Source organism: Alishewanella sp. HL-SH06, from assembly GCF_052656265.1.
This window is the reverse complement of record NZ_CP199752.1, coordinates 2,328,186-2,789,558: the sequence shown is the minus strand read 5'-3', so window position 1 is coordinate 2,789,558 and position 461,373 is coordinate 2,328,186. Positions and strand designations below refer to the sequence as shown.

Genomic DNA, 461,373 nt, shown 5'->3' with positions numbered 1-461,373 from the left:
GTTCCTGTTAGTGAAGGGGTTGTTACCTCTGATGCGCGCTTAAGAGCGGCAATGCCTACCATCGAGTTAGCGTTAAGCAAGGGCGCCAAAGTGATGGTGATGTCGCATTTAGGTCGACCTGAAGAAGGCGTCTTTGACAGCGCATCATCAATGCAACCTGTGGCTGATTATTTAGCAAAAGCTCTTACTGTTCCTGTGCGGTTAGTAGCCGATTATCTCGAGGGGATCGAGGTTAACGCTGGTGAAGTGGTGGTTTTTGAAAACGTGCGCTTTAACAAAGGCGAAGGCAAAAACAATGACGAGTTGGCAAAAAAGTTAGCGGCATTATGTGATGTGTTTGTGATGGACGCTTTCGGTACTGCGCACCGCGCACAAGCGTCTACTCACGGTGTGGCTAAGTACGCACCTGTTGCCTGTGCGGGCCCTTTGCTCACCGCTGAATTAGATGCCTTAGCCGCAGCATTGAAGAATCCGAAACGGCCATTAGTAGCTATTGTTGGTGGTTCTAAAGTTTCAACTAAACTCACGGTGCTTGAATCTTTATCCAATATTGTGGACCAACTGATTGTCGGTGGTGGTATTGCCAATACCTTTATTGCAGCAAATGGCCATAATGTCGGTAAATCGTTATGTGAAAATGATTTAATCCCAGAAGCGCAGCGCTTGATGGCGCAAGCAAAAGCGCGCGGTGGCAACATTCCTGTACCCACAGATGTCGTGGTGGGTAGCGCCTTTAGTGCTGACACAGTAGCGGTTTTAAAACCGGTTGCTACAGTTAACCAAGATGACATGATCTTTGATATCGGACCAGACAGCATTGCAGAACTTACCGCTATACTAAAACAAGCTGGCACGATAGTCTGGAATGGTCCTGTTGGGGTATTCGAATTTGCGCAGTTTGGCGCAGGTACTGAAGCTTTAGCTCGCGCTATTGCAGAAAGCTCAGCGTTTTCTATTGCAGGTGGAGGTGATACCTTAGCTGCAATTGATAAATATGGTGTAGCGGCAGATATTTCTTATATTTCAACCGGTGGTGGTGCCTTTTTAGAGTTTTTAGAAGGTAAAACTTTACCCGCGGTCGCCATTTTAGAAGAACGTGCAAAAAAATAACAAAATAACAAAACTAAAATCTTACTACTGTACCTAACACAAAAAGAGAGGAACTCATGGCACTGATATCATTACGGCAAATGCTGGATCACGCCGCCGAATTTGGTTACGGCATCCCAGCATTTAACGTGAATAATCTGGAGCAAATGCGCGCTATTATGCTGGCAGCTGAGAAAACCGATAGTCCGGTTATCGTGCAAGCATCAGCAGGCGCGCGGAAATACGCTGGCGCACCTTTCTTGCGTCACTTAATTTTAGCTGCGGTGGAAGAGTTTCCACATGTGCCGGTTGTGATGCATCAAGACCACGGTACCTCTTTAGGTATTTGTCAACGCTCAATTCAGTTAGGCTTTTCATCTGTCATGATGGATGGTTCGCTAGCGGAGGACGGTAAAACGCCGACTGACTATGCTTACAATGTGAATATAACGCGCAAAGTTGTTGAAATAGCGCATGCTTGTGGTGTATCAGTAGAGGGCGAGTTAGGTTGTTTGGGCTCGCTTGAAACTGGCGACGCGGGTGAAGAGGATGGCATTGGTGCCGTGGGTAAACTAACGCACGATCAAATGCTTACTGATCCGGAAGAAGCCGCACAGTTTGTTCGCGAAACACATGTTGATGCCTTAGCCATTGCTTGTGGTACTTCTCATGGGGCCTATAAGTTTAGTCGGCCACCAACAGACGACATTCTGGCGATTGACCGGATTAAAGCGATCCACCAACGTATTCCAAATACCCACCTTGTTATGCATGGCTCTTCTTCAGTGCCGCAAGACTGGTTGGAGATTATTAATGAATATGGCGGTGCTATTCCTGAAACCTATGGCGTTCCGGTTGAACAGATCCAACAGGGAATCAAATTTGGTGTGCGCAAAATTAACATCGATACTGATTTGCGCTTAGCCTCTACAGGTGCTATTCGTCGTTATATGGCAAAGCATCCTGCAGAATTCGATCCTCGAAAGTATTTACAAGAGTCCGTGAAGGCGATGTCTGATATCTGTATTGCACGTTATGAGGCATTCGGCTGTGCTGGCCAAGGTAGTAAAATTAAGCCATTATCTTTAGATGCTATGGTAGATTTGTATACGGCGGGCAAATTAGTGCCGCATATAAAATAAGCAGAGTTATTAATAAGAGTTAAAAAAAATTAATAATGAGTTTATCGGTACTCAGAAAATGGTGTTAAACCATACAAAACCCGCATAAATACAGGTGTTTCAGGGGCGTCTGTCAGTTGACATCTTACTTTTTACCTGTAATGATGCGGTTGGTTTACCCTCTAAAACGAGGGTCTGCTGTCGTTTTAAACGGCGACCCTTACAACATCAGGTTACGTTAATCAGCAATCATTGGTTGGGAACTATGTTTAATAAAAAAACTCATATGAGTCTTGTGGCCTCTGCGTTGGCAGGCAGCTTCGCGCTGGCTGGTTCAGCTGCAGCAACAGACTTAAAAGATCTTCATCAAGCAAATAATCAAATTCAACGTGCTGCTGTTCAGTCACAAGAGAAAATCAACACAATTTATGAGCAAGCTCAGGAATTGTTAGGTGAGTACCGTGTAGTTGTTGACCAAACAGACAATTTAAAAGTATACAACGATTTCTTAGCTACCTTAGTTGCTGACCAACAACGTCAAATCAACTCTGTGCAACGCCAGATTGATGGCCTTGAGAGAACTAACCAAGGTACAGTACCGCTCATGTTCCGCATGATCGATTCTTTAGAGCAATTCATCAAAGCCGATATTCCACTGCGTACTGAACGTCGTTTAGAGCGTATTGAGCGGTTACGTGAATTGATGGCTCGCTCAGACGTACAACGTTCAGAGCAATTCCGTCAAATCCTAGAAGCCTATGAAATTGAAATGGGTTACGGTAGCGAGTTAGCCGCTTTCCAAGGCACGTTAACCACTGGCGGTAGCGAAATTACTGTTGATTACGTTCACTTAGGCCGTTTATCTTTAATGGCAATCGCTTTAGATGGCAGCGCTGGTTGGGTGTTCAATAAGAGCACTGGCGAGTGGGTTTCATTAGACGCTTCCTATTTACCTTCAGTAGGTAACTTTATCAAGATGGCTCGTCGTGAAGCCACGCTTGAAATGGATCGTGTACCACTTTTCGCAGCGGAGTAAGAATAGATGAAAATGGCAATTAAAAGTTTAGTTGTTGCTGCGGCAGTTACACTTTCTGCGTCAGTAGCATTCAACGCGGTAGCGAATACCGAAAAGTTAGACCAATTACTGCAACAAATTCAACAGCAACGCACCGTTGAAGGTCGCGTTAACCAAGAGCGTGAGCGTGCATTCTTAGCTGAGCGTGCCGATAAGCAAGCATTATTAAATGCGGCGAAAAAAGCCTTAGCTGATCAAGAAGCTCGTGGTAAACGTTTACAGCAAGAATATGCTCAAAACGACATCCTTATCGCCCAAAAGCAACAAGAGTTACAAAGTGCTTTAGGTACAATGGGTGAGGTATTCGGTGTGGTTCGTCAAACAGCCAACAAAACACTCGGTACCATTAGCAGCTCAATCATCAGCGCTCAGTATCCTGGCCGTGATGTACCATTACGTGAAATCGCTGCAGCAACTGAACTTCCAACGTTAGATCAAATGGAAGACCTGTGGGTTGCTATGTTAACTGAAATGACTGAATCAGCTAAAATTTCAAAATTTGACGCTGAAGTGGTTGAATTAGCCGGTGGTACTTCTACACAACGTGTAACTCGTTTGGGTGCTTTCCACTTAACCACAGCGACTGATTATTTGATCCGTAACGTTGATACTGACCAAATACAGCCACTGGGTCGTGCTCCACAGTCTAAAATCCAAAGCTCAGTTGCTACGTTTAACAGCGCAGGTGCTGGTGAATTAGCGGGTATGTATGTGGATCCAACAAAAGGTAACTCACTGTTACGTTTAAATCAGCAACGCGCAACATTGATGGAATACTACCATCAGGGTGGCACGGTTGGTTATTTGATCACCGTATTATTAGCTATCGGTTTACTGATTGCTTTAGAGCGTATCCTAGTATTAGCTGCTGTTGGCGGAAAAATGCGTGCACAGCTGAAAAATCTGGGTACACCATCAGAGAAAAACCCACTGGGTCGTATTCTGAAAGTTTATCATGACAACAAATCTGCTGATGTTGAAAACTTAGAGCTTAAGTTAGACGAAGCTATCCTGCGTGAAACCCCAGCGGTTGACCGTGGTATCGGCTTAATTAAACTGTTTGCTGCAGTAGCACCGTTAATGGGTCTATTAGGTACAGTAATCGGTATGATTTTAACGTTCCAACAAATCACGTTATACGGTACAGGTGACCCGAAACTGATGGCAGGTTCAATCTCTTTAGCATTGGTAACAACTGCGCTAGGTCTGATTTGTGCTTTACCATTACTGTTTGTTCACAGCATCGTTCAGTCACGTGCTAAATCAATTCTACAAGTTCTAGATGAGCAAAGCGCGGGTATTGTTGCTGCTCACGCGGAGAAGGAGAAAGCCTAATGAATCTCCAGCTAGTAGGGCTGTGGGAATCAGTACAGGATTTTATCCATACGGGAGGCAACGTCCTGTACGTTGTCGCCATAGTGCTCTTCATTATGTGGGTGTTGATGATAGAGCGTTACTGGTATGTCACTTCAATCTTTCCTAAGATGAAACGGGAAATTATTGCTAAGTGGGATGCTCGGGAAGATACAACTTCCTGGTATGCGCATAAAGTCCGTGATTGCTGGATTTCTGAAGCGACGGATCAACTCGATCAAAGAATGTTACTGATTAAGACACTGGTTGCAATGTGCCCATTAGTGGGTCTGCTTGGAACGGTAACGGGTATGATTGCGGTGTTCGATATTATGGCCACCCAAGGTACCGGTAACCCTCGCACAATGGCGGCGGGTATCTCCATGGCAACTATCCCGACAATGGCGGGTATGGTTGCGGCTTTGTCAGGTGTATTTTTCAGTTCGCGGCTGGAAGTGAAAGTCAAACGAGAGAAAGCTGATCTCGTAGACAGCTTACCGCATCATTAAGAGAGAATTTTTATGGCACGTAAACGTATACGCGAAGACGAAGAAGCCGCAATCGACATTACGCCGATGATGGATATCGTTTTCATTATGTTGATCTTCTTTATCGTTACGACTTCTTTCGTGAAAGAAGCGGGTATCGATGTCAACAAACCTGAAGCGGCCCAGGCCACTAAAAAGCCTAGTGCGACAATCTTTATTGCTATCCGTGCTAACGGTGAAGTTTGGATGGACAAGCGTCCGGTTGATGTAGAGAGGGTTTCTGCAAACATCGAGCGGTTAAGAGCTGAGTCACCTACTGATACCATTATCATTCAGGCAGACAAAGAATCGAAACACGGTGTAGTAATGGAAGTTATGGACCAGATTAAAGCAGCTGATCCGTCGCTTGTTATTACTGTTGCTGGGGAGAATAACTAATTATGGTACGTTTCCTAACATCGTTAATTATCGGTGCCGTGGTAACGTTCCTGTTGTTTCTGATTATGGCGCTGCTCATTGAGGGCAGCGGCGAGCGGCGTCCTCCTGAGCAGGAGCGTATTATTATAGAAATTAATACGACACCGCCGGATTCAGATACACAGACGCGGACTCCACCACCACCGCCACCACCGCCACCACCGGCTCAGCCGCCTAAACAGCAGCAGCCGGAGCCAGAAATGAGCAATACTGCCGGTGCCGTGTCGTTCAATATGCCAGGTCTTGATCTGGGTGCAAACACGGGGTTAGGTGATCCAGGCTCTTTATTACGTGACGGTGATGCAACGCCTATCGTACGTATTGAACCACGGTATCCTGTGCAAGCAGCGCGTGACGGCTTACAAGGCTGGGTACGTTTAAGCTTTACTATCATGGAAGACGGCAGTGTGGATGAGGTTGAAGTGATTGAAGCCGAACCACGTCGTGTATTCGACCGTGAAGCTATCCGTGCTCTGCGTCGTTGGAAATATAGCCCGAAAGTTGTTGATGGCAAGCCAATGCGCCAGCCTGGTCAACAAGTACAGCTAGATTTCAGCTTAGACATGCAACAGGGAGATTAAAGAAATGAGAAAATTATCTTTATTAACCTCAGCTCTGATCGTTGCCGCCAGTTTTAGTTTTTCTGTGCCAGCAATGGCACAGGTTAACATTACTGATGCTGACAGAGCGCGCATTGAAGAACGCAAAAACCGTAAAACGCAGTTACCTGGTGAACGGGTAGGTCGCGGTGTAACTAAAGCGTTTGAGCTATACAGCGAAGAGAAAATTGACGAAGCCTTGCAAGTATTGCAAGAAATTCGTGGTGGTAATGATTTTGATAATGCGTTTTTAGCACGTTTTATCGGTTCTTTATATGCCACTAAAGATACCAAGCAAGCGATCAAGTATCTTGAGCAAGCCGTTAAGTCTGACTTATTAAGTTTTGCGGATCATTCTGCATCGTTAAAGTTGGTTGCAGATTTGCAGTCAATGGAGAACATGCATAAAGATGCCATTAGAAACTATGAAGCTTGGATGAAGTTTACCGGTGAGCAAGACCCAGATGTTTATCTGCGTATTGCGAATGCTTACTACCAACTAGGTGATTACAAAAACGTTCTTACTCCGATTGATAATGCTATTCGTTATGCCAAAGAGCCTAACAAACAGTATTACATGCTGAAAATGGGCGCCTTGTATGAGTCTAAAAACTACCCTAAGACGGTAGAAACGGTAGAAACCATGGTGCAATTGTTTCCTGAAGAACGCCAATATTGGGTTTACTTAGGTAACTTTTATACTTTAGTTGAAGATTACCAAAAGTCGTTAAGTGCTCTGCAAATCGCTTACAACAATGGTTATTTGCAATCAGAGTCTGAGCTGAAAACGCTGGGACAAATGTATGCAAATAACAACATTCCGCATAAAGCGGCAGCGATTTACGAAAAATACATGAAAAGCGGTAAGATCAAAAAAGATCGTACCATGTTAAATGCTATTGCATCTAACTTCCAAGCTGCTCGTGAATTTGCTAAAGCTGCTGAGTACTATGGTGAATTAGCTAAAATGACCAATGAAGCTGATGCGTATCGTCGCCAAGGTATGGCTTACTTAGCCATCCAAAAGTACAACGATGCCATTAAAGCATTTGATGCCTCTTTAGCCATTGATTCACGTGATGCCGGTAAGATCCATATGAGCCTGATGGAAGCTTACTTCTATCAAGGTAAATATCGCGAAGCGAATGCTGCATTGCAAGCGGCCAAGCGGGATCCTGCAACTGAGCGTCAAACACGTAGTTGGCAGAGTTATATCAATGAAAAAGCGCGTGTAAAAAACATCAGCTTATAATTGATACGCTTACTAAAAAACCCGCTATATAGCGGGTTTTTTTATCAGATTGTTTAAGTAATTTTGTATTACAGGTAATGATGAACTATTTGGCACATATGGCTTTAGCGCAGCCTACAGCGTCATCGTTAGTGGGGAATTTGTTGGGTGACTTCTCTAAAGGCGTATGCCTTGTTTCACTTGCCCCCTCAATTAAAGCCGGCCTTGCTAATCATCGTGCAGTAGATGCTTTTACTGATGCAGATAGTGCTATTTGTTTGGCTAAACGGCAATTTTCATCGACAAGACGGCGCTTTGCTGGGGTGGCTTTAGATGTATTATTTGACCACTTTTTAACAGTGCATTGGTCCCGCTTTTATGCAGAACCTTTTAGTCGCGCTAAGTTAGCGCTTTACCAGCAACTAGCCCATGCGGAGCCTATAATGCCAGCGCAGATGTTGTGGACTATGCAAAAAGTACGGCAGCAAGATTGGTTTGAAAGTTACCAGCAATTACCTCGAGTCGGCATGGCGTTAGATAGGATTGCTCAGCGAATTCGTTTTGCTAATCAATTCGATGGCATTATTACTGAAATTACCCCGCGCTATACTGAGCTTGAACAGGTATTTTTAGACTTTTATCCTAGGTTACAACAGCATGTGCGACAACAGGCTTTAGAGCCGATTATCATGCCCACACAGCGTTAGCTAGTGCCCTGCAAGCCTATCAAGCCTGTAAATGGTTATTTCTTTGAAGCGGTATGGCTTTAGCCCTCGGTATTTTTTTGTTGTTCAAACAGTTTGCTGGCTTCCGCGGCTCTTCTTTCTTCTAAATGTTTTAAGTGTTGTGCTTTATGTTCGCGAGCTTGTTGATAAGCATCGCTAAAAGCGGCCGCCAATATGCCCGTAGGCATGGCGACTAAACCAATACCAATTAACGCGGTTATTCCGGCACAGAACTTACCCAGTGGCGACAGGGGGGTGACATCGCCATAACCCACAGTGGTGAGTGTGGCAATAGACCACCACATGGTACGCGGTATACTGCCAAAATCTTCTGGGTTACTTTTCCCTTCCACCAAATATAACAATATCGACGTGAGTAACAGTAATAAAAGGGCTATTAGAAAGCTAATGCCCAATTCGGTTTGTCGTTTACGAATGGATTGCAGCAGTAAAGTGAGGGAGTAATTAAAGCGTGTCAGCCGGGATAAACGCAGAATACGGAAAACGCGCATCAAACGAATCACCAACAGCGGTAAATCTTCGGACAATGGCATAAAAGTTAACAGTACTAAGATATCCAGCAAAGTCCAGCCAGAGATAATAAAGCGCCAACGGCTAATGCCCTGTTCACCATGCCCATAGGGTGCAATATAGATACGTAAGGCTAACTCAGTAGCAAATATGATTAATAATATCTGATTAATTAAAACAAAGTATTCAGGATAAGCCTCTGTTAATAAAGGCTCTGTTTCTAATATGGCGAAGATGGTGGAAAGTACAATAACAATACATATGAAAAAATTGAATGGCGATAGCCCTTCTTGACGCCATGACGAAGGATCTATTTGTTTTGCCAGCCAATTTCTTTTGTTCATAGCGGTTAAAGCACTTGTTTTACTCATAAACTAGCCTAGCAGTACTGGGCTTTCGACTCAAGCGTCGTCCTTGTTTTGCAGTGTAATAGCATGGCTTAATTTAAATATCAGTGGGCGCAAGATAACTTCTGCCAAAATGGCCGCATACAACCAGCTTATCAATAACACGCTTATCCCGGCCGGTAATACGTTTTGCTTTAATGTACTTTCGTAGTAAAACACGCTAATTAATCCCAGTAAGCTGCATAAAAAAGCAGCACAGGGAAAGTTGCGGCGGGTTTCTGATAACGCCAAGCCTATTCAAATACAGCGACACGTAGCTGTCGGGCTTAATTATATTCTTTGCCGTAGATTATTGTCGTAATAACGTTCTATGATCTGGGCCTCGTAGCTGCTTTCAGGTAGGCTGTTTATGGCAATTTAAACTGTTATACAATTTAGACAGTGAGGTTAGATAGCAGCGCTAACAGAGGACATTATGACAGAAGTATATTACCCGATTGGCCGTTTAGGCCAGCCTTGGCAAGCGGCTGAGAAACAACAATGGTTGGCGTTACAAAAAGTGCAACGCAGTTATCAGCAGGATGTGTTAGCGTTATTATCCACGCTCGATGCGCATTTCGAGAGAGAACAATATGGTGAGGTCGATTATCAAGCGCAAGGTTTTGCTTGTTACCCGCTGTATATTTTAAAGAGTCGTGATTGGCGAAACGATAAACCCTTAGCGTTAATTACCGGTGGCGTACATGGTTATGAAACCAGTGGTGTGCATGGCGCTTTGCGATTTGCGGCGCAGCATGCTGTAGCGTATTTAGCTGATTTTAATCTGCTAATTGCACCTTGTATTAGCCCTTGGGCCTATGAAACGATTAATCGCTGGAACCCTTTGGCGGTGGATCCAAATCGCTCATTTAGCGGTGATAGTGCAAGTGATGAAGCACGTTATTTACGTGAGTATTTACAGCGACTGGCTATCACCCCTTTGTTACACATTGATTTACATGAAACGACCGACAGTGATAATACGGAGTTTCGCCCAGCAAAAGCTGCACGCGATGGCACCGTCAATACCAATTGGAACATTCCGGATGGTTTTTACCTCGTTGGCGATGCAGAACGACCCGAGCCGGCTTTTCAGCAAGCAATTATTAATGAAGTCGCCAAGGTAACGCATATCGCACCGCCGGACGAAAACGGTGAGTTAATTGGTGATCCTATGGTACAACCGGGGGTGATTAATTATCCAAAAAAAGCCTTGGGTTTATGCGGTCGTGTTACAGAGGCCCCATATGTGACCACCACTGAAGTGTATCCAGACAGCCCCAGTGCCACGCCTGAACAATGCGTTATGGCACAAGTTACCGCGATTTGTGCTGCTTTAAACTTTGTTAGGCAAGCGAGCTAGTATGGATGTCAGGATCCGTCTGCTGCAAGCGGATGATCTTGCTAAGGTGGTTGCCTTGCAAGATCACTGCTATAGCGACGATTTATATGAACCGCCGGCGTTACTTGGTGCGCGTTTAAAGGTGGCGGCAGAAAGTTGCTGGATGGCCGAAAATACGGCAGGTGAGTTACTTGGCTATTTATTCAGTTATCCTGCGCTGACGCAGCATGTGACTGTTTTAGCCAGTCAATTTGAGCGTGCAGCGGCAGCGGATCTATTGTATCTGCATGATCTGGCCGTTAGTGAGGCTGCACGGGGTAAAGGTATTGCCGCCATACTGTTAAAACAAGCTGAGCAGCATGCGGCTGCTTTATCGCTGCCATGTTTAGCCTTAGTTGCTGTTCAAAAATCGCAGCGTTTTTGGCATAAACAGGGCTTTATTGCGAAAAGGCTCATAGCCGAAAAAGCACAGTGCGCTTTGCATAGTTATGGCTTAGATGCAGTGTATATGCAGAAGCCTTTAACCAGTGGCTAATTTTTTAGTGATGCGTATATCAAGCTGCTCTTTGCAGCTGTTGTAACTGCTAAAAACTGGCCTGTTGGCTTTTAGTCTCTGGGGCTTTAGCCTTATTGCCTGCTTGTAACATCTACAGTAGCGCCGCAACGAGTCACTAAAATGCAGAGTAATCTGCTATAGTCGGCTTATTTGAATAAATTCAGAGACAAACATGCAGTATTCAACATTAGGTAGCAGCGATCTTAGTGTATCTCGAGTTTGCTTAGGCACGATGACTTGGGGCCAGCAAAATACCCAGGCAGATGCCAATGCGCAGTTAGCATTGGCGTTAGAGGCTGGTGTCAACTTTATTGATACAGCTGAGCTTTACGCTATTCCGCCACGTCCTGAAACTTATGGCGCCACAGAGCGAATTTTGGGTAATTGGTTAAGCCGCCATCCTGCGCAACGCGATAAGTTGATTATTGCCAGCAAAATTGCCGGTAATGGTATTAGTCACATTCGTAACGGTAGCCCGATCAGCCCGCAAAGTATCATCGCAGCCGTTGAAGGCTCACTTAGCCGTTTAAATACCGACTATATCGATTTATATCAATTACATTGGCCGAATCGCACATCTCCACATTTTGGTAAGCATGCGGTTAACCGCATCAATTTTGCTACGGTCAATGTGCAGCAGCAACAAGATGAGATCTTAGCGATTTTGCAGACACTGGCCGATTTAGTGCAGGCCGGTAAAATCCGTTATTGTGGTTTGTCAAATGAAACCCCATGGGGGATCAGCCAATATTTGCAGTTAAGTAAGCAGCATAACTTGCCTCGAATGGTCTCAGTGCAAAACGAATTTGGTCCGCTGCACACCAAAGACTGGCCTTATTTGTTAGAGCAATGTCAGCATGAGCAATTGGCATACCTGCCTTGGTCGCCTTTGGCGGGTGGGGCATTGTCGGGTAAATATCTCGGCGGGGCGCGACCTGCCGGCAGTCGCTGGTCTATCGCTCAGCGTAATGGCTTATTTCGAGATACCGCACAATCTAATGCCGCGATCGCTGACTTTGTTGCACTGGCGGCGAATTTTCGCATCAGTCCAACGCAGCTAGCATTAAGCTGGACCAATCAAGTTGTCGGCGTTACCTCCACGATAATCGGCGCCACTAACACTCAACAATTACAGGAAAATATTGCGGCTTTTGCCATACCGCTAAAACCTGCAGTACTTGATGCCATGAACGATTGGTTACAACGGCATCCACAGACCTTTTAAATTTCCCTTCTGCTTTCACCATCAGCACTGAGCCTATGCTCGGAGCTGATGGTGGATCATTTCTTTATCTCAGTATGCGTAAAGTCGGTAACGACGGGTCCGTTTCAAAATGTGTTATGTGGCAGTTTGATGAACTTTGCGTTTTAGGCTTGCAGTTTCAATAAACACATATAATATAATTCGCATATTCGTTTTTTCATATGTGAATAATTGTGACATTACCCACTCTACTGTTTATTTGCACCGAGAACTCCGCGCGTTCTATTTTAGCGGAAGGCTTAGCTCGGCATAAATATGCGGATCGTTTTACATTATACAGTGGGGGTAGTGCGCCTGCTGTTGCCGATCCTCGCGCTTTAAGTACTTTAGCCGCTCAGGGTATCAGTACCGAGGGTTTGTACGCCAAACCCCTCAGTAAATATCGGCATATCAATTTTGATTATGCGATTGTGCTATGCAATAAAACAACGGCAGAGTGCGCCAACGAAATCACCGCTAAGCATTTATTGGCTTGGGATTTTAGCGATCCAAAGCAAAGTTCTGATTCTCATGCTTTTGAAACTACACTTCATCAATTAGCCGAGCGCTTAAGTATGTTTGTGCTGCTATACGATCGACAGCATCAGCACAAACCCTTAACCCCACTGAGTTTTTTTAAATTACTGGCCGATGAAACCCGGCTCAATGCGTTGTTATTAATTATGGCCGAGCAAGAATTATGTGTTTGCGAGCTCACGACCGCCTTACAAGATACCCAGCCCAAAATTTCACGCCACTTGGCCATGCTGAGAAAAGCCGCGGTGCTGCTCGACCGTCGTCAGGGGCAGTGGGTGTATTACCGTTTAAATCCAACCTTAGCGCCGTGGGCGCAAGCTTGCCTTAAGCAGACGGCGGTCGCGCAGCAACCCTTTCTCGCGCCGTTACAAGCGAATCTTGCGGCTATGGGCGATCGTCCAACGCGTGACAGTCAATGTTGTAGTGAATAACGATGCACTTTACAAAGTCAACACAGAGTTTTAAGCGCTTGGCATTGTGGCTGGCAAAAGTTTAAAAACGGCCGCAATAGTCGAAACTGAATAATGTTAATGAAAAACAGGACAGCATAATGACAATTAAAGTAGGAATTAATGGTTTTGGCCGCATCGGCCGCTTAGCACTGCGCGCAGCCTTTGACTGGCCTGAGTTTGAATTTGTGCAAATTAACGATCCGGCGGCCGATGCGGCCACCTTTGCGCACTTAGTTAACTTTGATTCGGTACATGGCCGTTGGCAACATGAGGCCACGGCCAATGAAGATGCCATGATAATCAAAGGGCAGCACATCAAGGTAACCGGCAATAAAGCCATTGCGGATACCGATTGGTCAGGCTGCGATGTCGTCATTGACGCCTCGGGGAAAATGAAAAGCCAAGCACTGCTGCAAGCCTATTTAGACCAGGGCGTAAAACGGGTGGTGGTCAGTGCCCCAGTCAAAGAAGCCGGCGTGTTAAATGTAGTGATGGGCGTAAATCAACATTTGTTTGATCCAGCGCTGCATCGCATTGTCACGGCGGCCAGTTGCACCACCAACTGTTTAGCCCCTGTGGTTAAGGTGATCCATGAACAATTGGGTATTAAGCACGGTGCCATTACCACCATCCATGATCTGACCAATACCCAATCGATTTTAGATACACCGCATAAAGATCTGCGCCGAGCACGCGCCTGTGGCAGCAGTTTAATTCCCACTACAACAGGTTCAGCAACGGCCATTACCGAGATCTTCCCTGAATTAAAAGGGCGCTTAAATGGTCATGCCGTGCGGGTGCCACTGGCGAATGCGTCACTAACCGATTGTGTCTTTGAAGTAGAGCGTGCCACCACAGCAGAAGAAGTGAATGCGCTACTTAAAGCGGCAGCAGAGGGTGAGTTGGCCGGTATTTTAGGTTATGAAACACGGCCTTTAGTGTCTGTAGATTACAAAACCGATCCGCGTTCGAGCATTATTGATGCGCTTTCCACCATGGTGGTAAACGGTACCCAAGTAAAAATTTATGCATGGTATGACAACGAATGGGGCTATGCCAATCGCACCGTTGAGTTAGCCAAATTAGTTGGCTTGGCCAAATAAGCCATTTTGCAGCAGAGAGCAGCATGAACGCAGATGTACGGCAATATTTAATTGTAACCGGTAATTACTGGGCTTTTACCTTAACTGATGGGGCGCTGCGCATGCTAATTGTGCTGCACTTTTATCATTTAGGGTATACCCCGCTGGCCATCGCTTCGCTGTTTTTGTTTTATGAGTTTTTCGGCATTGTAACGAACTTGACCGGTGGATGGTTGGGCGCCCGCATCGGTTTGAACAAAACCATGAATATCGGGCTGTTCTTACAGATCATTGCACTGAGTATGCTGTTGCTACCAGCAGAGCAGTTAACGGTGCTCTGGGTAATGGCCGCGCAGGCGGTGTCGGGGATCGCGAAAGATTTAAATAAAATGAGCGCGAAAAGTGCCATTAAGTTGTTGTTACCCGAGGATGCACAAGGAGCATTATATAAATGGGTAGCAATATTAACCGGTTCGAAGAACGCGCTAAAAGGCGTCGGCTTTTTCTTGGGGGGCGTGCTGTTAGCTTCCTTTGGTTTTCAGGGCGCGATGGCCCTGATGGCAGCTATGTTGCTCGTGGTCTGGTTAGGCAGTTTAGTGCTGTTAAAACAGGACTTGGGCAAGAAAAACTTTAAACCGAAATTTACGGAGCTGCTGTCGAAAAGCGCCAGTTTAAATTGGTTGTCGGCCGCACGGTTTTGCTTATTTGCCTCGCGTGATGTTTGGTTTGTTATCGCGTTACCGATTTACCTCTCGACCAGCGCAGGTTGGCCACAAAGCGCTGTGGGCGCTTTTCTGGCGTGTTGGGTGATTGGTTATGGCGCCATGCAGGCCTTTACGCCAGCACTCACACGCAGCAGTAAAAAAGCGCCACCGGCTGCGGGCACTGCGCTTAATTGGGCGCTGGTGCTTGGCGTGATGCCTTGGTTAATTGGTTTGGCTATGCTGTTTAGCGGTGAGCCATTATGGTCGTTGTTGATCGGCTTAATGTTATATGGCGTGGTGTTTGCAATTAACTCCAGCTTGCATAGCTATTTGATTGTGGCCAGTGCTAATCGTGATGGGGTGTCACTCGATGTGGGCTTTTACTATATGGCCAATGCCGCTGGGCGCTTAGTGGGAACTTTGCTGTCGGGCTGGGCGTTTCAGACTTATGGTTTACTGGCGTGTTTGTGGCTATCTGGTTTGTTGCTGCTAGGCGCGGTGCTATGCACTTGGGCGTTAAAGCGGCATCAGCAAACGCTGGCAGATGTTCAAACCTAACGAGGCGTTCTAATAGATAGGTTAAATCAAACCGCCAGGCTGCTTGCAGCCGATATTGCACACAAAGACGCTGTAAATACGTCCTTGTAAGCTCCTGTCCGGCATCCATGCCGGACACGCTTTGTTTAGCAATATCGGCTCGCTGCCTGGCTGCATAAGTTTTATTTATTAGCTCGCGGCAAGCTAAATAGCAGAGATTTGCTGCATTCTAGAGGTGCAATTGTTGATGATGCACGAAAATCGAACGAGGTGGTAAATGCATAGTACACTTTGACCGAGGGCGTGTTTTTCATGGATGAAAAACAGGAGCCCCCATGGATGGGTTCACGGCGTCCCTCGGCAAAGTTGTGCGGCGCGTTTAGCCACCGGATGTGCTAATCTCAAACCTACGTAACTTTAAGTAACAGCAGATTCAAGATCGGCGCAAAGCCCTTGGGGAGTTTTTTCACCAAGTAGAAGAGGCGTTCTAATAGATAGGTTAAATCGAACCGCCAGGCTGCTTGTAACCCATATTGGACATATATCCACAGAGTGCCCCGACAAAGTTGTACGGCGCGTTTAACCGCCGGATGCTCAGATCAAGACGATCACAAAGAGCCATCAGCATTAAACGAGAAAATAGCGATTAACCCTATGACCGAGAAACCACACAGCAGCTTCTGGAGTTTATTCCGGATATTTTTAGTGCTTGGCCTGACCTCCTTCGGTGGCCCGTTAGCACATCTGGGGTATTTTCGCACCGAGTTTGTAGAGAAGCGCAAATGGCTCAGCGAGCGTGATTATGCTGAATTGGTTGCGCTATGCCAATTTCTGCCCGGCCCAGCCAGTAGTCAGGTCGGCCTTGCTATAGGCTTATTGCGAGGCCATTACCGTGGCGCCTTAGCCGCTTGGTTAGGCTTTACCTTACCCTCCGCCATACTACTCATTGCCTTTAGTATAAGCTTACCCCTTTTACAAAGCGCGCTCACGCAAGGTGTGTTGCATGGTTTAAAGCTGGTAGCCGTTGCCGTCGTTGCCCATGCCGTCTGGGGCATGGCAAAAACCCTGTGTAATACCAAAACAAAAATCAGCATTATGACCATCAGTACATTGCTGCTATTAGTATTCCCGCTTGTTTGGTTACAACCTCTGGTAATTGTACTTGGCGCCTTCTTAGGCTATCTGTGCTTAGCACCAGAGCCGAGCAGCAGCAACGCCTTACCCTTAAAGATATCAAGTACTGCCGCCAAAGGCTTTGGGCTACTGTTTCTGCTGTTGTTAATCGGCTTGCCGTTATGGGTACAGTTGTATCCCAGCGCTGCGTTAGCGCTGTTTGAATCCTTCTACCGGGCCGGTGCCTTAGTGTTTGGTGGCGGCCATGCAGTATTGCCGTTATTACAAGCTGAAGTGGTGCCAAATGGCCTAGTGGATGCTGACACCTTTTTAGCCGGCTATGCCGCTGCACAGGCGGTGCCAGGCCCACTCTTTACCTTCGCGGCTTTTCTTGGGGCTGCAAATACCGGCCCAGTTTCGGGTGTCAGTGGCGGGGTATTAGCCCTGTTAGCCATCTTTTTACCGTCATTTTTAGTGCTGGCAGCGGTATTACCCTATTGGCAGCAATTGCGCAGCTCTGCCACCATCAGCCGAGTGATGGCCGGGGTAGGGGCTAGCGTTACTGGTATTTTATTGGCGGCCTTGTATCAGCCGATTTGGCAAAACAGTATCTTTAATGTTGTTGATCTGGCTATTGCACTTGGTGGGTTTGTGGCGTTGCAGTTTTGGCGCCGGCCAGCTTGGCAACTGGTGCTGGCTGGCGGCGCTTTGGGGGCGCTATTAACGCTAATTGGCTGAGGCTTAGTTAGCGAGTTTTAAGATCTCATCAACACTGCCTTGGGCTAGAGGATGATAGCCAGGGCGAGCCTGCTGATACACTTTGCGTGCCAGTGCCAACCCCTCTGGCGTGCTGGCCAGTTGTTTATACAGCGGCAAAATCAGCTTACGCCGACCAATTTTCAGCAAATAGCCCTCAAGTGCCGGTAACACCGCGGTGTAATTAGTTTTTAACGCCAACAAAAACCAAGCATGGGCAATTTCACTATTACTCGATTGCGTCAGCGCAAAGGCACTGTCTAACTGTTGCAATTGCCCAAGGTTGATATCAAGTGGCAAGTTATTAATAAAATACAGCCATTCGTGCACCGTCCACTCGCTGGTGGGGATCTCGGTAAGGGCAGTTAAGCCAGAGCGCCAAGCATTGCTGTATTGCTGCACGCGTAAAAACGCATCCGACTGCGGCTTAGGCGAGCTGGCAGGCAAACCGCTGCCGTGGATCCACTCTTGCACCTCTGCAGTGCTGACTTTACCCGGGTGTACTTGCAGTAAATTCGCGGTTAAATAACGCTCAAACTCTGCGGTGGTAATACTTTCAAAGGCATGGTCGGCAAAGTATTGGCGCACAAAAGGATCGAATACCGCACGGCCAAAGCGCTGTTCTAAAAACATCAAAAATAGTTGGCCTTTGGTGTAGGGTACGCCAGTAAAGGCATCGTCTGGATCACGGCCTTTTAAATCCAGATAAAGCTGTGTGTCATCAGCGGCTAGGCTGGGCAGCTCTTTCATTAAATCTTGCACCGATAAGGCCTGCTCCATTAGCGCACGATCAGTGCCAAACACCTGCTCCATAATGCGGTTTTCCACATAAGAGGTGAAGCCCTCATTTAGCCACAGATCTTGCCAAGTGGCATTGGTCACTAAGTTACCGGACCAAGAATGCGCTAACTCATGCGCAATTAAATTCACTAAACTGCCATCGCCAGCCACCACTGTGGGGGTAATAAACGACAGCACTGGGTTTTCCATACCACCAAACGGGAAGCTGGGCGGTAAAATCAATAAATCATACCGACCCCAACGGTACTCGCCGTAGAGCTGTTCTGTGGCGGCAATCATTTGTTGGGTACTGGCAAATTCTTTAGCCGCGGCCTCTAAAATATAAGTTTCGGCATAAATGCCGGTTTGCTCGCTCATCGCTTTAAAGTGCAAATCACCGACAGCCAGCGCTAGCAAATACGGCGGGATGGGGTGTGGCATGTTAAAGCGATAATCACCGCTGCGCTCGGCGCTTGGTGAGTTGGGCGCGCTCATCACCGCCAGCAGTTCAGGATCGGTTTGAATACGTGCCGTGTAAGTTAAGCGCAGTGCGGGGCTATCTTGAATTGGGATCCAGCTTCTGGCATGAATAGCTTGATTTTGACTAAACATAAACGGCTGCGTTTTACCGGCGGTTTGCGCTTTACTCAGCCACTGTAATCCTGATGCGGCCGGAGTAGATTGGTATTGAACACGAATTCTCTTCGGTTGAAACCCCGGTGTAATGGTCAATTTACTGCCCAGTACCGCATCACGCGCGGCCAACTGAAAAGGCACTTGTCGCCACTGGCCATCAGCACGACGGGCATACACCTTTTTAATGTCTAAATCGCGGGTATCGAGCAGAATCTGATTACGCTCTTTTTGTTGCCAATCCAGTGTCAGCTCCGCAAAACCGATTAAGGCCTGCTTTTGAAAAATCGACCTGTAAATCTAAGTACAAATGGCTAACGCGAACATCTTCTAGGTTGGCATAGGTATAACTATCCTTGGCCTGAGCGGTTTGTATAAAAAGGCTGGTGAATAACATTAAGCACACGAATAACAGCGGGCGCACAAACATAGCGGTTCCTGCAAGAACATCAAAACGAAGAACAACAGTGTACGGCCAAAGCTGGCGCCAATACAAGACGGCTATCTGTCTGCTCAGCTAACTAAACTGCGTAAGGACGCATGGTAAATTTTTTGCGCTAAAGCTAGGTGATGCTTAGTCAGTTTCGGTTTGCTGCTCCAGCAGCAAGCTATCTCGCTCTTGCTCGGTCAGGATGCCGGTTAGCAGCGTTTTGCGACGCAGCCGGCGCATGCTGTCACTGTCTTCGAGCAAGGCCCGTTTGAAGATCTCTGGTTCATGCATCATCGTTAAAATACTGTGCCAACGAATATAACCCCAATGCTTAATTAAACCGGTTTGATAGCGCAGTTCTAACTTTTCAAGTAGGGGGATGGCCAGCTGAGGATTGGCCAACAGTTTATCAGCAATACGCGCATGTAATTGCAGTAACTGCCAGTCGGATTGTTGCTGCGCTTTGGTGCGCACACGATGACGAGGAGGACGCATTGGCTATTTTATCTCACACTGGCCGTCTGTGCAGTTTAAGCGTTTGCGCGCCCAATACTGATAAGCCCAATTGGCGATGGGGCGAATTAACGGAAAAGCCAAAATAGCGGGTAATAGCCTTAAACCGGCGAGTCGCCAATAAAAAAGTGTGGCAGTTAAACCTACCTGAAATTGCTGGCCATCCCAAACATGAATTTGCTGCATCATTTGCATTTTACTGGCGCCGTTAAAGCCTGTGAAATCGGGCTGGCTAATATCCACCAGTTGCATTTTTCCCTTTAGCTTAGGGCCTAACCAATTGATTTCATGCCGACACAACTTACAGCTACCATCAAAAAATAAGGCGGCTTGGTTCTGGCTGACTGACATTGCGTTATCCATAAAAATAAAAATACCCAAGATGACAACTGACCACTACTGCAGTCAACTGATAACGTAACTGACGATAACTGCGCTGATAATGTTGGCTTATACCAGAAAAATGTTCATAAAAGCTTAGTGTTAAAAATAAGCCCGCTTGGATCAGCACACTGTAAGCAGGAAGCAGAGCTAAGGCTAAAAAACTAACCACGGGGAAACTAACCGCGGCTAAGGCTTGCTGTGTAGCCGCCTTAGGCTGATGTAATACCGGCCATAAAACGCCTGCCATAAAACCTAAAATTAAACAGCTATAAAACTGAAATAACAACATGGCTTGTGCGGGGGCTATAAGCGGCCAGACTAAGCTAACAACAGGCAGTAACAAAAAGGGAATTAAACCAGCATAGCCAAGCAGGCGGATCATACGTTTCTCCTCATACAGGCTTCAATCTACGCTATACGCGTAACAGGCGATCAAAAGTCGAGGGCTCAATAGTACTTTTACTTTTTTTGTGTTGGCTATTGGTTAAGCTAGAGCGAGTCAGTGGTCATTTAGTGTTGTCTATTTGCCTGGTTTTTGCGCCACAATTAGCGCCCCCGAGACGGCTCTACCTTTTTCTAAGCGTGGCACAATGTTTTCTATTGTACATAGAGTAAAACCTGCCAACTGCAACGCCGTATTGATATAGGCTTTAGTGTGACTGTAACGACCATTACGCTGCAGGTAATAATCATTGCTGTTAACGGTAGTACTATGTTGTTCAACGCTAAAAATAAAATAACCGTGAGGCTTAAGCACACGCAGTGTGGCAGAAAAGGCGCTGTGCAACTCCCCAAAGTAGACAAAAGTATCGGCACAAATGACACAATCAAATGGTTTAACCGTTTTTGACATGAACTCAACTAACTCCGCTTCATGCAGTTCCTTATAAAGGTTAAGTTTTGCAGCTTGAGCTAACATTTTGGCAGATAAATCTACGCCAATAAGAGCCCGACAAACGGGTTTAATGAATTCAGCACAAAGCCCAGTGCCGCAACCAAGATCAAGAATATCGTGCTGTGAGCTGGCCGGAGAAAGACTGCTGAGTACTTTTTCACCAATAAGTTGCGGCACTTGGTATTCCAGTTGCGCCAAGGACAGATTAAAACTGGCAGAATAGTGATCAAAGGTTTGTTTGATGTAATTATCGGCGGCTCTAAGCGGTGGAGTATTTTGTGCATAGGCGGCGAGAAGGTGCTGAGCAATGGCATCCTCTGGCCTATGTTCGATAAGGTTTTGTAAGGTTTCGATAGCTGCTGCTGTTTGACCTAACTCGGCTAAAACGTAGGCCAGTTGCTTCGTTGCTTGATGGTGCAACGGCTCTAACATTAACACTTGCATAAACGAAGATTTAGCCAGTTCAAACTGTTGCAGGTCAATCTGAATATTCCCAAGATTATAATGAGCAATCACATGCTGTGGTTCAAGCGCTAAGGCGCGATGAATCAGATGAAGTGCTTCTTGTGTTTGCTTGGTTTGCTTGAAAATGATCGCCAGATTAATCAGCGTATTGGTGTGGTGGGGGGCAATGCTCAGTAGCCGAGTGTAAAGCGCTTGGGCTGCTAGCAGATCGCCCGTTTCTTTGTAAATATTAGCCAAATTATTCATCGCATCAGCATAATGTGGTGCGATTACCAGCGCCCGCTTTATGTTGGATAGCGCTTCATTCACTTGCCCTGTTTGATAATACGCTAAGCCTAAATAGTGCAGTGCGTCAGGTTGCGTGGGTGCTAAGCGTAAAACCTTTTTATAGGCTGCAGTAGCTTGTGTCAGGTTGCCTTGTTTATGCAGCGCTCTCGCTAATTCTAAATTATGCGTGATCTTATTGTTTTTAGTTTGCGACATGATCAGGCTCGTTACTGACATTATTGACACCTTATCCTAAGGCGTTATCAATTTACAGTTAAGTTCTTTTAATGTTTCAAATATAGCCAAAATCAGGAGGGGAATAATTTAAAAAGTGAGTACAAACTATAATATTTAATATGCTATATGAGGTTACTCTTTAGTGTTTATTTTGTGAAGATAAATAAATCCCAGCCTGATTATCTCTCTTTCATACTTCATGTAAAAAAATGTCATTAAATTTATATCTTATTTTCTGACGTGGTTATTTTCCTCTGAATTTTCTAAAAAATATAAACTAGCATAAAAATATTGTCAGCTTTCTTTACAGTGTTGTGTTGCCATTTTCGCTTACTTTTTTAAGCTGCTAATTTAGTGAGCTTTAATTTTAGTGGCATTAAATATGCGTGTAAAAATAGTGTTTAGGAAATAAAAAAATTATTTTTATGGTGATATTGAATTTGAGGAGTATGTCTAGTGCTATTTCAAATCTTTTTTTAATATCACTTAAAATAATATTGGCAATTTCTTTCTTGGATGAAATTAACATTTCATTCGCATTAATAGTTGAGGTGTATAGAACGTTCACTTCATCTCCTGCTTAGGATAATTTATGAAAACAATAAATCCACTCTCAAAAAGTTTACTCACCATTGTTACTGCCACTAGCTTATTACTGACGCCTATCGTTAGTTACGCTGCCGTTGATATATTTTTAGAAATGGATGGTATTGTTGGTGAAACGCAAGACGCGAAAAACAGTGGTGCCATGGATATTCTGGCTTGGTCAGAAGGGTTATCCAATTCGGGATCAACGCATTTGAGCGCCGGTGGCGGGGCGGGTAAAGCCAGTTTTACAGATCTTACTTTTACTAAATATTTGGACAGTGCCAGTCCGGCATTAAGATTGTTAGTGGCAAATGGCGGTCGTGTCGAAAAGGCAACCTTAATAGCAAGAAGAGCGGGTGGCAGTGCGACGCAATATTTTAAGATAGAAATGAAAAATGTCATAGTTACGTCGTTTTCTGCCGGAGGCAGTGGTGGCGAAGATAGGCTGACTGAAAATGTGTCATTGAATTTCGCTGAAGTCACCTGGACCTATTATCCTATTGATAGATTTGGCAATCCGTTAGCGCCAATTTCGACAGGTTGGAATATCGCGGCAAATGTACAGCTATAACCAATCAGTAACCCCAATTATGAGGAGTTAATCACATGAGGTTATTGATAAATAGCTTTTATAGCCTGTCATGGTTATTGGCCGGGCTGTTAGTGACTTTTTCCGGTTTTGCTGTGGCTGAAGTTCTTAATGATCAAATCATTATTGATGATAAAAACTTTACTTTAGTGAGTTCGCGCCGAGTGACCCGTACCGTCAGTGAATATCGATTACGCGCCTTGGCGCAAAATGTCTCGGCTGTTGATTTAACGAACGTGAAAGCCAGTTTAGTCTCAGCCCCAAGCAGCATATCAATTATTCAAGGAAACGTGGAGTTTGGTGCTATTACGGCCAATAGCAGTGTATCAAGTAGTAATGACTTCACTATTCAAATCAATGTACGCCAAGCTTATACCTTAGCGGATCTTGTTTGGAGAATTGAAGGCGATTTGCCACCACCACCAACCCCGCCGTCCCGCAGTCCAACAGCAGTGGGTATCTTTATGAAGATTGATGGGCCTGCCATTAAAGGTGAGGTAGAAAGTTCAAGCCATAAAGAGTGGATCCAAGTATTAGCCTGGAGTGAGGGAGCAAGTAATTCAAGTACCACCCATGTTGGCGGAGGGGCTGGGGCAGGCACGTTTAATCTTGGTAATGTTAACGTTACCAAATACTTAGATGCAGCAAGTAATCCGCTGAGATTAGCGATTGCCAAAGGCGAGCTTTTTGATGAGGTGCAAATCGATGTTATTAAGCAATGTGGCACAAGTTTGTATACGCAATATGCCATTACGTTAAGTAACGTTTTGGTGGTCGGGCTAAGCAGTAGTAGCAGTGGTGGAGAAGATCGTTTAACCGAAAATGTTGCTTTTAATACGGCGACGATTCAAACGATGTATACCCCAGTAGGTGATAAATGTCTTTTTCAGCAACCCATATATTCCATTCAGTCTTATAACTGATTTAAGCGGAATAGATGAATTACGGGAATTTAAAAATGCAGATAAAAAAAATAATCACGACGTTAACCTGTTTCGTGATGCTGAGCTTTCAGCCCGCATTTGCGGCGTTGATTAGCGGCACGGCGACCAATATAACCGGGACAACCTGGGAATCGCGTTATACTATTACCAACAACTTATTGTTGGATATAAATTGGTTTACGCTTTACTTTGATGCTACTCAATATGCCAATTTAGTTTATATACCTACTGCGGAATTTGGACCAGATTGGGAAATATTTACCTATGATTTTGATTTTGGAGACGATGGTTATATTGACGTTTATTCAAACTTTACAGCAATTACTGTTGGTCAAAGCGTCTCAAATTTTGTGGTTCAATATTCTTACTTTGGAATAGGCCTGCCGAGTTTGCAGCAATTTGAAGTGTATGATGAGCAATTGATAGATCCTTTATCTGCTCCTATTGCTGCTGGTGATATTGCCATCGCGGCAGTTCCTGAGCCGGGCTCCTTGTACTTGTTCGGGTTGGGGCTTTTGGCTTTTGCCGCTTATCGTATAAGGCAAGTGCGATTAAACTAACCGTTAAAGTGTATTTACAGTACTCACCATACCCCCAATTAATTGGGGGTATTTTTTCATGCAAACTAAGTGACTTAAACCGAACATAATTAAGTCAATTTAACGCCCCACGATGCCTTTACCAATGGGCGCGATACTTAAACCGGCTAATTTTAAGTGCTGGATGCCAAAAGGGATACCAATAATACTAAGGAAGCAAACCAAGGCATGCATTAAGTGGCCAATGGCCAGCCAAATACCAAAGAAGATAAACCAGATAATATTGCCCAGAGTGCCAAAAGCCGAGGTGCCAAAATCCTCTACGCGGTTAATATAGCGACGATTAATCGCATCGCGGCCAAAGGGCCAGAACGCCAATTTCCCCATGACAAAGCAGGCACGACCAAACGGAATGCCAATAATGCTAATAAAGCAAATTAAACCAATAATCCACCAGGCTAAGCCCATCACTAGCCCGCCGAGTAAAAACCATAAAATATTAAAAATTAACCGTAATACACTCATCTTGCGCTCCACAACCTCATTAAGTTCAATACCCTTGCCGTTCACGTGTCTGTGCACTTTGGCCGCTGACAAAACAAAGCGATAAATGTGCCAACTTTAAGTTATTGTTTATATTTGTTTTATTTTTAGCTTGTAATTTCCTAAGCGTATTTTTGTGTGTATTTAACCAGTTTATAGTAAAAATACCTAGGCACCTGTGGCACAACCCTAACCCGACAGTGTTGCCCAGATAGCGCTTAGCTGAGTCTGTGATAAAACTTTTACTGTACCAACTGGTCGGTTTGTGATTTTGCCGTTATACTATACCGACTAGACGGTTTTGATTTGAGGGTGCAGCAAACGTGAATAAAGCGCAAATTACCGTACAACAGATTTTACAAGCGGCATTAGCCGTTGCTGCAGAAAAAGGGCCGGGTAAGGTCACCTTGGATGCGGTGGCACAAGCCAGTGGCTTAAGTAAAGGTGGCTTGCTATACCACTTTCCGTCAAAAGAAGCTTTGCTCAGTGCCATGGTGCAATTTTTAGTGGATGATGCTGAGCACAGCCGCCAACAGTTTGTTGCAACAGAGTCTTCAAAATTAGCGGCTTTCTTAAAAGCGCGAGAGTGTTTCACTCAGCAATTAAGCAGTAATACCGCGATGGCTATCTTAGCGGCTGCAGCAGAGCAACCGGCACTGCTAAAGCCGTTGCAGCAACATAACCGTAAGGTATTTAACGACATTCTAGCTGAGCATCATCACAGTCCCGAAGTGATGTCATTATTGCTGGTCAGTGAAGCCTTAACCTTTCATCAGTTGCTGAACATTTCACCCTTGACCCCAGAACAACACAGTCAATTGGAAAATTATATGACGATTCGTGCACAGGAGCTAAGTTAATGAACCGCCCATCTTTTACTCTGATCAGCAGCGTACTTAGCCTGCTGATATTTCTCAGTGCTTGTTCCGACTCGGTAAGCCAAGAGTCAGCTACCACACTAACCACGGTGAAATTATATACCGTTAGCGGAGATGAACATGCCAACAGTCGCAGTTTTATTGGGCGAATTGATGCGGTCAGTACTGTCGATTTAGCCTTTCAAGTGGGCGGGCGTGTAACTGCTTTACCGGTGCAGCAAGGCGAAATTATTCCTGCAGGTGAGCTATTAGCGGCACTGGATAACACCGATTATCAACTGGCCGTGCAACAAGCCGAAGTGCAACTTGCTCAAGCGCAGCGAGATTTAGAGCGGGCTAAGCCACTGCGTAAACAAGGGATCTTAACCCCGTCGGCTTTTGACCAGTTACAAACTAATTTTGATATTGCGCAAGTTGCGTTGCAAAACGCCGAGCGTAATAGCCAGTACACGCAGTTAAACGCTCCTTTTGATGCGTTAGTTACACGCCGCTTAATCGAGCGTTATTCCACCGTTACGGCCGGTACACCCATTTTACGCGTGCAGAATGTCTCTGAATTACGCGTGCACATTAACGTGCCAGAGCAAATGATGCGCCAAGTGCAAGATAAAGCCGATTATGCGGTGTATGTGAAATTATCGGATGATAATGCCAGCCTTCACCCGCTTACTTACCGTGAGCATGCGACAGAAGTGGATGTGGTCACACAAACCTATCAAGTGTCTTTTGCTATGCCGCGACTCGCCGGTGAAAATTTATTGCCAGGCATGACGGTGACGGTGGTCACCGAGAACAATGCTGCTCAGAATAATATGTTGATCCCCGTCTCGGCATTAGATACTTCAACGCCAGAGCAATTCTATGTTTGGATTTATCAAGCCGAAACTCAGCAAGTCAGCAGACAACCGATCCAAGTCAGTCGGATCCACCAGCAGCAAGTTGAAGTGCTTTCCGGTTTAAAAGCCGGCGATCAGGTGGTCTCTGCGGGTATTTATCATTTACAAGACGGCCAAGTCGTGCGTCCGTTTGAAAAATATTAGGAGTCAACCGCATGAAAATGGCGAGTTATGCGATTGATAAACAGGTCAACACTTGGATGTTGATTATGCTTTGTTTTTTGGGGGGGCTTTGGGCGCTAAATACCATCGGTCGTTTAGAAGATCCGGCCTTTACCCTGAAAGAAGCCATGGTGATCACCTATTATCCTGGGGCGACGGCAACCGAGGTGGAAGAGGAAGTCACTGAGGTACTCGAATCGGCAGTGCAGCAATTACCGCAATTAAAGCGCGTGACGTCTAAATCCTTCCCAGGCAAATCTGAGATCCGTGTAGTGATCCAAGATACTTACAATGGCCCAGCCATGCCGCAAATTTGGGATGAGTTACGGCGAAAAATCAGCGATAGCAGTCGGTCATTGCCTGCCGGGGTAATGACGCCATCGGTCAATGACGATTTCGGTGATGTGTTTGGTATTTTTTATGCAGTCACTGCTGAAGGGTATAGCGATCGCGAGATCCGTGAGTTGGCCACGTTTTTACGGCGCGAAATGCTGATGGTGCCGGGTGTGGCAAAAGTACAAACCGCGGGCGAGCCACAAGAGAAAATTTATGTAGAGATTGCCCAAGAGCGGTTGCTGGGCATGGGCTTACCTTTAGATTTAGTGATTGGTACCTTACAAGCTGAAAATACCGTCGCGGCGGCCGGCTCTTTAGCCGTTGGCGATAAGCGTATCCGCTTAGTCAGTAAGCCTGGCTTAGATTCGATCAGTGCGATTGAGAACTTACGTTTAGGTAATTTGGGCTCCACTGAGCAACTGAGTATTTACGATGTTGCTAAAGTGAGTCGAGAAGAGGCGGAAACGCCGACACACTTGATCCGTCATAACGGCAAAGCGGCTTTTACGCTTGCCATTGCCGGCTTAAGTGATGCCAATATTGTCGATGTAGGTAATGCCGTTGATTTGCACCTAGCCTCTTTAACGCCGCGTATTCCACTGGGCATCGAGTTACAGCCGATCTACCAGCAACATATTGTGGTGGATAAAGCGATTAATGATTTTATTGTGAATTTATTAATTTCTGTGGTGATTGTGGTCGCCGTGCTGTGTTTAACCATGGGCTGGCGCGTGGGTATTGTTGTCGGCGGCACCTTATTGCTTACTGTGCTGGGCACCTTGTTCTTTATGCGTATATGGCAAATCGAAATGGAACGTATTTCGTTAGGTGCGCTGATTATCGCCATGGGGATGTTGGTTGATAATGCCATTGTGGTGGCCGAAACCATGCTGATAAATATGCAGCGAGGCATGGCATCACGCCAAGCTGCAGCGGAGGCGGCCAGTCGCACCCAAGTGCCGTTATTAGGTGCCACGGTTATTGGCATTATGGCCTTTGCCGGTATTGGCTTGTCGCCTGATAGCACGGGTGAGTTTTTGTTTTCGTTATTCGCAGTGATTGGTATTTCCTTATTATTAAGCTGGGTGTTGGCGATTACTGTTACCCCTTTGTTAGGTCATTATTTGTTTAAAGTGGCCGCAGACAGCGAGCAACGTGATCCTTATGCCGGTTTTGTTTATCAGCGTTATGCCAAAGTGCTCCGTTTAGCTTTGCAGCAGCGCGCTGCCACCATCGGTTTGCTGATGGTGCTTACTGTGATCAGCGTTATTGGTTTTGGCCAAGTTAAGCAGGTATTTTTCCCTGCCTCTAATACCCCGTTGTTTTACTTAAATTATTATTTACCGCAAGGCACCGATATTCGTGCCACCGAGCGCGATATTGCCGAAATAGAAAAGATTATTTTGGCCGAAGCGTCAGTGGAGTCGGTCAGTAGTTTTGTTGGCGCAGGTGCCAGCCGTTTTATGTTGACTTACGCACCCCAATTGCCGAATAGCGCTTATGGTCAATTGATCATTCGTACCAAGGAGCGAGATGCGATCCCGCCCTTGATGCAGTATTTGCGGAAAACTTTACCAGCTCAGTTCCCCAGCGCTGAAATTTATACTGAGCGCCTGATGTTCGGTCCCGGTACCGGGGCAAAGTTACAGGCTCGCATTTCTGGTAGTGATGAGGCCATTTTGCGGCAACTTGGTCAACAAGTGGCGGATATTATGCGTAATACCGACGGCGTGACCGATATCAGGCAAAACTGGCGGCAGCGTGAGTTGGTGATAGCGCCAGATTTTAATGAAGAGCGGGCCCGCATTGCCGGTGTTAATCGTACCGATTTAGCGCAAACTCTGGCTTTTGCCAGTGAGGGCTTAGTGAGCGGTGTGTATCGCGAGCAAGAAAAACAAATTCCTATTGTGGTGCGGCCACCGGCAGCAGAGCGATTTGATTTAGACAGACTAAATGACCGCATGATTTGGAGTAGCATCGATAACAGTTATATCCCGCTAACGCAGGTGATTAATGGTTTTGTTACCGAGCACGAAGAAGCGGTGATCCAAAGGCGTAATCGGGTACGCACTTTAACCGTTGAAGCAGAGCCCACCACGGCCATAACCGCCGATCAAGCCTTAAAGCGTTTGCGGGCGCCGGTTGAGCAATTAGTATTGCCACATGGCTATACGTTGGAGTGGGGAGGCGAGTATGAAAGCTCAGCGGAAGCACAAGCTTCATTAGGGAAACAATTGCCTTTAAGTTTTCTGGTGATGTTAGCTATTAGCATTTTGTTGTTTGGCTCCCTAAAACAACCCTTAGTTATTTGGTTAATTGTGCCGATGTCGATATGCGGTGTTAGTGCCGGGCTTCTGCTGACGGGCTTTCCTTTTGGTTTTACAGCGCTGTTGGGCTTTTTGAGTTTATCCGGCATGCTGATGAAAAACGCCATAGTGTTAGTTGACGAAATGGATTTGCAATTAAGCCAAGCAACGGATAAAGCTCAAGCCATTATTGATGCGAGCATCAGCCGGATCCGGCCGGTGATCTTAGCGGCATTAACCACTATCTTAGGTATGTTGCCGCTGATTTGGGATGCGTTTTTTAACAGTATGGCGATAACCATTATGGCCGGTTTGGCGTTTGCCACCGTGCTAACTTTGGTGGCAGTGCCGGTATTGTATTCGCTGGTGTTTAAAATCAAATTAGCCCGCTAATTGAATCTGTTGGTTGCTAACAGTGCGGCTTTTGCTGTGCTGTTAGTGGCTACAATTAACACAAAATGCGGTGGCGGGTAACGCTTCTAAGCGTGCTGGATTAATTTTTGCACCACAACGGGTACATTGGGCATAAACACCTTGCTCCATCCTTAGCAACGCCTGATTAATTTCAGCCAACTCTGCCTCGGCATGGTGTTTTAGGCTGGTTAGCACATCATCGTTTTCTCGCTCTTGTGCTTGCTCTGCAAAATCATGGCTGTGTTCTTTCGAGAGGTCTTGCTGCAGTGATATCTGCTGTCGCTCCAATTCCATTTTGCGTTGAATTAGGCGACGTTTGTATTCTTGAAATGGCATGATCTGCTCCTTGTCTCTGCGCTATCTTAAATTTAGCAGCACTTCGTTAAAAAAGCTTGATCTAGCACAAATAAACAGCAATGGCTTAGGTAGTAAGACGTGTCTGCTTGGCCTGTTGTTGCCACATTTGGGCATATTCCCCGGCTAAATCTAGCAACTGTTGATGGCTGCCTTGCTCAATCAATTCGCCCTGCCGTAAAACTAATATGCAATCAGCATCGGTAATGGTTGATAAACGATGAGCGATAACCACGCTGGTATGTTGTTTGGCGACTTCACGCATAGCCGCAACAATGCTTTGCTCCGCTAAGGAATCTAATGCCGAGGTGGCCTCGTCAAAAACTAAAATGGGCGAGCCTTTTAATAGCGCTCGGGCAATCGCAATGCGCTGTTTTTCACCGCCAGAGACCTTTAAGCCGCGTTCACCCACCAGAGTGCCATCACCTTGTGGCAAACTATCAATAAACTGGCGTAACTGGGCTAATTCAATAACCTGGGCAATCTCGCTGGCACTGGCCCCCGGTTTGGCATAGGCAATATTGTCTCGAATACTACTGTTAAATAACACCGTATCTTGCGGCACAATGGCAATCGCTTGGCGCAGAGAGTCGAGGGTTAGCCCCTTAATATCTTGCTGATCAATTAAAATGCGGCCGCCGCTCACATCGTAAAAGCGATACAGTAAGCGGGCAATGGTACTTTTACCCGCACCAGACGCGCCGACTATCGCCACTTTTTGGCCTGCGGCAACGGTAAAACTGAGATTATTGAGAATGGGGCGATCGGCCTGATAGGCAAAACTCACCTGCTCAAACTGAATACTGGCACCTTGGGTGACTAAGGATTTAGCATCCGCTTTATCGACAATGCTGCTTTTGCGTTGTAATAACCCCAGCATATTTTCTAAATCGGTTAACGCGCGTCGAATTTCACGATACACAAAACCTAAAAAATTTAACGGTAAAAACAGTTGGATCATGTAAGCATTCAGCATTACTAATTCACCGATACTCATTTCACCACTCACTACCTCGGCTGCGGCTAGCCACATTAATGCGGTAATAGCCGCGGCAATTAATAGTGCTTGGCCAGAGTTAAGTAAGAGCAGGCTTAAACGGTTTTTGAGTCGCGCTTGTTCCCAAGTGGCTAAAAAGCCATCGTAAACCTGTGCTTCATGCTGCTCATTATTAAAATATTTCACCGTTTCATAGTTAAGTAAGCTATCAACGGCACGGCTATTGGTGGTGTTATCCGCTTGATTCGCTTCACGAATAAACTTGTTGCGCCATTCCGTAATATACACGGTAAAAAAGATATACAGACTGACCGCTACAACGGTGATCAGCGCATACATTGGCGAGAACAGTAAGCTGAAAATCACGGCTACCGCCACGATTTCAAGTAAGGTTGGTACAATATTAAACATCAAAAAGCGCATTAAAAAGCTCAGGCCATTGCTGCCTCGCTCTATATCGCGACTGATGCCACCGGTTTGTCGGTCAAGGTGAAACGCTAATTCTAAACTATGCAGGTGTTTAAAAACTTTTAAACCTAATTGGCGCATGGCATGTTCGGTGACACGCCCAAACAGTGCATCCCGCACTTCACCAAAAAACACCATGCCAAAGCGCAGCGCACCATACAATAGTAATAACCAAACAGGAACAAGCAGTAATTGTTGGCGGTTGGCATCTACCGCATCGATAATTTCTTTTAAGGCCCAAGGCAATAGTAAGGTGGCGCTTTTGGCGGCAATAAGTGCCAGTAAGGCTAACAATACCCGCCCTTTAAAGGCCATTAAATAAGGCCAGAGGGTTTTAATACTCTGACCTAGCGGCATGGCGTAATCACGCTTTAACGGTTCAGTTTGTTTTGCGGCGCTTCGCATGCCTCGCATAGTACTCTCAGTAATTCAATTTACGCATAGGTACAAAGGTACGCGGTATCCTGTTGTACTTGCAATTGAAACTTCACGTTAGCTGCTACTTCAAACGCCTGACCTGATGTAAATGTCAGCCAATCATCACTGCCAGGCAGTTTTACGGTAAGAGCGCCGCTGATCACGGTCATCACTTCATGTTGGCTGGTACCAAATTCATATTCACCGGGTGCCATTACGCCGACCGTTGCAGGTAGCTTTTCGCCTTGAAAACCAATTGAGGCGACTTTGCCATCAAAATAATTGTTGACTTTAAACATCGTTAACTCCTTATATATCGGGCTGTTTAGTAAAACGGAAAAAAGCCCGTTTGTATAGCTTTTTTAGCTATTTAGATGTCTTGAAGTCTTTTTCTACTCAGTAAAGCATTCTTAAAAAGTTAATCAGATTGCCACATTCGTGGCTTAGTCTGCACAATCCTAATAACAGATCAGGGAATACCACGTGAAGAAAACACTTATTGCGGCAACACTCGCGCTTATTTTAGCGCCTGTTGCTCAAGCAGAGCTTTTTATTTCAGAGTATGTAGAAGGTTCAAGTTTAAATAAAGCACTAGAATTACATAACCCGGGCACTGCACCGATTAATTTAAGTGATTATCGGATCCGGATTTATTTCAATGGCGCGTTAACATCCAACGTTAATCAACAACTTAGTGGCAGCTTAGCCGCCGGTGAAACCTTTGTTTATGCTAGTTCTGCCTCTGCCGCAGCCATTTTAGCGGTGGCGAATATTACAACCGGAGCAAGTCTTTGGAATGGTGATGATGCTATTGTAATTGAAAAAAATGGTGTGGTTGTTGATAGTATAGGTACAGTGGGAGAGGATCCTGGTACTGCTTGGAACACCAATGGCGTGTCAACATTAGATAAAACGCTTCGTCGTAAGAGCGTGGTAAGAGATACCAATATCAGCGATGCTTTTGATCCCTCTGTTGAATGGATTCAATTTGATCGGGACGATTTTTCTGATCTGGGTATGTTTAATGGCACAGGCGCGCCAATTGATCCTGAAGAACCTGTCGATCCCGAGCCATTACCACCTTTAGTGTGTGGCGCAACCTTTACGCCCATTTCCGTGATTCAAGGCGTGGGTAATGCGAGCCCCTTAGTCGGCCAAACGGTAGTGGTAGAGGCGGTTGTCACACATACTTTACCCGGCTTACGTGGCTATATGATCCAAGCCAGTGATCTTGAACAAGATGCCGATCCGTTAACTTCCGAAGGCGTTTTTGTCTTTACCGATAATGCAAATCTGAATGTTACCGCAGGTCAACGTGTGCGCTTACAAGCACAAGTTGGCGAAGCCTTTAATAATACTCAGCTGCAGAATGTGGCTAACATGGTCGCTTGTGGCACGGCGCAACTGCCAAACGCCGTGACCGTGAGTTTGCCGGTCGCTTCATTAGATTATTTAGAGCGCTACGAAGGCATGTTGGTGCAGTTCGCGCAAGAGTTGACGGTAAACAGCAACTTTACCTTAGGCCGTTTTGGCGAGTTAGTGTTATCAAACGGTCGTCGTTACACACCGACTCAAGTCGTTACGCCAGGTGCCGCCGCACAAGCCTTAGCGGCTGAGCATGCCTTAAATCGCATTATGTTAGATGATGCCTCAACAGTGCAAAACGCTGCCACGGTCATTTATCCAGCACCGGGTTTAACGGCGATGAATACCGTGCGTGCCGGCGATACCGTCGTGGGCTTAACGGGTACCCTTTATTACAGCTTTAATGAATATCGTGTTAACCCCATTAATAGCGTGAATTTTGTCGCGACAAATCCGCGCACTGCGCAGCCTGAGCTCAGTGGCGATGGTAACGTGAAAATTGCTAGCTTTAACGTGTTGAATTATTTCAACGGTGACGGCTTAGGCGGTGGCTTCCCAACTGCGCGTGGCGCCGATAATCTGGTTGAGTTTGAGCGGCAGCGTGCTAAGATTTTAGCCGCATTAGCAGCGTTAGATGCTACTGTGATTGGCGTGATGGAGATCGAGAATGATGGTTTTGCAGAAACCTCAGCCATTGCTGATTTAGTGCGTGGTTTACAGCAAGTCAGTGGGCAAGACGATTGGCGCTTTGTCTCAGTTAACACGCCGGTGATTGGTACCGATCAAATTACTGTGGGCATGTTATATCGTGCTGATTTGGCAACGCCAGTCGGTGCAGCTCAAATATTAGACGAAACCAACTCTGCCACAGATACCAATGGCGTAGCGTTATTTAATACCCGCAGTAATCGCCCGATGTTGGCGCAGCGCTTTAAGCTCAACAGTAACAATGCTGAGTTTGCAGTGATGGTGAATCACCTTAAATCGAAAGGTTCAGCTTGTAGCGGTGATCCCGATCTCAATGATGGTCAGGGTAACTGTAATATCACACGGACGCGTGCGGCCGAAGCGGTAGGACAATTTGCCGCGCAGTACTTCAATGACACTCCGGCTTTGGTGATTGGTGATTTAAACTCTTATGCGAAAGAAGACCCGTTAACGGCCCTGGCTCGTGCCGGTTACGCTAACGTGTTTGATGTGTTAGAAAAAACACCGACCTACGGTTATGTGTTTGATGATTTGGCTGGCCAACTCGATCATGCCTTACTGAATGAGCCGGCACGCCGTTATTTGGTGGATGCGGCAGAATGGCATATCAATGCGGATGAACCAATCGTGCTTGATTACAACATTGAAAGTAAATCAACGCAGCAACGCAGCGATTTTTATGAACCAGACGCTTATCGCTCATCTGATCATGATCCGGTTATTGTGGCACTGGATCTGATTGCGCCTCTGGATATTGATTTAAACCTGATCAAAGTGAATCAAGGTAATGCTAAATCAGGTTCGAAACTGGTGCAGTTAAGTTGGAGCAGTGTGCAAACAGGCTTAACACTCTATCGCGATGGCGAAGTGGTGGCAGTGTTGAACAAGCCTGGTAAGTACAACAATCAATTTAAAACCAGTGCGCCAGCCGTTACATACACCTTATGTTATGACGCGACCGCACAGTGCTCTGCGCCATTGACCGTGCATTTCTAACATTGCTAAAGCGTTGCGAGCAACGCTTTAGCAGATAAAAAAAGGGCCCGTCGTCAGACGAGCCCTTTCTATTTAGAGTGTCTCGCGCTTAAGCGGCTTCTGTTTTGGTTTGTTTCTTACTTTCAGCTTTTAACGCCTCAGCACCATTGGGTTGCTGGGTTAAGGTTTTGTCTGCCGCTAAGTAATCAGGTTCAAAATCATCCACGTTAATCACAAACAAGCGGCTTTCTTCGGCTTTACGCAATTTGTCGGCCTCTTGCTTATTAATTACGCCTAACTCTAAACCAATATCAGCTACGTCATGCAGTTTAAAGAAGGGTAAGCGTTTACCTGAGGCTTTGCTGACTTTATCAAACAGCGGCTCTGCAGCTAACACATCTAATAAGGCTTGTTCTACGCGACCTAATTGATTTCCCGGTTCAACCGTTAAATATAAGTGCTTACCTAAGCGGTTGCGCGCTTCACAAGGGGTCATCATGATACGTGATACTTGATGATCCAGCATATCTGATGGTTTACGTAGCGTGCGACCAAATGGGAAGACAATGCGTTTTAGCACGATACCAATGACGCGGTTAGGGAAGTTATCGAATAACTCCGTTAACGCCAATTGCGCTTTAGCCATGTTATCTTCACAAGCCCATTTTACCAAAGGTAAGTCTTGAACTTGGCGACCTTCATCTTGATAACGCTTCAGTACTGATGAGGTGATATACAGCATACTTAAAATGTCACCCAAACGCGCTGAAATACGCTCACGACGTTTTAAGTCTCCACCTAAGGTTCCCATTGCAACATCTGACATTAACGCAAGGGCGGCACTAAAGCGGTTCATTTGCTTGTAATAACGCGCAGTGTCATCGTTGTAAGGTGAATGACTAAAAGCACCACCGGTTAACGATAACCAGAAGGTCCGGAAGAAGTTACTAATAGCAAAACCAATATGACCGAATAACGCTTTATCAAAGGCAGTCACGGCTGCGCCTTCATCCGTCAATTGGGCAGCTTGTAACTCGGCTAACACATAAGGATGACAGCGGATCGCGCCTTGACCATAGATGATCATGTTACGGGTCAGGATATTAGCACCTTCAACCGTGATCGCTACTGGCGCACCTTGATAACCGCGAGCTAAATAGTTATTTGGCCCCATGCAAATGCCTTTACCGCCGTGCACGTCCATTGCATCATTAATCGCCGTACGCATACGCTCAGTCATATGGTATTTGGTGATGGCAGAAACCACAGACGGTTTTTCACCTAAATCAATCGCACCTACCGACATAGAGGTTGATGCATCGGCCATGTAGGCATAACCACCAATGCGTGCCATGGCTTCTTCAACGCCTTCCATTTTACCGACAGGTAATTTGAATTGACGACGAATACGCGCATAGGCGCCAGTAGACAGCGCAGCAGCTTTAATCCCACCGGTGCTGTTAGACGGTAATGTGATGGCGCGACCGACAGATAAACATTCAACCAGCATACGCCAACCTTGGCCGGCCATTTCTGGACCACCAATGATATAAGAAATCGGTACAAAGACTTCTTCACCTTGCGTGGGGCCATTTTGGAACGGCACATTCAAGGGGAAGTGGCGACGACCGATTTTCACACCTGGGGTGTCGGCAGGGATCAACGCACAGGTAATACCGCGATCTTCTTCTTCACTTAGTAGATGATCTGGATCGTACAGTTTAAAGGCTAAACCTAACACCGTAGCGATAGGCGCTAAAGTAATATAACGTTTGTTCCAGGTTAATTTTAAACCCAGAACTTCTTCACCTTGCCACTGACCTTTACAAACGATACCCACATCAGGGATAGCACCGGCATCTGAACCCGCTTCTGGGCTAGTTAAAGCAAAACACGGCACATCGATACCTTTGGCTAAGCGCGGTAAATAATAATTTTTTTGCTCATCAGTACCATAGTGTTGCAACAGTTCGCCTGGGCCTAACGAGTTAGGAACACCAACGATGCTTGATAACACCATGCTTTTGCTGGTTAATTTTTGCAATACGCAAGACTGTGCATAAGCAGAAAACTCTAAACCACCGTATTCTTTTTTGATAATCATCGCAAAGAAACCGTGATCTTTTAAGTATTGATAGACTTCTGGCGCGAGATCAGCTCGTTCATGTGTTGTGTGCCAGTCGTCTGTCATGGCTAGTAATTCTTCAACTGGGCCGTCTAAAAAGGCTTGTTCTTCAGCACTTAACCGAGGTTGTGGGAAGTTGTGCATTTTATGCCAGTCAGGGTTACCGCGAAATAAATCGCCTTCCCACCAGGTGGTACCGGCATCGATGGCTTCTTTTTCTGTCGTTGACATTTCCGGCATAATTTTGCGATATAACGCCAGTAATGGTTTTGTCAAATGTTGCTGACGTACCGAAGCGATATTTAACGGTAAGGCAACGATTAGAAAGACTAACCAAGACCAAAAGCCGACGATGTCGCTAAAAGTACCAATTAATAATACACCCGCTAAAGCTGCGGTAAATAATGTGAGGCTGGCGCGATGATAGGCAAGAATGCCTGTCGCCACCAGCAAAGCTACACAAACCAGAAAAATACTCATTGTTAACTCCTGCGATAAGAGGTCTGACCACTAAAGCCTAAGCTTAGAACGCTTTGATTTAAGTTGCAAGTACTTCTGTGCAATGCTTATCTATACAAAGTGTCAACTAATGTTGCAGACTCTGTACAATAGCCTTTAGCATAGCTCAGCATTGGCCTTTGTGTGTCAACACAAACGCTGTTTGTACTTTTATATGCCAACGACATCATTGTGGATTAATGGGAATACACCAGTGTGTGAATTATTGGGAATGTCAGCCAATGTGCCGACCGACATTTGTTTTAGTTTTAAAGGCTTAAAAGAGCGCGGTGGGCGCACAGGCCCACATAAAGATGGCTGGGGTGTAGCCTTTTACGAGCAAAAAGGCGTTTGTACTTTTAAAGATGCGCTGCCCAGTTATCAATCCGAAATTGCCCGTTTAATTTCTGATTACCCAATTAAAAGCACCGCTGTGGTAGCGCATGTGCGGCAAGCCAATCGGGGGCAAGTGGCATTAGCCAATACGCATCCGTTTACTCGTGAACTATGGGGGCGTTATTGGACTTATGCCCACAATGGGCAGTTATCCCAATATCAACATTTAGCGGTGGATCGGTTTTTACCCGTGGGAACGACCGATAGCGAGCGTGCCTTTTGTTATTTACTCAGTGCTTTAGCGGCACGTTATCCAGAGAAAAGCCCAGGCCCAAAAGCCGCATTTCGCTATATTCGTCGCTTATTACCACAGTTACAGCAGCTAGGGGTATTTAATATGCTGCTCAGTGATGGTGAGTATTTATTGGCGTTTTGCAGCACTAAACTGCATTGGATCACGCGCCGGGCCCCTTTTGGTGTAGCACGCTTATCCGATGTTGATGTGGATATTGATTTTAGCCAAGAAACCACGCCGAACGATGTCGTGACCATTATTGCCACTGCACCGCTAACTAATAATGAGCAGTGGCAAAAAATGCAAAGTGGTGAGGCGCAGTTATTCCGTCGTGGCGAGCCCATCGACTGTTGAGTTGGGGGTGAGCCACTGTACTTTTTGCAGTTGCACATCAAATTGTTCAACGTTATCTTCGCCACGCCAAAGTCTGACGAGCATGTAATCAAGCTCAGGTGCAACCCAAGCTAAAACTTGCTTGTCTGAATTTTCTTCAACCCGGGCAATGCGTAACGCGCGAACGGTGCCAAAAGGTAAGGCCAACGCTTCTTCGGTGACTACCTGATAGTGATACACTTTATTATTACCATCGCGGTTTAACACTTGGTAAGTGAAATCGGTTTTACCGGCGCGTAAATCCAGCACCAATTGTTGATGGTAACTTAGCGGATCTAACCAATCTTCTTGCCAATCGATGGCCTTGAGCGTGGGTTTTTTACCGGTGAAAAGTTGTTGTTTCTGCCAGTCTAAACGTAATTCATAGTGTCGATTAGATCCGGTACCCGTGCGGATCATTTTATAATGTGACGGTTTTAAACGGCCCTGCTCAAGCGTAAAAGTGGACGTTTCGCTACGCTTATCACTAAATACTAACCAAGTGATATCACTGCTATAGCCCATTTCATAATGGCTGTCTTTTTTATGCAAATAGCGTTTAGCTGTGCCATGGCTTTTGCCGCCACGGTACACTAAATAATCAGCATTAAAGGAAGTGAAAATAGGTGCTGCAGCAGTGTCTTTCGACGACTCAGCAACGCTAGGGGCTGGCAACGATGTCGCCAATACAGCAGAACTACAGAATAATAGTGTGCTTAAAAAAAGTGACGTGTTAACACGCCACTTCAGAATCATCCTCATCTTCGGCATAACCTTGTACTGAAAGTAAGTTACCGTCTAACCATGCCTCATTGCCGCGCTGTTGTAAACGATTTTGACAAAACCAACGCACAACCAGTGGATAAATCAGATGTTCTTGCTCATGTACCCGTTCAGCCACTGTCGAAGCATCATCACCTGGAAAGATAGGCACTTTCGCTTGCAAGATCACCGGGCCGCCATCAAGTTGCTCTGTCACAAAATGGACACTGCAACCATGTTCAGTATCGCCGGCATCAATTGCACGCTGATGCGTATCTAAACCTTGATACTTCGGCAACAAAGATGGATGAATGTTCAATAATTTTCCAGAAAAGTGCTGCACAAAAGCAGGCGTGAGGATCCGCATAAAGCCGGCAAGCACCACTAAAGATGGCGCAAAACCCTCAATGGCTTGTTGTAAAGCCCTATCGTAACTGGCGCGATCGCTATAGTCTTTGTGGCTGACGACACGGGTAGTAATACCCGCTGCCGTTGCACGTTGCAAACCATAAGCGGACGCTTTGTTGGCAATAACCGCTGTAATTTTACCGGGGATCGTGCCTTTCGCACAGCCATCGATAATGGCTTGCAAATTACTGCCATTACCAGAGATCAGTACTACAATAGCGTTCATGCGGCCTCGTTATTCGTTAATAATAACCAGCTGCTCATCTGCCGCAGCCGCTTGAATCTCGCCAAGGTGCCAAGCTGTTTCACCCGCTTGTTGTAGTGTCGCTAACGCGGTAGGTAATTCGGCTGCAGGCACAACCACTAACATACCCACACCACAGTTAAAGGTGCGATACATTTCATGGCGGCTGATATTGCCTTGTTGCTGTAACCAGTTAAAAATGGCGGGCCATTGCCAGCTTTTACCGTCAATAACAGCTTTGGTATTAGCCGGTAAGACGCGAGGAATATTTTCCCAGAAACCGCCACCGGTAATGTGACATAACGCATGCACAGGGCTGGTTTTAAACAAGCTTAGCAGGTTTTTCACATAAATTCGGGTAGGTTCTAGTAGGTGATCGGCTAACGACTTACCTTCTAATAAGGTGTCTGCTGACTGACCTGACACTTCTAATACTTTGCGAATTAATGAAAAGCCATTAGAGTGAGGACCAGACGAGGCCAATGCAATAAGTTGATCGCCCGGTTGTACTTTGCTGCCATCGATAATGTCGGCTTTTTCAACTACGCCTACACAGAAACCTGCGATATCGTAATCATCACCGTGGTACATGCCGGGCATTTCAGCCGTTTCACCACCGACCAAAGAACAACCTGATTGCACACAGCCTTCAGCGATGCCAGTAACAACGCGGGCGGCGGTGTCAACATCCAACTTGCCTGTGGCGTAGTAATCTAAAAAGAATAATGGCTCAGCGCCTTGCACCACTAAATCGTTGACGCACATGGCAACTAAGTCGATACCTACGCCATCATGGCGTTTTAAGTCCATGGCTAAGCGTAGTTTTGTGCCCACGCCATCGGTACCAGAGACTAACACCGGCTCTTTATAACCGGCAGGGATTTGGCACAGCGCACCGAAACCGCCTAAACCACCCATGACTTCTGGGCGAGTGGTGCGTTTTACGGCACCTTTGATGCGGTCAACTAACGCATTGCCTGCGTCAATGTCTACTCCGGCGTCTTTGTAACTTAAAGATGTGTTGTGCTCGCTCACGGCTTTCCTCGAATGGCTATGTGGGTTGGCTAAAGTGCTAACCATTTTACCCGTTTAACCGCGCAGACAAAAGCCTTACTGCATAGCATTCTCTTTCGCTTGGCGAACATAGTCTTGTAAACTGATGGTGTCGTCATTGGCGATCTTATGGTAACAGACTGAAGCAAAAGGAAATTCTTTGTCGCCAAAGGTCACTGCAATATAAGGTGCAGATTGATCTTGTTGATTGTTGTTCCACTCACCCCCGACCAGTTTAATGAACACTTCACCGACATAAGCGCCAATAATATTACAAAGTGTAAATAACATTTCGCCAGAATGTTGCCGATGCTGCTGATCTTTGTGTAACGCCGACAACAAGGTGTCGACGACCGCTAAACTTTCGGCAGATCCATCTAGCGTTAATTGATGTTGTTCGGCGGCATAAGCGATCGCATCTTGTGCGGCGGCATGCATTAACTGGTTTATTTCGGCAGATTGCATAGGGGTTCCTTATTATTTTTGATGGACGGCCAGTAACAGCTGACGCAGCTGACGACTGCCGGGGCCAAGAGATTCTTCTTGTGGTGCCAATAAACTCATCGGGGCAAAACGTTCGGTACTTTGTTGCAGCGGTAGCCGAAACAAGGTTTTATCGGCTAACAGCGGTGCCACCACAAAATCGGGTAACCAACAAAAGCCTAAGCCGAGTAATAATATATCGACTGCTTCATAAAAGTTATTTACCGTCCAACGTTGCTCAGCTTTTAACCAGCCAATATGTTCTTGCGGTTTAACGGCGGTGTCACGAATAACAATTTGCAGTTGTTGGCTCAGTTCATTTTGGTCTAGGCTTGGTAGCTGCGCTAACGGGTGCGTCGCGCCCACCACGGGAATAAAACGGGTGATCGACAACGGCTCACTTAAATAGCCTTTTGGCACCATGCCAGTAATGACTAAATCGGCTTTTTTTTGAGTAATAATTTCGCTAGTTCCCGTCAGCACCGTATCAATAATTTGTACTCGGCTGCCACGACTCATTGGATAAAATTGCTGTAATGCTTGGTATAAATAGTGTTTGGGGTAGGCTAACTCAGTGGCGATACGAATTTCTGGCTCCCAGCCTTTATCTAAGTTATCGGCCAGCAGTTCAAGATCTTCAATTTGTTGCGTTAAAATACGCGAACGACGAAGCATAACTTCGCCGGCGGCAGTCAGTTGCGCTTTACGCCCAATCACTTCGAGCAATTCTACACCCAGCTGGGTTTGTAACTTTGCGACGGCATGATTAAGCGATGATTGACTTTTGTTGAGCAACTCGGCCGCTTGGGCATAGCCACCAGCATCAACCACCGCTTGTAAAATGCGCCATTGCTCTAACGTGGACTTTGGGCGATAGGGCATAACGAGCCGTTTCCTTACTTTGCTTAAACCCTGGCTACCACCACCGCACGTAATGGTGCTGGATAACCCTCAATGGTCTTACTATGGTCATTTGGGTCAAGAAAATCAATCAGACTTTCATTTTCCATCCAAGGGGTGGCACGTTGTTCATCCAAGCTGGTGTGATTTAAATCGACCAGTTTAATATCTTGAAAACCCAGCCGTTCTAACCAGTGACACAAGGCGGCTGTGCTGGGGATAAACCAAACATTACGCATTTTGGCATAGCGTTCACCGGGTACCAATACGGTTTGTGCATCACCTTCAATAACCAGTGTCTCTAGCACCAATTCACCACCGGGGCGCAGCTGTTGTTTTAGTTGCTGTAAAAAGTCTAACGGCGAGCGGCGATGATATAACACCCCCATTGAGAACACCGTATCAAATTGCTTTAACGCCGGCATATCATCTATACCAATCGGCAGTAAATTAACCTGCGGATCGGGATTAAAATGTTTAATGGCTTGAAATTGCGTATAAAACAGCTGTGAGGGATCAATACCCACAACAAAGCGCGCCCCAGCGCCGCGCATCCGCCATAAATGATAGCCACTGCCACAGCCGACATCTAATACCAAACGCTCGGTTAAATCACTGATGTGCGGCAGCACCCGTTGCCATTTCCAATCTGAACGCCACTCGGTATCAATATCAATACCATGGATCTGAAAGGGGCCTTTGCGCCAAGGTTTTAATTGCTGCAGTAAAAAGCGAATGCGTTCTGTTTCACCCGCGCTAATATCACTTGCTTGACCAAAGGCAACAGCGTCAGCCAGCGCTATTTGCGAGACGCGAGTCGCTGGCAGATTCGCAAGTATTTTTTGCCATTGTTTAAATTCACCATGTAGCGCGGTTTTCGACCACAACGCTAATTGCGCCGGTAAGGTTTCTAGCCAAGGGTGCAGACGGCTGGTGGCAAGCTGCGCATAAAAAGCGGAAAAGTCCAACATGCGAATCAATCCTTTAAAGCAAACATCGAGCAAAAATTAAAACATTGAAACCAGACACTGTGCGAATGAAAGCCGGCTTGCTGCAGGCGCGCACTGTGGGTGGCGAGCGTGTCGGGGCGCATAACTTTTTCCAGCGCGGTGCGTTTTTGGCTAATTTCTAATTCGCTGTAACCATTGGCGCGTTTAAAATCATGGTACAAATCAATCAGCAATTCATCATTAACAGGGGTATCGGCTTTAAATTTTTCTGAGATGATCAAAAGGCCACCCGGTTTTAACCCCTGATAAATTTTGTTGAGTAGAGCTTGGCGATCTTCTGGCGCCAAAAATTGCATGGTAAAGTTCACCACCACCACCGCAGCATTTTCAATAGTAAGCTGTCGAATATCACCTAATATGGCGTCCACCGGCACATCCGAGCGAAAGGCTTGCAAATGACGCTGACAACGCTCAATCATGGCACTGCTATTATCCACTGCGATCACTTTACAATTGTCGGCGGTAATATGGCGGCGCATGGACAAACTGGCCGCCCCTAACGAGCAGCCTAAATCATAATAATGGCTATTTGCCTGCTGATAGCGCGCAGTCAATTTACCGATGGTTTGAATAATCGTTTGGTAGCCAGGAATAGAGCGCTGGATCATGTCAGGAAAAACGTCGGCTACCGCATCATCAAAACGGAAATCCTGAATATGTGCCAAAGGTTCGGCATAAACGTGGTCTTTTTGCATTAACACACTCAGTGGTTGTCACGAAAATGGCGGCTAGTTTACCTGAAATTTGCCGAGCGCTGAAAACTTATCGTGTTAAGCTAGCGACTAAGCAGAGTTTTCGGCTCTGGGCAGTGACTTTAAAGCGCTTTTCGCTATAATTGCCGTCATTCAAATCAGTTGCTTTCAGTTGTTCAGCATGGAGAAAGGATAAATTAATGCGTAGTCATTATTGCGGTAAGTTATCGGTAAACGAAGTCGATCAGCAGGTCACACTTAGTGGCTGGGTAAACCGTCGTCGGGATCTGGGTGGGTTAATTTTTATCGATATGCGAGATCGCGAAGGCTTGGTGCAAGTCGTTTGTGATCCTGATCTGAAAGCGTTATTCGACGTCGCTTACACCTTGCGCAATGAATATTGTATTCAAGTCACCGGGCAAGTTCGGGCACGTCCCGCTTCACAAATTAACAAAGACATGGCGACGGGTGCGGTTGAAGTGTATGCCAGTGCGCTCACCATTTTAAATAAGTCAGCGCCGCTGCCTCTAGACTTTAATCATGAGAACAGCGAAGAACAACGCTTAAAATACCGCTATCTTGATTTACGCCGGCCATTAATGAGCGAACGTTTAAAGTTTCGCGCTAAAGTCACCAGCTTTGTACGTAACTTTATGGACGGCAATGGCTTTTTAGATGTTGAAACCCCCATTTTAACCAAAGCCACCCCAGAAGGTGCGCGAGATTATTTAGTGCCAAGCCGCACGCACAAAGGCGAGTTTTTCGCTTTGCCACAGTCTCCCCAGTTATTTAAACAACTGCTGATGATGTCGGGTTTAGATCGCTATTATCAGATCGTAAAATGTTTTCGTGATGAAGATTTACGTGCCGATCGCCAGCCTGAATTTACTCAGATCGATATTGAAACCTCTTTTATGAGTGCGCCAGAAGTGATGGCGGTAACGGAGCAAATGGTTCAGCAGATGTTTGAACAATTGCTCGGTGTGGATTTAGGCACCTTCCCACAAATGCCATACTGGGAAGCAATGCGTTTATACGGCTCAGATAAACCTGATCTGCGTAACCCCATGCAGTTTGTCGACGTTGCTGATTTACTGAAAGACGTTGAGTTTAAAGTTTTTTCAGGCCCAGCAAACGATGCAAAAGGCCGCGTAGTGGCATTAAAAGTGCCAGGCGCAGCAGAAAAAGTATCGCGCAAAGATATTGATAACTATACCCAATTTGTCAGCATTTACGGTGCAAAAGGCCTTGCTTGGATGAAAGTAAATGACGTTGCCGCGGGAGCCGAAGGTGTGCAATCGCCGGTGGCGAAGTTTTTAAGCCCGAGCATCATTACTGACATTTTAGCGCGTACAGCAGCCGCTAACGGTGATTTAATTTTCTTTGGTGCTGACAGCTATAAAGTGGTCTGTGAAGCCATGGGCGCACTGCGCTTAAAACTGGGGGAAGATTTACAAATTACTCAACCCGGTTGGAAGCCATTGTGGGTAGTCGACTTCCCAATGTTTGAAGAAAACGATGATGGCAGTTACTCAGCAGTACATCACCCGTTTACCTCACCATTAGATACGCAAAGCTTTTTAGCTACGCCTAACCAAGAATTAAAGCTGGGTGAATTGTTATCCAATGCCTATGACATGGTGCTAAACGGTACCGAATTAGGCGGTGGCTCAGTCCGTATTCATACCGCAGAAGTTCAAGCAAAAGTGTTCACGTTACTGGGTATTAGCGATGAAGAGGCAGCAGAAAAATTTGGCTTCTTACTCGAAGCGTTAAAGTATGGCGCACCGCCACATGCCGGTTTAGCTTTTGGTTTAGATCGCTTAGTCATGTTAATGACCGGTGCAACCTCTATTCGTGATGTGATGGCGTTCCCTAAAACTGCCACTGCTGCGTGTCCATTAACGGATGCACCTGGTGCGGCCAACCCACAACAACTGGCTGAGTTGGGTATCCAAGTCACGCCAAAAGCGTAGTTACTGCATTACACAACGAGGCCCAAGTGCCTCGTTGTGCCTTTATATCCTGTTTATGATTAGCTAAGAGGAGTAAGACATGGCTGGACATAGCAAATGGGCTAACATGAAGCATCGTAAAGCCCGTCAGGATGCCAAAAAAAATAAGATCTGGACCAAGATGATCCGCGAACTTACGGTAGCGGCGAAGATCAGTGCTGATGTGCAAGCAAACCCACGCTTACGTTTAGCTGTCGATCGCGCTTTAGCCGAAAATATGACGCGCGATACCATCGACCGAGCCATTAAACGTGGTGCCGGTATGCATGATGCCGATAACTACGAAGAACTCGTTTATGAAGGTTATGGCCCAGGTGGTGTGGCGGTGATTGTCGAAACACTCACCGATAACAATAAACGTACCGTTGCTGATGTGCGCCATGCCTTTTCGAAAAATATGGGTAACTTAGGCACCTCAGGTTCGGTCTCTTATTTATTTCATCGCAAAGGCGTGTTGTGCTTTGCCGTCGGCGCTGATGAAGAGCAAATCTTAGATGTGGCACTGGATGCCGGTGCCGATGATGTACAAACCCAAGAAGATGGCAGCATCGAGGTGCTCACTAGCCCTGAGTATTTCAGTGCAGTACAGGATGCGCTTAACGGTGCAGGCTTTGTGGCTGACTCTGCTGAGCTAACCTTAGTGCCTGATACGCATGCCGAATTGGATGCTGAGACGGCAGAGAAATTTATCAAATTACTGGATGCGTTAGAAGATTCTGACGATGTACAAAACGTTTATCATAATGCGCAGATCAGTGACGACATTATGGCTAGCTTGGAGTAGCCTTGAATATTATTCTGGGCATCGACCCTGGTAGTCGTTTAACGGGTTACGGTGTGGTTCGCCAGCAAGGTGGGCAGTTTCATTATGTGGCCAGTGGTTGTATTCGTTTAGGCACTGATGACTTTCCTGAGCGTTTACTGCGGATCTTTAACGGCATCAGTGAAATTATTGCGCAAACGCAACCGACTATTTTTGCCATTGAACAAGTGTTTATGGCACGCAACCCCGATTCCGCACTCAAATTAGGTCAGGCGAGGGGCGCGGCTATTGTGGCGGCTAAAAATGCCGGTTTAGTGGTGCATGAATATTCGGCGCGGCAAGTGAAACAAGCCGTAGTGGGCAGTGGCGCGGCGGATAAAGCGCAAGTACAACATATGATCCGGCATTTATTAAAGTTATCTGCGAGTCCTCAAGCCGATGCGGCAGATGCACTGGCCGTGGCATTGTGCCATGGTCATACGCAGCAAAGTTTAATTGCCATGGCGGGGCAAGCCAGTAAAACAGTTCGCGGCCGTTTACGTTAACGCCGCCCAAAGATAAGAAAACAGATGATTGGACGTTTAAGCGGTATTATTTTAGAAAAGCAGCCACCCGATTTATTATTGGACGTGGCCGGTGTAGGTTACGAAGTGCAATTACCCCTCACCAGTTTTTATGCTTTGCCCGAAGTGGGTAAGCCCGCGGTGATTTACACCCACTTTGTGGTGCGCGAAGACGCACAGTTACTTTATGGCTTTAGTAATCAAACTGAGCGTAGTTTGTTTCGACAATTAATTAAAGCAAATGGCGTTGGGCCAAAGTTGGCGTTAACTATCCTTTCTGGCATGACCGCGCAGCATTTTGTACGTTGTGTGCAATTTGATGATCTCAGTACCTTGGTAAAATTGCCGGGTGTCGGTAAAAAAACGGCCGAGCGTTTAGTGATTGAAATGCGTGATCGCCTAAAAGATTGGGGCGTCAGTTCAAATACGCCCATCACCGATAAAATGATTATGCAGGAGGATGAAGCTTTATTTGCGCCTCCGGCTTCGGCAGAGCAAGATGCGATTAGTGCCTTATTCGGTTTAGGCTATTCGCAAGCGCAAGCGGCAAAAGCGGTGCAACAACAACTGAAACCTGGCATGAGCAGCGAGCAGCTGATTAAAGCAGCGTTAAAGAGTATGATTTAACCCCGTAAGCCAGGCTAAGCAGAGTGTCATGCTGGCCTGTATCGCGGTTAATCGTGGCGTTTTCTAAGCACACAAAGCAGTTATAAAAGGCATAGCATGATAGAAGCAGATCGTCTGATCCAGCCTAGCGCATTTAAAGAAGAAGAAGCCATCGACAGGGCTATTCGGCCAAAATCGCTGGCCGATTATACCGGCCAAGCGCATGTGCGTGAGCAAATGGCGATCTTTATCGAAGCCGCCCGCGGGCGCGGTGAGCCGCTCGATCATTTATTGATTTTTGGCCCGCCAGGTTTAGGTAAAACCACCTTAGCCATGATTGTGGCCAATGAAATGGGGGTGAACATTAAAACCACCTCTGGGCCTGTACTAGAAAAGGCCGGTGATTTGGCGGCATTACTGACCAATCTTGAAGAAAATGATGTGCTTTTTATCGATGAAATTCATCGTTTAAGCCCTGTGGTAGAAGAAATTCTGTATCCGGCCATGGAGGATTATCAGTTAGATCTGATGATTGGTGAAGGCCCTGCGGCGCGCTCAATTAAACTCGACTTACCGCCTTTTACCCTAGTAGGGGCCACCACCCGAGCTGGTGCTCTGACATCACCTTTGCGCGATCGCTTTGGTATCGTGCAACGATTGGAATTTTATAAAGTAGAAGAGCTGACGCAAATTATTCAACGCTCGGCCAACTTCCTTAATATGCAGTTAGATGAAGCCGGTGCCACTGAAATTGCACGACGTGCTCGTGGTACACCGCGTATCGCTAACCGTTTGTTACGTCGTGTGCGAGATTATGCTCAGGTTAGAGCTAATGGCATAGTCAGTGTTGAAGTAGCGTCTGCCGCGCTGAAAATGGTTGATGTAGATGCACAAGGTTTTGATTACATGGATCGTAAATTACTCGATGCCATTATTGATAAGTTTATGGGGGGGCCAGTAGGATTAGATAACTTAGCTGCTGCCATCGGTGAAGAAAAAGAAACCATTGAAGATGTGATTGAACCCTTTTTAATTCAGCAAGGTTATATTCAACGCACGCCACGGGGGCGAATAGCCACGCCTCGTGCTTATCAGCATTTAGGTTTTGACCTGCCACAGACACCAACATAAGGGTGTTGTTACTCGGGTTTTAAGCAAAAAAAAGCCCGCTCAATGAGCGGGCAAGCAACAATTTCAGGAACTGCTTCAATAAATCCAGGGAACATGTTTGGAGCAAACAACAAAACCTCTCTCACAAAGTCTCATTGTTAAGTGACCTGTACTAAACAATCAAAAGGCGCTACCAAAATTTTGATTGTCTTTGCGCTAGCTCAGAACACCTGCGTATGATAGAGAATTGGAGTTTTTACTTCAAACGAGAAAAACTGGCGTTTTGACATTAAAAAAACTAATGGTTCGTCAAGGGTTAAGATGATGAGGATAAAAAGAGACTTACGAGTTTATCGTAAGCTATTACTGAAATTCATCTGCCATTCATCTAAATCAAGCATGATAGCAACAGATTACTTTTTATCGCTTAAAACGATAATTTGTACCTAAAAAATCGGCTTTTATTCTGAACTTAGCCGATAGACCTGTGTCAACGTAATGTTTTAATAAAAAACAAGTAGTCAGTGTAAAAAAATATAGTTACGAAATTGGTCGACAGCCAATTGAGTTTGTACGCTGGCTTAATTATCATACAGGCGCGAAATAAAGCGGAACCAGATGCAGCGAAACAACTTCTCTTGGTCAGTGCGGGTGTATTATGAAGATACCGATGCTGGCGGCATTGTTTACTATGCAAACTACCTGAAATACTTCGAAAGAGCGCGCACCGAATGGTTGCGTGCCCTAGGAGTTGAGCAAGATATCTGGTTAGCGAATAAAGTCGCTTTTGTGGTAACTGAAGTACAGATGAAGAATACTCGCCCTGCAAAGTTCAATGAGCTGTTGACGGTGTCCAGTGAAATCAGTACCTTAAAGCGTGCTAGTTTATGTTTTAAACAAGAAATTCACAATGCAGCCCAACAAATTGTGTGTGCTGCAGAGATTAAGATAGCGTGTGTTGACCCAGAGCAGTTAAAAGCTCGTTCAATACCCGCAGAAATAACAGAGGTATTATCGCGTGTCAGGTGAAATTTCCATTCTGCATTTATTGCTCGATGCCAGCATAGTTGTTCAGGCAGTAATGTTAATCCTGGTGGGGATGTCAGTAACCTCGTGGGCGATGATTTTTAAACGCAAGAAGATCTTAACCGAAGCGTTAAGTGATGCGAAAAAGTTTGAAGACCGTTTTTGGTCGGGCATTGATTTATCAAAGTTATATGCTGAAGTCAGTGCACGCCAACAAGCCAACGGTATGGAAGCCTTGTTCAAGTCAGGCTTTAAAGAGTTCGCGCGTATGCACAAAACCAGTCGCCAATCAGCGGCAGTGATGGACGGTACGCATCGTGCCATGCGCGTAGGTTTGTCGCGCGAAGTAGAACGCTTAGAATCGGATTTGCCGTTTTTAGCCACTGTCGGTTCGATCAGCCCGTATATCGGTTTGTTCGGTACTGTCTGGGGTATTATGAATTCTTTTATCGCTTTAGGTGCGGTGCAACAAGCCACCCTAGCGATGGTGGCGCCTGGTATCGCTGAAGCCTTAATTGCCACTGCAATTGGTTTATTTGCTGCCATCCCGGCCGTTATTGCTTACAACAAGTTCTCAACGCAGGTTGAGCAGATTGAAAGCAGCTACATCAATTTTGTTGAAGAGTTTGCGAACATTCTGCATCGCCAGGTCAGTAGCGGAGATCAAGGCTAATGATATACCCGCGTAAAAAGCGCCGCCCAGTTGCTGAGATTAACGTAGTACCTTATATCGACGTTATGCTGGTGCTGTTGGTGATTTTTATGATTACCACACCGATTATCACGCAAGGTGTGAAGGTTGAACTGCCAAAATCAGCGGCACAACCGATTGAACAAATGAAAGACGGTAAAACGCCCTTGGTGGCCACCGTTGATGAAGATGGTTTGTATTATTTTGAAAAAGACGGTAACCAGCAAGGCCCTTTTACCGCGTCACAGTTACAGGTTGAGGTTGCAAGTTGGTTAAGTATCGAGCCTGGCACTCAGGTGATAGTAAAAGGTGATGGTCGTGTGGATTACAATTCAGTAATACGCCTGATCAATGTGTTAAAAAACGCTGGGGCTCCCGCTGTCGGGTTGATGACTGACAATGAAGTCTGAGTTGCAAGCAAAGTGGTGGCAAAAACCACTGGCAAAATCAGTAGGCTTGCACCTTGCGTTAGTGCTGGGTTTATTCATCAGTACCTTAAGTTTTTGGCCAAAGCCAACTGAAATTATGTTATCAAGTGAAGCAGGGCTCAGTGCCGATGCGCCACCTCCGCCACCACCGGCGCCTGTTGAAGCGGTGGCGATTGACAAACAAGCGTTAGAACAGCGTGTTGCTGAGATTAAAAAACAGCAAGATGACACACGTAAAGCTGAAGAGAAACGTATTAGAGATTTAGAACGCCGTGCGAAAGAAGCTGAAAATTCACGTACAGCAGAAGAAGCCCGCTTAAAACGGGTAGCAGAAGAAAAACGCAAAGCGGATGCCGCAGCCCAGGCTTCAAGACAAGCTGCCGCAGAAGCAAAGAAAGTACAAGAGGCCGAAGCGGCTAAAGCGCGCGCAGCTGAGCAACAGCGGTTAGCGAAAGAGCAAGAACGCAAAAAAGCCGAAGAAGCGGCCAAAGCAGCAGAAGCGAAACGCAAAGCGGAACAAGCCGCGTTAGCCAAAGCGCAAGCTGAACGTGAACAAAAAGCACGTGAAGAGCGAGAGCAAGCTGAACGCGAACGGATGATCCAAGAGCAGTTAGCCGCAGAAGCGGAAGCGCGGCGCAGAGCCAGATCACAACAAGCTGTGACTGAGGTTCAACGCTATACCGCGATGATCAGCGATGCGATTGATAGAAACTTGATTAAAGATGAATCGACCATGCGTGGCCGTACTTGTCGGGTAAATATTCGCTTAGCAACCAATGGTTTTGTGACAAGTGTCAATGTGATTAGCGGTGAGCGGGTGGTATGTGATGCAGCAGTGCGAGCGGTAAATCGGGCAGGGACCTTGCCGATGTCAGCTGATCCTGATGTATATAACCAACTCAAAGACATAACATTAACGGTGGCACCAGAATTTAGATGATGAATTTATTACGTAAATTAGGTTGCAGTGTCTTACTGCTGGTCGGTATGCAAGCGCATGCTTCTTTAGAAATTGTGATTACCGGTGGTGTTGATTCTGCCCGTCCGGTGGCGGTGTTACCGTTCACGTTTAAAGGCACTACCTTGCCTAAAGAAAATATCGCGGATGTCGTGTCTGCCGATTTAATGCGTAGCGGTAAGTTTAATCCTATTTCGTTTTTAAAAATGCCACAGCGTCCTGCAACCTCAGCTGACATTAATTTTTCAGCTTGGGCAAAAGAAGGTGTAGAAGCCATTTTAATGGGTTCTATTACTGAGATTGGCATCGACCGTTACAGTGTTAGTTTTGAATTAATTGATGTATTAAAAGGTAGCACTGGTTTAAGCAGCCAGATGTTGAATAGCGGTATCTTAGGCGGTTCACCACAGTATTTGTTAGACAGTCGTGAAACCACGATTAACGGCAGTCAATTCCGTCAGTACGCCCATCGTATTAGCGATATTGTCTACGAAAAGTTAACCGGTGAACGCGGTGCTTTCTTAACCAAGATTGCTTATGTTTTAGTGCGTCCTAATGCAGAGTTTCAATATCAATTAGTCGTTGCTGATTACGACGGCTATAATGAGCAAGTATTATTACGCTCGAAAGAACCATTGATGTCGCCTAACTGGTCACCAGACGGTACCAAATTAGCTTATGTCACTTTTGAAAAGCGTCAGGCACAAATTTATATTCAAGATATTTACAGCGGCCGTCGTACCATTTTGACCTCGTTCCCGGGTATTAACAGTGCCCCAACCTGGTCACCTGATGGCAGAAAGATTGCGATGGTATTGTCAAAAGATGGCAATGCAGAAATTTATGTGATGGATGTGGCCACCAAAGCGTTAACCCGCGTGACCAGTCATCGCGCCATTGATACAGAACCGAGCTGGTCACCCGATGGTAGCGAGATTGTGTTCAGTTCTGAGCGCGGTGGTAATCCACAACTTTATAGCGTAAATTTGAATACAGGCGATACCCGTCGCTTAACGTTCGAAGGCGAAATGAATCTGGCGGGGACTTACTCACCAGATGGTCAGTCGATAGTTATGGTTAACCGTACCAACGGCCGCTATCATCTGGCAAGAATGGACAGACAGACCCGTTATTTGCAAGTGTTGACCGCTACTAACCTAGATGAGTCACCGAGTATTGCTCCTAACGGTTCGATGATAATTTACAGCACTATGCATGGTCGTTCGCAAGTGTTGGCACTGGTTTCTATGGATGGGCGTTTTAAAGCACGACTACCGGCGGCTGATGGACAGGTGAAATCGCCGGCTTGGTCACCTTTTTTATAAAAAAACTTGGTAAAACTTGGTAAATCTAATCTAATCTAAGGACAAATGATGAACTTAAATAAAGTGTTAAAAGGTCTGTTAATCGCAGTTCCAGTATTAACTTTAGCTGCTTGTAGCTCAAAGTCTTCAACAGGTGCTGGCGACGCTGACACGTCTGCTAACACAGTTCAAACTGTACAAGTTGAACGTGTAGATCCAGCGGTTGCTGCTGCTGAACAAATGCGTTTAAAAATGGAAGCATTACGTCGTGAAAACACCGTATACTTCGATTTCGACAAAGCAACTATCCGTCCAGAATTTGCAGAAGTTCTGCAAGCTCACGGTGAGTTCCTGCGCGCTAACCCAAGCGTACGTGTGACTGTTGAAGGTCATACTGACGAACGTGGCACGCCAGAGTACAACATCGCGTTAGGCGAGCGTCGTGCAATGTCTGTGGTTCAGTATTTACAGAACCTGGGCGTAAGCGCTGGCCAGATCTCTACAGTAAGCTACGGCGAAGAAAAGCCAGCAGTACGTGAGACAGGCGAATCAGCTTATGCTAAAAACCGTCGCGGTGTATTAGTTTACTAATTAAAAAGGTACGAGTGAGGATGATAGTGAAGAAACCTCTGCTTATAGCAATGTCCTTAGTCAGTGTTGGCGTCTGGGCAAATCCGGCGCCGGTTACTGAGATAAGTAAAAGCGGCAGAACAACTTCAACATCAGCCACTGCAGCTGCAGTGGGTACAGTAGAGCAGCGATTGGCAACGTTGGAGCGGGTGGTTGAAGCCCGCGCCGAAGGCCAAGTGCGTATGCAGCAACAATTGCAGATTCTACTGGATGAAGTAAGCGATCTCCGTGGGGTCACTGAAACTCATTCATACCGGCTGGACGAGATTATCCAGCGACAGCGTGATATTTACCAGGAAATAGAACGGCGGGTGAGTGCTGTACAAGGTGGGGCATCTAACGCTGCACCGAGTTCAGCCACACCGGCTACGAGTGGCTCGGCTGTCATGGTTTCGGGTAACGTCTCGGAAAACGACGCCTATGACAGAGCAGTCAACATGGTGTTGAAAGACCGACGCTATGATGCTGCTATTCCTGAATTTGAGAACTTTTTGCGTACTTATCCAAATTCAGTATATGCACCCAACGCACACTATTGGTTAGGGCAGTTGTTGTTTAACAATGGCGAGCTAGCTAAAGCGAAAACGGAGTTTGAACGCGTAGTGAAAAACTTCGCCGAATCAAGCAAAGTGGCAGATGCATTATTGAAGCTTGGACAGATAGCAGAACGCAACAACGATAAAGCCACCGCTTTAGGGCATTATCGAACTCTGGTATCTGCACATGGTAGCTCTACGGCTGCCAAACTGGCAAAGGAACGCCTCGAGGCGCTTAAATGATCAACCCGGCCTGGTGCCGGGTTTTTTCTTTCTGTTGTTTAGCGATTAAACAATTCGTCTGCAGCCCTACACCAATCCGCTGGGATTTTAAGCAGTCAGCCGGCTAAAGCCGAAAAAAATACAGTTTTTGGTTGCACTAATTACGTAAATCAGTAAGATATGCGTCCGCGGTTAGGGTCGTTAGCTCAGTTGGTAGAGCAGTTGACTTTTAATCAATTGGTCGCTGGTTCGAATCCAGCACGACCCACCAAATCGCACAAACAAGTACACCGAAGTGGGTCGTTAGCTCAGTTGGTAGAGCAGTTGACTTTTAATCAATTGGTCGCTGGTTCGAATCCAGCACGACCCACCACTTCGCGTTTACCCTGTTTGGGTCGTTAGCTCAGTTGGTAGAGCAGTTGACTTTTAATCAATTGGTCGCTGGTTCGAATCCAGCACGACCCACCAAATTGCACAATACAGTATACCGAAGCGGGTCGTTAGCTCAGTTGGTAGAGCAGTTGACTTTTAATCAATTGGTCGCTGGTTCGAATCCAGCACGACCCACCACTTCGCAAATATGTAGCCTACTCAGACTCGCAACGTAAACCACCTAATCGCTTCGCATATCTGTACTGTCCTTTTTATGCTATGCCTTATATAATACGCGGCCTTGACCAGCTACTGAGTATCTTCTATGGATCAGCCGTTGTATTTTTCAGAGCAAGATTTTGCTTTTCCGAAAAAGCCTGTGCCATTAAGTCACGACGATAAAGCCGCTTACAAAGCGCGGATCAAAACCTTATTGCAGCAAAAAGATGCGGTGTTAGTGGCGCATTACTACACCGATCCAGAAATTCAAGCGCTGGCCGAAGAAACCGGTGGTTGTGTATCTGACTCGTTAGAAATGGCGCGTTTTGGTAATCAGCACTCTGCAAAAACCTTGTTGGTGGCTGGCGTTAAGTTTATGGGCGAAACTGCCAAAATTCTTACGCCAGAAAAAACGGTCATTATGCCAACCTTGGAAGCGACCTGCTCGTTAGACTTAGGCTGCCCAGCGGCGGAGTTCTCCGCCTTTTGTGACGCACACCCAGACCGTGTGGTCGTGGTGTATGCCAATACCTCTGCAGCCGTTAAAGCGCGAGCTGATTGGGTTGTTACCTCGTCGATAGCGCTTGATGTGGTTGATTACCTGGATAGCCAAGGTAAAAAGATCCTGTGGGGCCCAGATAAGCACCTAGGTGCTTATGTGCAAAAGCAAACCGGTGCTGATATGTTACTGTGGAACGGTGCCTGTATTGTGCATGACGAATTTAAAGCTAAAGCGTTAATTGAGCTGAAAAAGCAATATCCAACAGCCGCTATACTGGTACACCCTGAATCGCCTGATAGCGTGGTGCAGTTAGCCGATGCTGTCGGTTCGACCAGCCAGCTGATTAAAGCCAGCCAAATCTTACCGAATGACATCTTTATTGTGGCGACTGACCGCGGTATTTTTTACAAGATGCAACAGTTAATGCCAAACAAGACGTTTATGGAAGCCCCAACCGGCGGTAACGGCGCAACGTGCCGCAGTTGCGCGCATTGCCCTTGGATGGCAATGAACGGTTTAAAAGCGATTGAGGAAGCGCTACTAGAGCCTACTGGCCATGAAATTCTTGTTGATGCGCAACTGCGTGAGCGAGCATTACTGCCGCTAGACCGTATGTTGAATTTTGCTAAAGAACAAAAAACCGTAGTAAAAGGTAACGCTTAGTTTTTGTAACACAGGGATTGGCCAAAATAGCGGCAATAAGCTTGTGCTATACCAATTAGTTATTGCTAAGCGCGGCCTTTTTCCCTAGTATAGCCGCGCTTGCAACGCAAGTTCCGGAGAGATGGCTGAGTGGCTGAAGGCGCACGCCTGGAAAGTGTGTTTAGGTTAATCCCTAACGAGGGTTCGAATCCCTCTCTCTCCGCCAGATAAATGAATAAGGCCCACGCCAAAAGCGTGGGCCTTATTCATTTATGCGGCAGAGATTGAGGATTTGGTTCGAACCCTTAGGTTCGACAAAACGGCAGGATAGCCGTTTTGCATGGCTCTGCCACCCGAAGGGCGAGTGCCATGGATGGCGAGAGTGAATCCCTCTCTCGACCACAAAGCGTGGCCCTTATTCATTTATGCGGCAAAGATCGATGACTTGGTTTGAACCCTACGGTTCGACCAACTTGTCTGGAACAAGTTGGAACGCGCTTTAGCGCGGCCCCGAAGGGGTGAAGGGCAGGATGCCCGGATTCATCCCTATCAAGCGGCTAAGCCAAAAATTTTTGCCTTTTGTTTTAATGCGCTTGAGATTGAAGACTTGGTTACCAACTTGTTATTTATGCATGTATAAAGCTGATTTATTTGCAGCTCGCCTTGATCATAACAAGCGCTACTCAGAAGCGTGTTCAAAAAACGCAATACAGTGCCGATAAAAAGCCTGCACTAAACGTGGCATTGGTGCGTATGCCGAATAAATAAAACCGTATTCATGATTAATCAGTGGTGCTAATGGAATGAGTTTAAATTGATCATTAACGTACTGCTGAGCCAATACTTTATTGATAATCGCAATGCCTAAGCCGCGTTTAACATAAGCACATGCCGTAGCGACACTATGCGTTTCTAATCGGATAGTTGGCTGAAAGTGAACTTCTTTAAATATATGCTCAATTTTATGGCGAGATGGTCGACCTTGCCCCAGCATTATTAACGGATGCTGAGCTAAATCATTCAAATGTAGTGTCTTATGCTGGCTTAAAACATGGTTTATCGGCACCGCGCATACCATAGGGCTTTGCAAAATAGGTTGGCTAATCAAGCCAGGATGGTTCTCAGGTAATTGAATAAAGCCACAATCGATAGAGCGCTGAGCCACTAAGTCACGAGCAAGTTGCGGGCTGTGTGAGTCAATACTGATGGATATTTTGGGATATTTTTCGATGAAACTGGCGACAGCATCGGCTAGCGGGCCTGAATTAAAGCTGGCTGGCGCGACCATGGTTAACGATCCTGTTTCGGTACGATGAATGTTTTTCGCTAAAGCTAAAAAGCGGTTGGCATTACTTAGTAATAAATCAATCTCTGGGGCGAGATTTTTTGCTTCAGCAGTTGGGATTAATCGGCTGTGCTCGCGATAAAATAACTGAAAGCCCACAAGCGCTTCTAAACTTGCTAAAAGCCGACTAACGCCAGGTTGCGTTAAACCTAATTGCTTTGCTGCTGCCGTGACAGAACCCGTATGCATAATGGCTTGAAAGCTTAATAAGCTACGTAAATTTAAATTATCCATATCTTCCTATAGCATTTTGTTATGGGCTGATAATAAAAAATCATAATATTGCATAGGTTTGCTGCCTTTGCTAGTTTTCTTGATGACACAACACATCATTAATACCAAGCAGCGGGAAACGCCATGAATAAACATCCTCTTTACCCATTATCTATGCTTACTTTGGCCATCAGTAGTGCCTTAGTTTTTGCAGCTAATCCAAGTTATGCGCGACAGGCAGAGCAAACAGCAGAGCATGCTGACAAGTCTGTTGAAGTAATTGCTGTTACCGGTTCACGCATATTGCGTCGAGGAGAAACTGAAGGGAGCCCTATTCAAACAATTGAACGGGCCGACATGGACATTAAAGGGGCTATGTCGATCGGTGAAATCTTACAAGGACTACCTTCGGTTGGTGCCAGTTTAAATGATAATGGCTCTGCGGGTACCAGCCATGGTACTTCTAGTATGAACTTGCGCAATTTAGGTGAAAACCGCTCTTTAGTTTTGGTAAACGGTAACCGCTGGGTTAATGGTGCGGGTAGTCGTGGTTTTCGTGATTTTGTTGATTTGAACACCATTCCATTTGCCATCATTGATCGCGTTGAGGTATTGCAAGATGGTGCTACGGCTATTTATGGTGCCGATGCCATTGCCGGTGTAGTTAATATTCACACTTTAAAAGACTATGATGGGGCCAGTGTTAAAGCGTACTATGGACAAAGCAGCGAAAGTGACCGACAAACCGCTAATTTAGATCTGAAATTGGGTAAAGATGTCGGAGAGCATAATTTTCTTTTTGCTGCCAGTTACTCCAACCAAAAACCTATTTACACCCAAGATCGCGAGCTCACGGCATTGCCTTTGAACGGTTTATCTTTAGGTACAGCTGAAGGTTTATTTCGAGAAAGCAGCTTAGCAGGACGGGTTGACTTTACCATACCCGCTCAAGGTATAACGCGAGAGCCCGGTACTGATGGAAATAACCTTGCCAACTGGCGTGCGGCGACAACAAATGATCGTTTTAATCGCTATTATGATAACTACGTCGTTGCACCGAATGAGCGGCTAAGTTTGTATGGCCAGGCACAGTTTCAATTAGCTGATACCGCTATTTTTACTGAGACCCGTCTACGCGTTGAATTGTTACATAATCGTCGTGAATCAGATCAACAGTTTTCTGCTGTCATTCCAATCGTAAATGGTAGTCGGTGGTTTATTATTGCAAACGATCCTCGTGTAAATCCGTTTGGTGTAGAGTTCTCTGGTAACGATTTTGTGATGACCAACTTTTTTGTTGATAATGGTTTACGCAAAAACGTGCAGGAAGTTGAAACAACGCGTTTCGGTCTCGGTTTAGAGGGTTTTTTACGCGGTGATTGGCGCTGGGATGCCTTTGCATCCTTCGCTAAAAACGAAGGTACTTTTTCATCAATAAATCAAATACATTTGGATAAGCTGGCATTAGGCTTACGTGCCTGTAATGCGGCCGGTATTCAAGCGGATGTCAGCGATTTGCTTGCCGATTGTGTGCCGGTAAATATGTTTAATTCGTTAACGCCAGCAATGGTGGACTATATTAATTTCACTGGGCAAGATGCTAATGAAGCAAAACAGCAGCATCTACGATTTAACCTGACTAATACGATTGCTGAATTACCGGCTGGTGATGTGTTGCTGGCTACCGGCATGGAGTATCGTAAAGAGCAGGGCACCGATACCCCAGACAGCATTATTAACTCGCCAGTTCGAGTGACTCGCTATCAAACTACATCTTCAGCCCCACGCACCGGTACCATTGGTGAGTACGATCTGTATGAAGCTTATCTTGAACTCAATATTCCGTTGTTAGCGGATGTACCTTTGGCAGAGCTTTTAGAGTTGAACTTGGCTTCACGTTTTTCAGAATACAGTACCTTTGGTAATACAACGAACAGTAAAGTGGGGATGCTTTATCGGCCAATACAGGATGTTATGTTACGCGCTACATGGGCCGAAGGCTTTCGAGCGCCATCATTACTAGAGCTTTATGAAGGTGAACGCGCTTCATTCTCTCCGGTGAATGATCCTTGCTCAGCCAATATCAACTTACCAGGTTGTGCTGGCATTCCCGCGGCTTATGTGCAAACTGATGCAAATATTCCAATTACGCTTGGTGGCAATATTTTACTTACCCCAGAAACCTCTGAAAATATATCTACGGGGGTTGTTTATACCCCCTCTTGGTTAACGGGCTTTAGCATTACCACTGATTGGTACAACATTAAAATTGACAACACGATTAGTGCTTTTGGTACGCAAAACCTACTTGATTTATGTGCTTTTACGGGTCGTAACTGCAACGTGATCAGCCGCGGTGCGACGGGTGAAATCACCAATGTGGTTGATGGCCCGGTGAACCTGAATGAAACCGAGGTGTCGGGGATTGATACCGTAATCCGTTACCGTTTGAATAATAGCTTAGGGCGTTGGGACTTTAGCACGAGTGTCTCCAAGCTTAATAAATTTGCTGAGGTTGCAACCTTAGCCGATGGATCTACTTTGACAACAGACAAAAAAGGCCTCGCTGGGGTGCGAGAAGCTTATCCAGAATGGCGTGGTAATGTGACCACCCAATGGCGTAACGACCATTTCTCACTGGCTTATGATGTACGTTATATCGGTGATACTACCGAAGTCTTTGCTAACCAGCCTAGCCATATTGGATCAATGTTTTATCACAATCTCACTGGTGGTTATAAATTAGACAATGGCCTTGCTTTGCGTTTAGGTATTAACAACTTATTTGATAAGCAACCGCCTACTTCGCGAGTAAATACCAATATTAACTTTGATCAACAAACATACCATGCTGTAGGCCGTTTCTATTACTTGCAAATAACGTATGACTTCTAATGGTTAAAGACGGGGCACGTTTCACGTGCCCTTGAGCTTAATGTATAAACGAGAAACCCTATGATAAAAAGCTTTCAGTTGTTGTTGCCTGAAGCCGCCGCTATTCCACTTGTTTTTGACTCGCCACACAGTGGTATGGCGTTGCCAGCAGGTTTTCAATGTCAAGCATCGGAGGCGCAAATGCGTTCGGGCTGGGATGCCTATGTTGATGAATTATGGCAGCCGGCAACACAGGTTGGTGCGACGGTTTTAACCGCCTTAGTGTCCAGAATGGTTATTGATTTAAATCGAGCGGTTGATGACATTGATCCGGAAATGATAGCCGGTAAATGGCCCGCTAGTATTAACCCCACGGCTTACAGCCAGCGAGGTATGGGCTTATTGCGTCGTTATGCATTGCCCGGTTTACCCATGTATCAGCAGCCATTAGCCGTGGCAGATGTGCAGCAGCGGATTGCTGATTTTTACCTGCCATACCATCAATGTTTAGCCGAGCTCCTGGCTAATTATCATGCAACATTCGGTGCTGTTTGGCATATTGATTGTCATTCCATGAAGTCACGTGGTAATGCTATGAATATTGATAACAATCAAGCTCGGCCATCAATAGTGATTGGGGATAAAGATGGTCGCTCTGCCGATGCTGACTTTACACAAATACTGGTCAATTTTTTTGAAAAAGCGGGTTATAGCGTTGCCGTAAATCATCCTTATAAAGGCGGCTACCTCACCGAATGTTTTGCTGATCCTCAACATAACCGCCATAGCGTGCAAATAGAAATTAATCGGGCTTTGTATATGGATGAAAAAACCTTTAGTAAACATGCAGGCTTTTACCAATTACAAAGTGATTTAGCTGAACTTGCGGCAGTCATCCGCGATTTTATTTCTGCCAAGTTGTCATCATTAGTCCAAGGTAATTCTTTATGACAGTGCAAAATCACATCGCCCCCAAGCCTGTTTTCAACAAAACGGCACGTAGTGGTAGTAACCCTATTGTTGTTTTACTGTTTATTTTGTTTTTGGCATCTTGCCTGACTTATTTACTCGATTCGGGAAGTTATCAGCGTGCCGACGGGTTAGTGGTCGCGGGTAGCTATCAGGTGATTGAGAAAGATCGTTCCTTGCGTCATGTTTTTGGCTCGGTGGCGGATGCGACAGCAGGAGAAGCGCAGCCTGTTGGCGTTGTTGATGTGTTGCTGGCTATTCCCGCAGGGTTGCAGCGTGGCGGCGGGTTGATTTTTATGGTGCTGATCATCGGTGGAATGTTTGGTATTTTGAATCAGTCGGGCGCTGTCGATGCCGGCTTAGAGCGTCTACTTTCTGCAGTAAAAGGCAATATTTATGGTTTGGTGATTTTTTTAATGACGATGTTTGCCTTGGGCAGTACTTTTCTTGGGTTAGCATCAGAATATTTATTGATTATTCCGTTGATGGTAGAGCTGGCTAGAAGGTTAGGGATGTCTAACCTGATTGGGCTGGCTATTTTAACGGTTGCGGTCAAGGTTGGTTATTTGTCTTCAATAACCAATCCATTACCACTAACGATTGCGCAGCCGTTATTGGGGCTACCGATTTTTAGTGGTGCAGGAATGCGCACCTTGTTTTTCTTTATTTTTTTTGTTTTTTCGGTATCATTTTCATGCTGTTAATGATCCGGCGGGCGGGTTTTAATACCCAAGTTGCCATTGAGTTTGATAGTAAAAAACTGAGTAAGCGGCATTTGCTGCTATTACTGATCATGTTAAGCGGCATAGCTGGGCTAGTGTATGCCTCTAATACTTGGCAGTGGAAAAACCAACAACTTACCGCTTATTACATAGGGTTAAGTATTATCTTGGCCAGCTGCAGCGGTTTAGGTGCCAGTGGCGCGGCAGATGCTTTTGTTGCCGGTATGAAAAAGATTTTGTTGGCAAGTATTTTAATTGGTGTTGCCTTTGCCATCGCGATCACGTTGGAGAACGGGAAAGTGCTGGATGCGGTAGTGCATGGGTTAGTTGGTATTATCGGCGAAGACAATCCTTATGTTGCCGTAGTAGGGATGTTTATTTCACAGTTACTGTTAGATGTGATGATCCCCTCAACTTCAGGGCAAGCGGCCGTCAGCATGCCAATCTTGGGACCACTCGGTCAATTATCGGGTGTCGGCGCGCAAACTACTGTGCTGGCCTTTTTGTTTGGCAATGGTATTACCAATATGATTACGCCAACATCAGGCACCTTATTAGCTTATTTAGCCACCGCACAAGTCAGTTGGACGCAATGGGCTAAGTTTATCTTTCCTCTAGTCTTAGTGTTTATTATCCTTGCCTGCTTCATGCTTTTTTTTGCTGTTTCAGTTGGGTATTGAGCATTCAAAACGTGAGTTAAACATATTAAGTTAATTGATAAAAGCCCACGTTTACTACGTGGGCCTTTTGTATTAATGCCTCAAAATAACAAACAGGGGGGCACCCAGAGGTTCGATTCAGACACCGGGGAGCATGACCTGCTTTGGCGTAATGTCGAGCCGCACCAGTGCCGAGCGTGCGCCAAGCTGTAACCGGCTATACTACACCAGAGAGTGATAAGCCGAGATCAACTTCTCATCAAGCCTGTTATTCAGACCAATACCAACTCGTCACATTAAAGCGATAGTGTTGTTTGCTATTCGAGCTTACCGCATTGACCCAATGCTCAGCGCCGGGGGAGGCGGGATCAAACAACACGCAGCGATTAAACTGTGGTGAGATAGCAATAGGTTGCTGATGTGTTCCCATAAATACTAATTCGCCACCGTCTTCGTCACGCCAGTCTTGGTTTAAGTACAGCAACATACACAGTTCTCTACCCGGTGAGTCATCCGCGTGTTGTTTAACAAAATCGTTAGCGCTTAGTCGAAAGTAATTGGTGTTTATCGCAGGGTTAGCCACATTAATATCAGTTAAAGCCACTTTGAACAGCCGTGATAGTAAAGCTAAAAATTCACTACTACGTAAAAATAGCAGAAATTGCTGTGCGATATCGCTGGGGTCATTTTGCTCGGGGCGTTGCCACAGATCGCGTTGCACAAAACGCTGTTGCGCGTTGGTTTTTTGCCATGTAGACGAGTCGACATACAAGGCGGAGTAGGTATGTTGTTGCATTTGCCAGTTCGATGCATGTTGCAGGGCAGCTAACACGTTATGCAATTTTGCCGTATCAAATAAATCATCCAGCACCAGATGTTTTGGGCTTAAGTGTATTAGTTGTTTACGAAAAGCACGCACCGCGGTATCGGTTATTAGCGCGTTGTTTAACCACATCGCCAGTACCTATAAATTTGGGGTTGTTGTAATCGGCGTGATAATAAAGGGCAGAACACTTAATTTCTATTCATTTTCTGTTTAAGTGTGTGAGTGATGCTCGTTTGCAGCCCGCTAACCTGAATGCCTAATGCGATGGCTAAAGCACTATGCTTTCAAAACCCTGTAATGTTCCGCTTGTTGCCGATAAGCTCTCGCGCTATACAGCCTAAAACAAAATCCCTATACTGCCGCCTAGGTTGTCTAATCCATCATTAATACGTCGTATGAGCGCATTACGTTATTTACAAGGCTACTCTGCACAGGTACAGCAGCAAGTTAGCGAACTGCTTCTTAAGCAGCAATTAGGTAACGTATTATCTCGGCGTTATCCCGAGCCGGTGCATGCGGTGCAAACTGATAAGGCGTTATATCACTATACGCTTGAGTTAAAACGCCAGCATTTAAAAAGTAGCGAGCCACTCAGTAAAGTGGTGTTTGATCCCAAGCTGCATGTCATCAACAATGCGCTGGGCACGCACACACAAATTAGCCGCGTGCAGGGCGGTAAGCTAAAAAGTAAAAATGAAATTCGCGTGGCCAGTTTGTTAAAGCAGTTACCGCTGCCGCTGTTAGAAATGGTGGTAGTGCATGAGTTGGCGCATCTGCGTGAAAAAGATCACAACAAAGCCTTTTATCAACTGTGTCAATATATGTTGGCCGATTACCATCAGTTAGAGCTTGATCTGCGACTGTTTTTAACGTGGCGGGAGTATCAAGCGAGCCCTCAAAGCTAGTTCGAGCCTGCAGGTTCTTGCCAAAACAACCTAGCATTGGTTGGGCTATGTTTTTCATCGAACCCTAAGCGATCATCAGGGTGAGATTCAAGGCAGCAATGGCTCATAGCGTTGAGGATGACGTTATAAATGTCATTAAAATCGACATAAGCAGCGGAGGTATTTTCTTTAGGCTGCGTATATAGTAAGACGAGTTAAAGTAGAGAAGATGCCCGTGCTTGAAAACGTACTTAATCGCCAACGTGAAAAGCAAACTAGCCATAAGCTGATCGAACGTTTACTGGCAGAACATGATTTTGCGCTAAGGCGTTTTATTCGCGTGCGCATGAACAGTAGCGTGGATTGTGATGATGTCATGCAAGAAGTTTATATGCGGCTCAGCCAAATTGAAGATTTACCCGCAAAATTAGCCGGTAGGCTTGATACGGCAAGAAATTATTTAATTCAAATTGCCAGTAATTTATTAATTGATCGAGCCAGGCGCGCTCAAGTTCGCTGTGCAGACCAACATCAAGGCGAATATGCACTAAACGATTTAATCGCCATTGATGAACCCGATCGGCAGTTACATAACAAACGCTTACTGCATCAAGTTGAATGTGCTCTGCAACAGATCCGCCAAGAACAACGTCAGGCTTTTTTAATGCATCGTATTGACGGGTTAAGTTATCGAGAAATTAGCGACAATTTGGGCGTTTCCGTTTCTACTGTCGAAAAACATATTTCCGCTGCGCTATTGGTGATCCGTAATAGTGTCGACACAGCGGCCTTAGGAAGTAATCAGCATGGCTAAATTCAACGTACGTGAGCAAGCAATTGCCTATGTTACTCGATTGTACTCGGGTGAATTAACTGCGCGTGAAGAGAGCCAAATACGCCGCTGGCGCGAAGAGCAACCAGAACATGAGTTGGAGTGGCAAACCGCGCTGCAAGCTTATGATTTTACTGCGATGCTTTATCATCCACACTATAAAAAAACAACCAAAGCTGCTCGTCATGACTGGCTAACGTGGCTGGCAACTGCCGCCAGTGTCAGTGCAGTGAGTTTATTGGTGCTACTGCAAAGTATCTCGCCAACGGTGATACCTCAGTCAGGCCATGTGCCTGTGGCAGTCATTGCCACAGAGCAAATGCAGACTGCCTTGCAAAAGACCTCAGACGACAACGAGTTTCGGATTACCGAGCGTCAACAACCACTCACCAGCGGTGTATGGCACTTTGAAACGGCAGTGGGTGAAGTCAGCAATATTTTGCTAGCTGATGGCAGCACCTTATCACTGAATACACAGTCAGCACTAACGGTAGCCTTTAGTGCTGGTCAGCGTTTAGTAACGTTAAGCCGAGGTGAGGTGTTTTTTGATGTAGCTAAAGATGCCAATCGACCTTTTATTATTGATACCGGCGAGCGACAAATTAAGGTCATTGGTACCAAGTTTAATGTTAGAAAATTACCTCATGAAACCTTGTTAAAGATTGCGGTATTAGAAGGTAAGGTGGCGGTGAAGAACCTGGTGAAACCCTTGCAAGCAACGGAGGTTGAAGCCGTGCAGGCTTTGCTCGCTGGCGATATAGCTGCCTTTAGTGAGCAAAATGAGGTCATTCAACAGAATCAACCACAGCAAGTGAGTCAGGCACAAACGTGGCGTCAAGGCATTATGCGCTTTGATAACGAGAGCCTTGATCATGTTGTACAAGAATTTAATCGTTATCGCACCCGCAAAATTACAATTATCGATGAACAAGTGAAAAACTATCGGATCAGTGGGGTGTTTCACCTAGCGGATGGTGAAGCCATCTTGTCAGCTTTGGAAGCGACCTTGCCGATCCGAGTTGCCGTGGTTGCGGAACAAATTAATATTAGCAATCGTTAAAAACAGTGCGGAGGTATTTTTTACCGGCTGCGTATATACCTATGACAAAAATAAAAAACTAGGGATACAATTATGCTGAAATACCGTCTTAGCTATTTAGCGTGCTGCACATTAATTGCGCTGGGTGCCAATATTGCCGCAGTGCCCTTAGCTACCGCCCAAACTGCGGGTGTGGCAAGCCAAGAAAAAACCATAACGTTTAATATTCCTGCCCAGCGAACCAGTTCGGCTTTACTGGAGCTCGCTGAAACCGCAGGGGTGCAAATTATGTTTGCATCGGAAAGTACACAAGATTTGAATTCGCCTGCAGTGTCGGGTGAACTCAGTGTAAATCAAGCTTTAACAGCCCTGTTACAAGGCACAGGTTTACAGGCTACGGCCACTGGGCCAGCCATTTATGTAATCAGTGCAAGTACTGATAATGGCAATCGGCTACAAAATAACTTCCAACAACAACTACAAAATGCTGAGGGTGAGTCTTCCAGCAAGTCTGTGGAACGTATTCAGGTGGTTGGCTCCAATATTCGTGGCGCAAAAGCGGCGGGTAACCTACCAGTCACTATTTTAAATGCAGAAGACATTCTTAATACCGGTGCGGTGACGGGTGATGAATTACTGCGATCAATTCCGCAGATCGGTGATATTAGCTTCAATAATGAACGCACCGTCGGTGGTGTCAATGATGCACGCGGCGATGTTGCGTCGATTAACTTACGTGGTATTGGCACTGGCAATACTCTGACGCTGTTAAATGGTCGGCGCCTGGTATTACACCCTGGCACACAAACCGAGAATTTCGTACCTGTTACTACGGTTAACTCGAATACTTTGCCTGTGGCTGGCTTGCGACGGGTTGAAGTGTTACGCGACGGTGCCGCAGCGATTTACGGCACAGATGCGGTTGCAGGTGTTATAAACTATGTACTGAAAGACGATGTTGAAAACAGTACCATTAATTTTAGTTATGGTAAGTCTGAGGGCACCAGCCTAGACCAAATTACCGTTAATGGTTCTACTGGTATGCGCTTTAATGATGATAAAAGCTACTTAGCGCTCTCTGCGGCTTATTATAGTCGCGGTGCAATGGGGGCAGATGAACGTGTTTATTCAGCAAATCAGGACCGTCGTAATGCTCCTGGTATTCCTGAAGAGTTTATCGGCCGCACGGCATTGGATAATCGCTTGATAGCATCACCTTGGGGCACTTTTTTTAGCTCATCGCTGGGTACCTTTCATATTCAACCTAATACCATGTCAGGTTGTGATGTGCAGTTAGCGAATAATGTGTGTGCTGATCGCGGTACGCAATCGCGTGATCTTTATTATGATCCGGCTATTGAAGACCAAAGCATGACGTCTTCGGTTGATCGCCTTAATTTATTTGGTTATTTCACACATGAACTGAATGATACTACCGAGTTTTACGCTGAAGCTTTATATTATCGAGCAGAGTCAGAGCGTCGTCGTGAGCAAAATGCCAACCTGACGGCACAGCGTATCATGATTGGTGCCGATGCGGCGTTTAACCCTTTTAATGAGACGGTTGAATTGCGTAACTACCGTCCAGTCGATGCAGGTCCAAGACGTATTGAAGTGACAGATACCAGCTATCGCGTATTAACGGGTTTACGCGGTGCGGTAGGTTTATGGGATTGGGACAGCGCCGTGTTGTATTCTCGGGCGAATACCCTTGATATGGATTACAACCGGATCAGTACTTCAGCTTTTAGTGCTGCCTTGAATCAAACTGATCCCAGTTTAGCCTACAATCCTTTTTTAGGCGGCGATCCGGCTAATCCGAATACCGGTTTTAGTGTTGGCAACAGTGCCAGTGTTATTGCTGGCATAGTGCGTGATGTTTATCGTGAAAGCACCAGCGAATTAGCCTTGTGGGACTTTAAAGTCTCTAATCCAGCATTATTTTCATGGTATGCCGGTGATATTGGTATTGCTGCAGGTGTTGAATACCGTTATGAAAGCTACGCTGATGATCGCGATCCTACTTTGGATGGCAGCCAACCCTTTGTGGATGCGTTTACTGGGCTGGTGGGCTCCGATTCTGATGCCCTCGGCAGTAGTTCTACGCCCGATGCCAGTGGTAGTCGTAATGTAGTTTCTCTTTATTCTGAATTGTTGGTACCCCTTGCTGACAGCTTAAGTATGCAGTTGGCATTGCGGCATGAGCGTTTTAATGATGTCGGTAATGTAACCAAACCGAAAATAGCTTTAGCTTGGGCACCACAAGAGTGGTTACAGCTGCGAGCTGCTTATTCTGGTGGTTTTCGTGCACCTAATTTACCGCAAGTATTTGAAGATGGCGTGGTGCGTTCAAACACAAGACGCGATCCGGTAACCAATGCGAGTTATGGTGTTGAGGAAGTGCGTGGCGGAAATGTCACTCTGCAACCAGAAGACGATAAAACCTATAGTTACGGCTTTGCGCTGGCACCCGTGGACGATTTATTGATCACGGTTGATTGGTGGGATATCGAGCAAGAGGGCGTAGTAGGCATTTTAAACAGTCAAACGCATTTATTATATGATTCATTATTACGCTCAGAAGGTTCTTCTAACACAGCCGTTGTGCGTGATCCTATAGATAATCGTGTGGTTTTTGTGCAAAACACCTACAGCAATTTAGATGTGCGTGAGATCAGTGGTCTTGATGTGAGTGTCAGTTATAAACTGAGCACTGATTTTGGCCGTTTTGATTTCAAAGTGAATGCGGCGAAGTTGAACTCGTTTAAACAAATGCCAGATCCCATCAGCACAATCGTGCTTGCCGCACAAGCTGCCGGAAATCCTGCCGTACCGGCTGATATTATTGTGCCGGGTACCGGTGATTTAGTGCAAATGGACGGAAATCCGGAATTACGGATGTTTGCTGCGATTGATTGGCGTTTAGCGCAGTGGAGCGCCGGCGTTCGTGTTAACTACATTAGTGATTTTTATGACACTTCCGCCACCAGTGCAGCAGGCGATCCACTTCCTATTCCCAGTTGGACCACCACAGATGCTTATGGTGAGTATCGGTTTAAAGACGGGTATTTGGATGGCAGCCGTTTGCGCCTGGGTGTGCGTAATTTAACTGACCGTGATCCACCAATTGCAGATGAAAGTTTCGGTTATTTTTCAGATATTCATAGTAACCGTGGACGTTACATCTATGCAAACTGGTCATGGAGTTTTTAATGCCACTAAGATCAATTTTTGTTGTTGCGCTGCTGTTTAGCAGCGCGAGCTGGGCAAAAATTGAAGATACAACAGCTGCTGTGGCCAAGGCCACAGCAAGCTGTGTCTTCAGTTCGGTTAGTTTCACCAGCGATTTCCCCATGGGGCGATTGGATGGTTGTCAGCAAACCGGTGTGGACAGTTTTACACTGCACCTAAAACCGGAAAATCTGCCTATTAACCCCAGTCCTTGGTATGCCTTTAAAGTGATTGGTGTTGAGGCACAGCCCAAACCGATAACCATAACCTTAATGACACATAACGGTCCTGCACGCTATAGCCCTAAGGTTAGTCTTGATCAGCAGGTTTGGGCTCCGGTTGCCTTTAGTAAAACCGATCAAAGCATTCAATTTAAGTTGTCTGCATCGAAAACACCAATCTATGTTGCGGCCGGTGAGATCATTAACAACGTCACTTACACTCGTTGGCTGTCTGATCTAGAACAAGGCCACATAGGCACCTTGGGTCTAACGGTTGAAAACCGTGCCATACCCATGCTGGAACATCGTACGCCCAACAGCCAAGATTGGCTGATTTTGATCGGCCGGCAACACCCGCCAGAGATCACTGGCGCACTTGCCCTGCTGCATTTTAATAATTTATTGTGGAGTGACGATCCGACCGTTAGCACTTTTCGCTCGCGCTACAATATCTTGTTAGTACCCAACATGAATCCTGATGGCGTGCATCGTGGTAATTGGCGGCATAACCGAAATGGGCTTGATTTGAATCGCGATTGGAAAAATCGTAGTCAACCGGAAACTCAAGCATTACACACCAAACTAAAAGCCATTGAAGCCGAAGGCGGTGTTATTCGGTTTGCCCTAGATTTCCATTCAACTAATCGCAATGTTTATTACACCATGGATCATGATTATGTTACGGCAAAGGGCAAACCTTTAGCGCAGCCGCAGTTAGTCAATAACTGGCTCTCATCATTAGCTGAGCGTGTGCCTTATAAAATTGAAAACAGACCCAGTCATAACCAAGGTTCTGGGGTGTTTAAACAATATATGGCAGATGAGTTTGGCGTGCATTCAGTCACCTATGAAGTTGGTGATGATACTGACAGAGCAGAGATTAAAGTTATGGCTGAAGCGGCGTTACGTACTTTGATTGAGCATCTTTAAACAGGGCTGGTTAAAGGTATTGTTTGGTTATTGATAACAGTGATCTTATCCGCCAAACTGATCAAAAAAAGTACTAAGTGAGTTTATGCTTAGTACTTATTTCAGATGCATTAATGTTTAAACCCACACGGCTAATGTCGCTGTCCCTTCAGCCATTATTCAGTTTGCAGAGCGTATCTTCAGCGCGTTGCTACTGGTACTGTGCGATAATATCTTATACTGCCCTTGCTGTGGCTAATTGTGCTGAGCAAAAGGCACTGCTAGAATTCGCAGCGATTTAAGCATCAGTCCTGGCTACCAACCCCTTTACTTACACTTTCGAGGTGATAATGCGTAAGCTTGCGGCAATATTGTGTGCAATGGTTGCGTTTTCTGCGGCGGCGCAAACCGCTGGTATCGTATTTAGCAGTGATTTTGAACAAAGCAGCTTAAAAACCTGGCGGCAACTGGGTGAGTGTCAATTAACCAACGAACAACCTCGAACGGGTGAGGGCGCGATGCGCTGTCAGGCCGGCAGTAACTCGTTGTTTAGCCGAGAATCGATTGGTGAGCAAGGCGTGCTTGAGCTTTGGGTGTTGCCCGAGTCGGAGTTTACTTCTTACCGTATTCAAGTGTTGGTCTCAGAAAAAAGCACCTTAGACAGTGCGTGGCAGCCAGTTGCCGTGATTGAACAGCAAGCGGGAGAGTTAGGCTACAAAGCGCACCGCATTTCGGTGGATGACCCTGGGCGTAAATTTTTAAGGCTGGATATTGAATCACAACAAGGCTTTGTACAATTAGATGACTTGCAAACCAGCCGCATCTTATTAGCGACCGCGCTGCATAAAAACGAGCAGCGCATTATTAGCGGTATTTTGGATCAGCTGCGCAAAGACAAAAATATTGAAGTGCAAGCCGAGTCATTTCGTTCGCTGGGCACGAATTATGCGGCACAGTTAGAAGTACAGCGGCAGTATCTCGAATATGCTAATGCCTTGCATTCGGGGATCTCTTTAGTGCTCGCCAGCTCAGAGCGCAATAAAATGTCCAATCCGATGTCTTATGCCAGTTTTCGTAATATCGTCAACGATGCAAAACGCGTCAGTTCTAAGATCCAGCAGGCGCGTTTAAATTCCATGATTAAACCCTTTGGTGATCTGGTGACGGCTACGTTAAATGTGGTCAGTGCCGGCACTTATTCGGCTTTTGCAGAGCCGTTTAAATCGTTTTTAGCAGTCAGTTTCGACCGATCCAGTTACCAAAATGCTGGGTTAAGCCGAGCGGATCGTAAATTTGCTGAGGAAAACGGTTTAAAGATTTATCAGGATGCCGAGCGCTTTTTATCCGAGCTAGAGCGTGAATTACAGCTGGTTACCGCGTTAGATAATGATTTAGCAAGCATTCAGCGTAATATTGATAACTTCAGGCGCGATCTCGACCGGCATTTACGCGATACGTTATTGCATGCCAGTGTGGTGGCATCCAAAGAGAATATCAGTAAGGTGCTTAGTAAAGATGAAGCGATCCGACAAAAGCTAGTTGCAGCGGTGGCCGGCAACATCAGTTTAAAAGCGGGCAGTTATTTAAGCGATGGTAGCAATACTGAATTGATCCGTTTTGTCTTAAAAACCTCCGAGTTACTCGATGGTATGCAGCGTTATAAAGACAATTTTAACCAGATCACTTCAGCGATGTTGACCTACTATGAACGTTTTGAACGCTCAGTAGCGGCTGAACAAAACCCCTTTACTGAAAAAACCGACAAAGAAGTGTGGGAAACGCACGCTCGTAAAGCGCGTGATTACTTAAAACAATCGAAAGACTCGTTTAGTCGCGCCTATTTGTAAGCACGAGTAGCAAGTTGCAGATAAAAAAGGCCCTTGGTTGCAAGGGCCTGACATCATGACTAGGTTAACCGTTAGCTGGCTTGTTTAGCCGCATAAGCTTCTACTTCTGCCCAAACGCGCATCAGGTTACCTGATAAAATTTTCACGATATCTTCTTCGCTGTAACCGCGTTTAAATAAACCTGCAATCAAGTTTGGGTAGCTGGCCACGTCTTTTAAACCGATGGGCAGCGAATCGCCGACGCCATCGTAATCCGAACCGATACCCACATGGTTAATACCCACTAACTTTACCACATGGTCGATATGGTCCAGCACGGTGTCTAATGTTGCAAACGGATAAGGATGGGTTTTGCTGTAAGCTTCACGAAATGCTTGATTATCTTCCACGCCCGCCTGTTGCGCAGCCGCTTTACGTAAGGCGTTATATTGATTGGCTTGGCGTGTAACGAAGGATGAACCAAAGTTAATTTGGATCACGCCACCATTTTTGGCCAGCGCTTTTAACATATCGTCATCCATATTGCGCTCAAAGTCAGGTGTATAGCTGCGCAGTGACGAATGCGAGGCAATTACCGGTACTTTACTGATAGCCACGGCCTGATAAAAGGCATCATCTGATACGTGCGAAATATCAATCATCATACCGATATTGTTCATCGCCACTATCAGCTCTTTGCCAAATGGGCTTAAGCCTTGCCAGCGGCGACGGATGTCATAACTCGAGTCCGAAATATGATTACTTTCAGAGTGGGCGAGCGTGATGTAACGCACACCACGCTGGTAGAAATGCTGTAAATTTTCTAATTTACCTTCGATCGGCGTGCCATTTTCCATGCCCATGGCTAAAGAAATTTTGCCGCTGCCAAATTGTGCTAATACCTGCTGTGTGCTACTGGCCATGACAAATTTATCCGGGGCGCGTGCAACCAGGGCTTCCATACTATCAATCAGCTGATTGGCCAGTTGGTAACCTCCACCAGTGCGCTCGTAGGATGCGGGAATGTAAATAGACATAAAGGGAGCATTTAACCCCCCTTGTTTTGCCCGAGGGTAGTCAAATTCGCCGTTAGCCGTGGCAACTGACACATCTTCCCATTTTTTATGGAGTCGATAAGGAACATCGATATGGGTATCAACAATAATATATTGCTGCGCTACGCGATCGGCGGGGGTTAGCTCAGTTAAGGGTTTATTAGTGGTTTGCAAGGTTTGGGCACAGCTACTTAACAGCAAGGTGCTACAGAGTATGGCCATAGCACTTAATTGAAATTTCATTCGTTGTCTCTTATTGTTGGATACACCAAATTTCATCTCACCAGTTTTTTTGGCTGTCGACAAGCACTATCCGACCAATATGCCAATATCAGCGCTGATTGTAGTGTGTTATTGCGTTCAGTCTGCACGGGTTGGTCAGTGCTTTATGCGCGAATAAATTGCGCGAGTGAATTGTATTTAGCATGTCGCAGTTTGCTCACATCAACACGCCATGAATCATCCCTGAGGCTCGATTCCGGCCATCCATGGCTTTCAACGGTTGATTTAGAGCAAACAGGTCATGCTTAACTGACTGGCATTAAACCTACAAGCTTCTTTTTTCAAGCTCGCCCCGCAACCAGCGCGTGACACTGCTGTCAAGGCAGCTTTCCAAGGTTTGCGCTTAACGTTTCAAACGAACCCTCTGCTGCTGCACTGGGTGGCGGTGCAATCATGATTAGCCTGACAGAATAAGGTATACTGCAAAGTATTATCAGATTTGAGAGAATGTCATGATTAAAACAGCCCTATTAGCAATGTTGCTTGCGGTAAGCAGTCAGTCTTTACTGGCAAAAGAGCCGGTTAATTTAGAACGAACCATGAAAACCATGGGTTTTGCCCACAAACAAGCTTCTGAAGCGAGCACAACAGCAGAAGCCTTACCTTTTGTTGAAAAGTTACAGAAGCTGGTGCAGCAGGCTAAACAAGCGCCACTGCCCTCTGACAAAGCCGAAGTATACAACGAAGGCTTAGACAAGGTATTGGCCGAGTTGGCGCTGGCTAAAGCCGCGGTTACCGCAGATGACTTGCCTAAGTTAAAACAGCATTTACAGCAAATTGAACAATTAAAAAAGCAGTACCATAAAGAGCGCAAATTCAGTTTCTGGCAATTAATTTTTGGAAAATATTAAAGGCATCAAGATGCTGAAAGTGCTTTAGATTGATCTGATGTTTTAGTTGCAAAGGGTTAGTTTCAACGCGTTTGCTAGCCTCTGCTGAGCCACGGTTTGACAAAGTTCGCCTATACTTAACTTGACGCTGCCAGCACTTCTTGAGCGGCGTCATGATAAGCGAGGACGATGCGATGAGTTCAATCTTTGCCGAAAGCCAATGGAGCAGTGTGCGAGCACAGGTCAAATGTGAGTGGGATAAGATCAGTTATGCTGAGCTTGAACTGACCCGCAACAACCCTGAGTATCTCACAGCGTTAGTGCAAGAGCGCTACAATCTGGAAGAAGACGATGCCCGTCAACGGGTGCAAGCGTTCTTTGATAGTCTCTAACCACTTTTATTCACCCCAGTAGCAGCCTTTGCTACTGGGTTTTATTTTTTATCTAGCTTTTTTCAGACCACCTCATAAATGTATTTTTAAACTAATAATCAGACGGATACGGCATCTGTGCTTAATCACTTTAAGGCAATTAATTGATTTTATTGATTTGATTCAGGGCAGAGTCAGTTTATTTACACTAGGCTTAGAATATCGGGTAACCGATAAAGCCATAAATTGATGAGGAAAAAGCCATGAAAGCCAACCAACATAAAGCGCATGCTGCCGAGCGAGAGCATCAACAAGTAGATAGACAGCAGCAAGGGAAAGCCATTACGTCACTAAGTTTAGTGTGGCAAAAGCAACAGCAATTAAGGCCGCAGCCGTTAGCAGAGTTGGATATCGAGTGCTGTGCTGAACTGGGGTATAATTAATGTGCGAGCTGGGCTGAGCAGTGACATTTTGGTGTACTGCTCAGCCTATTTATTAGGCTAAACCGACGTAGACGTTTTGTACGTCATCATCATTATCAATAGCATCTAAAAAGGCTTCAACCTCAGCACGGGCCTCGTCATCTAAGCTCAGCGGGTTATTAGCACGATAGACTAATTTGGCTGAATGCACTTCATAACCAAAGTCGGGTAGGGCTTTTGCCACTAAATCAAGATCGGTCAGTTCAGTTAGGAAGATCACTTCACCGTCTTCACCTTCTTCAAAATCTTGTGCACCGGCTTCAATCGCGGCCAGCTCCATATCGGCATCGGCACTACTGGCTACGGCTTCAATTTGTCCTAAGTGTTTAAAGTCCCAGGATACCGAGCCCGCGCCTCCTAATTGCCCTTTACGGAATAAAATACGCATACTCATGGCACTGCGGTTTTTGTTGTCCGTTAAACATTCAACAATAACCGGAACCTGATGTGGCGCAAAGCCTTCATATACCACTGTTTCATAATTCACTGGGCCATCGAGTAAACCGGCGCCTTTTTTAATGGCACGCTCTAGGGTTTCTTTTGGCATAGATGCTTTTTTCGCAATTTCAATGGCTGAACGCAATTTGGCATTCATTGCCGGATCGGCCCCGTTACGAGCTGCAACCATAATCTCTTTGGCAAGTTTGGTAAAAATACGGCCTCTGGCATTAGCCGCATCTGCTTTATGCTTGTTCTTCCACTGGGCACCCATAATGAAGTCCTGTTAAGCTATCAATTAAAATTGGTGGGGTAGTCTAGCGAATAGCAGGCTTTTTTAGCAACTGCTGCATGATCTTTTTCGCAAATAAGCCGTTTAAGAAGGCATTAACAAGAGGAGCTGCCATGAACTTGGCTCATATTAAAGCAGTGGTTTTTGATTTAGACGGTACCTTGATAGATTCACGCTTAGATTTTGCAGCAATTTGCGATGATCTGGGTTGGCCGCATGGCACACCCTTACTTGAGCATATTGCCACGCTCGGCTCAGGTGCAGAAGCTGACCGAGCTCATCAGATTATTCGTCGTCATGAAAATGCCGGTGCAGCAGCGGCACAATGGATGCCAGGGGCCGAAGCCTGTCTGCTGGCGCTAATAGAGAAAAAGCTGCCACTGGCCATTTTAACGCGCAATATGCGCGAAGCCACCGAGCATGTGCTAACCCGGTTACAAATCCCGATTGAGTTAGTGCTCACACGAGAAGATTGTGCGGCCAAACCGGACCCGCAAGGCCTTCATATCATTGCCGAGCGTTTACAGGTTCCATGCCAGCAGATGCTGTATGTTGGCGATTACGTGTTTGATTTACAAGTTGCCGCCAATGCTGGGGCCGCATCCTGTTTGTACCTTAACGACAGTAATCAACATTTTTTGCCGCAAGCGGATTACAGCATCGCTCACTTTAATGAGTTACAACAGGCATTTTGGCCGTAAATGGCCTGAGTAAGATAATTTAACCGTAATAACTTGTCATTTTTACGTGATAGCCTCTATAGTATCAACATAAAAATAAAAATAAAAATAAAAATAACAGTTAACAGGTGCAGTTTGCTTGCTAGGTTAAAACAAAACTTCTATCTTGCTATGATCACATTAGTGGGTTTAATGATATTGCTATTCGTTACGCCCTACGGAGTGTATCGTATCTTAACAGGCAATATGCTGGTGGGTATTGCTGATTTATCTATTGTTTTAGCCAGTTCAATCGCGGTTTTGTATGCATGGCGCACCAATGACACGGTGCGACCAGGTCAGTTTTTGGCGCTGATATTTTGTATTGGTTTAACTGTTATCTGTACCAGTTTAGGCGTTAATGGCTTATTTTGGGTCTACCCACTTATGGTGTTTATCTTCTTTTTAGTTTCAGCAAAAGAAGCCATTTTACTTTCCTTGTTATTGCTTTTGTTATTGGTTGGTATTGATTTTCTCAAACCGGGGCAAGTCTTTGTTAATCATTATCAAATGATGTCTTTTTTAGTCACCGCTTTTATCAGCAGTTTTTTCGCTTTTATGTTTGCCTATCGCACCCGGGCACAGAATAAAGAATTAAAGCATATCGCCAGTATCGACAGTTTAACGGGTGCAGGCAATCGTCATACCTTAAATGCCCAGTTAGATTTGGCTGTGCAGTTAAAGCAAAAGCTGAATTGTCATTACGGTTTAATTTTGTTTGATTTAGATTTCTTTAAATTAATCAATGACAACTATGGTCATAAAGTTGGTGATCAAACCTTGGTGCGCTTAGTGCCTTTAATTTCGTCATTAATTCGTCAGAGTGATCGCGTGTTTCGGTTTGGCGGTGAAGAATTTATTGTGTTGCTGCGTGATATTAAACCGACAGATTTGTTGCATCTGGCCGAGAAGATCCGCAAAGGAGTGGAGCAGCAGTTAACTTTACCAGATGGCAAAGCGGTCACCTTATCCGCGGGATTGGCCATGTTAGCGCCAGATGAAGATTGGGAGCAGTGGTTACATCGGGCGGATATGGCGTTGTATCAAGCGAAGAACAATGGCCGCAATCAGGTGATTGCGGCTTAGTCTGCCCGCGAGTGGTATGTCATTAAATCACTCGCACTACTCGCGCTGCTTATTTTTCTAATCACGTCGCTGAGTCAGTTGCAATCTCAATCGTTTATTCCGGGCAGCTGCCATTATCTTTTAATAATGGCATGAGCAAGGGCGACATACCGTTTAATACTTGCAGCGGTAGCGCCGAAGTAAAAGAGTAGTCGTCAGCCGCATTGCCTGGAATATAAACACTGATCACGCCAAAGTAATTATCACTGAGATAAAATGCAAAGGTTGCCGTGCGGTTTAGTGCACGTGACTGAACGGTCTCGCCACGGCTGTTCACTGTACTGATACGATTGTCACCTGTGCCGGTTTTACCACCAATAATCGCCAAGTCGGGCAAGTTACTTAAGCTAAAATGCGGTAATAAGCGCCGCCCTGTACCAAGCTGGACGACGCCCGCCAAGTTTTCGCGCAATACCTGAGCAACTTCGGGTGCCATAACGCGTGTTATTTGCACTTCTGTGCGACTTAGAGCCACATCGTAAGGCGTATTTGCGGCAAAGTGCACCCCGGCAATTCTGAACATCGGTAGTCGTTTACCGCCATTTTGAATAATGCCCATCAGCTCTGCTAAAGCGGCCGGTCGATCGCCAGAGCTCCCCAATGCAGTAGCCAGTGACGGTACCAAGTACTCAAACGGATAGCCCATACGCTGCCAGCGCTGATGAATATCCCAGAATGCCTCGATTTCGAGCATAGTGCGAATGCGATTATCCCGGGCACTACGCGACTGCGTGCGGAATAACCACTGATAGGCTTGCTGCCGCACATCAGCGCTAAGCGTCGTGGCTTCGGCTAGGGTGGCTGCCGGTTGCTGCTGTAAGTACGCCAACAACCATAACTCTAACGGGTGGCTGCGAGCTAAATAGGCTTGATCCGGTAAGCTAAACTCGCTGGGCGAGTATTTTTTATAAAGCTGTCGCCATTGTTGCGTTGTCAGTGGGTTATCAGTAAAACGCTGCTGCATGGCGCTGATAAATTCACTTTCGCTTTGGCTGGGGTTAATAAAGCGATAGCCGGCACTTAAGCGGTCGGGTGTTTGCCGCAAACCATTTAAAAACACGTCTAACCGCTCGTTGGCGCTCAGCTTGTGGTATTTACGCCAGAAACGTTGTAGGTATTTTACGCCCTCGTGATCGGCAAAACGGCGTAAATATTGATCCCGGCGCGGATCGTTATCGTTTTTCAATAGCTGATAACTGCTGCTTTCACCATGATGAATACTGTATTGCACCAACTCTTGCATTAAGCGTACAAAAGGCAGGTTAATCGATTCATACAAGGCTTTGCGCAGTGTCGGCGTCATGCGATCTTCTTCACGGCGAAAATTACCAAAGGTATGTAAGCCCCCACCGGTAAAAAAGCTGCTACGGGGATCGGCAGAAAACTCACGGTCCATTGCGGCATTGAGCATGGTCAGTAAAGATACACCAGGATTGGCAATGAGGTAGTTTATGGCCCACTGTGATAACTCATCTTGAGGCGCAATATCTAAAAAGGCCAGTTGCTGGGGCGACTCTTCAGCATATAACTGGTGGATCTCGGCTACCATTTCCAGATAAGTGGCTAAGGTGCGTAACTTCGCGGTTGAGCCCAGCTCTAACTTGCTGCCCTCATTTAAATCAAAGGGTTGTTCTGCATGGTTATCGGTTTGCACTCGCAGCTTATTGCCCAGCGGCGTGCTTTCATACAGTGTAAAACTGTATTTAACGTTGCCAATCTGGTTTTCTTGTAATAAACGTTGACCAATAATACCGGCATTATTGGCCGCGGGCAGTTGTGATAATTGCTGCAAATAGCGATTTATTTTTGCCTGCAGTGGCAAGTTTAACGTGGTTTGCACCGTTAAATCGAGCCGGTCGGTTTGATATAAACTACGGTCTAATAAACCGGCGACACGGTTTCGCACTAACAAGGCCGTTTTATCTAACTTACGTGTGGTTTGCCGAGCTTGCTGATTAAAATTCAAGGTTTGCTCGTTTGCTGCGGCATACCAAGCCGGCGATAGAATATTAAATTGGCGTAATAAGCGCAGGTGGCTGTCTACCAGCTCTTCCAGCTCGGCGCGGCCTTGCAATAAATAAAAGCTGGGGCGACGCTGAGCAATAAACAAGGCTAAAACCTGACGCAGCGCTTGGCCATGAGCGGCGGTGGGCTCTGCATCTTGTAGTAACCGATTGACTTGCATGGCATCAACACCAAACCAAGCATTTAAACCATCTGCAATACCATGTATTTCACCTGCTTGGGGTGTGGCGGCCAAAGGCACGGTATTTATGTAGTCTAAGGCGATTTGCATCCGTCGCGCCATGGTTTCTAAGCCGGGTTGATAAGCGCGGATACTGGCCGATGCCATTTGGCGGAGCTTATCGGCAAAACCCGAGGTAAAACCTTGTGGCGAGTGCCGATATTTTTCGATTTGTGTCGCGAGGGTACTGCCACCGGCTGCGGCGGCTTCTTGTCCGGCTAATTTTTGTACTTGTGCTAAGCCGGCAACGGCCAAACGAGACCAGTCAATGGCCGGATTAGTCAGCGGTGCGGCTTGAAATAAATCCCGGTTTTCAATGAACAATAAGATCCGCAACATCAGCGGTGCAACATCACTAAACTGAGCATATTGCAGTTCAGGTGTTTGATAACTGAATAACGGTTGTTGCTGGCAATCGAAAATTTGCAAACCCCATTGGGTTTTTTCGGCATAGGGTGGGTACAAGCCCCAATCGGTGTAGCGCTGTAAACTGGGTGAAAAACGACTTTGGCTGGTAATATTAAAGCCACTATTATTCAGTTTGATTAACCAATCGGCTAAATGGCTATAGCCAGCCCGTTGGTCAAAAGGCCCACCCGTTGGATAAATGGGTTGTTGCTCGGCAGGTGCCGGGCCTGTGCCTTGTTCAAAGGTTAATTGTGTAGCCAGGTAATGCAAAACCCGCGCTTGCAAGAAGCTCGTGCGTGCTTCTTGGTAAACAAGACCAGCTAATAGCAGTAAGACTAACAACCAAAGTAACCACTTCAACGGTTTCCAATTACGTACCCGAGGGGCGACGACTTTACGTTGGTTTTCGCGTACATTTTCAAAATGCCGTCTTTTTAGCACTGGTGGCCCTTCTAACGGGGCGTCACCAATGCGGGGCTCAACTCTTTTTTCGTCTGACATAGTGGTGACTTTATTTCACTTCCTCGTGGTTAAGTTGCTGCGCCCGAGCCAGTCTGTCAGGATCAGCGGTAATTTGCCAGCCTTGTAAATTATCTAAAATAAGCTGTGATAGCGCCTCAATATGCGCAGGGCTGTCATTCAGTGCGGTAATGTATTCGTAACGCTCACCGCCGGCCTGCTCAAAATACTCTTTGTTTTCTTCCGCGATTTCTTCAATCGTTTCTAAACAATCGGCAGCAAACCCTGGGCAGAACACTTGCACGCTGTGCACACCTAAACCCGGTAACGCTTTTAGCGTTTCATCGGTATAAGGTTTTAACCATTCTTCGCGGCCAAAGCGCGATTGAAAAGTGGTCATGTACTGATCTTTTCTTAAGCCAAGTTGTTCGGCGATCAAGCGTGAGGTCTTGTAGCATTCACAATGATAGGGATCGCCATTAAGCAAATAACGCTTTGGAATACCGTGATAAGAAAACAGCAATTGATCGGTTTGGCCATGCTGCTGCCAATGTGCTTGAATTTGTGCAACACAGGCTGCGATATAAGCTGGATAATCATGGTAATGGCTGATAAATCGCAGATCTGGCAACCAGCGACGCTGCGTAAAGTTAGCGGCTAACGCATCAAAGGTTGAAGCGGTAGTGGCGGCAGCATATTGAGGATAAAGCGGTAGTACCAATAACTTACGCACGCCCTGTGCCATCAAGCGCTCAATGGCACTGTCCATACTGGGATTGCCATAGCGCATGGCATAATCAACCACAACATTATGCTGGCCAGCCGCCGCTAAGGCAGCTTGAACGGCCTTGGTTTGACTGACGGTATGAAACAGCAAGGGAGACCCCTGCTCGGTAAATACAGTGGCGTAAGCTTTCGCTGAGCGGCGAGGCCGAATATTTAAAATAATGCCATTTAAAATACACCACCATAATAAGCGGGGTACTTCTACCACACGAGGGTCCGATAAAAACTGTTTGAGGTAACGACGCAGAGCTTTAGGCGTGGGTTCATCTGGTGTGCCTAAGTTGGTTAATAACACGCCGATTTTATCGGCGTCGCCATGACTATAATTTTTGCTGTTGATATAACCCATAATCGGTAATTACTCTCACTGAAAATCAAAAAAGACGTTACGGCAGCGGGGAAATGACAGATCGCCAACATAAGCTTGATCTTAGCAGTTTGTGTCACGTAAACCTATTACCGGATGCAGATAATCTTGTTCTGCCGTATGCTGAGTACCTGACTTAGCGCAAAAAAAGGGAATAATGGATGAAAATAATCAGTTACTTTGTACTGGCCGTGTTGTTAGCGGCTATGCTGGGAACCGCATTACAAAGCGCGGCCAATTTATGGGCGATCACTCAGCTGGCAGGTTCGGTGTCGTTAGCCGATCAATGGCGTACTTTTCTTTTCGATTTACGGCATTTTATGCCGCTATTAGCACTGATCTTTTTGCCCATTTTGATATTGAGTGTGCTATCAACCAAGCTGATTTGTCGGTTCTTGCCATTGCAACCGCTGGCCGCCATGTTTGGGGTAACAGCATTAGCAACTTGGTTAGCCCTTAACCTGATTAATTATTTAGCCCCTATGCCCACGCTGATTGCCCTGAATCGCAGCAATAGTGGCACCTTGTTATTACTGTGTTGCACCGCTTTTGCAGCGGTATTTTTTCAATGGATGACAGCGAAACGGAGTACGCGATGAACACGTCTATCGTCAAAAAACTGAGAGCCTTACAAAAGCTTACCCTGAGTTTAACGTGCGGCGCCTTGCTCAGTTTGCCCTTAGTGGCCGAAACCGCTTGGCGCCTTGATACCGTGGCCAGTGATCTCGATTTTGCCTGGTCATTGGCCTTTATGCCCGACGGGCGTTTTTTAGTCACCGAGCGCACTGGCCAGCTGGTTATTCTGAATGCCGATGGCAGTGAATCCAAGCGCCAAGCCGCGGCCTTGCCCGATATGTTTGTGGCTGCGCAAGGGGGGTTACTCGACGTGCTGCTGGCGGCTGACTTTGACAGTAGCGGTCGGTTATTTTTAAGTTACTCTTGCGGAAATTTAAATGCCAACAGTACCTGCTTAGCCAGTGCCCAATTAGTGAATGATGAATTAACCGCTATTCGACCGATTTTTCGGGCGCAGCCTGAGCGACGCGGCGCCGCCCATTACGGTGGGCGTATGGTGCAATTACCCGATGAAACCTTAGTGTTAACTTTAGGCGACGGTTTTGACTATCGGGAGCAGGCACAAAATAAAGCCCATCATTTGGGTAAAACGGTGCGTCTAACGGTGGATGGGGCGGTGCCTGCCGACAACCCTTTTGTTAATCAGGCGGGGATTGCTGGGGAGGTTTTCACGCTGGGTCATCGTAATGTGCAAGGCATTGTCTATGATCCACAAACCGGGCAACTCTTTAGCCATGAGCATGGGCCTAAAGGGGGTGATGAATTAAACCTGTTACTTGCGGGGCAAAACTACGGCTGGCCAGTGGCCACCTATGGTGTGGATTATACCGGCGCGCGTGTCTCGCCTTATCAGCGTTTTGTGGGCATGCAAGATCCGTTGTATGTTTGGACGCCATCCATTGCCCCGGCGGGTATGACCTTATACCAAGGAGCGTTATTTCCAGAGTGGCAAGGGAATATCTTTGTCAGTGCCTTAGCCGTTAAAGCGTTACATCGCTTGCAATTAACGGCGGGCAAAGTCACGGCAGAACAAGTGCTGTTAGCGGATTTAGCCACTCGCCTACGGGATGTGCGCACGGGGCCAGATGGGGCGATTTACCTGTTAACCGATGGCGCTAAAGGGCAGTTACTGCGTTTATTACCGAATTAGCGCGAAGTGTTGGGTTGTTTAAGCGTAAGCGTCCGGCGATCACAGGTTAGCGCTCTGATTTAAGACACTAAGTGTCCACTTAATTTTAGTGGACACTTAGTGTCTTAAATCGCGTCACCTGACTGTTTGGATAGATCGATATTCCAAGGTAACAACTCATCGACACGATTGATGGGGTGATTGCCGATACGCTTAAGTACCGCTGTGAGATAGTCATTTGGATTGATGCCATTGAGTTTAGCGGTGCCGAGTATTGAGTACAGCACGGCAGCTCGCTCTCCTCCAGCAACTGAACCCGCAAACAGGTAATTTTTCCTACCCAAGGCAATCGGCCGCAATGAGCGCTCTGCACTGTTGTTATCTATCTCAGCATAACCGTTATCCACATAGGCAACCAACGCCTCCCACTGTTTCAGAGCATAATGAATAGCCTTGGATAACGGCGAGCCTTTCGATAAGGTACGCAGGGTTGTTTGCAACCACGTATGGAAGCGCTCAAGGATTGGCTTGGCGTGTGTGGCTCGGTTGTGTTGTCGTTCATCCGGTGGTTGGCCGCGCACCTGCTTTTCAATCACATAGAGGGATTGGATAATCGCAATGGCTTCGTCGGCTAAAGGCGAAGGGCCGCTTTGAGTGATGTCATAGAACTTACGCCGCACGTGTGCCCAGCAACCATGTTGGGTGATTTGCCGTTGGTATAATTCGTTGTAACCGGCATAAGCATCGGCCTGCAGTGAGCCTTTGTAATCTTTTAAATGCGCCGCAGGATGAAGACTTCTTCGGTCTTCACTGTATTGCAGCCACACTGCAGGCGGTGTGCTATCTCCCCAGGGGCGACCATCGCGGACATAGGTCCAGTAACGACCTGTTTGCGTACGACCTTTACCCGGTGATAGCGTCGGTGCGGTGGTATCATCCGCATGTACGTGGTAACTGGCTTTAACATGGCGGCCGATGGCACTTGCCAGTGGCGTGAGTAATGCACTTGTTTGTCCTACCCAGTCAGCCAAGGTAGAGCGCTCGATGTCGATGCCTTCACGTTCCATCCGCTCAGCTTGGCGGTACAGCGGTTGATGGTCGAGGTATTTATCAACCATCACCTGTGTGAGCAATGCCGCACTGGCCAGTCCTTTTTTAATCACACGCTCAGGCGCAGCACCTTGCACCAATGTGTCGCAGTGCTGGCAGCTGAATTTAGGGCGTACAATACGGATAACCCGATAAGAGGCCGGCACCACATCCAGCATTTCAGAAACATCATCACCGATATGGGTTAATGCACCCTGACATGCCGGGCACTGGCAAGCCGTTTCAACACGCAGCTCTTCTCGCGGCAATTGTGCAGGCAGAGAAGCGCGCCGACGGGGCGTGGCTTTGTTCTCTTTTGCTGGTGCGGCTAGCTTTGGTAAGGCTGCAGTTTGCATCTCAAGCTCTTCAAGCTGTAATTCCAACTGATGAATTTGCTTATCGATATGCTCGGACGAACGTCCGAAGCGGGCACGTTTTAATACGGATAACTGGTGGCGTAACGAGGCAATAACGGTATCCTGCTGGGCAAGCGTTGACTGCAGTTGAAGGATAATTTCCTGCAACTGTTTTGGGTCATTGGGTAAGGAAGATGCCATCGTTTTCATGCGCTGCATAATAACATAAAAATCCAGCTAACTCATTGATTAAATGCAATTATGCGGCGTTTATTGGTCTATTTTTTCTGGCAGGTGGCCGCCAGTCTAAGCCTTCCAGTAACAGCGCCAATTCGGCTTGTGTTAAATGCACAGCCCCCGATTTTGCACTTGGCCAAACAAATTTACCCTGCTCCAGTCGCTTGTAAAATAAACATAACCCCTGACCATCCCACCAGAGCAATTTAACCCGGTCGCTACGACGTCCGCGAAACACAAATACGTGACCGCTAAACGGGTCTTTTTGCAGCACATGCTGCGCCATTGCAGCCAGGCCATCAAAGCCTTTGCGCATATCGGTGTAACCGGCACACAGCCAAATGCGCACGTCATGCGATAACATCATCATGACAACGCCACCACGAGTTGGCGTAACATGTCTGGCGTGGCGTCGTGTAACACCAGTTGGTGGCCGCCACGAAACGACACCGTTATTGCAGGTTTATGTAACACTGGCATCGAGTCAACAGCACGAACACTGATAGGAAGGAATGGCATGGGAGCCGCTGACGTATCCACTTCACCTTTAGCGCGCCTGACCCACAATGCATTACCGAGGTTAACGTCTCGGATCCAGCGAAACACTTGGTTGGTATTGACATCATATTTGCGCGCTAATTGAGATACTGAAAGGGTTTGTTCTTTCGATTCCTGGACGATCTGCCATTTTAATTCGGGGGAAAAGAACCGACGTATATCGGGTTGTTTTAAAGCTGGCATACATAACTCTCATTGTTGGCAACACAGAAAGATATGATGCGTGATCAGTCAGCAAATAAAAGATGTGATGGCCGGACGCTTACGTTTAAGCACTCACTAATCTGTTTGCTGAATGCATTAAACTTAGGCTCATAAAAAACGCAGCGTCAAAACGCTGCGTTTTTTGTTTTCAGCTAAAGGCGGCTGCCGCTGAACGGAGAGCATTGCTCCGTAAACTAAGAGCGAGAAGCGTAAAGCTTTTAGCGCAAGGCTTAATGCTGATGCCCACCTGCGCCGTGGGCATGGCCATGCGCAAGCTCTTCTTCAGTTGCTTCACGTACCGACAAAATCTCGATATGAAAAGTTACCGTTTTACCGGCTAAGGGGTGATTAGTGTCTACGTCAGCTTTAAACATACCCATTTTAACGATGGTGACTTGACGCTCACCATGATCGGTATTAACCCATGCCACCATACCCGGTTTCCATTTTTTGGCACCTTGTAAGTGTTTTACTTGCACGCTTTGAATGGCATCGGCTTTGCGCTCACCATAAGCATCCACCGGAGCCAGTGTTACTTCTAGCGTGTCGCCAGCGTGTTTATCTTGTAAGGCTTCTTCAAGCTTTGGCAGCATTTGATTGTGGCCATGTAAATACAACATGGCATCACCTTGGCGTGAGCTTTCAAGCTCAGTACCGTTTTCGGTGATTGTGTAATGAAATTGTACAACGCTGTTAGAACTGATTTGCATGATGAGTCATCTTCTGAAGGTTATCGTGGCGCTATTATAACGCGCTCGCAGGCGGTGTCAGAGAAATTTGTGCAGGTTTTAAAAAACGGTGTAAGCCGTAACAGCAAGACGATCCGCAGCCTTAGCCAACGGATCGTCTGTAACGCTTAGCTGGCGGCTTTCATCTCGCTGACAAATTGCTGCAACTTACTGAGCATTAAAGCCGGATCGGCTTGGTTTTGCTCAATAATGTTAACAATAGCCGAGCCGCTGATCGCACCGGCTGCGCCATTATCAATGGCTGCCCGAACTTGCTCTGGTGACGAAATACCAAAGCCAAGTAATGGTGGCGCCGGATTATAAGCACGAATACGTTCAATCAAAGCTGCGGTTGGCATCGCCGCTTTGGTTTCAGCACCGGTTACCCCAGCCCGACTTAACAAATAGGTGTAGCCACGGCCATAAGAGGCAATCGCACGTAAGTCATCATCATCAACATTTGGCGGCACAATATAAATCGGTGCAATATTGTGTGGCATGGCCGCTTGACGGAACATTTTACTTTCGCTCAGTGGCACATCCGCAATCAGCACGGAGTCAACGCCTGCGGCAGCAGCCGTCGCATAAAACGTGTCGAGGCCTTTTGCCATAACCAAGTTAGAATACAGCAGTAAACCAATGGGAATGTTTTCATCATAAGCACGAATACGCTTAATAATATCGAAACACATGGCGGGGGTGACCCCCGCAGCCAGTGCGCGGATATTGGCATTTTGAATGGTAGGGCCATCGGCAATCGGATCTGAGAACGGAATACCTAACTCTAAGGCATCAGCACCGCCATCAATTAAAGCTTTAATAATTTGAAACGACAGCTCAGGCTGTGGATCGCCCACTGTAACGAACGGCACAAAAGCGCCACGTTTTTCGTCACTCAGCCGCTGAAACATCTGTTGATAACGTTGCATTACTCTGCTCCTTGCTGTTGTGCGGCTAATACACTGTGCACATGCGATAAGTCTTTATCGCCGCGACCCGATAAATTAATTAATAGCACCATAGGCTCGGTTGCTGCTTCGGCCATTTTAATGGCGTGCGCTACGGCATGCGAGCTTTCTAATGCCGGAATAATCCCCTCTTTCATGGCGAGTAACTGAAAAGCCGCTAAGGCTTCGTCATCGTTAATGGCCACGTATTCAGCACGACCAATTTGTTGTAAATGGGTGTGTTGTGGCCCAACAGCGGGATAATCCAAACCGGCTGAAATAGAATAAGATTCTTCAATTTGGCCATCGGTTGTTTGCATAATCGCGGTGTAAGCACCGTGCAAAATACCGTAACTACCGGTACTTAATGCCGCACCATGTTGATGGGTATTAATCCCTTTACCACCGGGTTCTACACCGATTAAACGCACGCCAGACTCTTCAATAAAGTCGGCAAAAATACCGATAGCGTTTGAGCCGCCACCGACACAAGCGATCACTGCATCGGGTAATTGACCTTCCGCTTTAAGGATCTGTGCTTTAGCTTCTTCACCGATCATCCGTTGGAAATCACGCACAATAGTAGGGAAGGGGTGAGGGCCCGCTGCGGTGCCTAGCATATAGTGAGTGGTTTCGTATGTGGCAGACCAGTCGCGCATCGCTTCGTTCACGGCATCTTTCAAGGTGCCTGAACCGGCGGTAACCGGGATCACGGTAGCTCCCATTAGCTGCATCCGAAATACGTTCGGTTGCTGGCGCTCAATATCTTTAGCGCCCATATAAATGCGGCATTTTAAACCCAGTAGCGCACAGGCTAAAGCGGTTGCCACACCATGCTGGCCTGCGCCGGTTTCAGCGATCACTTCTTTTTTACCCATGCGTTTCGTCAGTAACGCTTGGCCTAAAACCTGGTTGGTTTTATGGGCGCCACCGTGCAGTAAGTCTTCACGCTTCAGATAAATTTTCACCAGCGGGTTGGGTGATAAATTGCGGGTTAGCGTTAATGGTGTAGGCCGACCGGCATATTCCGTCAGCAATTGTTGAAACTCGGCATGAAACGCCGGATCTTGTTGAGCGTCAACAAAGGCCGCTTCTAATTGCTTTAAGGCGGGCACCAACAATTGCGGCACAAACATACCGCCATATTGGCCGAAGTAAGGATTAAGTTTTAGCTCACTCATGTGGGACACTCTTCTTAGTCAAAAAATCAAATTCACGGATCCGCTGAAAGGCACTGGCGATTTTCGTCGTGTCTTTCAAACCGGCAGCCGTTTCGAGGCCGGAATTCATATCTAAACCGGCAACCGGCAGTGCTAAGGCGGCACTGAGATTATCGGGGTTCAAGCCACCGGCTAGCATAATCGGATGTTGGCTTTGCAGTTGTTGCAGTAAACGCCAATCGAAACTGACACCCGAGCCACCGTGCTGTTGTGGATGAAAGCTATCTAATAAGATGCGATCAGCTAAGGCGGTAAATGCCGGTAATTCGGCTTGTACTCGATAGGCTTTCCATATTTCACAGCCGGTTGGCAATAAGGGTTTTAATGCCTGTAAATAAGCATCGTCTTCATCGCCATGTAACTGTACGGCGGCTAAGGCTAATTGGCTTGCTAAACGAGCCACTTGCTCTATTTCGGCGTTTACAAATACGCCGACAAAGCGTAGCGGGGCTGCTTTGACTAGCTCGGCCGCTTGCTCAGCACTTACCGCGCGAGGTGAGGCTGCTGCGAATATCAGGCCACCATAATAGCCGCCGGCTTGATAGACTGCTTGCACATCTTCAGCACGGGTTAAACCACACACTTTATGCTCGCCAATAATCAAGCGATGACAGGCGCCGGCTAAATCGGCTTGCGCCATGAGCGAACTGCCCACTAAAAAGGCATCGGCTACGGGTAATAATTGCCGCACTTGCTGATTTTGATAAATGCCTGATTCGGATACCACGGTGCGATCCGCTGGGATCAGCTGCCGTAAGCGGACGCTGGTTTGCAGATCAGTGCTTAAATCGCGCAAATTACGATTGTTAATGCCAATTAACTCCGCCCCTAGATTGACGGCACGTAAGGTTTCTTGCTCATTACTCACTTCAGTTAAGATTGTCATACGCAGTTGTTTGGCCACCGTTGCCAACTCGCGATACTGCGTATCATCTAAAATCGATAACATCAGCAGGACTGCGTCGGCACCGGCTTCACGCCCTGCGTAAATCTGATAACTCGAAATAATAAAATCTTTGTGCAGCAAGGGTTTGTCGGTAAGCGTACGCATTTGCTTTAAATACTGATAGCTACCCTGAAAGAAACTGCTGTCGGTCAGCACGGAAATGCCATCAGCATAGCAGTTATAAACGCTGCTAATTTCTTTTAAATCAAAATGTTCACGGATCAAGCCTTTGGAAGGCGAAGCCTTTTTACACTCTAAAATAAAACGGGCACCCGGTTGTTGTAACACTGCTAAAAAATGTCGCTCAGTGGCGCTCACCTGATCGATGAACTGCTCAAGCGGGCGCTGTGTCATCATTTCAGCGACTTCGAGTCGTTTTTTATCGACAATTTTTGCCAAAACCCCTTCAATTACCACCTGGGGTGTCGTTGTTTCAACCACGACTTAACTCCTTCATGCTGTGCAACGTTTGCAGCGCTTTGGCGCTATGCAGATGCTCTAATACTGCGCGGGTATTCACTTTTAAATCAGTACCTAAGCCTGCAATTTTTAGCATCGCCGCCACATTAACTGCCACCGCTGTTAAATGTGCTTCTGGCGCGGTGCCCGCTAAAATGGCTAAGGTTGCTGTCGCGTTATCGGCTGGCTCACCGCCTTCTAGGCTGCTTAATGCTTGCGGCTCTACCCCAAAATCGGCAGGGGTTAGGGTAAATTCGCTAAGCTCGCCATCTTTTAATTGGCAAACATAGGTATTGCCATGTAAAGCAATTTCATCACAACCACTGCCGTGCACAACCCAAGCGGCTTTCGTGCCCAATTGTTGTAATGCCTGCGCCATCAGTTTACACAGGCCAGCATCATACACCCCTAACAGTTGAAAATCAGGTCTGGCTGGGTTAATTAGCGGCCCTAGTAAGTTAAACAGGGTACGGCTTTTCAAGGCGGTGCGCACCGGCATCGCGTGCTTGATACCACTGTGATAAAGCGGTGCAAACAAAAAGCTACAATTGCTGCCTTTTAAGGTGGCCGCGGCTTGCTCTGGGCTAACTTGAATATTAATGCCAAGGTATTCCAATAAATCAGCTGAGCCTGAGCGGGATGACACACTACGATTACCGTGTTTGGTTACTGGCAAACCCATACTGGCCGCAACGATGGCTGCAGTGCTAGAAATATTAATGGTGTTGCTGCCATCACCGCCCGTACCACAACAATCAATGGTGCCACTGACCGTTGTTGGAAAGGGGGTAGCGGCGGCTAATAAGGCTTGTGCTGCCCCGGTAATTTCATCGGCAGTTTCGCCGCGCACTTTTAAGGCGACCAGCAAGGCCGTTAGCAGTACGGGTTCAACCTGGCCTTGCACAACAGCCGTAAAAAATTGTTCGGCTTGCGCACGGCTTAGGCTTTTGCCATTTAAGGTTTGCTGCACCAGAGGCAGAATGTGCTGCGTCTGAGCATGTTGAGGCTGCGACATCAGTCTTTACTCCTTAGTAAATAGGCAATACTTTGTTGCAACAACGGCTTACCCAGCGTGGTAAGAATAGACTCTGGGTGAAACTGAAAGCCCAGCATCCGTTGGCTTTCGTTTATCACCGCCATCGGGATATGCCGCTCAGTGGCTAATACGTCCAGACTATTCGGCAGTTCGGTGGCCATTAATGAATGATAGCGCGCCACAGGAAAAGGCCGTGGCAAGCCATGAAACACCGGGTGTTCGTGCAGCGTTATTGCTGACGTCTTGCCATGTACGGTCTCACCGGCGCGTCCGACCAGTCCGCCGTAATGTTCTACGATAGCTTGATGGCCCAAACAAATCCCCAGCACCGGATAGACACCCGCAGCAAGGCGTAATAAGGCGGGCATGGAGCCCGCATCACTCGGTGCGCCGGGGCCTGGCGAAAGCACTAATAATACCGGGCCTGTTTCTTGCTGCATTTTGTTGAAAATAAATTCAGCCGGTACGGTGTTGCGATACAGTTTTAACTGGCAGCCCAACTGTGCAAATTCATCGACAAGGTTATAAGTAAAAGAGTCGATATTATCTAATAAATAAATCGTTGGCATGCGGCTTCCTAAGGTCGTCATGGCTGGCGTACTCATGCTTAGTACCCCGCCTGTTGAATAGCTTTAATCACGGCTTGTGCTTTATTGCGGGTTTCTTCCGCTTCTTGCACGGCAACAGAATCAAATACCACGCCGGCTCCGGCTTGAATATGTGCCATGCCCTGAGCAACATAAGCTGAGCGTATGACAATACAGCTATCAAAATCACCATTACCGGCTAAATACCCCACGGCACCGCCATAAGAGCCGCGCTTTTTGCCTTCAACTTGGCGAATTAATTCAGCGGCTTTCACTTTGGGTGCGCCCACTAAGGTGCCCATATTCATGCAGGCTTGATACGCGTGCAGGGCATCTAATTCTGGCTTTAAAGTGCCGACCACACGTGAGACCAAGTGCATAACATAAGAGTACCGATCCACTTTTAATAGCTCTTTAACATAGCGACTGCCGGGTACCGCGATACGCGCCACATCATTACGGGCTAAGTCGACCAGCATTAAATGTTCGGCTTTTTCTTTTTCATCTTGGCGCAGTTCTAACTCAATACGGCTGTCTAAATCACGATCAATGCTGCCATTGGCGGCAAAACCGCGGCGCCGCGTCCCCGCAATAGGGTAGATCTCAACTTGCCGGTTGTCGGCAGCAAATTTTAAAGCCGACTCTGGCGAGGCACCAAATAAGCAAAACGCCGGATCTTGTAAAAAGAACATATAAGGGCTGGGGTTAAGCTGCTTTAATTTGGCATAGGCCGCTAACGGGTTGGGGCACGGCAGTGAAAAACAACGCGAAGGCACAATTTGAAAGACATCACCGGCAACAATATGCTCTTTTAAGTTTTCTACTTGGCTGGCAAAATCATCATCGCTAATATCAACCGATACGCTGCTATCTGTGGCCGGTTTACCTGGTGCTAACGGAGGGGTTTGCGCCAGTTGCTGTTTTAGTTGCTCTAGGCGTTTACCAATGGCAAAACAGTTGGCAGGGGCATCGGCGCCACAAAATACGTTGCCGACCAAGCGGCTTTGCTGGCGCTGATGATCAATCGCTAGGGCGGTTTCTGCCAGATAAAACACATAATCAGGGCATTGATTAGACTTGACCGGCACTTCGGGCAATTGCTCAATGTTTGCTACCATGTCATAACCAATCACGCCGCCTAAAAAGATGGCAAAAGGCTCATCACTTTGGCCGCGTAAGCTTTGCTGTACTAAACGCAGCGCACTAAAAGGGTTAGCTTCAGTTAAACGACTGATTTCATCTAACAGCGGATCGGGGCGTTTAAATTCTGCTATAAGTTGTTCACCGCTTAATGTCACCTGCGCTAAATCGGCAAGCTGCTCGGCTAAATAGGGTAATAAGCCTAAACCATTATTGCTTAATGCATCGATGGTGACCTGTTGCCCGTTACATTCTAAACGCAGCGCCGCATCAATTAACATTAAGCTGTTAACGCTATTTTTGCTGTCAATTTCAGCCGACTCTAGCAGTAATGAGCAACGGTCGGCCGAGCACAGTGACGCATAAGCGGCTAAAGCATCAGCCTGATAAGGCACAGGCAGTGCGATACTGGCGACTTCGCCTGGGGTATCGGTGATATGACTAAAAATCATCGGTATTATCCTTTACACAAACCAGCTATAAATTCAGGGTAAAAAAAAGCCCGTTTCTTTTTGAAACGGGCTTAGGTTATTAAAGCGAATACAACGCCTACACATGCCCGTTGGGAATGTGCCACCACCAGATGTTCAGGTTAGCGAAAGTCGTGAATTGCATTGGTTTTAACCACCTCTAAAAAATCAGGCTACATCAAACCGCGAAAAGCGCGGCGCGTCAAGAGCAAATTGTTATTTAAGGCGATTAAACCGTAAAGAAGGCTGAACGGCTGTGTTGCAGGTCACTTATCCGCTGTTCAGCGAGCAAAAAAATATTAATTAGCTTGGGTTTATCATCAGTCTAGAGCCTCTAATGAAAAAACGCTGAGCGCTTATTTGTTGGCTTGGGCTTTTAATTCCGTTAGTTGTTGCCATAACGCTTCGCTTTCTTCGGTGAGGTCGGCAAATAATCGCATGTCACCATTACGCTGAGCATGCATAGCTTGCTCGAGTTTGGCATCGTAACGTTTGCGTAATTTCTTTTCGGGATCGGGCTTTAACCATTTAAACATAATGCACTCATCAGTTGTTTGCTGTGCGCCTTTGTACGCAAGCAAGCTTGGCTTGGTTCTTTGTTTGTTGGGCTTTCTAAGCGATTATGCGACAATAGCGGTTGTTAAAAAGGAAACTGCATGAAAATTGACTTACACAGTCACACAACTCACTCCGATGGCTTGCTCAGCGTTAGCGAACTGCTAAGCCGTGCGCTAAGCGTGAAGCTAGATGTGCTGGCCATTACTGATCACGATACCATTAGTGGCTTAACAGAAGCGCAGCAATGGCTAAAAGCCGAGCAAGCGCCGCTTAAGCTTATTGCCGGTGTTGAAATCTCTACTGCTTGGCAAGAATTTGAAATTCATGTGGTGGGCTTAAATATCAACGCCGATTGCCCGCAATTTCAAGCCCGCTTGGCTTTACAGCAGCAGCGCCGGTTTGAGCGCGCAGAAGAAATCGCTCGGCGTTTAGCAAAAGCCAACATTGCTGATGCGCTGCCTGCCGTGTTGGCTTTAACCAACGGCGGGGCCATCACGCGCACGCACTTTGCACGCTTTTTAGTGAATAGCGGCCACGCTAGCTCGATGAACACCGTATTTAAAAAATACTTGGCGCGCGGTAAAACCGGTTATGTGCCAAATAATTGGGTGGCGATGGCTGAAGCGATCCAGTGGATCCACGATGCGGGCGGCCAAGCCGTGTTGGCGCATCCGTTAAAATACAAATTAAACGGCAAATATTTAAAACGTCTGGTGCAAGATTTTGCGCTAGCCGGTGGTGATGCTTTAGAGATTATCTCGCCACAACAAACCTTAGTGCAGCGGCGTGAGCTGTGGGCATTGGGTCAACTTCACAATTTAACTGCTTCTGTCGGTTCAGATTTTCATCAGCCTACGGCTTGGAATGAGCTAGGAAAGCATCTATATTTACCGGATGATGTTACGCCAATTTGGGCGGATTGGGCACTTCAGCCCACAGCAACCGACACCGCTAATTTGCAAGGGCACGCACTATGAGTCAGTTTTTTCACATTCACCCCGATAATCCACAGCAACGTTTAATTAAACAAGCGGTGCAATTGATTCAAAAAGGCGGCATTGTTGTGTATCCCACCGACAGTGGTTACGCTCTGGGTTGTCATATGGGCGATAAAGCCGCGATGGATCGTATTTTACAAATTCGTCAAGTCAGTGGTGATCACAACTTTACCATGATGTGCCGTGATTTATCTGAGTTGTCGGTTTATGCCAAGGTTGAAAACAGCGCCTTTCGCTTGATCAAAAATAACACACCGGGGGCCTATACCTTTATCTTACGCGGTACTAAAGAAGTGCCACGTCGTTTGTTAAATGAAAAGAAAAAGACCATCGGTTTGCGTATTCCAGAGCATAAAATTGCTTTGGCGTTACTGGAAGAGCTTGGAGAACCGATGCTGTCAACCAGCTTGATTTTACCGGGTAATGAATTTGCCGAAGCTGATCCTGATGATATGCGCCAACAATTAGAGCGCCAAGTCGATTTGATTTTACATGGTGGCGTGATTGGCGAAGATCCGACTACCGTAATTGATTTATCTGAAGAAATCCCGGTTATCATCCGTGAAGGCCGTGGTGATGTGCGACCCTTTCAGTAATTGACTGAAAACATGAGCGAGCCCTTTAACAGCCTCACCATTCAGCAGGTTTTGCCGTTGGCTTATGTGCGCGGCGAAGCGGTGTTAGAGCGGCCAGAAGACCTCTATATTCCGCCTGATGCGCTAGAAGTGTTACTCGATGCGTTTGAGGGGCCTTTAGATTTTTTACTGTACCTGATCAGACGGCACAAATTTGATTTAGTGGCGTTGCCTGTGAATGAAATTACCCTGCAATATATGGAATATATCAACCTGATGCAGGAGTTAAACTTCGAATTGGCTGCCGATTACTTAGTCATGGCCGCCATGCTGGCAGAGATTAAATCGCGCTTATTGCTGCCGCGCAGTTCGGCCGCGGAGGAAGACGAACAAGATCCGCGTGCCGAATTAGTGCGTCGTTTGCAGGAATACGAGATTTTTAAACAAGCAGCCAGTGATTTAGATGCCTTACCTCGTGCCGAGCGTGATTTTTTCACGGCGAAAGCCAGTTTAGCCGATAACTTTAGCCCACTCCTGATTTTACCTGAAGTCGACTTTACCGAGTTACTGGCGGCGTTAAAAGACGTGGTAAAACGGTCGCAAGCACTGCAGCATCATCATATCAAACGCGAACATTTATCAACGCGCGAGCGGATGAGCCGTATTTTAGCGTTATTACAGCAGCGGCAGGGTTTTGTGGCCTTTAGCGATTGCTTTGAACTGCAAGAAGGCCGCGAAGGCGTTGTGGTGAGCTTTTTAGCGATTTTAGAGCTAACCAAAGAAAAGTTAATCGAACTGACGCAGGTCGCTCCGCTTGCACAAATTCATGTCAAACTGGCGATTAATGAGGCATAATGGCGCGCAAACTAAATGACGTTCAATTACTGCAGTTACTCGAAGCCGCTATTTTTGCGGCAGATAAGCCGTTAAGTCGGGCAGAACTGCAAGCGACAGTCTTGGTCGATTTTGCCGTAAGTAGCCGAAAACTCTCACAAAGCCTAACGCAGTTACAACAAGATTACAGTGCGCGTGGCATTCAGTTAGTCGAAACAGCCAGTGGTTTTCGTTTTCATACTCGCCCAGAATTAAGTGATGCGCTAGCCCAATTATGGCCTGAGCGTTCACCGCGATATTCGCGTGCGGTATTGGAAACCTTGGCCTTGATTGCTTATCGTCAACCGATCACCCGGGGTGAAATTGAAGAGATCCGGGGTGTGTCGGTGAGTACACAAATTATTCGCACCTTAACCGAGCGCGGCTGGGTTAAAGTGGTTGGGCAAAAGGAAGTGCCAGGTCGACCGGCGTTGTATGCCACAACGGCTACGTTTTTAGATTATTTTGGTTTAACACATTTAAATGAATTGCCGCCATTAGCTGAGTTTCAAGCTTTGCTAACGGATGAAACGGCAGAATCCTTATCCACCGTCGAGATGACAGGAGAGCTCCACTAATGAGTGAAAAGTTACAGAAAGTTTTAGCCCGTGCTGGTGTAGGTTCACGCCGCGAAATGGAAGATTGGATCAGCCGTGGTCGTGTTTCGGTAGATGGCAAACCGGCCACCTTAGGTGATCGCGTAGAGCCCACCCAAGCTATTCGTGTTGATGGTCACCCCGTGCAGATCGCCAGTGAAGAGCAACAGATCTGCCGCGTATTGGCTTATCATAAACCAGAAGGTGAGATTTGTTCGCGTACCGATCCGGAAGGTCGGCCTACAGTGTTTTCACGTTTGCCAAATATCAAAGGCGCACGTTGGATTGCTATTGGTCGCTTAGATATTAATACCTCGGGTTTGTTGTTGTTCACAACCGACGGTGAGTTAGCTAACCGCTTAATGCATCCAAAATTTGAAGTTGAACGTGAATATGCCGTACGGGTATTTGGCGAGATCAATGATGCGATGATCCAACGTTTACGTACCGGCGTTGAGTTAGAAGATGGTAAAGCCAACTTCAAAAAAATCAAAGCGTTACCGGGTGAGGGCATTAACCGCTGGTTCCATGTAGTGTTAACCGAAGGCCGTAATCGTGAAGTACGCCGGATGTGGGAATCACAAGGTGCTGTGGTCAGCCGTTTGATCCGCGTGCGTTACGGCGATTTACTGCTACCTAAACATTTACCTGCTGGTGGTTATGCCGAATATCCACTGGATGAAGTAAATTACTTACGCAAACTGGTTCATATGCCTGCTGAAACGCAAACCTTGGTGAAAGCTGAAGACCGCACCGAGCGTCGTCGTCGTATGGCCAGTATGAAACGCGCAGTACGCAAGTTCCAAGCGGCAGAAAAGAAGCCATCAGCGGATAAAAAAGTCGCCACGGATAAGCGACCAGCATCGGATCGTAAATCGAGCAGAAAGCCGTCTTAATCAGCTAAAACACTCACTTAATGGCTGTTAAAGGCCATTAGTTGAGTGCTTATTCAGTTTATGTGGGCTGCTTGAAAGACAGTTGAACAACCCGCCGCTATTCTGCTGTTGAGATTGACGACGAAGAGCCTGCGGTTTTTAGCTTAACTCAGCAGATAAACGCCGTGTCATAAGCAGTCATTTATAGCATTGCACTTTATGTGCAAATACTGGATTAACGCACCTTACTTTTTCTGATCAGTTTATACAGCAGCTCAGGAGCAAAACGCCCCAACACGCTGGCAAATTTCTCTTTAAAACCGCCAACCACCAAGTAACTTTTACCGCGGCACAGCCCCTTTACGGTAATTTTGGCAAATTCTTCCGCCGACATGCCTTGTGCTTGCGCATCATCCATCTTACCTAAGGCTTCGCCATTGCCTGTTAGCGCATTCATCGATACCGCGGTTTTCACAAAGCCTGGAAACACCACCGCAACACGGATCCCTTGTTCATAAAGCTCTGCGCGGGCACTGTTCGCCCATAAATGCAGTGCTGCTTTCGCCGCCGAATAGCTGCCACGAAACTGCGTACCGACTAAACCCGCCACGCTAGAGATAAACACCAGTTGGCCATGACCTTGCTTTAACATGACGGCTAAAACACGCCGGCTCAGTACCACTTGCGCAAAGTAATCGATTTCCATAATTTTGCGATCGGTTGCTGCACTGGTATCCATCACCAAGGCTCGTTGGCTGATCCCTGCATTATTGATCAACCAATCTACCTGACCATAATGTGCGACAATAGTGTCGAGTGCTTGTTGCTGCTGTGCTTCATCGCAAACATCCAATGGCACACACAGGTGTCGCTCGGGTGCAAGCAAACTTTGCTGCACCCTTTGTAATTCAGCTTCACGTCGCGCGCTAAGCACCACCTTGGCACCGGCTTTTGCTAGCTCGTGCGCCAAGGACTCACCAATACCGCCAGAAGCCCCCGTGATCCACACAACTTTATCTTGCAGTAATACGCTCATCTATTTCGCCATTGTCGCTTGCATGCGCCTGATGTTAGGGCAAATCGCTACTGACTGTCAAAAGAACAATCACCAAAACCCCCAGCCCCCCGCAACAAGTCCAACCACACTCCGGTACTGGTCTGACCGCACTCTGAGACAGGTCCAACCACACTCTGGTACTGGTCATACCGCACTCTGAGACAGGTCCAACCATACTCCGGTACTGGTCTGACCGCACTCTGAGACAGGTCCAACCATACTCTGGTACTGGTCATACCGCACTCTGAGACAGGTCCAACCATACTCCGGTACTGGTCTGACCGCACTTCGAGACAGCTCCAACCATACTCAGAGACCGGTATGACCTGCGAATAAGTTATTTTGTCGAAGGACTAACGCGAAACTTGCGGCTGAAGTGCTTGGTTAATAATGAAATGGCTAAAGTGCCCACTATTGGAGCGATAAGCCAAGTTGCCAGCTGCCATTCACGGCTGAGTAGCTCCGAGAGTAGCTTGCGACCACCGGCAGCGAAAAAAGCGGTATACAAAGCAATACCGGAACCGATCATTGAGCTGAAATGCTCGATAATCCATTGCCGGTTTGCAAGCTCAGCGCGAAAGACATAGCGAACGATCCCAGTACTCGTAAAAACTCCGACCATAGCAAAAATCATAAATAGCCAAGTGCCAGTATTAAAACCATATCCGAGCATAAAAAGGCTGCCAAGCATTAAACTGACTACCGGTAATAGGTAGTGCCATGTGCGTAAAGGTTGCCGCTCGGCTTGAACTTTTAATACCACATAAGCATGACGAACCGTTACCCACGTTAAAACACTTAGCAACAGTAAAAAAGCTGAAAAATGCCGCCTTTCACTGACAAATTTTGCCAGTTTTTCTGCCGGTAATATTGCCCCTTTAAGGTATACCTGCGCCGGGTCGAATAACACCATGAGGCTCATGACAATGCCAGAACCGGCAATAAACACCATCATAAAGTAGTAATAACGCCCAGATAACTTGTGCAGTTTAGTGCCTTTGCCACAGATCACAGGGACCCAAAACAGTACTAAACAAAGTGCGCCTAAGAAAATATGACTGTACAGCAAAATAGTATGAATAAATGACATTGTGATGCTCCCTGTATTAATGTTTACGCAGTGTAGAGCGGATAAGCAATCAATACAGGTGCCAGAAGTCAGCACTTTAAAATATGACTTCTGGCCTATTGCAGTTAAAGCTAGAACAGACATAATAAGTTGATGAAATTACCTTTTCCTCTTGCAACCTTAGCCGGTGTTCTGACCTGGCTGTTGGTTTCTGGCATTACACTGCTTATTTTGCAGCGTTTACCCGGCCCACAACCTTGGCTATCCGTAGTGCTGTTATTATTGCTTTATGGCGGCTGTTTTATTTTTCTAACGCAAGAGTCGAGCTCGTCATTAGCCTTGAAGCAGCGTTATGGACATTATTTATTGGCCGTGCAGTTAGCCAGTGCGTTCGGTTTATTGTGGGTGCTACCGACTGGGCATTTTGACTACTTGGCAATTTTAACCATTATTTGGGTGTCTTTACTGCCTCATATTATGTCGCAGTATAAAGCCATCTTATTAGCTGCTGTGGTGGTGGTGGTATGGTTTAGTCTGCAAGCGGTGTTTGAACAACGCAGTTTGTGGATCTCGGCCAGTTTGTTTGGCAGCTTTCATTTGTTTGCGATTGTGATGCAAAGCGCGATATTTGCTGAGCAGCAGGCTAAGCTTAAGATTGCCAGCCAGCATCAACAGTTACAGGCTGCCCAGCACTTATTGCTGGCGGCCTCAAGACAAGGCGAGCGTCACCGTATTGCCCGTGACTTACATGATTTGTTAGGTCATCACTTAACGGCACTGACGATACAACTAGAAGTGGCGCGTCATCACAGTGATGGTGAAGCACGTTTACAGGTTGAGAAAAGCTTACAACTGGCAAAGCTATTGTTATCAGATGTGCGTGAAGCCGTAAGCTCAATGCGTGATTATGCAGACTTAAGCCTAGCGCACCTATTAGAGCCGATCTTGGCCGATTTACCCGCTCACTTAAACATTGAGTTAACGATCCCAGCAGATCTGACTCTACCCAATATCTCTCAAGCACAACATGTCATGATGCTGGTGCAAGAGGCCGTCAGTAATACCCTTAAACACACCAAGGCAACAACGCTTAGCCTTAGCGCAGAAATTATTCATGATAGTGACAAAGCAGAATTACTGCTGTGTATTACCGATAACGGCATGCTTGCTGATAATTGGCGGTTAGGCAATGGTTTAACGGGCATGCAAGAGCGCGTGGCGGAATGTCATGGGCAAGTTATCCTGCAAAAAGTTAATGGAGCCTTACAGTTGCAAATTCGTTTACCGCAAGAGGTGATTAATGCTTAACGTGTTGCTGGTTGATGATCAACAGCTGATCCGTGATGGGATCCGCAGCTTGTTAGCCATTTCGGGTAAAGTAAACGTAGTGGGGGAAGCCAGTGATGGTCGGCCAGTGGTGTCGCTGTGTCAAACGTTAAAACCAGAGGTTATCTTACTCGATTTATCTATGCCGTTGATGGATGGCATCGCAACCTTGCAGGCCTTGCAACAAGCCGACATTTCCATCCCTGTATTGGTATTAACCACCTTTGATGAGCATGATTTGGTGTTACAAAGTATTCAAGCCGGCGCACGAGGGTTTTTACTAAAAGATGTGTCATTAGACACTTTAATTAGTGCAATTGAAAACTTAGCGGCCGGTGGCAGTTTTTTTCAGCCTAACATCACTGAGCGGCTACTTAGCCAAGTACGTAAACCTACGCCCACTGCTTTTACTAAACCCCTACCTTTAGAGCCATTAAGTGAAAAAGAGCTCCAAATTTTACAGTTAATGGCAGCCGGTTACAGCAATAAAGAGATCGCCACTGCACTTTGTAAATCGGAGGGAACGGTAAAGAATCAGTGCTCCACCATCCTAAGTAAACTCGGTGTTCGCGATCGCACCAGAGCGGTATTAATGGCCTTAGAACTTGGCTTGATTAGCCCATAAACATACCTAAATGCTACTCTAAGTGGCCCAATCTGTCTCAGAGTGTGGTCTAACCTGTCTCAGAGTGCGGTCAGACCAGTACCGGAGTGTGGTCTAACCAGTCTCTAAGTGCGGTCAGACCAGTACCGGAGTGTGGTCTAACCTGTCTCAGAGTGTGGTTAGACCAGAGACAGGTTAGCGTTATTTATCAGGGGGGAGTGTTTAAGCTTTGTAACCGTTGGGGTTGTTGCTTTGCCAATGCCAGGTGTCGCGCACCATATCTTGCAATGTTTTCTCAGTTTGCCAGTTCAGTAAGCGTTTCGCTTTGCTCGGTTCAGCGTAGCAAACGGCAATATCACCAGGTCTACGTGCTGCAATTTGATAGGGTACCGGCACCTTATTCACATCGCTAAAGGCTTTAACCATATCTAACACGCTGTAACCCACGCCTGTGCCTAAGTTGATGGCTTCAATACCTTTAAAGCTTTGTAAGAACTCAAGCGCTTTTAGGTGGCCCTGCGCTAAATCGACCACATGGATGTAATCGCGCACACCGGTGCCATCGGCGGTTGGGTAGTCATCGCCAAACACACTGAGCTGCTGGCGTTTACCCACCGCCACTTGTGAAATAAATGGCATCAGATTATTCGGGATACCGTTAGGATCTTCGCCAATTTGCCCACTGCTATCCGCGCCAACAGGGTTGAAATAGCGCAATACGGCAATTGACCAGTCGTCATCCGCGCGTTGTAAGTCTTCTAAAATATACTCGATCATCAATTTGCTTTGACCATACGGATTGGTCGCTGAGCGCGCTGAGGTTTCTTTGATCGGCACTTCTTTAGCATCGCCATACACGGTCGCCGATGAGCTAAAGACCAGTTTTTTCACGTTAAAATGTTGCATGACCCGGCATAAGGTCACTGTACCGGCAACATTGTTATCGTAATAGTGCAGCGGCAGCTCAGTGGATTCACCTACTGCTTTTAAACCGGCAAAATGCACCACCGCAGAAATAGTATATTGGCTAAAAACGGCGGTTAACGCGGCTTGATCGCGAATGTCACCATTAATACTGATCAGGCTTTTACCTGAAAGCTGTTCAACGCGTTTTAACGCTTCATCTGAGCTATTACTAAAATTATCAAAGCTAATCACCTGATAACCCGCACGCAGTAAACACAATGCCGTATGGCTGCCGATATAACCAGCACCACCCGTTAACAGAATATATGACGACATGCTGTCATTCCTTTGAGAGAAGTTGAACGAAAATTAAGGTAATACTTTCTTATACGGTTTCACTGTAGCCTGTTGATACACACCCGCAGCCCAATAAGGATCTGCCTTGGCCCAAGCTTCGGCGTCAGTTAAAGAGGGAAATTCAGCAATCACTAAAGAACCAGTAAAACCAGCCGCCCCCGGGTTGTCTGAATCGATAGCCGGCAGCGGGCCTGCCATTACTAAACGTCCTTCAGATTTTAACTGTTCTAAGCGTGCTAAATGGTCTGGTCGGGCTGCTAACCGTTTTTCTAGACTATTTACCGCATCTTCTGCATAAATCATATATAACATGATAAAACTCGGCTGTTAATAAACTGCTTGCACCTTAGCAGATTTGCTTTTTAAAACCAATTAGCAGTACGCGCTTTGCTGCTCGGACTAGGATTTGCTTCAACAGACTGTTAGCATGCAACTGACTGTAAAAAACAACAACTATAACTACAACATTTATCCAGGAGTCACGCATCAATGAAACGTGAACAATTTAGCTCCAGCCTAGGTTTTATTCTGGCTGCAGCAGGCTCAGCTGTCGGTATTGGTAACCTCGTCGCTTTCCCGGTGATGGCCAGTAAAAACGGTGGCGCCGCCTTCCTCGTTATGTACGCTTTTTTCGTGTTCTTTATTTGTTTACCGGTGATGCTGGCCGAAATGAGTTTAGGCCGTCATACACGGCAAAACCCGCTTGGCGCTTACACCGAAATTGGCCAAAACCGCGCTTGGCGCACTGTTGGTTGGTTATCGGTGATCACACCTTTTATGATTGGCGTGTTTTATTTGGTGATTACCGTCTGGATCGCAGGCTACTTGGGTAAAGCCGTTTTTGGGCAGCTAGACCAATTAGCCGATCCTGCAGGGTTTGGTAATTTTATTACCAGCAACGAGTTATTTGGTTATCTCGCCTTTGTTGTAGTATTAACCTTCTTAATTTTGCAAGGCGGGGTGAAAAAGGGCATTGAAAAAGCCACCACCGTGCTGATGCCAACACTGTTTGTTATGCTCATTGCGTTGGTGATTTACGTACTTACTTTAGAAAACGCTATGCTGGGTGTGAAATTCTTTCTGATCCCTGATTTTACCAAGTTAACCGGCGAAGTTCTCAATGGCGCACTGGCGCAAGCCTTTTTCTCGCTGTCTTTAGCCATGGGTATTTTGATTACGTACGGCTCATACATTCAAAAACATGACAATATCGTCTCAGCCGGTAAAACGGTGGCGGGTTTATCGTTAATGGTGGCCTGTTGTTCGGGTTTATTAATATTGCCGGCGGTGTTTTCGTTTAACCCTGAAATTGAAATTTCGGAACTGTCGACCTCCAGTATCGGCATGATCTTTATGTTTTTACCGAAAATCTTTTTAGCGCTACAGGCCGATATTGGTTATTTTGGCGCTTCTTTTGTTGCCGCGTTTTTCTTTTTATTAGTGTTTTTCGCTGCAATGACTTCACTGGTTTCGATTATTGAAGTGCCAGTGGCCAGTGTTATGGATGGCAAAGGGATCAGTCGTCGCAAAGCCTTGTATCTTTTAGGCAGTGTGATGGTGGCGTTAGCTATCGTTTCCGCTTTGTCGTTTGGTCGTGTTGATTGGCTGAGCAATATGCTAAGTTACGGCGGTGCCAATAAGTCATTCTTTGATCTGATTTACGATATGTTTTATGAAACCATCCTGCCATTAAACGGCTTATTGCTGTGTCTTTTTGTGATTTACCGCTGGAAAAAACAGAATTTAGATGCTGAAATTAGTGATGGCAATCAACGCTTTGCAGGCTCATTTTTACAAAAATATGTGAATTTCTCACTGGGTACTTTTATTCCATTAATTTTAGCGATTATTTTTATCAACACTGTCTCTACCATTTATTTTGGTAAAAACTTGTTGTTTTAAGTAAGCGACAACCTTGGTGGCCAGTGTGATAACGCGCTGGCCACACTGCAACTTTGTTACTTTTTTAAACTTGCGGCTTAAACCTGTGTCGAAATTAAACTGGTGCGTTTACTGCCCAGCGTATCAGGGATTTTCCCTAACTGACATTCCGCTTTACTCACGGTTAATCCTTGCGCACTGCAGCGCTCCGTTAAGATTGGTAAAAACTTTTGCGCTTGCTGTAATGCTTGCGGTTGATCGGTATAAAACTGTAATTGCACATCGTCGTCTTGCAACTTGGCCACGGCTAATAATTGGCCCTTATCGGCTAAGTCAAATTTCATGGTTAACTGCCAAAAGCGCTGTTTTTGTTCGCTGTCTTTTTGCTCGCGTTCTTTTTGTTCTAACAAAATTTGGCTAATTCGGCTTTCTTGTTGTTGCTGCAAGGCTAACGGGATCAGCCATTGCTGCAGATTTGCTGGCACTTCAGCGTTTTGTAGTTGTGCCAATTGCAAAGCACTACTGTGGCTACCGAGTGCTCGTAGTAAGTTAGATGCTTGCGCCGGTTCAAGCTGCCCGATATTTTGGGCTAAACGCTGCGCGTTTGGCTCTCGCAATGATCCCGAGGGTTGCTTTAACAAGTGCCCTAATAATAATTGAATGGCCACAGCCAAGGTGCCGGCCGAGGTGGTCATGTTAGGTTGGCTTTGTAAAGGTTGAAAGTTTAACGCTGCTTGCAGTTGTTCTTGTACTTGAGGCGGTGTTAATACCTTAGAGCCATCCGGCTGAGCTTGGCGTAGTAGGTTCAACACTTGCTGAACTTCGGCAGGTAAGTCTGGCAGGCTGCTTAAGGTGGCTGGCGCACTTTGTAATAAAGGTAATAATTGCCGCCAGTGTGTATTGCTGACATCGGTTGGCTGTAACTTTGTTACGGTGGGGGCTGCAGGGGCAGGCTGCGCACCCAACGGCAGAGGTTTGGCAAACTGCTGACTGGCGAGCTGAATTTTGTGTTCACTGACAAGCGGCTGCACGCTTAATTGCCAAGAGGTAGCAGCGTTGTTAGCCGTATTAGCCCCTGCCGTTGCTTGGAGCTGTTGCTGCGCTAAATTAGCATTAACGGTTTTATTGTTATTAGCGGGTGGCAATAATATCAGCGATAAATGTTTGGCAATACTGTTACTTGTGGCTGAACGGGCGTTTAACGGCTGCGCAAGCGGCTCGCCCGCTAACTGGGTGATGGTTTCACCGCGCAACACGCTTTGTTGCAAGGCGGCTAATTGTTTGGGATTTTGCAGTAATTGTGCTTGTTTCGCTGTTAGCTGAATGTTCTCTGGTAAGCCGCTTAATACCTTGATATGAATTTCTATTGTGCCGGGTTTGGTTTCTTTAAAACTTAACTGTAAGGGCAAATCGCTTGGAATGGCAGAGAGTTGTTTGGCTGCCAGCGTCAGTGGCAATTGCAGCAAGCCTTGCGCTGTTTGCACAATAAATTGCGCGCTTTGGCCGGTTAACTGTAATTTAGCCAAATAGGGTTGCCCGGCTTGCAGTTTCGGCGTGCTTTCGCTGTTTTGGCCAAACTGGCTGAGGATCTTATCAACAATCGCGGTTTTCATCGGTTCCTCTTGTAACGGGGTGTTGGGCATTACGCCGGCGGAGCTCCTCGCGCTGGGCTGGCTTAATTGCGTTTGAGCTGTTGCCGTTGCTGCCGAGTGTGTTGCCGAATTTTTTTGTGATGCATCATCAGGTTTGTTATGGGTTTGCGTGCTGCCCAAGGTTAATTGGCTACCATCAGACAAGCTAAGTTGCAGTGGCCGGTTCAGTGCACTGCCTGGCAGTTGAAATTGGCCTAAGTCTTTTAACGGTTGTATGAGTAACACCCAACTCGCTCGCTCAGTGGCATGGTTGGGGGTGGCTTGAGTAACCAAAGGTTGTAGCAACAGCTTTAACTGCTGGCGCTCAGGTGGGGTAAGGTTGAGTACTTGGTTATTCAGTTGCAACAGCGGACTTGTCGTTTGTAATTGTTGAAACACCGAAATCTGCACGGCAGCTTGTTGTAAAGCGAGCTGTAGCTGGGGGCTTAGCGTTTGAAATACCGCTGCGTTTTGCAGGTTAGCCATCGCCGCTCTCTGGCTTGGCATATTGGCTGTTAGTGTGTTAGCCGCTTGGTTGTTGTTATTTGTCGAAAGGTTATAGCTACTGCTGTTTTGCAAAGCGCTTTGCGCCGATGAAGCGGCACTGACAATGGGTAACTTGACCAATTGTAATGTGGCTAATTGCGCGGCGAGGGGCGGGGTAACCGCTTGGCCAGCCAAATGATTAAGCGGTTTGCCACTGGCTAATTGTGCACTCACTTGGTTTAGCTGCTCAGGTTGCAGTAACAAAGTGGTTTGTGCGGCCGTTAATTGTTGTGCTTGCGGGTTACCTTGCCACTGCATCACGCGTACGTTCAAGTTGTCGGGCGTTGTCGCATTAAAACTCAGTTGCAGCGGCACATTCAGTGGTAACGGGGGTAGCGCAGATAAAGCAAGCCGTTGTAAGCCTTGCTGGCTTTGCAGTAATAATTGCTGTGTCGCATTGGGGGTGTTATTGGTATGGCTTGTGACCACCATTGCCGGATACGGCACGGCGCTGCCAAGTTTAATCACACCACTGTTCACTGTCGTTTGTGGGTTTAAGCTGGTGTTTGTGGTTAGCTGGCCAAAATTAAAGGGTAACATCACGCTCTCAAGGTTCTGTTGGTTAAAGCCGCTTTTTTAACAGTGATTATTGAACTGTAAGCGGCACTTGCCGACAAGTTGTGCAAATAGCTGATTTGAATCAAGCTTACGAAGCGGTTCTGATTCGTATTCTGGCGGCATTATGCTACTATGCGCCCAATTTTGTTGGTCGTCGATAGTTAGAGGACTGTGAATATAGCACAACCCACCTTTGCTGTTACTGCCCCCATTTTGCTCGATGCTGCTGATTTAAGCTGCGTAAAGCAAGATCGCGTGCTGTTTGAGCAGCTGTCGTTACACTTAAAACCGGGCGAACTTTTGCAGATCAAAGGCAAAAATGGCGCCGGTAAAAGCTCATTGCTGCGAATTCTAGCTGGCTTGGCGCAACCCGATGAAGGCCAATTGCAGTATTTAGCTCAACCCTTACCTGCCGCGTTAAGCGATTACGCCGCCAACTTATGTTTTATCGGCCATCAAAGCGGTATTCATGAGCAATTAACGGCGATTGAAAATTTACAATTTTGGCAAGCGGCTAGCGATCTGCATATTCAAGACGAATTTATGTTACTGGCAGAATTAGGTTTAGCCGGTTTAGAAGATATTCCTTGTCGCATGTTGTCGGCCGGCCAACAGCGGCGGGTATCCTTAGCCCGGCTTTGGGCTACCTCTGCGCAAATTTGGATCCTCGACGAACCTTTTACGGCATTAGATCAATCCGCGATTGTCAGTTTACAGCAACACTTTATCGCGCATTTAAAGCGCGGCGGCGCGATAATTTTAACGACCCACCAACCGCTCAGCATTGAATATCATGCCTTGCGCGCGTTAGAGATCCATTATCGATGGTAAAATTTAGCATTTTTTTACAGCGCGAATTACGTTTACTGGCTCGGCAAAAAGCGGATTGGCTTAATCCTGTGTTGTTTTTTATTATCGTGCTAACCCTGTTTCCATTAGGGGTTGGCCCAGAGCCGAATATGCTGCGTATAATGGCACCAGGTATAGTTTGGATTGCCGCGCTATTAAGCGTGTTATTAGCGGCCGAGCGACTGTTTAAAGACGACTATCGCAATGGGGTGATAGAGCAATTAGTGGCGGCGCAGCAGGCATTAATGCCGTTTGTGCTGGCGAAAATTACCGCGAATTGGTTAAGTACCGGTTTGCCGTTATTGCTGTTATCACCGCTAGTGGCTTTGCTGCTGAATATGCAAGGGGCCGCCCTAGAAGCGATGGCGCTAACGTTATTACTGGGTACTCCAGTGCTGAGCTTACTCAGCGTGTTAGGGGCGGGTATCACGGTCTCTGCGGATAAAGGTGGGATCTTACTGGCATTGGTTATTCTGCCTTTATATATTCCGCTATTAATTTTTGCGAGTGCCGCCATTGAAGCGGCCAGCATTGGTTTAGGTTTTACTGGGCAGATTGCCATTTTATTGGCAATGTTTTTGTTCTCGCTGGCGTTGGTGCCTATGGCCGTGTGCAGCGCTTTAAAGATAAATGTGAGCTGATATGTTTAAGTGGTTAGATCCGTTAGCAAAACCAGAAACGCTATATCATTTTTGTGGCAAGTTAACGCCGTGGTTAATGAGTAGTGCTTTGTTTACTTTGTTGTTGGGTAATATTTGGGGCTTAGGCTTTACCCCCACTGATTATCAGCAAGGAGACAGTTACCGCATTATTCATATTCATGTGCCGTCGGCCATTATGTCGATGGGCGCTTATATGGCGATGGCCATCGCAGCCTTTACTGCCTTGGTGTGGCAAATTAAAACGGCGCAGTGGGCAGTATTAGCCATCGCGCCGATTGGTGCGGTTTATACGGCCATTGCCTTGCTAACCGGTATGGCCTGGGGTAAACCCATGTGGGGTGCGTGGTGGGTGTGGGATGCACGCTTAACGTCTGAGCTCATCCTCTTATTTTTATATTTTGGCGTGATGGCGTTACATGGGGCTTTTTCTGAGCGGCAAACCGGCGCTAAAGTGGCCAGTTTATTGGCGGTTGTTGGTGTGATTAACTTACCCATCATCCATTTCTCGGTAGAGTGGTGGAACACCCTGCATCAAGGTGCGACCATCACTAAGTTTGCTAAACCGTCCATCGATCCCAGCATGCTCTGGCCTTTGTTAATCAGTTTATTGGCGTTTAGTTTGTTATTAGCGGCGTTAACCTGCGTGCGTTTACGTACAGCGATCCTCGAAAATGAGCAGCATCGGCCTTGGGTTAAACAGTTAGTTAGCAAAGCATAAGCGAGGAGATAGCATGTTATTGAGCAGTTTATTGAACACGTTTTGGCAACTGAGTAGCGAATTGCCGGTGCAACTTTTTGGTGTTTTTCCGTTCTACTTTGCTAGCTTCAGTGATTTTTTAGCGATGGCCAGTAACGGCATTAGTTACAGTTTTTTTGTTTGGTTATCTTTCGGCTTAACGTATTTGTTGTTGATGGGCTTGCTGTGGTGGAGTTATTTCCAGCAACGTCAATTTAAGCAGCACCTCGCCGCAAAAATGGCCAGAGAGCAACGAATCAAGCAGTATCAGGAGCAGCAAAGCTAATGCAACCAAGACGAAAGAAACGCCTGTTATCCATGTTGTTGGTAATCAGTTTGATTGCTGGTGCCGTGGGGGCGATGCTATTTGCCTTACAGCAAAACATTAACTTGTTCTATACCCCAGGTCAGCTTATTCAGGGCCTTGGTGAAGGGAAAATTAAACCCGATGTTGGCCAACGGCTGCGTTTAGGTGGCATGGTGGTGCCCGGCACAGTGCAACGTGACGCTGAAAGTTTAAAAGTGCGTTTTGATTTAACCGACGATTCAGGTGAAATCGCCACGGTTGAGTTTGAAGGCATTTTGCCGGACTTATTTCGTGAAGGCCAAGGTATCGTTGCGCAAGGTGAGTTGCGCAGTGCCACTGTGTTAGCCGCTACCGAAGTGCTAGCCAAACACGATGAAGAATATATGCCTCCAGAGGTGGCCGAAGCGCTAAAAGGCATTCGCCATGTGCCTCCCAGCCAACAGCCCGCGGCTAGCAACGCGAATTACGGAGGCTAATCGATGATTGCAGAATACGGTCAGCTGGCGCTGACCTTTGCCTTTGCGCTGTCATTATTATTGGCTTTAGTGCCTTTAGCGGGCAGCTTTACCGCCAATGAACGTGCCTTATTATTAGCCAAACCCTTATCAGTGGGTATGTTTGTATTTACTTTACTAGCGTTTATGGCGCTAGCCTGGTCTTTTTATCACGATGATTTTACCGTAATTAATGTGGCCACCAACTCCAGTTCTATTTTACCGTGGTACTACAAACTCACCGCAGTATGGGGCTCACACGAAGGCTCGATGTTGTTATGGGTTATGATGTTAGCCGGCTGGACTGCCTTAGTGGCGCAATATTCCAAAGCATTGCCCTTACTAATGCAAGGGCGAATTTTAGGCATTATGGGGCTGATTAACATCGGTTTTATTGCTTTTTCTTTATTTATGTCAAATCCGTTTGAACGCAGCTTACCGTTTTACCCCGTGCAAGGCAGTGACTTAAACCCATTACTGCAAGACTTCGGCATGATTATCCATCCGCCGTTGTTGTATCTGGGTTATGTCGGTTTTGCGGTGTCGTTTGCCTTTGCGATAGCCGCTTTAATTGGCGGTAAATTTGACAGTACTTGGGCGCGCTGGGCCAGACCTTGGACTTTAGCGGCCTGGATGTTCCTGACCTTGGGCATTATGCTGGGTAGTTGGTGGGCCTATAACGAGCTAGGTTGGGGCGGCTGGTGGTTTTGGGATCCGGTAGAAAATGCGTCGTTAATGCCTTGGTTGGTGGGTACGGCTTTAATCCATAGCTTAGCGGTCACCGAGAAGCGCGGCACCTTTAAATCCTGGACGGTATTATTGGCGCTCGGTGCCTTTTCTCTGAGTTTATTAGGTGCCTTTTTAGTGCGCTCTGGTGTGTTGGTATCGGTTCACTCGTTTGCATCGGATCCTGATCGCGGTATTTTCTTATTGATTTTCCTGCTAATCGTTATCGGTGGCTCATTGTTACTTTACGCCAGCCGCATGAACTCGGTGCGCAGTCAGGCGCGTTATCAGCTTTTTTCGCGCGAAGTGATGCTGTGGAGCAACAACGTGTTCTTACTAACCGCTACCTTAGTAGTATTGTTAGGTACCTTATTTCCATTGGTACACAAAGAGTTAGGCTTAGGCTCTATTTCGATAGGTGAGCCGTTCTTTAATCAGATGTTTTATTACCTGACCATCCCTTTTGCCCTGTTACTAGGTTTAGGGCCTTGGGTACGCTGGAAGCAACAAAAAGCCGCGCCATTGCTCAAGCCCATGTCGTTACTGGCCATCGCTACGCTGATTGTCGCTTTGGGTACCTTAAGTTTACTGCAAAGTGTCGTCGCAAACTTGGCGTTGTTAGGCTTATTGTTAGGTGCTTGGGTAGGCTTATCGGCGCTTAGCGAAATTTATCAGCGATTAGATCAGTTCGGTTCAGTAAAAGCCGGTTTAAGTAAATTGCAGGCGTCGCATTATGGTATGACGATGGCGCATATCGGTTTTGCCGTGCTGGTAATTGGTGTGGCCATGACCAAAACCTACAGTGTCGAACGTGATGTGCGCATGGCCATCGGTGATAAGGTGGTGTTAGCCGATTATGAATTTGAGCTACAAGACGTTTATAAACTAAACGGCCCTAATTACGGTGGGGAAGCGGCAGAAATCGACGTAAGAAGAATAGACGGCAGCTATGTTACCCATCTGCATGCTGAAAAGCGCGAATACAATATTCAACGGATGATGATGACCGAAGCCGCGGTGCATGCGCGCTTAAGCCGTGATCTGTATGTGTCATTAGGTGAAGCCTTACCGGGCGATGCGTGGGCTATCCGTGTGTATGTAAAACCTTTTGTCAGATGGATTTGGCTCGGCGGCTTGTTAATGTCGTTAGGTGCGTTAATCGCTTTGCTTGATAAGCGCTATCGTCGACAAGTGCCAGTGCGGGAGACGGCGGATGCGTAAGGCGTTATTTTATATTCCTTTAGCGTTATTTTTAGGCTTGTCGCTGTTTTTACTCAGTGGATTGTTTTCTGATCCGCGTGAGCGTGACTCGGCTATTATCGACCGGCCGCTGCCGAGTTTCTCGTTACCTGATTTACAGGATCCGAATAAAACTTGGACACCGGACGCACTAAAAGGCGAAACTTTTTTGCTGAATGTGTGGGGAGTTTGGTGCCCTACTTGTAATGCTGAGCTCAGTTACATGACGCAGCTGCGTAATGAGCAGGGCATTCGGATTATCGGTCTTTACTACGTGTTACCTGAAGATCCGATGTTTGGCCAAGTCTTCGATTTGCCAACCTTACAGCAAGAGGTTGCCACTAAGCTGCAACAAAATGGCGATCCCTACCAATTTAACATTCTTGATCAACAGCGGCGTTTATCGCTGGATTTAGGGGTCAGTGGCGCGCCTGAGCACTTTATCGTGGATGCCAACGGCATTGTAAGGGCGCATCATATTGGTGATATTAATCCGCAAGTTTGGCGCAGCAAACTCGCGCCGATTTACCAGCAATGGGCGGCCAAACCATGAAGCCATTTTTTACCTTTCTTTGCAGCATCCTTCTGACCGTAGGCTTAAGCAGTGCTGCCAGTGCAGCAGAGAGCCAAGAGTTATTGTCTTTTGAAAGTGAGCAGCAACGGCAACTTTATTTAAAGCTGACGGCTGAACTGCGTTGTCCGCAATGCCAAAATCAAAATATCGCCGACTCGAATGCCGTGGTGGCCGTAGATATGCGTGATAAAACCTACGAGTTGGTGCAACAAGGCTTAAGCCGGCAGCAGGTGTTAGATTTTATGATCGATCGTTACGGTGACTTTGTGCACTATCAGCCGCCGGTCAATCGCTACACCATTTGGTTGTGGCTAGCCCCGGTGCTGGTGTTGTTATCATTGTTGCTGTTTCAACTTAAACGCCAAGCTGGTCAGACCGCACTCCGGTACAGGTCAGAGCAGTTGTCAGATGACGCTGCTACCGACTCTGCCGAAAAAGCAAAGTTAAACCAGCAGCTTGAGCAAATTATCGACAGTTATCGGAGTAAAAAATCATGATGTGGCAACTTGCCGCCGGTGCACTCGCCATGTTGGTGTTAAGTACCCTTTTTATTATCTGGCCGCGCAAAGCCGATGCAAAGAATAATCAAACTCCGGCGCAACTATTTGAAGAGCGCCTGCAATTATTGGCGTTAGCACGCGATGCCGGTGAATTGGCTGAGCAAGATTTTGATACCGCCGCCAATGAGTTAAAGCAGCAGTTTTTAGAACAAGAACAGCAAGCCATTCGTTATAAGCAACCCAAACAGCAGCGAGTATTACACCTCAGTTTAGTGCTGGTTACGGCGTTAATTGTGGCGGTGGTTTACAGCCAAAATGGCCATTATCGGCAATTATCCGATTGGGAGCATGCCCAGCAAAACTTAGCCAGCTATGGTCAACGCGCATTACTAGGCGAGGGCGAGCCTTTAAACGAGCAAGATATGCAGCTGTTTTCTTTAGCACTACGCACCAAACTGGCCAACGAAGGTGATGATGCGGTAGCTTGGATGTTATTAGGTCGGGTTTGGATGACCTTGGGGATGCTAGAAGAAGCGATTGAGTCTTTTGAGCGCGCTTTAAAGCTAATGCCAGAGCGCACCCCGTTGTTAATTAGCTACAGCCAAGCCTTGATTATGTTGGGCGGTGATATGAACTTAGCCAAAGCCGGCCAAAGTGTTGCGCGGGTCTTAATGCAAGAGCCTGAAAATATTGATGCGATTTCATTAATGGCGTTGATTGCTTATGAGCGTGGCGATAATGCCGAAGCGATAGCCGCTTGGCAATTATTGGCATCGCGCTTAGCACCAGATGATCCACGTTTAGAGGTAGTGAATGCACGTTTAGCCGAATTAAATGCCCCTGCAACGGTCGGCACTGCCGAGCAAAACGCAGCCTTTGTTCGTGAAGTAAAGGTTCAGGTCAGTGTTGGCGCAGAGTTAGCCGCTGCTCATCCTGGTGCTTCATTGTTCGTGTTTGCTCGTGCGGCAGAAGGCCCGGCTATTCCATTAGCTGCGAAGCGCTTGCCACTAGTTGCTGGTGTAACCGAAATCAGCTTATCTGCAGCCGATGCAATGCAAGCGGGCTGGAATATCGAGCAAACTAATCTTATTCAAGTTGTTGCCCGTATGGCTGTTTCAGGAACAGTTGAGCGCTCTACGCAAGATGTAGAAGTGGTGTCAGCGGTGCTAAGTTTTGAGCAACCGGTAGTATCCGTACAATTAACTTTGGAACAGTAATATGTCTTTATTCTTTTTTCGAGCCCTAATGATAGGCGGTGTGCTCAGCTTAACGGCCTGTGCTAGCGCACCAAGCGAGCAGCAAGCTGCAACAGCGAATAACACTCAGCCCGCCTATGTTGATGTACGAGATCCCCTAGAGCGTATTAACCGCCCGCTTTGGGATTTTAATTACGATGTGTTAGACGCCTATTTACTTAGACCGCTAACCGTAGGCTACATCACGGTAGTGCCAAAACCGGCACGTAAAGGGTTAAGTAATGTAGTCAATAACTTAGGTGAGCCAGCTAGCTTCGTCAACAGCGTATTGCAAGCCAAACCGAAGAAAGCAGCCGTAAGCGTTGGCCGTTTTGTGTTAAACAGCACCACCGGTTTTTTTGGCTTATTTGATGTAGCAACCAATATTGGTTTGACCAATGCTGAAGAAGATTTCAGCCAAACCATGGCGGTATGGGGGATTGGCGATGGCCCGTTTTTAATGATCCCTGCACGTGGGCCTACCACGGTAAGAGATACTGCTGGCTCATTGGTTGATAATTTGTATTTCCCTTTAAGCTTATTAAATACGCCGTTAACCATTTCACGTGCCGTAATTGGTGCATTAGACGGTCGCGAGCAGTTAATGCAAGTCGAAAATATGTTAAACGACTCGCTGGATCCATACTCGTTTGTTAAAGAAAGTTATTATCAGCGTCAGATCTTTAAAATTTACGATGGTAATCCACCACAGCCTGAAGAAACGCTAGACGATGATATGTTAGATTTTCTTGAAGAAATCGAATAATACGCCAAAGCACTGAGGTCATACCACACTCCGGTACTGGTCACACCTCTGACCGCACTCCGGTACTGGTTTGTCCAGTTATGGGTGCAAAAGGCCTAATGACGGCGTGCGAAATGAAAAGGAAAGCGACATGATTAAAGTATTAAGTGTGTTTGGCACACGCCCTGAAGCCATCAAAATGGCACCATTGGTCAATCAATTAAAACAAGATGCGGCCTTTGATAGCCGCGTTTGTGTTACCGGACAGCACCGTGAAATGCTGGATCAGGTACTACAGCTATTCAGTATCGAACCTGAATACGACTTAGCCATCATGAAAGCCGGGCAGGATCTCTATGACGTTACTACCAGTATTTTGCTTAACATCAAACCGGTACTGCGCGAGTTTCAACCCGATATCGTGTTAGTACACGGTGATACCAGCACTACTTTTGCTGCGGCCTTAGCCTGCTATTATGAAAAAATTGCGGTAGGTCATGTCGAAGCCGGCCTTCGTACCGGCAATATTTATAGCCCTTGGCCTGAAGAAGCCAATCGTAAGTTAACGGGCGCTTTAACCCGCTTGCACTTTGCGCCGACGCAAACCTCTGCGGATAACTTATTAGCGGAAAACCTTGCTGCCGCTAACATCGTTATTACGGGGAATACGGTGATTGACGCGCTACTGCAAGTTGTCGACAAAATTGATAAAAGCCCAGAATTAAGCGCCAGTTTTGCTGAGCAGTTTCCTTTTGTAAAAGACGATCGCCGAATGATATTGGTAACAGGCCATCGCCGTGAAAGTTTTGGCGGTGGTTTTGAGCAAATTTGTGCTGCGCTAGCGGATATTGCTAAGCAATACCCGGATTGCGATATTGTCTACCCAGTACATTTAAACCCCAATGTGCGCGAGCCGGTTTATCGTTTACTGAGTGATGTATCGAACGTGCATTTAATTGCGCCACAAGATTATCTGCCATTTGTGTATCTGATGAGCAGAAGTTACTTAGTACTGACTGATTCCGGTGGTATTCAAGAAGAAGCGCCGTCACTTGGCAAACCGGTTTTAGTGATGCGTGACACGACCGAGCGGCCAGAGGCGGTTGATGCGGGTACGGTGAAATTAGTGGGCACAGACAGAGCCAAAATTGTTGCTGAAGTCACTCGCTTACTCAGTGACAAACCTTACTACGACAGCATGAGCTTCGCCCATAACCCTTATGGTGATGGCAAAGCCTGTGCACGGATTATCGCCACCCTAAAAACCTTCCGCTAGATATTCCTCAGACCACACTCAGACACCACTCTGACCTCCGACCACACTCCGGTACTGGTTGGAGGTCTTACCGGTGTCTGAGTGCGGTCGGACCTGTTGTTGGAAATAAGATATTCCAAAACAAGATAATTCGGTTTTGATTTGTTCTGGTAAGCTATAAACACTTACTTAGACGCAGGCGGAGTTATCATGGCAGCAAGTAGCCAAAGCCATTTAAAAGCCCTCGAAAACGAATCGATTCAAATTTTCCGTGAAGTGGTAGCCGAGTTTGATAATCCGGTGATGCTTTACTCGGTTGGTAAAGACTCGTCGGTGTTATTGCATCTGGCACGTAAAGCGTTTTACCCCGGCAAAATCCCTTTTCCACTGTTACATGTGGATACCACGTGGAAATTCAAAGAGATGATTGCGTTTCGTGATCAAATTGCTGTCGATCTGGGCTTAAATTTATTGGTACATCAAAACCCAGACGGCTTGGCCATGAATATCAGCCCTTTTGAGCATGGCAGCAGCAAGCATACCGATATCATGAAAACCCAAGGTTTAAAGCAAGCCTTAGATAAATACAAATTTGATGCTGCCTTTGGTGGTGCAAGACGTGATGAAGAAAAGTCCCGAGCGAAAGAACGAGTGTATTCGTTTCGCGACAAGCATCATCGCTGGGACCCTAAAAATCAGCGGCCAGAGCTGTGGAATATTTTTAATGGCCGAGTCGATAAAGGCGAAAGCATTCGCGTCTTCCCATTATCAAACTGGACCGAGCTAGATATTTGGCAATACATCTATCTTGAGAATATCCAAATCCCAGATTTGTATTTCTCTAAACCGCGCCCTGTGGTGGAACGCGATGGCACCCTGATTATGGTTGATGATGAGCGCATGCCATTACAACCCGGCGAAACACCTAGCATGAAAAGTGTACGCTTTCGTACCCTAGGTTGTTATCCGTTAACGGGTGCCGTTGAGTCCTCAGCGGCAACCTTACCTGAAATCATTCAAGAAATGTTGTTAACCAAAACCTCAGAGCGGCAAGGTCGGGTGATTGATCACGACAGCACCGGTTCGATGGAAAAGAAAAAAATGGAAGGGTACTTCTAATGAGCCATACCTCAGAATTAATAGAGCAGGATATTCTGGCCTACTTAAAGCAGCACGAAAACAAGCAATTACTGCGCTTTATTACGTGTGGCAGTGTGGATGATGGTAAAAGTACCCTGATTGGCCGCTTGTTGCATGACAGCAAAATGATTTTTGAAGATCAGCTTGCGGCTATCACTGAAGACAGCAAAAAAGTGGGTACTCAAGGTGAGCGTGTCGATTTAGCCTTACTGGTCGATGGATTACAATCTGAACGGGAGCAGGGCATTACCATTGATGTAGCTTACCGTTATTTCTCAACCGAGAAACGGAAATTTATCATTGCCGATACGCCAGGCCACGAGCAATACACGCGTAATATGGCCACTGGTGCGTCGACCTGTGATTTAGCGATAATCCTGGTGGATGCGCGTAAAGGTGTGCAAACCCAAACGCGGCGACACAGCTACATATGTTCTTTGCTGGGTATCAAGCACGTGATTGTCGCGATTAATAAAATGGACTTAGTCGATTACTCTCAAGCCCGTTACAAGGCCATTCAAGAAGAGTATCTGGCTTTGGCAGGGGCTTTGGACATTCCTGATATCCGCTTCGTGCCTATTTCGGCCTTAGAGGGCGATAATGTGGTGCATCCTAGTGAAAAACTGAGCTGGTTTCGTGGCTCAACCTTGATGCAGTATCTTGAAAACATTGAATTAACGCTTGCTGAAAATGACGATTTCCGATTCCCTGTGCAGTTAGTCAGCCGCCCTCATGCTGATTTCCGTGGTTTCCAAGGCACGATTGCTTCAGGCAGTGTCGCTGTAGGCGATACCGTGCGGGTATTGCCGGCGGGTACCGTGTCTACCATCAAAAGCATCGTGACCTTTGATGGTGACTTGCAAAGTGCCAACGCAGGGCAAGCCGTAACGCTTACTTTGAATGATGAAATTGATGTCAGCCGTGGCAGTATGTTGGTAAAAAAAGACGCGCTGCCGCATGTCTCATCGCGGATGCGAGCCAAGTTAATTTGGTTGCATGACACGCCACTAAAAACCGACAGGCAGTATTACTTTAAATTCAGCTGTAAAACCACGACAGGTGAGATCAGTAAACTGCATCATCGCATCGATGTGAATACCTTGGCAGAGAAATCAGCTGAAGTGTTAGCGATGAATGAAATTGGCTTGGTTGATGTTAATTTAACTGAAACTATGGCGTTTGATGTCTCTCGTAAAAACAAGCTTACCGGCGCTTTTATTATTATTGACCGTTTCACAAATTTAACGGTAGGAGCGGGTATGATTGATGCGCCCCTAGTTGCTACTGTTGCTGAAGAGGAAGAAATTAAAGGCCTCAGCGATTTTGAATATGAATTGATCATGCTTGTGCGCAAACATTTTCCCCATTTAATGTCTCGGCAGTAATAAATGAGCCTTGAAGCGCTTGTGCTGATAGGGTTGCTGGTGTTGTTGCTGATGGCGTTATTACGCTTTCAGCAGCATGCCGCCGCAGTATTTGGTGCCATGTTACTTGGCTTGTTAGCCTTGGGTTTTATTGAGACGGCCGATGTATTAAAAAATGCGGCCAACTCGGGTTTAGCCACGTTAGTGTTGCTGGTTTTAATTTCTTACTCGTTAGAGAAAACCAGTATCTTACGACGTATATCGCGCTTTCTATTTACCCGCTCTGTGTCGGGTTCGGTGTTTCGCACCGTCAGTTTTGCCGCTTTAGCCTCATCAGTATTAAACAATACCGCCGTTGTGGCAGCGATGCTTAACACCGTGCGTAGCAATAAAACGGTGTCGCCAGCAAAGTTGTTGATCCCGCTTTCTTATGCCGCGATCTTCGGCGGAACTTTAACCTTAATAGGTACTTCGACCAACTTAATCGTGCATTCAATGCTAACTGAAAAAGGCCATCCAGGTTTTGGCTTTTTTGACTTTACCTTAATAGGTTTAGGCGTCACGCTAGCCTGCGGTGGGGTCGTTATTTTTATGAGCCGATTTTTACCGAATGACATCATTTCAGCTGAAAGCCATAGCGCTTATTTGTTAGAAGCTGAATTGATGCCCGACTCGCCATTGGTAGGGCTTACGGTGGAAGAGGCCGGTTTGCGCCATCTTGATGCGTTATTTTTAACTGAAATCGTTAGAGGTAAGCAATTAATACGGCCTGTAGCGCGTTATGACGTATTGTGTGCCGGCGATAAATTACTCTTTAGTGGCAACGTACATAAAGTCAACGTGCTTAAGCAATTTGTGGGTTTACGGTTATTTGCTGATGATAACGGTTTAACGACACAAGTATTAACCGAGGTGATGATCAAGGAAGAGTCGGTATTAATCGGTAAAACATTAAAAAGTACCGGGTTTCGTGCCCGGTTTGATGCTGCGGTTGTGGCTGTGCGCCGTGAGGGCGAACAAGTCAGCGGTAAGTTGGGCGACATAGCATTAAAAGCCGGTGATGTAATGTTATTGGCAACTGGGCCAGATTTTAGCAGCAGGCATAACCTGAGTAAAAACTTCTATATTTTGTCGGATATTGATACCGAAGATATGCTCAGTGGCCACCGTGAAAAACTGACGTGGTGGGGCTTTGCGCTGATGATTGGCGTGAGCGTGTTTACTCCTATCAGTTTGTTACAGGCCGCGATGTTTTTTCTGGCGCTGCTATTGTTTGCTAAATGTTTAACCGTTAATGAAATTAAACGGCGTTTTCCAGTCGAAATTTGGTTGGTCGTAACCAGCGCCCTGTGTATTGCCACCGCGATGAATACCACCGGCTTATCGAACGTGATAAGTCAATTTGCAAGCACAGGTTTAAGTGGCCAAGCGCCGTTTTTTACCTTAATGGGCATTTTCTTATTAACTTATTTGTTAACAGAAATGATTACCAACAATGCCGCCGCGGCATTAATGTTTCCTATCGCCTATAGCTTGGCACAGGGTATGGGTGTTGATCCAATACCCATGGTGATGGGGGTGGCATTTGCCGCGTCAGCCAGCTTTATCACGCCTTATGGTTATCAAACCAACTTGATGGTATTTAATGCAAGCAATTACCGCCTCAAGCATTTTTTCCTGATGGGAGCGCCCGTTGCTTTTACTTATATCGTGGTTAGTTTACTACTGATCCCCCGCGTTTTTCCCTTTTAACCCAACCTTCCAGCACCAACACTGATCAGACAATACTCCGGTACTGGTCTGACCGCACTCTGAGACAGGTCCTACCACACTCCGGTACTGGTAAGACCGCACTCTGAGGCAGGTCCTACCACACTCTGGCACTGGTACGAGGTCTGATCGGTGAAATTTTTATTTGCAGCTTTTAATTTTATTTACTATTTTAAAATTTGTTTAACAAAAGGTTGATAGAAATGTCTAGGAGGCTGCGTATGTTTATCGATAACATGCCCTATCATATCGTGCATAGAGGGCATAATCGGACCAATTGCTTCAAGTTTGAGGCTGTAAAAGGAATGTTCTTTTCTATGTTATGCAATAAGTTAGATGAATGTGGCATCAAATTACATGCTTTTGTGTTGATGTCGAATCACTATCATCTACTTGTTACACCGCAAAGTGGTAAAGAAGTACCGCACTTTATGCAATGCTTGGGTCGGCATTTTGCGGGTTACTACAATGCACTAAACGAAAAAACTGGCACGGTATGGGATGGTAAATACTTTGCGAGTTTGGTCGAAAACGATTACTACGTTTTGGCATGTTATCGCTATATCGAACTTAACCCGGTTAGGGCAGGCATTGTTAGAACGCCGGATCAGTATCATTGGTCAAGCTATCATAGCAATGCCGGCGGTTTAAACTCGCAAATCATTGTGCCACATCCTAGCTATGAGGCATTAGGCGATAACAAATTTACCCGGCTACGTGCTTATCGTGAACTGTTTAACGCCGACATCGACAAAGCAGAGTTGCAGGCTATCCGTCAGTCGCTTAGTAAAAACTTGCCGTGTCAGTCTTTAATTGCAAATAGCAAACAAGTTCAGCCTGAGGCTATGTCAATCTCGGTTTGAATTTAAGCAGGCTTGATTAGCTATGTTGCTTATTTCTGATGATGATTTAACATAGGGTAATATAATTATTGATCAAGGATCGAGTATGTTATTACCCATCATCATGGCTGGTGGCACAGGCAGTCGTTTATGGCCACTATCCAGAGAGTTAATGCCAAAGCAATTTTTGACATTGAGCGGTGACAAAACCATGTTGCAAGCCACTGTTGAACGCTTACAGGGGTTACAAATTGAAGCGCCATTGGTTATTTGTAATGAAGAGCATCGCTTTATTGCCGCTGAGCAATTAAGACAAATTAATCAGTTAAAAAGCAATATATTACTAGAGCCTGCAGGTCGAAATACCGCACCTGCAGTGGCGCTTGCTGCACTGTATGCTGTTAAGCAAAACCTTGATCCAACCTTGTTAATCTTAGCTGCCGATCACATTATTTCTGACACTGGGGCTTTTCATGATGCCATTGGTATAGCTAGCGAGCTGGCGAGTCAGAATAAATTGGTGACCTTTGGCATAGTGCCAAACTCAGCCGAAACCGGTTATGGCTATATTCGCCGTGGTAAGGCGTCTACCATTTCTAGCGCTACGTTTGATGTGGCCCAGTTTGTCGAAAAACCGTCGCGCGACATTGCCGAGCAATATCTACAAAGCGGCGAATACTACTGGAATAGCGGAATGTTTATGTTCAAAGCCAGTGTGTATTTAGCCGAGCTTAAAAAGTACCGCCCTGACATTCTTGCGGCTTGCGAACAAGCTATTGCACACATTGATACTGACTTAGACTTTATCCGTTTAGCGGCTGAACCTTTTATGAATTGCCCGGCAGACTCTATTGATTATGCGGTAATGGAGAAAACAGCCGATGCGGTAGTTGTGCCGTTAGATGCGGGATGGAGCGATGTTGGCTCCTGGTCATCTTTATGGGATATCAGTAAGAAAGATAATCAGCAAAATGTTCTGCATGGTGAGGTTTTTCAGCATAACTGTGAAGGCAATTATGTGTTTTCCGAGACGGGTATCATTGCCACGGTAGGATTAAAGGATACCGTTATTATTCAAACGAAAGATGCCATTTTGGTGGCAGCAAAAGATCAGGTGCAAGATGTGAAAAACATCGTGCAGCAATTGAAAAATGAAGGGCGTACAGAGCATCATATTCACCGTGAAGTGTATCGGCCATGGGGTAAGTACGACAGTATTGATACAGGCGGGCGCTATCAGGTTAAACGCATCACGGTAAAACCCGGTGAAAAATTGTCAATTCAAATGCACCATCACCGCGCTGAGCACTGGATTGTTGTGCAAGGTACTGCCAATGTCACAGTGAATGAAAACAAACAATTACTGACAGAGAATCAGTCAGTTTACATACCGATTGGTGCTGTACACTCACTGGAAAACCCTGGGAAAATTCCACTTGAGTTGATTGAAGTGCAGTCAGGCCCTTATCTAGGTGAAGATGATATTGTTCGTTTCTCTGATCGTTATGGTCGTTCTTAGTGGGGGCGACAATGTCAACAGCCATAAGCGACATTCTTGGCAGCAGTAATATCCAGTTTGGCACCAGCGGCGCGCGTGGTTTAGTTACTGATTTCACGCCAGAAGTGTGTGCAGCCTTTACCCAAAGTTTTTTGCAAGGTATGCAGCAGCGTTTCAGTTTTAAGCATGTAGCCTTAGCCATAGATAACCGGCCTAGCAGTGTTGAAATGGTTACGCATTGCATCGGTATGGTTGAGGCGTTGGGCTTAGACGCGCAGTTTTATGGTGTTTTACCCACACCCGCTTTAGCACTGCAAGCATTGAAAGATAATGTGCCCGCTATTATGATTACCGGCAGTCATATCCCTTTTGATCGCAACGGTATAAAGTTTTATCGTCCAGACGGAGAAATTAGTAAAGCAGATGAAGCGCTTATTTTAGGTTCGACAAACACGCTACTTAGCTTTACGTCGACTGAAAAAACGCCACTTACCCTTGCCGCAGAAAACTATGTTAAGCGCTACCTTAATCTTTGTCAGCCTAATCTTTTACAAGGTAAACATATTGGTGTTTATGAACATTCAAGCGCGGGTAAAGCGCTATACCATCAGCTTTTTACCCAGCTTGGCGCCAAAGTAACTCGATTGGAAGCGACAGACTACTTTGTACCGATTGATACCGAAGCGGTAAGTGAAGAAGACAAGTTAAAAGCTCAGAATTGGTCAAAAGCATACCAGTTTGACGCTATTTTTTCGACTGACGGCGATGGTGATAGACCGCTCATTGCGGATGAAAACGGTAATTGGCTTAGAGGCGATACGGTAGGGCTATTAACAGCCATGGCGTTGCGCGTTGAGGCGTTAGCGGTACCGGTTAATTGTAACAGTGCCATAGACCTGTGCGGCGCATTTAAAAAAGTGGCTAGAACTCAGATTGGCTCGCCCTATGTAATAGCTAAGCTACAGCAATTAGTTGCCAACTATCAAAGCGTAGCAGGCTTTGAAGCTAATGGTGGTTTTCTATTGTCTACCGATTTAACAATAAACAAGGATACTTTAGCCGCCTTACCCACCCGCGATGCTTTGTTACCTTTTATTGCTATTATGCAGATGGCAACTGATAGCACCATATCAAGCTTAACAGCAGCTTTGCCACAACGTTTTACCGCCAGCCAACGCCTACAAAGTGTGCCAAGAGTTGTTGCTGAAACACTATTAGCAAAAGCAACCGTGGCACCAGATGATTTACTCGCTGAGCTTGGCCAGCCACATAAAGTTGTCAGTCAGTGTGATCTCACTGATGGCGTTCGCTTAACCCTGGCAGATGGCGATATTATCCATTTTCGCCCTTCAGGAAATGCGCCAGAGCTCAGAGTTTATGCCGAAGCAGCATCGCAACAGACGGCTGATGCATTGGCTTTAATTTTTCAACAGCAACTCAGCAACTGGTTAGACCGCACTCCGGTACAGGTATGACCACATTCTAAGACGATTTTCAAAGGCGCAAATAAAAAAACTCCGCCCAAATTTACTTGGTAGCGGAGTGTTTTTATTAAGTAGTACTACTAGCCAAAAATCCCGCGTGTATCAATCACCACTTTTGCTGCCACTTCGTTAACATGTAGCGCTTTGAATTGACGGTGATCTACTAGCACTACTAACACATTGGCGCGCTCTAATGCTTTAGCGAGGGTAGTGAGTTTATCGTTGTATTGGCTCATACGTTTTGGCAATTCTTTGATATTTGGTTCAACTAACAGAATTTCACCGACGTTGTCATTGATAAGATGCTCGGCAATATCTAAAGCTGGGCTTTCGCGCAAGTCATCAATATCGGCTTTAAACGCCAAACCTAAACAAGCGATAACAGGGCGTTTGAATTGATCAGCCGCTTCTTTCACTTTATTAATAACATAATGTGGTTTGCCGTCATTAATTTCACGTGCAGTGCGAATAAGGTTGGCTAAATCTGGAGCTGAATCAACAATAAACCAAGGGTCAACGGCAATACAGTGGCCGCCAACACCCGGGCCAGGGCTTAAAATATTCACCCGTGGATGACGATTCGACAGTTTAATTAATTCCCAAACGTTAATTTTTAACTTATCGCAGATCAGTGATAATTCATTGGCAAAGGCAATGTTCACGTCACGAAAGGCGTTTTCAGTCAGTTTGGCCATTTCAGCGGTACGGGCATTAGTGCGTAAACATTCACCACGTACAAACAGCTGATACAGCGACATGGCCTTTTCAGCGCAGCGCTCGGTAATACCACCAATAATGCGGTCGTTACTTACCAGTTCTTGCAATACGCGGCCGGGTAAAACGCGCTCAGGGCAATGCGCAATAAACACATCGGCAACGTCTGAATGATCTAACGGCACTTTTAAGTCAGGGCGTAACTCTTTTAACCATTCGGCAATTTGCTCTGTGGTACCAACCGGCGAGGTCGACTCTAGAACAATCAAGTTACCTTTCTCAATGACCGGCGCAATATTCTCTAACGCGGTACGAATGTAACTGAGATCGGGTGCCTTGTTTTCTTTAAACGGGGTGGGCACCGCAATCATAAACACTTCTGCCTTCTCAGGTACCAGCGAAGCGCGCAATTTACCGGTTGTAACTGCAGCCTGCACCAACATATCCAAGTCAGGTTCCACAATGTGGATCTTACCTTGATTAATGGTATTAACCGCATGCTCCGACACATCAATCCCGACTACTTCAACACCACGCGAAGCAATAACAGCCGCCGTAGGTAAACCGATGTAACCCAAGCCAATAACAGACACTTTAGAAAACTGAGATAGCATTAATGATTCCTTGCAAGGCTTATATAATGAGTATGAATAGGCTCATCTTAAGGTGCTGAATATGAATATACAATTTATCTGCAAAATAATTATTTAAATATCAGCATGAATTTTCCTTTTGGGCAATTACGGATCTCTGAGTGTGGCCCGACCTGTCTCAGAGTGCGGTCAGACCAGTGTCTGAGTGTGGTCTAACCTGTCTCGGAGTGCGGTCAGACCAGTGTCTGAGTGTGGTTTAACCTGTCTCGGAGTGCGGTCAGACCAGTGTCTGAGTGTGGCCCGACCTGTACCGGAGTGCGGTATGACCAGTTGCTAGGGGAGGTAAGCTGAAATGGTTTTTACAATTCCCTCAGCAAAGTTGGTGCTGGGTTGCCAACCAAGTTGCTGGGTGATTTTTGTAGCATCTAAAGCATAGCGACGATCATGCCCGGGGCGGTCTGCCACAAATGTGATCAGCTCGTTGTAATGGTTAATACCAATTTTGCTAGCCGGTATAAGCTTATCGAGCTCATGACAAATAATGCTTACCACCTCTAAGTTAGTCAGTTGGTTATTCGCGCTAATGTTATAGCTTTCACCAACAGTACCCTTTTGCAATACCATTAATAACGCCTTGGCGTGATCTTCTACAAACAACCAATCGCGAATTTGCTGGCCATCCCCGTAAATGGGCAGCGTTTGGCCTTCAAGGGCGCGGTTTATCACTAACGGTATCAGCTTTTCTTGATGCTGAAATGGGCCATAATTATTGGTGCAATGGCTAATTAACACCGGCAAACCATAAGTACGTTGCCAAGCTTGAACTAAATGATCACTGGCAGCTTTACTGGCCGAATAAGGGCTACTGGGATGATAGGCACTTTGCTCGGTTGCGGGGTGCGCGGTTAGGGGAATGTCGCCATAAACTTCATCCGTTGACACATGCAGTAACCTAAACACCTGCTGCTGTAGAACTGGCAACTGTGCCCAATATTTTCGGCAGGCTTCAAGTAAGCTAAAGGTGCCAACAATATTGCTTTGTATAAAAGGCGCGGCAATATTGATAGAACGATCAACATGGCTTTCTGCCGCTAAATGAATCACATACTGCGGTTGATACTCAGCAAATAGCAAATGAAGCTGAGCCTCATCAATAATATCCAGCTGCTTAAACACGTAACGCGGGTGCTGCTCTGCCGTTTTCAACGCCAAAGGGTTTACGGCATAAGACAGCTTATCAATATTCACGATGGTAAAGTCAGTTGTTGCTAACAGCAAACGCACCACAGCAGAGCCAATAAAACCTGAACCACCGGTAACAAACACACACTTATTCATTCTTTTCTCTTACAAAGCCCTTAAAAGGCGACGATAAAGCAACCGCGCTTTATGTATAATACATCCATTAGCGCCTAACTTAGCTTACTGATGCAGATCACTAAAACACACTTACCAGACTGCCTGCTGATCCAACCGCCGGTGTATCATGATAACAGAGGTCATTTTCGTGAACTTTACGTCGCGGCTAAATACCAAGCTGCGGGTTTACCCCAAGCCTTTGTGCAAGATAACTTATCAAGCTCTCAACAAGGTGTGGTGCGCGGCATGCATTTTCAGCGCTTTAAGCCGCAAGGTAAACTGATATCTGTTTTGCACGGTGAAATTTACGATGTGATGTTAGATTTACGCCCCGCGTCAGCAAGCTTTGGCCAATGGCAAGGTATTTACTTAGATGCACAGCAAGCACAACAGCTGTGGATCCCGCCTGGTTTCGCGCATGGCTTCCAGGCTTTAAGCGCTTCTGCTTTAGTATCTTATAAAACTACTGCGTATTACGACCCAGCCGATGAAGGCGCCTTTAACGCACTGGATCCAAAGCTTGCTATTACATGGCCGCAGCCAGTTACTACTATGTCAGACAAAGATCGCGCAGCACCGGTCTTTGAGGTTGTTAAACAGCAACTGATAGCCACAATATTATGGTAACTAGGCCAAACATTTTACTCACCGGCGCTAACGGCCAATTAGGCAAAGCGATTGCTGCGCATTTACAGGCTGCCAATATTGCTTTTTTGGCTACAAGCCGTAACGAGTTAGACCTGACTAACCAAGCCGCGTTACATACTTTTTTATGCCGGCAAAAACCCAGTATTATTATTAACTGCGCGGCCTATACTGCAGTAGATCAAGCCGAAACAGACAGCGCAACTTGCTTTGCGGTAAACGCGCTTGCCGTTAAAACTTTGGCGGAATACTGCCTTCACGCAAATTGTTTACTCATACACTTTTCAACAGATTACGTATTTGACGGTACCAGCAGCAAGCCATACGAAGAGCAAGACAAGCCAAATCCGCTAAATCAATATGGTAAAAGCAAGCTAGCGGGGGAGTTAGCCATTCAGCACGTAGCCTGTCAGCATTACATTATCAGAACCAGCTGGTTATACAGTGATGTAGGCAAAAACTTTTACACCACCATGCGTAAACTTGCACAGCAGCCACAGGCAGTAAAAGTTGTGGAAGATCAAATAGGTGCGCCAACAACGGTAAAAGCGTTAGCCGCGGTGATAACCTGCGTTTTAGAAAAACACACAACTCAACAAGCATTACCCTATGGTACTTACCATTATTGTGGTGATGAGTTTAAAAGTTGGTATCAGTTTGCTAAAGACATTTTTACCGAACAGCAAAGTAACACCCCGTTGGATCCGATATCGGCAGCCGACTATGCCTTTAGTAAGCCGGGTATTGCAATAAGGCCGAGCAATAGTTGTTTGAATAGCGCAAAACTCAAAAAGTGGCTAAAAAATAATACTGAATTCTAGCCACTGGGTATGAAATGATTAATTAGGTGCAGTAACTTGAATACTTACTGTGCTGTACTTCGCCCATTTACCGGTAGCGCGAGCTGCGGCGGTTAGTTTGCTGCGTTCAATTTGATTCAGTAAATACTGCTGATAGCTGTCATTTTCATCATAGCGAATAACCGAAACGGCCACCGTAGCGCGAATATTTTCATCAAATTTGTCATCAATACCGTAGTCGGCCGGCGCCACCTCATCAGGATATTGACCTTGTAACGGCCCTATAAAACTTTGGAAATAGCGGGTGCCGTCAGTTAACGTGGTTTGAACGTACAAATAAAACGTGTTGAATCCCGGTATTGCCCCTAAGTTGTAATTAAAATTGTCTGAGGGTAAATCACGCACTAAAAAATTCTCTAATGCACTCATGGCATCACTGGTAGGTATGTTCAATACAACAGCGTCATTTATCGGGGGTAAAAAGTTTATCCGTTGCGATGCAGAACGTAATACCGTGCCTTCATCTGTCACATCAAATTGAGTATCAGAAGCCCGCACCATAATGTAATTAACACCATCTAATTCATTAAAAACATAAGCCTCATTGCTATTCATGCGGCTTCTTAAATTAACCGTGCCTGTTTCAGTAAAGTGCCCCTCTAGCAGTGATGCACTGCTGCTATTTACACTAACGGGTATGGTCGACACATTTTGATCCAGTGTTAAGCTCACTTCGCTGTTCCCATTGTATTGTCGAATGCTACCCGCGATAGCATTGGCAGAGCCATGGTTGGCAAACGCCGTTAACAGCGGCCAACTGCCGTTAGCGACACGGCATAATCCTACTTGCTCAAAAAGCACTTCATTAAAAGCGGGGGAGGATTTGCGAAGTTCAGGGCTACTAAAACCAGTTAACTGAACGTCGCTGGCGCTAAGCGCTCCGTTAGGCGAATTGACTCGCACATTAGTATTGCGACATTCGCAGCCTTGTTGCGTTTTACCAGGAACGACAATGGTACCCATATCAACCACAGGGTGCTGCGCGTAGGAGTTAACAACAAACTCGGCACCCGCGCCGGTGCTAAACGTGATAACACTTAAGTTCACCGTATTGGCACCGGTAATGGCAGCAGAAATTTGACCTGTCGAATTCGCTTTATGCCGGCTAACGATTCGCCAGTTTTGATCATGCACCAGTATTTCAGCGTTAGGTGAACTTGTTGTCGTACCGCATTGCGTTTCTTGAATAACATTGGCTTGCAGCGTTAAGGTGGTGTTATTGTTGCCAGAGCCATTTCCCGGGGGAGCATCATTACCAGACCCGCCGCCGCAGCCGGTCAGTAAAAGGCTGATTATGACGCTTGTAATTGCGTTTTTATTTAACATTGCCATGTCCTTATTTGCTTTTTATTGATGTTCTAAACCTATCTGCCATATTAGCCTGAAGAATTGAGTTTGAATATACATAAAATGATTAAGATAACTATTACTGGTAAGACCGCACTCCGGTACAGGTACGACCACACTCTGAGTCAGATCCTACCAGTCTCTGAGTGTGGTCTAACCAGTCTCAGAGTGCGGTTGGGCCAGTTGACGGGGTCGAGCGGTGTAATGTGGTTGCTTGCACTAGGTGGCTTTGGTAGCATTGCGCCGTTAAACCAATTTACAGGACGTTAAAAGAATCAATGCGGCTTACAACAACTGTTTCTATGGCGCTCATCGCCGCGCTTTTCGCTCATCAACTGCACGCAACGCCGTGGGTGAAAACTGATGATCCTTATCTGCAACAAAGCCTGCAGCAATTAGCAAACGCGGGTTTAATCACGACACCTGTTAATACTTGGCCAGTGATGTGGCAACCCATATTGCAAGACTTGGCGAATATCGACGTTAATCAGCTAAGTGCGGCACAGCAACAAGCCTTTTACCGCATCCAATCGGCTGCGAGTTTTTCGCAGCAAGCACAAATTAAAACCTTGGCCGTGCAGGGCAGTACCGATCCTTTAGGCGAACAGGCTTTGGGTACTCAGCATCAGCAACAAGGGCTGATAAGTTTGGGGGCTGAGCTAAAAGGCGGTAACTGGGCGGCAGGGGTGTTTCAACAAGTAAGAACAGACAGTTACGACGCCAACGAATATTCAGAAAACAAACAGCATTGGGATAACAGTTACGCGGCCTATACGGCAGGCAATTGGGTGCTAATAGCGGCACTGCAACCGCAATGGTGGGGCCCGGCTATCCACAGCAGCTTTAACTTCAACAATCAGCAGCGGCCCACTCGTAGCGTGCAATTAAGCCGTTTAAACCCCAATACCCCGTTGCTAAACAACCTGGCCTGGCTTGGCCCAGTAAGTTTTAATATTCAAGTGGGTAGTTTTGCCGGCACCTCGCCGCTGCGCCATGCCAACTATGCCGCTAGTCGGTTGGGTATAAAGCCATTTTCAAAACTAGAACTGGGTTTTAGCGCCCGTAATGTTGAACCCAATTTTACGGAATTACCGCTTCAACAGCCCTACAGCACGCTATTACCCCAAGATAACCTACGCACCTTTGGTGCTGATATGCGTTATCATGTGTCTGAAGTGGCTGCACTTTATGCCGAAGTGTCGTATCAACAAGCTGACAAAAGCGCCACCGGCTGGCTAGTTGGCAGCCATTATCACTTAGGTAACGACAGTGTACTGATCCGCTTTTTCGCAGAATACCAACAGCTGCCCGAGCACTATAACCAATGGCTATTTATTGAACATGGCGCCGAAGTCGCACCCATTGATAACGAGTGGGTGATGGGTTTACAGCTTACTACTCCGTCGGGTAAAGCCGGTTATCTAAAGCTTAGCCAAAGCAACTATCAGCTAAACGACAACAACCTTGCACAACTAAAGCGCGCTGTGGCCTTACATCTGGGTTACCAGCAGCCATTGTGGAATAGTTTATTGAAGCTCGATTATCAACTGCAAAAAACCGATAACCTGAGCGACAATATCGATTTTAACCATGCTATTGGTGCCCGTTGGGAATGGCGTTGGTAATGATCGAAAATTCAGCACTTAGCCTTACATGGTGGTTAAAGTGTTTGACGCAACGTGTACGCATCCGTACCATTGCGCTCGCAAAACAATGGACGCAGTAAGTTATGGATAACTGGTACTTGCTTTACAGCAAACCCAAACAAGAAGGCCGGGCGCAAGAACACCTGGCAAACCAAGGCTTTGAAAGCTTTGTACCTCATATCCATATCACCAAAATTCGGGCTGGCAAACATATCACTAAAACTGAGCCCTTATTTCCGCGTTACATTTTTTTAAAAGCAGCCTGTGATGTTAATTTATCTAGCATTCGCAGTACCCGTGGTGTAGCCGGCTTTGTTAAATTTGGCCAAACCCTCGCATCGGTGCCAGAACAGCTTATCCATGGCCTGCTGAATCAACAAATTGCCTTACAACAACAAGCACCAGCCCCAGTTTTTCAGCCAGGGCAACCGTTAGAAGTGCTATCAGGCCCGTTTGCTAGCCTAAATGCGGTATTTCAACAAGCCGATGGTGACAGTCGCAGTATTATTTTATTAAATTTTTTAGGCCAGCAAGTTAAATTGGCAATGAATAACAGTAACTTAGTTGGCAAAGCAAACATTAATAACAACTAATTTTATAAAAGTTACACCAATACATGCAGTAAAGCGGGGCGGTTTTAAGCTATAATCCCGCGCTTGATAAAATAGATTTGCAGTTCTGGGGCGCATAACTCAGTGGCGGTAGCGTGCCTGAACAGCAGCAAAACATCATTTTGATAACTAACAATACGGAAGCATTTTCATGGGGTTGTCTAAGAGTTTTTTCCGCACCTTGGCGTTAAGTGCTGCTGCAGTATTTTTTACTGCAAGCGCAACGGCACAAATCACTGCGGCACAGATTGAACAGTTTAAACAACTTCCTCGCGCCCAACAGGAAGCCTTAGCCGCGCAATACGGCGTCGACTTATCACAGCTTAGCGGGCAGGGTAATTCGGCCAGCGTTACGCCGTCGCCCAGCTTGCAACAGCTTACGCCAATGCGGCAAGTCAATGGCCAGCAAGACAGCAACGCTATGCAAAATGCTACCGACATGCCAAAGATGGCAAGCGATGAAATGCTTGAAGACGACAAAACCGGCACGCCCTATTCCGAACAACAAAAACCGCGTAACTTACGCCAATCTTTAAAGCAGTTTGGTTACGATTTGTTCGCCGGCTCGCCCAGTACTTTCGCACCCACTTCTGATGCACCCGTGCCTGTCGATTACGTAGTTGGCCCAGGCGACAGCATTCGTGTGCAGTTGTACGGCAAAGAAAACGTGCAACAAGAGCTTACCGTGGATCGTAACGGCCAAATTTTCTTCCCCAACATTGGCCCCTTAATGGTGAGCGGTTTAACCTTTACCGAATTAAAGCAAAACCTTAGCTCAGTAGTAGAACAACAAATGATTGGTAACCAAATTAACGTTACCATGGGTTCATTACGCTCTATTCGGGTGTTTGTATTAGGCGAGGCCTTTCAACCCGGTGCTTACACCATTAGCTCGTTATCAACCGCTACCCATGCCGTATTAGCCGCCGGTGGGGTGAAAAAAATTGGCTCATTGCGCAATATCGAAATTAAACGCAGTGGCAAAGTGGTGGCCAAACTCGATTTATATGACTTACTGCTGCGCGGCGACACCTCGGGTGATGTTACCCTACAACCGGGTGATGTGGTGTTTATTCCTACTGTTCAGCGCACCGTGGGTATTGGTGGTGAAGTACTGCGCCCCGCTATCTATGAAGTGAAAAACGAAAAAACCGCCGATGACATCGTGCGCTTAGCCGGTGGCTTTTTACCAACGGCGTTCCCCGCCGCTTCGCGCTTAGAGCGCATTGACAACAATGGCGCAAAAATTTTAAAAGATATCGATTTAACCCAAGCCAGCGGCAAAAATGCCGCACTGTGGCAAGGAGATATTATTGAAGTGTATTCGGTACTAGACCAAATTGATAACATCGTTAAATTAACCGGCCATGTGCATCGCCCTGGCGGCTTTGGCTGGCGCGAAGGTATGCGCATCAGTGATGTATTACCCGATATCCGTGAGCTGTTGCCCAATCCCGATCTTAACTACGGTATTATTCGCCGCGAAAGCTTTCCCACGCGTGAAATAGAAGTGCTGGCCTTTAACCCTGGTATGGCAATTACCCAACCCAATTCTGCTGCCAATTTAGCATTACAAGCCCGTGATACGTTGTACTTGTTTGGTAGTAACGACGATCGCGAGCAAGTGTTAACCAGCTTAATTGCAGAACTACGTGACCAAGCCCGCTTTTTACAGCCACCCAAGGTGGTGTCATTGCGCGGTTTCACGCGCTTTAGCGGCGATTTCCCATTAACAGCGGGTATGACACTGGGTAACCTGTTACAAGCCGGTTTTGACCTAGACCAATTTGCTGACAAAAACTATGCACTATTAGCACGTTTTAACAGTGAAACGGTTAAAACCAGCGTGCAAGTGGTGTCGTTAGCAAACCCAAACAGTCTGGCCATTCCGTTACAAGCGTTAGACAAGCTGTATGTGTTTTCAATGACAGAGCCGCGTGAACCCGTTATCGAAAACCTAGTGGCTCGCTTATTACAGCAAGCCGATAAAAGCACTCCACAATTGGTAGTAAATATTGAGGGCGATGTGCGCTTTCCGGGGCGATACCCTTTAACCCGTGATATGTCGGCAGCAGACTTAATAGAAGTGGCGGGTGGCTTTCGCGAGTCTAGCTATGCAGTAAGTGCCGAATTAACCCGTCGTAGTACCGACGGCAGTTCAAACTTTACTACCAACCACCAAATTTTAGAATTAACAAATGCCGCGAGCACCGCACTTAACCCATTAGATACGCTGCAAATTAAGCGCATTCCCGAATGGCGCGACAGCAACACAGTAAAATTGGTGGGTGAAGTGCGTTTTCCAGGTACTTACACGGTAAAACGTGGCGAGCGTTTAGCTGATGTGATTAACCGAGCTGGCGGCTTTACTAGCATTGCCCAACCCGAAGCTACCGTATTTAGCCGCGCCAGTATTCGCGCAAACGAGCAACGGCAATTAGAGGCCTTGCGTTTAGGGTTGCAACAGCAATTGGCGGCCGAGGCAGTTACCTCAGCGGGTGGCACTACATCTGTTGCTGATGCAGAAGCACTTTCTACCAAACTGAATGAAACCCAAGCCGTAGGGCGCTTAGTAATAGATATGAACGCAGCCTTAGCCGGTAACAATGGTCAAAACATTGAGCTAGAAGATGGCGACGAAATATTTATCCCGCAACTGCGCAACGCTATTAGCATTATTGGCGAAGTACATAGCCCCTCAAGCCATGTATTTACTGCCGGTTTAAGCGTACAAGATTACTTAACCCGCGCTGGTGGCTTTAAGCAACGCGCCGACAAAGACGCGGTATATGTTATAAAAGCCGACGGCAGTGTAATGAATAAACACAATAGCTGGTTTGCCATTAACCGTAACCGCCTAGAGCCAGGCGACACCATCGTAGTACCGCTAAATACCGAGTACAAAGATGGCCTAACCATTTGGGCAACGGCAACACAAATTATTTATAACAGTGCAGTGGCTATCGCGGCGATTGCAACGCTGTAGTGTTTAGTAGTGACCAGTGACCAGTGACCAGTTGCCCTTGGCGACAGTGACAGGCCCAAAAGGCCAAGTCACGGCTGCCGCAGGCAGCAAGTGACCGCTGGCATAGCCAGCTAGTCACCGGCCTAGAAGGCCGAGTCACTGTTCGGAAAGCGAACTAGTCACTAATTAACAACCGTTACCGCTGCTGCAGGCAGCAAGTGACCGCTGGCATAGCCAGCTAGTCACCGGCCTAAAGGGCCCAGTAACTGTTCGCGCAGCGAACTAGTCACTGCTTTAAAATCGTTACCGCTGCCGCAGGCAGCAAGTGACCGCTGGCTTTGCCAGCTCGTTACCGCTCGCGCAGCGAGCTTGTTACCCTAAAGGAATACCATGACTGAAAATGCTCAACCCACTCAAGCTGCCGACGACGAAATCGACCTCCGCGAGCTTTTTAGCGCTATTTGGCAAGGTAAATGGATAATTGCTGCTACAACTTTTGTGTTTGCAGTATTGGCAGTAATTTACGCATTAAGTTTACCCAATATTTATAAAAGCGAAGCGTTACTTTCACCGGTAAGCCAAGAGGGGGGTTAAGTATCCCCGGTCAATTAGGTGGCTTAGCTGCCCTAGCGGGTGTTAACTTGGGTGGCGGTGCCAGTGATAAAACTAACTTAGCCATAGAGGTTTTAAAAAGCCGTGACTTTATTGGCCGCTTTATTGAAAAATACGATTTGTATGTACCGGTGATGGCGGCTGAAGGTTGGAGCCTTGGCAGTAACTCTTTAAAAATTGATGGCGATGTTTATAACAACGAGACTCAAGAATGGGTGCGCGAAGCAAAAGCGCCTTTTTCACCTAAACCGAGTATTCAAGAAACCTACACTGAATTTATGAAGCTGTTAAGCGTGTCGCAAGATAAAACCAGCGGTATGGTGAAACTCAGCGTGCAGCATTATTCGCCTTATCTTGCTAAAGAATGGGCTGATAAATTAGTGCTTGAAATTAACGAAGATATGCGTAATCGCGAGCTTATCGAAGCGCAGCAAAGTATTAGTTACTTAAACGATCAAATAGCACAAACCAATTTGGCCGATGCTAGAGCCATGTTGTTTTCGTTAGTAGAAGAACAAACCAAAACCTTAATGTTAGCGAATGTTCGTAGTGAATATGTATTTAAAACAGTTGATCGTGCTGTAGTTGCAGAGAAAAAAGCTAAACCAGCGAGAGCATTAATTTGTATTTTAGCTGTTATGCTGGGCGGTATGCTAAGTGTGCTTTTTGTTTTAATTCGCTATTTTTCTAAGAAGTGATAATGAAAGTTCTAACTGTATTTGGTACCCGTCCCGAAGCCATAAAAATGGCTCCTTTGGTTCATGCTTTGGCAGCTGATAGCCGTTTTGACGCTAAAGTTTGTGTTACGGCTCAGCATCGTGAGATGTTAGATCAGGTTTTGGCTTTATTTGAAATAACGCCGGACTATGATTTAAATATTATGAAAGCCGGTCAAACGCTAACTGATGTTACCACGGCAATTCTTAAAGGGTTACAGCCAGTATTAGTTGAATTTAAGCCAGATGTAGTACTTGTGCATGGTGATACAGCAACTACTTTAGCTGCATCGTTAGCAGCCTACTATCAACAGATAAAAGTAGGGCATGTAGAAGCAGGTTTACGTACGGGTAATATCTATAGCCCCTGGCCAGAAGAAGGTAATCGTAAGTTAACTGGTGTATTAGCTAGCTATCATTTCGCACCTACCACTACCTCGCAACAGAATTTGTTGACTGAAAATATTAATTCTAGCAGTGTAAGTGTTACAGGTAATACCGTGATAGATGCTTTACTGCTGGTTAAGCAAAAAATTGAGCAAGATGCAAATCTTGCTGAATCACTTTCTAGTCGTTATCCATTTTTAGATAACAGCAAAAAAATGGTATTGGTTACCGGCCATCGTCGCGAGAGTTTCGGTGGCGGATTTGAGCGTATCTGTGAAGCGTTGCGGCAAATTGCTGTTAACTACCCCAATTGCCAAATTGTTTACCCTGTGCACTTAAACCCCAATGTACAAGAACCAGTCAACCGTTTACTGGCAGGCTTAACTAATGTGTTTTTAATTAAGCCACAAGACTATTTACCCTTCGTTTATTTAATGATGCGTTCGCATATTATTTTAACTGACTCTGGCGGTATTCAAGAAGAGGCGCCTTCGCTGGGTAAACCAGTATTAGTCATGCGCGACACCACTGAGCGGCCAGAAGCCGTTGAGGCAGGTACAGTAAAACTTGTCGGCACTGATGTCGCTAAAATCACTACCGAAGTAAGTAATTTACTGAACACTCCTGAAGCGTATTACGCCATGAGCCGGGCGCATAACCCTTATGGTGATGGCAACGCCTGCCAACGCATTCTCGATACACTTATTCAAGGTTATTAATATATGAAATTCTCTTCTTTATCCGTTATTGGGCTAGGTTACATCGGCTTGCCTACAGCAGCAGTTTTTGCCTCTCGAAAAATCAAAGTGGTTGGTGTAGATGTTAACCAGAAAGCGGTTGATATTATTAACCAAGGCAAAATTCACATTGTTGAGCCTGACCTTGATATTGCAGTACATGCTGCTGTTACCGAGGGCTATTTAAAAGCTACGACTATTCCTGAACCGGCTGATGCCTTTATTGTTGCCGTACCGACACCTTTTAAAGGTGATAACCATGAACCAGACTTAAGCTATATAGAGGCTGCTAGCAAAGCCATAGCACCAGTACTACAAATAGGTAACCTGGTAATACTCGAGTCGACATCACCGGTTGGTGCAACCGAGCAAATGGCTGCCTGGTTAGCCGAAGCAAGACCAGACTTAACTTTTCCGCAAACACATGGTGAAAATTCAGATATCCGAATAGCACATTGCCCAGAGCGCGTGCTACCTGGTCACGTTATGCGCGAGCTGATTGAAAATGATCGGGTTATAGGTGGTATGACGCCGAAATGCTCTGAGTATTCAGTTGTTCTCTATAAAGCCTTTGTGCAGGGTGAATGTGTAATTACCAATGCTCGTACCGCAGAAATGGCAAAACTGACTGAGAACAGCTTTAGGGATGTGAACATTGCTTTTGCCAACGAATTATCAATGATTTGCGACAAACTAGACATCAATGTGTGGGAGCTTATTAAGCTCGCGAACCGGCACCCGCGAGTCAATATTCTGCAACCTGGTCCAGGTGTGGGCGGCCACTGTATCGCGGTTGACCCATGGTTTATCGTCAGTAAAACACCGGTCCAAGCAAGACTAATTCGCACCGCGCGTGAAGTAAATGATAGCAAACCGGAATGGGTTATTGATAAAGTAATAATTGCTATTGCTGATTTTTTGCAAGCTAACCCGACTAAAACTGCGAAAGATGTGATAGTTGCTTGCTATGGTTTAGCGTTTAAACCCGATATTGATGATCTGCGTGAAAGTCCCGCTTGTGCGATAGCTCAGCAAATTATCAATTTTCACCGAGGAACAGTGCTGTTAGTCGAGCCTAACATCGACTTTTTACCAGCTAAATTAAGCAATAATGAGTTAGTTGCAGCAGACTTAGCATATTCTAAAGCAGATATACACGTACTTTTGGTTGACCATAAAGAGTTTAAACAGCAAATCCCGACTAGCGGCCTAGCGGTAGACACAAAAGGGATATGGTTATGAAGTTGTTGGTAACAGGAGGTGCAGGTTTTATCGGCTCTGCGGTTGTGCGCCATATTATTAATAACACATCAAATAGTGTTGTTAATGTTGATAAGCTGACTTATGCAGGTAACCTGAATTCGGTAGTGGCTGTTGCCAACAACGAGCGCTATGTATTTGAAAAGGCTGATATTTGTGATGCTTCTGCCATGGCCGCTTTATTTGAAAAGCATCAGCCTGATGCTGTAATGCATTTAGCGGCAGAAAGCCATGTTGACAGATCTATTGATGGCCCAGCAGCTTTTATAGAAACCAATATAGTAGGTACTTACACTTTATTGGAAGCGGCTCGACAGTATTGGAAAGCCTTACCTGAAGCTCGTAAAGCCGCTTTTCGCTTTCATCATATCTCTACCGATGAAGTGTATGGTGATTTGCATGGCACTGATGACTTATTTACAGAAACCACCCCTTACGCACCTAGCAGCCCTTATTCAGCCAGTAAAGCCAGTAGCGATCATTTAGTGCGGGCTTGGCACCGTACCTATGGTTTGCCGGTAATAGTAACCAACTGCTCCAACAACTATGGCCCTTATCATTTTCCGGAAAAACTGATCCCGCTGATTATTTTAAATGCCTTAGCTGGTAAGCCATTACCGGTATATGGTAAAGGTAATCAGGTACGCGATTGGCTATATGTAGAAGACCATGCCCGCGCGCTTTATAAGGTAGTGACTGAAGGTGTTGTTGGTGAAACCTACAATATCGGTGGCCATAACGAAAAGCAAAATATCGACGTTGTAAAAACCATCTGCGTTATTCTGGAAGAACTGGCGCCTATTCAACATTCAACACTCGACATTCAAAACTACGAAAGTCTAATTACCTTCGTACAAGATCGCCCTGGTCATGACCTACGCTATGCCATTGATGCTAGCAAGATTGAACGTGAATTGGGCTGGAAACCAGAAGAAACCTTTGAATCAGGTTTGCGCAAAACTGTGCAATGGTATTTGGACAATAAAGCCTGGTGGGAGGCGGTATTGGATGGTAGCTATAACTTAGAACGCCTCGGGCAAGGAGTTTAACAAATGAAAGGTATAGTGTTAGCAGGTGGCTCCGGTACCCGTCTTTATCCGATTACTAGAGGTGTATCTAAACAATTACTGCCTGTTTATGACAAACCAATGATTTATTATCCATTATCGGTACTGATGTTAGCCGGAATCCGCGATATTTTAATTATTACTACACCGGAAGACCAAGCTGCTTTTCAGCGCTTATTGGGTGATGGAAGCGATTTTGGAATTAATTTAAGCTATGCTATACAGCCAAGCCCAGACGGACTTGCACAAGCTTTTATAATCGGCGAGAAGTTTATCGGCAACGAAAGTGTTTGTCTGGTGTTAGGTGATAATATATTTTACGGTCATGGTCTGCGACCGAAATTGCTAAGTGCAGCTTCAAAAGACTCTGGCGCCACTGTATTTGGTTATCAAGTAAAAGATCCACACCGCTTTGGCGTTGTTGAGTTTGATCAAAGCTATAAAGCGATTTCGATAGAAGAAAAGCCAGCCAAACCGAAATCAAATTACGCTGTTACAGGACTTTATTTTTATGATAGCGATGTTATCGACATTGCAAAAAATATTCAGCCATCAGCACGCGGCGAGCTAGAAATTACCTGCGTTAATAACGAATATTTAAAGCAAGACCGGTTAAATGTTGAGTTATTACGGAGAGGTTTTGCTTGGTTAGACACTGGTACTCACGATAGTTTAATAGAAGCAAGTTTGTTTGTTCAAACTGTAGAACACCGACAAGGCTTTAAGATTGCATGTTTAGAAGAGATTGCTTGGAACAACGGTTGGTTGACCAATGAACACTTACTGAGTCTTGCAGATCAAATGTCAAAGAATGACTACGGTCGCTATCTATTCAGTTTAGGCAAAAGTGAATAATGCCGAAAAAAGTACTACATCTATCAAGTTGTGAGAAGTTTTTACCCGGTTTCGTTGAGCTTATTAACGCCCATTTTGATATTATTAATCATCAATTCCATCTAACTGTTGGCCCTACGCAGGAGCGACTCCAAGAGTTCCCGAATGTAAAAATTGGAAAAAAAGGGATCGTAAGTAAATTTATTCATTATGCTGCAGTTCTGTTTAAGATGCATAAATCCCAGAAGATAATCATTCATGGACTTTTTGATAATAATGTGCTTTTGATATTATTTTGTATGCCGTGGTTATGCAAAAAATCATATTGGGTAATATGGGGGGGCGATCTTTATCTTTATCAAGATTCTGATAATTCTGTAAAGTGGAGAATACGTGAATTTTTACGTCGACGGGTTATTAAAAATGTTGGTAACTTAATTACTTATATACCAGGTGATTTTCAGTTGGCCAAGCAATGGTATGCTACTCGAGGTACCTATCATGAATGCTTTATGTATACAACCAACCTCTATAAAGAATATCAAGAGCAAGTAAAGCAACACAAGAGCACTAATATTTTGGTGGGCAACTCTGCTGACCCAAGTAATAACCATATAGAAGTTTTTGAAAAACTTGATAATTTTAAAAGTAAAGATATAAAAATATATGTACCTCTGACTTATGGTAATCCAGACTACGCGAAGATGATTATTGAACAGGGTAAGCAACGCTTTGGTGATAAGTTTGAAGCTTTAACCGACCACATGCCGTTTAATCAGTACCTTGAGTTTCTGGCAAAAATTGACATCGCAATTTTCAATCACAAACGTCAACAAGCAATGGGTAATACCATAACGCTCTTAGGTTTAGGAAAAAAAGTTTTTATGCGCAGTGATGTTACGCAGTGGTGTTTTTTTAAAACTCATGGTATTGCAGTTTGGGATATTGAAGAATTCAATTTAAACGTTTGTGAAAGAAATCAATTTGAAGGTAATAAGAGTATAATTAAAGCTTACTTTTCAGAAGGTAGCTTGTTAAACCAGCTAGCAGGAATCTTCAGTGACTAAAAAAACAGAAATTTTGATTTATGGTATGAGTGATTTCGCAAAGTTAATGAGAACCTATCTAGATAGAGTTGAACTCCAAAAAGTTGTTGCTTACGTTGCTGATCAAAATTTTATAAAGCAAAGCAATAGTTTTGATACACTTCCCTTGGTTCCTTTTGAGGAAGTTGAGGTCCTGTATCCACCAAAATCATATTCTATGTTAGTTGCTGTTGGTTATTCCAACATGCGGGCACGGCAGTTTATGTTCGATAAAGCCAAAAAAAAGAATTACAATTTGATTAATTATGTATCGCCAGCAGCAATAGTCGATGAGAGTGTGAAAATCGGTGAAAATAATATCATATTTCAAGGAACTGTTATTGAACCCAATGTTGTAATTAAGGATAACAACATAATTTGGTCTTCAGTAAATGTTTCGCATGATGTCGAGATTGGTAGTCATTCATTTTTGGCAAGTCAATCGCTGATCGGGGGATGCACAAAAATCGGCAATGGTTGTTTTTTAGGTTTTAATTCAACCTGTTCTCAGAACCTGTCAATAGGGGAAGAGTCATTGATTGGTGCTAATGCACTTGTATTAAAAGATACAATGTCTTTTTCAAAGAATATAGGTTCACCCTCAAAGGTTGTAGGTTTTCACCAAAAAGAAGGAATTTGTGTAAGATGAAAAAAATAGCAATATTGCAATCGAACTATATTCCATGGAAGGGTTACTTTGATCTTATCAATATGGTAGATGAATTTGTTTTATTTGATACTGCACAATACACGAAAAATGATTGGCGTAATCGTAATAAAATTAAAACCTCACAAGGGGTAAGTTGGTTAACAATACCTACAAGTCATGTGTCTTTATCACAGTCGATTTCAGATACTTTAGTTTCTGATTTACGTTGGTCTAAAAAACACTGGCAAACAATTTCTCAGAATTATTCTAAAGCACCTTTTTTTAAAGAGTATAAAGATCTATTTGAGGATTTTTATATGAATAATCAAGAGAAAAGATTAAGTCTGATAAATGCTCGATTAATCGAAATAGTAAACTTTATTTTGGGCATTGAAACTAAGATCTCTTGGTCGAGTGATTATCAACTTTTGGAAGGTCAGACAGAAAAACTACTTAGTATTTGCAAGCAAGCAGGTGCAGATGTTTATTTAAGTGGACCTGCTGCTAAAGAATATTTTGACATTACATTGGCTCAAAAAGAAGGCATTCAAGTTGAGTGGATGAATTATTCTGGATATCAAGAATATCATCAGCTTTATCCACCTTTTGAACATGGCGTAAGTATTATAGATTTAATATTTAATGAAGGTTCAAATGCTAAAAAATTTATGAAGAGTTTTTATATATGAAAATAGTATTCAATAAACCACCTTTAACAGGCAACGAGCAGCAATACGTTTTACAGGCTATGCACAGCAGTAAGATCTCAGGAGATGGTTTTTTTGGAAAAAAATGCCAAGCTTGGTTTGAGAAAAATCTAGCTTGTCCTAAAACCTTGCTTACACCTTCTTGCACTGCAGCCTTAGAAATGGCAGCGATTTTGATTGATATTCAGCCTGGCGATGAAGTTATTATGCCCAGTTATACCTTTGTTAGCACGGCTAATGCTTTTGTTTTGCGAGGTGCGAGAATTGTATTTGTCGATATTCGACCAGATACTATGAATATCGACGAAGCTAAAATAGAAGCTGCCATTACCGCAAGAACTAAGGCTATTGTGCCTGTACATTACGCTGGTGTTGGTTGCGAAATGGATGCGATTATGCAGATAGCTAACCGTCATGGTTTGTTTGTTGTGGAAGATGCAGCACAAGGGATGATGAGCACATACGAAGGTAAACCATTGGGTACAATTGGGCATTTAGGGGCATTTAGTTTTCACGAAACGAAAAACTACACAAGTGGCGGTGAAGGCGGTTTGTTAATAATTAATGACGAGCGGTTTTTACAACGATCAGAAATAATTCGGGAAAAAGGTACCAATCGTAGCCTCTTTTTCCGAGGCGAAGTGGACAAATACACTTGGGTAGATATAGGTAGCAGCTATCTACCCAGCGAACTGCAATCTGCGTTCTTATGGGGGCAGTTGGAGAAATCGGATGACATCAACCAGAACCGTTTGGCAACTTGGGATGCATACCATCAAGCGTTTAAAAATTTACCACTAGGTTTGTTTGATTTGCCCTTTGTCCCGGAGCATTGTCAACATAATGCTCATATGTATTACCTTAAATTGAAAGATCTTGAGCAGCGAACCCAATTTATTGAGCATCTAAAAGCTTACGATATTGGCTGCGTATTCCACTACATTCCGCTTCATTCCGCGCCTGCTGGTCTAAATTTCGCTGAGTTTAACGGTGTTGATCAACACACTACAATCGAGAGTGAACGTCTGGTTAGACTACCAATCTACTTTGGCATGGGTGTAGATGAGCAGACGCAAGTAATAAAAGCTGTTTTGGAGTTTTTTGCTTGAACGCAAAAAGAATTCTGCTTTTCGCAATTGGCCCTATTAGCGCTTCAGTATTAGGGCTGATTACCTTGCCAATTGTCGCATGGATATTTTCACCGGAGGATGTTGGGCGCTTGACAATGCTCAATGTAGCAGTGAGTTTTGCATTATTGCTATTTAGTTTGGGATTAGATCAAGCTTACGTGCGTGAGTTTCATGAGGTAAATACCAAGCCTAATTTACTTAAGGCTGTATTTATGCCAGGGTTTATGATTTTATTAATGACCTTGGTATGCATTGCATTCAGTCCTTTGTCTCTACCCATAATACTTTTTGAAATTGATTCGTTTTTTATAACTTTTATACTTTATGCGTCGATTTTACTGTCGTTCTGTTCGCGTTTTTTGAGCCTAATATTGAGAATGCAAGAGCGCGGTTTAGCTTATTCTATGAGTCAGCTTTTGCCAAAACTGTTGTTCTTATTGGTTTTATTGGTTTATTTTTGGCTTGGTGCAGAAGCGGTTTTTGATAATCTTATCTTTGCTAATTTTTTATCTCTATTGGCTGTTTTTATAATATATGCATGGAACACACGAAAAGATTGGTTGCCTGCCTTAACTGCTAGCATAGACAAAACTAGACAGTCACAGATGATACGTTACTCCTTTCCTCTAATTGGAAGCGGGTTAGCTTTTTGGGGGTTGACCGCTATGGATAAGCTTTTTTTGCGGCGCTTATCCAGCTTCGAGGAATTAGGTATCTACTCTATCTCAGTAAGTTTTGCGGGTGCTGCGTTGTTGTTTCAAGCAATTTTTTCAACTGTTTGGGCCCCAGTGGTTTATAAATGGGCCGCTGAAGGGGTTCATCCACAAAGGATCAAGAACGTAATGGATTATGTTACGCTAGCAATAGTGGTGATTTGGTCATTAGCTGGAATGTTTTCTTGGGTGGTACCATACCTACTTCCTCCGGAATATATCAATGTTCAATACATCCTTTTAGCAACGATGGCTTATCCATTGATCTATACAGTCTCTGAGTCTACAGGTATAGGCATTGGTATAAAAAGAAAAACAATGTTTTCACTGCTAGCTGCCGTTGTTGCGTTAATACTTAACGCAATTGGTAATTGGTTTTTAGTTCCTATATATGGTGCAGCTGGTGCTGCAATGGCTTCAGCAGTGGCGTTTTTCTCTTACTTTATAATTCGAACAGAAGCGAGTTCAAAAATATGGATAAGTTTTGAACGTTTTCGGCTGTATGGGTTTATTACTTGGCTAGTTACACTATGTCTAATAATAAACCTAGTAAAGATTAATGTATTTCTATTATTTGGGATTTACTTTGCAACTTGCTTGTTGTCATTGTTCGTTTTTTGGAACCAAACGAAAGCATCTGTAGCGTTTTTGATTAATCGATAGTGTATTATTTCAAGGTTGGAGTTAATTTGGCGTGCATTTGCCTGGTTTGATTCATCTGAGCCTTTTGTGCTTTGGTTTAGTCCGAGAAAGAAATTTCGAAGGTGTTTTGACTGAATAGCTAATGCGTTAGATATTTTTAGATATTTGGGTGGCTATTTAGGAAAGCCAAGTTAATTAACTTAATTGCTTGTGTTGAATTCATCAACTCAAGCAAGATTTTCTTTTCTCCTTATTAGCTAGTATTAATTTTTTATTTCGCGTTACCAACCGCACTTTTTTTAATAGCATTAGATTTTTTTAATGCGGTTATTCGGCTTTTAAAGCCGAGTAACATAAGCCTCTAATCTTAGAAACTCGGGTGAGTCGATAACAAGTACCTATTGGAAATCAAGGGTGCTTGCCCAGGGCAAGATCACGAACGTTTGTCGCACACTTTAGCATAATTGATTGACCTCGATCTTCAGCTGTGATCAGATACTGGCTTTTGCGCGGAGCCAGTTTATGAACATCGATGTTTTTGCAGAACACTTTTCAGAATAAGAAGACCCAAGGCAAGCTGCTAAGGTCGTTTAACCCTTGTTTGATGTCGTATTTTAACGCTGTGTGCCGTTATAGCAGGCTGCGAGTGTTGGGAGGATATTGTAGATTTCGGTGAAAATCGCTTTGATTGGCTGCAAAAACATGGCTTTTTTAAACTGAATTTGCCGGTACACGATACCTTAGCGCGGGTGATGTCATTGCTGGACAGTGAAGCCTTGCAACGCTGTTTTGCCAGCTGGATGAAGGCCTTTATAGAGCTTACCGATGGTCAGGTGGTGGCGATTGACGGTAAAACAACTCGCTGGTCTTGCAACCGGGAAGACAGTTGCTCTTCTATTCATATGGTCAGTGCCGTTGCCAGTGCAAATGGCGTTGTAATGGGCCAGGTTAAAACAGACGAGAAAAGCAACGAAATTACGGCAATACCTCAGTTACTCAACTTGCTGGAGCTTAAGGGATGCCATAAAGAAATAGCCCAGAATATAGTAGATAAGGGCGCTGATTACCTGCTTACGGTTAAAGGCAACCAAGGTCAACTGTACGATGCAGTAAAACAAGTCTATGCGGGTAAAGCTCACAAAGACAGCGCAGACACTGGAAAAGAACCGTGGGCGCTTGGAATATCGTGAGTACCAGGTATGCCAAGCCAGTGAATTACCGGCAAAACTCAAAGCCGTCTGGCCGGAGCTGTCGACTTTAGGTATGGCTACCACCTATAGGGTGGAAAAGAACAAACGAGCGGTATGAGAGCAGCGTTACTTTATTAGTTCTGTAGGGCTTAGTGCAGAGCGGCTATCCTTTGCGGTTCGTGAGCATTGGGGTATCGAAAACCAGTTGCACTGGGTGCTGGATGTAAGTTTAGGTGAGGATGTGTGCCAGATATACCGTGGCAATGCCGCAGCCAATCTTGCCACGATGCGGCACTTCGGCTTGAATATGTTACGCGCTGAGACGCGGAAAATGAGTATCAGAAGAAAGCAGTGACAGGCTTTAATGAATGCAGCTTATATTGATGCAGTGTTGGAGGCCGGCATGAGTGTAGTGATTAAATGACCTCTCGTAATCTCACCCTGGTGCTAGCCTTTTCATGTTGTTCAACTGGCGGAAATGCTAATCGGCGAGGTGCTTGTTGTGCAATATGCTTGCTTTATAAAGGCCTGTTAGTCTTTAGTTTTTTGAATACAATAATTATTATTTAAATGAATAGCTCAGCGGCTTATTAAATAAGAAGCGCTACCTCTTACTGTGAAGAAAATTGATGTTAGAATATTCTTTTGTTTTATTGTTGAGTTTAGGCCTTTGGTTTACTAGTTATCGATACCCTGAGTTGAAAAGCATTTTTATTTTTATTTTAGTTCTATGTTTTTTTATTCTTGCAGCGCTTCGTGGTGAGGTTGGTGCTGATACCTTTGCTTATGACGAGATATACCAGAGGTATCTTCAGTCAAGTTACGGTGTCTTCGAACTTCGCTTTGAGCCAGCTTTCGTATTAATAATGAAAATATCTTCATATATATCAGACAGTTCACAGTTTGTTATATTTTTCTATGCTCTTTTTCAAGCAGTTTTGCTCTTTTTTATAGCAAAAAAAATTAAGTTTCCTTTTTTATTTTTATTTATATATTTTCTGACATTTTATCTGCAGTTTCATCTCAACACTATTCGAGTAGGCCTGGCTGTTTTGCTGTTTATCTATTCGTTGCAGTTGAATTCAGCGAGGAGTAGTTTGTTTTTTTTGTTGTTGGCCGTAATTAATCACTTTTCAATTTTACTCTTGATCCCAATTTGGATGGTTTATAAGGATATGCTTAACTGGAAGTTAATTATAGCTTTAATCTTGATTTTTTCACTTTTTTTGTGGGCTATTTTTGATTACTTTTTAATTAAGGTTGCACTCTATTTTCAGACCGAGGACAGTAAGATATCTTTAAGTGGCATAGCTTTGCTTCTATTTATTTCTCCTTTTTTGGTTTACATAACGCTTTCCATGCTTAGAATGAAATTTTCAGTGAAGATGTTGGTTTATAACAGTTTTCTAGTGTCTTCTGTTGTTGGGATACTTTACGTGGATATATTTTACCGTCTTCATACGTTGCTGGGGCTATTTATGTTATTTTTAATCGCAAATGACAAGTTGGGATTTAAAAAATTATATAGTAAGGTCGCATTTAGCTCTGTATTTGTTCTTTCTATCACAGTTCCTGCGATTTATTCGGTTTTGACAGAGCAGAGTAACGTAGCGAAAGCTAATGGTATCAGCTCAGTTGAGTTTAGATATACTTTTATACCTTATGATTTTTTCTTTAATGAGTGATTCCGATTTTATATTAGTAGGTAATTGAAATGATGCAAAAAGGCGCCCATGTGTCTCTTATATTTTCAAAGGGGAGAATGTCTGGTGTTAGAAATAAAATTGAACAATTCTCACCATATTTTAAAAAAAATAATGTTGATGTCTATATATTGAATCGTGATTTCGATGGTTTAATCAACGGCGTTAACTACATAAACTATGATTCGTTACCCATAGCGCGCTTTGCCAAAATAGCACGTTTCTACTTAATAAAAAGACTTATTGATTTTAGTAAGTACGACTTTGTGTTGTTGCGATATCCACTTTTCGACTTTTCTGCGCTGTTTTTCAAGAAAGAACTTGGCAAGGTTTATTTTGAGCATCATTCAATTGAACTGAACGAAATCAAGAAGGCCGGTTTTCCCTTTTTATTTAAACACCTTCAGTACTTTTCAGAGTTGATTTTTGCACCTTTGTTTTTGCGGAAATGCATGGGGCACCTATCTGTTACAAGTCAGATATCTAGCCATCAGGAATCAAGATTTGGTGGGGTAGGTAAGTACATGGTTTTTTCAAATGGTGTTTCGTTGTCAGATACTAATTTGTCTTCTTCTGTGGAAATATTACCGGATTTAAACGATAAAACTGACTCATTGCAAGTAGTTTTTGTTGCCTCTGAGTTTAAAGCTTGGCACGGGCTCGACAGGTTAATTTCTTCATTGAAAAAATACCATGGTGAAAAGTCAATTGAGGTGAATCTTGTTGGTTTTATCTCTGATGAGTTGCTTACTGACATCAATAGTCTTAACAACCAAAAAGTTAACTTCATCTTGCATGGCAGTAAAAGCAAAGAGGATACAATTGCTATTATAAATGGAGCGCATCTTGGAGTAGATAGCTTGGCATTAGATCGCATTGGCTTTGAAGTTTCCTCAACCCTTAAGTCTAAAGAGTATGCGTTGCTTGCTAAACCTTTTATTTCTACTACACCCGATCAAGATTTTCGTAGTTATGAAGGCACCGTATGGAAGAAAATAGACTGCCAGAATGAAAGTTTTGATTTTGATGGTATTGTTTCATGGTATGAGAAAATTCATAATGAGGTAGTATACTTTCCTAAAGAAACGCTATCTTGGGATTACAAGGTAAGAGAGTTAATAAAACAGGTTACTTCTTGACTTAAGTTATTATTGTTTTTTCTTTTGCTATTGGTGTATTACATCATCAGTATTGAATTACGCAAAATTATAGTTATTTTTTAAATTTCAGCTGTTATTTTGTTTTTTATGAGTTTTTCGGTATATTTTTTAAATCTTACTTCTCTTTTTTTCTATAAAATGCTTTTAAATTTTTCTTTAATTGGGTTTTCTTATGAATGTTCTTATATTATCCTCTGTGGTTAGGCAGTTTTACTTGTTTGAAGCTAACAATATCAAGGCGTTGAAGGAGTTGGGTTGCAACGTTTTTGGTATTGCAAATTGCGATGGAGATGAAGATTCAAGAATTAAAAAAGTAGATGTTAATGTTCACCATATTGATATAAAAAGAAGCCCCTTCGATATCAGGAATATATTGGCGCTTCGGGATGTTTTGCAGTTCACTAAAGAAAATAAAATTGATATTATTCACTGCCATTCACCGATTGGTGGTGTTATCGGAAGATTAGTTAAATTATTTAATCCAGACATTAAGGTTATTTATACTGCTCATGGATTCCACTTTTTCCAAGGTTCTGGTTTGTTAAATTGGCTGATATATTTTCCAGTGGAGTGGGTTCTTTCTTTTCTTACTGATTGTCTTATTACTATTAATCAAGAAGACTTTATGCTCGCTAAGCGTAGGTTACACTCTAAAAAGACCGTGTGCGTACATGGCATCGGTGTCGACGAAAGTAAGTTTAATATGACTCATACTCTGACTAGAGAGCGGCTAGGATTGGAGAAGGATGATTTTGTAGTACTGTGTGTTGGTGAGTTTATACCTAGAAAAAATCATTCTTCTTTGATTAAAGCGATAGCTATTTTGAAGCCAAAAGATAACTTAAAAGTGCTTCTTTGTGGTAGAGGTGTTTTAGAGGATTCTTTAAGGAAAATGGTCAAAGATCTTGAGCTTGATAATGTTGTAAATTTCATGGGTTATAGGGATGACATAAATCAGATAGTTGCATTGTCTGATGTTTTTGTTTTTCCTTCCTATCAAGAAGGTCTCCCAGTCTCTGTTATGGAAGCTATGTTAAGCGGTTTACCTGTTATTGCAAGTGACATCCGTGGTGTTAAAGACTTGATAGATGATAGTAAAGGTGGTTTTCTTGTTCGGCCGGATGATGAAGTATTGTTAGCAGCTAAAATATATGATTTAATTTCTGATCCACTTATGTCCGAAAGAATGTCACTGTACAATCAGAATAAAGTAAAAAACTTTACTTCTGATTCAGTGCTTGTAGAAATTCTGGCAGTTTACTCTGACTTTATGTCAAACAGGCGTTAATATTACGATGATTTTTTTAGTTGTTTTATTTTTACTTGGAAATTTAAATTAATGTTTATTCGATCAGCAACAGAGAGTGATATCGATTCTGTAGTAATATTGCATATCAAGGCGTTCGAAGGTTTTTTTCTAACATCGCTTGGTAAAAGTTTCCTTCGTAAGTTATACCAAGCCTTTTTGTTTGAGGAGTCAGGTGTTTTTAGAGTTATTACAGACGATGACGGTAATATTATAGGTTTTGCTGCTGGCACAACATCACCTGATTTGTTTTTTTCTTCTCTAAGGAAAAAGAAATGGCTTTCGTTTTTAATTTCTTCAATACCAGGTGTCTTAAATCAGCCCATTAAAGTTTTACGTAAACTTTATCATGCTATGTTTTATAAAGGTGATAAGCCAGCTGAGCTATTATCTTCAGCTTTGTTGAGTAGTATTGCGGTCTTGCCAGAGATGACTGGTAAATCACTAGGTAAAGAGCTTCTACTGGATTTTGAAAAACAAGTAAAATCAATGAATGTTGCCAGCTTGTATTTAACAACCGATAAGTTTGGTAATGACAGTGTTGTGGCTTTCTATACTAAAACTGGCTATCAAATAGAGAGTGACTTTACACAGCCAAATGGTAGGAAAATGTTACGTTTAATTAAATTTTTTTAAAATGAGGCTATATGTCAGCAAATAATTTTTTGCCATTTGCATTGCCAGATATTGGCGAAGATGAAATTAATGAAGTGGCAAGTGCCCTGCGTTCTGGTTGGGTTACTACAGGGCCAAAAACAAAGCAATTTGAAGCAGACTTTACTGCGTTTCTCGGTGATAGTTCGTTAGAGTCGATAGCCGTTAACTCGGCCACATCAGGTTTGCACCTTGCACTAGAAGCGGTAGGTGTAGGTCCAGGTGATGAGGTAATCGTTCCTACTTATACTTTTACAGCTACTGCTGAAATTGTGCGTTATCTCGGTGCTACACCCATTATGGTGGACGTAGATGCCGAAACCTTCAACATGACTGCTGCCAGCTTTAAAGCAGCCATTACTAACAAAACCAAAGCTGTTGTTCCTGTTCATTTTGCAGGTTTAGCCTGTGATATGGATCCGATTGTTGCTGTAGCCAAAGAGCGCAATATTCGTGTTATCGAAGATGCTGCACACGCTTTACCAACAAAATACAAAGGTAAGTTAATTGGCACCTTGGACACTGATATTACGGTTTTCAGCTTTTATGCCAATAAAACCATGACAACGGGTGAAGGCGGCATGGTAGTAACCCGGCACCCAGAACTGGCGAAACGCTGTAAAGTTATGCGTTTACATGGTATTAGCCGTGATGCTTTTGATCGCTATGTTTCAACAAAGCCAGCTTGGTTTTATGAGGTTATTGCCCCTGGCTTTAAATACAATATGCCGGATATTGCTGCTGCAATTGGCATTCATCAGCTTAAGCGGTTGCCTGCATTTCAGGAAAAGCGCGAGCAGATGTCTCGTGCTTATTTTGACGCCTTTAAAGATTTACCTCTGGAAATGCCTGCCGCAGCGACTGGCGCTGATGAACATGCCTGGCATTTATTCCCGGTCAAAATAAAGCCGGAAGCGGGGATCGAACGCGCGCGCTTTATTGAGAAAATGGCAGAGCTGGGGATAGGTTGTTCGGTGCATTTTATTCCATTGCACTTACATCCATACTGGCGTGATACCTATAACCTGACGCCAGAGATGTTTCCTGTTGCACAACGCATTTTTGAACAGGAAGTGTCGTTACCCTTGTACACCAAGATGACCAGCGATGATCAGTTGCGGGTTATTGCTGCGGTAAAACAGGTGCTTATGGATGCTTAAGCGTTTTTTTGATGTGGTTTGCGCAGCGTTAGGTTTGGTTGTGTTGTTTCCCGTGTTATTGGTTATTGCGATTTGGATAAAACTTGACTCATCAGGCCCTGTTTTTTTTAGGCAGGTAAGGGTAGGGCGATTCGGTGTTCCATTTCGTATTCATAAGTTTAGGACCATGCGGGTTAACGCCGAGCAATCTGGGCTGCTAACCATAGGGAGGGACAACCGTATAACGCGCTCCGGTCATTTACTTCGAAAAACCAAGCTAGATGAGTTACCTCAACTAATTGACGTTTTGATGGGTAAAATGAGTTTAGTTGGGCCGCGGCCAGAGGTGCAAGAATTTATCGATTGTTACCCAGAAAATGTTAGAGCTAAGGTGTTGTCGGTGAGACCCGGCATCACAGATCGTGCATCAATTGAGATGGTTGATGAAAATGACATCTTGTCAAAATATCCAGAGCCTAGACAAGCTTACATCGACCATATTTTACCATTAAAGCAGCGTTATTATGTCGAGTATGTCGATAGTCATAGTGTTGTTACTGACATCCGGATTATTTGGGATACTTTACTTAAAATAGTAAAGCGCAATTAAAACCTGACAATTTGCTTTAGTACTAACTTATGAGTTTTATTAAAATATGAGTCACACAGCTTTACTTATTATTGGGGTCGGGGGTTTTGGTCGCAGTGTTGCAGAGGCTGCAATGTTATCAGGTAAATGGGGTTGTGTTGATTTTGTTGATGACAGTTATCCCCATCAGCAATTGCCTGCGGGTTATAACGTGATAGGCCATAGCGCTGACTTACCAAAATTTTTATCAAAATACACCGGTGTTGTTGTTGCTATAGGTAACAATCAAGTCCGCAGCGAAAAGCTGGCTAGTCTAGCAAAGCTAGGTGCTCCTATTGTGAATATTTATCATCCTCGTGCTTTTGTGAGCGAGCAGGCAGAAGTTGGCCTTGGAACCATGGTGATGGCCGGTGCCATTATTGGTGCTCACGCCCAGATTGGCCTTGGCTGTATACTTAACCCTAATGCCGTTGCAGACCATGATAGCATTATGGAAGATTACAGCCACTTAGGCGTCGGTGCTGTTATGGCTGGTACTTCGGTACTAAAAACAGGTGCTTGGCTGCGTGCCGGTGTCGCCTTAACCTATGGGGATGTGGTGCCGGAGAGGTTGATTGTTGAACCTGTTAGGTTCACAGAGCTTAAAAGTCACGTCTGAACAACTTTTTACTGAGGTAGTTTTAGGTGAATTATTTTAGGCATCTGGTTTTAACTATTTTTTTGCCCTTTGGCTTTTTTTGTTAAAATCCAAATATCAAGAGTCAGTCTTAAACATAGCAAAGCGGTTATTACTAGCAAAAATGTAGGTTGGAAAAATGTGTTTTTTTGGATCTTTAAAGTCAATTTAAGATATTTTGATAAATTCCTGCATTGATAATTAGTTTTTACCCAGCCATAAATATTCAGATGAGTGAGGCAACTTATGCAAAATAACCAAAATGACATGCAGGAACCTAATAATGCCGCAGCATCCGATGATGCTCAAGCGCAGTTAGACCAAGGTCGTCGTGATTTACTGAAAAAATTGGGTAAAGCGGCAGCTTTTGCGCCAGTGAGTATTGCTTTAGTGTCAATGGAAGCAAAAGCCTGTAGTTTTTCTTGTTAAGTGTTTCAAACCAACACCATGCAAGCTAATCAGCACACGGATATAGCACAGGTTTTTTCTTCTCAGCGGTTTGTAGCTTGGTTAGTAGATGATCATTTACTTATTTATGACAAGGCATATAATCAGTGTGAAATGGTTAATGCCCTTGGCAGTATGTTATTTTTGTTGTTGGCAGATCAACCCCTTAGCTTTGCCAAGTTAAGCGACAATGTAAACCAACTCGCCCCACATTTGCCCAAGCTTAATAGCCATTTAACATTTTGCCTTGAACAATGGCTGCAGCGGGGTTGGCTGCAGCTTACTGCTGATGGCCGCTACCTGCTTAGCGATGACATCACAGTGACACAGTCTTTGCCGCGCGGCGTTGTGCAGCAATTGCCCACCGCTAAGCAGCGGGTATCTAATGCTCAGTTGGTAAAGCGCATTTGGGTAAATTTGAATGGGCAGGATGTCATCACCGTTGCTTTTTATCAGGTGTTGCACCAGCACCAGCATGAACAGTTTCAGCAACCGTTTTGCCCTGAAGCTATTCCACGCTTATTAGCGGTACTGCAAGGTGTGTCGGTAGCGGCGCCGGCTAAGCCAGTAGCAGAGAAGTTTGCCTTATCTTTTGTGGTAAATGAAGATTATGTGGCTATTTTTACCGACAATGTAGGCTACCAAATTACTGATGAAAGCTATGCCTTGTCAATGCTGGCTACCTTGTTGTTGCGTTTAAGCTACGCTGATGCTGGTATGCTGTTATCGGCACATGCAGCCGCTGTGGGTAAAGCCGGTACTCAAATACTGCTGCCAGCTAATTCGGGTAGTGGCAAAAGCACCTTAACGGCCGAGTTGCTTGCCCAAGGCTGGGAGTATTATGGTGATGACGTGGTGGCTTTAGCGGCAATAGGGGAGCAAACCATGCAAACGCTGCCCTTTAGAACCGCCGTGGGCTTAAAACCCGGCTCTTGGCCATTATTGACTGGGCATTATCCAATAATACCCAGCTTAGCGGTAACAGAATATGCCGGCAAACAAGCGAAGTTTTTGCCACTAAGTCAATCAGCCACTAGTTCCTGGAAAACGGGTCGCATTGCTGCCGTGGTTTTTCCGCGTTTTTCGTTAGTATCAACACCAAGTTTGCGACCTTTAGCACTGCGTGAAACCATTGCCATGTTTTTAGTGTCTGGTGTATCTTTTATGCAGCATAGTAGTGATAAAACAGCCAACTTAACGCAGTGGTTGGCTTGGTTACAACATGCGCCTTGTTATGAAATGGTGTTTAATAACAGTGCCAGTGTTCAGCAAATGCTAGAAACCTTATTATGAGTGAACATATGGTTCCACCAGCCGGTTTTTCTGTGCTTTGCCAGCTGCTAAACCCCTTTATCCCCTCAGGGCATATTGTGTTAAACAACGTTGATTGGCCGATTTTGTTAAAAATGGCTGACACAACGCATGTCTTACCAGAGTTATACCAAGGCTTGCTAAGGCATCAGTTATTTGCTTCAGTACCCGTAGACATCGCCAACACGCTAACTGAGTTGTACGAATTTTTGCTACTTCGCAGCAAGCTGGTAAAAGCACAGTGCGATGACATTACCACAGCCTTTAATGCAGCAGGCATAGTGCCGGTTTGGTTAAAGGGGGCCGCTTTACTTTACCAAGCAGATTGGCCTAGATGTGCCAGAATAATGAATGATATTGATGTATGGGTACCTGATCCTGCGCAGCATTCATTGGCAATTGAGGTACTTAACAAGTTAGGTTACGTTAATAAACAGCAGCATGAATTATGGGAAGAGTCGCACCATTTTTCGCCGTTTTTCCATCCTAAAAAAGTGGCCACGGTAGAATTACATAAACATGTTATTCGCCCAGCACTGAGCGCGCTGCTGCCTAATTCGCTGTGCGCACAAGGCATTGAATATCAACAACAGCATAATATGCATTATGGTGTGTTAAGCTTGCCGCACAGAATTACGCAAAGTTTTATTCAATGCTCACTTATGGCATCGCCTTCGCTTGATACCGGCTTTATCCGGCTAATGAAAGTTGTGGATTTTCTACGGCTGATGTACAAAGCGGGGGTTTCGGCATTACCCCCTGATCTGCTCCAGACGCTGGCAGCACACCCCGAGTGGCAAAGATGCGCGGCACAATTTACCCAGGTGTTAGCACAGCATTTTGCCATTGCTAACCCTTTACCGCCTTGCAACAGTTATCAACGTAAACTTTATGCGTTATTAAGTGGCGAGCACAGCAGCAAAACGGTAGTAAGAAAAATCGCACTATTTAAAAAGCCTGCAGTACCTTTAAGTTACCTCTTAACTTCCCCCAATTATGTTTGGCAAGCTATTAAAGCGAGGCTTACGTTACTGATTAGAGGTAAGTTTTAATGTGTCTTGCTTTGCAATCGGTAACTAGCTGACTACGTCAGCGGTGACTAGTTCGCTTTGGAACGGTAAAAAGCTGCCTGTGGCAACTCGTCACTAGCAGCAAAGCTGCGAGTCAATGCTGTTGAAAAAGGACTTACTCATGCACTATGATTTAAAAGTGTGGAAATTAGCCATGGATTTGGTGGTAGATGTTTATGCAATCACTCGGCAATTTCCTGATATAGAAAAGTTTGGTTTAGCTTCTCAAATGCAACGTGCGGCGGTTTCGATACCTAGTAATATTGCCGAAGGTGCAGGTCGTGAAAGTAATGCTGATTTTGTACGCTTTTTAACAATCGCACGTGGTTCTCTAAGTGAATTGGAAACACAGCTGCTAATTGCACAGCGGTTAGGATATATCACTGATGTTAGCGAGCCGCTAAATAAAGTCAAAGAGTTGTTCAAGCTGAGCAAGGGACTAATATGAAAACTGAAATCGTAACAAGTTTCAAGCGCAATCAGTCACTTGTAACTTGTAACTTGTAACTTGTAACTAGTAACTAGCAGCAAAGCTGCGTGTCACTATAAAGGACATTGGATGTCGACTATTTACCCCAAACCACAGTTTATCCACCACGGCGCTGTTGATGGTGTTACCGGTTCTTGCCATGAGTATCAGCTAGCTGCTGAGTTCAGCTTACTTATTGATTGCGGTTTGTTTCAAGGTGATGAGCAGGGTAGTGGCAGCAAAGCTAATCTTGCTATTAATTTTCCCATTTCTCATATCCGCGCGCTTATCGTTACCCATGTGCATATTGATCATGTTGGGCGTATTCCTTATCTGCTTGCTGCGGGGTTTACTGGGCCTATTTATTGCTCTGTGGCCTCGGCGCATTTGCTGCCCTTAGTGTTAGAAGATGCGCTTAAGGTGGGGGTAACTCGTGATGAAAAGCTCATTGCTGGCTTTTTAAGGGCGATTGGCCGGCAATTGGTGCCATGCGAATTTAAACAATGGTTTAACTTACCCGATTACCAAGGTAAACCTGCAGGGCAGTTTCGGTTACAAAAAGCGGGGCATATTTTAGGCTCGGCCTATGTCGAAATTAAGCATTATCCTGCGGCCAACTGTAATGATCAAGCTAATACCAAGGTAAGCCGTAAACTGCCAAGCCCCTTTATTACGGTGTTTTTCGGGCGATTTAGGGGCGCCTTATTCGCCCTTGCTGGTAGCGCCCAAGCCACCTTATGCCGCCGATGTGGTAGTAATAGAAAGTACCTATGGCGATAAGCTGCATGATGACCGGCGCTTGCGTGTTAAGCGCTTAGAGCAAGTGCTATTGCATTCGTTGCAAGATAATGGCACGGTATTGTTTCCTGCCTTTAGCATTGGCCGAACGCAAGAGCTGGTGTACGAGTTAGAAGGTATTATCCATCGCCTGCAAGGCCAAAAAATTCACCAGCATTTAGCTTGGCAAGACTTAACTGTGATTATCGACTCCCCCTTAGCCGCTAAATTTACTACCGCTTACAAACAACTGCTGCCTTGCTGGAATGCCGAAGCGCGAAAAAAAGTGCATGCGGGGCGTCACCCACTTAGTTTTGCCCAGTTACATACTATTGATAGCCATGCCGAACACCTTGCTGCAGTTAACTTGCTGGCGAGTACTCGCAAGCCTGCTATTGTTATTGCCGCTAGCGGCATGTGTGAAGGCGGTAGAGTAGTCAATTATTTAAAGGCGTTATTACCTGATGCCGCGCATCAAGTGGTGTTTGTGGGTTATCAAGCACGCGGTACGCTTGGCGCTGCTATTCAGCAATATGGACCACGCGGTGGTTATGTTATGATCGACGGCCTACGGGTTGATATTCAGGCTGAAGTGCTCACATTAAGCGGCTATTCAGCCCATGCTGATAAAAAAGGGTTATTGAATTTTATTAGTGGTATGCACCGCAGGCCGCAGCAGGTTAGAATTGTGCATGGCGATGTGCCAGCGAAATTAGCGCTCCAGTCTGATCTGGTTGCTTATGCAGAACAGGTTGTTATTGCGGAATAAAATAGTTGAGTTTTTAGTTTTTAGTTTTTAGTTTTTAATATTGAGTATGTTTGTGGGATGGTTTTAACTAAAAACGTAGCTTTCAATACTCAAAGCTCATAAAAAGGATACTTATGTCAGGTTTGAAAATTGCAGTTGCCGGAACCGGTTATGTTGGCTTATCAAATGCCATGTTATTGGCTCAACAAAATACCGTGGTGGCAGTGGATATTGTTGCAAGCAAGGTAGCGCAGTTAAACAACAAGATATCGCCAATTGAAGACAAAGAGATTAGCGAGTTTTTAACGAACAAAACACTGAATTTTACTGCAACCCTAGACGCCGCAGCGGCTTACCAAGATGCCGACTTTGTGATAATTGCTACACCTACTGACTATGATCCACAAACTAATTACTTTAACACTAGCAGTGTAGAAGCTGTTATAACGGCGGTGCTTGCTGTAAACCCTAACGCCGTAATGGTAATAAAATCAACGGTACCGGTTGGTTATACCCGTGATGCAAGAGCCAAGTTTGCTACTGAAAACCTGATATTTTCGCCTGAATTTTTACGCGAAGGGCGTGCGCTTTATGACAATTTATATCCTTCGCGCATTATAGTGGGTGAACAAAGTGATAGGGCTTCGCAGTTTGCTGCATTATTGCAAGCTGGTGCTATTAAAAAAGATGTGCCGGTATTATTTACCGATAGCACCGAAGCAGAAGCCATTAAGCTGTTTTCAAATACCTACCTGGCACTGCGAGTGGCTTATTTTAATGAATTGGATAGCTACGCCGAAAGCCATGGGTTAAGTTCGCGGCAGATTATTGAAGGTGTGGGCCTAGACCCGCGAATTGGGAATCATTACAACAACCCTAGTTTTGGCTATGGCGGTTACTGCTTACCAAAAGATACGAAACAGTTGTTGGCTAACTATAAAGATGTACCTAATAATATTATCCAAGCTATTGTTGAGGCCAACCGCACGCGCAAAGATTACATCGCTGATGCGATTGTTAGCCGTAAACCCAAAGTGGTTGGTGTTTACCGGCTTGTTATGAAATCGGGCTCAGACAATTTCCGAGCATCTGCCATTCAGGGTATTATGAAGCGTATTAAAGCCAAAGGCATTGAAGTGGTGGTGTTTGAACCCGAGCTGAAACAAGCTGAATTTTTTAACAGTCGGGTCATTACAAATCTTGACGAGTTTAAAAAAATTGCTGATGTTATTGTCGCAAATCGACACAGTGATGTTTTGGCGGATGTCGCTTACAAAGTTTACACCCGTGATTTATTTGGTAGTGACTAGCTTGTTTCATAAGCGGTAACCAGTTTGCTCAATGCACCGTCATTAGGCCTTTTGGGCCGGTCATTGTAACGCTATCCGCTCGTCATCAGCAGCATAGCTACGTGTAAGTTTTAAATATAGTTGGAGTTTAGATGCATTATTTAGTTACCGGCGCAGCAGGTTTTATTGGCTTTTATGTTTGTCAGCGTTTGCTGGCTGAAGGCCACAGTGTTGTCGGTTTAGATAATCTTAATGATTATTATAAAGTACAACTTAAAAAAGACCGCCTAGCACAGTTAACTGATAAAGCCGCATTTCGTTTTGTTGAGCTTGATTTAGCCAATCGCGAAGGTATCGCTGCGTTATTTGCACAAGAGCAGTTTCAGCGGGTGATTCATTTAGGGGCGCAAGCTGGGGTACGTTATTCGCTAGAGAACCCACTGGCTTATGCCGACAGCAATGTTATTGGCACCCTTACTATCTTAGAAGGGTGTCGGCATAACAAGGTAGAGCACCTAGTGTATGCATCTTCAAGCTCGGTGTACGGTATGAACGCCAAAATGCCGTTCAGTACAACCGATCGGGTTGATCATCCGGTATCACTGTATGCCGCCACCAAAAAAGCCAATGAGTTAATGGCACATACTTATAGTCATCTTTATGGGATCCCTACCACGGGCTTACGCTTTTTTACCGTGTATGGCCCTTGGGGCCGCCCCGATATGGCGCCGTTTTTATTTACCAAAGCCATTTTAGCGGGTGAGCCCATTAAAGTATTTAATCATGGCCAGATGATGCGTGACTTTACCTACATAGACGACATAGTAGAAGGCATTGTGCGTATTCAGGCCAAACCACCTGTTGCACAGCCAGAATGGAATGGCAATAATGCTTCAGAAAGCTTTGCGCCTTATAAAATTTTTAATATTGGTAATAACCAACCGGTAAAATTAATGAGCTTTATCGAAGCCATTGAGCGAGCTGCGGGTAAAATGGCAATAAAAGAATACTACCCAATGCAAGACGGTGATGTACCGGCTACTTTTGCTGATATCGATGACCTACAAGCCGCTGTCGGCTTTAAACCGGCCACGCTCATTGATGAGGGTATGCAGCGTTTTGTGGATTGGTATCGAGAGTATTATAGTGTTTAGTGTTGAGTTTTTAGTTTTTACTTTTATCATCAGTTAAAAGATTAGCATTAACATTAGCAATTTTTAGAATGGAAAAAATATGCAAAAAAGTATTGTTCGTAAAGCTGTAATACCTGTTGCCGGCCTTGGTACACGGATGTTGCCTGCAACTAAAGCTATTCCCAAAGAAATGCTGCCTGTGGTAGATAAGCCCCTTATTCAGTATGTGGTGCAAGAGTGTATTGCCGCCGGTATTAAAGAAATTATCTTAGTTACGCATTCATCAAAAAACAGCATTGAAAACCATTTTGATATTAGTTTTGAACTCGAATCAATGCTTGAAAAGCGCGTAAAGCGCCAGTTATTAGATGAAGTACAAAAGATTTGCCCAAAAGACGTGACCATTATGCACGTGCGCCAAGGTCAAGCCAAAGGCCTAGGCCATGCGGTACTCTGTGCTCGGCCTTTAGTAGGTGATGCACCTTTTGCTGTGGTATTACCTGATGTGTTAATTGATGGCTACGACAGCGATTTAAAGCGCGATAACTTAGCGCATATGGCCACTTTATTTAGTGATACCGGTGTTAGCCAGGTAATGGTTGAGCCGGTGCCAATGGAAAATGTGACCAGTTATGGTGTAGCCGATGTGCAAGGTCAGCCGTTAGCGGCGGGCGAGTCCATTGCGATGACGGCGATTGTTGAAAAGCCGCCGGTAGATGAAGCGCCGTCTAATTTATCCGTGGTGGGCCGGTATGTGTTTTCGTCTGATATTTGGGAAGCCTTAGAATATACCCCACTAGGCGCAAGTGATGAGATCCAACTTACTGATGCCATTGCCATCTTGATGAAAGCTCAGGCGGTAAATGCTTATCACATTAAAGGCCGCAGCCATGATTGCGGCAACAAGCTGGGCTATATGCAGGCATTTGTTGAATATGGCTTGCGGGATAAAAACCTTGGGCCAGATTTTCAGCAGTGGTTAATGGGCTTGCTCAACGCTAACCGCTAAAAAGGCCTCATTACGCTATACTATTTTGTAAAGTTGTTTAAAAAGTTTGCCGGTGAGGTTGCCGGTAACTAGGAGTTCATCATGCTTGCATGGTTACTGGCGTTACCGCGCTCAGTGAAACGTATTATTTCGGTAGGTATAGATACCTTTTTTCTAATATTGTCGTTAGCTTTAGCATACTTACTCACGCAAGGGCAAGTAACACAGCAGCTGCAACCTATTGTTTTGGCATTTGTTATTGCTTTGCCGCTTACCTTGTTTATTTTTACAAAACTGGGTTTATATCGTGCGGTTATTCGTTATGTTGGCCAGCATGCTTTAGGCGCGGTACTCTTTGGTATTGTGCTAAGTGCTATTGCACTGGCCAGTTTGTTCGCTGTTATGGGGGTACATGACCGTACCAATTTAGTTATTGTTTATGCCTTGGTGGCGTTAGTTACTTCGGGGGGCATTCGTTTAGGCGCGCGCATGTTGTTTCAGCCGAACAATAATGGCCATAAAACCCGAGTGTTAATTTATGGTGCGGGTTCTTCGGGGCGCCAATTGGCGCAAGCCCTATTAAACGGCGAACAGTATCACCCGGTGATGTTTGTAGACGATGATACTACCTTGCAGCGTTCAACCATTTTAGGTATTCCGGTTAGTAGCCCAGACGGAATTGCCAGTTTAATTAAACAAAAAAATATTGGCCGGGTGCTACTTGCCATGCCGTCGGCCAGTCGCTCGCGTCGCCGTGATGTATTGGATCAGTTAGAAGAGTTACCGATCCCGGTGTTGTCGATTCCGGGCATGAGCGATGTGGTGAATGGCAGCATGCGTATTGATGAGTTGCAAGACGTAAAAATTGAAGATTTACTCGGCCGTGATCCGGTTGCACCAAAACTAAAACTGCTTAACGCCAACATTAAAGGTAAGGTGGTCATGGTAACCGGTGCTGGCGGGTCTATTGGCTCTGAGTTGTGCCGGCAAATTGTTCGCTGTGAGCCTATCACCTTGTTACTGTTTGAGCTGTCCGAATATGGTTTGTATGCGATAGAGCAAGAGTTAAAGAATTTTATTTTGCAAGAAGGTTTGGATGTTACATTAATACCTGTAATGGGTACGGTGCAGCGGCAAAACCGCCTTGAAACCGTAATGCGCACGTTTAAGGTGAATACCGTTTATCATGCTGCGGCTTACAAGCATGTACCGCTAGTTGAATATAATGTGGTTGAAGGTGTACGTAATAATGTATTTGGTACTTGGTTTACCGCTGATGCGGCTATTAAAGCCGGCGTAGAAACCTTTGTGTTAGTCTCAACTGACAAAGCGGTGCGGCCAACCAATGTGATGGGGGCGTCTAAACGCTTAGCCGAATTAGTGTTGCAAGCCTTGGCGCAGTATCAAACTAAAACACGTTTTTGTATGGTGCGCTTTGGTAATGTGTTGGGCTCATCTGGATCCGTTGTTCCTTTATTTAGGGAGCAAATTCGTAAAGGCGGGCCAGTGACTATTACGCATAAAGATATTATTCGTTATTTTATGACCATTCCGGAAGCGGCGCAGTTGGTGATACAAGCCGGTGCGATGGGCAAAGGCGGTGATGTTTTTGTGCTTGATATGGGCGAACCAGTTAAAATTTCTGATCTGGCAAAAAGAATGATCCACTTAATGGGTTTAGAAGTGCAAGACGAGCAGCACCCCGATGGCGATATTGAGTTGCGCTACACGGGCCTTAGACCAGGTGAAAAATTATACGAAGAACTGCTGGTGGGTAACAATGTGCGTAAAACTGAGCACAGCAGAATCATGGCTGCCGATGAAGTGTGTTTAACCTGGCCTGAAATGCAACATTTACTGCAACGGTTAGACAAAGCCTGTGATGAGTTTGCGGTGGAAGACATTATTGCGCTAATTCGTTCAGCACCAACAGAATTTAACTACAGTAATGCGACCAGCGATTTAGTGGCGAACGCGGCATGCGATGTGAGCACGGCGGCGCAAATTGCCTCTATTGCTAATGCAACCGCGCCGTTAACATTAGCGGCAGTTAAGGATGAAAACAAAACACAGCAAATTGCCTAATGGTAATAGTGGTAATAGTGTCATCTAACTATGCGTAAATGAAATGAGTTAATTGAAACACAATGTCACGTTGTCAAACCCCATGTTATCGGGTATTCTTGTCAACAATATATTTTTACTTAGAGGGATATTTATGAAAAAGTTAAGTTTAGCTGCGGCGGCTTTATTGTTGTCAATGGGTGTTAGTGCACAAGCTACCAATACCACTTCAACTACAGGGTCTTCTGTTACTACTTTTGGTTCATTGTCTGTAGCAACGTTAACTGCAGCAGGTGTTGCTGCAGCAGTAGCTGCGGCAATTGTGTCTAACGCTTCAGCTGACGGCTTGGTAGTGGATGGTGGTGATGGTGGTGATGGCGGCCCAACTGATCCAGTATTTACGCTGGTTTGTAACGAAGGCGACGGTGTTCCAGTAGATGGTGTTTGTACTAACAACAGCACCACAGTAACAGTTACTGGTACAGGTACCTCTACCAGCACGATTACTGTTCCAGTAGTTACAACTTATCCAGCTATCGCAACAATTTTGCCATAATTGGTATTGTTGAAAAAAGCCGCCTGTTGGCGGCTTTTTTTTGAGTGTAGCTCACCTGAGGCTTTACCTTTATGAACTCGCTAGCGCGTATTTTACTGCTTGTTATTTTGAGCTTTTTATCAGGCTGTTCCAATACTTATCAACACTATGCCAATATGGCTAAACAAGTGTTCAAAACCCCAACAGATATCACCTTAACCTATAGCACTATTGTGCAGGCGAAGAACGATTTTTTATATGTGCGGTTGGGTGAAAATTCGCGTATTGCCATGGGTTTAATGGCGGTTGATGGCGAGCAGATGAAATGGCTGTCGGCAGATCAATCTGTGTTAGTAACCGATCACGGCCGCATCATAAAAACCTTGGGTTTAAGTAATGATTTACTGTATGTCAGTAACCTGTTATCTGACCCCTTAAAGTGGAACAGCCTTAATAACAGTGCTTGGATCCGAGCTGTAGATTGGCACGCCGGTGAGTACGGTTATCAAATTCGCTCTAAGTTTTCTGTGCAGCAAGACCAGCTGACTTTTTTTACCCATTCGGTGAATACCATTAAAGTGATTGAAACGCTTGAGTATGATAATCCTGCTTCGTTTTGGCGTTTTGATCAACAATGGCAAAATGTTTTTTGGCTTGAGGCGAAAACGGGTCAGGTTTTAAAAAGCAAGCAGCAATTACAACCCGGTGCTCAGCCTTTTGAGCTGGTTTTTATTAGTGAAGTGGTGCGGCATTTGAATCGCGAAGGGCTATTTATCGCCGAGGATGCAATATGAAACTTATCACAGCACTATTTATGGGTTTATGTTGTGCCGCCAGTGGGCTGGTGGCAGCCAAGCCCGTAGTTGAAGTAAAAATGGGTTCGACGGAATTTAAATTTGAGCAGCAACCGCGATTAACTGAGGTGCTCGCACCTGTGGCACTGCAGCAAGCCTGGTATTGGCCGGCAAGCCAGTTGTACCGTTTAAATGCTTCACAGCTTGAACAACAAAGAAGCGAAGCCTTAGCGTTAATCTCTGCGTTAATGCTCGATGCGGATGATGAGGTGCAACTTTTATTAAAACGGCTGGCTGGCGAGCTTTCTTCTTGGCAACTGGCAGAAAAAATTCCGCTTGTTATCGATTATGATTTAGCCCGAGCTAAACAGGCTTTTAATCCGCTTTTCGAAAGTGGTCATTATCGTTTGCAGTTAAAGGTTAGGCCAGTAGAAGTACCTGTGTGGGGTGCAGTGGCAAAAAATGTTAATTTACCACTGCGTTCAGCAACAAGCGTGCATGACTATTTTGACGCCATACCAGAACATCCAACAGCCGATACCAGCCGCTTTTATCTTATTCAACCTAATGGCAACGTCATTGAAATTTTGCGTGGTGCTTGGCAACAAGACCGAGTTGAGGTTATGCCCGGTTCAACTTTATATATTCCTTTTTCGCATGGTTATTTTTCTAAAGACTTTGCCGAGTTGAATAAAAAACTTCTAGCACTTGCCGTGAACAGGATGGATTAATGCAGAACATCTCTTCCGTATTTAAATTATCGGCGCTTGCCATCTTATGTATGCCCGGTGCAGCCTTAGCAGATGATACTTGGCAGCAAGCACCGGCGCGGGTATCTCAAGCTATTCATGGTGGTGTAGGTTTACTGCAAACGCCCACATCTCGCATGGCAGCGGATGGCGATCTTTCGCTTAATTACACCGATAACGAAGAATACCGTTTGTGGTCGGTCAGTATTCAGTTGTTCCCATGGATGGAAGCCACCGCACGTTATACCGATGTTCGTAACCGCTTATACAGTGATTCTGCTTCCTTTAGTGGTGATCAGACATACAAAGACAAAGGCATAGATGTTAAATTTCGTTTATTGCAAGAAAGCCGTTATTTACCCGAAGTGTCACTGGGTTTTAAAGACTTTGGTGGTACAGGCCTGTTTGAAAGTGAGTTTTTAGCGCTAAGTAAGCACTATGGTAACCTAGATTTTCATTTGGGGATGGGTTGGGGCTATTTAGGTACTGCCGGTAATATAACCAACCCTTTTTGTGAAGTGCGCGACAGTTTTTGTAATCGCCCGGGCGGCTTTAGTGGGTCAGGCGGTAAGATTGATTATCAACGTTTTTTTAAGGGCTCTGCATCGGTGTTTGGTGGCATAACCTATCAAACACCGTGGCAACCGCTAGTTTTAAAATTAGAATATGAAGGCAACGACTATACCGAAGATTTTGCGGGTGTGTTAGCGCAAGATAGCCGCTGGAATATAGGTGCGGCTTATCAATGGGATGATTTTACGTTTGATGTTAATTATCAGCGCGGTAACACCTTAGGTTTTGGCGTGCATTACCGGCTGAATATGCATGAAGCCAGCCAAATTAAGATCACCCCCGCTAAGCTGCCGGTAACGGGTGTTAAAATTGATTCGTCTGCCAATATAAACTTTAACCAGTTAACGCATAACTTATATTACAACGCCGCATTTTTACCCAAAAGTATTCGCATGACCAAGGATGAGTTCATTCTGCACGGCCAGTCTCTCAATTATCGTGATGATGTGGAGCTTACCGATCGGGTCGCGCGCGTGATTATTGCGCAATTGCCTGAAAATATTAAAACTATTCGACTTGTTGAATATGCTAGCCATATGCCGCAAGTTGAAAAGCTGATTAATGTGCAAGATTTTATTGATGTGGCACAGAACAATTTGTTCCAGCCTGATCTACGTTCAACCTATGTTAGACAACAACCCGATGCTGCTGCCCTGGAGTTAGTTAATTTAACCGATGATCGTGGTTTTTATACCGGCTCTGAAATTTTTTGGGTGCAATCTTTTGGTAACCCAGAAAAATTCTATATGTATCAAGGCGGTTTATTTTTAGGGGGCGGATATCGTTTTAACAACCAATTTAGTATGAATGCCACGGCTAAACTTACCGTGTTAGAGAATTTTGATTCCTTTAATTTTAAAGTGGATGCTCAGGAGTCGGCATTACCTAGAGTGCGTACTTATGTTCGTGAGTATGTTACTCGCAGCAAATTATCGGTTGAAAACATTTATGGGCATTGGCAGCAAGAAATTGCGCCGTCAGTTTTTGCGCAAGCCTACGCGGGTTACCTTGAAACGATGTTTGCAGGGGCCGGGGCAGAGTTTCTGTATCGACCTGTTGATAGTACGCTAGCCTTTGGCGTCGATTTAAACTATGTAAAACAGCGTTCATACGAAAATGATTTTGGGTTTCTGGATTACAAAACCGTAACGGGGCATGTGAATGTTTACTGGCAACCTGAGTTTCTTAAAGACACCTTGTTAACCTTCAATATCGGTCAGTTTTTAGCTAAAGATAAAGGGGTTAATGTTGATTTTGCTAAGCGTTTTGATAGCGGTATCGTTGTGGGCGCTTATGCTGCGATAACGGATGTCAGTTCAGAAGAGTATGGCGAAGGCAGTTTCACTAAAGGCTTTTATATATCATTACCGTTTGATTTGTTCTCGATTAGCCCTGCTAAAGGCCGAGGCCGTATTCCATGGGTACCCATTGGTCGCGACGGTGGTCAACCGCTTAATCGCCCCATTAAGCTTATCGACAGGACCGAAAGCCGTTCACCATTCTACGACTAACTGGTCGTACCGCACTCCGGTACAGGCCATACCAGTTAAATCCACTGGTATGGCCACACTCCGGTACTGGTTGTACCACACTCAGACACTGGTACAACCACACTCCGGTACAAGTCAAACCTCTGACCACACTCCGGTACCGGTCTGACCAGTCGATTTAGCCAGTTATGACGTAATGTTATGTATTAAATATTTGTTGTGGTTTTTTAAGGCGGTAGTAGATGATTTATTTTAACAGTCAGAGTATCCCCGAGCTTGCTGGCTTGAATTTTTCACAGCGCATGGAAGTAATTCGTACCGCAGCTGATAGGCTAGCAGCACCTACAAAAATAACTTTGAATATTATTAAGTTAATTATTCTTTCTACGTTATTTATTTTAATTGCTCGCGCTGAAGGTTTAGCCATCCCAGGTTATATTCTGTTATTGGTAGTGGTTTATCCGTTGATCACACGGCCTATCACTTTTTATTTATGCCGCTCACAGTTTGCCGCAATTCGCCGGCAGCAGTTTCCAGAAAAACAAGCTTAGTCGCCATTTCACCTAACCGACTCTGAGTGTGGCCAGACCAGTACCGGAGTGGGGTCTGGCCAGTGTCTGAGTGTGGCCAAACCAGTACCGGAGTGTGGTTTGACCAGTGTCTGAGTGGGGTTAGGTGATGCCGCGTTGTTTCATGATGTCGGCAATCTCTGGCAAGCTAGCTGGGTCGTCGATAGTAGAGGGAACTTGGTAGCTTTGTCCTTCACCGATTTGCCGTAACAGTTTGCGTAATATTTTACCCGAACGTGTTTTGGGTAGCCGAGGCACGATTAATGCTTTTTTAAAGCTGGCAACTGCGCCGATTTCTTGTCTTACTAACGCGACTAACTCTGCTTGTAGGGTCGTTTCATCAACGGTGATGCCGTTTTTCAGTAGCACGAAACCCACAGGCTGCTGACCTTTTAATTCATCAGGTAAACCGATAACACAGCATTCTGCTACGGCAGGGTGCGAGGCTAAAATCTCTTCCATTTCGCCGGTTGATAAACGATGCCCGGCAACGTTGATGACATCATCCGTACGGCCCATCACAAACAGATAGCCGTCTTCATCCAGGTAGCCACCATCGCCGCTGCTGTAATAGCCGGGGAAGTGACTTAAGTAACCGGCTTTAAAACGCTCTGGATTGCCCCAAATGGTGGTTAAGCACCCTGGAGGCAGTGGCAGCTTAATTGCAATATTGCCTTGTGTGTTGGCGGGTACAGCTTGTCCTGCATCATCTAATATTTGCACATGGTAGCCAGGTACAGGTTTGGTTGACGAGCCGGGCTTGGCCGGCAGTAATTCAACACCGGCTAAATTGGCGCAAATGGCCCAGCCTGTTTCAGTTTGCCACCAGTGATCAATTACGGGTTTGCCTAATACTTCACAAGCCCATTGATAGGTGGGGGGATCAAGCCTTTCACCGGCCATAAAAACATGTTTTAACTGGCTTAAGTTATGCGGTTTTAACAGTTCAGCATGGGGATCTTCTTTTCGAATAGCACGAAAGGCGGTGGGCGCAGCAAAAATGGCTTTTACGTTATATTCCGCACACACTCGCCAGAATGCACCTGCATCGGGCGTGAATACCGGTTTACCTTCATACAAAATAGTGGTGGCGCCTGCGAGCAAGGGGCCATATACAATATAGGAGTGTCCTACTACCCAGCCCACATCTGAGGCGGCCCAAAACACATCGCCGGCTTGAATATCATAGATAGCTTTCATGCTGTATGTTAAGGCAACCGCATGCCCGCCATTATCACGCACCACGCCTTTAGGCTTGCCGGTCGTGCCAGAGGTATAAAGGATGTACAGCGGATCAGTACTTTGCACCGGGACGGCGTCTACGGCTGTGGCATTAAGCATGGCTTGTTGCCAATCCACATCACGCTCTGCAATTAGGGTTGCAGGATCTTGCGGGCGCTGAAAAATAATACAGTGTTCGGGTTTATATTCAGCTTTTTCAATTGCGCTGTCGAGTAGCGGTTTGTAGCTTATAACACGGTTAATCTCGATGCCACAAGAGGCACTGATCACCACTTTGGGTTTGGCATCATCAATACGGATCGCTAATTCATGCGGTGCAAAACCACCAAATACCACTGAGTGAATGGCGCCCAGTCTTGCCGAGGCTAACATGGCGATCACCGCTTGTGGGATCATTGGCATATAGATAACTACACGATCACCTTTGGTTACGCCATGTGCTTGTAATACTCCGGCGAATTTTGCTACTTCTTCGAGGAGTTGTTTATAAGTGTATTGTTGTTTGGTTTGAGTTACTGGAGAGTCATAAATTAGCGCAGTTTGTTCACCACGGCCTTCAAGCACTTGCTGATCCAGTGCTAAATAACAGGTGTTAAGCTCACCATCGGCAAACCAGTGATAAACATTGTCATGCTGGCTGATAATTGTTGTAGGTGCTTTGTACCAAGCGATTTTGCTTGCTTTGTGAGCCCAAAATGCCGCGGGATCAGCAACAGACGCTTGATATTCTTGTAGGTAAGACATGTTAGTATCCTTAAGGATGTTTAGTTATCTTACCAATGTACAGAATTTATAATGAAATAAAACTAGACTTATGGCTAAGGCGCAATAGTTGAGCTACCACGTTTTGAGTGCTTGGCTAGCGAAATTTTGAATTTACAGATACACTTTTTAAGTATGTTTAAATTAGGAAGAGAATTTTGTCTGTTAACCAAGACTATGATGTTGCTTTTTTTAGATTAGTTGCGGCGATTTCCGCTGAATTTGTGTTGAGTTCAGCAAACGAAGTGGATGACGTTATTAATAAAGCCATAGCGCGTATTGGCATGTTTTATGGTGCTGATCGTTGTTATGTATTTATGTTTAGTGCCGACTTAGTTACTGCAAGCAATACGCATGAATGGTGTGCCTCGGATGTTTCGCCTCAAAAATCGTGTTTACAAAATTTAGCTTCAGCAGAATTTGGTGGCTGGTTTAGCAGCTGGCAAGAGGGCGAAATCTCGCGTATCGCAGATATTTCCGTTTTAGAGCACACGTCAAATGAATATCAATTGTTAGCCAGTCAAGGTATCAAATCGCTTTTGATGATCCCGTTACGCAGCAATACACGTTTAATCGGCATGTTTGGTATTGATATGGTGAAACAGTTACAGGGTTGGCCTGAGGCAGAAGTGGCCGGGTTAAGTCTGATTGCGGGTAATATTTGCGGTGTATTATTACGAAAAGAGGCTGAGGAAAAAGCAGAAAGCTTAGCCTTTTACGATCCGGTAACTGGTTTGGCCAATCGGCAGTTAATGTTAGATCGGATCGAACAAGCGCAACGACAAAGTCATCGTAATCAGTTTTATGTGGCATTACTGTTTATTGATGTCGACGATTTTAAAACACTAAATGATAGCTTAGGTTTTACTAAAGGAGATGAAGTTCTTAAACTTATCGGCCAAGCATTGCAGTCGGTGTTGCCGCAGGGAGACACCATTGGGCGCTTTAGTGCAGATGAATTCTTAGTATTAAGCGAATTGTTTACTGCCGAGCGTTGTAAAGCGGTGCAGGCAATTACGGAATTAGCGGCAAGTTTACAGCACACGGTCATTTCTAATCAAAATTTAATGTCGATCAGAGAGAAAAACACCATCAGTATTGGTTGCACTTTGTTTTTGGGCGGGCAGCATGATACGGATGTACTCATTACACAGGCCGATCTGGCCACCTACCAAGTAAAGCAAGCAGGCGGCAATGGCCTGAGTTTTTTTGATATCACGTTACAGGAACAAGCTAACCAACGTTTGAATTTAGCCAAGGAATTACGGCAAGCATTAAATCAAGCACAGTTTGAATTGTTTTATCAGCCACAGTTGGTTCACCCGGGGGTCGTGCTGGGGGCTGAAGTATTGTTACGCTGGCGTCATCCAGAACGCGGCTTACTTGGCCCAGATGCGTTTATTCGTTTTGCTGAAGAGACAGGCTTGATTGTGGAAATCGGTGAGTACGTGCTTTTTCATGCCTGTAAACAATTGGCTGTTTGGCAGCAAACGCCTAGTACAGCCCGTTTAGAACTGTCGGTAAATATTAGCGCTAAGCAATTAAAACAAGCTAACTTTTCAGATAAGGTGCTCGACATTATAAAACACACTGCTATTGATGCGTCGGCGCTGAAGCTGGAGCTTACAGAAAGTGTGTTGGTTGAAGATTTTGATAATGTTGTCGGTATTATGCAGATTTTGCAGGCCAAAGGGATCCGCTTTTCCTTGGATGATTTTGGTACAGGGTATTCTTCGTTAGTCTATTTAAAGCGTTTGCCCTTATATCAATTGAAAGTTGACCGTAGTTTTGTTGCCGATTTACTTACAGATGAGAATGATCAGGCTATTGCAAAGATGATCATTTTATTAGGCCAAACCTTAGGATTAGAAGTGATGGCTGAGGGGGTTGAGACGGTGGAGCAGTTAAAAACCTTGTTCAAGCTAGGATGTTACCATTATCAAGGTTACTATTTTTCTAAACCATTACCATTGAACTTATTTGAGCATTATTTGGCAAAAACGAGCAGGTTATTGATTTAACTTTCGAAAAATCAACAAAAGCATTTAACTCAATTGGTCAATTAGGCTCATTAAATTAGGCTCATAGTACTAACTAACCCTTTTTAGCCATGAATAGTATGAAGTTTAATCATACCTTCTTGTATCGCACCATTAAGATCTGCTTGTAAATGCGGTTCTGCATCGGCAAACGGCACTAGCAATTCGTCAATCAGGTTAATTTGGTTACGACCATTTAACTTACTGATGTAAAGCGCCATATCGGCAACTTGTAATACTCTTTCCCAATTAAATTGGTGCTCAGGCACTTGCGAAAACGGTAAGCGAATAAAGCCACCGCTAATCGTGACGGGGATCTCATTACCTTCGTATACCACGGGCAGGGCGCTAACGACTTGCAGCACTTGCTGGCAGAGATCATCAATAGCTTCTTGCTCTAAACGCTGAATGACAATTAAAAACTCTTCACCGCCCCAGCGGATCAACAGCTCGTTATCATCAGTTAAGGCCAATAAGCGTCGACTTAAATCAATCAGCACGGCATCACCTGCCGCATGACCGTAGTTATCATTTATTTGTTTGAAAAAGTCGATATCTAACAATAAGAGTGCGCAAGCATCCGGCTGGCTGCTTTTATGGCGTTTCGCCATTTTATCTTGCATAGCACGACGATTAAATAAGCCGGTTAAGGGGTCGCGTAAAGACTGATATTCCAGTTGTTTGTTAACTTCTTTCAGACGGAGATTTGAGCGTTGTACTTTGCGGTACAAATTAACCAGTAAGATAGCCGCTAAACCCATAATAAAAATAAACAAAAAGGTAATGGTTTGCTGCAGTTGTTTATTTTTAAGCAGCTCTTCTTGCAGTTCGTTTTGTTGTTGTAAGATAGTGATTTGTTGTGTTTGAGATTTGAGTTCATAGCGAGATAACAAATCACGTGTAATTTTTTCACTGGACGCTGCGGCAATTTCTTCACGGAGTTGCATTTGCCACTCAAGGGTTTCGGCTAGTTTTGGATAATCTTTAAGCGATTTATAGGCTTTAGCAAACCACCCAAGTAAGTCTTCTAGTTCAGTTTTACTATCGCGTTGCTGGTAAAAAGTAAAAGCGTTTTGCATTTTGGTAAGGCCTAATTCGGCTTCACCTAAAACTACTTCTAAATAACCAATGTTAAAATTAATAAGGTTAACGTTTTCTGTATCTTTTAATGCGAGCGCTTCAGTTAATGCTTCTTCTAGAATATTTTTTGCTGCTTGATAGTTCTGTTGTTCGATGTACACCGAACCAAGGTTGTTCATGAAGGTAAGCACGAGACTCTGCTGTTTTTGGGCTCGGGCGCGGGCTAAACCTTTGAGATTCACTTCCACAGCTGCGGCATAATCTTTTTGACCCGCCATGACAAAACCGAGCGATAAAAATAGGTCAGGTAGAAGTTGGTCTTGTTTATAGCGTAACAAATCTTGATAAACTTCTTCTAACAAGCTTCGTGCACGTTGCCAATCTTTTAAATCGGTATGCACAATTGCGATCTGTTGTCTTAAAGAGGTGCTACGAACTAAAGTTCTACTGTCGTTTGTTGTATTTAAGGCATCAAGTGCTTGCTCATAATGTTTTAACGCCTTTTCGTATTGTGTGTCTTGTCTAAATAGTCTACCTAGCAGAGCGTTTATCCAATATTTAACTCGGGGGTTTTCAACGTCTGTGAGTATACCGGCCAGTATTTCAGCATTAATATAGGCCTGATTACTTTGATTGCGAAAAGACAGCACTTCGAGTTCTGCAGCCATAATTTCTGCAATAGCGTTAACCGACGTGGTGTTATGTTTAATTTCTGCCAGAGTCGCTAAAATATCATCTACAGCAGAAGGGTTTGCTTGATATAAATGAGCAAATAGCTGGTAAGTTAGTGCTCTAACGGTGCTCTCGGGTGTATTGTCTTCAGCCAGATTCTTAGGAAGGCGGTCGATGATACTTTGTAGTTTTAGATTTGCTTGCTCGGGGTCAACTAGGGTTAACGTTAAATAATCGTCTAATGCTTGCTCAACTGAAGCATCGCGCATAGCTTGAAACTGAACGTGTTTCGTGTCATCGCTAAAATGCTCTTGCGCCACTGCCCAATTAGGTAGCAGCGATAGGGTCAGTGTACAAACCAGTGCTAAAAAACATTTAGTTAATGACATTATTTTTATAAAACCGATTTAACTTAATTTCTATTCTATAGTTTTAACTAAGAATGCATAATAAGTCCACTTTAAAAAAATATACTTATAAATCAGGTATAATTTAATTAGTACAGCATAATGCTTAATATAGGCGATATCACGCGAATGGATTTATTATGAGTGCTTTAGAATACCTTATTATCATGTCTACTTTAGTCGCCACCAGCGCCTTTTTTTCTGTTTCTGAAATTTCTTTAGCGGCGTCACGCAAAATGCGTTTGCGTTTATTAGCGACTGAGGGCGATGTTCGCGCAGAGAAAATTTTAGCGCTGCAAGATCACCCTGGTAATTTTTTTACGGTAGTGCAAATTGGTCTTAATGCCGTGGCGATACTCGGCGGTATTTTAGGTGAGTCGGCTTTTACACCTTATTTTGCCAATATGCTTGGTTTGTTTAGCCACGAAACTTGGGTTCAACCTGCGGCCTTTGGTTTGTCCGTGTTCTTTGTCACGTCATTATTTATCTTGTTCGCAGACTTAATGCCAAAGCGTTTAGCCATGATTGCCCCCGAGCAAATTGCGCTGCGCATTGTCGCCCCCATGTTATTACTGATTATGCTGCTTAAACCCTTAGTGTGGTTGTTTAACGGTTTAGCCAATTGGTGTTTTAGTATGCTTAAAATACCGACATTGCGTAAAGATGATATTACCCCCGATGACATTATGGCGATGATGGATGCCGGTGCGCAGGCCGGTGTTTTACAAGAGCATGAGCATCAGTTATTAGAAAATGTGTTTGATATGGAATCGCGCACGGTAACCTCGGCCATGACCGCGCGCGAAAGCTTAATCTTTTTCACCAAAGACGAAGCGCAAGAGAGCATTAAAGCCAAAATTGCAGAGCACCCTCATGCAAAGTTTTTAGTGTGTGCAGGCGTGTTAGATCAAGTGATTGGTTATGTGGATACCCGTGATATTTTAATGCAGGTATTACACGATCAGCCTATTTCTTTGCAAAAAGACGGTATTGTGCGCACGCCATTAATTATCCCGGATACCTTGTCTTTATATGAGGTGTTAGAACACTTTAAATCGGCGGGTATCGATTTTGCCATCATCTTAAATGAGTACGCGATGGTGGTGGGTATTATCACCTTAAAAGACGTGATGAGTATTGTGATGGGCGAGTTGGTTAATTCAGAAGAAGAGCAGATTGTCGCGCGTGACAGTAATTCATGGTTAGTTGAAGGCTTAACGCCACTGGCGGATGTGATGCGGGTGCTGGATATACCGCGTTTTCCGAATGCCGAAAACTACGAAACCATTGCGGGTTTTATGATGTATACCCTAAAGAAAATTCCGAAACGCACCGATTTTGTGCTGCATGCTGGCTATAAATTTGAAGTGGTTGATATCGACAGCTACAAAATTGACCAATTATTGGTCACTCGTATCGAGCCTGTTGCGGAATAAGCGTTTAATGTTGGTTATGGGGTTTTTGTCACTGGCTCATTTTCAGCCGTTTCGGCTTGTTGCTCATAGCTTGCCATCAGTTTTTCACGAAAGTTTTGTAGGCCTTTCATCACCATATCGTAGGTGCTAGCGACACCTGTTTCGACATCACCTTCAAACACTTTTAACCCGGTTAAGATGGCTTTTGCATCGCTAAAACCTTGCTCAATGCCTTTGCCGATGGTTCCCATAAAATCATCTAATTGCTTTAAGCTATCTTCTGATGGTTTCTGTTTTTTATAGATATTAAACAAGCTGGTGGCAAAACTGACAATGCGTTCGGCCGTGGCCTCGGGCGAGGTATCAATACCTGAGTCATAGATTTTTTTTGTGGCGTTTTTACCTAAGGTAGGCTCTAAGGCGTCGTTAATACCGTCGAGTGCTGTTTTGTAAAGCAGGCTGAGGGTGTTGTTGTTGCTTTGTAGTGCCACTTTTTCACTGGCCGCTAAAATGGCTGCATTTTGTTGTTGTTTGCTCAGTTTCTCTGGGATCACAGCAGCGTTATTAGCATTGCTACGTAGCGTACTTACCATGCTGTCGGTTTTAATGCTACTCATGAGTGATCCTTAGATCCATTTTCAATTAACGTTGTAGCGGCCGCTACAGCAATAACTTTAGCCGTAAATCCATAAAAAAACACCCCGGCCAGCAGACCGAGGTGTTTTAGGGTAACAATGTGCTTAAGGTTAATTGATGCCGTGCATGCGCTTTTTCAGTAGCGGACTGATAATCAACATAAAGATACCTGCAGCAATACCGAAGTAACATAAGAAGCTAAATAATTCTGTGTAGGCAGCTAAAGCGGCACCGACATCAGCGACTTCACCACTGGGCGTTTCAATAGCGGCCAGTTTAGCCAATTGTGTTGCAAGTAACTCTGAGTAAGCAGTGGCTAAGAACCATGCCCCCATCATCACACCGACCACTTTATGGACGGCCAATTTGGTGACCGCAGATAAACCAACAGGTGATAGACATAATTCACCCATGGTATGCAGCATATAAGCTAGCACCAACCAACCGGCACTCACTAAGCCTGCTTCATTCGGGAATTGTGCACCAATGACTAACGCGCCAAAGCCTAAACCGGCTTGCATGATACCCAGTGCAAATTTTACCGGCGTGCTCGGTTCAAGTTTACGCTTGCTAAGTGCCACCCACAGCCAAGCAAAAATAGGGGCTAAGGTTATAATAAATAATGGGTTTAATGCACCGTATTGACCTGCAGTGGTTTCAAAACCAAAAACCGTGCGGTCCATAACCCGATCAGCAAACAAGGTCATGGATGACGCCGATTGTTCAAACAAGGCCCAGAACACCACCGTAGAGAAGGTTAGAACGATCAGCACAAACATGCGATCACGTTCTTCTTTATTGCATTGCGTTACCATAAACCAGATTACGCCCGCTAACACGATGAACGACAAACCGAGTAACACAGAGTGTACGATGGGGTTGTATTGAACCAGTTGCCAAACAACAAACAGAGCCGGGATGGTTGCTAGGTAAATCAGCCATTCACGATCGACAAAAGCAAATACCTTTTGTTTTAAGCGCACGGGATCATTGGGCTCGGCATAACCATACAGGTATTTTTGGCCGGCTAAGAACACAATTAAGCCTAGTACCATACCGATACCGGCTAAACCAAAACCCCAACCCCAACCGAATTTTTCACCGATATAGGTAACCAATAAGGTGGCAATAAATGAGCCGGTATTGATACCCATGTAAAAGATGGTGAAGCCAGAATCGCGACGGGCATCATCTTTACCGTACAACTGGCCAACGATAGTAGAAATATTTGGTTTTAAAAAACCCACGCCCATGATGATTAGGGCTAACGAAAAGTAGAACACTTGGATCGCGCCGGTATCTTGCACGACCACACCGTTTTCGACATAGGCTTGAAAGCCTTCGTAGGCAAGGCCTAAATGACCTAAACACAACAAAATGGCACCAAAGGTAACGGCTTTGCGCATTCCTAAATACCGGTCAGCAAGCATGCCGCCGATCACGGGCATGGCATACACTAAACCGGCATAGCTACCCAATACATCTAAGCCGCCGGCGTCACTGAACAGGTGATACTTTGTTAAATATAACAACAGCAAATATTTCATGCCGTAAAACGAAAAGCGTTCCCACATTTCAGTTAAAAAGCATACATAAAGCCCGACCGGATGGCCGAAAAATTGTGGCTGAGTTTGATGGTTGCCCAGCGCAGTGGATTGAGAATTCATGGAGTCCCCGGGTAATGAATTATTATTATTGTCTGCTTTTATGCAGTTCGCACTCGATTATGCCGCTATCACAACGTTTTGTCATCCTCGGTACAAGCATTTACTTCATCGCTCCTATAATCTCCGCCGCAAGCTGGTACAACCACACTCCGGTACTGGTCGGGCCTCACTCAGAGACAGGTCATACCACACTCCGGTACAGGTCGGGCCTCACTCAGAGACAGGTCTTACCACACTCCGGTACAGGTCGGGCCTCACTCAGAGACAGGTCTTACCACACTCCGGTACAGGTCGGGCCTCACTCAGAGACAGGTCATACCACACTCCGGTACAGGTCGGGCCTCACTCAGAGACAGGTCTTACCACACTCCGGTACTGGTCATACCTTACTCAGAGACGTTTTGTTGGGGGAGGGAGTTTTATTGTGATTAGTTGGTCAGTTGGTTTGTTCGCGGTTGGCGATCCGTTACAATAACCGCAAGTAGTTAACTGAGCATGGTCAGTGATCGAATATAAATCTGCCGCCTATTACCGCAGTGTTGCAGCACTTTGTTTAGCTGCCGTGGCGGTATTCGCTAATTTGCATTTAATGCAGCCGTTGTTGCCGGAAATAAGCCGTCAATTTGCGTTAACGCCGCTACAAGCCAGTATTAGCTATACCGTAGCGACGCTCTGTTTGGGCCTGTCGCTGCTAGTGTATGCCGCTTTGTCGGATGCTTGGGGGCGTAAAACCCTTTTGTTAATAACCTTAGTTGGTATGAGCGTGAGTACCTTGCTACTCACGCAAGTGCAAAGTTTCAGTAGTCTAGTGTTACTTCGGGCAATACAAGGCTGTTGTTTGGGGGGCTTGCCGGCGATTGCCATTGCCTGGATGGGCGAAGAATACAGTAAGCCGGCGTTAGTGAGCGCGGTGGGCTATTACATCAGTGCCAATTCGTTAGGTGGGATCTCAGGGCGCTTGCTCGCCGGTGGTTTAGCGGATTGGGGGCACTGGCAATGGGTGTTTTGGCCAATGACGCTGTTAGGGGCGCTCAGTTGTTATGCGGTTTGGCGTTATTTACCGGCTGCTCAGTATTTTGTGCGTCAACCGTTTCGTTTAAAACAGGCTTTACGAGATAATCTGTATCACTTACGCCAGCGGTTATTATTGTTAACCTACCTGATTGGCGGCTTAAATTTTTTAGTCTTTTTAAACCAATATACCTACGCCAGCTTTGTGCTGGCGGCCACGCCGTTTAATTTAAGTAGCGGCCTTATTGGACTGTTATTTGTAACGTATTTAACTGGCACTATAGGCTCGGCTTATTCCGCTAAAATTGCCCATAGGCTTAGTTTGCCCGGCGCGATGGCGCTGGGGGTGTTGATTATGATGTTAGGCTCAATCATGACCCTCTTTGCAGGGCTTTGGGGGATGGTTGCGGGCTTTTTTATCAGTGCCTTTGGTTTCTTTTTGTGCCATTCACTTGCCAGCAGTTTTGTCAATCAACAGGCTATCCGCGCTAAAGCCAGTGCCAGTGCGTTATATTTGGTGTTTTACTACATCGGCGCCAGTAGTGGTGGCGTTTACCTGCAACCATTTTGGCAATGGGCCGCTTGGCCTGGGGTGATTATGGGCTCTTTGCTGATGTATAGTTTAACGTTAGCGTTAAGTTGTTGGCTCTGGCGTTTGCAACGCACGAAGTTGTGCTAATTCGGTTGCAGTTAAAGGCCGATAGCGGCCCTCTTCGAGATCACCAAGTGGTAAATCGCCAATAGCGATCCGACACAAATCAACCACTTTAAAGCCGAGCGCTCGGCACATATAACGAATTTGCCGATGCTGTCCTTCACTGAGGCAAATTTCTAAGCTGTGTGCAGTTAATACCTTAACTAAACAGGGATTTGCTTGATATTGATGCGGCCCCACTTGCCATGTTATGCCATCGGCAAAAGCTTTGATCAGGGCGTCTGCATCGGTAATCGCTTGCTGCACACGCACTCGATAGCGCTTATGGTGCTGATAACGTGGATGCAGTAAGCGCTGGGCAAGTTCGCCATCATTGGTCAGCAGTAATAAACCGCGTGAGTCTTTATCCAGCCTACCCACGGCAAAGGCTCGAACCGGTAATTGTGACAGCACGTGCGCGATACTGGCGGGATCAGTAGCTCGATTATTACAATCGATACCCACCGGCTTATGATAAAGCCAATATTGCCATGCTGGGGCAGGTGCTAAGCTTTCGCCGTTAATCTGGATCTCATCATCAACAGCAACTCGTTGTTGCAATCGAGCCGGCTCACCGTTAACCAACACTTGGCCTGCACTGATCAAACGGTTTGCCGCTTGGCGTGAGCAAAAACCGCGCGAAGCAATCGCTTTAGTGAGAGGAATTCGTGGGTTCATGGTCGAAGGGCAAAGCAGTTAACTAAGGACATCAGCAGGCTTGAGCATCTAGGGTGTTAATAGTCGACATGATAACTCAATGTAATACCTTGTTGGCAGCACTTGATTAAATCTTCGTGCATTAAGCCAGTGCTGTTGAGGCACTGGCTAAAGCATTTATTTGTTGTCGGCACTTAACCGTGTAGGATAACGCTGATAAATCAGCGCCACCGCTGCGCTAATACTATCTTGCGAATGTACTTTCGAGTCTGCTGCTAATTTACCTTCGGTCATACCTTGCCAAATTAAACGATTCTCGCTGGCATCAATCACATCAATCAGAATTGATCCTACTTTGTAACGATGTGTTTCAACACCGCCAAAAATAGGAAAGCCGAAACTCAAAGCGCTATTGCGACCGAAAAAGCCATAACCGGCGTTAATGCTAAAAGGCGAACTGCGAACATCTTCCCGATTCTCTGTATTGATCTGGTAATTTACTAATAATTGCGGGCTTTGCTCATTGTAGCGATAGCCTAAATCGGTCATTTCGCGAATGATGGCGGCTTTAAAATGTTGCGCTTGTAGCGGATCGTAGCTAGGGGCTGTCGCAGCAGTCTCTGCCGTATCAGCTGTTTTAGTTTCGGCTGTTGCCTCAACCGTTTCGGTGGGCTTAAAAAAAGCAAAGGTTTGATATTGTTCAAAGTTAACTGAACGGTCATAGTCAATATTAGCTTGTTTCGGGCTGGCGCAACCGGCCAATACAAGCGTGGTGGTCAGCAGCAATAAGCTGGTTTTTAGCACGTTAACAACAGACATCAGACACCTCATCCTGAAACAAACAGTTTATGGCAGCGAGTTTAGCGCAGTTTATGCAAGCCTCACAGTGTAATAATTTAGCAAGCCAAGCTGAACGCAGCCTGTACTTCGTTTTACGCCGCTATCAGGCTGAAAGTTTAGCAAGGCTAGTTAAATTGACTAATAAATCGTTATTTACGCTATTTAATTACCATGTTAAAAAACATGAATTGTAACAATTATCTGCTAACTTACTGATTATATTTTTATTTTATTTTTGGCATAGTGGCTGCAATCAATATCTATAATACGTTTATAGTGCAAGGAATGGAAAAATGCAGGCGAAATTAGCGTTAATGGCGGTGGTGTTACTCGGTAGCGTAGTTTTAACAGGATGCAATAAGGCGCAAAGTAGCCCGAACAGTACCGCCGCCGCAGAGGTGGCGATCCCAGTAGAAACGTCACGTTCGCGTTTAGGGGCCATCAGTAGCAGTTATCGTACAACAACCACATTAACAGCGCGGGCTGAAGCCGACATGATGGCGAAAAGCACCGGTATCGTGCAGCAAGTGCTCGTAGAAGAAGGCGATCAAGTTAAAGCGGGGCAATTGTTAGCGGTTTTAGAAAATGAGCGGCAACAACACTTGTTAGCCAAAGAGCGGGCCGAGTTAGGCCGCTTAGAATCTGAATTAAGCCGCATGCATGAAATGCATCAGCGCAAATTGGTCAGTACCGACGTGTATGAAAAACTAAAATGGCAAGTCTCGGCCATGCAAGCCGGCGTTGCACTGGCTGAGTTAAATTTGCGAGAAACCGAAATTCGCGCACCGTTTAACGCAGTGGTGGCACGGCGTTTTGTTAAAACCGGCCAATTGATTAACCAATTGGCGCCAAATTCACTGTTTTATTTGGTCAGTGAAAGCGAATTAGAAGCGGTGGTGCATTTACCTGAGCAACAAATGCTGCAAGCGAAAAGTGGCCAAGCCGCCATACTAAGCTTTGCTGGCGTACCCAGTGTTACTGCCAGTATTAGTCGCGTCGCGCCTGTGGTCGATGCCAGTTCCGGTACGGTGCGTACCACGCTGATTATTGATAACCAAGCACGGCAGCTCAAAGCCGGCATGTTTAGTCAGGTAGAGATCCAATTTGATACCCGAGAACAGGCACTGTTAATCCCTAAGCGCGCGCTCATTACCTTAGATAATTTAGCCGGTGTGATGGTGTTAGATGCCGACAATCGGGTGCAACGTCGCCAAGTGTCTTTGGGCTATACCGCAGATCATATGGTCGAAGTGCTAGACGGTTTAAACGTAGGCGATCAAGTAGTGGTAGCGGGGCATGCCGCACTTAAAGAGCAAAGCTTGGTTAAAGTGGTTTCTGAGCGCGAATTCTAACAAGGACGTTAATCATGAGTTTGGTCAATACTGCTGTAAACCGGCCGGTTACCGTCTGGATGTTTACCCTCGCCATTGTATTATTTGGTTTAGTGTCGGTCGGTCGCTTAGCGGTTAATTTACTACCCGATCTGTCCTATCCTAGCTTAACGGTACGTACTACCTATATAGGCGCGGCCCCAGCTGAAGTAGAGCAACTGGTCAGTAAACCGGTTGAGGAAGCGCTGGGCATTGTTAAAGGGGCTCGTAAAGTCACGTCGGTATCTCGAGCTGGGCGCTCTGACGTGGTACTGGAGTTTGATTGGGGCACGGACATGGATCTGGCGCTGTTAGAAGTGCGAGAGAAGCTGGATGTGTTGTTCTTACCCTTAGATGTTGATAAACCGTTATTACTGCGTTTTAACCCCAACCTAGACCCGGTGGTGCGGCTGTCGTTGTCGAAAGCCAACATGAGCGCAGCAGAGCTGGTCAGTATTCGTACCTTTGCCGAAGAAGATTTGCGCCGAAAACTGGAATCGTTTAGCGGTATTGCCGCGGTGCGCCCTGACGGGGGGTTAACCCAAGAAATTCAGATTTTGGTGGATCCACAAAAGTTAAGTCAGCTGCAACTTGATATCAGCGTTATTACTCAGCGTTTGAAAGCTGAAAATATCAACTTAGCCGGCGGACGTTTAGAAACCGCGTCTTATGATTATCTGGTTAGAACCATTAACCAATTTGCTGAGCTGCAAGAAATTGAAAATCTGTATTTAACTACGGTTGGCAACAGCCAAGTTCGCCTAAAAGATGTGGCCGAGGTGCGAGATGCCTTTGCTGATCGGCAAAGTATCAGTTACATCAATGGCAGTCAGGCCATTGAGCTGGCTATTTATAAAGAAGGCGATGCCAACACGGTGCGCGTGGCTGAAGGGTTATTAGCGCGTTTGCCTGAGCTACGTAAAATGCTGCCGCCAGGCTATCAGCTAGAGGTGCTATCTGATCAATCTCAATTTATTAAACAAGCCATCTCCGATGTAAAATCTGCCGGTATGGTCGGCGGTTTGCTGGCGATGTTAGTGCTGTATTTGTTTTTACGAAATGCTTGGGCCACCTTGATAATTTCGGTTTCCATTCCGGTTTCGGTGATTGCGACCTTTAATTTGATGTACGGTCAGGGTATTACGCTGAACATGATGAGCTTAGGCGGTATTGCCTTGGCGGTTGGTTTACTGGTCGATAATGCCATTGTGGTTTTAGAAAATATTGCTCGGCACAAAGAGCTGGGCTTGTCAGGTAAAGCCGCCGCAGAAAAAGGTGCCGGTGAAGTGGCGATGGCGATTACTGCCTCTACTTTAACCACGGTAGCCGTGTTTTTTCCCTTGGTCTTTGTTGAAGGTATCGCCGGGCAACTGTTTCGTGATCAAGCCTTAACTGTGACCTTTGCTTTGTTAGTGTCGCTGGTGGTGGCTTTGACGTTAATTCCAACCATGGCAGCGCGCAGTCGCAAAACGGCATTAACTGAGGGCGAGCAAGAACTTAAAGCTTTGTCGTCATTAAAACCCACGCGTTGGTATCACTGGCCACTATTGCCGCTGCGCTTGATCGGTCGCGGCTTATACCTTGTACTGTTATCGCTGGTTAGCGTGCTGAGCCTGCTATTTAGTCTTATTGCAAAAGGCTTGTATTGGCTGTGTCGCCCTGCCGTGTTGTTGGTGCAATGGGTATTAAGTGTAACAGAGCAAAGCTATCTGAAAGTGCTTCGTGCTGCGCTGCGGGCGAAAACGCTGACTTTACTCGTTACTTTTATTGCTGCAGGGGCCTGCTTTAGCTTATTACCGCGCTTAGGCGCGGATGTACTGCCACAACTTAGCCAAGGTGAATTTTATGTTGATGTGCAATTACCGGTGGGCTCGGCAATTGAGCAAACGGATGCACTGTTAAAGCAGCTAGCTAAGCAATTAGAGCAATATCCGGTGGTGGCGCGCAGCTATGGTTTAGCCGGTACTGGCGCGCAAATGACAGTTGATCCCGCCATTGGTGGCAGCCATTGGGGCCGTTTACATGTGGTGTTAACCGACGAGAGTAGTGCTGCAGACGAGCATTTATTGCAAGAAGAGCTGCGTCGCAGTTTAGCCTTACAGCCAGGGGTAAACGCGCACTTTGACCGGCCGCAGTTGTTTAGTTTTAGCACGCCGTTAGAAATTGAAATTAGTGGTTATGATTTAAGCCAGCTAGCCGAATCGGCAGAGCGCTTGCAGGGCTTATTAAGTGCCGATCAGCGTTTCACGGATGTTAAATCGAGCTTACGGCCAGGCCAGCCTGAGATTACGCTGTATTTTGATCATGCCCGTTTGGCGCAATTAGGCATGACAGCACAGCAGGTGGCCAAGCGTGTCGCAACCTATATCGGCGGTGAAGTGGCTGGGCAGTTTTCGGTAAATGATCGGAAAATTGATATTCGCGTGCGCTTAGCCGAGCAATATCGGCAATATGAATTACAACTGGCGCAACTGATCATCAACCCAGGTGCTGCCGAGCCCTTGCCGTTAAGTGCCGTTGCGCAAGTGCGCCGTGAAGTGGGCCCAAGCGAAATTACCCGAGTTGGCCAGCAGCGGGTTGCCATTGTTACGGCCAATTTAGCCTATGGTGATTTAGAGCAAGCTACAGACCGTGCTAATACACTGTTACAGCAACTGGTGTTGCCGCCAGGTCAAGTAGTGCAGGTGATGGGCCAAAGCGAAGAAATGGCCCGCGCATACAGCTCTTTGCTGTTTGCGTTGTTATTGGCCGTGTTCTTGGTGTACCTAGTAATGGCCTCGCAGTTTGAGAATTTACTGCAACCCTTACTGATTTTATTTACGGTGCCGCTAGCAGGAGCAGGGGCGGTGTTAGGTTTGTGGCTAACAGATACACGGTTATCAGTGATTGTATTTATTGGTTTAATTATGTTGGCCGGTATCGTAGTAAATAACGCCATTGTACTAATTGACCGCATCAATCAATTGCGAGCGGAAGGCCAAGCGATGACCGAGGCCATTATACTGGCTGGGCAAAGTCGTTTACGCCCCGTGTTGATGACCACTTTAACCACGGTGCTCGGTTTATTACCACTGGCGCTTGGTACTGGCGAAGGCAGTGAAATTCGGGCGCCGATGGCGATCACGGTCATTTTCGGCTTAAGTTTAGCCACCTTATTAACCTTGGTGTTTATACCAGTGCTGTATAGTTTTCAGCAAAACCGCCAAAGCGCTGTTGTTACGGAGGCGCAAGTATGAACACTGAGCAACCTACAACAGAAAAACCCTTAGGGTTAACCCGGTTAGCCTTGCGTCGGCCGGTGACTATTTGCATGTTTTTTATTTCGCTTCTGTTACTCGGTGGTTTAGCCAGCAGGTTATTGCCGCTAGAGATGCTGCCGGGCATTGATGTGCCGCAATTATATGTCACCGTGCCGTATCCTAATGCTAGCCCTGCTGAAGTAGAGCGTTTAATTACCCGCCCTTTGGAAGAAGCATTAGCTACAGTCAGTGGGATTAAGCGTTTGCGCAGTTTTGCCAATGAAAACAGCGGTGATGTATCGCTTGAGTTTCGTTGGAGCGAAAACATTAGCAGCAAGGGCTTAGAGGTACGCGAACGTCTTGATAGTATTCGGCATTTGCTGCCAAGCGATGTCGAGCGCGTGTTGCTGTTTCAATTTAACACTAGCGATTTGCCGATTTTTCAATTACGCATTTCTTCTGAGCGCGATCTGGCGATGGCCTACGATTTGCTGGAGCAGCAAATTAAACGGCCATTAGAGCGCGTGCCGGGCGTATCAAAAGTGGAATTATACGGTGTTGAAAAACGCCAAGTCATTATTCGCCTTGATCCCGACAAATTGCGCGCTCTGAATGTTGATGCCAGTAGTTTACTGGCGCAATTACGCGGCAGTAACTTTTCGTTAAGTGCCGGCGAGTTACGTAATCCAGAGCAAAGTGTGTTAGTGAAACCACTGGGTGAGTATCAAGATTTAAGTGAGATCGCTGCTTTGCCGATACGCCCCGGTTTGCAACTGCGTGATCTGGCCAGCGTTGAACTTGAGTTGCCTAAACGCCAAGAAGGCCGCCATTTAAATCAAACCTACGCGGTTGGTATGAACGTGTACAAAGAATCGGGTGCTAACCTAGTGGATGTTGCCGCTGCCGCCATGCAAGTTGTGGCAAAGGCTGAAGCGAACCCGGCGTTTAATGGCATCAATTTATTTGTGATGGATGATTTGGCCGACAGCGTGACAACGTCGTTGCGCGATTTATTAATGGCCGGTGCCATCGGCGCTTTGCTGTCGTTTATTGTGTTGTTTTTATTTTTACGGCATTTAACCACCACCTTAATTGTGGTGTTATCGGTGCCTGCGGCCATCGTGATTGCGCTGGGCGCCATGTATTTTATGGGCTACAGCTTAAATATTCTTAGCATGATGGGCTTAATGTTAGCCATAGGTATGCTGGTTGATAATGCGGTAGTGGTCACCGAAAGCATCTTTCGGGAACGTGCAGCAGGCGGCGATATTCGCGCGGCGACCGAGCGGGGAGTAAAGCGCGTTGGCTTGGCGGTATTAGCGGGTACAGCCACCACGGCGATAGTGTTTTTACCGAATATTATTGGTGAAAAGATGCAGCTGACCATCTTTTTAGAGCATGTCGCCATTGCCATCTGTTTATGCTTGGGCATTTCTTTATTGTTAGCCTTAACCCTGATCCCGTTGTTAACCACCAAATTAAGTGTGCAGCCACAACCGCAACAAACCGCTTCAGCCTTAGAGCAGTTTTATCATCGTGCGCTGACACTGGTGATGAATTGGCCAAAAACCGCCAGTGTTGCCGCCTTGTTGGTGCTAGCCAGTGCGGGCTTACCCTTTTCACAAATGGGTACTAGTAGTGATGAAGACCAGGATAATAGCCGCTTGTACCTAAATTACAATGTGCAAGGCAATTACAGCCTAGAAGAAGTGCGGGCAGAAGTGTCAACGATGGAAGCGTTTTTATACAGTCGTCAGGCAGAGTTTGGTATCGCTTCTGTATACAGTTATTATCGTGCTGGGCATGCCATGTCGATTATTCTACTGAAACCTGAGCTTGAAGTGCCCTTAGCACAACTAAAAGAGCACATTCGCGCCGACTGGCCAGCGTTGGTGCGTTCGCAACCTTCATTTAGTTTTGGTAATAATAACAATGCGTTGCAGCTACACTTATTAGGCAATTCGACTGAGCGTTTATTAAGTTTGGCGGGTGAGATCCAACCGCTGTTACAAAGCTTGCCCAGCCTAGCCGAAGTGAGCTCTGATTTGGCGAAAGGTCAACAAGAAATTCAAATCATACTTAAACGTGCTGAGCTGGATCGCCTTAAATTGGCGGCCGATCAGGTAGCGAATGCCGTTGCGTTAGCGTTACGTGGGGTCAATTTACGTACCTTTCGTAGCAGTGAGCAGGGGGAGCTGTTGATCCGCTTGATTTACGATGAACGCATCAGCCAATCACCGGCCGAGCTTGCTGCCTTGCCCGTGGCGGTGGTTAACGGTGTCAGTATTTCATTGTCGCAGGTGGCGGAATTAAAGGTGATGCCACGGTTACAGTCGATCCAACGCTTCGAACGGCAGACCGGCATAGCGTTGCAATTAGCATTACAGCCGGAGGTTAAAAACGAAGAGGCGAGAGCGCAAATCGATCAGTTAATGCAACAGGTGCAACTACCCGATGGTTATCGTTGGTCTTATCAAGGCGGCTTTGTGCAGCAAAACGAAGAGCAGCAAGTGATGATGGTGAATATGTTGCTGGCGCTGGCGATGATTTACATTGTAATGGCGGCGTTATTTGAATCGTTATTACTGCCCAATGCGGTGATCAGCAGCCTATTGTTTTCTTTTGTTGGGGTGTTTTGGACATTCTGGCTCACCGGCACCAGCATGGGGGTAATGGGCATGATTGGCATGCTGGTATTAATGGGTATTGTGGTGAATAACGGCATCGTATTGGTTGATCGTATTAATCAAGATCGGCAATTACAGCCTGATATGCCACTAAAAACCTTGATTGTAGAAGCCTGTACTTTACGGCTACGGCCGATTTTAATGACGGTATCCACTACGGTGTTAGGTTTAGTGCCCCTGGCGTTAGGCGGCACTTCGATTGGCGGTGACGGCCCCAGCTATGCACCGATGGCCTTAGCGATCATCGGTGGCTTGTTATTCTCTACCTTAACCAGTTTGCTGCTGGTACCGTTAAATTATTATGGCTTGATAAAGTTACGCGCCGCTTGTGCGCAGTTGTTACTGCGCAGTCAGCGTTGGCAACATCGCTTATTAAAACGTGCCTAACTTTTAAGCTTTAACTTTGGCTGAGTGGGTGGCGAGCACGTTGCCGACTCAGCCAAAGGCCAAATAGGATAATTAAAAAGCTTGAACCCAAGCTACCGCCACCACGGTAATGGCTGCTTTTGACAATTTGGATATCCTCTGGCCGTGCTTTTAAACGCTCGGTAAAACGCTGTAATTCTGTTTCTAAATTGCTGATCATATCTTCACTGGCGGCAGCAAAGCCGGCGCTACTATCCAGCCGTAGTTCTTCACTTAAGTTAATGGGGGTGGAGCGCCCTTGTATTTGGCTGACGCCCGGAGCTCGAAATAACAACTTACGACTGTCGATGGCATAAACCGCCGTGTCCATTAACGTGCTGGTATCGTTTTTTTGCCCCGATACTAAATAAGCACCGACCAAGGTCCAATAACTCAGCGCCGCTTTGGATTCGTCACTAAACTGCGCTTGATCAAACGATACTAAAGCAATGACATCGACACCAAACATGGTTTTTAGTTGATCAAGATTGGTAAAACTGCCTTGCGGCCGCAAATAGGCGCTGGGGATCACTTGAATATCGCCAATAAAGTCACGTTCTCTAAATTGTGCAGCAATGTTATCCAGAATTTGCATCTTGGCCGGCTCGGTCAGCAGGTTGGCACCAGTGTTTTGCCACGCCCAAGGATTGTCGCCACGTTGATGACTGCGATCAGCCGGTACAAAGGCTATGCCTAAGCGAATGGGTAATTGTAAAACCGGTATCGCTGGGTTAATCATCACTTCACTTTCTGTGGGGTAGAGGTAATCGACCACGCTACTGCGACTGCCCATTTGCTGGCTGGCGCAACCGGTTAAGCTGCAAAGTAGGGCAAGACTAATGCTGATGTGACGAATTGATAGAGCCATAATAGCGTCCTTTAGGTTGAGCAGGTTTGCTTACGCATTAAACTAGCAGGCAAGTGAACATATCGCTACTTAAAAAATAAAAGCAGCAACATTTATCGCTTTTGGTAGCGTAATGCGCTACTTTTAAGGCAGGGTATAACAATAGCTGATCTTCCGATGCAACAAAGTAACGCATTAATTAAAGTGATAAAACAGGCCTTAAAACAGCATGGTTTTACTTACCAACAGGTTGCGGCTCATCTTGAGCTGACTGAAGCCAGTGTAAAACGGATGTTTTCCCAGCAACAGTTTACGCTGGCGCGCATTGAAAGCATTTGTCAGCTGATGGCGCTCGATTTTACAGATTTGCTGCGTTTATTAGAGCAAGCCCAGTGGCAGGTGACGCAACTGAGTGAACAGCAAGAGCAGCAGTTAACTGAAGATCTGACCTTGTTAGTGGTGGCGGTATCGGCGTTAAATCATTGGACGATGCAAGACATGCTGCAGTGGTATCAACTGACGCCAACTGAATGTTTGCAAAAGTTGATTAAATTAGACCGTTTAAAGTTGATTGAACTGTTACCGCAAAACCGCATTAAATTAAAAGTTGCCCCCAATTTTAGCTGGCGTAACGATGGTCCCATTCAACGCTTCTTTCAACAGCAATTGGCAACTGATTTCATTCATCATCGTTTTAACGGCGATCAAGAATGCTTACTGGTATTAAATGGCATGTTGTCGGTATCGAATAACGCTGTGTTTCAACGAAAACTGAAACGTCTTGCTAATGAATTTAATGAATTAGTTCAACAAGACAGTCAGTTGCCGCTCAGTCAGCGCCATGGCAGTAGCGTGGTTCTAGCGCTACGCGATTGGCGTTTTGGCGCTTTGCAGCGGTTATTACGCCAAGATAATCCAAGCTAAACGCGCTTTCAGCCGGCGTTCAGCCTAAAGCGCGTAAAACACAGATCAGACGACACTCAGAGACAGCTCCGACCACACTCAGACACCGGTACGAGCTCTGAGCTCTGGCCGCACTCAGAGACAGGTTGGACCACACTCTGACACTGGTTAGACCACACTCAGAGACAGGTCGGTGGTGTTGTGGAGCAATTTACTTAGATAGTGAAGAGGTTTTTATGCGAATGAAAGTAATAGCGCTGATGTTGCCGTTGTTTGGCTTTAGTAGTGTGTTGTCGGCCGCTACCGTGATTACTGAGCAAAACATTAGTCGTTTAGAGGCGGTTTTACCGCAATTGGCGAAAATTGAGCAGGACAGCCCCGCGGAGTTAAAGCGGTTAAGATTACAGCCACATTGCAACTGGCCACAGCATGTTAGTGAGTTACAAGCGAAAGAAAGCGGTAAAGAGTATGTGGCGCAGATGCAACAAATTTTGGCCGCGCACCAGCTTACTCCGGCAGTCTTTTTAGAGTTAACCGCGAAAGGGGCTTGGCCGGTTCTGCAATCGATGCAGCCGATGTTGAATCTGTCACAGCAGTCGTTGCCGTTTTTACAGCAAGCGCAGCGCGATCAAGTTGAAAAAACCTTGGCGCAAACCAGTCATATGCAAAAAGTGATTCAGCCGTGTTTAACCAGCGAAGACTTGGCGGCCTTGCAGCAACACCAGCAGCGCTTCATTAATTTAGCGGTCAGTATGCCAGGCTTGGCGATATAGTTTTGACTGTCGCTTATTATTTAGCGCAGCTTAGCGATGTCGTTCGTTGCTGAAGAGTATCGCGCCAAGGTCGCGAGCTAATGCAGCTTCTTGCCAATATGATTGGCTAAAGTGAGTTAATGCACGGTTGGATTGAGTAGCCTGTTACCTGAGCTGTTATAGTCCAACGGTTCAATATGTACTGTTAATTGCACACCTAAGCTGAGTAATTGCTGCTCGGCAGCATCAGCTAATTGATGCGCACGCTCGACACTCCAGTCACCGGGTACCAGTAAATCCGCTTGCGCAAACGCTTGGGTGGCGGCAGCGCGGGTGCGTAAATGCGTAAACTGCGCCTGGTGATTACCCAGCTCGACAAAAATTTGTTCAATTGTGGCAATTTGCTCTGCAGTCAAGGCTCTGTCCATTAAGCCATTTATCGCCTTGAATAAAATACTGCCGCCTTCACGCAGGATATGCAAGGCCACCAATATTGCCACCAAGGCATCCAACCAAATAAACCCCGTTAATGCCGCTAACACGACCCCGATAACCACGCCAGCAGTGGTCCAAACATCGGTTAACAAATGTTTGCCATCACCCTCTAAGGCCGGCGATTGATGTTGTTGACCACCTTTAACCAGTAGTAAGCCCACAGCTAAGTTAAGCAGGCTGGCCAGCACGGTTAGTGCGATGCCGATATTTAAAGCCAGTAAAGGTTGAGGATTGAGCAAACGCTCAACGGCGGTAAACATAATCGCCAACGCCGCCAGAAAAATCATGCCGCCTTCAAAAGCGGCTGAGAAGTATTCTGCTTTGCTGTGGCCAAAAGGATGGTGCTCATCAGCAGGGCGTTTGGCTAGTGTTACCATCATTAGCGCAAAACTTGCGCCCGCGACATTCACCAGCGACTCGATAGCGTCAGATAAAAAACCCACCGAATCGGTTAAATACCAAGCCAGGGTTTTTAACGCCATGGTTAAAAAACCGGCAAGTAGCGACAGTAACAGCAATTGACGTGGGCGTAGGTTAGACATCGGCGCAAATCTTCGAGACAAAACGTCAGTGTAGTCCTGCGAAGCGGTAAAGTCATGCGGCTTATTCGCCTTTCAATCGTACACCCTGTATAATATGCGGCCTTGTAACACTCAGGTGCTGTAATTATGTCCGCGACTACTGTAAATCTTCGTAAATCTGCTCCGGTAGCCCGGATGGCGCCTGAGCGCGATCTGTTTTCTTACCCAAAATACTGGGCCGAATGTTACGGCACCGCGCCTTTTTTACCGATGTCTCGCGCCGAAATGGACAAATTAGGTTGGGATAGCTGCGACATTATCTTAGTGGTTGGCGATGCTTATGTTGATCACCCCAGCTTTGGGATGGCAGTGGTTGGGCGAATGCTAGAAGCACAGGGTTATCGCGTGGGGATTATTGCCCAGCCCGATTGGCACAGCAAAACCGACTTTATGCGCTTAGGCAAACCTAATCTGTTTTACGGTGTGTCTGCCGGTAATATGGACTCGATGATCAACCGTTATACCGCCGATAAAAAGTTGCGGCATGACGATGCTTACACCGCCGGCGATATTGGGGGTAAAAGACCGGATCGCGCGGTAATTGTTTATACCCAGCGCTGTAAAGAAGCATACAGTGATGTGCCGGTTATTATCGGTGGTATTGAAGCCAGTTTACGCCGTATTGCGCATTATGATTATTGGTCTGAGAAAGTTCGCCGTTCAGTTATTTTTGATGCCAAAGCAGACATATTAATTTATGGTAATGCCGAGCGGCCGTTAATTGAAGTAGCCTACCGCCTTGCCAGTGGTATTCCGGTGGCCGATATTCAGGATGTACGCGGTACTGCGGTGATCCGCAAAGAGCCTCTGCCGGGCTGGCGCGGCGTAGATTCCACCGCCATTGATAAAATTGGCAAAATCGACCCTATTCCCAATCCTTACGGTGCTGATGATGTCGGCTGTAGCAGTTATTCTGAATTTGCCAAAGCCGGTATTGATTTAACTAAACCGGCAGAAGTGGAAGCCAAACCTATTATCGTGCAGGCACCACGGCAAAAACCGTGGGAGCTGACTTACGTTAAGCTACCCGCGTTTGAGCAGGTGAGTGTGAATAAGCCGTTGTATGCCCATGCCTCACGTATTTTGCATCAAGAAACCAATCCAGGCTGTGCGCGCGCCATTATGCAGCGTCATGGTGATCGGCATATTTGGGTAAATCCTGCGGCTTTTCCGCTGAGTACCGAAGAGATGGATCTGGTGTTTGGTTTGCCCTATCAGCGTATTCCGCATCCGGTGTATGGTAAAGCCAAGATCCCTGCCTATGAAATGATTAAAACCTCAGTGAATATTATGCGAGGCTGTTTTGGTGGCTGTTCGTTTTGTTCCATTACTGAGCACGAAGGCCGGATTATTCAAAGTCGCTCGAAAGAGTCGATAATGCAAGAGATCAAAGACATTCGCGACAAAGTGCCGGGGTTTACTGGCGTTATCTCCGATTTAGGTGGGCCCACGGCCAATATGTATCGCTTAAATTGTAAAAACCCGAAAGCAGAGCAAACTTGTCGTCGACCTTCTTGTGTCTATCCGACCATTTGTGAGCACATGGATACCGATCAAAGCCCGACGGTAGAGTTGTACCGTGAAGCGCGTAATATCGAAGGCATCAAAAAGGTGCTGATTGCCTCGGGTGTCCGTTATGACTTGGCGGTAGAAGATCCTAACTATGTGAAAGAATTAGTGCAGCATCATGTCGGCGGTTATTTAAAAATTGCCCCTGAGCATACCGAAGAGGGCCCATTAAGTAAGATGATGAAGCCGGGTATGGGCGCATACGATAAATTTAAAGAAATGTTTGATCGCTTTAGTAAAGAAGCGGGCAAAGAGCAGTACCTGATCCCGTATTTTATTGCCTCGCATCCTGGCACCACCGATATGGATATGGTGAATTTAGCCTTATGGTTAAAAGAGCGTGATTTCAGACTAGATCAAGTACAAAACTTTTATCCAAGCCCGATGGCCAATGCCACTACGATTTATCACACCGAGATGAATTCGCTGAAAAACATTAATAAAGCGAATAAAGAAGCGGTGCCGGTACCCAAAGGTGAAAGGCAGCGCCGATTACATAAAGCCATTTTGCGTTATCACGATCCAAAAGGCTGGCCAAGTATTCGTGAAGCGCTGACGAAGATGGGTTTACAGCATTTAATCGGCCGGGGCAAAGATTGTTTAGTACCACCGGAAGGCAAAGATGAGCAACAGCGCAGACCTCTTCGGGGGGGTAAGCCGGCGTTAACGCGGCACACGGGGTTAAATCCAGCGGCAAAAGCCACGCGTGCCGATAATACGGGCAAGCCTAAAGCCAAACAAAACGGCCAAAGGCCTGCTACGCCAGCTAGCACTCATGGCCCAACAGCGGCAAAACCAAAAGCAAAGCGTCCACAAAACGGCAAAGCGCAACGCGGTTAGTCTTGAACAAGCAAGTGCCTGGCACACACTAGGCGCTTGGTTATGATAAGAAAACCGCAGCAGGGCTCGCTGAAAAATCCGCGGCTTTAGCTTCATTAACTTAGCGCATGAGCATATGAAAAGACTGTTCTTTGCACTGCAATTTTCCCCAGCGCAGCAACAAGCTATCTTAAGGTATCAGCAGCAGCTGATAGCGCAGTATCCTGATGCGCGTATTGTGACTGCGGATAACTTTCATTTAACGCTGTTTTTTCTTGGTCAAGTAGACGGTGAGCAAGAGCAATTTTTATTGTCTGCGGCGAAGACGATTGCGCCAATTGATATAACGCTCACTTTCGATAAATTGGGCTATTTCGCCAAACCTAAAATTGCTTATTTAGCGCCCAGTGTCATTCCTGAACCTTTATTGCAGTTACAACAGCAGATCACGCAGTTGTGTCAACAACAAGGCTTTGAGGCGCAGCACCCCGAATTTAAGCCGCATATCACCCTACTTCGAAAAGTGGATCACGAGGGGCCCTTGCCGGCTTGTTTGCCGTTAGAGCTTAGGATAGGCCGATTTGCCTTGTTTCATTCAACACAAATTGCCGGACAACTGCGTTATGTGCCACTGAATGAATAGCGTGATGTCAGATTAAAGCTTGTTCAGTTTAAGTTGTCCGACCACACTCAGACACCGGTCATACCAGTCTCAGAGTGTGGTCCAACCTGTCTCGGAGTGCGGTCAGAGGTCAGAGCTCTTACCGGTGTCTGAGTGTGGTCGGAGGAGATAGCTCAGTGCATTCGGGCGCTAAGGTGATTAGCGATAAGTGATGTCTTTGTACATGGGCGCAAGTAGGGCCAGTAACTGATTTTGCGCACTGATGCTAATCTGCTGCTGTTGCATCACATCAATCAAGTTTTCGACTAACGCATCGTAATGCGCCAAGGTAATGTTAAAGCCGGTATGGCTTTCTTGCATGGTGCCACCGGTATATTCACAGGGGCCGCCGCTGATATTACACAGCTGCTCGGCTAATAATCGGCGAAAACGTGCAATATCGGTATCGGCAAAGTGATGCACGATACGTTGATCTTGTTCAATTTTTTGCAATAAACCATCGGTAATGGCGGCAATACCCGGCTCACCACCGAGTTGTTGATACAAGCTAGGTTGGGAGTGTTGGCTACAAGCCGTCAACAGTAACGCGAAAACTAAAGGGGTGATGGTGCGCATTACCAGGCTCCTTCTACTGAAATATAATAACCTTGTTGCTGATCAAAACCGGCAATACTGCCAAGGTCGACATAGCCACCGACCACCGACACATGCTTATTGATAAACCACGCGGCAAACAGATCGCGCCAATGTTGCTCGGTAGCAAAGTCTAATTGATCAGGCTTTTGTTTAAATTCAATGCCCAGCGCCACATTATAATTCAGCAAAACAGCCGCTGAACCTTCAAAGACAAACTGGTAATCGTTATCGCTAGCACTGCCAAAGCCGAGTAGACCGGTTTGGTTGGCTTTAGTGGCACGCACTGTGCCGTTTAGCAACAAATTGCGCCCGGCAACGTGGTCAAACAACACTTTACTGGCAGAAAAATAAACATCGACACCACTATCATCACGAGCGCCAACCGCTTGCGGTAAGCCAAAATCACGGTGTTTTTTATACTGTAAGCCAACGCTAATTTGCGGCCAAGCCGTATACAGCAGTTCTCCGGCGATATGGTATTTAACACCAAAGACATCTTGGCGTAATTCACCGCCAATGCTATCTAGTTTGAAGGTTTGCCGGGCAACCGACCATTCCCATTTATTGTCATAACTGACGCTGGCACCAAACACATTTAGCGTGAAATCATCAACACCGACGCGGCTCGTAAAAGCGGTGGCGCTCCACTCATCACTGCTGCCATAACCGTTAATCACTGCCCACGGCACTATACCGCCGCCCGCACTGCCTTCAATGCTACTTGCACCGCCTGTCGCCACGATTTTGCTGCCGGCAACACTGCTCGCGCTGGCAAGTAGGCAACAAAGGGCTAATGTAAAACGCGTGATCATAGTGTATCTCCAGACTCCACCCAAAGTGGCAACTGCTTAAGCTATTACCTCAGGCGTTTTTTTAGCATAAATAAACTTAACTACCAAAGCCGCGCTTTGGTGCACTGGGCTTTTCATTGTCTTCGATGGCCAAGGAAAAGGTCAGATGGCCCGTTTCATCTGGCGTAACCACTTGCTCAGCTAAAGCCTCAACTTGCCATGGATGCCAGATTTTTAAGCGAAGTTCACCCGCAGGTACCTCTGGGAACTGTACTTTACCTTCCTTATCGGTAACGAGTAACAGCGGGCTTTCACCAATGTAGATATAGGCCAGCATATAATCATGAATATTGCAGCCAAGAACGACGATACCGGGCTCGTCAAATTGAACAGGCGCTTCAGGCTTACCGGAATACAGTTGGATCTCAAAGGTTTTAGCACTGGAAAAAGAGTAAACATGATGTCGGGTTTTGTCGCGATTGGGAAATTCGATCAGATTACCTTGTTGAATCGCGGTAACAAATGGCACAAATACAAGATCTTCCTGTGCGACATGCGCTATTTTCGCTACTGTGGTCGTTTTAAAATCAGGGCTGATAATTTCAATCACCGCATCGGCCAGCGGTTGGTTAGTCTGATCTAACACGGTAATGCTGACACCTTGCCCTTGAGTAGCAAAGCTAGCAAAGACTAGCGTCACAATGCCTAGTAGTGCGGAATGAAATTTCATGTTGGACACTTTTTTAGTGGGATCTGATTTTCACTTTAAACTACGGCTGGTTTAAATTCAATTTTCTCCCTAAATCATTAGGTTATCACCGCCTTTTTTAAAAGAGTTCATCGGTTATTAATATAACAGGGCTATACTTTAGCAATATTGAGGAATTTTCCGCGATTAACGCGAGCAAGGAAGGGGTATGTCAGGGGCTTCGTCTTTATTTACTCGGCTGTTTGGGCAGCTCAGCTGGGCTGCACCGGCTTGGTTAGCCAAGCTACAACAACAAGCGAAAGCGAAGCCGAAGCGTTTTGGTGCAGCTTTGCTTATTGTATTGTTGGCGCTAATGAGCCTAGTGTTGTTCACTCGCTATTATTGGCAACTGCCCAAAGCACCGCAGGTGTTAGCGCAAGTGATCGCGCCAAGCCAAGGTGAGATAGTACAACAGGTAGAACAACCCACGCCGTTATTATTGCGCTTTTACCAGGAAGACCCCGCCAGCGAAAACGCGCAACTTGCCGATGTTAACCCCGCCCGGATCAGTTTACCGATAGCTACTGCAAACTTAAGCGCAGCAAAGCTGGCTTTAATAGGTGAAAGCCTGGCGGTAGGGGATACGCTCACACCCGCCATTCAGGGGCAGTGGCAATGGCTGGATGATAACCAATTACAGTTTTTACCCGAGCAAGCATGGCCAGCGGGTCAGCGTTATCAGATCACACTGCCTAAAACCTGGTTTGCCGACAAGCTAGCTCTTGCTACCCGCAAATGGTCATTCGACAGTCCGGCCCTTAATGTTGCCATAGAACAACTGCAGTTTTATCAAGATCCCGAGCAGGTTTCGGTGCGACGCATTTTAGCTACGCTGGCTTTTACTCATGCGGTTGAGCAACAAAGTTTGCAAAAAGCGTTGAGTTTAAACTTGCCGCAAAGCGCAGAAAAAGTGGGTAGTAAAGCGCAGTCTGTTGCTTATACCTTGCAAAGTGCTGAGCAAGGACGGGTTTGGTATCTGCAAAGCGAACCGATTAGTTTGCCTAAGCAAGCACAATTTTTAACTTTCGAGCTCGCCGCTGGCGTTAAAGCGCAGCATGGTCAAGGCCGCACGCAAGAGGCGCAACAGCAGCAAGTGTTGATCCCCGATCAAGCTACGGTGTTGCAGATCAGTGATGCGCAATTGCAATTAGTGCGTAATGCCCAAGCGGAGCCTGAGCAAGTATTGCAATTAAGCCTGACTGATCGGGTGCGTTTTACTGATCTGACGGCACATTTACAGTTATATCTGTTACCGCCACATCCAGCGAAACGCACTTGGACGGCCGCAGAGTTAACGCCGGCCACCTTAGCGCAAGCTAGGTTATTGCATTATCAGCTAGAGCCGGGGGCTTTTGCCCATCAACAAGATTTTGCCATTAAATTGGATTTACCGGCGCAGCGGCAATTGGCGGTGATAGTTAAGGCGGGATTACCCGGTTTAGATAATTATCAATTAAGCCATACCTATCAACGCGTACTGACGCTACCGGATTATCCGAAAGAAGCACGGATCAGTGGTGAGGGTGCCGTATTAATGTTATCTGGTGAGCAAAAGTTGCAACTGGTCAGCCGCGGCTTACCACAGCTAAAAGTGCGATTGGCTAAGGTATTACCGCAACATCTTAATCATCTTATTAGCCAAAGTGGCGGCGATATCAGCAACCCCTTTTTTTACAATCGCAGTTTCGGTGCGGAAAACCTTGCGGCTATCACCGAGCAGATCTTTGAAATCAATAATCAGACACCACAAAAAAATCAGTTTTTAAGTTTAGATCTGAAACCTCATCTGCAGCGTGAAGGCATGGGGGTGTATTTTGTAGAGCTTTATCAACACGATCCTAAGTATCCAGATTGGTTAGGCGAGGCATTAGATAAGCGGCTGGTGCTGGTTACCGATTTAGGCTTGATGGTAAAACACCAACAAGACAGTAGCCAAAAAGTCTTTGTGATGTCTTTAGCCAGCGGCGAGCCAGTGAGTGGTGCCAAGGTGCAATTGCTTGGGCGTAATGGCTTGGCGGTATACAGCGGCATCACCGATAAGCAAGGCCATGTGGAACTGGGTGTGACTAATGGCTTAAAAGAGGCGGAGCAGGCCACCGTGTATTTGGTCCAGCACACTGAAAATGGTCGCACCGACAGTACGTTTATTCCGTTCAATCGTTACAGTCGACAACTCGATTATTCGCGCTTTGCGATTGATGGCGAATATCAGTCGGGTAATGCGGCCCAGCTTAAAGCCTTTATGTTCAGCGATCGTGGCATTTACCGGCCGGGTGAAACGGTGCAATTAGCCAGTATTATTCGCCGCAGTGATTTAGCACCGGTAACAGCCAAAAACCTCAGCTTACAATTGCAAGTTAACGGGCCTCGAGGCAATGCGCTGCATCAGCAAAAATTCACTTTATCAGCGCGTGGTTTGCAAAGCTTTCAGTTAGACACTGCTAAGTTTAGCGATACCGGTGAATATGATGCTTTAATTATGTTAGTGGATGCACAAGGCCGGCATCAACAAACACTCGGTGATGTCAGTTTTCAACTAGAAGAGTTTTTACCTGACACCCTAAAAATAAGTAGTGAGTTTAATCAACAGGCAAAAGGTTGGTTATTGCCTGAGCAATTAAGTTTAGCCCTGCAACTCGATAACTTGTTTGGCAGTGCCGCGCAGCAGCGGCGTGTGGCTGCCCGTTATGTCTTGATGCCCAGCGCATTTCAATTTGATGCTTATCCAGATTATCAGTTTGGGATCCCAAATGAGCAGAGCTTAGTTGCGCAGCGCGAGAAATTAACCGAGCAGCAAACCGATAGCGCTGGTCAGGTGACCTTTAGCTTACCGCTGCAGCGTTTTCAACAGGGCCATTGGCAATTGCAAGTGTACGTTGAAGGGTTTGACAGCGCCGGTGGGCGGGCAGTGCAGCACAGTAATGGCGCGCTTATCGCGACTAGCCCAGTATTAATTGGCATGAAAGCCGATGGAGCGCTGAATTTTTTAAAGCAACAGCAAGCTCGGCAATTACATTTTTTAGCCATTAATCAACAGTTGACTACGGTAGCACAAGACAACTTAACGCTAAAGTTAGTGCAAAAAACACCGTTATCCAGTTTGGTGAAACAACCTGATGGTACCTTGCAATACCAAACGGTGTTGCAGCAAAAAGTCATAGCAGAGCAAGACTTCAGTATTGCCGAGCAAGGGCAAACTTATCAGTTGAATACCGAACAACCTGGCGATTATCAGCTGCAGCTGTTTAATAAGGCTGGTGAAGTGGTCAGTCAAACCGATTACACTGTGGTCGGTAATGCTAATTTGACCGCGCAGCTCGAGCAAAATGCCGAGTTACAACTGAAACTCAGCAAAAGCGATTATCAGCCGGGCGAGTGGTTAGAGTTTAGTGTAACGGCACCTTATACCGGTAGTGGTTTAATCACCATTGAAACAAACAAGGTCGTCGCCTTTCGCTGGTTTCAAGCAGACAGCAGCCACAGTATGCAGCGCATTCAAATACCGGCAGACTTGCAAGGTAATGCTTATTTAAATGTTAGTTTTGTGCGCGCAGCCGGTGCGCCTGAGTTGCTGTTAAGCCCGCTAAGTTATGCGGTGCAGCCCTTTAATATTGCTCGCGCTGCCAGAACCTTGCAGCTTAACTTAACGGCACCGGCGTTGATCCAGCCCGGGCGAGAATTTAGCTTTAGCTTAAGCAGCGATCAGCCCGCCGATGTGCTGCTGTACGGTGTCGATGCCGGTATCTTGCAGGTAGCCGCTTACGACTTACCCGATCCACTGGCGTTTTTCTTACAAAAACGAGCCTTACAAGTGCGCAGTATGCAGATGCTTGATCTTATTTTACCGGAATTTAGCGCCTTACAACGTTTAACGGCAGGCCCTGGTGGTGATACTGAAAGGATAATGGTTTCGGGGGCTCGATTGAAAAGTGACACCAATCCGTTCGCGCGTCGGGTGGAACAACCTGGCGTCTTTTGGTTAGGTGTGGTGAAAACCGATGCGAATGGCAGTGTGCATCAGGCGCGATTACCCGATACCTTTAATGGTACGGTGCAATTAATGGCCGTGGGGGTCTCTGAGCAGGCGTTAGGGGCGACTCGCCAAGACGTGTTGGTTCGGGGGCCCTTTGTTCTGCAGCCCGATGTATTAACGGCTGTGGCACCGGCAGATGAATTTGAGATCAGTTTATCGATCAGTAATATGCTCGACGGCTCAGGTAAAGCGTTACCGTTAGAGGTTAAGACAACAGTGAGTCAAGGCTTAACCTTGCTCAGTGAGCCAACGCAAAGTATTACTGTGGATGAAGGCGCTACACAGGTTCTGCGGCTGACATTAAAGGCAAACGAGCATCCTGGCGAAGCCTCAATTCGGTTTAGTGTGGCTACGGTTGATGGCCTGCAGAGCAGTCAACGAGAGTTGAGTTTAAGTATTCGCCCAGCACAGCCTTATTTGCGGCAGTTGCAGTTTGGTTACAGTAAAAGTGGGCAGCAACAACTGAATGCTACGGCCTTGTTGCCGGTATTGGCTGAGCGGCAGCTAACGGCGGGTAGCAGCCCGTTACTATTGGTCGACCGTTTAAGTCATTACTTGGATACTTATCCGCATGGTTGTACCGAGCAGATGGTTAGCCAAGTTTTTCCTTGATCCCCTTGGTTAAACAAGCGCATTTCCAAGCGCAGTGGCCACAATTAAATGAAAAGTTTGCCAAGTTGCTGCAAGCCTTAGCCGAACGACAACAAGCCGATGGTGGCTTTGCTTTTTGGCCAGGCCATACCCAAAGCGCAGATTTCCCCTCGTTGTATGTGATCCAGTTTTTACTGGAAGCCGAGCAGCAAGGTTTTGCCGTGCCACATTATATGTTGGAGCGGGCGCTGAATTATTTACGCAGCGTGAGCCAAGGCGCTGGCGCTAATCTTTATCAAGCGAGATTGCGCGCCCTGGCAATTTACTTGTTAAGCGTAAAAGGCGAGCAAGTCAGTAATGCGTTAACACACTTGCATGAGCGCTTAACACGGCAGCATGAACAACGTTGGCAATCGGATATTTTGGCAGTGTACATGGCGGCCAGTTATCAGATTTTGCAGCAACCTAGTTTAGCGCAAAGTTTGCTGAAGCCTTATCAAGCAGGCAAAACCTCGTTACTTGAGCGCGACTATAAACCGGTTAATCGCTTAGCGCAGCCTTTTGCTAACCCTGAGTTTCAATCGCAGTTTAACTTAGATAGTCAGTATCTGTTGTTATTAGCGCGGCATTTCCCAGAGCAGGCAGCACAGCTTAGTAGCGAGCAACTGTTAACACAGCTCGAGCCGTTATTTGCGGGCGATTATCATACGCAAGCGGCGGCTTACAGCATTTTGGCGTTAGCAGCTTATGCCGATATCAAGCCAAACACCGTATCGGTATTACCCACCTTATCAGCTGACGGCGAAAAGTTAGCGCTGTTAGATAACTGGCCTTATGCGCGCGCCAGTTCGGATAAAGCCGTACAGCAATTTAGCTTAAATGCAGCTTACCCATTGTTTTATGCCTTATCAGAGCAAGGCTATGCGGCGCAATTACCGAGCAAACCCCGTGCAGACGGTGTTGAGCTGGTGCGTGATTACCTGAACAGTGAGGGCGAGAAAATCACCCGTGCGCGCCAAGGGCAGCTGTTAACCGTGCGTTTGCGGCTGCGTAGTTTAACGGGGGACACGATCAGTAATATGGTGATTACCGATTTATTACCGGCCGGCTTTGAGGTGGTGCGCAGCTCAGTACCCAGGCAAAGTGGCCTGTGGCAGGCCGATTATATGGACATTCGTGAAGATCGCGTGCTGTGGTACGGCGCTATTGCAACGCAAATGACCGAGCTGACTTATCAGGTGCGTGTCAGCACCGCCGGTCGTTTTACGGTGCCGGTGGCCTCGGCTGAAGCCATGTACGACAATCGTGTGCGCGCTTACACGCCAGCCGGTCAGCTTGAGGTGAGTGCCTATCAAGCTCAGCCAACTCAACCTTAGCCGTTTGCAGCTTATGACCGCTAATACGCTGGGGCACTGTCAGTGGTGAGGCTTAGGTTAAAACAGCTGTGGCGTCAGAAAATAGCACGCGGGTTGGTCTTAGTCGCGCTATTGGCGTTGTTTTGGTATGGCTTACCCTTGTTTACGGCCAAACCGCAGCTGTATGCCCAGTATGCACAAAGCCAAGCGGTTTTTGCTGCAGGCGGCCAATTGTTAGCACTGCGTCCGGCATCGGATGAACGTTACCGGTTACGACTGGCGCTCAGCGATATGGCCCCAGCCTTACAGCAAGCCACCTTGTTGTATGAAGATCGACGCTTTTACCAGCATTTGGGCTTGGATCTGCTAGCGTTAGCACGAGCGTTTTCGCAAGGGGTACTGAGGGGGGGCGGCGGCAGGGCGCTTCCACCATTACTATGCAATTAGCCCGTTTGCATTACGGAATTGACAGTCAAACTGTGCTGGGCAAATTACAGCAAATTGGCTTGGCTTTGTATTTAGAACGGCATTTCAGCAAAGATGCCATTTTAGAAGCCTATTTAAATTACGCCCCGTACGGCGGCAACATCGAAAGCGTTGCTGCCGCTAGCCTGATTTACTTTGGTAAGCCTGCCGCAGAGCTCAGCACGGCTGAAGCCTTAGCGCTGGCGGTGATCCCACAAAACCCGCTACAGCGTAATCCTGAGCGGCAAAACGGCGCGGCACAACTTGAAGCAGCGCGAGCCCGGTTACTGCAAATATGGCAACAGTATTATCCGCTCACAGCAAGTGAGCAGCAGTTATTGCAGATCCCACTTCGTTTTAAACGCCGCTCCGACTTGCCTTTCACCGCCCCCCATTTTGTACAAGCACTGGCTGTGCAACAACCCAGTGGCGCGTTGCACAGTAGTTTAGATTGGCATTTACAGCAGCAAGTGCAGCAACGGGTCGACAGCTATTTGCGCCAGCAACAGCGTTTAGGGCTGCGTAATGCCAGCGTGCTCGTGGTGCACCGCCCAACCATGCAGATCAAAGCCTATATCGGCTCTGCCGATTTCTATAATCGCGAGATAGCGGGGCAAGTCGATGGTACCGCGGCACTACGTTCACCTGGCTCAGCCTTAAAACCTTTTATTTATGCTTTAGCGTTACAGCAAGGGCATATACACCCGAAAAGCCTATTAAAAGATCTACCGCAGCGTTTTGGTCTGTTCAGCCCAGAGAATTTTGATCGCCGTTTTCAAGGCCCATTAACCGCCACGGCAGCTTTGGTGCAAAGTCGAAATGTGCCGGCGGTCACTTTACAAGCAAAGTTAGCACAACCTGATTTTTACCAATGGCTCGGGGCTAATGGGGTTCGCTTACCGCAAGACGCCAACTATTATGGTTTAGCCTTAGCTTTGGGCGGAATGGAGTTGTCGATGCAGCAAATGGTGCGTTTATATGCCATGCTCGGCAATCAAGGGCAGTATCGTGATTTGCAGTGGCTTACCAGTGATGCGACTAACAAGGTTGAAGTGACACAACACGCGAGCATAGAGACTAAACCGTGGGGGGGAACAGCCAATCATCCCCAAGATGTTGTTGAGATAACCGCCCATGAACTTAAGAGGTTAGCAGTAGCGGAGAATAACGCCGGCTTATTGCCCGAAGCCGCGTTTTTAACCTTACAGATGCTCAGTAGTCAACCCGCCTTACAAAATACGCGTTTAGCTGCGCTGACCGATAGCCCGCCCGTCGCTTGGAAAACGGGCACCTCTTATGCGTATCGCGATGCTTGGACTCTGGGGCTCTATGGTGATTACGTGGTGGCCGTTTGGCTTGGCAACTTTGATGGCAGCAGCAACCCGAATTTAGTGGGGCGCACGGTAGCGGCACCTTTGTTCTTTTCGTTATTACCGCTGCTCGGTGAGCAACAACACGCGAATCAGCAACTGTTTACGGTGTCGGAAAAGCTTAACTTACGCCAAGTTGCGCTGTGTCGGCAAAGTTTTCAATTACCCAATCGCTTTTGCCCTGCCACTGAGCTGGGTTGGGTGATCCCCGGCGTATCACCGGTTGCTTTGTCAGAGTTACATCGGCCAGTGCCGGTTTTTCGCGCTTCAGGCTTGCGTGCTTGTTACCATCAACCGCCTTTAACTGAGTTACAGGTATTTGAGTTTTGGCCCTCTGATATTGCGGCCTTGTATCAGCAAGCAGGTGTGCGTTTACAGCAACCGCCCGCTTTCGCCAGCCCATGTTCACAGTTAACCCAAAGCCAAGCACAACCACCGCAGATTGTGTCGCCCCAAGCGGGTTTAACCTATTATGCCCAAGCCGGCCGTCCATTAGCCTTACAGGTGCGCTTAGATGGCGCCGCCACACAAAGTTATTGGTTTGCTGGGAAGCGTTTTTTAGGGGCGGTTAGCGCGAATGAAACCTTATTTTGGTCAGCCAGTGCCGGAGAATATCAGTTACGGGTACAGGATGATTTAGGCGGCAGCAGTGAAATTACGTTAAACGTGCAATAATTTTGGGCAAAATGGCATGAAGCGCCTTTGAAAAAGCAGTAAACTGACCGCCTTTACCAAATTGCATGCTGCGTTTGCAGCAATGTGTACTTTCGCCAAGGGGTTACCGCAGCACTGGGCAGGTTAATGCTTTGGCTTTGTGGGTTTTCCGCTAATAAAAGGTTAGTTTCATGCGATTTTTAACTGTTGTTATGCTGCTGTTGTTAGTGTCTTGCGCTAAACCCGAACAAACCGAGTCAGTGGCAAAAGACGCCGCACAGACCAGCTTGTTAATTATTTCAATTGATGGTTTGCGTCACGATTATTTGCAACTGCATCAAGCTCCGACTCTCTCTAAGCTAGCAACAGCCGGCGTGCAGGTGAAACAGTTACAACCGGTCTTCCCAAGCAAAACCTTTCCTAATCATTATTCTTTGGTAACCGGTTTACACCCAGAAAAGCACGGTATTGTGGATAACTCTATCTATGATCCGGCAACGGGCCGTATGTTTGCCTTGAGTAAGTCAGAGGAAGTCGGGGATGGTTTCTGGTGGCAGGGTGAGCCTATTTGGATCACGGCTGAGCGCCAAGGTAAGATGGCGGCCACTTATTTTTATCCAGGTACTGAAGCTGAAATCAATGGCCTGCGCCCCAGCTACTGGTTCCCTTATGAGCATAATACGCCAAATCGTCAGCGTACCCAGCAAGTGCTTGATTGGTTAGCGTTACCTTATGCTGAGCGCCCTAAGGTGATTACGTTATATTTCAGCGATGTGGATTCAGCCGGACATGATTTTGGCCCCTTATCCGCACAAACGGCACAAGCCTTAGCCGATGTGGATGCTGAGATCGCCTATTTGATGCAAACCTTAACCGCTCGCGGTCAAGCTGATGAGTTGAATCTGATTATCAGCTCAGATCATGGCATGGCCGAAGTGGATCAGCGCAAGCATATTGTGGCGGATGAGTTATTCTCAGCCGATTTAGCGTTAAATGTGCGGCTTTCACGTGAATTGATCAGTATTTTCCCGAAAGAGGGCGCAGAAGACACGCTGTATCAGCAAATTGCTGAGCGTTATAACCCTGAGCAAATGCGCTTATATCGTAAAGCTGATTTCCCAGCGCGCTTTCATTATCAGCAGCATAGCCGTATCGCACCGATTTTTTTACTGGCTGAACAGCCATGGATTTTTGTGCGTCAAAGTGCTTTAGCTCGCTTAAAGGCCGATCCCACTTATTTAGATCCGCGTGGTAGCCATGGTTATGATAATAGCGAAGCAGATATGCAAACGACCTTGATTGCTATAGGCCCGGCCTTTAAAAAAGCCACCGCCGTTGAGAAGCTCAGTATGGTTGATATCTATAATGTGATGGCAGCGGTATTGCAAATTGAACCTGCCCCGAATGATGGTGATCCTGCAGCTATAGCTTTGATGCTGGCTGAGGAATAATATTGTGCAATGTGCCCATTTTATGGCAGGTCGATGCCAGTCCTGCCAATGGTTAGCGCAGCCTTATGCCACACAACTGGCTAACAAACAGCAACAGTTAGTGGATGTATTGGCTGCTTTTGCGCCGTTTCAGTTATTAGCGCCCATCGCCAGTAGCGAGCAGGGTTTTCGTTATAAAGCCAAAATGGTGGTGCTTGGCACGACAGATGCCCCAATGCTGGGGATTGTTAATCAGCAAAACGAAGCGGTCGATTTGGCTGATTGCCCGTTATATCCAGAGCACTTTGCTGACGTATTTGCCGCTATTAAAAATTTTATCGTTTTAGCTAAACTACAGCCATACCAGGTGCAGCAGCGCCGTGGTGAGCTGAAATTTATTTTACTGAGTCAAAGCCAGCATAGCGGCCGTTTTATGCTGCGTTTTGTGCTACGTTCAAAAAATCATTTAGCGGTCATTCAAAAGTATCTACCGCGCTTATTAGCGCAAGTACCCGCTATAGCCGTGGTTAGTATTAATTTGCAGCCACAACCTGCCGCGCTGTTAGAAGGGGCAGAAGAGATTGTGCTTACAGCAGAGCGCTTGCTGCGCGAGCAATTAAACCAGGTGCCGTTGTATTTATCACCCCAAAGCTTTTTTCAAACCAACCCCAGCTTAGCGGCAGCACTATATGATACCGCCGCAACTTGGGCGGTTGAGTTACAGCAACAAGGTGAGCCATTTGAACAGATCTGGGATTTGTTTTGTGGTGTCGGTGGTTTTGGACTGCACTTGGCAAGCCAATTAACGGCAATAACAGGGCAACAACCCACACTAACCGGCATTGAAATTGCCGCCGCTGCGATAGCCAGTGCCGAGCAAGCGGCCAACGAGTTGGGGCTCACTCAGGTGCGTTTTCAAGCGTTAGACTCTGCGGCCTTTGCCCATGCCGCCGCACAGGCGCCTGATTTATTAGTGGTTAACCCACCTAGGCGGGGCTTAGGCGACGCTTTATGTGCTGATATCACACGGTTACAACCGCGTTTTATGCTGTATTCCAGTTGCAACGTACACAGTTTAGCCGCTGATATAGCGCAGCTAAAAAGCTATCGCTTAGTCAAAGCCCAGCTGTTCGATCTGTTTGCTCATAGCAGCCATGCCGAGGTGCTGACCTTATTAGTTCGGCGCTGAACATTGCCAAACACACTTAGCGAGTAAAGCCAATTCGAAAACCACCCCAGTGTTTACCGGCCACATAAATGGGAACCGACAGATCGTGCATGATCTCTCCGGTATCGCGCTTGTATGTTTGTAACAACATCGCTTCGGTATTACTGCCACAACGGCTGCCCGTACGATCATTAAAAATGCGTTTGGTACGATTTTGCAGTAAGTCTTTTTGATAATTACCGGTTAATGCTTGGCTAAATTTACGATTATGCGTAGGGAAATAGCCTTTACGGTCGACCGCCCCTGCATAGGTGACGTTAGACTGTCGAGCCAAAATGGCTTCTTGAATGGCTGGGAAGGCTTCATCGGTAAATTTATCATAGGCGGTATGATATTTTTGCGGGTTGGTGTTAGCAATAGGCTGATATTGCTCGGCAAATAATTGTTGCTGGCTAAATTTACCCTGACTGATCGCTTGTTGCAGTAACTCGCCAATGGCGCTTGCCGCTTGTTGTGCTTCTTGTAAGATCGGTTGATAAAAAGCATCGAGTTGTTGCTGACTGAGTGCGCGATAAATGGTTTCGGTTTCTACGGAGACATCAATAGCTTGACTGGCAATACTGCCGCCTTTTTGCTCGATAGCCTGCAGGGCTTGGCTGATATTACTGATAGCGCTACTGATCTGCACACTGTTTTGTTCAAGATCGGCGCTGAGGTGTTCAATTTGGTTTAAGGTGGTAGAGGATTGACTGACCTCCTGACTGATATGCTGCACGCCGCTGGCAACATCTTGTAACTCTAACTGCACCTGATGGCTGGCTTCTTCTAATTGGGTCATCAAATTTGCTGTATGCGCGCTTTGTGAGCGAATATCGGCCAGCATACTGCCAATATCTTTGGTGGCATTCGCCGTTTTGCCGGCTAAGGCTCTCACTTCATCGGCGACCACGGCAAAACCGCGTCCTTGTTCACCCGCTCTTGCCGCTTCAATGGCCGCATTCAGTGCCAGCAAATTGGTTTGTGCCGCGACATTATCAATAACTTGAGTAATGTGTTGAATTTTATCTGCATTACCACGCAGGGCAGACAACTCGTTCGCCGCATGGCTAACGGCTTGGGCGAGCTGTTGTATTTTATCCACACCGGATTGTAATTTCTGATCCGCTTGTAAACTGGCACTGGCGGTTTGAGTGAGCGCAAGGTTGATGGTTTGCAAATTGTGATTAAGTTTACTGCTGGTATCGGCTACCGCGCTGGTCGCGTTGGCAATTTGCTGGCTATCTTGACCACTTTGTTGAATATCTTTAATTAAGCCATCAATATAAAATGACACTTCAGCGGCACCAATGGCCATTTTTGAGGTGGCAGTTGAAATGTCATTTAAAACCGGCTGATGCGTTGTCTTTGTTTCAAGCGGCGAGTCGGGTTGTACAGATTTCGAGAGTGCATATAAATAGAAAGCGGTAAGTAAAAAAGATAAGCCTACTGCTACCTTGGCATAGTCTAGCCAGAGCAACAGCAGTTGACTGAGTGCTAACAGCACTAAAAACAGCAGGTGTTGTGTCAACTTTAGCGGCATGATGACTCCCAATTTTTTATATGATTAAGCAGATTCGGTAAAAGCGTTAGCAAAGTCAATGCCTGCTCAGTATGCTGCGACTAAAGTATAGTCAAGCAATTGTTTTGTACTAATAATGAGGGCAATATTGCGCTGATTTTTTTGTCGCTATAAGCAACGGCACGGTTAAGACGCTTGGTCGCATCTTCATAGAGTAAAAGGTAGACGTTTTGGCTTATTTTTCGTTATTTTTAACCGGCTTTATTGCTGCTACGATCTTTCCGGCCTCTTCAGAGTTGCTGTTACTGGCTTTACTGCAACAGGGGCATGTCGCGTTGTTGTTGTGGCTAAGCGCTACCTTGGGCAACACTTTAGGCTCTTGCGTGAATTGGTGGCTTGGTCAAAAACTACGTTTATACCAGCATAAACGCTGGTTTCCAGTATCGACAAGCCAATTAGCGCGTGCCGAGCGACTGTTTTTGCGTTATGGCCGCTGGAGTTTGTTGTTATCTTGGCTGCCGGTAGTAGGCGATCCCCTAACGATGATCGCAGGCGTGTTAAAGATGCCTTTTTCGATATTTTTGCTGTTAGTGACTATCGGTAAGGCTTTGCGTTATGCCGTGTTGATATTGCTAGCACTGTCCTTTTTTTAAGCTAAGCGCTGCGCTAACGCTTTTTCTGATGGCATTATGCCGGCAGATCCGTCATCATTAACCTTATTATTGACAGTATGGGATAGACACATGGAATACCAATTATCGGCAGAAGAGTTAGCACGCATTACGGCGCTTGATGCAGAGCAACGTTACGACTACTTTATTCAAGCCGTTGCAGATTTACAGCAGATCTGGATCCTAACAGATGATGAAGGTTTTGTTTTAGTCAGTGCCGAAGATGAACGTTGTATCCCAGTATGGCCACACCTTGAGTTAGCTGAGCAGTGGATTGAAGGCGAATGGTCAAACTGCCAAGCGCAAGCCGTGGATTTAGAAACCTGGTTAAGCAAGTGGACTGAAGGCTTAAATGGCGATGAGTTAAGTATTGCCGTATTGCCAGACGCGGATGGTCCAGGTGTGGTGGTTTCCCCAGATGAAATGGCTGAAACGCTGGTTGATGAAACAAGCGACGACGCCTAACATCGTTGGCGATGATCATCGTTAAGTGCAGTGTTGCGGCTTAACGGTGCTAATCTCGATGATAGAGAAGTCGCAATGGCTGCTTATTGCACCCATTGCGACTAGTTAGCCAACTCGTTACCGTTAAAACTGCCACTGGCATAAGCTAACAAGTTTTCACTGGTAATATGGCTAATTTGCTGTAACGCCTCTTTGGTAAAAAATGCCTGATGCCCAGTAATTAATACATTGGAAAAGGTCAATAAGCGCTTAAACACTTCATCATCAATCATCTGCTCTGATAAGTTCTCAAAGAAAATATCCGCTTCTTGCTCGTACACATCTAAGCCTAAATAACCAATTTTACGATTTTTCAAACCATCGATAACGGCTTTAGTATCAATTAATGCACCGCGGCTGGTATTAATCAGCATCACGCCTTCTTTCATCAAGTTAAGGCTATTGGCATTAATGATATATTGGGTTTGTGGTGACAGTGGGCAGTGCAAACTAATAATGTCACTTTGCTGATAAAGCGCGGTTAAGCTGGTGTAATGCTCGGCCAATTCCGGATCAGGTTTAATATCATAGCAAAGCAGTTTGCAACCAAACCCTTTTAAGATCCGAGCGGTTGCCAGCCCGATGCGGCCAGTACCAATGATGCCCACCGTTTTACCGTGCATATTAAAACCTAATAAACCGTCTAAGGCGAAATTGTCATCGCGCACGCGGTTGTAAGCTTTATGTAATTTGCGATTAAGCGTCAGCATCATAGCGACGGTATGTTCTGCTACTGCCTCAGGCGAGTAAGCGGGGACCCTTGCGATGCGGATACCTAAGGCTTTGGCGGTGTCTAAATCGACGTTATTAAAGCCGGCGCAGCGCAGTGCAACCATTTCGATGCCCATCACTGACATCTGCTCTAACACTGGCGCTGATAGATCATCATTAACAAAGGCACAGATAGCATGGCAGCCCTGCGCCAGTTTAAGGTGTTCTAGGTTAAGTCGGCTTTCAATATAGTGAAATTGAAGACTGGGATCAGCCCATTGGCTGAACCCTTCTTTATCGTATTTTTTGGCACTGAATACAGCGATTTTCATCGGCAATCTCCCATCAGATTGCGGATAGTGTAGGGCATCTTGTTCGGTCATAATTAGCGCCAGATCAAATTTACAGTAATTCTTCGATGGCCGGCGCTATGCTGGCGGGTTTAGTGCGCGGTGCATAACGTTTTACTACCATCCCCTCTTTATTTACCAAAAACTTGGTAAAGTTCCATTTTATCGCTCTGCTTTTCAGTAAACCGCGGGCATGCTCTTTAAGATAATCAAACAGGGGCGCGGTATCAGGCCCATTAACATTCAGTTTAGCCATTAATGGGAAACTTAGCCCGAAATTGATTTCACAAAACTGTTGGATCTCAGAATTGCCAGCAGGTTCTTGCCCACCAAACTGATTACAGGGGAAGGCTAAAATCACCAAACCTTGCGTGTGATACTGCTGATAGAGGGCTTCTAGCTCTTTATATTGCGGCGTAAAACCGCATTTGCTGGCGGTATTGACGATTAACAGCACCTTATCGCGATATTGACTGAGTTCGATGGGCTGTCCTTGGTTATCTTGCACAGTAAAATCATAGATAGAGGGCATTGCAGATCCTTTTATTTGCTGTTCATTGGTTGGAGAACTTAGTAAGCTATGACCACAGTATGTCATATTTTTGAGTCAGTTATATGTCAAATCAAGCAGTGAAAGTGGCCTTTATCGGCTTAGGTGTAATGGGTTTCCCAATGGCGGGTTATTTGCAACAAAAAGGCTATGCAGTCAGCGTATATAACCGCACCGCGAGCAAGGCGGCAAAGTGGGTTGAACACTACCAAGGTGAAGCTGCTGCAACGCCAGCCGCTGCAGCCAGTGGCGCGAGCTTAGTGTTTGTTTGTGTAGGTAACGACGATGATGTGCGCTCGGTGGTGTATGGCGAGCACGGTGTGTTAGCAAGCATGCAGGCTGGCGCGGTATTAATTGACCATACCACAGCGTCGGCTGATTTAGCACGTGAACTTGCCATGGCTTGTGCTAAACAGCAGTTAGGCTTTTTAGATGCGCCGGTATCAGGTGGCCAAGCGGGTGCAGAAAAAGGCATTTTAACTGTGATGGTTGGGGGCGAACCCGCAGCCTATGCCAAAGCTGAAACCGCCATGCAAAGTTATGCGCGCTGCGTAAAATTATTGGGCCCCGCGGGCAATGGCCAGTTAGCTAAAATGGTCAATCAAATTTGTATTGCTGGGGTGGTACAAGGCTTGGCCGAAGCACTGAATTTTGCCCAAAATGCCGGTTTAGACGGCGCGGCGGTGGTCGAGGTGATCTCTCAAGGCGCGGCTTCGTCTTGGCAAATGCAAAACCGCTCGCTTACCATGTTGGCCGGAGAATATGATTTTGGTTTTGCCGTGGATTGGATGCGTAAAGACTTGTCGATTGCGCTGAATGAAGCGCGCAAAAATGGCAGTCATTTACCCCTAACCGCATTGGTTGATCAGTTTTATAGTGAAGTGCAACAGCTTGGTGGTGGTCGCTGGGATACTTCGAGTTTGCTGGCGCGGTTAAAGCGTTAAGCGTGGATCGGGCATAAATTTCAATTCAACAAGGCTGCTGAGGCAGCCTTTAAATTGGCTATGCTGCGGGTTTAATAAAATATTGGTTTCACGCGGTGCCAACACGCTGGGCACCGCTAAAGCTAAACTGGCCTTTCGCTGCAGCCAATCATCGCCTAAACGGGCTGTATCAGCCGGAGCCGGTTGGGCGCGCCAATTTGCGGGCAGGTTCTCTTGGCTCAGTTGCAACACGGCGCTACTGTCTACACTAAGTTGAAATAAACGATATTGGCGCAGTGCCGCTCGATTATTTAAATGCACCAAGATCTCTAAAACGGCTAACGCTTCAGAGCCTGCCGTATAGATACAACGCTGACCTTTGTTATTCCAACGCCCACCATATAAATAGGCCCCTTCGCCATCAAAAGCCTGTGCTGCCCATTGTTGATGCACTAATCGATAAAGCTGAACAGTGTCTTTTGCGGACATCTTAGGCAAAAACGCCATGTGATAAGCGGCCGATTAAATCTAAGACGGCTTGGCTTTCAGCAGAGGTACTGAGCATATCAAGCGGGGTTTTATCACCTAGGCCATACACCGGCTCGGTTAACCAGCGTTTAGTGGCTGCGCTATCCTGTGCAAAAAGGGCATTTGCGGCCACCAGTACGGTAGCGAAACGGTATAAACGATCACTTTCATCTTGAGTAAAATGGCCACTTTTCGCGCGACGAGCCAGTGTTGCGGGCGCTAATTGACACACTTGAGCCAGTTGTTTTTTATCGAGCTGTGCCGATAAAGCGAGTTTTTCAAATACGTTGTAATGAAAGCCGTTATGTAACGCTTGATACAATTTAGGCCCGCGCTCGGCAATGCCTAGCTGTTGCCAGAGGTTTGGGCTAGCGTAGTGGCTTGGAATAAACTCATGAACTTGCGCGGTCATAATACACCTGATTTATCAGTTGGTATGTGCTGACTCTATCATATGATATTTGCTTGGTCAAAAAAAAGGCGCGATATCAACAATGCCTGTCAGTTAAATAAAAGGTGTTATGGAAAACACCAAACTGATCAGCCTTAGCTGTACTCGCGGCCTAATATCTGTTTATGGCTAACTTAATTAAATACCATTTCTGGAATAGTGCCATTAACGATCAGTTTGCCTGCCGTTTTTTGTTGGATCTCTTCCACGCTAATGCCAGGCGCACGCTCAAGTAAATGAAAGGCGCCATCCCGCACTTCTAGTACGGCCAGATCGGTAACGATTTTCTTCACACAACCGACACCGGTTAATGGCAAGGTGCAATCTGTCAGCAACTTGCTGTTACCGTATTTATCGGCGTGCGTCATGGTGACCACGATGTTGAGTGCACCGGCCACTAAGTCCATGGCGCCGCCCATACCTTTAACCAGCTTGCCGGGTATCATCCAGCTGGCAATATTGCCGTTTTGATCCACTTCAAAAGCGCCTAGTACGGTTAAATCGACATGACCGCCGCGGATCATGGCAAAGCTTTCAGCCGAGCTGAAAATCGCCGCGCCTTTGATAGCGGTAACGGTTTCTTTACCGGCATTAATCATATCGGCATCCAGCTCAGCTTCGGTTGGGTAGGGCCCCATACCGAGTAAACCGTTTTCGGATTGCAGCATCACTTCAATACCGGCGGGTACATAGTTTGCGACTAACGTTGGGATACCGATCCCGAGATTGACGTAGTAACCGTCTTTAAGCTCCTGCGCGACACGCATGGCAACTTGTTCACGTGATAAAGCCATTGCTGTCTCCTTAATCTTTACGAACCATACGACGTTCAATGCGTTTTTCAAAGTTGCCTTTGATCACGCGCTGCACGTAGATACCTGGGGTATGAATTTGTGATGGCTCTAATTCGCCAGGCTCGACAATTTCTTCCACTTCGGCCACGGTGATTTTGCCGGCTGTAGCGGCCATCGGGTTAAAATTCATTGAGGTATGGCGGAACACTAAGTTGCCATAACGGTCGGCTTTCCATGCACGTACAATGGCAAAGTCGCCGGTAATGGCTTCTTCTAATACGTAATGACGGCCGTTGATTTCACGCGTTTCTTTGCCTTCGGCCACCGGTGTACCGTAACCGGTAGCAGTGAAAAAGGCGGGAATACCGGCACCGCCAGCACGCATTTTTTCGGCCAAAGTGCCTTGTGGTGTTAATTCCACCTCAAGTTCGCCGCTGAGTAATTGTTTTTCAAACAGGGCGTTTTCACCCACATAAGAGGCGACCATTTTTTTGATTTGACGATCTTCGAGTAATACGCCTAAACCAAAACCGTCAACACCGCAGTTGTTAGATACCACGGTTAAGTCGGTGGTCCCCATTTTTTTGATTTGGGCGATAAGCCCTTCTGGGATACCGCATAAGCCAAAGCCGCCGGCAATAACGGTCATGCCGTCTTGCAAGCCTGCCATGGCGTCTTCGTAGCTATGTACGACTTTATTAAACCCTGCCATTTTGTGTCCTCTGTCGTGTTTTAATAACAAACTTACTTGGAGTGTTTGATTATCTGCTGCAGCCATAAAGACGCGGTGAGTATGGCTTTTGTTCTGAGGGTCCTTGAAGGCATGGATGCCTGAATGGAGCCCCCAGGGACGGGTTTACGGCGTACCTCAGAATAAATAGCCGGAGCACCGCGTCGTGTACATATCACCTTGTCATCATGTCAATGACACGGATTGAATTGCACGAATTTGTCGGGACACGCTGTAAATACTTCCCTGTACGCTCCTGTTTTTCATCCATGAAAAACACGGTCCCGACGAAATTGTGCTACTCAATCCTTGTTGTTTTGTTTTAGCTAGCAAGTTGTCTAAGCAAGTCATTGCATGTCATCAATTTTTTTATTAAAGACTACGATAATATGCTTTGTTTATGGTATTAGTTTGAAGGTTACATGCACCTTGTGCCAATCCTACTTTAGCACTAAGTGCTTAGTTAAATCCTTGCCTTCTTGAATTGTGCTGCGCTTTGTCTGACTGGCACTGTCGCTGCGCCCAATTTTGTTGGGACACGCTGTGAATACATACTTGTACGCTCCTGTTTTTCATCCCTGAAAAACACGGCCCCACCAAAAATTGTGCTGCGCTTTGTCTAACTAGCACTGTCGCTGCGCCCAATTTTTTTGGGACACGCTGTCAATACATCCTTGTACGCTCCTGTTTTTCATCCCTGAAAAACACGGTCCCATCAAAAATTGTGCTGCGCTTTGTGTTAGTAGTGACCTTGCTGAGCCCAGATTTTATGAGCCCAGTGTGACAGCCAACACTATGCTAACTTGCGCATTTAGCGCTAAGAGCTAAGCCTACTTTTGAGCTCGTGGTTTTACCCAATTGCTCGGTAATAAAGCTACCTGCAGCGGCTAAAGCGTCTAAATCCACACCGTGCTCAATGCCCAAGCCATTTAATAAATACACCACATCTTCAGTGGCCACATTGCCTGAGGCACCTGCAGCGTAAGGGCAGCCGCCTAAACCGGCTACTGCGCTGTCAATCACGCTAATGCCACGACTGAGCGCCACATAAATATTGGTTAAGGCTTGGCCATAGGTGTCATGAAAATGCACTGCGAGTTGTTCAACCGGCGCCACTTTGAGCACGGCGTCCAGCATGGCATTCACCTTAAGCGGGGTGCCAACCCCGATGGTGTCACCTAGCGAAATTTCATAGCAGCCCATTTCTAGCAGCGCTTTGGCAACTCGAGCGACCTCGCTTGGCGCAACGTCACCCTGATAAGGGCAACCGACGACGCAAGAGATGTACCCTCGTACTTTAATGCCATCTGCTTTTGCTGCATCCAGTACCGGCGCAAAACGCGCCAAGCTTTCACTGATCGAGCAATTAATGTTTTTTTGACTAAAGGCTTCTGATGCGGCGCCAAAGATGGCTACTTCAGTGGCACCGGCCGCTTTAGCGGCTTCGTAACCTTTTAAATTGGGTGTTAGGGCAGCATAGGTGACATTGGCGCCGCGCGAAATACCAGCGAACACGGCTGCCGAGTCGGCCATTTGCGGTACCCATTTGGGGGAGACAAAGGCGCCACTTTCAATATAGCGATGGCCTGCAGCGCTGAGCATATTGATTAGCTGCACTTTCGCGTCCGTGCTAACATTTTGCTCGTTTTGCAAACCATCGCGAGGGCCCACTTCCACTAGGCGCACGGCTTTAGGAAAACTCATTGCTCCTCCGCTGTAAAATCGACCAGTTCAGCACCGTCTTGTACCAGCTCACCGGCACGGTAAAACAGCTGATTTACTACGCCATCTTTCGGTGCTTTGATACTGTATTCCATTTTCATGGCTTCCATGATCACTAAGGTCTCACCGGCTTTAACTTTGGCGCCAGCTTCAACCATCACCGCCACAATAGTGCCGTTCATCGGCGCGGTTAAGCTGCCGGCATGCTCGCTACCATCAATTTCGGTAGCGACTTCGGTTTGATAGATAAAGTCGTAGCGCTGATGCTTAATAAAGATGCTGATGGTGTCGCCATATTGGCTTACCCGCACCTTGGTACGATGATCACCTAACACGGCGCTAAGTTCATCACCGAGAAGCTCGGCGGTACAGCATAATTGTTGGCCCTGCACATCAATAACATAATGCTGCTCATGTTGCTGAATAGTCAGTGTTTGTTTCTGTTCGCCATAATGTAAAGCAATGTGAACGGTCGGCATTTCATTTAAACGCCAGCCATGGCTAAATTGCCATGGGCTAAAAGTAGTATGACTGCAGCTGGGGGCTTTTTGCTGTTGTAAAACAAACAATGCAGCCAGTACTAAGGCTTGATTGGTTTCATTATTCGCTGGGGCAAATAAGCTTTCTTGATGCTGAGTGATAAAGTTAGTATCTAGTTGTGCGGCTTTAAACGCAGGGTGTTCGGTCAGGCTGTTTAAAAAGCTCAGGTTGGTCGTCACACCGGCGATACGGTAATCATCCAAGGCGCGCAGCATGCGGGCAATGGCGCGGTCACGGCTTTCATCCCAAACAATCAGCTTGGCAATCATCGGATCGTAAAAGGGCGACACTTCATCATTTTCAACCACGCCGGTATCGACCCGCACATGGCGATTCGCTTCGGGTTGACGTAAGTAAGTCAGTTTGCCGGTAGCCGGTAAAAAGTCATTATCAGGATCTTCGGCATAAACGCGCACTTCAATGGCATGGCCGTCTAATTGAATATCCTGTTGTGCCAATGGCAGAGGCTCGCCCGCGGCCACTAATAATTGCCATCTTACTAAGTCTTGGCCGGTGATCATTTCTGTCACAGGGTGCTCAACTTGCAAGCGGGTGTTCATTTCCATAAAGTAGAAAGAACCGTCTTCGTCAAATAAGAACTCCACCGTACCGGCGCCACGATAATCAATGGCTTTAGCGGCTTTTACAGCAGCTTCGCCCATGGCTTTACGCTGCTCAGCGCTAAAATTGGGGGCTGGGGCTTCTTCAATCACTTTTTGATGCCGACGCTGGATAGAGCAATCACGCTCAGCCAAATACACCGCATTGCCGTGATTATCGGCAAATACTTGAATTTCGATATGGCGAGGTTTGGTTAAGTAGCGTTCGATTAGCATTTTATCATTGCCAAAGCCGGCTTTGGCTTCACGTCGGGCACTGGCTAAAGCAGCGGCAAATTCGTCTTTGTTCCAAACAACCCGCATGCCTTTACCGCCGCCACCGTAGGCAGCTTTCAGTAATTGCGGATAACCAATACGGGTTGACTCTTCAGCTAACAAGGTATCGCTTTGATCATCGCCATGGTAACCCGGCACTAACGGCACACCGGCCTCTTGCATAATTTTTTTGGCTGCGCTTTTTGAGCCCATCGCGGTGATGGCCGCCACCGGTGGGCCAATGAAAATCACACCGGCTTGCGCACAGGCGTTAGCAAAATCTTCATTTTCAGATAAGAAACCGTAACCTGGGTGAATCGCCTCGGCGCCACTTTGTTTAGCGATAGCAATGATTTTGTCACTGCGTAAATAGGAGTCTTTACTTGGCGCAGGGCCGAGTAAGTAGGCTTCGTCGGCCATTCTGACATGCCGGGCATTGGCATCGGCTTCAGAATAAACCGCCACGCAGCGAATACCGAGTTTGTGTGCGGTATCAATCACGCGACAAGCAATTTCGCCACGGTTAGCAATTAAGATCTTACGAAACATTATGTTATTTCCCTGCCTTATCATCGGTGGTTACTGCGTTTTGCCAAGCTGGGGTACGTTTGTCTAAAAATGCGCTTAAGCCTTCTTGGCCCTCGGCAGATACGCGGATATCGGCAATCGCTTGCTGGGTATGAGCAATAACATTGTTGCTAATTTTTCGGTTGTAGATGTTTTGTAACAAGGTTTTAGCCGCACGCATCGCCGCTGGGCTATTTTGCAGCAGTTGCGTAATAAAACCTTCACAGCAGGCCTGCATGTCATCGCTACTTACCACAACATGTAATAAACCCAATTGCAGTGCGGTAGCGGCGTTAAAGCGCTCTGCAGTGATAAAGTAGCGACGGCTGGCGCGCTCGCCCAATGCTCGCATCACATAAGGGCTAATAACGGCAGGCATTAAACCGATGCGCACTTCACTTAAACAGAAAGTAGCGCTGTCACTGGCAATAGCAATATCACAGCAAGCCACTAAGCCAACCGCGCCGCCAAAGGCTGCACCGTTAACCAAAGCAATAGTGGGTTTTGGAAATTTATCGAGCAAGTGCATTAAGGTGGCTAATTCGGCGGCATCACCCAGATTTTCATCGTAATCTTTTTGCGCCATAGCGCGCATCCAATTCAAATCGGCACCGGCAGAGAAGTTTTTGCCATTGGCGGCAAGTACCATAATCCGTACGGCATCGTTATTGGCGAGCTCGTTGATCACATTAATTAATTCGGCGATCATCGCGTCATCAAAAGCGTTATGCACAGCAGGGCGGTTCAGCGTTAAAGTTGCTACGCCACGGGTATCGATATTAACTTCTGTGTATACCTGGGTCATTTTTATCTCCGAAAGTTAAGACTTTCTGCTTATAAAGTAATGGGGTTGCCGGTATGGCTGGATAAGCCAGCAAGCGTTTGCTTACTACATAAAACACCTTTTGTGATTAACCTACTTCAGCGCAGCCAGCTCGCTATTAAGCAAACTGGCTGCGGTAACACCTTACATTCTGAATACACCAAAACGGCTTTCTTCAATTGGGGCGTTTAAGGCGGCCGCTAAAGCTAAACCGACGGTCATTCGCGTTTGTGCCGGATCGATAATGCCATCATCCCATAAGCGACCACTGGCATAGTAAGGGTGGCCTTGTTTTTCATATTGTTCAACAATGGGTTGTTTCAAGGCTTTTTCAGCGTCAACACTTAAAGTTTCCCCTTTGCGTGCTAAGCCATCTTTAGTCACTTGGGCCATAACACCGGCGGCTTGCTCACCGCCCATTACCGAGATACGCGCATTCGGCCACATCCACATCATGGTAGGATCGTAAGCCCTGCCGCACATGCCGTAGTTACCGGCGCCATAACTGCCGCCAATTAACACGGTAAATTTCGGCACTTTGGCGCAGCTAACCGCCATCACCATTTTGGCACCGTGTTTGGCAATACCTTCGGCTTCGTATTTTTTACCCACCATAAAACCGGTGATATTTTGTAAAAACAACAGCGGGATTTTGCGCTGGGCACAAAGCTCAATAAAATGCGCGCCTTTTTGCGCCGATTCGGAGAATAAAATCCCGTTATTGGCGACAATGCCCACGGGATAGCCGAAGATCCGCGCAAAACCACAAACGAGCGTAGCACCGTAATATTGTTTAAATTCATCAAAATCTGAGCCGTCGACAATACGAGCAATCACTTCTTTCACGTCGAACGGTTTGCGTAAGTCGGTACCGACAATGCCGTACAGCTCTTTAGCATCATATAAAGGCTCTTGCGCTGCTTTTACATCCATTTGCTGAGGTGCGGGGCGGTTCAGTCTGGATACCGCATTACGAGCAAGTTGCAGGGCGTGTTCGTCATTTAAAGCATAATGATCTGCCACGCCGGAGATTTTACAGTGCACATCGGCACCGCCGAGCTCTTCGGCGGAGACTTCTTCACCGGTGGCGGCTTTTACCAATGGTGGACCGGCTAAAAAGATGGTGCCTTGATCTTTAACGATAATGCTTTCATCGGCCATGGCAGGCACATAAGCGCCACCTGCAGTACAAAGCCCCATGACTACCGCGATTTGCGGAATACCTTTGGCTGACATGTTCGCTTGATTAAAGAAAATACGCCCAAAGTGCAGTTTATCGGGGAAAACTTCGTCTTGGCGTGGCAGGTTAGCGCCGCCAGAGTCGACTAAATAAATACAGGGTAGGTGACAGCGCTCAGCAATTTCTTGCGCACGTAAATGTTTTTTTACCGTTAGCGGGTAGTAAGTACCGCCCTTTACGGTGGCATCGTTGGCGACAATCATACACTCCACACCACTGACGCGACCTACACCGGCAACCACTCCGGCACAGGGTACGTAGTCTTCATAGCATTCCCAACCGGCAAATTGGCCTACTTCTAAAAAGGGTGAGCCCGGGTCGAGCAGTTTTTGGATGCGCTCGCGCACAAACAGCTTGCCACGTGCGGTATGCCGCGCGATCAACGCTTCACCACCACCGAGTTTAATTTTTTGTACTGTGCTATTCAGATCATCGACCACGGCTTGCATCGCCGCAGCGTTTTTTTGGAAATCCTCTGCGCGAGGATTTACTTTTGACGTAATTCTGGTCACTTAAGTCACCTTATACTAGAGCGGGTTAAACAAAGCGGAACCGGAACAACTTAGCAGACTCACTTTTAATCGCTCGTTTCGTTAAATCTGTCGCGCGCTTCGCTTAGTTAATTTCACTTGCCTAGATTGCTAGTTAACAGTGGTAGCTAAAGCTGCCACTGTTAATTCGGCTTAAAAGCTTAGTTAGATTCGGTAAAGAGTTCACGGCCAATTAGCATGCGGCGAATTTCTGAGGTACCGGCACCAATTTCATACAACTTGGCATCTCGTAACAAACGTCCGGTAGGGTATTCATTGATATAACCATTACCGCCAAGTAATTGAATGGCGTCTAAAGCCATTTGGGTGGCTAATTCCGCCGCATATAAAATCACACCGGCAGCATCTTTACGGGTAGTTTCGCCTCTATCACAGGCTTTCGTTACCATGTAGACATAAGAGCGAGCCGCGTTCATGCGGGTATACATGTCGGCTAACTTACCTTGTACTAATTGGAATTCACCAATAGATTGGCCGAATTGCTTACGATCGTGGATATAAGGCACTACCACATCCATACAGGCTTGCATAATACCCAGCGGGCCGGCGGCTAATACCACGCGCTCGTAATCCAAACCGCTCATCAGTACTTGTACGCCACGACCAACTTCGCCTAATACGTTTTCGGCAGGCACTTCACAATCTTCAAAGACTAATTCACAGGTGTTCGAACCACGCATGCCCAGCTTGTCAAGTTTTTGCGCTTGGCTAAAACCTTTAAAACCGCGTTCCACGATAAAAGCGGTGATGCCCTTTGAACCGGCATTGACGTCGGTTTTGGCATAAATTACATAGGTATGGGCATCTGGACCATTGGTGATCCACATTTTGTTACCGTTTAAAATGTACTTATCACCTTGCTTGTCGGCGCGCAGTTTCATGCTGACTACGTCAGAGCCGGCATTCGGTTCGCTCATGGCCAAGGCACCGATATGCTCACCCGAGCACAGTTTTGGTAAGTATTTCATTTTCTGAGCTTCAGTGCCGTTGCGTGAAATTTGATTCACACACAGATTTGAATGAGCACCATAAGACAGGGCCACTGAGGCAGAGGCGCGGCTAATTTCTTCCATGGCAATAACGTGCTCAATATAGCCTAAACCTGAGCCACCGTATTTTTCATCCACGGTAATGCCTAATAAACCCAAATCACCAAATTTACGCCATAAGTCATGTGGAAATTCGTTCTGCTCGTCGATTGCTGCGGCACGCGGTGCGATTTCTTCACGCGCAAAAGCATTTACTTGATCACGGATCATATCGACGGTTTCGCCTAAATCGAAATTAAGGCCTTTGTAACTGCTAATCATGTTAAATCCCCATCTGTATTAGGCTTATCACCCAAAACCTTATTGGTTCAGGCGCTTTTTGGTTGTTTGGCTTCAGAAAGCGTTTCTCGGCAGCGCTTTTCGACGGTAACCAGCTCCATCAACACCACTTTAATGTCATCCATCTGTTGGTGTAGTTCGACTTTTTTTGCTCAATTAAGGTCAACATGGTGCTAAGTTGTTTTACGCTGCTTTTATCGGCATCGTACAATTCAAACAACTGACCGGTTTCCGCTAAGCTAAAGCCTAGGCGTTTGCCGCGCAAAATAAGCTTTAAGCGAACGCGATCACGTTTGCTGTAAATTCGTGTTTGGCCGGCGCGCTGTGGCGTTATCAAACCCTGATCTTCGTAAAAACGAATGCTACGGGTCGTAATGTCAAACTCCCGTGCTAGCTCGCTGATACTGTAGGTTTTCTCGTCTTTTTCTTTCATGGCATGCCTTCTCACTAAGTGCTGGCAACTATAAGTGAAGTTTACGTAAAGGTAAAGCAATCAGCCATAAGCTATCACTGTTTGAGTGGGTTAATAGTGCTCTTTGTAAAGTTTTTATGCCAACAAAACGCCACTCGCTGTACAGATTTTTGCACTTTAAATCTGTGGTAATACCATAGTGCTAACAAGTTGACGTTGGCGTAAACGTAAATTTGGTGTAGGCTCTGTGTCATTATTTTAGTCAACGCCAAGATTTGGAGAGCTGAATGAATCCGCAAAACCCTGTTGTTATTGTTGCTGCTAGACGTACCGCCATGGGCGGCTTTATGGGCGGTCTATCAGAGGTTGACGCTACACTGTTAGGTGCGGCGGCCATTAAAGCTGCAATGGCTGATGCAGGAATTGCTGCTGAGAGAATTAGCGAAGTGATTATGGGCAATGTGCTGCCCGCGGGTTTAGGCCAGGCACCGGCGCGTCAAGCCACTTTAAAAGCCGGTTTACCTCTAAGTGCCGGTGCAACCACCATTAACAAGGTGTGTGGCTCGGGTTTAAAAGCCGTGATGTTAGCCAGTGATTTATTACACGCTGGCAGTGCCGATGTTGTGGTCGCCGGTGGCATGGAGTCGATGTCAAATGCGCCCTACCTGTTACCCAAAGCGCGTAGCGGTTACCGTATGGGCCACGGCGAAATGAAAGACCATATGATGCTTGATGGTTTAGAAAATGCCTATGACGGTAAAGCCATGGGCTGTTTCGCGCAAAACACGGCTAATGACAGAGCAATTAATCGCGAGCAGATGGACGCCTTTGCGGTGCAATCTCTAACCAGAGCTCAAAGTGCCATTAGCAGTGGCGCCTTTGTTGCTGAAATTACGCCGGTCACTTTTCAAACGCGTAAAGGCGAAATAACCTTTAACGTCGATGAGCAACCGGGTAATGCCAAATTAGATAAAATCCCCACTTTACGTCCGGCGTTTGCCAAAGACGGCACTATTACCGCTGCGAACTCTAGTTCAATTTCTGATGGTGCTGCTGCCTTGGTATTAATGCGTTTAGACGATGCCAAAGCCTTAGGGGCTAAACCTTTAGCACGCGTCGTAGCACACAGCACGCACTCGATTGAACCAGAAAATTTCACGGTTGCGCCCGTTGGTGCGATGCAAAAATTATTGAAAAAAACCGGTTGGCAAAAAGATGAGGTTGACCTGTGGGAAATCAATGAAGCCTTTGCCATGGTAACGATGCTCGCTGTTAATGAGCTGGGTTTAGATAATAACAAAGTTAACGTCAACGGTGGTGCCTGTGCCTTAGGTCATCCGATTGGCGCTTCAGGTGCCCGTATTTTGGTGACCTTGATCCACGCCTTGCGTAACCGCGGTTTAAGTAAAGGTATTGCTTCACTGTGTATCGGTGGCGGTGAAGCCGTCGCGCTTGCAGTGGAAGTGATGTAACAAAGGCAATACTACGTGGGCCGAGTGTTTTATACCGGCCAATGCAACAATAAACCATTCATATTTACCGACGGCAAATAATAACGACATAGATAAGATGCCGTCGGTATAGCCCAACAATCGGGAGATGCTTCATGACACAACAGGTTAAACACTTTATCGATGGCGAATTCGTCACCTCAACGAGCGATAAACTGATTGCAGTGACTAATCCTGCAACGCAACAGGTGATTGCTCAAGTGCCTTGTGCCACTAGCGAAGAAATGGCGCGCGCTATTGCTTCCGCTAAGGCGGCTTTTCAAACATGGAAAGAAGTACCGGTTTCTGAACGTGCTCGTTTAATGATGCGCTTTGCGCATTTATTAAAAGAACATCAGGGCGAAATTGCTGAGATCATTTGTGAAGAGTTAGGCAAAACCGTTGAAGATGCCAAAGGCGATGTTTGGCGCGGTATTGAAGTGGTAGAGCAAGCGGCGAATATCCCTTCTTTAATGATGGGTGAAACCGTTGAAAACGTGGCACGTAGCATTGATACCTACAGCTATATTCAGCCGCTAGGTGTCTGCGCGGGCATCACGCCATTTAACTTTCCTGCGATGATCCCACTGTGGATGTTCCCGATGGCGATTGCGTGTGGTAATACCTTTATTTTAAAACCGTCTGAACAAGATCCGATGACGGTGAACAAAATTGCCGAGCTGTTTGTTAAAGCCGGTGCGCCAAAAGGCGTGTTGCAGGTAGTACACGGTGCGAAAGAGCAAGTGGATGCAATTTTGCATCACCCTGATATTAAAGCGATTTCGTTTGTCGGCTCGGTTAACGTGGGTCAATACATCTATAAAACGGGTACTGACAACCTGAAGCGTGTACAAGCTTTTGCCGGTGCGAAAAACCATATGGTGATTATGCCTGATGCCAATAAGCAACAGGTGGTGAATGCCTTGGTGGGCGCTTCTGTGGGGGCGGCAGGACAACGTTGTATGGCGATTTCAGTGGCCGTATTTGTCGGTGCCGCGGCAGAGTGGATCCCCGAGGTGGCCGCGGCCATTGGTAAAGTGCGTCCGGGGCATTACAGCGATGCCAATGCGGCTTACGGCCCACAAATTAGCCCACAAGCGCGTGCTCGCGTGCTATCACTGATTGAGCAAGGTAAAAAAGAAGGCGCGACCTGCGTGTTAGATGGCTCTGACTGCGTGGTCGATGGCTACCCTAACGGTAACTGGGTTGGCCCTACCGTGTTCAGTAATGTCACCACCGAGATGGAAATCTACAAGCAAGAAATCTTTGGGCCGGTGTTATCTACCATGACGGTAGATTCGTTAGAAGAGGCGTTAAAAGTCGTTAACGACAGTCCTTTTGGTAACGGCACGTCAATCTTCACCGCCAGTGGGGCCGCTGCTCGGAAGTATCAGCACAACGTAGAAGTGGGTCAGGTGGGTATTAATATTCCTATCCCAGTACCGCTACCTTTTTTCTCCTTTACCGGATGGAAAGGCTCGTTCTACGGCGATCAACATGCTTATGGTAAACAAGCTGTGCGCTTCTACACTGAGACTAAAACCATTACGGCGCGTTGGTTCGATGACGATATTCCGGTAGCCGGCCCGAATATGTCGATTAATTTACGTTAAGAGTTGACAGGGGCGAACGTGGCGACGGTGACAGCGAAGACAAAACCATTAAAAATTTGCAGCTGCGCCGTCGTCCGTTTTGCTTAGAACAGTACAGGAAATCTCTATGAATTTTAATTTAACCGAAGATCAACAAGCCTTTGTTGATGTGGCTAAACAGTTTGCTGAGCAAGAATTAGCCCCACATGCAGCACAGTGGGATCGAGATCATTTCTTTCCAAAAGCCGTGATCCAAAAAGCGGGTGAACTGGGATTTTGTTCGCTGTATACCGCAGAAGAAGATGGCGGTATGGGGTTATCACGCTTAGATTCGTCGATTATTTTTGAACAACTTGCCATGGGCTGTACTGCGACCACGGCCATGTTGACTATTCACAACATGGCGACCTGGATGATTGCAACTTGGGGCACGGCAACCGCGAAAAGTGAGTGGGTTGAGTCGCTCGTGACCGGGCAAAAGCTAGCGTCTTATTGCCTAACTGAACCGGGCTCAGGCTCTGATGCTGCAGGTTTGCGTACCAGCGCGAAGAAAGACGGTGATCATTATGTGCTCAATGGCTCAAAAATGTTTATCTCGGGCGCGGGTGAAACCGAAGTATTAGTGGTGATGGCGCGTACCGGAGAAGCTGGGCCTAAAGGGATTTCAGCCTTTATTGTACCTGCCGATGCCAAAGGCGTGATTTACGGTAAAGCCGAAGAGAAAATGGGCTGGAATGCACAGCCAACTCGCTTAATTACTTTTGAAGATGTGCGTATTCCTGCGCACAATTTATTAGGCAATGAAGGCGAAGGTTTTTCTTTTGCTATGAAAGGCTTAGATGGCGGCCGCATTAATATTGCGACCTGCTCTATTGGTACAGCGCAACAAGCGATGAATACCGCGCGTAATTATATGTTGGAGCGTCAGCAATTTGGTAAGCCTTTAGCGGCGTTTCAAGCGCTGCAGTTTAAACTGGCCGATATGGCCACTGAACTGGTAGCGGCTCGGCAACTGGTGCGCTTAGCAGCCTTTAAATTAGATCAGCAAGACAGTGAAGCCACCGCTTATTGTGCGATGGCCAAACGTTTTGCCACCGATGTCGGTTTCCAAGTGTGTGATCAAGCACTGCAACTGCATGGCGGTTACGGTTACATCAAAGAGTATCCTCTTGAGCGGCATTTCCGTGATGTCCGCGTACATCAGATATTAGAAGGTACGAACGAAATTATGCGGCTGATTATCGGCCGGCGTTTATTAGATGAAGCGGCAGGCGATATCTTATAACGATAAAAAATCACGGTAACGCTGAGCTTATGCCATCTTATGTCACACACAGGGCTTACACTCAGCGTTACTGTACACTTTTAAGGAATGTTTATGCTGGTAAATACTGACAGTAGTGTAGTGCTTTATCAGGAGTTGCAAGCAGCCAATGGAAAGCTGATTGGCGTGGCGACACTCAACTCAGAAAAATCACTTAATGCCTTAAGCTTGCCGATGGTTGAATCCTTACTGCCACAATTGCAAGCATGGCAAGCTGATCCAACCATCGCTATGGTGATGTTGCAAGGCGCGGGTGATAAAGCTTTTTGTGCGGGTGGCGATATTCGCGATTTGTATCAAGCTATGCAGGATGCCCCGGGCCAATTTCAACCTTATGTTGCTGATTTCTTCTGCAAAGAATACACCCTCGATTATTTGATCCATACCTTTGGCAAGCCCGTGTTAGTGTGGGGTAATGGCATCGTCATGGGCGGTGGTTTAGGCCTGATGGCGGGCGCTTCGCATCGTATCGTGACCGCGAGCAGTCGTATTGCCATGCCGGAAATGGCCATCGGTTTATATCCTGATGTTGGCGCTAGCTGGTTTTTAAATCGAATGCCGGCAGGCTGTGGTTTATTTTTAGGTTTAACCGGTGCATCCATTAATGCCGCAGATGCGCGATTTATTGGTTTAGCGGATGTATTTATTTGCCATGAGCAAAAAGCCGAGTTAGTGCAAAAGCTTTGCAGTATTAACTGGGGTGATACGGTGTCGTTAAACCACCAGAAGCTGTCTGATGCACTGCGGGTGCAAGAACAAGGTTGTCGCACACAAATGCCACTTAGCCAGATCCGTGTGCATCAAGAGCCTATCGCGGCTTTAGCCCAAGCAGCGACCTTAGCCGAGGTGGTCAATAGTATTATGGCGATGCCAGGTGAAGATAAATGGCTGACTAAAGCCAAAGCGTCGCTGAGCTATGGCAGCCCGATCACCGCTCATATTGTGTTTCGTTTATTACAGCTGGGTCAAACAAAAATACTGGCCGACAGTTTCCGTTTGGAACTGGGCTTAAGTGTGCAATGTGGCAAGTTAGGCGAATTTCAAGAAGGTGTGAGAGCTTTATTAATTGATAAAGACTTACAACCTAAGTGGTTATATCCCGACGTGGCAGCCGTGCCGGTGGAAGTGGTGGCAGAACTGTTTCGTTCGCCATGGTCAGAAGCCGCACATCCCCTCGCACAATTGGGTAAACAACAACAAGGATATTAGAACATGGCAAAAGTGGCATTTATTGGTTTAGGTAATATGGGTGGCCCGATGGCACTCAATTTGCTGAAAGCAGGTCATCAGGTTACGGCTTTTGATTTATCAGCTGCAGCACTGGCACAAGTGCAAGCAGAAGGTGCTGCGGTTGCGGCATCGGCCGCTGAGGCGGTGTTAGGTGCAGAGTTTGTCATTTCTATGCTGCCTGCGGGTAAGCATGTTGTAGGTTTATATTTAGGCGAGCAGGGCATCGCGGACAATATTAGTCAATCGGCTTTAGTGATTGATTGCTCGACAATTGATGCTAAAAGTGCGCGTAAAGTCGGTGCCGGGTTGCGTGAGCAAGGGATTGCCTTTATTGATGCGCCCGTATCGGGTGGCGTAGGTGGAGCTAAAGCCGGTACCTTAACCTTTATCATCGGTGGTACTGCAGCCGATTATGAGCGAGCGAAAACGGTGTTAGCGAACATGGGTAAAAACCTGTTTCATGCCGGTGATGTTGGCGCCGGACAGGTTGCGAAGATCTGTAACAATATGCTGTTAAGCATTTTGATGGCGGGTACTTCTGAAGCCTTGCAGATGGGCATTGCCAATGGTTTAGATCCCAAAGTGCTTTCTGAAATCATGCTGAAAAGTTCAGGTCGTAACTGGACGCTAGAGTTATACAATCCCTGCCCAGGTGTGATTGATACGGTTCCTTCAAGCAATCATTATCAAGGTGGCTTTATGGTCGACTTGATGGCGAAAGACTTAGGCTTGGCGATGGAAGCGGCAGAGCAAAGCGCAAGTAAAACGCCATTAGGCAGTTTGGTGCGTGATTTGTATGTCAGTCATCAACAAGCTGGTTACGGTAAATTAGATTTTTCGAGTATTTTTACGTCATTTAAAAAGTCAGATGCTAATTAGTTGATTAGTTGATTAGTTGAATAGTTTGATTTTTTTGTTTGAGGGGGCTTGTGCGATAGCGCCTAGTACGTCCTGAACAAGTTTTAAATTTGGCTAAAACTAGCGGTCGACCGTTTTATAAAGAGCAGTATTAGTTGATGCTGTTACTGCGTACGTTTTTTCTGCAACACGCCATGAACCATCCCTGGGGCTCCTTTTCGGCCATCCATGGCCTACAACGGTTGCAGAAAAAAGTACATCCGTAACGGCTGACTTGGCTTGTGTAGCGGCCTTGCTTTATCTACGGCTAAAAGAGTGAAGCTACTTTTTTAGCGGACCGTCTTTTTCATGGATGAAAAAGAGGAGTCTACAGGGAGGTATTTACGGCGTGTCCGATAAAAAAGTACGCAACGACCATCATCTTATTGAACAAAATATTACAATCAAAGGTAATAAAATGAATCTTAAAGACAAAACCATCGTGATCACGGGCGGCGCTCAAGGCCTGGGTTTAGAGATGGCGCGTATGTGTGCTAGTGAAGGCGCCAAGCTGGCGTTAATTGATATGAATGCCGAGCAATTGGCTGCCGCTAAAGCCGAACTCTCGGCACAAACCACGGTGCACGTATACCAAGCTAACGTAGCCGCTGAAGACGAAGTTGAGGCGACTTTCAGCCAAATCGACAGTGATTTTAACGGTATCGATGGTTTGATTAACAACGCCGGGATCCTGCGTGATGGATTGTTATTGAAATTCAAAGATGGCGAAATCACCAGCAAGATGCCGTTGGCACAATTTCAATCGGTTATTGATGTTAACCTGACAGGCGTATTTTTATGTGGCCGTGAAGCCGCAGCAGCGATGGTGAAGCGTGGCAACAAAGGCGTTATTATCAATATGTCGAGTGTCGCGCGTGGCGGTAACATGGGCCAAACCAACTATGCAGCATCCAAAGCCGGTGTTGTAGCAATGACCGTGACCTGGGCACGGGAGTTAGGGCGTTACGGTATTCGTGTCGGCGCCATTGCCCCGGGCGTTATTCGTACCGCGATGACCGATGCCATGAAGCCAGAAGCACGTGATCGTTTAGAGAAAATGAAACCGGTTGGCCGGCTAGGTGAGGCCAGTGAAGTGGCCCATACCGCTAAGTACATTTTTGAGAATGATTTTTTTACCGGTCGTGTGGTAGAAATAGATGGTGGCATCAGTATGTAAAGCGGGTTAGGCGCTTGTGCTCATGTTTGCTCTTGGTGAAGCCTTGAGCTTCGCCCTAAAGGTCGTGTTGCAGGCTTTAGCGGGGCTTGCGCAAAACGCTCAAGACACGATGGCCGCTTTGGCGCCTTAACCTGTGATAACCCTTATCTTTAGAGGATCTGACCGATGAAAAGCTTATTTTTTTGTTTGTTATTAGCGCTGCCTAGCGCAGTATGGGCGGATGAACAACGCGTCCTTACGAACATGTTGGACACCTTTTTAGATGGGGCGAGCCGAAATGATCCCATGATACATAATGCCTTTTGGGCAGAAGAGCTGATTTACACCAGTTCTGCGGGTACCCGTTTTGGTAAAGCGCAGTTAATGCAAGGCGTAAACAGCCGTGGCGAGATCCCTGCTGCTGAAGTGATCATGCGTTATGGTCGTGAAGATTTGCAAATTATGCAGTATGGCGATACTGCTGTGCTGGCTTTTGTTTTGGTAGGAAAATCAGCAACAGAAACACTGCGCTTTTTAAATAGTGGTACTTTGGTCAAGCGCAACGGACAGTGGCAAGTGGTCAACTGGCAGGCCACTAAATTGAGTGAGCCGAGCATTAATTAAGTGTTAGTAAACGCCTGCTGGACGAGGTGAAGATCCGATCTTAAGGTTAAGTCGTACATTCTTTCGACAAACTCTAGTTAGGTAATCCCCTTAACGTTCACAGCTTGGAGTTACTGCTATGCCACATCATCGCCTTACCCATTTGAACCATCAAGACGTACGCATTGATGAGTTAACCGTACACTCTTATGAAATGGGCCTTTATTTGGTTGAAGCTGACTTTGACGGCCGTAAAGGCTTCATTGTTGATGAGCAAAATCAACCACAACATTTTCATAGTGTCGAACAGGTTAAAAAGTCGCTCAGCGATTGCACGGTTAGACAGGCTTGGTTAGTTCACAAATCTGCTTATGATGAAATGTGCGGTGGCCCAGAAAAAGTAGATAACACCTTGAAGCTCGCGTTGTTCGTTTAAACGTGAGCACTGTTTTTGTGGAAACGGGCGGGTCAGTTTTCTGACCCGCCCGTTTGTTGTTAGCCTGCGTGAGCTCATTCGGCTAAACAGACACTCAGAGGCAAGCTTACCAGCCAATCGCCCGATACAAACGTTGCCACATCAGCTTGTTCTGCTGCTTTAAACTCGTGGCTTTTAAGGCCACTTCTTTGGTGAGTGCTTCTTTTTGTTCAATTAATTCGGCGACGCTGCGCAGCAGGTTGTCTTCAGTCAACTCTTCCACACAAAACTTGCCCATACCAAAATCACTCATCATGGCGTGATATTTATGGCTCCAACTGGTCGCGATACAAGGCACACCTTGGCTTAGTGCATTGACTGCGCCATGAAAGCGCGAGCTGATGGCTAACTCGGCTTTTCCGATAAAGGCTTTAACGGCAAGAGGGTCCTCAATTTGTACTAAGCCACAGGGTGATAAGGCGGCAATTTCAGCACATAACTCGGCGTCTTCTTTACCTTCGTGGTTAACCAGCACGGGCTGAATGCCAAGCACCGTTAAGTAATCCGCTGCTGCAGCAAAAGCCATCACATATTGCTGGCGCATTGCTTCAGCATTGGCATGATTGTATTTTGACACGACCTTAGAGTTAGGGATCAAGGCCGCAAAAGGTATATCTAACTCAGGTAGTTCTTGATTGCCGATAGGGCTTAAGCCTACGGTGAAATCAGGGGTAAGCACGACGTGCTCGGGTAACACCTCAACACAGCTTTGTAAGTGCTTTAAGGACACGGGGTCACGCACAAAAATCAGCCGGGCATGATGGATAATATCGCGCATAGCCGCTTTACTTTCTTTGGAAGTAAAGGGGCCAAAGGCTTGTGGCATAAAGATAAATGGCTTGCCTGCTTGGCCAAAGCGCACCACTTCTTTTGCGGTATTTTGTAAAAAGGTTAGCGGCCATTGATCACCATAGGCAAAGCCGCTGGCTTCTAATACCAAATCGACATCGCGCTCGGTGACCATGCCATAGCGTTTAAATAAATTACGCAGTCCGCCAGGCAGCTTGCCAAGCAGACCAGTTAAATCAATACCTTTGCGTCGAAACGCCAATTTTTGCCAAGCACCGTGGCGTGCTCGCTCGGGGTAGGGCAAATTCGGCCCGGGTGATAACACCAATTCAAAGGCTTTGTCTTTCGCTTTTAAGCCTTGCAGGCAGGCGAGCAGCATCAAATAGGCGCCTTTGTTGCGAAATTGCACGCCTTTAATTTCGATAAAATAAGGTTTAGTCATTCATTGTTCCATTATCAGTCAAGGATGCGCGTTTTACTCGTAGCAATTGCCAGAATTGCGTGCGGGTACTTTTTGCAAAAAATAAGAAGAAAAAAGAGGCGTAAGCATAAGAAATCAAGGTAGCCCAAGCTGCACCAACGATGCCGTATTGTGGGATCCACCAAAGATTTAAGCCGACATTAATCAGCGCACCCATACCATGGCTAAACAGCGATAGCGGTTCTTGCTCGGTGATTACTAAGTGTTGGCCAATCAGGTAGCGTACGAAAATAAAACAGCCGGCCCAGATATGGATGCGTAGCACAGTAACGGCATCGTTAAAGGCTTCGCCAAACAGTAATAAAATTAACCATTCGGCACAAAGCGTCATCACCAGGGCGATAGCTAAGGCTGCAGAAAAAAACATTAGCGCGAAGCGGCGCAGTTTTAATAAATAGCCGTTCCAGCCTTTTTCAAAGGCTTTTAGCATATCAGGGTAATAGCGCACCGCTAAGGTGGCAGGGAAGATATACCATAATTCAGAAAGTCGACTGGCGGCGGCATAGATACCGGCTTGCTCTGCGCCGGCGATACTGCCCAGCATCACAATATCGATTTTCAGATAAATGACCGAAACAATGCCAGATAACCATAACCAGGCGGAGCGCTTGAGCAGCACTTTGGCTTGAGCGAAGCTAAAATGGCGCGGATGGTAACGCTGCCAACGCTGGGTTTCTTCTTTAAAAGGTTGGTGTTTACGTAGATATAGCAGATATTGGGTTAAGCCGACCAATAAAAACTCGATAGCCGTCATTAACAATAAGCTGGCGATGCCAAAGCCTTGCAGTAACAACAGCAGCTTAACGGCGAAACTGAGCAGCGAGATAACCGATTTAGCATAGGCTGGACTGCGAAAGGTGCCTTGGTAATTTAGGTAAAACTCAAACAATAAAAAGCCAAAAAAGGCCTGCAGCATAAATAACAGTGGGATGGCATAGTTAAGATGACCACTAAACAGTTCTGGGTTCAGCAAATAAAACAAGCCGAGTAAAACACCACCGCCTATCAGGCCAAGTGTTAAACGAATACTCACTGCGGTATACAACATCGTCATGGCTTCTTGACCGCTTGATAGCTTGGTCATTTGCCTAACCACAAGGTTATTTAAGCCCATGCTGGTTAGGGGTACTAAAAACGCACTCCACGCCATAACGATAGAATAAATACCTAACTCGGCCGCACCGAGCATCCGTGCCACAAAGACGGTTAAGATGGCGCCAGCGGCTAATTTAACTAATTTGTCGCCGAGCATGGCGGTAGCCCGTGCCATCAATAACTTTTTAATGATCTTCATTTACGGGCTCCGGCGGCACGGCGGCGCAAGGTCGAAACAATACGCCAGACATTTTGCAGTAGCAAAATATAGCCGGCAAAGGCAGCGGCAAACAGCAGTAACATTACGGGTTCGGGCACCATCAAATACTCACCAATTACGCCAATACAAGCAAAGATACACGATAACGCGACGATTAAAGTGAGGGCTTCTCGCGAATTTAAACCTAAGCGTAATGAAATATGATGCAAATGCTCGCGATCGGCTTGAAATGGCGATTGGCCTTTGCGAATGCGTCGCAACATAATCGCCGCCATATCCATTAGCGGAATAGCAATTAGCCATAACGCGGTAACTGGGCGAAAACTGGCTGTCTCACTTTGGGTGCCAATCAGTAATAACCAAATAACAGATAAACCAATCAGCATACTGCCGGCATCACCCATAAAGATTTTTTTACCGGGTACCAATTGCAGGTTAAAGGCTAAATAGGGCAGTAGCGCACAAATTAAGGTTAACGGTAGCAAGGCATATTCTTGTTGGCCCCAGAGCAACATAAAGCCGGCAATGACCACAAAGCTAACCAAACTGAGCATACCGGCAAGGCCGTCAATACCGTCGGTCATATTAAAGGCGTTGATCGCGGCAATAACCGCTATCAAGGTGATAGGGATGCCCAGTGGGCCTAAGGTCACTTCGCCTAAGCCGAAAATATTGCCCAAGCTATTCAGGTGTAAATCAAGCGCGAACACCATGCCAAGGCCAATGGCTAATTGCACGGCAAGGCGCAGTTTGACACTGAGATCGAGGTAATCGTCAAAGGCACCTAAGATGACCAAGGCACCGGCTAATAACAAATAATAGATAGGTTCCAGTTCAGAAGGGGCGAATAAGCCCAAGGCCACGGCTAAACCACAAAACACCGATAAACCACCAATTAGCGGAACGGCACCTTGATGCTGTTTACGACCCCGAGGAATATCCACTAAGCCTACGCGTTGTGACAGCGGGTACAATAAAATAATGGCTAACAGGCAACAGCCTAAAGCTGAACTCATTAACAGTAACTGGGATTTCATAACCGACTAATTTTTCTCAATTTTGTTAAACCGCAGAATTATTCAGCCAGGCGTCAGCTGAAACTTGTTGTAATAATAATGCTTAGTGACAGAATAAACGACTGGCTTTACGTAATAGTTAAAAATATTGTTTATTCTCGCTTGTATAACCCTGACCCCGCCCCGTTTTTTTAGCACTAAACGGTTGGCTTTAAGGAGCATTCATCGTCGTGTTAGTTGCCACTAAAAAACTGCTTGTTATCACCAATATGGGCCCGAAAGCGTCTGCGCCTTTTCAAGGCCAGTTTGTGCGAGCACAAGTAGATGAACTTGAGGCACAAGGCCATCCTTCTGCTTATCATTATATGCGCTGGCATAGTGACTCTTGGCTGAACAGGTTATTGAAATATCCGGTTTTCTTTTTGGATTTTCTGTGGCGATATATGTTGAGCCGTCAGCGTTATGACCTTATTCATGTGCACTTTTTTTATCCGACGATTTGGCTAGCATTGTTATATCGAGGCTTGCGTAATCGGCAGGTTAAGATTGTGGTGACCTGTCATGGCAGTGATATTTATCATTATCAACCGCCCGGTAAGCTTTACCGTTGGTGTGCAAAACAGGTGCAGGCTTGGGTTTTTACCAGCCAAGCATTAAGTGAACAGTTTTATTTTCAAGCCAAGCCACAACGGATCTTGTCAGCGGGTATCCAGAGTCGCTATGCTGCCGCGCGTTTTCAAACGCGTACCGAAAAAGACATTGATCTGCTGTATGTCGGCGCCTTAGATCGCAATAAAGGCATGGACAGGCTATTGGCTATGTTGCCCGCGTTGAGAGAACTGCACATCGTGATTGCCGGCACCGGGCCATGGCAACGTCAGCTAGAACAGGCGGTTGCAGATTACCCCAATGTGCGTTTATTAGGTGCTCAAGATGCTGAGGCTTTAGTCAAACTTTATCAACGTGCCCGCTGTTTTATCAGCTTATCGCGTAATGAATCTTTTGGTTTAGTGATGGCAGAGGCAATGGCTTGTTATACGCCAGTGGTGGCTACCGATACGGATGGCGCTAAAGCGCAAATAACATCGGGGGTAACCGGTTATCGCGTTTCACAGCAACAAGCAGAAGCGCAACTCTGTCAGCAATTGGTTTTAGCCATAAAGGCGCTGTTAATGTTAGACGAGCCAGAATATCGTGCAATGCAGCAAGCGGGTCGCCAACAAGCAGAGCAGGTGTTGTTACCCGAAGTGATACATCAGTTAACCCAACTTTATCAGGAACTTTAGCATGAGTGTTACAGAACAGGATTTGACGGAGGCCATTGCTGAAGTCAAGGTTGGCCCGGTTAAGGTGTCAGCCTTTAAAGATATGACGCATCTGCTGCAGTTTATTTTACCTGAGCAGGGCGAGAGCTATGCCGGTTCTGCCATTGCCATTAACCCCGAAAAAGTGTTAACTGCGATGGAAAATTCGGCCATTATGTCGGTTATCGAGCAAGCGGATATTCGTTATGCGGATGGTATCGGCGTGGTGAAAGTGATGCGTCGTCGGTTAGGTCGTCATGTTGAACGGATCCCTGGCTGTGAGCTTTGGCAACAACTGATGTCACGTGCGGCAAAACAACAAGTACCGGTGTTCTTAGTTGGGGCCAAGCCCGAGGTATTAGCGCAAACACAAGCCAAGTTACTGGCTGAGGGGGTAAACGTGGTCGGTGCTATTGATGGCTATTTTAAAGATGAAGCCGCGCTTATCGCTGCCATTAAACACGCCGATGCGAAAATTGTCAGCGTTGCCATGGGATCGCCCAAGCAAGAGTTATTGATCCAGCGTATTCAAGCTGCCCATCCTCACTGTTTTTATATGGGAGTCGGTGGCACTTATGATGTGTATACCGGTAATGTGAAACGTGCACCGGCCTTGTGGTGTAAATTAAATTTAGAGTGGGCGTATCGGTTATTAGCGCAGCCCAGTCGCATTGGCCGTCAACTTCGTTTATTCCGATACCTTTGGTGGTATGGACTGGGTAAAATTTAAGGGAAGCACCATGTCGCAATGGCCATTAATCAGTGTATATATGCCGACTTACAATCGTGCGCAGATGGCGTGTCGCGCTATCGATTCGGTGTTAGCCCAAACTTATCCTAACATCGAGCTTATTGTGGTCGATGACGCCTCCAAAGATGACACCTTTGCGGTGTTATCCGAACGTTATGCATCCGATGTACGTGTTCGAATTTTACGGCAAACCGAGGGGCAGGGGGCTTGTGCCGCGCGCAATAGAGCCATTGAAGTGGCTAACGGTGAGTTTGTCACGGGCTTGGATGACGATGACGAGTTTTTACCACAGCGTCTAAGCCAACTTTATGCCGCTTATGATGATCGTTATAGCTGTGTGTGTTCGGCCTATTTGTGGGATTACGGTAGCTTTACTAAAACCCTATTTGCGCAAAGACAAACCGTGAATTTGTCCAATTTACTGGATTTACACACTTTATCGAACCAAGCCTTAGTTAAACGTGAACGCATGCTGCAATTAGGCGGTTTCGATGTTAGCTTGGCGGCGTTTCAAGATTACGATATGTGGGTGCGAGTGGTCGCGGCCTATGGCCCTGCACTGCGTTTGGCGGAAGCCAGTTATCGCGTGCATGTAGGGCATGAGCAAGGCCGTATTACCAATTCACCGAAACGCCTAGATGCTCATCAGCAGTTTGTAGCGAAGCATCGCTCTTTAATGAGTGAGCGTAACTTACAAAATCAGATGTTTTATCGGCTGACGATGCAGCATCATGTGCTGCGGTTCACAGAATTTTTAAGCCTGTGCCGATATGGCTTGGTTAAAGTGAAGTGGCGTTACTATTTAAAACATAAATTAGCCGGTTTAAGTCAATTGCGGATGCGATTGCTGAGCAAAGGCTTAAGTGGATTATTTAAAAAATAATGTCAAGCATCCGACATTACCTCAGTATCGCCACGCCGCTTGATAAGCTTCTGGTGTTGCTCGCCTCGTTGCTGGTATTTATCGATTGGGGTAATGGCCTGTTGTGGCATACCTTTGGGAGCAGTTTTGGTTTCTCGGCCAGTATTAAACTGCTGCTATTGTTGCTGTTAATTTACCGTGGTTGGCAGTTAAATCGCCAAGCCTTGTACTGGCCCTTGTCGTTAATGCTGCTGATGTTACCCGGGCCTTTATATGTTTTATGGCTAACAGGCCATCACTATGGCTTGGCCGATCTGCAATTAATCAGTAAATCAGCAGCGCTATTAGTGGCACTGGCTTATTTTTCTGAATTGGCTCGCCAGCAACCCCAGGCTTTTTTACGCTGGCTAGACGGTGTGTTTGCTGCCAGCTTTCTGCTGTTGTTTGTTAATAGCCTGCTGGGGTTAGCCGGGTACGGTGGCACGGCCTATCAGCCGATGGATGAAGTGGCGCAGCCCTTTCTTGGCGTAAAAGGTTTCTTTATTTCAACCAATGAGTTGTCAGGTTTGTTACTGGTGCTCAGCTGTTGGTTGTTAGTTCGCAGTTGGCAAGCGCTGCGCTGGTTCTATCCCTTGCTCAGTTTAGCGGCACTGTCGATAGCCGCGTTATTGCTAACGAAAACCGGTTTGTTTGGTGTGCTGCTGTTAGTGCTACTGATCCCCATTTTATTAACGCCACGCGCTTATTTTTACGCGAAACGGCAATGGCTGTTGGGGCTAAGCGCCATCATTTTAGGTTTATTGATGCTACTGCTATGGAATTTAAGCAGTGTCCTGCAATGGGTAGGAATTTACGACAAGCTGCAATTTGCTTATCAACAGCGGGGTATTATGGGCATTATTTTGTCCTCCCGCGATTATTATTTACAGCGTAATTTCACCCTGGTCGCTGAGCGTTACCCTGAGTGGTTACAATTATTTGGTGTCGGCCAAGGTGGCTTGCGTCTGCATTTGAAAAAATACTTTATCGAATTAGATTTATTCGATCTGCTGTTGTTTTACGGTTTAGCCGGAGGCTTATTATTCGCCTTATCTTTTTGGCGCGTGTTTGGTTTAAGTGCCGGCGCCTTGAAAAAAACTTCAGCAGCGGGGCCGGTGTTACTGTTAAATAGCCTGTTATTATTGGTCGCGTTACTCGCCGGACATGTCCTGACCTCCGGCATGTTATGGCTGCCTTGGGCGTTGATTAATGCCGCCTTACTGGCACAGCAAGCATTGCCGCGAGCCTTGGCATTAACGCTTTTACAGACCGAAACGGGAGCCGCTGATGAAAGATCTGCTTGAGCCGCTAATTTATCCGCATAATATGCTGCTATATGGGTTGTTATTCGCTTGTATCGCCTATCGAAAAAAAGGCTTGTGGTGCTTGTTGCTATTTTATTATTTAATTGGCAATACCTTTGTGGCTAATCAGGTACGGCAATGGTATCAACAGCAAGCTGTTGTTTCAGCATCCAGTGTATTAGGGCGAACGCCTGATTTATTTGTGATGTTAGGCTGTGGTGGCTCAGCCGAGCAGATACCGGCCTGTGCAGCAGCGCGTATTCAACAATTAAACAGTGAAATTGCCCTATTACCCCAAGCGGCGCCGCTGGCCGTGGTTATCACAACCCGTTATTGCGAGCCTTATTTAGCTGCGTTACAACAGACGGTAAGGCATGGCGCTATCGATTGTTTTGATGCGGGTGAAAATACTTATCAAGAGTTTCAAGCCCTTGCTAAGCGTTTAAACCCACAACACGCTATTCGCTTTATAACCAGTGATTTTCATAGCTGGCGGGTGCGACAGTTAATTAAAGAATATCAATTATCAGCCAGTGTAGGAGTGGTGCGCTCGCAAACGTTTCGCCCGGTCAATTGCACTTTAAACTGCCTGCTGACGGTCAACTTAAGTAATTTAGATTTGTACAGTAAGCTAATGGCCGAGTTTGCCAGTTATGCGGTGTATCGCGTTGCCGGCAAAGAAGTGACTGGCGTGGTGTCCGACTAAATAACATCAGACTAAGCAGACTCTCGGCACTGGCACCAAACAGGTGAGTTACTGGCGTGGTGTCCGACTCAATAACACCAGACCAAGCAGACAACCGACACTGGCACCAAACAGGTGGGCATCGATGGCAACATCAGCGTTAATTTGTGCCGCCAGGGCTAAATCAGGCGCAGAGAATTGTTCGCTCAGGATTTTTACCAGTACACCCGCCAAAATGAGATAGCCGGTACGAAAGCCTTGTTTAATATCAATGACTGCGCCATAGCATAAAATGCCATGCAAAACGCCTGATAAGCCTACGTAATACAGCATGTCGGGCGCCAGCCACCATAATCCCGCACTCGTGCCCAAGCCTAAGATCAGTAATTGCCAGCCAAAGGCTAAGCGCCCTGGTAAATGCCCATGGATCAGCATAATTAACAGCAAACCCACCATATTCATCAGCAAATGATAGGCATTACTGTGTAATAAATGGCCGGTCAGAACACGCCATACTTCACCTTGGCCAATGGCTGGTCGGCTGTATTGCAGCAGCTCATGCCATGCTAAGGGACTAAAATGTAACAAGAATATTAAAAAACCTAGCAAAAAATAGGGCGCATAAGATTTAATTGTTTGAGATAGCATAGTGCTGGTTGATCTTATTATAGGAACTGAGTAGGGTGTTTATGACTGTATTATAAGGAAAGTCTTGATAATGAAAAGCACTCTTATCCCACTCGTTTCGTTATTCCTAATAAGTTTTGCCCCCAGCTTATTAGCCCAAGCTACGCAGGAAACGCGTGAACCTGAAGCTACTACTGGTATTGTGCAACAACAACTTACCCGCTTTCCTACGGCAATGGTCTCTGCGGCGCATCCCTTAGCATCTGATGCGGGCGAGCGCGTGTTGCGAGCTGGCGGCAGTGCCATTGATGCGGCTATTGCCACACAGTTAGTGCTGGGTTTAGTTGAACCACAAAGCTCAGGGATCGGCGGCGGCGCTTTTATCTTACATTGGCAAGCGGATAACCAAGCCTTAACCACTTTTGACGGTCGTGAAACGGCACCTGCTGCGGCGGGCCCTTATTTATTTGCCGATCATGGCAAGGTGATGAGTTGGCGCGAAGCTTATGTTGGCGGTAAATCGGTGGGGGTGCCGGGTGTACTTAAAGCCTTAGCCGATGCCCATCAACGCTACGGCCAACTGCCTTGGGAATCGCTATTTACCGATGCCATTACCCTAGCCGAGCAGGGCTTTGCCGTGAGTAGCCGCACCTCGAAGCAATTAGCGATGGGCTGGAACAGTGGTTTGAAGCAGCTGTCGCCGGCTAAAGAGTTTTTTTATCCGAATGGCAGCTCATTACTTGAAGGCGCAACGCTGAAAAACCCAGCGTATGCGGCGCTGTTACGTAACATTGCCAAAGACGGGGTCAGTGCTTTTTATCAAGGTAAAAATGCCGAGGCGATGGTCAAAACGGTGCAACAAGCCGCGATTAACCCAGGTAGTTTGGCGTTATCTGATTTAGCCAATTATCAAGCCATTGAACGTGATGCGCTCTGTGTGGCGTATCGGGTATATCAAGTATGTGGCATGGCCCCCCTAGCTCTGGCGGCCTTGCGGTGTTGCAAATGCTCGGTATTTTAGAGCATTTCCCACTGGCCGAGATGCAGCCCAATAGTGCCCAAGCTGTGCATGTCATCAGCCAAGCCTCTCGCCTCGCGTTTGCTGACCGCGATCTGTATGTAACGGATCCGGCTTTTGGTCATGTGCCGCTGGCCGGTTTGCTCGATCCGGCCTATTTAAAGCAACGCGCCGGCCTGATTAGTGCTCAAGATCAAATGGCCACAGCGGGTATCCCGCTGGGTGCTGAAGCACAAGCCACCTCAAAGGCAGTGGAGTTTCCGAATACCAGTCATTTTTCGGTAGTGGATGCAAAAGGTAATGCGGTGAGTATGACCACCAGCATCGAAAATGTGTTTGGCTCAGGTTTAATGGTTAATGGCTATTTGCTGAATAACCAGTTAACGGATTTTAGCTTAGCGCCTCGCGATGGTGAGCTTTGGGTAGCAAACCGTGTTGAAGGTGGCAAAAGGCCTCGCAGCTCGATGGCACCGATGATGGTATTTGATGCCGATAATAATTTACGTTTAGTGATTGGTTCGCCCGGTGGCAGCCGTATTATCAATTATGTGGCGTTAAGTATTATCGCCCTATTAGATTGGGATTTAGATGTGCAGCAAGCCATCAACTTGCCTCGTTTTACCCATCGCAATGATTATTTGGCGTTAGAGCAGGGCACGCCGTTGGCTGAGTTAAAAGAGAGCTTAACCGCAATGGGTTATGATGTGCGGATCCAAGATCTCAACAGTGGTTTACACGCCATTGAAGTACAAGCAAAACAGCTCGAAGGTGCTGCAGATCCCCGCCGCGAAGGCAAGGTCAGTGGTTTTTAAGCGTTAGGTTGGAGTAATAATGACTATCTTGATTGAGCAAGCGGCCAGCGGTGTGTTAACACTGACGATGCGGCGCCCTGAAAAAAAGAATGCGTTAAATCTGGCGATGTATCGGCAGCTTACGGCGGCATTACAACAAGCACGGCAGCAGTCACAGTCTAAAGTTGTGGTAATTCAAGGGGATGCAGATTGCTTTACCAGTGGTAATGATTTGCAAGATTTTTTATCTGCGGGTGCTTTAGATATGCAGCATCCGGTGGTGCAGTTTCTATACGAAGCCGCCAGTTTTCCCAAGCCCTTGATAGCCGCTGTGGCAGGGCTTGCCATTGGCATCGGTACTACACTATTGCTGCACTGTGATCTGGTTTACGCTGCGCCAGCCAGCCGTTTGCAGATGCCGTTCACATTGCTGGGGTTATGCCCTGAAGCCGCATCCAGTTTATTATTACCGCAGATCGCCGGTTACCAGCGCGCCGCGCAATATTTGTTATTGGGGGAGGCTTTTAGCAGTGAGCAAGCTGCACAATTTGGCTTAGTAAATGACATTGTGCCGGCCGAGCAGCTATTGGCTTTTGTTGCGGCCAAAGCAGCAAAGCTGGCGGCATTACCTAGCGAAGCGGTGTTACGCAGTAAGGCGCTGTTAAAGGCCCCTCAACAGACGTTAGTGCAGCAAGTGATTGGCCAGGAGTTGCTGGATTTTCAGCAGTTATTGTCATCTGACGCTTGCCAACAACAGCTTGCTGCTTTTTTTAAACGACGCTAAGGCTAAGTGAAGCACGGACTTAGCCTTAAGGCCGCCATTTACTAACGAATGGCGGTACTAAACTTGTCGGCTTGTACCGTTTTGACTAGCCAGGAACCTCGATGTCTTACCATTTCAACTGTCCGAGTGTCTTGCACGCGTTTGTTATCAAATTCGCCATCAAAAACCAGCTGAATAGTTGCATCGTTATCGTACTGCTGGCGCAAATTACGACCGCTATTGTTGACGTTAATGACTACGGTATCAAAGCTCATATTCAATAGGGTACGGCTGACTTGTTTTACCGAGCCGTAAGACTCTAAGATTTTGGCGTATTCATTGGTCGACAAGCTTTTCGCCCGATTTAAATCTTTTTCATTATAAATAGCATGAAAAAATTCACCGGCGATAAATTCAGGCGTGCCAATTTGCGCATTAACTTGCGGGTTGTCTTCAGTGCAGCTGACTAATAGCAATAGTAGCGGTAACAGTAGGAGTTTTAAATAAGCCATAACATCATATTTTCCTTAAGCGATAGCAGAATTGTGGGTGTTTTCAGGCTATCTGTAAAGAAAAAGGCGGCGAAAAGGCTATTTATCTGGCCATCCATGGCCGACAACGTGGCTTAAACACACCCGTCATGCTTTACTGACGGGCATCACAGCTAAGGCCGCATTTATCCATTAGGCTTCTAATTCTTGCTCGGTGAAAATATTGGCGAACAAGGGGCTTGATAAGTAACGCTCTGCCGCGCTGGCTAGGATCACCACGATATTTTTACCGGCAAACTCGGGTAACTCGGCTAAACGTGCTGCGGCAACTACCGCGGCACCTGATGAGATACCGGCTAAAATGCCTTCTTCTTTCATCAAGCGATGTGTCATGGCAATGGCATCATCACTGCTGACTTGCTCAACCCGATCAATTAAATCGACATCTAACACACCAGGAATAAAACCGGCACCGATACCTTGAATTTTATGTGGGCCAGGTTTGATTTCTTCACCGGCTTTAACTTGGCTAATGACCGGCGATTCCGAGGGCTCAACCGCCACGGTGACTAGCGGATGCTGCTTCTCTTGTTTTAAAAAGCGACTGACACCCGTGATAGTCCCGCCAGTACCAACACCGGCAATAAACACATCCACTGCACCGTCTAAATCATTCCAAATCTCTGGGCCGGTCGTTTCAAAGTGAATTTGTGGGTTAGCCGGGTTATCGAACTGACCCAAAATGAGGTATTTATCTGGGTTAGATGCTTGAATTTCTCTGGCTTTTTCAATTGCGCCTTTCATGCCTTTTGGCCCTTCAGTTAACACCAAGTTGGCGCCTAAGGCTTTTAACAATTTACGACGCTCTAAACTCATGGTGGCCGGCATGGTGAGGGTGAGCTTGTAACCGCGGCTCGCCGCCACAAATGCCAGGGCGATACCCGTGTTACCTGAGGTTGGCTCGACTAATTCGGTGTCTTTTGTCAGGATGCCACGTTTCTCTGCATCCCAAATTAAAGCAGCGCCTAAGCGACATTTCACACTAAAGCTTGGGTTACGCGCTTCAATTTTGGCATAGACATTGGCGCCTTTAACGACACGGTTTAATTTGACCAAAGGGGTGCGGCCGATCGACAATGTGTTATCTGCGTATACATTAGCCATAAAAACTCCAAAAAAAAGATAAGGAATAACCAGTACAATAACCCATAGCATACGCGGCCTAGCTAAAAGTTAAAGTAGCAATTTGCTATAACATATATCAGTTTTTTCACTAAGCACGGAGCCTGTATGGCCTTTCAAAGTACCGAAAACTACATCGTGTCTGCCGAGCTGGCACTGGCGGTTAATGCCGCTGTTATCCTAGAAAAACCCTTATTAATTAAAGGCGAACCGGGCACTGGTAAAACACGTCTGGCCGAAGAGCTTGCCGAGAGTTTGGACACTGAGCTGATTCAGTGGCATATTAAGTCCACCACCAAAGCGCAACAGGGCTTATATGAATATGATGCCGTATCACGCTTGCGTGATAGCCAACTAGGCAGTGAAAAGGTGCAACATATTGCCAATTATATTAAACCGGGCAAACTGTGGCAGGCCTTTACTGCGGCAAAACGACCTGTGTTGTTGATTGATGAAATTGATAAAGCCGACATCGAGTTTCCGAATGATTTGTTGCATGAATTGGATCGGATGGCGTTTTATGTGCATGAAACCGGTGAGCATATCAGTGCTGAGCAGCGACCGATTGTGATTATTACTTCCAATAATGAAAAAATGCTGCCAGATGCGTTTTTAAGGCGCTGCTTTTTTCATTACATACGCTTTCCTGATGCCGAGGTGTTACGCGAGATTGTGGCGGTGCATTTTCCGACTATTCGTCAGCAATTACTCAGTACCGCACTTGAGGTGTTCTTCGAGTTACGTGAGCTACCGGGTTTAAAGAAAAAGCCTTCTACCTCCGAACTACTTGACTGGTTAAAATTATTGTTAGCCGAGCAAATTCCGGCCGAAGTGTTGCAACAAAAACAGCAGCAGTGCGGCTTAATGCCGATGTTCGGCGCGCTGTTAAAAAACGAGCAAGATGTGCAGTTGGTTGAAAAACTCGCGTTTATTGCTAAGCGGGGGCGTTAGAATGTTGCCGTTTAGTGTTTTATCGACTGCCATCGTGTGTTGTTATGCTTATTGAGTTTTTTTTCACCCTGCGCAAATACGGCTTAAAAGTTAGTATTACTGAGCTGTTGGATTTACTCAATGCGCTAGAGCAGCAGGTGATCTTTGCCGATAGCGAAGCCTTTTATCAGCTAGCGCGTTTAATCATGGTAAAAGACGAGAGTCAGTATGACAAGTTTGACCGTGCCTTTGCTGAGTATTTTGAAGGGGTTGCGGCGGTCGATCTAGCCAGCAGTATTCCTGATGAATGGCTCATTCCAGATATCATTCGTCAGTTATCAGCCCAAGATAAAGCTGCGTTAAAAGGGCTGGGCAGTTTAGAGGACTTAATGGCGCAGTTGCGTGAGCGTTTGGCCGAACAGCAAAAACGCCATGCTGGCGGCAATAAATGGATCGGCACCGGCGGTACCTCGCCGTTTGGCGCTTATGGCTTTAACCCGGAAGGCGTGCGTATTGGCCAACAAGGCAGTGGTGCGCGCCGCGCGGTAAAAGTGTGGGATAAACGCGAGTTTAAAGATTTAGACAGTCACAGCGAGCTCAACAATCGCAGTATTAAGTTGGCGCTACGTCAGTTACGGCGCTTTGCCCGCAGTGGTGCGGCGACGGAATTGGATTTAAACGGTACCATTCAAGCCACCTCAGAGCAGGGAGGTTATCTGGATCTACGCTTTGTACCCGAGCGACATAATGCCATCAAGGTACTCATGTTTTTTGATGTGGGTGGCTCGATGGATGATCATATCACGCTTTGTCAGCAACTCTTTTCGGCCGTGAAAACCGAGTTTAAGCATCTGGAGTTTTTTTACTTTCATAACTGCGTATATGAAGGTGTCTGGCGTGATAATAGCCGACGGTTTACCGAACAAACCTCAGTGCTCGATGTGATCCACACTTACGGTAGCGATTACAAGCTGATTTTTGTTGGTGATGCCACCATGGGCCCTTATGAAATTGACTACCCTGGTGGCAGTGTTGAACACTGGAATGCCGAGCCTGGGCGAGTGTGGTTAAACCGTTTGCTGCAACAATACCCCAAAGCGGCGTGGTTAAATCCGCAGCCGCTGGCATGGTGGGGGCATTATCATTCCATCAGTCTGGTTCAAAGCATTATGCAGCAGCGTATGTTTCCGTTAACCCTTACCGGTTTATCTGATGCCATTAAAAGCCTTAGCTAAGCGCAACATTAATCGCTATTGGCGATGCTTAATAGGAGTAAACTGATGAGTGCGGAACTCAGTGTTATTTTACTGACTTCAGTATTGTTGTTACTGGCGTACTTTTGGTTATATCCCAGAGTGGCTGGCGCAGATCTAAAAAAAGTTGCGTTGTTTGATGGCTTAACCACCGTCATCGCGCTTGGCATCGTGGGTACTAAGTATTGTCAAACAGAGCACGTGTTTGAGTTTGCCGGTCTGCATCTAAACTGGTTTTGGTTTACGCTGGTCTGTTATCTGATCCTCGAAATTCCGTTGTCGATTTGGTATCTAAAACGCTTTCGAGCAAAGTAAGACGCTTTACGCAGCGTTTAACGTTTTGCAAACTTAAAACTTCGGGTTAGATGCCAAGAACCTTGCTGCTGATTCTGCTTGAAGCTAAATCATAGTGCACTGATAAACTTCATATTTTCGCCTTTGGCGAGATACTTTCTTTTGTGTCGCCAAAAGAAAGTATCCAAAGAAAATGCGACCCTACATTGCTGCGAAAGCCCGGCTCAACCTGACACGAGCAAGGCGACGAGGTAACTCGTTCGGCACTACCGTGCCTCGCTCAAACACCCCTCGTCTTAAAACCTTGGCCGTGCCAAGTTGACCGGCTTGCAATGTAATGGGATTAACAGCTAAAAATGGCCATGGATTTTTAAATACTTTAGATTTGATGCAATGCGAGTTAATAGCGAAGTCAACGTTGGCTGGAGACGTCTTTTTCAGGGATGAAAAAGAGGAGCGTACAGGGATTGTATTTACAGCGTGCTCCAGCCGACGCTTTACGCAGCGTTTAACGTTTTGCCAGCTTCTAGCTTCGGGAGCATGTTCCAACATCCTCGATGCCGACTCTGCTTGAGTTTAAACACTAATTTACTGATAATCTTTACGTTTTCGCCGTTGGCGAGATACTTTCTTTTGTGTCGCCAAAAGAAAGTATCCAAAGAAAATGCGACCCCACTTCCGCTCGAAAGCCCGGCTGCTCATGCGTTGTCCAAGGCGAAAACGTAACTCGTGCGGCGCTACCGTCGCCGCACTCAAACACCCGTTTTCTTAAAACCTTGGCCAACGATGATCAGTCGGCTCGCTACAAAGGGGATTAAGAGCAAAAACGGATTTTCTTAGCGGAACAATTTACACCTAATTGTTATTTCTAAAACCTGGGTCAACGGTGTTTAGGCGGATCGTTTTAAGGGATAAAGCTTCACTTATCAGTGAAGCTTTATGACGGTTGCTTTATTGCCGGAAGCTTGGCATCAGGGCTGGGATACCTGGTAGCATACCCACAATCGCCATCACCGTAGTTAACACGATAAACATTACCAGTGGTATGATCCAACGGCTCATATGGGTTAACTTAGCGCTACGTTCTTTACAGCCAATTAAGCCTAAATTGTCCAACAGAATGGTTAATGACCAACCAAAAGCGGGGTTAACCAAGGTTGAAGCAAAGACCACAATGGCTGCGGATTGCGTGGTTTTACCTTCACGGGTCATTTCCATACCCGCCTCTAACAGGGGGATAAACACCCCCACAATTAAGGCGACACAGAGTACCGGTTGCCAAATAGCCAGATCCATCGGGTAACCCCAGATCCCTGCAATAATACAAAATAGCGCGGTTAGGATAGCACCTGCGGGGATAGGGCGTTTAGCAATAGCGGCTGGTACAATATAGGTTCCCCAAGACGACGTAAAGTTAGCCCCGCCGAGCAATGAGCCAAAGGTTTGTCTGACTGAAGCGCTTAACATGGTGTCATCAATGTTCATTATTACTTTTTCAGTCCGTTGCGGGTAACTGATTTTTTGAAATACTTGATGACCTAAAAAGTCAGGTGACCACATGGCAACGGCAAGGATGGCAAAAGGCAGAACTACTACGAAGCTTTCTAATGTGGGTAAACCTAGCATCCAGCCAGTGTTGTCACCCCACCAGTACATCGGGTTCATATTAGGTAAACCCGGTGCCGTATGAAACTCAAAGGGCGCGCCAAGAGCAAAGGCCATAGTCCCCCCTAAAAAGCAGCTTAAAGGTACTGCTAACCAGCGTTTTTTAAAATGCTCTAAGAACGCATAGAGTAATATGGTCGACAAGATGACCACAAAGGCGATATGCGTTTTTTCGATCCCTTCTGCCCAAACGAACAATTTTTTCACTTGCGAGGTGGTACCAATAAAGCCGAGGTACAACAGTAAGCCGCCACAAACGCCTTTACTGGTCAGTCGTGCCAATAAGCTACCTCCTTTACTAAGCGCTAAAATTAAACCAAAAGCTCCAATTAACAGACCAAAGGCCATTGGGTGACCGCCTGTGGCGACAACAATCGGGATCAATGGGATCAGCGGGCCATGGGTGCCGGCTAAGTTAGCGGTGGGTAAAATAAAACCGGAAAAATAACAGAATAAAAACGGATGCGATTAACAGTTCGTAGCGAACGTTTTCAAGAATAAACGCATCGCCTAAACCTAAGGCATTGGCAAAGGTCGCAGCAATGGCGGCTACCATCACGACTTTACCGATCGTGGCCGCCATTGCTGGAATGGTATCTTCATACTCGAATCGATAGTCCCGAAACGGTAAATTGGCTCGCCAACGTTTGGGCTGCATAATTTGCAGTTCATGCTTGAGGTAGGCTTCTCGGCTACTGAACTTTGAACTGGGTTTGTGTAAATTTTGGTAGCTATCGGTAAAGGCGTGGTCCGCTGTTACCTGTGCAGCTACAGACAAGCTGTTATCTTCAGGCTTGGTGTTCATGCTATCCCCGGCAACATAGTTGCTACTAAAAAATTAAAATCACAGTTTTTTATAAGCAATTAGATGTTGAGGTAGCAGAATAAAACAGCCGCTAGAAAATTGTTATTAGTCAAAGGTCGAGGTTGACAGAAATTAATGCGGTTTTAGTGTTAAGTTTAGTCTGGTTTTGCTGCTGCGTTGCGGCTGACACGAGGGCATCTTGTGGTGTGTGATGTGTTAGGTGTTATTTCAGCAAGAAAGCTGGCAGCTAAAGCATGACAACAACTCAAGGCCGTGATGTGGATGGGCGAATTTTTGCTGACCCGAACAAGGTGAAAAAAACGGACATGCGCTGTCCGTTATGAAAGAGGTGATAAAGCAATACTGATTTTGTGGCTAATCGTCTTGCTCTGCCGCCGCATTGCGCGCTTTACGTTCTTGCATTTCATTATAAGCGGCGTTAATTTCATCGAGCACTGCATCGATATCGGCTAACTGTTCATCTTCGGCAAATTCACCGGTCAGTTCAGTGTCAGGATTCAGGTTACCGGCTTCAAACAAGGCCCAGATTTCTTTAGCATATTTTGTGTTTAATAGCTCAGGTGCAAATTGCCCATAATATTGGGTAATATTATTCACGTCTCGGCTTAACATCCACTGAGCGTTGTTATTGGCTGCCGCATCCACTGCTTGAGGTAAGTCAATAATGACCGGGCCAGTAGGATCTTGCAGTACATTAAATTCAGAGAGATCGCCATGCACTAAACCTGCGGCTAACATGCGCAAAATATGTTGCATCATGGTTTTGTGATCGCGTTTGGCTTGCTCGGGTTCTAACGTGATATCATTTAAACGCGGCGCGACATCGCCATCTTCGTCTAAAATTAATTCCATCAGCAAGATACCATCATAACAACCGTAAGGCTCAGGTACGCGTACTCCAGCATCGGCTAACTTATATAAGGCATCTACTTCAGCATGTTGCCAGCTTTCTTCTTGTTGCTCACGGCCAAAGCTTGAGCCTTTCTCCATGGCGCGAGCGCGGCGCGAGCTGCGCACTTTGCGGCCCTCTTGATACTGTACTGCTTTTTTAAAACTGCGTTGGCTAGCATCCTTATACACTTTGGCACATCGAATGGCGTTACCGCAACGAACGACATAGACAGAGGCTTCTTTACCGCTCATCAATGGCCGTAATACTTCATCGATAATACCTTCATCAATTAAAGGTTGGATGCGTTTTGGTGTTTTCATAACACCCCTATAGTAAATTGGCAAAGTGCCAAACGTTAAGCCGATCCATGGCAACAGGCTGCGGTTGCAGCAGCATATTGCCAACGGGAGGTTACAAATCTAAATAATGTGGCCAACCTAGCAGTGGGCTGGTTAAACCGTGTTTATGTTCAAAGGCATCGAGTTTTTCTGGCGATGCGTCTAACCGTTGCTGTTTTTGATATTCACGGCAAAACAACAAGGTACGCTGTAAGGCAGGATGAAAATGCTGGCCCAGATCCTGGCGGATCGCACTGGCGTTTTCAGCGGGCAATTCAGCTAATACCGCTTCGGTTTGTAACATAAGGTAAGCATCATTAAACCAATGCTCGGCAAAGTCAATTTCGCGTAGCCGACGTTTTAAATCCTGCTTTACTTGACCACCACCCGTTAAAGCACGATAGAGCACAATCTCAGCCAACACTTCTTCCAAGCTAAAATGCTCGAATTCATCAAATTGTTGCCGTTGATAAAACTGTTGTCGTAATAGCTGCATAGCCTGAAAACGATGATGCTCGGTCAAGGCTTGTTGATAGGCTTGCCAACCTAGCCACTCTTCTGAATCGGGCGGACAAGATACTTGTGACAGCAATTGTTCATCAACTTCGCCATATAAGGAACTCTTGCCTGAGGTTTTACGATGCACAGTGCTGAGCATATGCCAGCCTTTTTGAAACGGTTTAACTAAACCTTCAGGCGCTAATAAGAGCTGGAGAGCCCGTACTTGATCTTTATCGCTTAACGCCATCAGGCCCAGACTGACAATGCCGATGACATCGTAAGCGGCTTGTTCTAACAGGTGCATCTTGTATTTGTTATAGAACTTGTCAGCAAACTTTAGGCTCATCAACACGGCTTTGCTTTTAATTTGCGCTAATTCAGTGGCATTTAATTGTTCTGCCGCTTGCGCGTATCGAATCACCTGCGTTAAAAAGGGGCCTTGCTGGCTATCTCGCACCACTAACTGCATGAAAATTATCCCTAATCCAAAAAGCTAAACATATCGTCGACTTCGCTAAATTCGTCTTCAGCTTGGTTTTTCTCTTTAGCTTGCATCACCAACTCGGTAGCAAATTTATTGATAATACCTTCCCAGCCAGATTTTTCATTGCGGATCAGCGCTTTAATGGCTGTTTCTACCTTAGGGGTTAATTGGCGGATCAGTGCCAATAAGCTCTTCGGATCATCATAGCCAATGTTGTGGGCATCTTCGGCAAGCTGGCGTTCAGTGAAACTTTCGGCCTCTTCTAAATGTTCTTCATCTTCATACAGCTTATCTTCCCAGTAGTTTTCATACTCTAGAATTTCACCGCGATAAATTTCAATAAAAGGGATCGATAAATAGAACAAGCCGGCGGGATCTTCAGCAATACACTCTAAGATCTCAGCTTGTTTATCTTCGTTATCTTGGGTGCGGATCAGGTAAGTTAAAAAATCAAAGGTATGCTGTTTCAGATCTTCCGCATTGTTTTTGATTTTTTCTTCCCAATACAAGGGTTGCTGACACACAATATCGCGGATTTTTTCTGGCGTCATCAGCTCAGAAATAATCGATGGGAACGATAAGTCATGCTGGCTGTTCATTTGTGTTAGCGTAACAATATCAATTTGCTCAATCACATCAACCAGTTGTTGATCGCTCATGGTGTTGGCAATAATCTCAAAACGCTTACTGGCTTGTTTTGGTTCGACTAGCGCTAATTCTTTTATTTCTGCTGCAGCAATAGCAATTAAATCGGTACTCACTCTCAGCCCTCCCGGTTAAAGCGGATTTCATCATATTGATCGTCGTAGCCTTCTTCATCGCTATCGTCGTCATCGTGTTCGTCATCACCACCAAAACCATAGGGTGCGTCTTCTTGTTCATCATCGCTGTCCTCAGCCGCGTGGTTTTTGGGCATGGTCACATTTTGCGTTAGTAAATACAGTGCGGCACAGGCTTCAATTAACATCGTTTCAGAATAATCACGAATGGCTTTTACCAAGGGCAAATCGGCATTATTAAAGGCAACAGACACTTTAAACTCTTCCCAACTGGGCTTTTTAGCGGCGCTTAACCATTGCTGCCATTTTGCTGCCGCGGCAGGGGGGAACTTAACTCGGCCATAAAGCGCCATCGGTAAATACTCTGGTACCGACTCAAGCATTTCAGGATCAGCTAGTAATACGGCTTTCATTTTGCTGGTAAATTGCTCAAGCGCTTTCGGATTTTCCGGGTCGCTATACGAATCTATATTTTCACCGGCGTCGGTTTGTAAGGCGCGGATCCGTGCCAAGTTTAATTTGCTGCTCATGATGGCCTCAGGCGTAATATTCGTCCCACAGCTCACGCATTGCGGCTGCAGGATCGGTAACAATAACGTTATTAAAATCTTTTAAGAAGGCGCTACGTAACTTCGGATCGCCCAGCACTTCATAGGCTGTTTTGACCCGTTGTAATTGATTGGCGGCTTGCTGCAATTCTTCTTCTGATAAACCGTGTAGTTTATCGGGGTGAAACTTATTTGCTAAGCGGCGATACGCTTTTTTAATCTCGTCATCACTGGCATTAGACTTTACGCCCAGTACCCGAAAGTGATTAATCATGTTGTTATCCTGTACAGACGGCGACTAGGGGTTAAACAGTAAATTATAGCCGCAAATCATAGCAGATCTGATGCAGGGTTGGCAGCGCATTATGCAATTCCACTTTATTAAGTTCGGCCACTTGAGTAATGCGCTATTTAGCCGCATCATATGCAGGCCTATGTTACGTTTTCACTGCGTTTTTAAGCGGCGTAGCAGGCTTTTTTCTCCATCGAGGTGTTATGCGCTGGTTTAGCGGTTTAATCATTTTGTTGTATCTAACGGTACTTTGCACACCGCATTCGTCTGCGGTGTATGACGTTAGAGTATTGCCGCAGATGGATAGCCAGTTGCAAGCGGTGCCGGTGGCACTGCCGCAGTTTTTAGCTAACGAAGCGGATGAAGAACCCGAACAGCCTGATGTTGCCCTGCTTAGTCGCAACCTTGGGCTAGGGCATCTTAGTACCCCTGTTGCGATGACGCAGCGCTTAGCGGTGTTGGTCAACCGCTTATTTTCATCTGCGCAAGCACGCGCCCCCCCTTTGTTCCTCAGCATTTAAATGATGGCGCGACCCATTGTGGTTCGTCGCACTGTTTAAGATAGCTTAATCAAAGCCAAGAAGCGCTTTGGTGTGAGAGGAAAATATGGTTTTTATTGATATTGCGCTTATGCCTGGCAAAGCGTTATTGCCTGTGCTTTTTATATTATTTACCCCGCTGTTACTTCAAGTGTGTCGGCATGTTGATGCGCCTGTTAGCAAGGAGCAGCTATGCTAAACAAGAATTCAACTTGGCAGGTATGCATGGTGATCAGTTTGCTGCTGTTGGCTCTGGTTTACGCACTGCCTAATCTGTATCCAGCCGATCCTGCACTGAGTATCAGTGCAACCCGTGGCGCGCAAATCAGTGAACACACTCAGGCGCAGTTAAGCCAAACGCTGCAACAAGCGAACATCCCCGTTAAAGCCCTGCAATTACAAGACGGTCAATTACTGTTACGTTTTGCCGATACCGAAACGCAGTTACAAGCGCAAGCCTTGTTCAACAAAACACTTGATCATAATTATGTTACGGCCTTGAGTTTAGCGCCTGCCACGCCCTCGTGGTTAGCCCGGATTGGTGCGACGCCAATGAAGTTGGGTTTAGACTTACGCGGTGGCGTGCATTTTTTGTTAGCGGTGGATATGCAAGCGGCACAGCAAAAACACATGAATGATTTGCAGCAGCGGCTGCGTGTGGAAATGCGGCAAGCCGATATCCGTTATCGCAGCGTGCAAGCCGATCCAACTCATGCCCAACTGCAGATTGCGCTGCGAAGCGCTACTGATTTAGCCTCGTTAGAATCACTGCTGTCAAAACGAGATCGACAGTGGTTGCTTAGTCGTGCCGATGATGGTGTTACCTTGCTGTTGCAACTGTCTGAGCTGCAATTAAAAGCGCTGCGTGAAGAGGCGCTGGAACAAAATATAACGATTTTGCGTAATCGGGTAAACGAAATTGGTGTTGCCGAGCCGATTGTGCAGCGCCAAGGTGCCGATCGGATTATTGTGCAATTACCCGGTGTGCAAGATACCGCGCAAGCCAAAGAGATTTTAGGGGCGACGGCTTCTTTAGAGTTTCGCCTGGTGAACACCCAAGCTGATATAGCCGCTGCGCTCGCCGGTCGCGTACCCGCCGATGCTGAGCTATTCCAAACCCGTGACGGGCAGCCCATTTTACTTGAAAAACGCATTATGCTGACCGGGGATCGGATCACCGATGCCAGCTCTGGCTATGATGAATATGGTATGCCGCAAGTCAGTATCATGTTAGATGCTCAGGGCGGTGAGTTGCTCTCTGCGGGAACGAAAAACGCCACCGGGCGGCGCATGGCGTCAGTGTTTGTTGAATACAAAGCCAGTGCCGAGCGTGCTGAAGATGGCAGTGCCGTGCTGATTAAACAGCAAGAGGTGATAAACGATGCGACCATTCGTATGCGCCTTGGCCATAGTTTTCAAATTACCGGTTTAAGCTCGTCTGCTGAAGCTCAACAGCTGGCGTCGTTATTACGTGCGGGCGCCTTAATCGCACCGATCCAAATCTTAGAAGAACGCAGCATCGGTCCTAGTTTAGGCCAAGAAAATATTAAGCTTGGTATGCAAGCCATCTCTTTTGGCATGCTGGCCGTGTTGCTGTTTATGCTGGTGTATTACAAAGGCTTTGGTTTGGTCGCGAATGTTGCTTTGCTCGCCAATGTGGTGTTGCTGGTGGGGCTATTGTCGATGATTCCTGGCGCCACCCTAAGTTTGCCCGGCATGGCTGGCATAGTGTTAACCGTTGGCATGGCAGTGGATGCCAATGTGTTGATCTTTGAGCGGATCAGAGAAGAGCTCAGCGCAGGGCGCTCTGTTCAACAGGCTATTCATGAAGGCTACGATCGCGCCTTTGCCACCATTGCCGATTCCAATATTACCACCTTGTTAGTGGCATTAATTCTGTTTGGTATTGGCACCGGCCCGGTGAAAGGTTTTGCTATTACGCTGGCACTGGGGATCTTAACCTCGATTTTTACCGCGGTGCTGTGTACTCGCCTGCTTGTTAACATGATTTGGGGTGGCCGCCGTGTGCAGTCACTGTCTATTTAAGGGGTATTTGATGCAAGTATTTAACTTTACGCAACCGGCTAATTTTATGCGCTATAAATGGCTGGCCGTGAGTGTGTCAGTGCTGTTGGTGCTTAGCTCGTTGATGCTATTAGCCACGCGTGGTTTAAATTGGGGTTTAGATTTTACTGGCGGTACAGTGATTGAAGTGGCATTTCAGCAAGCCGCTAATTTGGTGCAAGTGCGCGAGGTTTTAGCCGGTGCCGGTTATGCGGATGCTGTTGTGCAATTGTTTGGCAGTAGTCAGGATGTGTTAATCCGTATTCCGTTGCAGCAAGGGCTTGCACAAACACAGCTGGGCAGCACGGTATTAGGCGCGTTAACACAGCAGATTGATCCTCTGATCAGTTTGCAGCGCATTGAGTTTGTGGGGCCAAGTGTTGGCGCGGGTTTAAAGCAAGATGGGGGCTTAGCGTTGCTAGTCTCCTTATTAGGTATTTTACTCTATGTTACCCTTCGCTTTGAATGGCGCTTGTCACTTGGAGCCGTTTTGGCTTTAGGGCACGATGTGATTTTAACGCTGGGTTTATTTTCTTTATTGCAGTTAGAGTTCGATTTGACCGTTTTAGCGGCAGTGTTGGCGCTGATTGGATATTCAATCAACGATACGATTGTGGTATTTGACCGCATTCGCGAGAGCTTTCGCAAACTGCGTGATAGTAGCGCGGAAGAAACCATTAACCATGCTATTACCACCACCTTAAACCGTACGGTTATTACCTCGTTAACTACGCTATTGGTGTTACTGGTACTGTTTTATATGGGGGGTGCGCTGATCCATGGTTTTGCAACGGCGTTGTTGTTCGGCATTCTGGTCGGCACCTATTCGTCAGTTTATGTGGCCAGTGCCATCGCCTTAGTGTTGGGTTTAACGCGGGAAGATTTGCTGGTACCCATGATTGAGAAAGAAGGCGCCTCGAATGATTTGCCGCTGTGAACTACCCAGCGACTAAAGATCACTGGGCTTCTACGGTTTAGCTTTACACTAAGCCGCTTCTTTTTTCTCAGCTCCATCACCCAACTTCGATAAGACGAAGACTTTCGTTTTAATAGCCGATTTCTGCTGAGATGTGGGGGTTACCCTTGCGACTATTCCAGCCGCAATCAAATCTATTTCACCTGTCCTGGCTATGCTTATTGCCGCCGAAAGGTCTCGGCTCTGATAGGTTGCGCAAGTTGAGCAGGTGAAGTTTCTTTTATTTAATGTCAGTGCATGATGCTGACCGCAGTCAGTACAAATACCGGTGGACTTAACGAACCGGCCAATTTCATGGTAAAGCTTACCTTCAAGCTCAGCTTTATATTTTACCAGCTGAGTGATAAGCCCCATTACGTTGTCAGCGACCATACTGCCATTAAATTTTTGCATCCCTTTTACATTCAAATTCTCAAACACTAAAATATCACTCTCATTGGCTATCTGATGTGATGTTTTATGTGCAAAGTCGAGCCTTTGCCTTGAGATTTTTCCGTGTAATTTATTGATGCGTTCTTTTGTTATGCGCCAGCGATTTGAACCCTTTTTACGTCTTGCAAGCTGGCGTTGTAGATGGGTCAATTTCTGTTTGGATTGTTTTAAGAATTTTGGATTAGGCGCTTCAAAACCGTTCGAACCCACAACGCTTAGTTTCGAATTAATATCAAAGCCGGTTATTGACTGAAGCACCTGTCTGGCAGTTTTGCATTTTACTTCCTGAACGATGCTGCACTCCCACTTCCCGTGGCGATATTGAAACGTTACCGTTTTAATTCCACTGGCCAGTTTTCGGTGAAGTACGATAGGCACTTTGCCTATTTTGGGAATACTTATCGTGCCTTTTTCAACGCGAATACAGTTAGAATTATTTACCGCCCGAAAACTATCATCGTGAAGTTTTTTCTTTTTATATGAGGCTTTATGCTTCGGAAATCGCTGGAGCCGTTCTTTGGAAACGGCATTCTTTAATGCCGTTTCCAAATCACGAGCCACTTGCTGTGCGGCGGCGGAATCAAACGACTTAACCCAGGCAAACTCTTCGAAAACCTTTATTTCTTTGAGCAAAGTGGCCATATCGTTATAAGAGAGAAACGTTTTGTCGTACTGATAACGCCGTTCGTTTTCAGACAACAACAGGTTCCATATCCCACGTGCATACGAGCCAAACTCTATCAGCTTAGCTACCTGCTCTGGCGTTGGATTGAGCCTATAATTGTATCTGAGCACCTTTCCCATATACTGTATAGACTACTGTATAAGGGGGCATTGTCAAGATGGAATATGAAACTAAATCTCACTGCAAATACCTAATAGCATTGCATTTAATACTGGTCGTGAAATACAGAAAGCAATTACTGGCCGGACAGCTAGGTCAATTCGTTAAAACCTCAATTGTCGAATTATCGACAAAATCAGACTTTGAAGTTAAAGAGATTGAAATCGACAAAGACCATGTTCATTTTCTGATGACAATTTCTCCAAAATTCAGCGTCTCCCAGCATGTGCGAAACATTAAGCAAATGACTAACAACAAGATATGGAGATACGCACCAAACCTAAAAGACAGTTTTGAAATCAGAGAACGTTTTGGTCAGACGGATATTTTGCTTGCTCTGTCGGTAACGCCAGCGCAGAAACAATCAGAAAATACATTCAGGAACAAGGATAGCGATTCATCCCAGCGAATAAAGATCACTGGGTTTTCTCGCTAAACGTTCGATAAAAGTGCTTAGGGGTAGGTCGTTAATCATTTGACGTTCAGCTAAGCTGAAGGTAGCAGAAAAGAGCACCGATCATCGGATATGAGCGGTGCTCTTTAAAGCAACAAAGGGGTATCAGCAGGCTATTTAGGGGGAGAGCCGCCCGCAATGAAAAGGACCTGAGTCCTTTTCAACCGAGTCTCGGTGCCACAACGATAAAAGTGTGCTGTTTAGCGGTTGGGCTTTTTCAGGCAACGTTTATAGCTAAAAAACGCGATGGCTTAATAACCTTGTGCGTGAACATCTCGAACCGCCCGGCCCGAAGGATCGGTCATTTCAGCCATTTTGGCATCCCAAGCTAAGGCTTCTGGTGTGGAACAAGCGACAGACTTACCGCCTGGCACACATGAGATGGCACCTGCATGTGGGAAATGCTCTTCAAAGATCACCCGGTAGTAATAGGCTTCTTTGCTATCTGGCGTGTTGACCGGAAAGCGGAAGCTGGCGGTGGCCATCTGCTGATCAGACACTTCTTTCGCGGCATGCGCTTTTAAGCTGTCAATCCAGTTGTAACCGACACCGTCCGAGAATTGCTCTTTTTGCCGCCATAAAATTTCATTAGGCAGTAAACCCTCAAATGCATGGCGTAAAATGTGTTTTTCCATTTTGCCACCACCGCACATCTTCGCTTGAGGGTTTAAGCGCATAGCCACATCCATAAATTCTTTATCTAGGAACGGCACACGCGCTTCAATACCCCAAGCTGACATGGCTTTGTTAGCACGATTACAATCAAACAAATGTAAACGGTCTAATTTACGCAGTGTTTCTTCATGGAACTCTTTGGCATTCGGCGCTTTATGGAAATACAAATAACCACCAAACAGTTCATCCGAGCCTTCGCCAGATAACACCATTTTAATGCCCATGGCTTTAATTTTACGAGCCATCAAATACATCGGTGTGGAAGCACGGATCGTGGTTACATCATAGGTTTCTAAGTGATAAACCACATCACGCAGTGAGTCTAATGCCTCTTGCACGCTAAAGTGCACCGTGTGATGCACAGTACCAATGGCATCTGCTACTTTTTGGGCGGCAATCAGATCAGGCGACCCGGGTAAACCGACGGCAAAAGAGTGCAAACGGGGCCACCAAGCTTCTGATTGATCATCATCTTCGACACGGCGCTTGGCAAATTGCTGAGCAATAGCTGAAATTAAGGACGAGTCTAAACCGCCGGATAACAATACCCCATAAGGTACGTCTGACATCAGGTGAGTTTTTACGCTGTGCTCAAGTGCTTCGCGTAGCTCAGTTTCATTGGCAGGGTTGTCTTTAACCGCATCGAAACTTTGCCAATCGCGTTGATAGTACTGACGCAGTTCACCAATTTTGCTATCAAAATAATGGCCTGGCGGGAATTCTTTTATTTGCTTACAAACCGGTACCAGCGCTTTTAACTCTGAGGCGACAAATAGCTGACCATGTTCGTCATAGCCGTAATACAACGGAATAATGCCCATATGATCACGCGCAATTAAATAGCGTTGCTGTTCGGCATCATACAAAATAAAGGCAAACATGCCGTGCAGCTGATCAATAAATTCAGCTCCATGCTCTAAATACAACGGTAAGATCACTTCACAATCCGATTTTGTTTTAAACGGATAGGGCGTACTCAAGGTTTTTTCGAGTGTTTTATGATTGTAGATCTCACCATTCACTGCCAGAATGTGATTTCGCTCGGTATTAATGAGAGGTTGGGCACCATTTTCAGTATCTACAATCGCTAGGCGCTCATGCACCAGAATAGCATTATCATCGTTCCAAATGCCTGACCAGTCAGGACCACGATGACGTAATAACTTAGATAACTGCAGCGCTTGCTGGCGCAATGCTTTAACATCTGTCTTGATGTCAAGCACCCCAAATATCGAACACATGATAACCTCTGATAATCAAATTAATAACACAATAAGTTTTGGCAGTATGTACGTATATACGTACCCATTGAATGTGCCATGCTAGCGTTAAATTGCAAGTGCTTTTTGGTTTATTTCCTTTAATAGTCCAAAAAATAACCACTCTCGTCAAATGTGAAAGCTTATGAATAAAAAATCAGCAAAAAACCGCTTTAACGCCCCCGCCAACTGGTCGGCGCAGTATTTAAGCGCTAACCCGATCTTCAGCGAGTTGTGTCAGTTGTTTCCACTGACCGAACTTAGCAACTGGCCAACCTTAGTCCAACTTAATCATTGGTTGGGCCAAAGCGATTATCGCTTGGTGGACGATGCGCTGTTGCAAGCTGACGGACGTTACTACGAAGCTTTTATTTTTGCGACGTCGCACATTCCGACCCGTGCTGAAAATTGGCATGATCTGTTTGGCGGTTTAATTTGGGGGTTGTTTCCTAAAACCAAACGTCAGATCAACCAGCTTCACATCAGCGAAATGGCCTTACATGGACAACAGCAGCGTAGTAAAATTCGCAACAAATTAACCTTGCTGGATGAATGTGGTGTGCTGATTGCGCTGGAGCCGAGCGCTCAGGCTCATCGTCAGTGGTTACAACAGCATGCTTGGCGGCGCAGTTTTTGGCAGCAGCGCCATGATTGGCAACACGCTATTGTGCCAGTGATCTTCGGCCATGCTATTTATGAAATGGCCACTCAACCCTTTATCGGCTTAACCGCGAAAACCTGGTTTATTGATGTGCCTACCGGTTTTAGTCAATGGGCTTTAACAGATCGTTACACTTTTCTCGATGAAAAACTCTCTCAACAAATTGCTAACACTGAGCAACTGCTTAATAATGACCAGCTTACACCTTTGCCGTTATTAGGTTTACCCGGTTGGTATGCAGATAATAATGCAGAGGATTTTTATGCCAATACGGAGTATTTTCGTCCACGCAAGACTCAACAATAGGACTGTTAGATGATAGAAATAAAACAACTTGCCAAGGGCTTTACGTTAAGTAAAGGCAATAAGTTATCTGATACAGAGAAACAGGATGTTCGCTACAGTAATAAAGTCTTTCATTCGGTACGTGATGTCAGTTTTACCTGTGGTCAAGGTGAAGTGTTAGGCTTGCTTGGTCCGAATGGCGCGGGTAAAACTACGACGTTACGGATGCTGTCAACGGCCTTAAAACCTGATGCGGGTGCGGTGTTGATTAACGGTGTGGATGTCTTAAAAGAACCCGTAAAAGCCCGTAAGTTAATTGGTTTTTTATCAGCGGATACTGGCTTATATGGCAAATTAACCGCCTATGAAAATATTGCTTATTTTGCCAAATTACATGGTATGTCTGATGCGGCCATTAAAAAACGCATTGATGAACTGTTTACCTTGCTGAACATGCACGATTTTGCCAATCGGCGAGCCGATAATATGTCTACCGGTATGAAACAAAAAACGGCGATAGCGCGGGCGGTAGTTCATTCTCCCAAAGTGGTGATTTTCGATGAGCCGACCACAGGTTTAGACATCATGACCGTGCAAACGGTATTAGATTTTATTCAGTCGTTAAAAACGATAGGGATCCCAGTGATTTTCTCTACTCACCACTTAGATGAAGTGGCGAGTTTGTGTGATCGTGTGGTGGTCATTGATAAAGGGATCAGCAGCTTTTCGGGTGCATTGGCACAATTTAGTGCCTTAAGTGCCACGGGCGATTTACGTCAAGCCTTTTTATCTGTCTTACAGCAACAACCTGCAGCACAAGGAGCCGTCTAATGTGGCAAGTTTATCTTAAAGAACTTACGGAATTAATGCGGGATAAAAAAACATTAATTTTCGTGATCCTACTGCCAATTTTTATTTTCCCGGTGATCTTCGGCATTATGGGCTTGGTGTTATCTTCAACCACCAATAAAGCTATGCAAGAGCAACATCGCTACGTCATTATTAACGAGCAGCAAGCTCCTGAGTTTACCCAAGCGTTGTTTTATCATAAAAACTTTAAGCAGGTGACAACCTCATTGACCGAGCCTGAAGCGTTGATCGCGGCTATTCGTGCCGGTGATTTTGACGTTGCCGTGGTGATCCCTGCTGATTTTCAAGCAAAACAACAAGCGGTTGAACAAAGCCAATGGCAGCTAATTTATAACCAAGCCAGCCAGTTAGATTTTATGTCTCGTTACTTTAATGAAATGCTTGAAAATTATACTGGTACATTACAGCGTCAATCATTAAGTGCCTTGGGCGTTGATCCCGAAAAACTGACGGCAATTTTAAAACCCGTGTCGGTTGAAAAACTGGATACGGCAGCGAAACGTGAAAACCTGGGTGAAAAATTTGGGGCTTTAGTTGCTTATATTTTGATCCCGTTGTGCTTGCTCGGCGCGTCTTATCCGGCAATTGACATGGGTGCGGGGGAGAAAGAGCGGGGTACGCTGGAAACTTTGTTAATTTGTCCGATTAGCCGAACTGCCATTGTGTTGGGCAAATTTGCTACCGTGCTAACTACCGGCTTAGCGGGGGCGCTGATCACGGTGGCCAGCTTCGGTATATGGGGCGCGGTGATAGGCTCTTTTGCCGGTTTTTCAGTGGTTAAAGAGGCGATGGGAGCGATTTCTGTACCAGAGCTGTTGTTAATTTTTATGATGATCGTACCGACGTCGGCCATCTTTGCCTCTTTATTATTGGCGATCTCGATTTATGCCAAAACCTTTAAAGAAGCGCAAAACTATATGAGTCCGCTCAGTATTTTGATGTTTGTGCCTCTTGCTGCAGCCATGATGCCGGGTGTTGAATTAAATGCGAAAACCGCTTTTATTCCGGTAATGAATGTCGCGTTAGCCATTAAAGAGTTGATTAAAGGTACGGCTGAAACCAGTATGATTGCGCTGATTTTTGGTGCGACAGTGCTATTAGCTGCGGTATTAATTGCCTTTTGTGTGCACTGGTTCCAACAAGAAAAAGTACTGTTTCGTTAAATGACAACTAAAAGCTATTGATAACGATTCGCAATAGTATTAATATGGCGTGGTGTCCAGAACGGAGATCACGCCATGTTCATTTGTGTTTGCAAAGCGGTATCTGACAAAGCCATTAAGCAGGCTATCGCTGAAGGTGCCGATTCAATGCGCGCACTCAAAAATCAGCTGGGGGTAGGCTCTCAGTGTGGTAAATGTCTGTGTCAGGCAGCACAGTTGCTGCATAATGAACTGGTGAAGCAACAACCGAGTGCCGATATTATCGACACGTTAGCGAAACCGGCTGCTTAAGTTCGTACCCAATTAATTCCGCTTATCGCCACATTTCTATTTTCATTCAGTCGCAAAGCCCAGCATAATAGCTCAATGTTGCTCATACAGAAGCCTGTAAAGGCGTTGCAGTATAGTAAACGTGGTTTTGTGAAGGTAAGTCGAACGCTTTGGAGCAGTTAATGGATAAGATTAAGCAGGTTGCCATCGTCGGTGGTGTACATGGTAATGAGTTTTCAGGGATCTACTTGGTCAAACAATATCAAGCTGAGCCTGAGCGCTGCCGCCGTACCAGTTTTACTACTGAAACGGTCTGGGCTAATCCTGCGGCTTATGCTGCCAATAAGCGCTATTTGCACAGCGATTTAAATCGACAATTTAAAAACGTGGATCTGGCAAACCCTGAGCTTACCGACTACGAGCAAAGCCGAGCTAAAGTGTTAAACGCCCAGCTGGGTCCCAAAGGCGCTGCTCGCACCGATCTGCTGATCGATTTGCACAACACCACCAGTAATATGGGCGCATGTTTGATTTTGACGCAAGCCGGGCCTTTTTATAATAAAATGGCGGCTTACGTTAAAATGAACATGCCAGACGCGATAATTTCGCGTGATGAAGATCATTTCGCGGCAGAAGAGCACGCTTTAATGTGTACCTTAGGCCGTTATGGCGTGTTGGTCGAAGTAGGGCCACAGCCACAATCGGTTTTACGCCAAGATGTGTTAGACTTAATGCAAACAATGGTGCAGCACATTCTTGATTTTGTTGAGCTTTACAATCAGGATAACTTACCAGCCTTACCGAAAAAAACCGAGGCGTTTCGTTACTTACATTCGATTAAGTTACCGATGAATGCAGCGGGTGAGCGCATAGGTATGGTGCATAAAAATGTGCAAGATCGTGATTATCAACCGATTAACCCAGGCGATCCAATCTTCACCTTGTTTGATGGTACTGAAGTACTTTATGAAGGTGAACATGTAGTCTATCCTACCTTTATTAATGAAGCGGCTTATTATGATAATAATTTGGCGATGTCATTAAATGAAAAAGTCATTATAGAATTGGAATAAAAAAAAGGCGTGCGCTAAACGAGTTCGCCTTTAAACATAGGATGTGTATGAGCTTATCTGTTAGTCATAGCACTTTACGGCGTGTTCGAGCACTTGGCTTGTGGTTAGTGTTGGGGGTGGCCTGTGCGCCTGCCTCAGCGCTCGGTTGTCAAAGCAAACAATGTCAAAGTTCAGTGGTGTTTTTAACTGAAACAAGCTATCCCGGTGTGCAACTTGATAGCCATGGTGACGTCATCGGGCCCACTATCGATCTGATGAATATCTTAGCTGAACGTGTTGGCAAAGAAAGGGTGTTTTATTTAATGCCTTGGGCGCGAGCCATGCAACGCGCTCAGCATACACCGCGCAGTATTTTGTTCGAAACCGTGCGTAATACCGAGCGCGAGCCATTATTTAAATGGGTTGGCCCTATTATGTATTTCGACATGCAGCTATATGGCCCACCAAAACTAAAGGGCATGAATGCAGAGCAGATCAGTAAAAACTATGTTGCCTGCGGTTATCGTGGCGCCTCTTATTTACCGATATTAGCAACATTAGGCTTTTCTGAAGATACCAATTTGGTCTTAATGAAAACGCAGACAGATTGTTTAGATATGCTCAGATTAGGCCGCGCTGATGTCACGCCCATGAATGGTTTTCGACGTGGCGACATGTATGAAGAGCCACAGCTGCGTTTAGTGCCGCTTATTGCACTCAATGAAGTGGCGTTGTATATGGCGTTTTCGTTGGATTTTTCTGACAGTGAAATTGCGTTGTGGCAGCAACAATTAGAACAATTGTATCGCGATGGCACCTTACGTCGATTTTATCAATCAAATTACCCAGCGCGCGTGATTGAAAAGCTTGAGCAATTAGCCGGTAAGTTGCCAAATACGGCATCCTAATGCTTGCTCGACACTTAGCGTTCAGCCGCTAAGCGTCGAGTTTTCAGGTTAAACCTTATAACGTATCGTAACTGGCTTTTTTCTGAATTAACTCAATAGCGTAATTGTCAGGATCGCGCACAAATGCGATTTCTGTTGTGCCACCTTTTACGGGGCCTGGCTCGCGGCTAATCACACCGCCTTTAGCGCGGATCTTGTCGCAGGCGGCATAAACATCTTCTACTTCTAAGGCAATATGACCAAAAGCGCCACCTAGCTCATAGCTATCAACACCCCAATTGTAGGTCAGCTCTAAAACGGCATCACTTTTCTCATCGCCATAACCAACAAAAGCCAGCGTATAGCGATATTCACTGTTTTCGGATTGGCGTAATAATCTCATGCCCAGCACCTCGGTATAAAAGGCGATTGACCGTTCTAAATTTCCAACGCGTAGCATGGTATGTAAAATTCGCATAGTGACCCTCTTTGCTGTGTTTGCTTGCAATTTGCTCAATGCTGCATTCTTTGCCTAAACATCGAAACGGTCATCGCAAGGATGCAAGACAAATTTATGTTGATGTTAACATAGTCTGAAATATGAAAAAATTGGTCTGTTAAGTTCAGGGGTACAACATGCCAATGGTTATCGGCATTAATATTCAGTTGATAGCGAAACACGGGTTTTTAGATGCTTATTCTGTTTTTTGTTTGAAGTCACAAAGGTCTTCAATAATACAAGAACCACAGCGAGGTTTTCTGGCGATGCAGGTGTAGCGACCATGCAAGATCAACCAGTGATGCAGATCAAACATAAATTCAGATTTTTGCGGGGTGTTTTTTATAATGCTCTGTTCAGTGGCCTCAACGGTGTTGCCTTTGGCGTAGCCGGTGCGATTAGCGACCCGCTGAATATGCGTATCAACCGCGATAAAGTACTGGCCTTCATTATCTTTTAGTAAACCAAAACCAGTATTAAGCACCACATTGGCTGTTTTGCGACCCACCCCAGGCAGTGCTTCTAAGGCCGCGCGGTTTTGTGGCACTTCACCACCATGCTGTTCAACCAAAATACGACAGGTTTTAATGACATTTTCAGCCTTGGTATTAAACAAGCCGATGGTTTTAATATAGTGCTTTACGCCCTCAACATTCAGATCAAGCATGGCTTGTGCGGTGCGTGCGACCGGAAATAACTGCCGTGTGGCTTTATTGACGCCAACATCGGTCGCCTGTGCCGACAGCAATACCGCAATAAGGAGCTCAAAGGGTGAACTGTATTCAAGTTCGGTCTTCGGATGCGGATTGGCCTCGCGCAGCCGAGTGAGCATGGCAATACGTTTTTGTTTATTCATACTATCGCTCTGGTTATTGTGGGCTGCCGGTCACGCGGGCCCGAGCAATATCCCCTTTATTGACAACTTTTTTACTGGCGTAATGCTGATCGATACTATTTTTTAATGCGATAAGTAAGCCCATACCAATAAAAGCGCCTGGCGGTAGAATAGCCAGTAAAAAATGGCTATCGCTTTGAAATAACTGTAAATGCAAGCCGCTAGCCCAACTGCCTAACAATAAATCAGCCCCGGCAAATAAACTGCCTTGGCCTAAGATTTCGCGTATGGCGCCTAACACCAGTAACACCAATAAAAAGCCTAAACCCATCATCAGTGCATCTAGCGCTGAGGGCAGTACTGCATTTTTTGAAGCAAAGGCTTCTGCCCGGCCAATAATGGCGCAGTTGGTGACAATCAGCGGAATAAAAATGCCTAAGGATTGATACAAACCAAAGGTAAACGCATTCATCAGCAATTGCACGGCAGTAACAAAGGTGGCGATAATCATCACAAAAATCGGGATACGAATTTCATTAGGCACGTGACTACGGATCGACGACACCACGATATTCGAGCCGAGTAACACTAACAAGGTTGCCAAGCCTAAACCTAGCGCATTGATTACGGTGTTGGTCACCGCGAGCAACGGGCAAAGCCCCAATAATTGCACTAAGCCAGGGTTGTTTTTCCATAATCCTTGTAGCGTCAGTTCTTTAAATAGGCTCATGGGGTTAACTCACAATTTGTGGCGGCATGGGCCAGTTCAGGGTGCTGCTGCACATAGTTAGCGGCCCGATACACGGCGTTAATCACGGCGCGCGGCGTAATGGTTGCACCCGTAAATTGATCAAAATCGCCGCCATCTTTTTTAACAGCCCAGTGCTTAGCCTCAGCGGGTGTGGCGGCTTTGCCACTGAAACTGTAGATCCAGTTACTGCGTCTGGTTTCAATTTTATCACCTAAGCCCGGTGTTTCCTGATGGTTTAAAACGCGCGTACCTAGCACGGTACCGATTGGGCTAATGGCAACAATAAGCTCAATATTACCGCTGTAACCATCTGGAGCGGTGACATCAAGTACATAGGCACGAAGTTGGTCATCTTCTTGCCAACGATACACGCGCTGCGCCTTACCGCCAAGCTCGTCTGGTGCATTAACCAGCGTACAATTGGCCAACAGTGCCCGCGTTTGCTGTACTTCAGGTAACACTTCACTGAGGATCGCCAGTTGGCTTAAGCGACGCTGCTCGGCAATTTTGGGCTGCGTTAATAAATGTAAACTGCCTAAAATGACCACACAAATAATCGCAACCAACGCTAGGGCTAAGGCATTTTTACTGACCATACGGATCATTTGGTTGCTCCTTTGGCTTTGTGGCCATAGGTACGCGGACGAGTATAATAGTCGATCAGCGGCACACACATATTCGCCAGTAACACCGCAAAAGCAATCGCGTCAGGATAACCGCCAAAGCTGCGGATTAAATAAATTAATAGACCAATTAACGCCCCGTACCACAAACGCCCCCGATCGGTGGTAGAGGCCGACACAGGATCGGTGGCGATGAAAAAGGCGGCTAACATGGTACCACCGCTAAATAAATGAAACAGTGGGCTAGCAAAAGCATCCGGTGATGCTAACCAACTCAACATAGTAAACACAAACAAGCTGGCCAGAACTGCCACCGGAATGCGCCAAGTAATGACTTTTTGCTGGAGTAAAAATAAGCCTCCGGCAAGGTAAGCTAAATTGACCCATAACCAGCCTGAGCCGGCAAAGCTTAGATAAACTGGCTTCTGCCAGCTTTCGGTTAAGGTTAAGCCTTGAGCCAGATCAGTACGTAGGGTATCCAGTGGTGTGGCTAAGGTGATGCCATCCACGCTAAGTTGCATCTGGCTTAAACTAAAGCCACCGCAGCTAAATTGGGTAAAGATGGTACAAATGGCATCTAATGGGCTGATGGTTACCGATTGTAAGGGCAAAGGCGGTAGCCACTGTGTCATCTGTACCGGGAAGGATATTAATAACATGACATAGGCTGCCATGGCCGGATTAAACAGATTATGCCCTAAACCGCCATACAGTTGTTTGACCATGATGATGGCAAAAGCGGTGCCAATAACAATTAACCACCAAGGCGCAAAAGGTGGAATAGCCACAGCGAGCAACACGGCTGTCACTAAAGCACTGTGATCCATTAAGCGCGGTCTGATGGCTTTATGGCGCAAGCTTAATATCATTGCCTCTGCCAACCAGGCGGTAGCAATCGCCAGCACCAATTGCACGAGCACACCATAGCCAAAAAACACGGCTTGTACGGCGATCCCTGGAATACAGGCAATCGCTACCAACTGCATTAAGCTGGCCGTACTTCGTCGATTGTGATGATGCGGCGAACTGGCAATTTTAAAACTCATGCAGAGTCACCTTTTGTTTTCGCTAATTCAGCCTGGGCATTCTCGTCGTGCTCAGAGGCAAACCTCGTATCGGCTGCGGCTTGTTGTTTACGGGCTTTAGCGCGTGCTAAAGCGGCGGCAACCGCGGCTTTACGCGGATCATCTTGGCTTGGCGTGTTTTCTGATGCAGCCTCGCTGCAAGCGGCTGTCTCATCGTTGTTTTCTAAAGCGCTGTTTTGTTCAGCTTCAGCGCCCAGCTGCTGTTTACGTGCTTTGGCACGTGCTAAAGCGGCGGCAACGGCGGCTTTACGCGGATCATCTTGGCTTGGCGTGTTTTCTGATGCAGCCTCGCTGCTAGCGGCTGTCTCATCGTTGTTTTCTAAAGCGCTGTTTTGTTCAGCTTCAGCGCCCTGCTGCTGTTTACGTGCTTTGGCACGTGCTAAAGCGGCGGCAACCGCGGCTTTACGCGGATCGTCTTGGCTTGGCGGCTTATCTGAAGCAGCCTCGCTGCTAGCGGCTACCTCCCCATTATTTTCTAAAGCATGGTTTTGTTCAGCTTCAGCGCCATGCTGTTGTTTACGTGCTTTAGCGCGTGCTAAAGCGGCGGCAACGGCGGCTTTACGCGGATCGTCTTGGCTTGATGCCTTATCCGCATGGTTTTGTGTGGCTTGGCTTTCAGTTACCGCTGGTGCGCTTGCGCTGCTCTGTGCAGTCTCAGTGGTATGTTGTTGTTGCCGTGCTTTGGCTCGCGCAATAGCCGCTGCGACTGCGGCTTGGCGTGGATCGGTTGCTGTAGCGTCGAGATTTTGGCTTGCTGACTGACTTTGCGCACCAGACTCGGCATCGGTATGTGCTGCCGCAGCTTGTTGCGCTTGATACGCACGCGCTTGTTGTTTTTTCACTTCGCGTTCAGCCACGATATCCGCATGCGAACGCTGTGCTGTTTCGGTAGCGTTTTGCTGTTTGGCTTTAATGCGCTCAAGTGCTGCGGCAACTGTATTGCTGCCGGCATTTTGTTGTTGAGACTGTTGCCGTGCCGCAGCCAGCTGTTGATTTTTAGCCAGGCGTGCTTGTTTTTCTGCCTCCAGCCTGGCATTGCGTGCTTCAAAACGCGCTTTTGCTTGTTCGGCTTTTAGTGCTTCACGCTGCTGCTCACGGATATCGGCTTTGGCAATACGGTAATACTGCACTAATGGGATTTCACTTGGGCAAACGTAAGCGCAGGCACCGCATTCAATACAATCGGCCAGATTATACTCTTTGAGTTTGTCATGATCTTTGGCTTTGCTATACCACAGCAATTGTTGTGGTAATAACGTAGCGGGGCAAGCATCAGCACAAGCGCTACAACGAATGCAATCTAATTCTGGCCCTGCGTTGGGTAATTCAGTATGGCTGGGCGCTAAAATGCAGTTAGTGGTTTTTACAACGGGCACGGCTAGGTCGGGCAGGGTAAAACCCATCATCGGCCCGCCCATAATCACTTTTTGTTCCAGTTCGGCCTGATAACCACAAAAATCTAATAAGGCCGCAACAGGTGTGCCGATTAACGCCTGCACATTTTGTGGCCGCTGCAAGGTTTCCCCGGTGACGGTAACAATACGCGAAATTAACGGATGATCGTCTAACACCGCTTGCGCGATAGCAAAGGCGGTGCCGATATTCTGCATCACAATACCGATGTCGGCAGGGCGACGGCCCGCTGGCACTTCTTTGTTAGTCAGTAATTGGATCAGTTGCTTTTCACCGCCTGAGGGGTACTTAACCGGCACTTCTCGAACATAGTAATGTTCGCGTTGGCTACATGCCGCGCGCATACCGGCTGCCGCAATCGGCTTATCGGCTTCAATACCAATTAATACGGCTTTTGGGTTGAGCAGCTTGCACAGAATATCAATGCCTTTGACGATGGTCGTTGGCGCTTCTTGCATCAGTGCATCATCAGCGGTGATATAGGGTTCGCATTCAACGGCGTTGATAATTAAATAATCGACCGGTTGGTGCAAGCCCGCTTTAATATGGGTGGGGAAGCCCGCACCGCCCATACCGGCAATACCGCTGTCTTGAATGCGCTCTAAAAGGGTATGGGTATCCGCTGTGGCAAAGTTTAGTGGCTCCCGCTCACGCCACTCATCTAAGCCATCGGGCTCAATGACGATGACGCTTTCAGGTAAGGCCGATGGATGTGGGCTGGTGTGATCGGTAATAGCGATAATCATCCCCGATGTCGGCGCATGCACGGGCACCGTCATGGAGTTATCGGCAGCGGTGAGTGCTTGGCCTTTGAGCACGCGCTCACCTACGCCCACCAGCAATTGGCCCGCAACACCAATATGCTGGCGTAGTGGAATGTAAAGCCGCTCTGGAAGCGACATGCTAATGATCGGCTTTTCGCTGGTTACCGCTTTACGCGTAGGGGGATGAACACCACCATGAAAGTCCCATAGCGCGCCGGCTTGAATTTGTTGAAATAAACTTGGCACCGTTGGGTTACTCCACCACTTTTACCGGGATTGCCTGTAAATCCCATTTCCAGCGCTCAGCGGTCACCGGAACAGGGATCATATCAATACAATCAACCGGGCAAGGTTCAACACACAGATCACAGCCCGTACATTCATCAACCAGTACGGTATGCATTAATTTGGACGCGCCAACTATGGCATCGACGGGGCAGGCTTGAATACATTTGGTACAGCCAATGCACTCATCTTCGCGAATAAAAGCCACACGTTTTACCGCAGGCTCTTGCGCGGCATTTAACGGTTTCGCTTCAACGCCCATCAGCTCGGACAGTTTTTTTATAGTGGCATCGCCACCCGGAGGGCATTTGTTAATGTCATCGCCATTGGCAATTGCTTCTGCATAGGGGCGACAGCCAGGATAGCCACATTGGCCACACTGAGTTTGCGGTAAAATGTCATCAATTTGCTCGACCAAGGGGTCGCTTTCCACTTTAAAGCGAATAGCCGAATAGCCGAGTAAAGCACCGAACAATAACGCCAGTACACCCAGTGCGATGAGTGCGGTAATAATAGTCATACCGATTTCACCAAGCCACTAAAGCCCATAAAGGCCAGGGACATTAAACCTGCGGTGATCATCGCAATGGCCGCACCCTTAAAAGGTACCGGCACATCGGCTGCAGCTAAACGCTCACGCATAGCGGCAAATAAGATCAACACTAACGAAAACCCAGCGGCAGCGCCAAAGCCATATAATGCGGAATTAATAAAATTATGCCGTGCATTAACATTTAATAAGGCCACGCCTAATACCGCACAATTAGTGGTGATCAGCGGTAAAAAGATGCCCAATAACCGATATAAATTAGGACTCGTTTTGTGCACGACCATTTCGGTAAATTGCACGACCACGGCAATCACCAAAATAAAGCTCAGGGTTCGTAAATACAATAGATCTAACGGCGCGAGTACATAGCTGTCAACAAGATAGCTACTGATAGAAGCCAGTGTCAGTACAAAGGTGGTCGCTAAAGACATACCAATGGCGGTTTCTAACTTGCCTGACACGCCCATAAAGGGACAAAGCCCAAGAAATTTAACCAGGACAAAGTTATTGACCAATACTGTACTTACAAGGAGTAATAAAAATTCAGTCATAGGGTTACGTTATAGGGTTCTCAGTGCGTATTATGCCGTTAGCCTGTATGGCATACAACCTGATAAAAGTAAGGGCTTTTGCTATGCAGAAGCCCTTAACTGTAAAACTTTGCTGGCAGCCGCCACACGGCATGGGGTATTACATGGGGCTAGGTTTGCCGATGTAATAGCCTTGGTTGCCGTCAATAAACAACGATTCCAGCATGTGTTTTTCTTCCTGCGTTTCAACGCTTTCAGCAAACACACCCACACCAATGCGGTGTGCTAAATCGATCATTAAACGCATAAAATACTGATTGTTTTTATCTTCATTGATATGGCGGGTGTAGCTGCCATCCATTTTCACATAATCGGGTTTTAAATCGCGGAAGAATTTAAATGAGGTAATACCCACACCAAATTTCTCAACGGTAATACGTGAACCGGCACGATGTAGCATGTCGATAAAACGTTTACTGGTTTTGAGATTTTGTTGTAAACCAAATTCGCTGACTTCAAACACCAATTTAGCGGCAATATTGGCATCTTTTAGCAAGCGCCGTTCTAACCAGATCACAAATTGATCATCATGCACACTGCGTGGCGAAAGATTTATACCAAAATACTGGTCATGCATGCTTTTGGTTTTGATCGTCGTCAAAGAGGTTTCAACAATTAAACGATCAATGGCAATAATTTTGTCCAGTTTCTCTGCCATGGCTAAGAAAGAAGCCGTAGGCAGCGTTTGCTCTTCATGCGTTTTAAAGCGCACCAGAATTTCGGAATAGGCTTTAGCTGCGCGCGAAGACGGCATGATATGTTGAACTAATAACGCTAACCGATTATTTGCTATCACATCGTCAATCACATTACGCCAATTTTGATTGCCGTAACTGTTACCCGCACTGTCTAAGCCACTGCTTTCTTTTTGTAAGTGCCAGGCATTCGGCTGTTTAGTTTGCGCTAAACTGATAGAGGTATCGGCACTGGCCAATAACTCACCTAAGGCTTTGCCATTTTCATAGCTGACTAAACCGGTGTAGGCTACCGAGTCAAGTTCAGAAAGTTTTTGAAACTCATTAAAGCGGCTTTGTAATTGCAGGGCAAAGTTTTCTGCTTCTTTAGGTGTCACTTTTGGCATTAAAATACCAAAGTCAGAACCATTTAAACGGAATAATTTGCTATCGCGATAGGTTGCGATTACCCGTTTAAGAATATCTGACACTTCTTTAATATATTGATCACCCTCATGGAAGCCACGGGTTTGGTTAATACTTTGCAATTCGGTACAGCGAGTAATACCAAAAATACCATAGTTAGCTTGGCTGGAATTAGTAAAATGCTCTTCATAGTTTTGCACAAAACGATTACGGTTCGGCAGGCCTGTCACTGCATCTTTATATGCTTCTTCTGCAATAAGTTGGGCATCAGCTTTCATTTTTTCAGCTTGTTGCTGGGTATATTGCGTTAACTTGCGTAATGAAATACTGATTTCAGAAAACTCAGCAGGGAGTTCACTGTTTTCTGTTTTTGTTTGTTGATTGTCTGATAAGAACGCCTCGATGGTCTCGTTAACCACTCTAGAGATACGACGATACTTGCGTTGCAAACTGTTTTTGATAATGAGCACTGGCAACATAAACAGAATGAAAGGGCTACCAACCAGCACGAATAAAAAATATTGCATGCCTTTTAAGGTGGCGCGGTGATCTAACTCATAACGCACCAGCACGTCTTGTTGTTCATCTTTGATGGTCACGGTATCGTCTACTTTACCGGCTAGCGCAAAAAGCTGACTAATAAAGCTGGCTTGATAAGCATTATTGCTTTGTTCATATAAAATGGTGCCATCTAAACGTCTGACTTGCAGGCTTTTTAATTTAAAGCTGCGGTCTAGTTGACGGCTTAATGATTTACCATCTGCGGTAACATGGGTTGCGATGGTTTGTTCTATGGCAAGTTTGGCTGTATTTTCTTGTAAAATGAGTTGGTTCTTGCCGTAATAGAGGAAACCAACCAGCAAGACAATTACTAGCAGAGTCGCAGAGACTAACTGTGCTGTAAGTAACGTTCGAAAGTTTTTCATCATTCCTAGACCACCAATCAATATTGCATCCATTATAAAAGCGCAAATGTGGCTTTTATCACGCAACTCACTGTGCCTATTAAAGCAAAAAAATCTTTAAAAATAAATAAATAACACGAAAATGTCAGATTATAAAACACAGGGGGTAAAAGGAGTATAACAGAAAAATTGTGGCTCCCCAGACTGGACTCGAACCAGTGACCTACGGATTAACAGTCCGCCGCTCTAACCAACTGAGCTACTAGGGAACAAAAAGGTATGCAGAGATTTGGCTCCCCAGACTGGACTCGAACCAGTGACCTACGGATTAACAGTCCGCCGCTCTAACCAACTGAGCTACTAGGGAAGGGTGATACATTCGTTAAATATTGCTGTTGGCTCCCCAGACTGGACTCGAACCAGTGACCTACGGATTAACAGTCCGCCGCTCTAACCAACTGAGCTACTAGGGAACAGCATTCAACGGGGCGCAATACTAATGCCACCTTAGGAGACTGTCAACACTTTGCAGAGCTGATTTTTACAGAAGTGGTTTACTTGCGTATAGTTTCGCCAAAATGCACATTTTCAATACGAATCGAGGAACGATGACGGGTCATTCAGATGGCAATGACCGCAACACCTTAGCCAATAAGCCTTGTACAGAGTTATCCACGGAAGCTGTGGATAACTCTGTGAATGACTGGTTGCTTAATCGAGCAAAGCCTTGTCATTGCTTAATTTCATCGTGGTCAATAGCTTTGCGATAAAAATTTTTTGTGTTAAATTTCAGTCGCTTATGATTTTTTGAGCGGATTGTGCTTTTTAAGTGCAGTTTTTGTTTACTGCCTGTCCGATCCGCTTGCCATTGTGCACTGTTTTTGTGAGTTTCAGGTCATTCATGCCACTAAACCGGTAATTTGGCTTATTCGACGACGAGCATGGTGCTGACTCGCGCTTTTCTCTACAATAGAGACTGACTTTTCTGACATCGTAAGAAGCAGTTATCTTTGATGAGCACGAATCCACTGTTAACAGCCAGCATGGCTCCCTTATTAAAACGTCTGACTTGGCCAGTGATGGGCGGGATGTTGACGCTAATGAGTTTTAACCTGGTCGATACCTTTTTTATTAGCTTACTAGGAACTCAGCAACTGGCGGCAATCAGTTTTACCTTTCCGGTTACCTTTACCTTAATCAGTTTAGCGATTGGTTTAAGCATTGGTACTTCAGCCATTATTGCCAAAGCTCTGGGGGCAGGGCAAACCGACACGGCGCGGGCCGACAGTTTAGCGGCTTTATGGCTGTCGGCGATTTTAGTCAGTATTCTCGCCTTGCTGGGCTATCTTTTGTTAGAGCCGCTGTTTTTTTTGTTGGGGGCGACGCCAGAGATCTTTTCTTATATTGAACGCTACATGCTGATTTGGCTGGCGGGGTCGATTTTATTAGTAACACCCATGGTCGGTAATGCCATTTTACGTGCAGCTGGTGATACAAAGATCCCCAGTCTAGTGATGGCCGGCAGCGGTGTGATTAATGCGATTTTGGATCCGATCCTGATTTTTGGTATTGGCCCTATTCCTGCTATGGGGATCAGTGGGGCTGCCATTGCGACGGTCATCTCTTGGTTAGCCGGCTTTGTGTTTATTTTATATTGGCTCAGTGTTAAGCGCGGTTTATTAACGGCTTGGATATTACCTTGGGGTTTGTTTCGTCAGATCTGTCGTAAAATTTTGCACATTGGTCTACCGGCTGCCGGCGCCAACATGCTCACGCCGGTGGCGATGGCGATTCTCACGGCGATTATGGCTTCTTATGGTCCAGAAGCCGTCGCGGCCTTTGGCGTGGGAGCACGGATTGAGAGTATTGCTTCGTTAGTGGTGTTAGCGTTATCGATGACCCTGCCACCGGTGATTAGTCAAAACTTTGGGGCATCGCGTTTTGATCGTGTCAAAGAGGCTTATCAGTTATGTTGTCGTTTTGTGATGTTTTGGCAAGCCGGTATTTATCTTATCTTAGCGCTACTGGCTTATCCGATTGCCGCTATGTTCACGGATAATGCAGACGTTGCCAGTTATTTACGTTGGTTTATCTGGCTGATGCCTTTGGCTTATGGCTTACAAGGCATCATCATTTTAACCAATTCTTCTTTTAATGCGTTGCATTTACCGGCGAAAGCCGTGGTACTTAGCGTGATCCGTTTGTTTGTTTGCTATGTACCCCTTGCTTGGCTTGGCGGCGTTGTGTTTGGCGTGGTCGGCATTTTTATTGGATGCATTCTTGCTAATTTGCTTACGGCTGCCGTGGCTTATTATTGGTTTAACCGAGTGCAGCAACGCTATTTGTTATAGGAAACACCATGTCACGTGCTTTTGAACTGGTATCAGATTATCAACCGGCTGGCGACCAACCTGGCGCGATCGAAAAGCTGGTCAGCGGCTTAGAGAGTGGCCTAGCGCATCAAACGTTATTAGGTGTCACCGGCTCAGGTAAAACCTTTACGATGGCCAGTGTGATTGCTCAAGTGGGCCGACCAACGCTAATTATGGCACACAATAAAACACTCGCCGCGCAGCTTTACGGCGAGATGAAAGCGTTTTTCCCGCATAATGCCGTTGAATATTTCGTGTCTTATTATGATTATTATCAGCCTGAAGCCTATGTACCCTCGACGGATACCTTTATTGAAAAAGATGCGTCGATAAATGAGCATATTGAGCAAATGCGCCTGTCTGCGACCAAAGCGCTGATGGAGCGTCGTGATGTGGTGATTATCGCATCGGTGTCTGCCATTTATGGTTTGGGCGATCCGCAGTCTTATATGCAAATGCTGTTGCATTTAAAGCAAGGCGATATTATTGACCAGCGCTTTATCTTAAGGCGCTTGGCCGAACTGCAATACAGCCGAAATGATCTGGCCTTTGAGCGTGCCACTTATCGGGTACGCGGTGATGTGATTGATGTGTTTCCGGCAGAGTCGGAAGAGATTGCTGTTCGTATCGAATTATTTGATGAAGAAATTGAACGTATCAGTTTATTCGACCCGCTCACCGGAGCGGTGGAAAAAATTGTGACGCGCTATACCATCTATCCTAAAACGCACTATGTCACACCCAGAGAGACGATTCTAAAAGCCGTAGAGCAAATCAAGGTTGACCTTGCTGAGCGTCGTCAGCAGTTACTCAGTGCCAATAAACTGGTTGAAGAGCAGCGTTTAGCGCAGCGCACGCAGTTTGATATCGAAATGATGATTGAATTAGGCTATTGCTCGGGTATTGAAAACTATTCGCGCTATTTATCGGGCCGTGGTGATGGTGCACCACCACCGACCTTACTGGAATATTTTCCAGACGATGGTTTAATGTTTATTGATGAGTCGCACGTCACCATTTCGCAAATTGGCGCGATGTATAAGGGCGACCGGTCACGGAAAGAAAACTTGGTTAACTATGGTTTTCGCTTACCTTCTGCTTTAGATAACCGGCCGCTGAAGTTCGAAGAGTTTGAAATGATCGCACCGCAGCGCATCTATGTTTCGGCCACACCGGCGGCTTATGAGTTAGAACACTCTAATGGCGAAGTGATTGAGCAGGTGGTGCGGCCAACGGGCTTGGTTGATCCGATTATTGAAATTCGCCCCGTCGCGACGCAAGTTGATGATTTAATGTCGGAAGCGATGCAGCGCGCTGCGCGACAAGAGCGGGTGCTGGTGACAACCCTGACCAAAAAGATGGCGGAAGATCTTACCGAGTACTTAAGTGAACATGGTATTCGTGTGCGTTATTTACACTCTGATATCGATACCGTCGAGCGCATGGAAATTATTCGTGATTTACGCTTAGGGATCTTCGATGTTTTGGTGGGTATCAATTTGCTGCGAGAAGGTCTGGATATTCCTGAGGTGTCATTAGTGGCCATTCTTGATGCAGATAAAGAAGGTTTTTTACGCTCAGAGCGTTCGTTAATTCAAACCATAGGTCGTGCGGCGCGAAACTTAGCAGGACGGGCGATTTTATATGCTGATCGCATTACCAATTCTATGCGCAAAGCGATTGATGAAACGGATCGTCGGCGCGATAAACAACTTGCCTTTAACGCTGAGCATGGTATTTCGCCCAAGGCGATTCTGAAGAAAGTAGCCGATGTGATGGATCTGGGGCAATCGCCACAAACCAAAAATATTGTATTGCGCCAAGTAGCTGAAACGAAAGCTTTCTTTAAAGGCAAAACGCCTTATCAAATGCAGGCTGAAATTAAACAGCTGGAACAAAAGATGCTGCAACATGCCCGGGATCTCGAGTTTGAACAAGCGGCAGCGCTGCGTGATCAGGTGCATAAAATCAAGCAGCGCTTACTGGAATTACCGGAAAGCTAAACCCTTATGTTTGTCGCACTCGTTAACGGCGCTTACACGTTTAAGCGCCAATCATCCCAGGCTTGCTGCGCCAGCCGTTCTTGAAAAGCGGGCGCCGCAATGTTAATCAGCGCCTTGGCACGTTCAGTTAAACTTTTACCGCGAAGTTGAGCAATACCGTACTCGGTAACAATATAGTTAACATGAGCGCGGGTGGTAACCACTCCCGCACCGGGTGCCAATAAACTGCTGATGCGTGATACTGTGCCGCCCGCCGCGGTAGCGGGCAAGGCAATAATCGCGCGTCCCCCTTCGGATAAACTCGCGCCACGCACAAAATCCATTTGTCCGCCCACGCCAGAGTAAATTTTGGTGCCCAGCGAATCGGCACACACTTGGCCGCTTAAATCGACTTGTAAAGCGCTATTAATCGCGACCACTTGCGGGTTTTGCCGAATAACCGCGGTATCGTTGGTGTACTCGACATCTAAAAAGACCACTTCGGGGTTGTCATCCAAATAGTTGTACAAGGCTTGAGAGCCCATCGCAAAAGTGGTAACAATTTTACCGCGATGTTTGCGTTTACGCTGATTATTGATGACGCCCGTTTGGATAAGCGGTAGCACCCCATCGGAAAACATTTCGGTATGAATACCTAAATGCTGATGTTGGCCTAAACAGGCTAGGGTGGCATCGGGTATGGCGCCAATACCCAGTTGTAAACAATCGCCATCGCGGATTAAGCTGGCGACATGTTGGCCAATTTGCTGGGTAATGGCATCCAGCGGCACGGGCAAATGTTGCGGTAGCGGGGCGCTGTACTCAACATAACGGTCAAATCGACTCAGATGCACAAAAGAGTCACCATGAGTTCTGGGCATTAACGGATTGATCCAGGCAATCACGCGTTTAGCCATTTGTAGGGCGGCACGCGTTGCTTCTACCGAGATCCCTAAACTGCAATAGCCATGTTTATCTGGCGGAGAAACTTGGATTAATACCGCATCAAGCGGTTGTTCGCCGCTTCGAAATAATTTGGGGATTTCGGATAAAAATATTGGGACATAATCGGCTAAGCCACATTGCACGGCCTGGCGCGTACTGCTCCCCACAAAAAAAGCCCGCTGACGTAAATGACCGCTCAGTTCCGGTGCGCACAATACTTCGCTATGCTCAGTATGTAATTGTAATAAGGTAAGATTGCGCCGGGATAACGCCACTGTGGCTAAAGCGTGCAATAAATAATAGGGTGTTGCCGCCATCGACTGACACCAAATAGTGTCGTTATCTTGCAAAATACTAAGGGCCTGTTCGGCGGTGGTGACGCGCATCGAGAACTCCGTTTTGCTGAAAACTGCTCACTGCGCTGGCGCGTGCTTGTTTAGATCACTGAGTTGCGTGAGCATGCGCCAGTGCAGAGCAAAGAGGCCATTAACTTAGCACGGGATCACATCCACTGCGACTTGTAATTGATGGGCGCCACTGCCTTGCACTACGCCTTTTAATGGCACCACATCGGCATAATCACGACCAAAAGCCAAAGTCAGATGTTGCTGGCACGGCAATAAGTTATTGGTCGGATCAAAATCAATCCAGCCGAGCTCTGGATCAAACACCGCAAACCACGCATGTGAAGCATCCGCGCCTTGCAATCGTGCTTGTCCTGGTGGCGGTTGTGTTTCGAGATAACCACTGACATAGCGACAAGGGATACCATTTGCCCGCAGGCAGCTGATGGCGAGCTGGGCAAAATCTTGGCAAACGCCGCGCCGATGTTGTAGCACCTCGGTAAGGGGGGTGACGACGGTAGTAAAGCCCGGTGTGTAGATAAAATGCTCAAAGATATACTGGTTTAAACATTCTACTAATTGCAACAGGGTTTGCTTAGGGGCGCGTAACGGCGGTAACAGCGCAGCGGTTTCAGTTAAAAACGGAGCGAGCTTACTGGCTTGGCAAAACAGTTTAGCTTGCATGGCCGCGGCTGTTAGGTTGTTATTTAAATAATGCTGTAGCTGTGGAATGTCCACACCGCTGCCGCTGTCGAGTAAGGCACTGTTGTGGCGCGGTAACACTTCAACTAAGGCTTCACTGCATACCTTTAGCTGTTGATGGGGGGGCTGTAAATGAATTAAATGTCGGGTATTACCAAAGTAATCCTGATATTGGCTGATGTGTCCCAGATCGGGCGTTAAACGGACACTGGCCTGGCTGACGTGTTGATAGGGTAATTGCCGCGGCATTAAACACGCGAGGTTGTAACTGTTCGCTACAGCATGTTCGTATTGATATTCGGTAAGGTGCTTGAGCTGGTAGTTCATGACATGGACCAAGGACTGCTTCGATGCGCATGGGTAAAGTAACACAGCGATAATTCGTTCGACAGTTGCCGTAACAAATACTGTAACTGGCCAAGCTGGGCGTGCAAGGTTAAACAAGACGGATAATTAGCATCTAATTGTTGGGTACTGACTTGTTCTAATAGTTGGCTCAGCTCCGTGGTCAGCGCGGGTAAATGCTGCCGATCCGCACTGGTTAATTCTGGTAAGGCTCGCGTTTGTCGATGTAATCGACTGATTTGATAGCCGACGGAGCGAGGTGTGGTGGTATCGAGTAACAGTAAGTCTAAAATCGCCATCGGGTTGAGCTCTGAGCGGTAGCGCCGTCGATAGGTCATCAAGGTATCGGCCATGCGTAATAAGGCTTCCATCACGCCGGCAGAGGGTAAATCTTGGCTGTAAATACGCTGCAACAATAAACTGGTTTGTAACGCGCGCTCGAGGTGCTGGCCAATATCCATAAAACGCAATGCTTGGGTGCGACTCATCGTTTCGTTATTCAGGCCATAAATCGCGGTTTGTAGTAATACCATCTCATCTAATAAATAAATAATGGTCATGGGCTGCTGTAAGTCTGGCGTTTGTTGCCATTCATAGACGGTAGCTTGTAACTTATCGAGTAACAGCCAGGTATCTTCACTAAAGTACTCACGCACAGATTGCGCATTGTAAATCAAATTTTTCAGTAAGCCGATGACACTAAGTGGATTACTCGGAGAGAACAATTGCGCCAGTGCAACACTAATGGGCTCATTTACTTGGCGCGGTGGGCTGCCATTGGCCAACAAACAAAAATCGATAAAACAATAGAGCTGTTGTTCAGTTTGAGTAGCTTGAGTAGGGGGCAATAACGGCAGCGCAACCCGCAGTGCCCGAATTAATAAGTTTAAACGCTCGTTATAACGACCTAACCAAAATAAATGTTCAGCGACGCGACTGGGTAGCAAGCCCGCTTCACGTGATAACGGCATTGAATTGTAGCTCGGTTGCAGTAGGGATTCTGTGGGTTGATCTATACCCAGTACCCAGACATCCTTACTTAACTCTGAGCCATCTTGGGCAATAACCGGTAATTGAATTTGACTCAGCTCACCTAAACGCGCAAAACCGCCAGGCAGCAGCAGCGGGGCTTGATTCGATTGGTACAAACTAAAGGTTCTAAGCACTGCTGGCAATTGCCAAGTTGGGTTTTGCTGATCATAGCAAGGCTGCATGTGTAACGACAATTTTTGCCGCGCAATAAAATCGGCAGGGCGCTGCAATAAGGCACAGGTGTTATCTGCCGCATATTGCTGCTGTGCGGATAGGTCATGCAGTAAAAATTGCTCTGGGTTTTTTAGCACCTGTTGCAAGGGTTGCGTTTCTTTGCACCAATAGGCTTGCACGGTATTGAGCAGCAGCGGCTTTTGCCAGAAGTAATCGGCCGCAGCCGTTAAAAACGGTAACAAGATACCGCTATCCAATAACGCGGTGCCGGGAGGGTTGGCACAAAACAGTTGCTGTTGCCGAATACTGTGTAACAGCCCGGCTACGCCAGCACCTTCACTGTCAAGTTCCAGCGGATCGGTTAAACGATCATCTAAAAAGCGCATCAAGGCACTGACCGGTTGCAAACCACTGAGTGTTTTTAACCAGATGCGTTGTTCGCTAAACATCAGATCGGCACCATGCACCAAAGCTAAATCTAGATAGTTGGCTAAAAAGGCTTGCTCAAAGTAGGCTTCATCGCGCGCGCCATGAGTTAAGATAGCCGCAATGCCATTGCCTTGTTGCTGTAAAAAAAAACGTAGCTGCCGAAAAAAACCAGACAGATGAGCTTTAGCGCGCAGCTGTTGCAGCTCAGGAATACTCTGCTTTAATGCTAAACGATGTTCTAGCGCAAAACCTAAGCCAGCAGGCGCCTTACAGCTGTCGGCAAAGGCGCAAACCTGACCATGATGATCAAAGCCTAAATCGGTTGCCAGTAGCGGTAGCCATTGTTCAGGTTGCTGCACTAAGCCAGCACTTTCAAACAGAAACTGCGGGTTGGAAAACAAGAGTTCTGCGGGAATAATTCCGCTTTGTACTAACTGCTGCGGCCCATACAGATCTTGCAGGATCAAGGCGAGTAATTGATGGCGCTGCGCGATACCAGCCTGCACCTGTTGCCAATCTGCCGTACTGATTAACCACGGATACAAATCAAGTTTGCGCCCCGGTTTTTGCCAACGATCAAAGTTTGCGCCATTTTCGCGTAGCTGATGTTGAATATCATCATACCAACGGCTACGCAGAGCTAAAGGAAACTTAGCAAACCACGCCAAAAGCTGTTCGGTTGAGCTTGGCGGTGCATTCACTGCTGGCACGGCTACTCCTGCAAGCGCGATGGCGCTAGGCGATTAATGGTTGCTGCTCAGCTGTGGCGATATTGAGCAGAACCTGATGCAAGTCAATAATGCCGGTTTGGATCTGGTCAATCAGTTCATGCAACTGCACAGTACTTAACTCGGTTACTGCTTGCTCGGTAATCAAATGCTGTAATTGATGTACCTGCTGCAAGATGGCCGGGCTATTTGGTAAGGCTTTGCCTGAGGCCGCGATGCGGTGCAGACAATAACTTACTGAGCGTGGAAAATCGGCATAGCATAACAGATAATCAATGGCATCGGCAGCCGCCCCAGCCAGATTATTGGCGATATAATATTGATAGGATTCCGCTCCGCCCAAGGCATTGAGAATGGAGATCCAACGAAAACGTGGCCGTTTTAACTGCGTGGGTTGTAAGGTTTGCAGCACCATCACGTCCATGATCCGCGTCACCATATCCGCACGCTCTAAATGACGACCAATAGTAAAAAGATCAAAAGCATCACCCCGTAACATTACGCTATCTAAAGTACCAATGACCATTTGGCAACGACGACTGATTTCGGTCATCAATTGATAGCGCTGCTGGCGACTGACTGTTTCCACACATTGTTGCTGGACGAAACTGTCGAGTTTGTTTAGCTCTTCCCACATATCACGCGGCAATAATTGTCGAATCGTTCGGGCGTTATAACGTAACTGACTGCAGGCATTACGGATAGAAACGGGGCTGTCGATATTGCTGATCAGGTGTTGCATCACCGCTTGTTCAATTTGCGCTATTTGTTGCCGATTTTGATGCTCCAAGCCATAACTGGCCAGTACCTTCGCACTGTCTTGTCCCATCACCTCGAGTAACACCGGCCAGCCAAACTCAGTATCTTTATGGCTGTCGATCAGTAAGTGGCTGGTGGCATTGACTAAACGAGCAGTATCGTCGAGCCGTTCTAAATAACGGCCCAACCAAAATATATTTTCTACGGATCTTGCTAACATTGCTTAGCCCTCATCATTGATGATCCAGGTGTCTTTACTACCGCCACCTTGTGAAGAATTAACGACCAAAGAGCCTTTGGTCAGTGCGACACGGCTTAAACCGCCAGTGGAGCAATACAACTCGGCACCCTGTAAAATAAAGGGGCGAAGATCTAAATGGCGTGGTTCTAACATCCCCTCACAAAGCGTTGGTGCCGTTGACAGGTTGAGTGTGGGCTGGGCAATAAAATTACGTGGGTTGGCTTTAATGGCCATGGCCATCTCATCGCGCTCGCTTTGGCTGGCACGAGGGCCAATTAAAATACCGTAACCGCCAGACTCGTTTGCGGGTTTCACCACCAGCTTATCTAAATTGGCTAACACAAAGCTACGTTGTAAGGGATCTTGGCACAAGTAGGTTTCGACATTTTGTAGCAGCGGCTCTTCACCTAGATAATACTGAATAATCTTCGGTACGAACGAATAAATCACTTTATCATCGGCCACCCCTGACCCCGGTGCATTGGCAATGGCCACCAAGCCTTTGCGCCAAACGGCAATCAATCCTGGGATCCCCAACACGGAATCTGGCCTAAAGGCTTGCGGATCGATAAAAATGTCATCGATTCGTCGATAAATCACATCAACTTGGCGTTTGCCACGCAGCGTTTTTAGCCAGACGCGGTCATCTTCAACGAATAAATCATGGTTTTCAGCCAACTCTACGCCCATTTGTTGTGCTAAAAAGCTGTGTTCAAAGTAAGCTGAGTTATAAATACCGGGCGTAAGTACCACGATGCAGGGCGGGACATGTTCTCCTCGTGGCGATAATGATGCCAGCATTTGCCATAATTGCGCGGGATAATCATCTACCGGCACAATAGTAGAGTCGGCGAACAATTCGGGAAACACGCGTTTCATCACGGTGCGGTTTTCCAGCATGTAAGATACCCCTGATGGTACTCGTAGGTTATCTTCTAACACTAAAAATTGGCCATGCTCATCACGCACCAAATCGGTGCCACAAATGTTTGCCCAGACACCATGGATCGGTGATACGCCCTGACATGGTGCAAGAAAGTTTTTAGAGTCGAGTATTAATTCTGCCGGCACAATGCCTTGTTTGAGGATTTTCTGCTCGTTGTATAAATCATCAATAAACAGATTAAGTGCAGCTAAGCGTTGTTTTAAACCGGCGCTAGTGCGTTGCCATTCCGAGCTTGGGATGGTACGTGGGATCACATCTAATGGCCAAGCGCGGTCGATATTCGACCCGTCTGCATACAAGGTAAAGCAGACCCCCATATCGCTAATTGTTTGATTTAGTTGTAGTTGTCTTTTGCACAGTTCTAAATCACCATGTTTAGCAATAAAGCGGGCAATCGCAGAGGCGGGCGGTCTGGCACTACCATCGGTAGCGACTAATTCATCAAAACAATTTTTTAAAAGGGGGTAGCGGCCCCCGGTAAAATTTTCCAGACTCATGCACAGCTCCTTGCACTTCTGAGCCGATAGCAACGGGCTATCGCTTTAGTTTGTACAAGAAGCATAGCAAAGCTTATGCCAGCGCGAGAGCAAGTATAAAAAAAGCCCCGCGGTTTTCACCAGCGGGGCTTGTTATGCGCTTACAGCTTAGTTTTTAGCAGCAGCGGCTTTCTTTTCTTTTTCTTTAGCGATGACGGCTTCCGCTACGTTTGATGGACACGGTGAGTAGTGCGAGAACTCCATAGAGAACTGACCACGACCTGATGTCATCGTACGTAATGTACTGATGTAACCAAACATTTCTGACAATGGTACGTCAGCTTTGATACGTACGCCAGTTACACCCGCTTCCTGACCAGAGATCATGCCACGACGACGGTTTAAGTCACCGATAACATCACCTACGTGATCTTCTGGTGTAAATACGTCAACTTTCATGATTGGCTCAAGCAGTTGCGCACCAGCTTTTGGCATAGTTTGACGGAAAGCGCCTTTAGCAGCGATTTCGAACGCGATTGCTGATGAGTCAACAGCGTGGAAACCACCGTCGAATACTTCAACTTCAACGTCTAATACCGGGAAGCCAGCCAGAGTACCGGTAGCCATCATAGACTCGAAGCCTTTTTCGATAGCAGGCATAAACTCTTTTGGTACGCTACCACCTACAACAGTAGAAGTGAACTTGAAGCCAGAGTTTTGCTCGCCCGGACGAATGCGGTAATCGATTTTACCGTACTGACCTGAACCACCAGACTGTTTCTTGTGCGTGTAGCTGTCTTCAACTTCACGGGTAATCGTTTCGCGGTAAGCAACCTGTGGCTGACCTACTACTAATTCAACACCGTAAGTACGCTTTAAGATGTCTACTTTGATGTCCAGGTGTAATTCACCCATACCTTTAAGGATGGTTTCACCTGAGTCCGGATCAGTTTCAACGCGGAAAGTAGGATCTTCAGCAACCATCTTACCGATAGCGATACCCATCTTCTCAACAGAACCTTTATCTTTTGGTGTTACAGAGATAGAGATTACTGGCTCTGGGAATACCATTGGTTCAAGGGTACATGGGGCTTTAGGGTCACACAGCGTGTGGCCAGTTTGGGTATTGTTTTTCAGACCTACCAGGGCGATGATGTCACCAGCCTGTGCAGTGGTCAGGTCGGTACGGTCGTTGGCATGCATTTCAACCATACGGCCGATACGCTCGGTTTTACCGGTGAACGAGTTCAACACTGTATCGCCTTTATTCAGTACGCCTGAGTAAATACGGATAAAGGTCAAGGCGCCGAAACGGTCATCCATGATTTTGAACGCTAACGCGCGGAATGGCTCGTCAGCAGATACGATAGCGTGCTGGCCAGTTTCGTTACCTTCTTCGTCAGTCAGTGGCTGAGGAATAACTTCAGTTGGTGACGGTAAGTAATCAACAACGGCGTCTAACAGTAATTGCATGCCTTTGTTTTTGAAAGCAGAACCACAGTAAGTTGGGAAGAAGGCTAAATCACGAGTACCTTTACGGATACAACGCTTAATGTCTTCTAATGAAGGCTGTTCGCCTTCCATGTAGGCCATTAACAGGTCATCGTCTTGCTCAACAGCAGTTTCGATTAACTGTTCACGATACATCGCAACGTCATCAGCCATGTCAGCTGGAATATCAGTAATGGTGTAGTTTTCTGGTAAACCCGTTTCATCCCAGATGTACGCTTTTTCAGTTAACAGGTCAACTACACCTTTAAAGGTGTCTTCGCGACCGATAGGTAACACCATGATTAATGGCTTAGCACCTAACACTTTCTTAACTTGTTCAGTTACGCGGATGAAATCAGCGCCGATACGGTCAAGCTTGTTAACGAAGATCAGACGTGATACTTCAGCGTCGTTAGCATAACGCCAGTTGGTTTCTGATTGCGGCTCAACACCACCAGAACCACAGAATACGCCAACACCGCCGTCTAATACTTTTAATGAACGATATACTTCAACAGTGAAGTCAACGTGTCCCGGGGTATCGATAACGTTGAAACGGTAGCCTTTCCAGAAACAGCTAACCGCTGCTGACTGGATAGTAATACCGCGCTCGGCTTCTTGTTCCATGAAGTCGGTAGTTGATTCACCTTCGTGAACTTCGCCTAACTTATGGATTTTACCGGTCAGTTTCAGGATACGTTCGGTAGTAGTGGTTTTGCCGGCATCAACGTGGGCGAAGATACCAATGTTTCTGTATAAGGATAAATCTGCTGACATAGTCATCTCTATAAGCTAGGGGTTTGAAAATAGTGCGACAATATACAGGATTTTTAAATGTTTTGCAGAAAAAATTATTGTCACCGGCTAATTTCTTTACTGATACTGTCAACAGACAGTTACAGACTTTTTCAGTAACAGCAAAGACATGACGGTAATTGACTTTTATAATGCGCTAAATTTCAGGTCAAATTTTTCAATAACGGTGTGCGCTAGCAGCAATAAGTCGTATCGCCTCGTCAGCCAGTGGGTTACCATCACTAAGCTATTTATCACGATGCTCCAGTGAGCAGAGAAAGCGCCATGTCAAACAGTGCCAGTTCAACCGACAGTCTGATGGATCACTTTGTTGCCAAACCCTGTGCGGCGAGTGTTGATATTTTATATCAAGATGCAGACATGTTAGTGATCAACAAACCCAGTGGTTTATTAAGTTTATCGGGTAAAAACCCACTTAATTGGGATTCGGTGCATTACCGTTTAGTAAATGGTCAGCAGGGCATCAGCCCTGCATTTGCGCAAGCTAAATTGCCGCACCGCTTAGATTACGGCACCTCAGGTATTATGTTGGTGGGGCTAACAGAGCGGGCTACCCAGCATTTAAACCGACAGTTTCAAATAAGAGCCGTGCAAAAACGCTATATGGCGATGCTCGATGGTTGGCTAACGGCGGACGAAGGCATGATTAGTGCGGCGATAGTCAAAGATAAACACGGTTTTGGGCGAGTCAGAATGTGTGCGGATACCGGTAAGGCCGCTCTGAGTCAATTTCGAGTGCTTAAACGGTTAAATGATCCACCGCGAAGCCTAGTGGCGTTTACGCCACACACCGGGCGAACCCACCAGTTACGCATTCATAGTCAGAGTATTGGTCATCCTATTTTAGGTTGTGATTTATATCACAACACACAAAGTGAGCAGATGGCTGAGCGTTTATTACTGCATGCCAGTGATATCGACTTTGAGCATCCCACCCGCTTGCAGCCCATGCATTGGCATTGTCCAAGTCCATTTTAAGCGTGAATAAAGCCTGCTAGGGTGAGCAAAAAAATTTAGTTGTTGGTTAAGTTGAATTTCGTTAAACATGCTTAATACTAAAACGACAAAATAACTTTGCCGATGAGAAAAAGCATGACGATAAACAAAAGGGGGTGGTTGTGGACTTTGCTGTGGTTGGTTGCCTGCTCTGGGGCAATTAATGCACAAAGTGTGGTCGAGCCGTCTGCACAGCCGCTAGCAATAAATGAAACCTACAGTGACGATTCGCCAGAGGTGGATGAAAACACCCTATTAATAGATTGCCCTCATTTTACTGATTTATTTACGTTGTTGCCTAACGCCTTAATTGATGAAGCGATTAGCGAGCACTATTGGGATTGTGATGCGGTGTTACCTACAGCATCCTCAACTTTTATGAGTGCTGATCAACAGAGCGTTTGGACATTTTCGGTAATGGCTTTAGATCTGGATGTGATGCCCGCTTTGCCACGCTGGGATCGGGCTGAGGCGGATGCCACTCAAAAAGCTTTTTTTAAAAAAGCGCTGCAAGCCAACATTGATTTGCAATTACAGCTTTATCGCAACTGCCTAAATTATTTAGAGCAGACGGGCTTACCGGTATGGCATGCTACTTATCAAGCTAACACCCCGCGTTATAGTATTTGTATTGGTAGTGATGCGCAAAAAGCTGAAGATGGGCTGTGGTTTGCTCGCGCGGTAACGCCCCGTTATTTGTACACATTACAAATTGAAGGGGCAAAAGCGGCGCAATTTGCCACAGCAGAGGCTGCGGCTGAGTATATGGCAGAGCTATTTAAATCGTTTCGCTAATCGTGGTGCGTCATGCGAAAAAAACAGGCAGCCGGAGCTGCCTGTTAGTATTTTGTACATCTGCAATAATTATTCTGCAATCGACGCCCATAAGTCATATTCATCGGCTTCGTCTACTACTGCATCAATCAGATCGCCAGGTTTGACGTTAGTTAAACCGTTTAAATACACCGCACCATCAATTTCTGGCGCATCAGCAAAACTGCGGCCAATGGCACCTTCTGCGTCAACTTCATCAATCAGTACTTTAATGGTTTTGCCCACTTTCGCTTGTAACCGCGCCGCACTGATCGCTTGTTGTTTTAACATAAAGCGATCGTAACGCTCGTCCATTACCGCTTGTGGCACAGGGTCAGCAAGCTCATTGGCTTTTGCACCTTCGACCGGGCTGTATTTAAAACAGCCTACGCGATCAAGCTGCGCTTCATCTAACCAGTCAAGTAACATTTGGAAATCTTCTTCGGTTTCACCTGGGAAGCCGACAATAAAGGTTGAACGGATGGTCAGCTCTGGGCAGATAGTGCGCCATTTTTTAATGCGCTCTAATACACGTTCGGCTTGGCCTGGGCGCTTCATTAGTTTTAAGATGCGCGGGCTGGCATGTTGAAACGGGATATCTAAATAAGGTAACACCTTACCTTCAGCCATTAACGGGATAATATCGTCAACATGCGGGTAAGGATAAACGTAGTGCAACCGCACCCAAATACCCATTTCACCAAGTGCTTCACACAGTGACTGCATCGAGGTTTTCACCGGTTGGCCATTCCAAAAGCCGGTGCGGTGTTTCACATCTACGCCATAAGCGCTGGTGTCTTGTGAAATGATCAGTAGCTCTTTTACGCCCGCATTTTTTAAGCGCTGCGCTTCATCTAACACTTCACCCACCGGCCGGCTGACTAAATCACCGCGCATCGATGGAATAATGCAGAAGGTACAGCGGTGATTACAACCTTCCGAAATTTTTAAATAGGCATAGTGTTTAGGGGTAAGTTTAACTCCGTGATCCGGTACCAGCATGGTGAAGGGATCGTATTTTGGCTTGGGTACAAACTCGTGAACTTGCTTTAACACGTTTTCATAACTGTGCGGTCCAGTAATGCCCAGCACGTTCGGGTGCACTTGACGAATTTCATCTTCGCGCGCGCCTAAACAGCCGGTGACAATCACATTGCCGTTTTCGGCTAAGGCTTCGCCGATGGTTTCCAGTGACTCTTGTACGGCCGAATCAATAAAGCCGCAGGTGTTTACTATAACTAACTGGGCATCATCATAGCTGGGTACGATGTTATAACCTTCAGCTTTTAATTGCGTTAAGATCCGCTCAGAATCGACCAAGTTTTTTGGACAGCCTAAGCTCACAAAGCCGATGGTATTGTTGCCCTTGTGCGCGCTGCCGGCTTGGTCAGTCAGGCTTTTGCGAGGCGTATCGAGGGTCGTGGTTTGGCTTGGATCAAAGGTTTGAACAGTCATAGTGTCTCTTAGATTGGGCGTTGCCTGAAAAAAGTCGGCGGATTATACCTGATACGTAGCAAAGTTACAGGGGTTGCTGACTAAAAAATGAACACTGGTGTCAGTTATTGCAGCGGAAAATAAGGCGAAGCAGGCTTTATTGATGCGTAAAGGCGTTGCGGATGAAATAAGATCATACGGGCATCGCCCGCATGATCGAAGAGGGGGGGTTAAACTTTGTAAGGCATTGCGCCTAAATAGTCTTTTTTACCGACATCCACACCGTTATGGCGCAAGATGGCATAAGCAGTGGTGATATGAAAATATAAATTAGGCAGTACATGTTGCATTAAAAATTCTTCACCGGTCAGGTATTTTCCTTCCCAACGGGGCTGACTGACGTGCTGCGTGGCGGCGCTGGCAAAGTCGGTTTCTTTAAAGCTGGCTAAGTACGCGACAGTGTCATTGATGCGCTGCGTAAGTTGCTCAAGTGTACTTTCGTCATCGGCATGCTTAGGTGCATGTTCGACTTGGTTGGTCAAGCGCGCGGCACCGAGCTTCGCGGTATCACAGGCAATTTGTACTTGGCGGATCAACGGAAATTGGTCAGGGGCTAAACGCGCATTTAACAGCACGCTCATATCAATTTTTTTGCTAAGTGCATAAGCGCTGCTTTTGTCTAAGATGTGCTGTAGGTTTTGTAACATTTTAGTGGCTTGGGTAATGCTCAATTGAAAATACATGGGGTTGGCCTCGGGCTGGGTTAATAATCAGTGTGATAGAACAGCTTAAATGGTCAGTTGGTATTGGCCGCGGTTTTGTTCATAGCTGTTACGTTAGATGTTGCTGCACTATGCGGTGTTTTTGTGCGTTTAACAATGTTACGGCGTGATTTCTTTATTTGCCATCGAGGGTTGTGGTTTGGTAAATAAACAGAAGTTTAAAGTGAATATCTGGCGCCTTTAGCCATTTTCAACGATTGACAGCACAAAATAGCCGTAATCAGTGCTTGAGGTGCTTATTCCAAAATTTAACAAGCAATTCTTGAGATCTGGTTAATACTTAGCACTGTACTTTGCACTGTTGGATTTTTTAGCACACAGGAGTTTTTATGATTAACGCATACGCTGCAATGAAAGCCCATGGCAAACTTGAACCTTGGCAATATGATCCAGGCGCATTAGCGCGCGATCAAGTCGAGATTGATGTGGATTATTGCGGCATCTGTCACTCTGACATTTCAATGTTAAATAATGAATGGGGTATGTCGAGTTACCCGCTGGTGGCTGGGCATGAAGTGGTGGGCCGCATTGCTGCGGTTGGCGCCGATGTGACCCACTTAAAAATAGGGCAAGTGGTCGGCTTAGGCTGGCATTCTGATTACTGTAAGGTCTGTAGCACCTGTGGTAGTGGCGATCACAACCTTTGCGCCAGTGCGCAAGGTACTATCGTAGCCCATCATGGTGGCTTTGCCGATAAAGTACGGGCCAATGCCAGTGCGGTGATCCCATTGCCAGAGGGCATGGATGCAAAAACCGCAGGCCCGTTGTTTTGCGGTGGTATTACGGTGTTTAACCCGATGGTGCAGTTTGACGTTAAGCCAACCGATAAAGTGGCGGTTATTGGTATTGGTGGCTTAGGGCATTTGGGCTTGCAGTTTTTACGGGCTTGGGGCTGTGAAGTCACGGCTTTTACTTCGAGCGACAGTAAAGCCGCTGAAGCGAAAGAATTAGGTGCGCATCATTGCATTAATTCTCGCAGCGCCGCAGACATTGAGCAAGCGGCTGGCAAGTTTGATTTTATTATTTCTACCGTCAATGTGAAGCTTGATTGGAACTTGTATTTAGGTACTTTAAAACCGAAGGGCCGTTTGCATTTTGTCGGCGCAACGCTAGAGCCGTTAGATTTGAATGTGTTTAGTTTGATTATGGCGCAGCGTTCGGTATCAGGCTCACCGGTGGGAAGCCCTGCAACCATTGCCAAGATGCTCGATTTTGCCGTGCAACATGACATTAAACCGGTGGTTGAAACCTTTAAATTTAGTCAGATCAACGAAGCCTTAGCGCACCTCGAAAGTGGTAAAGCGCGTTATCGTATCGTGTTAGAACGTTAAACCACTTTAACTTGCTGTTAAGCGGCTTACAACGAGCTTAACAGCAAGACTAACGCTGCGCCATGCTGGGCAGAAAATTGCGAACGCTGGCCATACAAATTAACAATGGCTGTCACATCTTCATGTTCTGCTTGATCAAAACTACGACGCAGCCCCATATGCCATTCAGGAAATTGCCGTTCGCTGACGGTATTTTGAAAAATCAATCGCACGTGGTGATGCCGCTTATCCCGTTGGATCCGCGCATAAGTGAGCTCAACATCCCGTTTTGGCCCTTCAAGCAGTTGTAAAAAATGCTGCTCCGTGGCGAGCAGCAAACCGGTGATGTGGTGTAACCGATTATTACGCTCTGCTTGCTGATGAATTCCAGCAATACAGTCAGCGGTTATGTCCGTTTGGGCAGTACTGACATAGGCAAGTTGTAATAACGGTTGCTCTGGCATGCTGATCTCAATTATCGGTATTTACGTTGCGCTTTGCGTTTACGCTCGGCTTCTCGCTCGGCTTTGTCTTTGGCTTTCGCCGCTTCATCGGCCTTGGCATCAATTTGCTCTTGGCTAACCATCTCTGGGGTTTCTAGCGTAATGGGGCCTAAGTTACCGGCGCGCAGTTCAGTGATCAGGATAGTGCCGGCTTTTTCTAGATCGACAACGCCACCTTTGCGCATACAGCCACGACGAATGCCAATCGCATCTAATAGCGCCAGATCATTTTCCGGTTGCTCGGTTAAATCAAAGCGCTGCATCACTGCAGTAGGGTAGGCTTGTAACAAATAATCAGCCGCAAACAGCGCAATATCGGCATACTCAAACACCGTATCTTTGATGGCGCCGGTAACGGCTAAGCGATAGCCACAGGTAGGCGGGCTCAGTTTCGGCCATAAAAAGCCCGGCGTGTCGGTTAAAATCACATTGTTATCCAGCTTAATACGCTGCTGTGTTTTGGTCACGCCAGCTTCGTTGCCGGTTTTGGCGATAGTCCGCCCAGCGAGGGTATTAATTAACGTGGACTTACCCACGTTAGGTATCCCCATAATCATAGCACGAGCGCCTCGGATCTCCAGGTTACGCTCTGGCAGCATGTCATTACACAGCTGTAATAGGGCGCGAATATGTTCAGGATTTTGCTGACTGATCGGGATGGCTTTCACGCCGCTTTGACTGTCAAAGTGCTGAACCCAACGCTGGGTAAGCGCAGGATCGGCCAGATCGGCTTTGTTTAACACTTTAATACAGGGCGTATTACCGCGCAGTTGCGGCACCAGCGGGTTTTCACTGGAGAACGGAATACGGGCATCGAGCATTTCGATAATGATATCGACTTGCGGCATTACTTCGGCGATTTCTTTGCGGGCTTTGTGCATATGGCCCGGAAACCAGTTAATAGACATGACAGTTCCTTTGGCGTTAAAAACGCGCCAGTAATTCGCGACGATAATCGGCTAGGTTGATGCTTAAGCCTGCCGCGTTCAGTTTATCTTGCAGTTTGTTGGCGGCCAAATTGAGCTCGGACATCATCAAGGTATTATCATCCAATTGCCACACCAGTTTTGATGCTTCGTAGCTGTACGCCAATATTAATAGCGCAATGACATCATTTTGCTCGGCGGCCGCGTCTATGGCACGTTGCTTACGTTGGATTAAATTTAATTCGTGTTTCAGATCCCAAATGTAGGCCACATCATGAAAATAGGGATGCGTTTTTAAACGTTTCAAACTGAAGCCGACCACTAAACAGCCGATCACCACACCACTAAAATTTAGCCAAAAATTTGAACCTGATCCGGTGGCGAACAGTGCGATCAGTAAGGTCGAGCTGCCTAAACTGATCAGTAACAATGCGATAATGCTTGAAACAGTGATGCGGTTTAGCCGTTGGCGATAGCGATGTTTTTCAATAACACGTAATTGCATGATGACTCGTTCATTTGTTAGCGGGGTTGAACCAACGACACGCCGCAGCCCGACAAAGGGCAAACTACGGCGCAATCTAGGTTATGGCTGTGCGACTTCAGGCGGTTGATAACGGCGAATTTGCAGTATTATGCCTAATTTAGGATGATCCAGATAATGAATTTCGCCACTGATCACCCGTCGGCTTTGTTTCACATTGATACTTTGTAGGGCGCCATTATGCATTCTGCGCAGATTAAAGTCTGTATTGACAAACAGATAATGATCTAAATGCAGTTTAAATAAACCATCCAGTTGCCATACTTCCGTCGGTAAATTGGCCTGGCTTTGTACGTTGCTGCTATTGTCGATTGCCGCCGTGCTGGGTTGATCCAACGACACACCCGCGGCCAGTTGTTGGCGGCGGCTATTAATTTGCTCAAGCACGCTGGTCACGTCGCTGGCATTGGCCGCAGCTTGGGTGTCATTCACCGGGGTATCATCTTGCTCAGAGGTGATGGGCTGTCCCCAATAATCAAAACGCTGGCTGAAGTTTTCACCGGCAAACCAACGGCTGGGGATCGCTCGGCGCTCGGTGACAGGTGCTTGACGCCATACCGTATGCAACAGCACTTGTTGCTGGCGTTGTCGGCGCAGTTTAGCGACCACATCAGTTAAAGCAAAGGCTTCAGGCTCGGCTAAAAAGGGCACGCCTTGAAACTCACCGCGACCGGCTAAGGTATGGGGCAGCCGTGAGGGCCAAGGCACCTTATGGCTGAGCCATTTTTCAGGAAACAACGCCAGACGCTGCCAAGCCAACGGCTGGGTTTCCTGTTGGCAAAACAGTTTTTGCGGTGCCTGCCAATTGGTAGGGAACACGCCGCTTGGCGCCGTATGCAGCGGTGCAGGGCTGCAATCTTCTAAAGCACTGACTAAAGGCTGAATGCTCGGATTATACAAGGGTGAGACCAAATCAATAATGCGGCCCAAGCGAATTGGCGTAACCTGCTCGGGAAAATGTTCGCGTAATTGGCTATCGCCTGTGCGTTCAAAAACAATCAGTTCTACTTCAAACCAGCGCTCATTGGCTTGCAGCAGCATGGTGTTCAGTAACAGACATCCGGTCAGCAATAGCCGAACTTTCATGCGTTTCCTACCTTATGTTTGGTAAAGTCAGCCAACATCGAGCTGATGAGGCTGAGTCGATCTTTATGATCCTCTGCGGCAATACTAAAACGCAGTTTTTGCCCGCCTTCCAGTTTAAAGACGCGCGATTGGGTTTGGATCAACGTAATAATGTAACTTGGATTGACCAAGGTTTTCTCGGCGAATTCTACCACACCACCTTTGCTATTGGCTTCTATCCGTTTAATACCCAGTGCCTGTGCTTGCAATTTTAACTCAGCAACGGCCACTAAGTTTTTCGCCGCATCGGGTAATAATCCGAAACGGTCGATTAACTCGACCTGAACTTCATCGATCTCTTCTGGATTTTTGGCACTGGCCAGTTTTTTATAAAATGATAGCCGTAAATTGACATCAGGAATATAGCTCTCTGGAAACAGCGCAGGCAGTTTTAAATCCATTTCAGTTTGTTGGCTGAGCATGGCTTCAAGGCTGGGTACTCGCCCAGCTTTTAAGGCTTGCACGGCTTCTTCGAGCATTTCCATATACAAACTAAAACCGACCGATTCAATTTGACCACTTTGCTCATCGCCTAATAACTCACCTGCGCCACGAATTTCTAAATCGTGCGTCGCTAAAGCAAAACCGGCACCCAAATCTTCTAAACTGGCGATGGCTTCTAAGCGTTTTTCGGCATCTTTAGATAAACGCTTGGGCGGCGGGGTCATTAAATAAGCATAGGCCTGGTGATGGGAGCGGCCAACCCGACCCCGCAATTGATGTAACTGCGCCAAGCCAAAATTATCCGCACGGTTAATAATGATGGTATTGGCTGTGGGCACATCGATGCCGGTTTCGATAATAGTGGAGCACAGTAACAGGTTAAAACGCTGATGATAAAAATCAGCCATAATTTGTTCGAGCTCGCGTTCACGTAGCTGCCCATGGGCAATGGCGATATTCGCTTCAGGGATCAGCTCTTGTAAATCGGCTGCCATTTTTTCGATAGAGGCAACATCATTGTGTAAAAAGTAGACCTGACCACCCCGTAAGATCTCGCGCATCACCGCTTCGCGTAGCAAGCCGTTTTCGTATTCGCGCACAAAGGTTTTCACGGCTAAACGCCGCGCGGGTGGGGTGGCGATAATCGACAGATCACGCATGCCCGACATAGACATATTCAGCGTACGCGGAATGGGCGTGGCGGTTAAGGTTAAAATATCAATGTTGGCGCGCAGCGCTTTAATTTTCTCTTTTTGGCGTACACCAAAACGGTGTTCTTCATCGACAATCAGCAGGCCTAAATCGTGCAGTTTAATATCATCTTGCAGCAGCTTGTGCGTACCAATAACAATATCAACTTTACCGTTACTGACATCTTCTAAAATGGCTTTTTGGGCTTTGGGGCTAACAAAACGAGACAGTACCTCAACTCGCACCGGCCAGTTAGCAAAACGATCTTTAAAGTTTTCAAAATGTTGTTGTGCAAGTAAGGTAGTTGGTACCAACAAAGCCACTTGCTTACCGCCGTTAACCGCAACAAAGGCGGCGCGCATAGCCACTTCGGTTTTACCAAAGCCGACATCACCACACACTAGGCGATCCATCGGTTGCGGTTGCTGCATATCCTGCAATACGGCGTTAATGGCGTCGAGCTGATCGGCTGTTTCTTCAAACGGGAAGCTGTCGGCAAAGGCCGCATAGTCATTTTCATCCAGTTTAAAGGCATGGCCCTGATGAGCGGCACGCTGCGCATAGACATCGAGTAATTCTGCTGCAACATCACGTACCTTCTCAGCAGCTTTACGGCGGGCTTTTTCCCAAGTATCATTACCGAGTTTGTGCAAGGGGGCATGTTCGGCATCGCTGCCTGAGTAACGACTTAACAGATGCAGTGATGACACCGGTACATACAGTTTGCTACTGCCGGCATATTCAATGGTCACAAACTCAGCACTAATGCCATTAGCATCCAGCACCTGCAAGCCTTGATAACGGCCAATACCATGTTGTAAATGCACAATAGGTTGACCCAGGCTTAATTCGGCCAGATTACGAATGATGGTATCGGAAGAAATTTGCTGGCTTTTCTTACGACGCCTGCGCTGGCTAATTTTTTGGCCAAATAGCTCGTTTTCGCTGATCAGGGCTAGCGGCGGTGTGGTGTTAACGAAAGTACCTTGATCCAGGGTTCCGACCAACACGGCAATATCTTGCTGTTGCGTTAAAAACTGCGCCAAGCTACTGGTTTGCGGCAGATGCACGGCGGCCTTGTGCAGCAGCTGCAATAAACTTTCACGACGACCTTCACTTTCCACTAAAAATAGCGCGCGGCCTTGCTGCTTTTTTAGCGCCGTTAAAAAGTTTAACAGGGCTTCTAACGGATTTTTCAGCTGATGATTAATATTAAGATCAGGCAGGTTAGCAATCGGCGCATTGATGTGACCATTTTTAAGCGGTAACTCTGCACGGCTTAAACGTAACCTAGGGTAAGCTTTTAGCGCGGCAAACAGCTCATCGGTGGCTAAATACAATTCGGTGGGTTGTAAAATGGGCCGCAGTAAATCAATGGCGCGATCTTGATAGCGACGTTTTAACTCTAGCCAAAACTGATTGGCGCTGTGCTCGATATCACCACAGGTTAAAATATGCGAGTTAGCCGGTAAGTAACTGAATAAACTTGAGGTATCTTCAGCAAACAGCGGTAAATAATATTCAATACCGGCCGGTAAAATACCTTGGGTGACTTGCTGATATAAGGATTCTTTTTCATTGCGAGCGGCAAAGCGTTCGCGATAACGCAAACGAAAGCGTTCAATCGCCGCCTTGTCGGTTGGAAACTCATGTGCCGGCAAAAGCGAAATCTGTTTTACTTTATCTAAACTGCGCTGCGTGTCAGGATCAAAGGTGCGAATGGCATCCACTTCATTATCAAAAAAGTCGATGCGATAAGGCTGCGTTGCGCCCATCGGATACAAGTCTAGTAATGAGCCACGAACAGAGAACTCGCCATGCTCCATAACTTGATCGACATGTCGATAGCCCACCGCGGCCAATTGCTGCTTAAAGGCACTTAAATCGGTTTGTTGTTGCTCGGCCAGAATAAAACTGTGTTGCTCTAAATGGGCACGACCAGCAATTTTCAATAACAAGGTACTCACCGGCACTATCACTAAGGCATGACTGAGCCGAGGCAATTGATACAGCGTGGTTAAACGCTGAGAAATAATGTCCTGATGCGGCGAAAACATATCATAGGGCAGGGTTTCCCAATCGGGCAGCGTGAGAATGGGGCACTTGGCGGGGTCAAGAAAGACCGTTAACTCTTGCTCTAAACGCATCGCTGCAGGGGTGTCTTGTACCACTAAGACACAGACACCTTGTTGCTGTGTGACATAGCTGCTGATGGCTAGAGGTAAGGCAGCGCCAGTCAGTTGGCCCCATGCTTGCTGATCAGTAGCGCCGCGTAATTGCGGTATCGAAGGAAAAACACTCATTGAATTATAAACTCGTATCCTGATTAATCGCGTTGGCTGTTACAGTGATTTGGCGCTGCTAGTTCAGCGCTGCTCCGCTTTTAATTTTAATTGTCGGGCTTGCTGCTGCAAACTGGCGCGCACTAGCAATTCGCGATCTTCATCACGGATCAGTTTAAACACCACTTTGATCAGATAGCCATCTGTGGTTTGTTCAGCGCTTAATACTTGACCAAAACAAAAAACCGCCCCAGCATTGTCAGCAAGAAATAACTTCACTTCAACTGCTTGCAGTGCTGGCATGGCGCGATCAGTCTTAAAGGTGAGGCCAGCACCACCGTAGCTTTGCGTATGATGGCGATACGCCGCAACATCTTGTTGTTGTAAAACGTAATGCAGCAGCAAATCGAGCTTTTTTGCTTGCTGTTGCAAGTAGTTCGCTAACTCTTCGGCTAATTCACCGACGCGTTGTAACGAGCGCAGTGCATTCATATTCAGTTGGCCCACATTCCCGGCTAACAAAAAAGGCTCGGGGATGGCCGCCGTAAAGTCTGCTTCGCTTGGCAGAGGCGTACTCAGTGGTACCACATTAATGGCAATGCGATGCTCAACTTTGAAATACTGTTGAAAATCTTCGGCTAGGCTATCCAGTTCAGAGCTCATCTGGGTTCTCCCGGGTTGGTGCTTGTCATTGCACCGAATTATCACTATTATCGGCACCACTTTTGCGCTAATTTATCATCTAACCTAGGTAAAGTCCTGAAAATTCACATGCACCTTCCAGTCAGCCTGTTTATTGGCTTACGTTATAGCCAAAGTCGCAAGGGTAATGCCTTTATTTCGTTTATCACCCTGTTTTCTGTTGCCGGTATTTTACTTGGGGTGATGGCGTTAACCATTGTCAGCTCGGTTATGAACGGCTTTGAGGCGGAATTAAAGCGTCGTATCTTAGGCGTGGTGCCCCATCTTATTGTGGAAGCGCCACAGGGGGATACCCGCTGGCAACAACACTTACAACAACAAGCCAAGGTGTTGGATATTACCCCATTTCTGCAAACTGAAGCCTTAGTGCAAGCGCCTCGGCAATTAACGGCCGTGATGCTGCAAGGCTTAACACCTGAGCAGTTACCGCAGTTTTTAAGACAATCTTTAGCACTGGGCGATTGGCAAACATTAAGCGAGCAGCGTTATAGCATTATGCTCGGCCGCGGTTTAGCCGAACAGCTGGATGTGCATTTAGGGCAACAAATTCGGGTACTATTAGCGCAAGGTGGCAGCCATACGCCCTTAGGCTGGATGCCACGCCAGCGCTTATTTACCGTCGCTGGAATTATTGATACCGGCTCTGAAGTGGATAGTGTTATCGCGATCACGGCGCAAGAAGATTTAATGCGGTTATTGCCGGTTGCCGAGCGCACGCCGAGTTGGCGGGTCAGTTTATTAGAGCCTTTTCAAGCGCCGTTGTTAGCTGAGCAATTATCAGCTGATACGCAAATAGGCTCAGTGCAAGATTGGCGGCAGAGCCATGGAAAATTATTTGCGGCAGTGGCCATGGAAAAAGCCATGATGTGGCTGATGTTATTACTGATTGTCGCTGTGGCGGCCTTTAACATTGTGTCAGCCTTAGTGATGATGGTTACCGAGAAACAAGCAGAAGTGGCGATTTTAAAAACCCAAGGCATGACCGACCGCGCGCTATTTTTTGTGTTTGCCATACAAGGTTTATTTAACGGGTTGCTCGGTGCTGTGCTTGGTGTGATAGCTGGCGTGTTAGTCAGTTGGCAGCTTAATGCGTTATTAGATCTGTTCAATTTCCAAGTTGCAGGTGGTATTCAATTACCTGTGTTAATGGATGCCAGCCAAATTGCCACCATCTTCATTAGTGCTATTGGCTTAACCTTGCTCGCCGTGTTGTATCCAGCTTGGCGTGCGGTAAAAATTAATCCGGCGGAAGTATTACGCGATGAATAATGTTCTTGAAGCCTATCAAATTTGTAAAACTTACCGTGATGGCCAGCAGGTCACCGAGGTGTTGCATCAGGTTAATTTAACCATTGCCAAAGCTCAAATGGTGGCCATTGTGGGCAGTTCAGGCTCTGGCAAAAGTACCTTATTGCATATTTTAGGCACTTTAGATACGCCAGACAGTGGCAATGTGCAGATCGCTGGACAACAGATTGCTAAGCTCAGCGCCAATCAAAAAGCCAGCTTGCGTAATGAAAAACTGGGTTTTATTTATCAGTTCCACCATTTGTTAATGGATTTTACGGCGGTTGAAAACGTGGCCATGCCCTTACTGATCCGTGGGCAAGCCCCTGTCGAAGCGAATGCCGCCGCCACCGCTTTGCTAAGCCGAGTGGGCTTGGCGCATCGTTTAACCCATAAGCCGTCTGAATTAAGCGGCGGCGAGCGGCAACGCGTTGCTATTGCTCGGGCATTGGTGACTAAACCCGCTCTAATTTTAGCCGATGAGCCCACCGGTAATTTAGATCAGCAAACCGCAGAGTCTATTTATCAATTGTTACGTGAGCTCAATCGTGAATTTGCCACCAGCTTTGTGGTGGTGACCCACGATCGTGCCTTAGCGGCTCGCTTAGACAAACATTATTTGATGACAGATGGTCGTTTGGAGCCTGCGCCATGAATGCTCTCGTTTGGCAACTGGCGCGACGTTATCGCAATACTCGCCATACCAGTGGCTTTATTCGCTTTATTTCGGCTTCATCGACCTGGGGTATTGGCTTAGGCGTAGCGATTTTAATTTTAGCGCTGTCGGTGATGAATGGTTTTGAGCAGGCACTAAAACAGCGTTTGTTGGCGGTGATCCCGCATGTTGAATTAGAGTCAGTGGAAAATAACTTACAGCAATGGCAAAGCAAGCTACCGCGCTTAAGTGCTGTAAAAGGCGTAATAGCGGGCGCACCTTATATTAAAGCCAACGGCATGCTGCGTGCTGGGAGCCAAATTAAAGCGGTACAGCTGCGTGGTATTGATTTGCAACTTGAACAGCAACTCAGTGACTTCGCCACTTACTTACAAAGCGGCAGCCTAGAGAACTTGGCGGCAGAGCAAGTTGTGCTAGGCAGCGGTATTGCCGCGGCACTGGGTTTGCAGGTCGGTGATAATGTGCAATTAATGCTTCCTCGTTTTACCGATGATGGTCGTTTAGCCAGTTATTCTAATCGAGTGCTGAGTGTCAGTGCCATTATTGGGGTGGGCGGGCAACTCGATTATAGCCAAGCGTGGCTGGGTTTGGATGCATTAGCCGATTTTTTAGCTATGCCAGAAGACACCGTACACGGTTTAGCCTTTCGTTTAGACGATATCTTTGAGGCACCGGCCATGGCACGGCAACTCGGGCAGTTGTCGGATGATTATGTCTATCTGCTCGATTGGTTTCGTAGCCAAGGCCATGTTTATCAAGATATACAAATGGTGCGCGCCATTTTATATTTGGTGTTGTCGCTGGTGATCGCCGTGGCCTGCTTTAATATTGTCGCGACCTTGGTGATGGCTGTGCGGGAAAAAGAATCGGATATTGCCATTTTGCTAACCATGGGCATGCGACCGGCGGCATTAATTAAAACCTTTATGTTACTAGGCTGGCTAAATGGTTTGGTTGGCACCTTAGGCGGGGCTGTTGTTGGCGTGTTACTGGCACATTACATTGAGCCGATCTTTGCTTTTGTAACCTCGACACTTGGCAAATCGTTATTAGATCCGAGCATCTACTTTATCGATTACGTGCCGTCGTTATTGCTGTGGCAGGATGTGGTCGTTACGGTGCTGTTGGCATTGGGCTTAAGTTTATTATCGACGCTGTATCCGGCATTTCGTGCTAGTCGGGTGCAACCGGCAAACGTGTTGGGACAACGATAACAACCCCTGTTGTGTTTTATTCGCACTTTTTAGTGACTCTCTGCCTAAAGCAATACTAATTAAACCCTTAGTTTTGTTTTAGGCGATTTTTATGCCGTAACAAGCGCGCGAGCTTTTCTTTCTTTACCGATAAACGCCATAACCAGTCAATGGCAAAATAGCCAACAATGCTGGCGGTAATGCCCATTAATAAACAGCCGGTTAGTAAAGGTTTACCGATGGTTTGCATGCTATGCCACAACCAACCAAACGAAGCTTCAAAAGCAAAGGGCTCGGCAGGTGCTTTAAGTACCACACTGCCAATTAGATAACAGAGATACAGCATCACCGGCATGGTGAGCGGGTTTGAAATCCACACTAACGCCACACTTAACGGTAAATTAACGCGTAAGGGTACGGCCATCAGCGCCGAGAATAGCATTTGAAAAGGAAAGGGCATCCAGGCCCAAAAAAGACCGACAGCAAAAGCGCCGCGCGCAGAGCGGCGGTTTAAGTGCCATAAATTACCATCGTGCAGCATCGAACCGAACAGATTTAATAACTTCATCTGCTTGATTTTTTCTGGAGATGGTAAATATTTCTTAATAGTCTTCTTTGGCATTACAACCTATTTACGAAAAGTAAACATGCAACACTTTTGCACAGGTGTATTAGCTGGCTGCCTATTGTCGTTATTTTTACCGCTTCCGCCAGCTTTTTTTCAATATATTTTTCTAGCGGCTTTTCTAGTCAGCTGCCGCTTTCGGCTGTTTTTTTTAGCCGGTTGCTGCGCGTTTATAGTCAGTTGGCATTGGCAGTTGTCTGCATACTGGCAGGCACAAAATGCGTTGTTAAACTCAGCAAGCAGCTATCACGATGTGCGGATTGTCAGTTGGAGCGATCACGGCATTGGTGATTTAACAGTGAAACTGCAACTACAGCAAAGTTCATACAATCAGTATCTGCTCTCTGTGCGCTGGCGACAAGCTCCAAGCCTTGAAAATAATCAACTTTGGCGTTTACCATTAAAATTGCGACCGGTAGCACAGAGTTGGACTCCACTGTCACGGCCTCGTTCGCTGCAAGCCTTATTGCAAGGTGTGATTGGCGAGGGATATGTGTTGCCAGAGCAGCCGGTCATCTTATTACAGGCCCCTGCGTTAGCCAGAGAAACCATCATTACCCAGCTAAAAACGTCGACTGCATCCCTTAGCAGTGCACCACTGCTGTTAGCGTTAACTGTAGCGGAGCGACAATTTGATGCGCAATTGTGGCAAGGGATCCGGCACAGTGGCTTGGGACATATTTTAACTATCTCGGGTTTACACCTTGGCTTGGTCTTTGGTTGGAGCCTGTTGTTATTTACCGGCTTGTTGCGCCTTAGCCCCTGGCGATTTAAAGTGGAGCTGGCTTTATTACTCAGTTTGTTACCGGTTTTAGGCTATGGCTGGTTGGCTGGTTTTACCATCCCAACATTACGCGCGGCCGTGGCCTTGGCTATTTTTGTGCTGAGCCGATTATTACTGCGCCCCTTAGCCAAGTCTCAAGCGTGGTTGCTGTTATTGGCATTATTGCTCCTGGCCAATCCGTTGTGGTTACTCAGTTATAGTTTTTGGTTGTCGATGTTAGCCGTAGGCTGCATTGTGTTACTGCTGTGGTGCTTAGCCCCTGCAGCGCCACAGCGCTGGGCAAAATTACGTTACTGGTTGCGGTTTCAATTAGCATTAACCTTGTTAATGTCATTTATTAGCATGGCTTTTTTCTCGGGTGTTAGTGTCTTATCCATTCTCTCTAATCTGTTGTTTGTCCCTTGGTGTACGTTGCTCGCGATCCCGTTTTTATTGATCACGGTCTGTTGGAGCTTGGCGGGCTTGCCTTATGTTCAATGGCTCTGGCAGTTAACCGATGGGTTGTTTATTCCCTTAATGATTTGGTTAGAATGGAGTGCCTCTCAAGCAGTGTGGTGGAGTTTACCTCAGCTCTCCCCCCTGACAGCGTTTTTACTGTCTGGGGCCTTAGCAATGCTGCTAGCCTGCCGTGTAAAGGGCTCTCTGTGGCTGTTATGGCTTACTGTGGTGGTATTAATGATCTGTTTACCGGTGAATGTTCACCCGCAATTACAGCTAATCGATAGCGGGCAGCGCACGGTATTATTATTACAGAAACCTCATAACGCCATCTTATATTTAGATGCCCCTGCGACACAGTTGGAAGGGCTGGTACGCCAGCAGGTATTACCTTTGTTACAACAGCAACGGTTGCGGCAATTGGGGCCGGTCATTATACCGGCACTTGAGCGAGAAATGGCGCCAGCCTTGGCGTTAATTCAACACGCTTATCCAATGGCAAAATTTTACAGTGCGGTAGCGGCATTACCAGAAGTACAGACCTGTACTGAATTAGTTGCAGCTTATCCTGACATTGGCTTTCGGCATTGGTTATTAGCAAAAGCCGATCCCTGTGTGCTCAGTGTTGATATGGCAGGCTGGCAATTGTTGTTGCCAGGTAAGTTGCAACAAGCTCAAGAGCGGGCATTATTGCAGCAGTATGCTGATTTAACCGCGGATATTTATTTACTGGCAGATTATGGGCGCGCCAACGCTAATTCATTAGCTTTTTTACAAGCTTTAGCGCCACGGCAATTGCTATTAGCGGCCAACGCACAAGGGCCTTATACTTATCCACAAGCTGGCGTGCAACAACGGATTAACTTATTGAAATTACCGCTGTATCATACTGGGTTACAAGGCAGCTTGCAGATTGAATTTACGGCTGAAAAACTGCGCATTCGCCAAGAAAATAGAGAAAAACACTACCCTTGGGCAGAAAAGCCGACAGCAATAGCTGAAACCTCTGCCTCAACACGCTAGAATAGCCAGATGATAACGATAAAAGGTTTAGAATTTTGCAGACAGAGCAAACAACGTCATCGGCGGTTTATCGTCGGTTACTCAGCTATTTAAAACCCTACCGCTTAGGTTTTGTCGCCGCCATTATCGGCATGGTGGGGTATTCAGCGGTAGATGCAGGTTTTATTGCCTCGGTACAGCCGTTTATTGACCGCGGCATTCAAGAAAAAGATACTGAATTTTTACGCCTAGCACCTTTAGTGGTCATTTTGATGTTTATCTTGCGTGGCATTTTTCACTTTACCGCAACCTATTGTATTAGTTGGGTGGGTAATCAAATTGTCAAAGACATGCGACAGCAATTATTCAGCCATATGATGCGTTTACCGGTAAGCTTTCATGATAAACATTCTACCGGTGAGCTGATCTCTAAAATCACCTATGACTCAGAGCAAATCAAACAATCTTTAACCAAAGCCCTTATTGTTTTGGTGCGTGATGGTGCCTTGGTACTGGGTTTAATTGGTGTGATGTTTTGGTATAGCTGGCAGCTCTCGTTAATCTTCTTTTTAATTGCACCGGTGATCGCTGTTATTGTTAGCTTTGTCTCGAAACGCTTTCGCAAGTTAAGCCATAAAATTCAACATGCGATGGGCGGCGTAACGACCGCTTCTGAACAAATGCTCAATGGGCATAAAGTCATATTAGCCTTTGGTGGCCAAGCGGTTGAAGATGCGCGTTTTGAAGAAGTGAATAATCAAACTCGCTTACAAGGCGTGAAAATGGATGCCACCTCGGCCATTAGTTCTGGTGTGATCCAACTGATCGCCTCTTTTGCCCTGGCTTTTGTGGTGTTTATGGCTAGTCAACCGGAAATGCTTGATACTCTAACCGCCGGTATTTTCTCTGCCATCGTCACGTCGATGGTCATATTATTAAAGCCACTAAAACAATTAACCACGGTAAATAGCGAGTTTCAACGCGGTTTAGCCGCCGCCGCCAGTATTTTTCGAGTTATGGACGAAGCCGCGGAGCGGGAAACGGGAACCATTGAATTACAGCAGGCCAAAGGCGACATCGAGTTTAAACATGTTACCTTTAACTATCCTGGCCATCAGCAGCAGGTTCTCGACGATGTGTCGTTTCACGTGCCTGCAGGTAAAACGGTGGCGTTAGTAGGGCGTTCAGGCAGTGGTAAAACCACCATCTCCAGTTTATTACCGCGTTTTTATGAGGTAGAGCAGGGCGAGATTTTAGTGGATGGTCAAAACATTCAATTGTATAGCCGCAGTTCTCTGCGTCATCAAATCGCCGTAGTTTCTCAGCATGTGATGCTGTTTAACGATTCAATTGCCAATAACATTTGTTACGGTATGGCAGAGCCGGTCAGTCGCGAGCAATTATTGGCAGTTGCCGAGCAAGCACATGTGTTGGAATTTGCTAAGAAGATGCCAGAGGGCCTCGATACACAAATTGGTGAAAACGGCGTCAGTCTATCTGGTGGCCAGCGCCAACGTATTGCTATTGCTCGCGCGTTATTACGCCAAGCGCCAGTACTGATTTTAGATGAAGCCACCTCGGCTTTGGATACAGAATCTGAACGCAAGATCCAAGCTGCTCTTGACGTGCTGTTAAAAGGGCGCACCAGTATTGTGATTGCCCACCGCTTATCAACCATTGAAAATGCCGACAGCATTATTGTGATGGATCAAGGTCGTATTTTAGAGCAGGGCACACACGCCGAATTATTAGCGCGTGATGGTGTTTATGCTTCGTTACATAAATTGCAGTTCGGCTCTGAAAAATGACCGCACTGGAGCGTGGCTGGTATCAAGGTCGATGGTGGTGTTATTTACTGGCGCCATTTAGCCTGTTGTTTTGGTTATTGTCGACCTTGCGCCGCGCGTTATTTCGCCGAGGCATTAAACGCCATTATCGTTTAACGGTGCCGGTTATTGTTGTCGGCAATATTACCGTTGGCGGTACGGGTAAAACGCCGTTTACGTTATGGTTATGCCAGTTATTGCGCGAGCAGGGCTTTACCCCGGGCATTATTAGTCGGGGCTATGGCGTAAAATTAACGGCGCCACGTTTAGTTACCGCTAACTGCATGGCAAATCAGGTGGGGGATGAGCCACTCTTATTGGCTCAGCGCAGTGGTTGTCCGGTGGTCGTGTATCCGGATCGTGTTAGCGCCGGCCAACATTTGCTGTCACGTTGCCCCGACGTCGACATTATTATCTCTGATGATGGCCTACAGCATTATCGATTAGCGCGCGATCTAGAAATTGTACTGATTGACGGTCAGCGTGGTCTGGGGAATGGTTGGTTACTGCCAGCAGGCCCCTTGCGCGAGTTGCCTTCTCGTTTAGCCTCAGTAGATTTTACGGTGGCAAACAGTGGGCCATTAGACGGTGTTGATGGCCACATGACACTAACCGTTGTTGCTGCGCGGCCCCTTTTGGCTGAGCAACCGGCGTTAGCGGTGTCGACACCGGTTCAGTTAGTGGCGGCAATTGGCAATCCAGCACGTTTTGCTCGTTCGGCGCAAGAGGCCGGTTTTAACATTGCAGGGCAGCATTTCTTTGCCGATCACCATCCTTTTAGCCCTGACGATTTTACCGATTTGTCCCCCCCGCTGTTAATGACGGAAAAAGATGCGGTAAAATGTCGGTCTTTTGCCAAAAGCGGTTGGTACTATTTAGCCGTTCAGGCGCGGTTAGATCCCCAATTTACTGAGCAACTAAGCACAAAACTTAACTTATTACGGAGTCAATATGGCCATGAATCTGGCATTGATTGATATTTTGGCCTGCCCGGTATGTAAGGGTAAATTAAAATATGACAAAACAGGCGAGCGCTTGATCTGCACCTTTGATCAACTGGCTTATCGTTTAAGCAATAATATCCCGGTGTTACTGGCGAATGAAGCAACACCATTAAGCTCAGAAGAGTGTGAAAAATGGCGTTCATAGTCGTTATTCCTGCTCGCTACGCCAGCTCTCGCTTACCGGGTAAGCCGTTAGCGGATATTGCAGGTCAAAGCATGATTGAGCGTGTGTATCGACAAGCGATACAAAGCGGTGCCGAGCGCGTGCTGGTTGCGACCGATGACCAGCGGGTTGCCGCTGCAGTGCACGAGTTTGGCGGTGAAGTATGCATGACGGCGGCCAGTCATAATTCTGGTACGGAACGCTTGGCCGAAGTGGTCACTCAATTAGGTTTAGCTGCAGATGATATCGTGGTGAATGTACAGGGCGATGAGCCTTTTATCCCACCGCAAATTATTCGTCAGGTAGCAGAGAATTTAGCGCTGCAACAAAAAGCTCGGATGGCCACTTTAGCCGTGCCGCTGCATGATCCTGCTGAGCTGAAAAATCCGAATGTGGTGAAAGTGGTAACCGATCATGCTGGTTACGCCTTATATTTTAGTCGTTCAGCCATTCCGTTTGACCGGGACGAACGTTACCGTGATGCCCTTGCAACACACTATCGGCGGCATATCGGCTTATATGCGTATCGTGCGGGTTTTATTGCCGATTACGTGGCGTGGCCAACATCAACCCTGGAACAAATTGAAGCGTTAGAGCAGTTACGAGTGCTGTGGCAGGGGGAAGCCATTCATGTGGCGACAGCCATAGAAACGCCGGCGGTTGGCGTTGATACCGCAGAAGATCTGGCGCGAGCCATTGCTTTTGCCACGCAACAACATGTTTAAATCGCTGACTATCGTGGATAGTACCGCAGATTTTGTGGTTATTAATAAACCCGCAGGCTTAAGCTTTCATTCGGAAGAGGGGCCAGGGGTCGTGGCCATTGCCGAGCAACAGTTAGGCGAAAAGCTGTTTGCGGTGCATCGATTAGATAAAGTCACCTCGGGTTTATTGCTGTTGGCGCGTAATACTGTTGCAGCAGCAGAACTTACCCAATTATTTAGTCGTCGGCAAATTCAGAAATGTTACTTGGCGTTAAGTGCAGCACGGCCTAACAAAAAACAAGGTTGGGTGAAAGGTGCCATGCAGCCTGGGCGGCGCGGCGGTTGGAAGTTAACCTCAGCACAACAGGCTTTAGCAGTCACGTATTTTGTTAGCCAGGGCTTTGAAAACTTACCGTTTCGCGCTTATTTACTGCGGCCTTATACCGGTAAAACACATCAATTACGCGTGGCGTTAAAAAGTCAGGGGGCGCCTATCCTAGGCGATAGCTTATATGGTGCTGCAGAGGCCGACCGCGTTTATCTGCATGCCTATGCCTTGGCGTTTCATTTTGCTGGCACAGAGTATCAATATCAATTATTACCCGACAGCGGTGAGCAGTTTCTGGCGTTAGTGCATCACGGATTACCCGGATCGTGGCTAACACCATGGCAATATGCTTGGCCCGCGGCACCTAGCTTGCCGTTTGAGCGTTAACAGGAAGAAGTATGTCAGATTTTAATACGCGTTTTGCTGGCATTGCGCGTTTATATGGTCAGCAGGCCTTAGCAAAATTTCAGCGATCACATGTGGTGGTGATCGGTATTGGTGGCGTTGGAAGCTGGGCTTGTGAAGCTTTAGCGCGCTCAGGGATCGGTGAGTTAACGCTAATCGATTTAGATGATGTGTGTGTGAGTAATATCAATCGGCAAGCACATGCGCTGACCGACACGGTCGGTCAAGACAAAGTGGCGGTGATGGCTGAGCGGATTTTACAAATTAATCCAGAGTGTAAAGTGAATCAAGTCGCGGATTTTATTGCCCCGGAAAACTTAGCGAGCCTATTACCAGCTAACGCAGACTATGTGTTAGATGCGATTGATGCTGTTAAAGCTAAGGTCGCGTTAATTGCATGGTGCAAACGCAATAAAATGCCACTGATCACAACCGGTGGGGCCGGAGGGCAATTGGATCCAACGCAAATTCAATTGGCTGATTTAACCTTAGCCTTTAATGACCCCTTGTTGGCGAAAGTACGCAATATGCTCAGGCGCGATCATCAGTTTACCCGTAATCCTAAACGGCGTTTTGGTGTGGATTGTGTGTTTTCTACTGAACAATTACGTTATCCACAAGCCGACGGCAGTATTTGCCAACAAAAACCCGATAACACAGGCAGTATGCGCTTAGATTGTAGTGGCGGCTTTGGCGCCGCTATGGTGGTTACGGCAACCTTTGGTTTAGCCGCCGTGTCGCGAATTTTAGTCAAGTTGCAGCAAAAAGCCGCCATTTAATGGGCGGCAACCACGTCTTTTATTCGATTGACCATCGCATTTAAGCCATTGCCTCGAGATTGGCTTAAATAGGGTTTCAAATTCAAACTATCAAAGCTGCGTTGTAAATCCAGTGTAGAGATTTCTTGCCGCGTTAGGCCATTAACAAAGCATAACATGATAGCCAGTAACCCTTTGACGATGCGGGCATCGCTGTCTAACACAAAAAAGTGTTGTTCGGTGCGGCTATCATAGTAGTGCAGTAGCCAAGCCCGACTTTCGCAGCCTTTAACTAGCCACTCATTTTGGCGCATTTTTTCTGGGATCGGCGGTAATTTTTTACCTAACTGCATCAATAAACGATACTTACTTTGCCAATCTTGAGGTTGTTGTAACTGTGGCAAATCCTGTTGCCGGATAGCCGTAAGGGCTGTCGCAGTATCCGTAATAAGTTGTGCCATGGTCATACCGTAAGGATCTCCACTGCCTGAGCCAATGCTGCTAAACATTGCTCAACTTCGGTTAACTGATTATAAGGTGCAAATGCGAAACGCAGCGCGCCTGGCGCGGCTAATTGTTCAAATAAGGGCATAGCACAATGACTGCCCGCGCGCACAGCAATGTGTTGTTCGTTCAGCAATGCCGCGACATCGGCAGGGTGTTCACCTTGAATGTTCAAGGTAACAATACCGGCATTCTCGTGGCGAGACGATAACAATTGAATGCCAGGGATATGCTGTAAGCCATTATGAAAAGCCTTTAATAACAAGCTTTTATAACTGTTTATTTGTTGAGCGTCAAACCCACTAATAAATTTAATGGCCTGAGCAAGGCCCTGCGCGCCCGCAATGTGCGGGGTACCCGCTTCTAAACGGGCGGGTAAGCTGTTAAAGCGACTGCCACTAAAGCTAACATGCTCAATCATTTCACCGCCGCCATGTAACGGTGTCAGTCGTTCTAAGAATGCTCGCTTGCCATACAACACTCCGATCCCGGTTGGCCCATATAACTTATGCGCTGAGAAACAGTAAAAGTCGGCAGGCAATTTTTGTACATCGGGTCGTTGCCAAGCGATGCCTTGAGCACCATCGACGATGGTAATGGCCCCGGCCGCTTTTGCGTCGCTTAACATCTGTGCTAAAGGCAAAACATTGCCAAGTGCATTAGATACTTGGGTAAGACTGACAATTTTTGGCTTGCGTTCTAACAGTGTTTGATAGGCGGCTTGATCAAGTTGTCTGTCAACGGTTAATGGGATCACATCGATGATAACCCCATGCTGTTGACAATGCAGTTGCCAAGGTACGATATTCGCGTGATGTTCTAAGGCCGAGATTAAAATACGATCACCGGCTTGCAATATGGTATGCATTAAGCCAAAGGCTAATTGGTTAAACGCCGCTGTGGTACCACTGGTAAAGACAATTTCGGCAGGCTCGGCGGCATTAATAAATTGCTGTACCGTGCGTCTTGCCTCTTCAAATTGGCTTGTTGCCTGTTGGCTTAACTGATGCGTTCCGCGATGCACATTGCTATTGTCATGCTGATAAAACTTTACCAGGCTATCAATGACGACCTGAGGTTTGTGTGTAGTTGCTGCGTTATCAAGATAGATCCAAGTGGGTTGTTCACGAAAAAAAGGGAACTGTTGACGAAAAGCAGCGGCATCAAACACAGACATGTCGGGAAGCTCAAGACAAAAACAAGGCGACTATTATGCCAAAAGCCATCCCTTTTAGCGAGAAGCACCTTTTAATGAGCCTAATAAAAGCGTCATTACTCAGGCGTGTTGGCGATTTTGGTTGGTTTTTGCTGCATGAGGCTAAGGTAAAAGTATTAAAGTAGCCGAGATTACTTTGCAATGATGAGCCAATTGACTGCGCTAAAAACGAAAAAAGCGGCCAATGGCCGCTTTTAAGCTGCTGCTTGTCAGAGCAAATTACTTTTTGTAATCGCGTGCGGCATGGCCAGTGTATAGCTGACGTGGACGACCGATTTTGTGGCCTTTGTCTGCTAACATCTCGTCCCAGTGTGAGATCCAACCCACTGTACGTGACATCGCAAAGATCACCGTAAACATACTGGTAGGAATACCAATAGCTTTTAAGATGATGCCTGAGTAGAAGTCAACGTTAGGATACAGTTTCTTCTCGATGAAGTACGGATCAGATAACGCAATGCGCTCTAATTCCATGGCGACATCTAATAGTGGATCTTTAATGTTCAGTTCGGTTAATACTTCATGACAGGTATCACGCATAACTTTGGCACGTGGGTCAAAGTTTTTATAAACGCGGTGACCAAAACCCATTAAACGGAAAGAATCATTTTTGTCTTTGGCTTTAGCTACAAATTCTGGGATACGGTCAACAGAACCAATTTGTTGTAACATTTTTAAACAGGCTTCGTTGGCACCACCATGTGCAGGCCCCCATAAAGAGGCAATACCTGCCGCAATACATGCGTAAGGGTTAGCACCAGATGAACCGGCTAAACGCACGGTAGAAGTAGAAGCATTTTGCTCGTGATCGGCGTGTAACATGAAAATCCGATCCATTGCTTTGGCTAATACTGGGCTGACTTTATAGTCTTCAGCGGGTACAGAGAACATCATGTGTAAGAAGTTTTCTGAGTAGCTCAGTTCATTACGTGGGTAAACGAATGGCTGACCGGCAGTATATTTATACGCCATCGCGGCAATTGTTGGTAATTTAGCAATCAAACGATGAGCGCTACGGGTACGTTGTTGCGGATCGTTGATGTCTAAATCAGAGTGATAGAACGATGACATCGCGCCAACCACACCACACAGCATAGCCATTGGGTGTGCATCAACACGGAAACCTTGGAAAAATGCGGCGATTTTTTCGTGAACCATCGTGTGACGAGTAATGGTTTTAACGAAGTTATCATACTGCTCTTTTGTGGGTAATTCGCCTTCTAATAACAGGTAGCAAGTTTCTAAATAGTCTGATTTTTCAGCGAGTTGCTCTATTGGGTAACCGCGGTGTAACAAAATGCCGTTGTCGCCATCGATGTATGTGATTTTCGATTCACAGGAGCCGGTAGACATAAAGCCCGGGTCAAACGTGAAATAGCCCTGTTGACCTAGTGTACGAACGTCAATCACGTCAGTGCCTGCCGTACCAGAGTAGATCGGTAACTCAAAGGTTTTACCATCAATCTGTACGACGGCTTTTTTATCTGCCATTGGATTTCTCCTACTGTTTTTTTATGGGATATTAGGGTTAAGGGTATTCTACTCGCAAACCGCACCTGAAAGTCAATTCTAAAGGCTAATCAATTAATAAGTATTCGACTCTAGTCGTATTGCCGTACCGCTAAAAAGCTGTAAAGTTTTGTGTAACGGATTTTTCCGTTAAAAACCAAACAAAAATTGTAATAGCGTGTCATGAAATATATACTATTTGCGGCGTAAAAACAGTTCACCTTACCAGAACCTTTTTGCTGAACCAGCTTTATAGAAAAAGAGTATATCTGCTTCGGGATGTGGCTGTTTTTTGCAGCGACAATAATGACAACTACGCTCTACACGGGCATCGATAGGCAAGACACTGTGAAAAAGCAAAGACCAATAAATCTTGATTTAACAACTATCTCTCTACCTGCGACTGCCAAAGCTTCTATTCTGCATCGGGTTACCGGTGTTGCAATGTTTTTCGCACTGCTTTTTGTTATTTGGGCATGGGCGGTTTCATTGCAAAGTGCAGAAAGCTTTGACTACGTGAAGTCCTTGCTAAACTCACATTTTGCGAAGTTTATCGCATGGGGCACTATCACGGTACTTATTTACCACCTGCTAGGCGGTATCCGCCACATGATCATGGACCAAGGCTACTGGGAAGAACTCGACTCAGGTAACGCCAGCGCCAACATCACTATGGTGTTATGGATTATTTTAGCTGTTTTAGCGGGGGTATGGTTATGGTTCTAAATCAGGCAAGCCTGAAACGCGATGGTGTTCAGGATTACGTATCATTAAGAGCAACTGCTGTTGTCCTAGCGACATACGCACTTTTCATTTTAGGTTTTTTTCTTTTCACTCCAGAAGTGACTTTCGAGATATGGCATGGCCTGTTCAGTAACGTGTTAATGAAGGTGTATACCTTGTTAGCGTTGATCTCGATTGCCATTCATACCCGTATTGGCTTATGGCAGGTATTAACTGACTACGTAAAGTGTGCCAAGTTACGTGCCGCTTTACAGTTTGTCCTGTACGTAATTGCCTTTAGCTACGTGGCAGTGGGTTTATTTGTGTTGTGGGGTGCTTAAGTGAATATTCCAGTAAGAGAATTTGACGCTATCGTCATTGGAGCCGGTGGTGCCGGTATGCGCGCAGCGCTACAAATCACCCAATCAGGTTTAACCTGTGCATTGTTATCAAAAGTTTTTCCTACGCGTTCACACACAGTGTCGGCGCAAGGCGGTATTACGGTAGCGCTGGGCAATAGCCATGAAGATAACTGGGAATGGCACATGTTCGACACCGTTAAAGGGTCGGATTATATCGGTGACCAAGACGCGATTGAATACATGTGTAAAACGGGTCCAGAAGCGATCACTGAATTAGAGAACATGGGGTTACCGTTCTCTCGTACTGAATCTGGCCGCGTTTATCAGCGCCCATTTGGTGGTCAATCGAAGAACTTCGGTGGCGAGCAAGCTGCCCGTACTGCCGCTGCTGCTGACCGTACTGGTCACGCTTTGTTACATTTGCTTTATCAACAAAACGTTAAAAACCGTACTCAAGTTTTCTCTGAATGGTATGCCCTAGATTTGGTGAAAAACCAAGATGGTGCCATTGTCGGTTGTACTGCTATTGATATTGAATCTGGCGAAATCGTTTATTTCAAAGCCAAAGCCACGGTACTGGCTACTGGTGGTGCTGGTCGTATTTACGCTTCAACCACTAACGCACACATTAACACCGGTGACGGTGTCGGTATGGCTTTACGTGCGGGTGTGCCTTTACAAGATATGGAAATGTGGCAGTTCCACCCAACAGGCATCGCAGGTGCCGGTACCTTGGTAACCGAAGGTTGTCGTGGTGAAGGTGGTTACTTATTAAACAAAGATGGCGAACGTTTCATGGAACGTTATGCGCCAAACGCGAAAGACTTAGCTGGTCGTGACGTTGTTGCTCGTGCCATGATGACAGAAATCCGCGAAGGTCGTGGCTGTGAGGGCCCATGGGGTGTTCACATTAAACTAAAACTGGATCACTTAGGTGCTGAAGTTTTAGAAAGCCGCTTACCTGGTATTTGTGAATTATCACGTACTTTTGCGCACGTTGACCCGGTTAAAGAGCCTATCCCGGTTATTCCTACTTGTCATTATATGATGGGTGGTATTCCGACTAACGTCCACGGTCAGGTCATTACACCGAAAGCCGATGGTACAGAATCTGTTGTTGCGGGTTTATTTGCTTGTGGTGAGATTGCTTGTGTATCCGTGCACGGTGCAAACCGCTTAGGTGGTAACTCATTGTTAGACTTAGTGGTATTTGGTCGTGCAACAGGTTTACACCTTGGTGAAGCTTTAGCCGCAACCGCGCAAGCTCGTGATGCCTCTCAATCTGACATTGATGCGGCCTTAGCTCGCACACGTCGTTGGGAAGAGAGCAAGCCTGGCCAGGGTGAAGATCCGGTACAAATTAAGAAAGACCTGCAAAAATGTATGCAGCTTAACTTCTCGGTATTCCGTGAAGGTGAAGCAATGGCCGAAGGTTTACAGCAGTTAAAAGAAATTCGTGAACGTCTGCAGTTTGCTCGTTTAGATGATAAGAGCTCTGACTTCAACACTCAGCGTATCGAGTGTTTAGAGTTAGACAACTTAATGGAAACCGCATTTTCTACTGCTGTTGCGGCAAACTTCCGTACTGAAAGCCGTGGTGCTCATGCACGTTTCGACTTCCCAGATCGTGATGACGAGAACTGGTTGTGTCACAGTGTTTATACTCCAGACACTGAGTCAATGTTTAAGCGTAAAGTGAATCTGGAACCGAAGTTCCGTGAAGCTTTCCCACCGAAAGCACGTAAGTACTAAGAGGGCTACAGCGATGCAGAAATTAGTTTTTTCGATCTATCGTTACAACCCTGATGTCGACCAAGCGCCGCGCATGCAGGATTATACTTTAGACAACCCGGATGGCCGGGATATGATGGTGCTTGATGCACTGGTCAAATTGAAAGAGCAAGATCCAACGTTATCTTTCCGCCGCAGCTGCCGTGAGGGTGTTTGTGGTTCAGATGGCGTAAACATGAATGGCAAAAACGGTTTGGCTTGTATTACTCCACTATCCGCAGTGGGTTTGAAAGGCGGTAAAATCGTGGTGCGTCCATTACCTGGTTTACCAGTCATTCGCGATCTGGTTATCGATATGAGCCAGTTCTATACGCAATACGAGAAAGTGAAGCCGTATTTGATCAACGATGGCTTGCCGCCAGCCGGTGAATTTTTGCAAACGCCGGAAGAACGCGCTAAGTTAGATGGCTTGTACGAGTGTATTCTTTGTGCATGTTGTTCAACATCGTGTCCTTCGTTCTGGTGGAATCCTGATAAATTTATCGGTCCAGCGGGTTTATTACATGCTTATCGTTTCTTGGCAGACAGCCGTGATACTGCAACCGAACAACGGTTAAATGACTTAGATGACGCTTTCAGCGTATTCCGTTGTCATGGTATTATGAACTGCGTAAGCGTTTGTCCGAAAGGGTTAAACCCGACTAAGGCAATCGGCCAGATTAAGTCGATGTTGTTAAACCGGGCGCTGTAATGCGCCCTTTTTTAGTGATTTAATTGAAAACTGTCCATCCACTTAGCGGGGTGGCAGTTTTTTTGCTACTTTTTCCAGGTGCTCAAAAATAAGGGAAACTAAATGCACGAAGGTGTAATGAAGGCGTGGTTAGAGTCTTCACATCTTGGCGGTGGTAACATGGCCTATGTGGATGAACTCTATGAATCCTACCTAGCAGAGCCCACCAGTGTTGGTGACGAATGGCGTGAGTTTTTTGCCCAGTTACCAAAGATCGATGGGGTCGAGCTTGAAACCCGACATAGCGATGTTCGTGAACATTTCGCTGAGTTGGCCCGCAACAAACATCGTGAAGTTGTGGTGGTAAACTCTGGTTCTGGTGCTGACAACCGTCAGGTTAAAGTACTGCAATTAATCAACTCTTATCGCTTCCGTGGCCATCAACACGCCAACTTGGATCCGTTAAACCTGTGGAAACAACCTCGGGTACGTGACCTTGAATTGTCGTTTCACGATCTGTCTGAAGCTGATTACGAAACTGAGTTCAACATTGGATCATTTGCTTCTGGTCAAGAAACAATGAAATTGGGCGATTTGCACAAAGCACTGGAGCGCACTTACTGCGGTTCTATTGGTGCTGAGTATATGCATATCGTCTCAACCGATGAGAAACGTTGGATCCAACAGCGCTTAGAAAGTGTGCAATCTCAGCCTCGTTTTGATAAAGACACTAAGCTAGGTATCCTGAAAGGATTAATTGCTGCTGATGGTCTGGAAAAGTATTTAAGCTCAAAATTCCCAGGTGCTAAGCGCTTTGGTCTTGAAGGCGGCGATGCGATGATCCCATTACTGAAAGCCATGATCCACCGTGCCGGTGAGCAAGGCGCCAAAGATTCAGTGATTGGCATGGCGCACCGTGGTCGTCTGAATACCTTGATCAACGTACTGGGTAAGAATCCCTCGAAGTTATTTGATGAATTTGCCGGTAAATACGAAGTTGTGGGTGCTGGCGATGTGAAATACCATATGGGTTTCTCATCTGACTTTGCCACCAAAGGCGGTAATGTGCATTTAGCACTGGCCTTTAACCCATCACATTTAGAAATTGTTAACCCTGTTGTTTTAGGCTCTGTGCGTGCCCGTTTAGATCGCCGCGGTTGTACCGACGGCTCGCTAGCACTGCCTATTACCATTCATGGTGACTCAGCTTTCGCCGGTCAGGGTGTAGTTGCTGAAACCTTCAACATCTCGCAAACGCGTGCATTCAAAGTAGGTGGCACCATCCGCTTGGTCATTAACAACCAAGTGGGTTTTACTACGTCAAACCCTGAAGATACGCGCTCAACCCCTTACTGTACCGACATTGCTAAAATGGTACAGGCGCCCATTTTTCACGTGAACGGTGATGATCCTGAAGCGGTAGTGATGATTGCGCAATTAGCGGTTGATTATCGTAATACCTTTAAGCGTGATGTGGTCATCGATTTATTCTGTTATCGCCGTAATGGCCATAATGAAGCCGATGAGCCAAATGCAACGCAACCTCTGATGTATCAGAAGATCAAAAAGCACCCAACGCCGCGGGAAATTTACGCTGAGAAGTTGGTGCAAGAAGGGGTTATTACTGCTGACGAAGTGAAAGCATTAATTGACGGTTACCGGGATGCTTTAGACAAAGGCGATTGTGTTGTTGAAGAATGGCAACCGATGGCACCTTCTTCAGTAGATTGGACCCCCTTTATTGGTAAAGACTGGGATACCCATTATGACGCCAGTCTAAAGCTTGAAGAACTCAAAGCGTTAGGTGAAAAAGCCATACAGGTGCCCGCAACGCATGTGTTACAACGTCAGGTTGGTCGTGTCTATGAAGACCGTGCATTGATGTTAAAAGGTGAGAAGAAAATTGACTGGGGTTTTGCTGAAATCTTAGCTTACGCCTCGGTGGTTGGTGAAGGAAGCCGTATCCGTATTGTTGGTCAAGACTCTGGTCGCGGTACCTTTTTCCATCGCCATGCTGTACTGCATAATCAAACGGATGGTTCAACCTATACGCCGTTAGAGAAAATCAGTGAACAGCAGGGTAAGTTTGAAGTTTTCGACTCGGCCTTATCTGAAGAAGCCGTTTTAGCGTTTGAATACGGTTATGCGACAGCAGAGCCACGGGCTATGGTTATTTGGGAAGGTCAATTTGGTGACTTCGCCAACGGCGCCCAAGTGGTTATTGACCAATTCTTAAGCTCTGGCGAGCAAAAGTGGGGTCGTTTATGCGGTTTAACTTTATTGTTACCGCACGGCTATGAGGGGCAAGGCCCTGAGCACTCGTCTGCTCGTCTGGAACGTTTCTTACAGCTGTGTGCTGATCACAACATGCAAGTGTGTGTGCCAACGACACCAGCGCAAGTTTTCAACATGTTACGCCGTCAAATGGTGCGGCCAATGCGTCGTCCATTGATCGTGATGTCTCCAAAATCATTGTTACGTCACCCATTAGCGACTTCTTCGTTAGAAGAGCTTGCATCGGGTACCTTCCATAACGTGATTGGTGAAATTGACGAACTTGATGCAAAAGCGGTGAAACGTGTCGTGTTCTGTAGCGGTAAAGTGTATTACGAATTGCTTGAAGAGCGTCGTAAGCGCGAGCAAACCGATGTGGCTATCGTGCGTGTTGAACAACTTTATCCTTTCCCACATGAGGAAATGGCCGAAGTATTAAGCCAGTACCAACATGTAACTGATTTTGTTTGGTGTCAAGAAGAGCCACAAAACCAAGGTGCTTGGTACTGTAGTCAGCATCACTTCCGTGCTGCAATTCCAAAAACGGGTTACCTGAATTATGCCGGTCGTGAAGCGTCGTCTTCACCTGCAGTAGGTTACTTGTCAGTGCATAACAAGCAGCAACAAGCTCTCGTTAATGACGCGCTAACCATTAAATAATGATTTTCCAGCCTGTATGCTGCAGGCTGTGATAACTGATATAGACCAACCGTTAAAGGTGAAAAAGTGGAAATTAAAGTACCCGTACTTCCGGAATCTGTTGCAGATGCAACCATCGCCACCTGGCACGTAAAAACTGGTGAAGCCGTTAGCCGTGATCAGGTATTAGTAGATATTGAAACTGACAAAGTTGTGTTGGAAGTTGTTGCACAAGCAGATGGTGTGATGGGCGAAATCATCCATGACACTGGTGCAACGGTAACGGCAGAAGAAGTCATTGGTAAAATGGATGCTGGTGGTGCACCGGCTGCTAAGAAAGAAGAAGCGCCGGCAGAAAAAGCCGCAGCAGCTCCTGCTGCCGATGACAGCAATGACGATGCGTTAAGCCCCTCTGTTCGTCGCATGATTTCTGAGAAAGGCTTAGATGCCAGCAAAATCAAGGGCACAGGCAAAAACGGTCGCGTAACAAAAGAAGATGTTGAAAAGTTTGTTGCTGCTCCAGCCAAAGCTGCCGCGCCTGCTACAGCTGCTGCGCCAGTGGTTGCTGCCGGTGATCGCAGTCAGAAACGTGTTCCTATGACTCGCCTGCGCAAAACGATTGCAAATCGTTTATTAGAAGCGAAAAATTCAACGGCCATGTTGACCACGTTTAACGAAGTTAACATGAAACCTATCATGGATTTACGCAAGCAATATCAAGATGTGTTTGAGAAGCGTCATGGTATCCGTTTAGGCTTTATGTCTTTCTATGTCAAAGCGGTTACTGAAGCGTTGAAACGTTTCCCTGAAGTGAACGCGGCGATCGACGGTGATGATATTGTTTATCATAACTACTTCGATGTTAGCATCGCAGTATCTACGCCTCGTGGCTTAGTCACGCCTATCTTACGTGATTGCGATAAAATGAATCTGGCTGAAATTGAAAAAGCCATCAAAGAATTAGCCCTGAAAGGTCGCGATGGCAAGTTAGCCATGGACGATCTGTTGGGTGGTAACTTCACTATCACTAACGGTGGTGTTTTTGGTTCATTGATGTCTACGCCGATCATCAACCCACCACAATCTGCTATTCTTGGCATGCACAAGATCCAAGACCGTGTAATGGTTGTTGACGGTAAGATGGAAATTCTGCCTATGATGTATTTGGCACTGTCTTATGATCACCGGATCATTGATGGTAAAGAGTCAGTAGGTTTCTTAGTGACCATCAAAGAATTGTTAGAAGATCCAACGCGTATTCTGTTGGACATCTAACGTTTCATTGAATGTATCAAAAATGCTGTTGTTTGGTACAACAGCATTTTTTATCAAACCGGTTGGTACTATAATAAGCACCGAACCAAAATCAGGTTACTCTTTGTTGAGTAACGTCCCAATTCAAAAGAACGGAAAATAGCCATGAATTTGCACGAGTATCAGGGTAAGCAACTGTTTGCCCAATATGGTTTGCCTGTATCTAAAGGCGTTGCCGCAGCTACAGTAGAAGAAGCGGTAGCAGCTGCAGATGTAATCGGCGGCGATATGTTCGTTGTCAAAGCTCAAGTACACGCTGGTGGTCGCGGTAAAGCGGGTGGTGTGAAGCTAGTTAAGAGCAAAGAAGAAATCAAAGCATTTGCTGAAAAATGGCTTGGTAAGAACCTGGTAACCTATCAAACAGATGAAAAAGGTCAGCCGGTAAGCCGTATTTTAGTTGAGCCATGCACCGATATCGCTCAAGAATTGTATTTAGGTGCAGTTGTTGACCGTTCTTCACGTCGTATCGTGTTTATGGCGTCTACTGAAGGTGGTGTGGAAATTGAAAAAGTTGCCCACGAAACCCCAGAAAAAATCTTAAAAGCTGCGGTTGATCCTTTGGTGGGTGCTCAGCCATACCAAGGCCGTGAGTTAGCATTCAAATTAGGTTTAGAAGGCAAGCAAGTTAGCCAATTCGTGAAGATCTTCTTAGGTTTAGCAAAACTTTTCCAAGAAAAAGATCTGGCCTTATTAGAAGTTAACCCATTGGTTATTACACCTGCCGGCGACTTACACTGTTTAGATGCTAAGCTAGTTATTGATGGCAATGCCTTATATCGTCACCCTGACTTAAAAGCTATGCAAGATCCTTCACAAGAAGATCCACGTGAAGCGCACGCTGCCTCATGGGAGCTTAACTATGTTGCCTTAGGTGGTGACATCGGTTGTATGGTTAACGGCGCTGGCTTAGCCATGGGTACAATGGACATCGTGAAATTACATGGTGGCCAACCTGCTAACTTCTTAGACGTTGGTGGTGGTGCAACCAAAGAACGTGTTGTTGAAGCATTCAAAATTATCCTGTCTGATACTGCGGTTAAAGCCGTTTTCATCAATATCTTCGGCGGTATCGTACGTTGCGATATGATTGCTGAAGGTGTTATCGGTGCAGTAAAAGAAGTGGGCGTTAAAGTTCCTGTTGTGGTTCGTCTGCAAGGTAACAATGCAGAATTGGGCGCAAAAGTGCTGTCTGAAAGCGGCCTGAACATTATCGCTGATACCGACCTAACAAGCGCGGCTAAACAAGTTGTTGCTGCAGCGGCTAAGGCATAAGGGGTAAGTAATGAGCGTTTTAATTAATAAAGATACCAAAGTTATTTGTCAGGGTTTTACTGGTGCACAAGGCACATTCCACTCTGAACAAGCCATTGCTTACGGCACAAAAATGGTTGGCGGTGTAACTCCGGGTAAAGGCGGTCAAACGCATTTAGGTTTACCGGTGTTTAACACTGTAGCAGAAGCCGTTGCGGTAACCGGCGCAACAGCGTCAGTCATCTATGTACCTGCGGCATTTTGTAAAGATTCTATCTTAGAAGCGGCAAATGGCGGCATTAAGCTGATCGTTTGTATCACAGAAGGCATTCCAACTTTAGATATGTTAGATGCCAAAGTGAAATGTGACGAGTTAGGCGTCGTGCTGATTGGCCCTAACTGCCCAGGCGTTATCACGCCAGGCGAATGTAAAATCGGCATCATGCCAGGTCACATTCATAAGCCAGGTAAAGTAGGTATCGTTTCACGTTCAGGTACTCTGACGTATGAAGCGGTTAAACAAACCACAGATTACGGTTTTGGCCAGTCTACTTGTGTTGGTATCGGTGGTGATCCAATTCCAGGTTCTAACTTCATTGATATTCTGAAGTTATTCCAAGAAGATCCACAAACTGAAGCTATCGTCATGATCGGTGAAATTGGTGGTTCTGCAGAAGAAGAAGCGGCTGCTTATATCAAACAGCATGTGACTAAACCTGTTGTATCTTACATTGCTGGTGTAACTGCACCTGCAGGTAAGCGCATGGGTCATGCTGGTGCGATCATCTCTGGTGGTAAAGGTACTGCGGATGAAAAATTCGCTGCTTTAGAAGACGCCGGTGTTAAAACCGTGAAGAGCTTAGCGGATATCGGTCAAGCCCTGAAAGAATTAACGGGCTGGTAATCTAGCTTGTTAGCCGAAAAACCCGCTTTTAGCGGGTTTTTTTATGTCTAATACCTTTGAATTACAGTTGGGGGTTGATTTTTAAAGTCAGTTATCTAACATGGAGAGAGCGGTTAAGTGTCCATTCAGCTTTACTGTTATTTTACTAATAATAATCAGGGAAATTCCTATGAGAATAATGCCATCAGATTCCAAAATTAAGCCGCTTTCCATAGCGATAAGCTGTGTCTTGGCCGGTTCACTTTTTCAAGTTCACGCCCAAGAAGCAGAAGCTGACGCGCCCAAAGCGGATGAAAAAGCCGAACGTATTCAAATTATCGGTTCACGTATTCGTACCGACGGTTTAGATCAAGCTGCGCCTATTGAAGTAATTAATGCCAGTGTTGCTGCCAGTCAGGGTATTAGCAACTTAGGTGAGTTATTACGTAATTCCACGGTTGCTGCAGGTTCAAACCAAATTACTGCTGCGGCCTCTACGGCGTTTGTTACTGAAGGTGGTGTCGGTTCAGAAAGCATTTCATTACGTGGTTTAGGTGCAAACCGTACGCTAGTTTTATTAAATGGTCGTCGTGCTGGCCCAGCGGGTACGCGTGGCCAAGTAGCTTCTTTTGATCCGAACATTCTGCCTTTATCGGCAATTGATCGCATTGAAATCTTAAAAGATGGCGCTTCTTCGTTATATGGTTCTGACGCCGTGGCCGGTGTAATCAACATTATTACGAAGAAGGGTGATGAAGGTACTATTAACTTTAATACCTCGCAGCCGTTAGAAGAAGGCGGTGAAAGTTATCAATTAAACGGTACTTACGGTAAGACCTTTGGCCGCGGCTCATTCCGTGTTGTCGGTGATTACAAAGTGCAGCAAGAGTTGGCTCAAGGTCAACGCAGCTTCTTTAACTGTGCCGAGCGTTATTTGTTTGATCCAACAACCAATGAGCGAGTTGACCCTGTTGATCCGCGTACTGGCAGCTACCATTGTAATGATTTATTGTGGGGTCATATTTGGCTTTACGATTATCAAGGTGCTGGCGGCAACGTCCCTGCGGGTGCAAAAGCGCAATATGATTATGATGGTAACTTAGGTCAGTATATTCCTGGGTTTGCAACTGATCCCAACAATCCGGACTTTATGGTGACACCACCCGGTTGGTTCCCAGTGGCTTATGATCGTTTGTCAGATTCCGTCACTAACGCTGACCACCCGTTTCAAGATTTAGAAACCTTGGTTCCGAAAAACGAATTAATGACCGTGTATGCACAAGGTGATTATGAATTAAATGACACCACCAGTTTATACGGTGAAGTGTTATTAAATCGCCGTCAAACCACCACCAACGGCTATCGTCAGTTCTGGAGCTACAAATATAACGAAGATTTCTTTGCTGGTGATCCATTAAGTGCCGGTTGGACGGGTGCGCAGTGGTTAAGCCCAACCCCAATTACTGATCACTCAGGTGATAAAATCACCGTGGATTACCGCCGTTTTGTTGCCGGTATTAATGGTGATATTGGTAACTGGTATTATGATGTGGCTTATCAAAATAGCTACAGCAGCGGTGATTATAAGTCTAAGCTTATTTACGAAGATGCTATCTCACCCTATAACTTTGCCTCAGGCTCTTGTGTTGGTGAAACAACACCGATCCGTGGCGTGCCTTGTGTCGATGTACCTTGGTTAGATCCACAGTTCTTAGCCGGTAATATTTCACCAGAAATCCGTGATTTCTTGTTTGGTGAGCAAACGGGTAATACTGTTTATAAACAACAATCAGTTGAAGGTTTTATTTCAGGTGATTTATTTGAATTACCCGCCGGCTTTATCGGTACTGCGGTCGGTTTCCAGTTCCAAAAAGACTCGATCAATGACGTCCCTGGCGAAGAAACCTTACGTGAAAATACTTGGGGCCAAACGGCTGCGGGTATTACTGCCGGTTCACATATCAGCCGTGCAGTATTTACTGAACTCCAAGTGCCATTAGTACGTGGTCTACCGGGTATTCAAGCGTTAGATTTAACCATCTCAGGCCGTTACACCGATGTGTCTTCTTATGGTGGTGATAATACCTATAAAGCGGGTATAAACTGGACCATCGTCGATGGCGTGCGGGTGCGTGCTTCACGGGGTACCTCGTTCCGTTCACCAGCGCTATTTGAATTATATTTAAATAACCAAACAAGCTTTGTTGGCCAGCGTAATATCGATCCATGTATTAACTGGGGCCAGGGTGTTGACAATGGTACTATCGATCCTCGCGTTGCTACCAACTGTGCTACTGATGGTATTCCACGTGACTTCGCAGGTGGTGCTATTTCAGCAACGGTGACCACAGGCGGTGGTGCTGGTCAGTTAGAAGCCGAAACCTCTATCTCTGAAACGTTAGGTTTTGTCTGGACACCTGATTTCGAAAATCATGATATCAGCGCGTCAATTGATTACTTCAACATTGAAATCTTTGGCGAAGTGACTAACTTGACTGCGGGGCAGATCTTAGGTAACTGTTATATTTCTGATAACTTTAGCACTGAACCACTTTGTACTCAGTTTGATCGTGATCCTGTTGATTTGCGCATTACCAATGTGCGTGGTGGTTATTTAAACATTGCTAACCAGGTTAACCGCGGTGTCGATATTACCTTAAATTATGCTACTGATACTAAGTTTGGTCGTTTATCTGCCACTTATCAGCATACGCGTCAGATTGAAGCGGCAAGTCAATTGTTTGCTGATAGTGATCCAATCGACCGTACAGGGCAATTTGGTAGTCCAGAAGACGTAGGTAACCTGTTTGTTGGCTTGGAATACCAAGATTGGAGTGTAAACTGGATCGCACGTTATACTGGTGCGGTATCAAACGAGCAGTTTGTTAGCAGTAGCCCCACTTACCGTGGCGAAGCGGTTAAGTTAGTTGCGGCAGCAGATGCGGTGGTTTATCACACTTTCTCTGTGACCAAAGACTTTGCTGATGCAGGTTTAGATGTAACCTTGGGTGTGGCTAATGCTTTTGATAAAGAGCCGCCAAAAGTCAGTGCCGGTAGTTCTGTCACTCGCTTAGGCACCTCAGCGTTCTACAGTCAATATGACTGGTTAGGTCGTCGGGTGTTCTTAAATATGTCTTATAATTTCTAATTATAAGTGTGAGTAAAAATGCCGACTTAGGTCGGCATTTTCCTTTTTTAGTCTTGTTGTTGGAAACCAGCCTCATGCCTCGCGTGTTTGCCAAGCCTGATACTTTGAACGATCTTAATCCACAATTTAACCAGCCAGCTTTGACACAACCGGTGTTTTTAAACTCAGTGCCTAAGTGCGGTACACATTTGTTGCGTAATATTTTCCGGATGTTTGTTCCTGTTGCACAACAATATCATGACGCTTTTGTGCAAATTCCTAACTTGCGCCAGTGTCTGCCGGCGTTTAATCCGGCCAAGCCGATGTTAAGTTGGGGGCACTTACTGTTTTCGGATGAATCGGCCTTAGCCACGCAAAAAGCGGTGCAATATATTATTGTGCGTGACCCTTATGACTGGGTATTAGCGCGTGCACGCTTCTTTTTATCGGACACCTTTCAAGGGCAGATGGACCATTTAAAAGGCGGTCGCATTAAAATTAATGAAATGCTCAATATGATGATCTTTGGCATTTATCAAAAGGCGCCCACCTTACAAGAAATTTATAGCCATAACGCCGTCGCCTGGCTAGGCACCGGCATTAAATTAGTGCGTTATGAAGATGTGATTACCCATTTAAAAAAACTCGATACGCCCGCCGCTGAGCAGTATTTTACTGAGTTATTGCAGCCAGTATTAGTTAACGGTTGCTTACCCGAAGATTGGCGCCGCCGTATTGAACTGGGTTCAGATCGCCAGCAGAGCGGCACCTATAGAGAGAATCTGGCTGGGATCAGTGCCGAGATCCCAGACGAATTACCCGATATGCAAAAACGTTTAGTCGAATATGCTGCGCCAGGTTTGCGGCATATTTTAGGTTATTACTAACAGGAGAGTCGGTGATGCAGCGACCGCAAGTATTAATTGTTGGCGGCGGTTCAGCCGGTTGGATGACGGCAGCTTACCTTAATGGCGCATTAAATAAAGCAGGCCGTGAACCTCGCGTGAATATCCATTTATTGGAGTCTCCTGATATTCCACGCATTTCAGTGGGTGAAGCAACGATCCCTTCTATGCGTCATCTGTTAGCGGTAATTGGCGTTGATGAAATGGAATTTATGCGCGCGACCGATGCGACCTTTAAGCAGTCAATTAAGTACGCCAACTGGGTACACAACGATAATACGTTCTATCACCATCCTTTTAGCAGTATGCGTACGCAACCCTTAGACCATTTAGCCGAAGAATGGCTGCGCAGTGATCGCAGTATTCCCTTTATGGAAACCTGCTCAGCACAGCCGATTATTTGTGAGATGGGGTTAGCACCCAAAATGCTTGGGCAATGGGATATGGGCCCACCGCTTAATTATGCTTATCATATGAATGCGCAAAAGTTTGCCGATTATTTGCGTGATTTTTCCGTGGCCCGGGGGGTTAAACATACCCTGGCCAATCTGCAAGACGTGCAAATGAAGGCTGAGCAGCGCATTGGCGCTATCGTCACCGATCAAGGGGCAACGCTGGCGGCCGATTTGTTTGTCGATTGCACCGGTTTTAGTGCCAAATTAATTGAAAAACAACTCGGTGTCGGTTTTGAAGATTGTTCCCAGTGGTTGCTCTGCGATCGCGCCATTACCATGCATATTCCTTACGATCGGTTCTATCCGGGTATGGTGCGGCCTTATACTACGGCCACCGCATTATCCAATGGTTGGATCTGGGATATCCCCATGCAAAACCAACGGTCAGTCGGTTATGTTCATAGCAGTGCTTTTATTAGTATTGAAGAGGCTGAGCGTGAAATGCGTGCTTATCAAGGGGTGGGGTGTGAAGATTTGCCGCATCGGGTGGTTAATTTTAAAGTCGGCCGGCGTAAACAAAACTGGCAAGGTAACTGTGTGGCCATTGGCTTATCGGGAGGCTTTATTGAACCGCTGGAATCAACCGGTTTATATCTCAGCGATTTAGGCGCCGTCACCTTAGCGGAGCATTTTCCGTTTGCCGCTGAAGATATGCCGCTGCTGGCCAGTCGTTATAATCGTATTTTATCTAATCGCTTTTATGAAATTCTCGATTTTATCAATATGCACTATTGCATGACACAGCGCACCGACACCGCTTTTTGGCGAGAAGTACAAAAACCGGAGCGAATTACCGAGCGTTTAAAAGCCAAGTTAGCATTTTGGAAAGTTAAACCGCCTAGTGCCCATGATTTTCAGGATCAGTGGTTCCCGGGGATGGATGCACAGGGCAGTCATGATGGTTTCAGTGATATGCGCGCGGCGGTTGATACCGGCGGGCTGTGGAATCACGAAAGTTATCAATGCATTTTATATGGTATGGATTACCTGCGAGCGCATTGTGCAGAACGTTACGGGCCGAATTTACCGGCAACGCAAATTCACCGAGCGATATTACAGCGCTTACAAATGGCACGACACAAATTGCCGCCGCATGCGCATTGGTTACAGCAAGCCGTTGGCATGCCAACCTATGCGACTGCGTCTAAACCTGCGGGTTGGGTCTAATCTGACATTAGCGTATCACGGAGCAAACAGATGTTGCTATGGGCAGATTTACAGCGTTTAAACCGCCTAGAGCGGCGCTGGTTGCAGTGGTTTTTATGTATTATTTTGAGCAGTACAATTTGGTTTAGTTGGCAAAGTACGGATTGGCAGAGCTATGGGTCAATAACCCTAAATTGGTTTATCAGCCCTATAAGTGCCATCAGTGGTGTCTTGTGCGTGGTGATGGTCGCCAAAGGCTTAATGTCTAACTGGATTTGGGGGCTGATCAGTGCCAGTAGCTACGGTTTACTCGCGTGGACCTCGGGCTATTATGGTGATTGGCTAATTAATTGGTTTTACTTTTTACCTGCGCAATTTTTTATTTATTTTAGCTGGCGTCAACATCTTTGCGCTGAAAGTCAGATCATCAAGATGCGGCGGTTAGGGCGGCATTGGTTTTGGGTGTTAGCTTTAGTTGTGTTGGGGATTGCGGCACTCACCGCGGTATTAACCGAGCTCGACGGCTTTATTAGTGAAGCCTTACAGCGTAATTCACAGGTGTATGCTAGCTTGCGCGAATTAACCGGGCTGACGTTTAGCGGCCCACTGCTGGATAGCGCGACGGTGGTATTACAAATTGCCGCGCAATTATTGATGATCCGTATGTATGCGGCGCAGTGGCCATTTTGGATCCTGACCAATGTTTTAACGTTGTTTGCTTGGAGTTTGGTATTGCTGACGGATCCAAGTGCAACAGCCTATGCGGTACCCACTTTATTAATGTGGAGCGCATTTTTAATGAATTCGATTTACGGCATGATTAGCTGGCACAAAGGAGCATCAGAGCATTGAGTAAAGTAGGCGTTTTTCCAGGGAAGTTTTTACCGCCTCATCGCGGCCACTTAACCGCGATACTGCGCGCTCATGCACTATGTGACAAACTGTATGTGGTGATCAGTGAGCGAAGCCATGAAGATGGTGAGTTATGTCGGGTTGCCGGTATTCCTTATATTGACGGTGTACTTCGTCAGCGTTGGTTATCGCAAGAGCTGCAAGGTTTGGGGATCCGGGTATTGCTGCAAAACGAAGATGCGATCCCTGCGTTTCCGCAAGGTTGGGGAGAATATGCCGGGTTGCTACAACACACCGTGCCAGAGCCATTTGCAGTGATATTTGGTGGCGAAGAAGATTATCGTGCCGGTCATCAGCAGCATTTTCCTAACATCGATTATCGGGTATTAGATCCGCAGCGCACCCAATGGCCGATCAGTGGCACTGAAATTCGCAACCGACCTTATTTGCACTGGGATTATATTGCCGGTGCTGCTCGGCCGTTTTTTGCACGTAAAGTGCTGATCACCGGGCCTGAATCTTGCGGTAAAACCACCTTAACTCGTAAGCTCGCCAAAGTATATTGTACTTCTTGGTCAGAAGAGCTGGGGCGTGATTATCAAGAAGACGTGGTGGGCGGCAATGGCGATTTATTTAATTTAGAAGATTTCAATCGTATTACCCATTTGCAATACGAGCAAGATTGGCATGCCTTACGTAGTGCCAACAAGGTCTGTTTTTTCGATACTGATGCGGTGGTTACCGCTTTTTTCAGTCAGGTGTTTTTAGGCAATGTCGCCAGTCGTATCGAGAGTTTTATTGATCCTTTAAAATATGACTTAATCATCGCACTGGAGCCAACCGTGCCCTGGGTAGCGGATGGCATGCGCGAATTGGGTTCGCCGCAAATACGCCAACAAAGCTTTCAGCAGTTACTCGACTTATATCAGCAGTATGGTTTTCCCGCAGATCGCATCTTACGTGTTAGCTCGGCTGATTATTACGAACGGTTAGAGAGTTGCATCAGTGCGGTTGATGCATTATTGCAAAAATAGCCTTGCTGATTAAAATCTTTGCAAACAGTGCTGACCAGCAGTAGTCAGCGCCGGTTCGGCTGTTATAATGCCACATCATTTTTCGGTTCACGTAGAATAAAAGGACACCAAGTATTATGTCGGACGTCATTTCGCGCCCAACGAATTTTATACGGCAAATTATTGATGCCGATCTGGCCAATGGTAAGCACAGTGGCGTTCAAACCCGTTTCCCGCCTGAGCCTAATGGTTACCTGCATATTGGTCATGCTAAGTCGATTTGTTTGAATTTTGGTATTGCGCAAGATTATCAGGGGCAGTGTAATCTGCGTTTTGATGATACTAACCCTGAAAAAGAAAACGTCGAGTTTGTTGAGTCGATCAAACGTGACGTTAGCTGGTTAGGTTTTGAGTGGTCTGGCGATGTGCGTTACTCATCAGATTACTTCGAACAGCTGTATGGCTATGCGGTGGAGTTAATCAACAAAGGTTTAGCCTATGTCTGTTTCTTAAATGGCGAGCAAATGCGCGAATACCGTGGCAATTTAACCCAGCCGGGTAAACCTAGCCCATATCGTGATACCAGCCCAGCAGAAAACTTAGCCTTATTTGAAAAAATGCGAGCTGGTGGTTTTAAAGAAGGTGAGTGCTCATTACGTGCAAAAATCGACATGAGCTCCTCTTTTATCTGTTTGCGCGATCCGGTTATCTACCGGGTAAAATTTGCGCATCACCATCAAACGGGTGACAAGTGGTGCATTTACCCAATGTATGACTTTACCCATTGTATTTCTGATGCGTTAGAGGGTATTACGCACTCGTTATGTACGCTGGAGTTTCAAGACAACCGTCGTTTATATGATTGGATCTTAGATAACATCAGTATTGCATATCATCCACAGCAAATTGAGTTTTCGCGTTTAAACCTTGAATATGCGGTGATGAGTAAGCGTAAATTACAAACCTTAGTGGCAGAGCAAGTGGTACAAGGCTGGGATGACCCACGTATGCCGACGATCGCCGGTTTACGTCGTCGAGGCTTTACCGCTGCCGCCATTCGTGAGTTTGCTAAGCGTATCGGTGTGACGAAGCAGGATAACGTTATTGAAATGAGCGCGTTAGAAGCCTGTATTCGTGAAGATTTAGACACGTCAGCACCGCGGGCGATGGCCGTTCTTGATCCGATCAAGGTCACTATCACGAATTATCCAGCAGATAAAATTGAGTGGTTATCTGCGCCTAATCATCCCAAAAATGAAATGGGTGAGCGCCAAGTGCCATTTGGCCGTGAACTTTATATTGATCGTGCTGATTTTCGTGAAGAAGCCAATAAGAAATATAAACGTTTAGTTTCGGGTGGCGATGTTCGTTTACGTAATGCCTATGTGATTCACGCAGACGAAGTGATCAAAGACGATGCCGGTAATATTATTGCGTTAAACTGCAGTTACTTACCTGAGACACTGGGTGAAAACCCGGCTGATGGTCGTAAAGTGCGTGGTGTGATCCACTGGGTAGAGCAAACGCAAGCGTTAGCCGCAGAGTTCCGAGTTTACGATCGTTTATTCAGTGTGGCTAACCCTGCAGCCGAAGAAGATTTTATCAGTACTGTTAATCCACAATCCTTAGTGATTAAGCATGGTTTTGTCGAGCCATCACTAGCGACAGCCGTGGCCGAACAAGCTTATCAGTTTGAGCGTGAAGGCTATTATTGTGCAGATAACCAAGATTCTAGCGCAGCTAAACTGGTATTTAATCGTACAGTAGGCTTACGTGATAGCTGGGGTAAAGAAGAAGAGTAAGCCCTAAGGCAGCAGAAAACGGCTGCCTTAGCGTTAAACCCGATAACGGCCGCTTAGCGGCTGTTATTTTTTAAACAGCATTCCTAAGCCAACAATCGCCGCGATGGCGCCGCCAACAAGAAACCAAATGGCATTATCGGTTGGATTGCCAGTCACTACTTCAGTGACTTGAGAGGCAGTAGAGTGATATTCGGTATAGCCAAAATATAATAAAATGGCGCCGGCAACTAACAAAGCTAATCCAATAATTTTATTCATTTACTTCTCCTGTATGATGAAAGTGCCTAAGCTGTTAACAAACAACTTGGAAGTAAATGTAGCATATAACTATCGATATGACATTGTTGGCTAAGGTAGACGACATTTCGCAGCAGGAGTACAGCATGGAAATCTTTTGGGCCGTATTATTTTTCGCCTTTTCAACCACGATTACGCCCGGGCCGAATAACGTGATGATGATGTCGTCAGGTGTTAACTATGGCATTAAAGCCAGCTTACCGCATTGGCTGGGCATTTGCCTGGGGTTCCCGTTCATGGTGTTGTTGGTCGGTTTAGGCTTTGCGGTAGTGTTTGAACGCTTTCCTCATCTGCATCAACTGATTAAAGTGCTGGGTACGGTTTACCTGATATACCTGGCCTGGAAAATTGCCAGCGCCCATCCGCAAAGTATTGCCACGGGTAAAAGCAAACCCATGAGCTTTTGGCAAGCGGTGCTGTTTCAGTGGATTAACGGCAAGGCTTGGGTGATGGCTTCTGGCGCGATGGCGGCTTTTACCAGTGTGGGCGGGGTTTACTGGTTAGAAGTAAGCAGCATTACATTGGCCTTTTTACTGATGGCCTTTCCTTGTGTGGGCGTGTGGTTGTTGTTTGGTGTGGTGTTAAAAAAGCTATTAAATAACACCTTCGCACAGCGGCTATTTAATGCCGCTATGGGCGTTATTTTATTATTGTCTGTGCTGCCGGTGCTTCTGGAGTTATGGCAGTTCTATTTTAGTACGGTTTAACGATGAATGGTGCTGCAGAAAAAATTGCGCTAGAGCATGAAGCCGCTCGCATTTTTATGCGGCTGTATGAGCAACGTTTTGCCGTTAAAATGCGGCATATTTGGCATAACGAGCCGGCGCGCCCCGATGTGTCTTGTTATTATGACGATCAAAAACTCGATTTAGAAATTGCCCACTTATATGGCAGTGAAGCAGAAGCCATGCATATTTTAGGGCGAGCACTGAGCCAACAAACCCATCAAGAATTAATGGCGTTGCTGCGCGTACCGGCAGCACAGCGTTTGTTAGCAGCACTGAATCGGATTATTGCTAATAAAGCAGAAAAGCATTACGACAGCGAGCGAGTTTGGCTGGTGATCCGTAATGCGAATCCGCTGTGGCGTCGCGCAGATATGTTGGCGCATTGCCACAAGTTACAGCTACCGCAGCAGCATCCCTTTCAACAGATTTGGGTAGTCGGGGATTTATTAGGGCAATCGGGTATTTTGCCGTTGTACCCCCGCGCGCTACTAAGTGCTGAGGTGGCAAAGTGCTAAGCCTGTATCGGCGCTTAGCAAGCTGGTTGTCTCCTTGGCAAACCTGGTATCTAGTGTTGGCATGCGGTATCGCTTTGCTGATAACTGGCAGCTTAATTTTTGCTCCTAATGCTTTGAATCCGCATGCCTTGTTAGGGCTGTCGGTCGCGTTGTTGTCTTGTCTTTGTTGCTGGTTAATCAGTGCCTTGTTCAGCAAGGCGCCGTTACAACCCGCCGGTTTTTTTCGGCGGTTATTTTATCGCAGCGGCCAATATTTACTGGCGTTCTTACTGAGCCTGATCTTATTTAGCTGGCTGTTATTATTGCTGCGTATGCTCAGTTTACTGCTGCGGCATTATGTCTTTTAATGGAGAAGTTGGGTCATGAGGTTAGCGCAGCAGCAACGTTGGGATATTTTTTGTGCCGTGGTCGATAACTTTGGTGATATTGGCATTTGTTGGCGTTTAAGTCGGCAGTTGGTCGCCGAGCATGGGCTGGCTGTGCGCTTGTGGGTCGATGATTTAGTCAGTTTTCAGCGGCTTTGCCCTGCAATCGATCCCAATCTGACAGAGCAACAGCAGGCGGGTGTGCTGATTTGTCATTGGCAAGCGCAAACGCCTTGGCAGAGTATAACTCCTGGCACCGTAGTGGTTGAGGCGTTAGCCTGTACTATTCCTTTTGCCTATCAGCAGCAAATGGCGCAGCAGGCAGTGAAACCGCTGTGGCTGAACTTAGAATACTTATCTGCTGAGAGCTGGATTGAAGCGTGCCATACTATGGCCTCACCACAGCCACAGTTACCCTTAATTAAGTATTTCTTTTTCCCTGGTTTTAGCGCAAAAACCGGCGGCTTACTGTGTGAGAAGGGTAGGATTGCACAATTAAGTGCCTTTCAACAAGATGCGTTGGCCCAGCAACACTTTTGGCAACAATTAGGCATTAGCTTAACAGATGAAAACACCTTAAAAGTGTCGTTGTTTGCTTACACCCAGCAAGCACTGGGCAGTTTATTGGCCTTATGGCAACAGTATGACCGCCCGGTGTTATGTGTTATTCCGTTAGGGGCTTTGGCCGACCAAGCCAAACAATTACTGCCAGGTTTAAGCCTTGAGGAGCCCTGGCAAGCGGGAACGTTGACAGTGCATTTATTGGCGTTTTTACCGCAGCCGCAATACGATTATTTACTCAGTGCCTGCGATATTAATTTTGTACGCGGTGAAGACTCTGTGATCCGAGCGCAGTGGGCGGCTAAGCCTTTTATTTGGCAAATCTATCGGCAAGCAGAGCAAGCGCATATTGATAAGTTATCCGCTTTTTTAGCGCGTTATACAGCGGCGTTTCCCGCTGAGCTGGCAAGTGTTGTACAAAAATTGCATTTACAGTGGAATACCGAGCAAGATGTGCAACACAGTTGGCAAGATTTCGCCTTGGTTAGCTCACAAATTGCGCAGCTAAATCAATTATGGCGCAACAAATTAGAAAGCTTTGGAGATCTTGCTAGCAACCTCGTGCGTTTTGCTGAAAAAAAATTATAATGTAGCGCAATTTTTCCTAACAAGAAGATATTCTCAAATGATGAAGACAGCACAAGAAGTCCGTGCCGGCCAAGTAATTATGGTTGGAAGTGAGGCAATGGTAGTGTTAAAGGCCGAGTTTAACAAATCAGGCCGTAACTCTGCAGTAGTAAAAATGAAAATGAAAAACCTGCTTAATGGTCAGGGCATGGAAACAGTTTACCGTGCTGATGACAAATTTGAGCAAGTCATGTTGGAAACTAAAGAAGTGACGTATTCTTACTTCGCCGATCCAATGTATGTATTTATGGACGCTGAATACAATCAGTTTGAAATCGAAGCTGAATCAATGGGCGAAGCACTGAAGTACTTAATCGACGGTATGGAATGTTCAGTGGTATTCTACAACGAGCGTCCTATCTCTGTTGATTTACCCACAGTGGTAGTGCGTACCGTGACTTACACTGAGCCAGCAGCGCGTGGTGATACTTCTGGTAAAGTGATGAAACCAGCGAAACTGGAAACCGGTTTTGAGCTGATGGTTCCGGCATTCGTAGAAGAAGGCGATCGTATCGAAATCGATACGCGCACTGACGAATACCGCAGCCGTGCTAAGTAAGAGCATGTGAGCAAAAAAAGGCGCGTAAGCGCCTTTTTTGCTGAGGCTTGTTAACGTTTAACGATTGGACACCTAATGACTAATAACGATATTCTGCGTCGTCTGCGCTTTATTATGGATTACAACAACAGCACTATGGCGGCAACCTTTGCGCTAGGGGGCTTAGTGTGTAGTCGTGAACAGATTATTGGCTGGCTGGCAAAAGAAGAAGATTCGGTATTTTTAGCATTAGAAGACCAAGCGTTGGCGCAGTTTTTAAATGGCTTAATCAGCCGTCAACGTGGCCAAAAAGAGGGCGAGCAACCGATCGCGGAAGCGCGCTTAAATAACAATATTATTTTACGTAAATTGAAAATCGCTTTTACGCTGCGTGATGATGATCTGTTAGCCCTGTTGTCATTAGCTGATTTTCGCATGGGCAAAGCGGAACTCAGCGCATTTTTCCGCAAACCTGATCATCCCCATTATCGGCAATGCCAAGCGCAAGTGTTGCGTAATGTGCTAAAAGGCTTACAGCTTAAGCTGCGTCCTTAACGGCTATGCAGTTGTAAATCACCTAGCGTGATAGCCGAGTGGCTTTTCTTTAATTGGCTTAAAAACAGTAGGGCACAGCCGTAGGCATCTTCTAAGGCATGATGCTGTGCACTCACCGGTAGGTGATGTCGCGCCAAGCATTGCGGTAAGCGCAGGGCATCAGTCGCTAGCCGCGATCCCAGCTTTTGCAGGCGATGATATTCGATATTCAGCGTGTCCAGAAACAGCATGCGGGGCGCCTTGCCAAAGTGCCGCTGAAAAGCGATCTGTAAAAAAGCCCGATCTAACCTGCAATGATGTGCGACAAAAATATAGCCGGGATACTGCTTAAGCAAAAACGTTAATACGTCGGCTAACTCTTGGGCATCTTTTAAGTCGCTGTCATGTAAGCCATGATAAATGGCACTTTGTCCGACACTGACCGGTGCTTCAATTAAGTAATGCCGTGCTTCACTCAGCCGAATATGTTGCTCAACAATAGGCAACCAGCCGATACTCACAATATGATCTTGTTTGGCATTTAAGCCGGTGAGTTCTAAATCTAATACTAAGTAACGACACTCGCGTGCTGGTGTGTCAGCACTGGGTAAGGCCACCTGATTAAACGTCAGTATTTCGGCATACAACTCGGGATTTTTCTGTAACCATCCAAACATTTACATTTCTCGACAGTAACGATGTTTCATGGACGATTGTGCGCCGTTGATTACCGCAAAACTGTCTTTCAATTGATGCCGTTGTAGACCCGACAGCACGGCAGGATCCAATAAATTACTGGCTTCATGGCCTTGGCTAATATCGTGTAAATGCTTATCCCAACGCAATTGCGCTAAAATATCAAAAGCATCCGATAAATTTTGGGTATCTTTTGCTTCCATAATACCGTCTGCCGCCAAGCGCTCTAAACGCTGACGTGTATTTACCTCATGGATCCCATTTGCCAGAGCATACACCCGCACGATATCGGTAATTAAGCTGATGCCACGTTTTTTCAGATCCAAGCCTTTTTTTTGTTTTCCGTCGTGTTCTAGGATAAAGTTTTTTAAAAAACTCAATGGTGCTGTACGTTGTAATGCGGTTTGTGCCAGTTGTAATAAAAATAATGATTGATTAGTCCGGGCTAAGATATCGTGTTGCAGCGCGTTAAATAGCCCCTTTGAGCCTTCAACCACGCGCATATCAAAGAAGATACTGGATTTAAGAATAGCGTCAGGGGTCGGCGAGGAGATCCAGCGCGCAAACTTTCCTGACCAACCTTTTAAACTCATTCTAAGCTCAGGGTTCGATGCCATAATATTGCCCGGGCACAAAGTAATACCGCAACGAGCCAAACCTTGACAGACAAAATCGGCTAATTTGGCAAAATACTCGCCAATCTCGCCGCTGGGCTCTTTTTCCAGTAATAAGGCGTTATCTTGATCAGCATTAATACTTTGATCCATCCGAGCTTGTGAGCCAAAACACAACCAGCTAAATACGCAGGGCGCGGGGCCAAACTCAATCTGGGCTAATTTGATTAAACGCTGCGTCAGCGCATCGGTGATGGTGGTAATAATATGACCCGCTTCATAGGCAGGCACTTGCTGCTTACCTAAAATCAGCGCTAAGTTATTAATTTGCATACTGCAATGCTCTAAGCCATCGATCGAGGTTTGACGATGGATCTCACCAATCAAATACACGGGGTGATCTTGCTGAGAGCGGATCACATCTGTGGTTGTGATCATGCCATAGCTAATACCTTGGTCCATCACCGGTAAATGGTGCACATTAAAGCGGCTCATCAGTTGGACTGCTTCAAACAAATAAGCATGCTTATCAATAGTTTGTGGTTTTGGCGTCATCACTTCTTTCACCGGTGTTGCTGCTGGTAAGTTGTCCGCCAGAACACGACTGCGTAAATCGCGGTCGGTTAAAATTCCAATTAAGCGTTCGTCTTGTTCAATTAATAAAGAGGAGACACGTTTTTCAGTCATTAATTGGGCAGCGGCTTGCACGGTTTGTTCACCATGTATGGCAATTTTGCGCGCTTGGGCAATGTCAGATACTTTTAAGGTAAAACGCGAGCCTTGTTGCTCTTTGTATTGATGTAGCCTTCGGCCAAATAAGCGCTGAAAAAAGATATCAATATTTTTATATTGATAGCGCATTTGATGAAAAGCCGTGGCCGGTAACCAAAATAATAAACCATCTTCTTCACAGATCAGTTGATCGTTATCAGCTAGGCCGGTTAACAGCAGTTGATAACCATAAAAATCACCTTCTTCCAGTTTGGTCAGCAATTGTTGTTGATCGCTGTACAGTGCATAAATGCCGGTGCGAACGATCAGTAAATTTTCTGTGCTGCTATCCACCGTTTCGCCCGTTTGGCAATAATACACATTAAGTGCTGCCGCCAAATCCGCTAGTTGCCCCTCAGCTAACTGATCAAAGGGAGTGGTGTGTGCTAAAAATTTACTGACTTCGGCAACTTCCATGATGCGCTCCTGTTTTAGTTCGTTTAGGCCGGCTTTACTTTGCGCATAGCAAGGTAATGATGGGATCGGTTGCCGACAATGGACGCCATTGCGAAGATAAGGCTTCACCTGCAGTGGGGATCTGTAAGTTTTCGGTAAAGTCAGCCTGAGCCATTTGTTGGCAATGTACAACTTGCGGTACGCGTTTAGCACTCATGCGCCGTTCAAAGAAATATAAGTCGACTAACACCAGCGCGGAATTGCGCTGATTGACTGCGGCATTAGCCACATCGGCGGCGATAAAACGTAAAGTTTGAGGAAAGAAATAACTCCAAGGACGCCATGGCGCGGTTTGTTCAATGGTTTTTACCACCGCAACGCCCTCAGGTAATAAGCTTGTTTGATGACTGTACCAGTTGTATTCACTGTGAATTTGAAAGCTAAGCATACCCACCGCAGCGAACACAGGGATGAGCCAACGGGGTAGGCGCTGACGACTGATAAAGCGTAAGCCTAGGGCAACGCCTGCTGCGCCTAAACCTGCAAAAATCGTTGCAATTAATTCCCACAACATAACGGACTTCCTAAAAAATTCGGGCTTTCCAGAGAAAGCCCGAGGGTGAGGCAGAACAAGCTGCTCTTACGCTAGCCATGTTCTGCCACGATATTAATGATCGATGGCTTGGCCTGCACCACGTGGCGAACGCACACTTTCTACCAGTTCTTGGATGCGCTGTGGAGGGGCTTCTGTCATCGATGATACAACAAAGGCAACGGTGAAGTTAATCATCGCACCTACTGCACCAAACGACAGCGGTGAAATACCGTAACCTGTACCACCAAATAACCAGTTATCAGGTGTGTTAGCGAAAGACGCAGTACCTGGGATGAAAAACCAGCCTAGGTATAAGAAGATATACACACAGGTAGAGATTAAACCTGCCAGCATACCTGCAATGGCGCCTTTATTATTCACTCGCTTAGAGAAGATACCCATCATCAATGCAGGGAAAATAGAAGCTGCAGCGATACCAAAGGCTAAAGCCACCGTTTGTGCGGCAAAGCCTGGCGGGTTCATCCCTAAGTAGGTGGCGATAACAATGGCGACCCCCATGGAGATCCGTGCGGCTAATAACTCTCCTTTTTCACTAATATTCGGATTGATAGAGCCTTTGATTAAGTCATGACTGATCGCAGACGAAATCGCTAACAATAAACCGGCTGCAGTTGATAATGCTGCTGCTAAACCACCGGCCGCAATTAAACCGATAACCCAGCCTGGTAAATTAGCAATTTCAGGGTTGGCCAGAACTAAAATGTCATTGTTTACTGTCAACTCGTTACCATTCCAACCACGTTCAGCCGCTTTTTCAGCAAAAGCAGAAGAATCGTTATAGAACTGGATACGACCATCACCGTTTTTATCGTCAAACTTGATTAAACCGGTTGTTTCCCATGTTTTCATCCAATCTGGACGTTGCGTGTAATCAACCGCTTCAGCTGTTGGTCCTGCAGGGTAAATTGTGGTTAATAAATTTAAACGTGCCATTGACGCAACAGCGGGGGCCGTTAAATACAATAACGCGATAAACACTAATGCCCAACCTGCTGACCAACGCGCATCGGCTACTTTAGGCACAGTGAAGAAACGGATAATAACATGAGGTAAACCTGCAGTACCGATCATCAGTGACAGCGTGAACAGCACCATGTTCAGTTTATTATCAACATCTGCGGTGTAATCTTGGAAACCTAACTCACGAACAATCATATCTAACTTAGCCAGTAACGGCATTCCTGATTCGATATGGGTACCAAATAAGCCTAATGGCGGTAAGAAGTTGCCGGTAAGTTGTAATGAAATAAACACTGCCGGAATAGTGTAAGCAATGATCAGCACGACATACTGTGCAACTTGCGTGTAAGTAATACCTTTCATACCACCCATTACCGCGTATAAAAATACGATAACAGCCGCAATGATCAGACCCATGTCGCTGCTCACTTCAAGGAAACGAGAGAACGCCACACCGGCACCGGTCATTTGACCGATAACGTAGGTTACTGAGGCGATAATCAAACAAGCTACCGCAACTAAGCGAGCTCCTGTGCTGTAAAAGCGATCACCGATAAAGTCAGGTACGGTAAATTTACCAAATTTACGTAGGTAGGGGGCTAACAGCATGGCTAATAAAACGTAACCACCGGTCCAACCCATTAGGAAAGTGGAATTAGCATAACCACCAGCCGCAATTAAGCCAGCCATAGAAATGAACGATGCCGCTGACATCCAGTCGGCGGCGGTTGCCATACCGTTCATGACTGGGTTGACACCACCACCGGCCACGTAGAACTCTTTAGTTGAACCCGCTCGGGCCCAAATAGCGATTGCGATATAGAGGGCAAACGAGCCGCCAACAAATATCAAGTTTATTGCAAATTGACTCATCCTGCTTACTCCTCGTCCACACCGAATTCTTTATCCAGTTGGTTCATTCTCCAGGCATAGAAGAAGATCAACGCGATAAACGTAAGAATAGAACCCTGTTGTGCGAACCAGAAGCCCAGATCAGTACCGCCGACGCTAATACCCGCCAGAAACGGCCGAAGTAAAATACCAAAGCCATAGGATACGGTTGCCCATATCACTAAGCTGATGATTATGAGGCGCAGGTTAGCGCTCCAATATGCAGCGGCATTCGTGTTATTATTTGCCATAAGTTGTGTCTCCTTTAGTTTTTATTTTCGAGCAATTCTAATGTAGCAGTAGTTAGCTGCTCTGCTAGCCCGACTTTAGTCGAAGACTTGTACTGAAGCATTGACAAGGTGCCGCACTAAAACCAAAGTTAGCTGACAACCCTAAATGGAGAATCCCGTGACTGCGTGGACTGTAGCCCTATTAGCCTTAATGTATGTCGGTGGTTTGTTTTTAATTGCCAATTGGGGTGAACGCCATGCCGACGATCGTCTAATACGAAAGTATGGCGGTTTAATTTATAGCTTGGCGTTAGCGGTCTATTGTACCTCTTGGACCTATTATGGTGCAGTGGGTACGGCAGTGACCCGCGGCTGGGATTACATTGCTATTTATTTAGGGCCTATTCTGCTGTTTATCTTCGCGCAACCGTTTTTATTTAAGCTGTTGTATGTGTCGAAAAAACAAAACGTGACCTCGATTGCTGACTTTATCTCTGCCCGCTATGGTAAGCGCAGCAATATCGCCACTTTAGCGGCCATTGTTTGCTTGATTGTGGTGATCCCTTATATTTCGTTGCAATTAAAGGCGGTGGCAGGCTCTTATCAGGTATTACTTGGCGGCAGCTTTGATGACAGTAAATTAGCTTGGTATCAAGACAGTGCCTTATTAAGCGCCATCGCTATGGCGTTTTTCGCCATTTTATTTGGTACACGCAAACTTCACCTGACCGAGCAAAACCGTGGGGTGATGGTAGCCATCGCCTTCGAATCCGTGGTGAAGCTATTTGCACTTTTAATGTTGTCCATAGCCGTGTATGTATTCTTAATTGATACTGATCAGTCTGTGCTTCGTACTTTTGCCTTGCATTCGGTGTCGCAGCAAGAACAACTGACCACACCCGGTTGGGTTGAATTTATTACGAAAACACTGTTGGCGATGGTCGCGGTGTTTTTGCTACCCCGACAATTTCATGTCGCCTTTGTCGAAAATGTCTCGCATCACTATTTACGCCATGCCAGACGCTGGTTTTCCGGTTATTTAGTTTTAGTCACCTTAGTGGTAATCCCGATTGCCGTGGCCGGTATGCAACTGTTTCCCGATATGCTGGAGCTGGCCGATAGCTTTGTGTTGTTAATCCCTTCACGGATGGAATGGAACGTTTTAAGCGTATTAGTGTTTATCGGTGGCTTCTCTGCCGCCACGTCGATGATTATTATTGCGACCTTAGCTTTAGCCACGATGATCAGTAATGATGTGGTGATGCCTGGCTTATTAAAGTCGAGTAAGCAAAAAGGTTTATCACACGATTATAGCCTATTAATTTTGGTGGTACGGCGTACCATGATTGTGGTGGTAATGGCGCTGTCTTATCTGTATTACAGTGTCTTTGCCCGCAACTACGAATTGGCCGAAACCGGTTTGTTAGCCTTTGCGCTGACCATTCAATTAGTCCCTGCGGTCGTTGGCGGGCTTTATTGGCGTCGTGGTAATGCTTATGGCGTGTATGCGGGTTTAAGCATTGGTATGGTGTTGTGGTTTTACACCTTAATGTTACCGCAACTGGTGAATGCCGGGGTATTAAGCAGCGCCATTATGCAGCAGGGGGTCTTTGGGCTGAATTGGCTTCTGCCTACGGCCATGTTGGGTATTAAGCTGGATTCGTTAAGCCATGGTGTCTTGGTGTCGCTGGGCTTTAATGTGCTTGCTTATACGTTGGTGTCGTTAAGTACCAAGGTAAACTTGCTAGATCGCTTACAGGCGGTGGCCTTTGTTAAACCGAATTTACCGATTAAACATCAAGATACGCCAGCGCGGCGTATTCGCATTCATAACAGTGATTTAAAAATCTTACTGGAACGATTTGTTGGTAATCAACGTGCCGCAGAGTGTTTAGCCGAATTTGGTCGTAAACAGCAAATGACTCTGCAACTGGATGACTTGCCTAGCGTTGGGTTAGTCGAACACGTTGAACGTGAACTCGCTGGGGTCATCGGCGCGTCGTCTGCCTCTACTATGGTTAATGCGGTACTTGAAGGGCGGCAACTGGCGTTTGAAGATGTCGTCACCTTGTTTGATGACACTACACAGGCCATTCAATTTTCGCGCAAAATATTATTCTCAACGCTAGAACACTTAAGCCAAGGGGTCAGTGTGGTTGATCGTGATCTGAATTTGGTCGCGTGGAATAAATCCTACTTAGAGATGTTTAATTATCCAGATGGTATGGTGCGTGTGGGGCGGCCGGTGGCAGATATTGTGCGGCTTAATGCGGAGCGCGGGCTCTGTGGCGTCGGTGATCCGGATGAGCACGTTGAAAAACGTATTATGCATATGCGAAATGGTACGCCTCATGTTTTTCAGCGGGTGCGACCTGATGGTAAAGTGATCGAAATGCGCGGTAACCCCATCCCTGGCGGCGGTTTTGTCACCAGCTTTACCGACATCTCGGACCATGTTAAAGCCGTGCAGGGCTTAGCCGAGGCGAAGCAGCACTTAGAAGATCGGGTGCATGAGCGTACGCAAACTATTTCTGACATGAACCAGGAGTTACTGGCTGAGGTAGGGCGTCGTCGTGAAACAGAACAGCAATTACTGCAAGCAAAAGCCGAAGCTGAAGCGGCGAATGCGTCGAAAACCCGGTTTCTTGCTTTAGCCAGCCACGATATTTTACAGCCGTTAAATGCCGCGCGCTTGTTTACTGCCGCTTTAGCAGGCATTCACGACAAGCAGCAACAAAGTGCAATTTTAACGCAGCTTGATAATTCGCTGAAAGCTTCAGAAGAGCTGATTTCAACCTTATTAGAAATCGCCAAACTTGATGATGGTAAGTTACAACCGAATGTACAACCGGTACCGTTAAAAGAATTATTAATGCAATTAGCCGACGAATATGGCTTGGTGGCCAGTCAAAAAGGCTTATCCTTAACAGTAAAAACCAGCTCGTTACAAGTGCAAACCGATGCCACTTATTTGCGGCGGATCTTACAAAACATGTTATCTAATGCCATTAAGTACACCAATAAAGGACGCATTTTACTAGGTTGTCGCAAACGTGGTGATCATTTGTTATTGCAAGTGTGGGATTCTGGCCCGGGTATTGGTGAGGCGGATCTGCAGCGTATTTTTGAAGACTTTTATCGCATTGATGCCACGGCTAAAGGCCAACAAGGGCTGGGTTTGGGCCTGGGGGTGGTCAATCGGATGGCGAAATTACTTGGCCATGAATTGTTAGTGAAGTCTTGGCCGGGTAAGGGCACGGTGTTTAGTATTCGCTTGCCGTTAGTGCTTGGTAAGCGTCGCCAAGAACTGCCTCTGCCAAGCCCTCTGCAGCAAAGGCCCTTACCAGGGTTGTCGGTGGTGTGTGTCGATGATGATGCGGCTAACTTGGCGGCGTTAAAAGTCTTATTACAGCAATGGCAGATCACTGATGTGCAGTGTTTTTATGATGAACAAGAGTTACTCAGTTATGCGCCGAACCATCCCGCACCGGATGTGATTATTATTGATTATCAACTTGGCCAACATTTGAATGGCTTAGATCTGTATCGGCAGATCCGTCAGTATTGGGGAGAGGTAAATGGCATTTTGGTGTCGGCTTCACCCCAAGCTGATTTAGCGGTCTTAGCTAAAGCGGAGTCGTTGATGTTTTTAGCTAAACCGATTAAGCCGGGGGCGTTACGGGCAACCCTGAATCATTTTAAAATGCTGAAAAGGGCCGCTAATTAGGCCCTCGCTGGCGATTTAAAGGCAAACAAGCACTTATTGTTGTTGTGCCATAGCGCGATCAACCGGCGGCTCTAATGTCAGGCGTTGCGCTTGGATCACCACTTGGGTGCGGTTAGTGCAGCCCAGTTTACGAAAGATTGCCGTAATATGCGCTTTAACCGTGGCTTCTGAGATATGCAGATCATAAGCAATTTGTTTATTTAACCAACCCTCAGTTAAATAATACAAAACTTTGTATTGCTGCTGGGTTAATTGCGCCACCCGTGAGGCTAAATCCAAATCTTGCTCGGTATCACCTTGTTCTAAAATTTGTTTTTGCAAATTCTTCGGAACCCATAACTCACCATCTAGCACCGCATTTAAGGCGGTACTGATATCAACAGGATTAGCGGATTTTGGGACATAGGCCGAGGCGCCAAACGACATGACGCGGCGGATCACATCCAAATCTTCACTCGCTGAAATCACCACGATTGGTAAACTGGGATAGTTTTTCCGCAGTTGAATTAACCCCAAGAAACCGCAGTTTCCCGGCATATGGAGATCGAGTAATAACAAATCAGCATCGGGATGTTGTTCTAGGGCGGCACAGGTGCTTTCAAAACTGTCTGTTTCAACAGTGGCTTTGGTTGCAAAAGTACTGCTGATAGCATTAATAAGCGCGTTTCTAAATAGCGGATGGTCGTCTGCTACGATTAACTTTGCCATCTTCCCTCCAGTGGTTTTAGCTTGTTTTTGTTATAAGAAAGGCCGCATGGTAGCGGCCTTTTCTGCTGCGACTGGAGACACACCAGCTCTACGTAAGAGGACGGGTGTCTTACTTACGATTTAAGCGGTTATTTACCAATAATTCAACCACTGATGGATCAGCCAGTGTAGAAATATCTCCTAACTGATCATGTTCATTGGCTGCAATTTTTCGCAGGATACGGCGCATAATCTTACCAGAGCGCGTTTTCGGCAATCCGGCAGGAGCCCACTGTATCAGATCTGGCGTAGCGATAGGTGAAATTTCTTCACGCACCCAGGCTCTAATCGCTTTGGTTAGCTCTTCACTGGGTTCTACACCCACCCGAGGTGAAACATACACATAGATACCTTGGCCTTTAATATCGTGTGGATAACCGACTACGGCAGCCTCAGCAATCGCTTCATGCGCAACAAGACAGCTTTCAATCTCAGCGGTGCCTAAACGATGGCCAGAAATATTTAATACGTCATCGACACGACCCGTTAACCAATAATAGCCGTCTTCATCTCGACGTGCACCATCTCCGGTAAAATACACCCCTGCATAGGTGCTGAAGTAGGTTTGCTCAAAGCGTTCGTGATCGCCAAATAAGGTACGCATTTGTCCAGGCCAGCTATCCGTGATAACTAAGTTACCTTCGCCCGCACCTGTGACGATATTGCCTTCGTTATTCACTAACGCCGGTTTAACACCAAAGAATGGCCGCGTTGCCGAGCCAGGTTTTAAGGCTGTGGCACCCGGTAATGGCGTAATTAAAATGCCGCCTGTTTCTGTTTGCCACCAAGTATCAACGATAGGGCAATTACCCTTACCAATTTTTTCGTGATACCAATTCCATGCTTCTGGGTTAATGGGTTCACCGACGCTACCTAAGATCCGTAACGAAGATAAATCGGCACCGGCAACAGGCGCATCGCCATGCGACATCAAGGCGCGGATGGCTGTTGGCGCGGTATACAAAATATTGACTTGGTATTTATCTACAATTTGCGCAATACGTTTTACGCTAGGGTAGGTAGGAACACCTTCAAACATCACGCTGCTGGCGCCATTGGCCAGCGGCCCGTAAATAATATAACTGTGGCCTGTAACCCAACCAACGTCTGCGGCACACCAGTAAATATCACCTTCTTGGTAATCGAAAACATATTGATGCGTCATGGCGGCATACAGCAGATAACCGCCAGTGGTGTGAAGCACACCTTTGGGCTTACCGGTTGAACCGGAGGTATAAAGAATAAACAGTGGATCTTCCGCATTCATCGGTTCAGGTGCACATTCTTTAGGTTGTGCAGCAAGCAGATCATGATACCAAACGTCCCGACCATGGTGAAAATCAATGCTTTTGCCAACATGTTTAATCACAATGACATTTTTAACTGGGTTGGTGTCGCCAAGATGCGCTAAGGCTAAATCCGTGTTGTCTTTTAGGTTAGTAGCACGGCTACCCCGTAAGGCTTGATCGGTGGTGATCACCAATTTTGAATCACAATCGACGATACGGCTGCCCAATGCATCAGGCGAGAAACCGGCAAACACCACCGAGTGCACCGCACCAATTCGAGCACAGGCCAATAGCGCAACAGCGGCTTGAGGGATCATCGGTAAGTAAATGGTGACCCGATCACCTTTATTCACACCCAAGGCTTTCATGCCGTTGGCCAGTTGGCAAACCTCATCATACAGTTGTTGATAAGTGACTTTTGACTCAACGCCAGGCTCATCACCTTCCCAATAAAAAGCCACTTGATTGGCTCGTGTGGCAAGATGGCGATCTAAACAGTTAACACTGGCATTTAGCACACCATCGGCAAACCAATTGATTTTCACTTTGCCCAGTTCATAACTGGTGTCTTTCACCTGAGTGAACGGTTTAATCCAATCCAGTTTCTTGGCTTGTTCGCCCCAGAACTGATCAGGTTGCTCAATTGATTGTTGGTACAGTGCTTGATATTGCTCATCAGTTACATGGCAATGCTGCTTGATTTTTTCAGGCACCGGATAAAGAGTTGGTTGCGTCATATCATCCCCTACGGATTATCGTAATTATTATTAATCATTACTAACGGAGACAGCTGTTTAAAGAAATTAGACCATAGTCTAGACGATGTTAAATCAGAGTGCGAATTGCGACTAAAGGCTAATTGCGAAGATGCAGACTGTCGCTCAGAGTTTGGTTACAATAAAAACGACATCAGTACTACTATAAAAAAACATGGAGAACTCCAGATGAGACAAAGTAAGACACGGAATACCTTAGCTGCGGCTATCGCATTAGCCTTAACTGCAGGCGCTGCACATGCGAACAACGGCTTTAAAGTGGGTGACACCGAAGTGAGTTACGGTGGTTACGTCAAACTTGATATGATGGTTAGTGATGCTGACGGTGACATTGCGTCAATCGGGCGCGATTTTTATGTCCCTTCTGTCACACCGATCAATGGCGACAGCACAACACGTTTTGATATGCACGCTCGTCAAACGCGTTTCTTCTTTAGCACCTCGACCGATTTAGGTAACGGTGAAAAGATGACAGGGCGTATTGAATTTGATTTTCAAACCAGTAATAACGGTAACGATGAGCGTACCACCAACGGTTACAGCCCCGTTATGCGTCATGCTTTTGTTAATTACAAAAATTGGACAGTTGGCCAAACCTGGTCAAACTTTATGGACTTACAGTCTTTACCGGATACCTTAGACTTCGTCGGTAATGCCGATGCGGCTATCTTTATTCGTCAAGCTCAGGTTCGTTACACTTCAGGTAATTTCTCTATTGCGGTTGAAAACCCAGAAAGTACGGTCACGCCATTTGGTGGCGGCGCTCGTATCACCACAGATGACAATGCCACTCCTGACTTTACCGTGGGTTACAACTTTAAAACTGAAAATGCTTCTTTCCGGGTGGCCGGTTTGCTTCGACAAATTGCTATCGAAAACGGCGTATTAGATGACAGCGTGGCGTCTTACGGTGTGTCTTTCAGTGGTAAATTTAACCTTGCTAATAAAGATGATATTCGTTTTACCATTAACACCGGTGAAGGTTTAGGCCGTTATGTCGGTTTAAACGCTTCTAATGGCGCGGTATTAACCGGCACGACAAGTGATGCTGAACTTGAAACCATTAAATCAACGTCTTTCTCCGTGGCGTATCGTCATCTGTGGAATGACAAGTGGCGTTCAACCTTCTTATATTCAGCGTTAAATGTTGATAATGACACCAGCTTGACCGGTACTTCAGCGAATAAATCCATGCAGAGTTACAGTGTCAATGCGTTATACCAGTTCAATACCAAATTTATGATGGGTGTTGAATACAAGTATGCTAATCGTGAAATCGAAAGTGGTTTAGATGGTGATATGCACCGTGTGCAGTTCAGCGCTAAATACGACTTCTAAGTTAAATACTTAACTTTCTAAAAACGCCTCTTTATGAGGCGTTTTTTATGGGTGCGCCGGGCACGGCGCGTTGCGCTTGAGCGCAACTGGGTTGACTGTGGTGGTCAAACTGGTGACTTGGAGGTGCAAGTCCTCTACACACCCGGCAAGGGGAAGTGTTAGCTGAACGGCAAGGGTGCCTATCGTGAGTTAGGATCTGAAGGAAGCCGAAGGCAAAATGCTGGCCTGACGAACAGGAAGCGATTAAGGCGTTGTAGCTGGGTAAGGTGGCCCATATCACTAAAGCCCAATACTTGCACAGAAGGTTACAACGTAGAGTCGACAGGTATAAGCAGGAAGGTCGCGCGAATTACCCCGGGAGCTCTGAAAGCCTGCCATAGTGCTACTGACATCGAGAGGTGTTGGGATGGGTCTTCAGAAGTCAGCCGAGGCCGTAGTAGTGCTGAAAACCGACAGCATGAAGGGCTGAACATAGTTAACCGTGATTAGGACACTGGTACTCGATGTTGATTAATGATGCACAAGCGCAGCAAGTTGCGGCCATGAACAGAGGAAGCGAACAGAATTCGCCGAGGCTGATTGATGGTGTTGAAATCAGCACGGCGGCCAGTGGGCGAACGAAAGCGGAAAGGTCGTTGACGATAGAGGCAGTGATAAGCCGTGAGAACCTGATGCTGGCGTATCAGCGGGTGGTGGAAAACAAAGGTGCGGCTGGTGTGGATAACCTCAGTGTGCAGGAGTTAAAACCATGGCTGAAACAGCATTGGCCGAGCGTCAAAAGTACACTGATAGCAGGCAGCTATCTACCACGGGCAATTCGTAAAGTGGATATCCCAAAGCCCAACGGCGATGTGAGAACATTGGGGATCCCGACCGCGGTAGACCGACTGATCCAGCAAGCGATAGCGCAAGTTTTAACGCCTTACGTGGAGCCAACATTCTCAAATTCCAGCTATGGTTTCCGGCCGAACCGCAATGCATGGCAAGCGGTGCGCCAAGCACAGCAATACATTCAAAGCGGCCAACGCTGGGTGGTAGACATGGATTTGGAGAAATTCTTTGACCGGGTTGACCACGACATTCTGATGTCGAGACTGGCCAGAGTAATCAAAGATGAACGGCTACTCAAACTCATCCGCCGTTATCTGGAAGCAGAAATGATGGATGATAAAGGTGTGATTAAACGCGACAAAGGCATGCCGCAAGGTGGCCCGTTGTCGCCGCTGCTATCGAACATCTTGCTGGATGAACTGGATAAAGAGCTGGAGAGACGAGGCCACAGCTTCTGCCGCTATGCCGATGACTGCAACATTTATGTGCGCAGTGAAAAGGCAGGCGAACATTTGCTGAAGGGCATCAGTGAGTTCTTAAGGAAAACACTGAAACTACAGGTAAATACGCAGAAAAGTGCAGTGGCAAGGCCATGCGCACGTAAGTTTCTGGGCTATAGCTTTACACGGCACAAAGTGGCTAGACTGAAAATCGCGCCGAGTAGTTTGGATAGGTTGAAAGATAAAATCAGAAACCTGACGACGGGCAACGGTTCGAAATCAGTTAGTAAAGCGATTAGTGAGCTAACACCCGTGCTGCGTGGTTGGATAAGTTACTTCCGACTAACCGAAGTTAAAGGCGTGCTCGAAGAGTTGGATGGCTGGATAAGGCGCAAACTGCGTTGCCTGTACTGGCGACAATGGAAGCGGCCCTTTACCCGAGCCAAACAGCTGATGAAAGCAGGACTAGACGAAGTCAGAGCCTGGGCGTCAGCTTGTAACCAGCGAGGTGCTTGGTGGAACTCTGGTGCCAGCCATATGAATCAGGCTTTGAAGAAAAGCCAATTTGAAAGGCTGGGATTAATATCACTGCTGGAATGTCATCGACAGTTCCAGTGTTAACATGAACCGCCGTATGCGGAACCGCATGTACGGTGGTGTGAGAGGACGGCGGGAGTGATCCCGCCTCCTACTCGATCCGCAGCACTTGCTGCCAATGTTTTGCTTTAATAAAAACGGGTTATAGGCGCTTAACTACCAACATGACGCCCGATCCGTTTTAGCCCGCCCAGCAAGCGCAAAACATTCTGAGTAGACTGATTATTCAAGCCATTTTGCCTCGCTTAATAAGCCGTTGCGACATAATACTTTGCTGGCTGGCATTGCAAACCTTTGTCAGTAAACCGTTGCAAGTGTCGATTCAGGCGCGAGGTTGGATCAGATAATGCCAGCACAAGCTGCAGCGATGTTAGCTTAGCCTCACTTGCACCCTAGATTAGCGAATAAACACATTTTACAGCCTTGCTTGATAAAACAAGCTGCATAAAATAATGCACTAAAAAACAGCCAATAAAAAAGCCGGCAAGGCCGGCTTTTTAACTCAGATGCGACAATTTTACTCGGGTTTACCCGGTTTAGTCATCGGTGCTGATGCCGATTGACGCGCAAACGCCGAGCCGGCCGGGCGACTAGAAGAGCTGACAACCGGACGTTGTTCAGCAGTGACTGCCGTGACAACGTCTGTTTTGGCTTCTTCTGTTACCGTTTGTGGTTTCGTCATTTCTGCTACGACCATGTTACCAAAGCGACTGCCTGTAGCTTTTGCTGCTTTAGGTTGGGCTGTGACAACAGGAGCGGCTATAACCGCTTCAGCTTTAGCCGGTTCCTCTTTAGCCGGTGCAGCTGCAACTGGAGCCGCAGCCGCAGAGGCGGGGGCCGCAACGTCAGCTTTAGCCGGTGCAGTCGCTTCAGCAACAACCGGTGTTGCTACTTCAGCTGGCGTTACATCAACTGGCGTTACTTCGGCGGCAGCCTTGTTACTGTTTTTGGCTGCCACGGGCACAGCTTCGGCCGTCACTTCTTCAGCTTTTGCTGCTGTAGCAGGGGATTTTACCGGCTCAGTAGGTACAACCACCGCGGCAGGCGTCGCTTCTGGCTCAGCTAATTCTAGCTTTTGCTGTTGCGGGCTTTGCTCAGTTACCACAGGGGCTGATGCCGCTTCATCGGTTGCAACAGTGGTCGCTGCCGTCTCATCTGCTTTCACTGTGTCAGCACTGGCTTTGGCTGGGCGACGACGGCTACGGCTGCGGGTTGGCTTCTCAGCGTCAATCGCAGGGGTATCGGCGACATCCGCTACAAGCTCTGATGTGATAGGCTCTACCGCGTCAGTTGTGGCATTCGCCTCAGCACTCTCTGTAGCATTCGACGCAGTATTTTCTGTGGCAACCGGCTCTTCAGTGGTAGCTGTCGTGTCGGTTTGTTCTTTTCGACGCTTTTGACCGGCGGCACGTAAATGCCGTGGCGAACGACGACTGCGACTGCGAGGCTCAGAACTTTCAGTATCAGAGTGGCTTTCAGTTGTAGTGGCTGTTTCTGCCTCTGTTTCGTTACTGTCCGCGGCAACGCTTTCAGCAGTTGCGATAGCCGTTTCAGCAGCCGGTTTGGTTTCGCTGATTGGCGAAGCCTCGGCGACTACCACGGGCTCTGATACGCTCGAGCTCTTGACGTCAGCTGCAGAGCTGGCGGTTTCAACAACGGCTGGCGCCGCAGTAACGGTTGCGGTTTCAACGGCGTTAAGCTGCTCTTTTGCTGGCGCTTGGCTTGCTGCAGCTGTTTCTGCTTTGGCAGCGTCAACCGCAACGACAGCGGGTGCTAGTGTGTCGGCAGCTTCCGCTTTAGCTAAACGTACAGAGCGTTGCAGATTGCGACGTTGCCGACGTTCAGCGGCTGCGGCACGGCTGTTTGGTTCATCCGCAGTTTCTGCCGACGGTTTTTCAGCACGTGGCTCAGACGCGGCTTTACGAGGTTCCGCAGCGCGAGCAGGTTTATCTTGCGATTGAGGGCGATTACGCTCTGGACGAGGCGCTTTCTCTTCAACAACCGCTGCTTTTTCAACGGGTTTTTCAACCGCTTTATCTGCTGTTTTTTCTTGATCCGGACGACGACGACGATTGTTACGACGACGTGAGTTGTCGTTGCGATCAGAACGTTGCTCGTTGCGCGGCTCTTTCGAGCTGTTGGCTTTCTGCTCTTTAGTCACTGGCGTGGTTTCGGCAGAGGGAGTTGCTGGTGCAAATACACTGCTTAACCAGGTGACCAACCGACTGACTAAACCCGGTGTTGATGGCGTAGCCGCAGGACGGACAGCGCTGGCTGGGGCCGCTGCTGGCGCAACAGGTGCAGCTACCGGAGCAGACGCTTGTGATAAGCTTAACGCGGAAACCGCAGGTTTTTCTTTAACGGCGTCACTGCTTGGCTGATATAGCTTAGTACTGTGCTCGGGCACTTTAGGCAGAGTGTAGCTGGCATCTTCGATTTCTTCGTCGATACGAATACGTGTCACTTCGTAGTTTGGCGTTTCTAAATGCTCATTCGGGATAATAAACACCCGAATACCATTACGCTGTTCAATACGACGCACACCTTCACGCTTTTCGTTCATTAAATACGTGGCGACAGACACCGGTACCTGCGCATGGATCTGGCTGGTGTTGTCTTTAATCGCATCTTCTTCAATTAAACGTAAGATTGATAAGGCTGACGATTCAATACTGCGGATAGTGCCACGGCCATGACAACGAGGGCAGACGTGTCCGGCTGACTCACCCAGTGAAGGGCGTAAACGCTGGCGTGACATCTCTAACAAGCCAAAGCGCGAAATCCGGCCAATTTGCACCCGAGCGCGATCTTGTTTTACCGCATCTTTTAAACGGTTTTCTACTTCACGTTGATGGCGCACCGGCGTCATGTCGATAAAGTCGATAACAATTAAGCCACCTAAGTCACGTAAACGTAATTGGCGAGCAATTTCATCGGCCGCTTCTAGGTTGGTGTTAAAGGCGGTTTCTTCGATATCGCCGCCTTTGGTTGCTTTTGACGAGTTAATGTCAATGGCGGTTAACGCTTCGGTGCTATCGATAACGATAGAGCCACCTGAAGGTAAACGCACCTCGCGGCGGAAGGCGGTTTCAATCTGGTTTTCAATTTGGTAATGCATAAACAACGGCACTTCACCCTGATACATTTTTACCCGGTGGGCAAAATCAGGGCGGAACTGTTGGATATACACTTTAGCTTCTTCAAAGATTTTCTGGCTATCAATTAAGATCTCGCCAACATCACGACGTAAATAATCACGGATCGCACGGAAAACCACATTGCTTTCTTGGTGAATTAAGAACGGACCCGTGCGCTTTTTAGCTTCTTCGGTGATGGCTGACCAATGCTTTAATAACGCTTTTAAGTCGTAATCTAGCTCTTCGTAAGATTTACCTACACCGGCAGTACGCACGATTAAACCCATGCCATCGGGCATTTCTAGTTGGCCTAACGAATCTTTTAACTCTTGACGCTCGTCACCTTCAATACGACGAGAAATCCCTCCCGCACGCGGGTTGTTGGGCATTAATACCAAGTAAGAACCGGCTAAACTGATAAACGTCGTTAGCGCAGCGCCTTTTTGGCCGCGTTCTTCTTTATCAATTTGGATGATGACTTCCTGACCTTCTTTAACCACTTCCTTAATGTTAGGACGGCCATCGAAGCTATAACCAGAGGGGAAATATTCACGGGAAATTTCTTTTAGCGGTAAAAAACCATGACGATCAGCACCATAATCGACGAAGGCCGCTTCTAGACTGGGTTCAACACGGGTGATTTTGCCTTTATAAATATTCGCTTTTTTTTGTTCATGGCCTGGGCTTTCGATATCCAGGTCATACAGTTTTTGGCCATCGACCAATGCAACACGAATTTCTTCTTCTTGCGTTGCGTTAATTAACATTCTTTTCATTGTTGGGTGACTCATTTATGCAGCCACAACACAACTTTTCCGGGCACCTGGGTGTTCAGACGTTATCAAACACATAATGCTGCAGTCTCCCGACTGGGTGCTTGAGGGAACCTAATTTTTTACTCGTTACAGTAGCGAGCCTACACGTATTGTTGGGGCAGGCTAAACTGTCTTCGTTTTTAAATCTGACACACATCGCCATAAAGCGCTGCGTTCTGGCTAATCTTTATTTTTGCTCGGTGACCGGATCTTGTGTTTTGCCGTTGTTGGTAACAAATTACGCAACATTACCTCAGGCAAATGGCAGTGAGTAAACGCCGGGGGTATAAAAAACATTGGTTTTCACCACGATTTCGGTATGATCACATCCCCTGACGGTGCCGCACAACTTCTCTTATGTCACTGTGAGCGCCCTAATTGCCGAAACTCGGCAGAATTAGCGGGGTGATTATCCCACTATTCCGCCTTGGATAGCAACTGAATTGTAATATTAGCAGAGTAATTTAAAGCCATGACTGATGAAATAAAATTGCCGGTGCAAATGATTGAAATCGAAAGTGATTTTATTGGTCAGCGCATAGATAACTTTTTGATTGCCCGGCTGCGTGGCGTACCTAAAAGTGTCATTTATCGGGTTTTGCGAAAAGGTGAGGTGCGGGTCAACAAAAAACGCATCAAACCTGAATACAAGCTGCAAGCTGACGATGTGGTGCGTGTACCGCCGTTTACCGTTGCTGCAGAGCCGGATGCTATCTCTGTTAAATTGAGCATGGTAAAAGATTTAGAGCAGCATATCTTGTTTGAGGACGCTGATTTAATCGTGTTAAACAAACCATCAGGTATGGCGGTTCATGGCGGCAGTGGCTTGCAGTTTGGCGTTATTGAAGCCTTACGTGCTTTGCGGCCCTTGGCCAAACATCTTGAATTAGTTCACCGCTTAGACCGTGATACCTCGGGCTGTTTAATGATTGCGAAGAAGCGTTCGGTGTTAACGCATTTACATGCCCAGTTACGTGATAAAACTGTTGAGAAAAAATATTGGGCGTTAGTATCGGGTGATTGGGACAACAAAATGCGTAAAGTGACCGAGCCGTTAAAGAAAAACACGCTGCAATCGGGTGAGCGAGTGGTGCGGGTCGATGCTAAAGAAGGCAAAGAATCGGAAACGCGTTTTCGTATTTTGCAGCGTTATCAGGAAGGCACCTTAGTAGAAGCCTTTCCGGTAACAGGCCGTACCCACCAAATTCGGGTTCATACCGCCTGTAAAGGTCACCCAATAGCCTGCGATGACAAATACGGTGATAACACCTTTAGTAGCCAAATGAATAAAATTGGGCTTAATCGGTTATTTTTACATGCATACAGTTTAAGTTTTATGCATCCCGGCACCGAGACAACCATGCGGTTTGAAGCCCCGCTGGATGAGCAGTTAAACCAAGCCATGAGCCAGTTAACGAGAAAATAAGATGTCAGCAGTCAAGTTAGTGATTTTCGATTGGGATGGCACCGTCATGGATTCCGTTGGGCGAATTGTCTCGTCGATGCAAGCTGCTGCCTTGCATACCGGACTTGCTGTGCCAAGCACGGCCGCGGTGCGGCATATTATTGGTTTAAGCTTAGATCCGGCATTTGACATGTTGTTTCCAAGCGCTAATTCCGCGCAGCGGCAGCAACTATTTGAGCATTATCGCGATCAATATGTGCAGCACGACACCACGCCGACACCGTTATTTGCCGATGCCGAGCAGGTGTTACAGCAATTAGCTGAGCGTAATGTACTATTAGCCGTAGCCACGGGAAAGGCGCGCAAAGGCTTAGATCGCATGTTTGCCGAAACCGGTTTAGCGCGCTATTTTGCTACCAGTCGCTGTGCCGATGAAGCACAATCAAAACCCCATCCCGATATGTTACAACAAATTATTCAACAGCTTGGTGTTGCTGCCAATGAAGCGATTATGGTGGGGGATACCAGTCATGATCTGAAAATGGCTCAGGCTATTGCCATGCCTAGGATTGGGGTGAGCCATGGCGCCCATGACGTTGCTGTGTTGCAACAATATGCGCCATTAGCCATTATCGATCGGCTAGCTGATTTACCCGCTTGGGTGCGCTAAGCGCTGTTAAGGCTCAAGTAACAGATCTCGGCCAGCTTGGCGCAGCAGTTGCAACAGCTTAATCAGTGGTAAGCCGATTAAGCTGTTAGGATCATCGCCTGTTAATTTACTGAATAAACAAATGCCTAAGCCTTCGCTTTTAAAGCTTCCAGCGCAATCCAAAGGCTGTTCTCGTGCCACGTAACAGCGGATCTCTGCCTCAGTCAATGTGCGAAAATGCACCTTAAAACTATCAAGTGTGGTTTGTGTTTCACCTGTTGCGGCATTAACTACGGCTAAACCCGTAAGAAATTGCACCGCTTGGCCGCTAAATTGGCGTAATTGCGCGCAGGCTTTTTCTTCCGTATGCGGTTTGCCAATAATCTCTTTACCAAATACCGCCACTTGATCTGAACCAATCACTAAGCCACTCGTTAACGTACTGGCCACAGCGTGTGCTTTTTCGGTTGCTAAACGCTGTACCAAGGCTTCGGCGCTTTCACCGACACGGGGTGTTTCAATAGTGTTAGGGGCAATACATTGAAAATTTTCAGTTAATTTACTTAACAACGCGCGACGGTAGGGCGAGGTTGAAGCTAAATATAGTGAAGGGCGTTCGGCAATAGTCACAAAATAGTCCTTTTATAAACAACAGGGTGCACACTATAATAGCCTGCTGACAAAAATGTTGAAAAACCTGCAGAACCCTTTGACAGCAAGGGGCTGCTTCTATATGATGCGCGCCTTATGCAAAAATTGAAAATACCTGTTACGCTCGATCCGGTTAAAGCAGCACAAAAACGTTCCGGTTACTCCGGTATAGTGCCACTAAACACCTTAATCCGTCTTAAAGAAGGGTTAATGGCGTACCAAGACGACGTAACAGTCAGAATTGAATGCGAAATTGACCAGCAAAACCTTACTGTGTTAAACGGTACAGCGCATTGCCAGGTAAGTGTTAAATGTGAGCGTTGTGGTGAACCCATACCACTCACACTAGACGTAAGTTTTGCATATACTCCTGTTAAAGGAGATGATAACGCGGCTTTGGAATTGATTCCTGAGCGCTATGACGTGGTCGAGCGTGATGAGCACGGCGAGATTAATTTACGGCAGTTGATTGAGGATGAACTCATTCTGGCATTGCCACTGTTTCCGATGCATGATGCGGTTGATTGTCAGGTTGATCCTGACTCACTTAGCTTCGGTGATATCGGGCCAGAGCCAGAAAAGCCCAACCCATTCGCTATACTGCAAGAATTGAAAAAAAGTGATTTAGGAGAAATACAATGGCTGTTCAGCAAAACAAAAAATCTCGTGCACGTCGTGACATGCGCCGTTCACATGATGCATTAACTGGCCCTACGCTGTCAGTTGATGCAACTACTGGTGAAACTCACCGTCGTCACCACATTACTGCCGATGGTTACTTCAAAGGCCGTAAAGTAAAATAAGTCTGGACGCACTTATCCTAACCGGTAAGCACGTGCAGCAGCTAAAGCCTTCTTTGGCTTTAGATATGATGGGGGGCGACTTCGGCCCCCAATCTACTATTCCTGCCGCTCTGGCAGCGCTTCAAGAATTCCCTCATCTTCAATTAGTTTTATGTGGTGATCAGCCAGTACTAGAACAAGCGTTAAAGCTTGCTGGTGTGGTCGACGAACCGCGTATTCGTTTTGTGCACAGTACTGAGCAAGTACTTATGGCCGACAAGCCGGCGTTAGCGTTACGCAGCAAACGTGAAAGTGCCATGCGTCATGCCTTAGAACTGGTTGAACAAGAACAAGTCCACGCCTGTGTCTCCGCCGGCAATACCGGTGCCTTAATTGCAATCGCACATTATGTGTTAAAAATGCTTAACGGCGTTGAGCGACCAGCTTTAATAAGTGCTTTGCCCAGTTGCCAAGGTAATCCGGTTTATATGTTGGATTTAGGTGCTACGGTAAACTGTGATGCAGATACGTTATTTCAATTTGCCATGATGGGCGCGGTGATGGCCGAGCAAGTTATTGGTATTAAAGCCCCACGGGTGGCCTTGCTGAACATGGGCGAGGAAGAAATTAAAGGCTCAGATCAAATAAAACGTGCTTCGCAATTATTAACCGAATGCAACGGTTTGAATTATATCGGCTATATTGAAGGCAATGATATTTTTTCTGGCAAGGCTGATGTGATTGTTTGTGACGGCTTTGTGGGTAATGTCGCGCTGAAAACCTGTGAAGGCGTTGCTAAGCTGATTATTAAGCGGGCGCAACAGAGTATTAAACAACGGCCATTAGCCGCTTTATTAAGCTGGTTGTTTAAACCTGTGCTAAAAAGTCTTTATCAGGGAATGAACCCCGACCACTATAATGGTGCAAGTCTGATAGGATTGCGCGGCATCGTAGTGAAAAGTCATGGCAATGCGACAAAAGACGCATTTTTAAGTGCCATCCGACAAGCTGTGCGCGAGGTTGAACGCCAAGTGCCAGCCAAAATAAAAGATCGGTTGGAACAAGTTCTTATTGATAAAGCATAGGGTAGCATGTACTCAAGAATTATTGGTACCGGGAGTTATTTCCCGTCACTGGTTCGCACCAATGCGGACCTAGAGTCTATGGTAGAAACCACAGACGAATGGATTATCGAGCGTACTGGCATTAAAGAACGCCGCATTATTGGCCCTGATGAATCAGTTGCCAGTATGGGTACTGCTGCTGCTTTCAAAGCAATTGAAGCTGCCGGCATCGATAAAAACACCATTGATCTGATCATTTGCGCCACCACCAGCTCGGCGCGTTCATTACCGAGCTCGGCTTGTGAAATTCAGCGCGATCTGGATATTCCAGGTATTCCCGCCTTTGATATAGCTGCGGCTTGCGCCGGCTTCTGTTATGGCTTAAGTATTGCCGATCAATATATTAAAAGTGGTATGGCAAAGCGGGTCTTGGTGATTGGCTCAGATTGTTTATCGCAATTAGTCAGCCCTGAAGATCGCTCTATGGTGATTTTATTTGGTGATGCCGCCGGTGCGGTATTGCTAGAAGCTTCTGAGCAACCCGGTATTTTATCGACCCATATTCATGCCGATGGTAAATATTCAGAGCTGCTGTACGTGAATAATCCGATCCGTGGCGATGAAAAATCGGTACACGAATCATGGGGCAGCATGAAAGGCAACGACGTGTTTAAAGTGGCCGTTAACAAGCTGTCGCAAGTGGTTGAGCAGACGTTAGAAGCCAATAATATGCAGAAGTCTGATATTGACTGGCTGGTGCCGCATCAAGCCAATTTACGTATTATTGCTGCAGTAGCGCGTAAGTTAGATATGTCGATGGATCAAGTGGTGATTAACCTTGATCGTTATGGCAATACGTCGGCCGCCACCGTGCCCACTGCTTTGGATGAAGCGATTCGCGATGGTCGTATTCAACGAGGCCAAACCTTATTACTCGAAGCGTTCGGCGGTGGTTTCGCTTGGGCGTCAGCGTTAATTCGTTATTAATTTTTCAGGATCACTATGACTACTAAACTTGCCATCGTGTTTCCCGGTCAGGGTTCACAAAGCGTGGGTATGCTTAACGAGCTGTATCAGCAACATACCGTGGTTCAAGACACTTTTGCCGAAGCTTCTGCTGCTTTGGGGTATGACCTTTGGGCGCTGGTTTCAACTGGCCCTGAGTCAGAATTAAATGAAACGCATCGTACACAGCCGGCCTTATTAGCGGCATCTGTTGCGGTATGGCGTTTATGGCAACAACAAAACGGTGCGGCTCCGGCGTATTTTGCAGGGCACTCATTAGGTGAGTATTCGGCGTTAGTCTGTGCGGGCGTGTTGTCACTTGCCGACGCGGTTAAGCTGGTAGAAAAGCGTGGTCACTATATGCAACAGGCGGTGCCTGCCGGTGTGGGCGCTATGTCAGCCATTATTGGTTTAGACGATGCAGCCATTGCCAAAGCCTGTGCAGAAGCGGCACAAGGTGAGGTGGTTTCACCGGTTAATTACAACTCTCCAGGTCAAGTGGTGATTGCCGGTCATAAAGCGGCAGTAGAGCGTGCTGGTGAAGCCTGTAAAGCCGCTGGCGCAAAACGTGCTTTACCATTACCGGTCAGCGTTCCGTCACATTGTGCGTTAATGCGTCCCGCTGCGGAGCAACTAGCTTTAGATTTAGCGGCACTTAACTTTGCTGCGCCTAGTACGCCTGTGGTCAATAACGTTGATGTAATGTCAACGAATATCCAAGCAGAGATCAAAGATGCACTGATCCGGCAGCTATACAGCCCAGTGCGTTGGACTGAAACTATTGAGTACTTTGCCGCGCAAGGCGTTACCGAAGTACTGGAATTAGGTGCAGGCAAAGTATTAAGTGGCTTAATTAAACGCATTAATAAAGAGCTGAAAACCGCTTCAGTTAATGATGCAACGTCGCTTACCGCCGCGCTAGCAGCAGAATAAGGGTATTTAGATGAATAATTTTATCAGTTTAGAAGGCAAAGTTGCGTTAGTTACTGGCGCAAGTCGTGGTATTGGCCGAGCTATTGCAGAGCAATTAGCCGCTTTAGGCGCTAAAGTTGTGGGCACGGCAACCACTGAAAAAGGCGCGGCTGCCATTGGTGAATATCTTGGTGAGCAGGGGGCGGGTTTAGTACTAAACGTGACCGATACCGCTTCGGTTGACGCTTGCCTTGAGCAAATTAAAAATCAATTTGGTGAAATCGACATTTTAGTCAATAATGCCGGTATTACTCGCGATAACCTGCTAATGCGGATGAAAGATGATGAATGGTTTGATATTATGCAAACCAATTTGACATCGGTATTTCGCTTAAGCAAAGCCGTGTTACGCAGCATGATGAAAAAACGTTTCGGTCGCATCATAACTATTGGCTCAGTTGTTGGCTCAATGGGTAATGCCGGTCAAACCAATTATGCTGCAGCAAAAGCCGGTGTTTTAGGCTTTACTAAGTCGTTAGCAAAAGAAGTTGCATCACGCGGAATTACCGTAAACGCGGTTGCGCCAGGTTTTATTGATACAGATATGACGAAAGAGTTGTCTGAAGAGCAAAAAACCGCTATTTTCTCGCAAGTGCCGGCTAATCGCTTAGGGCAGCCAGAAGAAATAGCAGCAACAGTGGCGTTTTTGGCTTCTACGCACGCAGCTTATATCACCGGCGAAACAGTTCACGTTAACGGCGGTATGTATATGGTGTAAGCTAATCAGGTTTGACCAGCAAAAAATGCCTATCGCATTGCTTGCAACAACCTAAGCTTACGAATAAACTAGCGCCACACCAAATTGCACGAATTGTTGCGATTTATATGAGAAAAAGGAAGAAAAGATGAGCAACATCGAAGATCGCGTTAAGAAAATCATTATCGAACAACTGGGCGTTAAAGAAGACGAAGTTAAAAACGAAGCCTCATTCGTTGATGACTTAGGCGCTGATTCACTGGACACTGTTGAATTAGTGATGGCGTTAGAAGAAGAATTCGATACTGAAATTCCAGACGAAGAAGCTGAAAAAATCACTACGGTGCAATCAGCCATCGATTACATCAAAGCCCACGCTGAATAAGCTAAAGGCTTGCAAAACGGGTAGCGCGGCTACCCGTTTTCGTTTTAAGAATCAGAAAAACAGGTACTAACGGAGGACACGGTGGCAAAACGTCGTGTAGTGGTAACAGGTTTAGGTATGCTGACGCCATTAGGCAATGATGTCGCAAGCAGCTGGCAAGCACTGCAGCAAGCTAAAAGCGGTATTAGTCTAATTGAGCACTTTGATACCAGCGCTTATACAACTAAATTTGCCGGCTTAGTCAAAAACTTTGACGTAGAGCCGTATTTTCCAGCAAAAGACACTAAAAAAATGGATTTATTTATCCAATACGGTGTTGCTGCGGCTATTCAGGCATTTCGTGACTCCGGATTGGAAGTTACCGAGCAAAACGCTCACCGTATCGGCGCTGCTATCGGCTCAGGTATTGGTGGTTTAGGCTTGATTGAAGAAAATCATACAAAGTTAATGAACAGCGGTCCGAAGCGTTTATCGCCTTTCTTTGTCCCGTCTACCATTATCAATATGATCGCCGGTCAGTTGTCTATTATGCTTGGTTTGCAGGGCCCGAATATCAGTATTGTTACTGCCTGTACTACGGGTGTACACAATATCGGCCAAGCCGCGCGAATGATTGTTTATGGTGATGCCGATGTGATGGTGGCCGGGGGCGCTGAAAAAGCGTCTACGGAATTGGGTATGGGGGGCTTTGGTGCCGCTCGTGCGCTGTCAACTCGCAACGATGCGCCACAACAAGCCAGCCGCCCTTGGGATAAAGACCGTGATGGTTTTGTGTTAGGTGATGGCGCAGGTGTGATGGTACTGGAAGAGTACGAACACGCTAAAGCTCGCGGTGCGAAAATGTATGCAGAGTTAGTCGGTTTTGGTATGAGCGGTGATGCTTATCACATGACTTCACCACCAGAAAACGGTGCCGGTGCCGCTCGGGCGATGCAAAACGCTTTAAATGATGCGGCTGTTAATGCGGAGCAAGTGCAATACATCAATGCACATGGCACTTCAACGCTGGCCGGTGATTTGGCCGAAACCAGTGCGATTAAATCTGTGTTTGCCAGCAACATTGATAAAGTGATGGTCAGTTCATCGAAATCAATGATCGGTCACTTGTTAGGTGCCGCCGGTTCAGTGGAGTCGATTATTACGGTGTTGTCACTGCAAGATCAGTTGGTGACTCCAACCATCAACTTGGACAACCCAAGTGACGGTTGTGATTTAGATTATGTGCCGCACGAAAGTCGTCAAGCCCAATTAGAGTATGCGTTATGTAACTCTTTCGGTTTTGGTGGTACTAACGGTTCTATTCTGTTCAAGAAGATCTAACTCGCTGTGCTTGTTAAAAAACCGCGCTTTATAGCGCGGTTTTTTTATGCCTGTCATTACTTTGGGTTAAATTTTAAAGTTTGGGGTAGGGACGCCTTGGGGTAGACATTTTCTCCACCGGCTTCAAGGGTCACCTCCCTGTGCCCTTTCAGCCTGCGCAGCATCCCTGCTGCTGTTACGAAAACGCTACCCCAATGCGTCTGCAAAAATCACCGCAAGCTTTCAAGTTTAGATGGCATTCTCATGAACATTTTGAGGCAGATTGCGCGCAGTATACTTTGTCCAGAACCGTGTTTTTCAGGGATGAAAAACAGGAGCGCCCATGGATGGGTCTACAGCGTGTTCTGGCAAAGCTGTACGGAGGGCTTGCTGCCGTATGCAAATGATCTCTGACTTAATAAATTTCATTTCATTTAATTTCAATTTTTAGGTGAGGACACCTTGAGGTAGACATTTTCTCCACCGGCTTCAAGGGGCAGATCCCTGTGCTTATTAAACTGCGGGATCTTTGTTGCTCTATGCACTGAACGAGATATCACTTAATTAAACCGACATTTTAAAATAATAGCCGGTAAACCTACGGCGCTGTTTTGCCCGCTGAGCGCTTTGTTTTAATGACAGATTAAGGCATACTTGCGCATATTTTTCTGTGCAGGCGTGCTATGTCGGCTGACATTATACTGATTAAAGACACTGAACAATTGCAGATCGCCGCAGGTTGCCGAGCGTTGCAATACGGTGATGGTGTCTTTACGACCATTGCGATTAAGCAAGGTCAGCCACAGTTGTGGCCACTGCACCTAGCGCGCTTACAGTTATCGGTAACACGATTAGCGATGCCCGCCATCGATTGGTCCGGCTTAACACAAGCAGTGTTGACAGAAGCAGCCAAGCAAAACAGTAATGGCGTAATTAAATTATTGATCTCGCGAGGCATTGGCGGGCGAGGTTATGCACCAAGTCCGCATAGTTCAGCCTTGGTGTATTTGTATCATGCTCAGATGCCCGATTATCACCGCTGGCGAGAGCAGGGTATCAGTGTTGGCGTCGCGCAATTACGCTTAGCTATTCAACCCGCATTGGCTGGGCTTAAACATACTAATCGGCTCGAGCAAGTGTTGTTAAAACAAGAGTTGGCGAAAACTGACTTTGATGATTTGCTCGTGGCCGATCAACAACAACAGCTTACCGAAGCAACGGCCGCCAATCTGTTTTATCAACTGAAGGGCCATTGGTATACACCGCCACTGCATTTGGCTGGAGTAGCAGGTGTGATGCGTCAACATATTTTAAACGAACAAGCGCAGTTTCAAGAACGCTGCTTGTCTTTAGCCGAACTAGACCAAGTTGAAGCGATGTTTATTTGTAACGCCTTGCTAGGTGTGGCGCCGGTGCGACAATTGTCTGGTCGAGCGTTACCGCTTGAACCTGTGCAGCAATTACAGCAAGAGATGCTATGTTAAAACGAGTTTTGGCCTGGCTACCACTGTTGGTAGTGTTAATCATCGTGCTGCTTTATTCAGGTTGGCAGCAATTAACCACCTCAACCTTAGCAAAAACAGTGACCTTCAGTGACAGCCTTTATACGCTTAAAGCGGGCACATCAGTGCGTAGTTTATGCCGCGATTGGCAACAACAGCAGCAATTAACGGTCATAGATTGTTACGTTTTAAAATTGTATGTTAAACAGCAGCCAAAGCTTGCTCAGTTACAACAAGGTGTTTATCGAGTCCCTAGCCAAAGTTCTCTTAGCGAAGCGTTGGCGTTGTTTCGTAGTGGCAAGGTGGCGCAATTTAGCGTTACTTTAATTGAAGGTGAAACCCTAGGGCAAAGTTGGCAGCGTTTTGTCGATTTGCCGTATTTAATTCAAGATATTGATAGTAGTGATAAACTCGCTGAACTGATCAGTTGGCCTGAAGCCTGGGGCACATTGGCGCAAACCGGCCGGGTAGAGCAAGAGTTAGAGGGCCTGTTTTATCCCGATACCTATTTTTATACCGCCAATAGTAAAGCCAGCGACATTTGGCGCCGAGCGCATCACGCTTTAAAAACGGAGCTAGAGCGTTATTGGCAGCAGCGCCAAAGCACTTTACCGCTGCAAAACCCTTACGAATTACTCATTATGGCCTCTATTATTGAAAAGGAAAGCGGTCTCGCCAGTGAGCGCGCCTTGGTCAGCTCTGTGTTTATCAATCGCATACAAAGCAATATGCGCTTACAAACAGACCCGACCGTTATTTACGGTTTAACAGAGTACAGTGGCCGTATCACCCGCGCTAATTTACGTGATCCACATCGTTACAATACCTATCGCCATCATGGCTTACCGCCTGGTCCGATCTCATTAGTCAGCCGAAGCGCGTTAATTGCCGCTGCGCAACCCGAGATAAGCGATTACTTTTATTTTGTCAGTCGTGGTGACGGCTCGCATGTGTTTTCACAATCACTCGAGCAGCATAATGCTGCGGTTAAAAAATATATTCTTGGAAAATAACATGACTAAGCAAGGCAAGTTTATTGTCATCGAAGGGCTTGAAGGCGCCGGCAAAAGTACGGCAATGGCCACAGTTAAACGCTGGTTAGAAAAGCATGGCCACCTGGTGGTGTGCACTCGAGAGCCTGGTGGTACGCCTCTGGCCGAACAATTAAGAACGTTAGTCAAACACGCGGATCCGGCTGAGCAAATTGCCGCCGAGACCGAGCTGTTGTTAATGTATGCGGCCCGGGTACAATTATTACGTAATGTGATTGAACCGGCTTTAGCCGCTGGCCAGTGTATTTTAGCCGATCGGCATGACTTATCTTCACGAGCTTATCAAGGCGGTGGTCGGCAGTTAAACGAACAATTGATTAACGACCTACGCAAAGCGCTGCTGGGTAACACGCAGCCCGATTTAACCTTGTATTTAGATATTGATCCGGCTATTGGTTTAAGCCGGGCTGCGCATCGTGGGCAACTCGATCGTATTGAGCAGGAACAACTGGCTTTTTTTGAACGCACTCGCGCAAAATACCTAGCCATTGCGCACAGTGAGCCGGGTATTGTGATTATTGATGCGGCGCAATCGATTGAACAAGTGGCCACAGCCTTAGAGAATGCCTTGGCTGAGGTCATGTTATGAGTGATGTCCCGTTAAGTGCTATGCCTTGGTTGGCTTCGCCCTTAGCGCAACTGGCTCGATTGGCCAGTGAGCAGCATTTAGCTCATGCTATTTTATTAACCGGTGCCCCTGGCACAGGCAAACAGCTATTAAGCCAAGCATTAGCGGCATTACTGTTATGTAAAAATCGGCAAGCAGACATGGCTTGCGGCCAATGTAAAAGCTGCTTGCTGTTAGCGGCGGGTAACCATCCTGATTTATTAACTTTAAACCAAGATAATAACAGTATTGGTGTGGATGAAATTCGCCGTCTTATCGACTTTACGCAAGGCGCTGCCCAACAACACGGTAATAAAGTGATTGTGTTATCCGAAGTGCAGCGGCTAACGGAAGCGGCGGCGAATGCCTTACTTAAAACCTTAGAAGAGCCACCACAAGGCTGTTATCTGGTGCTGCAAACCAGCCAGCCCCAGCGTTTAAAAGCCACCATGCTCAGCCGTTGTCAGCGCTGGAGTTTACCCACCTTAAATGAAGCCAACTTGTTTGATTGGTTAAGTCAGCAGTATCAAGGCAGTTTGCCGCGTTTTTTGTTTGCGTTTAGTGGTGGTGCGCCGTTACAGGCGTTGGCGTTGTTGCAAGGCAATACGGCAGCAGAAATTGAAGAGTTACTGGCCGCACTGTCGCGGCTATTGCAGGATGAGTCGGGCTTAAGTACGCTAGTGAAAAACTTAGAAGGCCGTACCGACTGTGCGCAAATTTTGGGTTACTTTTTAACGCAGTGGTGTAGCCAGCATTCAGATGTGGCGCCTGAATCACTGCAACGCTTGCAACTAGTGTATTATCGTTGGCGTCGTGACGAGCAACAGATTTTAGGGCAGAATAAAACGCTGGCGTTAACCGCCGTATTGCTTGAATTTAAAAGTATCATGCGCCGCCGCTAAGCCAATTGTTGTTATTCGTTTGTGGTGTTTATTTTGGCTTTGATGCCGCCAAGCCGCCAACAACGCATACCCTGTGGTATCGAAAGCTGAATTAACGCACATGGTGTTTAGCCGCGCGCCTTTTGGCAAGCGATAGCTGAGTAGTAAAATGCCCTACTAGCAGCCAAACGCTTCATGAATACTGGCGACGATGCGATAAAACCCGTATAAAAGTTCAACAAGCCCTAATAGTCTGCTGAATAAGCAGAGGAGCGAAAATGGAAGAAGTTGCATTAAATTTCAATGATGGCAAAGAGTTGTATAAGTGCTACATGCCGTTTTTAAAAAACGGTGGGCTTTTTATCCGCTCGGCTAGAGTATTTAAAATGGGCCAATCGTTAGCCCTTAGCGTAACCTTGCCCGATACACTTGAACCTATTGTAGCGACGGGTAAAGTAGCCTGGGTATCGCCTTTAGGTGCGCAAAGCTCTAATCCGGCGGGTGTCGGTGTGGCCTTTATTGATGATAAACATGGCTTAAGTGATCGCATTGAAAAATTATTAGGTGGCATGTTAGGTAGTGCAGAAGCCACTTACACCATGTAACGTTATTCACTTTAATAACAGCAGTATTTTCGAGGTTGTTTTGTTTATAGATTCGCATTGTCATTTAGATCGGTTAGAACTCGACAAATTGGGTATGAGCCTAGAGCAGGTGATTGCCGCCGCTGAAAAACTGCAAATTGAACATTTACTGTGTGTCAGTGTGTCCTTAGCTGAATTTGCAGCGATGGCCGATTTAGTGCAACCTTTTACGGGCGTTTCGATTTCATGTGGCGAGCATCCGCTGCATCAAGAGGGCACCGTTGATGAGCTGCAGTTACTGAAACTCGCCAGCGCTGAGCGTGTTGTGGCGGTGGGGGAAACCGGTCTGGATTATTTTTACAGCCCAGAGAGTAAAGCGATGCAGCAAGATGCTTTTGTAAAACATATTAGTGTGGCTCGCCAATTAACTAAGCCCTTGATTATTCATACGCGTGATGCGCGCACTGATACTATTGCATTATTAAAGTCGCATCAGGCTGAAAACGCCGGTGGCGTTTTACATTGTTTTACCGAAAGCTATGAGATGGCAAAAGCGGCATTAGATTTAGGCTTTTACATTTCGATCTCGGGCATTATGACCTTTCGTAATGCCGCAGAATTACGAGATGTGGTCAAAAAACTTCCTCTTGACCGTCTGTTAATTGAAACCGACGCGCCTTATCTTGCGCCAGTACCGCATCGTGGTAAAACCAATCAACCGGCTTATGTTACTGATGTTGCTGCTGCCATTGCAGAAGTTAAAGCGGTCAGTATTACTGAATTGGCCAGAGCAACCACTGAAAACTTCTATCGATTATTTCCTTTGGCGCAGCGCCGTCGTTTAGTGGCGTAACACTAGTTAATTAGGCGTTGCTGCATAAAAAAGAAGCCCAGAACTAATTTTCTTGTTCTGGGCTTAGGGGAATGGCTCATAGGGAATGAGCCGTGCGCTATCGAAAAGTCATGATGTAAATTGAGTGTAGTTAATACACCGTATTTTACCTGCCATACCGCTAATATTTTTTCTGCCACTTCGCGTGCTGTGAAACAAAAGTAGTTTCCAATTCTGCAACAAAAACCCAGACTTTATAAACAAACCGCACTGTGTAGCCTGATCGTTACATTTACTCTTAAGACATTGATTGTCTATAAAGTACTTTTTTTAGTCTAAAAAAGTCTAAAAAATAATCAGCTATTGTAGTGCAGCGGCTTAAAAGAGTACTGCACACGGCAATAATGTTTAATCTATCCCTCAACATGCCCCTACATCAGACAGATTGTCGACAATCTTGTTTTTGTTAGCTTGACAATAGCGCAAAAACCGCTTAAAACTACACAACTGTTTTATTATGTCGACAATATGATGAATGCAAGCCGCCAAAATATCCCTGTAACTGCCGCCGACCGCGTACTGCAAGAAATGCAGCGTGCTATTGTCGAAGGTGATATTGCGCTGGGTTCGAAAATCAGTGAGCCTGAGCTGGCGAAACGCTTTGATTTAAGCCGTGCACCGCTGCGTGAAGCGTTAGCCCGTTTAGAGCGTTGTCATTTAATTGAGCGTATTCCTAACGCCGGGGCTAGGGTAGTGAAATTGTCGACAGAAGGCTTAATTTCGTTATATCAACTGCGCGAAGAGCTTGAAGGCTTGGCCTGTCGTTTAGCCGCGACACAAATGACCGATGCGGAAATTGCAGAGATGCAGGCGTTACTGGATCAGCATTTGTCTACTCAGCGTGTACGAGAGGGGGAGAGCTATTATCAAGAAGCCGGTGACCTCGATTTTCATTACCGGATTATTTTGGGTAGTAAAAACCCGTACCTGATTAATATTTTAACCGATGAGCTCTATCATTTAATGCGCATGTATCGGGTACAGCTGGGTATGAACGGCCCTCGGGTATCACGCGCTTTTGATGAACACAAAGCCATTATTAATGCCATTGCTAACCGTGATGGCGAACTCGCCGACTTACTGATGCGCCGCCATGTTGCCGCGTCGCGCCGCAACATTGAACCTACACTTTTACAACGTGAACAAACGGGGAACTAATATGACCACCTTAACTGCCGGACAAAAATTTCGCGCTGCCATCAGCGCTAATCAACCGCTACAAATCGTGGGCACCATTAACGCCTACACGGCGATGATGGCTGAGCGTACCGGGCATCAAGCCTTGTATTTGTCAGGGGCGGGTGTAGCGAATGCCTCGTTTGGCTTACCAGACTTGGGCATGACGTCGTTAAATGATGTGTGTGAAGATATTCGCCGCATTACAGCTGCGACCAGTGTGCCGTTATTAGTGGATGCTGACACCGGTTGGGGTGGCGCCTTTAACATTGCGCGTACGGTAAAAGAAATGACCCGTGCGGGTGCGGCCGGTTTTCATATTGAAGATCAGGTAGCGCAAAAGCGCTGTGGCCATCGCCCTAATAAAGAAATTGTGTCGTTAGAAGAGATGGTTGATCGGGTAAAAGCTAGTGTGGATGCGCGCAGCGATGAAAGCTTTTTTATTATGGCGCGCACCGATGCGCTCGCGCAACAAGGCTTAGAGGCAGCCATTGAACGCGCCTTAGCTTGTGAAGCGGCCGGTGCCGATGCCATTTTTGCTGAAGCGGTGCACACCCTTGAGCAATACACCGCTTTTACTCAAGCGTTAAAAGTACCGGTTTTGGCGAATATTACCGAGTTTGGTCAAACACCGTTGTTTAACAAAGCTGAGTTAGCTGCCGTTGGTGTAGCAATGGTACTTTACCCATTAAGTGCCTTTAGAGCGATGAACAAAGCGGCGTTAAATGTGTATGAATCTATTTTAGCCAATGGCGATCAAAAAGCGGTAGTAGACAGCATGCAAACCCGTGCTGAGCTCTATGACTTCTTGAATTATCACAGCTTTGAGCAAAAGCTGGACAGTTTATTCAGTACCAAAAAATAATATTTTTAAATTAAATAATCATAAATACAGGAGCAAGATAATGGCAACAGGCAAACAACTGACCGGTGCCGGTCTGCGCGGCCAAGTAGCAGGTAAAACCGCTTTATCTACTGTGGGCAAAACCGGTTCGGGTTTAACGTATCGTGGTTACGATGTAAAAGATTTAGCCGCTAACTGTACCTTTGATGAAGTCGCGTATTTAATTTTAAAAGGCGAGCTACCGACGAGCGCTGAGCTAGCCGCTTATAAAACCAAGTTAAAAGGTTTGCGTCGCTTACCACAGGCATTAAAAGATGTATTAGAGCGCATTCCTGCGACAGCTCATCCCATGGATGTCATGCGTACGGGTTGTTCTATGCTAGGTAATTTGGAGACTGAGCAAAGCTTTGCTGAGCAACAAGATGCGTCTGATCGTATGTTGGCTATTTTCCCAGGTTTAGTAAACTACTGGTATAACTTCAGTCACCATGGCAAGCGGGTTGAAGTAGAGACCGCGGCTGACTCTATTGCCGAGCAATTCTTATGGACCTTGCATGGTGAAAAACCGACTGCCTTACATACCGAAGTGATGGAAGCGTCGTTGATCCTCTATGCCGAGCATGAGTTTAATGCTTCAACCTTTACCGCTCGCGTCTGTGCATCGACGCTTAGCGACATGCACTCTTGTATTACCGGCGCTATTGGTTCATTACGTGGCCCATTACACGGTGGCGCTAATGAAGCGGCAATGGAACTGATTGAAGGCATGATTGATGCCGATGATGCTGAAAGCAAGCTATTAGGCATGTTGGAACGCAAAGAAAAGATCATGGGCTTTGGTCATGCCGTTTACTCAGAGTCGGATCCACGCAATGCCGTGATCAAAGCATGGTCAGAAAAACTGGCCAATGCAAATGGCGATACCCGTTTGTATGATGTGTCGGTGCGTTGTGAAGCGGTCATGTGGCGTGAGAAAAAACTGTTTTGTAACGCCGACTTTTTTCATGCCTCGGCTTACAACTACATGGGTATTCCAACCAAGCTGTTTACCCCCATTTTTGTGTGCAGCCGCTTAACCGGTTGGGCCGCGCATGTGATGGAGCAGCGTGCTGATAACCGTATCATCCGGCCAAGTGCGGATTACGTAGGTGTTGAGCCGCGCACGGTAACGCCGATTGCTGAAAGATAATTCGCGTTAACGACAGGGCATTAAGCCATGACATCGAACCGGATGATGCACACCAAGGCGCCGTGAATACCTCCCTGTAGGCTTCACTCAGGCATCCATGCCTTCGAGACTTGGTTTAGCATCATCCGGTTCTCGTTTTGATGTAACTCGTTATCAATTTCCACTGTTAAGCAGATAGAGGCCGACCATGAATAGCCAATACCGCAAAAAATTACCGGGTACCCAGCTTGATTACTTCGACACCGAAGCGGCTGTCAATGCCATTGAGCCGGGCGCCTATGCCAAACTGCCTTACACCTCTCGGGTACATGCCGAGAACTTAGTACGTCGCTGCGATCCAGTGCTGCTAACCGAAGCCTTAAAGCAATTTATTTACCGTAAACGCGATCTCGACTTTCCTTGGTTTCCGGCACGCGTCGTGTGCCATGACATCTTAGGCCAAACCGCTTTAGTCGACTTAGCCGGCTTGCGGGATGCCATCGCTGAAAAGGGCGGTGATCCGGCCAAAGTTAACCCAGTGGTACCCACGCAATTGATTGTTGACCACTCGTTAGCGGTAGAACATGCCGGTTTTGAAGCGGATGCGTTTGAGAAAAACCGCGCCATTGAAGATCGCCGTAACGACGATCGCTTTCACTTTATTAACTGGACCAAAAAAGCCTTTAAAAACGTGGATGTGATCCCGCCAGGTAACGGCATTATGCACCAAATAAACTTGGAGCGGATGTCGCCGGTTATCCATGCTAAAGATGGGGTGGCCTTTCCGGATACGCTGGTGGGAACCGACAGCCACACGCCACATGTGGATGCGTTAGGGGTTATTGCGATTGGTGTGGGTGGCTTAGAAGCGGAAAGCGTGATGTTAGGCCGTGCTAGCTGGATGCGTTTACCCGATATTATTGGGGTAGAGCTAACCGGAAGAGCCCAGCCAGGCATTATGGCCACCGACATTGTACTGGCACTGACCGAGTTTTTACGTAAATCAAAAGTGGTATCAAGCTACTTAGAGTTTTACGGCGAAGGCGCTGACAGCCTGAGTTTAGGTGATCGGGCCACCATTTCAAATATGACGCCAGAATATGGCGCAACGGCGGCCATGTTTGCTATTGATCAGCAAACCCTAGACTATTTAACGCTGACCGGCCGTGAGCCAGAGCAAGTTAAATTGGTTGAAACCTATGCCAAAACCGCCGGGTTGTGGGCTGAAAGCCTAAAAACAGCGGAATATGAGCGGGTATTAAAATTTGACTTATCTAGCGTAGGCCGCACTATGGCCGGGCCATCTAACCCGCATGCACGCTTAGCCACCAGCGATCTAGCGGCGCGCGGCATTGCCGCAAGCTATGTGCAAGAAGAGGGCAAAATGCCCGATGGTGCAGTGATTATTGCGGCTATTACCAGCTGTACCAACACCTCAAACCCACGCAACGTCATTGCTGCCGGTTTGTTAGCGCGTAATGCCAATAAAATGGGCTTAACGCGCAAGCCTTGGGTGAAATCGTCATTGGCACCCGGCTCAAAAGCGGTAAAACTGTATTTAGAAGAGGGGGGCTTACTGCCCGAGCTTGAGCAACTGGGTTTTGGCATTGTTGGTTTTGCGTGTACCACCTGTAATGGCATGAGTGGCGCATTGGATCCGGTTATTCAGCAAGAAGTGATTGAGCGTGATCTATACGCTACGGCGGTATTGTCGGGTAACCGCAACTTTGACGGTCGTATTCATCCGTATGCCAAACAAGCCTTTTTTAGCCTCGCCAGCCTTAGTCGTGGCGTATGCGATTGCCGGTTCAATTCGTTTTGATATTGAAAAAGATGTACTGGGCTACCATGACGGCAAGGCCATTACCTTAAAAGATATTTGGCCAAGCGATGAAGAAATTGATGCGGTAGTAAAAGCCAGCGTAAAACCTGAGCAATTTCGTAAAGTGTACGAGCCCATGTTTGAAGTTAGCGTAGATTACGGTGAGCAAATTAGCCCACTGTATGACTGGCGGCCACAAAGTACTTATATTCGCCGCCCGCCTTATTGGGAAGGCGCGTTGGCGGGTGAGCGTAGCCTAACCGGCATGCGGCCGTTAGCCGTGCTGGGTGATAATATTACCACCGATCACTTATCGCCTTCTAATGCCATTATGCTGGACAGTGCCGCAGGTGAATACCTGCATAAAATGGGCTTACCGGAAGAAGACTTTAACTCTTATGCCACGCACCGCGGCGATCACTTAACCGCACAACGTGCCACCTTTGCAAATCCGAAGCTGATTAATGAAATGGCAGTGGTAGATGGCAAAGTAAAACAAGGCTCGTTAACGCGCTTAGAGCCAGAGGGTAAAGTGACCCGCATGTGGGAAGCCATTGAAACCTATATGCAGCGTAAACAACCGCTGATTATTGTGGCGGGCGCCGATTACGGCCAAGGTTCTTCGCGTGACTGGGCGGCCAAAGGTGTGCGTTTAGCCGGGGTAGAAGCCATTGCGGCTGAAGGCTTTGAACGTATTCACCGCACTAACTTAATTGGTATGGGGGTGTTACCGCTAGAGTTTGCTGCGGGCACCACTCGTAAAACGCTGCAGTTAGATGGCACCGAAACCTATGATGTGGTGGGTGCATGGACGCCACGTGCGACACTGACCTTAGTGATCCACCGCGCCAATGGTGAAACAGTTAACGTGCCGGTAACCTGCCGCTTAGATACGGCTGAAGAAGTGTCTATTTATGAAGCCGGCGGTGTATTACAGCGCTTTGCGCAGGATTTCTTGCAAGGAGCAGTGTAATGGCTGCACCACAAATTAAGATCCCGGCGACTTACATGAGAGGAGGCACGTCGAAAGGCGTGTTCTTTAAACTGGACGACTTACCCGCTGCTGCGCAAGTGCCGGGTAAGGCAAGGGATAATCTGTTGCTTAGAGTGATTGGCAGCCCCGATCCGTACGGTAAGCATACCGATGGTATGGGCGGCGCGACGTCAAGCACCAGTAAAACGGTGATTTTAAGTAAAAGCAGTCAAACCGATCACGATGTGGATTACTTGTTTGGCCAAGTTGCCATTGATAAGCCCTTTATTGATTGGAGTGGTAACTGCGGTAACCTTACTGCGGCGGTCGGCTCTTTTGCGATTAGCAATGGCTTAGTGGACGCAGAGCGCATTCCAGCGAATGGCATTTGTACCGTGCGCATTTGGCAAGCCAATATCAAAAAAACCATTATTGCGCATGTGCCGATAACAGGCGGTGAAGTGCAAGAAACCGGCGATTTTGAATTAGACGGCGTAACTTTTCCGGCGGCGGAAGTGCAAATTGAGTTTTTAGACCCCGCTGCTGATGCAGGCGAAGGTGGCGGTGCCATGTTTCCAACCGGTAACCTGGTGGATGAGTTAGCGGTGCCGGGTGTTGGCCAATTTAAAGCCACATTAATTAACGCCGGTATTCCAACCATCTTTGTTAATGCTGCGGATATTGGTTACAACGGCACGGAACTGCAAGATGCGATTAACGGTGATCCTGCTGCACTGGCGCGCTTTGAAACCATTCGTGCCTATGGCGCGATAAAAATGGGCTTAATTAGCGATGTCAGTGAAGCCGCCGCCAGAGCACATACGCCCAAAGTGGCGTTTGTAGCACCACCGCAGAGCTATGTTTCATCCAGTGGTAAGCAGGTAGACAGCAGTGATATTGATTTACTGGTGCGAGCGCTGTCGATGGGCAAGTTACACCATGCCATGATGGGCACCGCCGCAGTTGCCATTGGCACAGCAGCGGCTATACCAGGCACCTTAGTAAACTTAGCTGCCGGTGGCGGTGATCGAGATGCAGTGCGTTTTGGTCACCCGTCAGGTACGCTACGCGTTGGGGCTGCCGCAGAGCAAGTAGAGGGCGAGTGGACAGTAACCAAAGCCATTATGAGCCGCAGTGCGCGCGTTTTAATGGAAGGTTGGGTCAGAGTGCCAGGCGATTGCTTTTAGTAGCGGCAATGGATACAAACAAAACAGGGCGCTTTAGGCGCTCTGTTTTTTTCGTCAGGCTGGCGTGATGCACACAGACAAAAACGAGTTTCACATTGTAGCGGTTAAAAAACTGTGCTTGCATTATTCCTGCTAGCACTAATACTCACTGCAGATTATGACCGCCGCTGTAAATAACTTGATTCCTCTGATTTATTTTTACAGGTAAAACCGCTAGTACAAGAATAAGCGCCAAGCAGAACCTCAAACCATAAAGCATAGAGGGCTTACACAACCGACATAAAGTAGATTGATATAACAGAGTTAAGTCAGATAATTGCAATCACACGGTTTATTTAAAGCAGCTGAGATAACGGGCTCTGCACAGCATTTCCCCCTTGTTTTAAGACATGGGTATAAATTTGCGTCGTTTTTACATCGGTATGGCCCAATTGCTCTTGCACGGTGCGTATATCCATACCGGCTTGCAAAAGATGGGTTGCAAAGGAATGTCGCAATGTATGACAGCTAACATGCTTGTTGATAGCCGCTTTACGAGCTGCAATTTTCACCGCTTTTTGCAAACCGGAATCATCTATATGATGACGACGCAGTAATTTAGAATCAGGATCAATGCTGAGTTTGCCAGATGGAAATAAATACTGCCAACCAAGCTCTTTTGGTGCATTAGGGTATTTTCGCGCCAATGCAAATGGTAACCAAACCCCCGCATAATCTGCAGTTGCCAGATCGTGATGATAGTAAGCTTCAACTATAGCAATTTGGCGTTTTAATGCCGGCACCAGTTCTGGAGCCAGAGTAACGCGTCGATGTTTACCGCCTTTACCGTGCCACACCATAATCGACAGATAGTCAAAATCAATCGCGGCAACCCGTAAACGCACAGCTTCCATTAAACGTAAGCCGCTGCCATATAACAATTGAGCTAGTAAGAGATAGCTTGGATCAATTTCTTTTAATAAGCGTTTAATTTCGTCTTTTGTTAACACAACAGGAAGCTTTCTAGGCTTACTTGATTGATTAAAGTTGAGATTAAGAGCGAGCGGGCGCTGAAAAATCTCTTTATACAAAAAGCTGAGGGCGTTCAACGCAAGTGCTTGTGTTTGAACTGCAACATGCCGTTCCACGGCAAGGTAAGTTAAAAATTGTTCAACCTGCGCCTCACTCAAGTCTTTAGGGTGCTGCTTTTTATGAAATAAAATATAAAAGCGGATCCAGTATACATAGGTCTCCACTGTACGCTTGGCATAGCGGCGTTTATACATTTCTTCTGCGACAAAGTCTAAAAAAGGCGATTGCATTGCCATCTTACACCTCCGGCATAACACTGTTTAAGTATACAGCTATTTTTGAAATGTCAAGTCGCTCTTGTTAGACGGATATTTCCGTATTTGTTACATACTTTTATAAATTTAATGTTGCAAAGTATTGTCTTCAGAGGTTTTTGTGGTTAATGTGTAAATTATTAAATTTACAATTGCGGAAAAGTCCGTGTTTAAATACGGACTTTTCTGTCGAATAAGCGTTAAGCCTCTAGGCGCACACATGAAGTACGTTTTAGGAATCCTAATAATGATTTGGAGTATTTTTTCTTCCGCTAAAGACTATCCAGCGGTAGTTGTTGGCGAAGAAGAAGGTTTCGTTGACTTAGCCTTTACAATTTCAAGCTCAAAGAAACTGGAATCTGGTTCATATGAAATTGTCGTCAAAGGCAACTTGAAAGGCGATAAGGTTGGTTTTGCAATCGAGCTACTGCCTTCGTGGAAACCACAAGAGGTTGAAGGTATTGAAGATGCTTTCTATTGGGGAGAGGCATTCTTCAGGTACACCGGTTCAGATTCAGAAACTTTTATAAAGTCACTGGCTAGTTTATACGGCACAACCTTAAGTAATGCAACTGTTCCAGATAGGGTGCATGCCCAAGTAGTCGGGCTTGCCTGCAATCCCGAACAGCTTGAAGTATCGCCGTGCAAGATGAAGTTCTTTTTCAATCCCGACGGAGAGGAAGATCTTTATTCTGAGGTTTTTATAAACATTGATCTTGCTGCGAAGAGGCTTGAGTTTAACGAAAAGGACAATGGTTATCGTGCGCCATTATTACGTTCATTGTTGCAATAAAGGCTTAACAAACGGCTGCACCGGACAAATTTCCGCTGTCACCTTTTTTGCGTGGCAAAAAAGCCGCCATCAAAAATTTGCTCGGTGAGCCGGGCGTTAGGTGATCGCAGATGTTTTCTCCGTATTTTCTAACTGATGAAAATTTTGGTTTGTACCCTGAAGTCGATGTACGAACAGATGCAAGTGGTGTTGTTATAAAGCTAGCATTCCACTCGCAGGTAATAGAAGTGCTCTTCCGCCATGTGATTGCATTCTATTGTGTTGAAGAAAGTAATTACGAGTTGTCGCCGCTACCGGGTATGCCTAGTGAAGTTGACTTGGTATCGCTTGAAAAGGGGGCAAAAGAATCTCCAATTTGGAAGTCTTCAGCCAATTACAGGCGTAGTTTTTATGCTCATCTTGATTCATATCGTGCAGATGCATCATTAGAATCATATTTAATTTTTGGTGCCGATTACGTAGTTTTGGTTGAGTCAATCGGTTTGGTAGACGTTAAGGTGGCAGCTTAAGCACCTAACAATTCGCGTCATTCGGGGCCTGCGGCCCCTGCGACGCTCACAAGTTCGCGCGCATGCGCGGGGCGTTATGGCTTGGAGCCAGTAGTGAAGACATATCTATTTTTAATACTTTTTTCGTGTAATAGCATAGCTGGCGAATTAGTACAAAGCTTTGAAGAAGCGAAAGTAATTGCCGAACAAATAGAGGCAAATCCAACTTATAAAGAGCATCAATATAAAGTACTGATGCCTTACTTTGGTGAAAAGTATTCGAAGGTACTGCAAGGCTGCTTTAAATCAATAAGTGGTCCAGATGATTCTAAGTTTGAAATTGTCATCGCTCTTGGCCCAACGGGGAGCGTGGAGAAGGTTTATCGAGATCGTGAAACTAATATTGGGCAATGCATGATTGGCGAGCTAGAAAAAGACAAATTCCCTAGCCCAATAAAATCGCCATTCTACGTTCATATTGCTATGAGCTTTACCGAATGAGCCATAACAAGGCCATTAATTTGACCGCCTTACGCTGTGCTTCAGTCGGCAAATTATGGCGGCGTTATCAGCTTTCGGGTGTTTAGGGTTTCAGTCAGTAGTTTTATTCCGACATTGCTCGCGTTTTGTGTTCATAGCGACAGCGCCAAAATTTAACGTTCGCCAGTTTGCGGGTTAGTTGCAAACGGTGATAGCGGTAGCGTTGTTCTTCTTGGCTTCGCTTAACCAGTTTTACAGGTTCCGGTTGGCTCGCCGTATCGCAGCTGGCTGGTGTAGTTTTTAATTTAAAGCAGCCGTGCCGTTGTTCCGGGTTTGCCAGTGCGGCAAGCCGCGCAAGTTCGGTGTGGGCTGCTAACAAGCAAAGCCAGCCGACGCGTACCGCGCAGCTGCTTTGAGCGTTAGCAGGCTTTCTGGTTTTAACGGTTTTAGTCAGTAGTTTTTTTTCGGCCTTGCTCGCGTGTGGTTTTCTTGGCTGCAGCGCCAAAAGTTAAAGTTCGCCAGTTTGTCGGTTAGGTGCAATCTCTGATGGTGCGGTAGCGTTGTTCTTCTTGGCTTCGCTCAACAGTTTTACAGGTTCCGGTTGGCTCGCCTTATCGCAGCTGGTCGGTTAAGTTTTAATTAAAAGCAGTCTGCCGTTGTTCGGGTTTGCCAGTGCGGCAAGCCGCGAAAGTCTGGTTCAGGCTGCTAACAAGCAAAGGCATCTGACGCGAACCGCGCAGCTGCTTTGAGCGTTATGGTGCAAGGAGCATCGAGTGAGTGAATTATTTCCAATAATGTTTGGCATTCTGTTTTGTTCAGTTTTTGTATGGTTCTTTCTTTGCTTCAGGATTTTCAAAATTTTAGAGTTAAGACATCCATCGAAATATGAAGAAATGGGCAAGCCTAGTTTGATAATGAACAATTCATTGTCAAATAACATCGCATTTATTAAATTTCTGTTTAAACGCGAATGGCTAGCTTTAAAGGATCCAGGCTTGGCTTCGCTCAGCAAATTTATGATGGTATTCATCGTCATATATACATTGGGATTTTTAACATTATTTCTCTCAATTCCATTGGGCTATGCACCATAACAAGGCGCATCACTCGCGGCCTGCGGCCGCTGGGACGCCGACCCGCTGCGCGGCTTGTCGCCCGTGTGCTTTGCGTTATACATCTTGTGGGAAACGTTGAAAATGTTCGTTAAATCTCCTTTTTGGGACGCCGTTATTCGTAACACTGTATTCATTCAGTTCGCAATTTTGTTTATTGGATTAATAAAAGTGTGGGGAGATGGCGGGTTAGGCAACATTTCTCTGGGTAATTTTTTATACGCAATGGCAATAACAATTCCTTTATCTATTATTACTAGCCTACTTATAGTTATGTATGAATCACGTAAAGCTAAAAGCGATGTATAACAAACCAATTAAGCTCGCTCCCTGCGGTTGCTGGGACAGTTACTCGCCCGCGCTGCCGCTATTTTCGCGGGCAAGCAACTGCCCCTTATTGGGGCGTTAGCAGGTGTTCGGGTTTTAACGGTTTTAGTCAGTTGTTTTGTTCGGCCGTGCTCGCGTTTGGTTTTCTTAGCGGCAGCGCCAAAAGTTAACGTACGCCAGTTTGCGGGTTTGCTGCAAACGGTTGGGGCGGTAGCGTTGTTCTTCTTGGCTTCGCTCAAATAGTTTTTCAGGTTCCGGTTGGCTTGCCGTATCGCAGTTAACCGGTGTAGTTTTTAATTAATAGCAGCTTGCCGTTGTTCAGGTTTGCCAGTGCGGCAAGCCGCGCAAGTCCGGTGTGGGCTGCTAACAAGCAAAGCCAGCCGACGCGACACCGCGCAGCTGCTTTGAGCGTTATAACTTCATTCAACATAAGCTTAACCATTAAACTTCTTAAGGAGACAATAAAATGAAAGGATTACTACTCGGGCTTACGGCATTATTGGTTGCAACAACTGTTAGTGCAGAAACTACAAACGATACCAACGACGCAAAACCAGTAGATTTCTCTAAGTATTGTTATTACGCAGACGTTGAGTATTCTGCTGGATCAATCATGGAGCAAGCCGGTCGCAAAGTTCAGTGTGTACGCAAAGCTGAGAGTTCAGATTTAGTCTGGGAAGAGTATCAGCGTAATCAGTTATAACAAATTGCTAAATTTCGTTCCGGCCACAAACGGCGTGGCCTCCACGGGACTGCCTACGCTGCGCTGCGGCAGCCCATTAGCAACGCGTTATATTTTCAGGGAAGTCCATGCGTATAATTAGTATTTTAGCTTTCTTAACGTTGGTTGGATGTAGCGAAGCTGACATAGAGCCATGCAGTCAAGTAGAGATCGGAATGTTCGAATCAGAACTTATCAAAGAACTTGGCAGTCCTTTTCAAAAATCTGATGAAATAGATAATAAGAAAGCGTTAATGTTTAAAGGTGAAAATATTCCAACAATAATGATTGTTGAGTTAAACAAAACCGAGTTAGGTAAATACAAAGTGTCGCATTGTAATGTCATGTAAAATTGAAAATATAACAAGCAATTCAAAAGGGACAAAAAACAGTTTGCTGTTTCGTTCCTCAACATTTTAGCAAACAATTTTTTGCCCGTTAATTGGGCGTTAGGCATTACATGGAGCGTTGATGAGCTATCCAAAAGTAAAAGACCCAAGCATGGTTGGTGAATATTCTGCTTTATCTAAAGCAGGCGGTGGCTATGTATGGGATGAAGTTCTTGAATATAGGGTTTGGTGTCATCTCGAATCAGGCGATGATTACTATTATGCCTTCGAAGACTATGAAACTGCTATCGAGTGTTCCCAAAAGGAATTTGGCGCTGATGCTCCATTGGCTCTGATATTGCAAAAAGAATATATCGATGAACCGGAGCTAGGTAAGTATATTCATGTAAAAGAAGAAAGAGTCACAGAGTGGCCGATTGCATTTTTAAGCCGTCCTCGGAGAAATGAATATACAATACCAGACTTTATGTCTCCGAATGCACCAAGTAATAAACTTGATATTATTCGTGGCTTGGTGCGCTGAAATGCCTGACAAGCGCCATCAAAACGCCGCTTTGCGGCTCGACTTGCAGCAAGTTGCTCGCGTTTGTGGCGGGCGTTATGTGATGTTTGCAGCAGCTAGAAAAGTTCGCTGTGAGAGCCAATGCGTGCAAGTTGTAGTGTGTCGTTGTTGATTCTATAGATCAGAACAAGGTCTGGTTTAATGTGGCAATCGCGAAAGCCGTGCCAGTTTCCTGTGAGGGGATGATCAACATTCTTGGGCGGTAGCGTTTCACCGCGTTGTAACTGGGAAATAATCTTCCCGACTTCGAGAATGTCGGGAACAGGCATTTTAGTGATTTTTTTAAAATCTTTTTTGAATTGTGTCGAATATTCAAGAGTGAGCATTTGGAACCTTGCCCTCGGACAGCTCGTTGAACATATCATCGACAGATGCGCTTTGTTTGCCTTTGCCGTCAACCAATTCTTTAATTGCAGCGGCAGTTGTGCCATTTGGCTGACGGGCCTTAATATCAAAAGGTATACCGCCATGATTAATAACTGCACGGGCAAAAAGCTTTAAAGCCTGAGATGGACTTAACCCGACATCATCGCAAATGTTGGTGAAAGCTACTTTTGTGTCATGATCGATGCGTGTGCTAAGCATTTCGCTTTTCATGGTAATTACTCCAGCGTGTGTTGCAATGTTAAACATTGTAGCACATAGTTGGAACATCACACAGCAAACCGTGTCATTCAGGGCCTACGGCCCTTGCTAAGCTTACAAGTTCTCGCGTATGCGCAGGGCGTTATGTGTGCTTGGACTATAGCCAACATAGGGAAACTTGATGACTCATTATTTTGGTTCTTGTCTGTGTGGCAATGCAAAATTTGAAGTGCTAGGAAATTTCGATGGCTTTTATCTGTGTCATTGTAAGTATTGTCAAAAGGATACCGGATCTGCTCATGCGGCCAATTTATTTTCGACGTCAGCTAAGTTGACTTGGTTGGCGGGTTACGATTCTGTGACAACCTTCACGCTTGCAGGTACTCGCCACAAAAAAAGTTTTTGTAAGGTTTGCGGTTCAGCATTGCCAAGCACTCATGATGCAGGTCTTCTAGTTATTCCCGCTGGGTGTTTGGATACGGAAGTATCAATCTCGCCAACAGCTCACATATTTACATCTAGCAAGGCTATTTGGAGCGAGGAGTCAGAAGGCGTGCCAGAATTCGAGGGGCTGCCAGAGTGAGCGGCTACCACATAACAAACCGTGGCAGTTCGCGCCTATCGGCGCCGGACTCGCTAAGCTCGCCGCTGCATAGGGGCGTTATATGCCAGTAATCAAAAAGTCTATAGCGGCGATAATCTCATCTCTGAAAGCCCTTAAATCTGTGACGGGCTCGGCTAATATTTTGACTGTAATACTCGCCATTAGTTGCGTAAGAACAACAAAGTCGTCTTGTTCAATATGGATAGTTGGACACAAATGGTTTGGTACTTTTTTTGTCTAATAGACATATTGGTGTAAGTGGAATGACCAATCGAGTATTTAGGGTACTAAGCAGCCCACTTTGCACGTCTACAAAATAGGGATAAGCTTTAGTTGTATTTTTGTCGAGATTTTTGTAAAGAATAAATTGAGACATCAGAATATTCGGTATGAATCAGAGAAAAGGCCGCGTTTTTCAGTTAGCTCATTGTAAGCCTGAATAGAGTTGGCGTTTTGTTCTAACCATTCAGCTTTTAATTTAGAGGAAACTTCTTTTTCTAAAGCTTTTTCCATAGTAACGGATAGGTTGATATTAAGGCGCTTAGCTTCAGCAAGTAACTCACTGTTTAAACTAAAATTTGCGGCCTTTTTTTGGGCTTGTGAACTAAATTTGGTTCTCATGAAGTAACTCCGTGCGCATTTATGATGCGCATTAACTGTAGTGGTAATCATGGCACATAACAAAAAAATTTATCGCCAGCAAATAGCGCTGGCTGCGACGTCAAACCGATGCGCTGCTTTCCGCGCTAAACTTGAGCATTAGGTGATCATGCGAGTTTTGTTTATATCATTAATATCCATTTTGCTTTCAGCTTGCGCTGATACGTGCAGCGATGAAGTGATTAGTCAGGCAGTTAACTTGGAGAAAAAAACTGCCGCGATACATGTAGTTAAAAACTGTGGTGCCACAACAGGATTTGCGCATCAAATCTATATTGTAGTTCCGGGTACTGATTACGATGATGCAAAACCAATTTTTGTTGCTGACAAGGTTGACAATTTAGCTGTCAATTGGTCGGGTGAGAGAGCTTTTGAAATTAGCTATGATTCAGCAAGAATTTTTAACTTCACAAATTTTTGGCAGTCTTCTGAGGTTGATGACTTCCAATATGTTATTAAAGTAAGCCTTCGTGAAGGCACCTAACAATCACAGGTACGGCGACGGCCTTTCCATTACGGCTGCGCCTTGATTACAAAGCCGCGCATGCTGTGGGCGTTTAATGCTTAAACTCAAGTTCAGGAGTTCAAATGAAAATATACAAGGCTGTAATGTTATCTTTAGCTATCACCTTGAGTGGCTGCGCTTCTTATACAACGCCAGGAGGGAGCGTTCAGTTAAGTCAATTAGCTGATTCAGATATCAATGAGTTAATGTCTAAAAAACCCGCCGCCACTTTTCCTGCCAATATGTCGGTAGCACGAGTTCAAGCTCCCGGTTATCAATCTTATAAAGTGAATAGTTTTGGTACAGGGCGTTATAGCGTAATTACGACGAGAGAAGTGGAGTCTGATGACGATTTCATCAGACTCTCTAAATTACCTCAACTTGCCGGTATTGCCCCTTTAAACAGGATTTTGCTTCCAGTCGATCTTGATTCTGTGAAAGCGTTGCGCGAAGCGTCAGCACGCCTGAAAGCAGATATTCTTTTAATCTATACTTTTGATACGACGTTTCATGCAGGTGAACAAAAATTCGCTCCTTTGAATGTTATTTCGCTAGGTTTCTTGAAAAATAAACAAGTTACTGTAACAACAACGGTATCTGCGGCCTTTTTCGATGTTAGAACGGAATATTTGTATGGTCTTTCTGAAGCAACTGCACAAGAAGTTAAAGCTGCCAGTGTCTGGAGCACTTCTGATGCAGTAGACGATTTGAGGATTAATACGGAAAAAGCCGCATTTCAAAAGTTAGTGCCTGAAATCGAGAAAACATGGTTAGGTATTGTTTCGCAATATTCTAACAATAGCATTTAACAAACTGCGTCATTCGGGGCCTGTGGCCACTTTGACGCTGATAAGTTCGCGCGAATGCGCGGAGTATTAGGAGCACAGGACGTGAGGCGTATCCATTATGAATCTTAAATTGATTCCAATAGTTATTCTTTTTACTTGGCTCTGCCAAGCAGGCTTAAGTAGTTTAAAGAATAGTGAATACGCAAAGATAGTCTCTGTGCTATCGCGGACCCCTGAGCTTGGCGAATGCAAAATATCTGTCGATATCACAAGATCTTGGCCGTTTTCTTGGACAGTACGTTCAGCGGCAATAAATATAAAAAATCAGGATAAGGCTTTATCTTCATATACAAGTAAATTTAATGTGTCAGATAGAACATTCCTAAAATCACACAATACCAATTATCATTTTACTTGGAGCCGGCAATTAGAAGACCAGCTAGTTGCATCTTTTGTCGATGTCGAGATAAAACCAAATGGTAGCGTTTATGCTGTTAATATCGGTAATTGTTCTAACTATCCAGAAAATAACGAATTAATAGGGAACTTAGCGCATTGTAATTCACCTGTGCAGGTAATTAAGTGCACCTAACAAGTTATAAAAGCGCGACAAATTACAGTTGGTTGGTTCCGAACCACATTTTAGCCCACTACAATTTGTCCCTTAATAGAGCGTTGCAGTTTGTTGAGATTTAGTCATGTTCAAATTTAGCAATATAATGAACGCTGATTTTCTTGTATTGGCGGTGCTAACGCTGTTTTTTATTGGATGGTTTATAAACAACAGAAGTGATTCAAATATCGGCTACATCGATCTGGCAGGTAGTTTACTTACCTGCGAAAAAGATAAAAAGTGGTCACATTATTTAGGTTACTTTAGTTTAAATAGCGAACAATACTATACCTTGCAAAAATACAGTTCTTGTGACGCATTTAAAGCAGAAATGGCAGGTAAATCATTAATGGCAAAGTACTTAAAATCTAATGGTTTCATCCTCGAGTTAAAAGACGATGAACAAATTTTGTATAATTCTGGGTTTGCTGGATCTTCTTTTGGCTTGATATTGGTGTGGTTTTTAACATTTGCAGTAATAAGAATGCCAGTGCGCTGGCTTATAAAAAAACGTGCATAACAAGCGCAATCACAAACAGCCATTACGTGGCTTGGATCTAAACCGCTGCGGGATTGGCAGCGTTATATACCAGCAATCAAAAAGTCTATAGCCGCAATAATTTCATCTTTGAAAGTGCTTAAACCTGTGACGGACTTGACTCATATTTTAGCTGGAATACTCGCCATTTGTTGCGTAAAAACAACAAAGTCGCCTTATTTAATATGGATAGTCGGACACAAATGGCTTGGTTCTTTATTTTCCAATAGATATATTGGTGTAACTGGGAACACCAATCGAGTATTTAGGGGGCTTAGCTTCGGCACGTAACTCACTGTTTAAAAAAGATTCGTGGCTTTTTTTGGGGCTTTTGCACTTAAAATGGGGCCCTTGTGCTGAGCGGCTTACAAGTTACTGCATCGAAAACATAACTCGTTGGCGCTCATCACTTTCCGTTGAGTAAAGCGCGAGTTACCAAGGACGATTATGAGAACACTCCAACTTTTAGGTTTTATGCTTGCGATTGCAGGGTTTATTTTAGGTTATGTGATGCTGGCCTCTATTGATGGTGAAACATCAGAAGCCTCCGCTGGAGGTGCAGGAATAGGCATTATATTTATGGTGTTACCCATGCTTGGTTGGTCTGCGTTAATGTTAGTACCTTCCTCATTTGCTTTGTTTAACAACGCAGTAAGACAACGTAATTATTTTAAAGGTCATTTTTGGTTAAATCTTTGGAGACTGAATCTGGTGTTTTCCGCCGTATATATAGCTGTTGTTTTATATGTCGCTTATTTATGGTTTAAAATCAGTTTTGGCAACTAACGATAGCCATCAAAAACGCGCCCTTTGGGTGCTCGAATGACAACTCGTTGCCTTGCCGTGGCTGTTACCTCAGAGGATTACGAGGTTTTAACGCTTAGAACCGAAGAGCGTTTTTAACCAAGAGAAGTACCGTCACGTTAGTTTAGGTTGTGTCTGCACTTGTATGCGGTAGCTACAGGTGCGGCTAATGGGTGATATTGTGAATAAGCCTTTTCAAGCTGCTATTTCGCTAATCTTGGTATGATACGCAGGCTAAGCAGTATACTCATCTGCGATCTCAGCAATGGCTGTTGCGCGAAAGTACTGGATGTTCGGGAAGGAAAAAACATGAAAACGTACTTTATTTTTACACGCAAACAACGGGCCTCAGCACGGCTTCTTGTGATCAACGCTGGCGTGGTCTTCCTTCTATATGTGGCTGCTCACCACTATCTGCCTCCTTTAACAAGTGATAAGGATGCACTGACACAACTGCTTAATGTGCTGGATATCGCTATTTGGGTTATTGAAGCCGTTTTGCTTGGATTAGCACTGTGGTTTTGGCTTGAAAATAAGCAAATTAGGGTTTGCGTGACGCCAGATACCTTAAGCTATTCTGACCCTACTTTTAGTGATGTGGGCTGGCAAGTCAAGATGGCAGACATAGCGCAATTAAAGCAAGTTACTGATGCCCAGCAAAACTTTTTGTCGAATGTGCTGGTGCTGAAAAACGGAGAGCAAAAGCAACTGATGTACGGGAATTATCGAGGGTTTGATCGACGTGCTTTTTTCAAGGCGCTTGTTTTAGCCAATCCGAATATCATGGTTCCTGACAATATATATAGTTACAAGATGCAAAGATCTGCATGGGCTAAGCGTATTTGAAAAAAATTGGGTTGGGATGAGTGAACAGCTCGTAGTAAGTCTATCAAATCTCATGATCGGCAAAGAATGCAGCGAGCTAAGAGTGGGCTTGATATGTTTTTCTAAAAACATGATTCAGTATGAATAAAATAATTGTTGCGCTAAGCAGGCCGAACAGGGCCGTGCAGCCAACGGCGAAGCTTTGTTATGGGTTGCGCGTGATTTCGAATTGTTGGCAAGGCTAAGGCGCGAAATAGCGCTTAAGGTGTAAACCTAAACACACGTTTAAATCCGAGCATTAATCTGCAGATCATTGAGCAAAGTAGGCCGTTCACACGTAAAGCAACAACACTAGCATGTCACTCAGTGCGATCTGTTTAATACTCGCTTGTAACAGAGGAGATGGCAACAGTTAGCTTTGCAAGGTTTCAGTACCAGGGAATGGGCCTTAGTATCGATTAAGTGGAGTTATGTTATGCGCAACGGTTTAAAGTTAATTACGGCTTGTGGTTTTTTAATTCTCGGTGGCTGCTCTTCAGTGGCGAACCAGCAAGCTTCGTTACTGCAGGAAACCTTAGAGCAACAGCAATTAACGTTACCCAATTTAAATACTGAGATCTTTACACTTTTACCCGTACCCACTGAAGCAGAGATTTTTAGCTTAACTGAGGCTCAGAAAAAACATTTTCTAGATTACTATCATGATCCCAGAAACCGCAAAATAGCGGGGCACTTACGCTTATTTAATTACTTTGATGCCTTTGTACATCAATTCGGTTTTCGTGGGGCAACGCTAAAAGCCTCTGAAGCATTATCATTGAAAAACGGCAATTGCCTGACGCTGGCGATTGTTACTAAGGCGCTGGCTGATATTGTTAATTTAGAGGTGTCTTATCAAGTTGTGCATGCTGCGCCAGTGTATGCACTCAATTCCTCTTTAATGACGCTGTCATCCCATGTAAGAACCTATATTTATGATCCCAATTATCAACCTTCGCTTGGCATGATGGTATTAAGACGCCGCAGCATCATTATTGATTATTTTCCAAGTGAATCCGATATTCGGGGCGAGCATATTTCGCATAATGACTTTATGGCGATGTATTATCAGAACATCGCTGCTGAGGCCTTGCTAAACGACCAGCTCGATTATGCTTATTCGACGTTGCAACAGGGACTAACTTTTAATCCTTTTAACGCAGAAACCTTAAACAGTTTAGCCGTTACCTTTAATCGAGCTGGCGATGCCAAGCAAGCCGAAACCTTATACAAATTTATGTTAGATAATGATTTTGCCTCGGGTAATGTGATCAGTAACTATGTGGCGCTACTGCAGTCGCAAGGGCGTGATAGCGAGGTGGCGGCACTGGCGCAGAAGGTTGCTGAGATTAACGATGACAACCCTTATCGCTGGATTGATATGGCGGATGAAGCTTTTGCCTCCGCCCAATACACGCTAGCATTTAAATATTACCAAAAAGCCAACGAGACCGCGCCTTACCTGCATGAAGGGCAATTTGGTTTAGCCAAAAGTCATTATCAATTGGGGCGGTTAAACTCGGCAGAAAAAGCACTGAACAAAGCCATTGAACTTAGCTATAAGAGTCATGATCGGCGTTTATACGAAGCGAAACTGCACACCTTATTGATGGAAAAAAATTAGTGCAATATGTAAGTGTAGCGTTTATTATTTTGTCTTAAGTGTTAATTTCAATGTTACTCAGCTTGCTGCAAAGTGCATTTTCTTCATATCGCTGTAGCATCAGTTGTTAAGGTCATTTAAGCATTAAAGCGGGTTTTACTGCTGCAGCACAGTTTGTGGTAAATATCTCACCTATGTATTTCACCTCTAAAGTGATATTTGTTATTCCTTAAAACTGTTGCTCACTTATACAAACTAAAGATTAACAAGGATAGTCATGAGTTTGAGAAATAAAATCCAAAGCGGTATCGATTATCTCATCATGAAAAATGGGCCACATCGATACGAAATTAATGAGCACAGAATTACCTGCAATCAGTGTAAAAATGAGTTTTTTCACGAAGGACAGGCGCAATTAAATACTGCGGGCATGAGTTTTGTCGGTTTGGATTGGGCTAATAAAACTGCGACAACCTTAGCATGCCTAGATTGTGGGCATATTATGTGGTTTGTAAAAACACTGCAGAAAGTGCCGAATCGATAAACTCAGTTAATCACCATGCTAAGCAAGCGGCCAAACGTTTTACCTTATTTTTGGCTCCTTATTGCACTGGCTCTTTTGTGAAGTGCTATGATGAAATGCTAAACAGCTTGAAGTGAGGACGACCTCACCGCTCGATGTGCTCGGGGACGACCCCAGATTTTAAAAAGGGGTTGTTATGAGTTGGTTTGTCTTATTTGTAGCTGGGCTGTTGGAAATTGCTTGGGCCGTTGGTTTGAAATACTCCGATGGGTTTACAAAGCTTGGGCCGACTGTCGCCACCGTGTGCTCTTTAATCGCCAGTTTTTTCTTACTGGGGATAGCGTTGAAAACTTTACCCGTTGGTACGGCTTATGCTGTTTGGGTGGGGATTGGTGCGGTGGGTACGGCTATTCTTGGTATTTTCTTGTTTGGCGAGTCTGTTAGCGCGCTTAAATTAGCGAGTTTAGCACTGATTTGTATCGGTATTGTGGGTCTTAAAATGGCACATATTTAACCTCATGGTCGTTTAAACCTTAACGTTGACGCTTTGAGGTTTAATCCTTTTGGCTGCTGTTAAATACCGCAGCAGGAGCAGCGATATGACACAGGTTTTTAGATCAAAAGTGGATACTTGGCTGGGGATCGTGCTGGTTGCTGCAGCACTTTCGGCACTTTATGGTGTCATCTATTCTTTAAATAGCGGCGACAATGCTGATATTGTCGCATCGTTATTCGCGCTGCTGGTAAGCGCAGGGTTACCTATTTGGCTGTTCAACAGTACTCGCTATACCCTAACAGAGCAGCAGTTGCTGGTGCAAAGTGGTCCTTTTCAGTGGCAAATCCCGATTGTGCAAATTAGCAACATTACCCCAACCATTAATCCTTTATCGAGCCCAGCTTTGTCACTAGATCGACTGCGGATTGATTATGGCCAAGGTCGCTCGCTGATGATTTCGCCAAAGCAGCAACAGCAGTTTCTTCAAGCCTTGTTGCTACTTCGAGCCGATAAAAACTCGCTTAGCCAACAATAAGCAAGAAGACATTAATCGCTCACGATTTAGCCTGGACAAGACAGTGTCATTAGTAAAGCTTTTAATGGCAATGGCAATGGCAATGGCAATGGCAATGGCAATGGCAATGGCTTGGTTTGGGCGAGCAGGCTGGCATTGTTTTCAAATAGATTTAACAAAAAGTGCAGATAGAAGCGGTTATCTGTCGCTCATCCATGTAGAATACGCGGCCAAAAGCATATTTAGCTTTGACTCTTTAGTGTACCTCTGTAGGAATTTATGAAAAAGACATTCGCGTTAACTCATCCAAAATTGCAACCTGCTCGTTTGGTGGACGCTATTAAACACGATATTAAAAAGTATTTAGCCAGAGAGCGACGCAAGCAACTGCCTGCGGGTGCTGACTATTGGACCTTTGATTGCCGCTTTGGTGCAACACAAGACGTGGCTAAAAAGATTTTTACGTCTGAAATCAATAAACATATTGATGCGGCCGTCGAGCAACAGCTCGACGCTTTTTACGTGGAAATATTGGCTAAAGCCTGCCAGCACGCGCCACGTGCTGACGAAAATCTGGAATAAACGCCCAGTGCTGGCACTGAGTGAGTGCTAGGATATGAAAAGCACGGGAGTAATATGTCCGTGCTGTGATTTGCCAGCGGCAAACACGTTTAAGCTAAGTATTTAAGGTGCTTAGCTAACGCAGGGTTAGATAGATTAGTGTTATATTGGCTTAGTACTCCAAGCTTTCAGCCGTTTTTACTTAGTAAAATTGACGCAATAACAAACAATCCTCTGTTAAACCGCTAAAATACTGTATATTCCGCCTCTTATTTTTTGACTGTAGCTATTCTACAGAGGATCCTTTATGCAATTTTCATCTTTAGATTTAGCGCCAGAGTTACAACGCGCCTTAGAAACAATGGGTTATGCCAACATGACGCCGGTTCAGGCGCAAGCCATAGTGCCAGCACGACGTGGTAAAGATTTACAAGTAACAGCGCAAACCGGTACGGGTAAAACGGCGGCGTTTGCCTTGCCTATTTTACAACGCATGTTGGATAAACCCAAAGACACGGCACAACAGCGTCCTCGTGTTTTAATTTTAACGCCAACGCGTGAGCTGGCTGAGCAATTAGCCGATGCGATCAACGGCTATGCTCAATTCACTACTTTAAAAGTCACTGCCTTATATGGCGGTGTGAAGATGGGTGGCCAAGCGAATAAGTTAAAAGCCGGCATCGATATGGTGATCAGCACACCGGGTCGTTTACTGGAACACTTAGCGCTGGGTCACGTGATACTAAGCGACGTTGAGTTTGTGGTGCTAGATGAAGCGGATCGCATGCTGGATATGGGCTTTGTTACTGATGTTTTAAAGCTGATGCAAATGACCGCAAAACATCGTCAAACCATGTTGTTTTCGGCAACGACATCGCCAGCCGTCAATGAACTGTCGCATAAGATCTTGCACAATCATCAGCAAATTCGCGTTGCAAAGGTGAATAGTACCGCCGATACGGTTAACCATGTGGTGTACTCGGTTGAAGAGAACCGAAAAATTGAATTGTTTGAGCAATTGTTAGCCGAGAAAAACTGGTTTCAGGTGTTGGTTTTTACCAGTACCAAAGAGCAAGCTGATCGGTTATTAGCCGGCTTACAAATGAGTAAGATAGACGCGGCAGTGTGTCATGGCGATAAAAGCCAAGGCGCTCGACGTCGCGCCATCGCAGATTTTAAAGCGGCTAAGTTACAAGTGCTGATCGCCACCGAAGTGGCAGCGCGTGGTTTAGATATTCAAGGCTTAGACTATGTGGTGAATTTTAACTTGCCATACTTGCCAGAAGATTACGTGCACCGGATTGGTCGTACTGGTCGCGCTGGTGCGGCGGGTGATGCCATATCCTTTGTCAGCCGTGAAGAAGAGCAAACACTAGAACGTATTCAAAAGCTGATTGGTGCTAAGATTGAGCGCATTATCAAGCCTGGTTTTGAAGTTAGTAACCGCGCGTCTTTACTAAAAAGTATCTCACGCAAAGTACTGTCAGGCCGCTCCAATAAAGCCAGTGAAACCACCATTGAGATGGATGCTGCAGGCAAAGCTAAGCCGAAGAGTAAAGCGCGCACTGCCAAGCCAGCAGATGCCAATACGGTAAAACCGGCCAGTGTGAAAAAATCCAGTGGCGCGACTGCCAATAAGCCAAAAAGAGCAGGCGCTCAAAGCAAACGCACCAAATAAACCGCGCTTGTCATACTCAATAATGCCGCCGAAGATGCCCATCTTCGGCGGCATTTTTATTGATAGGCCTATATCGCTGAATATTGATGTGGTTATTAGCGTGATGACTTCGTGGTCAATCGACTGAGCAAGTGGTTATTGGCGGTAAAATAGCTTTAAGTCCTTCGTGAGGCTAAAGAATGTGCTTTAATCTAGGCTAAGTTATCGCCATCGGGCTGTGAGCAACGCGCAATAACAAGTGTTGGCACAAGCTATTTGGGGTTATTTGCTACCAGCGAGATTAAACCGGGAGTTTATCTGATGTTATGGTCACTTTTTAAAGCTAAATTAACCATCTTCTGCAGTGTGGCGCTGTTGCTACTAAGTGGTGTGCTTAGCGCAACTGAACAGCCGTACCGTCATGCGGCTGAGCCTATTGGCAGTGTGCGGCAAGTGTATGATGGCAAGCTCTACCCTGATCTGCAGGTTAATACCTTTCGCAATATTGACAGGCTGTTTCCGACGCGCGCGGTTGCTCGTGGCGATACGGTAAGCGCGTTGCCGCTGAGTAAAACACCGCTGACCGATTTTAGTTATCAGGTTGCCGGCGAACAGTACGACATGTTTGATGTGCTCTCAATCAATCGGGTCAGTGGCATGTTAATTATTCACAACGGTGAGATTGCATTTGAGCACTATGCACTGGGTAACGATGCCAAGACCCGCTGGATGTCGATGTCGGTCGTTAAATCGATCACGGCCACCCTGATCGGTGCGGCGATCCAAGACGGTGCCATTAACAGTATTGATGATCCTATCGTGCTGTATCTGCCGCGCTTTAAAGGCAGCGCTTACGAGGGTGTAACGGTTAAACATTTGCTGCAAATGAGCTCGGGAGTAGCGTGGAATGAAACATACACCGATCCCAACTCCGATAGACGACGCATGCTTGAAGCGCAATTAAGCCAGCAACCTGGGGCCATTTTAGATTTGATGGCCTCATTACCGCGCGCGGCTGCGCCCGGCAGTGTTTGGAATTACAGCACGGGTGAAACACAACTGGCTGGCGCTTTAGTTGCCGCTGCCACCGGTAAGCCTGTTGCCGAGTATTTATCCGAAAAAATTTGGTCGAAAATGGGCATGCAAGCAGACGCAAACTGGTGGCTGCAATCGCCAGAGGGTTTAGAAATTGGCGGCAGTGGTTTATCAGCCACTTTGCGCGATTATGGTCGCTTTGGTTTGTTTTTATTAAATGATGGTGTGATTAATCAGCAACGTATTTTACCCAAAGGCTGGATGGCTCAAGCGAGCTCGCGTCAAGTGATCGCGGGCGAGACTATCGACTATGGCTATATGTTTTGGCCTATGCATGGCCGCAGTTATGCGGCAGAGGGCATATTTGGTCAGTACGTGTTTGTCGACCCCGATAAAAACTTGGTGGTGGCTATGTGGAGTGCGCAATCTAAACCGCTGGGTATGGCGGGGCTAGACGAATACACCTTTTTCAAGGCATTATCAGCGCACTTCGACTCAAACTCCGTGAAGGATTAACCTTGAAAATTTATGGTGATAGCCAATCGGGCAACTGTTATAAACTGCAATTACTCTGTAGTTTGTTGCAGATCCCGCATCAATGGCAGGCGGTAGATATCTTGGCAGGTGATACAAAAACCGCCGTTTTTTTAGCGCTTAATCCCAATGGCAAAATTCCGCTGTTAGTGCTGGATGATGGGCAGACTTTGTCAGAATCTAACGCTATTTTAAATTACTTAGCTCATGGCAGCGCGCTTTATCCCACTGAGCCATTAGCGCACGCTCGGGTGTTGCAATGGCAGTTCTTTGAACAATATAGCCATGAACCTTATATTGCCGTCGCGCGGTTTATTAATAAATATTTAGGCTTACCTGCAGACAGAGCGTCAGAGTACTCGGCGAAACAGCAGGGTGGGCATAAAGCCTTAGCTGTGCTGGAACAGCAATTAGTTAAAACGCCTTTTCTTACTGGGTCGCAAGTTACGACTGCCGATATCTCGCTATACGCTTATACGCATGTTGCCGATGAGGGAGGCTTTGCTTTAGCCGCTTATCCGGCTATACAGGCATGGTTAAAACGGATAACGCAGTTGCCTCATTATAAGGCTATGGCATAAAACGGTACTGATGGTGGTATGCAAGCTAACAGTAACGGTTAATAAGCCGCGCGAGCTTGCTAGTTTGGGCGATAACACTTTTATTTGTCATCTTATTTGCAGAGTAATTTATGAGTAATATTTTTCATTATGCTTTTAAAGTCAAAGATCTGGCCAGTACACGGGCTTTTTATATCGATATATTAGGTTGCACAGAAGGGCGCTCGACCGAACATTGGGTCGATTTTGATTTTTATGGTAATCAACTAACAGCGCATGTGGGTGTAGTAGAGAGCGCACTGGATTACTGTGGCCAAGTAGATGGCGTAGCCGTGCCGATCCCACACTTTGGTTGTTTATTAACTGCCGAGCAATTTACGAGCTTAGCGCAAAAACTTGAACAAGCGAAGGTGACTTTTATCGTAAAACCGCAATTGCGTTATGCGGGTAAAAGCGGCCAGCAACACACTATGTTTGTATTAGATTTCAGTGGTAATCCATTAGAGTTTAAATCATTTAGCGATGAGACTGAGGTGTTTAAAGCGTAGGGCTTATCACGCTTACAGGGAGATGCAGGCTTTAGATCAAGATAAGTAAAAGTACAAAACCTATTTTAAATCAAAGTATTATTAGGCTATCCGTTGTAAACTGGCACCAGGTTGTAAACTATAGCTATTTTAAACTTAAATGATGCAAGTCGGGGGTATATCACGCCTTTAGATTTGGCATGCCATTAGCTAAATGAAGACATTGAGAACGCTATCATGAGTGATTTACCCAACTGCCCGACATGTGATTCCCCTTATACCTATGAAGATGCAGGCTTCTTCATTTGTCCTGAGTGTGCACATGAATGGCAAACCCGTGATGATATTGCCGTGTTGGATGAGCTTGATATTAAAGATGCACATGGTAATAAGTTAGTAGACGGCGATACCATTACCGTTATTAAAGATTTGAAAGTGAAGGGCACATCGTTAGTGGTTAAGGTAGGTACGAAAGTAAAAAATATTAAACTGGTGAGTGGCGATCATGACATTGATTGCAAAATAGAGGGTATTGGTGCCATGAAATTAAAGTCAGAGTTTGTGAAAAAAGCTTAGGGCTAACTTGACTTAGCCATTGATGAGCAAAGGTTCAGCCCAGTACAAACCTCATTCGGTTCTATCATAAGGAATGACCTGTTTATGTCAAAATTTAAAGCGATAATGTTATTGATCTTGCTCAGTTGCACCGTGATTTTTGTGATGCAAAATACTGAAACTGTGGAGATCAGTTTCTTGTTCTGGCGCTTTGCGCTGTCACGTATCTTCATGATGTTATTCTTATTACTGATGGGTTTTGTTTTGGGTGTTTTGGTTACGCGTTGGTTTATGCGCAAGGGCAAAAAAACCACGGATTTGACTACAGCCGTCTAAAGTTATTCGGCTTAAGTTTGTCTGCAAGCCCGCTATATTCGCTCTTAGCGCTAAACCGTTTTACCTAACGAAGCGTTACTTTGCCGCACTCGCCAATGAAAAGGATCGCCCGCTGATGGAGCAACAACATACTTTTTACGCCATCTTTGTGCTTGGAGTGATCTTCTTGGCGATATTGCTGGTGCGTTTGTTTGTGAACCGTCGATGGTGCCCACCGATGTTAATGTTTATGCTGATTGGTATCGTGGTGGGACAAGTGGTGAATGGCAATATGGCGACTAGCCATCTGTCAATGCGCGCTATTTTGAGCGTGCTAGGTGAAGCCGGGTTGATTATGCTGCTGTTTAAAGTCGGCATTAATGCCGATTTAAAAGGTTTGCGTACGCAACTTCCTAATGCCTCTTGGATCTGGCTTTGGAATGTGGTCGTCAGTGGTGCTTTAGGTTTTCTTGCAGCTTTTTGGATCCTGTCGTTAGATGTAGTGACCAGTTTATTTATCGCCATTGCATTTACCGCAACCAGTGTTGGCGTGACGGTGAGTTTATGGTCTGACGCCGGTAAGTTAAGCACGCCACAAGGCACCTTGCTACTCGATGTTGCGGAGTTAGATGATCTTAGTACCATTTGTTTAGTGGCTATGTTAGTGGCACTGTTACCGCTGTATTACAGTGGCACTGCTATTCAACCTTTGGATGTGGTTCTTAATCTTGGGTATATCGTGCTGTTATTAACCGCTTTTGCCGTGGTAGCGTGGTTTTTTTCATTACACATTGAGCCACGGCTAACCCGCGTGATTGCGCGCAATGCCGTGTCGCATGAATTAGTGGTCTTTATGGTTGCCGTAGGTTTTATTGTTGCGGCACTAGCTGAAGTGTCGGGTTTATCGCTGGCAGTGGGGGCTTTTATTGCGGGGTTAGCATTTTCACGCGATCCCAGTGCCATGCATGAGCAACCGGTATTAAATGGCTTATACGATTTTTTAACGCCGTTTTTCTTTATCAGTCTTGGTATGTTGTTTGAGATCAGTAGTCTTGATGGCCTGATCTGGCCTGCGGCGGTGTTAGTGTTGTTTGCCATACTGGGTAAAATACTCGGGGTGATGTTACCTGCCTGGCCTCGCTTGGGCTTTGGCGCCGCCTTGTTACTTGGCGTGAGTATGGTGCCACGTATGGAGATTGCGATGGTAGTGATGCAAAAAGGCCTAGAGGCGGGTGTCAGCCAAAGCGTGTTTAGCGCCATGATTTTAGCCTGTTTTATGACGGTGTTATTTACGATGCTGGGCTTACCTGTGTTACTTCGGCGCATCCCTTTAGCAAAATAAACACGCCAGTATTTTGGCTAAGTGTTATACGCGGTTTGGTCGCGTTAAGACTGTTGTTAATAAACCCGTTGTTATCATCCTGCAAACCGCCGTCGATATGGAATATATTGCATAAGAGGTTAGGTTACGTTTTCAGCGTGGCTGTTCATAATAGGCTGTGCTTATTACTGTTTTGTAATGTTAAGCGCAAAGCTTGTAGCTTGTTGTCCTATTTAAGTAAATTGAACGGCAAGGCTCGGCCTTCGAACCTGTCCGTATCGTTTAAAACTGCAGCAACCTCACCGACAAATGAAAGAAGTTTTGTATTACACGGGTTTATAGCATGGCTTTTTTCGCCCAGTGTGTAATGATAGAGAACAGCATAAAGTGTTTACGATTCAATGCCCCGACCTGAGCTTTAAAAAACATGCCTGCGGGGATGCCGAACAATTTTGGCGCTAATTAGAATTAGTCCGTTTATTCGAGATCGAAGAGGAAAATATGTCAGAAAAACAATACCGTTTAATCACGAGAAGTGATTTTGATGGCTTGGTATGTGCCGTGCTATTAAAGCATCTCAATATGATTAACGACATTACCTTTGTACATCCAAAAGATATGCAAGATGGCAAAATTGAAGTTTCAAGCAATGATATTTCAACCAATTTGCCATTTGTACCTGGTATTCATCTGGCATTTGATCATCACCTTTCTGAAACTATCCGTAATGAAAAAATGGATAACCATATCATTGAGCCGGATGCCCCCTCCGCTGCGCGTGTCGTGTGGAATTATTATGGCGGCCATGATGCTTTTCCGGCAGAGTGGGATGACATGATGGAAGCGGTAGATCGCGGAGATTCGGCGCAATTTACCAAGCAACAAGTGTTAAATCCACAAGGTTGGGATTTACTCAATTTCTTAATGGATGCTCGTACTGGTCTGGGCCGTTTCCGTGAGTTCCGTATTTCTAACTATAACTTAATGTTAGATCTGATTGATTACTGCAAAACCCATACTATTACTGAAATCATGGCGTTACCTGACGTATATGAGCGGGTAGAGCTGTATTTTGAGCAAGATGTCTTGTTCAAAGAACAGTTACGTCGTTGTGCTAAAGTGCACAAAAACTTGGTGGTGCTGGATTTAAGAGATGAAGAGATCATTCATGCCGGTAACCGGTTTGTGATTTATGCTTTATACCCTGAATGCAATATTTCTATTCATGTCATGTGGGGCTTTAAAAAGCAAAATATTGTGTTTGCTACCGGTAAATCCATTTTCGATCGTAGCTCAAAAACCAATGTGGGTGAGTTAATGTTGAAATACGGCGGTGGGGGGCATCAGGCTGCGGGGACTTGTCAGATCCCACAAAATGAAGCGCTCACTACTCTACAAGCGTTAATTAAACAGATTAATGCTGATGGCTAAACGGCTTACAAACTGAACTGCAACAACGCTGGCTCTTCCTCTGGATTGTGACAGCGTTTAAGTGCTCCTTACGGGTGATACAAAAAACATGGTTTTGTATCGCCCGTTTTTACAAGCGATTGTCCCTTGCTTACCTGATCCCTAATTGGGATATCCTGCGCCTCTAAGGTATCGCTTATTGTCATAACTCCCTATTTTTAAAGGTAATATATGACTGCTATTGTCGAATTAAAACAATTGTTGGCCGGATTGAAACCTCAGCTCATGGCTGATGAATGGGTGTTTTGTACGGTGACACAACCTTTAGCTCATTTCTTGACGCTCGACCCTCTTGCGACCTTTCTGGAACCTGAAGGCTTAACCTTAGTGTTAAAAAAAACGACGGCAGATCAAGCCGGTTTAGCCTACAGCGGTAGTTTTAAACAAATTACTTTAACGGTGCATTCCAGTTTAGACGCGGTGGGGCTTACCGCTGCCGTTGCCGCCAAATTAACCGAAAAAGGCATTAGTGCGAATGTTATGGCGGCTTATTACCATGATCATATTTTTGTGCCAACCAGCAAAGCGACAGCGGCTTTAGCAGCTTTAAAAGAATTAACGGTTTAAGCTGGTAGTTTAGATAAAATGACTTATGCTTGAGATCCCTCAACACCGTTTTTGACTTCGGGCTGCTTGCTCAGGTTGAGGGGGTAACGCCCGATCACTGTTGTTAACAAGGAGCATCGGTATGACGTTATCCCAGCTTACAGAGTTGCTCGGTTGGGCAACTTTGCTGAATTTGGCCTATTTAAGCTTCGTTTCTTTGATGCTGATGTTAGGGCGCAATCTTGCCGTCGCCTTACATCAAAAATTTTTTGACTTAGATGCCGCCGCTTTACAACTCAAGTTTTATGCTTTTTTAAGCCAGTATAAGGTGATAACGCTGACGTTTTTCGTTGCACCTTATCTGGCGTTAAAAATTATGGGCTTTTAGGGGGCAACACGCATTCGTTGCGGCTTGATAATGAATACATCGCAAGGTGTATCGGCTGATTGCAGCAACATAATGTGGTGTTCAGCCGCTGTGCCACTTTGCTAAAAGCGGCAGCCTTGGCATACTGCAGTCATAATCCTACTGAACGAATATCAGATCCTATGTCCTTTATTTGTGAACACAACGATGCCTTTGCTGAAATCGCAAAACAAAAAATTATTGAATTTAACGCGCTGCATTGGGATGCCAGTCAGCGGCAACCACTGGGGTTAAAGCAGGTTGGCCGTAACGGCGAGTTATTAGCGGCGTTAGCCGGTCGTACTTTTGGCAATTGGTTTTATTTAGAGTCGTTTTGGTTAGATGCTTCGCTGCGACAACAAGGGATCGGGCGAGCGATGTTGGCTGAGGCCGAAGCGATTGCGAAAGCGCGAGGCTGTCGTTATGTGATTTTAGATACGCTTAACTTTCAGGCGCGCCCGTTTTATCAGCGCCAAGGTTATCGCGTACAGTGGACCCAAGCAGATTATCCGTTTGCCGGTGGCGAGAAATACTTTATGACAAAAACCTTGTAGTTTAAGTGAAATGCCCGCCACGGCAGTATTAAGTCATCGCTATGGGCATTAGAGCGCTTCAACATAACGATACAAGGATTTTAATAAGGCGATTTTTTTCTCATCGCCACTGTGTAATTCGACAAGATGTTCTAAGGCCAACGTAAACTGTTCAAAGGTTAAGTTGGGGTTATCTTCACCATGTAACAGCTTATCTGAGCAATATCGGCGCCATTTTTGTTGCTCGGCTTCAGTTAAGGTCAACGGATAATTACGAGCACGATATAAAAATAATAAACGATTAAGGCGATCTTCAGAAAATATGGGTGGATTGGCCGCTAACGCCTCAGCTGACATCTGTTGTAATTGCTGCATTTTTTGTTTGTCAGCATCACTAATAAAGCCACTATACAATTGATAATCCGGGTTAGTCTCTGCAGCATACTCATGGGGTAATTGATACAAATCCACCACAGTTTGTTGCACTTGTTTATGTTGCCTGATCCAGTCTAAATTCGCTAAACAGGTGGCACGGTCGATGCCCAACTCTGTGGCACGTTCTACCGTGAGTGTTTTGGCATTGGCTAACACAGGGCATTTGTTTAAATGCACTAATTTTAAGCCCAGCCGTTGTTCACCCTCAGCCAGATCAATGGTTTTTTTATACAGCTTTTCTTGCAGTGTGGCTAAATTGTCTGTTAGCAAAGGGCGAGGATCGTGCTGTAAGTTAAAACAAATAACCGCGTTTTTATTAGTAGGGTGAAAGGCAAGTGGCACAATCCAACTAACACAGCCTTGCGTGGCTGGAAATTTTGATGACACATGTACCAGGGGGGTTAAAGCTGCAACATCAATCAACTCTGCTACTTTTTGTTTTTTGCGCAGTTCATAGAGGTACTGAAACAACTTGGGTTGTTGTTGTTTAATCAGTTTGGCTAAACCAATGGTGGCATATACGTCAGAGAGGGCATCATGCGCATTAGCATGGCTTAAGTTATTAGATTTACTTAATTCTTCTAATTTAAAGCTGGGGCTACCATCTTCTTTTTGTGGCCAAACAATGCCCTCTGGGCGCAAAGCATAACAGGCGCGCACCACATCAATTAAATCCCAACGGCTATTGCCTTGCTGCCATTCACGGCCATAAGGCTCAAAGAAATTACGATATAAACTGTAACGTGTTACTTCATCGTCAAAACGCAGGCTGTTGTAGCCTAACACGCAGGTATTGGCTTGGCTAAAACGTGCTAAGATCTTCTGCATAAAGGCATTTTCGGGTAAGCCTTTTTGATTACACAGTTGTGGTGTCAGGCCAGTGATTAACGCGGCACCCGGGTGCGGTAAATAATCAGGCGCCAATTGGCAATACCACATGTCCGGTTTAGCGATTTCATCTAAGGCTAAATCTGTTCGAATACCGGCAAACTGCGAGGGGCGATCGCGCTTAGGATCGGCGCCCCAGGTTTCGTAATCATAAAAATAAAAACTCGGCGAATCAGTCATGCCAGACCTTTTTTATCAGAGCAGCGAAGCTGCAACTTAAGATGATGTGATCATACCGTAAAATAACTGGCTTCGCTAAAAGCTGCAGCAGTTAATTTTTTTACAATCAGGTTGAATGTCGAAATCTCTGTTATGCTTATACTATGTAAATGCTTGATTTATGTTGGTAGGTTCCGGTTTTACTGACAAATTTTGTTATTTATGATCGCTTCTGTAAGTTCAACTCTTGGTTATGATCTTTTACGGTATCTGACTTTTTGCAAAGGCTAACAATACGTTATGAGAAAAAATTTACCAGTAACAAATCAACGGCAACGCTTTGCCCTTGAACAGCGGTTAATTTCAGTAACAGATACCCGTGGCGTCATTGTTGACTGCAATGATGCTTTTATGAAGATCAGTGGTTTTTCTCGTGAAGAGTTGATTGGCCAACCGCACAATCTAGTGCGCCATCCTGATATGCCTCCCGAAGCGTATGCCAATATGTGGTCATACTTAAAAAAAGGCCAACCTTGGATGGGGCTGGTTAAAAATCGTTGTAAAAACGGTGATTATTATTGGGTTGATGCTTATGTCATGCCGATCACGGAAAAGGGCAATGTCATTGGCTATGAATCGGTTCGAAGCTGCCCTAGAGAAGAGGACGTGATTCGTGCCGAGAAACTCTACAATCAGATCAGCCAAGGCAAAAAATCATTAAATTTACCTAGTATTCCTTTGATGGTATCACTCGCCACGTTGATCGTCAGTGCCGCTACATTCTGGTTAGCCGATTTAGCGCTTGCCCAATGGGTGTTGATAGCTGGCTTACTGTTTCTTGCTGCAACTTATCAGCAACGTCGCGCTAAGTTATTAAGTGATTTAAAAACCTTATTAGCGGGGCGTTTTACCGATCCTTTAGCGGCGTCAAGTTATACCGATGATCGCTCAGAAATTGGGTTATTAAAAGTCAGTATTTTAAGCGATAGGGCGCATTTGGCCTCGATGATTACCCGTATAGAAAGTGCGGCAAAAGATGTATCACGTGATTCAAGCCGTGGTTTGGTCCTCACGCGTGAAGCAAATGTCGAAATTGATCGTCAGCAAGCAGAAACGCTGCAGGTGGCTTCGGCGATGAATGAGATGACCACCACGATAGCGGAAGTGGCGCATCATGTTACCGATACCGCTTTGCAGGCCGACAAAGCGAATAAACTCTCAAGCAAAGGTAATGAAATTGCTGATCGCACCCGTCAATCCATAGAGAAACTGCGGGAAACCGTCGCGACTATTGGCCATTCGGTTACCGAAGTGGCCGATCAAACCGGTAAGATTGTGCAAGCGGCGCAAATGATTGAACAAATTGCCGATCAAACGAATTTATTGGCCTTAAATGCGGCCATTGAAGCGGCCAGAGCCGGTGAGCAGGGTCGTGGTTTTGCGGTGGTAGCTGATGAAGTACGAAATTTAGCACGGCGCACGCAACAGTCTACGCAAGAGATCTATGGCATTGTTACGGAGTTGACCGCGCGTGCAGAGAATGCCGTGCAAGTGGCTAAACAAGGCGCGATTGACGCTGATGCCGGTGTACATAAAGTGCAAGAAAGTAGCGATATGCTAAATGGTATTAATGCTGCAGTCAGTGATATTGCCCAAATGTCGACTCAAATGGCTACCGCGGTGGAAGAGCAGGCGCATGTCGCTGACGATATTAATCGGCAGATCGTCAATATCTCGGTTTTAGCAGAGCAAAGTACTAAAGCCGCCATTGAAGCCTCCGTAACGTTAGAGCAACTAAACACCGTATCTGATGATTTAGCGGAAATGGTGCATCGCTTTAAACGCTAGTATTTTATTCGCATAGGGCTTTAACACCTTGATAGGTTAAAGCCTGAAAAGTATTGAATTATTTACAACGTAATGATTGACGGTACTGCTTTTCCGGTGCATCTTATTTCTTGTTATTAAAAATAAATATCATGTTTTTAACTTTTCCTCTGGGTATTAGAGGTGTTGATTTAGGCTGAAGGCTCGAGATGTTTAATTCTTTACGTAGTCAGTTAACCTTATTGCTGGTTGCTTTACTGGTATTGCTTTCAGTCGTCACCGGCTACGCTACCCTCAGCACGATGCGCCAAGATAGCGAAGAGCAAGCCCGTCAAATTCTCCAAGTTTCTACTAATGTGTTTCGGCAAACACTGCAGGTTAGAAGCGATCAGTTAACGGAAAGTGTCCGCATTTTAGCGGCTGATTTTGGCTTTCGCCAAGCCGTTGCTACCGCTGAGCAAGGTACTATTCAAAGTGTTTTAGAAAATCATGGCGGCAGAGTTAATGCTAATTTAGCGGTATTATTTGCGCTTGATGGTCGCATGCTAGCGTCAACATTGCCTATAACCAATCTTGATCCTTTACAGAAAAGCTTTCAAGCCGCCCGTTCACAGCAGGGCGCCTTTGCCGACATCATCAGTTTAGACAACGAAGCGTATCAAATCGTATTAGTACCGGTTCGAGCCCCACAAGTGGTGGCTTGGGTTGGCATGGGGTTTACTGTCGATGAGCAGCTTGCACTGCAAATTCAGAATATCACCGGCTTGGATGTCAGTTTCTCTCAATTATCTGGCGCTAACCGTAACATGTTAACAACGACCTTAGTGCCGGGGGCACAACAACAATTTTCAGCTATGCTGCAAAACGTGCTGCTGGGTGAGTCGCAAGTTTTAATGGATGAGAGTGAAAACTACATTTCTCAAGCCTTTGCTTTAGATCAAGATAATCAGTTATGGGCTTGGCTGCACTTACCGAATGAGCGTTGGTTAAGTAATTATCAGCAGTTACGTAGTCAATTAGTGCAAATTTTTAGTCTGGGGTTGGCTTTAGCTTTAGTCGTGGCGTTCTTTTACACCCGCAGTGTTACACGCCCTTTAGAACAGTTAGTGCAGTTTGCTACTGCGATAGGCAAGGGCTCAACAGTTGCCGCACCGGAAGTAAAACTCGCTGAAATTGGTATGTTAGCCAATACGTTAACCAGAATGCGTACGGGTATTTATCAGCGAGAAACGCAATTAAAAGAACAAGCCGAGCGAGATAGCTTAACGGGTTTAGGTAATCGTTTGGCGGTGGAGAAACATTTGCCGCGCTTGTTTGCGTTGGGTGATTGCCAGTTACTGCAAATTAATATCGCTAAATTTAAGCATGTAAATGATAGTTTTGGTTTTAGCAACGGCGATGTGTTGTTACAGCAATTGGCTTCTCGTTTGGTGTTAAATAATGACATTACCTTCTCTGCACGCTTAGGCGCCGATGAGTTTTTAATTGTCTTACCCGAGAGTATCAGTGATATCGCGCGTGATGTACTGTTAAAACAATTAAGCCAACCCTTTGATATCGCCGGCTCGGCGATTTCTTTGCAATTGATAGCCGGTAGCTATTTATATCGTCAAGGCGAGGATGATGTGAATAAGGTGCTGCGCCGCTTAGATATTGCCTTAAACTCTGCCAAAAATAAGGGTTTGGCGCTGGCGCTGTATCAAAGTGGCCAAGATGAAAGTCATCAGCGAGAGCTGACAATAATTCGTGATTTACCGATAGCTTTGAGCAGCGGTCAGATGTATATCGTGTATCAACCGAAAGTCGATATTTTAGCGAAATATTGTAATAGTGCTGAAGCCTTGATCCGCTGGCAACATCCGCAATTGGGTTTTATTTCACCTGTCGAGTTTATTTTATTGGCTGAGCGCTCGGGTAATATTAATTTAATTTCAAATTGGATGCTGCAATCGGTGATCAAGCAGTTGGCAGCCTGGCAAGAAGACCATCCGGATCTGACGGTTTCGGTCAACTTGTCGGCTCATGATTTATTAGATGAACATTTACCGCAGACGATTGTCGAGTGGCTAGAAGAGTGGCAAGTGCCAGTTTCAGCCTTAAGTTTAGAAATGACCGAAAGCGCTGTTATGCAAGACACGGTAAAAGTCATTAATAATTTACATCAATTGAAAACATCGGGTATTCGGTTAGCCATTGATGATTTTGGAACAGGCCAATCGTCATTAGCTTATTTAAAATCCTTACCGGTGCATGAGCTAAAAATAGATCGTGCTTTTATTAAAGACATTGAAAATAATTTTCAAGATGCGTTGATTGTCAAAGCCGCCACTCAGCTGGCAATGGGCTTAGGTTTGAAAGTCACAGCAGAGGGGCTAGAGAATCGCAGTGGTTTAGCCAGCGTGCTGCAAGCAGGTTGTCAGAATGTGCAGGGCTATTACTTTTCTAAACCCCTTTCTGCTGAAGATTTCAGTCTTTGGTTAACATCGTTTTCAAGTCAAGGTGGTACGTTTTTTAATGAAGTTTAAGCGGTTAGTACCGTCGTTTAGTCTCGTTTAAACCCCAAGCGGATCGTGCCATTTGGCCAAGCTTTGCTCTATAAACTGTTGTAAACGCACCGCGGCTGGCGGTAAGCGTTTGTTGGCATGGCGTACTAAATACCAATGGCTACTCAATGGAAAGCCTTGTACAGGTAAAATAACTAACCGGTCATGGGGCAGCTGCAATGTATGTGCTGACAACACGGCTAAGCCTAAACCGGCACTGACGCTTAAGCGGATCGCCTCGTTGGTTTCTATCTGCATACTGTGCGCTAATTCAATCGCTTGGCTACTTAGCCAAGTATCAAAAATCATTCGTGTGGCAGAGCCCGGCTCACGTAACAAGAAGCGTTCTGTTTTTAATTGTTGAAAACTCAGTTTGCTTTGTTTAGCCGCCCAATGTGTTAAAGGCGCGACTAAATACAGTGGGTTTCGCACAACCGGTTTAGCATGCACATGTTCGCCACTGGGTGGGTGGCTAAACAAATAGAGGTGATCTTGTTGTTGTTCAAACCGCTCTAAGATGCGAGCACGATTACCAATATGCAAGGTCACTTGTACCGCCGGATAATCTTGATAAAACGCCGCTAATAGCTCGGGTAATAAATATTGAGCGGTGTTCACTACCGCCAGTGAGATGCTACCGATGCTACCGCTTTGTTGTTGACTTAATTGAAAACGGAGTTCTGATAGCCGTTCATCAATATCTTGAGCCGCTTGGTACAGTAACTCACCTGCGGCGGTGAGCTGTAACTTTTGTTGTTGATAATCGACCAGCGGCGTACCGACCGCATCGCTGAGTTTTTTAAGTTGTAACGATACGGTGGGCTGTGTCAGATGCAGCGCTCGTGAAGCTGCGGTTATGCTGCCGTGCTGTACCACTTGGCGAAAAACCTGTAATAAACGAAAGGTGAGTAAACGCTGATCCATAGATAATTATCTATAATGATTTGCTTTATTATTAATTAGCATAAAAAGCTAGGCTTAGGCAAGATAGCGCCCTAAATGAAAGGAGCTAAAAATGCCAGATATCGTCATCATGTTTTTTGCGTTGGGTCTGATTGCAGGCTTGGTTAAGTCTGATTTAAAAGTCCCCGTGCCGATTTATGAAACTTTATCGATTTTATTAATGCTGACCATTGGTTTAAAAGGTGGGATGGCATTACATGGTGTACCGCTACTGCCATTACTGCCTGAATTAGGTAGCATTATTTTAGCCGGTGCCGTGTTGCCCTTGGTGCTCTATCCGGTGTTACGTAAGTTAGTAAAATTAGAAAGCGCGGATGCAGCCAGTATTGCGGCGCATTATGGTTCAGTCAGTGCTGGTACTTTTGCGGTGGTGCTCGCGGTGGTCAGCGCCAGTGGTTTAGCGATGTCTCCACAAACAACCTTGTATTTGGTGTTATTAGAGTTGCCAGCCATTGTGATGATGCTGTGGTTGTACCGTTATCTTAATGGTAGTAAAGCCAGCGGCTTAGCGATTTTACATGAAGCGTTAACCAGCCGTGGCGTACTCTTGCTCACCGGTGGTTTGGTGATTGGCGCTTTATATGGCCAGTCAGGTCTGGCAGATATTTCAGTCGTCTTGGTGGGCGGTTTTAAAACCTTACTTGCGTTATTCTTACTTGAAATGGGCTTATGTACCGCTAAAGTATTTCAACCTCTGCCATGGCGGCAATGGCGCTTAATGATCTTCGCAATCGTGACGCCCATGGTGTTAGCCAGCTTTGGTTTACTGTTAGCGGCCTTGCTCAGTTTACCCGCAGGCAGTGCGTTAGTGTTAGCGACCTTAATGGCCAGTGCGTCTTACATTGCCGCACCCGCGGCTATTCGTGCCGCGATTCCGCAAGCCGATATAGGCCTTGCGTTACTTGCCTCGTTGGGCATTACCTTTCCGTTTAATATCCTCGTCGGTATTCCGCTTTATCAAAGCTGGTTAGCTTAAAACTTTAACGTGGTGCGGGCGAAGTGTTGAGCTCAACCCGCATTATTCTCGTTAGGTGCCACAAAAGGTTTGTTTAACACATTGCGCGGCGCTCGCCGGTTGTTGATATGGTGCATTTTCTGGCGTAGCGCTAAAGGGATCTTGCCACAACTTATGCAGGGAATTAAACAAGGTTAAATCACCGGTATCACTCATCTCATCAATCACTTGTTGAATAAGATGATTACGTGGGATCAGTACGGGGTTTGCTTTGGCCATAATGGCGTGAGCAGCAACCTGCTGACTTGCTAAACGCTGTTGCCAGCGAGCTAGCCATTGTTGTAATGGCGCTACAGCGATTTTTTGCTGTAAGTAAGGTGTATCAGCGTTTAATAAATCCCGAAATGACAAGGTAAAATCAGCCGCAGCATCTTGTAATAAGTTTAAAAAATCTTCAATTAACGAACGATCCTCTGCAACCGGGTGGGCAATACCCAGTTTGGCAGCAAAACGACTGAGCCATTGTTGCTGGTAAATATCAGGAAATTGATTTAACTCGGCCATGGCTAACTCAATGGCTGCGGCTTGATCCGGTGCCAGCAAGCCAAGCAGTGCTTCGGCCAGACGAGCAAGGTTCCATTGCGCTACTGCAGGCTGATTTTTGTAAGCATAGCGACCTTGTTGGTCAATATAACTAAACACTTGCTGCGCATTGTAGGCTTCCATAAAAGCACAAGGGCCGTAATCGATAGTTTCCGCCGACAACAACATATTGTCAGTATTCATCACCCCATGAATAAAACCTAAGCTCATCCACTGCGCCACCAAGGCGGCTTGGCCAGCAATTACCGCGTGTAACAAACCACGATAAGGGTTTTCTGTGTGAGTTAATGTTGGGTAATGGCGTTCAATCACATAATCGGCCAAGGCTTTTACCACCGAGCTATCGCTTTGGCTTGCAGCAAACTGTAGGGTACCGATACGAATATGGCTACTGGCCACTCGGGTTAAAATAGCGCCCGCTAAACCTTCATCTCTAAAAACCACTTCACCGGTACTGACCGCAGCAAGGGCGCGTGTAGTCGGAACCCCTAATGCATGCATGGCTTCGCTGATCAGGTATTCGCGGATCACGGGGCCAATCGGCGAGCGACCATCACCACGACGCGAGTAGGGGGTTTGCCCTGCGCCTTTTAATTGTAAATCAAGCCGTTTGCCTTGGCTGTCTCGTACTTCAGCCAATAAAATGGCACGACCATCACCGAGTCGTGGCACATAATGAGCAAATTGATGGCCAGCATAAGCTTGCGCTAAAGGCGCTGTCCATGTGGGCAGTTGGTTACCACTGAACAAATCTAAGCCCGCAGAGCTGTGCCAATACGCTTCAGGTAAGGCTAGCTCTGCTGCTAATGCCTGATTAAAGGCGATAAATTGTGGCGCTTTAACCGGTGTCGGCTGGCAATCTGCATAACAGATAGGCGGTAACTGGCGATAACTATGTTCAGGCTGAAATGACGACATAAACGACTCACTGTTCAGTACGCCGCTAAGCAGCGTGTGCGACTAATGGTTGAGTAGTTTACTCGGGTATTACGCTAGACACAACGCTCGCCGGCAGCAGACGCAAACGCGAGTGGTGGCTAGGATGGCGCTTAGGCCCGATTACTGGCATTGGGATCGCGATAGCGACTGACTGCTGCATTGGATGCTGCGAGCATTTTTCGGCCTTTCGCTGAAGATTGCGTCAGTAAAATAAACAGCAAATCGATCACTAACTCTTGGGCGTTACGTGACAAGATTGACGACAGACGCACCGCGCTTTCGTTGGCCATGGTTTTCAGGTTAACGGCCGATAATTTGGCAATGGTGTTGGGCGCAAAGCCGGTTAAGCTGAGGAGCTTTAATTTATGACTGCGCGCATAGTGGGCAATCGCCACCATTTCTGGTGTTTCGCCTGATTCACTGAGCATAAACAGCACATCTTTACTGCCAAAATGGGCTAACTCAGCTAACTGTATATGGTTATCACTCTCTGCCGTCGCGTTCATGCCTAATTTGCGTAGCTTAAGACAAAAGTCTTGTGCCACTAAAAAGGATGCGCCTTTACCGGTCAGCATGATACGCCGCGCTTGCAATAAGATACGGCATACCTGTTCCATCAGTGGTTGATCATTTGCGCTGAGTGTGTGGGTTAACACCGCAATTTTACCGGCTAATAACTTGCGGGCCATCTCTGAATAGGAGTCATCTAAAGCAATATCGCCGTGTAATTTATCATCTTGCGGTTCAGGAAAGTTAAGCACGGTATCATTAACCGCAAACTTAAAATCGGGATAGCCTTTATAACCGAGTTTTTGGCTAAAACGTACTACGGTGGCCTGGCTGACCCCCACTTGTTGTGCTAATTCTTGCGAGGATAATTGACGAATAAGTTGCGGATTTGCGATCACAAAATCGGCAATTGCTTGTTCTGTTTTGCGTAAGCGTCCTTGTATTAGCGCAATACGTTGTAATACGGCCATAACGTCTCTGTATTTATCAATATGGCGTGCAGTATAAGCTGACTCGCTGCTTGAAAACTAGCTTAGCTTAGCGGCGAATAATTTAAAGGATTGCTGATTTGCCACGCTACGCTTACAATTGCCGATCGCATAAGTTGCTAATAAAGGAAGCGTTACACCGTGTTAAACAAAAACTTTTTAACCAATTTTTTAGCCTGTGTCTTGGTGTTGATCGGTTGGTTTCTCGACCATGCCTTGTTACTCAATATGGGGTTATTTGCGCTGGCTGGCGCCATTACCAATACCTTAGCCATTCATATGCTGTTTGAGCGCGTACCGTTTTTATATGGATCGGGCGTGATCCCACTGCGTTTTAATGAGTTTAAAACGGGTATTCGCCAGTTAGTCATGACGCAGTTTTTTAGCCGTGAACATATGCAGCGTTTTTTATCGGCCAAAGAGCAACAGCAGGCTTTTGATTTTGCGCCCATTATTGAGCAAACTGATTTATCGGCCACCTTTACCGGTTTGTTAAAGGTGGTGGAGCAATCTTCATTAGGCGGCATGTTGACAATGTTTGGTGGCAGTGCGGTGTTGCAACCATTACAAGAGCCATTTTTAACGAAGTTGAAGCAATCGTTAATTGATATCACGCAAACTCCAGAATTTCATCAGCAAGTGCAAGCCCAGTTATTACAGGCCGATCAATTGAATCAATTGGCCGAACAAGTTGAGCACATCGTACAACAGCGCTTAGATGAGTTAACCCCGGCATTAGTAAAAGACATTATCCAACAAATGATCCGCGAGCATCTTGATTGGTTAGTAGTATGGGGTGGTGTTTTTGGTGGCGTATTAGGCTTATTGGCCAGTATTTTAGTGTAAATATTTTGCTTTTATTTACGAGAAGCGTTATCAATGAAGCCAAGGTTGAAGTTCTCGGCTAGGTCGCACTAATTTCCATTAGAGAGTTTATTTTCTATAACAGGATTGGTTTATGAAATTATCGTTATCAACAATATTTTATACGACAGCATTGGCAACACTGAGCTTCAGTGCTGCGTTATGCGCCCAACAACATACTATGCCCATGTTAAAAGGCAACGAAACAGTATGGTTACTCACGGCAAAACAACAATTAGTGCAGGTCAATGCTCAAGCGCCGCAAACGGTATTAAAGCAACAGTCGCTTAAAGGTATTAATACTGGTGAGCAGATCGTCGGTATTGATTATCGTGTTGCTTATGGCGTGTTGTTTGCGCTATCTGATCAAGGGCAACTTTATACCGTTAATACCACATCGGGACAGGCAACAGCTGTCGGTAATAAGTTGCCTGCAGGCACCTTGAAATCGGCACAATTTGGTTTTGATTTTAACCCTGCAGCTGATCGGATCCGAGTGGTAAATGCGTTAGGCCAAAATTTACGACTCCATCCTGAAACGGGGGCTTTAGCCGCGACAGATCCTGATCTTGCTTACGCTGCAGTGGATAGCCACGCAGGGAAGGTACCCAATATTGTTGCTGCAGCTTACACTTACGATCAGCAGGATGCGAAAGTTACCAGCAACTATGCGATTGATATTGGGGCCGGTAACTTGGTTACCCAGGGTACCTTAGCGGGTGTAACGCCCAGCATTTCACCTAATACCGGCCAATTATTTACCGTTGGACAATTAGGTATTCCTGACTTACAACAGGTTTCTTTTGATATTTCTGATATCAACAATATTGGCCTAGTCGCGCTTACTACTGATAGTCAACCGAGTACCATGCTTTATCAAATTGATTTAGCTTCAGGTCAAACGCACTTGATAGGGCAACTCATTGATGGCAGTGCCATTCTAGGAATGGCCATTGAACCCTAAAAGAAAGCTCTATCTTGTTACTGCATTCCTTCTTTTACAAAGTGCGTTCGTTCAGGCTGCGAGCTTAAACGTTACTGTAAAAGATGCTCAGGGGCGAGTGGTAAACGATGCAGTGGTATTTCTAGAATCGACTGCAGCGGCGGCGTTGGTTAAACCTGGGCCGCTGGCGCAAATTAAACAGCGCGATAAAATATTCACGCCAGAGCTCACGGTGATTACTAAAGGTACGGCGGTGAGTTTCCCGAATGAAGATACTGTGCGTCACCATGTTTATTCATTTTCGCCAGTAAAACAATTTGAAATCAAACTTTATGTTGGCACTCCAGCCGAGCCAGTGGTGTTTGAACAGAGCGGTGTTGCTGTGCTGGGATGTAATATTCATGATCATATGATTGCGTGGATCGTGTCGTTAGATACGCCCTATTATGCTATCACCGATGAGAATGGCCGGGCCACCTTAAAGGATGTTCCTACAGCTGAGTATCAATTGCGCATTTGGCATAAAGATCTTATAGATGAAACGCATATTGTAAAACTACCCTTGACACTGACAGAGAACATGGCGGAGCAGCAGATAACCTTAATGCAATTAGCGCCGATGTTTTAACCATTTTAACCAGAGGGTGCGTTAGCTCCACAAGTTAGCAATCGGTGTGTTTGGGGTGTAGCGGGTGGCAAGCTGTGCTTGAAATAGCTCTGCGCAGGCTAAAGCATCGGTGACCGCATGATGCGGTAAATAGGGCGGTAAGCCATAGCGTTGCCGACTGGCCGATAAGCGGATTGAAGTGCGGGGCGTTTTACGAAATTGCTGCCATAAGCTCAACGGTTTAGCGCGATGCACTTTGGCTTCTAAGGCCATTGTATCAATCACCGGAAACTGCAATGGCTCACCTAAGCGAACCTGCAAAGCGGCGGTTAAAAAGCGCCGCTCAATATCGGCACAATGCACTAATAAAATTTTACCGGCAATGGCCGCTAAAAACTCGGGTAATATCTCAATTAGATCGGGCGCCGTTTGTAGCGCACTGTCGGTAATGCGATGAACGCGTACTGAGCTATTAGTTAGCTCAAAACGCGGTTTAACCAGCCATTGCTGTGCCGCTGAATTTAAAATACGCTGCCCCTTCACCGGCACTAAGCCAATACTTACAATACCATGCTGGCGGGGATCTAAACCGGTGGTTTCCAGATCTAAAGCCATGATGGGTGTTTCGCTCACCGGTGTCTCGGGGCTGACTACACCTTGTTGATAATATTGGCGTAGCAATACATGCCGGCTACTTTGGGTCAACTCTCTAAAACGTTGCTGCCAATTCAGGCGAGTGGGGCTGGGCTGAGTTGATCCAAGATAGAACATGGTTAGGCCTGAAAGTGAAATTTAAGAAACTTCTGCGCATTAGCCAGCACTTGAAAGGCCGCTTTTAAATGCTTACGTTCAAATTCAGACAGTTGTTCCGGTAGGACATTATTATCGGGGTTTTGCTGTTGTTGTAACATGGCTGCCTGATGCCGAATGCGCGTCATCGCAATCACTTCATAGGCATCCCGTAAATCGTCAGCCCGACCTTTGGGTAAGATATTCAATTTACTTAATCGTGCTAAACGTTGGTAACTACTCGGGTTATCAAAGCCAAGCGATAAAGCATACACTCGTAATAAATCGGCTAATGGCGCGGTACCGCGGCGTTTAATATTTAACGATTTATTATGCTTACCATCTTCATCCATTACAAAATCTTGAAAAAAGCCCAGGGGTGGCGTGCGCAGTAGCGCATTGCGCGCCATCGAGGCCAAAAAGGTTTTATGCAAAGGTGCTTGTTGGGCAATGTGTTGATTCAGTTGCGTCGCCCATTGGTTTTCCCCCCAGACACCGTCTAAATCAAAGAAGATATTACTGTGTAGCAGTTTTTCGGGTGCCGGTTTTAAGATCCAGTCACTAAAATACTGGTGCCACACCTTTAAAGGCTGCCGCCAACGAGGATTAGTGGCCATAATATTGCCAGTACACAATGGATAACCACACTGATCCAACCCCTGACAAACAAAGTTGGCCAATGCTGCAAAATAAGCATCATGTTGCTCGGCAACATAGCGGTCATCTAAGATAAGTGCGTTATCTTGATCGGTGACGATCAGTTGTTCATCCCGGGCCATTGAGCCTAAAGCGACAAAGCAATAAGGTATCGGTGGTGGGCCAAGTTGTTGTTCGGCTAATTCTAGCAAACGCTGTTTAAAGCTACGGCCAATGGTGGCCATGGCACTGCCAATCATTTGCGAATTCGCATCTTCATTGACCATTCGTACAAAGCAGGCTTGAACCGCAGGGCGCAATTGCGCTAATTCTGCGACCGTTTGCTGCTGATAAATACTGCTGACGATATACAAGCTGTTGTTTGATTCATGTCGAATAATATCGGCAATGGCGATCACACCCAGCGCTTTATGTTGTCGCAACACCGGTAAATGATGCAAATTATGCCGCAGCATAATCATCATCGCCTCAAACACAAACTGATCGGCTTGAACAGTGACCAGTTCTCGCGTCATGATTTGCTGAACGTTAATATCACTTTGCAAACCCGCGGCAACTAAGCGATTACGAATATCGCGATCGGTAATTAAACCGCAAATATGCTCAGGCTTTGCAGGATCGGTTAATAATAAACACGACACGCTCGCCTCGCGCATTAAGGCCGCCGCTTCATACACTGTGGCATCCGCTGACAACATGACCGGTTCACGATTAATTAACTCGCAGACCTGGGCACTCATTAGCTGATGATCCGCCGCTTTGGCCAAGCGAGGTGTTGCGCGACGCATCGCATCACCGACTTCGACATAATCAGCGAAAAATTCGTTATTATCGAACAATTGCTCAAAGGCTACTGCAGGCACTAAATAAATTAATGTATCTTCCAGCGCACGGGCAGGGAAGCGCACTTTTTTACCACGCAACAAACCCTGTTCACCAAATAAACCGCCTTCAGCCAGGCGATTATATAAATCGCCATTACGCCGAAAGGTTTCAACCACACCTGAGCGGATCACATATAAGGCATCTAATGGAGCATTGTAGGTGAGGATCTCGCTACCAGCGCGATAATAGGCCACATCAATCTGTTGTGCCAAAGTGGTTTGCTCCGGCAACGACAGCTCTTGAAATGGCGAGTGTCGTTGCAAGAAACTTAATACCTCAAGTTGTTCAATTTCTAATTGATCGCTGCTCATTGGGTCGTTTAATCCGGTCTGGGTTCAGACATCAAACCTTTGATAATAGCGATAGACGCTGCCAAAAGCACCAAGGTAAACGGCAAGCCGGTTGAGACCGCCATGGCCTGCAAGGCTGTTAAGCCGCCACCCAGTAATAGCACTACAGCAACTAACCCTTCAAAAGTACACCAGAACACACGTTGTACCGTTGGCGCATTTACTTTGCCGCCGGCGGCAATGGTATCGATAACCAGTGAGCCCGAATCTGAAGAGGTCACAAAAAACACCACAACCAAAATAATGGCGATAAACGAGCTGATTTGCGCTAGCGGTAATGCATCAAGCATGGCGAATAATTGCAGAGGTAAAGCCGCTTCTACCGCCGCCTGATAACCGTCTTGCACTACTTGGCTAATGGCGGTACTACCAAATACGGTCATCCAGAATACACAGGCTAATGACGGGATTAACAGTACTGAAATTAAAAATTCGCGTACGCTACGACCACGAGAAACCCGTGCGATAAACATACCAACAAACGGTGACCAGCTGATCCACCATGCCCAGTAAAAGGTCGTCCAGCCTTGTGAATAATTGGTATCTTCGCGACCAATCGGATTAGACAGTGCGGGTAAATGTTCTAGGTAGCTAATCAGGTTGGTGGTGAAACCGGAGAAGATCGCTAACGTCGGACCAACGATAATCACGAAGAGCAGCAGTAACGCGGCTAATACCATATTAATTTCCGACAGTCGTTTAACACCGGCCTCTAAGCCAGCAACCACAGAGAATAAGGCGATTGCGGTAATACCAATAATCAACAGTACTTGGGTAGTAGTACCACCTGGAATATCAAATAAATAGGTTAAACCGGCACTGGCTTGTGATGCACCAAAACCCAACGAGGTGGCTAAACCAAATAGGGTAGCAAACACCGCGAGGATATCGATAATATGCCCAGGCCAGCCCCAAACGCGTTCACCTAAGATAGGGTAAAACACCGAGCGAATGGTCAGTGGTAAGCCTTTATTAAAGCTAAATAAGGCTAAACCTAAGGCTAAAATGGCATAAATCGCCCATGGATGCAGCGCCCAGTGAAAAATCGTTGCTGCCATCGCAAGTTCTGCTGCAGCGGCGCTGTCACCCGCGGCACCGCCTAACGGCGCCCAGTCGGTGCGTACACCGTCGGTAAATTGTGTGCCCTGCATTGCTGTACCAAAATGCGTTAGCGGCTCAGAAACACCATAAAACATTAAGCCAATGCCCATACCGGCGGCAAACAGCATGGAAAACCAACCCATATAGCTAAAATCAGGTGTGGCTTCAGTACCGCCTAAACGAACTTTGCCCAAGGGGCTGACAATAAGCGCCAAACAAATCAGCACAAAAATATTGGCTGCCGATAGGAAAAACCAGTCGAGGTTTGAGGTTAAGGTATCACGCAAAGTGGTAAAGGCTGGGCCAGCTTCTTCCCGAAAAACCAGGGTTAAAATGACAAAAGCAATAATCGCCAAAGCGGAAATTAAAAAAACGCGGTTGTGAATATCCAGACCAAAGGGACCAATTTTCACGACAACATTGTCTTGACCAATTTGGTAATCGGTATCAATCGGATTGACGGCCCCATCGGGGATCATCGGATCTTTTTGTTGTGTCATACATTAAATCCTTTGCTTAGAAATAATAACCAATATTGATGTTGAAACGGCGCTCGGTATCATCGCTGTTACCTGCAGCACTGCCGCCAACAAAGGGTTGGTTGCGGGCATGCACTAAATCGAAATAAGTGAAGAGACCGCCTGCAGCAACAGAGAAACCGGCGACATTCATCATGGTATCGGCGGTGCCGTCTGATTTGTCATATACCAAGCCGTAGTTGTTATAAAATTGCAGACCCGTTACTGGGCCCCATTGCACGGGCAGGCTATAGGCAAGGTTGGCAGTAATTGATTTAGCTTCGGCGGCTATACTGTCGTAGAACGCATAAGCGCCAACGGCGATCCGTGTGGTGTCATCTAAGTTGTAGTTGTACTCGGTGTGTTGTAATTGCAAGTTCCAGCGACCATAGTGGCTGTTAAGGTGTAAACCAAAGGCATTGTAGTCCCCCGCACGTTGCCGTCCGTCATGTAAGCCACCAGCTAAAGTCGAGATCCCCAGTTCGGTTTTTACCCCGGCAAATTCGGTGTGATAAGCAAAGCGACCACTTAAGGTGTTGTATTCGCCAATCGCATAACTGGGATCGGCATAAATCCCTTCGTTGCCGACACGGCCGCCCACGATGTCATAAGAGTAACGATCTGCACGGTCTTCGACATAACCATCTACGCCGCCGAGCTCATCATTTTTGAAGAAACCCACATCTAACTGCCAGTTGTCGGCAATTTGTCGCTTAAACAGGATCCCTAAGTCAAAATCATCTTCTAAACCCAGGTAGTAATTGGTGCTAAAGAAGTAGTTATGCGAGTTATAAGGCCAGTTGCCGAACGGTACTTGAATAATACCGGCTTGCGTTTGCCAATTTTCAGATAATTGATAGCCAATATAGGCGTATTTAATGGCCGTCATGTAATCAAAGAAACGGATTTCGGCATCCAGTGTGACATCGCCCACACTGCCATGCAGGTTTAAGCGAAAAATATCAAAATCAAAATCACCGCCACGGTTCTTATTACCATCGCTATAAGAGGTATGACTAAAGTTGGTACGGATAGCACCCCCCACGCGAATACCGTCTGCTTTCTTTTCTGCCGGCTCAGTGGCCGCTATTTCAACTTCTTCAACAACGGTGACGGTTTTAGCGTCAGCTGTTATCGCTTCTTGTTGCGCTAAACGGGCTTCAAGACGGGCGATTTGTGCTTTTAATAATTCGAGTTGGGCTTTGACATCTTGTTGCTCATCAGCTGCAACGGTAGCGGGTGTTAAGGCGGCAGTAATAAAGAATGCCAACAGTGATTTTTTGATCATGAGAAGTGCCTGTTTTAGATGGGTCTGTTAAACAAGCGATACAGTGTAGCACAATTTGAAGGCACACCCAAACTGGCTTGAATTTAAGCTATTAATTTTAAATAACTATTTTTAGTGAATGCAAGAGCTCTATACGGCGGTTTCGCTGCAGTTTGCTGCAGCATGGTCTTGCCAAACAATAGCGTTATTTCACCTTAGCAATATTAAGCTATATTTAATCAGATGATTGTTATTTGGCAGCGGTGGCGTTTATCACTAGGTGAAGAGGTTGCGCGCGCTGTTACCTCACCATGGTGTTTAGATTATGCAAAACCTTATTGACCAACGCCGTTTATTTACATTGCTATTTGGCATCTTCGCGCTGTTAATGTTGCCTTTTTTAGCTATGCAATTTACCGCAGAAGTTTATTGGAGCTTCACTGACTTTATAGTGGCAGCCGGGTTATTGTTTATGTTCGGTTTTACTATTTTGATGATTAGGCGCAAAGTAACAGGCAGAATAACGCGGCTTAGCTTACTGCTACTTTGTGTCGCGTTATTCTGTTTGGTGTGGGCACAACTGGCAGTTGGGCTGTTTTAAAAAACGCATTACCCATAATAGGGCTTTTTAATACGTTAAAATGACGAAAACCCTGGCAAGGGGTAAAGTGTTATGTACAACCGACAGGTACGCGAACGAGATCCATTAACAACAATAATAAGGTAAAGGAATGAAGAAAACGGTTGTTTTATACGCATTAGGGTTAGTGTGTTATCAAAGCTTAGCGGCAACACCACAGGCAGTTTGCAAAAGTTTGCAAGGTGCGGTTGCTGATATTCAGCAACAAGCGCCAATAGCCGTTGATTATATGACCACGCTGACTGGGGCCGTTGCCTTGTATAGCAGCAGCAATAATCGTTGTTTGTTAAATTATAACTATGTGATTAAAGCTGAGACCTTTTTACAAGAAATGATGGCTGAAAATCAGCTGACATTGGCAGAAAATGTGGAAGTTTTAAAATCGGATGAAGGTATCGCATCTATTCAAGAGGTGTTTAACGGCTTCGCTAAAGATGCCGCTAAAATGCATTTTCAACCTTTTAGTGGTATCGCTGGGATCACGATTCATTATTCCTACCGGTTTGATGATTATGGCATACCCGGCGTCGTTGCCGTGGTGATGGAGAATTGACATGGTTGAGGTAAGTATACTTGCCGTATTGGTAGCAGCAGTCAGTAGTTTTGTGCTCGGTGGCTTGTGGTATTCACCCTTACTGTTTGGTAAGGCTTGGCTGAAAGAAAGTGGCGCACCGACAACACCGGGTCACCCCGCTAAAGTATTTGGTATCAGTTTTATCTGCAGTTTGCTGGCAGCTTATGCCTTTGCAGTGTTAATGGGATCGTCTGCAGAGCTGGCCACAGCCTTGCATATGGGTTTATTAGTTGGGGTGTGTTTTGTCGCCACTAGTTTTGGTATTAATTATCAGTTTGTGCAGCGCAGTGGTCGCTTGTGGTTAATTGATGGTGGCTATCATATCTGTCAGTTTCTATTGTACGGTTTAGTGTTTGGCTTGTGGCCATAAGCGGTATCGATAGAGCGACTTACTGACCTAAGGTATACCCAAAAAGAACAGGCACCGCGAGGGTGCCTGTTTAGTTCTTTTAAAAGCGAATTATTTCAGATCAAAGCGATCGGCATTCATCACTTTTACCCAGGCGTTAATAAAGTCTTTCACAAACTTTTCCTGGTTATCGTCTTGCGCATACACTTCGGCATAAGCACGTAAAATAGAGTTTGAACCGAAGACTAAATCGACTCGTGTCGCTGTCCATTTTACTGTGCCGGTGTCACGGTCAACAATGTTGTAACTATTGCGGCCCGTTGGTTTCCAGCTGTATTGCATGTCGGTTAAGTTAACAAAGAAATCATTACTTAACACCCCCTCACGGTCAGTAAAGACACCATGTTTGCTGCCAGCATAGTTGGTGCCAAGTACCCGCATACCACCGATTAACGCGGTCATTTCTGGTGCTGTTAAGCCTAATAGCTGCGTTTTATCCAACATCATTTCTTCTGGCTGTACCGCATAATCTTTTTTCAGGTAGTTGCGGTAAGCATCATGTAAGGGTTCTAACACCTCAAACGCTTCGATGTCCGTTTGTTGTTGTGTCGCATCGCCACGACCTCCAGTAAAGGGCACGCTAACATTCACGCCTGCCGCTTTGGCGGCTTGTTCAATAGCGGCGCTACCCCCTAACACAACAAGATCAGCGATACTGACGTTTTTAGCAAAATCCGCTTTAATCTTGTCATACACCGCCAAAACTTTTTGTAAACGAGCAGGCTCGTTACCTTCCCAATCTTTTTGAGGCGCCAGACGAATACGCGCGCCATTAGCACCGCCACGGTAATCAGAGCCACGGAATGTACGGGCGCTATCCCAAGCGGTTGCTACTAACTCACCAATAGTTAAACCACTGGCTAAGATTTTTGCTTTTAATGCTGTCACATCAGCATCGGTAAGTTGATAATCGGCAGCGGGGATCGGATCTTGCCAGATTAACTCTTCTGCTGGCACATCTGGGCCAAGGTAACGGCTACGAGGGCCTAAATCACGGTGCGTTAATTTAAACCAGGCCCGAGCGAATACGTCATCAAAATAAGCTGGATCTTTATAAAAACGCTCAGAGATTTTGCGATATTCTGGATCCATTTTTAGTGCCATATCGGCATCGGTCATCATCGGATTACAACGAATTGACGGATCTTCTACATCAACCGGCTTATCTTCTTCTTTAATGCTCACCGGCTCCCATTGACTGGCGCCAGCAGGGCTTTTGGTCAGTTGCCAATCATGCTCTAGCAGTAAATAGAAGTAACCGTTATCCCATTGGGTAGGGTTGGTAGTCCACGCGCCTTCAATACCACTGGTCATGGTATCGCGACCTATGCCACGGGTTTTGTGGTTAACCCAGCCAAAGCCTTGCTCTTCAATCGGCGCGCCTTCTGGCGCCGGGCCCAAATTACTTTCTTTGTTGTTACCGTGCGCTTTACCGACGGTGTGGCCACCTGCCGTTAGAGCAACGGTTTCTTCATCATTCATGGCCATGCGTTGAAAAGTCACGCGCATGTCGTGTGCGGTTTTAAGCGGATCGGATTTACCATCAACCCCTTCAGGATTGACATAAATGAGACCCATCATTACTGCAGCGAGTGGGTTTTCTAAATCTCGCTCACCAGAGTAACGAGTACCTGGGCTACCAGAGGGGGCTAACCATTGTTTTTCTGAGCCCCAGTAGGTGTCTTTTTCTGGATGCCAAATATCTTCGCGGCCACCAGCAAAACCAAACGTTTTAAAACCCATTGATTCATAAGCCATGTTACCGGCTAAGATCATTAAATCGGCCCAAGAGAGTTTATTGCCGTATTTCTTTTTAATGGGCCATAGTAAGCGGCGTGCTTTGTCTAAGTTACCGTTATCAGGCCAGCTGTTTAGTGGCGCAAAACGTTGGTTACCGGTACCGGCACCGCCACGACCATCGGCAATACGGTAGCTACCGGCACTGTGCCAAGCCATTCGGATAAATAAACCACCATAATGACCCCAGTCAGCCGGCCACCATGATTGGCTGTCGGTCATTAAGGCTTTCAGATCGGTTTTAACGGCGTCTAAATCTAAGCTTTTAAAGGCTTCGGCGTAATTAAAGTCAGCACCCAGTGGATTGGTTTTCTGATCATGCTGGTGCAAAATGTCTAAATTAAGAGAGTTTGGCCACCAGGTCATGGTGCTGTTGGCATTGGCCGTATTCGCGCCGTGCGCGATAGGACATTTGCCAGAAGAATTGTTCGTACTCATTGATCACTCCTTGTAGAGGTCGTTGCAAAAACGTTTACGGCTAAGCCGTTTGTAACTGCATTGACTATAGACCTCTAACAAATTTTTTTAAAGTAACTTATTCCGAACAGTCTAATAGCTTTTTTGAATTAGGAAATGAATTGATGGTTAAAATAAATGGCTAAAAGTGGCAGCTTAATGTGGTTGCCACTCAACACCATAATGCGTAAAAATCTCGGCATCGCGGTTATACCAGCGCCGAAACGGTTCAATATCAAAACCGTGTAATTGCGCCAGCCACGCATAACGTATAGCGGTTTTTAATAAATCAGGGTATTGCCAGATCCGGCCATAGGCGATCACAGCAAGCTCAGGTTGCTCGCCCAAAATATCAATGGCTTGCATCACTTTGTGTAAATAACGCAATTCTTCGGTAAACTCGGGAGTAATGCTGCTGTTATCGTGTTTGCTGCTCATTATGCCAGATCCCTTTTTCCTTCAATAAAGCTATATCGGCCAACCAAGGGTAAGGTTTAGCACGAACCGCTACGTGCGCAGTACTTTTTTGCTAAGTGAATAAATTACTTAAATTTTATTATTTTGAAGCGGGTACAAGGCCATACCACAGTCAGCAGCGTTAAAGTTTAATCAGCGCTTGTATTCAGTGTCTGTTGCCACCATTAACAAGCTAGCCTACTTGCTGACTTACCCGAGGAATGTATGACTGTTGCCAGCAAAGGCGTTGCCACACGTGCAGTATTACCGTGGATCGGCCGCTTTTTATTACCCTATCGCGGCCGTGTGGTCGCAGCGATTGTGTTTCTGTTGATTGGCTCTTTAGCCTGGCTCGGTTTAGGGCAGGGCGTGCGACTGATGGTCGACGAAGGTTTTGTCACCGGAAATTTAGCGCGTTTAAATCAACTGACTGCCCTGGTGCTTGGCATCACTTTACTTGCCTCGGTTGCGGTATTTTTACGTTTCTATTTTATGAGCTGGCTGGGTGAGCGCGTCAGTGCCGATATTCGCAATGCGGTGTATCACAATATGCTGAGGCTCTCACCGGCGTTTTACAGTGAAACGCGCACTGGCGAAGTCATTTCCCGTTTTACCGCCGATACCACCTTGTTACAAAGCGTGGTCGGTTCCAGCCTTTCGATGGCACTGCGCTCTGCGGTGACGGCTATCGGCGGTTTAATTATGATGGCTTTTACCAGCTTTAAATTAACCGCCTTGGTATTTATCGCGGTGCCGTTAGTGCTGTTACCTATTTTAGTGTTAGGCAAAAAGGTACGGCAACTGGCGCGAGACAGCCAAGACAAATTAGCCGTTATTGGTGCTCATGTGGATCAAAGTCTGCACGAAATTCATACCGTACAAGCCTATGGTCACGAAGCACGCGATGAAACTGTGTTTAAAGCAAAAATCGAGCAGGTGCTCGCTGCCGCGCGCGGCCGTATTTTTTATCGCGCGTTGTTAATTGGAACGGTGATGCTGCTGAGCATCGGCGCTATCACCATTGTCGGTTATGTCGGCGCTTTAGATGTGGTGAGCGGGAAGGTCAGTCCTGGGCAATTAACCGCCTTCTTGTTTTATGCTGTAATGGTGGCCGGCGGCATGGCGACGATTAGCGAAGTGATTGGTGAGGTACAGCGCGCCGCAGGTGCGGCTGAACGTTTAATTGAATTAGCGGAAATGCCAGTGACGATTAGTGCGCCAGTGCAACCGCTAACGCTTACCGCTCCGGTGCGCGGTGAGCTGCAATTTAAGCAGGTTGCTTTTGCTTATCCGCAAGTCCCTGAACAAACCGTGTTGTCACAATTGGATCTGCACATTCAACCCGGTGAGCGTTTAGCCCTTGTTGGCCCCAGTGGCGCTGGTAAAAGTACTATATTTCAATTGTTACAACGCTTTTATGATGTTACCGCAGGCAGCATAGCGTTAGATGGCCAAGCCATTACACAGCTTGACCCTCAGCAGTTACGCGCACAATTTGCACTGGTACCGCAAGATGCCGTAATATTTGCCGATTCTGTTGTCGAAAACGTGCGCTATGGTCGGCCAGAGGCCAGCTTGGCTGACGTTAAAGCGGCCTGCCAAGCCGCACGTGCTGACGAATTTATTCAGCAGTTTAGTGCCGGTTACGAAACACAATTGGGTGAGCGCGGTGTGCGCTTATCGGGTGGTCAAAAACAACGTATTGCCATTGCTCGCGCCATTTTAGCGGATCGGCCGATTTTGTTATTAGACGAAGCCACCAGCGCTTTAGATGCCAGTAGCGAACACGCTGTTAAGCAAGCATTAGAGCAAGCGATGCAAGGTCGCACCACCTTGATCATTGCCCATCGACTGAGCACGGTACTGACTGCCGATCGCATTTTAGTGTTAGATCAAGGTCGCGTAATTGCCAGCGGTAAGCATGACGAGCTTTTACAAAGTTGTGCGCTGTATCAAGAATTGGCGCAACTGCAATTTTTAACGGAGTAAGTTTTCACCAAAGCTGATAAGTTTGCCAGAGCGCTGGCAGAGTACGGTGAGCTTCACAAACCCCAATAACAAGCAAAGAGTGCGCAATGTTACTACCTATTCTTGCCATCAGTGTTGGCGCTTCCTGTGGCGCGGTGTTGCGCTGGTTACTTGGCTCAGCGCTGAATCAACATTGGCATGTGTTACCACTGGGTACCTTGACTGCCAATTTACTGGGCGGATTTTTAGTCGGAGTGGCGGTGCCATGGTTGGCGCAACACTCTCACTTAGCGCCAGAGTGGCGCTTATTGATTATCACCGGCTTTTTAGGTGGCTTAACGACGTTTTCCACCTTTTCTGCTGAAGTGATTGAAATGCTGCTAGAGCAAAAATACAGCCACGCCGCCGCAACAGCGGCGCTGCACTTAATTGGCGCTTTACTGCTTACTGGCCTGGGCTTTATGCTGGCGCGTTTTTTTATGCCACCTACGGCTGGGGCAGGATAGTTAAACTATCGCTGCCCGCGCTCTGACCATACACTAACCAATCATTATTTAGCACAATGGTGCTACTGCCAAATTGATAACGCCCCGGCAAGGTCGCCAGTACACGATACTCCAAAATGGTTTCTCCTTGCTCGATAGCATTAACCTGTAGCTGTAATTGCTGCTCTTGCTGCCAAAGCGTATTGATGATTTGGCTGCGGCTATCGGTGTGAGTGGCATGCTCTTCAGGTAAGGTATCTGCATCACGGGCCGGTAACAATAATAACCCCGGTAATAGGCGCTCATGAATTGTGAGATCGCGCCGTGACACAGGGCTTTGCACGATAAGTTGTACTCGTAAAATATCGCCTGATAGCACCTCATTTGCCGTAACCCATCGTCCCTGTTGCAACTTTAATAACTGCCGCTTAAGCCCAAGTCCCTGATGTAACGCCTTGATGTGGGTAAGCGGCTGCTCAAATTGCACGCTTAACCAATAATTGGCCGGTAGGCTATGCTGCCAATCGTCACTGTTAGATACAGCGCGAAGTTTAGCCGCAACAGGCTTAGCGGCCGCTTGCGACTTCGCATCATAAAGTGCCAGTGTACAAATAAAATTCGCTTGGGCAGAGCCAAAATGGCCAGCCGCGTGTTGTGCTTCGACAATTCGGCTTTTTAAGCCTTGTAAGCGTGGCAGGTTAACGGGGCTTGCGTATAACACCCAGCAGGCGGTGACGGTATCTAACTGGCTAAAAGACTGATCCTGGTAGCCACTTTGGATAAGGGCCGTTTGCCATTGCTGGTATTGCGGTTGTAAGGCTGCATCCTCGTTTAGTAAATGGCCTAAAGCAACAACCAATTGGGCTTGCAATTTTAAACTGGCCGCATCGCTTGCTTGCCCCACTTGGCTGCGTAAACCTTGCAAGGTTTCAAGCGGCACACGTTGTCGCATGCTTTGCCACAGTGCCAATAATACCTGCTCGTCCAAAGATAATGGCCGATAGCGCGAAGTTAATTGTTTTTCTGCCACGGCGATATTACTGGTAGAGAGCAAGTCACCGGTGTTTACCCCCAGGGCAGCAAGGTGCTGTAGCGCCCAGAGCGTATAAAGCTGACTGCTGTTATCGGCCTGCTGCGTTTGATAACGACGATAACCACTATCATCACGATAGGCAATTGCCCAGTTTGACAGCGGCACTTGCCCGGCCCAAGTTGGTGCTTTATTAGACAGAGTGTAAGCGATTAACCAATCACTCAGTTGCTCAAACCATTCTGTTGGCGCCTCGGTTTGCTGTGGCATCAAGGCGGCCCAATCAGCTTGCTGGGTAGCGGCAGCAAAGGCTTGGGCGCTTAGTACTGTTGCCCCTACAGGCAGGCTTACCCTTGAGGTATTGCTGGTTAGTAAGCGCCGTTGCTGCTGGGCTTTCGCGGCTAAAACCTGCAGCTTATGTTGTTGTAGCAGCCTGGGTACGCCAGGGTTATCTGAGCTGTTGCTTAGCTGCTCCAGGCGCAAGGTGTAGTGGCCGGCGTGACGTTTTGGCAGCGCAATAGCATGTTGTTGCCGCTCTGCTGCGCCAAGTGTGACTGTCCACTGTGCGATAGGCACATCATCTAGTAGCAGTCTTAGCTGTTGCTGCTCAGCCTGTTTGTTTGGGTTAAAGAGCATCACGCTGGCATAGCTGTCATCACCTTCGAACGCCTCAACGGGGGCATGTAAGCGGGTTTCGAGATTAGCCTTTACTAAGGTCGAAATAGACTGGCTGTGCTGCTGTTGTGTACTGGCCGCAATAGCTACCAAATGCCAGTTGCCCGGTTTTTTCGGTGTATTCAGGGTTAAACGAAGTGGCTTGTTTGCCATAAGCCTATGTTGTCCTAGCCAAAGGGGAATTTCGGCCTGAGGTAATGCTGGGGGTTCTGAACTTCTCACTGCGCTATCTGCCATAGCGAATTGCAGGCCAGCGCTTAGCATACGGGCAGATAATGGCCACTGCGCCATAATGAAGGGTGTGATAAGCTCAGGTTCAAAGGCGCTGGCTAAATCAGTAGCATACAAGTAAGACGCTTTAAAACGTGAAACCAGAGCATTAGGATTTAGGTTACCTAGGGCGCCACTGCGGGTGTGATAAAGCAGCGCCTCATCTAACCAAAACAGCATAACCGAAGCGGTGCTCTTGCTTGTGATCTCAATATCGACACTGTTATCTGCCTGTAACGCTGTAGCCGGCGTTAACAGTGACAGCGTAAAAGGTAAGGCGCTGATACTGTCAGCGGCACGGATGTCATGCGTGATGCGCGTTAACTGTTGCTGTTCATCGGCATACTGCAGTGTTAACGACAGTTCGGGCTGCATTGCTGGCGTTAACGCCAATTGTACGGGGTTATCTCCCGGCGTAAGTTGCAGCGGCATAACCTGCTCAATACCTTGGCTTAGCACAAACAATAACGCATTGCGCGCTAGCTCGCTTTGAATGTTAATCTCCAGCGTGGTTGGCCAGCTATTTAAAGTTTCAGGCGCGATAATAAGGGGTTTACTCAGCGCTTTTGAGCTGGGTTTTTGCTCCGTCAAATTGACCCGTTTTATGGCTAATTGGCTGGGTTTGCCGTAGTGTAAATGCAAGTATAGCCATTGCCTTTTGTCTGTTTTTAACTGTGTAGGAACTTCACAATCAAGTGGCAAGCGCGTAGGCTTTGTAATACAGCGTGCGAGCACCGCTGAGGTCGGATCGGCACTTTCACGCCAGAGCGCTTGTGTAACCGGCACCGTATTAACCAATGTGTTGTGTAAAGTGCCCAGCTCAAGCGCTACTAACTTCAGCAGGTTGGCCATGCGCTTATGGCCAATTAAATGGGTACGATTGTAAATAACCAAGCCACTACCACTGCGCTGGCGTTCACCTAAGCTATCGGTGACATCGAAAATATGATGGTGTTGATAGGCCGGGGCACCATGACTGACCGTTATGCCTGCTGGCAGCTGTAAGGGGGTACTCAGCTGTCCGTTTTCATTGGTTGTGTAAGGCGTGATTACCTTGGCAGGGGTGGGGTAATCACCCTCATCATCAAATTGATACCCTTTTGGAAAGCCTCTTTGATAGTGGTAGCGCAGCGGTCGCCAACTGGTTTCATGCTGTAATTCGGTTTGTATTGGTACACCCGTCATTGAGCTTACAGAAAGCGTTATCGCAGCGCTTTGTTTCGGGGTAACGAACTCTGGGTGGGCGGTATCAAGCCGATACAGCGGTAAACGCAAGGGTTTCACCTCAAAATAGTGGCTTTTAAGCACGCGATCCTGCTTAAGCAGTGACACGTTGTAGCTCCCCGCGTGTTTGATGAGCGCAGCCGGTAAGTGATAGTGATAAAAGGCTTCAGGGTTGGCGTTTATCTTGGCAATCGTAACAAAAGGCGTGGTGGCGCTCTCGCTAAGTGTACTGGTCAGTGGCCAGCTTAAGATCTGTTGGCCATGGCGGCTCAGTGTCAGTTTAAATTCGCTTTGCGATGCAGGCGCAGTCAGGCCCTCTGCACTTTGCTGGCGTAACAGCAACATGATCTCTGCACTTTGGCCTGGTTGATACACCGGCTGATTACTTTCTAGCCAAGCTTGTGGGGCAGGTTCCTCTTCATCAAGATACAAGGGGTTAATAGCAATGAAGTTTTGCTGTTGGCTCCAGATCCAACAATGTGCATACTCAGGTGCCGCCAGCCCCTGCGTCAATTGGTGTTTTGATAGCGCTAATCGACCGGCTGGATCGGTATGTCCAAGTAATAGCGGTGTGGCTTGGCCTAAACAAAGCCGTGAGATCGCTACCTCAGCCTGCGGTTGTTGTTGCCAATTGGTCACTTGTACGACGAGATCACCTGCCTGAAAAATCTGTAAATTAAAGGCCGCACGTTGCAGCCAGTTTTGCACCGCTTTACCGCTGTTATCCGCCAGTTGATAAACATACACGCCGCTTTGGGCCAGTGTTTCGCCGCTAAAAAGCGGGCTACTAGCGGCAAAGTGTTCATCGTTTACCGCACTTTGCCAAGGCTGCTGCGTGTTAAAATGCGTGGCAAGCTCTGCGGCAGTGAAAGCCGGAAATAAGGAATGCTCTTTGCCATAGCGCTCAGCTTTACGTGGCGGTATGCCTTGCCATAAGTTATTAAGCCAAGTTTGAAAAGCCGTTGAATTGGTAAAATGTTGATAATAGAGCGTAAGATCAAAGCTCTGGCTTTGCTGGCTGAGAACTTCAGGTACCACTTTAGGCTTTTCTGCAATGCTGCTGGCTAATGCCTCGTCGGTTTGCGTGATAAAGGCGGTGCGTTTTTTGGCATAGTGCTGCTGCCAGGCCTGTTCTGGCCAAGGCAGCATGAGTGCGTCCTGATCGTCTTGTCTGCTCATTTGCCAAAACGGCGTGGCGGCGTTGGTGTTAAACGTTAGGTTAGTGGCTTCTGGGAAAATAGCCGTGAGCTGAAACTGATAGCTGGCCAAAGCACTAAGATATAACTGCAGCAGCGTTGTGCCATCAGCCTCGCGACTGATTTTGCCTTCGGCATAAGGCCCTGTGACCCAATGTTCAGCTAAAGGCCCGATACCCTCGTTATGATCAGCAAAAAAATCTTTTTCAACGGGCTCTGCTAACAACATGCGCAGTGCCAGTTGCTGTGGTGGACAGTCGGTGTGGCGTGGATCAATGGCGCGATACTGCCGCTCTTCGCTGTGATCTGCGGTATAAGTCATAGCAGTTTGGCTAGGCTCAGCAAGGCAATACCAGCCTAAAAAGCGATTTTGCGTAAACACCTCGCCTTGCCAAATAACCCGCTCTGGCGCATTCGGATGGCTCACCCCAGCGGGTAAAAATAGCTGATGCTCGCCGGTTTCATCGGTTGCTAAGCTGATTTCTTGATAACGATATTGATTTTCAGGGTAGTAGCGCCCGCCAGTTAAGGCTGTTGGCCTTACCTTACCCGAGGGCAAACGTAATTGAAGTTGTGCTAATTGCGCTTCTGACCAGCGTGGATCTACTTTTAAAAGGTGCGCATGATTAAAACTACTTTGCCTGATAAAAGCGCTCAGCCCTTCCACTTCTAATAAAAACGCTCCCGCGCTAAAGTGTTTAGTGACTGGGCTGGCTAAACGGGCATTTAAGGCCATTAACCTTTCAGTTAGCGTCACGGTAACTTGCTGCTCTGTGGCTACTTGGCTATCACAGGCCAATACGCTCGGCTCTGGGAAATGCCAGCGACAGCTAAGTTTAGGCTGAAATTCAATGGCCTCGGTAAGCTTAGCGAGCGGTAATTGCCCAGGTGTATGCAGCGCTTGGTTAAAGCGGAACTGCACCTGCATTAAACCGGTTTCATTTAACGACCGAGTCTTAAAGTCGATAAGCGCTAAGCTCGATTCGACCGATGGTTTAGTGTCATCGGTTATGGCTGTGGGGCTTTGCCACTTAGTGCAGGATAGTAAACTTACGCTTAAGCAAGCCGTTATAAAAATTGCGCTAAAGGTGCGTTTTGTAAAGGTGGCAGTGGATGTCATTCATCGTCCGTGATTAGCCAAAGTACATTATGAGGCATTTAAGCATGGTGCAAATGGGCTGTAAATCACCTTTTTAGCGGTTCTAGGGTACCATTTTGCAGGGTACCTCTATCTCTCTATGATTATAAATAGCTGTGTATCTTCAGGTAATTGTCGTTATGTCGCTTTACGCTACACTGTGCAAATTTACAGTGTGGCGTTATACTGCCTGCTCGTTATGATATTGCATCTATCGTTATTGCCTTTGCAAACAGTTAACTGACTGTTTTAGCAAGTGCAGTCAAGTTTTCAGGAACGAAACAATGACCCTCACCCCCGGCTTTATTGCTGCCCATAGCCATCGCTTAGAAGCCTTAACTGATCTTGTGGTGCAGTTAGTGGCGCAATATCCGATTGCCCCTTTAGAAGAAGAAGTGGTATTGGTGCAATCTAATGGTATTGCCCAGTGGTTAAAACAAGCGCTGGCCAGCCATACCGGTATTGCCACTATGCTGGAGGTGACTTTGCCTGCGCGTCTTGTGTGGCGTGCTTATCGGGCCGTGCTTGGCCAAGCGATCCCCAGGCAATCACCGTTTGATAAAAGCCGTTTACGCTGGCGCTTATTGCGTTTACTACCTGCGTTGATGCAGCAACATGCCGAGTTTGCAGCGCTGCAAAGTTATGTAGCAGAAGATGCCGATCAACGTAAGCTATTTCAGTTAAGTGACAAGCTTGCTGATTTGTTCGATCAGTATCAAGTGTATCGAGCTGATTGGCTGGACGCTTGGGCTAACGGTCAGGCGACAATTTGGCATCGTGGTAAAGCCGAGCCTTTAGCCGCCGATCAGCAATGGCAAGCTCTGTTGTGGCAAGCCTTGGTGCAAGATATCGGTGCCGAGCAAATTTGTAGTAACCGCGCCACCTTGCATCAGCGCTTTTTGACAGAAGCCGCCAACCTCACCGCCACGGGTCGCAAACCGGCCGCTTTACCGCCGCGCATTGTGGTGTTTGGTATTTCTTCCTTACCGCGGCAAACCTTAGAAGTGCTACACGCCCTTAAAGGGCTGTGTCAGGTGGTGCTATGTGTTCATAACCCGTGTAAATACCACTGGGCCGATATTGTGGATGGTCGTGAGCTGTTAAATCAAGCAGCGAAGCCTCGCTTTAAAGAAAAACAGCCCTTAACAGCTGTGGCGCAAGCCGAGTTACATCAATTTGCTCAACCCTTGCTGGCGTCTTGGGGCAAACAGGGGCGTGATTATATTCGTTTACTGGATGAGTTTGATGAAACGCGGGCTAAGGCTGAGCGTTTTGCCGATCTGCATTTTGATTTATTTGATGAAGATGAAAACGATACGCTTTTAACACAATTACAAAGTGATATTTTGAATTTACGGCCTTTAGCAGAAAGTCAGCAAGGGCAGCAGCGCCAAGCAACGGATCAGTCATTACTTTTTCAATCTTGTCATAGCCCTCAGCGCGAAGTGGAAGTGCTGCATGATCAATTACTTGCCGCCTTTGCCGTCGACCCAAGCTTGCAACCGCGCGATATTATGGTGATGGTACCGGATATCAACCATTATGCGCCCTATATTGATGCCGTGTTCGGTCAACTGGCGCGCGAGGATAAGCGCTTTATTCCTTATACCATTGCCGATCAAGGGTTACGGCAGCGTAACCCGATGTTGCAAGCCCTTGAATTGGTGCTCAGTGCGCCACAACAGCGTTTTACACAAAGCGACGTATTCGACTTACTTTATGTGCCGGCAATTCAACAGCGTTTTGCGATCAACCAAGCGCAGGTAGTGCAACTGCAGCAATGGAGCCAAGCAGCCGGTGCTCGCTGGGGCTTAGATGCGAAGCAGCGCCAAGCCTTGGGTTTAGACTATTCCTTTAATGCCAATAGTTGGCAATTTGCGTTAGATCGTATGTTGTATGGCTATGCCGCTGGCAACCAAGTTGAGCAACCGTGGCAGCAGATTGAACCCTATGCTGAAGTGGCTGGTATTGCTGCGCAAGCGGTGGGGGCACTTGCCAATATACTGCAGCTATTACAGCATTATTGGAAAGCCTTGGCACAAAGCCAAACACCGGCACAGTGGCATCAATTATTACAAAACTTGCTGGATGAACTGTTTTTAGCCAAGGCCGATGAGGAATATTTACTGCTTGGTCGGTTACGCGATACTCTTGATGAGTGGCTAAGCAGTACCGATGAAGCCGAGTTTCACGGCGATCTGCGTTATAACATCGTGTTGGATGTTTGGTTAAGTGCGGTGGATGAGCCTAATTTACAACAGCGCTTTATGGCCGGCAGTGTCAACTTTGCTACCTTAATGCCGATGCGGGCTATTCCGTTTAAACGTATTTGTTTGCTAGGAATGAATGATCAAGATTACCCACGAACCAGCAGTAAAACCGATTTTGATTTAATGAGTTACTACACGCGGCCCGGTGATCGCTCGCGCCGTGAAGATGACCGCTATTTATTTTTAGAGGCCATGCTCTCGGCGCGTGAGCAATTTTATATCAGCTGGGTTGGGCAAAGTGCACAAGATAATAGCCATTTGCCACCATCGGTATTAGTGGGACAATTACAAGATCACCTGAATGCGGTATGGGGTGCAGACTGCGCTGCGGCTTTAACGCTTAACCATCGCTTACAACCTTTTGCCAGTAGTTATTTTCAAGCTGAGGCGGATGCCCGCTATTTTAGTTATGCCAAAGAGTGGTTACCGTTACATCAGGCTAATACCACTGCGGCTGCGGCTACGTTGACACCTTTACCGGCGTATCAAGCTGAAGCGGCGTTTAGTTTAGCTGACTTACGCACCTTACTGCGTGAACCGGCACAAATGTTAGCCCGCAGACGGCTTGGGGTTTATCTTGAGCGTGTTGAGCAAGCCGCCACTGATGTTGAGCAATTCACTGCCGATAATTTAGTGGCTTGGCAACAACGCGATTTGTTGTTACAGCAACTATTGCAAGCCGAAACCAACAGCATGAGCATCGCGCCAACACTCTTGTTACAACAAAGTATTACTCGGCTTAGGCAGCGCGGTCATTTGCCTTATGGCCATGCGGCTGATCCGGTTTTAGCCGACAGCGAGGCGGCAGTACTGACGATATATGAACACTTTTGCAAGTTACGCGATACCAAAAGGCCGCTTAGCGCTGAGCGATTCAGCTTATCTTTCGCGGGTTACCAGTTAGAAGATGAGCTAAACAGCCTGTATCACGTTGCCGATGGGCAGCTGCTGCAAATCGAATTAAACGTGAGTAAAGTCGCTAATTTTAAAGCGCGCAGTTACGAACTGGTTTGGCGTAACGTTATCGTGGCTTATTTAAAGCATCTTTTTGCCAGTGCCGCGTTACCTAATCAGTTACTCAGTACGGTTATTATTGGTGAAGGCAGCATGTTAACCCTGTCACCCATCGCAGCAGATGAGGCGACACGTCAGCTGGCTAATTTATTTAAACTCTTAACCGAGGCGCTGTCTCAGCCATTACCGGTTGCGTTAAGTTTGGCCGAAGCCTGGTGGAAAAAATCAGATAAAGACCAAGAATTGACTGAACAAGACTTAAGCAAATTATATCTAGGTGATGACTTTATTGCTGGTGAACAAAGCAAGTTAGGGTATTTAGCGCGTTTTTACACCGATGCCCAGAGCCTGCTTGCCGCGAACTTGGTCAGTTATTGTCAGCAATTTTACCAGCCGATGTTTGCCTTATTACAACAAGGCACTGCCACGAAACTGGATGCGGCTCAGGATGCAGGAGATGAGGCATGAGCGTCACGTTAAGCAGTCCTTTGCAATTGCCTTTAGCGGGCAGTGCTTTAATTGAAGCCAGTGCCGGTACGGGCAAAACCTTTACCATTGCGGCCTTGTATGTGCGCTTTATTTTGGCGCATATTCCCACACTTTTGGCACCCGCTCGTCGCGCTTTACCTTTATTGCCCGCAGATATTTTGGTGGTGACGTTTACTAAAGCGGCCACAGCCGAGCTTAAAGATCGTATTCGCCAGCGTTTAGTCGAAGCCGCGGTGTTGTTTCGAGACACTGAAACACCGGCTGGCGCCGATCCTTTTTTGGTGGCGCTAAAAGCCGAGTTTGCCGTTGAGCACTGGCCACAATGTGCTTATGCGTTGCAAATGGCCAGCGAAGCGATGGATGAAGCCAGTGTTAAAACGATCCACAGCTGGTGTCAAAATGTGCTGCGCGAGCATGCCTTTAGCAGTGGCAGTTTATTTAGCCAGCAATTAGTCACCGATCTTAGTCAATTGAAGCTAGAAGCCGTTCGTGATTACTGGCGTAACTTTTGTTATCCGTTAAATGCACAGCAATTGCAGGCGGTACATGCTGTGTGTCAAAGCCCAGAAGACTTGTTAGAGCGGATCAACGGTTTATGGGAGCATGCCAAACCAAGCCTGATGCCGCGGGATCTGGCCGAGATGATCAACGCGCAACAACAGCAGTATCAGCAACAGATCTTAGCGGCGCAGCAAGATTGGCAAACGCGCTTACCACGTTATATCGATTGGGTTGATTTGGCTTGCAACAACAAATGGTTGGATAAACCACGCACTTATAACAGTAATAAAGTACGCAAAGATTTTTCGGCATTAAATCAATGGTTAGCCACTGCCGATGAGCAGGTACTGCAAGATTTTCCTGATTTAAAAGACGCGCTACTAAAAAATTACGGTAGCGATTTTCAGAGTAATTACACTGGTCCAGCTTTAGAGGAAGATTTTCCGGCGCAGTTATTGGCTCTTAATAGCTTGTTTAACCAAGGCCCGGATTTAACCTTGAGTTTATTAAGCCATGCCGTTAGTTGGTGTAAAGCGCGGTTTCAACAGCAGCTAGCGCGAGATGCGTTAATGGGTTTTGACGATATTATTGAACAAACGGCGCGCGCGGTCACGTCGGTGAGCGGTTCACAATTAACCGAGGTACTGCGACAGCAATATCCGGTTGCGCTGATAGATGAATTTCAAGATACCGATCCGGCACAGTACAGCATTTTTAATGCGGTGTATCAGTTAGCCAACGATCGGCAAGATCTTGCGGTATTTTTAATCGGCGATCCAAAACAAGCCATATACGCCTTTCGTGGCGCCGATATTTTTACCTATCTGCAAGCTCGACGCGACACGGCGGGGCGTCATTACACCTTAGCAACGAATTTCCGCTCTAGCCAAGCCTTAGTCAGTGCCACCAACGCTATCTTTATGCCAGCAGAGCAGGCCGCTGGCGAAAAAGCTTTTTTGTTTAATAGCGAGCAAGGTAATCAAGTGCCCTTTGTTGAGGTTGCGGCCAAAGGCGTTAAAGCGCAATTACTGATTGATGGCAAGGTGCCAAGCCAGGCGTTAACGCTGTGGCAGTGCAGTGCCTCGATGCTAGATAGCAGTATGGATGACAGTAAACCACTGAGCATTGAACGCTATCGGCAAAGTCAGGCTGAGCACTTTAGTGATTATATCGTGCAGCTGTTATTGCAAGCGGCGGTGGGCAAAACCGGATTTCAGCTGGGCGACGAGCCGTTAGTGCCGTTGCAAAGTAATGATATTGCCATTTTAGTTAGTACCCACAAAGAAGGGCATTTAATGCAACAAGCACTGCGCCAACGTGGGCTGGCCAGTGTCTATTTGTCTGATCGGCAATCGGTGTTTGATACCGAAGTGGCGCGCGATCTGCTAACGGTACTGCACGCCTGTGCTGAGCCTGGCGATCGCCGTGCGCTGTTAGCGGCACTTTATACCGCGTTGTTGCAATTGCCGTTAACTGAACTCGACCGCTTACAGCATGATGACCAATATTGGGATCAGCGGGTTGGGCAATTCTATCAATTTGCCGCCACCTGGCAGCAGCAAGGTGTGCTGGCGATGATCCGTCAGTTATTGCAGCAATTTGCTATTGCCGAGCGCTTATTAGCCGACAGTGCCCGCAACAGTGGTATTGCTGGCGAGCGTTATCTAACCGATCTGCTGCACTTGGCTGAAGTGTTACAACAAGCTGCGGCGAAATTGGATGGGCCCATGGCATTGATCCGCTTTTTACACGAGCACATTTATCAACGTGACAGTTTGCAGCAAGCGGCCGATGAGCAAATTGTTAGGCTAGAGAGCGATGCTGAGCTGATTCAAATTGTCACGATCCATAAATCAAAAGGCTTAGAATATCCGCTGGTGTTTTTACCTTTTATTAGCAGTTGTAGACCCATTAAAGCCGATGACAAGGTGTTTAATTTTCATGATGAGCACGGTCAGTTACAGCAAGTATTGCAAGCAGACGAGTTGATGCTGGCTCGCGCTGATAAAGAGCGTTTAGGTGAAGATATCCGTAAGCTTTATGTGGCACTGACCCGCGCCAAGCATGCCTGCTGGGTGAGTTTAGCGCCAGTGGGAAGCAGTAACAATCGGGTTTGGCAAAAAACCGCCTGGGCACATTTAGCCGGGTTGGCTAACAACGCCTTACCTGATGAGTTGCTTAAGCAAGCACAGCAGGTGTGGCAACACCCGGCGATTGCTATTACGCCTTTGCCGCAAGCTAGCAGCAACGTGTTCTATCAGGTAGCGCCAAGCTCCGAGCCCGCCGCAGCTGCGCAAGCCCGGCACATGCCAGCCGATCATCGGTTTGATTTATGGTGGGTGGCCAGTTATTCCGCGTTAAAATACGGTGCACTGCGCCAGCCGGACAGTCCGAGTGAGCATAATCTGTTGGATGAGCAAGACGATGCACGGGATGAATTGGCTTATGCCTTAGCGCAAGATACGGCAAGTCGTGCACCGAACCATGATACTGCCGTAAGTAAGCAAGCTTTGGCGCTGAGCCTACACGATTTACCCCGCGGCGCGGGGCCTGGCACCTTTTTACATAACCTATTGCAAGATGCCGCCGATGAAGGTTTTGCTAATGTAGCGTATGACGCTGCTGTTCGCGCCGCTATTTTGGCTCGGCGCTGTCGGCATGGCAGTTGGCTGGCACGGCGGGAGCAGCTTGATAGCTGGCTGATGGCCTATTTGCAATCTCGTTTTACGCTCGCCGATGGCACTCAGCTGTGTTTAGCCGATCTTAAGCACTACAAGGCTGAACCCGAGTTCTGGTTTGCGGTTAATGGTATCAGTACGCTGCAGCTTGATCAGTTGGTCTGTCAGCATGTGCTGCCAGGTTATGCCCGGCCAGGTTTACAAGCGAATTATTTGAATGGCATGCTCAAAGGCTTCATCGATTTAGTGTTTGAGCATAATGGACGTTATTACGTTATAGATTACAAGTCGAATTATTTAGGGCCAGATAACAGTGCTTACACGCCAAGTGCGATGCGCGATAAAATATTAAGTAGTCGTTACGACTTACAATATGTGTTGTACACGCTGGCATTACATAAGCTGCTAAAGGTGCGGTTAAAAGAGCAGTATTGTTATGAGCAGCATATGGGCGGCGTGGCCTATTTATTTTTGCGCGGCCAAACATCTAACGGCTGTGCCGCCTTTACCGATCTGCCACCGGCCTCGCTAATTACGGCGCTGGAGCACTATTTACAGCAAGGTTCACCGCAGGGTGACTCGGCTAAAACCGTTAGTAAGGAGAGCCAAGATGTTGAATAACCTGGTGAGCAATGCCGCCGAGAGCGCCTTACTTAAACAGATCAACAGCCCGCAGTTATTGCAGTTATTGGTGGATTGGCAGCGAGTGGGTTGGTTAACTGCGCTCGATTTAGCCTTTGCTCGTTTTATTCAGCAGCATACGGCGGTTGCAAGCCAAGCCGAGTGTGACACAGCTAACCGCACTGTCACTAACCTGTCTAACAATATCAGTATGCTACTTGCCGCTTTACTTTCGCATCAAGTGGGGCGTGGCCATGTCTGTTTATCGCTTAGGGCGTTATTAGCCGAGCCAGAGCGGTTGTTGAATATCTCTGTGGAGAGTGCCTTATCCGCGCCAACTAGCGCTTCGTTTACGCCGCTTTCAGCGGTGTCCTCTGTATTACTCGCGCCAAGCCTTGGCAACGAGCAGGAAGCTTCATTAGTCACGCCTACAGCGTTATTAGCAGGCTTAACGCTTAGCGAGCTGCAGCAGGCCTTAGCGCACAGTGCCGCGGTGCAAGTTTCGAGTGAACAGCAGGAAGCACATCCTTTAGTGCTGGTGGGTGAGACACTCTATCTTTACCGTTATTGGCAATATGAGCGGCAGTTAGCAGCTGATTTACAGCGTTTAATGCAGCCGGTTGCCAAAGCATTACCGCCGGTGGCGCAGCTTAATAGCTGGTTAAGTGAATTATTTGATACACCACAAACCACCGCTGCCATTAACTGGCAGAAACTGGCCTGTGTGAATACACTGCGCAGCCATTTTAGTGTGATCACGGGCGGGCCTGGTACCGGAAAAACCTATACGGTGGTGCGCTTATTAGCTTTATTGCAACGGCTGCATTTGGCAGACTCAGCCGATGCTCAGGTTCGGCCGTTGGTGATTAAATTGGCAGCGCCTACCGGTAAAGCGGCGGCACGTTTAAAAGAGTCGATCCAAGCGGCCACCGAGCAATTACGGCAGTTGCCCGCCAGTTGGCACAGTGCGCTTCAGCAGATTAGCGCCGACAGTTCAACCTTACATAAATTACTTGGGGTGCAAGCCGGTACACGGCAATTTCGTCATCATCGCGCCAAACCTTTAGCCTTAGATGTATTGATTATTGATGAAGCCTCTATGGTGGATATTGAGTTGATGCATGCCACCTTAGCGGCTTTACCGCCCGGTGCGAAATTAGTATTGCTAGGCGATAAGGATCAGCTGGCCTCGGTGGAAGCGGGCGCTATTTTAGGGCAGTTATGTGCTGGCGCTGAGCAGGGCGGTTATAGCCGTGAGACCTTAGCCTTCTTGCAAGGTTTTACTCAAAGTCATTTACCGGAGTTTATGCATGTTGCTGAAGCACCACGGCACCTTCAGCATGTGATCATGTTGCGCGTTAGTCGACGTTTTGATGATAGCAGTGGTATTGGCGCACTGGCTCGTGTTGTTAATGACGGTCGCAGTAACGAGGTGGCGGCATTATTTAAACCGGACAGTGGTTTTACCGATCTGCATTTATTACAGCCAACACAGCCAGATCCAGAAGGTCAGCAAGCGCTGTTAGCGTCTTTGCAGCAACTTTGTCAGCAAGGTTTTGCCGGTTATTTGCAGCAAATTTCAGCTCGGCCTGCGCCTGGCGCGAGTGCTGAGCAGTTTGAGCGGTGGGCACGCTCGGTGCTTAAGGCTTATCAAGGCTTTCAACTGTTAACGCCCGTACGCGATGGCCCTTTTGGTGTCAGCGGTTTAAATGCGTTAGTGCAGCAAAGCCTTAGCTTTGTATCACGTAGCGCCTCGGCACAAGGGCGCCAAGATAGTTGGTATGAAGGGCGGCCGGTGATGATCACGGCGAATGACTACAACTTGAATTTGCGTAATGGCGATATTGGTATCGTGCTGCGTTCCGCCGATACAGAGCAGAAACGGGTGGTGTTTGTGGACAGTGATAATCAGCTTCGTTGGATCTTACCCAGCCGTTTAGCCGAGGTGACGACTGTTTTTGCCATGACGGTGCATAAGTCACAAGGCTCAGAGTTTACGCATACGGTGTTAGTACTGCCGGATCGTGATAACCCGGTGTTAAGCCGTGAACTATTATATACCGGCTTAACCCGCGCTGCTCAGCAACTGACCATAGTGGTGCCGTCATGGCCCGTGCTAACACAAGCGGTGGATCGGCCAACGATCCGGGCAGGGCAATTGCATTTATCTTTTAGCCCATAGCCCATGCCGTTAATATTACGGTCAATCTCCCCCTGATAACGCGGCATAAGCTGCGCTATTCAGGGGGGAATGGTACTTGCCATCCTCGCGATATTTATGCATCATAAGTTATTGAATGCTATGGATTGGCTCTTATGTTGACTTTAACGGATTTATCCTACGCTAAACTCAAAACCTATCAGCGATTATATCGTGATCATTTCCCTGAAAATTTAGCGTTGCGGGTACATCGGGCGCTGAGTTGGCTAGCCCGCGCCGAAGCCGCCAGAGCGGCGCAAGATAGCGACAGTGCCTTTATCTTTTATTGGATCAGCTTTAATGCCGCCTATGCCAATGATTTTGGTCAAGCCGACCGGTTACCGGAGCAAGAACACTTTCAGCAGTTTTTAGCTAAGATCTGCGCTTATGATACCGATGAGCATCTTTATGAACTGATTTGGCAGCAATTTTCATCTAGTATTCGGCTGTTAATGAGTAATCATTTTGTTTATGCGCCGTATTGGGAGTTCCAACGCGGTCGTATCAGTGAGGTGGAGTGGTTAAAACGTTTTGCGCAGTCTAAAGAGCAAACCCACAACGCCTTAGCCAACAAGAATGTGCCGCTGGCGCTATCGCATATTTTTAATCGTTTATACACCTTACGTAATCAACTTATGCATGGCGGCTCGACGTGGAATAGCCAGATAAATCGTCAACAAGTAAACGATGCCAGTAATTTACTGAGTAAACTGGTACCGCTGATTATTGGTTTGATGATGAATGCGCCCGATCAATTATGGGGTGAGGCGATTTACCCGGTGATTAACCCGTCTTAGCTTAACACTTAGCTTACCACCGGCAACTGTAACCAGTTGGTGGTGTACGCTGGTGACAAATGTTGTCGTTTCATCGCCCAGCTTTGCTTCACGCCTTGGCTGGCAAACCAGATCTTACCTTTGCCAGACTGATTATAACGATCGAGTGTTTGCATTAAGCTGGGATCAGCATGATAACTGGCGGTGGGTTCAAATAAGCTGGGTTGATATACGCCCTCATCATAAAAGTCACTTAACATTACGCCGGCTTTGGCATAGCGATAGCCATCGCGCCAGATCTGCTGTAATAAGCGGTTAGCTAAGGGCAGAAAATCACGGGTATCAGCACTAGGCGCGCCCAACGTGGCATTGGCGCTGTTGGCATAATACGGCTCTTGTGATTTGCTAAATGGGCTGGTGCGTAAAAATACCGTCAGTTGTCGAGCATGTTGCCGCTCTTTGCGCAGTTTTTGACAGGCTCGTGCCACATACTCGGCAATGGCTTCTTGCAATAATGGCTGCGCGGTAATGCGCTCACCAAAAGAGCGCGAACTAACAATCTCTTTTTTAGTGGGGGGCTGTTCTTCTAACGGGATACACGACTCACCATTCAGCTCGCGCACGGTACGTTCGACCACCACCGAAAATTGCTGGCGAATAAAACTGGGATTGGCATCAGCTAACTGTAAAGCGGTGTGGATCCCCAGTGCTTGTAAACGGATCGATAACTTACGACCAATGCCCCAGACTTCACCAACAGGTAATAAAGCCAGCAGCTTACGTTGGCGTGTGACCGCCGTAAGGTCGACCACGCCCTGGGTTTTTGGCCAAGTTTTTGCGGCATGATTGGCTAATTTGGCTAACGTTTTACTCGGCGCAATACCCACACACACGGAAATGCCTTGCCACTGGGCAATGCGCTGCCGGATAAATTGGCCATACTGCGTTAACTCGGTATGCGGTAAGAGGCTCAAATCTAAAAAGGCTTCATCAATACTGTACACCTCAACGGCGGGAGCCATTAATTCTAAGGTGGTCATCACCCGAGCAGACATATCGGCATACAGGGCATAATTCGATGAAAAGGTGACAATACGGTGCTGTTTAATTAACTCGTTAATTTGAAACAACGGCACGCCCATTTTTATGCCAAGCGCTTTCGCTTCTTTAGAGCGCGCCACGACACAGCCGTCGTTATTCGATAACACCACCACCGGGCGGTGCGCTAAGTCAGGCCGAAACAGTTTTTCACAACTGGCATAAAAGTTATTGCAATCGACCAGCGCAAAACACGTTGCTTTCATTTACGATTAAACCGACGAATAGCATTGGTTACCACGCCAAAGATCTGTAACTCATCGGCGTTTTTAATGTGCACTGGCTGATAGCGCGGATTCTCTGGCAGCAGCATCAGATTCATTTTGCAGCTTAAACGCTTCACGGTAAATTCGCCGTTGATTGAAGCCACCACAATGTCTCCATGTTCGGCAGTGATCGCGCGATCAACCACCAAAACATCATCTTCAAAAATACCGGCTTCAATCATCGAATCCCCCGATACGCGCACAAAAAATGTGGCGGTGGGGTGATGAATACACAACTGGTTTAAATCGATACTTTGCTCGATATAATCTTGCGCGGGTGAAGGGAAGCCCGCAGGCACCTTACTGCTAAAAAAAGGCAACCGAATAGGTGCGCCGGCTTGCGCCTGACCGAGAAACTGAACAGACATGGCATTACCTCAAATACTGTTTATCTATACAGTATAGTATGCCTTGCTTCAAGTTGCACAACAAGAGCTAACTTATGCCTGTGAAACAACCAAAAAGCTAATCACTGCGTATAGCCTACTATACAGATTGCAAGAGTAAGGTAGTTATGTCGGCAGGTAGTTCAAAGGTGCCCGCGCACCGGATATCCCGTTTTGGTAGTTTAGCCTCATTAGCAGGGCGAGTCGCCGGTGGCATGCTGGCTGAAGGGGCACGACAATTAGCCAAAGGCCAAGTGCCGTCTAAAAAAGACTTGTTACTTACCCCAGGCAATGCCAAACGCGTCGCCGATCAATTGGCGCATTTGCGCGGTGCGGCGATGAAAGTCGGTCAGTTATTGTCCATGGACAGCGGTGATATGCTGCCACCAGCCTTAGCTGAGATTTTAGCGCGCTTGCGTGCCAGCGGTAACCCCATGCCCGTTAAGCAGTTAGCACAGGTGTTACGCAACGAATGGGGTGAGCAATGGCAGCGTCATTTCAGTGATTTTACCTTTACGCCTTTAGCCGCCGCCTCGATAGGTCAGGTGCATCAGGCTTATCATGATAATGGCCAGCGCCTTGCGGTAAAAATTCAATATCCGGGGATTAAAGCCAGTATCGACAGCGATGTTGATAACGTGGCAACCTTATTACGTATTAGCGGGCTGGTGCCTAAAAGTGTCGATTATCGTGGGCTCTTAACCGAAGCAAAAGCACAATTACACAGCGAAGCCGATTATTTGCAAGAAGCCACCTACTTGCGGCAGTATCGCCAAGCCTTGGGGCAAAGCCCACACTTTGTGGTACCTGAAGTGTTCTCAGAATTAACCACCGAAAACATTTTGGTGATGAGTTTTGTGGAAGGCAGTGCGTTAGAGGCATTAAGCAGTCATGAGCAAGCCGAGCGCGATCGTGTGATGGGCTTGTTGTTTGAACTGCTGTTTCGTGAATTATTTGAATTTAAATTGGTGCAAACCGATCCGAACTTTGCCAATTATTTATACAACACGAAAACCCAACAACTGGTGTTATTAGATTTTGGCGCTTGTAGACATTACAGCAGCCGCTTTAGTGATGGTTATCGCCAATTATTTGCTGCGGCCTTAACTGAAGATCACGCGGCCATGGCCGCTGCGTTAACGCAGATTGGTTTTTTCAGCCAACAGATTTTACCCGCACAAAAACAAGCCGTACTTTCATTAGTGAATTTAGCGGCCGAGCCTTTAAAGCACGATAGCGCCTTTGATTTTGGGCAAACGGATTTAGCACTGCGAATTCGTGAAGCGGGCACCGCCTTAAGTATGCAGCAAGATTACTGGCATACACCGCCGGCAGATGCGATCTTTTTACATCGCAAAATAGGTGGTTTGTATTTGTTGGCGGCGCGGTTAAAAGCGCGCGTCAATGTGCGCGCTTTGTTAGCCCCCTATTTAAGCAACGAGGCCTAAAAGTAACGAGGTTAACGCACCAGATGCCACTGTGTTTGCCGACCGGCTAAATAGATCACGCGCCGGCCATCGAAATAGGCGCTTTGTTCTAGCTTGATTTGCAGCAGTTGGTTTTGCCACTCGGGTACCGCTTGTTTAATATTGCCTTCAATGGCATAAGCGGTATTACTATAAAGCGGCCAATCGCCATGGATCTCAGTAGGGCCCTGATTATCCCACATGCCAATAGTTGGGCCTGGGGCATGGCCGGTAAAGCCAATTGGGTGGGTGTAAGTGCTGCTAATAATACCTGCCGCTTGGCTTTTTTGTTGAACGCCCGCTAACACCTGATTACCGGTACGACCCACCACAAACTGCTCAGTTAACAGATCTTGCCAACGATTACCGGTGGCCAAAGCCGCACGAATACCGGCCGGCGCTTGCTCCTCATCGGCTTTGAGCACATAAGCCATCTCTTGGGTGTCAGTGCACAGGGTTAAATAACAAATGCCAACATCGGTATGCAGAATATCACCGCGTTGGATCACGCCGCTTTGACCACAATTGGCGGCATCAGCCGCACAAGCAGTGCCGGCACGTTGTAAGCTGACATAGGGCATAAACCATACCGGCAGTTGCAACTGAGCAAAACGCTCACGGATATACCAGGCCACATCATCGGTATGGGTTACGCCTGGCGTAATCACTTTACTGCTAAAGGCTTCGGCAATCACACTGCGAGCAAGGCTGACACTGTGTGGATAGACGCTCAGCTCGGCTGCTGTGCGCTGTTCAAACCAACGTACTACCAGCTTTTCTGCTGAGATTAAACGCGATTGATACTCTGGCGGCAGCACAGCTTGTAAACGGCTATGTAAAGCTGACGATAAACCATCGGCGACCGGCCAATCTTTAGACACATTAATGCCGATACGCTTCGGGTTTTTACTGACAATTAACTCTCCCAAGGCCTGCCATTGTTCATCTAAACTGCCGCCTTGCCAGGCTGAGTTGTAAGGTGCACCTAACGGGTAACGATTCACCGTGAGTTTTTCGATAGTACCGTCGGCTAAACGATGAAACACCAGCATAGTGGTGCGTCGAGCAGCAAAAGTGGGTTGTGGCACTAAGGTGAAATACACCGGATCTTCAGCGTTTTCTCGGTTAATCACTAACCACATATCCAAATCTTGCTCGGCCATTAAGGTGGGTAAAAGCTTATCTATACGCTCACTGAGTAACGCATTTTCAGGTGCAATACGCTGGCGTGGGCTAAGTACCGCAAAGTCAGCAGCGCTATTCAGCACCCGGCCTTGGCTGGCCGGCGTGGCGGCTGTTAGCGTAGCGCTTAAAAAAACACTGCCAAGCAAGGCAGTGACTACCGCAGAACGAACCAAGTAAGAAGAGACAGATATCATAAGATGATCCTTTTTCAGCTGAGTGTTGGCACAAAGCAAGTTAAAGCACGTAAGGTATGCACATATCCTAACTGAAAACGTCAACAAGCCCTAGAATGAGTTATCTCAGAAAAGGCGGGGCTCATCGCGAAATAAACAAAAGGAGTTTTTATGCAAACAACGCCAACAGAACATAACACAACCTATGTGGGCATTGATGGCTGCAAAAGCGGTTGGTTTGTGGCGATTTTGCAGGGCGAGCAGCTTCGTTTTCAGCTGTGTCATACCTTAGCTGAAGTGGATGCCCGTTTGCCCAGACACAGTATTGTGTTTATTGATATGCCAATTGGCTTTATTGAACCCGGTGAAGCGCAGCGCCGATGCGATCGCTTAGCCCGTCAGGCTTTGCCAGGACGGCGTGGTAGTGTCTTTCCGGTGCCATGTCGTAAGGCGGTGTATGCTGATGATTATCCTACCGCCTGTGACATCAATGCGGCTGAGATCGGGAAACGTTTTCCCATTCAAACCTGGCACATTGTGCCAAAAATACGTGAAGTACATCAATTATTGCAAACACAACCACGCTGTAATGGCGACTATTACGAATCACATCCGGAATTGGTGTTTGCCGGTTTTGCACAGGCTCCGATGGCGGAGTTGAAAAGTACTGCTGCTGGGCAACAAGCACGCTTAGCGGTGATCGCGAGACAAGTACCTCACTGGCTACCGGTTATTGAGCAGGCGTTAAGCGAAACCTTAAAAAAACACGCAAAACCCGATGATATTATCGATGCTTTTGTTTTATTACTGGCGGCGAGTCAGCCTAAACACTGGCAATATCTGCCGTCAGTGGCCGATCCAGACAGTGAAGGCCTGAATCGGCAAATTGTTTATGTACCTTGAATAAATTAATTTATAGATTTAACGATGTGGTAAAAAGAAAGCAGAAAAACTATGCTATCGTTATATGACAATAAATAACGCTTTGCCAAAAGAGCAGAATGCGTGCAAGCAGGGGTTGCAGTAATGAGTAATGTTTTAAATTCAGTTAATCAGCGTACTAACTTAGCTGGGCAAAACCGCTTTGAGTTACTGTTATTTCGGTTAAATGGTAATCAGTTGTTTGGTATCAACGTATTTAAAGTGCGCGAAGTGATTCAAGCTCCCGAATTATCAGAAATGCCTGGTTCACATGCTTGTGTTAAAGGGATTGCGCAGTTGCGGGGTGATTCGGTTATTGTGGTAGATTTATCCCAAGCAACAACCGGCGTACCAATTGCAGATATGTCGAAAGCTTTTGTTATCGTGACTGAGTACAACCGTCATGTACAAGGGTTTCTTGTGTCGGGCGTGGATCGGATCGTGAACTTAAATTGGGATCAAATTAAGCCACCACCACAAGGTGCAGGCCGAGGTCATTATCTGACGGCAGTAACAGAAATAGAAAAGCAGTTAATTCAAATTATTGATGTTGAAAAAGTCTTTTCTGAAATTATCCCGATGGAAGAAGAGGTCAGTGAGCAGGTTAAAGCGCAGTCACATAAACTAGATCTGAGCAAAATCGTGGTACTGGTAGCCGACGATTCGGCGGTAGCGCGAAATCAAGTAAAACGGGCGTTAAATAGCGTGAATGTTCATGCGGAATTAGTGAAAGATGGTCAAGAAGCCCTCGACTGGTTACATAAACGAGCAGAAAGTGCAGGGGCGAATTTGATTCATGAAGTCCCGTTATTAATTTCGGATATCGAAATGCCTCGAATGGATGGTTATACCCTAGCCGCCGAAATTAAAGCCGATGCTAAGCTAAAAGATATTCACATTATTCTTCACTCGTCACTGAGCGGTGTATTCAACGAAGCTATGGTAAAAAAAGTCGGGGCAGATCAGTTTATTGCTAAATTCCATCCCGATGAATTGCTCTCTGCTGTGAATTATTGGTTAGAGCAATCATCTTAAGCCAAGACTTTAAAAGTGCAACATCCCAGATGTATGGCTTAGCATTAGTTTAAAGCGATATGCTAAGTTTGCCTGAAAATGAGATATCTAATTTAACATGCTCAAATTGCGCGGTATTTTCTATAAATTTATCGCGCAAACTGCCTTTACTTCATCCCGTAACTTCAGCCTTTCTTAAGTAAGCTGCTTTAAAATTTGCTGTATTCGGTGCTCAGCACCTGCCTCAAAAGGTGCGCTTTGCCAAAACGGGCAGGGGTTGGCTGATTCATCAGTTTAGCTCGGTGTTTCAGCGCCGAAATAACATGGCAGAGTTTTAAGAGGGGCAATATGGCGGAAGCGGCATTAACGGTAAATCACACAACCTTTAGTTTACGGGCATTACAACATGCCTGGCATCCGTTATGGTTTGCTGTATTAATGGCTATAGGAATGACCTTAATGTTAAACGCGCCTTTTTTATCCGCGTTACAAGCCAAAGTGCCAGGCCAATATCTGTTACAAGCATTTTTACTCAGTATGTTGCTGTTACTTAATTTGTTATTACTCGTTTTGTTGAGTGTTAATCGGTTACAAAAGCCTATTTCAATCGCGCTGTTTGCCGTAGGAGCCATCAGTCTTTACTTTATCGATAATTTTGGCATCGTTATCGATAAATCCATGTTACAAAATGCTATCGAAACCGATGCGGCCGAAGCACAAGGGATCTTGTCATTAAACCTGTACTGGCAGGTAATAACTATTATGTTGTTTCCGTTTCTGGCCAGCACCTTGATTAAAATACGGCGATTGCCCCGTATGCAATTTCTTAAGCATTGGCTACTGTGTTTAGTGTTAATTATGTTGGCTTTAAGCAGTATTGTGGTGGTGGAATATGCACAGCTCGCGCCTTTTTTTCGTAATAATCGTGAAGTTAAACATATGGCATTACCCTTTAGTGCGGTGTCTGCAGCGGTATCCATGGGTAATACCTTGCTGCAACAACAATTTCCAACAGAGTTTACTTTACTCGGGCAAGACGCTGTGCAAGCCCCTTATGTTGGAACAAACAAACCTCGTTTAATCATCATGGTGCTTGGCGAAACCGCGCGGGCTGATCATTTTCAATTAAACGGTTATCAGCGCGCCACTAACCCTAAATTAAGCCAATTACCAGTATTTAGTTTTCAGCAAGTAAGCTCTTGCGGCACTGCAACGGCACATTCTGTACCCTGTATGTTTTCGAATATGGGCAGACAACACTATGACGAACGCATAGCTAAAAACAGCAGTAATGTGTTGGATATTTTGCAGCGCAGTGGCGTAGCGGTAACGTGGTTGGATAATAATTCAGGCTGTAAAGGGGTATGTGATCGTGTTGCCACCGAATTGTTGTTTCAACAGCAACAGTCCGAAGATTGTCAAAATGGGCAATGCTTAGATAGCATTATATTACCGGCAGTAGATAAGCAAATCGCGCTAGATTTAACCACTGATCGACTAATAGTGGTTCATCAACTGGGAAGCCATGGCCCAGAGTATTTTAAGCGAAGTGCTGAGCAGGATAAGCATTTTTTACCCGAGTGTGGTGATAAGCAATTACAACTGTGCGAACCTAGCAGCATAATCAATGCTTACGATAACAGTATTGTTGCCACAGACCGTTTATTAGCCGATTTGATAAACCGCTTGCAGCAAAAAACAGATTTTCAGACGGCGCTGTTTTATGTTTCAGACCATGGGGAGTCTTTAGGTGAAAACGGTGTCTATTTGCATGGTTTACCCTATTTTATGGCGCCCGACGCACAAACGCATGTGCCATTGATTTGGTGGATGTCGCCCGATTATGCAAGTGCAAATACGTTAACTACAACCTGTTTGCGAGATAAAGCAACCGAGCCTTACAGTCACGATAATGTATTTCATAGCTTGCTGGGTATGTTTAATGTGCAAACTGCGGTGTATCAGCGCAATAAAGATATGTTTCAAGGCTGTGTGTAAATCAACGCTAAAAGGCGTGTAAACGCACCTCTGCCAGGTTAGCGACCATAATTTGTTGCGCTTCGGGCCTGGCATCTAATTTATGTAAATCCAGATTCAAGGCCTGCACAACATAAGGCACTAAAGCTGAGCGAACCGTGATGATACGTTTACCTGCGATCATATGATAATCTTCGGCGATGATACTTTGCTGATAAGCGCTTAAGCGTGAGTCGGGAATCAGCACGATATCAACGGTATTTTGCCAGCGCAGATCTTGCTCACGGCTCATATTGGCATTACCTTCTAAACCGTTAATGCCTCGAAAGCGACTGAGTACAAAGTCACGATAATCCCGATTTTTCTCACAATAAGCACGCACATGCCACCGCAGTGGTGTGCATACCAAGGTGTGCGGCGCAATGATGCGGCTTTCTTCATCGGGTGATGATAGCGACACATAACCCATATCAATTTTTTTACTCTCGCGTGCCGCTTGCACCAAAGTACGTAAGATCTCGGGTTTCACCTGACGCAGTGGTGGCGTGAGCATTTCGGTATGCGTAAACCCTAGATCGAGTTGGGTAAAGGTATGCGAAAAATCTTGTGAGCTGGCCAGTGCATGTAAATACTCGTCGGCGAGGCCACGTGTAACTTTCGGGCTAAATTCGGCAGTAGGTTTATAGCCTTTTA

403 protein-coding genes, 8 tRNA genes and 9 pseudogenes (2 of these 420 running past the window's edge) are annotated in these 461,373 nt (G+C 46.3%); 276 read left to right on the top strand and 144 right to left on the bottom strand.

Annotated features, from left to right (window positions below; translation table 11 throughout):
- The 9 genes from ACUJFK_RS12790 to ACUJFK_RS12750 all read left to right on the top strand — a co-directional run.
- Window positions 1-1,110, top strand: the 3' portion of a protein-coding gene (locus ACUJFK_RS12790; RefSeq protein WP_445425112.1) for a phosphoglycerate kinase. The gene continues 69 nt to the left of window position 1, outside the view; 1,110 of the gene's 1,179 nt are visible here — the last part of the coding sequence; the start codon falls outside the window, past its left edge; it ends in the stop codon at window positions 1,108-1,110.
- Between the two features lie 56 nt (window positions 1,111-1,166).
- Window positions 1,167-2,231: a class II fructose-bisphosphate aldolase gene (fba, locus tag ACUJFK_RS12785; RefSeq protein WP_229584467.1), complete on the top strand. Its 1,065-nt coding sequence runs from the start codon at window positions 1,167-1,169 to the stop codon at window positions 2,229-2,231.
- Window positions 2,232-2,475: 244 nt separating this feature from the next.
- Window positions 2,476-3,246, top strand: a complete 771-nt coding sequence (locus tag ACUJFK_RS12780) for a DUF3450 domain-containing protein (RefSeq protein WP_226751873.1) — start codon at window positions 2,476-2,478, stop codon at window positions 3,244-3,246.
- 6 nt (window positions 3,247-3,252) lie between these two features.
- On the top strand, window positions 3,253-4,620 hold the full coding sequence (locus ACUJFK_RS12775) for a MotA/TolQ/ExbB proton channel family protein (RefSeq protein ID WP_306178112.1): 1,368 nt from the start codon (window positions 3,253-3,255) through the stop codon (window positions 4,618-4,620).
- The gene (locus tag ACUJFK_RS12770; RefSeq protein WP_226751875.1) at window positions 4,620-5,147 is read left to right on the top strand and encodes a MotA/TolQ/ExbB proton channel family protein; all 528 of its coding nucleotides are present in this window, start codon (window positions 4,620-4,622) and stop codon (window positions 5,145-5,147) included. Before ACUJFK_RS12775 ends, ACUJFK_RS12770 begins: the two co-directional genes overlap by 1 nt.
- Before the next feature lie 12 nt (window positions 5,148-5,159).
- Window positions 5,160-5,564: an ExbD/TolR family protein gene (locus tag ACUJFK_RS12765; RefSeq protein WP_226751876.1), complete on the top strand. Its 405-nt coding sequence runs from the start codon at window positions 5,160-5,162 to the stop codon at window positions 5,562-5,564.
- Between the two features lie 2 nt (window positions 5,565-5,566).
- The gene (locus tag ACUJFK_RS12760; protein ID WP_226751877.1) at window positions 5,567-6,184 is read left to right on the top strand and encodes an energy transducer TonB; all 618 of its coding nucleotides are present in this window, start codon (window positions 5,567-5,569) and stop codon (window positions 6,182-6,184) included.
- 4 nt (window positions 6,185-6,188) lie between these two features.
- On the top strand, window positions 6,189-7,454 hold the full coding sequence (locus tag ACUJFK_RS12755) for a tetratricopeptide repeat protein (protein ID WP_306178114.1): 1,266 nt from the start codon (window positions 6,189-6,191) through the stop codon (window positions 7,452-7,454).
- 77 nt (window positions 7,455-7,531) lie between these two features.
- Entirely contained in the window at window positions 7,532-8,140 is a 609-nt protein-coding gene (locus tag ACUJFK_RS12750) for an acyl carrier protein phosphodiesterase (protein WP_445425111.1), read from the top strand.
- A 59-nt stretch (window positions 8,141-8,199) separates the two neighbouring features.
- Here the strand turns inward: ACUJFK_RS12750 and ACUJFK_RS12745 are convergent, their stop codons facing one another.
- Complete coding sequence (locus ACUJFK_RS12745; protein WP_445425110.1) at window positions 8,200-9,060, bottom strand: ion transporter; 861 nt, start codon at window positions 9,058-9,060, stop codon at window positions 8,200-8,202.
- Between the two features lie 30 nt (window positions 9,061-9,090).
- Complete coding sequence (locus tag ACUJFK_RS12740; protein ID WP_445425109.1) at window positions 9,091-9,327, bottom strand: hypothetical protein; 237 nt, start codon at window positions 9,325-9,327, stop codon at window positions 9,091-9,093.
- 184 nt (window positions 9,328-9,511) lie between these two features.
- Between ACUJFK_RS12740 and ACUJFK_RS12735 the strand changes: the two genes are divergently transcribed.
- From ACUJFK_RS12735 to chrA, 7 genes are all read left to right on the top strand, one after another.
- Entirely contained in the window at window positions 9,512-10,438 is a 927-nt protein-coding gene (locus ACUJFK_RS12735) for a M14 family metallopeptidase (RefSeq protein WP_445425108.1), read from the top strand.
- Window position 10,439: 1 nt separating this feature from the next.
- Entirely contained in the window at window positions 10,440-10,952 is a 513-nt protein-coding gene (locus ACUJFK_RS12730) for a GNAT family N-acetyltransferase (protein ID WP_445425107.1), read from the top strand.
- Window positions 10,953-11,145: 193 nt separating this feature from the next.
- Window positions 11,146-12,198, top strand: a complete 1,053-nt coding sequence (locus ACUJFK_RS12725) for an aldo/keto reductase (RefSeq protein ID WP_445425106.1) — start codon at window positions 11,146-11,148, stop codon at window positions 12,196-12,198.
- Between the two features lie 212 nt (window positions 12,199-12,410).
- Complete coding sequence (locus tag ACUJFK_RS12720; protein ID WP_445425105.1) at window positions 12,411-13,184, top strand: metalloregulator ArsR/SmtB family transcription factor; 774 nt, start codon at window positions 12,411-12,413, stop codon at window positions 13,182-13,184.
- 119 nt (window positions 13,185-13,303) lie between these two features.
- Window positions 13,304-14,308 (top strand): ArsJ-associated glyceraldehyde-3-phosphate dehydrogenase, encoded by a 1,005-nt coding sequence (locus ACUJFK_RS12715; RefSeq protein WP_445425104.1) that lies wholly within the window; start codon window positions 13,304-13,306, stop codon window positions 14,306-14,308.
- Window positions 14,309-14,331: 23 nt separating this feature from the next.
- Window positions 14,332-15,549 carry an organoarsenical effux MFS transporter ArsJ gene (gene arsJ, locus ACUJFK_RS12710; protein WP_445425103.1) on the top strand — a complete coding sequence of 406 codons (1,218 nt, stop codon included), beginning with the start codon at window positions 14,332-14,334 and terminating at the stop codon, window positions 15,547-15,549.
- 633 nt (window positions 15,550-16,182) lie between these two features.
- The gene (chrA, locus tag ACUJFK_RS12705; RefSeq protein ID WP_445425102.1) at window positions 16,183-17,379 is read left to right on the top strand and encodes a chromate efflux transporter; all 1,197 of its coding nucleotides are present in this window, start codon (window positions 16,183-16,185) and stop codon (window positions 17,377-17,379) included.
- A gap of 3 nt (window positions 17,380-17,382) precedes the next feature.
- Here the strand turns inward: chrA and ACUJFK_RS12700 are convergent.
- The 5 genes and pseudogenes from ACUJFK_RS12700 to ACUJFK_RS12680 all read right to left on the bottom strand — a co-directional run bounded on the left by ACUJFK_RS12700 (window position 17,383) and on the right by ACUJFK_RS12680 (window position 22,001).
- Window positions 17,383-19,240, bottom strand: a pseudogene (locus ACUJFK_RS12700) (M1 family metallopeptidase).
- A gap of 144 nt (window positions 19,241-19,384) precedes the next feature.
- On the bottom strand, window positions 19,385-19,735 hold the full coding sequence (locus ACUJFK_RS12695) for a hypothetical protein (RefSeq protein ID WP_445425101.1): 351 nt from the start codon (window positions 19,733-19,735) through the stop codon (window positions 19,385-19,387).
- Window positions 19,736-19,738: 3 nt separating this feature from the next.
- Window positions 19,739-20,104, bottom strand: coding sequence for a thiol-disulfide oxidoreductase DCC family protein (locus ACUJFK_RS12690; RefSeq protein ID WP_445425100.1), 366 nt, complete (start codon window positions 20,102-20,104; stop codon window positions 19,739-19,741).
- Between the two features lie 4 nt (window positions 20,105-20,108).
- The gene (locus ACUJFK_RS12685) at window positions 20,109-20,519 is read right to left on the bottom strand and encodes a DUF3429 domain-containing protein (protein WP_445425099.1); all 411 of its coding nucleotides are present in this window, start codon (window positions 20,517-20,519) and stop codon (window positions 20,109-20,111) included.
- A 138-nt stretch (window positions 20,520-20,657) separates the two neighbouring features.
- Window positions 20,658-22,001, bottom strand: coding sequence for a tetratricopeptide repeat protein (locus ACUJFK_RS12680; protein ID WP_445425098.1), 1,344 nt, complete (start codon window positions 21,999-22,001; stop codon window positions 20,658-20,660).
- A 592-nt stretch (window positions 22,002-22,593) separates the two neighbouring features.
- Here ACUJFK_RS12680 and ACUJFK_RS12675 point away from each other — a divergent pair.
- From ACUJFK_RS12675 to ACUJFK_RS12665, 3 genes are read left to right on the top strand one after another with little or no spacing between them, the layout of a single operon-like run.
- On the top strand, window positions 22,594-23,160 hold the full coding sequence (locus ACUJFK_RS12675) for an Hcp family type VI secretion system effector (RefSeq protein ID WP_445425097.1): 567 nt from the start codon (window positions 22,594-22,596) through the stop codon (window positions 23,158-23,160).
- 35 nt (window positions 23,161-23,195) lie between these two features.
- Entirely contained in the window at window positions 23,196-24,101 is a 906-nt protein-coding gene (locus tag ACUJFK_RS12670; RefSeq protein ID WP_445425096.1) for an Hcp family type VI secretion system effector, read from the top strand.
- A gap of 35 nt (window positions 24,102-24,136) precedes the next feature.
- On the top strand, window positions 24,137-24,682 hold the full coding sequence (locus ACUJFK_RS12665; RefSeq protein ID WP_445425095.1) for a PEP-CTERM sorting domain-containing protein: 546 nt from the start codon (window positions 24,137-24,139) through the stop codon (window positions 24,680-24,682).
- 99 nt (window positions 24,683-24,781) lie between these two features.
- Here ACUJFK_RS12665 and ACUJFK_RS12660 read toward each other — a convergent pair whose 3' ends face one another.
- Window positions 24,782-25,186: a YccF domain-containing protein gene (locus ACUJFK_RS12660; RefSeq protein WP_445425094.1), complete on the bottom strand. Its 405-nt coding sequence runs from the start codon at window positions 25,184-25,186 to the stop codon at window positions 24,782-24,784.
- A 341-nt stretch (window positions 25,187-25,527) separates the two neighbouring features.
- Between ACUJFK_RS12660 and ACUJFK_RS12655 the strand changes: the two genes are divergently transcribed.
- Genes ACUJFK_RS12655 through ACUJFK_RS12645 form a run of 3 tightly spaced genes read left to right on the top strand, consistent with a single transcriptional unit; the run spans window position 25,528 to window position 30,175 of the window.
- Complete coding sequence (locus ACUJFK_RS12655) at window positions 25,528-26,064, top strand: TetR/AcrR family transcriptional regulator (protein WP_306178133.1); 537 nt, start codon at window positions 25,528-25,530, stop codon at window positions 26,062-26,064.
- Entirely contained in the window at window positions 26,064-27,122 is a 1,059-nt protein-coding gene (locus tag ACUJFK_RS12650; RefSeq protein ID WP_445425093.1) for an efflux RND transporter periplasmic adaptor subunit, read from the top strand. The genes ACUJFK_RS12655 and ACUJFK_RS12650 overlap by 1 nt, the downstream gene beginning before the upstream one ends.
- An 11-nt stretch (window positions 27,123-27,133) precedes the next feature.
- Window positions 27,134-30,175, top strand: coding sequence for an efflux RND transporter permease subunit (locus ACUJFK_RS12645; protein ID WP_445425092.1), 3,042 nt, complete (start codon window positions 27,134-27,136; stop codon window positions 30,173-30,175).
- Window positions 30,176-30,217: 42 nt separating this feature from the next.
- On the opposite strand, the gene ACUJFK_RS12640 is transcribed toward ACUJFK_RS12645, so the two are convergent.
- The 3 genes from ACUJFK_RS12640 to ppnP all read right to left on the bottom strand — a co-directional run bounded on the left by ACUJFK_RS12640 (window position 30,218) and on the right by ppnP (window position 32,731).
- Complete coding sequence (locus ACUJFK_RS12640; RefSeq protein WP_445425091.1) at window positions 30,218-30,532, bottom strand: TraR/DksA family transcriptional regulator; 315 nt, start codon at window positions 30,530-30,532, stop codon at window positions 30,218-30,220.
- A gap of 85 nt (window positions 30,533-30,617) precedes the next feature.
- On the bottom strand, window positions 30,618-32,429 hold the full coding sequence (locus ACUJFK_RS12635) for an ABCB family ABC transporter ATP-binding protein/permease (RefSeq protein ID WP_445425090.1): 1,812 nt from the start codon (window positions 32,427-32,429) through the stop codon (window positions 30,618-30,620).
- A gap of 20 nt (window positions 32,430-32,449) precedes the next feature.
- Window positions 32,450-32,731, bottom strand: a complete 282-nt coding sequence (ppnP, locus tag ACUJFK_RS12630) for a pyrimidine/purine nucleoside phosphorylase (protein ID WP_306178137.1) — start codon at window positions 32,729-32,731, stop codon at window positions 32,450-32,452.
- 184 nt (window positions 32,732-32,915) lie between these two features.
- On the opposite strand from ppnP, the gene ACUJFK_RS12625 reads away from it, so the two are divergent.
- Window positions 32,916-35,501: an ExeM/NucH family extracellular endonuclease gene (locus tag ACUJFK_RS12625; RefSeq protein ID WP_445425089.1), complete on the top strand. Its 2,586-nt coding sequence runs from the start codon at window positions 32,916-32,918 to the stop codon at window positions 35,499-35,501.
- A gap of 88 nt (window positions 35,502-35,589) precedes the next feature.
- Here the strand turns inward: ACUJFK_RS12625 and fadE are convergent, their stop codons facing one another.
- Window positions 35,590-38,085, bottom strand: coding sequence for an acyl-CoA dehydrogenase FadE (fadE, locus tag ACUJFK_RS12620; protein ID WP_306178140.1), 2,496 nt, complete (start codon window positions 38,083-38,085; stop codon window positions 35,590-35,592).
- 232 nt (window positions 38,086-38,317) lie between these two features.
- Between fadE and ACUJFK_RS12615 the strand changes: the two genes are divergently transcribed.
- Window positions 38,318-39,088: a class II glutamine amidotransferase gene (locus ACUJFK_RS12615; protein WP_306178141.1), complete on the top strand. Its 771-nt coding sequence runs from the start codon at window positions 38,318-38,320 to the stop codon at window positions 39,086-39,088.
- Here the strand turns inward: ACUJFK_RS12615 and ACUJFK_RS12610 are convergent.
- From ACUJFK_RS12610 to cmoA, 7 genes are all read right to left on the bottom strand, one after another.
- Complete coding sequence (locus tag ACUJFK_RS12610; protein WP_445425088.1) at window positions 39,056-39,781, bottom strand: DUF3108 domain-containing protein; 726 nt, start codon at window positions 39,779-39,781, stop codon at window positions 39,056-39,058. The genes ACUJFK_RS12615 and ACUJFK_RS12610 overlap by 33 nt on opposite strands.
- Window positions 39,782-39,839: 58 nt before the next feature.
- Window positions 39,840-40,502, bottom strand: a complete 663-nt coding sequence (gene purN, locus ACUJFK_RS12605; protein ID WP_445425087.1) for a phosphoribosylglycinamide formyltransferase — start codon at window positions 40,500-40,502, stop codon at window positions 39,840-39,842.
- Window positions 40,503-40,511: 9 nt separating this feature from the next.
- Window positions 40,512-41,555, bottom strand: a complete 1,044-nt coding sequence (gene purM, locus ACUJFK_RS12600; RefSeq protein WP_226750349.1) for a phosphoribosylformylglycinamidine cyclo-ligase — start codon at window positions 41,553-41,555, stop codon at window positions 40,512-40,514.
- Window positions 41,556-41,630: 75 nt separating this feature from the next.
- Complete coding sequence (locus tag ACUJFK_RS12595) at window positions 41,631-42,038, bottom strand: hypothetical protein (protein ID WP_445425086.1); 408 nt, start codon at window positions 42,036-42,038, stop codon at window positions 41,631-41,633.
- Window positions 42,039-42,050: 12 nt separating this feature from the next.
- Window positions 42,051-42,938: a LysR family transcriptional regulator gene (locus tag ACUJFK_RS12590; protein ID WP_445425085.1), complete on the bottom strand. Its 888-nt coding sequence runs from the start codon at window positions 42,936-42,938 to the stop codon at window positions 42,051-42,053.
- A 23-nt stretch (window positions 42,939-42,961) separates the two neighbouring features.
- Entirely contained in the window at window positions 42,962-43,927 is a 966-nt protein-coding gene (gene cmoB, locus ACUJFK_RS12585; protein WP_255654443.1) for a tRNA 5-methoxyuridine(34)/uridine 5-oxyacetic acid(34) synthase CmoB, read from the bottom strand.
- 5 nt (window positions 43,928-43,932) lie between these two features.
- Window positions 43,933-44,661: a carboxy-S-adenosyl-L-methionine synthase CmoA gene (gene cmoA / locus ACUJFK_RS12580; protein WP_226750346.1), complete on the bottom strand. Its 729-nt coding sequence runs from the start codon at window positions 44,659-44,661 to the stop codon at window positions 43,933-43,935.
- 197 nt (window positions 44,662-44,858) lie between these two features.
- Between cmoA and aspS the strand changes: the two genes are divergently transcribed.
- The 18 genes from aspS (at window position 44,859) to ACUJFK_RS12490 (ending at window position 57,471) form a co-directional block, all read left to right on the top strand.
- Window positions 44,859-46,634: an aspartate--tRNA ligase gene (gene aspS, locus ACUJFK_RS12575; RefSeq protein WP_445425084.1), complete on the top strand. Its 1,776-nt coding sequence runs from the start codon at window positions 44,859-44,861 to the stop codon at window positions 46,632-46,634.
- A gap of 79 nt (window positions 46,635-46,713) precedes the next feature.
- Window positions 46,714-47,457: a YebC/PmpR family DNA-binding transcriptional regulator gene (locus ACUJFK_RS12570; RefSeq protein ID WP_445425083.1), complete on the top strand. Its 744-nt coding sequence runs from the start codon at window positions 46,714-46,716 to the stop codon at window positions 47,455-47,457.
- Window positions 47,458-47,459: 2 nt separating this feature from the next.
- Window positions 47,460-47,981, top strand: a complete 522-nt coding sequence (gene ruvC, locus ACUJFK_RS12565; protein ID WP_445425082.1) for a crossover junction endodeoxyribonuclease RuvC — start codon at window positions 47,460-47,462, stop codon at window positions 47,979-47,981.
- 24 nt (window positions 47,982-48,005) lie between these two features.
- The gene (ruvA, locus tag ACUJFK_RS12560) at window positions 48,006-48,626 is read left to right on the top strand and encodes a Holliday junction branch migration protein RuvA (RefSeq protein ID WP_445425081.1); all 621 of its coding nucleotides are present in this window, start codon (window positions 48,006-48,008) and stop codon (window positions 48,624-48,626) included.
- 96 nt (window positions 48,627-48,722) lie between these two features.
- The gene (gene ruvB, locus ACUJFK_RS12555) at window positions 48,723-49,736 is read left to right on the top strand and encodes a Holliday junction branch migration DNA helicase RuvB (protein WP_445425080.1); all 1,014 of its coding nucleotides are present in this window, start codon (window positions 48,723-48,725) and stop codon (window positions 49,734-49,736) included.
- A gap of 597 nt (window positions 49,737-50,333) precedes the next feature.
- Complete coding sequence (gene ybgC / locus ACUJFK_RS12550) at window positions 50,334-50,744, top strand: tol-pal system-associated acyl-CoA thioesterase (RefSeq protein ID WP_445425079.1); 411 nt, start codon at window positions 50,334-50,336, stop codon at window positions 50,742-50,744.
- Entirely contained in the window at window positions 50,734-51,414 is a 681-nt protein-coding gene (gene tolQ / locus ACUJFK_RS12545) for a protein TolQ (RefSeq protein WP_226750339.1), read from the top strand. The genes ybgC and tolQ overlap by 11 nt, the downstream gene beginning before the upstream one ends.
- A gap of 2 nt (window positions 51,415-51,416) precedes the next feature.
- Window positions 51,417-51,842, top strand: coding sequence for a protein TolR (gene tolR, locus ACUJFK_RS12540; protein WP_445426785.1), 426 nt, complete (start codon window positions 51,417-51,419; stop codon window positions 51,840-51,842).
- The gene (tolA, locus tag ACUJFK_RS12535) at window positions 51,832-52,800 is read left to right on the top strand and encodes a cell envelope integrity protein TolA (protein ID WP_445425078.1); all 969 of its coding nucleotides are present in this window, start codon (window positions 51,832-51,834) and stop codon (window positions 52,798-52,800) included. The genes tolR and tolA overlap by 11 nt, the downstream gene beginning before the upstream one ends.
- On the top strand, window positions 52,797-54,143 hold the full coding sequence (tolB, locus tag ACUJFK_RS12530; RefSeq protein WP_445425077.1) for a Tol-Pal system beta propeller repeat protein TolB: 1,347 nt from the start codon (window positions 52,797-52,799) through the stop codon (window positions 54,141-54,143). The genes tolA and tolB overlap by 4 nt, the downstream gene beginning before the upstream one ends.
- 48 nt (window positions 54,144-54,191) lie before the next feature.
- Window positions 54,192-54,713 carry a peptidoglycan-associated lipoprotein Pal gene (gene pal, locus ACUJFK_RS12525; protein ID WP_226750336.1) on the top strand — a complete coding sequence of 174 codons (522 nt, stop codon included), beginning with the start codon at window positions 54,192-54,194 and terminating at the stop codon, window positions 54,711-54,713.
- Window positions 54,714-54,733: 20 nt separating this feature from the next.
- The gene (gene ybgF, locus ACUJFK_RS12520) at window positions 54,734-55,531 is read left to right on the top strand and encodes a tol-pal system protein YbgF (RefSeq protein WP_445425076.1); all 798 of its coding nucleotides are present in this window, start codon (window positions 54,734-54,736) and stop codon (window positions 55,529-55,531) included.
- A 174-nt stretch (window positions 55,532-55,705) separates the two neighbouring features.
- A tRNA-Lys gene (locus tag ACUJFK_RS12515) sits at window positions 55,706-55,781 on the top strand.
- Window positions 55,782-55,807: 26 nt separating this feature from the next.
- Window positions 55,808-55,883, top strand: a tRNA-Lys gene (locus ACUJFK_RS12510).
- 19 nt (window positions 55,884-55,902) lie between these two features.
- A tRNA-Lys gene (locus tag ACUJFK_RS12505) sits at window positions 55,903-55,978 on the top strand.
- A gap of 26 nt (window positions 55,979-56,004) precedes the next feature.
- Window positions 56,005-56,080, top strand: a tRNA-Lys gene (locus tag ACUJFK_RS12500).
- Window positions 56,081-56,207: 127 nt separating this feature from the next.
- Entirely contained in the window at window positions 56,208-57,266 is a 1,059-nt protein-coding gene (gene nadA, locus ACUJFK_RS12495; protein WP_445425075.1) for a quinolinate synthase NadA, read from the top strand.
- Between the two features lie 115 nt (window positions 57,267-57,381).
- Window positions 57,382-57,471, top strand: a tRNA-Ser gene (locus tag ACUJFK_RS12490).
- Window positions 57,472-57,924: 453 nt separating this feature from the next.
- On the opposite strand, the gene ACUJFK_RS12485 is transcribed toward ACUJFK_RS12490, so the two are convergent.
- Window positions 57,925-58,824 (bottom strand): LysR family transcriptional regulator, encoded by a 900-nt coding sequence (locus ACUJFK_RS12485; RefSeq protein ID WP_445425074.1) that lies wholly within the window; start codon window positions 58,822-58,824, stop codon window positions 57,925-57,927.
- 123 nt (window positions 58,825-58,947) lie between these two features.
- Here ACUJFK_RS12485 and ACUJFK_RS12480 point away from each other — a divergent pair, with 123 nt between their 5' ends.
- The 4 genes from ACUJFK_RS12480 to ACUJFK_RS12465 are packed head-to-tail and all read left to right on the top strand — an operon-like array spanning window position 58,948 to window position 64,048.
- Window positions 58,948-61,698, top strand: a complete 2,751-nt coding sequence (locus tag ACUJFK_RS12480) for a TonB-dependent receptor (RefSeq protein ID WP_445425073.1) — start codon at window positions 58,948-58,950, stop codon at window positions 61,696-61,698.
- 60 nt (window positions 61,699-61,758) lie between these two features.
- A complete protein-coding gene (locus ACUJFK_RS12475; protein ID WP_445425072.1) occupies window positions 61,759-62,628 on the top strand; it encodes an N-formylglutamate amidohydrolase in 870 nt (289 codons plus the stop codon).
- Window positions 62,625-63,350, top strand: coding sequence for a hypothetical protein (locus ACUJFK_RS12470; RefSeq protein ID WP_445425071.1), 726 nt, complete (start codon window positions 62,625-62,627; stop codon window positions 63,348-63,350). The genes ACUJFK_RS12475 and ACUJFK_RS12470 overlap by 4 nt, the downstream gene beginning before the upstream one ends.
- Window positions 63,341-64,048, top strand: a complete 708-nt coding sequence (locus ACUJFK_RS12465; protein WP_445425070.1) for a hypothetical protein — start codon at window positions 63,341-63,343, stop codon at window positions 64,046-64,048. The genes ACUJFK_RS12470 and ACUJFK_RS12465 overlap by 10 nt, the downstream gene beginning before the upstream one ends.
- Before the next feature lie 247 nt (window positions 64,049-64,295).
- Here the strand turns inward: ACUJFK_RS12465 and ACUJFK_RS12460 are convergent, their stop codons facing one another.
- Window positions 64,296-64,982, bottom strand: coding sequence for a 2OG-Fe(II) oxygenase (locus ACUJFK_RS12460; RefSeq protein WP_445425069.1), 687 nt, complete (start codon window positions 64,980-64,982; stop codon window positions 64,296-64,298).
- Window positions 64,983-65,248: 266 nt separating this feature from the next.
- Here ACUJFK_RS12460 and ACUJFK_RS12455 point away from each other — a divergent pair, with 266 nt between their 5' ends.
- The 6 genes from ACUJFK_RS12455 to bdpA all read left to right on the top strand — a co-directional run bounded on the left by ACUJFK_RS12455 (window position 65,249) and on the right by bdpA (window position 73,816).
- Entirely contained in the window at window positions 65,249-65,758 is a 510-nt protein-coding gene (locus ACUJFK_RS12455) for a M48 metallopeptidase family protein (RefSeq protein ID WP_445425068.1), read from the top strand.
- A gap of 208 nt (window positions 65,759-65,966) precedes the next feature.
- Window positions 65,967-66,551 (top strand): RNA polymerase sigma factor, encoded by a 585-nt coding sequence (locus ACUJFK_RS12450; protein ID WP_306178170.1) that lies wholly within the window; start codon window positions 65,967-65,969, stop codon window positions 66,549-66,551.
- Window positions 66,544-67,629: a FecR family protein gene (locus ACUJFK_RS12445; protein WP_445425067.1), complete on the top strand. Its 1,086-nt coding sequence runs from the start codon at window positions 66,544-66,546 to the stop codon at window positions 67,627-67,629. The genes ACUJFK_RS12450 and ACUJFK_RS12445 overlap by 8 nt, the downstream gene beginning before the upstream one ends.
- A gap of 72 nt (window positions 67,630-67,701) precedes the next feature.
- A complete protein-coding gene (locus tag ACUJFK_RS12440; protein WP_445425066.1) occupies window positions 67,702-70,821 on the top strand; it encodes a TonB-dependent receptor in 3,120 nt (1,039 codons plus the stop codon).
- Window positions 70,821-71,990, top strand: coding sequence for a M14 family metallopeptidase (locus tag ACUJFK_RS12435; RefSeq protein ID WP_445425065.1), 1,170 nt, complete (start codon window positions 70,821-70,823; stop codon window positions 71,988-71,990). Before ACUJFK_RS12440 ends, ACUJFK_RS12435 begins: the two co-directional genes overlap by 1 nt.
- Before the next feature lie 329 nt (window positions 71,991-72,319).
- Entirely contained in the window at window positions 72,320-73,816 is a 1,497-nt protein-coding gene (gene bdpA / locus ACUJFK_RS12430; RefSeq protein WP_445425064.1) for a BAR domain-like protein A BdpA, read from the top strand.
- 71 nt (window positions 73,817-73,887) lie between these two features.
- Here the strand turns inward: bdpA and ACUJFK_RS12425 are convergent, their stop codons facing one another.
- Window positions 73,888-75,093, bottom strand: coding sequence for a dipeptidase (locus ACUJFK_RS12425; RefSeq protein WP_445425063.1), 1,206 nt, complete (start codon window positions 75,091-75,093; stop codon window positions 73,888-73,890).
- Between the two features lie 491 nt (window positions 75,094-75,584).
- Here ACUJFK_RS12425 and ACUJFK_RS12420 point away from each other — a divergent pair, with 491 nt between their 5' ends.
- The 3 genes from ACUJFK_RS12420 (at window position 75,585) to ACUJFK_RS12410 (ending at window position 76,776) form a co-directional block, all read left to right on the top strand.
- Entirely contained in the window at window positions 75,585-75,983 is a 399-nt protein-coding gene (locus ACUJFK_RS12420; protein ID WP_226750221.1) for a cytochrome b562, read from the top strand.
- 173 nt (window positions 75,984-76,156) lie between these two features.
- Window positions 76,157-76,354 carry a general stress protein CsbD gene (locus ACUJFK_RS12415; protein ID WP_226750220.1) on the top strand — a complete coding sequence of 66 codons (198 nt, stop codon included), beginning with the start codon at window positions 76,157-76,159 and terminating at the stop codon, window positions 76,352-76,354.
- A gap of 242 nt (window positions 76,355-76,596) precedes the next feature.
- On the top strand, window positions 76,597-76,776 hold the full coding sequence (locus ACUJFK_RS12410) for a hypothetical protein (protein WP_445425062.1): 180 nt from the start codon (window positions 76,597-76,599) through the stop codon (window positions 76,774-76,776).
- Between the two features lie 52 nt (window positions 76,777-76,828).
- On the opposite strand, the gene ACUJFK_RS12405 is transcribed toward ACUJFK_RS12410, so the two are convergent.
- Complete coding sequence (locus ACUJFK_RS12405) at window positions 76,829-77,527, bottom strand: YebC/PmpR family DNA-binding transcriptional regulator (protein ID WP_226750218.1); 699 nt, start codon at window positions 77,525-77,527, stop codon at window positions 76,829-76,831.
- A 131-nt stretch (window positions 77,528-77,658) separates the two neighbouring features.
- Here ACUJFK_RS12405 and ACUJFK_RS12400 point away from each other — a divergent pair, with 131 nt between their 5' ends.
- On the top strand, window positions 77,659-78,246 hold the full coding sequence (locus tag ACUJFK_RS12400; RefSeq protein ID WP_445425061.1) for an HAD family hydrolase: 588 nt from the start codon (window positions 77,659-77,661) through the stop codon (window positions 78,244-78,246).
- A gap of 114 nt (window positions 78,247-78,360) precedes the next feature.
- Window positions 78,361-79,350, top strand: coding sequence for a GGDEF domain-containing protein (locus ACUJFK_RS12395; protein ID WP_445425060.1), 990 nt, complete (start codon window positions 78,361-78,363; stop codon window positions 79,348-79,350).
- A gap of 94 nt (window positions 79,351-79,444) precedes the next feature.
- Here the strand turns inward: ACUJFK_RS12395 and ACUJFK_RS12390 are convergent, their stop codons facing one another.
- Window positions 79,445-82,543, bottom strand: coding sequence for a transglycosylase domain-containing protein (locus ACUJFK_RS12390; RefSeq protein WP_445425059.1), 3,099 nt, complete (start codon window positions 82,541-82,543; stop codon window positions 79,445-79,447).
- Between the two features lie 10 nt (window positions 82,544-82,553).
- Window positions 82,554-83,636: a ferrochelatase gene (hemH, locus tag ACUJFK_RS12385; RefSeq protein WP_445425058.1), complete on the bottom strand. Its 1,083-nt coding sequence runs from the start codon at window positions 83,634-83,636 to the stop codon at window positions 82,554-82,556.
- A 179-nt stretch (window positions 83,637-83,815) separates the two neighbouring features.
- Between hemH and ACUJFK_RS12380 the strand changes: the two genes are divergently transcribed.
- Window positions 83,816-84,253: a hypothetical protein gene (locus ACUJFK_RS12380; protein WP_226750213.1), complete on the top strand. Its 438-nt coding sequence runs from the start codon at window positions 83,816-83,818 to the stop codon at window positions 84,251-84,253.
- Window positions 84,250-85,380: a PQQ-dependent sugar dehydrogenase gene (locus tag ACUJFK_RS12375; protein ID WP_445425057.1), complete on the top strand. Its 1,131-nt coding sequence runs from the start codon at window positions 84,250-84,252 to the stop codon at window positions 85,378-85,380. The genes ACUJFK_RS12380 and ACUJFK_RS12375 overlap by 4 nt, the downstream gene beginning before the upstream one ends.
- 104 nt (window positions 85,381-85,484) lie before the next feature.
- Here ACUJFK_RS12375 and tnpC read toward each other — a convergent pair whose 3' ends face one another.
- The 11 genes from tnpC to ACUJFK_RS12320 all read right to left on the bottom strand — a co-directional run bounded on the left by tnpC (window position 85,485) and on the right by ACUJFK_RS12320 (window position 95,872).
- On the bottom strand, window positions 85,485-87,014 hold the full coding sequence (gene tnpC / locus ACUJFK_RS12370) for an IS66 family transposase (protein ID WP_445426784.1): 1,530 nt from the start codon (window positions 87,012-87,014) through the stop codon (window positions 85,485-85,487).
- A gap of 49 nt (window positions 87,015-87,063) precedes the next feature.
- Entirely contained in the window at window positions 87,064-87,411 is a 348-nt protein-coding gene (gene tnpB, locus ACUJFK_RS12365) for an IS66 family insertion sequence element accessory protein TnpB (RefSeq protein ID WP_445425056.1), read from the bottom strand.
- On the bottom strand, window positions 87,408-87,782 hold the full coding sequence (locus ACUJFK_RS12360) for a transposase (RefSeq protein ID WP_445425055.1): 375 nt from the start codon (window positions 87,780-87,782) through the stop codon (window positions 87,408-87,410). Before ACUJFK_RS12360 ends, tnpB begins: the two co-directional genes overlap by 4 nt.
- 251 nt (window positions 87,783-88,033) lie before the next feature.
- Window positions 88,034-88,513, bottom strand: a complete 480-nt coding sequence (locus tag ACUJFK_RS12355) for an FKBP-type peptidyl-prolyl cis-trans isomerase (protein ID WP_445425054.1) — start codon at window positions 88,511-88,513, stop codon at window positions 88,034-88,036.
- 146 nt (window positions 88,514-88,659) lie between these two features.
- Window positions 88,660-89,460 (bottom strand): tryptophan synthase subunit alpha, encoded by an 801-nt coding sequence (trpA, locus tag ACUJFK_RS12350; protein WP_445425053.1) that lies wholly within the window; start codon window positions 89,458-89,460, stop codon window positions 88,660-88,662.
- The gene (gene trpB, locus ACUJFK_RS12345; protein WP_229584407.1) at window positions 89,460-90,659 is read right to left on the bottom strand and encodes a tryptophan synthase subunit beta; all 1,200 of its coding nucleotides are present in this window, start codon (window positions 90,657-90,659) and stop codon (window positions 89,460-89,462) included. The genes trpA and trpB overlap by 1 nt, the downstream gene beginning before the upstream one ends.
- Complete coding sequence (trpCF, locus tag ACUJFK_RS12340) at window positions 90,652-92,055, bottom strand: bifunctional indole-3-glycerol-phosphate synthase TrpC/phosphoribosylanthranilate isomerase TrpF (RefSeq protein WP_445426783.1); 1,404 nt, start codon at window positions 92,053-92,055, stop codon at window positions 90,652-90,654. Before trpCF ends, trpB begins: the two co-directional genes overlap by 8 nt.
- 22 nt (window positions 92,056-92,077) lie before the next feature.
- Entirely contained in the window at window positions 92,078-93,118 is a 1,041-nt protein-coding gene (gene trpD / locus ACUJFK_RS12335) for an anthranilate phosphoribosyltransferase (protein ID WP_445425052.1), read from the bottom strand.
- Window positions 93,118-93,708: an aminodeoxychorismate/anthranilate synthase component II gene (locus ACUJFK_RS12330; protein ID WP_445426782.1), complete on the bottom strand. Its 591-nt coding sequence runs from the start codon at window positions 93,706-93,708 to the stop codon at window positions 93,118-93,120. Before ACUJFK_RS12330 ends, trpD begins: the two co-directional genes overlap by 1 nt.
- Window positions 93,709-93,746: 38 nt before the next feature.
- Window positions 93,747-95,318, bottom strand: coding sequence for an anthranilate synthase component 1 (locus ACUJFK_RS12325; RefSeq protein WP_445425051.1), 1,572 nt, complete (start codon window positions 95,316-95,318; stop codon window positions 93,747-93,749).
- 374 nt (window positions 95,319-95,692) lie between these two features.
- Window positions 95,693-95,872 (bottom strand): DUF6435 family protein, encoded by a 180-nt coding sequence (locus ACUJFK_RS12320; protein ID WP_226750205.1) that lies wholly within the window; start codon window positions 95,870-95,872, stop codon window positions 95,693-95,695.
- Between the two features lie 120 nt (window positions 95,873-95,992).
- Here ACUJFK_RS12320 and rnm point away from each other — a divergent pair, with 120 nt between their 5' ends.
- Genes rnm through rluB form a run of 5 tightly spaced genes read left to right on the top strand, consistent with a single transcriptional unit; the run spans window position 95,993 to window position 99,832 of the window.
- Complete coding sequence (gene rnm / locus ACUJFK_RS12315) at window positions 95,993-96,871, top strand: RNase RNM (protein WP_226750204.1); 879 nt, start codon at window positions 95,993-95,995, stop codon at window positions 96,869-96,871.
- The gene (locus tag ACUJFK_RS12310) at window positions 96,868-97,488 is read left to right on the top strand and encodes an L-threonylcarbamoyladenylate synthase (RefSeq protein WP_445425050.1); all 621 of its coding nucleotides are present in this window, start codon (window positions 96,868-96,870) and stop codon (window positions 97,486-97,488) included. The genes rnm and ACUJFK_RS12310 overlap by 4 nt, the downstream gene beginning before the upstream one ends.
- Window positions 97,489-97,500: 12 nt before the next feature.
- The gene (locus ACUJFK_RS12305) at window positions 97,501-98,322 is read left to right on the top strand and encodes a segregation and condensation protein A (RefSeq protein WP_445425049.1); all 822 of its coding nucleotides are present in this window, start codon (window positions 97,501-97,503) and stop codon (window positions 98,320-98,322) included.
- Window positions 98,322-98,918, top strand: a complete 597-nt coding sequence (gene scpB, locus ACUJFK_RS12300; protein ID WP_226750201.1) for an SMC-Scp complex subunit ScpB — start codon at window positions 98,322-98,324, stop codon at window positions 98,916-98,918. The genes ACUJFK_RS12305 and scpB overlap by 1 nt, the downstream gene beginning before the upstream one ends.
- Window positions 98,918-99,832: a 23S rRNA pseudouridine(2605) synthase RluB gene (gene rluB / locus ACUJFK_RS12295; protein ID WP_445425048.1), complete on the top strand. Its 915-nt coding sequence runs from the start codon at window positions 98,918-98,920 to the stop codon at window positions 99,830-99,832. The genes scpB and rluB overlap by 1 nt, the downstream gene beginning before the upstream one ends.
- 214 nt (window positions 99,833-100,046) lie before the next feature.
- On the opposite strand, the gene ACUJFK_RS12290 is transcribed toward rluB, so the two are convergent.
- Window positions 100,047-100,847, bottom strand: coding sequence for an SDR family NAD(P)-dependent oxidoreductase (locus ACUJFK_RS12290; RefSeq protein ID WP_445425047.1), 801 nt, complete (start codon window positions 100,845-100,847; stop codon window positions 100,047-100,049).
- A 358-nt stretch (window positions 100,848-101,205) separates the two neighbouring features.
- Window positions 101,206-101,958, bottom strand: a complete 753-nt coding sequence (locus ACUJFK_RS12285) for a hypothetical protein (RefSeq protein WP_445425046.1) — start codon at window positions 101,956-101,958, stop codon at window positions 101,206-101,208.
- A gap of 132 nt (window positions 101,959-102,090) precedes the next feature.
- On the opposite strand from ACUJFK_RS12285, the gene ACUJFK_RS12280 reads away from it, so the two are divergent.
- Window positions 102,091-103,245, top strand: a complete 1,155-nt coding sequence (locus ACUJFK_RS12280; RefSeq protein ID WP_445425045.1) for a sensor histidine kinase — start codon at window positions 102,091-102,093, stop codon at window positions 103,243-103,245.
- Window positions 103,238-103,888: a response regulator gene (locus ACUJFK_RS12275; RefSeq protein ID WP_445425044.1), complete on the top strand. Its 651-nt coding sequence runs from the start codon at window positions 103,238-103,240 to the stop codon at window positions 103,886-103,888. Before ACUJFK_RS12280 ends, ACUJFK_RS12275 begins: the two co-directional genes overlap by 8 nt.
- A gap of 201 nt (window positions 103,889-104,089) precedes the next feature.
- Here ACUJFK_RS12275 and galE read toward each other — a convergent pair whose 3' ends face one another.
- Both galE and ACUJFK_RS12265 read right to left on the bottom strand, forming a co-directional pair.
- Window positions 104,090-105,109, bottom strand: a complete 1,020-nt coding sequence (galE, locus tag ACUJFK_RS12270) for a UDP-glucose 4-epimerase GalE (protein ID WP_236129356.1) — start codon at window positions 105,107-105,109, stop codon at window positions 104,090-104,092.
- A 33-nt stretch (window positions 105,110-105,142) separates the two neighbouring features.
- Complete coding sequence (locus ACUJFK_RS12265) at window positions 105,143-105,442, bottom strand: YciI family protein (RefSeq protein WP_226750194.1); 300 nt, start codon at window positions 105,440-105,442, stop codon at window positions 105,143-105,145.
- 177 nt (window positions 105,443-105,619) lie between these two features.
- On the opposite strand from ACUJFK_RS12265, the gene ACUJFK_RS12260 reads away from it, so the two are divergent.
- Entirely contained in the window at window positions 105,620-107,032 is a 1,413-nt protein-coding gene (locus ACUJFK_RS12260; protein ID WP_226750193.1) for a sodium-dependent transporter, read from the top strand.
- Window positions 107,033-107,109: 77 nt separating this feature from the next.
- On the opposite strand, the gene ACUJFK_RS12255 is transcribed toward ACUJFK_RS12260, so the two are convergent.
- Complete coding sequence (locus ACUJFK_RS12255) at window positions 107,110-109,728, bottom strand: flagellar hook-length control protein FliK (RefSeq protein WP_445425043.1); 2,619 nt, start codon at window positions 109,726-109,728, stop codon at window positions 107,110-107,112.
- A 189-nt stretch (window positions 109,729-109,917) separates the two neighbouring features.
- Between ACUJFK_RS12255 and ccmA the strand changes: the two genes are divergently transcribed.
- From ccmA to ACUJFK_RS12170, 17 genes are all read left to right on the top strand, one after another.
- Window positions 109,918-110,577, top strand: a complete 660-nt coding sequence (gene ccmA, locus ACUJFK_RS12250; RefSeq protein ID WP_445425042.1) for a cytochrome c biogenesis heme-transporting ATPase CcmA — start codon at window positions 109,918-109,920, stop codon at window positions 110,575-110,577.
- Complete coding sequence (gene ccmB, locus ACUJFK_RS12245) at window positions 110,571-111,236, top strand: heme exporter protein CcmB (protein ID WP_229584390.1); 666 nt, start codon at window positions 110,571-110,573, stop codon at window positions 111,234-111,236. Before ccmA ends, ccmB begins: the two co-directional genes overlap by 7 nt.
- Before the next feature lies 1 nt (window position 111,237).
- Entirely contained in the window at window positions 111,238-111,975 is a 738-nt protein-coding gene (locus ACUJFK_RS12240; RefSeq protein WP_306178197.1) for a heme ABC transporter permease, read from the top strand.
- 13 nt (window positions 111,976-111,988) lie between these two features.
- Window positions 111,989-112,279: a heme exporter protein CcmD gene (gene ccmD / locus ACUJFK_RS12235; RefSeq protein WP_306178198.1), complete on the top strand. Its 291-nt coding sequence runs from the start codon at window positions 111,989-111,991 to the stop codon at window positions 112,277-112,279.
- Complete coding sequence (gene ccmE / locus ACUJFK_RS12230; RefSeq protein ID WP_226750187.1) at window positions 112,279-112,776, top strand: cytochrome c maturation protein CcmE; 498 nt, start codon at window positions 112,279-112,281, stop codon at window positions 112,774-112,776. Before ccmD ends, ccmE begins: the two co-directional genes overlap by 1 nt.
- Before the next feature lie 3 nt (window positions 112,777-112,779).
- Window positions 112,780-114,741, top strand: coding sequence for a heme lyase CcmF/NrfE family subunit (locus ACUJFK_RS12225; protein WP_445425041.1), 1,962 nt, complete (start codon window positions 112,780-112,782; stop codon window positions 114,739-114,741).
- A complete protein-coding gene (locus ACUJFK_RS12220; RefSeq protein ID WP_306178200.1) occupies window positions 114,734-115,312 on the top strand; it encodes a redoxin family protein in 579 nt (192 codons plus the stop codon). Before ACUJFK_RS12225 ends, ACUJFK_RS12220 begins: the two co-directional genes overlap by 8 nt.
- Window positions 115,309-115,830 carry a cytochrome c-type biogenesis protein gene (locus tag ACUJFK_RS12215; RefSeq protein ID WP_445425040.1) on the top strand — a complete coding sequence of 174 codons (522 nt, stop codon included), beginning with the start codon at window positions 115,309-115,311 and terminating at the stop codon, window positions 115,828-115,830. The genes ACUJFK_RS12220 and ACUJFK_RS12215 overlap by 4 nt, the downstream gene beginning before the upstream one ends.
- Window positions 115,827-117,050 carry a c-type cytochrome biogenesis protein CcmI gene (ccmI, locus tag ACUJFK_RS12210; protein ID WP_445425039.1) on the top strand — a complete coding sequence of 408 codons (1,224 nt, stop codon included), beginning with the start codon at window positions 115,827-115,829 and terminating at the stop codon, window positions 117,048-117,050. Before ACUJFK_RS12215 ends, ccmI begins: the two co-directional genes overlap by 4 nt.
- A gap of 1 nt (window position 117,051) precedes the next feature.
- The gene (locus tag ACUJFK_RS12205; protein ID WP_306178203.1) at window positions 117,052-117,834 is read left to right on the top strand and encodes an MlaA family lipoprotein; all 783 of its coding nucleotides are present in this window, start codon (window positions 117,052-117,054) and stop codon (window positions 117,832-117,834) included.
- 130 nt (window positions 117,835-117,964) lie between these two features.
- Window positions 117,965-119,089 carry a non-hydrolyzing UDP-N-acetylglucosamine 2-epimerase gene (gene wecB, locus ACUJFK_RS12200; RefSeq protein ID WP_445425038.1) on the top strand — a complete coding sequence of 375 codons (1,125 nt, stop codon included), beginning with the start codon at window positions 117,965-117,967 and terminating at the stop codon, window positions 119,087-119,089.
- Window positions 119,090-119,278: 189 nt separating this feature from the next.
- Window positions 119,279-120,187 carry a sulfate adenylyltransferase subunit CysD gene (cysD, locus tag ACUJFK_RS12195; protein WP_226750180.1) on the top strand — a complete coding sequence of 303 codons (909 nt, stop codon included), beginning with the start codon at window positions 119,279-119,281 and terminating at the stop codon, window positions 120,185-120,187.
- The gene (gene cysN / locus ACUJFK_RS12190; RefSeq protein WP_445425037.1) at window positions 120,187-121,593 is read left to right on the top strand and encodes a sulfate adenylyltransferase subunit CysN; all 1,407 of its coding nucleotides are present in this window, start codon (window positions 120,187-120,189) and stop codon (window positions 121,591-121,593) included. The genes cysD and cysN overlap by 1 nt, the downstream gene beginning before the upstream one ends.
- A 3-nt stretch (window positions 121,594-121,596) precedes the next feature.
- Complete coding sequence (locus ACUJFK_RS12185) at window positions 121,597-123,324, top strand: SLC13 family permease (protein WP_445425036.1); 1,728 nt, start codon at window positions 121,597-121,599, stop codon at window positions 123,322-123,324.
- Between the two features lie 221 nt (window positions 123,325-123,545).
- Window positions 123,546-124,205 (top strand): transposase, encoded by a 660-nt coding sequence (locus ACUJFK_RS12180; protein WP_445425035.1) that lies wholly within the window; start codon window positions 123,546-123,548, stop codon window positions 124,203-124,205.
- Between the two features lie 85 nt (window positions 124,206-124,290).
- The gene (locus ACUJFK_RS12175) at window positions 124,291-125,703 is read left to right on the top strand and encodes a mannose-1-phosphate guanylyltransferase/mannose-6-phosphate isomerase (RefSeq protein ID WP_445425034.1); all 1,413 of its coding nucleotides are present in this window, start codon (window positions 124,291-124,293) and stop codon (window positions 125,701-125,703) included.
- An 11-nt stretch (window positions 125,704-125,714) separates the two neighbouring features.
- Window positions 125,715-127,157, top strand: a complete 1,443-nt coding sequence (locus ACUJFK_RS12170; RefSeq protein WP_445425033.1) for a phosphomannomutase — start codon at window positions 125,715-125,717, stop codon at window positions 127,155-127,157.
- A gap of 89 nt (window positions 127,158-127,246) precedes the next feature.
- Here ACUJFK_RS12170 and wecC (ACUJFK_RS12165) read toward each other — a convergent pair whose 3' ends face one another.
- Both wecC (ACUJFK_RS12165) and rfbB (ACUJFK_RS12160) read right to left on the bottom strand, forming a co-directional pair.
- Window positions 127,247-128,494 (bottom strand): UDP-N-acetyl-D-mannosamine dehydrogenase, encoded by a 1,248-nt coding sequence (wecC, locus tag ACUJFK_RS12165; protein WP_445425032.1) that lies wholly within the window; start codon window positions 128,492-128,494, stop codon window positions 127,247-127,249.
- 312 nt (window positions 128,495-128,806) lie between these two features.
- The gene (gene rfbB / locus ACUJFK_RS12160) at window positions 128,807-129,811 is read right to left on the bottom strand and encodes a dTDP-glucose 4,6-dehydratase (RefSeq protein ID WP_445425031.1); all 1,005 of its coding nucleotides are present in this window, start codon (window positions 129,809-129,811) and stop codon (window positions 128,807-128,809) included.
- A gap of 90 nt (window positions 129,812-129,901) precedes the next feature.
- Here rfbB (ACUJFK_RS12160) and rfbC point away from each other — a divergent pair, with 90 nt between their 5' ends.
- Together rfbC and rfbD are read left to right on the top strand one after the other, a co-directional pair.
- Entirely contained in the window at window positions 129,902-130,459 is a 558-nt protein-coding gene (gene rfbC / locus ACUJFK_RS12155; protein ID WP_445425030.1) for a dTDP-4-dehydrorhamnose 3,5-epimerase, read from the top strand.
- Window positions 130,453-131,298 (top strand): dTDP-4-dehydrorhamnose reductase, encoded by an 846-nt coding sequence (rfbD, locus tag ACUJFK_RS12150; protein WP_445425029.1) that lies wholly within the window; start codon window positions 130,453-130,455, stop codon window positions 131,296-131,298. The genes rfbC and rfbD overlap by 7 nt, the downstream gene beginning before the upstream one ends.
- A gap of 18 nt (window positions 131,299-131,316) precedes the next feature.
- Here the strand turns inward: rfbD and ACUJFK_RS12145 are convergent, their stop codons facing one another.
- Window positions 131,317-132,663, bottom strand: coding sequence for a hypothetical protein (locus tag ACUJFK_RS12145; RefSeq protein WP_445425028.1), 1,347 nt, complete (start codon window positions 132,661-132,663; stop codon window positions 131,317-131,319).
- A 323-nt stretch (window positions 132,664-132,986) separates the two neighbouring features.
- On the opposite strand from ACUJFK_RS12145, the gene ACUJFK_RS12140 reads away from it, so the two are divergent.
- The 36 genes and pseudogenes from ACUJFK_RS12140 (at window position 132,987) to ACUJFK_RS11965 (ending at window position 171,850) form a co-directional block, all read left to right on the top strand.
- Entirely contained in the window at window positions 132,987-134,309 is a 1,323-nt protein-coding gene (locus tag ACUJFK_RS12140) for a capsule assembly Wzi family protein (RefSeq protein ID WP_445425027.1), read from the top strand.
- Window positions 134,310-134,413: 104 nt separating this feature from the next.
- Window positions 134,414-134,923 (top strand): transcription/translation regulatory transformer protein RfaH, encoded by a 510-nt coding sequence (gene rfaH / locus ACUJFK_RS12135; RefSeq protein ID WP_445425026.1) that lies wholly within the window; start codon window positions 134,414-134,416, stop codon window positions 134,921-134,923.
- Window positions 134,924-135,092: 169 nt separating this feature from the next.
- Window positions 135,093-137,927 carry an SLBB domain-containing protein gene (locus ACUJFK_RS12130; RefSeq protein WP_445425025.1) on the top strand — a complete coding sequence of 945 codons (2,835 nt, stop codon included), beginning with the start codon at window positions 135,093-135,095 and terminating at the stop codon, window positions 137,925-137,927.
- Window positions 137,928-138,296: 369 nt separating this feature from the next.
- Entirely contained in the window at window positions 138,297-138,500 is a 204-nt protein-coding gene (locus ACUJFK_RS12125; protein WP_445425024.1) for a Wzz/FepE/Etk N-terminal domain-containing protein, read from the top strand.
- Window positions 138,501-138,547: 47 nt separating this feature from the next.
- Window positions 138,548-139,216: a GNVR domain-containing protein gene (locus ACUJFK_RS12120; RefSeq protein ID WP_445425023.1), complete on the top strand. Its 669-nt coding sequence runs from the start codon at window positions 138,548-138,550 to the stop codon at window positions 139,214-139,216.
- A gap of 2 nt (window positions 139,217-139,218) precedes the next feature.
- The gene (wecB, locus tag ACUJFK_RS12115) at window positions 139,219-140,340 is read left to right on the top strand and encodes a non-hydrolyzing UDP-N-acetylglucosamine 2-epimerase (protein ID WP_445425022.1); all 1,122 of its coding nucleotides are present in this window, start codon (window positions 139,219-139,221) and stop codon (window positions 140,338-140,340) included.
- Between the two features lie 3 nt (window positions 140,341-140,343).
- On the top strand, window positions 140,344-141,600 hold the full coding sequence (gene wecC / locus ACUJFK_RS12110; RefSeq protein WP_445425021.1) for a UDP-N-acetyl-D-mannosamine dehydrogenase: 1,257 nt from the start codon (window positions 140,344-140,346) through the stop codon (window positions 141,598-141,600).
- Window positions 141,597-142,667: a dTDP-glucose 4,6-dehydratase gene (gene rfbB, locus ACUJFK_RS12105; RefSeq protein ID WP_445425020.1), complete on the top strand. Its 1,071-nt coding sequence runs from the start codon at window positions 141,597-141,599 to the stop codon at window positions 142,665-142,667. The genes wecC (ACUJFK_RS12110) and rfbB (ACUJFK_RS12105) overlap by 4 nt, the downstream gene beginning before the upstream one ends.
- Before the next feature lie 3 nt (window positions 142,668-142,670).
- Window positions 142,671-143,540, top strand: a complete 870-nt coding sequence (rfbA, locus tag ACUJFK_RS12100) for a glucose-1-phosphate thymidylyltransferase RfbA (protein ID WP_445425019.1) — start codon at window positions 142,671-142,673, stop codon at window positions 143,538-143,540.
- Entirely contained in the window at window positions 143,540-144,586 is a 1,047-nt protein-coding gene (locus ACUJFK_RS12095; protein WP_445425018.1) for a TDP-N-acetylfucosamine:lipid II N-acetylfucosaminyltransferase, read from the top strand. The genes rfbA and ACUJFK_RS12095 overlap by 1 nt, the downstream gene beginning before the upstream one ends.
- A complete protein-coding gene (locus tag ACUJFK_RS12090) occupies window positions 144,579-145,253 on the top strand; it encodes an acetyltransferase (RefSeq protein ID WP_445425017.1) in 675 nt (224 codons plus the stop codon). Before ACUJFK_RS12095 ends, ACUJFK_RS12090 begins: the two co-directional genes overlap by 8 nt.
- Window positions 145,250-145,942, top strand: a complete 693-nt coding sequence (locus ACUJFK_RS12085) for a WbqC family protein (RefSeq protein ID WP_445425016.1) — start codon at window positions 145,250-145,252, stop codon at window positions 145,940-145,942. Before ACUJFK_RS12090 ends, ACUJFK_RS12085 begins: the two co-directional genes overlap by 4 nt.
- On the top strand, window positions 145,939-147,069 hold the full coding sequence (gene rffA / locus ACUJFK_RS12080) for a dTDP-4-amino-4,6-dideoxygalactose transaminase (protein ID WP_445425015.1): 1,131 nt from the start codon (window positions 145,939-145,941) through the stop codon (window positions 147,067-147,069). The genes ACUJFK_RS12085 and rffA overlap by 4 nt, the downstream gene beginning before the upstream one ends.
- Window positions 147,066-148,466, top strand: coding sequence for a lipopolysaccharide biosynthesis protein (locus ACUJFK_RS12075; protein WP_445425014.1), 1,401 nt, complete (start codon window positions 147,066-147,068; stop codon window positions 148,464-148,466). The genes rffA and ACUJFK_RS12075 overlap by 4 nt, the downstream gene beginning before the upstream one ends.
- Before the next feature lie 501 nt (window positions 148,467-148,967).
- Window positions 148,968-149,987: pseudogene (locus ACUJFK_RS12070) on the top strand (ISAs1 family transposase); the annotation flags it as partial.
- Window positions 149,988-150,264: 277 nt separating this feature from the next.
- Window positions 150,265-151,320: an EpsG family protein gene (locus tag ACUJFK_RS12065; RefSeq protein WP_445425013.1), complete on the top strand. Its 1,056-nt coding sequence runs from the start codon at window positions 150,265-150,267 to the stop codon at window positions 151,318-151,320.
- A gap of 29 nt (window positions 151,321-151,349) precedes the next feature.
- Entirely contained in the window at window positions 151,350-152,477 is a 1,128-nt protein-coding gene (locus ACUJFK_RS12060; protein WP_445425012.1) for a hypothetical protein, read from the top strand.
- A gap of 193 nt (window positions 152,478-152,670) precedes the next feature.
- Window positions 152,671-153,786, top strand: coding sequence for a glycosyltransferase family 4 protein (locus ACUJFK_RS12055; protein ID WP_445425011.1), 1,116 nt, complete (start codon window positions 152,671-152,673; stop codon window positions 153,784-153,786).
- A gap of 51 nt (window positions 153,787-153,837) precedes the next feature.
- The gene (locus ACUJFK_RS12050; protein WP_445425010.1) at window positions 153,838-154,440 is read left to right on the top strand and encodes a GNAT family N-acetyltransferase; all 603 of its coding nucleotides are present in this window, start codon (window positions 153,838-153,840) and stop codon (window positions 154,438-154,440) included.
- An 11-nt stretch (window positions 154,441-154,451) separates the two neighbouring features.
- A complete protein-coding gene (locus ACUJFK_RS12045) occupies window positions 154,452-155,618 on the top strand; it encodes a DegT/DnrJ/EryC1/StrS family aminotransferase (RefSeq protein WP_445425009.1) in 1,167 nt (388 codons plus the stop codon).
- Window positions 155,611-156,207: a sugar transferase gene (locus ACUJFK_RS12040; RefSeq protein ID WP_445425008.1), complete on the top strand. Its 597-nt coding sequence runs from the start codon at window positions 155,611-155,613 to the stop codon at window positions 156,205-156,207. Before ACUJFK_RS12045 ends, ACUJFK_RS12040 begins: the two co-directional genes overlap by 8 nt.
- Window positions 156,208-156,253: 46 nt before the next feature.
- Entirely contained in the window at window positions 156,254-156,844 is a 591-nt protein-coding gene (locus ACUJFK_RS12035; protein WP_445425007.1) for a PglD-related sugar-binding protein, read from the top strand.
- A gap of 264 nt (window positions 156,845-157,108) precedes the next feature.
- Complete coding sequence (locus ACUJFK_RS12030; protein ID WP_445425006.1) at window positions 157,109-157,291, top strand: hypothetical protein; 183 nt, start codon at window positions 157,109-157,111, stop codon at window positions 157,289-157,291.
- A 132-nt stretch (window positions 157,292-157,423) separates the two neighbouring features.
- On the top strand, window positions 157,424-158,602 hold the full coding sequence (locus tag ACUJFK_RS12025; RefSeq protein WP_445425005.1) for a hypothetical protein: 1,179 nt from the start codon (window positions 157,424-157,426) through the stop codon (window positions 158,600-158,602).
- Complete coding sequence (locus ACUJFK_RS12020) at window positions 158,599-159,672, top strand: nucleotidyltransferase family protein (RefSeq protein ID WP_445425004.1); 1,074 nt, start codon at window positions 158,599-158,601, stop codon at window positions 159,670-159,672. Before ACUJFK_RS12025 ends, ACUJFK_RS12020 begins: the two co-directional genes overlap by 4 nt.
- 139 nt (window positions 159,673-159,811) lie before the next feature.
- Window positions 159,812-160,138 carry a four helix bundle protein gene (locus ACUJFK_RS12015; protein ID WP_445425003.1) on the top strand — a complete coding sequence of 109 codons (327 nt, stop codon included), beginning with the start codon at window positions 159,812-159,814 and terminating at the stop codon, window positions 160,136-160,138.
- A gap of 111 nt (window positions 160,139-160,249) precedes the next feature.
- Window positions 160,250-161,705, top strand: a pseudogene (locus tag ACUJFK_RS12010) (MBL fold metallo-hydrolase RNA specificity domain-containing protein).
- A gap of 113 nt (window positions 161,706-161,818) precedes the next feature.
- Complete coding sequence (locus ACUJFK_RS12005) at window positions 161,819-162,994, top strand: nucleotide sugar dehydrogenase (protein WP_445425002.1); 1,176 nt, start codon at window positions 161,819-161,821, stop codon at window positions 162,992-162,994.
- Window positions 162,995-163,125: 131 nt separating this feature from the next.
- Window positions 163,126-164,127, top strand: coding sequence for an NAD-dependent epimerase (locus ACUJFK_RS12000; RefSeq protein WP_445425001.1), 1,002 nt, complete (start codon window positions 163,126-163,128; stop codon window positions 164,125-164,127).
- 79 nt (window positions 164,128-164,206) lie between these two features.
- Window positions 164,207-165,115, top strand: a complete 909-nt coding sequence (gene galU / locus ACUJFK_RS11995; protein ID WP_445425000.1) for a UTP--glucose-1-phosphate uridylyltransferase GalU — start codon at window positions 164,207-164,209, stop codon at window positions 165,113-165,115.
- Window positions 165,116-165,196: 81 nt separating this feature from the next.
- Window positions 165,197-167,179, top strand: a complete 1,983-nt coding sequence (locus ACUJFK_RS11990; protein WP_445424999.1) for a polysaccharide biosynthesis protein — start codon at window positions 165,197-165,199, stop codon at window positions 167,177-167,179.
- A 52-nt stretch (window positions 167,180-167,231) separates the two neighbouring features.
- The gene (locus tag ACUJFK_RS11985; RefSeq protein WP_445424998.1) at window positions 167,232-167,714 is read left to right on the top strand and encodes a hypothetical protein; all 483 of its coding nucleotides are present in this window, start codon (window positions 167,232-167,234) and stop codon (window positions 167,712-167,714) included.
- 71 nt (window positions 167,715-167,785) lie between these two features.
- Window positions 167,786-168,487, top strand: coding sequence for a YjbF family lipoprotein (locus ACUJFK_RS11980; protein WP_445424997.1), 702 nt, complete (start codon window positions 167,786-167,788; stop codon window positions 168,485-168,487).
- Window positions 168,484-169,218: a capsule biosynthesis GfcC family protein gene (locus ACUJFK_RS11975; RefSeq protein ID WP_445424996.1), complete on the top strand. Its 735-nt coding sequence runs from the start codon at window positions 168,484-168,486 to the stop codon at window positions 169,216-169,218. The genes ACUJFK_RS11980 and ACUJFK_RS11975 overlap by 4 nt, the downstream gene beginning before the upstream one ends.
- Window positions 169,218-171,320, top strand: coding sequence for a YjbH domain-containing protein (locus tag ACUJFK_RS11970; RefSeq protein WP_445424995.1), 2,103 nt, complete (start codon window positions 169,218-169,220; stop codon window positions 171,318-171,320). Before ACUJFK_RS11975 ends, ACUJFK_RS11970 begins: the two co-directional genes overlap by 1 nt.
- A 221-nt stretch (window positions 171,321-171,541) precedes the next feature.
- Window positions 171,542-171,850 (top strand): DUF6170 family protein, encoded by a 309-nt coding sequence (locus ACUJFK_RS11965; RefSeq protein WP_445424994.1) that lies wholly within the window; start codon window positions 171,542-171,544, stop codon window positions 171,848-171,850.
- Window positions 171,851-171,970: 120 nt separating this feature from the next.
- Here ACUJFK_RS11965 and ACUJFK_RS11960 read toward each other — a convergent pair whose 3' ends face one another.
- Entirely contained in the window at window positions 171,971-173,854 is a 1,884-nt protein-coding gene (locus ACUJFK_RS11960; RefSeq protein ID WP_445424993.1) for a propionyl-CoA synthetase, read from the bottom strand.
- Window positions 173,855-174,030: 176 nt separating this feature from the next.
- Here ACUJFK_RS11960 and ACUJFK_RS11955 point away from each other — a divergent pair, with 176 nt between their 5' ends.
- Window positions 174,031-175,893, top strand: coding sequence for a putative bifunctional diguanylate cyclase/phosphodiesterase (locus ACUJFK_RS11955; RefSeq protein WP_445424992.1), 1,863 nt, complete (start codon window positions 174,031-174,033; stop codon window positions 175,891-175,893).
- An 83-nt stretch (window positions 175,894-175,976) separates the two neighbouring features.
- Here ACUJFK_RS11955 and ACUJFK_RS11950 read toward each other — a convergent pair whose 3' ends face one another.
- On the bottom strand, window positions 175,977-178,052 hold the full coding sequence (locus ACUJFK_RS11950) for a tetratricopeptide repeat-containing diguanylate cyclase (protein WP_445424991.1): 2,076 nt from the start codon (window positions 178,050-178,052) through the stop codon (window positions 175,977-175,979).
- 158 nt (window positions 178,053-178,210) lie between these two features.
- On the opposite strand from ACUJFK_RS11950, the gene ACUJFK_RS11945 reads away from it, so the two are divergent.
- Window positions 178,211-179,506, top strand: a complete 1,296-nt coding sequence (locus ACUJFK_RS11945; protein WP_445424990.1) for a hemolysin family protein — start codon at window positions 178,211-178,213, stop codon at window positions 179,504-179,506.
- A 14-nt stretch (window positions 179,507-179,520) separates the two neighbouring features.
- Here ACUJFK_RS11945 and ACUJFK_RS11940 read toward each other — a convergent pair whose 3' ends face one another.
- The gene (locus ACUJFK_RS11940; RefSeq protein ID WP_445424989.1) at window positions 179,521-180,102 is read right to left on the bottom strand and encodes a DUF5610 domain-containing protein; all 582 of its coding nucleotides are present in this window, start codon (window positions 180,100-180,102) and stop codon (window positions 179,521-179,523) included.
- A gap of 129 nt (window positions 180,103-180,231) precedes the next feature.
- Window positions 180,232-181,788: a peptide MFS transporter gene (locus ACUJFK_RS11935; protein WP_445424988.1), complete on the bottom strand. Its 1,557-nt coding sequence runs from the start codon at window positions 181,786-181,788 to the stop codon at window positions 180,232-180,234.
- A gap of 502 nt (window positions 181,789-182,290) precedes the next feature.
- Between ACUJFK_RS11935 and ACUJFK_RS11930 the strand changes: the two genes are divergently transcribed.
- Window positions 182,291-183,478 (top strand): MFS transporter, encoded by a 1,188-nt coding sequence (locus tag ACUJFK_RS11930; RefSeq protein WP_445424987.1) that lies wholly within the window; start codon window positions 182,291-182,293, stop codon window positions 183,476-183,478.
- Here the strand turns inward: ACUJFK_RS11930 and ACUJFK_RS11925 are convergent.
- Both ACUJFK_RS11925 and ACUJFK_RS11920 read right to left on the bottom strand, forming a co-directional pair.
- A complete protein-coding gene (locus ACUJFK_RS11925) occupies window positions 183,434-184,171 on the bottom strand; it encodes a pseudouridine synthase (protein ID WP_445424986.1) in 738 nt (245 codons plus the stop codon). The genes ACUJFK_RS11930 and ACUJFK_RS11925 overlap by 45 nt on opposite strands.
- Window positions 184,172-184,327: 156 nt before the next feature.
- Window positions 184,328-184,969, bottom strand: a complete 642-nt coding sequence (locus ACUJFK_RS11920) for a DUF4136 domain-containing protein (RefSeq protein WP_445424985.1) — start codon at window positions 184,967-184,969, stop codon at window positions 184,328-184,330.
- Window positions 184,970-185,283: 314 nt separating this feature from the next.
- On the opposite strand from ACUJFK_RS11920, the gene ACUJFK_RS11915 reads away from it, so the two are divergent.
- Genes ACUJFK_RS11915 through ACUJFK_RS11905 form a run of 3 tightly spaced genes read left to right on the top strand, consistent with a single transcriptional unit; the run spans window position 185,284 to window position 192,673 of the window.
- A complete protein-coding gene (locus tag ACUJFK_RS11915; RefSeq protein WP_445424984.1) occupies window positions 185,284-186,342 on the top strand; it encodes an efflux RND transporter periplasmic adaptor subunit in 1,059 nt (352 codons plus the stop codon).
- A 14-nt stretch (window positions 186,343-186,356) separates the two neighbouring features.
- A complete protein-coding gene (locus tag ACUJFK_RS11910) occupies window positions 186,357-189,596 on the top strand; it encodes an efflux RND transporter permease subunit (RefSeq protein WP_445424983.1) in 3,240 nt (1,079 codons plus the stop codon).
- Window positions 189,593-192,673, top strand: a complete 3,081-nt coding sequence (locus ACUJFK_RS11905) for an efflux RND transporter permease subunit (protein ID WP_445424982.1) — start codon at window positions 189,593-189,595, stop codon at window positions 192,671-192,673. The genes ACUJFK_RS11910 and ACUJFK_RS11905 overlap by 4 nt, the downstream gene beginning before the upstream one ends.
- Window positions 192,674-192,683: 10 nt before the next feature.
- Here ACUJFK_RS11905 and rhlP read toward each other — a convergent pair whose 3' ends face one another.
- The gene (gene rhlP, locus ACUJFK_RS11900) at window positions 192,684-193,559 is read right to left on the bottom strand and encodes a rhombotarget lipoprotein (protein ID WP_445424981.1); all 876 of its coding nucleotides are present in this window, start codon (window positions 193,557-193,559) and stop codon (window positions 192,684-192,686) included.
- A gap of 156 nt (window positions 193,560-193,715) precedes the next feature.
- On the opposite strand from rhlP, the gene ACUJFK_RS11895 reads away from it, so the two are divergent.
- Both ACUJFK_RS11895 and ACUJFK_RS11890 read left to right on the top strand, forming a co-directional pair.
- Window positions 193,716-194,462, top strand: a complete 747-nt coding sequence (locus ACUJFK_RS11895; RefSeq protein WP_306178250.1) for a helix-turn-helix domain-containing protein — start codon at window positions 193,716-193,718, stop codon at window positions 194,460-194,462.
- Between the two features lie 215 nt (window positions 194,463-194,677).
- Window positions 194,678-195,214 carry a hypothetical protein gene (locus ACUJFK_RS11890; protein ID WP_445424980.1) on the top strand — a complete coding sequence of 179 codons (537 nt, stop codon included), beginning with the start codon at window positions 194,678-194,680 and terminating at the stop codon, window positions 195,212-195,214.
- A 116-nt stretch (window positions 195,215-195,330) separates the two neighbouring features.
- Here the strand turns inward: ACUJFK_RS11890 and ACUJFK_RS11885 are convergent, their stop codons facing one another.
- Window positions 195,331-196,230 (bottom strand): cation diffusion facilitator family transporter, encoded by a 900-nt coding sequence (locus ACUJFK_RS11885; protein WP_445424979.1) that lies wholly within the window; start codon window positions 196,228-196,230, stop codon window positions 195,331-195,333.
- A 174-nt stretch (window positions 196,231-196,404) separates the two neighbouring features.
- On the opposite strand from ACUJFK_RS11885, the gene ACUJFK_RS11880 reads away from it, so the two are divergent.
- Window positions 196,405-198,678 (top strand): YgiQ family radical SAM protein, encoded by a 2,274-nt coding sequence (locus ACUJFK_RS11880; RefSeq protein WP_445426781.1) that lies wholly within the window; start codon window positions 196,405-196,407, stop codon window positions 198,676-198,678.
- A gap of 115 nt (window positions 198,679-198,793) precedes the next feature.
- Window positions 198,794-199,300: an RNA 2',3'-cyclic phosphodiesterase gene (thpR, locus tag ACUJFK_RS11875; RefSeq protein ID WP_445424978.1), complete on the top strand. Its 507-nt coding sequence runs from the start codon at window positions 198,794-198,796 to the stop codon at window positions 199,298-199,300.
- 177 nt (window positions 199,301-199,477) lie between these two features.
- On the opposite strand, the gene ACUJFK_RS11870 is transcribed toward thpR, so the two are convergent.
- The 3 genes from ACUJFK_RS11870 to ACUJFK_RS11860 form a co-directional block, all read right to left on the bottom strand.
- Window positions 199,478-199,894, bottom strand: a complete 417-nt coding sequence (locus tag ACUJFK_RS11870) for a group I truncated hemoglobin (RefSeq protein WP_445424977.1) — start codon at window positions 199,892-199,894, stop codon at window positions 199,478-199,480.
- The gene (locus ACUJFK_RS11865; protein WP_445424976.1) at window positions 199,894-200,727 is read right to left on the bottom strand and encodes a DUF3034 family protein; all 834 of its coding nucleotides are present in this window, start codon (window positions 200,725-200,727) and stop codon (window positions 199,894-199,896) included. The genes ACUJFK_RS11870 and ACUJFK_RS11865 overlap by 1 nt, the downstream gene beginning before the upstream one ends.
- 76 nt (window positions 200,728-200,803) lie before the next feature.
- Entirely contained in the window at window positions 200,804-201,436 is a 633-nt protein-coding gene (locus tag ACUJFK_RS11860; protein ID WP_445424975.1) for a methylamine utilization protein, read from the bottom strand.
- Between the two features lie 187 nt (window positions 201,437-201,623).
- On the opposite strand from ACUJFK_RS11860, the gene ACUJFK_RS11855 reads away from it, so the two are divergent.
- From ACUJFK_RS11855 to rlmC, 5 genes and pseudogenes are all read left to right on the top strand, one after another.
- A complete protein-coding gene (locus ACUJFK_RS11855; RefSeq protein WP_445424974.1) occupies window positions 201,624-206,099 on the top strand; it encodes an alpha-2-macroglobulin in 4,476 nt (1,491 codons plus the stop codon).
- Window positions 206,096-207,454: an alpha-2-macroglobulin family protein gene (locus tag ACUJFK_RS11850; protein ID WP_445424973.1), complete on the top strand. Its 1,359-nt coding sequence runs from the start codon at window positions 206,096-206,098 to the stop codon at window positions 207,452-207,454. The genes ACUJFK_RS11855 and ACUJFK_RS11850 overlap by 4 nt, the downstream gene beginning before the upstream one ends.
- A gap of 270 nt (window positions 207,455-207,724) precedes the next feature.
- Window positions 207,725-209,943, top strand: a pseudogene (gene pbpC, locus ACUJFK_RS11845) (penicillin-binding protein 1C).
- A gap of 170 nt (window positions 209,944-210,113) precedes the next feature.
- The gene (locus ACUJFK_RS11840) at window positions 210,114-211,373 is read left to right on the top strand and encodes an alkaline phosphatase family protein (RefSeq protein WP_445424972.1); all 1,260 of its coding nucleotides are present in this window, start codon (window positions 210,114-210,116) and stop codon (window positions 211,371-211,373) included.
- A 4-nt stretch (window positions 211,374-211,377) separates the two neighbouring features.
- The gene (gene rlmC, locus ACUJFK_RS11835) at window positions 211,378-212,541 is read left to right on the top strand and encodes a 23S rRNA (uracil(747)-C(5))-methyltransferase RlmC (protein WP_445424971.1); all 1,164 of its coding nucleotides are present in this window, start codon (window positions 211,378-211,380) and stop codon (window positions 212,539-212,541) included.
- A 16-nt stretch (window positions 212,542-212,557) separates the two neighbouring features.
- On the opposite strand, the gene ACUJFK_RS11830 is transcribed toward rlmC, so the two are convergent.
- Entirely contained in the window at window positions 212,558-214,099 is a 1,542-nt protein-coding gene (locus tag ACUJFK_RS11830; protein WP_445424970.1) for a methyl-accepting chemotaxis protein, read from the bottom strand.
- Between the two features lie 209 nt (window positions 214,100-214,308).
- Between ACUJFK_RS11830 and ACUJFK_RS11825 the strand changes: the two genes are divergently transcribed.
- Entirely contained in the window at window positions 214,309-214,731 is a 423-nt protein-coding gene (locus ACUJFK_RS11825) for a YqaA family protein (RefSeq protein WP_306178261.1), read from the top strand.
- Between the two features lie 90 nt (window positions 214,732-214,821).
- Window positions 214,822-215,214 (top strand): DUF2750 domain-containing protein, encoded by a 393-nt coding sequence (locus ACUJFK_RS11820; RefSeq protein ID WP_226750109.1) that lies wholly within the window; start codon window positions 214,822-214,824, stop codon window positions 215,212-215,214.
- A 101-nt stretch (window positions 215,215-215,315) separates the two neighbouring features.
- Here the strand turns inward: ACUJFK_RS11820 and ACUJFK_RS11815 are convergent, their stop codons facing one another.
- Together ACUJFK_RS11815 and ACUJFK_RS11810 are read right to left on the bottom strand one after the other, a co-directional pair.
- Window positions 215,316-216,296: a 2-hydroxyacid dehydrogenase gene (locus ACUJFK_RS11815; protein ID WP_306178381.1), complete on the bottom strand. Its 981-nt coding sequence runs from the start codon at window positions 216,294-216,296 to the stop codon at window positions 215,316-215,318.
- Window positions 216,297-216,366: 70 nt separating this feature from the next.
- Window positions 216,367-216,846 (bottom strand): glutathione peroxidase, encoded by a 480-nt coding sequence (locus ACUJFK_RS11810; protein WP_226750108.1) that lies wholly within the window; start codon window positions 216,844-216,846, stop codon window positions 216,367-216,369.
- An 83-nt stretch (window positions 216,847-216,929) separates the two neighbouring features.
- On the opposite strand from ACUJFK_RS11810, the gene ACUJFK_RS11805 reads away from it, so the two are divergent.
- Window positions 216,930-217,808 (top strand): NAD(P)-dependent oxidoreductase, encoded by an 879-nt coding sequence (locus ACUJFK_RS11805; RefSeq protein ID WP_229584293.1) that lies wholly within the window; start codon window positions 216,930-216,932, stop codon window positions 217,806-217,808.
- Here ACUJFK_RS11805 and ACUJFK_RS11800 read toward each other — a convergent pair.
- From ACUJFK_RS11800 to ACUJFK_RS11755, 10 genes and pseudogenes are all read right to left on the bottom strand, one after another.
- The gene (locus ACUJFK_RS11800) at window positions 217,797-218,276 is read right to left on the bottom strand and encodes an RES family NAD+ phosphorylase (protein ID WP_445424969.1); all 480 of its coding nucleotides are present in this window, start codon (window positions 218,274-218,276) and stop codon (window positions 217,797-217,799) included. The genes ACUJFK_RS11805 and ACUJFK_RS11800 overlap by 12 nt on opposite strands.
- Before the next feature lies 1 nt (window position 218,277).
- The gene (gene parS / locus ACUJFK_RS11795) at window positions 218,278-218,727 is read right to left on the bottom strand and encodes a type II RES/Xre toxin-antitoxin system antitoxin (RefSeq protein ID WP_236129432.1); all 450 of its coding nucleotides are present in this window, start codon (window positions 218,725-218,727) and stop codon (window positions 218,278-218,280) included.
- Window positions 218,728-218,900: 173 nt separating this feature from the next.
- A complete protein-coding gene (locus ACUJFK_RS11790) occupies window positions 218,901-219,560 on the bottom strand; it encodes a CoA transferase subunit B (protein WP_445424968.1) in 660 nt (219 codons plus the stop codon).
- A gap of 10 nt (window positions 219,561-219,570) precedes the next feature.
- The gene (locus ACUJFK_RS11785) at window positions 219,571-220,272 is read right to left on the bottom strand and encodes a CoA transferase subunit A (RefSeq protein WP_445424967.1); all 702 of its coding nucleotides are present in this window, start codon (window positions 220,270-220,272) and stop codon (window positions 219,571-219,573) included.
- An 816-nt stretch (window positions 220,273-221,088) separates the two neighbouring features.
- Window positions 221,089-221,994: a hydroxymethylglutaryl-CoA lyase gene (locus ACUJFK_RS11780; RefSeq protein ID WP_445424966.1), complete on the bottom strand. Its 906-nt coding sequence runs from the start codon at window positions 221,992-221,994 to the stop codon at window positions 221,089-221,091.
- On the bottom strand, window positions 221,991-223,976 hold the full coding sequence (locus ACUJFK_RS11775) for an acetyl/propionyl/methylcrotonyl-CoA carboxylase subunit alpha (protein WP_445424965.1): 1,986 nt from the start codon (window positions 223,974-223,976) through the stop codon (window positions 221,991-221,993). Before ACUJFK_RS11775 ends, ACUJFK_RS11780 begins: the two co-directional genes overlap by 4 nt.
- A gap of 4 nt (window positions 223,977-223,980) precedes the next feature.
- Complete coding sequence (locus tag ACUJFK_RS11770; protein ID WP_445424964.1) at window positions 223,981-224,799, bottom strand: enoyl-CoA hydratase/isomerase family protein; 819 nt, start codon at window positions 224,797-224,799, stop codon at window positions 223,981-223,983.
- A gap of 162 nt (window positions 224,800-224,961) precedes the next feature.
- The gene (locus ACUJFK_RS11765; protein WP_445426780.1) at window positions 224,962-226,560 is read right to left on the bottom strand and encodes a carboxyl transferase domain-containing protein; all 1,599 of its coding nucleotides are present in this window, start codon (window positions 226,558-226,560) and stop codon (window positions 224,962-224,964) included.
- A gap of 188 nt (window positions 226,561-226,748) precedes the next feature.
- A complete protein-coding gene (locus ACUJFK_RS11760; RefSeq protein ID WP_226750098.1) occupies window positions 226,749-227,918 on the bottom strand; it encodes an isovaleryl-CoA dehydrogenase in 1,170 nt (389 codons plus the stop codon).
- 47 nt (window positions 227,919-227,965) lie between these two features.
- Window positions 227,966-228,369: pseudogene (locus tag ACUJFK_RS11755) on the bottom strand (MerR family transcriptional regulator).
- 266 nt (window positions 228,370-228,635) lie between these two features.
- Between ACUJFK_RS11755 and ACUJFK_RS11750 the strand changes: the two are divergent.
- From ACUJFK_RS11750 to ACUJFK_RS11715, 8 genes are all read left to right on the top strand, one after another.
- The gene (locus ACUJFK_RS11750) at window positions 228,636-229,820 is read left to right on the top strand and encodes an acetyl-CoA C-acyltransferase (RefSeq protein WP_445424963.1); all 1,185 of its coding nucleotides are present in this window, start codon (window positions 228,636-228,638) and stop codon (window positions 229,818-229,820) included.
- A gap of 134 nt (window positions 229,821-229,954) precedes the next feature.
- Window positions 229,955-231,451 (top strand): CoA-acylating methylmalonate-semialdehyde dehydrogenase, encoded by a 1,497-nt coding sequence (locus ACUJFK_RS11745; RefSeq protein WP_445424962.1) that lies wholly within the window; start codon window positions 229,955-229,957, stop codon window positions 231,449-231,451.
- 106 nt (window positions 231,452-231,557) lie between these two features.
- Window positions 231,558-232,715: an acyl-CoA dehydrogenase family protein gene (locus tag ACUJFK_RS11740; RefSeq protein WP_226750094.1), complete on the top strand. Its 1,158-nt coding sequence runs from the start codon at window positions 231,558-231,560 to the stop codon at window positions 232,713-232,715.
- A gap of 93 nt (window positions 232,716-232,808) precedes the next feature.
- A complete protein-coding gene (locus ACUJFK_RS11735; RefSeq protein ID WP_445424961.1) occupies window positions 232,809-233,963 on the top strand; it encodes an enoyl-CoA hydratase/isomerase family protein in 1,155 nt (384 codons plus the stop codon).
- Window positions 233,964-233,966: 3 nt separating this feature from the next.
- Window positions 233,967-234,863, top strand: coding sequence for a 3-hydroxyisobutyrate dehydrogenase (gene mmsB, locus ACUJFK_RS11730; RefSeq protein ID WP_445424960.1), 897 nt, complete (start codon window positions 233,967-233,969; stop codon window positions 234,861-234,863).
- Window positions 234,864-235,299: 436 nt separating this feature from the next.
- Entirely contained in the window at window positions 235,300-236,058 is a 759-nt protein-coding gene (locus ACUJFK_RS11725) for an SDR family oxidoreductase (RefSeq protein WP_445426779.1), read from the top strand.
- Window positions 236,059-236,223: 165 nt separating this feature from the next.
- Entirely contained in the window at window positions 236,224-236,661 is a 438-nt protein-coding gene (locus tag ACUJFK_RS11720; protein WP_445424959.1) for a nuclear transport factor 2 family protein, read from the top strand.
- A gap of 118 nt (window positions 236,662-236,779) precedes the next feature.
- Window positions 236,780-237,076, top strand: a complete 297-nt coding sequence (locus ACUJFK_RS11715; protein ID WP_445424958.1) for a DUF6482 family protein — start codon at window positions 236,780-236,782, stop codon at window positions 237,074-237,076.
- Between the two features lie 106 nt (window positions 237,077-237,182).
- On the opposite strand, the gene ACUJFK_RS11710 is transcribed toward ACUJFK_RS11715, so the two are convergent.
- The 3 genes from ACUJFK_RS11710 to wecA are packed head-to-tail and all read right to left on the bottom strand — an operon-like array spanning window position 237,183 to window position 240,737.
- Window positions 237,183-238,346: a polysaccharide pyruvyl transferase family protein gene (locus tag ACUJFK_RS11710; RefSeq protein ID WP_445424957.1), complete on the bottom strand. Its 1,164-nt coding sequence runs from the start codon at window positions 238,344-238,346 to the stop codon at window positions 237,183-237,185.
- The gene (locus ACUJFK_RS11705; protein WP_236129445.1) at window positions 238,339-239,679 is read right to left on the bottom strand and encodes a flippase; all 1,341 of its coding nucleotides are present in this window, start codon (window positions 239,677-239,679) and stop codon (window positions 238,339-238,341) included. Before ACUJFK_RS11705 ends, ACUJFK_RS11710 begins: the two co-directional genes overlap by 8 nt.
- Complete coding sequence (gene wecA / locus ACUJFK_RS11700) at window positions 239,676-240,737, bottom strand: UDP-N-acetylglucosamine--undecaprenyl-phosphate N-acetylglucosaminephosphotransferase (RefSeq protein ID WP_226750086.1); 1,062 nt, start codon at window positions 240,735-240,737, stop codon at window positions 239,676-239,678. Before wecA ends, ACUJFK_RS11705 begins: the two co-directional genes overlap by 4 nt.
- 209 nt (window positions 240,738-240,946) lie before the next feature.
- Between wecA and ACUJFK_RS11695 the strand changes: the two genes are divergently transcribed.
- From ACUJFK_RS11695 to ACUJFK_RS11675, 5 genes are read left to right on the top strand one after another with little or no spacing between them, the layout of a single operon-like run.
- The gene (locus ACUJFK_RS11695; protein WP_306178278.1) at window positions 240,947-242,002 is read left to right on the top strand and encodes a glycosyltransferase family 4 protein; all 1,056 of its coding nucleotides are present in this window, start codon (window positions 240,947-240,949) and stop codon (window positions 242,000-242,002) included.
- A 1-nt stretch (window position 242,003) separates the two neighbouring features.
- The gene (locus tag ACUJFK_RS11690; protein ID WP_306178279.1) at window positions 242,004-242,750 is read left to right on the top strand and encodes a WecB/TagA/CpsF family glycosyltransferase; all 747 of its coding nucleotides are present in this window, start codon (window positions 242,004-242,006) and stop codon (window positions 242,748-242,750) included.
- 10 nt (window positions 242,751-242,760) lie between these two features.
- On the top strand, window positions 242,761-243,654 hold the full coding sequence (locus ACUJFK_RS11685; protein WP_226750083.1) for a glycosyltransferase: 894 nt from the start codon (window positions 242,761-242,763) through the stop codon (window positions 243,652-243,654).
- Window positions 243,654-244,976 carry an O-antigen ligase family protein gene (locus ACUJFK_RS11680; RefSeq protein WP_445424956.1) on the top strand — a complete coding sequence of 441 codons (1,323 nt, stop codon included), beginning with the start codon at window positions 243,654-243,656 and terminating at the stop codon, window positions 244,974-244,976. Before ACUJFK_RS11685 ends, ACUJFK_RS11680 begins: the two co-directional genes overlap by 1 nt.
- The gene (locus ACUJFK_RS11675; RefSeq protein WP_445424955.1) at window positions 244,960-245,682 is read left to right on the top strand and encodes a YdcF family protein; all 723 of its coding nucleotides are present in this window, start codon (window positions 244,960-244,962) and stop codon (window positions 245,680-245,682) included. Before ACUJFK_RS11680 ends, ACUJFK_RS11675 begins: the two co-directional genes overlap by 17 nt.
- A gap of 48 nt (window positions 245,683-245,730) precedes the next feature.
- Here ACUJFK_RS11675 and rrtA read toward each other — a convergent pair whose 3' ends face one another.
- Window positions 245,731-246,309 carry a rhombosortase gene (gene rrtA, locus ACUJFK_RS11670; RefSeq protein ID WP_445424954.1) on the bottom strand — a complete coding sequence of 193 codons (579 nt, stop codon included), beginning with the start codon at window positions 246,307-246,309 and terminating at the stop codon, window positions 245,731-245,733.
- Between the two features lie 70 nt (window positions 246,310-246,379).
- Between rrtA and ggt the strand changes: the two are divergent.
- Window positions 246,380-248,118 (top strand): annotated as a pseudogene (gene ggt, locus ACUJFK_RS11665) (gamma-glutamyltransferase).
- Between the two features lie 19 nt (window positions 248,119-248,137).
- On the top strand, window positions 248,138-248,881 hold the full coding sequence (locus tag ACUJFK_RS11660; RefSeq protein WP_445424953.1) for an enoyl-CoA hydratase-related protein: 744 nt from the start codon (window positions 248,138-248,140) through the stop codon (window positions 248,879-248,881).
- A gap of 41 nt (window positions 248,882-248,922) precedes the next feature.
- Here the strand turns inward: ACUJFK_RS11660 and ACUJFK_RS11655 are convergent, their stop codons facing one another.
- Together ACUJFK_RS11655 and cysK are read right to left on the bottom strand one after the other, a co-directional pair.
- On the bottom strand, window positions 248,923-249,372 hold the full coding sequence (locus ACUJFK_RS11655) for a hypothetical protein (RefSeq protein ID WP_226750077.1): 450 nt from the start codon (window positions 249,370-249,372) through the stop codon (window positions 248,923-248,925).
- A gap of 171 nt (window positions 249,373-249,543) precedes the next feature.
- Entirely contained in the window at window positions 249,544-250,515 is a 972-nt protein-coding gene (gene cysK, locus ACUJFK_RS11650; RefSeq protein WP_226750076.1) for a cysteine synthase A, read from the bottom strand.
- Window positions 250,516-250,641: 126 nt separating this feature from the next.
- Here cysK and ACUJFK_RS11645 point away from each other — a divergent pair, with 126 nt between their 5' ends.
- Genes ACUJFK_RS11645 through ACUJFK_RS11635 form a run of 3 tightly spaced genes read left to right on the top strand, consistent with a single transcriptional unit; the run spans window position 250,642 to window position 253,031 of the window.
- A complete protein-coding gene (locus ACUJFK_RS11645; RefSeq protein WP_445424952.1) occupies window positions 250,642-251,484 on the top strand; it encodes an AAA family ATPase in 843 nt (280 codons plus the stop codon).
- Between the two features lie 44 nt (window positions 251,485-251,528).
- Window positions 251,529-252,698 (top strand): vWA domain-containing protein, encoded by a 1,170-nt coding sequence (locus ACUJFK_RS11640; protein WP_445424951.1) that lies wholly within the window; start codon window positions 251,529-251,531, stop codon window positions 252,696-252,698.
- A 45-nt stretch (window positions 252,699-252,743) separates the two neighbouring features.
- Window positions 252,744-253,031 (top strand): hypothetical protein, encoded by a 288-nt coding sequence (locus ACUJFK_RS11635; RefSeq protein ID WP_306178287.1) that lies wholly within the window; start codon window positions 252,744-252,746, stop codon window positions 253,029-253,031.
- 930 nt (window positions 253,032-253,961) lie between these two features.
- On the opposite strand, the pseudogene ACUJFK_RS11630 reads toward ACUJFK_RS11635, so the two are convergent.
- The 6 genes and pseudogenes from ACUJFK_RS11630 to atcJ all read right to left on the bottom strand — a co-directional run bounded on the left by ACUJFK_RS11630 (window position 253,962) and on the right by atcJ (window position 259,317).
- Window positions 253,962-255,480 (bottom strand): annotated as a pseudogene (locus ACUJFK_RS11630) (DUF3360 family protein).
- A 375-nt stretch (window positions 255,481-255,855) separates the two neighbouring features.
- Window positions 255,856-256,713, bottom strand: coding sequence for a PA4780 family RIO1-like protein kinase (locus tag ACUJFK_RS11625; protein ID WP_226750073.1), 858 nt, complete (start codon window positions 256,711-256,713; stop codon window positions 255,856-255,858).
- A 91-nt stretch (window positions 256,714-256,804) separates the two neighbouring features.
- The gene (gene atcC, locus ACUJFK_RS11620; RefSeq protein ID WP_445424950.1) at window positions 256,805-257,701 is read right to left on the bottom strand and encodes a cold adaptation protein AtcC; all 897 of its coding nucleotides are present in this window, start codon (window positions 257,699-257,701) and stop codon (window positions 256,805-256,807) included.
- A gap of 11 nt (window positions 257,702-257,712) precedes the next feature.
- The gene (atcB, locus tag ACUJFK_RS11615; RefSeq protein ID WP_226750071.1) at window positions 257,713-258,477 is read right to left on the bottom strand and encodes a cold adaptation protein AtcB; all 765 of its coding nucleotides are present in this window, start codon (window positions 258,475-258,477) and stop codon (window positions 257,713-257,715) included.
- A gap of 2 nt (window positions 258,478-258,479) precedes the next feature.
- Complete coding sequence (atcA, locus tag ACUJFK_RS11610) at window positions 258,480-259,025, bottom strand: cold adaptation protein AtcA (RefSeq protein ID WP_445424949.1); 546 nt, start codon at window positions 259,023-259,025, stop codon at window positions 258,480-258,482.
- A 7-nt stretch (window positions 259,026-259,032) separates the two neighbouring features.
- A complete protein-coding gene (gene atcJ, locus ACUJFK_RS11605; protein WP_226750069.1) occupies window positions 259,033-259,317 on the bottom strand; it encodes a cold adaptation protein ActJcold adaptation protein ActJ in 285 nt (94 codons plus the stop codon).
- A 221-nt stretch (window positions 259,318-259,538) separates the two neighbouring features.
- On the opposite strand from atcJ, the gene ACUJFK_RS11600 reads away from it, so the two are divergent.
- From ACUJFK_RS11600 to secF, 3 genes are all read left to right on the top strand, one after another.
- A complete protein-coding gene (locus ACUJFK_RS11600; protein WP_306178291.1) occupies window positions 259,539-259,856 on the top strand; it encodes a hypothetical protein in 318 nt (105 codons plus the stop codon).
- 210 nt (window positions 259,857-260,066) lie between these two features.
- A complete protein-coding gene (gene secD / locus ACUJFK_RS11595) occupies window positions 260,067-261,920 on the top strand; it encodes a protein translocase subunit SecD (protein ID WP_306178292.1) in 1,854 nt (617 codons plus the stop codon).
- Window positions 261,921-261,930: 10 nt separating this feature from the next.
- Window positions 261,931-262,875 (top strand): protein translocase subunit SecF, encoded by a 945-nt coding sequence (gene secF / locus ACUJFK_RS11590; protein WP_445424948.1) that lies wholly within the window; start codon window positions 261,931-261,933, stop codon window positions 262,873-262,875.
- 48 nt (window positions 262,876-262,923) lie between these two features.
- Here secF and ACUJFK_RS11585 read toward each other — a convergent pair whose 3' ends face one another.
- A complete protein-coding gene (locus tag ACUJFK_RS11585) occupies window positions 262,924-264,150 on the bottom strand; it encodes an RNA-guided endonuclease InsQ/TnpB family protein (protein WP_445424947.1) in 1,227 nt (408 codons plus the stop codon).
- A 38-nt stretch (window positions 264,151-264,188) separates the two neighbouring features.
- Between ACUJFK_RS11585 and tnpA the strand changes: the two genes are divergently transcribed.
- Window positions 264,189-264,626, top strand: coding sequence for an IS200/IS605 family transposase (gene tnpA / locus ACUJFK_RS11580; RefSeq protein WP_445424946.1), 438 nt, complete (start codon window positions 264,189-264,191; stop codon window positions 264,624-264,626).
- Between the two features lie 269 nt (window positions 264,627-264,895).
- Here tnpA and asnB read toward each other — a convergent pair whose 3' ends face one another.
- Window positions 264,896-266,560, bottom strand: coding sequence for an asparagine synthase B (gene asnB, locus ACUJFK_RS11575; RefSeq protein WP_445424945.1), 1,665 nt, complete (start codon window positions 266,558-266,560; stop codon window positions 264,896-264,898).
- A gap of 163 nt (window positions 266,561-266,723) precedes the next feature.
- Between asnB and ACUJFK_RS11570 the strand changes: the two genes are divergently transcribed.
- The 6 genes from ACUJFK_RS11570 (at window position 266,724) to ACUJFK_RS11545 (ending at window position 271,787) form a co-directional block, all read left to right on the top strand.
- A complete protein-coding gene (locus ACUJFK_RS11570; protein WP_445424944.1) occupies window positions 266,724-267,545 on the top strand; it encodes a DUF3025 domain-containing protein in 822 nt (273 codons plus the stop codon).
- Window positions 267,546-267,554: 9 nt separating this feature from the next.
- Window positions 267,555-268,355, top strand: coding sequence for an ABC transporter ATP-binding protein (locus ACUJFK_RS11565; protein ID WP_445424943.1), 801 nt, complete (start codon window positions 267,555-267,557; stop codon window positions 268,353-268,355).
- Window positions 268,355-269,557, top strand: coding sequence for an ABC transporter permease (locus tag ACUJFK_RS11560; protein ID WP_306178295.1), 1,203 nt, complete (start codon window positions 268,355-268,357; stop codon window positions 269,555-269,557). The genes ACUJFK_RS11565 and ACUJFK_RS11560 overlap by 1 nt, the downstream gene beginning before the upstream one ends.
- Window positions 269,558-269,632: 75 nt before the next feature.
- Complete coding sequence (locus tag ACUJFK_RS11555; RefSeq protein WP_306178296.1) at window positions 269,633-269,848, top strand: bacterioferritin-associated ferredoxin; 216 nt, start codon at window positions 269,633-269,635, stop codon at window positions 269,846-269,848.
- A 161-nt stretch (window positions 269,849-270,009) separates the two neighbouring features.
- Window positions 270,010-270,900, top strand: coding sequence for an aspartoacylase (locus tag ACUJFK_RS11550; RefSeq protein ID WP_445424942.1), 891 nt, complete (start codon window positions 270,010-270,012; stop codon window positions 270,898-270,900).
- A 47-nt stretch (window positions 270,901-270,947) separates the two neighbouring features.
- Window positions 270,948-271,787 (top strand): substrate-binding periplasmic protein, encoded by an 840-nt coding sequence (locus ACUJFK_RS11545; protein WP_306178299.1) that lies wholly within the window; start codon window positions 270,948-270,950, stop codon window positions 271,785-271,787.
- Between the two features lie 55 nt (window positions 271,788-271,842).
- On the opposite strand, the gene gloA is transcribed toward ACUJFK_RS11545, so the two are convergent.
- The 12 genes from gloA to ACUJFK_RS11485 all read right to left on the bottom strand — a co-directional run bounded on the left by gloA (window position 271,843) and on the right by ACUJFK_RS11485 (window position 281,639).
- Window positions 271,843-272,244 carry a lactoylglutathione lyase gene (gloA, locus tag ACUJFK_RS11540; protein WP_229584247.1) on the bottom strand — a complete coding sequence of 134 codons (402 nt, stop codon included), beginning with the start codon at window positions 272,242-272,244 and terminating at the stop codon, window positions 271,843-271,845.
- Window positions 272,245-272,461: 217 nt separating this feature from the next.
- On the bottom strand, window positions 272,462-273,121 hold the full coding sequence (gene nth, locus ACUJFK_RS11535; protein WP_445424941.1) for an endonuclease III: 660 nt from the start codon (window positions 273,119-273,121) through the stop codon (window positions 272,462-272,464).
- Between the two features lie 13 nt (window positions 273,122-273,134).
- Complete coding sequence (locus ACUJFK_RS11530; RefSeq protein WP_306178301.1) at window positions 273,135-273,830, bottom strand: electron transport complex subunit E; 696 nt, start codon at window positions 273,828-273,830, stop codon at window positions 273,135-273,137.
- Window positions 273,827-274,456: an electron transport complex subunit RsxG gene (gene rsxG, locus ACUJFK_RS11525; protein WP_306178302.1), complete on the bottom strand. Its 630-nt coding sequence runs from the start codon at window positions 274,454-274,456 to the stop codon at window positions 273,827-273,829. The genes ACUJFK_RS11530 and rsxG overlap by 4 nt, the downstream gene beginning before the upstream one ends.
- On the bottom strand, window positions 274,453-275,520 hold the full coding sequence (gene rsxD, locus ACUJFK_RS11520) for an electron transport complex subunit RsxD (RefSeq protein WP_445424940.1): 1,068 nt from the start codon (window positions 275,518-275,520) through the stop codon (window positions 274,453-274,455). Before rsxD ends, rsxG begins: the two co-directional genes overlap by 4 nt.
- A complete protein-coding gene (rsxC, locus tag ACUJFK_RS11515; RefSeq protein WP_445424939.1) occupies window positions 275,517-277,982 on the bottom strand; it encodes an electron transport complex subunit RsxC in 2,466 nt (821 codons plus the stop codon). Before rsxC ends, rsxD begins: the two co-directional genes overlap by 4 nt.
- 7 nt (window positions 277,983-277,989) lie before the next feature.
- A complete protein-coding gene (gene rsxB / locus ACUJFK_RS11510) occupies window positions 277,990-278,541 on the bottom strand; it encodes an electron transport complex subunit RsxB (RefSeq protein ID WP_226750050.1) in 552 nt (183 codons plus the stop codon).
- Complete coding sequence (gene rsxA, locus ACUJFK_RS11505; RefSeq protein WP_226750049.1) at window positions 278,538-279,122, bottom strand: electron transport complex subunit RsxA; 585 nt, start codon at window positions 279,120-279,122, stop codon at window positions 278,538-278,540. The genes rsxB and rsxA overlap by 4 nt, the downstream gene beginning before the upstream one ends.
- A gap of 139 nt (window positions 279,123-279,261) precedes the next feature.
- On the bottom strand, window positions 279,262-281,190 hold the full coding sequence (locus ACUJFK_RS11500) for an EAL domain-containing protein (protein WP_306178306.1): 1,929 nt from the start codon (window positions 281,188-281,190) through the stop codon (window positions 279,262-279,264).
- A gap of 168 nt (window positions 281,191-281,358) precedes the next feature.
- Window positions 281,359-281,435, bottom strand: a tRNA-Asn gene (locus tag ACUJFK_RS11495).
- Between the two features lie 21 nt (window positions 281,436-281,456).
- Window positions 281,457-281,533: transfer RNA gene (locus tag ACUJFK_RS11490), tRNA-Asn, on the bottom strand.
- Between the two features lie 29 nt (window positions 281,534-281,562).
- Window positions 281,563-281,639, bottom strand: a tRNA-Asn gene (locus ACUJFK_RS11485).
- Between the two features lie 540 nt (window positions 281,640-282,179).
- On the opposite strand from ACUJFK_RS11485, the gene ACUJFK_RS11480 reads away from it, so the two are divergent.
- Both ACUJFK_RS11480 and uvrB read left to right on the top strand, forming a co-directional pair.
- The gene (locus tag ACUJFK_RS11480; protein ID WP_306178307.1) at window positions 282,180-283,517 is read left to right on the top strand and encodes an MATE family efflux transporter; all 1,338 of its coding nucleotides are present in this window, start codon (window positions 282,180-282,182) and stop codon (window positions 283,515-283,517) included.
- Between the two features lie 8 nt (window positions 283,518-283,525).
- Complete coding sequence (gene uvrB, locus ACUJFK_RS11475) at window positions 283,526-285,541, top strand: excinuclease ABC subunit UvrB (protein ID WP_445424938.1); 2,016 nt, start codon at window positions 283,526-283,528, stop codon at window positions 285,539-285,541.
- A 32-nt stretch (window positions 285,542-285,573) separates the two neighbouring features.
- On the opposite strand, the gene ACUJFK_RS11470 is transcribed toward uvrB, so the two are convergent.
- The 6 genes from ACUJFK_RS11470 to fusA all read right to left on the bottom strand — a co-directional run bounded on the left by ACUJFK_RS11470 (window position 285,574) and on the right by fusA (window position 294,909).
- On the bottom strand, window positions 285,574-286,851 hold the full coding sequence (locus ACUJFK_RS11470) for an acetyl-CoA hydrolase/transferase family protein (protein WP_445424937.1): 1,278 nt from the start codon (window positions 286,849-286,851) through the stop codon (window positions 285,574-285,576).
- A gap of 105 nt (window positions 286,852-286,956) precedes the next feature.
- Window positions 286,957-287,838 carry a transglutaminase family protein gene (locus ACUJFK_RS11465; RefSeq protein WP_445424936.1) on the bottom strand — a complete coding sequence of 294 codons (882 nt, stop codon included), beginning with the start codon at window positions 287,836-287,838 and terminating at the stop codon, window positions 286,957-286,959.
- A complete protein-coding gene (locus tag ACUJFK_RS11460; RefSeq protein WP_445424935.1) occupies window positions 287,835-290,201 on the bottom strand; it encodes a circularly permuted type 2 ATP-grasp protein in 2,367 nt (788 codons plus the stop codon). The genes ACUJFK_RS11465 and ACUJFK_RS11460 overlap by 4 nt, the downstream gene beginning before the upstream one ends.
- Window positions 290,202-290,226: 25 nt before the next feature.
- Window positions 290,227-291,198: an alpha-E domain-containing protein gene (locus tag ACUJFK_RS11455; protein ID WP_445424934.1), complete on the bottom strand. Its 972-nt coding sequence runs from the start codon at window positions 291,196-291,198 to the stop codon at window positions 290,227-290,229.
- Window positions 291,199-291,201: 3 nt separating this feature from the next.
- Window positions 291,202-292,662, bottom strand: a complete 1,461-nt coding sequence (locus ACUJFK_RS11450; RefSeq protein ID WP_445424933.1) for a circularly permuted type 2 ATP-grasp protein — start codon at window positions 292,660-292,662, stop codon at window positions 291,202-291,204.
- 147 nt (window positions 292,663-292,809) lie between these two features.
- Window positions 292,810-294,909 (bottom strand): elongation factor G, encoded by a 2,100-nt coding sequence (fusA, locus tag ACUJFK_RS11445; protein ID WP_445424932.1) that lies wholly within the window; start codon window positions 294,907-294,909, stop codon window positions 292,810-292,812.
- Between the two features lie 303 nt (window positions 294,910-295,212).
- On the opposite strand from fusA, the gene ACUJFK_RS11440 reads away from it, so the two are divergent.
- Window positions 295,213-295,926 (top strand): RluA family pseudouridine synthase, encoded by a 714-nt coding sequence (locus tag ACUJFK_RS11440; protein ID WP_445426778.1) that lies wholly within the window; start codon window positions 295,213-295,215, stop codon window positions 295,924-295,926.
- Window positions 295,927-296,040: 114 nt separating this feature from the next.
- A complete protein-coding gene (locus ACUJFK_RS11435) occupies window positions 296,041-296,739 on the top strand; it encodes a hypothetical protein (protein ID WP_445424931.1) in 699 nt (232 codons plus the stop codon).
- Window positions 296,740-296,808: 69 nt separating this feature from the next.
- Here ACUJFK_RS11435 and rimO read toward each other — a convergent pair whose 3' ends face one another.
- Both rimO and ACUJFK_RS11425 read right to left on the bottom strand, forming a co-directional pair.
- Window positions 296,809-298,212, bottom strand: coding sequence for a 30S ribosomal protein S12 methylthiotransferase RimO (gene rimO / locus ACUJFK_RS11430; protein ID WP_226750038.1), 1,404 nt, complete (start codon window positions 298,210-298,212; stop codon window positions 296,809-296,811).
- A 209-nt stretch (window positions 298,213-298,421) separates the two neighbouring features.
- Window positions 298,422-298,934: a DUF1993 domain-containing protein gene (locus tag ACUJFK_RS11425; RefSeq protein WP_445424930.1), complete on the bottom strand. Its 513-nt coding sequence runs from the start codon at window positions 298,932-298,934 to the stop codon at window positions 298,422-298,424.
- 368 nt (window positions 298,935-299,302) lie between these two features.
- On the opposite strand from ACUJFK_RS11425, the gene ahr reads away from it, so the two are divergent.
- Window positions 299,303-300,304, top strand: a complete 1,002-nt coding sequence (gene ahr / locus ACUJFK_RS11420) for an NADPH-dependent aldehyde reductase Ahr (RefSeq protein ID WP_229584227.1) — start codon at window positions 299,303-299,305, stop codon at window positions 300,302-300,304.
- 26 nt (window positions 300,305-300,330) lie between these two features.
- Here ahr and ACUJFK_RS11415 read toward each other — a convergent pair whose 3' ends face one another.
- From ACUJFK_RS11415 to ACUJFK_RS11390, 6 genes are all read right to left on the bottom strand, one after another.
- On the bottom strand, window positions 300,331-300,747 hold the full coding sequence (locus ACUJFK_RS11415) for a BLUF domain-containing protein (protein ID WP_445424929.1): 417 nt from the start codon (window positions 300,745-300,747) through the stop codon (window positions 300,331-300,333).
- 11 nt (window positions 300,748-300,758) lie between these two features.
- Window positions 300,759-301,694: a ribosome biogenesis GTPase YlqF gene (ylqF, locus tag ACUJFK_RS11410; RefSeq protein ID WP_445424928.1), complete on the bottom strand. Its 936-nt coding sequence runs from the start codon at window positions 301,692-301,694 to the stop codon at window positions 300,759-300,761.
- Window positions 301,695-301,710: 16 nt separating this feature from the next.
- Complete coding sequence (locus tag ACUJFK_RS11405; RefSeq protein ID WP_445424927.1) at window positions 301,711-302,217, bottom strand: DUF3087 family protein; 507 nt, start codon at window positions 302,215-302,217, stop codon at window positions 301,711-301,713.
- A gap of 81 nt (window positions 302,218-302,298) precedes the next feature.
- Window positions 302,299-303,342 (bottom strand): CsiV family protein, encoded by a 1,044-nt coding sequence (locus ACUJFK_RS11400; RefSeq protein WP_445424926.1) that lies wholly within the window; start codon window positions 303,340-303,342, stop codon window positions 302,299-302,301.
- Entirely contained in the window at window positions 303,339-306,818 is a 3,480-nt protein-coding gene (mfd, locus tag ACUJFK_RS11395) for a transcription-repair coupling factor (protein WP_445424925.1), read from the bottom strand. Before mfd ends, ACUJFK_RS11400 begins: the two co-directional genes overlap by 4 nt.
- Window positions 306,819-306,881: 63 nt before the next feature.
- Window positions 306,882-307,460 (bottom strand): PilZ domain-containing protein, encoded by a 579-nt coding sequence (locus ACUJFK_RS11390; protein WP_236129479.1) that lies wholly within the window; start codon window positions 307,458-307,460, stop codon window positions 306,882-306,884.
- Window positions 307,461-307,568: 108 nt separating this feature from the next.
- Here ACUJFK_RS11390 and ACUJFK_RS11385 point away from each other — a divergent pair, with 108 nt between their 5' ends.
- From ACUJFK_RS11385 to ACUJFK_RS11375, 3 genes are read left to right on the top strand one after another with little or no spacing between them, the layout of a single operon-like run.
- Complete coding sequence (locus ACUJFK_RS11385) at window positions 307,569-308,768, top strand: lipoprotein-releasing ABC transporter permease subunit (protein ID WP_445424924.1); 1,200 nt, start codon at window positions 307,569-307,571, stop codon at window positions 308,766-308,768.
- A complete protein-coding gene (gene lolD, locus ACUJFK_RS11380) occupies window positions 308,761-309,441 on the top strand; it encodes a lipoprotein-releasing ABC transporter ATP-binding protein LolD (RefSeq protein ID WP_445424923.1) in 681 nt (226 codons plus the stop codon). Before ACUJFK_RS11385 ends, lolD begins: the two co-directional genes overlap by 8 nt.
- On the top strand, window positions 309,438-310,676 hold the full coding sequence (locus ACUJFK_RS11375) for a lipoprotein-releasing ABC transporter permease subunit (protein WP_445424922.1): 1,239 nt from the start codon (window positions 309,438-309,440) through the stop codon (window positions 310,674-310,676). The genes lolD and ACUJFK_RS11375 overlap by 4 nt, the downstream gene beginning before the upstream one ends.
- 67 nt (window positions 310,677-310,743) lie before the next feature.
- Here ACUJFK_RS11375 and ACUJFK_RS11370 read toward each other — a convergent pair whose 3' ends face one another.
- Window positions 310,744-311,277 carry a DUF2062 domain-containing protein gene (locus tag ACUJFK_RS11370; protein ID WP_306178322.1) on the bottom strand — a complete coding sequence of 178 codons (534 nt, stop codon included), beginning with the start codon at window positions 311,275-311,277 and terminating at the stop codon, window positions 310,744-310,746.
- Window positions 311,278-311,302: 25 nt separating this feature from the next.
- Between ACUJFK_RS11370 and ACUJFK_RS11365 the strand changes: the two genes are divergently transcribed.
- From ACUJFK_RS11365 to tcdA, 7 genes are read left to right on the top strand one after another with little or no spacing between them, the layout of a single operon-like run.
- The gene (locus ACUJFK_RS11365) at window positions 311,303-313,525 is read left to right on the top strand and encodes a ComEC/Rec2 family competence protein (RefSeq protein WP_445424921.1); all 2,223 of its coding nucleotides are present in this window, start codon (window positions 311,303-311,305) and stop codon (window positions 313,523-313,525) included.
- A gap of 35 nt (window positions 313,526-313,560) precedes the next feature.
- The gene (gene msbA / locus ACUJFK_RS11360) at window positions 313,561-315,312 is read left to right on the top strand and encodes a lipid A export permease/ATP-binding protein MsbA (RefSeq protein WP_445424920.1); all 1,752 of its coding nucleotides are present in this window, start codon (window positions 313,561-313,563) and stop codon (window positions 315,310-315,312) included.
- Entirely contained in the window at window positions 315,309-316,307 is a 999-nt protein-coding gene (gene lpxK / locus ACUJFK_RS11355) for a tetraacyldisaccharide 4'-kinase (RefSeq protein WP_445424919.1), read from the top strand. The genes msbA and lpxK overlap by 4 nt, the downstream gene beginning before the upstream one ends.
- Window positions 316,282-316,479 (top strand): Trm112 family protein, encoded by a 198-nt coding sequence (locus tag ACUJFK_RS11350; RefSeq protein ID WP_226750022.1) that lies wholly within the window; start codon window positions 316,282-316,284, stop codon window positions 316,477-316,479. The genes lpxK and ACUJFK_RS11350 overlap by 26 nt, the downstream gene beginning before the upstream one ends.
- Entirely contained in the window at window positions 316,467-317,222 is a 756-nt protein-coding gene (gene kdsB, locus ACUJFK_RS11345; RefSeq protein WP_445424918.1) for a 3-deoxy-manno-octulosonate cytidylyltransferase, read from the top strand. The genes ACUJFK_RS11350 and kdsB overlap by 13 nt, the downstream gene beginning before the upstream one ends.
- A complete protein-coding gene (locus tag ACUJFK_RS11340; protein WP_445424917.1) occupies window positions 317,215-317,916 on the top strand; it encodes a pseudouridine synthase in 702 nt (233 codons plus the stop codon). Before kdsB ends, ACUJFK_RS11340 begins: the two co-directional genes overlap by 8 nt.
- A gap of 11 nt (window positions 317,917-317,927) precedes the next feature.
- Complete coding sequence (tcdA, locus tag ACUJFK_RS11335) at window positions 317,928-318,713, top strand: tRNA cyclic N6-threonylcarbamoyladenosine(37) synthase TcdA (RefSeq protein WP_445424916.1); 786 nt, start codon at window positions 317,928-317,930, stop codon at window positions 318,711-318,713.
- Here tcdA and ACUJFK_RS11330 read toward each other — a convergent pair.
- The 3 genes from ACUJFK_RS11330 to gltA all read right to left on the bottom strand — a co-directional run bounded on the left by ACUJFK_RS11330 (window position 318,710) and on the right by gltA (window position 321,903).
- The gene (locus ACUJFK_RS11330) at window positions 318,710-319,153 is read right to left on the bottom strand and encodes a SufE family protein (protein ID WP_226750018.1); all 444 of its coding nucleotides are present in this window, start codon (window positions 319,151-319,153) and stop codon (window positions 318,710-318,712) included. The two genes, tcdA and ACUJFK_RS11330, sit on opposite strands and share 4 nt — an antisense overlap.
- A gap of 2 nt (window positions 319,154-319,155) precedes the next feature.
- Complete coding sequence (locus ACUJFK_RS11325) at window positions 319,156-320,373, bottom strand: aminotransferase class V-fold PLP-dependent enzyme (protein WP_445424915.1); 1,218 nt, start codon at window positions 320,371-320,373, stop codon at window positions 319,156-319,158.
- 258 nt (window positions 320,374-320,631) lie between these two features.
- Window positions 320,632-321,903 carry a citrate synthase gene (gene gltA, locus ACUJFK_RS11320; protein ID WP_445424914.1) on the bottom strand — a complete coding sequence of 424 codons (1,272 nt, stop codon included), beginning with the start codon at window positions 321,901-321,903 and terminating at the stop codon, window positions 320,632-320,634.
- 366 nt (window positions 321,904-322,269) lie between these two features.
- Between gltA and sdhC the strand changes: the two genes are divergently transcribed.
- From sdhC to glnS, 14 genes and pseudogenes are all read left to right on the top strand, one after another.
- Window positions 322,270-322,647, top strand: a complete 378-nt coding sequence (sdhC, locus tag ACUJFK_RS11315; RefSeq protein WP_226750015.1) for a succinate dehydrogenase, cytochrome b556 subunit — start codon at window positions 322,270-322,272, stop codon at window positions 322,645-322,647.
- Entirely contained in the window at window positions 322,638-322,985 is a 348-nt protein-coding gene (sdhD, locus tag ACUJFK_RS11310) for a succinate dehydrogenase, hydrophobic membrane anchor protein (RefSeq protein ID WP_226750014.1), read from the top strand. The genes sdhC and sdhD overlap by 10 nt, the downstream gene beginning before the upstream one ends.
- Window positions 322,986-324,758 (top strand): succinate dehydrogenase flavoprotein subunit, encoded by a 1,773-nt coding sequence (gene sdhA / locus ACUJFK_RS11305; protein WP_445424913.1) that lies wholly within the window; start codon window positions 322,986-322,988, stop codon window positions 324,756-324,758.
- A gap of 13 nt (window positions 324,759-324,771) precedes the next feature.
- Window positions 324,772-325,488 (top strand): succinate dehydrogenase iron-sulfur subunit, encoded by a 717-nt coding sequence (locus ACUJFK_RS11300; RefSeq protein ID WP_226750012.1) that lies wholly within the window; start codon window positions 324,772-324,774, stop codon window positions 325,486-325,488.
- Window positions 325,489-325,590: 102 nt separating this feature from the next.
- A complete protein-coding gene (locus tag ACUJFK_RS11295; protein WP_445424912.1) occupies window positions 325,591-328,401 on the top strand; it encodes a 2-oxoglutarate dehydrogenase E1 component in 2,811 nt (936 codons plus the stop codon).
- Window positions 328,402-328,464: 63 nt separating this feature from the next.
- Window positions 328,465-329,655, top strand: a pseudogene (gene odhB / locus ACUJFK_RS11290) (2-oxoglutarate dehydrogenase complex dihydrolipoyllysine-residue succinyltransferase); the annotation flags it as partial.
- 144 nt (window positions 329,656-329,799) lie between these two features.
- Window positions 329,800-330,966: an ADP-forming succinate--CoA ligase subunit beta gene (sucC, locus tag ACUJFK_RS11285; protein ID WP_306178333.1), complete on the top strand. Its 1,167-nt coding sequence runs from the start codon at window positions 329,800-329,802 to the stop codon at window positions 330,964-330,966.
- A gap of 10 nt (window positions 330,967-330,976) precedes the next feature.
- On the top strand, window positions 330,977-331,849 hold the full coding sequence (gene sucD, locus ACUJFK_RS11280) for a succinate--CoA ligase subunit alpha (protein ID WP_306178334.1): 873 nt from the start codon (window positions 330,977-330,979) through the stop codon (window positions 331,847-331,849).
- A gap of 178 nt (window positions 331,850-332,027) precedes the next feature.
- The gene (locus ACUJFK_RS11275; protein ID WP_445424911.1) at window positions 332,028-334,976 is read left to right on the top strand and encodes a TonB-dependent receptor domain-containing protein; all 2,949 of its coding nucleotides are present in this window, start codon (window positions 332,028-332,030) and stop codon (window positions 334,974-334,976) included.
- 8 nt (window positions 334,977-334,984) lie between these two features.
- Entirely contained in the window at window positions 334,985-335,842 is an 858-nt protein-coding gene (locus ACUJFK_RS11270) for a hypothetical protein (RefSeq protein ID WP_445424910.1), read from the top strand.
- A 14-nt stretch (window positions 335,843-335,856) separates the two neighbouring features.
- Window positions 335,857-337,482 carry a tryptophan halogenase family protein gene (locus tag ACUJFK_RS11265; RefSeq protein ID WP_445424909.1) on the top strand — a complete coding sequence of 542 codons (1,626 nt, stop codon included), beginning with the start codon at window positions 335,857-335,859 and terminating at the stop codon, window positions 337,480-337,482.
- A 30-nt stretch (window positions 337,483-337,512) separates the two neighbouring features.
- Window positions 337,513-338,313 (top strand): nicotinamide riboside transporter PnuC, encoded by an 801-nt coding sequence (pnuC, locus tag ACUJFK_RS11260; protein WP_445424908.1) that lies wholly within the window; start codon window positions 337,513-337,515, stop codon window positions 338,311-338,313.
- Window positions 338,310-339,347, top strand: coding sequence for a multifunctional transcriptional regulator/nicotinamide-nucleotide adenylyltransferase/ribosylnicotinamide kinase NadR (nadR, locus tag ACUJFK_RS11255; RefSeq protein ID WP_445424907.1), 1,038 nt, complete (start codon window positions 338,310-338,312; stop codon window positions 339,345-339,347). The genes pnuC and nadR overlap by 4 nt, the downstream gene beginning before the upstream one ends.
- 116 nt (window positions 339,348-339,463) lie before the next feature.
- Window positions 339,464-341,128 carry a glutamine--tRNA ligase gene (glnS, locus tag ACUJFK_RS11250; protein ID WP_445424906.1) on the top strand — a complete coding sequence of 555 codons (1,665 nt, stop codon included), beginning with the start codon at window positions 339,464-339,466 and terminating at the stop codon, window positions 341,126-341,128.
- Window positions 341,129-341,191: 63 nt separating this feature from the next.
- Here the strand turns inward: glnS and ACUJFK_RS11245 are convergent, their stop codons facing one another.
- Window positions 341,192-341,386, bottom strand: coding sequence for a DUF3185 family protein (locus tag ACUJFK_RS11245; RefSeq protein WP_226750001.1), 195 nt, complete (start codon window positions 341,384-341,386; stop codon window positions 341,192-341,194).
- A 125-nt stretch (window positions 341,387-341,511) separates the two neighbouring features.
- On the opposite strand from ACUJFK_RS11245, the gene ACUJFK_RS11240 reads away from it, so the two are divergent.
- From ACUJFK_RS11240 to ACUJFK_RS11215, 6 genes are all read left to right on the top strand, one after another.
- A complete protein-coding gene (locus tag ACUJFK_RS11240) occupies window positions 341,512-342,132 on the top strand; it encodes a LysE family translocator (RefSeq protein ID WP_445424905.1) in 621 nt (206 codons plus the stop codon).
- A gap of 2 nt (window positions 342,133-342,134) precedes the next feature.
- The gene (locus tag ACUJFK_RS11235) at window positions 342,135-342,668 is read left to right on the top strand and encodes a hypothetical protein (RefSeq protein WP_445424904.1); all 534 of its coding nucleotides are present in this window, start codon (window positions 342,135-342,137) and stop codon (window positions 342,666-342,668) included.
- Window positions 342,662-343,015: a hypothetical protein gene (locus ACUJFK_RS11230; RefSeq protein ID WP_445424903.1), complete on the top strand. Its 354-nt coding sequence runs from the start codon at window positions 342,662-342,664 to the stop codon at window positions 343,013-343,015. Before ACUJFK_RS11235 ends, ACUJFK_RS11230 begins: the two co-directional genes overlap by 7 nt.
- A gap of 15 nt (window positions 343,016-343,030) precedes the next feature.
- A complete protein-coding gene (earP, locus tag ACUJFK_RS11225) occupies window positions 343,031-344,182 on the top strand; it encodes an elongation factor P maturation arginine rhamnosyltransferase EarP (RefSeq protein WP_445424902.1) in 1,152 nt (383 codons plus the stop codon).
- Between the two features lie 40 nt (window positions 344,183-344,222).
- Window positions 344,223-344,780: an elongation factor P gene (efp, locus tag ACUJFK_RS11220; protein WP_226750373.1), complete on the top strand. Its 558-nt coding sequence runs from the start codon at window positions 344,223-344,225 to the stop codon at window positions 344,778-344,780.
- Window positions 344,781-344,855: 75 nt separating this feature from the next.
- Window positions 344,856-345,314 carry a YehS family protein gene (locus tag ACUJFK_RS11215; protein WP_306178344.1) on the top strand — a complete coding sequence of 153 codons (459 nt, stop codon included), beginning with the start codon at window positions 344,856-344,858 and terminating at the stop codon, window positions 345,312-345,314.
- Here ACUJFK_RS11215 and ACUJFK_RS11210 read toward each other — a convergent pair.
- From ACUJFK_RS11210 to ACUJFK_RS11190, 5 genes are all read right to left on the bottom strand, one after another.
- Complete coding sequence (locus ACUJFK_RS11210) at window positions 345,311-345,970, bottom strand: exonuclease domain-containing protein (RefSeq protein WP_226749995.1); 660 nt, start codon at window positions 345,968-345,970, stop codon at window positions 345,311-345,313. The genes ACUJFK_RS11215 and ACUJFK_RS11210 overlap by 4 nt on opposite strands.
- Window positions 345,971-347,791 carry a putative nucleotidyltransferase substrate binding domain-containing protein gene (locus ACUJFK_RS11205; protein WP_445424901.1) on the bottom strand — a complete coding sequence of 607 codons (1,821 nt, stop codon included), beginning with the start codon at window positions 347,789-347,791 and terminating at the stop codon, window positions 345,971-345,973.
- Window positions 347,792-347,825: 34 nt separating this feature from the next.
- Window positions 347,826-348,344, bottom strand: a complete 519-nt coding sequence (locus ACUJFK_RS11200) for a hypothetical protein (protein ID WP_445424900.1) — start codon at window positions 348,342-348,344, stop codon at window positions 347,826-347,828.
- Window positions 348,345-348,437: 93 nt separating this feature from the next.
- Window positions 348,438-350,219, bottom strand: coding sequence for a sodium:solute symporter family protein (locus ACUJFK_RS11195; RefSeq protein WP_445424899.1), 1,782 nt, complete (start codon window positions 350,217-350,219; stop codon window positions 348,438-348,440).
- 5 nt (window positions 350,220-350,224) lie between these two features.
- Complete coding sequence (locus ACUJFK_RS11190) at window positions 350,225-350,488, bottom strand: DUF4212 domain-containing protein (RefSeq protein WP_226749991.1); 264 nt, start codon at window positions 350,486-350,488, stop codon at window positions 350,225-350,227.
- A gap of 157 nt (window positions 350,489-350,645) precedes the next feature.
- Here ACUJFK_RS11190 and ACUJFK_RS11185 point away from each other — a divergent pair, with 157 nt between their 5' ends.
- Window positions 350,646-354,194, top strand: a complete 3,549-nt coding sequence (locus ACUJFK_RS11185) for a PAS domain-containing hybrid sensor histidine kinase/response regulator (RefSeq protein WP_445424898.1) — start codon at window positions 350,646-350,648, stop codon at window positions 354,192-354,194.
- Window positions 354,195-354,227: 33 nt separating this feature from the next.
- Here the strand turns inward: ACUJFK_RS11185 and ACUJFK_RS11180 are convergent, their stop codons facing one another.
- Together ACUJFK_RS11180 and acs are read right to left on the bottom strand one after the other, a co-directional pair.
- Window positions 354,228-354,902, bottom strand: a complete 675-nt coding sequence (locus ACUJFK_RS11180; protein ID WP_226749989.1) for a response regulator transcription factor — start codon at window positions 354,900-354,902, stop codon at window positions 354,228-354,230.
- 109 nt (window positions 354,903-355,011) lie between these two features.
- Window positions 355,012-356,967, bottom strand: coding sequence for an acetate--CoA ligase (acs, locus tag ACUJFK_RS11175; protein ID WP_226749988.1), 1,956 nt, complete (start codon window positions 356,965-356,967; stop codon window positions 355,012-355,014).
- Between the two features lie 207 nt (window positions 356,968-357,174).
- Between acs and ACUJFK_RS11170 the strand changes: the two genes are divergently transcribed.
- Together ACUJFK_RS11170 and ltrA are read left to right on the top strand one after the other, a co-directional pair.
- Window positions 357,175-358,344, top strand: a complete 1,170-nt coding sequence (locus tag ACUJFK_RS11170) for a DcaP family trimeric outer membrane transporter (protein WP_226749987.1) — start codon at window positions 357,175-357,177, stop codon at window positions 358,342-358,344.
- Window positions 358,345-358,847: 503 nt separating this feature from the next.
- The gene (gene ltrA / locus ACUJFK_RS11165) at window positions 358,848-360,236 is read left to right on the top strand and encodes a group II intron reverse transcriptase/maturase (protein ID WP_445424793.1); all 1,389 of its coding nucleotides are present in this window, start codon (window positions 358,848-358,850) and stop codon (window positions 360,234-360,236) included.
- Window positions 360,237-360,729: 493 nt separating this feature from the next.
- Here the strand turns inward: ltrA and rne are convergent, their stop codons facing one another.
- Window positions 360,730-364,125: a ribonuclease E gene (rne, locus tag ACUJFK_RS11160; protein ID WP_445424897.1), complete on the bottom strand. Its 3,396-nt coding sequence runs from the start codon at window positions 364,123-364,125 to the stop codon at window positions 360,730-360,732.
- A gap of 511 nt (window positions 364,126-364,636) precedes the next feature.
- Here rne and rluC point away from each other — a divergent pair.
- Together rluC and ACUJFK_RS11150 are read left to right on the top strand one after the other, a co-directional pair.
- The gene (gene rluC / locus ACUJFK_RS11155) at window positions 364,637-365,590 is read left to right on the top strand and encodes a 23S rRNA pseudouridine(955/2504/2580) synthase RluC (protein WP_445424896.1); all 954 of its coding nucleotides are present in this window, start codon (window positions 364,637-364,639) and stop codon (window positions 365,588-365,590) included.
- A 1-nt stretch (window position 365,591) separates the two neighbouring features.
- Window positions 365,592-366,239, top strand: coding sequence for an HAD family hydrolase (locus ACUJFK_RS11150; protein ID WP_226749985.1), 648 nt, complete (start codon window positions 365,592-365,594; stop codon window positions 366,237-366,239).
- Window positions 366,240-366,245: 6 nt separating this feature from the next.
- Here ACUJFK_RS11150 and ACUJFK_RS11145 read toward each other — a convergent pair whose 3' ends face one another.
- A complete protein-coding gene (locus tag ACUJFK_RS11145) occupies window positions 366,246-366,848 on the bottom strand; it encodes a Maf family protein (RefSeq protein WP_445424895.1) in 603 nt (200 codons plus the stop codon).
- A gap of 117 nt (window positions 366,849-366,965) precedes the next feature.
- On the opposite strand from ACUJFK_RS11145, the gene yceD reads away from it, so the two are divergent.
- The 19 genes and pseudogenes from yceD (at window position 366,966) to prpF (ending at window position 385,761) form a co-directional block, all read left to right on the top strand.
- On the top strand, window positions 366,966-367,574 hold the full coding sequence (gene yceD, locus ACUJFK_RS11140; RefSeq protein ID WP_445424894.1) for a 23S rRNA accumulation protein YceD: 609 nt from the start codon (window positions 366,966-366,968) through the stop codon (window positions 367,572-367,574).
- On the top strand, window positions 367,508-367,672 hold the full coding sequence (gene rpmF, locus ACUJFK_RS11135) for a 50S ribosomal protein L32 (RefSeq protein ID WP_226749982.1): 165 nt from the start codon (window positions 367,508-367,510) through the stop codon (window positions 367,670-367,672). The genes yceD and rpmF overlap by 67 nt, the downstream gene beginning before the upstream one ends.
- A 65-nt stretch (window positions 367,673-367,737) precedes the next feature.
- Window positions 367,738-368,736 (top strand): phosphate acyltransferase PlsX, encoded by a 999-nt coding sequence (plsX, locus tag ACUJFK_RS11130; RefSeq protein ID WP_229588036.1) that lies wholly within the window; start codon window positions 367,738-367,740, stop codon window positions 368,734-368,736.
- A gap of 6 nt (window positions 368,737-368,742) precedes the next feature.
- A complete protein-coding gene (locus tag ACUJFK_RS11125; protein WP_226749980.1) occupies window positions 368,743-369,702 on the top strand; it encodes a beta-ketoacyl-ACP synthase III in 960 nt (319 codons plus the stop codon).
- Between the two features lie 15 nt (window positions 369,703-369,717).
- Entirely contained in the window at window positions 369,718-370,653 is a 936-nt protein-coding gene (gene fabD, locus ACUJFK_RS11120) for an ACP S-malonyltransferase (RefSeq protein WP_445424893.1), read from the top strand.
- Between the two features lie 10 nt (window positions 370,654-370,663).
- Window positions 370,664-371,410 carry a 3-oxoacyl-ACP reductase FabG gene (gene fabG / locus ACUJFK_RS11115; protein WP_226749978.1) on the top strand — a complete coding sequence of 249 codons (747 nt, stop codon included), beginning with the start codon at window positions 370,664-370,666 and terminating at the stop codon, window positions 371,408-371,410.
- Window positions 371,411-371,537: 127 nt separating this feature from the next.
- On the top strand, window positions 371,538-371,774 hold the full coding sequence (acpP, locus tag ACUJFK_RS11110) for an acyl carrier protein (protein ID WP_027670184.1): 237 nt from the start codon (window positions 371,538-371,540) through the stop codon (window positions 371,772-371,774).
- 81 nt (window positions 371,775-371,855) lie between these two features.
- The gene (gene fabF / locus ACUJFK_RS11105) at window positions 371,856-373,094 is read left to right on the top strand and encodes a beta-ketoacyl-ACP synthase II (protein ID WP_445424892.1); all 1,239 of its coding nucleotides are present in this window, start codon (window positions 371,856-371,858) and stop codon (window positions 373,092-373,094) included.
- A 662-nt stretch (window positions 373,095-373,756) separates the two neighbouring features.
- A complete protein-coding gene (gene pabC, locus ACUJFK_RS11100) occupies window positions 373,757-374,557 on the top strand; it encodes an aminodeoxychorismate lyase (RefSeq protein ID WP_445424891.1) in 801 nt (266 codons plus the stop codon).
- The gene (mltG, locus tag ACUJFK_RS11095) at window positions 374,551-375,588 is read left to right on the top strand and encodes an endolytic transglycosylase MltG (protein WP_445424890.1); all 1,038 of its coding nucleotides are present in this window, start codon (window positions 374,551-374,553) and stop codon (window positions 375,586-375,588) included. Before pabC ends, mltG begins: the two co-directional genes overlap by 7 nt.
- Before the next feature lies 1 nt (window position 375,589).
- Entirely contained in the window at window positions 375,590-376,216 is a 627-nt protein-coding gene (gene tmk, locus ACUJFK_RS11090) for a dTMP kinase (RefSeq protein WP_445424889.1), read from the top strand.
- Entirely contained in the window at window positions 376,213-377,136 is a 924-nt protein-coding gene (gene holB, locus ACUJFK_RS11085; protein WP_445424888.1) for a DNA polymerase III subunit delta', read from the top strand. The genes tmk and holB overlap by 4 nt, the downstream gene beginning before the upstream one ends.
- Before the next feature lie 257 nt (window positions 377,137-377,393).
- Window positions 377,394-377,720: a PilZ domain-containing protein gene (locus ACUJFK_RS11080; protein WP_226749972.1), complete on the top strand. Its 327-nt coding sequence runs from the start codon at window positions 377,394-377,396 to the stop codon at window positions 377,718-377,720.
- 40 nt (window positions 377,721-377,760) lie between these two features.
- Window positions 377,761-378,552, top strand: coding sequence for a TatD family hydrolase (locus ACUJFK_RS11075; RefSeq protein ID WP_445424887.1), 792 nt, complete (start codon window positions 377,761-377,763; stop codon window positions 378,550-378,552).
- Window positions 378,553-379,062: 510 nt separating this feature from the next.
- Entirely contained in the window at window positions 379,063-379,749 is a 687-nt protein-coding gene (locus tag ACUJFK_RS11070) for a GntR family transcriptional regulator (protein ID WP_445426777.1), read from the top strand.
- Between the two features lies 1 nt (window position 379,750).
- On the top strand, window positions 379,751-380,632 hold the full coding sequence (gene prpB, locus ACUJFK_RS11065) for a methylisocitrate lyase (protein WP_226749970.1): 882 nt from the start codon (window positions 379,751-379,753) through the stop codon (window positions 380,630-380,632).
- A 40-nt stretch (window positions 380,633-380,672) separates the two neighbouring features.
- Complete coding sequence (prpC, locus tag ACUJFK_RS11060) at window positions 380,673-381,800, top strand: bifunctional 2-methylcitrate synthase/citrate synthase (protein ID WP_445424886.1); 1,128 nt, start codon at window positions 380,673-380,675, stop codon at window positions 381,798-381,800.
- Between the two features lie 187 nt (window positions 381,801-381,987).
- Window positions 381,988-384,574 (top strand): annotated as a pseudogene (acnD, locus tag ACUJFK_RS11055) (Fe/S-dependent 2-methylisocitrate dehydratase AcnD).
- Window positions 384,574-385,761: a 2-methylaconitate cis-trans isomerase PrpF gene (gene prpF / locus ACUJFK_RS11050; protein ID WP_445424885.1), complete on the top strand. Its 1,188-nt coding sequence runs from the start codon at window positions 384,574-384,576 to the stop codon at window positions 385,759-385,761. The pseudogene acnD and the gene prpF overlap by 1 nt, the downstream one beginning before the upstream one ends.
- A gap of 335 nt (window positions 385,762-386,096) precedes the next feature.
- Here prpF and ACUJFK_RS11045 read toward each other — a convergent pair whose 3' ends face one another.
- Window positions 386,097-387,068: an integron integrase gene (locus ACUJFK_RS11045; RefSeq protein WP_445424884.1), complete on the bottom strand. Its 972-nt coding sequence runs from the start codon at window positions 387,066-387,068 to the stop codon at window positions 386,097-386,099.
- A 265-nt stretch (window positions 387,069-387,333) separates the two neighbouring features.
- Between ACUJFK_RS11045 and ACUJFK_RS11040 the strand changes: the two genes are divergently transcribed.
- The 3 genes from ACUJFK_RS11040 to ACUJFK_RS11030 all read left to right on the top strand — a co-directional run bounded on the left by ACUJFK_RS11040 (window position 387,334) and on the right by ACUJFK_RS11030 (window position 388,868).
- Window positions 387,334-387,879 (top strand): hypothetical protein, encoded by a 546-nt coding sequence (locus ACUJFK_RS11040; RefSeq protein WP_445424883.1) that lies wholly within the window; start codon window positions 387,334-387,336, stop codon window positions 387,877-387,879.
- A 110-nt stretch (window positions 387,880-387,989) separates the two neighbouring features.
- A complete protein-coding gene (locus ACUJFK_RS11035; protein WP_445424882.1) occupies window positions 387,990-388,388 on the top strand; it encodes a hypothetical protein in 399 nt (132 codons plus the stop codon).
- A 93-nt stretch (window positions 388,389-388,481) separates the two neighbouring features.
- The gene (locus ACUJFK_RS11030; protein WP_445424881.1) at window positions 388,482-388,868 is read left to right on the top strand and encodes a hypothetical protein; all 387 of its coding nucleotides are present in this window, start codon (window positions 388,482-388,484) and stop codon (window positions 388,866-388,868) included.
- Window positions 388,869-390,563: 1,695 nt separating this feature from the next.
- Here the strand turns inward: ACUJFK_RS11030 and ACUJFK_RS11025 are convergent.
- Complete coding sequence (locus tag ACUJFK_RS11025) at window positions 390,564-390,716, bottom strand: hypothetical protein (RefSeq protein WP_445424880.1); 153 nt, start codon at window positions 390,714-390,716, stop codon at window positions 390,564-390,566.
- Between the two features lie 36 nt (window positions 390,717-390,752).
- On the opposite strand from ACUJFK_RS11025, the gene ACUJFK_RS11020 reads away from it, so the two are divergent.
- The 3 genes from ACUJFK_RS11020 to ACUJFK_RS11010 all read left to right on the top strand — a co-directional run bounded on the left by ACUJFK_RS11020 (window position 390,753) and on the right by ACUJFK_RS11010 (window position 391,880).
- On the top strand, window positions 390,753-390,989 hold the full coding sequence (locus ACUJFK_RS11020) for a DUF1496 domain-containing protein (RefSeq protein WP_445424879.1): 237 nt from the start codon (window positions 390,753-390,755) through the stop codon (window positions 390,987-390,989).
- 107 nt (window positions 390,990-391,096) lie between these two features.
- The gene (locus ACUJFK_RS11015) at window positions 391,097-391,357 is read left to right on the top strand and encodes a hypothetical protein (RefSeq protein WP_226752462.1); all 261 of its coding nucleotides are present in this window, start codon (window positions 391,097-391,099) and stop codon (window positions 391,355-391,357) included.
- Window positions 391,358-391,478: 121 nt separating this feature from the next.
- Window positions 391,479-391,880: a GCN5 family acetyltransferase gene (locus tag ACUJFK_RS11010; RefSeq protein WP_445424878.1), complete on the top strand. Its 402-nt coding sequence runs from the start codon at window positions 391,479-391,481 to the stop codon at window positions 391,878-391,880.
- Between the two features lie 95 nt (window positions 391,881-391,975).
- Here ACUJFK_RS11010 and ACUJFK_RS11005 read toward each other — a convergent pair whose 3' ends face one another.
- Window positions 391,976-392,245 (bottom strand): type II toxin-antitoxin system RelE/ParE family toxin, encoded by a 270-nt coding sequence (locus ACUJFK_RS11005; RefSeq protein ID WP_445424877.1) that lies wholly within the window; start codon window positions 392,243-392,245, stop codon window positions 391,976-391,978.
- Window positions 392,232-392,516, bottom strand: coding sequence for a type II toxin-antitoxin system RelB/DinJ family antitoxin (locus tag ACUJFK_RS11000; protein WP_445424876.1), 285 nt, complete (start codon window positions 392,514-392,516; stop codon window positions 392,232-392,234). The genes ACUJFK_RS11005 and ACUJFK_RS11000 overlap by 14 nt, the downstream gene beginning before the upstream one ends.
- A 169-nt stretch (window positions 392,517-392,685) precedes the next feature.
- On the opposite strand from ACUJFK_RS11000, the gene ACUJFK_RS10995 reads away from it, so the two are divergent.
- On the top strand, window positions 392,686-393,087 hold the full coding sequence (locus tag ACUJFK_RS10995; RefSeq protein WP_445424875.1) for a GFA family protein: 402 nt from the start codon (window positions 392,686-392,688) through the stop codon (window positions 393,085-393,087).
- A 78-nt stretch (window positions 393,088-393,165) separates the two neighbouring features.
- Here the strand turns inward: ACUJFK_RS10995 and ACUJFK_RS10990 are convergent, their stop codons facing one another.
- Genes ACUJFK_RS10990 through ACUJFK_RS10980 form a run of 3 tightly spaced genes read right to left on the bottom strand, consistent with a single transcriptional unit; the run spans window position 393,166 to window position 393,729 of the window.
- On the bottom strand, window positions 393,166-393,324 hold the full coding sequence (locus ACUJFK_RS10990) for a CcdB family protein (protein ID WP_445424874.1): 159 nt from the start codon (window positions 393,322-393,324) through the stop codon (window positions 393,166-393,168).
- Window positions 393,302-393,484 carry a CcdB family protein gene (locus ACUJFK_RS10985; RefSeq protein ID WP_445424873.1) on the bottom strand — a complete coding sequence of 61 codons (183 nt, stop codon included), beginning with the start codon at window positions 393,482-393,484 and terminating at the stop codon, window positions 393,302-393,304. The genes ACUJFK_RS10990 and ACUJFK_RS10985 overlap by 23 nt, the downstream gene beginning before the upstream one ends.
- Window positions 393,484-393,729, bottom strand: coding sequence for a type II toxin-antitoxin system CcdA family antitoxin (locus tag ACUJFK_RS10980; protein WP_445424872.1), 246 nt, complete (start codon window positions 393,727-393,729; stop codon window positions 393,484-393,486). The genes ACUJFK_RS10985 and ACUJFK_RS10980 overlap by 1 nt, the downstream gene beginning before the upstream one ends.
- Before the next feature lie 157 nt (window positions 393,730-393,886).
- Here ACUJFK_RS10980 and ACUJFK_RS10975 point away from each other — a divergent pair, with 157 nt between their 5' ends.
- The 23 genes from ACUJFK_RS10975 to ACUJFK_RS10865 all read left to right on the top strand — a co-directional run bounded on the left by ACUJFK_RS10975 (window position 393,887) and on the right by ACUJFK_RS10865 (window position 411,057).
- Window positions 393,887-394,252 (top strand): hypothetical protein, encoded by a 366-nt coding sequence (locus ACUJFK_RS10975; protein ID WP_445424871.1) that lies wholly within the window; start codon window positions 393,887-393,889, stop codon window positions 394,250-394,252.
- A gap of 104 nt (window positions 394,253-394,356) precedes the next feature.
- A complete protein-coding gene (locus tag ACUJFK_RS10970) occupies window positions 394,357-395,082 on the top strand; it encodes a hypothetical protein (protein WP_445424870.1) in 726 nt (241 codons plus the stop codon).
- Between the two features lie 97 nt (window positions 395,083-395,179).
- On the top strand, window positions 395,180-395,653 hold the full coding sequence (locus ACUJFK_RS10965) for a hypothetical protein (RefSeq protein ID WP_445424869.1): 474 nt from the start codon (window positions 395,180-395,182) through the stop codon (window positions 395,651-395,653).
- Window positions 395,654-395,780: 127 nt separating this feature from the next.
- Window positions 395,781-396,194 (top strand): hypothetical protein, encoded by a 414-nt coding sequence (locus ACUJFK_RS10960; protein ID WP_445424868.1) that lies wholly within the window; start codon window positions 395,781-395,783, stop codon window positions 396,192-396,194.
- Between the two features lie 465 nt (window positions 396,195-396,659).
- Window positions 396,660-396,998, top strand: coding sequence for a carbon starvation protein CstA (locus ACUJFK_RS10955; protein ID WP_445424867.1), 339 nt, complete (start codon window positions 396,660-396,662; stop codon window positions 396,996-396,998).
- Between the two features lie 327 nt (window positions 396,999-397,325).
- A complete protein-coding gene (locus tag ACUJFK_RS10950; RefSeq protein WP_445424866.1) occupies window positions 397,326-397,862 on the top strand; it encodes a hypothetical protein in 537 nt (178 codons plus the stop codon).
- 454 nt (window positions 397,863-398,316) lie between these two features.
- Entirely contained in the window at window positions 398,317-399,504 is a 1,188-nt protein-coding gene (locus ACUJFK_RS10945) for a tetratricopeptide repeat protein (protein WP_445424865.1), read from the top strand.
- Between the two features lie 256 nt (window positions 399,505-399,760).
- Entirely contained in the window at window positions 399,761-400,027 is a 267-nt protein-coding gene (locus ACUJFK_RS10940) for a hypothetical protein (protein ID WP_226752131.1), read from the top strand.
- 175 nt (window positions 400,028-400,202) lie between these two features.
- On the top strand, window positions 400,203-400,520 hold the full coding sequence (gene sugE, locus ACUJFK_RS10935) for a quaternary ammonium compound efflux SMR transporter SugE (RefSeq protein ID WP_445424864.1): 318 nt from the start codon (window positions 400,203-400,205) through the stop codon (window positions 400,518-400,520).
- An 85-nt stretch (window positions 400,521-400,605) separates the two neighbouring features.
- Entirely contained in the window at window positions 400,606-401,037 is a 432-nt protein-coding gene (locus ACUJFK_RS10930) for a PH domain-containing protein (RefSeq protein ID WP_445424863.1), read from the top strand.
- 43 nt (window positions 401,038-401,080) lie between these two features.
- A complete protein-coding gene (locus ACUJFK_RS10925) occupies window positions 401,081-401,299 on the top strand; it encodes a hypothetical protein (RefSeq protein ID WP_445424862.1) in 219 nt (72 codons plus the stop codon).
- Window positions 401,296-401,598, top strand: a complete 303-nt coding sequence (locus ACUJFK_RS10920) for a DUF6172 family protein (protein WP_445424861.1) — start codon at window positions 401,296-401,298, stop codon at window positions 401,596-401,598. The genes ACUJFK_RS10925 and ACUJFK_RS10920 overlap by 4 nt, the downstream gene beginning before the upstream one ends.
- A gap of 286 nt (window positions 401,599-401,884) precedes the next feature.
- Window positions 401,885-403,255, top strand: coding sequence for a DEAD/DEAH box helicase (locus ACUJFK_RS10915; RefSeq protein ID WP_445424860.1), 1,371 nt, complete (start codon window positions 401,885-401,887; stop codon window positions 403,253-403,255).
- A 300-nt stretch (window positions 403,256-403,555) separates the two neighbouring features.
- Window positions 403,556-404,785 carry a serine hydrolase domain-containing protein gene (locus tag ACUJFK_RS10910; protein ID WP_445424859.1) on the top strand — a complete coding sequence of 410 codons (1,230 nt, stop codon included), beginning with the start codon at window positions 403,556-403,558 and terminating at the stop codon, window positions 404,783-404,785.
- Window positions 404,786-404,787: 2 nt separating this feature from the next.
- Window positions 404,788-405,384, top strand: coding sequence for a glutathione S-transferase family protein (locus ACUJFK_RS10905; RefSeq protein WP_445424858.1), 597 nt, complete (start codon window positions 404,788-404,790; stop codon window positions 405,382-405,384).
- Window positions 405,385-405,494: 110 nt separating this feature from the next.
- A complete protein-coding gene (locus ACUJFK_RS10900; protein ID WP_306178492.1) occupies window positions 405,495-405,911 on the top strand; it encodes a VOC family protein in 417 nt (138 codons plus the stop codon).
- A gap of 216 nt (window positions 405,912-406,127) precedes the next feature.
- Complete coding sequence (locus ACUJFK_RS10895) at window positions 406,128-406,466, top strand: zinc ribbon domain-containing protein YjdM (RefSeq protein WP_236129542.1); 339 nt, start codon at window positions 406,128-406,130, stop codon at window positions 406,464-406,466.
- Between the two features lie 84 nt (window positions 406,467-406,550).
- Window positions 406,551-406,781, top strand: a complete 231-nt coding sequence (locus tag ACUJFK_RS10890; protein WP_445424857.1) for a lipopolysaccharide assembly protein LapA domain-containing protein — start codon at window positions 406,551-406,553, stop codon at window positions 406,779-406,781.
- Between the two features lie 115 nt (window positions 406,782-406,896).
- Entirely contained in the window at window positions 406,897-408,102 is a 1,206-nt protein-coding gene (locus tag ACUJFK_RS10885; protein ID WP_445424856.1) for a cation:proton antiporter, read from the top strand.
- 480 nt (window positions 408,103-408,582) lie between these two features.
- A complete protein-coding gene (locus ACUJFK_RS10880) occupies window positions 408,583-409,512 on the top strand; it encodes an exopolyphosphatase (RefSeq protein WP_226752120.1) in 930 nt (309 codons plus the stop codon).
- Window positions 409,513-409,722: 210 nt separating this feature from the next.
- The gene (locus ACUJFK_RS10875) at window positions 409,723-410,118 is read left to right on the top strand and encodes an ACT domain-containing protein (protein WP_445424855.1); all 396 of its coding nucleotides are present in this window, start codon (window positions 409,723-409,725) and stop codon (window positions 410,116-410,118) included.
- 121 nt (window positions 410,119-410,239) lie between these two features.
- Window positions 410,240-410,485: a DUF6868 family protein gene (locus ACUJFK_RS10870; RefSeq protein ID WP_226752118.1), complete on the top strand. Its 246-nt coding sequence runs from the start codon at window positions 410,240-410,242 to the stop codon at window positions 410,483-410,485.
- 161 nt (window positions 410,486-410,646) lie between these two features.
- A complete protein-coding gene (locus ACUJFK_RS10865) occupies window positions 410,647-411,057 on the top strand; it encodes a GNAT family N-acetyltransferase (protein WP_445426776.1) in 411 nt (136 codons plus the stop codon).
- A gap of 48 nt (window positions 411,058-411,105) precedes the next feature.
- Here ACUJFK_RS10865 and sbcB read toward each other — a convergent pair whose 3' ends face one another.
- Window positions 411,106-412,539, bottom strand: coding sequence for an exodeoxyribonuclease I (gene sbcB, locus ACUJFK_RS10860; RefSeq protein ID WP_445424854.1), 1,434 nt, complete (start codon window positions 412,537-412,539; stop codon window positions 411,106-411,108).
- 279 nt (window positions 412,540-412,818) lie between these two features.
- Between sbcB and ACUJFK_RS10855 the strand changes: the two genes are divergently transcribed.
- Both ACUJFK_RS10855 and ACUJFK_RS10850 read left to right on the top strand, forming a co-directional pair.
- Window positions 412,819-414,366 carry a methyl-accepting chemotaxis protein gene (locus ACUJFK_RS10855; protein WP_306178482.1) on the top strand — a complete coding sequence of 516 codons (1,548 nt, stop codon included), beginning with the start codon at window positions 412,819-412,821 and terminating at the stop codon, window positions 414,364-414,366.
- 188 nt (window positions 414,367-414,554) lie between these two features.
- Window positions 414,555-416,870, top strand: a complete 2,316-nt coding sequence (locus ACUJFK_RS10850) for a putative bifunctional diguanylate cyclase/phosphodiesterase (protein ID WP_445424853.1) — start codon at window positions 414,555-414,557, stop codon at window positions 416,868-416,870.
- 27 nt (window positions 416,871-416,897) lie between these two features.
- On the opposite strand, the gene ACUJFK_RS10845 is transcribed toward ACUJFK_RS10850, so the two are convergent.
- Entirely contained in the window at window positions 416,898-417,812 is a 915-nt protein-coding gene (locus ACUJFK_RS10845; RefSeq protein WP_445424852.1) for a LysR family transcriptional regulator, read from the bottom strand.
- A 91-nt stretch (window positions 417,813-417,903) separates the two neighbouring features.
- On the opposite strand from ACUJFK_RS10845, the gene ACUJFK_RS10840 reads away from it, so the two are divergent.
- Window positions 417,904-418,827, top strand: a complete 924-nt coding sequence (locus ACUJFK_RS10840) for a sodium-dependent bicarbonate transport family permease (RefSeq protein ID WP_226752113.1) — start codon at window positions 417,904-417,906, stop codon at window positions 418,825-418,827.
- A 51-nt stretch (window positions 418,828-418,878) separates the two neighbouring features.
- Here the strand turns inward: ACUJFK_RS10840 and ACUJFK_RS10835 are convergent, their stop codons facing one another.
- Complete coding sequence (locus tag ACUJFK_RS10835) at window positions 418,879-420,327, bottom strand: protein adenylyltransferase SelO (RefSeq protein WP_445424851.1); 1,449 nt, start codon at window positions 420,325-420,327, stop codon at window positions 418,879-418,881.
- 131 nt (window positions 420,328-420,458) lie between these two features.
- On the bottom strand, window positions 420,459-421,328 hold the full coding sequence (locus ACUJFK_RS10830; protein ID WP_445424850.1) for a MurR/RpiR family transcriptional regulator: 870 nt from the start codon (window positions 421,326-421,328) through the stop codon (window positions 420,459-420,461).
- A gap of 159 nt (window positions 421,329-421,487) precedes the next feature.
- Between ACUJFK_RS10830 and ACUJFK_RS10825 the strand changes: the two genes are divergently transcribed.
- The 3 genes from ACUJFK_RS10825 (at window position 421,488) to ACUJFK_RS10815 (ending at window position 423,781) form a co-directional block, all read left to right on the top strand.
- Window positions 421,488-422,192, top strand: a complete 705-nt coding sequence (locus ACUJFK_RS10825; protein WP_445424849.1) for a DUF445 domain-containing protein — start codon at window positions 421,488-421,490, stop codon at window positions 422,190-422,192.
- Window positions 422,193-422,304: 112 nt separating this feature from the next.
- The gene (locus ACUJFK_RS10820; RefSeq protein WP_445424848.1) at window positions 422,305-423,174 is read left to right on the top strand and encodes a DUF4394 domain-containing protein; all 870 of its coding nucleotides are present in this window, start codon (window positions 422,305-422,307) and stop codon (window positions 423,172-423,174) included.
- A complete protein-coding gene (locus ACUJFK_RS10815; RefSeq protein ID WP_445424847.1) occupies window positions 423,164-423,781 on the top strand; it encodes a methylamine utilization protein in 618 nt (205 codons plus the stop codon). The genes ACUJFK_RS10820 and ACUJFK_RS10815 overlap by 11 nt, the downstream gene beginning before the upstream one ends.
- Before the next feature lie 21 nt (window positions 423,782-423,802).
- Here ACUJFK_RS10815 and ACUJFK_RS10810 read toward each other — a convergent pair whose 3' ends face one another.
- Genes ACUJFK_RS10810 through ACUJFK_RS10795 form a run of 4 tightly spaced genes read right to left on the bottom strand, consistent with a single transcriptional unit; the run spans window position 423,803 to window position 429,348 of the window.
- Window positions 423,803-424,531 (bottom strand): 3'-5' exonuclease, encoded by a 729-nt coding sequence (locus tag ACUJFK_RS10810; RefSeq protein WP_445424846.1) that lies wholly within the window; start codon window positions 424,529-424,531, stop codon window positions 423,803-423,805.
- 2 nt (window positions 424,532-424,533) lie between these two features.
- A complete protein-coding gene (locus ACUJFK_RS10805; RefSeq protein WP_445424845.1) occupies window positions 424,534-426,402 on the bottom strand; it encodes a DUF294 nucleotidyltransferase-like domain-containing protein in 1,869 nt (622 codons plus the stop codon).
- 8 nt (window positions 426,403-426,410) lie between these two features.
- Complete coding sequence (locus ACUJFK_RS10800; RefSeq protein WP_445424844.1) at window positions 426,411-428,042, bottom strand: BCCT family transporter; 1,632 nt, start codon at window positions 428,040-428,042, stop codon at window positions 426,411-426,413.
- A 16-nt stretch (window positions 428,043-428,058) separates the two neighbouring features.
- Window positions 428,059-429,348, bottom strand: a complete 1,290-nt coding sequence (locus ACUJFK_RS10795) for a carbohydrate porin (protein WP_445424843.1) — start codon at window positions 429,346-429,348, stop codon at window positions 428,059-428,061.
- A gap of 304 nt (window positions 429,349-429,652) precedes the next feature.
- On the opposite strand from ACUJFK_RS10795, the gene ACUJFK_RS10790 reads away from it, so the two are divergent.
- The 3 genes from ACUJFK_RS10790 (at window position 429,653) to ACUJFK_RS10780 (ending at window position 430,911) form a co-directional block, all read left to right on the top strand.
- Window positions 429,653-429,928, top strand: a complete 276-nt coding sequence (locus ACUJFK_RS10790) for a hypothetical protein (RefSeq protein ID WP_445424842.1) — start codon at window positions 429,653-429,655, stop codon at window positions 429,926-429,928.
- A 130-nt stretch (window positions 429,929-430,058) separates the two neighbouring features.
- Window positions 430,059-430,520 (top strand): hypothetical protein, encoded by a 462-nt coding sequence (locus ACUJFK_RS10785; RefSeq protein WP_445424841.1) that lies wholly within the window; start codon window positions 430,059-430,061, stop codon window positions 430,518-430,520.
- Window position 430,521: 1 nt separating this feature from the next.
- Entirely contained in the window at window positions 430,522-430,911 is a 390-nt protein-coding gene (locus ACUJFK_RS10780; protein ID WP_226752101.1) for a DUF1761 domain-containing protein, read from the top strand.
- Window positions 430,912-431,001: 90 nt separating this feature from the next.
- On the opposite strand, the gene katG is transcribed toward ACUJFK_RS10780, so the two are convergent.
- Complete coding sequence (gene katG, locus ACUJFK_RS10775) at window positions 431,002-433,185, bottom strand: catalase/peroxidase HPI (RefSeq protein ID WP_445424840.1); 2,184 nt, start codon at window positions 433,183-433,185, stop codon at window positions 431,002-431,004.
- Window positions 433,186-433,359: 174 nt separating this feature from the next.
- On the bottom strand, window positions 433,360-433,641 hold the full coding sequence (locus ACUJFK_RS10770) for a hypothetical protein (protein WP_445424839.1): 282 nt from the start codon (window positions 433,639-433,641) through the stop codon (window positions 433,360-433,362).
- A gap of 243 nt (window positions 433,642-433,884) precedes the next feature.
- Here ACUJFK_RS10770 and ACUJFK_RS10765 point away from each other — a divergent pair, with 243 nt between their 5' ends.
- On the top strand, window positions 433,885-435,648 hold the full coding sequence (locus tag ACUJFK_RS10765) for an ABC transporter transmembrane domain-containing protein (protein WP_445424838.1): 1,764 nt from the start codon (window positions 433,885-433,887) through the stop codon (window positions 435,646-435,648).
- A gap of 86 nt (window positions 435,649-435,734) precedes the next feature.
- Window positions 435,735-436,133: a fluoride efflux transporter CrcB gene (crcB, locus tag ACUJFK_RS10760; protein ID WP_226752097.1), complete on the top strand. Its 399-nt coding sequence runs from the start codon at window positions 435,735-435,737 to the stop codon at window positions 436,131-436,133.
- On the opposite strand, the gene ACUJFK_RS10755 is transcribed toward crcB, so the two are convergent.
- Window positions 436,114-441,627, bottom strand: coding sequence for an alpha-2-macroglobulin family protein (locus ACUJFK_RS10755; protein WP_445424837.1), 5,514 nt, complete (start codon window positions 441,625-441,627; stop codon window positions 436,114-436,116). The two genes, crcB and ACUJFK_RS10755, sit on opposite strands and share 20 nt — an antisense overlap.
- A gap of 302 nt (window positions 441,628-441,929) precedes the next feature.
- Here ACUJFK_RS10755 and recC point away from each other — a divergent pair, with 302 nt between their 5' ends.
- From recC to ACUJFK_RS10735, 4 genes are all read left to right on the top strand, one after another.
- On the top strand, window positions 441,930-445,397 hold the full coding sequence (gene recC, locus ACUJFK_RS10750) for an exodeoxyribonuclease V subunit gamma (protein ID WP_445424836.1): 3,468 nt from the start codon (window positions 441,930-441,932) through the stop codon (window positions 445,395-445,397).
- Window positions 445,394-449,218, top strand: coding sequence for an exodeoxyribonuclease V subunit beta (gene recB / locus ACUJFK_RS10745; RefSeq protein WP_445424835.1), 3,825 nt, complete (start codon window positions 445,394-445,396; stop codon window positions 449,216-449,218). The genes recC and recB overlap by 4 nt, the downstream gene beginning before the upstream one ends.
- A complete protein-coding gene (recD, locus tag ACUJFK_RS10740; RefSeq protein ID WP_445424834.1) occupies window positions 449,208-451,400 on the top strand; it encodes an exodeoxyribonuclease V subunit alpha in 2,193 nt (730 codons plus the stop codon). Before recB ends, recD begins: the two co-directional genes overlap by 11 nt.
- Before the next feature lie 134 nt (window positions 451,401-451,534).
- On the top strand, window positions 451,535-452,215 hold the full coding sequence (locus tag ACUJFK_RS10735) for a HEPN domain-containing protein (protein WP_226752092.1): 681 nt from the start codon (window positions 451,535-451,537) through the stop codon (window positions 452,213-452,215).
- An 8-nt stretch (window positions 452,216-452,223) separates the two neighbouring features.
- On the opposite strand, the gene umuC is transcribed toward ACUJFK_RS10735, so the two are convergent.
- Together umuC and umuD are read right to left on the bottom strand one after the other, a co-directional pair.
- The gene (gene umuC, locus ACUJFK_RS10730) at window positions 452,224-453,498 is read right to left on the bottom strand and encodes a translesion error-prone DNA polymerase V subunit UmuC (RefSeq protein ID WP_226752091.1); all 1,275 of its coding nucleotides are present in this window, start codon (window positions 453,496-453,498) and stop codon (window positions 452,224-452,226) included.
- A complete protein-coding gene (gene umuD, locus ACUJFK_RS10725) occupies window positions 453,495-453,926 on the bottom strand; it encodes a translesion error-prone DNA polymerase V autoproteolytic subunit (protein ID WP_226752090.1) in 432 nt (143 codons plus the stop codon). The genes umuC and umuD overlap by 4 nt, the downstream gene beginning before the upstream one ends.
- Window positions 453,927-454,072: 146 nt before the next feature.
- Between umuD and ACUJFK_RS10720 the strand changes: the two genes are divergently transcribed.
- Complete coding sequence (locus tag ACUJFK_RS10720; RefSeq protein ID WP_306178458.1) at window positions 454,073-455,392, top strand: ABC1 kinase family protein; 1,320 nt, start codon at window positions 454,073-454,075, stop codon at window positions 455,390-455,392.
- An 11-nt stretch (window positions 455,393-455,403) separates the two neighbouring features.
- Here ACUJFK_RS10720 and ACUJFK_RS10715 read toward each other — a convergent pair whose 3' ends face one another.
- The gene (locus ACUJFK_RS10715; RefSeq protein WP_445424833.1) at window positions 455,404-456,789 is read right to left on the bottom strand and encodes a M24 family metallopeptidase; all 1,386 of its coding nucleotides are present in this window, start codon (window positions 456,787-456,789) and stop codon (window positions 455,404-455,406) included.
- Between the two features lie 150 nt (window positions 456,790-456,939).
- Between ACUJFK_RS10715 and ACUJFK_RS10710 the strand changes: the two genes are divergently transcribed.
- From ACUJFK_RS10710 to ACUJFK_RS10700, 3 genes are all read left to right on the top strand, one after another.
- Complete coding sequence (locus tag ACUJFK_RS10710; protein ID WP_445424832.1) at window positions 456,940-457,671, top strand: DUF429 domain-containing protein; 732 nt, start codon at window positions 456,940-456,942, stop codon at window positions 457,669-457,671.
- Between the two features lie 123 nt (window positions 457,672-457,794).
- Complete coding sequence (locus tag ACUJFK_RS10705; protein WP_445424831.1) at window positions 457,795-458,724, top strand: chemotaxis protein; 930 nt, start codon at window positions 457,795-457,797, stop codon at window positions 458,722-458,724.
- Between the two features lie 327 nt (window positions 458,725-459,051).
- Window positions 459,052-460,701, top strand: coding sequence for a phosphoethanolamine transferase (locus tag ACUJFK_RS10700; RefSeq protein WP_445424830.1), 1,650 nt, complete (start codon window positions 459,052-459,054; stop codon window positions 460,699-460,701).
- A gap of 7 nt (window positions 460,702-460,708) precedes the next feature.
- Here ACUJFK_RS10700 and ACUJFK_RS10695 read toward each other — a convergent pair whose 3' ends face one another.
- A protein-coding gene (locus ACUJFK_RS10695; protein WP_445424829.1) for a WYL domain-containing protein crosses the window boundary here: on the bottom strand, window positions 460,709-461,373 show its 3' portion. Its footprint extends 226 nt past the window's final position; the window shows 665 of its 891 coding nt (coding positions 227-891); the start codon falls outside the window, past its right edge — the gene reads right to left on this strand; its stop codon occupies window positions 460,709-460,711.

Excerpts from the sequence above, each read along its gene's own strand:
- ACUJFK_RS10870 (WP_226752118.1), top strand. The coding sequence starts at position 410,240 with ATGACGTTATCCCAGCTTACAGAGTTGCTCGGTTGGGCAACTTTGCTG.
- ACUJFK_RS12125 (WP_445425024.1), top strand. The coding sequence starts at position 138,297 with ATGACTGAAAATGCTCAACCCACTCAAGCTGCCGACGACGAAATCGAC.
- ACUJFK_RS12215 (WP_445425040.1), top strand. The coding sequence starts at position 115,309 with ATGAAGCCATTTTTTACCTTTCTTTGCAGCATCCTTCTGACCGTAGGC.
- ACUJFK_RS11870 (WP_445424977.1), bottom strand. The coding sequence starts at position 199,894 with ATGCGCACCATCACCCCTTTAGTTTTCGCGTTACTGTTGACGGCTTGT.
- ACUJFK_RS11710 (WP_445424957.1), bottom strand. The coding sequence starts at position 238,346 with ATGACTAAACCTTATTTTATCGAAATTAAAGGCGTGCAATTTCGCAAC.
- ACUJFK_RS11000 (WP_445424876.1), bottom strand. The coding sequence starts at position 392,516 with ATGAAAAGCGAAATGCTTAGCACACGCATCGATCATGACACAAAAGTA.
- rffA (WP_445425015.1), top strand. The coding sequence starts at position 145,939 with ATGAAAATAGTATTCAATAAACCACCTTTAACAGGCAACGAGCAGCAA.
- ACUJFK_RS10820 (WP_445424848.1), top strand. The coding sequence starts at position 422,305 with ATGAAATTATCGTTATCAACAATATTTTATACGACAGCATTGGCAACA.
- secF (WP_445424948.1), top strand. The coding sequence starts at position 261,931 with ATGCAAGTATTTAACTTTACGCAACCGGCTAATTTTATGCGCTATAAA.
- ACUJFK_RS10835 (WP_445424851.1), bottom strand. The coding sequence starts at position 420,327 with ATGTCGTCATTTCAGCCTGAACATAGTTATCGCCAGTTACCGCCTATC.
- ACUJFK_RS12695 (WP_445425101.1), bottom strand. The coding sequence starts at position 19,735 with ATGCGTCCTCCTCGTCATCGTGTGCGCACCAAAGCGCAGCAACAATCC.
- ACUJFK_RS10720 (WP_306178458.1), top strand. The coding sequence starts at position 454,073 with ATGTCGGCAGGTAGTTCAAAGGTGCCCGCGCACCGGATATCCCGTTTT.
- ACUJFK_RS12725 (WP_445425106.1), top strand. The coding sequence starts at position 11,146 with ATGCAGTATTCAACATTAGGTAGCAGCGATCTTAGTGTATCTCGAGTT.
- ruvB (WP_445425080.1), top strand. The coding sequence starts at position 48,723 with ATGATAGAAGCAGATCGTCTGATCCAGCCTAGCGCATTTAAAGAAGAA.
- ACUJFK_RS12445 (WP_445425067.1), top strand. The coding sequence starts at position 66,544 with ATGGCTAAATTCAACGTACGTGAGCAAGCAATTGCCTATGTTACTCGA.
- ACUJFK_RS11215 (WP_306178344.1), top strand. The coding sequence starts at position 344,856 with ATGACTAATAACGATATTCTGCGTCGTCTGCGCTTTATTATGGATTAC.
- ACUJFK_RS12050 (WP_445425010.1), top strand. The coding sequence starts at position 153,838 with ATGTTTATTCGATCAGCAACAGAGAGTGATATCGATTCTGTAGTAATA.
- ACUJFK_RS12045 (WP_445425009.1), top strand. The coding sequence starts at position 154,452 with ATGTCAGCAAATAATTTTTTGCCATTTGCATTGCCAGATATTGGCGAA.
- ACUJFK_RS11940 (WP_445424989.1), bottom strand. The coding sequence starts at position 180,102 with ATGAGTAGCATTAAAACCGACAGCATGGTAAGTACGCTACGTAGCAAT.
- ACUJFK_RS11645 (WP_445424952.1), top strand. The coding sequence starts at position 250,642 with ATGGCCTTTCAAAGTACCGAAAACTACATCGTGTCTGCCGAGCTGGCA.
- ACUJFK_RS12205 (WP_306178203.1), top strand. The coding sequence starts at position 117,052 with ATGTCTTTATTCTTTTTTCGAGCCCTAATGATAGGCGGTGTGCTCAGC.
- rsxG (WP_306178302.1), bottom strand. The coding sequence starts at position 274,456 with ATGATCCGTATGGTCAGTAAAAATGCCTTAGCCCTAGCGTTGGTTGCG.
- ACUJFK_RS11330 (WP_226750018.1), bottom strand. The coding sequence starts at position 319,153 with ATGGCACAACTTATTACGGATACTGCGACAGCCCTTACGGCTATCCGG.
- fba (WP_229584467.1), top strand. The coding sequence starts at position 1,167 with ATGGCACTGATATCATTACGGCAAATGCTGGATCACGCCGCCGAATTT.
- ACUJFK_RS12690 (WP_445425100.1), bottom strand. The coding sequence starts at position 20,104 with ATGTCAGTCAGCCAGAACCAAGCCGCCTTATTTTTTGATGGTAGCTGT.
- ACUJFK_RS11435 (WP_445424931.1), top strand. The coding sequence starts at position 296,041 with ATGACGATAAACAAAAGGGGGTGGTTGTGGACTTTGCTGTGGTTGGTT.
- ACUJFK_RS12570 (WP_445425083.1), top strand. The coding sequence starts at position 46,714 with ATGGCTGGACATAGCAAATGGGCTAACATGAAGCATCGTAAAGCCCGT.
- ACUJFK_RS12310 (WP_445425050.1), top strand. The coding sequence starts at position 96,868 with ATGAGTCAGTTTTTTCACATTCACCCCGATAATCCACAGCAACGTTTA.
- ACUJFK_RS12405 (WP_226750218.1), bottom strand. The coding sequence starts at position 77,527 with ATGGGTGCCCAGTGGAAGAACAAGCATAAAGCAGATGCGGCTAATGCC.
- ACUJFK_RS12380 (WP_226750213.1), top strand. The coding sequence starts at position 83,816 with ATGAAAATAATCAGTTACTTTGTACTGGCCGTGTTGTTAGCGGCTATG.
- ACUJFK_RS11005 (WP_445424877.1), bottom strand. The coding sequence starts at position 392,245 with ATGCTCACTCTTGAATATTCGACACAATTCAAAAAAGATTTTAAAAAA.
- ACUJFK_RS11235 (WP_445424904.1), top strand. The coding sequence starts at position 342,135 with ATGAATGGTGCTGCAGAAAAAATTGCGCTAGAGCATGAAGCCGCTCGC.
- ppnP (WP_306178137.1), bottom strand. The coding sequence starts at position 32,731 with ATGTTTAAAGTCAACAATTATTTTGATGGCAAAGTCGCCTCAATTGGT.
- ACUJFK_RS11990 (WP_445424999.1), top strand. The coding sequence starts at position 165,197 with ATGCTTGCATGGTTACTGGCGTTACCGCGCTCAGTGAAACGTATTATT.
- ACUJFK_RS11070 (WP_445426777.1), top strand. The coding sequence starts at position 379,063 with ATGAATGCAAGCCGCCAAAATATCCCTGTAACTGCCGCCGACCGCGTA.
- ACUJFK_RS11550 (WP_445424942.1), top strand. The coding sequence starts at position 270,010 with ATGGATAAGATTAAGCAGGTTGCCATCGTCGGTGGTGTACATGGTAAT.
- ACUJFK_RS10945 (WP_445424865.1), top strand. The coding sequence starts at position 398,317 with ATGCGCAACGGTTTAAAGTTAATTACGGCTTGTGGTTTTTTAATTCTC.
- ACUJFK_RS11885 (WP_445424979.1), bottom strand. The coding sequence starts at position 196,230 with ATGTCTAACCTACGCCCACGTCAATTGCTGTTACTGTCGCTACTTGCC.
- mmsB (WP_445424960.1), top strand. The coding sequence starts at position 233,967 with ATGGCAAAAGTGGCATTTATTGGTTTAGGTAATATGGGTGGCCCGATG.
- ACUJFK_RS12650 (WP_445425093.1), top strand. The coding sequence starts at position 26,064 with ATGAACCGCCCATCTTTTACTCTGATCAGCAGCGTACTTAGCCTGCTG.
- tcdA (WP_445424916.1), top strand. The coding sequence starts at position 317,928 with ATGTCAGATTTTAATACGCGTTTTGCTGGCATTGCGCGTTTATATGGT.
- purN (WP_445425087.1), bottom strand. The coding sequence starts at position 40,502 with ATGAACGCTATTGTAGTACTGATCTCTGGTAATGGCAGTAATTTGCAA.
- ACUJFK_RS11915 (WP_445424984.1), top strand. The coding sequence starts at position 185,284 with ATGCAGGCGAAATTAGCGTTAATGGCGGTGGTGTTACTCGGTAGCGTA.
- ACUJFK_RS11760 (WP_226750098.1), bottom strand. The coding sequence starts at position 227,918 with ATGATTAGCAGTTACAAAGGCCTTAATTTCGATTTAGGCGAAACCGTC.
- ACUJFK_RS11815 (WP_306178381.1), bottom strand. The coding sequence starts at position 216,296 with ATGAAAATCGCTGTATTCAGTGCCAAAAAATACGATAAAGAAGGGTTC.
- ACUJFK_RS10840 (WP_226752113.1), top strand. The coding sequence starts at position 417,904 with ATGCCAGATATCGTCATCATGTTTTTTGCGTTGGGTCTGATTGCAGGC.
- ACUJFK_RS10850 (WP_445424853.1), top strand. The coding sequence starts at position 414,555 with ATGTTTAATTCTTTACGTAGTCAGTTAACCTTATTGCTGGTTGCTTTA.
- ACUJFK_RS12595 (WP_445425086.1), bottom strand. The coding sequence starts at position 42,038 with ATGCAATCTGCCGAAATAAACCAGTTAATGCATGCCGCCGCACAAGAT.
- ACUJFK_RS11980 (WP_445424997.1), top strand. The coding sequence starts at position 167,786 with ATGAACTCGCTAGCGCGTATTTTACTGCTTGTTATTTTGAGCTTTTTA.
- ACUJFK_RS12480 (WP_445425073.1), top strand. The coding sequence starts at position 58,948 with ATGAATAAACATCCTCTTTACCCATTATCTATGCTTACTTTGGCCATC.
- ACUJFK_RS12355 (WP_445425054.1), bottom strand. The coding sequence starts at position 88,513 with ATGCAAATCAGTTCTAACAGCGTTGTACAATTTCATTACACAATCACC.
- cysK (WP_226750076.1), bottom strand. The coding sequence starts at position 250,515 with ATGGCTAATGTATACGCAGATAACACATTGTCGATCGGCCGCACCCCT.
- ACUJFK_RS11470 (WP_445424937.1), bottom strand. The coding sequence starts at position 286,851 with ATGCGCGTCACCACCGCCGAACAGGCCCTTAGTATTTTGCAAGATAAC.
- ACUJFK_RS12590 (WP_445425085.1), bottom strand. The coding sequence starts at position 42,938 with ATGCCCTATCGCCCAAAGTCCACGTTAGAGCAATGGCGCATTTTACAA.
- ACUJFK_RS12685 (WP_445425099.1), bottom strand. The coding sequence starts at position 20,519 with ATGATCCGCCTGCTTGGCTATGCTGGTTTAATTCCCTTTTTGTTACTG.
- ACUJFK_RS11660 (WP_445424953.1), top strand. The coding sequence starts at position 248,138 with ATGACTATCTTGATTGAGCAAGCGGCCAGCGGTGTGTTAACACTGACG.
- ACUJFK_RS12180 (WP_445425035.1), top strand. The coding sequence starts at position 123,546 with ATGTCTAGGAGGCTGCGTATGTTTATCGATAACATGCCCTATCATATC.
- ACUJFK_RS11325 (WP_445424915.1), bottom strand. The coding sequence starts at position 320,373 with ATGTCTGTGTTTGATGCCGCTGCTTTTCGTCAACAGTTCCCTTTTTTT.
- galE (WP_236129356.1), bottom strand. The coding sequence starts at position 105,109 with ATGTCGTCATATATTCTGTTAACGGGTGGTGCTGGTTATATCGGCAGC.
- mltG (WP_445424890.1), top strand. The coding sequence starts at position 374,551 with ATGTTAAAACGAGTTTTGGCCTGGCTACCACTGTTGGTAGTGTTAATC.
- ACUJFK_RS12260 (WP_226750193.1), top strand. The coding sequence starts at position 105,620 with ATGAAACGTGAACAATTTAGCTCCAGCCTAGGTTTTATTCTGGCTGCA.
- ACUJFK_RS10875 (WP_445424855.1), top strand. The coding sequence starts at position 409,723 with ATGACTGCTATTGTCGAATTAAAACAATTGTTGGCCGGATTGAAACCT.
- ACUJFK_RS11300 (WP_226750012.1), top strand. The coding sequence starts at position 324,772 with ATGCAGAAATTAGTTTTTTCGATCTATCGTTACAACCCTGATGTCGAC.
- trpD (WP_445425052.1), bottom strand. The coding sequence starts at position 93,118 with ATGTCGCAGCCTCAACATGCTCAGACGCAGCACATTCTGCCTCTGGTG.
- ACUJFK_RS10995 (WP_445424875.1), top strand. The coding sequence starts at position 392,686 with ATGACTCATTATTTTGGTTCTTGTCTGTGTGGCAATGCAAAATTTGAA.
- ACUJFK_RS12485 (WP_445425074.1), bottom strand. The coding sequence starts at position 58,824 with ATGGATAATTTAAATTTACGTAGCTTATTAAGCTTTCAAGCCATTATG.
- ACUJFK_RS11585 (WP_445424947.1), bottom strand. The coding sequence starts at position 264,150 with ATGGGAAAGGTGCTCAGATACAATTATAGGCTCAATCCAACGCCAGAG.
- ACUJFK_RS11385 (WP_445424924.1), top strand. The coding sequence starts at position 307,569 with ATGCACCTTCCAGTCAGCCTGTTTATTGGCTTACGTTATAGCCAAAGT.
- ACUJFK_RS10970 (WP_445424870.1), top strand. The coding sequence starts at position 394,357 with ATGAAAATATACAAGGCTGTAATGTTATCTTTAGCTATCACCTTGAGT.
- rluC (WP_445424896.1), top strand. The coding sequence starts at position 364,637 with ATGACTGATGAAATAAAATTGCCGGTGCAAATGATTGAAATCGAAAGT.
- ACUJFK_RS11205 (WP_445424901.1), bottom strand. The coding sequence starts at position 347,791 with ATGGAAGTTGCCGAAGTCAGTAAATTTTTAGCACACACCACTCCCTTT.
- ACUJFK_RS12240 (WP_306178197.1), top strand. The coding sequence starts at position 111,238 with ATGTTTAAGTGGTTAGATCCGTTAGCAAAACCAGAAACGCTATATCAT.
- ACUJFK_RS12005 (WP_445425002.1), top strand. The coding sequence starts at position 161,819 with ATGTCAGGTTTGAAAATTGCAGTTGCCGGAACCGGTTATGTTGGCTTA.
- ACUJFK_RS11625 (WP_226750073.1), bottom strand. The coding sequence starts at position 256,713 with ATGAAAACACCAAAACGCATCCAACCTTTAATTGATGAAGGTATTATC.
- ACUJFK_RS11560 (WP_306178295.1), top strand. The coding sequence starts at position 268,355 with ATGTGGCAAGTTTATCTTAAAGAACTTACGGAATTAATGCGGGATAAA.
- aspS (WP_445425084.1), top strand. The coding sequence starts at position 44,859 with ATGCGTAGTCATTATTGCGGTAAGTTATCGGTAAACGAAGTCGATCAG.
- ACUJFK_RS12360 (WP_445425055.1), bottom strand. The coding sequence starts at position 87,782 with ATGCCAGCTTTAAAACAACCCGATATACGTCGGTTCTTTTCCCCCGAA.
- ACUJFK_RS12675 (WP_445425097.1), top strand. The coding sequence starts at position 22,594 with ATGAAAACAATAAATCCACTCTCAAAAAGTTTACTCACCATTGTTACT.
- ACUJFK_RS12455 (WP_445425068.1), top strand. The coding sequence starts at position 65,249 with ATGAGCGCATTACGTTATTTACAAGGCTACTCTGCACAGGTACAGCAG.
- ACUJFK_RS11830 (WP_445424970.1), bottom strand. The coding sequence starts at position 214,099 with ATGCCGCTAAAGTTGACACAACACCTGCTGTTTTTAGTGCTGTTAGCA.
- rfbD (WP_445425029.1), top strand. The coding sequence starts at position 130,453 with ATGGTAACTAGGCCAAACATTTTACTCACCGGCGCTAACGGCCAATTA.
- umuD (WP_226752090.1), bottom strand. The coding sequence starts at position 453,926 with ATGTCTGTTCAGTTTCTCGGTCAGGCGCAAGCCGGCGCACCTATTCGG.
- ACUJFK_RS10985 (WP_445424873.1), bottom strand. The coding sequence starts at position 393,484 with ATGTCTCAATTTATTCTTTACAAAAATCTCGACAAAAATACAACTAAA.
- ACUJFK_RS10705 (WP_445424831.1), top strand. The coding sequence starts at position 457,795 with ATGAGTAATGTTTTAAATTCAGTTAATCAGCGTACTAACTTAGCTGGG.
- ACUJFK_RS11240 (WP_445424905.1), top strand. The coding sequence starts at position 341,512 with ATGGAAATCTTTTGGGCCGTATTATTTTTCGCCTTTTCAACCACGATT.
- mfd (WP_445424925.1), bottom strand. The coding sequence starts at position 306,818 with ATGAGTGTTTTTCCTTCGATACCGCAATTACGCGGCGCTACTGATCAG.
- acs (WP_226749988.1), bottom strand. The coding sequence starts at position 356,967 with ATGACGCAACCAACTCTTTATCCGGTGCCTGAAAAAATCAAGCAGCAT.
- tmk (WP_445424889.1), top strand. The coding sequence starts at position 375,590 with ATGACTAAGCAAGGCAAGTTTATTGTCATCGAAGGGCTTGAAGGCGCC.
- crcB (WP_226752097.1), top strand. The coding sequence starts at position 435,735 with ATGTTACTACCTATTCTTGCCATCAGTGTTGGCGCTTCCTGTGGCGCG.
- ACUJFK_RS11780 (WP_445424966.1), bottom strand. The coding sequence starts at position 221,994 with ATGAGTTTTCCTAAAGCCGTGCGCCTAGTGGAAGTGGGCCCTCGCGAT.
- ACUJFK_RS11210 (WP_226749995.1), bottom strand. The coding sequence starts at position 345,970 with ATGTTTGGATGGTTACAGAAAAATCCCGAGTTGTATGCCGAAATACTG.
- ACUJFK_RS11945 (WP_445424990.1), top strand. The coding sequence starts at position 178,211 with ATGAGTGCTTTAGAATACCTTATTATCATGTCTACTTTAGTCGCCACC.
- ACUJFK_RS12170 (WP_445425033.1), top strand. The coding sequence starts at position 125,715 with ATGTCAACAGCCATAAGCGACATTCTTGGCAGCAGTAATATCCAGTTT.
- ACUJFK_RS12060 (WP_445425012.1), top strand. The coding sequence starts at position 151,350 with ATGATGCAAAAAGGCGCCCATGTGTCTCTTATATTTTCAAAGGGGAGA.
- ACUJFK_RS12750 (WP_445425111.1), top strand. The coding sequence starts at position 7,532 with ATGATGAACTATTTGGCACATATGGCTTTAGCGCAGCCTACAGCGTCA.
- rluB (WP_445425048.1), top strand. The coding sequence starts at position 98,918 with ATGAGTGAAAAGTTACAGAAAGTTTTAGCCCGTGCTGGTGTAGGTTCA.
- bdpA (WP_445425064.1), top strand. The coding sequence starts at position 72,320 with ATGCGTAAGCTTGCGGCAATATTGTGTGCAATGGTTGCGTTTTCTGCG.
- ACUJFK_RS12440 (WP_445425066.1), top strand. The coding sequence starts at position 67,702 with ATGCTGAAATACCGTCTTAGCTATTTAGCGTGCTGCACATTAATTGCG.
- ACUJFK_RS11190 (WP_226749991.1), bottom strand. The coding sequence starts at position 350,488 with ATGGCAAATAATAACACGAATGCCGCTGCATATTGGAGCGCTAACCTG.
- ACUJFK_RS10710 (WP_445424832.1), top strand. The coding sequence starts at position 456,940 with ATGCAAACAACGCCAACAGAACATAACACAACCTATGTGGGCATTGAT.
- ACUJFK_RS12730 (WP_445425107.1), top strand. The coding sequence starts at position 10,440 with ATGGATGTCAGGATCCGTCTGCTGCAAGCGGATGATCTTGCTAAGGTG.
- ACUJFK_RS10790 (WP_445424842.1), top strand. The coding sequence starts at position 429,653 with ATGCAAAACCTTATTGACCAACGCCGTTTATTTACATTGCTATTTGGC.
- ACUJFK_RS11405 (WP_445424927.1), bottom strand. The coding sequence starts at position 302,217 with ATGCAATTACGTGTTATTGAAAAACATCGCTATCGCCAACGGCTAAAC.
- ACUJFK_RS12460 (WP_445425069.1), bottom strand. The coding sequence starts at position 64,982 with ATGTGGTTAAACAACGCGCTAATAACCGATACCGCGGTGCGTGCTTTT.
- ACUJFK_RS11400 (WP_445424926.1), bottom strand. The coding sequence starts at position 303,342 with ATGAAAGTTCGGCTATTGCTGACCGGATGTCTGTTACTGAACACCATG.
- atcC (WP_445424950.1), bottom strand. The coding sequence starts at position 257,701 with ATGCAGTTAGTGGTGCGAGATAGCCAGCAAGGCCCCTTTTTAACGCAG.
- gloA (WP_229584247.1), bottom strand. The coding sequence starts at position 272,244 with ATGCGAATTTTACATACCATGCTACGCGTTGGAAATTTAGAACGGTCA.
- ACUJFK_RS11970 (WP_445424995.1), top strand. The coding sequence starts at position 169,218 with ATGCAGAACATCTCTTCCGTATTTAAATTATCGGCGCTTGCCATCTTA.
- ACUJFK_RS12255 (WP_445425043.1), bottom strand. The coding sequence starts at position 109,728 with ATGTTACCCTTTAATTTTGGCCAGCTAACCACAAACACCAGCTTAAAC.
- ACUJFK_RS12275 (WP_445425044.1), top strand. The coding sequence starts at position 103,238 with ATGCTTAACGTGTTGCTGGTTGATGATCAACAGCTGATCCGTGATGGG.
- pnuC (WP_445424908.1), top strand. The coding sequence starts at position 337,513 with ATGTTGCTATGGGCAGATTTACAGCGTTTAAACCGCCTAGAGCGGCGC.
- ACUJFK_RS11895 (WP_306178250.1), top strand. The coding sequence starts at position 193,716 with ATGCAACAAAGTAACGCATTAATTAAAGTGATAAAACAGGCCTTAAAA.
- ACUJFK_RS11905 (WP_445424982.1), top strand. The coding sequence starts at position 189,593 with ATGAACACTGAGCAACCTACAACAGAAAAACCCTTAGGGTTAACCCGG.
- cysN (WP_445425037.1), top strand. The coding sequence starts at position 120,187 with ATGAGCCATACCTCAGAATTAATAGAGCAGGATATTCTGGCCTACTTA.
- ACUJFK_RS12420 (WP_226750221.1), top strand. The coding sequence starts at position 75,585 with ATGATTAAAACAGCCCTATTAGCAATGTTGCTTGCGGTAAGCAGTCAG.
- ACUJFK_RS12470 (WP_445425071.1), top strand. The coding sequence starts at position 62,625 with ATGACAGTGCAAAATCACATCGCCCCCAAGCCTGTTTTCAACAAAACG.
- ACUJFK_RS10965 (WP_445424869.1), top strand. The coding sequence starts at position 395,180 with ATGAATCTTAAATTGATTCCAATAGTTATTCTTTTTACTTGGCTCTGC.
- nadA (WP_445425075.1), top strand. The coding sequence starts at position 56,208 with ATGGATCAGCCGTTGTATTTTTCAGAGCAAGATTTTGCTTTTCCGAAA.
- trpA (WP_445425053.1), bottom strand. The coding sequence starts at position 89,460 with ATGCAACGTTATCAACAGATGTTTCAGCGGCTGAGTGACGAAAAACGT.
- ACUJFK_RS11480 (WP_306178307.1), top strand. The coding sequence starts at position 282,180 with ATGAGCACGAATCCACTGTTAACAGCCAGCATGGCTCCCTTATTAAAA.
- ACUJFK_RS12185 (WP_445425036.1), top strand. The coding sequence starts at position 121,597 with ATGAGCCTTGAAGCGCTTGTGCTGATAGGGTTGCTGGTGTTGTTGCTG.
- plsX (WP_229588036.1), top strand. The coding sequence starts at position 367,738 with ATGATGGGGGGCGACTTCGGCCCCCAATCTACTATTCCTGCCGCTCTG.
- ACUJFK_RS11715 (WP_445424958.1), top strand. The coding sequence starts at position 236,780 with ATGCCACATCATCGCCTTACCCATTTGAACCATCAAGACGTACGCATT.
- ACUJFK_RS11010 (WP_445424878.1), top strand. The coding sequence starts at position 391,479 with ATGAGCTATCCAAAAGTAAAAGACCCAAGCATGGTTGGTGAATATTCT.
- ACUJFK_RS12640 (WP_445425091.1), bottom strand. The coding sequence starts at position 30,532 with ATGCCATTTCAAGAATACAAACGTCGCCTAATTCAACGCAAAATGGAA.
- ACUJFK_RS11465 (WP_445424936.1), bottom strand. The coding sequence starts at position 287,838 with ATGAACTACCAGCTCAAGCACCTTACCGAATATCAATACGAACATGCT.
- ACUJFK_RS11450 (WP_445424933.1), bottom strand. The coding sequence starts at position 292,662 with ATGAGTCTGGAAAATTTTACCGGGGGCCGCTACCCCCTTTTAAAAAAT.
- ACUJFK_RS12660 (WP_445425094.1), bottom strand. The coding sequence starts at position 25,186 with ATGAGTGTATTACGGTTAATTTTTAATATTTTATGGTTTTTACTCGGC.
- ACUJFK_RS12305 (WP_445425049.1), top strand. The coding sequence starts at position 97,501 with ATGAGCGAGCCCTTTAACAGCCTCACCATTCAGCAGGTTTTGCCGTTG.
- ACUJFK_RS10940 (WP_226752131.1), top strand. The coding sequence starts at position 399,761 with ATGAGTTTGAGAAATAAAATCCAAAGCGGTATCGATTATCTCATCATG.
- ACUJFK_RS12330 (WP_445426782.1), bottom strand. The coding sequence starts at position 93,708 with ATGCCAACGATTTATTTATTAGATAATATCGACTCTTTTACTTATAAC.
- ACUJFK_RS11950 (WP_445424991.1), bottom strand. The coding sequence starts at position 178,052 with ATGTCATTAACTAAATGTTTTTTAGCACTGGTTTGTACACTGACCCTA.
- ACUJFK_RS12145 (WP_445425028.1), bottom strand. The coding sequence starts at position 132,663 with ATGTTAAATAAAAACGCAATTACAAGCGTCATAATCAGCCTTTTACTG.
- ylqF (WP_445424928.1), bottom strand. The coding sequence starts at position 301,694 with ATGTCTATTAACTGGTTTCCGGGCCATATGCACAAAGCCCGCAAAGAA.
- wecB (WP_445425038.1), top strand. The coding sequence starts at position 117,965 with ATGATTAAAGTATTAAGTGTGTTTGGCACACGCCCTGAAGCCATCAAA.
- holB (WP_445424888.1), top strand. The coding sequence starts at position 376,213 with ATGAGTGATGTCCCGTTAAGTGCTATGCCTTGGTTGGCTTCGCCCTTA.
- ACUJFK_RS10950 (WP_445424866.1), top strand. The coding sequence starts at position 397,326 with ATGAAAACGTACTTTATTTTTACACGCAAACAACGGGCCTCAGCACGG.
- ACUJFK_RS11555 (WP_306178296.1), top strand. The coding sequence starts at position 269,633 with ATGTTCATTTGTGTTTGCAAAGCGGTATCTGACAAAGCCATTAAGCAG.
- ccmD (WP_306178198.1), top strand. The coding sequence starts at position 111,989 with ATGTTATTGAGCAGTTTATTGAACACGTTTTGGCAACTGAGTAGCGAA.
- ACUJFK_RS11775 (WP_445424965.1), bottom strand. The coding sequence starts at position 223,976 with ATGTTTCGTAAGATCTTAATTGCTAACCGTGGCGAAATTGCTTGTCGC.
- ACUJFK_RS11040 (WP_445424883.1), top strand. The coding sequence starts at position 387,334 with ATGATTTGGAGTATTTTTTCTTCCGCTAAAGACTATCCAGCGGTAGTT.
- ACUJFK_RS11180 (WP_226749989.1), bottom strand. The coding sequence starts at position 354,902 with ATGGCAAAGTTAATCGTAGCAGACGACCATCCGCTATTTAGAAACGCG.
- ACUJFK_RS12290 (WP_445425047.1), bottom strand. The coding sequence starts at position 100,847 with ATGAGCGTATTACTGCAAGATAAAGTTGTGTGGATCACGGGGGCTTCT.
- ACUJFK_RS11600 (WP_306178291.1), top strand. The coding sequence starts at position 259,539 with ATGCGCTGGTTTAGCGGTTTAATCATTTTGTTGTATCTAACGGTACTT.
- rne (WP_445424897.1), bottom strand. The coding sequence starts at position 364,125 with ATGAAAAGAATGTTAATTAACGCAACGCAAGAAGAAGAAATTCGTGTT.
- ACUJFK_RS11570 (WP_445424944.1), top strand. The coding sequence starts at position 266,724 with ATGAATAAAAAATCAGCAAAAAACCGCTTTAACGCCCCCGCCAACTGG.
- ACUJFK_RS12765 (WP_226751876.1), top strand. The coding sequence starts at position 5,160 with ATGGCACGTAAACGTATACGCGAAGACGAAGAAGCCGCAATCGACATT.
- ACUJFK_RS11045 (WP_445424884.1), bottom strand. The coding sequence starts at position 387,068 with ATGGCAATGCAATCGCCTTTTTTAGACTTTGTCGCAGAAGAAATGTAT.
- ACUJFK_RS11820 (WP_226750109.1), top strand. The coding sequence starts at position 214,822 with ATGGAATACCAATTATCGGCAGAAGAGTTAGCACGCATTACGGCGCTT.
- ACUJFK_RS12320 (WP_226750205.1), bottom strand. The coding sequence starts at position 95,872 with ATGTTTAAATGGTTAAAGCCCGATCCCGAAAAGAAATTACGCAAACGT.
- ACUJFK_RS12325 (WP_445425051.1), bottom strand. The coding sequence starts at position 95,318 with ATGATTTTTAGTCATATCACCGATACCCCAGGCGAAGTCGCCAGTATC.
- fusA (WP_445424932.1), bottom strand. The coding sequence starts at position 294,909 with ATGTCAGCAGATTTATCCTTATACAGAAACATTGGTATCTTCGCCCAC.
- ybgC (WP_445425079.1), top strand. The coding sequence starts at position 50,334 with ATGCAGCGAAACAACTTCTCTTGGTCAGTGCGGGTGTATTATGAAGAT.
- ACUJFK_RS12225 (WP_445425041.1), top strand. The coding sequence starts at position 112,780 with ATGATTGCAGAATACGGTCAGCTGGCGCTGACCTTTGCCTTTGCGCTG.
- ACUJFK_RS11925 (WP_445424986.1), bottom strand. The coding sequence starts at position 184,171 with ATGAACCCACGAATTCCTCTCACTAAAGCGATTGCTTCGCGCGGTTTT.
- ACUJFK_RS11500 (WP_306178306.1), bottom strand. The coding sequence starts at position 281,190 with ATGATGAAAAACTTTCGAACGTTACTTACAGCACAGTTAGTCTCTGCG.
- ACUJFK_RS12465 (WP_445425070.1), top strand. The coding sequence starts at position 63,341 with ATGCTGTTAATGATCCGGCGGGCGGGTTTTAATACCCAAGTTGCCATT.
- prpF (WP_445424885.1), top strand. The coding sequence starts at position 384,574 with ATGGCTGCACCACAAATTAAGATCCCGGCGACTTACATGAGAGGAGGC.
- scpB (WP_226750201.1), top strand. The coding sequence starts at position 98,322 with ATGGCGCGCAAACTAAATGACGTTCAATTACTGCAGTTACTCGAAGCC.
- ACUJFK_RS12390 (WP_445425059.1), bottom strand. The coding sequence starts at position 82,543 with ATGTCAGACGAAAAAAGAGTTGAGCCCCGCATTGGTGACGCCCCGTTA.
- rsxA (WP_226750049.1), bottom strand. The coding sequence starts at position 279,122 with ATGACTGAATTTTTATTACTCCTTGTAAGTACAGTATTGGTCAATAAC.
- ACUJFK_RS11640 (WP_445424951.1), top strand. The coding sequence starts at position 251,529 with ATGCTTATTGAGTTTTTTTTCACCCTGCGCAAATACGGCTTAAAAGTT.
- glnS (WP_445424906.1), top strand. The coding sequence starts at position 339,464 with ATGTCGGACGTCATTTCGCGCCCAACGAATTTTATACGGCAAATTATT.
- sugE (WP_445424864.1), top strand. The coding sequence starts at position 400,203 with ATGAGTTGGTTTGTCTTATTTGTAGCTGGGCTGTTGGAAATTGCTTGG.
- sbcB (WP_445424854.1), bottom strand. The coding sequence starts at position 412,539 with ATGACTGATTCGCCGAGTTTTTATTTTTATGATTACGAAACCTGGGGC.
- rfbA (WP_445425019.1), top strand. The coding sequence starts at position 142,671 with ATGAAAGGTATAGTGTTAGCAGGTGGCTCCGGTACCCGTCTTTATCCG.
- ACUJFK_RS11545 (WP_306178299.1), top strand. The coding sequence starts at position 270,948 with ATGAGCTTATCTGTTAGTCATAGCACTTTACGGCGTGTTCGAGCACTT.
- parS (WP_236129432.1), bottom strand. The coding sequence starts at position 218,727 with ATGACCGCGCAAGTTCATGAGTTTATTCCAAGCCACTACGCTAGCCCA.
- wecA (WP_226750086.1), bottom strand. The coding sequence starts at position 240,737 with ATGAAATCCCAGTTACTGTTAATGAGTTCAGCTTTAGGCTGTTGCCTG.
- ACUJFK_RS12000 (WP_445425001.1), top strand. The coding sequence starts at position 163,126 with ATGCATTATTTAGTTACCGGCGCAGCAGGTTTTATTGGCTTTTATGTT.
- prpC (WP_445424886.1), top strand. The coding sequence starts at position 380,673 with ATGGCAACAGGCAAACAACTGACCGGTGCCGGTCTGCGCGGCCAAGTA.
- ACUJFK_RS11275 (WP_445424911.1), top strand. The coding sequence starts at position 332,028 with ATGCCATCAGATTCCAAAATTAAGCCGCTTTCCATAGCGATAAGCTGT.
- ACUJFK_RS11170 (WP_226749987.1), top strand. The coding sequence starts at position 357,175 with ATGAGACAAAGTAAGACACGGAATACCTTAGCTGCGGCTATCGCATTA.
- ACUJFK_RS10955 (WP_445424867.1), top strand. The coding sequence starts at position 396,660 with ATGAGAACACTCCAACTTTTAGGTTTTATGCTTGCGATTGCAGGGTTT.
- ACUJFK_RS11960 (WP_445424993.1), bottom strand. The coding sequence starts at position 173,854 with ATGTCTTACCTACAAGAATATCAAGCGTCTGTTGCTGATCCCGCGGCA.
- ACUJFK_RS10765 (WP_445424838.1), top strand. The coding sequence starts at position 433,885 with ATGACTGTTGCCAGCAAAGGCGTTGCCACACGTGCAGTATTACCGTGG.
- ACUJFK_RS10855 (WP_306178482.1), top strand. The coding sequence starts at position 412,819 with ATGAGAAAAAATTTACCAGTAACAAATCAACGGCAACGCTTTGCCCTT.
- sdhD (WP_226750014.1), top strand. The coding sequence starts at position 322,638 with ATGGTTCTAAATCAGGCAAGCCTGAAACGCGATGGTGTTCAGGATTAC.
- pal (WP_226750336.1), top strand. The coding sequence starts at position 54,192 with ATGAACTTAAATAAAGTGTTAAAAGGTCTGTTAATCGCAGTTCCAGTA.
- ACUJFK_RS11975 (WP_445424996.1), top strand. The coding sequence starts at position 168,484 with ATGAAACTTATCACAGCACTATTTATGGGTTTATGTTGTGCCGCCAGT.
- asnB (WP_445424945.1), bottom strand. The coding sequence starts at position 266,560 with ATGTGTTCGATATTTGGGGTGCTTGACATCAAGACAGATGTTAAAGCA.
- lolD (WP_445424923.1), top strand. The coding sequence starts at position 308,761 with ATGAATAATGTTCTTGAAGCCTATCAAATTTGTAAAACTTACCGTGAT.
- ACUJFK_RS11035 (WP_445424882.1), top strand. The coding sequence starts at position 387,990 with ATGTTTTCTCCGTATTTTCTAACTGATGAAAATTTTGGTTTGTACCCT.
- ACUJFK_RS12410 (WP_445425062.1), top strand. The coding sequence starts at position 76,597 with ATGAAAGCCAACCAACATAAAGCGCATGCTGCCGAGCGAGAGCATCAA.
- ACUJFK_RS10890 (WP_445424857.1), top strand. The coding sequence starts at position 406,551 with ATGTCAAAATTTAAAGCGATAATGTTATTGATCTTGCTCAGTTGCACC.
- galU (WP_445425000.1), top strand. The coding sequence starts at position 164,207 with ATGCAAAAAAGTATTGTTCGTAAAGCTGTAATACCTGTTGCCGGCCTT.
- sucD (WP_306178334.1), top strand. The coding sequence starts at position 330,977 with ATGAGCGTTTTAATTAATAAAGATACCAAAGTTATTTGTCAGGGTTTT.
- ACUJFK_RS11860 (WP_445424975.1), bottom strand. The coding sequence starts at position 201,436 with ATGAAATTTCATTCCGCACTACTAGGCATTGTGACGCTAGTCTTTGCT.
- ACUJFK_RS11750 (WP_445424963.1), top strand. The coding sequence starts at position 228,636 with ATGAATCCGCAAAACCCTGTTGTTATTGTTGCTGCTAGACGTACCGCC.
- ACUJFK_RS11865 (WP_445424976.1), bottom strand. The coding sequence starts at position 200,727 with ATGATCACGCGTTTTACATTAGCCCTTTGTTGCCTACTTGCCAGCGCG.
- ACUJFK_RS11725 (WP_445426779.1), top strand. The coding sequence starts at position 235,300 with ATGAATCTTAAAGACAAAACCATCGTGATCACGGGCGGCGCTCAAGGC.
- ACUJFK_RS11965 (WP_445424994.1), top strand. The coding sequence starts at position 171,542 with ATGATTTATTTTAACAGTCAGAGTATCCCCGAGCTTGCTGGCTTGAAT.
- lpxK (WP_445424919.1), top strand. The coding sequence starts at position 315,309 with ATGACCGCACTGGAGCGTGGCTGGTATCAAGGTCGATGGTGGTGTTAT.
- ACUJFK_RS10910 (WP_445424859.1), top strand. The coding sequence starts at position 403,556 with ATGTTATGGTCACTTTTTAAAGCTAAATTAACCATCTTCTGCAGTGTG.
- ACUJFK_RS10700 (WP_445424830.1), top strand. The coding sequence starts at position 459,052 with ATGGCGGAAGCGGCATTAACGGTAAATCACACAACCTTTAGTTTACGG.
- ACUJFK_RS11340 (WP_445424917.1), top strand. The coding sequence starts at position 317,215 with ATGTTTAAATCGCTGACTATCGTGGATAGTACCGCAGATTTTGTGGTT.
- ccmI (WP_445425039.1), top strand. The coding sequence starts at position 115,827 with ATGATGTGGCAACTTGCCGCCGGTGCACTCGCCATGTTGGTGTTAAGT.
- fadE (WP_306178140.1), bottom strand. The coding sequence starts at position 38,085 with ATGAGTATTTTTCTGGTTTGTGTAGCTTTGCTGGTGGCGACAGGCATT.
- ltrA (WP_445424793.1), top strand. The coding sequence starts at position 358,848 with ATGTTGATTAATGATGCACAAGCGCAGCAAGTTGCGGCCATGAACAGA.
- ACUJFK_RS10830 (WP_445424850.1), bottom strand. The coding sequence starts at position 421,328 with ATGGCCGTATTACAACGTATTGCGCTAATACAAGGACGCTTACGCAAA.
- ACUJFK_RS11265 (WP_445424909.1), top strand. The coding sequence starts at position 335,857 with ATGCAGCGACCGCAAGTATTAATTGTTGGCGGCGGTTCAGCCGGTTGG.
- ACUJFK_RS11015 (WP_226752462.1), top strand. The coding sequence starts at position 391,097 with ATGCGTATAATTAGTATTTTAGCTTTCTTAACGTTGGTTGGATGTAGC.
- ACUJFK_RS10735 (WP_226752092.1), top strand. The coding sequence starts at position 451,535 with ATGTTGACTTTAACGGATTTATCCTACGCTAAACTCAAAACCTATCAG.
- ACUJFK_RS11855 (WP_445424974.1), top strand. The coding sequence starts at position 201,624 with ATGTCAGGGGCTTCGTCTTTATTTACTCGGCTGTTTGGGCAGCTCAGC.
- ACUJFK_RS11790 (WP_445424968.1), bottom strand. The coding sequence starts at position 219,560 with ATGGCTTTATCACGTGAACAAGTTGCCATGCGTGTCGCGCAGGAGCTT.
- rsxD (WP_445424940.1), bottom strand. The coding sequence starts at position 275,520 with ATGAGTTTTAAAATTGCCAGTTCGCCGCATCATCACAATCGACGAAGT.
- ACUJFK_RS11635 (WP_306178287.1), top strand. The coding sequence starts at position 252,744 with ATGAGTGCGGAACTCAGTGTTATTTTACTGACTTCAGTATTGTTGTTA.
- ACUJFK_RS10805 (WP_445424845.1), bottom strand. The coding sequence starts at position 426,402 with ATGAGCAGCGATCAATTAGAAATTGAACAACTTGAGGTATTAAGTTTC.
- ACUJFK_RS12665 (WP_445425095.1), top strand. The coding sequence starts at position 24,137 with ATGCAGATAAAAAAAATAATCACGACGTTAACCTGTTTCGTGATGCTG.
- ACUJFK_RS11195 (WP_445424899.1), bottom strand. The coding sequence starts at position 350,219 with ATGAGTCAATTTGCAATAAACTTGATATTTGTTGGCGGCTCGTTTGCC.
- ACUJFK_RS12735 (WP_445425108.1), top strand. The coding sequence starts at position 9,512 with ATGACAGAAGTATATTACCCGATTGGCCGTTTAGGCCAGCCTTGGCAA.
- kdsB (WP_445424918.1), top strand. The coding sequence starts at position 316,467 with ATGGCGTTCATAGTCGTTATTCCTGCTCGCTACGCCAGCTCTCGCTTA.
- ACUJFK_RS12280 (WP_445425045.1), top strand. The coding sequence starts at position 102,091 with ATGAAATTACCTTTTCCTCTTGCAACCTTAGCCGGTGTTCTGACCTGG.
- ACUJFK_RS10780 (WP_226752101.1), top strand. The coding sequence starts at position 430,522 with ATGGTTGAGGTAAGTATACTTGCCGTATTGGTAGCAGCAGTCAGTAGT.
- wecB (WP_445425022.1), top strand. The coding sequence starts at position 139,219 with ATGAAAGTTCTAACTGTATTTGGTACCCGTCCCGAAGCCATAAAAATG.
- ACUJFK_RS11375 (WP_445424922.1), top strand. The coding sequence starts at position 309,438 with ATGAATGCTCTCGTTTGGCAACTGGCGCGACGTTATCGCAATACTCGC.
- rfbB (WP_445425031.1), bottom strand. The coding sequence starts at position 129,811 with ATGAATAAGTGTGTGTTTGTTACCGGTGGTTCAGGTTTTATTGGCTCT.
- ACUJFK_RS12770 (WP_226751875.1), top strand. The coding sequence starts at position 4,620 with ATGAATCTCCAGCTAGTAGGGCTGTGGGAATCAGTACAGGATTTTATC.
- tnpB (WP_445425056.1), bottom strand. The coding sequence starts at position 87,411 with ATGATGATGTTATCGCATGACGTGCGCATTTGGCTGTGTGCCGGTTAC.
- ACUJFK_RS12140 (WP_445425027.1), top strand. The coding sequence starts at position 132,987 with ATGGCGCTCATCGCCGCGCTTTTCGCTCATCAACTGCACGCAACGCCG.
- trpB (WP_229584407.1), bottom strand. The coding sequence starts at position 90,659 with ATGAGTGAGCTAAAACTTAATCCTTACTTCGGCCAATATGGCGGTATG.
- ACUJFK_RS11565 (WP_445424943.1), top strand. The coding sequence starts at position 267,555 with ATGATAGAAATAAAACAACTTGCCAAGGGCTTTACGTTAAGTAAAGGC.
- ruvA (WP_445425081.1), top strand. The coding sequence starts at position 48,006 with ATGATTGGACGTTTAAGCGGTATTATTTTAGAAAAGCAGCCACCCGAT.
- ACUJFK_RS12265 (WP_226750194.1), bottom strand. The coding sequence starts at position 105,442 with ATGTTATATATGATTTATGCAGAAGATGCGGTAAATAGTCTAGAAAAA.
- fabG (WP_226749978.1), top strand. The coding sequence starts at position 370,664 with ATGAATAATTTTATCAGTTTAGAAGGCAAAGTTGCGTTAGTTACTGGC.
- ACUJFK_RS10795 (WP_445424843.1), bottom strand. The coding sequence starts at position 429,348 with ATGATCAAAAAATCACTGTTGGCATTCTTTATTACTGCCGCCTTAACA.
- ACUJFK_RS11440 (WP_445426778.1), top strand. The coding sequence starts at position 295,213 with ATGTCAAACAGTGCCAGTTCAACCGACAGTCTGATGGATCACTTTGTT.
- ACUJFK_RS11415 (WP_445424929.1), bottom strand. The coding sequence starts at position 300,747 with ATGCCAGAGCAACCGTTATTACAACTTGCCTATGTCAGTACTGCCCAA.
- rimO (WP_226750038.1), bottom strand. The coding sequence starts at position 298,212 with ATGACTGTTCAAACCTTTGATCCAAGCCAAACCACGACCCTCGATACG.
- ACUJFK_RS11150 (WP_226749985.1), top strand. The coding sequence starts at position 365,592 with ATGTCAGCAGTCAAGTTAGTGATTTTCGATTGGGATGGCACCGTCATG.
- ACUJFK_RS11810 (WP_226750108.1), bottom strand. The coding sequence starts at position 216,846 with ATGCCCTCTATCTATGATTTTACTGTGCAAGATAACCAAGGACAGCCC.
- ACUJFK_RS12035 (WP_445425007.1), top strand. The coding sequence starts at position 156,254 with ATGAGTCACACAGCTTTACTTATTATTGGGGTCGGGGGTTTTGGTCGC.
- ACUJFK_RS11530 (WP_306178301.1), bottom strand. The coding sequence starts at position 273,830 with ATGAGCCTATTTAAAGAACTGACGCTACAAGGATTATGGAAAAACAAC.
- nth (WP_445424941.1), bottom strand. The coding sequence starts at position 273,121 with ATGAATAAACAAAAACGTATTGCCATGCTCACTCGGCTGCGCGAGGCC.
- ACUJFK_RS11890 (WP_445424980.1), top strand. The coding sequence starts at position 194,678 with ATGCGAATGAAAGTAATAGCGCTGATGTTGCCGTTGTTTGGCTTTAGT.
- ACUJFK_RS11370 (WP_306178322.1), bottom strand. The coding sequence starts at position 311,277 with ATGCCAAAGAAGACTATTAAGAAATATTTACCATCTCCAGAAAAAATC.
- ACUJFK_RS12475 (WP_445425072.1), top strand. The coding sequence starts at position 61,759 with ATGATAAAAAGCTTTCAGTTGTTGTTGCCTGAAGCCGCCGCTATTCCA.
- ACUJFK_RS10770 (WP_445424839.1), bottom strand. The coding sequence starts at position 433,641 with ATGAGCAGCAAACACGATAACAGCAGCATTACTCCCGAGTTTACCGAA.
- ACUJFK_RS11770 (WP_445424964.1), bottom strand. The coding sequence starts at position 224,799 with ATGACCCAGGTATACACAGAAGTTAATATCGATACCCGTGGCGTAGCA.
- secD (WP_306178292.1), top strand. The coding sequence starts at position 260,067 with ATGCTAAACAAGAATTCAACTTGGCAGGTATGCATGGTGATCAGTTTG.
- cysD (WP_226750180.1), top strand. The coding sequence starts at position 119,279 with ATGGCAGCAAGTAGCCAAAGCCATTTAAAAGCCCTCGAAAACGAATCG.
- ACUJFK_RS10885 (WP_445424856.1), top strand. The coding sequence starts at position 406,897 with ATGGAGCAACAACATACTTTTTACGCCATCTTTGTGCTTGGAGTGATC.
- ACUJFK_RS10915 (WP_445424860.1), top strand. The coding sequence starts at position 401,885 with ATGCAATTTTCATCTTTAGATTTAGCGCCAGAGTTACAACGCGCCTTA.
- ACUJFK_RS12645 (WP_445425092.1), top strand. The coding sequence starts at position 27,134 with ATGAAAATGGCGAGTTATGCGATTGATAAACAGGTCAACACTTGGATG.
- ACUJFK_RS11920 (WP_445424985.1), bottom strand. The coding sequence starts at position 184,969 with ATGTCTGTTGTTAACGTGCTAAAAACCAGCTTATTGCTGCTGACCACC.
- ACUJFK_RS12085 (WP_445425016.1), top strand. The coding sequence starts at position 145,250 with ATGAAAAAAATAGCAATATTGCAATCGAACTATATTCCATGGAAGGGT.
- pabC (WP_445424891.1), top strand. The coding sequence starts at position 373,757 with ATGTCGGCTGACATTATACTGATTAAAGACACTGAACAATTGCAGATC.
- ACUJFK_RS11720 (WP_445424959.1), top strand. The coding sequence starts at position 236,224 with ATGAAAAGCTTATTTTTTTGTTTGTTATTAGCGCTGCCTAGCGCAGTA.
- ACUJFK_RS11840 (WP_445424972.1), top strand. The coding sequence starts at position 210,114 with ATGCGATTTTTAACTGTTGTTATGCTGCTGTTGTTAGTGTCTTGCGCT.
- recB (WP_445424835.1), top strand. The coding sequence starts at position 445,394 with ATGAGCGTCACGTTAAGCAGTCCTTTGCAATTGCCTTTAGCGGGCAGT.
- chrA (WP_445425102.1), top strand. The coding sequence starts at position 16,183 with ATGACCGAGAAACCACACAGCAGCTTCTGGAGTTTATTCCGGATATTT.
- ACUJFK_RS12285 (WP_445425046.1), bottom strand. The coding sequence starts at position 101,958 with ATGTCATTTATTCATACTATTTTGCTGTACAGTCATATTTTCTTAGGC.
- ACUJFK_RS10930 (WP_445424863.1), top strand. The coding sequence starts at position 400,606 with ATGACACAGGTTTTTAGATCAAAAGTGGATACTTGGCTGGGGATCGTG.
- ACUJFK_RS11080 (WP_226749972.1), top strand. The coding sequence starts at position 377,394 with ATGGAAGAAGTTGCATTAAATTTCAATGATGGCAAAGAGTTGTATAAG.
- efp (WP_226750373.1), top strand. The coding sequence starts at position 344,223 with ATGAAGACAGCACAAGAAGTCCGTGCCGGCCAAGTAATTATGGTTGGA.
- ACUJFK_RS11935 (WP_445424988.1), bottom strand. The coding sequence starts at position 181,788 with ATGAATTCTCAATCCACTGCGCTGGGCAACCATCAAACTCAGCCACAA.
- ACUJFK_RS12375 (WP_445425057.1), top strand. The coding sequence starts at position 84,250 with ATGAACACGTCTATCGTCAAAAAACTGAGAGCCTTACAAAAGCTTACC.
- ACUJFK_RS12635 (WP_445425090.1), bottom strand. The coding sequence starts at position 32,429 with ATGCGAGGCATGCGAAGCGCCGCAAAACAAACTGAACCGTTAAAGCGT.
- ACUJFK_RS12025 (WP_445425005.1), top strand. The coding sequence starts at position 157,424 with ATGGTTAATGCCCTTGGCAGTATGTTATTTTTGTTGTTGGCAGATCAA.
- ACUJFK_RS12780 (WP_226751873.1), top strand. The coding sequence starts at position 2,476 with ATGTTTAATAAAAAAACTCATATGAGTCTTGTGGCCTCTGCGTTGGCA.
- ACUJFK_RS11350 (WP_226750022.1), top strand. The coding sequence starts at position 316,282 with ATGGCCATGAATCTGGCATTGATTGATATTTTGGCCTGCCCGGTATGT.
- recC (WP_445424836.1), top strand. The coding sequence starts at position 441,930 with ATGACCCTCACCCCCGGCTTTATTGCTGCCCATAGCCATCGCTTAGAA.
- ACUJFK_RS11740 (WP_226750094.1), top strand. The coding sequence starts at position 231,558 with ATGAATTTTAATTTAACCGAAGATCAACAAGCCTTTGTTGATGTGGCT.
- ACUJFK_RS12715 (WP_445425104.1), top strand. The coding sequence starts at position 13,304 with ATGACAATTAAAGTAGGAATTAATGGTTTTGGCCGCATCGGCCGCTTA.
- prpB (WP_226749970.1), top strand. The coding sequence starts at position 379,751 with ATGACCACCTTAACTGCCGGACAAAAATTTCGCGCTGCCATCAGCGCT.
- ACUJFK_RS10960 (WP_445424868.1), top strand. The coding sequence starts at position 395,781 with ATGAACGCTGATTTTCTTGTATTGGCGGTGCTAACGCTGTTTTTTATT.
- ACUJFK_RS11455 (WP_445424934.1), bottom strand. The coding sequence starts at position 291,198 with ATGTTAGCAAGATCCGTAGAAAATATATTTTGGTTGGGCCGTTATTTA.
- rhlP (WP_445424981.1), bottom strand. The coding sequence starts at position 193,559 with ATGGCTCTATCAATTCGTCACATCAGCATTAGTCTTGCCCTACTTTGC.
- ACUJFK_RS12450 (WP_306178170.1), top strand. The coding sequence starts at position 65,967 with ATGCCCGTGCTTGAAAACGTACTTAATCGCCAACGTGAAAAGCAAACT.
- ACUJFK_RS12220 (WP_306178200.1), top strand. The coding sequence starts at position 114,734 with ATGCGTAAGGCGTTATTTTATATTCCTTTAGCGTTATTTTTAGGCTTG.
- ACUJFK_RS11295 (WP_445424912.1), top strand. The coding sequence starts at position 325,591 with ATGCACGAAGGTGTAATGAAGGCGTGGTTAGAGTCTTCACATCTTGGC.
- arsJ (WP_445425103.1), top strand. The coding sequence starts at position 14,332 with ATGAACGCAGATGTACGGCAATATTTAATTGTAACCGGTAATTACTGG.
- rsxB (WP_226750050.1), bottom strand. The coding sequence starts at position 278,541 with ATGACTATTATTACCGCACTCATCGCACTGGGTGTACTGGCGTTATTG.
- wecC (WP_445425021.1), top strand. The coding sequence starts at position 140,344 with ATGAAATTCTCTTCTTTATCCGTTATTGGGCTAGGTTACATCGGCTTG.
- ACUJFK_RS10715 (WP_445424833.1), bottom strand. The coding sequence starts at position 456,789 with ATGATATCTGTCTCTTCTTACTTGGTTCGTTCTGCGGTAGTCACTGCC.
- ACUJFK_RS11880 (WP_445426781.1), top strand. The coding sequence starts at position 196,405 with ATGGCGCCTGAGCGCGATCTGTTTTCTTACCCAAAATACTGGGCCGAA.
- ccmE (WP_226750187.1), top strand. The coding sequence starts at position 112,279 with ATGCAACCAAGACGAAAGAAACGCCTGTTATCCATGTTGTTGGTAATC.
- ACUJFK_RS11690 (WP_306178279.1), top strand. The coding sequence starts at position 242,004 with ATGAGTGTTACAGAACAGGATTTGACGGAGGCCATTGCTGAAGTCAAG.
- atcJ (WP_226750069.1), bottom strand. The coding sequence starts at position 259,317 with ATGATTAATCACTTTCGGGTACTGGGCGTAAAGTCTAATGCCAGTGAT.
- ACUJFK_RS12015 (WP_445425003.1), top strand. The coding sequence starts at position 159,812 with ATGCACTATGATTTAAAAGTGTGGAAATTAGCCATGGATTTGGTGGTA.
- acpP (WP_027670184.1), top strand. The coding sequence starts at position 371,538 with ATGAGCAACATCGAAGATCGCGTTAAGAAAATCATTATCGAACAACTG.
- ACUJFK_RS11910 (WP_445424983.1), top strand. The coding sequence starts at position 186,357 with ATGAGTTTGGTCAATACTGCTGTAAACCGGCCGGTTACCGTCTGGATG.
- ACUJFK_RS12130 (WP_445425025.1), top strand. The coding sequence starts at position 135,093 with ATGGGGTTGTCTAAGAGTTTTTTCCGCACCTTGGCGTTAAGTGCTGCT.
- rfbC (WP_445425030.1), top strand. The coding sequence starts at position 129,902 with ATGCAGATCACTAAAACACACTTACCAGACTGCCTGCTGATCCAACCG.
- ACUJFK_RS11735 (WP_445424961.1), top strand. The coding sequence starts at position 232,809 with ATGCTGGTAAATACTGACAGTAGTGTAGTGCTTTATCAGGAGTTGCAA.
- ybgF (WP_445425076.1), top strand. The coding sequence starts at position 54,734 with ATGATAGTGAAGAAACCTCTGCTTATAGCAATGTCCTTAGTCAGTGTT.
- ACUJFK_RS10755 (WP_445424837.1), bottom strand. The coding sequence starts at position 441,627 with ATGACATCCACTGCCACCTTTACAAAACGCACCTTTAGCGCAATTTTT.
- ACUJFK_RS12670 (WP_445425096.1), top strand. The coding sequence starts at position 23,196 with ATGAGGTTATTGATAAATAGCTTTTATAGCCTGTCATGGTTATTGGCC.
- ACUJFK_RS10800 (WP_445424844.1), bottom strand. The coding sequence starts at position 428,042 with ATGACACAACAAAAAGATCCGATGATCCCCGATGGGGCCGTCAATCCG.
- ACUJFK_RS11785 (WP_445424967.1), bottom strand. The coding sequence starts at position 220,272 with ATGGCAGGGTTTAATAAAGTCGTACATAGCTACGAAGACGCCATGGCA.
- fabD (WP_445424893.1), top strand. The coding sequence starts at position 369,718 with ATGACTACTAAACTTGCCATCGTGTTTCCCGGTCAGGGTTCACAAAGC.
- ACUJFK_RS12095 (WP_445425018.1), top strand. The coding sequence starts at position 143,540 with ATGCCGAAAAAAGTACTACATCTATCAAGTTGTGAGAAGTTTTTACCC.
- sucC (WP_306178333.1), top strand. The coding sequence starts at position 329,800 with ATGAATTTGCACGAGTATCAGGGTAAGCAACTGTTTGCCCAATATGGT.
- rfbB (WP_445425020.1), top strand. The coding sequence starts at position 141,597 with ATGAAGTTGTTGGTAACAGGAGGTGCAGGTTTTATCGGCTCTGCGGTT.
- tnpA (WP_445424946.1), top strand. The coding sequence starts at position 264,189 with ATGGAATATGAAACTAAATCTCACTGCAAATACCTAATAGCATTGCAT.
- ACUJFK_RS11025 (WP_445424880.1), bottom strand. The coding sequence starts at position 390,716 with ATGTTGAATGAAGTTATAACGCTCAAAGCAGCTGCGCGGTGTCGCGTC.
- cmoB (WP_255654443.1), bottom strand. The coding sequence starts at position 43,927 with ATGTTGGACTTTTCCGCTTTTTATGCGCAGCTTGCCACCAGCCGTCTG.
- ACUJFK_RS12020 (WP_445425004.1), top strand. The coding sequence starts at position 158,599 with ATGAGTGAACATATGGTTCCACCAGCCGGTTTTTCTGTGCTTTGCCAG.
- katG (WP_445424840.1), bottom strand. The coding sequence starts at position 433,185 with ATGAGTACGAACAATTCTTCTGGCAAATGTCCTATCGCGCACGGCGCG.
- ACUJFK_RS11655 (WP_226750077.1), bottom strand. The coding sequence starts at position 249,372 with ATGGCTTATTTAAAACTCCTACTGTTACCGCTACTATTGCTATTAGTC.
- ACUJFK_RS11800 (WP_445424969.1), bottom strand. The coding sequence starts at position 218,276 with ATGTCCGCAAAAGACACTGTTCAGCTTTATCGATTAGTGCATCAACAA.
- ACUJFK_RS12745 (WP_445425110.1), bottom strand. The coding sequence starts at position 9,060 with ATGAGTAAAACAAGTGCTTTAACCGCTATGAACAAAAGAAATTGGCTG.
- ACUJFK_RS11680 (WP_445424956.1), top strand. The coding sequence starts at position 243,654 with ATGTCAAGCATCCGACATTACCTCAGTATCGCCACGCCGCTTGATAAG.
- thpR (WP_445424978.1), top strand. The coding sequence starts at position 198,794 with ATGAAAAGACTGTTCTTTGCACTGCAATTTTCCCCAGCGCAGCAACAA.
- wecC (WP_445425032.1), bottom strand. The coding sequence starts at position 128,494 with ATGCTATCTCAGTTTTCTAAAGTGTCTGTTATTGGCTTGGGTTACATC.
- ACUJFK_RS12065 (WP_445425013.1), top strand. The coding sequence starts at position 150,265 with ATGTTAGAATATTCTTTTGTTTTATTGTTGAGTTTAGGCCTTTGGTTT.
- ACUJFK_RS10895 (WP_236129542.1), top strand. The coding sequence starts at position 406,128 with ATGAGTGATTTACCCAACTGCCCGACATGTGATTCCCCTTATACCTAT.
- ACUJFK_RS11125 (WP_226749980.1), top strand. The coding sequence starts at position 368,743 with ATGTACTCAAGAATTATTGGTACCGGGAGTTATTTCCCGTCACTGGTT.
- ACUJFK_RS12680 (WP_445425098.1), bottom strand. The coding sequence starts at position 22,001 with ATGTCAGTAACGAGCCTGATCATGTCGCAAACTAAAAACAATAAGATC.
- ACUJFK_RS12055 (WP_445425011.1), top strand. The coding sequence starts at position 152,671 with ATGAATGTTCTTATATTATCCTCTGTGGTTAGGCAGTTTTACTTGTTT.
- ACUJFK_RS10810 (WP_445424846.1), bottom strand. The coding sequence starts at position 424,531 with ATGTTCTATCTTGGATCAACTCAGCCCAGCCCCACTCGCCTGAATTGG.
- uvrB (WP_445424938.1), top strand. The coding sequence starts at position 283,526 with ATGTCACGTGCTTTTGAACTGGTATCAGATTATCAACCGGCTGGCGAC.
- ACUJFK_RS11685 (WP_226750083.1), top strand. The coding sequence starts at position 242,761 with ATGTCGCAATGGCCATTAATCAGTGTATATATGCCGACTTACAATCGT.
- ccmB (WP_229584390.1), top strand. The coding sequence starts at position 110,571 with ATGGTAAAATTTAGCATTTTTTTACAGCGCGAATTACGTTTACTGGCT.
- ACUJFK_RS12760 (WP_226751877.1), top strand. The coding sequence starts at position 5,567 with ATGGTACGTTTCCTAACATCGTTAATTATCGGTGCCGTGGTAACGTTC.
- gltA (WP_445424914.1), bottom strand. The coding sequence starts at position 321,903 with ATGGCAGATAAAAAAGCCGTCGTACAGATTGATGGTAAAACCTTTGAG.
- tolB (WP_445425077.1), top strand. The coding sequence starts at position 52,797 with ATGATGAATTTATTACGTAAATTAGGTTGCAGTGTCTTACTGCTGGTC.
- ACUJFK_RS10900 (WP_306178492.1), top strand. The coding sequence starts at position 405,495 with ATGAGTAATATTTTTCATTATGCTTTTAAAGTCAAAGATCTGGCCAGT.
- earP (WP_445424902.1), top strand. The coding sequence starts at position 343,031 with ATGAGGTTAGCGCAGCAGCAACGTTGGGATATTTTTTGTGCCGTGGTC.
- rrtA (WP_445424954.1), bottom strand. The coding sequence starts at position 246,309 with ATGCTATCTCAAACAATTAAATCTTATGCGCCCTATTTTTTGCTAGGT.
- ACUJFK_RS12030 (WP_445425006.1), top strand. The coding sequence starts at position 157,109 with ATGCAAAATAACCAAAATGACATGCAGGAACCTAATAATGCCGCAGCA.
- ACUJFK_RS12425 (WP_445425063.1), bottom strand. The coding sequence starts at position 75,093 with ATGAAATTTCAATTAAGTGCTATGGCCATACTCTGTAGCACCTTGCTG.
- rnm (WP_226750204.1), top strand. The coding sequence starts at position 95,993 with ATGAAAATTGACTTACACAGTCACACAACTCACTCCGATGGCTTGCTC.
- yceD (WP_445424894.1), top strand. The coding sequence starts at position 366,966 with ATGCAAAAATTGAAAATACCTGTTACGCTCGATCCGGTTAAAGCAGCA.
- ACUJFK_RS12400 (WP_445425061.1), top strand. The coding sequence starts at position 77,659 with ATGAACTTGGCTCATATTAAAGCAGTGGTTTTTGATTTAGACGGTACC.
- ACUJFK_RS11805 (WP_229584293.1), top strand. The coding sequence starts at position 216,930 with ATGTCAAATCAAGCAGTGAAAGTGGCCTTTATCGGCTTAGGTGTAATG.
- umuC (WP_226752091.1), bottom strand. The coding sequence starts at position 453,498 with ATGAAAGCAACGTGTTTTGCGCTGGTCGATTGCAATAACTTTTATGCC.
- ACUJFK_RS11390 (WP_236129479.1), bottom strand. The coding sequence starts at position 307,460 with ATGAGCTCTGAACTGGATAGCCTAGCCGAAGATTTTCAACAGTATTTC.
- hemH (WP_445425058.1), bottom strand. The coding sequence starts at position 83,636 with ATGGGTTATATCAACAGCAAAAATTATAGTCATGGCGACGCCGATAAA.
- ACUJFK_RS11365 (WP_445424921.1), top strand. The coding sequence starts at position 311,303 with ATGCAACACTTTTGCACAGGTGTATTAGCTGGCTGCCTATTGTCGTTA.
- rpmF (WP_226749982.1), top strand. The coding sequence starts at position 367,508 with ATGGCTGTTCAGCAAAACAAAAAATCTCGTGCACGTCGTGACATGCGC.
- atcA (WP_445424949.1), bottom strand. The coding sequence starts at position 259,025 with ATGAGCAGCAAATTAAACTTGGCACGGATCCGCGCCTTACAAACCGAC.
- tnpC (WP_445426784.1), bottom strand. The coding sequence starts at position 87,014 with ATGAAAACGATGGCATCTTCCTTACCCAATGACCCAAAACAGTTGCAG.
- ACUJFK_RS10845 (WP_445424852.1), bottom strand. The coding sequence starts at position 417,812 with ATGGATCAGCGTTTACTCACCTTTCGTTTATTACAGGTTTTTCGCCAA.
- ACUJFK_RS12755 (WP_306178114.1), top strand. The coding sequence starts at position 6,189 with ATGAGAAAATTATCTTTATTAACCTCAGCTCTGATCGTTGCCGCCAGT.
- rfaH (WP_445425026.1), top strand. The coding sequence starts at position 134,414 with ATGGATAACTGGTACTTGCTTTACAGCAAACCCAAACAAGAAGGCCGG.
- ACUJFK_RS10920 (WP_445424861.1), top strand. The coding sequence starts at position 401,296 with ATGAAAAAGACATTCGCGTTAACTCATCCAAAATTGCAACCTGCTCGT.
- ACUJFK_RS10865 (WP_445426776.1), top strand. The coding sequence starts at position 410,647 with ATGTCCTTTATTTGTGAACACAACGATGCCTTTGCTGAAATCGCAAAA.
- tolA (WP_445425078.1), top strand. The coding sequence starts at position 51,832 with ATGAAGTCTGAGTTGCAAGCAAAGTGGTGGCAAAAACCACTGGCAAAA.
- ACUJFK_RS11020 (WP_445424879.1), top strand. The coding sequence starts at position 390,753 with ATGAAAGGATTACTACTCGGGCTTACGGCATTATTGGTTGCAACAACT.
- ACUJFK_RS10785 (WP_445424841.1), top strand. The coding sequence starts at position 430,059 with ATGAAGAAAACGGTTGTTTTATACGCATTAGGGTTAGTGTGTTATCAA.
- ACUJFK_RS12775 (WP_306178112.1), top strand. The coding sequence starts at position 3,253 with ATGAAAATGGCAATTAAAAGTTTAGTTGTTGCTGCGGCAGTTACACTT.
- ACUJFK_RS11745 (WP_445424962.1), top strand. The coding sequence starts at position 229,955 with ATGACACAACAGGTTAAACACTTTATCGATGGCGAATTCGTCACCTCA.
- ahr (WP_229584227.1), top strand. The coding sequence starts at position 299,303 with ATGATTAACGCATACGCTGCAATGAAAGCCCATGGCAAACTTGAACCT.
- ACUJFK_RS10880 (WP_226752120.1), top strand. The coding sequence starts at position 408,583 with ATGTCAGAAAAACAATACCGTTTAATCACGAGAAGTGATTTTGATGGC.
- recD (WP_445424834.1), top strand. The coding sequence starts at position 449,208 with ATGTTGAATAACCTGGTGAGCAATGCCGCCGAGAGCGCCTTACTTAAA.
- ACUJFK_RS12415 (WP_226750220.1), top strand. The coding sequence starts at position 76,157 with ATGAGTTCAATCTTTGCCGAAAGCCAATGGAGCAGTGTGCGAGCACAG.
- ACUJFK_RS11200 (WP_445424900.1), bottom strand. The coding sequence starts at position 348,344 with ATGTTGTGGGAATTAATTGCAACGATTTTTGCAGGTTTAGGCGCAGCA.
- cmoA (WP_226750346.1), bottom strand. The coding sequence starts at position 44,661 with ATGCAAAAAGACCACGTTTATGCCGAACCTTTGGCACATATTCAGGAT.
- ACUJFK_RS10980 (WP_445424872.1), bottom strand. The coding sequence starts at position 393,729 with ATGAGAACCAAATTTAGTTCACAAGCCCAAAAAAAGGCCGCAAATTTT.
- ACUJFK_RS11245 (WP_226750001.1), bottom strand. The coding sequence starts at position 341,386 with ATGAATAAAATTATTGGATTAGCTTTGTTAGTTGCCGGCGCCATTTTA.
- ACUJFK_RS12040 (WP_445425008.1), top strand. The coding sequence starts at position 155,611 with ATGCTTAAGCGTTTTTTTGATGTGGTTTGCGCAGCGTTAGGTTTGGTT.
- ACUJFK_RS11675 (WP_445424955.1), top strand. The coding sequence starts at position 244,960 with ATGAAAGATCTGCTTGAGCCGCTAATTTATCCGCATAATATGCTGCTA.
- ACUJFK_RS11425 (WP_445424930.1), bottom strand. The coding sequence starts at position 298,934 with ATGTATTTTCAATTGAGCATTACCCAAGCCACTAAAATGTTACAAAAC.
- ACUJFK_RS12435 (WP_445425065.1), top strand. The coding sequence starts at position 70,821 with ATGCCACTAAGATCAATTTTTGTTGTTGCGCTGCTGTTTAGCAGCGCG.
- ACUJFK_RS11705 (WP_236129445.1), bottom strand. The coding sequence starts at position 239,679 with ATGAAGATCATTAAAAAGTTATTGATGGCACGGGCTACCGCCATGCTC.
- ACUJFK_RS12175 (WP_445425034.1), top strand. The coding sequence starts at position 124,291 with ATGTTATTACCCATCATCATGGCTGGTGGCACAGGCAGTCGTTTATGG.